411 protein-coding genes, 2 tRNA genes, 1 other RNA gene, 13 pseudogenes and 1 riboswitch (2 of these 428 running past the window's edge) are annotated in these 452,612 nt (G+C 62.9%); of the genes and pseudogenes, 179 read left to right on the forward strand and 248 right to left on the reverse strand.

The window, feature by feature from the left end:
- The 7 genes from C3F42_RS11560 to C3F42_RS11590 form a co-directional block, all read left to right on the forward strand.
- Positions 1-720, forward strand: the final stretch of a protein-coding gene (locus tag C3F42_RS11560; RefSeq protein WP_038707431.1) for a bifunctional diguanylate cyclase/phosphodiesterase. 1,332 nt of this gene lie to the left of the window's left edge; the window shows 720 of its 2,052 coding nt (coding positions 1,333-2,052); the start codon falls outside the window, past its left edge; the stop codon is at positions 718-720.
- Between the two features lie 159 nt (positions 721-879).
- Positions 880-2,211 (forward strand): imelysin family protein, encoded by a 1,332-nt coding sequence (locus tag C3F42_RS11565; RefSeq protein WP_104444461.1) that lies wholly within the window; start codon positions 880-882, stop codon positions 2,209-2,211.
- A 185-nt stretch (positions 2,212-2,396) separates the two neighbouring features.
- A complete protein-coding gene (locus C3F42_RS11570; RefSeq protein WP_104444462.1) occupies positions 2,397-3,824 on the forward strand; it encodes a di-heme oxidoredictase family protein in 1,428 nt (475 codons plus the stop codon).
- Positions 3,825-3,842: 18 nt separating this feature from the next.
- Entirely contained in the window at positions 3,843-4,907 is a 1,065-nt protein-coding gene (locus tag C3F42_RS11575) for an imelysin family protein (protein ID WP_104444463.1), read from the forward strand.
- Between the two features lie 2 nt (positions 4,908-4,909).
- Positions 4,910-6,007, forward strand: a complete 1,098-nt coding sequence (locus C3F42_RS11580) for a DUF1513 domain-containing protein (protein ID WP_104444464.1) — start codon at positions 4,910-4,912, stop codon at positions 6,005-6,007.
- Positions 6,008-6,221: 214 nt separating this feature from the next.
- Positions 6,222-7,364: an efflux RND transporter periplasmic adaptor subunit gene (locus tag C3F42_RS11585; RefSeq protein WP_104444465.1), complete on the forward strand. Its 1,143-nt coding sequence runs from the start codon at positions 6,222-6,224 to the stop codon at positions 7,362-7,364.
- Positions 7,365-7,377: 13 nt separating this feature from the next.
- Positions 7,378-10,410, forward strand: a complete 3,033-nt coding sequence (locus C3F42_RS11590; RefSeq protein WP_104444466.1) for a multidrug efflux RND transporter permease subunit — start codon at positions 7,378-7,380, stop codon at positions 10,408-10,410.
- Between the two features lie 852 nt (positions 10,411-11,262).
- Here the strand turns inward: C3F42_RS11590 and hisC are convergent.
- The 10 genes from hisC to C3F42_RS11640 form a co-directional block, all read right to left on the reverse strand.
- Positions 11,263-12,312, reverse strand: coding sequence for a histidinol-phosphate transaminase (hisC, locus tag C3F42_RS11595; RefSeq protein ID WP_104444467.1), 1,050 nt, complete (start codon positions 12,310-12,312; stop codon positions 11,263-11,265).
- Between the two features lie 2 nt (positions 12,313-12,314).
- The gene (gene hisD, locus C3F42_RS11600) at positions 12,315-13,637 is read right to left on the reverse strand and encodes a histidinol dehydrogenase (protein ID WP_023630428.1); all 1,323 of its coding nucleotides are present in this window, start codon (positions 13,635-13,637) and stop codon (positions 12,315-12,317) included.
- 126 nt (positions 13,638-13,763) lie between these two features.
- Positions 13,764-14,399 carry an ATP phosphoribosyltransferase gene (hisG, locus tag C3F42_RS11605; protein ID WP_023630427.1) on the reverse strand — a complete coding sequence of 212 codons (636 nt, stop codon included), beginning with the start codon at positions 14,397-14,399 and terminating at the stop codon, positions 13,764-13,766.
- Positions 14,400-14,492: 93 nt separating this feature from the next.
- Positions 14,493-15,758, reverse strand: coding sequence for a UDP-N-acetylglucosamine 1-carboxyvinyltransferase (murA, locus tag C3F42_RS11610; RefSeq protein ID WP_046856963.1), 1,266 nt, complete (start codon positions 15,756-15,758; stop codon positions 14,493-14,495).
- Between the two features lie 23 nt (positions 15,759-15,781).
- Complete coding sequence (locus C3F42_RS11615; RefSeq protein ID WP_023630425.1) at positions 15,782-16,021, reverse strand: BolA family protein; 240 nt, start codon at positions 16,019-16,021, stop codon at positions 15,782-15,784.
- 118 nt (positions 16,022-16,139) lie between these two features.
- On the reverse strand, positions 16,140-16,442 hold the full coding sequence (locus tag C3F42_RS11620) for a lipid asymmetry maintenance protein MlaB (protein ID WP_104444468.1): 303 nt from the start codon (positions 16,440-16,442) through the stop codon (positions 16,140-16,142).
- Positions 16,439-17,092: a phospholipid-binding protein MlaC gene (locus tag C3F42_RS11625; protein ID WP_104444469.1), complete on the reverse strand. Its 654-nt coding sequence runs from the start codon at positions 17,090-17,092 to the stop codon at positions 16,439-16,441. Before C3F42_RS11625 ends, C3F42_RS11620 begins: the two co-directional genes overlap by 4 nt.
- Before the next feature lie 9 nt (positions 17,093-17,101).
- The gene (gene mlaD, locus C3F42_RS11630) at positions 17,102-17,587 is read right to left on the reverse strand and encodes an outer membrane lipid asymmetry maintenance protein MlaD (protein WP_023630422.1); all 486 of its coding nucleotides are present in this window, start codon (positions 17,585-17,587) and stop codon (positions 17,102-17,104) included.
- Positions 17,587-18,384 (reverse strand): lipid asymmetry maintenance ABC transporter permease subunit MlaE, encoded by a 798-nt coding sequence (gene mlaE / locus C3F42_RS11635; protein WP_031315029.1) that lies wholly within the window; start codon positions 18,382-18,384, stop codon positions 17,587-17,589. The genes mlaD and mlaE overlap by 1 nt, the downstream gene beginning before the upstream one ends.
- On the reverse strand, positions 18,384-19,193 hold the full coding sequence (locus tag C3F42_RS11640) for an ATP-binding cassette domain-containing protein (protein WP_023630420.1): 810 nt from the start codon (positions 19,191-19,193) through the stop codon (positions 18,384-18,386). Before C3F42_RS11640 ends, mlaE begins: the two co-directional genes overlap by 1 nt.
- Positions 19,194-19,438: 245 nt before the next feature.
- Here C3F42_RS11640 and C3F42_RS11645 point away from each other — a divergent pair, with 245 nt between their 5' ends.
- Genes C3F42_RS11645 through lptB form a run of 5 tightly spaced genes read left to right on the forward strand, consistent with a single transcriptional unit; the run spans position 19,439 to position 22,756 of the window.
- Entirely contained in the window at positions 19,439-20,413 is a 975-nt protein-coding gene (locus C3F42_RS11645; protein WP_038707430.1) for an SIS domain-containing protein, read from the forward strand.
- A complete protein-coding gene (locus C3F42_RS11650) occupies positions 20,414-20,938 on the forward strand; it encodes an HAD family hydrolase (RefSeq protein WP_104444470.1) in 525 nt (174 codons plus the stop codon). It abuts the gene before it with no gap.
- Positions 20,939-20,946: 8 nt separating this feature from the next.
- Positions 20,947-21,519 (forward strand): LPS export ABC transporter periplasmic protein LptC, encoded by a 573-nt coding sequence (lptC, locus tag C3F42_RS11655; protein ID WP_046856968.1) that lies wholly within the window; start codon positions 20,947-20,949, stop codon positions 21,517-21,519.
- The gene (lptA, locus tag C3F42_RS11660) at positions 21,506-22,030 is read left to right on the forward strand and encodes a lipopolysaccharide transport periplasmic protein LptA (protein WP_023629083.1); all 525 of its coding nucleotides are present in this window, start codon (positions 21,506-21,508) and stop codon (positions 22,028-22,030) included. The genes lptC and lptA overlap by 14 nt, the downstream gene beginning before the upstream one ends.
- The gene (lptB, locus tag C3F42_RS11665) at positions 22,031-22,756 is read left to right on the forward strand and encodes an LPS export ABC transporter ATP-binding protein (RefSeq protein WP_023629084.1); all 726 of its coding nucleotides are present in this window, start codon (positions 22,031-22,033) and stop codon (positions 22,754-22,756) included.
- Positions 22,757-22,881: 125 nt separating this feature from the next.
- On the opposite strand, the gene C3F42_RS11670 is transcribed toward lptB, so the two are convergent.
- On the reverse strand, positions 22,882-23,910 hold the full coding sequence (locus tag C3F42_RS11670) for an IS30 family transposase (RefSeq protein WP_100774681.1): 1,029 nt from the start codon (positions 23,908-23,910) through the stop codon (positions 22,882-22,884).
- Between the two features lie 136 nt (positions 23,911-24,046).
- Between C3F42_RS11670 and C3F42_RS11675 the strand changes: the two genes are divergently transcribed.
- The 5 genes from C3F42_RS11675 (at position 24,047) to C3F42_RS11695 (ending at position 27,556) form a co-directional block, all read left to right on the forward strand.
- Positions 24,047-25,543 (forward strand): RNA polymerase factor sigma-54, encoded by a 1,497-nt coding sequence (locus C3F42_RS11675; RefSeq protein WP_023629085.1) that lies wholly within the window; start codon positions 24,047-24,049, stop codon positions 25,541-25,543.
- A 78-nt stretch (positions 25,544-25,621) separates the two neighbouring features.
- Positions 25,622-25,930, forward strand: coding sequence for a ribosome hibernation-promoting factor, HPF/YfiA family (hpf, locus tag C3F42_RS11680; RefSeq protein WP_023629086.1), 309 nt, complete (start codon positions 25,622-25,624; stop codon positions 25,928-25,930).
- A gap of 12 nt (positions 25,931-25,942) precedes the next feature.
- The gene (gene ptsN, locus C3F42_RS11685; protein WP_023629087.1) at positions 25,943-26,407 is read left to right on the forward strand and encodes a PTS IIA-like nitrogen regulatory protein PtsN; all 465 of its coding nucleotides are present in this window, start codon (positions 25,943-25,945) and stop codon (positions 26,405-26,407) included.
- Between the two features lie 2 nt (positions 26,408-26,409).
- Positions 26,410-27,264, forward strand: a complete 855-nt coding sequence (gene rapZ, locus C3F42_RS11690; RefSeq protein WP_023629088.1) for an RNase adapter RapZ — start codon at positions 26,410-26,412, stop codon at positions 27,262-27,264.
- A 19-nt stretch (positions 27,265-27,283) separates the two neighbouring features.
- Positions 27,284-27,556 carry an HPr family phosphocarrier protein gene (locus tag C3F42_RS11695; protein WP_023629089.1) on the forward strand — a complete coding sequence of 91 codons (273 nt, stop codon included), beginning with the start codon at positions 27,284-27,286 and terminating at the stop codon, positions 27,554-27,556.
- Between the two features lie 164 nt (positions 27,557-27,720).
- Here C3F42_RS11695 and C3F42_RS11700 read toward each other — a convergent pair whose 3' ends face one another.
- The 6 genes from C3F42_RS11700 to pmbA form a co-directional block, all read right to left on the reverse strand.
- The gene (locus C3F42_RS11700; RefSeq protein WP_094010361.1) at positions 27,721-28,614 is read right to left on the reverse strand and encodes a ZIP family metal transporter; all 894 of its coding nucleotides are present in this window, start codon (positions 28,612-28,614) and stop codon (positions 27,721-27,723) included.
- A gap of 11 nt (positions 28,615-28,625) precedes the next feature.
- The gene (locus C3F42_RS11705; RefSeq protein ID WP_023629090.1) at positions 28,626-29,237 is read right to left on the reverse strand and encodes a superoxide dismutase; all 612 of its coding nucleotides are present in this window, start codon (positions 29,235-29,237) and stop codon (positions 28,626-28,628) included.
- 1 nt (position 29,238) lies between these two features.
- Complete coding sequence (locus C3F42_RS11710) at positions 29,239-29,700, reverse strand: hypothetical protein (protein WP_094010202.1); 462 nt, start codon at positions 29,698-29,700, stop codon at positions 29,239-29,241.
- Between the two features lie 25 nt (positions 29,701-29,725).
- Positions 29,726-31,102 (reverse strand): lyase family protein, encoded by a 1,377-nt coding sequence (locus C3F42_RS11715; protein ID WP_104444471.1) that lies wholly within the window; start codon positions 31,100-31,102, stop codon positions 29,726-29,728.
- Complete coding sequence (locus C3F42_RS11720; protein WP_023632765.1) at positions 31,095-31,496, reverse strand: hypothetical protein; 402 nt, start codon at positions 31,494-31,496, stop codon at positions 31,095-31,097. The genes C3F42_RS11715 and C3F42_RS11720 overlap by 8 nt, the downstream gene beginning before the upstream one ends.
- A 195-nt stretch (positions 31,497-31,691) precedes the next feature.
- A complete protein-coding gene (gene pmbA, locus C3F42_RS11725; protein ID WP_104444472.1) occupies positions 31,692-33,038 on the reverse strand; it encodes a metalloprotease PmbA in 1,347 nt (448 codons plus the stop codon).
- A gap of 109 nt (positions 33,039-33,147) precedes the next feature.
- Here pmbA and yjgA point away from each other — a divergent pair, with 109 nt between their 5' ends.
- The gene (gene yjgA, locus C3F42_RS11730) at positions 33,148-33,669 is read left to right on the forward strand and encodes a ribosome biogenesis factor YjgA (protein WP_023632090.1); all 522 of its coding nucleotides are present in this window, start codon (positions 33,148-33,150) and stop codon (positions 33,667-33,669) included.
- 97 nt (positions 33,670-33,766) lie between these two features.
- Here the strand turns inward: yjgA and tldD are convergent, their stop codons facing one another.
- The 8 genes from tldD to mreB all read right to left on the reverse strand — a co-directional run bounded on the left by tldD (position 33,767) and on the right by mreB (position 44,837).
- Entirely contained in the window at positions 33,767-35,206 is a 1,440-nt protein-coding gene (gene tldD / locus C3F42_RS11735; RefSeq protein WP_038707427.1) for a metalloprotease TldD, read from the reverse strand.
- A gap of 2 nt (positions 35,207-35,208) precedes the next feature.
- Complete coding sequence (locus C3F42_RS11740; protein WP_104444473.1) at positions 35,209-36,060, reverse strand: carbon-nitrogen hydrolase family protein; 852 nt, start codon at positions 36,058-36,060, stop codon at positions 35,209-35,211.
- A 13-nt stretch (positions 36,061-36,073) separates the two neighbouring features.
- Entirely contained in the window at positions 36,074-39,880 is a 3,807-nt protein-coding gene (locus C3F42_RS11745; RefSeq protein ID WP_104444474.1) for a YhdP family protein, read from the reverse strand.
- Positions 39,881-39,968: 88 nt separating this feature from the next.
- Positions 39,969-41,426, reverse strand: a complete 1,458-nt coding sequence (rng, locus tag C3F42_RS11750) for a ribonuclease G (RefSeq protein ID WP_023630855.1) — start codon at positions 41,424-41,426, stop codon at positions 39,969-39,971.
- A gap of 54 nt (positions 41,427-41,480) precedes the next feature.
- On the reverse strand, positions 41,481-42,080 hold the full coding sequence (locus tag C3F42_RS11755) for a nucleoside triphosphate pyrophosphatase (RefSeq protein ID WP_104444475.1): 600 nt from the start codon (positions 42,078-42,080) through the stop codon (positions 41,481-41,483).
- Between the two features lie 29 nt (positions 42,081-42,109).
- Positions 42,110-42,598 (reverse strand): rod shape-determining protein MreD, encoded by a 489-nt coding sequence (gene mreD / locus C3F42_RS11760; protein WP_023630854.1) that lies wholly within the window; start codon positions 42,596-42,598, stop codon positions 42,110-42,112.
- Positions 42,598-43,587, reverse strand: coding sequence for a rod shape-determining protein MreC (gene mreC, locus C3F42_RS11765; RefSeq protein WP_232888049.1), 990 nt, complete (start codon positions 43,585-43,587; stop codon positions 42,598-42,600). The genes mreD and mreC overlap by 1 nt, the downstream gene beginning before the upstream one ends.
- 212 nt (positions 43,588-43,799) lie before the next feature.
- Entirely contained in the window at positions 43,800-44,837 is a 1,038-nt protein-coding gene (gene mreB, locus C3F42_RS11770) for a rod shape-determining protein MreB (RefSeq protein ID WP_003255163.1), read from the reverse strand.
- Positions 44,838-45,040: 203 nt separating this feature from the next.
- Here mreB and gatC point away from each other — a divergent pair, with 203 nt between their 5' ends.
- The 6 genes from gatC (at position 45,041) to C3F42_RS11800 (ending at position 50,233) form a co-directional block, all read left to right on the forward strand.
- On the forward strand, positions 45,041-45,328 hold the full coding sequence (gene gatC / locus C3F42_RS11775) for an Asp-tRNA(Asn)/Glu-tRNA(Gln) amidotransferase subunit GatC (RefSeq protein ID WP_023631156.1): 288 nt from the start codon (positions 45,041-45,043) through the stop codon (positions 45,326-45,328).
- 15 nt (positions 45,329-45,343) lie between these two features.
- Complete coding sequence (gatA, locus tag C3F42_RS11780) at positions 45,344-46,795, forward strand: Asp-tRNA(Asn)/Glu-tRNA(Gln) amidotransferase subunit GatA (RefSeq protein WP_104444476.1); 1,452 nt, start codon at positions 45,344-45,346, stop codon at positions 46,793-46,795.
- Positions 46,796-46,806: 11 nt separating this feature from the next.
- Positions 46,807-48,252, forward strand: a complete 1,446-nt coding sequence (gene gatB, locus C3F42_RS11785) for an Asp-tRNA(Asn)/Glu-tRNA(Gln) amidotransferase subunit GatB (protein WP_094010211.1) — start codon at positions 46,807-46,809, stop codon at positions 48,250-48,252.
- A gap of 104 nt (positions 48,253-48,356) precedes the next feature.
- Positions 48,357-48,731, forward strand: a complete 375-nt coding sequence (locus tag C3F42_RS11790; protein WP_031315376.1) for a septal ring lytic transglycosylase RlpA family protein — start codon at positions 48,357-48,359, stop codon at positions 48,729-48,731.
- Positions 48,732-48,792: 61 nt separating this feature from the next.
- A complete protein-coding gene (locus C3F42_RS11795; RefSeq protein WP_038707423.1) occupies positions 48,793-49,836 on the forward strand; it encodes a calcium/sodium antiporter in 1,044 nt (347 codons plus the stop codon).
- Between the two features lie 10 nt (positions 49,837-49,846).
- Positions 49,847-50,233, forward strand: a complete 387-nt coding sequence (locus C3F42_RS11800; protein WP_023629763.1) for a carboxymuconolactone decarboxylase family protein — start codon at positions 49,847-49,849, stop codon at positions 50,231-50,233.
- Between the two features lie 57 nt (positions 50,234-50,290).
- Here the strand turns inward: C3F42_RS11800 and C3F42_RS11805 are convergent, their stop codons facing one another.
- The 5 genes from C3F42_RS11805 to colR form a co-directional block, all read right to left on the reverse strand.
- Positions 50,291-50,521 carry a hypothetical protein gene (locus tag C3F42_RS11805; protein ID WP_023629764.1) on the reverse strand — a complete coding sequence of 77 codons (231 nt, stop codon included), beginning with the start codon at positions 50,519-50,521 and terminating at the stop codon, positions 50,291-50,293.
- A complete protein-coding gene (locus C3F42_RS11810) occupies positions 50,518-51,219 on the reverse strand; it encodes a lipopolysaccharide kinase InaA family protein (RefSeq protein WP_023629765.1) in 702 nt (233 codons plus the stop codon). Before C3F42_RS11810 ends, C3F42_RS11805 begins: the two co-directional genes overlap by 4 nt.
- A gap of 6 nt (positions 51,220-51,225) precedes the next feature.
- A complete protein-coding gene (locus tag C3F42_RS11815) occupies positions 51,226-51,906 on the reverse strand; it encodes a class I SAM-dependent methyltransferase (RefSeq protein WP_094010212.1) in 681 nt (226 codons plus the stop codon).
- Positions 51,907-52,013: 107 nt separating this feature from the next.
- Entirely contained in the window at positions 52,014-53,333 is a 1,320-nt protein-coding gene (locus C3F42_RS11820) for a HAMP domain-containing sensor histidine kinase (protein WP_023629767.1), read from the reverse strand.
- Positions 53,323-54,006 carry a two-component system response regulator ColR gene (colR, locus tag C3F42_RS11825; protein WP_023629768.1) on the reverse strand — a complete coding sequence of 228 codons (684 nt, stop codon included), beginning with the start codon at positions 54,004-54,006 and terminating at the stop codon, positions 53,323-53,325. The genes C3F42_RS11820 and colR overlap by 11 nt, the downstream gene beginning before the upstream one ends.
- A 179-nt stretch (positions 54,007-54,185) precedes the next feature.
- Here colR and C3F42_RS11830 point away from each other — a divergent pair, with 179 nt between their 5' ends.
- A complete protein-coding gene (locus tag C3F42_RS11830; RefSeq protein WP_104444477.1) occupies positions 54,186-54,914 on the forward strand; it encodes a phosphatase PAP2 family protein in 729 nt (242 codons plus the stop codon).
- A gap of 82 nt (positions 54,915-54,996) precedes the next feature.
- Here C3F42_RS11830 and groL read toward each other — a convergent pair whose 3' ends face one another.
- The 5 genes from groL to C3F42_RS11855 form a co-directional block, all read right to left on the reverse strand.
- On the reverse strand, positions 54,997-56,637 hold the full coding sequence (gene groL / locus C3F42_RS11835; protein WP_023629770.1) for a chaperonin GroEL: 1,641 nt from the start codon (positions 56,635-56,637) through the stop codon (positions 54,997-54,999).
- Positions 56,638-56,685: 48 nt separating this feature from the next.
- Complete coding sequence (locus C3F42_RS11840) at positions 56,686-56,979, reverse strand: co-chaperone GroES (protein ID WP_003260750.1); 294 nt, start codon at positions 56,977-56,979, stop codon at positions 56,686-56,688.
- A 280-nt stretch (positions 56,980-57,259) separates the two neighbouring features.
- Positions 57,260-57,721, reverse strand: coding sequence for an FxsA family protein (locus C3F42_RS11845; RefSeq protein WP_023629771.1), 462 nt, complete (start codon positions 57,719-57,721; stop codon positions 57,260-57,262).
- 66 nt (positions 57,722-57,787) lie between these two features.
- Positions 57,788-58,513: a HugZ family protein gene (locus tag C3F42_RS11850; protein WP_023629772.1), complete on the reverse strand. Its 726-nt coding sequence runs from the start codon at positions 58,511-58,513 to the stop codon at positions 57,788-57,790.
- Between the two features lie 133 nt (positions 58,514-58,646).
- Positions 58,647-59,654: a DUF481 domain-containing protein gene (locus C3F42_RS11855; RefSeq protein ID WP_023629773.1), complete on the reverse strand. Its 1,008-nt coding sequence runs from the start codon at positions 59,652-59,654 to the stop codon at positions 58,647-58,649.
- A 152-nt stretch (positions 59,655-59,806) separates the two neighbouring features.
- On the opposite strand from C3F42_RS11855, the gene C3F42_RS11860 reads away from it, so the two are divergent.
- Both C3F42_RS11860 and C3F42_RS11865 read left to right on the forward strand, forming a co-directional pair.
- Positions 59,807-60,160 carry an MGMT family protein gene (locus C3F42_RS11860; protein WP_038707422.1) on the forward strand — a complete coding sequence of 118 codons (354 nt, stop codon included), beginning with the start codon at positions 59,807-59,809 and terminating at the stop codon, positions 60,158-60,160.
- 44 nt (positions 60,161-60,204) lie between these two features.
- Complete coding sequence (locus C3F42_RS11865) at positions 60,205-61,752, forward strand: AmpG family muropeptide MFS transporter (protein ID WP_023631292.1); 1,548 nt, start codon at positions 60,205-60,207, stop codon at positions 61,750-61,752.
- A gap of 87 nt (positions 61,753-61,839) precedes the next feature.
- Here C3F42_RS11865 and C3F42_RS11870 read toward each other — a convergent pair whose 3' ends face one another.
- From C3F42_RS11870 to C3F42_RS11880, 3 genes are all read right to left on the reverse strand, one after another.
- The gene (locus tag C3F42_RS11870; RefSeq protein ID WP_104445308.1) at positions 61,840-63,084 is read right to left on the reverse strand and encodes an MFS transporter; all 1,245 of its coding nucleotides are present in this window, start codon (positions 63,082-63,084) and stop codon (positions 61,840-61,842) included.
- A 198-nt stretch (positions 63,085-63,282) separates the two neighbouring features.
- Positions 63,283-64,119: a mechanosensitive ion channel family protein gene (locus C3F42_RS11875; protein WP_023631294.1), complete on the reverse strand. Its 837-nt coding sequence runs from the start codon at positions 64,117-64,119 to the stop codon at positions 63,283-63,285.
- 113 nt (positions 64,120-64,232) lie between these two features.
- A complete protein-coding gene (locus C3F42_RS11880; RefSeq protein ID WP_011535522.1) occupies positions 64,233-64,718 on the reverse strand; it encodes a YajQ family cyclic di-GMP-binding protein in 486 nt (161 codons plus the stop codon).
- Between the two features lie 100 nt (positions 64,719-64,818).
- On the opposite strand from C3F42_RS11880, the gene C3F42_RS11885 reads away from it, so the two are divergent.
- Genes C3F42_RS11885 through C3F42_RS11895 form a run of 3 tightly spaced genes read left to right on the forward strand, consistent with a single transcriptional unit; the run spans position 64,819 to position 68,366 of the window.
- Positions 64,819-65,736, forward strand: coding sequence for a putative 2-dehydropantoate 2-reductase (locus C3F42_RS11885; RefSeq protein ID WP_094010213.1), 918 nt, complete (start codon positions 64,819-64,821; stop codon positions 65,734-65,736).
- 37 nt (positions 65,737-65,773) lie between these two features.
- Positions 65,774-67,801 (forward strand): ATP-binding protein, encoded by a 2,028-nt coding sequence (locus C3F42_RS11890; protein WP_038707420.1) that lies wholly within the window; start codon positions 65,774-65,776, stop codon positions 67,799-67,801.
- Position 67,802: 1 nt separating this feature from the next.
- Complete coding sequence (locus C3F42_RS11895; RefSeq protein ID WP_094010214.1) at positions 67,803-68,366, forward strand: cob(I)yrinic acid a,c-diamide adenosyltransferase; 564 nt, start codon at positions 67,803-67,805, stop codon at positions 68,364-68,366.
- 66 nt (positions 68,367-68,432) lie between these two features.
- Here C3F42_RS11895 and C3F42_RS11900 read toward each other — a convergent pair whose 3' ends face one another.
- The 4 genes from C3F42_RS11900 to secA form a co-directional block, all read right to left on the reverse strand.
- Positions 68,433-69,377 carry a Nudix family hydrolase gene (locus C3F42_RS11900; protein WP_038707419.1) on the reverse strand — a complete coding sequence of 315 codons (945 nt, stop codon included), beginning with the start codon at positions 69,375-69,377 and terminating at the stop codon, positions 68,433-68,435.
- Positions 69,374-70,006 carry a glutathione S-transferase family protein gene (locus C3F42_RS11905; RefSeq protein ID WP_038707418.1) on the reverse strand — a complete coding sequence of 211 codons (633 nt, stop codon included), beginning with the start codon at positions 70,004-70,006 and terminating at the stop codon, positions 69,374-69,376. The genes C3F42_RS11900 and C3F42_RS11905 overlap by 4 nt, the downstream gene beginning before the upstream one ends.
- Before the next feature lie 54 nt (positions 70,007-70,060).
- Positions 70,061-71,278, reverse strand: a complete 1,218-nt coding sequence (gene argJ, locus C3F42_RS11910) for a bifunctional glutamate N-acetyltransferase/amino-acid acetyltransferase ArgJ (protein WP_038707417.1) — start codon at positions 71,276-71,278, stop codon at positions 70,061-70,063.
- Between the two features lie 88 nt (positions 71,279-71,366).
- Positions 71,367-74,102 carry a preprotein translocase subunit SecA gene (gene secA / locus C3F42_RS11915; protein WP_031314821.1) on the reverse strand — a complete coding sequence of 912 codons (2,736 nt, stop codon included), beginning with the start codon at positions 74,100-74,102 and terminating at the stop codon, positions 71,367-71,369.
- Between the two features lie 351 nt (positions 74,103-74,453).
- Here secA and C3F42_RS11920 point away from each other — a divergent pair, with 351 nt between their 5' ends.
- Positions 74,454-74,903, forward strand: coding sequence for a DUF721 domain-containing protein (locus C3F42_RS11920; RefSeq protein WP_023629816.1), 450 nt, complete (start codon positions 74,454-74,456; stop codon positions 74,901-74,903).
- 104 nt (positions 74,904-75,007) lie between these two features.
- Here the strand turns inward: C3F42_RS11920 and lpxC are convergent, their stop codons facing one another.
- From lpxC to rsmI, 18 genes are all read right to left on the reverse strand, one after another.
- Entirely contained in the window at positions 75,008-75,919 is a 912-nt protein-coding gene (gene lpxC, locus C3F42_RS11925) for a UDP-3-O-acyl-N-acetylglucosamine deacetylase (RefSeq protein WP_023629817.1), read from the reverse strand.
- Between the two features lie 112 nt (positions 75,920-76,031).
- Positions 76,032-77,228 carry a cell division protein FtsZ gene (gene ftsZ / locus C3F42_RS11930; protein WP_023629818.1) on the reverse strand — a complete coding sequence of 399 codons (1,197 nt, stop codon included), beginning with the start codon at positions 77,226-77,228 and terminating at the stop codon, positions 76,032-76,034.
- Positions 77,229-77,283: 55 nt separating this feature from the next.
- The gene (gene ftsA / locus C3F42_RS11935) at positions 77,284-78,552 is read right to left on the reverse strand and encodes a cell division protein FtsA (protein WP_094010215.1); all 1,269 of its coding nucleotides are present in this window, start codon (positions 78,550-78,552) and stop codon (positions 77,284-77,286) included.
- Positions 78,553-78,566: 14 nt separating this feature from the next.
- Positions 78,567-79,436, reverse strand: coding sequence for a cell division protein FtsQ/DivIB (locus C3F42_RS11940; RefSeq protein ID WP_023629819.1), 870 nt, complete (start codon positions 79,434-79,436; stop codon positions 78,567-78,569).
- Between the two features lie 5 nt (positions 79,437-79,441).
- A complete protein-coding gene (locus tag C3F42_RS11945) occupies positions 79,442-80,398 on the reverse strand; it encodes a D-alanine--D-alanine ligase (RefSeq protein ID WP_094010216.1) in 957 nt (318 codons plus the stop codon).
- Complete coding sequence (murC, locus tag C3F42_RS11950; RefSeq protein WP_038707416.1) at positions 80,395-81,843, reverse strand: UDP-N-acetylmuramate--L-alanine ligase; 1,449 nt, start codon at positions 81,841-81,843, stop codon at positions 80,395-80,397. Before murC ends, C3F42_RS11945 begins: the two co-directional genes overlap by 4 nt.
- Positions 81,836-82,915, reverse strand: coding sequence for an undecaprenyldiphospho-muramoylpentapeptide beta-N-acetylglucosaminyltransferase (murG, locus tag C3F42_RS11955; protein ID WP_094010217.1), 1,080 nt, complete (start codon positions 82,913-82,915; stop codon positions 81,836-81,838). Before murG ends, murC begins: the two co-directional genes overlap by 8 nt.
- Positions 82,905-84,119, reverse strand: a complete 1,215-nt coding sequence (ftsW, locus tag C3F42_RS11960) for a putative lipid II flippase FtsW (RefSeq protein ID WP_023632511.1) — start codon at positions 84,117-84,119, stop codon at positions 82,905-82,907. The genes murG and ftsW overlap by 11 nt, the downstream gene beginning before the upstream one ends.
- Positions 84,116-85,462: a UDP-N-acetylmuramoyl-L-alanine--D-glutamate ligase gene (murD, locus tag C3F42_RS11965; RefSeq protein WP_104444478.1), complete on the reverse strand. Its 1,347-nt coding sequence runs from the start codon at positions 85,460-85,462 to the stop codon at positions 84,116-84,118. Before murD ends, ftsW begins: the two co-directional genes overlap by 4 nt.
- Positions 85,463-85,468: 6 nt before the next feature.
- Entirely contained in the window at positions 85,469-86,551 is a 1,083-nt protein-coding gene (gene mraY, locus C3F42_RS11970) for a phospho-N-acetylmuramoyl-pentapeptide-transferase (RefSeq protein ID WP_011535540.1), read from the reverse strand.
- Positions 86,551-87,918 carry a UDP-N-acetylmuramoyl-tripeptide--D-alanyl-D-alanine ligase gene (murF, locus tag C3F42_RS11975; protein ID WP_104444479.1) on the reverse strand — a complete coding sequence of 456 codons (1,368 nt, stop codon included), beginning with the start codon at positions 87,916-87,918 and terminating at the stop codon, positions 86,551-86,553. The genes mraY and murF overlap by 1 nt, the downstream gene beginning before the upstream one ends.
- Positions 87,911-89,398 (reverse strand): UDP-N-acetylmuramoyl-L-alanyl-D-glutamate--2,6-diaminopimelate ligase, encoded by a 1,488-nt coding sequence (locus C3F42_RS11980; RefSeq protein ID WP_104444480.1) that lies wholly within the window; start codon positions 89,396-89,398, stop codon positions 87,911-87,913. The genes murF and C3F42_RS11980 overlap by 8 nt, the downstream gene beginning before the upstream one ends.
- Complete coding sequence (locus C3F42_RS11985; RefSeq protein WP_177410851.1) at positions 89,398-91,125, reverse strand: penicillin-binding protein 2; 1,728 nt, start codon at positions 91,123-91,125, stop codon at positions 89,398-89,400. Before C3F42_RS11985 ends, C3F42_RS11980 begins: the two co-directional genes overlap by 1 nt.
- Positions 91,125-91,418 carry a cell division protein FtsL gene (gene ftsL / locus C3F42_RS11990; RefSeq protein WP_023630124.1) on the reverse strand — a complete coding sequence of 98 codons (294 nt, stop codon included), beginning with the start codon at positions 91,416-91,418 and terminating at the stop codon, positions 91,125-91,127. Before ftsL ends, C3F42_RS11985 begins: the two co-directional genes overlap by 1 nt.
- Complete coding sequence (gene rsmH / locus C3F42_RS11995; protein ID WP_371041614.1) at positions 91,415-92,362, reverse strand: 16S rRNA (cytosine(1402)-N(4))-methyltransferase RsmH; 948 nt, start codon at positions 92,360-92,362, stop codon at positions 91,415-91,417. The genes ftsL and rsmH overlap by 4 nt, the downstream gene beginning before the upstream one ends.
- Positions 92,359-92,814 carry a division/cell wall cluster transcriptional repressor MraZ gene (mraZ, locus tag C3F42_RS12000; RefSeq protein ID WP_011535546.1) on the reverse strand — a complete coding sequence of 152 codons (456 nt, stop codon included), beginning with the start codon at positions 92,812-92,814 and terminating at the stop codon, positions 92,359-92,361. The genes rsmH and mraZ overlap by 4 nt, the downstream gene beginning before the upstream one ends.
- Before the next feature lie 309 nt (positions 92,815-93,123).
- An RNA gene (rnpB, locus tag C3F42_RS12005) (RNase P RNA component class A) lies at positions 93,124-93,483 on the reverse strand.
- 67 nt (positions 93,484-93,550) lie between these two features.
- Complete coding sequence (gene rsmI / locus C3F42_RS12010) at positions 93,551-94,345, reverse strand: 16S rRNA (cytidine(1402)-2'-O)-methyltransferase (RefSeq protein ID WP_232888051.1); 795 nt, start codon at positions 94,343-94,345, stop codon at positions 93,551-93,553.
- 269 nt (positions 94,346-94,614) lie between these two features.
- Here rsmI and C3F42_RS12015 point away from each other — a divergent pair, with 269 nt between their 5' ends.
- From C3F42_RS12015 to C3F42_RS12035, 5 genes are all read left to right on the forward strand, one after another.
- A complete protein-coding gene (locus C3F42_RS12015) occupies positions 94,615-96,432 on the forward strand; it encodes a penicillin-binding protein activator (protein WP_094010221.1) in 1,818 nt (605 codons plus the stop codon).
- A complete protein-coding gene (locus C3F42_RS12020; protein ID WP_094010222.1) occupies positions 96,432-96,803 on the forward strand; it encodes a YraN family protein in 372 nt (123 codons plus the stop codon). The genes C3F42_RS12015 and C3F42_RS12020 overlap by 1 nt, the downstream gene beginning before the upstream one ends.
- Positions 96,804-96,890: 87 nt before the next feature.
- Positions 96,891-97,484: a phosphoheptose isomerase gene (locus C3F42_RS12025; protein WP_023630216.1), complete on the forward strand. Its 594-nt coding sequence runs from the start codon at positions 96,891-96,893 to the stop codon at positions 97,482-97,484.
- Positions 97,481-98,059 (forward strand): BON domain-containing protein, encoded by a 579-nt coding sequence (locus C3F42_RS12030; RefSeq protein WP_023630217.1) that lies wholly within the window; start codon positions 97,481-97,483, stop codon positions 98,057-98,059. Before C3F42_RS12025 ends, C3F42_RS12030 begins: the two co-directional genes overlap by 4 nt.
- Positions 98,060-98,118: 59 nt before the next feature.
- Entirely contained in the window at positions 98,119-98,337 is a 219-nt protein-coding gene (locus tag C3F42_RS12035; RefSeq protein ID WP_023630218.1) for a YgdI/YgdR family lipoprotein, read from the forward strand.
- A gap of 56 nt (positions 98,338-98,393) precedes the next feature.
- Here C3F42_RS12035 and C3F42_RS12040 read toward each other — a convergent pair whose 3' ends face one another.
- From C3F42_RS12040 to rplM, 7 genes are all read right to left on the reverse strand, one after another.
- The gene (locus C3F42_RS12040; protein WP_094010223.1) at positions 98,394-98,813 is read right to left on the reverse strand and encodes a ClpXP protease specificity-enhancing factor; all 420 of its coding nucleotides are present in this window, start codon (positions 98,811-98,813) and stop codon (positions 98,394-98,396) included.
- A gap of 13 nt (positions 98,814-98,826) precedes the next feature.
- Positions 98,827-99,450, reverse strand: a complete 624-nt coding sequence (locus C3F42_RS12045) for a glutathione S-transferase N-terminal domain-containing protein (RefSeq protein ID WP_023630220.1) — start codon at positions 99,448-99,450, stop codon at positions 98,827-98,829.
- Between the two features lie 117 nt (positions 99,451-99,567).
- Positions 99,568-100,347, reverse strand: a complete 780-nt coding sequence (locus C3F42_RS12050) for a cytochrome c1 (protein WP_023628713.1) — start codon at positions 100,345-100,347, stop codon at positions 99,568-99,570.
- Positions 100,347-101,558 carry a cytochrome bc complex cytochrome b subunit gene (locus C3F42_RS12055; RefSeq protein WP_023628712.1) on the reverse strand — a complete coding sequence of 404 codons (1,212 nt, stop codon included), beginning with the start codon at positions 101,556-101,558 and terminating at the stop codon, positions 100,347-100,349. The genes C3F42_RS12050 and C3F42_RS12055 overlap by 1 nt, the downstream gene beginning before the upstream one ends.
- Entirely contained in the window at positions 101,558-102,151 is a 594-nt protein-coding gene (petA, locus tag C3F42_RS12060; RefSeq protein WP_023628711.1) for a ubiquinol-cytochrome c reductase iron-sulfur subunit, read from the reverse strand. The genes C3F42_RS12055 and petA overlap by 1 nt, the downstream gene beginning before the upstream one ends.
- Positions 102,152-102,416: 265 nt before the next feature.
- Positions 102,417-102,809 (reverse strand): 30S ribosomal protein S9, encoded by a 393-nt coding sequence (gene rpsI, locus C3F42_RS12065; RefSeq protein ID WP_003260797.1) that lies wholly within the window; start codon positions 102,807-102,809, stop codon positions 102,417-102,419.
- Between the two features lie 14 nt (positions 102,810-102,823).
- Positions 102,824-103,252 carry a 50S ribosomal protein L13 gene (gene rplM / locus C3F42_RS12070; RefSeq protein WP_008097538.1) on the reverse strand — a complete coding sequence of 143 codons (429 nt, stop codon included), beginning with the start codon at positions 103,250-103,252 and terminating at the stop codon, positions 102,824-102,826.
- A gap of 256 nt (positions 103,253-103,508) precedes the next feature.
- On the opposite strand from rplM, the gene C3F42_RS12075 reads away from it, so the two are divergent.
- A complete protein-coding gene (locus tag C3F42_RS12075; RefSeq protein WP_094010224.1) occupies positions 103,509-104,549 on the forward strand; it encodes an NADP(H)-dependent aldo-keto reductase in 1,041 nt (346 codons plus the stop codon).
- 207 nt (positions 104,550-104,756) lie between these two features.
- Positions 104,757-105,653 carry a GlxA family transcriptional regulator gene (locus C3F42_RS12080; protein WP_177182880.1) on the forward strand — a complete coding sequence of 299 codons (897 nt, stop codon included), beginning with the start codon at positions 104,757-104,759 and terminating at the stop codon, positions 105,651-105,653.
- Positions 105,654-105,702: 49 nt separating this feature from the next.
- On the opposite strand, the gene zapE is transcribed toward C3F42_RS12080, so the two are convergent.
- The 3 genes from zapE to C3F42_RS12095 form a co-directional block, all read right to left on the reverse strand.
- Positions 105,703-106,797, reverse strand: a complete 1,095-nt coding sequence (zapE, locus tag C3F42_RS12085) for a cell division protein ZapE (protein ID WP_023630138.1) — start codon at positions 106,795-106,797, stop codon at positions 105,703-105,705.
- Positions 106,798-106,882: 85 nt separating this feature from the next.
- On the reverse strand, positions 106,883-108,232 hold the full coding sequence (locus C3F42_RS12090) for a tryptophan--tRNA ligase (protein ID WP_094010225.1): 1,350 nt from the start codon (positions 108,230-108,232) through the stop codon (positions 106,883-106,885).
- 25 nt (positions 108,233-108,257) lie between these two features.
- The gene (locus C3F42_RS12095; protein WP_094010226.1) at positions 108,258-108,893 is read right to left on the reverse strand and encodes an alpha/beta hydrolase; all 636 of its coding nucleotides are present in this window, start codon (positions 108,891-108,893) and stop codon (positions 108,258-108,260) included.
- 135 nt (positions 108,894-109,028) lie between these two features.
- Here C3F42_RS12095 and C3F42_RS12100 point away from each other — a divergent pair, with 135 nt between their 5' ends.
- Positions 109,029-109,466, forward strand: coding sequence for a YhcB family protein (locus C3F42_RS12100; protein WP_023630140.1), 438 nt, complete (start codon positions 109,029-109,031; stop codon positions 109,464-109,466).
- 112 nt (positions 109,467-109,578) lie between these two features.
- Here C3F42_RS12100 and mdeB read toward each other — a convergent pair whose 3' ends face one another.
- Positions 109,579-112,269 (reverse strand): alpha-ketoglutarate dehydrogenase, encoded by a 2,691-nt coding sequence (mdeB, locus tag C3F42_RS12105; protein ID WP_104444482.1) that lies wholly within the window; start codon positions 112,267-112,269, stop codon positions 109,579-109,581.
- 24 nt (positions 112,270-112,293) lie between these two features.
- The gene (locus C3F42_RS12110; protein WP_023632306.1) at positions 112,294-113,490 is read right to left on the reverse strand and encodes a methionine gamma-lyase; all 1,197 of its coding nucleotides are present in this window, start codon (positions 113,488-113,490) and stop codon (positions 112,294-112,296) included.
- A gap of 127 nt (positions 113,491-113,617) precedes the next feature.
- Here C3F42_RS12110 and C3F42_RS12115 point away from each other — a divergent pair, with 127 nt between their 5' ends.
- Positions 113,618-114,097, forward strand: coding sequence for an Lrp/AsnC family transcriptional regulator (locus C3F42_RS12115; protein ID WP_094010228.1), 480 nt, complete (start codon positions 113,618-113,620; stop codon positions 114,095-114,097).
- Between the two features lie 89 nt (positions 114,098-114,186).
- Here C3F42_RS12115 and cysN read toward each other — a convergent pair whose 3' ends face one another.
- The 3 genes from cysN to C3F42_RS12130 form a co-directional block, all read right to left on the reverse strand.
- Complete coding sequence (cysN, locus tag C3F42_RS12120) at positions 114,187-116,088, reverse strand: sulfate adenylyltransferase subunit CysN (RefSeq protein WP_038707407.1); 1,902 nt, start codon at positions 116,086-116,088, stop codon at positions 114,187-114,189.
- Between the two features lie 15 nt (positions 116,089-116,103).
- Entirely contained in the window at positions 116,104-117,021 is a 918-nt protein-coding gene (cysD, locus tag C3F42_RS12125; protein ID WP_038707406.1) for a sulfate adenylyltransferase subunit CysD, read from the reverse strand.
- Positions 117,022-117,175: 154 nt separating this feature from the next.
- Positions 117,176-117,934, reverse strand: coding sequence for a Nif3-like dinuclear metal center hexameric protein (locus tag C3F42_RS12130; RefSeq protein ID WP_094010230.1), 759 nt, complete (start codon positions 117,932-117,934; stop codon positions 117,176-117,178).
- A 206-nt stretch (positions 117,935-118,140) separates the two neighbouring features.
- Here C3F42_RS12130 and algW point away from each other — a divergent pair, with 206 nt between their 5' ends.
- A complete protein-coding gene (gene algW, locus C3F42_RS12135) occupies positions 118,141-119,304 on the forward strand; it encodes a Do family serine endopeptidase AlgW (protein ID WP_094010231.1) in 1,164 nt (387 codons plus the stop codon).
- Between the two features lie 157 nt (positions 119,305-119,461).
- A complete protein-coding gene (locus tag C3F42_RS12140) occupies positions 119,462-121,132 on the forward strand; it encodes a S8 family serine peptidase (RefSeq protein WP_104444483.1) in 1,671 nt (556 codons plus the stop codon).
- Positions 121,133-121,175: 43 nt separating this feature from the next.
- On the opposite strand, the gene C3F42_RS12145 is transcribed toward C3F42_RS12140, so the two are convergent.
- The 4 genes from C3F42_RS12145 to C3F42_RS12160 form a co-directional block, all read right to left on the reverse strand.
- Positions 121,176-121,940, reverse strand: a complete 765-nt coding sequence (locus C3F42_RS12145) for an amino acid ABC transporter ATP-binding protein (RefSeq protein ID WP_023629378.1) — start codon at positions 121,938-121,940, stop codon at positions 121,176-121,178.
- Positions 121,941-121,950: 10 nt separating this feature from the next.
- Entirely contained in the window at positions 121,951-123,048 is a 1,098-nt protein-coding gene (locus C3F42_RS12150) for an amino acid ABC transporter permease (protein WP_023629379.1), read from the reverse strand.
- Between the two features lie 10 nt (positions 123,049-123,058).
- Positions 123,059-124,237 (reverse strand): amino acid ABC transporter permease, encoded by a 1,179-nt coding sequence (locus C3F42_RS12155; RefSeq protein WP_104444484.1) that lies wholly within the window; start codon positions 124,235-124,237, stop codon positions 123,059-123,061.
- A gap of 67 nt (positions 124,238-124,304) precedes the next feature.
- On the reverse strand, positions 124,305-125,333 hold the full coding sequence (locus tag C3F42_RS12160) for an amino acid ABC transporter substrate-binding protein (protein ID WP_023629381.1): 1,029 nt from the start codon (positions 125,331-125,333) through the stop codon (positions 124,305-124,307).
- A 335-nt stretch (positions 125,334-125,668) separates the two neighbouring features.
- Between C3F42_RS12160 and C3F42_RS12165 the strand changes: the two genes are divergently transcribed.
- On the forward strand, positions 125,669-126,325 hold the full coding sequence (locus C3F42_RS12165; RefSeq protein WP_038707405.1) for an alpha/beta hydrolase: 657 nt from the start codon (positions 125,669-125,671) through the stop codon (positions 126,323-126,325).
- A 92-nt stretch (positions 126,326-126,417) separates the two neighbouring features.
- Positions 126,418-127,890 carry an ATP-dependent RNA helicase RhlB gene (rhlB, locus tag C3F42_RS12170; protein ID WP_038707404.1) on the forward strand — a complete coding sequence of 491 codons (1,473 nt, stop codon included), beginning with the start codon at positions 126,418-126,420 and terminating at the stop codon, positions 127,888-127,890.
- Between the two features lie 49 nt (positions 127,891-127,939).
- On the opposite strand, the gene moaE is transcribed toward rhlB, so the two are convergent.
- From moaE to C3F42_RS12210, 8 genes are all read right to left on the reverse strand, one after another.
- Positions 127,940-128,389 (reverse strand): molybdopterin synthase catalytic subunit MoaE, encoded by a 450-nt coding sequence (gene moaE, locus C3F42_RS12175; protein ID WP_023629384.1) that lies wholly within the window; start codon positions 128,387-128,389, stop codon positions 127,940-127,942.
- Between the two features lie 2 nt (positions 128,390-128,391).
- Entirely contained in the window at positions 128,392-128,637 is a 246-nt protein-coding gene (gene moaD, locus C3F42_RS12180; RefSeq protein WP_023629385.1) for a molybdopterin converting factor subunit 1, read from the reverse strand.
- Positions 128,637-129,107, reverse strand: coding sequence for a cyclic pyranopterin monophosphate synthase MoaC (gene moaC / locus C3F42_RS12185; RefSeq protein ID WP_104444485.1), 471 nt, complete (start codon positions 129,105-129,107; stop codon positions 128,637-128,639). Before moaC ends, moaD begins: the two co-directional genes overlap by 1 nt.
- 123 nt (positions 129,108-129,230) lie before the next feature.
- Entirely contained in the window at positions 129,231-130,625 is a 1,395-nt protein-coding gene (locus C3F42_RS12190) for a PhoH family protein (protein ID WP_023629387.1), read from the reverse strand.
- Between the two features lie 292 nt (positions 130,626-130,917).
- Positions 130,918-131,685: a phosphonate ABC transporter, permease protein PhnE gene (gene phnE / locus C3F42_RS12195; RefSeq protein WP_104444486.1), complete on the reverse strand. Its 768-nt coding sequence runs from the start codon at positions 131,683-131,685 to the stop codon at positions 130,918-130,920.
- Complete coding sequence (locus C3F42_RS12200; RefSeq protein ID WP_104444487.1) at positions 131,682-132,509, reverse strand: ABC transporter permease; 828 nt, start codon at positions 132,507-132,509, stop codon at positions 131,682-131,684. Before C3F42_RS12200 ends, phnE begins: the two co-directional genes overlap by 4 nt.
- Positions 132,503-133,297 (reverse strand): phosphonate ABC transporter ATP-binding protein, encoded by a 795-nt coding sequence (locus tag C3F42_RS12205; protein WP_038707401.1) that lies wholly within the window; start codon positions 133,295-133,297, stop codon positions 132,503-132,505. Before C3F42_RS12205 ends, C3F42_RS12200 begins: the two co-directional genes overlap by 7 nt.
- A complete protein-coding gene (locus C3F42_RS12210; RefSeq protein ID WP_023633092.1) occupies positions 133,294-134,148 on the reverse strand; it encodes a putative selenate ABC transporter substrate-binding protein in 855 nt (284 codons plus the stop codon). The genes C3F42_RS12205 and C3F42_RS12210 overlap by 4 nt, the downstream gene beginning before the upstream one ends.
- A 169-nt stretch (positions 134,149-134,317) precedes the next feature.
- Between C3F42_RS12210 and selD the strand changes: the two genes are divergently transcribed.
- Together selD and mnmH are read left to right on the forward strand one after the other, a co-directional pair.
- Positions 134,318-135,352, forward strand: a complete 1,035-nt coding sequence (gene selD, locus C3F42_RS12215; RefSeq protein ID WP_104444488.1) for a selenide, water dikinase SelD — start codon at positions 134,318-134,320, stop codon at positions 135,350-135,352.
- Positions 135,352-136,464, forward strand: coding sequence for a tRNA 2-selenouridine(34) synthase MnmH (gene mnmH, locus C3F42_RS12220; protein ID WP_104444489.1), 1,113 nt, complete (start codon positions 135,352-135,354; stop codon positions 136,462-136,464). The genes selD and mnmH overlap by 1 nt, the downstream gene beginning before the upstream one ends.
- 15 nt (positions 136,465-136,479) lie before the next feature.
- On the opposite strand, the gene C3F42_RS12225 is transcribed toward mnmH, so the two are convergent.
- Both C3F42_RS12225 and C3F42_RS12230 read right to left on the reverse strand, forming a co-directional pair.
- Positions 136,480-136,866, reverse strand: a complete 387-nt coding sequence (locus tag C3F42_RS12225) for a lysozyme inhibitor LprI family protein (protein ID WP_104444490.1) — start codon at positions 136,864-136,866, stop codon at positions 136,480-136,482.
- Positions 136,867-136,900: 34 nt separating this feature from the next.
- On the reverse strand, positions 136,901-137,821 hold the full coding sequence (locus C3F42_RS12230; RefSeq protein ID WP_104444491.1) for a LysR family transcriptional regulator: 921 nt from the start codon (positions 137,819-137,821) through the stop codon (positions 136,901-136,903).
- Positions 137,822-137,912: 91 nt separating this feature from the next.
- On the opposite strand from C3F42_RS12230, the gene C3F42_RS12235 reads away from it, so the two are divergent.
- Positions 137,913-138,380, forward strand: a complete 468-nt coding sequence (locus C3F42_RS12235) for a DMT family transporter (RefSeq protein WP_094010241.1) — start codon at positions 137,913-137,915, stop codon at positions 138,378-138,380.
- A 5-nt stretch (positions 138,381-138,385) separates the two neighbouring features.
- Here the strand turns inward: C3F42_RS12235 and C3F42_RS12240 are convergent, their stop codons facing one another.
- The 18 genes from C3F42_RS12240 to hmpA all read right to left on the reverse strand — a co-directional run bounded on the left by C3F42_RS12240 (position 138,386) and on the right by hmpA (position 170,091).
- On the reverse strand, positions 138,386-138,925 hold the full coding sequence (locus C3F42_RS12240; RefSeq protein ID WP_094010242.1) for a hypothetical protein: 540 nt from the start codon (positions 138,923-138,925) through the stop codon (positions 138,386-138,388).
- 84 nt (positions 138,926-139,009) lie between these two features.
- Positions 139,010-139,549, reverse strand: a complete 540-nt coding sequence (locus C3F42_RS12245) for a hypothetical protein (RefSeq protein ID WP_094010243.1) — start codon at positions 139,547-139,549, stop codon at positions 139,010-139,012.
- A 50-nt stretch (positions 139,550-139,599) separates the two neighbouring features.
- Entirely contained in the window at positions 139,600-140,163 is a 564-nt protein-coding gene (locus tag C3F42_RS12250) for a GNAT family N-acetyltransferase (protein ID WP_052062241.1), read from the reverse strand.
- A gap of 94 nt (positions 140,164-140,257) precedes the next feature.
- Complete coding sequence (locus C3F42_RS12255) at positions 140,258-140,503, reverse strand: DUF3077 domain-containing protein (protein ID WP_028689794.1); 246 nt, start codon at positions 140,501-140,503, stop codon at positions 140,258-140,260.
- On the reverse strand, positions 140,500-140,745 hold the full coding sequence (locus C3F42_RS12260) for a hypothetical protein (RefSeq protein ID WP_023631578.1): 246 nt from the start codon (positions 140,743-140,745) through the stop codon (positions 140,500-140,502). The genes C3F42_RS12255 and C3F42_RS12260 overlap by 4 nt, the downstream gene beginning before the upstream one ends.
- Positions 140,746-141,179: 434 nt before the next feature.
- The gene (locus C3F42_RS12265) at positions 141,180-156,464 is read right to left on the reverse strand and encodes an autotransporter-associated beta strand repeat-containing protein (RefSeq protein WP_256586294.1); all 15,285 of its coding nucleotides are present in this window, start codon (positions 156,462-156,464) and stop codon (positions 141,180-141,182) included.
- Between the two features lie 291 nt (positions 156,465-156,755).
- Entirely contained in the window at positions 156,756-157,139 is a 384-nt protein-coding gene (locus C3F42_RS12270; RefSeq protein ID WP_038707396.1) for a YkgJ family cysteine cluster protein, read from the reverse strand.
- Positions 157,140-157,371: 232 nt separating this feature from the next.
- Entirely contained in the window at positions 157,372-158,580 is a 1,209-nt protein-coding gene (gene alaC / locus C3F42_RS12275; protein WP_046857052.1) for an alanine transaminase, read from the reverse strand.
- A 218-nt stretch (positions 158,581-158,798) separates the two neighbouring features.
- Complete coding sequence (locus tag C3F42_RS12280) at positions 158,799-160,559, reverse strand: L-tyrosine/L-tryptophan isonitrile synthase family protein (protein ID WP_104444492.1); 1,761 nt, start codon at positions 160,557-160,559, stop codon at positions 158,799-158,801.
- A 22-nt stretch (positions 160,560-160,581) separates the two neighbouring features.
- Positions 160,582-161,283 carry an HAD family hydrolase gene (locus C3F42_RS12285; protein ID WP_094010245.1) on the reverse strand — a complete coding sequence of 234 codons (702 nt, stop codon included), beginning with the start codon at positions 161,281-161,283 and terminating at the stop codon, positions 160,582-160,584.
- 11 nt (positions 161,284-161,294) lie between these two features.
- Complete coding sequence (locus C3F42_RS12290) at positions 161,295-162,287, reverse strand: isocyanide synthase family protein (RefSeq protein ID WP_023629878.1); 993 nt, start codon at positions 162,285-162,287, stop codon at positions 161,295-161,297.
- Between the two features lie 186 nt (positions 162,288-162,473).
- Complete coding sequence (gene cyoE, locus C3F42_RS12295) at positions 162,474-163,361, reverse strand: heme o synthase (protein ID WP_023629877.1); 888 nt, start codon at positions 163,359-163,361, stop codon at positions 162,474-162,476.
- Between the two features lie 11 nt (positions 163,362-163,372).
- A complete protein-coding gene (cyoD, locus tag C3F42_RS12300; RefSeq protein WP_023629876.1) occupies positions 163,373-163,705 on the reverse strand; it encodes a cytochrome o ubiquinol oxidase subunit IV in 333 nt (110 codons plus the stop codon).
- A complete protein-coding gene (locus C3F42_RS12305; protein ID WP_023629875.1) occupies positions 163,705-164,328 on the reverse strand; it encodes a cytochrome o ubiquinol oxidase subunit III in 624 nt (207 codons plus the stop codon). The genes cyoD and C3F42_RS12305 overlap by 1 nt, the downstream gene beginning before the upstream one ends.
- Before the next feature lie 3 nt (positions 164,329-164,331).
- Positions 164,332-166,353 (reverse strand): cytochrome o ubiquinol oxidase subunit I, encoded by a 2,022-nt coding sequence (gene cyoB, locus C3F42_RS12310; RefSeq protein WP_104444493.1) that lies wholly within the window; start codon positions 166,351-166,353, stop codon positions 164,332-164,334.
- Positions 166,354-166,356: 3 nt separating this feature from the next.
- Positions 166,357-167,301 carry a ubiquinol oxidase subunit II gene (gene cyoA, locus C3F42_RS12315; protein WP_094010247.1) on the reverse strand — a complete coding sequence of 315 codons (945 nt, stop codon included), beginning with the start codon at positions 167,299-167,301 and terminating at the stop codon, positions 166,357-166,359.
- 559 nt (positions 167,302-167,860) lie between these two features.
- Positions 167,861-168,367 carry a disulfide bond formation protein B gene (locus tag C3F42_RS12325; protein ID WP_094010248.1) on the reverse strand — a complete coding sequence of 169 codons (507 nt, stop codon included), beginning with the start codon at positions 168,365-168,367 and terminating at the stop codon, positions 167,861-167,863.
- Between the two features lie 545 nt (positions 168,368-168,912).
- Positions 168,913-170,091 carry an NO-inducible flavohemoprotein gene (gene hmpA, locus C3F42_RS12330; protein WP_023629872.1) on the reverse strand — a complete coding sequence of 393 codons (1,179 nt, stop codon included), beginning with the start codon at positions 170,089-170,091 and terminating at the stop codon, positions 168,913-168,915.
- A 154-nt stretch (positions 170,092-170,245) separates the two neighbouring features.
- Between hmpA and norR the strand changes: the two genes are divergently transcribed.
- The 4 genes from norR to C3F42_RS12350 all read left to right on the forward strand — a co-directional run bounded on the left by norR (position 170,246) and on the right by C3F42_RS12350 (position 173,937).
- On the forward strand, positions 170,246-171,796 hold the full coding sequence (gene norR, locus C3F42_RS12335; RefSeq protein WP_038707393.1) for a nitric oxide reductase transcriptional regulator NorR: 1,551 nt from the start codon (positions 170,246-170,248) through the stop codon (positions 171,794-171,796).
- A gap of 110 nt (positions 171,797-171,906) precedes the next feature.
- The gene (locus C3F42_RS12340; protein WP_023632441.1) at positions 171,907-172,806 is read left to right on the forward strand and encodes a chemotaxis protein; all 900 of its coding nucleotides are present in this window, start codon (positions 171,907-171,909) and stop codon (positions 172,804-172,806) included.
- Positions 172,807-172,894: 88 nt separating this feature from the next.
- Positions 172,895-173,206, forward strand: a complete 312-nt coding sequence (locus C3F42_RS12345) for a hypothetical protein (RefSeq protein ID WP_023632440.1) — start codon at positions 172,895-172,897, stop codon at positions 173,204-173,206.
- A complete protein-coding gene (locus C3F42_RS12350) occupies positions 173,203-173,937 on the forward strand; it encodes a YkgJ family cysteine cluster protein (RefSeq protein ID WP_094010250.1) in 735 nt (244 codons plus the stop codon). The genes C3F42_RS12345 and C3F42_RS12350 overlap by 4 nt, the downstream gene beginning before the upstream one ends.
- A gap of 28 nt (positions 173,938-173,965) precedes the next feature.
- Here C3F42_RS12350 and C3F42_RS12355 read toward each other — a convergent pair whose 3' ends face one another.
- A complete protein-coding gene (locus tag C3F42_RS12355) occupies positions 173,966-175,003 on the reverse strand; it encodes a methyl-accepting chemotaxis protein (RefSeq protein ID WP_371920591.1) in 1,038 nt (345 codons plus the stop codon).
- Positions 175,004-175,267: 264 nt separating this feature from the next.
- Positions 175,268-175,549: pseudogene (locus tag C3F42_RS30240) on the reverse strand (PAS domain-containing protein); the annotation flags it as partial.
- 222 nt (positions 175,550-175,771) lie between these two features.
- Between C3F42_RS30240 and C3F42_RS12360 the strand changes: the two are divergent.
- From C3F42_RS12360 to C3F42_RS12385, 6 genes and pseudogenes are all read left to right on the forward strand, one after another.
- Positions 175,772-176,935: an efflux RND transporter periplasmic adaptor subunit gene (locus C3F42_RS12360; protein WP_094010252.1), complete on the forward strand. Its 1,164-nt coding sequence runs from the start codon at positions 175,772-175,774 to the stop codon at positions 176,933-176,935.
- A pseudogene (locus tag C3F42_RS12365) lies at positions 176,932-180,022 on the forward strand (multidrug efflux RND transporter permease subunit). The gene C3F42_RS12360 and the pseudogene C3F42_RS12365 overlap by 4 nt, the downstream one beginning before the upstream one ends.
- A 9-nt stretch (positions 180,023-180,031) precedes the next feature.
- Positions 180,032-180,703 (forward strand): heavy metal response regulator transcription factor, encoded by a 672-nt coding sequence (locus C3F42_RS12370; protein WP_104444494.1) that lies wholly within the window; start codon positions 180,032-180,034, stop codon positions 180,701-180,703.
- A gap of 45 nt (positions 180,704-180,748) precedes the next feature.
- The gene (locus tag C3F42_RS12375; RefSeq protein WP_104444495.1) at positions 180,749-182,152 is read left to right on the forward strand and encodes a heavy metal sensor histidine kinase; all 1,404 of its coding nucleotides are present in this window, start codon (positions 180,749-180,751) and stop codon (positions 182,150-182,152) included.
- 130 nt (positions 182,153-182,282) lie between these two features.
- The gene (locus C3F42_RS12380; RefSeq protein WP_104444496.1) at positions 182,283-182,507 is read left to right on the forward strand and encodes a hypothetical protein; all 225 of its coding nucleotides are present in this window, start codon (positions 182,283-182,285) and stop codon (positions 182,505-182,507) included.
- Positions 182,508-182,712: 205 nt separating this feature from the next.
- A complete protein-coding gene (locus C3F42_RS12385; RefSeq protein ID WP_023631632.1) occupies positions 182,713-184,023 on the forward strand; it encodes an OprD family porin in 1,311 nt (436 codons plus the stop codon).
- 82 nt (positions 184,024-184,105) lie between these two features.
- Here the strand turns inward: C3F42_RS12385 and C3F42_RS12390 are convergent, their stop codons facing one another.
- Positions 184,106-184,357 (reverse strand): DUF3077 domain-containing protein, encoded by a 252-nt coding sequence (locus C3F42_RS12390; protein ID WP_104444497.1) that lies wholly within the window; start codon positions 184,355-184,357, stop codon positions 184,106-184,108.
- The gene (locus C3F42_RS12395) at positions 184,354-184,593 is read right to left on the reverse strand and encodes a hypothetical protein (protein WP_104444498.1); all 240 of its coding nucleotides are present in this window, start codon (positions 184,591-184,593) and stop codon (positions 184,354-184,356) included. The genes C3F42_RS12390 and C3F42_RS12395 overlap by 4 nt, the downstream gene beginning before the upstream one ends.
- Before the next feature lie 461 nt (positions 184,594-185,054).
- Here C3F42_RS12395 and C3F42_RS12400 point away from each other — a divergent pair, with 461 nt between their 5' ends.
- The gene (locus C3F42_RS12400; RefSeq protein ID WP_104445310.1) at positions 185,055-186,551 is read left to right on the forward strand and encodes a diguanylate cyclase; all 1,497 of its coding nucleotides are present in this window, start codon (positions 185,055-185,057) and stop codon (positions 186,549-186,551) included.
- Between the two features lie 31 nt (positions 186,552-186,582).
- Here C3F42_RS12400 and C3F42_RS12405 read toward each other — a convergent pair whose 3' ends face one another.
- The gene (locus tag C3F42_RS12405) at positions 186,583-187,059 is read right to left on the reverse strand and encodes a PA2169 family four-helix-bundle protein (protein WP_094010256.1); all 477 of its coding nucleotides are present in this window, start codon (positions 187,057-187,059) and stop codon (positions 186,583-186,585) included.
- Between the two features lie 202 nt (positions 187,060-187,261).
- On the opposite strand from C3F42_RS12405, the gene C3F42_RS12410 reads away from it, so the two are divergent.
- Positions 187,262-187,483, forward strand: coding sequence for a DUF3820 family protein (locus C3F42_RS12410; RefSeq protein WP_104444499.1), 222 nt, complete (start codon positions 187,262-187,264; stop codon positions 187,481-187,483).
- A gap of 25 nt (positions 187,484-187,508) precedes the next feature.
- On the opposite strand, the gene C3F42_RS12415 is transcribed toward C3F42_RS12410, so the two are convergent.
- The 3 genes from C3F42_RS12415 to ptsP are packed head-to-tail and all read right to left on the reverse strand — an operon-like array spanning position 187,509 to position 193,020.
- Positions 187,509-189,224, reverse strand: a complete 1,716-nt coding sequence (locus C3F42_RS12415; protein ID WP_104444500.1) for a PTS fructose-like transporter subunit IIB — start codon at positions 189,222-189,224, stop codon at positions 187,509-187,511.
- Entirely contained in the window at positions 189,224-190,171 is a 948-nt protein-coding gene (pfkB, locus tag C3F42_RS12420; protein ID WP_094010258.1) for a 1-phosphofructokinase, read from the reverse strand. The genes C3F42_RS12415 and pfkB overlap by 1 nt, the downstream gene beginning before the upstream one ends.
- The gene (gene ptsP / locus C3F42_RS12425) at positions 190,171-193,020 is read right to left on the reverse strand and encodes a phosphoenolpyruvate--protein phosphotransferase (RefSeq protein WP_104444501.1); all 2,850 of its coding nucleotides are present in this window, start codon (positions 193,018-193,020) and stop codon (positions 190,171-190,173) included. Before ptsP ends, pfkB begins: the two co-directional genes overlap by 1 nt.
- A gap of 296 nt (positions 193,021-193,316) precedes the next feature.
- Between ptsP and cra the strand changes: the two genes are divergently transcribed.
- From cra to C3F42_RS12440, 3 genes are all read left to right on the forward strand, one after another.
- On the forward strand, positions 193,317-194,312 hold the full coding sequence (cra, locus tag C3F42_RS12430; RefSeq protein ID WP_104444502.1) for a catabolite repressor/activator: 996 nt from the start codon (positions 193,317-193,319) through the stop codon (positions 194,310-194,312).
- Between the two features lie 2 nt (positions 194,313-194,314).
- Positions 194,315-195,091: a TatD family hydrolase gene (locus C3F42_RS12435; protein ID WP_104444503.1), complete on the forward strand. Its 777-nt coding sequence runs from the start codon at positions 194,315-194,317 to the stop codon at positions 195,089-195,091.
- Positions 195,092-195,248: 157 nt separating this feature from the next.
- Positions 195,249-195,887: a DUF6036 family nucleotidyltransferase gene (locus C3F42_RS12440; RefSeq protein ID WP_232888038.1), complete on the forward strand. Its 639-nt coding sequence runs from the start codon at positions 195,249-195,251 to the stop codon at positions 195,885-195,887.
- Between the two features lie 631 nt (positions 195,888-196,518).
- Here the strand turns inward: C3F42_RS12440 and C3F42_RS30245 are convergent.
- The 5 genes and pseudogenes from C3F42_RS30245 to C3F42_RS12465 form a co-directional block, all read right to left on the reverse strand.
- On the reverse strand, positions 196,519-197,448 hold the full coding sequence (locus C3F42_RS30245; protein WP_371920592.1) for a methyl-accepting chemotaxis protein: 930 nt from the start codon (positions 197,446-197,448) through the stop codon (positions 196,519-196,521).
- A pseudogene (locus C3F42_RS30250) lies at positions 197,425-198,498 on the reverse strand (methyl-accepting chemotaxis protein); the annotation flags it as partial. The gene C3F42_RS30245 and the pseudogene C3F42_RS30250, both read right to left, overlap by 24 nt.
- Positions 198,499-198,752: 254 nt before the next feature.
- Positions 198,753-199,583: a regulatory signaling modulator protein AmpE gene (gene ampE, locus C3F42_RS12455; RefSeq protein ID WP_094010264.1), complete on the reverse strand. Its 831-nt coding sequence runs from the start codon at positions 199,581-199,583 to the stop codon at positions 198,753-198,755.
- Positions 199,580-200,146 carry a 1,6-anhydro-N-acetylmuramyl-L-alanine amidase AmpD gene (ampD, locus tag C3F42_RS12460; RefSeq protein ID WP_038707380.1) on the reverse strand — a complete coding sequence of 189 codons (567 nt, stop codon included), beginning with the start codon at positions 200,144-200,146 and terminating at the stop codon, positions 199,580-199,582. Before ampD ends, ampE begins: the two co-directional genes overlap by 4 nt.
- Before the next feature lie 88 nt (positions 200,147-200,234).
- Complete coding sequence (locus C3F42_RS12465; RefSeq protein ID WP_038707379.1) at positions 200,235-202,385, reverse strand: DUF1631 domain-containing protein; 2,151 nt, start codon at positions 202,383-202,385, stop codon at positions 200,235-200,237.
- A gap of 245 nt (positions 202,386-202,630) precedes the next feature.
- Between C3F42_RS12465 and nadC the strand changes: the two genes are divergently transcribed.
- Positions 202,631-203,479, forward strand: coding sequence for a carboxylating nicotinate-nucleotide diphosphorylase (nadC, locus tag C3F42_RS12470; protein WP_094010265.1), 849 nt, complete (start codon positions 202,631-202,633; stop codon positions 203,477-203,479).
- Positions 203,480-203,586: 107 nt separating this feature from the next.
- On the opposite strand, the gene trxB is transcribed toward nadC, so the two are convergent.
- Positions 203,587-204,549: a thioredoxin-disulfide reductase gene (gene trxB, locus C3F42_RS12475; RefSeq protein ID WP_038707377.1), complete on the reverse strand. Its 963-nt coding sequence runs from the start codon at positions 204,547-204,549 to the stop codon at positions 203,587-203,589.
- Positions 204,550-204,876: 327 nt separating this feature from the next.
- On the opposite strand from trxB, the gene cysZ reads away from it, so the two are divergent.
- Positions 204,877-205,605, forward strand: coding sequence for a sulfate transporter CysZ (cysZ, locus tag C3F42_RS12480; protein ID WP_104444505.1), 729 nt, complete (start codon positions 204,877-204,879; stop codon positions 205,603-205,605).
- 77 nt (positions 205,606-205,682) lie between these two features.
- On the opposite strand, the gene C3F42_RS30255 is transcribed toward cysZ, so the two are convergent.
- Together C3F42_RS30255 and C3F42_RS30260 are read right to left on the reverse strand one after the other, a co-directional pair.
- A complete protein-coding gene (locus C3F42_RS30255; protein WP_371041508.1) occupies positions 205,683-206,114 on the reverse strand; it encodes a methyl-accepting chemotaxis protein in 432 nt (143 codons plus the stop codon).
- 162 nt (positions 206,115-206,276) lie between these two features.
- Positions 206,277-207,122 (reverse strand): annotated as a pseudogene (locus C3F42_RS30260) (PAS domain-containing protein); the annotation flags it as partial.
- A 56-nt stretch (positions 207,123-207,178) separates the two neighbouring features.
- On the opposite strand from C3F42_RS30260, the gene C3F42_RS12490 reads away from it, so the two are divergent.
- A complete protein-coding gene (locus C3F42_RS12490; protein WP_104444506.1) occupies positions 207,179-208,390 on the forward strand; it encodes a glycosyltransferase family 1 protein in 1,212 nt (403 codons plus the stop codon).
- Here C3F42_RS12490 and C3F42_RS12495 read toward each other — a convergent pair.
- The gene (locus C3F42_RS12495) at positions 208,359-209,462 is read right to left on the reverse strand and encodes an NADH:flavin oxidoreductase (RefSeq protein WP_023630675.1); all 1,104 of its coding nucleotides are present in this window, start codon (positions 209,460-209,462) and stop codon (positions 208,359-208,361) included. The two genes, C3F42_RS12490 and C3F42_RS12495, sit on opposite strands and share 32 nt — an antisense overlap.
- A gap of 251 nt (positions 209,463-209,713) precedes the next feature.
- Here C3F42_RS12495 and C3F42_RS12500 point away from each other — a divergent pair, with 251 nt between their 5' ends.
- Both C3F42_RS12500 and C3F42_RS12505 read left to right on the forward strand, forming a co-directional pair.
- Complete coding sequence (locus C3F42_RS12500) at positions 209,714-210,061, forward strand: HPF/RaiA family ribosome-associated protein (RefSeq protein WP_104444507.1); 348 nt, start codon at positions 209,714-209,716, stop codon at positions 210,059-210,061.
- 129 nt (positions 210,062-210,190) lie between these two features.
- Positions 210,191-210,490 carry a DUF3509 domain-containing protein gene (locus C3F42_RS12505; protein WP_094010268.1) on the forward strand — a complete coding sequence of 100 codons (300 nt, stop codon included), beginning with the start codon at positions 210,191-210,193 and terminating at the stop codon, positions 210,488-210,490.
- Positions 210,491-210,493: 3 nt separating this feature from the next.
- Here the strand turns inward: C3F42_RS12505 and C3F42_RS12510 are convergent, their stop codons facing one another.
- Positions 210,494-210,964 (reverse strand): phosphate-starvation-inducible protein PsiE, encoded by a 471-nt coding sequence (locus C3F42_RS12510; RefSeq protein ID WP_031315617.1) that lies wholly within the window; start codon positions 210,962-210,964, stop codon positions 210,494-210,496.
- Between the two features lie 218 nt (positions 210,965-211,182).
- Here C3F42_RS12510 and C3F42_RS12515 point away from each other — a divergent pair, with 218 nt between their 5' ends.
- Positions 211,183-211,446 (forward strand): YebG family protein, encoded by a 264-nt coding sequence (locus tag C3F42_RS12515; protein WP_023631474.1) that lies wholly within the window; start codon positions 211,183-211,185, stop codon positions 211,444-211,446.
- A 78-nt stretch (positions 211,447-211,524) separates the two neighbouring features.
- Here C3F42_RS12515 and C3F42_RS12520 read toward each other — a convergent pair whose 3' ends face one another.
- On the reverse strand, positions 211,525-212,544 hold the full coding sequence (locus tag C3F42_RS12520; RefSeq protein ID WP_104444508.1) for a Glu/Leu/Phe/Val dehydrogenase dimerization domain-containing protein: 1,020 nt from the start codon (positions 212,542-212,544) through the stop codon (positions 211,525-211,527).
- 123 nt (positions 212,545-212,667) lie between these two features.
- Here C3F42_RS12520 and C3F42_RS12525 point away from each other — a divergent pair, with 123 nt between their 5' ends.
- Positions 212,668-213,474, forward strand: coding sequence for a SirB1 family protein (locus C3F42_RS12525; protein ID WP_094010270.1), 807 nt, complete (start codon positions 212,668-212,670; stop codon positions 213,472-213,474).
- On the opposite strand, the gene C3F42_RS12530 is transcribed toward C3F42_RS12525, so the two are convergent.
- From C3F42_RS12530 to hmgA, 4 genes are read right to left on the reverse strand one after another with little or no spacing between them, the layout of a single operon-like run.
- Complete coding sequence (locus C3F42_RS12530; protein WP_038707371.1) at positions 213,463-214,812, reverse strand: aromatic acid/H+ symport family MFS transporter; 1,350 nt, start codon at positions 214,810-214,812, stop codon at positions 213,463-213,465. The two genes, C3F42_RS12525 and C3F42_RS12530, sit on opposite strands and share 12 nt — an antisense overlap.
- Positions 214,813-214,863: 51 nt before the next feature.
- Positions 214,864-215,493, reverse strand: coding sequence for a maleylacetoacetate isomerase (gene maiA / locus C3F42_RS12535; RefSeq protein ID WP_094010271.1), 630 nt, complete (start codon positions 215,491-215,493; stop codon positions 214,864-214,866).
- 13 nt (positions 215,494-215,506) lie between these two features.
- Entirely contained in the window at positions 215,507-216,799 is a 1,293-nt protein-coding gene (fahA, locus tag C3F42_RS12540) for a fumarylacetoacetase (RefSeq protein ID WP_104444509.1), read from the reverse strand.
- Between the two features lie 3 nt (positions 216,800-216,802).
- Complete coding sequence (gene hmgA, locus C3F42_RS12545; RefSeq protein WP_094010272.1) at positions 216,803-218,104, reverse strand: homogentisate 1,2-dioxygenase; 1,302 nt, start codon at positions 218,102-218,104, stop codon at positions 216,803-216,805.
- 190 nt (positions 218,105-218,294) lie between these two features.
- Between hmgA and C3F42_RS12550 the strand changes: the two genes are divergently transcribed.
- A complete protein-coding gene (locus tag C3F42_RS12550; RefSeq protein WP_094010273.1) occupies positions 218,295-219,074 on the forward strand; it encodes an IclR family transcriptional regulator in 780 nt (259 codons plus the stop codon).
- 287 nt (positions 219,075-219,361) lie between these two features.
- On the opposite strand, the gene C3F42_RS12555 is transcribed toward C3F42_RS12550, so the two are convergent.
- The 4 genes from C3F42_RS12555 to C3F42_RS12570 form a co-directional block, all read right to left on the reverse strand.
- Positions 219,362-220,276, reverse strand: a complete 915-nt coding sequence (locus C3F42_RS12555; protein ID WP_038707367.1) for an SDR family oxidoreductase — start codon at positions 220,274-220,276, stop codon at positions 219,362-219,364.
- Between the two features lie 116 nt (positions 220,277-220,392).
- Positions 220,393-221,298 (reverse strand): alpha/beta fold hydrolase, encoded by a 906-nt coding sequence (locus tag C3F42_RS12560; protein ID WP_038707366.1) that lies wholly within the window; start codon positions 221,296-221,298, stop codon positions 220,393-220,395.
- 173 nt (positions 221,299-221,471) lie between these two features.
- Entirely contained in the window at positions 221,472-222,158 is a 687-nt protein-coding gene (locus tag C3F42_RS12565; RefSeq protein ID WP_094010275.1) for an LrgB family protein, read from the reverse strand.
- Positions 222,148-222,534: a CidA/LrgA family protein gene (locus tag C3F42_RS12570; RefSeq protein ID WP_104444510.1), complete on the reverse strand. Its 387-nt coding sequence runs from the start codon at positions 222,532-222,534 to the stop codon at positions 222,148-222,150. Before C3F42_RS12570 ends, C3F42_RS12565 begins: the two co-directional genes overlap by 11 nt.
- Before the next feature lie 102 nt (positions 222,535-222,636).
- Here C3F42_RS12570 and C3F42_RS12575 point away from each other — a divergent pair, with 102 nt between their 5' ends.
- Entirely contained in the window at positions 222,637-223,524 is an 888-nt protein-coding gene (locus C3F42_RS12575; protein ID WP_038707364.1) for a LysR family transcriptional regulator, read from the forward strand.
- A gap of 37 nt (positions 223,525-223,561) precedes the next feature.
- Here C3F42_RS12575 and C3F42_RS12580 read toward each other — a convergent pair whose 3' ends face one another.
- Positions 223,562-224,017 (reverse strand): flavodoxin, encoded by a 456-nt coding sequence (locus C3F42_RS12580; RefSeq protein WP_104444511.1) that lies wholly within the window; start codon positions 224,015-224,017, stop codon positions 223,562-223,564.
- Positions 224,018-224,202: 185 nt separating this feature from the next.
- Between C3F42_RS12580 and C3F42_RS12585 the strand changes: the two genes are divergently transcribed.
- The 5 genes from C3F42_RS12585 (at position 224,203) to C3F42_RS12605 (ending at position 226,957) form a co-directional block, all read left to right on the forward strand.
- Positions 224,203-224,826, forward strand: coding sequence for a PilZ domain-containing protein (locus C3F42_RS12585; protein ID WP_038707362.1), 624 nt, complete (start codon positions 224,203-224,205; stop codon positions 224,824-224,826).
- 147 nt (positions 224,827-224,973) lie between these two features.
- Positions 224,974-225,546 (forward strand): antibiotic biosynthesis monooxygenase, encoded by a 573-nt coding sequence (locus tag C3F42_RS12590; protein ID WP_104444512.1) that lies wholly within the window; start codon positions 224,974-224,976, stop codon positions 225,544-225,546.
- 76 nt (positions 225,547-225,622) lie between these two features.
- Positions 225,623-226,315: a dihydromonapterin reductase gene (folM, locus tag C3F42_RS12595; RefSeq protein ID WP_023630530.1), complete on the forward strand. Its 693-nt coding sequence runs from the start codon at positions 225,623-225,625 to the stop codon at positions 226,313-226,315.
- Positions 226,316-226,326: 11 nt separating this feature from the next.
- On the forward strand, positions 226,327-226,623 hold the full coding sequence (locus C3F42_RS12600) for a DUF1244 domain-containing protein (RefSeq protein ID WP_023630529.1): 297 nt from the start codon (positions 226,327-226,329) through the stop codon (positions 226,621-226,623).
- Positions 226,616-226,957 carry a HopJ type III effector protein gene (locus C3F42_RS12605; RefSeq protein WP_023630528.1) on the forward strand — a complete coding sequence of 114 codons (342 nt, stop codon included), beginning with the start codon at positions 226,616-226,618 and terminating at the stop codon, positions 226,955-226,957. The genes C3F42_RS12600 and C3F42_RS12605 overlap by 8 nt, the downstream gene beginning before the upstream one ends.
- A gap of 36 nt (positions 226,958-226,993) precedes the next feature.
- Here C3F42_RS12605 and C3F42_RS12610 read toward each other — a convergent pair whose 3' ends face one another.
- The 4 genes from C3F42_RS12610 to C3F42_RS12625 all read right to left on the reverse strand — a co-directional run bounded on the left by C3F42_RS12610 (position 226,994) and on the right by C3F42_RS12625 (position 231,055).
- The gene (locus C3F42_RS12610; RefSeq protein WP_094010278.1) at positions 226,994-227,902 is read right to left on the reverse strand and encodes an alpha/beta fold hydrolase; all 909 of its coding nucleotides are present in this window, start codon (positions 227,900-227,902) and stop codon (positions 226,994-226,996) included.
- A gap of 97 nt (positions 227,903-227,999) precedes the next feature.
- Positions 228,000-228,686: a GNAT family N-acetyltransferase gene (locus C3F42_RS12615; RefSeq protein ID WP_023630526.1), complete on the reverse strand. Its 687-nt coding sequence runs from the start codon at positions 228,684-228,686 to the stop codon at positions 228,000-228,002.
- A 167-nt stretch (positions 228,687-228,853) separates the two neighbouring features.
- Positions 228,854-230,053 carry an enoyl-ACP reductase FabV gene (gene fabV, locus C3F42_RS12620; protein WP_094010279.1) on the reverse strand — a complete coding sequence of 400 codons (1,200 nt, stop codon included), beginning with the start codon at positions 230,051-230,053 and terminating at the stop codon, positions 228,854-228,856.
- Positions 230,054-230,203: 150 nt separating this feature from the next.
- Positions 230,204-231,055, reverse strand: a complete 852-nt coding sequence (locus C3F42_RS12625; RefSeq protein ID WP_094010280.1) for a LysR substrate-binding domain-containing protein — start codon at positions 231,053-231,055, stop codon at positions 230,204-230,206.
- 134 nt (positions 231,056-231,189) lie between these two features.
- On the opposite strand from C3F42_RS12625, the gene C3F42_RS12630 reads away from it, so the two are divergent.
- The 4 genes from C3F42_RS12630 to C3F42_RS12645 are packed head-to-tail and all read left to right on the forward strand — an operon-like array spanning position 231,190 to position 235,359.
- Entirely contained in the window at positions 231,190-232,239 is a 1,050-nt protein-coding gene (locus C3F42_RS12630; RefSeq protein ID WP_094010281.1) for an agmatine/peptidylarginine deiminase, read from the forward strand.
- On the forward strand, positions 232,236-233,132 hold the full coding sequence (aguB, locus tag C3F42_RS12635) for an N-carbamoylputrescine amidase (protein WP_038707359.1): 897 nt from the start codon (positions 232,236-232,238) through the stop codon (positions 233,130-233,132). Before C3F42_RS12630 ends, aguB begins: the two co-directional genes overlap by 4 nt.
- Positions 233,133-233,135: 3 nt before the next feature.
- Complete coding sequence (locus C3F42_RS12640) at positions 233,136-234,230, forward strand: extracellular solute-binding protein (RefSeq protein WP_094010282.1); 1,095 nt, start codon at positions 233,136-233,138, stop codon at positions 234,228-234,230.
- A gap of 4 nt (positions 234,231-234,234) precedes the next feature.
- The gene (locus C3F42_RS12645) at positions 234,235-235,359 is read left to right on the forward strand and encodes an agmatine/peptidylarginine deiminase (RefSeq protein ID WP_094010283.1); all 1,125 of its coding nucleotides are present in this window, start codon (positions 234,235-234,237) and stop codon (positions 235,357-235,359) included.
- A 48-nt stretch (positions 235,360-235,407) separates the two neighbouring features.
- Here the strand turns inward: C3F42_RS12645 and C3F42_RS12650 are convergent, their stop codons facing one another.
- The 8 genes from C3F42_RS12650 to C3F42_RS12690 form a co-directional block, all read right to left on the reverse strand.
- Positions 235,408-236,127: an OmpA family protein gene (locus C3F42_RS12650; protein WP_023631281.1), complete on the reverse strand. Its 720-nt coding sequence runs from the start codon at positions 236,125-236,127 to the stop codon at positions 235,408-235,410.
- Positions 236,128-236,222: 95 nt separating this feature from the next.
- Positions 236,223-236,867, reverse strand: coding sequence for an MBL fold metallo-hydrolase (locus C3F42_RS12655; RefSeq protein WP_094010284.1), 645 nt, complete (start codon positions 236,865-236,867; stop codon positions 236,223-236,225).
- Positions 236,868-236,936: 69 nt separating this feature from the next.
- The gene (locus C3F42_RS12660) at positions 236,937-237,629 is read right to left on the reverse strand and encodes a sensor histidine kinase KdpD (protein ID WP_023631285.1); all 693 of its coding nucleotides are present in this window, start codon (positions 237,627-237,629) and stop codon (positions 236,937-236,939) included.
- Positions 237,626-239,233: a tetratricopeptide repeat-containing response regulator gene (locus tag C3F42_RS12665; RefSeq protein ID WP_038707358.1), complete on the reverse strand. Its 1,608-nt coding sequence runs from the start codon at positions 239,231-239,233 to the stop codon at positions 237,626-237,628. The genes C3F42_RS12660 and C3F42_RS12665 overlap by 4 nt, the downstream gene beginning before the upstream one ends.
- A gap of 310 nt (positions 239,234-239,543) precedes the next feature.
- Positions 239,544-242,261, reverse strand: a complete 2,718-nt coding sequence (locus C3F42_RS12670; RefSeq protein WP_038707357.1) for a LuxR C-terminal-related transcriptional regulator — start codon at positions 242,259-242,261, stop codon at positions 239,544-239,546.
- Between the two features lie 209 nt (positions 242,262-242,470).
- Positions 242,471-243,835 (reverse strand): DUF1329 domain-containing protein, encoded by a 1,365-nt coding sequence (locus C3F42_RS12675; protein WP_104444513.1) that lies wholly within the window; start codon positions 243,833-243,835, stop codon positions 242,471-242,473.
- 25 nt (positions 243,836-243,860) lie between these two features.
- Entirely contained in the window at positions 243,861-245,750 is a 1,890-nt protein-coding gene (locus C3F42_RS12680; RefSeq protein WP_023630622.1) for a DUF1302 domain-containing protein, read from the reverse strand.
- Positions 245,751-246,080: 330 nt separating this feature from the next.
- Positions 246,081-247,763, reverse strand: a complete 1,683-nt coding sequence (locus C3F42_RS12690) for a fatty acid--CoA ligase (protein ID WP_094010287.1) — start codon at positions 247,761-247,763, stop codon at positions 246,081-246,083.
- Positions 247,764-247,953: 190 nt separating this feature from the next.
- Here C3F42_RS12690 and C3F42_RS12695 point away from each other — a divergent pair, with 190 nt between their 5' ends.
- The 3 genes from C3F42_RS12695 (at position 247,954) to C3F42_RS12705 (ending at position 250,797) form a co-directional block, all read left to right on the forward strand.
- Positions 247,954-248,919 (forward strand): 2-hydroxyacid dehydrogenase, encoded by a 966-nt coding sequence (locus C3F42_RS12695; protein ID WP_104444514.1) that lies wholly within the window; start codon positions 247,954-247,956, stop codon positions 248,917-248,919.
- A gap of 44 nt (positions 248,920-248,963) precedes the next feature.
- The gene (locus C3F42_RS12700) at positions 248,964-249,962 is read left to right on the forward strand and encodes a class I SAM-dependent methyltransferase (RefSeq protein WP_094010289.1); all 999 of its coding nucleotides are present in this window, start codon (positions 248,964-248,966) and stop codon (positions 249,960-249,962) included.
- Positions 249,963-250,001: 39 nt separating this feature from the next.
- A riboswitch (yybP-ykoY riboswitch) is annotated at positions 250,002-250,121 on the forward strand.
- A 91-nt stretch (positions 250,122-250,212) separates the two neighbouring features.
- Positions 250,213-250,797, forward strand: a complete 585-nt coding sequence (locus C3F42_RS12705) for a TMEM165/GDT1 family protein (RefSeq protein WP_177182881.1) — start codon at positions 250,213-250,215, stop codon at positions 250,795-250,797.
- Positions 250,798-250,893: 96 nt separating this feature from the next.
- Here the strand turns inward: C3F42_RS12705 and C3F42_RS12710 are convergent, their stop codons facing one another.
- Entirely contained in the window at positions 250,894-251,709 is an 816-nt protein-coding gene (locus tag C3F42_RS12710) for a M48 family metallopeptidase (protein ID WP_023631454.1), read from the reverse strand.
- A 1,331-nt stretch (positions 251,710-253,040) separates the two neighbouring features.
- Between C3F42_RS12710 and C3F42_RS30265 the strand changes: the two are divergent.
- Together C3F42_RS30265 and C3F42_RS30270 are read left to right on the forward strand one after the other, a co-directional pair.
- Positions 253,041-253,100: pseudogene (locus C3F42_RS30265) on the forward strand (hypothetical protein); the annotation flags it as partial.
- 198 nt (positions 253,101-253,298) lie between these two features.
- The gene (locus tag C3F42_RS30270; protein WP_371920593.1) at positions 253,299-254,003 is read left to right on the forward strand and encodes a methyl-accepting chemotaxis protein; all 705 of its coding nucleotides are present in this window, start codon (positions 253,299-253,301) and stop codon (positions 254,001-254,003) included.
- Between the two features lie 92 nt (positions 254,004-254,095).
- On the opposite strand, the gene C3F42_RS12720 is transcribed toward C3F42_RS30270, so the two are convergent.
- From C3F42_RS12720 to C3F42_RS12730, 3 genes are read right to left on the reverse strand one after another with little or no spacing between them, the layout of a single operon-like run.
- Entirely contained in the window at positions 254,096-254,716 is a 621-nt protein-coding gene (locus C3F42_RS12720; RefSeq protein WP_104444515.1) for an SOS response-associated peptidase, read from the reverse strand.
- Positions 254,717-254,731: 15 nt separating this feature from the next.
- Entirely contained in the window at positions 254,732-254,992 is a 261-nt protein-coding gene (locus C3F42_RS12725; protein ID WP_023630964.1) for a putative signal transducing protein, read from the reverse strand.
- Positions 254,992-255,174, reverse strand: coding sequence for a CPXCG motif-containing cysteine-rich protein (locus C3F42_RS12730; protein ID WP_010225771.1), 183 nt, complete (start codon positions 255,172-255,174; stop codon positions 254,992-254,994). The genes C3F42_RS12725 and C3F42_RS12730 overlap by 1 nt, the downstream gene beginning before the upstream one ends.
- Positions 255,175-255,299: 125 nt before the next feature.
- Between C3F42_RS12730 and C3F42_RS12735 the strand changes: the two genes are divergently transcribed.
- On the forward strand, positions 255,300-256,466 hold the full coding sequence (locus tag C3F42_RS12735; RefSeq protein WP_023630963.1) for a 1-acyl-sn-glycerol-3-phosphate acyltransferase: 1,167 nt from the start codon (positions 255,300-255,302) through the stop codon (positions 256,464-256,466).
- 111 nt (positions 256,467-256,577) lie between these two features.
- Here C3F42_RS12735 and C3F42_RS12740 read toward each other — a convergent pair whose 3' ends face one another.
- Entirely contained in the window at positions 256,578-256,838 is a 261-nt protein-coding gene (locus C3F42_RS12740) for a hypothetical protein (protein WP_023630962.1), read from the reverse strand.
- 158 nt (positions 256,839-256,996) lie between these two features.
- Between C3F42_RS12740 and C3F42_RS12745 the strand changes: the two genes are divergently transcribed.
- Entirely contained in the window at positions 256,997-257,203 is a 207-nt protein-coding gene (locus C3F42_RS12745) for a hypothetical protein (RefSeq protein ID WP_046857121.1), read from the forward strand.
- 239 nt (positions 257,204-257,442) lie between these two features.
- Here the strand turns inward: C3F42_RS12745 and C3F42_RS12750 are convergent, their stop codons facing one another.
- Positions 257,443-258,027: a YajG family lipoprotein gene (locus C3F42_RS12750; protein WP_023630961.1), complete on the reverse strand. Its 585-nt coding sequence runs from the start codon at positions 258,025-258,027 to the stop codon at positions 257,443-257,445.
- 143 nt (positions 258,028-258,170) lie between these two features.
- On the opposite strand from C3F42_RS12750, the gene C3F42_RS12755 reads away from it, so the two are divergent.
- Positions 258,171-258,404: a hypothetical protein gene (locus C3F42_RS12755; protein WP_104444516.1), complete on the forward strand. Its 234-nt coding sequence runs from the start codon at positions 258,171-258,173 to the stop codon at positions 258,402-258,404.
- A 604-nt stretch (positions 258,405-259,008) separates the two neighbouring features.
- Positions 259,009-260,514, forward strand: coding sequence for a malate dehydrogenase (quinone) (mqo, locus tag C3F42_RS12760; RefSeq protein ID WP_023630753.1), 1,506 nt, complete (start codon positions 259,009-259,011; stop codon positions 260,512-260,514).
- Positions 260,515-260,590: 76 nt separating this feature from the next.
- Here the strand turns inward: mqo and C3F42_RS12765 are convergent, their stop codons facing one another.
- The 4 genes from C3F42_RS12765 to C3F42_RS12780 form a co-directional block, all read right to left on the reverse strand.
- Positions 260,591-260,881, reverse strand: coding sequence for a PA4642 family protein (locus C3F42_RS12765; RefSeq protein WP_023630752.1), 291 nt, complete (start codon positions 260,879-260,881; stop codon positions 260,591-260,593).
- Positions 260,882-260,951: 70 nt separating this feature from the next.
- The gene (locus tag C3F42_RS12770) at positions 260,952-261,422 is read right to left on the reverse strand and encodes a hypothetical protein (RefSeq protein WP_023630751.1); all 471 of its coding nucleotides are present in this window, start codon (positions 261,420-261,422) and stop codon (positions 260,952-260,954) included.
- Positions 261,423-261,521: 99 nt separating this feature from the next.
- On the reverse strand, positions 261,522-261,995 hold the full coding sequence (locus C3F42_RS12775; protein WP_104444517.1) for a WbuC family cupin fold metalloprotein: 474 nt from the start codon (positions 261,993-261,995) through the stop codon (positions 261,522-261,524).
- Between the two features lie 2 nt (positions 261,996-261,997).
- The gene (locus C3F42_RS12780; protein WP_023630749.1) at positions 261,998-262,555 is read right to left on the reverse strand and encodes a hypoxanthine-guanine phosphoribosyltransferase; all 558 of its coding nucleotides are present in this window, start codon (positions 262,553-262,555) and stop codon (positions 261,998-262,000) included.
- 165 nt (positions 262,556-262,720) lie between these two features.
- On the opposite strand from C3F42_RS12780, the gene upp reads away from it, so the two are divergent.
- Together upp and C3F42_RS12790 are read left to right on the forward strand one after the other, a co-directional pair.
- Positions 262,721-263,359: a uracil phosphoribosyltransferase gene (gene upp, locus C3F42_RS12785; protein ID WP_023630748.1), complete on the forward strand. Its 639-nt coding sequence runs from the start codon at positions 262,721-262,723 to the stop codon at positions 263,357-263,359.
- Between the two features lie 2 nt (positions 263,360-263,361).
- Complete coding sequence (locus C3F42_RS12790; protein WP_038707351.1) at positions 263,362-264,636, forward strand: uracil-xanthine permease family protein; 1,275 nt, start codon at positions 263,362-263,364, stop codon at positions 264,634-264,636.
- A 111-nt stretch (positions 264,637-264,747) separates the two neighbouring features.
- Here C3F42_RS12790 and hemH read toward each other — a convergent pair whose 3' ends face one another.
- Entirely contained in the window at positions 264,748-265,761 is a 1,014-nt protein-coding gene (hemH, locus tag C3F42_RS12795) for a ferrochelatase (RefSeq protein ID WP_023630158.1), read from the reverse strand.
- Between the two features lie 13 nt (positions 265,762-265,774).
- A complete protein-coding gene (locus tag C3F42_RS12800; protein WP_094010292.1) occupies positions 265,775-266,680 on the reverse strand; it encodes a TIGR01777 family oxidoreductase in 906 nt (301 codons plus the stop codon).
- A gap of 185 nt (positions 266,681-266,865) precedes the next feature.
- Between C3F42_RS12800 and C3F42_RS12805 the strand changes: the two genes are divergently transcribed.
- From C3F42_RS12805 to C3F42_RS12825, 5 genes are all read left to right on the forward strand, one after another.
- Entirely contained in the window at positions 266,866-267,852 is a 987-nt protein-coding gene (locus tag C3F42_RS12805; RefSeq protein ID WP_023630156.1) for an NAD(P)/FAD-dependent oxidoreductase, read from the forward strand.
- A gap of 105 nt (positions 267,853-267,957) precedes the next feature.
- Entirely contained in the window at positions 267,958-268,926 is a 969-nt protein-coding gene (locus C3F42_RS12810; RefSeq protein WP_104444518.1) for a DUF523 and DUF1722 domain-containing protein, read from the forward strand.
- Positions 268,916-269,785 carry a MerR family transcriptional regulator gene (locus C3F42_RS12815; RefSeq protein WP_094010294.1) on the forward strand — a complete coding sequence of 290 codons (870 nt, stop codon included), beginning with the start codon at positions 268,916-268,918 and terminating at the stop codon, positions 269,783-269,785. The genes C3F42_RS12810 and C3F42_RS12815 overlap by 11 nt, the downstream gene beginning before the upstream one ends.
- 21 nt (positions 269,786-269,806) lie before the next feature.
- Complete coding sequence (phrB, locus tag C3F42_RS12820; protein WP_094010295.1) at positions 269,807-271,249, forward strand: deoxyribodipyrimidine photo-lyase; 1,443 nt, start codon at positions 269,807-269,809, stop codon at positions 271,247-271,249.
- Positions 271,246-271,926 carry an SDR family NAD(P)-dependent oxidoreductase gene (locus C3F42_RS12825; protein WP_094010296.1) on the forward strand — a complete coding sequence of 227 codons (681 nt, stop codon included), beginning with the start codon at positions 271,246-271,248 and terminating at the stop codon, positions 271,924-271,926. The genes phrB and C3F42_RS12825 overlap by 4 nt, the downstream gene beginning before the upstream one ends.
- A 9-nt stretch (positions 271,927-271,935) precedes the next feature.
- On the opposite strand, the gene murI is transcribed toward C3F42_RS12825, so the two are convergent.
- From murI to hemA, 5 genes are read right to left on the reverse strand one after another with little or no spacing between them, the layout of a single operon-like run.
- Positions 271,936-272,733, reverse strand: a complete 798-nt coding sequence (murI, locus tag C3F42_RS12830) for a glutamate racemase (protein WP_094010297.1) — start codon at positions 272,731-272,733, stop codon at positions 271,936-271,938.
- On the reverse strand, positions 272,726-273,481 hold the full coding sequence (locus C3F42_RS12835) for a molybdopterin-synthase adenylyltransferase MoeB (protein WP_104444519.1): 756 nt from the start codon (positions 273,479-273,481) through the stop codon (positions 272,726-272,728). The genes murI and C3F42_RS12835 overlap by 8 nt, the downstream gene beginning before the upstream one ends.
- Positions 273,475-274,305 carry a peptide chain release factor N(5)-glutamine methyltransferase gene (gene prmC, locus C3F42_RS12840; RefSeq protein WP_038707350.1) on the reverse strand — a complete coding sequence of 277 codons (831 nt, stop codon included), beginning with the start codon at positions 274,303-274,305 and terminating at the stop codon, positions 273,475-273,477. Before prmC ends, C3F42_RS12835 begins: the two co-directional genes overlap by 7 nt.
- Before the next feature lies 1 nt (position 274,306).
- On the reverse strand, positions 274,307-275,389 hold the full coding sequence (gene prfA, locus C3F42_RS12845; RefSeq protein WP_023632111.1) for a peptide chain release factor 1: 1,083 nt from the start codon (positions 275,387-275,389) through the stop codon (positions 274,307-274,309).
- On the reverse strand, positions 275,386-276,663 hold the full coding sequence (hemA, locus tag C3F42_RS12850; RefSeq protein ID WP_038707349.1) for a glutamyl-tRNA reductase: 1,278 nt from the start codon (positions 276,661-276,663) through the stop codon (positions 275,386-275,388). The genes prfA and hemA overlap by 4 nt, the downstream gene beginning before the upstream one ends.
- Positions 276,664-277,343: 680 nt before the next feature.
- On the opposite strand from hemA, the gene C3F42_RS12855 reads away from it, so the two are divergent.
- From C3F42_RS12855 to C3F42_RS12900, 10 genes are all read left to right on the forward strand, one after another.
- Positions 277,344-279,065 (forward strand): tetratricopeptide repeat protein, encoded by a 1,722-nt coding sequence (locus C3F42_RS12855; RefSeq protein WP_104444520.1) that lies wholly within the window; start codon positions 277,344-277,346, stop codon positions 279,063-279,065.
- Between the two features lie 3 nt (positions 279,066-279,068).
- Complete coding sequence (gene lolB, locus C3F42_RS12860) at positions 279,069-279,686, forward strand: lipoprotein insertase outer membrane protein LolB (protein WP_094010299.1); 618 nt, start codon at positions 279,069-279,071, stop codon at positions 279,684-279,686.
- A 4-nt stretch (positions 279,687-279,690) separates the two neighbouring features.
- Positions 279,691-280,551 (forward strand): 4-(cytidine 5'-diphospho)-2-C-methyl-D-erythritol kinase, encoded by an 861-nt coding sequence (gene ispE, locus C3F42_RS12865; RefSeq protein WP_104444521.1) that lies wholly within the window; start codon positions 279,691-279,693, stop codon positions 280,549-280,551.
- Positions 280,552-280,571: 20 nt separating this feature from the next.
- Positions 280,572-280,646, forward strand: a tRNA-Gln gene (locus C3F42_RS12870).
- 45 nt (positions 280,647-280,691) lie between these two features.
- Positions 280,692-281,633, forward strand: coding sequence for a ribose-phosphate pyrophosphokinase (locus C3F42_RS12875; protein WP_016391678.1), 942 nt, complete (start codon positions 280,692-280,694; stop codon positions 281,631-281,633).
- Positions 281,634-281,751: 118 nt separating this feature from the next.
- Positions 281,752-282,348 (forward strand): 50S ribosomal protein L25/general stress protein Ctc, encoded by a 597-nt coding sequence (locus C3F42_RS12880; protein WP_011532196.1) that lies wholly within the window; start codon positions 281,752-281,754, stop codon positions 282,346-282,348.
- 79 nt (positions 282,349-282,427) lie between these two features.
- Entirely contained in the window at positions 282,428-283,012 is a 585-nt protein-coding gene (gene pth, locus C3F42_RS12885) for an aminoacyl-tRNA hydrolase (RefSeq protein WP_023629555.1), read from the forward strand.
- 23 nt (positions 283,013-283,035) lie between these two features.
- Positions 283,036-284,136 (forward strand): redox-regulated ATPase YchF, encoded by a 1,101-nt coding sequence (gene ychF / locus C3F42_RS12890; protein ID WP_023629554.1) that lies wholly within the window; start codon positions 283,036-283,038, stop codon positions 284,134-284,136.
- A 202-nt stretch (positions 284,137-284,338) separates the two neighbouring features.
- A complete protein-coding gene (locus C3F42_RS12895; RefSeq protein WP_023629553.1) occupies positions 284,339-284,635 on the forward strand; it encodes a cupin domain-containing protein in 297 nt (98 codons plus the stop codon).
- A gap of 177 nt (positions 284,636-284,812) precedes the next feature.
- A complete protein-coding gene (locus C3F42_RS12900) occupies positions 284,813-285,982 on the forward strand; it encodes an MFS transporter (protein ID WP_104444522.1) in 1,170 nt (389 codons plus the stop codon).
- On the opposite strand, the gene C3F42_RS12905 is transcribed toward C3F42_RS12900, so the two are convergent.
- The 3 genes from C3F42_RS12905 to C3F42_RS12915 form a co-directional block, all read right to left on the reverse strand.
- Positions 285,960-286,886, reverse strand: a complete 927-nt coding sequence (locus tag C3F42_RS12905) for a LysR substrate-binding domain-containing protein (RefSeq protein ID WP_094010302.1) — start codon at positions 286,884-286,886, stop codon at positions 285,960-285,962. The two genes, C3F42_RS12900 and C3F42_RS12905, sit on opposite strands and share 23 nt — an antisense overlap.
- A gap of 114 nt (positions 286,887-287,000) precedes the next feature.
- Positions 287,001-287,621, reverse strand: a complete 621-nt coding sequence (gene ycaC / locus C3F42_RS12910; RefSeq protein WP_023632674.1) for an isochorismate family cysteine hydrolase YcaC — start codon at positions 287,619-287,621, stop codon at positions 287,001-287,003.
- 36 nt (positions 287,622-287,657) lie between these two features.
- On the reverse strand, positions 287,658-288,347 hold the full coding sequence (locus C3F42_RS12915; protein WP_023632675.1) for a hydrolase: 690 nt from the start codon (positions 288,345-288,347) through the stop codon (positions 287,658-287,660).
- Between the two features lie 454 nt (positions 288,348-288,801).
- Here C3F42_RS12915 and C3F42_RS12920 point away from each other — a divergent pair, with 454 nt between their 5' ends.
- The 3 genes from C3F42_RS12920 to C3F42_RS12930 all read left to right on the forward strand — a co-directional run bounded on the left by C3F42_RS12920 (position 288,802) and on the right by C3F42_RS12930 (position 292,222).
- Complete coding sequence (locus tag C3F42_RS12920) at positions 288,802-289,191, forward strand: nuclear transport factor 2 family protein (protein WP_094010304.1); 390 nt, start codon at positions 288,802-288,804, stop codon at positions 289,189-289,191.
- A gap of 87 nt (positions 289,192-289,278) precedes the next feature.
- The gene (locus C3F42_RS12925; protein ID WP_094010305.1) at positions 289,279-290,778 is read left to right on the forward strand and encodes a cytosine permease; all 1,500 of its coding nucleotides are present in this window, start codon (positions 289,279-289,281) and stop codon (positions 290,776-290,778) included.
- A 13-nt stretch (positions 290,779-290,791) separates the two neighbouring features.
- A complete protein-coding gene (locus C3F42_RS12930; protein WP_094010306.1) occupies positions 290,792-292,222 on the forward strand; it encodes an aldehyde dehydrogenase family protein in 1,431 nt (476 codons plus the stop codon).
- A 182-nt stretch (positions 292,223-292,404) separates the two neighbouring features.
- On the opposite strand, the gene C3F42_RS12935 is transcribed toward C3F42_RS12930, so the two are convergent.
- The 3 genes from C3F42_RS12935 to C3F42_RS12945 form a co-directional block, all read right to left on the reverse strand.
- A complete protein-coding gene (locus C3F42_RS12935; RefSeq protein ID WP_094010307.1) occupies positions 292,405-294,807 on the reverse strand; it encodes a DUF3772 domain-containing protein in 2,403 nt (800 codons plus the stop codon).
- 54 nt (positions 294,808-294,861) lie between these two features.
- Entirely contained in the window at positions 294,862-295,920 is a 1,059-nt protein-coding gene (gene ada / locus C3F42_RS12940) for a bifunctional DNA-binding transcriptional regulator/O6-methylguanine-DNA methyltransferase Ada (protein ID WP_094010308.1), read from the reverse strand.
- Between the two features lie 94 nt (positions 295,921-296,014).
- On the reverse strand, positions 296,015-296,641 hold the full coding sequence (locus tag C3F42_RS12945) for a DNA-3-methyladenine glycosylase (protein WP_094010309.1): 627 nt from the start codon (positions 296,639-296,641) through the stop codon (positions 296,015-296,017).
- 167 nt (positions 296,642-296,808) lie between these two features.
- Between C3F42_RS12945 and C3F42_RS12950 the strand changes: the two genes are divergently transcribed.
- From C3F42_RS12950 to C3F42_RS12960, 3 genes are all read left to right on the forward strand, one after another.
- Positions 296,809-297,324, forward strand: coding sequence for a sigma-70 family RNA polymerase sigma factor (locus C3F42_RS12950; protein ID WP_023632317.1), 516 nt, complete (start codon positions 296,809-296,811; stop codon positions 297,322-297,324).
- Positions 297,311-298,267, forward strand: a complete 957-nt coding sequence (locus C3F42_RS12955) for a FecR domain-containing protein (RefSeq protein WP_104444523.1) — start codon at positions 297,311-297,313, stop codon at positions 298,265-298,267. Before C3F42_RS12950 ends, C3F42_RS12955 begins: the two co-directional genes overlap by 14 nt.
- 96 nt (positions 298,268-298,363) lie before the next feature.
- The gene (locus C3F42_RS12960; protein WP_104444524.1) at positions 298,364-300,847 is read left to right on the forward strand and encodes a TonB-dependent receptor; all 2,484 of its coding nucleotides are present in this window, start codon (positions 298,364-298,366) and stop codon (positions 300,845-300,847) included.
- 22 nt (positions 300,848-300,869) lie between these two features.
- Here the strand turns inward: C3F42_RS12960 and C3F42_RS12965 are convergent, their stop codons facing one another.
- Together C3F42_RS12965 and C3F42_RS12970 are read right to left on the reverse strand one after the other, a co-directional pair.
- Positions 300,870-302,027 (reverse strand): MFS transporter, encoded by a 1,158-nt coding sequence (locus C3F42_RS12965; protein ID WP_038707339.1) that lies wholly within the window; start codon positions 302,025-302,027, stop codon positions 300,870-300,872.
- A gap of 390 nt (positions 302,028-302,417) precedes the next feature.
- Positions 302,418-303,632, reverse strand: coding sequence for an MFS transporter (locus C3F42_RS12970; RefSeq protein WP_094010313.1), 1,215 nt, complete (start codon positions 303,630-303,632; stop codon positions 302,418-302,420).
- A gap of 201 nt (positions 303,633-303,833) precedes the next feature.
- Between C3F42_RS12970 and C3F42_RS12975 the strand changes: the two genes are divergently transcribed.
- Both C3F42_RS12975 and C3F42_RS12980 read left to right on the forward strand, forming a co-directional pair.
- The gene (locus C3F42_RS12975; RefSeq protein WP_094010314.1) at positions 303,834-304,757 is read left to right on the forward strand and encodes a FecR domain-containing protein; all 924 of its coding nucleotides are present in this window, start codon (positions 303,834-303,836) and stop codon (positions 304,755-304,757) included.
- Positions 304,758-304,854: 97 nt separating this feature from the next.
- Positions 304,855-304,931, forward strand: a tRNA-Met gene (locus C3F42_RS12980).
- 54 nt (positions 304,932-304,985) lie between these two features.
- Here C3F42_RS12980 and C3F42_RS12985 read toward each other — a convergent pair.
- Entirely contained in the window at positions 304,986-305,600 is a 615-nt protein-coding gene (locus C3F42_RS12985) for a LysE family translocator (protein ID WP_094010315.1), read from the reverse strand.
- A 217-nt stretch (positions 305,601-305,817) separates the two neighbouring features.
- Between C3F42_RS12985 and C3F42_RS12990 the strand changes: the two genes are divergently transcribed.
- On the forward strand, positions 305,818-306,723 hold the full coding sequence (locus C3F42_RS12990) for a LysR substrate-binding domain-containing protein (RefSeq protein WP_038707336.1): 906 nt from the start codon (positions 305,818-305,820) through the stop codon (positions 306,721-306,723).
- Here the strand turns inward: C3F42_RS12990 and C3F42_RS12995 are convergent.
- The gene (locus tag C3F42_RS12995) at positions 306,663-307,247 is read right to left on the reverse strand and encodes a D-Ala-D-Ala carboxypeptidase family metallohydrolase (RefSeq protein ID WP_177182873.1); all 585 of its coding nucleotides are present in this window, start codon (positions 307,245-307,247) and stop codon (positions 306,663-306,665) included. The two genes, C3F42_RS12990 and C3F42_RS12995, sit on opposite strands and share 61 nt — an antisense overlap.
- A gap of 65 nt (positions 307,248-307,312) precedes the next feature.
- Between C3F42_RS12995 and C3F42_RS13000 the strand changes: the two genes are divergently transcribed.
- On the forward strand, positions 307,313-308,476 hold the full coding sequence (locus tag C3F42_RS13000) for a hypothetical protein (RefSeq protein ID WP_094010316.1): 1,164 nt from the start codon (positions 307,313-307,315) through the stop codon (positions 308,474-308,476).
- A gap of 153 nt (positions 308,477-308,629) precedes the next feature.
- Here the strand turns inward: C3F42_RS13000 and rimI are convergent, their stop codons facing one another.
- Together rimI and C3F42_RS13010 are read right to left on the reverse strand one after the other, a co-directional pair.
- Positions 308,630-309,085: a ribosomal protein S18-alanine N-acetyltransferase gene (rimI, locus tag C3F42_RS13005; RefSeq protein ID WP_094010317.1), complete on the reverse strand. Its 456-nt coding sequence runs from the start codon at positions 309,083-309,085 to the stop codon at positions 308,630-308,632.
- The gene (locus C3F42_RS13010) at positions 309,082-309,867 is read right to left on the reverse strand and encodes an energy transducer TonB (RefSeq protein WP_094010368.1); all 786 of its coding nucleotides are present in this window, start codon (positions 309,865-309,867) and stop codon (positions 309,082-309,084) included. Before C3F42_RS13010 ends, rimI begins: the two co-directional genes overlap by 4 nt.
- Before the next feature lie 222 nt (positions 309,868-310,089).
- Here C3F42_RS13010 and mksB point away from each other — a divergent pair, with 222 nt between their 5' ends.
- The 3 genes from mksB to mksF are packed head-to-tail and all read left to right on the forward strand — an operon-like array spanning position 310,090 to position 314,901.
- Entirely contained in the window at positions 310,090-311,376 is a 1,287-nt protein-coding gene (gene mksB, locus C3F42_RS13015) for an Mks condensin complex protein MksB (RefSeq protein WP_094010318.1), read from the forward strand.
- The gene (gene mksE, locus C3F42_RS13020; RefSeq protein WP_046857180.1) at positions 311,366-312,073 is read left to right on the forward strand and encodes an Mks condensin complex protein MksE; all 708 of its coding nucleotides are present in this window, start codon (positions 311,366-311,368) and stop codon (positions 312,071-312,073) included. Before mksB ends, mksE begins: the two co-directional genes overlap by 11 nt.
- Entirely contained in the window at positions 312,070-314,901 is a 2,832-nt protein-coding gene (mksF, locus tag C3F42_RS13025; RefSeq protein WP_094010319.1) for an Mks condensin complex protein MksF, read from the forward strand. Before mksE ends, mksF begins: the two co-directional genes overlap by 4 nt.
- A gap of 101 nt (positions 314,902-315,002) precedes the next feature.
- Here mksF and C3F42_RS13030 read toward each other — a convergent pair whose 3' ends face one another.
- From C3F42_RS13030 to rplU, 5 genes are all read right to left on the reverse strand, one after another.
- Complete coding sequence (locus tag C3F42_RS13030) at positions 315,003-315,467, reverse strand: CreA family protein (RefSeq protein ID WP_094010320.1); 465 nt, start codon at positions 315,465-315,467, stop codon at positions 315,003-315,005.
- A gap of 5 nt (positions 315,468-315,472) precedes the next feature.
- Positions 315,473-316,591, reverse strand: coding sequence for a glutamate 5-kinase (gene proB / locus C3F42_RS13035; protein ID WP_094010321.1), 1,119 nt, complete (start codon positions 316,589-316,591; stop codon positions 315,473-315,475).
- An 87-nt stretch (positions 316,592-316,678) separates the two neighbouring features.
- The gene (gene cgtA, locus C3F42_RS13040; protein ID WP_023631407.1) at positions 316,679-317,902 is read right to left on the reverse strand and encodes an Obg family GTPase CgtA; all 1,224 of its coding nucleotides are present in this window, start codon (positions 317,900-317,902) and stop codon (positions 316,679-316,681) included.
- A gap of 188 nt (positions 317,903-318,090) precedes the next feature.
- Entirely contained in the window at positions 318,091-318,348 is a 258-nt protein-coding gene (gene rpmA / locus C3F42_RS13045) for a 50S ribosomal protein L27 (RefSeq protein ID WP_003247464.1), read from the reverse strand.
- 37 nt (positions 318,349-318,385) lie between these two features.
- Positions 318,386-318,700: a 50S ribosomal protein L21 gene (gene rplU / locus C3F42_RS13050; RefSeq protein WP_003247466.1), complete on the reverse strand. Its 315-nt coding sequence runs from the start codon at positions 318,698-318,700 to the stop codon at positions 318,386-318,388.
- 244 nt (positions 318,701-318,944) lie between these two features.
- Here rplU and C3F42_RS13055 point away from each other — a divergent pair, with 244 nt between their 5' ends.
- From C3F42_RS13055 to C3F42_RS13065, 3 genes are all read left to right on the forward strand, one after another.
- Entirely contained in the window at positions 318,945-319,913 is a 969-nt protein-coding gene (locus C3F42_RS13055; protein ID WP_094010322.1) for a polyprenyl synthetase family protein, read from the forward strand.
- A gap of 153 nt (positions 319,914-320,066) precedes the next feature.
- Positions 320,067-320,408, forward strand: coding sequence for a zinc ribbon domain-containing protein YjdM (locus C3F42_RS13060; RefSeq protein WP_046857186.1), 342 nt, complete (start codon positions 320,067-320,069; stop codon positions 320,406-320,408).
- Between the two features lie 151 nt (positions 320,409-320,559).
- Positions 320,560-320,805, forward strand: coding sequence for a hypothetical protein (locus tag C3F42_RS13065; protein ID WP_038707330.1), 246 nt, complete (start codon positions 320,560-320,562; stop codon positions 320,803-320,805).
- 127 nt (positions 320,806-320,932) lie between these two features.
- On the opposite strand, the gene C3F42_RS13070 is transcribed toward C3F42_RS13065, so the two are convergent.
- The 5 genes from C3F42_RS13070 to C3F42_RS13090 all read right to left on the reverse strand — a co-directional run bounded on the left by C3F42_RS13070 (position 320,933) and on the right by C3F42_RS13090 (position 325,678).
- Positions 320,933-321,550: an FKBP-type peptidyl-prolyl cis-trans isomerase gene (locus C3F42_RS13070; RefSeq protein WP_023631144.1), complete on the reverse strand. Its 618-nt coding sequence runs from the start codon at positions 321,548-321,550 to the stop codon at positions 320,933-320,935.
- 85 nt (positions 321,551-321,635) lie between these two features.
- Entirely contained in the window at positions 321,636-321,941 is a 306-nt protein-coding gene (locus C3F42_RS13075; RefSeq protein ID WP_023631145.1) for a DUF6482 family protein, read from the reverse strand.
- Positions 321,942-322,069: 128 nt separating this feature from the next.
- Positions 322,070-322,558 carry a TIGR00645 family protein gene (locus C3F42_RS13080; RefSeq protein ID WP_023631146.1) on the reverse strand — a complete coding sequence of 163 codons (489 nt, stop codon included), beginning with the start codon at positions 322,556-322,558 and terminating at the stop codon, positions 322,070-322,072.
- Positions 322,559-322,737: 179 nt separating this feature from the next.
- Positions 322,738-323,076: a hypothetical protein gene (locus C3F42_RS13085; protein ID WP_023631147.1), complete on the reverse strand. Its 339-nt coding sequence runs from the start codon at positions 323,074-323,076 to the stop codon at positions 322,738-322,740.
- Between the two features lie 163 nt (positions 323,077-323,239).
- Positions 323,240-325,678, reverse strand: coding sequence for a Lon protease family protein (locus C3F42_RS13090; protein ID WP_094010323.1), 2,439 nt, complete (start codon positions 325,676-325,678; stop codon positions 323,240-323,242).
- A gap of 254 nt (positions 325,679-325,932) precedes the next feature.
- On the opposite strand from C3F42_RS13090, the gene C3F42_RS13095 reads away from it, so the two are divergent.
- The 4 genes from C3F42_RS13095 to C3F42_RS13110 all read left to right on the forward strand — a co-directional run bounded on the left by C3F42_RS13095 (position 325,933) and on the right by C3F42_RS13110 (position 329,385).
- The gene (locus C3F42_RS13095; RefSeq protein WP_023630569.1) at positions 325,933-326,421 is read left to right on the forward strand and encodes a DUF3015 domain-containing protein; all 489 of its coding nucleotides are present in this window, start codon (positions 325,933-325,935) and stop codon (positions 326,419-326,421) included.
- A gap of 78 nt (positions 326,422-326,499) precedes the next feature.
- Positions 326,500-328,353 (forward strand): DUF4105 domain-containing protein, encoded by a 1,854-nt coding sequence (locus C3F42_RS13100; RefSeq protein ID WP_104444525.1) that lies wholly within the window; start codon positions 326,500-326,502, stop codon positions 328,351-328,353.
- Between the two features lie 115 nt (positions 328,354-328,468).
- On the forward strand, positions 328,469-328,822 hold the full coding sequence (locus C3F42_RS13105) for a hypothetical protein (RefSeq protein ID WP_023631415.1): 354 nt from the start codon (positions 328,469-328,471) through the stop codon (positions 328,820-328,822).
- Positions 328,823-328,890: 68 nt separating this feature from the next.
- A complete protein-coding gene (locus tag C3F42_RS13110) occupies positions 328,891-329,385 on the forward strand; it encodes a GreA/GreB family elongation factor (protein ID WP_094010325.1) in 495 nt (164 codons plus the stop codon).
- A gap of 56 nt (positions 329,386-329,441) precedes the next feature.
- On the opposite strand, the gene gdhA is transcribed toward C3F42_RS13110, so the two are convergent.
- The 3 genes from gdhA to C3F42_RS13125 form a co-directional block, all read right to left on the reverse strand.
- The gene (gene gdhA / locus C3F42_RS13115; RefSeq protein WP_046857193.1) at positions 329,442-330,782 is read right to left on the reverse strand and encodes an NADP-specific glutamate dehydrogenase; all 1,341 of its coding nucleotides are present in this window, start codon (positions 330,780-330,782) and stop codon (positions 329,442-329,444) included.
- Between the two features lie 289 nt (positions 330,783-331,071).
- Complete coding sequence (ettA, locus tag C3F42_RS13120; RefSeq protein WP_038707327.1) at positions 331,072-332,739, reverse strand: energy-dependent translational throttle protein EttA; 1,668 nt, start codon at positions 332,737-332,739, stop codon at positions 331,072-331,074.
- 203 nt (positions 332,740-332,942) lie between these two features.
- The gene (locus C3F42_RS13125; RefSeq protein ID WP_094010326.1) at positions 332,943-333,335 is read right to left on the reverse strand and encodes a hypothetical protein; all 393 of its coding nucleotides are present in this window, start codon (positions 333,333-333,335) and stop codon (positions 332,943-332,945) included.
- Positions 333,336-333,586: 251 nt separating this feature from the next.
- Between C3F42_RS13125 and C3F42_RS13130 the strand changes: the two genes are divergently transcribed.
- Together C3F42_RS13130 and glyA are read left to right on the forward strand one after the other, a co-directional pair.
- On the forward strand, positions 333,587-337,417 hold the full coding sequence (locus C3F42_RS13130; protein ID WP_094010327.1) for a GGDEF and EAL domain-containing protein: 3,831 nt from the start codon (positions 333,587-333,589) through the stop codon (positions 337,415-337,417).
- A gap of 199 nt (positions 337,418-337,616) precedes the next feature.
- On the forward strand, positions 337,617-338,870 hold the full coding sequence (glyA, locus tag C3F42_RS13135; RefSeq protein ID WP_094010328.1) for a serine hydroxymethyltransferase: 1,254 nt from the start codon (positions 337,617-337,619) through the stop codon (positions 338,868-338,870).
- A gap of 60 nt (positions 338,871-338,930) precedes the next feature.
- On the opposite strand, the gene C3F42_RS13140 is transcribed toward glyA, so the two are convergent.
- The 5 genes from C3F42_RS13140 to C3F42_RS13160 all read right to left on the reverse strand — a co-directional run bounded on the left by C3F42_RS13140 (position 338,931) and on the right by C3F42_RS13160 (position 343,030).
- A complete protein-coding gene (locus tag C3F42_RS13140; protein WP_094010329.1) occupies positions 338,931-339,230 on the reverse strand; it encodes a helix-turn-helix transcriptional regulator in 300 nt (99 codons plus the stop codon).
- On the reverse strand, positions 339,227-339,610 hold the full coding sequence (locus C3F42_RS13145; RefSeq protein WP_236661040.1) for a type II toxin-antitoxin system RelE/ParE family toxin: 384 nt from the start codon (positions 339,608-339,610) through the stop codon (positions 339,227-339,229). Before C3F42_RS13145 ends, C3F42_RS13140 begins: the two co-directional genes overlap by 4 nt.
- A gap of 86 nt (positions 339,611-339,696) precedes the next feature.
- Positions 339,697-340,674, reverse strand: a complete 978-nt coding sequence (gene yjiA, locus C3F42_RS13150) for a GTPase (RefSeq protein WP_104444526.1) — start codon at positions 340,672-340,674, stop codon at positions 339,697-339,699.
- A gap of 78 nt (positions 340,675-340,752) precedes the next feature.
- Positions 340,753-340,950 carry a YbdD/YjiX family protein gene (locus tag C3F42_RS13155; protein WP_008094130.1) on the reverse strand — a complete coding sequence of 66 codons (198 nt, stop codon included), beginning with the start codon at positions 340,948-340,950 and terminating at the stop codon, positions 340,753-340,755.
- A gap of 13 nt (positions 340,951-340,963) precedes the next feature.
- A complete protein-coding gene (locus C3F42_RS13160; RefSeq protein WP_038707324.1) occupies positions 340,964-343,030 on the reverse strand; it encodes a carbon starvation CstA family protein in 2,067 nt (688 codons plus the stop codon).
- Positions 343,031-343,242: 212 nt separating this feature from the next.
- Between C3F42_RS13160 and C3F42_RS13165 the strand changes: the two genes are divergently transcribed.
- The 3 genes from C3F42_RS13165 to C3F42_RS13175 all read left to right on the forward strand — a co-directional run bounded on the left by C3F42_RS13165 (position 343,243) and on the right by C3F42_RS13175 (position 346,274).
- The gene (locus tag C3F42_RS13165) at positions 343,243-344,052 is read left to right on the forward strand and encodes a lytic polysaccharide monooxygenase (RefSeq protein WP_158659567.1); all 810 of its coding nucleotides are present in this window, start codon (positions 343,243-343,245) and stop codon (positions 344,050-344,052) included.
- Positions 344,053-344,123: 71 nt separating this feature from the next.
- Positions 344,124-344,495 (forward strand): PilZ domain-containing protein, encoded by a 372-nt coding sequence (locus C3F42_RS13170; protein WP_104444528.1) that lies wholly within the window; start codon positions 344,124-344,126, stop codon positions 344,493-344,495.
- Positions 344,496-344,756: 261 nt separating this feature from the next.
- On the forward strand, positions 344,757-346,274 hold the full coding sequence (locus C3F42_RS13175; protein ID WP_023630301.1) for a nucleobase:cation symporter-2 family protein: 1,518 nt from the start codon (positions 344,757-344,759) through the stop codon (positions 346,272-346,274).
- A gap of 189 nt (positions 346,275-346,463) precedes the next feature.
- On the opposite strand, the gene C3F42_RS29880 is transcribed toward C3F42_RS13175, so the two are convergent.
- The 3 genes from C3F42_RS29880 to radA all read right to left on the reverse strand — a co-directional run bounded on the left by C3F42_RS29880 (position 346,464) and on the right by radA (position 348,407).
- Positions 346,464-346,745, reverse strand: coding sequence for a sigma-70 family RNA polymerase sigma factor (locus C3F42_RS29880; RefSeq protein WP_232888034.1), 282 nt, complete (start codon positions 346,743-346,745; stop codon positions 346,464-346,466).
- Positions 346,746-346,750: 5 nt separating this feature from the next.
- Positions 346,751-346,972: an RNA polymerase sigma factor gene (locus C3F42_RS29885; protein ID WP_256586298.1), complete on the reverse strand. Its 222-nt coding sequence runs from the start codon at positions 346,970-346,972 to the stop codon at positions 346,751-346,753.
- Between the two features lie 67 nt (positions 346,973-347,039).
- Positions 347,040-348,407: a DNA repair protein RadA gene (gene radA, locus C3F42_RS13185; RefSeq protein WP_094010333.1), complete on the reverse strand. Its 1,368-nt coding sequence runs from the start codon at positions 348,405-348,407 to the stop codon at positions 347,040-347,042.
- A gap of 178 nt (positions 348,408-348,585) precedes the next feature.
- Here radA and mscL point away from each other — a divergent pair, with 178 nt between their 5' ends.
- Positions 348,586-348,999, forward strand: coding sequence for a large-conductance mechanosensitive channel protein MscL (gene mscL / locus C3F42_RS13190; protein WP_023630299.1), 414 nt, complete (start codon positions 348,586-348,588; stop codon positions 348,997-348,999).
- Between the two features lie 68 nt (positions 349,000-349,067).
- Here mscL and C3F42_RS13195 read toward each other — a convergent pair whose 3' ends face one another.
- Positions 349,068-349,844 carry a ferredoxin--NADP reductase gene (locus tag C3F42_RS13195; RefSeq protein WP_094010334.1) on the reverse strand — a complete coding sequence of 259 codons (777 nt, stop codon included), beginning with the start codon at positions 349,842-349,844 and terminating at the stop codon, positions 349,068-349,070.
- Positions 349,845-350,057: 213 nt separating this feature from the next.
- Between C3F42_RS13195 and C3F42_RS13200 the strand changes: the two genes are divergently transcribed.
- Complete coding sequence (locus C3F42_RS13200) at positions 350,058-350,762, forward strand: autoinducer binding domain-containing protein (RefSeq protein ID WP_104444529.1); 705 nt, start codon at positions 350,058-350,060, stop codon at positions 350,760-350,762.
- Positions 350,763-350,860: 98 nt separating this feature from the next.
- Positions 350,861-351,985: a methyltransferase gene (locus C3F42_RS13205; RefSeq protein ID WP_104444530.1), complete on the forward strand. Its 1,125-nt coding sequence runs from the start codon at positions 350,861-350,863 to the stop codon at positions 351,983-351,985.
- A gap of 55 nt (positions 351,986-352,040) precedes the next feature.
- On the opposite strand, the gene C3F42_RS13210 is transcribed toward C3F42_RS13205, so the two are convergent.
- From C3F42_RS13210 to C3F42_RS13220, 3 genes are read right to left on the reverse strand one after another with little or no spacing between them, the layout of a single operon-like run.
- Complete coding sequence (locus C3F42_RS13210) at positions 352,041-352,181, reverse strand: DUF2474 domain-containing protein (RefSeq protein WP_023630574.1); 141 nt, start codon at positions 352,179-352,181, stop codon at positions 352,041-352,043.
- Positions 352,182-352,193: 12 nt separating this feature from the next.
- Positions 352,194-353,201, reverse strand: a complete 1,008-nt coding sequence (gene cydB / locus C3F42_RS13215) for a cytochrome d ubiquinol oxidase subunit II (RefSeq protein WP_023630573.1) — start codon at positions 353,199-353,201, stop codon at positions 352,194-352,196.
- A gap of 1 nt (position 353,202) precedes the next feature.
- A complete protein-coding gene (locus C3F42_RS13220; RefSeq protein WP_023630572.1) occupies positions 353,203-354,639 on the reverse strand; it encodes a cytochrome ubiquinol oxidase subunit I in 1,437 nt (478 codons plus the stop codon).
- 342 nt (positions 354,640-354,981) lie between these two features.
- Here C3F42_RS13220 and C3F42_RS13225 point away from each other — a divergent pair, with 342 nt between their 5' ends.
- The 5 genes from C3F42_RS13225 to C3F42_RS13245 all read left to right on the forward strand — a co-directional run bounded on the left by C3F42_RS13225 (position 354,982) and on the right by C3F42_RS13245 (position 360,288).
- Entirely contained in the window at positions 354,982-356,202 is a 1,221-nt protein-coding gene (locus C3F42_RS13225; RefSeq protein ID WP_104444531.1) for an MFS transporter, read from the forward strand.
- A gap of 205 nt (positions 356,203-356,407) precedes the next feature.
- On the forward strand, positions 356,408-357,703 hold the full coding sequence (locus C3F42_RS13230; protein WP_038707321.1) for an NCS2 family permease: 1,296 nt from the start codon (positions 356,408-356,410) through the stop codon (positions 357,701-357,703).
- Entirely contained in the window at positions 357,700-358,785 is a 1,086-nt protein-coding gene (gene trmA, locus C3F42_RS13235) for a tRNA (uridine(54)-C5)-methyltransferase TrmA (RefSeq protein WP_046857216.1), read from the forward strand. The genes C3F42_RS13230 and trmA overlap by 4 nt, the downstream gene beginning before the upstream one ends.
- A gap of 58 nt (positions 358,786-358,843) precedes the next feature.
- Positions 358,844-359,749 carry a LysR family transcriptional regulator gene (locus C3F42_RS13240; RefSeq protein WP_038707320.1) on the forward strand — a complete coding sequence of 302 codons (906 nt, stop codon included), beginning with the start codon at positions 358,844-358,846 and terminating at the stop codon, positions 359,747-359,749.
- A 101-nt stretch (positions 359,750-359,850) separates the two neighbouring features.
- Entirely contained in the window at positions 359,851-360,288 is a 438-nt protein-coding gene (locus tag C3F42_RS13245; RefSeq protein ID WP_094010340.1) for a cupin domain-containing protein, read from the forward strand.
- 15 nt (positions 360,289-360,303) lie between these two features.
- Here C3F42_RS13245 and pbpC read toward each other — a convergent pair whose 3' ends face one another.
- Positions 360,304-362,652: a peptidoglycan glycosyltransferase PbpC gene (gene pbpC, locus C3F42_RS13250; protein WP_104445311.1), complete on the reverse strand. Its 2,349-nt coding sequence runs from the start codon at positions 362,650-362,652 to the stop codon at positions 360,304-360,306.
- Between the two features lie 68 nt (positions 362,653-362,720).
- Between pbpC and C3F42_RS13255 the strand changes: the two genes are divergently transcribed.
- Positions 362,721-363,014 (forward strand): hypothetical protein, encoded by a 294-nt coding sequence (locus tag C3F42_RS13255; protein WP_023631497.1) that lies wholly within the window; start codon positions 362,721-362,723, stop codon positions 363,012-363,014.
- An 85-nt stretch (positions 363,015-363,099) separates the two neighbouring features.
- Here C3F42_RS13255 and C3F42_RS13260 read toward each other — a convergent pair whose 3' ends face one another.
- Entirely contained in the window at positions 363,100-368,004 is a 4,905-nt protein-coding gene (locus C3F42_RS13260) for an alpha-2-macroglobulin (protein ID WP_104444532.1), read from the reverse strand.
- A gap of 155 nt (positions 368,005-368,159) precedes the next feature.
- Between C3F42_RS13260 and C3F42_RS13265 the strand changes: the two genes are divergently transcribed.
- The 8 genes and pseudogenes from C3F42_RS13265 to C3F42_RS13300 all read left to right on the forward strand — a co-directional run.
- Entirely contained in the window at positions 368,160-369,497 is a 1,338-nt protein-coding gene (locus C3F42_RS13265) for an MATE family efflux transporter (protein WP_104444533.1), read from the forward strand.
- Between the two features lie 124 nt (positions 369,498-369,621).
- Positions 369,622-370,227 (forward strand): CDP-alcohol phosphatidyltransferase family protein, encoded by a 606-nt coding sequence (locus C3F42_RS13270; RefSeq protein WP_094010370.1) that lies wholly within the window; start codon positions 369,622-369,624, stop codon positions 370,225-370,227.
- Between the two features lie 30 nt (positions 370,228-370,257).
- The gene (locus tag C3F42_RS13275) at positions 370,258-372,012 is read left to right on the forward strand and encodes a bifunctional alpha/beta hydrolase/class I SAM-dependent methyltransferase (RefSeq protein ID WP_104444534.1); all 1,755 of its coding nucleotides are present in this window, start codon (positions 370,258-370,260) and stop codon (positions 372,010-372,012) included.
- Positions 372,012-373,358, forward strand: a complete 1,347-nt coding sequence (locus tag C3F42_RS13280; protein ID WP_104444535.1) for a phosphatase PAP2/dual specificity phosphatase family protein — start codon at positions 372,012-372,014, stop codon at positions 373,356-373,358. The genes C3F42_RS13275 and C3F42_RS13280 overlap by 1 nt, the downstream gene beginning before the upstream one ends.
- Positions 373,355-373,774 (forward strand): hypothetical protein, encoded by a 420-nt coding sequence (locus C3F42_RS13285; RefSeq protein ID WP_094010344.1) that lies wholly within the window; start codon positions 373,355-373,357, stop codon positions 373,772-373,774. The genes C3F42_RS13280 and C3F42_RS13285 overlap by 4 nt, the downstream gene beginning before the upstream one ends.
- A gap of 5 nt (positions 373,775-373,779) precedes the next feature.
- Positions 373,780-374,400 carry a 1-acyl-sn-glycerol-3-phosphate acyltransferase gene (locus C3F42_RS13290; RefSeq protein ID WP_104444536.1) on the forward strand — a complete coding sequence of 207 codons (621 nt, stop codon included), beginning with the start codon at positions 373,780-373,782 and terminating at the stop codon, positions 374,398-374,400.
- Between the two features lies 1 nt (position 374,401).
- Positions 374,402-375,334: a phosphatidate cytidylyltransferase gene (locus tag C3F42_RS13295; RefSeq protein ID WP_023631694.1), complete on the forward strand. Its 933-nt coding sequence runs from the start codon at positions 374,402-374,404 to the stop codon at positions 375,332-375,334.
- A gap of 130 nt (positions 375,335-375,464) precedes the next feature.
- Positions 375,465-375,671 (forward strand): annotated as a pseudogene (locus C3F42_RS13300) (cupin domain-containing protein); the annotation flags it as partial.
- 136 nt (positions 375,672-375,807) lie between these two features.
- Here the strand turns inward: C3F42_RS13300 and gmtX are convergent.
- Both gmtX and C3F42_RS13310 read right to left on the reverse strand, forming a co-directional pair.
- Complete coding sequence (gmtX, locus tag C3F42_RS13305) at positions 375,808-376,440, reverse strand: gamma-mobile-trio protein GmtX (protein ID WP_059183340.1); 633 nt, start codon at positions 376,438-376,440, stop codon at positions 375,808-375,810.
- A complete protein-coding gene (locus C3F42_RS13310; RefSeq protein ID WP_158508110.1) occupies positions 376,430-380,074 on the reverse strand; it encodes a VPA1269 family protein in 3,645 nt (1,214 codons plus the stop codon). The genes gmtX and C3F42_RS13310 overlap by 11 nt, the downstream gene beginning before the upstream one ends.
- Before the next feature lie 282 nt (positions 380,075-380,356).
- On the opposite strand from C3F42_RS13310, the gene C3F42_RS13315 reads away from it, so the two are divergent.
- On the forward strand, positions 380,357-380,701 hold the full coding sequence (locus C3F42_RS13315) for a cupin domain-containing protein (RefSeq protein WP_004577665.1): 345 nt from the start codon (positions 380,357-380,359) through the stop codon (positions 380,699-380,701).
- Between the two features lie 272 nt (positions 380,702-380,973).
- On the opposite strand, the pseudogene C3F42_RS29890 reads toward C3F42_RS13315, so the two are convergent.
- The 3 genes and pseudogenes from C3F42_RS29890 to C3F42_RS13325 form a co-directional block, all read right to left on the reverse strand.
- Positions 380,974-381,237: pseudogene (locus C3F42_RS29890) on the reverse strand (hypothetical protein).
- 225 nt (positions 381,238-381,462) lie between these two features.
- Positions 381,463-381,591 (reverse strand): hypothetical protein, encoded by a 129-nt coding sequence (locus tag C3F42_RS29895; protein WP_003253468.1) that lies wholly within the window; start codon positions 381,589-381,591, stop codon positions 381,463-381,465.
- Positions 381,592-381,713: 122 nt separating this feature from the next.
- On the reverse strand, positions 381,714-383,411 hold the full coding sequence (locus C3F42_RS13325; RefSeq protein ID WP_104444537.1) for a phosphoethanolamine transferase: 1,698 nt from the start codon (positions 383,409-383,411) through the stop codon (positions 381,714-381,716).
- Positions 383,412-383,901: 490 nt separating this feature from the next.
- On the opposite strand from C3F42_RS13325, the gene C3F42_RS13330 reads away from it, so the two are divergent.
- The 3 genes from C3F42_RS13330 to C3F42_RS13340 all read left to right on the forward strand — a co-directional run bounded on the left by C3F42_RS13330 (position 383,902) and on the right by C3F42_RS13340 (position 385,709).
- The gene (locus tag C3F42_RS13330; protein ID WP_080635014.1) at positions 383,902-384,240 is read left to right on the forward strand and encodes a zinc ribbon domain-containing protein; all 339 of its coding nucleotides are present in this window, start codon (positions 383,902-383,904) and stop codon (positions 384,238-384,240) included.
- 54 nt (positions 384,241-384,294) lie between these two features.
- Positions 384,295-385,200, forward strand: a complete 906-nt coding sequence (locus tag C3F42_RS13335) for a cation diffusion facilitator family transporter (RefSeq protein WP_004577663.1) — start codon at positions 384,295-384,297, stop codon at positions 385,198-385,200.
- Positions 385,201-385,358: 158 nt separating this feature from the next.
- Positions 385,359-385,709 carry a DUF3147 family protein gene (locus tag C3F42_RS13340; protein ID WP_104444538.1) on the forward strand — a complete coding sequence of 117 codons (351 nt, stop codon included), beginning with the start codon at positions 385,359-385,361 and terminating at the stop codon, positions 385,707-385,709.
- A gap of 32 nt (positions 385,710-385,741) precedes the next feature.
- Here the strand turns inward: C3F42_RS13340 and C3F42_RS13345 are convergent, their stop codons facing one another.
- The gene (locus C3F42_RS13345; RefSeq protein WP_004577661.1) at positions 385,742-386,068 is read right to left on the reverse strand and encodes a DUF2790 domain-containing protein; all 327 of its coding nucleotides are present in this window, start codon (positions 386,066-386,068) and stop codon (positions 385,742-385,744) included.
- 680 nt (positions 386,069-386,748) lie between these two features.
- Here C3F42_RS13345 and C3F42_RS13350 point away from each other — a divergent pair.
- The gene (locus tag C3F42_RS13350; RefSeq protein ID WP_059183343.1) at positions 386,749-387,423 is read left to right on the forward strand and encodes a heavy metal response regulator transcription factor; all 675 of its coding nucleotides are present in this window, start codon (positions 386,749-386,751) and stop codon (positions 387,421-387,423) included.
- A complete protein-coding gene (locus tag C3F42_RS13355; RefSeq protein ID WP_059183344.1) occupies positions 387,420-388,838 on the forward strand; it encodes a heavy metal sensor histidine kinase in 1,419 nt (472 codons plus the stop codon). The genes C3F42_RS13350 and C3F42_RS13355 overlap by 4 nt, the downstream gene beginning before the upstream one ends.
- A 58-nt stretch (positions 388,839-388,896) precedes the next feature.
- Here the strand turns inward: C3F42_RS13355 and C3F42_RS13360 are convergent, their stop codons facing one another.
- A complete protein-coding gene (locus tag C3F42_RS13360; RefSeq protein WP_004576065.1) occupies positions 388,897-389,484 on the reverse strand; it encodes a hypothetical protein in 588 nt (195 codons plus the stop codon).
- 266 nt (positions 389,485-389,750) lie between these two features.
- Between C3F42_RS13360 and C3F42_RS13365 the strand changes: the two genes are divergently transcribed.
- Positions 389,751-389,972 (forward strand): hypothetical protein, encoded by a 222-nt coding sequence (locus C3F42_RS13365; protein WP_003253450.1) that lies wholly within the window; start codon positions 389,751-389,753, stop codon positions 389,970-389,972.
- Between the two features lie 82 nt (positions 389,973-390,054).
- On the opposite strand, the gene C3F42_RS13370 is transcribed toward C3F42_RS13365, so the two are convergent.
- The 3 genes from C3F42_RS13370 to C3F42_RS13380 are packed head-to-tail and all read right to left on the reverse strand — an operon-like array spanning position 390,055 to position 392,871.
- Entirely contained in the window at positions 390,055-391,509 is a 1,455-nt protein-coding gene (locus tag C3F42_RS13370; protein ID WP_104444539.1) for a glycosyltransferase family 39 protein, read from the reverse strand.
- Positions 391,503-392,486: a glycosyltransferase family 2 protein gene (locus tag C3F42_RS13375; RefSeq protein ID WP_033726583.1), complete on the reverse strand. Its 984-nt coding sequence runs from the start codon at positions 392,484-392,486 to the stop codon at positions 391,503-391,505. Before C3F42_RS13375 ends, C3F42_RS13370 begins: the two co-directional genes overlap by 7 nt.
- The gene (locus C3F42_RS13380; protein WP_104444540.1) at positions 392,452-392,871 is read right to left on the reverse strand and encodes a GtrA family protein; all 420 of its coding nucleotides are present in this window, start codon (positions 392,869-392,871) and stop codon (positions 392,452-392,454) included. The genes C3F42_RS13375 and C3F42_RS13380 overlap by 35 nt, the downstream gene beginning before the upstream one ends.
- Before the next feature lie 257 nt (positions 392,872-393,128).
- Here C3F42_RS13380 and C3F42_RS13385 point away from each other — a divergent pair, with 257 nt between their 5' ends.
- The gene (locus C3F42_RS13385) at positions 393,129-394,097 is read left to right on the forward strand and encodes a LysR family transcriptional regulator (protein ID WP_059184118.1); all 969 of its coding nucleotides are present in this window, start codon (positions 393,129-393,131) and stop codon (positions 394,095-394,097) included.
- 294 nt (positions 394,098-394,391) lie between these two features.
- On the opposite strand, the gene C3F42_RS13390 is transcribed toward C3F42_RS13385, so the two are convergent.
- Positions 394,392-395,420 (reverse strand): IS30 family transposase, encoded by a 1,029-nt coding sequence (locus C3F42_RS13390; protein ID WP_100774681.1) that lies wholly within the window; start codon positions 395,418-395,420, stop codon positions 394,392-394,394.
- Between C3F42_RS13390 and C3F42_RS13395 the strand changes: the two genes are divergently transcribed.
- From C3F42_RS13395 to C3F42_RS13405, 3 genes are all read left to right on the forward strand, one after another.
- Positions 395,361-396,731, forward strand: coding sequence for an OprO/OprP family phosphate-selective porin (locus C3F42_RS13395; RefSeq protein WP_256586299.1), 1,371 nt, complete (start codon positions 395,361-395,363; stop codon positions 396,729-396,731). The two genes, C3F42_RS13390 and C3F42_RS13395, sit on opposite strands and share 60 nt — an antisense overlap.
- A 297-nt stretch (positions 396,732-397,028) precedes the next feature.
- Positions 397,029-398,054 carry a hypothetical protein gene (locus tag C3F42_RS13400; RefSeq protein WP_059183345.1) on the forward strand — a complete coding sequence of 342 codons (1,026 nt, stop codon included), beginning with the start codon at positions 397,029-397,031 and terminating at the stop codon, positions 398,052-398,054.
- Between the two features lie 129 nt (positions 398,055-398,183).
- Positions 398,184-398,408: a hypothetical protein gene (locus tag C3F42_RS13405; RefSeq protein WP_059183346.1), complete on the forward strand. Its 225-nt coding sequence runs from the start codon at positions 398,184-398,186 to the stop codon at positions 398,406-398,408.
- A 444-nt stretch (positions 398,409-398,852) separates the two neighbouring features.
- Here the strand turns inward: C3F42_RS13405 and C3F42_RS13410 are convergent, their stop codons facing one another.
- The 3 genes from C3F42_RS13410 to C3F42_RS13420 all read right to left on the reverse strand — a co-directional run bounded on the left by C3F42_RS13410 (position 398,853) and on the right by C3F42_RS13420 (position 402,573).
- Positions 398,853-400,940 carry a heavy metal translocating P-type ATPase gene (locus C3F42_RS13410; RefSeq protein WP_059183347.1) on the reverse strand — a complete coding sequence of 696 codons (2,088 nt, stop codon included), beginning with the start codon at positions 400,938-400,940 and terminating at the stop codon, positions 398,853-398,855.
- A 554-nt stretch (positions 400,941-401,494) separates the two neighbouring features.
- Complete coding sequence (locus C3F42_RS13415; RefSeq protein WP_059183348.1) at positions 401,495-402,139, reverse strand: thioredoxin domain-containing protein; 645 nt, start codon at positions 402,137-402,139, stop codon at positions 401,495-401,497.
- A complete protein-coding gene (locus C3F42_RS13420; protein WP_059183349.1) occupies positions 402,136-402,573 on the reverse strand; it encodes a disulfide bond formation protein B in 438 nt (145 codons plus the stop codon). The genes C3F42_RS13415 and C3F42_RS13420 overlap by 4 nt, the downstream gene beginning before the upstream one ends.
- A gap of 636 nt (positions 402,574-403,209) precedes the next feature.
- Here C3F42_RS13420 and C3F42_RS13430 point away from each other — a divergent pair.
- Positions 403,210-403,620: a helix-turn-helix domain-containing protein gene (locus C3F42_RS13430; protein ID WP_059183350.1), complete on the forward strand. Its 411-nt coding sequence runs from the start codon at positions 403,210-403,212 to the stop codon at positions 403,618-403,620.
- 7 nt (positions 403,621-403,627) lie between these two features.
- Here the strand turns inward: C3F42_RS13430 and C3F42_RS29900 are convergent, their stop codons facing one another.
- The 9 genes from C3F42_RS29900 to C3F42_RS13470 all read right to left on the reverse strand — a co-directional run bounded on the left by C3F42_RS29900 (position 403,628) and on the right by C3F42_RS13470 (position 416,672).
- Entirely contained in the window at positions 403,628-404,449 is an 822-nt protein-coding gene (locus tag C3F42_RS29900; protein ID WP_256560056.1) for a HAMP domain-containing sensor histidine kinase, read from the reverse strand.
- Entirely contained in the window at positions 404,386-405,063 is a 678-nt protein-coding gene (locus C3F42_RS29905) for a hypothetical protein (RefSeq protein ID WP_060494134.1), read from the reverse strand. Before C3F42_RS29905 ends, C3F42_RS29900 begins: the two co-directional genes overlap by 64 nt.
- 700 nt (positions 405,064-405,763) lie before the next feature.
- Positions 405,764-406,504, reverse strand: coding sequence for an IS21-like element helper ATPase IstB (gene istB, locus C3F42_RS13440; protein WP_064491510.1), 741 nt, complete (start codon positions 406,502-406,504; stop codon positions 405,764-405,766).
- Complete coding sequence (gene istA / locus C3F42_RS13445; RefSeq protein ID WP_081273177.1) at positions 406,501-408,021, reverse strand: IS21 family transposase; 1,521 nt, start codon at positions 408,019-408,021, stop codon at positions 406,501-406,503. Before istA (C3F42_RS13445) ends, istB (C3F42_RS13440) begins: the two co-directional genes overlap by 4 nt.
- A gap of 188 nt (positions 408,022-408,209) precedes the next feature.
- Positions 408,210-410,207, reverse strand: a complete 1,998-nt coding sequence (locus C3F42_RS13450; protein ID WP_059183352.1) for a heavy metal translocating P-type ATPase — start codon at positions 410,205-410,207, stop codon at positions 408,210-408,212.
- Between the two features lie 202 nt (positions 410,208-410,409).
- Complete coding sequence (locus C3F42_RS13455; protein WP_059183353.1) at positions 410,410-410,733, reverse strand: DUF2790 domain-containing protein; 324 nt, start codon at positions 410,731-410,733, stop codon at positions 410,410-410,412.
- A 162-nt stretch (positions 410,734-410,895) separates the two neighbouring features.
- Complete coding sequence (locus tag C3F42_RS13460) at positions 410,896-414,057, reverse strand: CusA/CzcA family heavy metal efflux RND transporter (protein ID WP_059183354.1); 3,162 nt, start codon at positions 414,055-414,057, stop codon at positions 410,896-410,898.
- Positions 414,058-414,081: 24 nt separating this feature from the next.
- Positions 414,082-415,332: an efflux RND transporter periplasmic adaptor subunit gene (locus tag C3F42_RS13465; RefSeq protein WP_059183355.1), complete on the reverse strand. Its 1,251-nt coding sequence runs from the start codon at positions 415,330-415,332 to the stop codon at positions 414,082-414,084.
- Positions 415,333-415,400: 68 nt separating this feature from the next.
- Positions 415,401-416,672, reverse strand: a complete 1,272-nt coding sequence (locus tag C3F42_RS13470) for a TolC family protein (RefSeq protein ID WP_139139817.1) — start codon at positions 416,670-416,672, stop codon at positions 415,401-415,403.
- Between the two features lie 404 nt (positions 416,673-417,076).
- Here C3F42_RS13470 and C3F42_RS13475 point away from each other — a divergent pair, with 404 nt between their 5' ends.
- The 3 genes and pseudogenes from C3F42_RS13475 to C3F42_RS29910 form a co-directional block, all read left to right on the forward strand.
- Positions 417,077-418,420 (forward strand): OprD family porin, encoded by a 1,344-nt coding sequence (locus C3F42_RS13475; RefSeq protein ID WP_059183356.1) that lies wholly within the window; start codon positions 417,077-417,079, stop codon positions 418,418-418,420.
- Positions 418,421-418,909: 489 nt separating this feature from the next.
- Complete coding sequence (locus C3F42_RS13480) at positions 418,910-419,584, forward strand: heavy metal response regulator transcription factor (RefSeq protein WP_003253420.1); 675 nt, start codon at positions 418,910-418,912, stop codon at positions 419,582-419,584.
- Between the two features lie 365 nt (positions 419,585-419,949).
- Positions 419,950-420,228, forward strand: a pseudogene (locus tag C3F42_RS29910) (pyridine nucleotide-disulfide oxidoreductase); the annotation flags it as partial.
- A gap of 158 nt (positions 420,229-420,386) precedes the next feature.
- Here the strand turns inward: C3F42_RS29910 and C3F42_RS13495 are convergent.
- From C3F42_RS13495 to C3F42_RS13525, 6 genes are all read right to left on the reverse strand, one after another.
- Positions 420,387-420,728, reverse strand: a complete 342-nt coding sequence (locus C3F42_RS13495) for a copper-binding protein (protein ID WP_059183357.1) — start codon at positions 420,726-420,728, stop codon at positions 420,387-420,389.
- The gene (locus tag C3F42_RS13500; protein ID WP_060494133.1) at positions 420,725-423,883 is read right to left on the reverse strand and encodes an efflux RND transporter permease subunit; all 3,159 of its coding nucleotides are present in this window, start codon (positions 423,881-423,883) and stop codon (positions 420,725-420,727) included. Before C3F42_RS13500 ends, C3F42_RS13495 begins: the two co-directional genes overlap by 4 nt.
- The gene (locus tag C3F42_RS13505; RefSeq protein WP_060494132.1) at positions 423,880-425,346 is read right to left on the reverse strand and encodes an efflux RND transporter periplasmic adaptor subunit; all 1,467 of its coding nucleotides are present in this window, start codon (positions 425,344-425,346) and stop codon (positions 423,880-423,882) included. Before C3F42_RS13505 ends, C3F42_RS13500 begins: the two co-directional genes overlap by 4 nt.
- Entirely contained in the window at positions 425,343-426,599 is a 1,257-nt protein-coding gene (locus C3F42_RS13510; RefSeq protein WP_059183360.1) for a TolC family protein, read from the reverse strand. Before C3F42_RS13510 ends, C3F42_RS13505 begins: the two co-directional genes overlap by 4 nt.
- A gap of 476 nt (positions 426,600-427,075) precedes the next feature.
- A complete protein-coding gene (locus tag C3F42_RS13520; protein WP_269451244.1) occupies positions 427,076-428,443 on the reverse strand; it encodes a heavy metal sensor histidine kinase in 1,368 nt (455 codons plus the stop codon).
- Positions 428,444-428,481: 38 nt separating this feature from the next.
- Positions 428,482-429,159, reverse strand: a complete 678-nt coding sequence (locus C3F42_RS13525; RefSeq protein ID WP_059183361.1) for a heavy metal response regulator transcription factor — start codon at positions 429,157-429,159, stop codon at positions 428,482-428,484.
- A 194-nt stretch (positions 429,160-429,353) separates the two neighbouring features.
- Between C3F42_RS13525 and C3F42_RS13530 the strand changes: the two genes are divergently transcribed.
- The 7 genes from C3F42_RS13530 (at position 429,354) to C3F42_RS13560 (ending at position 434,940) form a co-directional block, all read left to right on the forward strand.
- The gene (locus tag C3F42_RS13530; protein WP_059183362.1) at positions 429,354-429,713 is read left to right on the forward strand and encodes a co-regulatory protein PtrA N-terminal domain-containing protein; all 360 of its coding nucleotides are present in this window, start codon (positions 429,354-429,356) and stop codon (positions 429,711-429,713) included.
- A gap of 192 nt (positions 429,714-429,905) precedes the next feature.
- Entirely contained in the window at positions 429,906-430,112 is a 207-nt protein-coding gene (locus C3F42_RS13535) for a co-regulatory protein PtrA N-terminal domain-containing protein (protein ID WP_059183363.1), read from the forward strand.
- Between the two features lie 183 nt (positions 430,113-430,295).
- Complete coding sequence (locus tag C3F42_RS13540; protein ID WP_099430455.1) at positions 430,296-432,305, forward strand: copper resistance system multicopper oxidase; 2,010 nt, start codon at positions 430,296-430,298, stop codon at positions 432,303-432,305.
- A gap of 14 nt (positions 432,306-432,319) precedes the next feature.
- Positions 432,320-432,637, forward strand: coding sequence for a hypothetical protein (locus C3F42_RS13545; RefSeq protein WP_225876663.1), 318 nt, complete (start codon positions 432,320-432,322; stop codon positions 432,635-432,637).
- Positions 432,627-433,703, forward strand: a complete 1,077-nt coding sequence (locus C3F42_RS13550; RefSeq protein ID WP_059183366.1) for a copper resistance protein B — start codon at positions 432,627-432,629, stop codon at positions 433,701-433,703. The genes C3F42_RS13545 and C3F42_RS13550 overlap by 11 nt, the downstream gene beginning before the upstream one ends.
- Positions 433,704-433,712: 9 nt before the next feature.
- Positions 433,713-434,495: a cytochrome c gene (locus tag C3F42_RS13555; RefSeq protein WP_059183367.1), complete on the forward strand. Its 783-nt coding sequence runs from the start codon at positions 433,713-433,715 to the stop codon at positions 434,493-434,495.
- Positions 434,485-434,940, forward strand: coding sequence for a DUF411 domain-containing protein (locus tag C3F42_RS13560; RefSeq protein ID WP_059183368.1), 456 nt, complete (start codon positions 434,485-434,487; stop codon positions 434,938-434,940). Before C3F42_RS13555 ends, C3F42_RS13560 begins: the two co-directional genes overlap by 11 nt.
- Positions 434,941-435,008: 68 nt before the next feature.
- On the opposite strand, the gene C3F42_RS13565 is transcribed toward C3F42_RS13560, so the two are convergent.
- Positions 435,009-435,341 (reverse strand): DUF2790 domain-containing protein, encoded by a 333-nt coding sequence (locus C3F42_RS13565; RefSeq protein WP_059183369.1) that lies wholly within the window; start codon positions 435,339-435,341, stop codon positions 435,009-435,011.
- A gap of 169 nt (positions 435,342-435,510) precedes the next feature.
- Between C3F42_RS13565 and C3F42_RS13570 the strand changes: the two are divergent.
- Positions 435,511-436,266 (forward strand): annotated as a pseudogene (locus C3F42_RS13570) (NAD(P)-binding domain-containing protein); the annotation flags it as partial.
- A gap of 23 nt (positions 436,267-436,289) precedes the next feature.
- Here C3F42_RS13570 and arsJ read toward each other — a convergent pair.
- The 8 genes and pseudogenes from arsJ to C3F42_RS13610 form a co-directional block, all read right to left on the reverse strand.
- Positions 436,290-437,522 carry an organoarsenical effux MFS transporter ArsJ gene (gene arsJ, locus C3F42_RS13575; RefSeq protein WP_059183370.1) on the reverse strand — a complete coding sequence of 411 codons (1,233 nt, stop codon included), beginning with the start codon at positions 437,520-437,522 and terminating at the stop codon, positions 436,290-436,292.
- A gap of 9 nt (positions 437,523-437,531) precedes the next feature.
- The gene (locus C3F42_RS13580; protein ID WP_049274266.1) at positions 437,532-438,536 is read right to left on the reverse strand and encodes an ArsJ-associated glyceraldehyde-3-phosphate dehydrogenase; all 1,005 of its coding nucleotides are present in this window, start codon (positions 438,534-438,536) and stop codon (positions 437,532-437,534) included.
- 32 nt (positions 438,537-438,568) lie between these two features.
- Positions 438,569-439,072 carry a cyclin-dependent kinase inhibitor 3 family protein gene (locus C3F42_RS13585; RefSeq protein WP_059183371.1) on the reverse strand — a complete coding sequence of 168 codons (504 nt, stop codon included), beginning with the start codon at positions 439,070-439,072 and terminating at the stop codon, positions 438,569-438,571.
- Positions 439,073-439,084: 12 nt separating this feature from the next.
- On the reverse strand, positions 439,085-439,801 hold the full coding sequence (gene arsH, locus C3F42_RS13590; RefSeq protein ID WP_059183372.1) for an arsenical resistance protein ArsH: 717 nt from the start codon (positions 439,799-439,801) through the stop codon (positions 439,085-439,087).
- 3 nt (positions 439,802-439,804) lie between these two features.
- Positions 439,805-440,866, reverse strand: coding sequence for an ACR3 family arsenite efflux transporter (gene arsB, locus C3F42_RS13595; protein ID WP_059183373.1), 1,062 nt, complete (start codon positions 440,864-440,866; stop codon positions 439,805-439,807).
- A gap of 18 nt (positions 440,867-440,884) precedes the next feature.
- Positions 440,885-441,355, reverse strand: a complete 471-nt coding sequence (locus tag C3F42_RS13600) for an arsenate reductase ArsC (RefSeq protein ID WP_059183374.1) — start codon at positions 441,353-441,355, stop codon at positions 440,885-440,887.
- Between the two features lie 20 nt (positions 441,356-441,375).
- Positions 441,376-441,732: a metalloregulator ArsR/SmtB family transcription factor gene (locus C3F42_RS13605; RefSeq protein WP_019752756.1), complete on the reverse strand. Its 357-nt coding sequence runs from the start codon at positions 441,730-441,732 to the stop codon at positions 441,376-441,378.
- Between the two features lie 8 nt (positions 441,733-441,740).
- A pseudogene (locus C3F42_RS13610) lies at positions 441,741-442,153 on the reverse strand (arsenate reductase ArsC).
- Between the two features lie 116 nt (positions 442,154-442,269).
- On the opposite strand from C3F42_RS13610, the gene C3F42_RS13615 reads away from it, so the two are divergent.
- Both C3F42_RS13615 and C3F42_RS29920 read left to right on the forward strand, forming a co-directional pair.
- Positions 442,270-442,608, forward strand: coding sequence for a helix-turn-helix transcriptional regulator (locus C3F42_RS13615; protein WP_028692330.1), 339 nt, complete (start codon positions 442,270-442,272; stop codon positions 442,606-442,608).
- A 44-nt stretch (positions 442,609-442,652) separates the two neighbouring features.
- Complete coding sequence (locus C3F42_RS29920) at positions 442,653-442,925, forward strand: FAD-dependent oxidoreductase (protein WP_225876737.1); 273 nt, start codon at positions 442,653-442,655, stop codon at positions 442,923-442,925.
- Here C3F42_RS29920 and C3F42_RS13620 read toward each other — a convergent pair.
- Positions 442,831-443,325: pseudogene (locus C3F42_RS13620) on the reverse strand (arsinothricin resistance N-acetyltransferase ArsN1 family A); the annotation flags it as partial. The gene C3F42_RS29920 and the pseudogene C3F42_RS13620 sit on opposite strands and share 95 nt — an antisense overlap.
- Positions 443,326-443,943: 618 nt before the next feature.
- On the opposite strand from C3F42_RS13620, the gene C3F42_RS13630 reads away from it, so the two are divergent.
- The gene (locus C3F42_RS13630; protein WP_225876664.1) at positions 443,944-444,378 is read left to right on the forward strand and encodes an ATP-binding protein; all 435 of its coding nucleotides are present in this window, start codon (positions 443,944-443,946) and stop codon (positions 444,376-444,378) included.
- A gap of 154 nt (positions 444,379-444,532) precedes the next feature.
- On the opposite strand, the gene istB (C3F42_RS13640) is transcribed toward C3F42_RS13630, so the two are convergent.
- The 3 genes from istB (C3F42_RS13640) to C3F42_RS13650 all read right to left on the reverse strand — a co-directional run bounded on the left by istB (C3F42_RS13640) (position 444,533) and on the right by C3F42_RS13650 (position 447,149).
- Positions 444,533-445,273: an IS21-like element helper ATPase IstB gene (gene istB, locus C3F42_RS13640; RefSeq protein WP_064491510.1), complete on the reverse strand. Its 741-nt coding sequence runs from the start codon at positions 445,271-445,273 to the stop codon at positions 444,533-444,535.
- The gene (gene istA / locus C3F42_RS13645; RefSeq protein ID WP_081273177.1) at positions 445,270-446,790 is read right to left on the reverse strand and encodes an IS21 family transposase; all 1,521 of its coding nucleotides are present in this window, start codon (positions 446,788-446,790) and stop codon (positions 445,270-445,272) included. Before istA (C3F42_RS13645) ends, istB (C3F42_RS13640) begins: the two co-directional genes overlap by 4 nt.
- Positions 446,791-446,900: 110 nt before the next feature.
- Positions 446,901-447,149 carry a hypothetical protein gene (locus tag C3F42_RS13650; RefSeq protein ID WP_256586302.1) on the reverse strand — a complete coding sequence of 83 codons (249 nt, stop codon included), beginning with the start codon at positions 447,147-447,149 and terminating at the stop codon, positions 446,901-446,903.
- An 85-nt stretch (positions 447,150-447,234) separates the two neighbouring features.
- On the opposite strand from C3F42_RS13650, the gene C3F42_RS13655 reads away from it, so the two are divergent.
- The 4 genes and pseudogenes from C3F42_RS13655 to C3F42_RS29925 all read left to right on the forward strand — a co-directional run.
- Entirely contained in the window at positions 447,235-447,522 is a 288-nt protein-coding gene (locus tag C3F42_RS13655; protein ID WP_049696551.1) for a helix-turn-helix domain-containing protein, read from the forward strand.
- A 321-nt stretch (positions 447,523-447,843) separates the two neighbouring features.
- Entirely contained in the window at positions 447,844-448,110 is a 267-nt protein-coding gene (locus C3F42_RS30275; protein ID WP_082421436.1) for an antitoxin Xre/MbcA/ParS toxin-binding domain-containing protein, read from the forward strand.
- 58 nt (positions 448,111-448,168) lie between these two features.
- Entirely contained in the window at positions 448,169-448,768 is a 600-nt protein-coding gene (locus C3F42_RS13665) for a DUF6088 family protein (RefSeq protein WP_082421440.1), read from the forward strand.
- A pseudogene (locus tag C3F42_RS29925) lies at positions 448,769-448,918 on the forward strand (IS3 family transposase); the annotation flags it as partial.
- A gap of 74 nt (positions 448,919-448,992) precedes the next feature.
- Here the strand turns inward: C3F42_RS29925 and gmtY are convergent.
- Positions 448,993-450,354 carry a gamma-mobile-trio recombinase GmtY gene (gmtY, locus tag C3F42_RS13670; protein ID WP_082421435.1) on the reverse strand — a complete coding sequence of 454 codons (1,362 nt, stop codon included), beginning with the start codon at positions 450,352-450,354 and terminating at the stop codon, positions 448,993-448,995.
- A gap of 113 nt (positions 450,355-450,467) precedes the next feature.
- On the opposite strand from gmtY, the pseudogene C3F42_RS13675 reads away from it, so the two are divergent.
- Positions 450,468-450,611: pseudogene (locus C3F42_RS13675) on the forward strand (cupin domain-containing protein); the annotation flags it as partial.
- Between the two features lie 100 nt (positions 450,612-450,711).
- Here the strand turns inward: C3F42_RS13675 and mmsB are convergent.
- Together mmsB and C3F42_RS13685 are read right to left on the reverse strand one after the other, a co-directional pair.
- Positions 450,712-451,602 carry a 3-hydroxyisobutyrate dehydrogenase gene (mmsB, locus tag C3F42_RS13680; protein WP_038707314.1) on the reverse strand — a complete coding sequence of 297 codons (891 nt, stop codon included), beginning with the start codon at positions 451,600-451,602 and terminating at the stop codon, positions 450,712-450,714.
- Between the two features lie 10 nt (positions 451,603-451,612).
- A protein-coding gene (locus C3F42_RS13685; RefSeq protein ID WP_038707313.1) for a CoA-acylating methylmalonate-semialdehyde dehydrogenase crosses the window boundary here: on the reverse strand, positions 451,613-452,612 show its 3' portion. It continues 527 nt past the right edge of the window; 1,000 of the gene's 1,527 nt are visible here — the last part of the coding sequence; the start codon falls outside the window, past its right edge; the stop codon is at positions 451,613-451,615.

Below are 452,612 nucleotides of genomic sequence, written 5' to 3' on the forward strand. Positions count from 1 at the left end.
CAGATCAGCTACCGCGACCACCGCGTGGTAGGCGTCGAAGCCTTGCTGCGCTGGCAGCACCCGGAGCTGGGCATGGTCCCGCCCGACCAGTTCATTCCCCTGGCCGAGCAGAACGGCAGCATCATCAGCATCGGCGAGTGGGTGCTCGACCAGGCCTGCCGGCAGTTGCGCGAATGGCACGACCAGGGCTTCAGCGAGCTGCGCATGGCGGTCAACCTGTCCACCGTGCAACTGCACCACAACGAGCTACCGCGGGTAGTCAACAACCTGCTGCAGGCCTACCGCCTGCCACCGCGCAGCCTGGAGCTGGAAGTCACCGAGACCGGCCTGATGGAAGACATCAGCACCGCCGCCCAGCACTTGCTGAGCCTGCGCCGCTCCGGGGCGTTGATCGCCATCGACGACTTCGGCACCGGTTACTCCTCGCTCAGCTACCTGAAATCGCTGCCGCTGGACAAGATCAAGATCGACAAGAGCTTCGTCCAGGACCTGCTCGACGACGATGACGACGCCACCATCGTTCGCGCCATCATCCAGCTGGGCAAGAGCCTGGGCATGCAGGTGATCGCCGAAGGCGTGGAAACCGCCGAACAGGAGACCTACATCATCGCCCAGGGCTGCCATGAGGGTCAGGGCTACCACTACAGCAAGCCGCTGTCCGCGCGCGAACTGACCAACTTCCTCAAGCAGGCGCAACGCAACCAGGTTTCCGCGTTGTAACCCCCACCAATCTCGGCCAAGCAGGGCAAGCGGGCGTTTGCATGAAATGCGCGCCCGCCCCTTTACAGCAAATGCAAATCTTTCGCATGATGTTGCGGTTTCGCGTGCCACGGCGCACGGTCCACCCATGGTCCAACCACACGACGCAGGAAACCAACAATGATTCGAATGCCTCTGGCCTCCGCCAGTCTGCTGGCCATCGCCATCGCCCTCGCCGGTTGCGGCGAAGGCAATGACGACAAGGCCGCCGCACCGCAAGCCCAGACATCTGCCGCTGTCACCACCGCGGCACCAGGGGCTGTCGATGAAGCCGCCGCCAAGGCCGTGGTCAAGCACTACGCCGAGATGGTCCATGCCGTGTACAGCGACTCGCTGAGCACCGCCAAGCAGTTGCAGACTGCCGTCGACGCCTTCCTCGCCAAGCCCGACGACCAGACGCTCAAAGCCGCCCGGGACGCCTGGGTCGCCTCGCGCGTACCCTACCTGCAGAGCGAAGTCTTCCGCTTCGGCAACACCATCATCGACGACTGGGAAGGCCAGGTGAACGCCTGGCCCCTGGACGAAGGCCTGATCGACTACGTCGACAAGAGCTATGAGCACGCCCTGGGCAACCCGGCGGCCAACGCCAACATCATCGCCAACACCGAGATCCAGGTGGGCGAAGACAAAATCGACGTAAAGGACATCACCCCCGAGAAGCTGGCCAGCCTGAACGAGCTGGGCGGTTCCGAAGCCAACGTCGCCACCGGCTACCACGCCATCGAATTCCTGCTCTGGGGCCAGGACCTCAACGGCACCGGCCCAGGCGCGGGCAACCGCCCGGCCTCCGACTACCTCGAAGGCAAAGGTGCCACCGGCGGGCACAACGACCGTCGCCGTGCCTACCTGAAGGCGGCCACCGACCTGCTGGTCAAGGACCTTGAGGAAATGGTCGGCAACTGGGCGCCGAACGTCGCCGACAACTACCGCGCCAGCCTGGAAAAAGAGCCGGCCAACGATGGCCTGCGCAAGATGCTGTTCGGCATGGGCAGCCTGTCGCTGGGCGAACTGGCGGGCGAGCGCATGAAGGTCTCGCTGGAGGCCAATTCGCCGGAAGATGAACACGACTGCTTCAGCGACAACACCCACTACTCGCACTTCTACGACGCCAAGGGCATCCGCAACGTCTACCTGGGCGAGTACACCCGTGTCGACGGCAGCAAGCTGAGCGGCCCGAGCCTGTCGTCGCTGGTGGCCAAGGCCGACCCGGCCACCGACGCCACCCTCAAGGCCGACCTGGAAGCCACCGAAGCCAAGATCCAGGTGATCGTCGACCACGCTCTCAAGGGCGAGCACTACGACCAGCTGATCGCCGCCGACAACGCCGCCGGCAACCAGATCGTGCGTGACGCCATCGCTTCCCTGGTCAAGCAGACCGGCGCGATCGAGCAGGCCGCGGGCAAGCTGGGCATCGACAACCTGAACCCGGACACCGCCGATCACGAATTCTGATCAGCGTTGCGGTTCAGCAGAGGCGGCCTTCGGGCCGCCTTTTTCATTTCCGTGTTCGGGAGCGGAATGGGTGGTCGCGGACATTTCCAGGTAAAGCCTATTTCATCTGGTAATTGCAAATTGCTCTTATTCAATCCCCCCTGGCCTGATAAGCTTGCACGCCGGTTTTTCGCCCATGCCCAGGATTGTCGATGTCCTTGCTCCGCCTAAGCCCTCTGCTGCTGGCCTTCGCCCTCGCCGCCTGTGACGACGCCCCGCGTTTCACCCAGGCCGAGCCCGGCGAGGCGCTCTCCGGCGGCAAGGCGACGGTGCAGCGCAGCGATCGCAACGCCTACTCGCTGCCCTCGGCCAACCTCACGCCCGAGCGGCGCCTGGACTTCGCCGTGGGCAACAGCTTCTTCCGCAACCCCTGGGTAATCGCCCCCTCCACAACTACCGCCCGCGATGGCCTCGGCCCGTTGTTCAACACCAACGCCTGCCAGAACTGCCACGTGCGCGATGGTCGCGGCCATCCGCCGGAGCCAGACGACAGCAACGCGGTGTCGATGCTGGTGCGTCTGTCGATCCCCGACCAGCCGTACTACGCCCAGGTGATCGAGCGCCTGGGGGTAGTCCCGGAGCCCGTCTACGGTACCCAGTTCCAGGACATGGCCATCCCCGGCGTGGCCCCGGAAGGCAAGGTCCGCGTGACCTACGACAACCACAATGTCACCTTCGCGGACGGCCACCAGGTCGAACTGCGACGCCCGACCCTGCGAATCAGCCAGCTCGGCTACGGCCCGCTGCACCCCGACACACGCTTCTCCGCCCGGGTCGCTCCGCCGATGATCGGCCTGGGCCTGCTTGAAGCCATCCCCGAAGCCGACCTGCTGGCCAACGAGGATCCCGACGACCACAACCGCGACGGTATCCGTGGCCGCGCCAACCGCGTGTGGGACGATGCCCAGGGCAGGACCGTGGTCGGCCGCTTCGGCTGGAAGGCAGGACAGCCAAACGTCAACCAGCAGAACGTGCACGCCTTCGCCGGCGACATGGGCCTGACCACCACCCTGTTGCCCAAGGACGACTGCACCGCAGCGCAGCTCGATTGCCTGGCCGCGCCCAATGGCAATGGCCAGGGCGGCGAAAAGGAGGTCAGCGACAATATCCTGCGCCTGGTCACCTTCTACACCCGCAACCTTGCCGTGCCGGCCCGGCGCAACGTCGATGCGCCGCAGGTATTGTCCGGCAAGAACCTGTTCTACCAGGCTGGTTGCCAGGGCTGCCACACCCCGCAATTCACCACCGCCGCCAATGCGGCCGAGCCGGAACTGGCCAACCAGGTGATCCGCCCCTACAGCGACCTGCTGCTGCACGACATGGGCCCGGGCCTGAGTGACGAACGCACCGAATTTGCCGCCAACGGCCAGGACTGGCGCACCCCACCGCTGTGGGGCATCGGCCTGAGCGAAACCGTCAGCGGCCACAGCCAGTTCCTGCATGACGGCCGCGCCCGCAACCTGCTCGAGGCCGTGCTCTGGCACGGCGGCGAAGCCCAGGCGGCGCGCGACCATGTACTGACCTTCAATGCCGAGCAGCGCGCAGCGCTGCTGGCGTTCCTGAATTCACTTTAAACGCACAAGGAGCCGGGCATGTTCCGACCCAAACTGTTGTTCACCAGCCTCGCCGCACTCGCCTTGGGCGCCTGCTCGCCACAAGACCCACAGGCAGTGACCTCCGCGGCCATCGCCAAGCAGGTGATCCTGCCGACCTACAGCCGCTGGGTTGAGGCCGACCGGCAACTGGCCGCCAGCGCCTTGGCCTACTGTGAGGGCAAACAGGACCTCGAGACCGCCCGTGCCGACTTCCTCAACGCGCAAAAAGCCTGGGCCGAATTGCAGCCATTGCTGGTCGGCCCGCTGGCCGAAGGCAACCGTGCCTGGCAGGTGCAGTTCTGGCCGGACAAGAAAAACCTGGTCGGCCGCCAGGTCGAGCAACTGGTCAACGGCGAGCAGGCGGTCACCGTCGAATCGCTGGGCAAGGCCAGCGTCGTGGTCCGTGGCCTGTCCGCCTACGAATACATCCTGTTCGACAGCAAGCCAGACATCGCCAGCGCCGAACAGAAGGCCCGCTACTGCCCGCTGCTGGTCGCCATCGGCGAACACCAGAAGGCCTTGGCCGAAGAGATCCTCAAGGGCTGGAACAGCACCGACGGCATGCTGTCGCAGATGACCAAGTTCCCCAACCAGCGCTACGCCGACTCCCACGAGGCGATCGCCGACGTGCTGCGTGCCCAGGTCACCGCCCTGGACAGCCTGAAGAAAAAGCTCGGCGCGCCAATGGGCCGGCAGAGCAAGGGCATTGCCCAACCACTGCAGGCCGAGGCCTGGCGCAGCCACTCGTCGATCAAGAGCCTGGAAGCCTCGCTCAAGGCCGCCCAGACTGTCTGGGTCGGGGTCGACAACCAAGGCCTGCGCGGACTGCTGGCCAAGGACCAGACGGCACTGGCACAGAAGATCGACGACGCCTATGCTGCTGCGCTCAAGCTGCTGGCCGACAACCAGAAGACCCTCGGCGAACTGCTGGCCGATGACGCCGGCAAGCAGACCCTCAACCAAATCTACGATGCCCTCAACGTCGTCCACCGCCTGCACGAAGGCGAGCTGGCCAAGGCGCTGAACATCCAGCTGGGCTTCAACGCCAACGACGGTGACTGATCATGCTGCGACGCCAGGCCCTGAAACTCGGTAGCGTTCTGCTCAGCGCCCTCACCCTGGGTGGCTGGAGCCTGTTCCGCGGCAAAGGCAGCGAACCCTTGCTGCTTTCGGCCCGCGACGACGGCGACGGCAAGCACTACGCCGTCGGCTTCCGCCTGGACGGCACCCAGGTGTTCAGCACCCAGGTGGCCCAGCGTTGCCATGCGATCATCAACCACCCGACGCTGCCCATCGCGCTGTTCGTCGCGCGCCGACCCGGCACCGAGAGCTATCTGGTCGACCTGCGTGACGGGCGCCTGCTGCAGACCCTCGCCTCACAGCCCGACCGGCACTTCTATGGCCATGCGGTAATCCACAAGGGTGGCGAGTGGCTGTATGCGACCGAGAACGACACCAGCGACCCAGGCCGTGGCGTACTGGGCGTCTACCGCTTCGAGGGCGAGCGCCTGGTGCACAGCGGCGAGATCCCCACCCACGGCATCGGGCCCCATGAAGTGGCCTGGCTGCCCGATGGCGAGACCCTGGTGGTGGCCAACGGCGGCATCCGCACCGAGGCCGAGAGCCGGGTGGAGATGAACCTCGACGCCATGGAGCCGAGCCTGGTGCTGATGCAGCGTGACGGCACGCTGCTGAGCAAGGAGACCCTGGCCCAGCAGATGAACAGCGTGCGTCACCTGGCAGTTGGCGATGATGGCACCATCGCCGCCTGCCAGCAGTTCATGGGTGGCTCGGAAGAAACCGCCGAACTGCTGGCAATCAAGCGCCCGGGCGAGCCGTTCCAGGCCTTCCCGGTGCCGGAGCGCCAGCTGCAATCGATGGCCCAGTACACCGCCAGCGTCGCCATCCACAGCGACCTGCGCCTGGTGGCGCTGACCGCGCCGCGGGCCAACCGACTGTTCATCTGGGACCTGGACAGCGGCGCAGTCAAACTTGATGCGCCGATGCCCGATTGCGCCGGGGTCGGAGCGGTGAAGGATGGTTTCGTAGTCACCTCCGGGCAAGGCCGCTGCCGCTTCTATGATTGCCGCCAGGCGCAGTTGATCGGGCAACCGATGGACCTGCCTTCAGGCTTTTGGGATAACCATCTGCACCTGGTCTGATCGCTCTATTGCCTGCACCGGCCCCATCGCCGGCAAGCCCCACACCAGCAACACCCTCCTGTGGGAGCCGGCTTGCCGACGATGGGGCCACAACAGGCAATCTATCTCCTCCCCTTTTCCAGAAAACCGACAATACTTGCCCCATCGCACGTGGGCCGGATCGCCCGTGGTCGTGCCCGACGAACAACAAAATCCACCTCCAGGGAACCGGACCATGTTGCGCCGCCGCATGCTGATCATGTTGGCCGTCGTCCTGCTGATCGTGTTGATCCTGGGGGGCATCAAGGCCTTTTCCATCTACCGGCAAGTGCAGATGTTCTCGCAGCCCAGGCCCCCGGTCAGTGTTGCCGCTGCCCAGGCCGAGCTACGCCAGTGGCAGGAGCGCATGCCGGCGGTCGGGAGCCTCAAGGCCTACCAGGGCGTTGAGTTGAGCCTTGAGGTGGCCGGGACGGTAAAGTCGCTGCATTTCGAATCCGGGCAACAGGTCAAGGCCGGCCAGTTGTTGCTGCAATTGGACAGCGACCAGGAAACCGCCCTGCTCGGCACCGCACAGACCGACCTGGGGCTGGCCAAGGTCGACTTCGGCCGCGGCAGCCAACTGGTCGGCGACTCGGCGATCTCCCGTGGCGAATATGACCGCCTGGCCAGCCAGTACCGGCGCAACCAGGCCGTGGTTGACCAGCTCAAGGCATCGCTGGCGAAAAAGAGCATCAGCGCTCCGTTCAGCGGCACCATCGGCATCCGCCAAGTGGACGTCGGCGCCTACCTGCCCAGCGGTACGGTGATCGCCACCCTGCAGGATCTGTCCAGTCTCTACGTCGACTTCAATGTGCCCGAGCAGGCGTTGCCACACCTGAGCCTCGGCCAGCGCGTGCTGGCCCAGGTGGCCGCCTACCCTGACCAGACCTTCCCCGCCAGCCTCAGCGCGATCAACCCCAAGGTCGAGGAAAGCACGCGCAACCTGATGGTCCGCGCCACCCTGGCCAACCCCGAAGGCAAGCTGCTGCCGGGCATGTTCGCCAGCCTGCAACTGTTGCTGCCCGACCCGCAACCGCAGGTCGTGGTGCCGGAAAACGCCATCACCTACACCCTCTACGGCAACTCGGTGTATCGCGTCAGCCCGAAAAAGGGCGAGGACGGCCAGCCGCTGCACGATGCCAACGATCAGCCGCAGCTGATCGCCGAACAACTCACCGTGCAGACCGGCGAGCGTCGCGACGGTTGGGTCGTGGTGCTCAAGGGCCTGCAGGCCGGTGACCAGGTCGTCACCGCGGGTCAGCTCAAGCTGAGCCCAGGCGCGGCGATCCGCATCAGCGCCGATTCAGCCCTGAAACCCGCCGCGCCTGGCGCGCAGTGAACGGGAGGCGGCCATGGCGTTCACCGACCCGTTCATCCGCCGCCCGGTGCTGGCCTGCGTGGTCAGCCTGCTGATCCTGCTGCTGGGCCTGCAGGCCTGGAGCAAGCTGCAGATCCGCCAGTACCCGCAGATGGAAAACGCCCTGATCACGGTGACGACCGCCTACCCCGGGGCCAACGCCGAGACCATCCAGGGCTACATCACCCAGCCGCTGCAGCAGAGCCTGGCCAGCGCCGACGGCATCGACTACATGACCTCGGTGAGCCGGCAGAACTTCTCGATCATTTCGGTCTACGCGCGGATCGGCGCCGACACCGACCGGCTGTTCACCCAGTTGCTGGCCAAGGCCAACGAGGTGCGCAACAAGCTGCCCCAGGACTCCGAGGATCCGGTACTGAGCAAGGAGGCCGCCGACGCCTCGGCACTGATGTACATCAGCTTCTACAGCAAGGAAATGAGCAACCCGCAGATCACCGACTACCTGTCACGGGTCATCCAACCCAAACTGGCCACGTTGCCGGGCATGGCCGAGGCCGAGATTCTCGGCAACCAGGTGTTCGCCATGCGTATCTGGATCGATCCGGTGAAGCTGGCCGGCTTCGGCCTGTCGGCAGTGGACGTGACCAACGCCGTGCGCCGCTACAACTTCCTCTCCGCAGCTGGCGAAGTGAAGGGCGAGTACGTGGTCACCAGCATCAACGCCAGCACCGAGCTCAAGTCTGCCGAAGCCTTCGCCGCCCTACCGGTGAAGACCAGCGGTGACAGCCGGGTACTGCTGGGTGACGTGGCCCGGGTGGAAATGGGCGCCGAAAACTACGACACGGTCAGTTCGTTCGACGGCACGCCCTCGGTTTACATCGGCATCAAGGCCACGCCGGCGGCCAACCCGCTGGAGGTTATCAAGGAAGTACGGCGGATCATGCCGCAGCTCGAAGAACAACTGCCCTCCAGCCTGAAGGTGTCCATCGCCTACGACGCCACCCTGTTTATCCAGGCCTCCATCGACGAAGTGATCAAGACCCTCGGCGAGGCGGTGCTGATCGTCATCGTCGTGGTGTTTTTGTTCCTCGGCGCCCTGCGGTCGGTGGTGATCCCGGTGGTGACCATCCCGTTGTCGATGATTGGCGTGCTGTTTTTCATGCAGATGATGGGCTATTCGCTGAATTTGCTGACCCTGCTGGCGATGGTACTGGCCATCGGCCTGGTGGTGGATGACGCCATCGTCGTGGTGGAAAACATCCACCGCCATATCGAAGAAGGCAAGACGCCCTTCGAAGCGGCCCTGGAGGGTGCCCGCGAGATCGCCCTGCCGGTCGTGTCCATGACTATCACCTTGGCTGCTGTGTACGCTCCCATTGGTTTTCTCACCGGGCTGACCGGCGCCCTGTTCAAGGAGTTCGCCCTGACCCTGGCCGGAGCCGTGGTCATCTCCGGGGTCGTCGCCCTCACCCTCTCCCCCATGATGTGCGCCGTGCTGCTGCGCCACGAACAGAACCCCAGCGGGCTGGCCCACCGCCTGGACCTGATCTTCGAATCGCTCAAGGTACGCTACCAGCGCCTGCTGCACGGTACGCTCAACAGCCGCCCGGTGGTGCTGGTGTTCGCCGTGCTCATCATGTGCCTGATCCCGGTGCTGCTGATGTTCACCCGCAACGAGCTGGCCCCGGAGGAGGACCAGGGGGTTATCTTCATGATGAGCAGTTCACCGCAAACCGCGAACCTGGACTACCTCAACGCCTATACCGACCAGTTCACGCCAATCTTCAAGGGCTTCCCCGAGTACTACTCGTCATTCCAGATCAATGGTTTCAACGGCGTACAGAGCGGTATCGGCGGCTTCCTGCTCAAACCCTGGAACGAACGCGAGCGCACGCAGATGCAGCTGTTGCCGCTGGTGCAGGCCAAACTCGAACAGATCGGCGGCCTGCAGATCTTCGGCTTCAACTTGCCATCGCTGCCCGGCACCGGCGAGGGCCTGCCGTTCCAGCTGGTGATCAACACCGCCGGTGATTACCCGGCGCTGCTGGAGGTGGCGCAACGGGTCAAGGAGCGCGCCCAGGCCTCGGGTAAATTCGCCTTCCTCGACATCGACCTGGCCTTCGACAAACCGGAGGTGGTGATCGACATCGACCGCGCCAAGGCGGCGCAGATGGGCGTGTCGATGGACACCCTTGGCAGCACCCTGGCGACCTTGCTTGGCGAGGCCGAGATCAACCGTTTCACGCTGGAGGGTCGCAGCTACAAGGTCATCGCCCAGGTTGAACGGCCCTACCGCGCCAACCCCGGGTGGCTGAAGAACTATTACGTGAAGAACGAGCAAGGCCAACTGTTGCCATTATCGACCTTGATCACCCTGAGCGACCGGGCCCGGCCGCGACAGCTCAACCAGTTCCAGCAGCTGAACTCGGCGATCATCCAGGGCGTTCCGCTGGTGAGCATGGGTGAAGCACTGGAAACCGTGCGCGCCATCGCCCGCGAGGAGGCGCCGGAAGGCTTTTCACTGGACTATGCCGGGACAGCTCGGCAGTTCGTCCAGGAGGGCAGCGCGTTGTGGGTGACCTTCGGCCTGGCGCTGGCGATCATCTTCCTGGTGCTGGCGGCGCAGTTCGAGAGCTTCCGCGATCCGCTGGTGATTCTGGTGACCGTTCCGTTGTCCATCTGCGGTGCGCTCTTGCCGCTGTTCCTTGGGGTCTCGAGCATGAACATCTATACCCAGGTGGGGTTGGTGACACTGATCGGGCTGATTACCAAGCATGGGATTCTCATTGTCGAGTTTGCCAATCAGCTACGGGACGAGCGGGGGCTTGGGGTACGCGAGGCAATCGAAGAAGCCGCTGCGATTCGCTTGCGGCCGGTGCTGATGACCACGGCGGCCATGGTGTTTGGCATGGTGCCTTTGATTTTGGCCACTGGGGCCGGGGCGGTCAGCCGGTTTGATATCGGGATGGTGATTGCTACCGGTATGTCGGTGGGGACTTTGTTTACGCTGTTTGTTTTGCCTTGTATTTATAGTGTTTTGGCGCATAAAGGTGTTGCTGGGGTTTGAGGGTGATTGTTTTTGGTTTTGTGTGCGTATTCGTAGACGATATCGACATTTAGTCACCTTTCCGCCCTTACGGCGGCCGACTTTTGTCTTGGCAAAAGTCGGCAAAACCGTTCGGCTCCGTTCATACGGCCCCTACGCTTCGCTCCGGGGTTCCCTCGCTCCGTTCTTGCTCCCGTGGGTACCGCGCTGTACGCCCCATCCTGGGGCGCAGCGCTCGACGGCCATCCATGGCCGTCGCCCCACTACGCAAGAACTCCGCTCGGCCTCCTGAAGTCGCAATTGGCAGCGCCTGAACTATCGCGCGCTTAGAAGCAAGAGCAAGAGCAGGAAATGCGAGGTTTACTGTTTCAAAGTAAGTTATATATTGGCTGTGCCCCGCGAAACAATCGAGAGTTTAATTACGCTCCAACTAGCGACAGCTGCGCCAGTCCAGGCGCCGCCCGTAACTTCGCGACTTCAGGAGGCCGAACGCAGGTCTTGCGGAGGGAGGTGACGGGCATGGATGCCCGTCAAGCGCTGCGCCCCAGGATGGGGCGTTCAGCGCGGTCCTCCCGGGAGCAAGGCCGGAGTGAGGGAACCCGGAGCGAAGCGGAGGGCCGGATGAATGGAGCGAGGATTTTTTGGTTCCTTTTTGATCCTTCAAAAAGGGACCCGCCGTAAGGGCGGAAAGGTGAATAAGCGTCGACATCAAAAATGAATGCGCATACAACTTCCAAAACCACCAAACAACAACAACAACAACAACAACAACAACAACAACAACAACAACAACAACAACAACAACAACAACAAAGGGCGAATCAGAAGTCAGAACAACCACCCCCAATCCGCCCCCCTGTCAAAACCCTGAAATCAATTCAAAGCATCAAGCAAAGCCTGGTTCATCTCCGGCGTCCCAATCGTAATCCGCAGGAACTGCGCAATCCGCTCCTGCTTGAAGTGCCGAACAATCACCCCCTGCTCACGAAGCCGCGCCGCGATCCCGGCAGCATCCTGCCCGGGATGCCGGGCAAAGATAAAGTTCGCCGCCGAAGGCAGCACTTCGAACCCACGCGCCACCAACTCAGAAACCAGCACCTCCCGGCTGTCGATAACCTTGCGGCAGGTCTCATCGAAATACTCACGGTCGTCGAACGCCGCCGCCGCCCCGACAATCGCCATGCGATCCAACGGATAGGAGTTGAAGCTATTCTTGATCCGCTCCAACGCCTCGATCAGGTCGGGATGCCCCACCGCCAGGCCAACCCTGAGCCCCGCCAGCGAACGCGACTTGGACAAGGTCTGGGTCACCAGCAGGTTGTCATAGCGATCAACCAGGCTGATGGCCGTTTCGCCACCGAAATCGATGTAGGCCTCATCGACAACCACCACCGAATCCCGGTTGGCCTGCAGCAGTTGCTCGACCGCCTCAAGCGGCAACAGGCAGCCGGTCGGCGCATTGGGGTTGGGGAAGATGACCCCGGCATTAGGCTTGCTGTAGTCCGAAACCCGGATCTGAAACTGCTCATCCAGTGCTACCTGCTCGAACGCGATACCGTACAGACCGCAATACACCGGATAGAAGCTGTAGCTGACGTCCGGGAACAGCAGCGGCCCACGATTGTGCTGGAACAGGCCGTGGAAGATGTGCGCCAGCACCTCGTCCGAGCCGTTGCCGACGAACACCTGGGCCGGCGTCACACCGTAGTATTCGGCCACCGCCTGCTTGAGCCGGTCACCATTCGGGTCCGGATACAGCCGCAGGTTGTCGTTGAGCTCGCCGCGCATGGCTTCCAGCGCCTTGGGCGACGGGCCATAGGGGTTCTCGTTGGTGTTCAGCTTGACCAGCCGCGCCAGCTTCGGCTGCTCACCCGGCACGTAAGGCACCAGGTCCTTGACGAAGGGACTCCAGAATCGACTCATGCTCAGTTCCCCTTCTCGTTGAGGATGCGGTATTCGGCGCTGCGCGCGTGGGCGGTCAGCGATTCGCCCCGGGCCAGCACGGAAGCGGTGTGACCCAGCTCGGACGCGCCCTGCTCGGAGCAGAAGATGATCGACGAACGCTTCTGGAAGTCATACACGCCCAGTGGCGAAGAGAAGCGCGCGGTGCCGGAGGTCGGCAGCACGTGGTTGGGGCCGGCGCAGTAGTCGCCCAGCGCCTCGCTGGTGTGGCGGCCCATGAAGATCGCGCCGGCATGGCGGATCTGCGGCAACCAGGCCTGCGGATCGGCCACCGACAGCTCCAGGTGCTCGGGGGCAATGCGGTTGGCCACCTCGATGGCCTGCTGCATGTCACGCACCTGGATCAGCGCGCCACGGCCATTGATCGACTTCTCGATGATCTCGGCACGCTCCATGGTCGGCAGCAGCTTGTCGATGCTGGCAGCGACGCGATCAAGGAAAGCGGCGTCCGGGCTGACCAGAATCGCCTGGGCATCCTCGTCGTGCTCGGCCTGGGAGAACAGATCCATGGCGATCCAGTCCGGGTCGGTCTGGCCGTCGCAGACCACCAGGATCTCCGAAGGGCCGGCGATCATGTCGATGCCGACCTGGCCGAACACATGGCGCTTGGCGGTCGCCACATAGATGTTGCCCGGGCCGACGATCTTGTCCACCTGCGGCACGCTCTCGGTACCGTAGGCCAGGGCTGCCACGGCCTGGGCGCCACCGACGGTGAACACACGGTCGACCCCGGCGATGCAGGCCGCGGCGAGTACCAGTTCGTTGACCTCGCCACGCGGGGTCGGCACTACCATTACCACCTCGCTGACCCCCGCGACCTTGGCCGGAATGGCATTCATCAGTACCGACGATGGGTACGACGCCTTGCCACCAGGCACATACAGCCCGGCACGGTCCAGCGGCGTGACCTTCTGGCCGAGGACAGTGCCGTCAGCCTCGGTGTACTGCCACGAGTCCTGCTTCTGCCGCTCATGGTAGATGCGCACGCGGTTGGCGGCCTTTTCCAGGGCCTCGCGCTGTACCGGGGTGATGCGCGTCAGCGCAAGCTCCAGGCGCTCGCGATCGAGGATCAAATCGTCGATCGTCTTGGCATCAACACCATCGAAACGCTGGGTGAACTCCACCAGTGCCTGGTCACCGCGCTCACGCACGGCCTTGATGATGTCGAGCACGCGCTGGTTGACCGCGTCATCGGACACACTTTCCCAGCTCAGCAGATGATCCAGATGTCGGGCGAAATCCTGGTCAGCGGCGTTGAGACGGGCAATTGCAGTGGACACGGTCATGGCGAGGGCCTCGTTATTAGCGGATGTTCAGGCGCCCTAAAGCTACCACTCCATCCGCGCGGGCACCTGAGAAAAAAGGCTATGACGCGGATAGACGGGCGCGACAGCGGAGGTCGCGCGCAGAGGTCAGCCGCGGTGTCGCGATTCGACGGCGTTGCGCAGGGTGTCGATCAGGCTCTGGATACGGGCGTGCTGCATCTTCATGGAGGCCTTGTTGACCACCAGGCGCGAGCTGATCGTGGCGATCAGGTCCTGGGGCTCGAGGCCGTTGGCGCGCAGGGTATTGCCGGTGTCGACCACGTCGATGATCTTGTCGGCAAGGTTGATCAGTGGCGCTAGCTCCATGGAGCCGTACAGCTTGATGATGTCGACCTGGCGGCCCTGTTCGGCATAGTAGCGCTTGGCTACATTGACGAACTTGGTAGCCACGCGCAGGCGGCCTTTGGGCTCTGGTGCGCCGGTTACGCCAGCGGTCATCAGCTTGCACTGGGCGATCTGCAGGTCCAGGGGTTCGTACAGGCCCTGGCCACCGTATTCCATCAGCACGTCCTTGCCGGCCACACCGAGGTCGGCGGCGCCATGCTCGACATAGGTCGGGACATCGGTGGCACGCACGATGAGCAGGCGCACATCATCCTGCGTGGTGGGGATGATCAGCTTGCGGCTCTTGTCCGGATTCTCGGTCGGCACGATACCGGCCTCGGCCAGCAGTGGCAGGGTATCGTCGAGAATACGGCCTTTGGATAGCGCGATGGTCAACATTGGAACGTCGGTCCTTAAGCGTCTACTGCCGGCCGGGCTCAGCAGCCCGACCGCATACGATTCGGCTGGCGCGTCCCTGCGCCACGGTGACTGCTAGCCCGGCACGCGACGGATTTTCGCGCCCAGCATCTGCAGTTTCTCCTCGATGCACTCGTAGCCACGGTCGATGTGGTAGATGCGATCGATCAGGGTGTCGCCTTCGGCGACCAGCGCCGACAGCACCAGGCTGGCGGAAGCACGCAGGTCGGTGGCCATTACCGGCGCACCTTTGAGCGCCTTGACGCCAGTGACGATGGCAGTGTTGCCCTCGACCTGGATCTGCGCGCCCATGCGGTGCATTTCATACACGTGCATGAAGCGGTTTTCGAAGATGGTCTCGATCACCGCGCCAGTGCCTTCGGCGATGGCGTTGAGTGAAATGAACTGCGCCTGCATGTCGGTCGGGAACGCCGGGTACGGAGCGGTACGCAGGTTAACGGCCTTCGGCCGCTTGCCGTGCATGTCCAGCTCGATCCAGTCTTCGCCGGTGGTGATGTCGGCGCCGGCTTCCTTGAGCTTCTCGAGGACAGCTTCGAGGATGGTCGGGTCGGTATCCTTGACCTTGACGCGGCCACCGGTCACGGCAGCGGCGACAAGGTAGGTGCCGGTCTCGATGCGGTCGGGCATGACACGGTAGTTGGCCGAGTGCAAGCGCTCGACGCCATCGATGGTGATGGTGTCGGTACCGGCGCCCTGGATCTTCGCACCCATGGCGATCAGGAAGTTGGCCAGGTCGACCACCTCCGGCTCACGGGCGGCGTTCTGCAGCACGCTGCGGCCCTTGGCCAGGGCGGCGGCCATCATGATGTTCTCGGTGCCGGTGACGCTGACGGTGTCGAAGAAGAAGTGCGCGCCACGCAGGCCGCCTTCGGGGGCCTTGGCCTTGATGTAGCCGCCTTCGACGTCGATCTTCGCGCCCATGGCCTCCAGACCGCGGATGTGCAGGTCGACCGGACGCGAACCGATGGCGCAGCCACCCGGCAGGGCCACTTCGGCCTCACCGAAGCGGGCCACCATGGGGCCGAGCACCAGGATCGAGGCACGCATGGTCTTGACCAGCTCGTAGGGAGCGACCAGGGTCTTGATGGTACGCGGGTCGATCTCCACCGAGAGCTTTTCGTCGATCACAGGCTCGATGCCCATGCGGCCGAACAGCTCGATCATGGTGGTGATGTCGTGCAGGTGCGGCAGGTTGCCGACCGTGACCGGGCCATCGCACAGCAGGGTGGCCGAAAGGATCGGCAGGGCGGAGTTCTTTGCGCCGGAAATGCGGATCTCGCCATCGAGACGCGCGCCACCAGTGATAATCAGTTTGTCCATACGTATCTCGCCGCCAAGTAGGCTCAGGTGCGCTCAGCCCAGGCTGCGCTGCTGAAGAATTTCATGGTTACCGCGTGAATGCTGCCGTTGGCGATCCACGGATTGAGGTGAGCATAGATCGCCTGCTGACGCTTGACCGGGCTCTGGCCGGCCAGCTCGTCGCTGATCACGTTCAACTGGAAGTTGCAGCCTTCGCCTTCAACTTCGACCTGGGTTCCCGGCAATTTCTCTTCCAGAAAGCTTTTAACTTCTACGGCCTGCATGCTCAACCTCGATCGGCGCCCAACGCGCGCGGGTCGGCCATCATACAAAAAAGCCCCTCGCCTGCGAAGCCCATGAAGGGGCGCACTGACCGAGGGGCCTTTCCCGAACGGCAGGGCATCAGCCCGCCAATACCTCGTCGAGGTCGTAGACCCCGGCAATTTCCTGCATGTTCTCGGGGATACCGCGCAACTCCCAGGTTTTTCCAGCCGCCAGGGCATCGCGCATGAACCCCAGCAGCAACGACAGGCCGACGCTGCTCGACTTGACCACCGCAGTGCAATCGAACACCAGGCGCGCCTCACCACTGGCGGCGATCAACGCCTTGCCCTGTTTGCGCAGGGCCGGGCCGCTGCGGTAATCCAGCACACCGGCCAGGGCAAGAACGCCCGGCGCGGCCATGCTCACGGCGGCGTCGCTCATTTGACTTCCTTATCCGGCGAGCTGTCGGCTGTTTCCTTGGCCTTGGCCACTTCACCGGCCCAACCGTCGATGGTCTTGTCCAAGTTGTTGCCGTTACGCTGCATGGCATCCTGGAACTGGTCGCGGAACAGCTTGCCGATGTTGATGCCGTTGACGATGACGTTACGCACCTTCCACTCGCCGTCCAGCTTGACCATGGTGTACTGCACCGGATAGACCGCACCGTTGGTGCCGGTGATCTTCATGCCGACGCTGGTGCGATCGTCAGCCTCGGCCTTGGCCGGGTCGACGGTGATGCCCTGGTTGTTGTACTCCAGCAAGGCGTTGCCATAGAACTGCATCAGGCTGCGCTTGAAGTTCTCCTGGAAGCGCTGCATCTGCTCGGGCGAGGCCTTGCGCGAATACTTGACCGTCATGATGCTCTTGGAGATGCCGTCGGCATCGACCACCGGGCCAAGATTGGCGTTGAGCGCGTTGTAGAACGCATTGGGGTCGGCCTTGTACTGCTCCTTGTTGCTCTTCAGGTCGCTGAGCAACTGGGTGGTGGTGCCCTGGATCACATCACGGGCAGACTGCCCCGGCGCCGCCAGGGCCAGCAGGGGGAAGGCCGCCAGCAGAACCAGCAGGCCACGTCGCAGGATCGAAATCATGGAAACTCCTTAATTAGCCGGTTGAGCTTCTTTCGGTTCCTTGCCCACCGAGTTGAGCAGGAACTTGCCGATCAGATCTTCCAGCACCAGCGCCGACTGCGTGTCGTGGATGGTGCTGCCATCCTTGAGAACCACGTCCTCGCCGCCCACGCTGATGCCGATGTACTTCTCGCCCAGCAGGCCGGCAGTCAGGATCGAGGCAGTGGAGTCGGTCGGCAGGTTGTCGACATGCTTGTCCAACTGCAGCGTCACCCGACCGGTGTAGGAGTCGCGATCCAGATCGATGGCGGTGACCTTGCCGATGGTCACACCGGCCATGGTCACTTTAGCTCTGACCGTCAAACCGGCGATATTGTCGAAGTACGCATAAACTTTATATGTGTCGCTGCTCGGGCTGGCCGACAGCCCGCTGACACGCAGGGCCAGCAGCAGCAGCGCCAGGATCCCGGCCAGGAGGAACAGGCCGACACCGATTTCCAGGGTGCGGTTTTGCATCAGAAATCTCCAAACATCAAGGCGGTCAGAATAAAGTCCAGACCCAGGACTGCCAACGAGGCATAGACCACGGTCTTGGTGGTGGCACGGCTGATCCCTTCTGAAGTGGGCTCACAGTCGTACCCCTGGAATACGGCGATCCAGGTGACGACGAAGGCGAACACCAGGCTCTTGATCAGCCCGTTGAGCACGTCGTCGCTGAAAGAGACACTGTTCTGCATGTTGCCCCAGAACGAGCCTTCGTAGACGCCCAGCCAGTCCACGGCAACCCACGAGCCGCCCCAGATGCCCACCACACTGAAGATCAGCGCCAGCAGCGGCAGCGAAATGAAGCCGGCCCACAGGCGTGGCGCCACGATGTACTTGAGCGGGTCGACGCCGATCATTTCCAGACTCGACAACTGCTCGGTGGATTTCATGTTGCCGATTTCGGCGGTCAGCGCGGAGCCCGCGCGACCGGCAAAGAGCAATGCAGTGACCACCGGCCCCAGCTCGCGCAGCAGGGTCAGGGCGACCATCTGCCCCACCGCCTGTTCCGAGCCGTACTTGTTGAGAATGCTGTAGCCCTGCAGGGCCAGCACCATGCCGATGAACACGCCGGACACGACGATGATCGCCAGCGACAGTACGCCCACCGAATACAGTTGCTTGACCAGCAGCTGGAAACCGCCGCCGATACCACTGCGCCCGCCCAGCGAATGGCCGAGGAACAGGCACGAGCGTCCCAGCACGGCCAGCACATCGATGGCCGAACGGCCGAACAGACGGATACGTTCGAGTAAGGATTTTCTGCGCATCAACGCGTCCCCAGCAGATCGGCGCGGTAGTCAGGCGCAGGGAAGTGGAAGGGTACCGGGCCATCCGGGTCGCCTTTCATGAACTGGCGGATGCGCGGGTTGTCCGAGCCCATCAGTTCGTCCGGCGTGCCCTGCCCCAGCACCTGGCCATCACCGACCACATAGATGTAGTCGGCAATGCTCGCGGTTTCCGCAAGGTCATGGGAGACCACGATGCTGGTGATGCCCAGGGCATCGTTGAGCAGGCGGATCAGGCGCACCAGCACGCCCATGGCGATCGGGTCCTGGCCGACGAAAGGCTCGTCGTACATGAGGATCTGCGGGTCGAGGGCGATCGCACGGGCCAGCGCCACACGGCGCTTCATGCCACCGGACAGCTCGTCGGGCATCAGGTCGATGGCGCCGCGCAGGCCCACGGCCTGCAGCTTCATCAGCACGATGTCGCGGATCATCTCGTCCGACAGCTGCGTATGCACCCGCAGCGGGAAGGCCACGTTCTCGAACACATCCAGGTCGGTGAACAACGCACCGCTCTGGAACAGCACGCCCATCTGCTTGCGCGCATCGAACAGGTCGCCCCGCGACAGCGCGGGCAGGTTCTGCCCATTGACCCAGACTTCGCCGCCGGCCGGGCGCAACTGCGCGCCCATCAGGCGCAGCAAGGTGGTCTTGCCGCACCCCGAAGGCCCCATGATGCCGGTGACCTTGCCGCGGGGAATGCGTATGTCCACGTTGCTGAAAATGCTGCGCGAACCGCGCTTGAAGGTGACGCCCTTCAACTCGACCGCGTAGGCGCTATCCACACTCATCTAGACTCCTTGCTAGTGCAGCCTCGTCATAGTGGACGCCTGCCTTCATCTGGAAGGCACACAGGTCCCCGGCGGGCCGAATAGCGGCGAACTATAGCACCGCTGATAGGCCCGCCCCAAGGCCGTCACCCCACTCGTTCAGGGCACAGACAGGCAAGCGCGGCATCCATATGACATTCGAAGGATGAGCCTTTCACACATTGCGGCTATAATCGCCGCCTTTTCATCAGGCATTGCGTTTCGACATGACTCAATCCAGCGAGCTGATCCAATCCGCCCAGCGCACCCTGCGCCTCGAACTCGAGGCCGTGGAGGCCCTGCTGGCCCGCATCGACGGGGACTTCGTCAAGGCCTGCGAACTGATCCTGGCCAGCAAGGGACGGGTCGTGGTGGTAGGCATGGGCAAGTCGGGGCACATCGGCAACAAGATCGCCGCCACCCTGGCCAGCACCGGCACCCCGGCATTCTTCGTGCACCCAGCCGAGGCCAGCCATGGCGACATGGGCATGATCACCCGTGACGATGTCATTCTTGCCCTGTCCAACTCCGGCAGCACCGCCGAGATCGTCACCCTGCTGCCCTTGATCAAGCGCCTGGGCATCCAGATGATCAGCCTCACCGGCAAACCGGACTCGCCCCTGGCCCAGGCCGCCGAAGTCAACCTCGACGCCAGCGTCGCCCAGGAAGCCTGCCCGCTCAACCTGGCACCCACCTCTTCCACCACCGCGGCGCTGGCGCTGGGCGACGCCCTGGCCATTGCCCTGCTGGAGGCTCGCGGCTTCACCGCCGAAGACTTCGCCTTCTCCCACCCGGGCGGCGCGCTGGGCCGTCGCCTGCTGCTGAAGGTCGAGAATGTCATGCATGCCGGCGAAGAACTGCCCGTGGTAAAGAGCGGCACCCTGCTCAAGGACGCGCTGTTTGAAATGTCTCGCAAAGGTTTGGGCATGACCGTGGTGCTGGGTAACGACGGCAAGCTGGCCGGAGTCTTCACCGACGGTGACCTGCGCCGCAGCCTGGACCGCAACATCGACGTGCACAAGACGCTCATCGACGAAGTAATGACCGTGCACGGCAAGACCGCCCGGGCCGAGATGCTCGCCGCCGAGGCACTGAAGATCATGGAAGACCACAAGATCAGCGCGCTGGTGGTTGTCGACCAGGACGACCGCCCGACCGGCGCCCTGAACATGCACGACCTGCTGCGCGCCGGAGTGATGTAAATGAACCAGGACCTGATGCAACGCGCCAAGGCCATCAAGCTGGCCGTGTTCGACGTCGATGGCGTGCTCACCGATGGCCGCCTGTACTTTCTCGAGGACGGCAGCGAATTCAAGACCTTCAACACCCTCGACGGCCACGGCATCAAGATGCTAATGGCCTCGGGCGTGACCACCGCGATCATCAGCGGGCGCAAGACCCCTGTGGTCGAGCGCCGGGCCAAGAACCTCGGTATCCAGCACCTGTTCCAGGGCCGCGAGGACAAACTGGTGGTGCTGGACGGCCTGCTCGCCGAACTCAATCTAAGCTATGAACAGGTCGCCTACCTCGGCGACGATCTGCCCGACCTGCCGGTGATCCGCCGCGTCGGTCTGGGCATGGCGGTGCAGAATGCCGCGGCCTTCGTTCGCCAGCACGCCCACGGCGTTACCCAGGCCCGCGGCGGCGAAGGCGCCGCCCGCGAGTTCTGTGAACTGATCATGCAGGCCCAGGGCACCCTGGACGCTGCCAACGCCCATTACCTGTAAGGCTGCCCATGCTCAGCAAGAAGATCAGAAATGTCGCGCTGCTAGGCGGGATTGCCGCCGTGCTGGTTGCGGTAGGCTATTGGAACATCAGCCCGGAAAGCTTCCTCGAGCAACCCCAGGCCCAGGTCGACCAGAGCGCCATCGACTACTACGCGATCAACGCCCACAGCCTGCAGTTCCTGCCCGACGGCAAGCTGCAGTACGAGATGACCGCCGCCAAGGTCGAGCACCTCAAGGCCAGCGAGGTCACCCTGGTGACCACCCCCGACCTGCACATGTACCGTGGCACCGAGTACCCCTGGCATGTGCAGAGCAAGCGCGCCGAGGTCAACCCGGACGGCACCGAGGTGGAGCTGATCGACGAAGTGCGCGTGGCGCGCACCGACGAGAAGCAACGCGAAACCATCATCACCAGCACACGCATGACCGTGTTCCCGCAGAAGCAATATGCGCAGACCGAGCAAGCCGTTAGAATCGACGGCGCCGGTGGCACGACTACGGGCAAAGGAATGAAAGCGTATTTGAAAGAAGGCAGGATGGACCTGCTCTCTAACGTAAGAGGACAGTATGAGGCTCGTTAAAACCATCCCCCTTCTGCTCAGCCTGGGCGTAGCACTGGGAAGCGCGAGCGCCTTCGCCCTGCCGAACGACCGTGACCAGCCGATCCGCATCCAGGCGGACAACGCCCACCTGGACGACAAGCAGGGCGTCGCCACCTACACGGGCGATGTGATCATCACCCAGGGCTCGATGATGATCAAAGGCAACACCGTGACCATGACCCGCGCCGCCAACGGCGATATCGACGTGGTCACCTCGGTGGGCAACCTGGCCTACTTCGAGCAGCAGCAGAGCGCCGCCAAGCCCGACAAGATGAAAGGCTGGGCCGTGACCATCCAATACCAGGCGCAGAAAGACGTGGTGATCCTCACCGACCGCGCCAAGGTCGAGAACGAAGGCAACACCACCGAAGGCGAGAAGATCGTCTACAACACCAAGACCCAGGTGGCTACCGCCGGGCGCGGTGGCAACGTGACTGCACCGCGTCAGCGTATCGACATGGTCATTCAACCGAAGAAAAAGGCCGAGTAAATGGCAACCCTCAAAGCCCAGCACCTGGCCAAGAGCTACAAGGGCAGGCAAGTCGTGCGCGACGTCAGCCTGTCCATCGACAGCGGCCAGATCGTCGGCCTGCTCGGCCCCAACGGCGCCGGCAAGACCACTTGTTTCTACATGATCGTCGGCCTGGTCCAGGCCGACCAGGGCCGTGTGCTGATCGACAGCCTCGACGTCAGCCACCAGCCCATGCACGGGCGCGCACAGGCCGGTATCGGCTACCTGCCGCAGGAAGCCTCGATCTTCCGCAAGCTGTCGGTGGCCGACAACATCATGGCCATCCTCGAGACCCGCAAGGACCTCGACCGCGAAGGCCGACGCAAAGAGCTGGAAAGCCTGCTGCAGGAATTCCACATCAGCCACATCCGCGACAACCTGGGCATGAGCCTGTCCGGTGGCGAACGTCGCCGGGTCGAGATCGCCCGCGCCCTGGCCACCGCACCCAAGTTCATCCTGCTGGACGAACCGTTCGCCGGTGTCGACCCGATTTCCGTCGGCGATATCAAGCAGATCATCCACCACCTCAAGAACAAGGGCATCGGCGTACTGATCACCGACCACAACGTTCGCGAGACCCTGGACATCTGCGAGACGGCCTACATCGTCAACGATGGCCAACTGATCGCCGAAGGCGATGCCGAGACCATCCTGGCCAACCAGTTGGTCAAGGAAGTTTACCTGGGGCATGAGTTCCGACTCTGACCGCAGGCCTGCCCGGAGCACTGGCGAATGCGCCTGATCGGGGCTTAAGTTGTTACAGTGCTCTAGGCAAACGCTGCAATTTCAGGCATATAACTTGGCGGTTGCAGGAGCTGAGTGCAACACGGTCATTGAATTGAAACTGGAGCATCATGCCGCATAGCCATGGCCTTCTGCATCACCTCGCCCATAACTTCGATTGGGCATTTGAAGTCGAAGCGCTTACGCGGACGCATGTTCAGTTGCAGTGCGATGGCATTCAGTTCTTCCTGGCTGTGTACCGACAGGTCTGTGCCTTTGGGCAGGTACTGGCGGATCAGGCCATTGATGTTTTCGTTGCTACCGCGCTGCCAAGGGCTGTGCGGGTCGCAGAAGTAGATCGCCACGCCGGTTCTTTGGGTGATCTCGGCGTGTCGCGCCATCTCCCGGCCCTGGTCGTAAGTCATGCTCTTTCGCATCTCCAGCGGCATGCCATTGAGCGCGGCGCTGAAGCCTTCCAGCGCCGAAGTCGCCGTCGCGTCGTTCATCTTTACCAGCATCAGGTAGCCACTGGTGCGTTCCACCAGCGTACCGACGGACGAGGCGTTGGCCTTACCCTTGATGAGGTCGCCTTCCCAATGCCCCGGCATCTGCCTGTCTTCAATCTCCGGCGGGCGCACATGAATACTGACCATCTCGGGGATCTGGCCGCGCCGATCCACACCACCAGAGCGCGGTCGGCGTGTCGTCTTGCTTTGCCGCAGGCAGATGATCAGCTCCTTGCGCAGTTCACCGACCGGCAGGGCATAGATCGCGTTATAGATCGTCTCGCGACAGACGTAGGCATCTCTGAGGCTGGGAATGTTCATGCTGCGCAGCTTGCCGGCAATCTGCTCGGGAGACAAACGCTCACGGAGCATATGCGCCACCAACTCGAAGCGCTCACCACCCGGCAACAGCTTTCGCTTCGGTCGACACACCTGGCGGCGAGCCTGCATCTGCTGCTGGGCCGCGTGGGCCGAGTAGCCGCCACAGACATCTCGATTGCGGCGCAGCTCCCGGCTGATGGTCGAAGGGGATCGGTTGATCAAGCAGGCAATCCTACGCAGGCTGAAGCCTTGAGTACGACCGATTTGAATGGTGGCGCGCTCTTCAACGCTGAGTTCGGTATAAGACATAGTGGCAGCACCGTACCGGAAAGGTCAGGTGTTGCACTCAGTTTTTGCCGCCGCCCTTGCTTAAAGTCGGCGCCCAAGCGCCCTACGTGTAGTGGATGGCGCATGCGCGCCGGCAACAAGGTATTAAGCCCCAGCCATGAAACCATCGCTCGTCCTAAAAATGGGCCAGCAACTGACGATGACACCTCAGTTGCAACAGGCCATCCGCCTGCTTCAGCTCTCCACCCTGGACCTCCAGCAGGAAATCCAGGAAGCGCTGGAGTCCAACCCGATGCTCGAACGTCAGGAAGACGGCGAGGACTTCGACAACAGCGACCCGATGGCGGACAACGCCGAGAACAAGCCGGTCGCCGAAGCCCAGGACAACAGTTTCCAGGAAACCTCCAGCAGCAATACGGAAAACCTCGAGGACGGCGAGTGGGCCGAGCGGATCCCCAACGAATTGCCGGTCGACACCGCCTGGGAAGACATCTACCAGACCAGCGCCAGCAGCCTGCCAAGCAACGATGATGACGAATGGGACTTCACCACTCGCACATCGGTGGGCGAGAGCCTGCAAAGCCACCTGCTGTGGCAGCTCAACCTGGCGCCGATGTCCGACACCGACCGCCTGATCGCCGTCACCCTGATCGACAGCATCAACGCCCAGGGCTACCTGGAAGACACCCTCGAAGAAATCTGCGCCGGTTTTGACCCGGAGCTGGACATCGAGCTGGACGAGGTCGAGGCAGTACTGCACCGCATCCAGCAGTTCGAGCCTGCCGGCATTGGCGCCCGCACCCTCGGCGAATGCCTGCTGCTGCAACTGCGCCAGCTGCCGGCCTCGACACCCTGGATGAGCGAGGCACAGCGCCTGGTCACCGACTTCATCGACCTGCTCGGCAGCCGTGACTACAGCCAGCTGATGCGCCGCATGAAGCTCAAGGAAGACGAGCTGCGCCAGATCATCGAACTGGTGCAGAGCCTCAACCCGCGCCCAGGCTCGCAGATCGAGTCCAGTGAACCCGAGTACGTCGTGCCCGACGTCATCGTGCGCAAGGACAGCGAGCGCTGGCTGGTCGAGCTCAACCAGGAGGCAGTGCCGAAGCTGCGCGTCAATCCGCAGTACGCCGGCTTCGTCCGTCGTGCCGACACCAGCGCCGACAACACGTTCATGCGCAATCAGTTGCAGGAAGCGCGCTGGTTCATCAAGAGCCTGCAGAGCCGCAACGAGACGCTGATGAAAGTGGCGACGCAGATCGTCGAACACCAGCGTGGCTTCCTCGACCATGGCGACGAGGCGATGAAACCGCTGGTCCTGCATGACATCGCCGAAGCGGTAGGCATGCATGAATCGACAATTTCCCGGGTAACCACCCAGAAATACATGCACACCCCACGCGGCATCTACGAACTGAAATACTTTTTCTCGAGCCACGTGAGCACCGCCGAAGGCGGCGAATGCTCGTCTACGGCTATCCGCGCGATCATCAAGAAACTGGTGGCTGCGGAAAATCAGAAAAAGCCATTGAGTGACAGCAAGATCGCTGGTTTACTGGAGGCACAAGGCATCCAGGTAGCCCGTCGCACCGTCGCCAAGTATCGCGAGTCGTTGGGGATCGCACCCTCGAGCGAGCGTAAGCGGCTGATGTAGCCCCCGGATGTGCCACAGCGTTTCAGTGGCAGGTGCAACACCTGCCTCTTTATGCACGGGCAACAAAGGAGAAGCTGTATGCAAGTCAACATCAGTGGACAGCATGTAGAAGTCACCCAACCACTGCGCGATTACGTGCTCGAGAAGCTCGCCCGGGTGGAGGGTCATTTCGACAAGATCACCAACGTGACGGTGATCATGAAAGTCGAGAAGCTCCAGCAGAAGATCGAAGCCACGCTCCAGATTCCCGGCGGTGAGGTGGTGGCAAACGCCGAACACCAAGACATGTATGCAGCCATCGATGCCCTGGCCGACAAGCTCGACCGTCAACTGAAAAAGCACAAGGAAAAACAGCAAAGCCTGCTGCAAGGCGCAGCCGCCCGCTGATCCCCCTCATCCATGATCCGACTTGAAACCATCCTGACCCCCGGCCGTTCCCTCGTGAACGTGCCGGGCGGCAGTAAGAAGCGCGCCCTGGAAAAGGTCGCCAACCTGATCGCCGAGCAAGTACCCGAGCTGGAGATGCAAGACGTCTTCGACAGCCTGTGGGCTCGCGAAAAACTGGGCTCCACCGGTTTTGGCAATGGCATCGCCATTCCCCACTGCCGCCTGACAGGTTGCAGCGCGCCTGTCAGCGCCCTGCTGCATCTGGATGCCCCCATCGATTATGATGCCATCGATGGCGCCCCGGTCGACCTGCTGTTTGTCCTGCTGGTCCCGGAAGCGGCCACCGACGCCCACCTTGAACTGCTGCGCCAGATCGCCAGCATGCTCGATCGCAAGGAGGTCCGCGATCGCCTGCGTGCCGCCGACAGCAGCGAGACCCTCTACCAGGTCGTCCTGGACGTACAGAACGAGCACTGAACATGCGCCTGATCATCGTCAGCGGTCGCTCCGGCTCCGGCAAGAGCACCGCCCTCGACGTGCTGGAAGACAACGGCTACTACTGCATCGACAACCTGCCCGCCGGGCTGTTGCCGCAGCTGGCCGAAAACGCCTTGATCAACACAGAGCTGTTGCAACCCAAGGTTGCGGTCTCGATCGATGCGCGCAACCTGCCCAGCCATCTGTCACGCTTCCCGCAGTTGCTGGAGGAGGCACGTTCCCGGCATATCCAGTGCGACGTGCTGTACCTGGATGCCGACGAAGACACCCTGCTCAAGCGGTTCTCGGAAACCCGCCGCCGCCACCCACTGACCAACGACAGCCGTTCGCTGGCTGAGGCAATTCGGGTGGAGAGCGAGCTGCTGGGGCCGATTGCCGACCTTGCCGACCTGAAGATCGACACCACCAACCTGAACCTGTACCAGTTGCGTGACTCGATCAAGCTGCGCCTGCTCAACCAGCCCGAGCCCGGCACTGCGTTTCTCGTCGAGTCGTTCGGTTTCAAGCGTGGCATGCCGGTGGACGCCGACCTGGTGTTCGACGTGCGCTGCCTGCCCAATCCGTACTGGAAGCCGGAACTTCGCGAACATTCCGGCCTCGAACAGCCGGTGATCGACTACCTGGCCGCGCAGCCGGACGTCGAGGAGATGTTCCAGGACATTTCCAGCTACCTGCTCAAATGGCTGCCGCGCTTCGCCGCCAGCAACCGTGCCTATGTCACCATCGCCATCGGCTGTACCGGCGGCCACCACCGCTCGGTGTACATTACCGAACGGCTTGGCCAACTGCTCCAGCAATCCCTGAAAAACGTCCAGGTCCGCCACCGCGACCTCTAGCCACAGGATCCGCCCCACGATGCCCGCCCGCGAAATCACCATCATCAACAAGCTGGGCCTGCATGCGCGGGCGGCCGCCAAGTTCGTCGGCGTGGCCGGGCGCTTCCCCTGCCAGGTACGTGTCGGGCGCGCGCCGGACAAGCTGGTGGACGGCAAGAGCATCATGGCGGTGATGATGCTCGCCGCCGGCAAGGGCACCCAGGTGCACCTGCTCACCGAAGGTGAGCAGGACACCGACGCCATGGAAGCGTTGGTCACGTTGATCGAGAACTTCTTCGACGAAGGCGAATGAGCCAGGCGAGGACGGCAAACGGATAACTGGAACGTGGGATCGGCTTGCCCAGCGATACCAGTGTCGCCGGTGCGATGCATCGCGGGGCAAGCCCGCTCCCACGCCAATACTGCGATGACTGCTTCGCCAGCAAGGCTGGCTCCAGCAGTTTCTGAACTGCGGCGTCAGGACATCGCCGTGTCCATCACCATCATCAGACAGAACCCGACACACAACCCCAGGCTCGCCAGGCGGTGATGCCCGTTGCTGCGTGACTCTGGAATGATCTCCTGGGTCACCACCAGCAGCATCGCCCCCGCCGCACAGGCCAGGCCCAGCGGCAGCAACAGTTCGGCGATGTTCACCAGCCAGGCACAGATCACCGCGGCCAGCGGCTCGACCAGCCCCGATGCCGCACCGATCAGGAACGCCTTGAAGCGCGGCATGCCCGCCCCTGCCAGCACCAGCGCGATCACCAGGCCCTCCGGCACATCCTGCAGCGCGATGCCCATGGCCAGGCTATCGGCATCAGGCATTCCGCCACCGGCGGAAACCCCGATGGCCATGCCTTCGGGGATGTTGTGGGCAATGATGGCAATGACGAACAGCCAGATCCTGGCAGCAATCACCGGTTGCTGATCGCTGCCGACCAAAGCCTCCGGTGAGGCGCCTGAAACCTTCAGATCGACCAGAAACAGGCACAGTGCGCCGAACAGCAGGCCGCCACTGATCACACCACCGGCGCCCCATGGGCTGAAGCCAATGGCCTGGGCCGCATCCAGCCCGGGAATGATCAGCGAGAACGCGGTGGCCGCCAACATCACCCCGGCCCCAAAACCGAGCAAGGTGTCGGCCACGGCCACTGGCATGTTGCGGATTACCAACACCGGCACTGCGCCCAAGGCCGTCCCCAATGCGCACAGGGCTCCGCCCTCCAGGGCTCGCAACATGCGCGGTTGCAGGTCCAGCCAGGCGATGCCACGTGACACCAGCAATGCGGTGCCGACCAGCAACAGCACGGTCCCAAGCGCCAGGCGGAACAGGCGCACACTGCTGACAGACATCACCTCGGAGCGCATACCGGTCAGACTCACTTCAGGGCTTCAAGGTAGCGGCGTTCCACTTCGGTCCAGTCGACCACGTTGTAGAAAGCGCCAATGTACTCAGGACGGCGGTTCTGGTACTTCAGGTAATAGGCGTGCTCCCAGACATCCAAGCCGAGGATCGGCGTGTTGCCGTGCATCAGCGGGCTGTCCTGGTTACCGCTGCTCTCCACAACCAGGGTTTTCTGCGGGGTCACGCTGAGCCAGGCCCAGCCACTGCCGAACCGGGTCAGCGCTGCCTTGGTGAAGGCCTCCTTGAACGCCTCGAAACCACCAAGCTGCTGGTCAATGGCCTTGGCTACCTGACCCTCGGGTTGGCCACCGCCCTTGGGCGACATGACGGACCAGAACAACGTGTGGTTGGCATGGCCACCGCCCTGGTTGACCACCGCCCCTTGCAGTTTCTCGGGCAGTTGCTTGACTGCGCCCACCAGTCGCTCCACCGGCCATTCGGCCCATTCGGAGCCCTCGATGGCGGCGTTGAGGTTGTTGATGTAGGTCTGATGGTGCTTGCTGTGGTGGATCTCCATAGTCTGGGTGTCGATGTGCGGTTCCAGCGCATCGTAGGCGTAGGGCAACGCAGGCAAGGTATGTGGCATGTCAATGGACTCCGTAGGCAGGTTTGCGATCCGTGATGTCCGCGAGCGCAACCAGCTCGCTGGCCGCGGGCGCCTGGCGGTTAAGCAGGCGCTCGGTACGCGGGTATTGGCCATACTCGGCGATGAAACTCAGCAGTTCGGTGTAGGTACGCCCGCTGTGGCGCAAGGCCGCGTCGCGCAGGGCCTGGGGCAGGCGCGGATCCTGGCTGGCCTGGAGCAGCCGCTGGTGCGCCGCGCACAGGTAGTCGGCGCTTTCGTGCGGCTGGTTCAGGCGCAGGTGCAGGTCGGCCAGGTTGTGGTGGGCGATGACCAGTGCAGCCACCGCCTCGTCGACGTCATGCCAGCGCTCGAACAGCACCTGGGCCAAGGCCAGTGCTTGCAGGTAGTGCTCCCGGGCGTCGACCAGCTCGCCCAGCTCGAACAGGCGGTTTGCATCTTGAGTGGTGCGTTTCCAATGCTGCATGACGTGCCTCCTGGGTGGCCCGGGTTCAGATGCCGCCGGCGGTAAGTTTTTCCGGGTCCAGCAGTGCTTCGAGCTGGTCCCGCGACAGGTCGGTGTGCTCCAGTGCCACATCGATGATCGGAAGCCCTTGCTTGTAGGCGGTCTTGGCGATCTCGGCGGCCTTCAGGTAGCCGATGATCGGATTCAGCGCGGTGACCAGGATCGGGTTGCGCGACAGCGCCTCCTTGAGCTTGGCCTCGTTGACCTTGAAGCTGGCAATCGCCTTGTCGGCCAGCAAACGGCTGACGTTGGCCATCAGCTCGATGCTCTCCAGCAGGTTGCGGGCGATTACCGGCAACATCACGTTGAGCTCGAAGTTGCCCGACTGGCCGGCCACGGCGATGGTCGCGTCGTTGCCGATCACCTGGGCGGCGACCATGGCGGTGGCCTCCGGGATCACCGGGTTGACCTTGCCCGGCATGATCGAAGAGCCTGGTTGCAGGCCCTGCAGCTCGATTTCACCAAGGCCGGCGAGCGGGCCGGAGTTCATCCAGCGCAGGTCGTTGGCGATCTTCATCAGCGCCACGGCAGCCGTCTTGAGCTGGCCCGACAGCGCCACGGCGGTGTCCTGGGAGCCGATCAGGGCAAACAGGTTCTCGCCAGGGGTGAACTCGACCTGGGTCAGGCCGCTCAACTGGCGGGCAAAGCCTGCGGCGAACTGCGGGTGGGCATTGATCCCGGTGCCCACGGCAGTGCCGCCCTGGGCCAGTGCCTGCAGGCTCGGCAGCGTGGCTTCGATATGCGCCTGGGCACCCTTGATCTGGGCGGCCCAGCCACCAAGCACCTGGCTCATGCGTACCGGCATCGCGTCCATCAAATGGGTGCGGCCAGTCTTCACGTGCTTGTGCACCTCGACTGCCTTGGCCTCGATCACCTGGGTGAGGTGGCGCAAGGCCGGCAGCAGCTGTTCGTGAAGGGCCAGGGCGGCGCTGACGTGAATGGTGGTGGGGATGATGTCGTTGCTGCTCTGGCCACAATTGACGTGGTCATTGGCATTGACCGGCTCGCCCAGCACATGGCTGGCCAGGGTCGCGATGACCTCGTTGGCGTTCATGTTCGAGCTGGTGCCGGAGCCGGTCTGGAAGACGTCCACCGGGAAGTGCTGGATGAAATCCTCGGCCAGCAGCTGTTCCACCGCCTTGACGATGGCCGCGCCCTGCCCTGCGCTGAGCTGTTCCAGCTCGACGTTGGCCTTGGCCGCTGCGGCTTTGGCCAGCAGCAAGGCACGGATGAACTGGGTCGGCATCGGCTTGCCGCTGACCGGGAAGTTGTCGACCGCGCGCTGGGTCTGGGCACCGTACAGGGCCTGGGCCGGCACCTGCAGTTCACCCATGCTGTCGCGCTCGATACGGGTATCACTCATCTTCAAGTCCTTGCATCAGTTCTTCGGGAGAAATCGACGGCAGCAGCACGCAATTGGCGAGCTGCATCGCGTAGGGCTGCCAACGCTGGTTCTGTTCGAGGCGGTCGAGATTGCGCAGGTCGAGCAGCGGACGCCAGGCCTGGTCCAGGCACAGGCAGCGCCAGTGCCAGGGCAGCATGCGATCGTTGGCGGTATCTAGCAGCAGACGCAAGGCGGTCAAGGCCACCGACCACGGCGAGGTCTCGGTGCAGCACACCAGATAGCGGCCTTCGGCGAGGTAGTGCTCGATCAGGCGTGGCTCGTCGGGTTCCAGCGCGCAACGGATGCGCCGGCTGAGCCAGCGCCAGTTTTCCAGGTAGGGCAGTTCGTGGAGGACGGTTTTCATGAACATCATCGCCGAGTTACTGGATAATGATATTCATTATTAAGTGATAAATAGAATCAGTTCAAGCTAGACAATAGGCAAAATAAACCCGGCGCGATGGCCGGGTCGTTCGTCACGGAAAATGCTGATGCGTGTGAGTGGGCTTGCCCCGCGATAGCTGCAATGGCCTATCGCGGGGCAAACCCGCTCCCACCCGCCGCGCTGTCAGCTACCCGCGACCGTCATGCGCTCGATCAGCACCGAGCCGCTGTGGATATTGCTACGCGTCTCGATATCGCTGCCAATGGCGACGATCTGCTGGAACATGTCCTTCATGTTGCCGGCAATGGTCACTTCTTGCACGGCGTGCTGGATTTCGCCGTTTTCCACCCAGAAGCCAGCCGCACCCCGCGAGTAGTCGCCGGTCACCATGTTCAGCCCATGGCCCATCAGCTCGGTTACCAGCAGGCCACGGCCCATGCGCCGGATCAGTGCGGCCTGGTCCTCGACGCCGTGGGTGACGAACAGATTGTGCACGCCACCTGAGTTGGCGGTGCTCGGCAAACCCAGCTTGCGCCCCGAATAGGTGCCCAGGATGTACGACACCAGCTCGCCTTTGTCGACGAACGGCTTGGCGTAAGTGGCCAGGCCATCGCCATCGAACGCTGCACTGCCCAGCGCACGCGGGATGTGTGGCCGCTCGTCGAGGGTCAGCCAGGTGGGGAACAGGCGCTGGCCAAGGGTACCCTCGAGGAACGACGACTTGCGGTACAGGTTGCCGCCGGAAATTGCCGACAGGAAGCTGCCGAACAGGCCGCCGGCGAGCTCGGCCGAGAACAGCACCGGCACCTCGCAGGTAGGTACCGGACGGGCACCCAGGCGGCTTGCCGCGCGCTGCGCGGCACGCAAGCCGATGCTACGCGGGTCGGCCAGCAACTGGCCTTGGCGATTGACGTCGTACCAATAGTCACGCTGCATCTGCCCATCGACTTCGGCGATCATCACGCAGCTCAGGCTGTGACGGGTCGAGGCGTAGCCACCGATAAAACCATGGCTGTTGCCGTACACCCGCACACCCTGATGGGTATTGAGCGTGGTGCCGTCGGCGTTGCTGATGCGCTTGTCGGCATCGAACGCCGCCGCCTCGCAGGCCAGCGCCATCTCGATGGCTTTCTCCGGTTCGATGTCCCAGTCATGGTAGAGGTCCAGGTCGGGGATCTCACGGGCCATCAACGCGGCATCGGCCAGCCCCGAGCAAGTGTCCTCGGAGGTATGTTTCGCGATTGCCAGCGCAGCGGCAACCGTTTCGCGGATCGCCTCAGGGCCGCTGGCCGAAGTGCTGGCCGAACCCTTGCGCTGGCCTACGTAAAGGGTGATGCCGAACCCCTGGTCGCGATTGAACTCGACCGTCTCGACTTCGCGCTGGCGCACCGTGGTGGACAGCCCTTGCTCCAGCGACACCGCCACTTCGCAGGCGCTGGCGCCCTGGCGGCGCGCCTCGGCGACAATCGCCTCGACCTGCTCCTGCAACGCCGGCAGGTCCTTGGGGCCTACGCTCTGGACTGCACTCATGGTTTTCTCCACTGAAAATTCTGCGTACGGCTTGGGTCATTCTACGACCGGGCCGGACAAGCGGCCCCCGACTGGTTATCATGGCGGCGATTTCTTGCGGACGGCCCCCATGGTTGATTCTTACGACGACGCCTTCGATGGCGAAAAAAGCAAAACCCAGATCAAGCGCGAGCTGCATGCGCTGGTCGAGCTTGGTGAGCGCCTCACCACTCTCAAGGCCGACACCCTGGCTCGCCTGCCATTGACCGACGAGCTGCGCAAGGCGCTGGACGAGGCCAGCAAGCACACCGCCCACGGCGCTCGCAAGCGCCACATGTCGTTCGTCGGCAAGCTGATGCGCGTACAGGATCTGGACGCCATCCATGCCGTGCTCGAGCAGATCGACAGCTCCAGCCGCCAGTACAACGAGCGTTTCCACGGTCTCGAGCGCTGGCGCGATCGCCTGATCGACGGTAACGACGAAGACCTCGAGCGCTTCGTCAACGAGTTCCCCGACACCGATCGCCAGCATCTGCGCTCGCTGATCCGTCATGCCCAGCATGAAAAGGCGCGGAACAAGCCGCCAGCGGCAGCGCGTAAAGTGTTCAAGTACATCCGCGACCTCGACGAAACCCAGCGCGGCTTGCGCTGAGGCCATCGCGGGGCAAGTCGCATCGGCGCACCACCGTCCCCACGCTCGAAACCGTGGGGGCGGCGGTGCGCCGTGCGACTTGCTCCGCGATTGAACATCACCCACCGGTACCACCGACGGTGATCGCATCCAGCTTCAGGGTCGGCTGGCCAACGCCCACCGGCACCGACTGCCCATCCTTGCCGCACGTGCCCACGCCGCTGTCCAGCGCCAGGTCGTTGCCGACCATCGACACACCGCGCATCGCTTCCGGACCATTGCCGATCAAGGTCGCGCCTTTTACTGGCGCGGTGATCTTGCCGTCCTCGATCAGATAGGCCTCACTGGTGGAGAACACGAACTTGCCGCTGGTGATGTCCACCTGGCCACCGCCAAGGTTGGCGCAGTAGATTCCCTTCTTCACCGAGGCGATGATCTCCTGCGGGTCGCTGTCCCCGGCACGCATGTAGGTGTTGGTCATGCGTGGCATCGGCAGGTGCGCGTAGGATTCGCGCCGGCCATTGCCAGTTACCGCCATGCCCATCAGGCGGGCATTGAGCTTGTCCTGCATGTAGCCCTTGAGGATGCCGTTCTCGATCAGCGTGGTGCACTCGGTTGGCGTGCCTTCGTCATCGACGCTGAGCGAGCCGCGACGGCCTTCTAGCGTGCCGTCGTCGACGATAGTGCACAGGCTTGAAGCCACCTTTTCACCGATGCGACCGCTGAACGCCGAACTGCCCTTACGGTTGAAGTCGCCTTCCAGGCCGTGGCCGACCGCCTCGTGCAGCAGCACCCCGGACCAACCTGGGCCGAGCACCACCGGCAACGTGCCGGCCGGAGCAGGAATCGCCTCGAGGTTGACCAGCGCCTGGCGCAGCGCCTCACGGGCGTAGCCCATCACCCGCTCTTCACTGAAATAGCGATAGTCGGTGCGCCCACCGCCGCCCTGCCCACCACGTTCGCGACGTCCGTTGTGCTCGACGATCACGCTGACGTTGAAACGCACCAGAGGACGCACGTCGGCGGCCAGGCTGCCATCGGCGGCAGCCACCAGGATGCGCTCCCACACCCCAGCCATGCTCACGCTGACCTGCTGGATGCGCGGGTCGAGGGCACGGGTGGCGGCATCGACGCGCTTGAGCAGCTCGACCTTCTCGGCGCGGGTCAGTACATCCAGGGGGTTGTCAGGCGCGTACAGGGCGGTCACGTCCTGGCTGCGGAAGGCTTGCACAGTGCCGTTCTGCCCGGCGCGGGAGATCGAGCGGGCGGCACGCGCCGCCGACGTCAGGGCTTCAAGGTTGATCGCATTGCTATAGGCAAACCCGGTCTTCTCGCCGGACTGGGCACGCACGCCAACGCCCTGGTCGAGGTTGAAGCTGCCTTCTTTGACGATACCGTCCTCCAGTGCCCAAGTTTCCGAGATCTGGCCCTGGAAATACAGGTCGGCGGCATCAATGCCGGGACCGGCCAACTCGCCCAGCACCGTCTGCAGGCTGTCGAGGGTCAACCCGCCCGGGGCCAGGAGCTGCTCACTGACGGTGGATAACATCTGGCTCATAGTCACTCCGAGGTATGCGCAGGCCGCAAGGCGTCCTGCGAGAAAAAGCGCCGGTGTGTTGTAACCGGCATGCGCGCCCGAATGGACGCCTGTTCTTCGATATCGCGCGTGGCAAGCAACACCGCCTCGCCTCGCGCCTGTTGCGCGACGATCCGCCCCCAGGGATCAACGATCGCCGCCTGGCCGTGGGTTTCCCGCGGCCCCGGATGTACGCCGCCCTGGGCGGCCGCCAGTACATAGCACTGGGTCTCGATGGCCCGTGCGCGAATCAGCACTTCCCAGTGCGCGGCGCCGGTCACCGCGGTGAACGCCGCTGGCGCGCTGATCAGTTCGGCCCCAGCGGCGCGCAAAGCGCTGTACAGCTCGGGGAAGCGCAGGTCGTAGCACACCGACAGGCCCAGGCGGCCCACCGGTGTGTCGGCCACCACTACCCGGCTGCCGTGGGCATAATCGTCCGACTCGCGGTAGCGGCCACGGTTATCGGCCACGTCCACATCGAACAGGTGCAGCTTGTCGTAGCGAGCGGCGATCTCGCCATCCTCGTCGATCAACAGCGAGCAGGCATGAGCCTTGGCCTCAGGCTGACCGGCCGGCGGCAACGGCAAGGTACCCGCGACTATCCATAACCTGTGGTCGCGGGCGGTGCGTTTCAACCATGGCAGGATCGGCCCCTCACCCAGCGCCTCGGCCCGACCAATGACCGCGGCGTCACGCCGGCCCATGGCGGCGAAGTTTTCCGGGAGCACCGCCAGCCGCGCGCCACCAGCGGCAGCCTGCTCGATCAGCACCGTGGCACGTTGCAGGTTGGCCAGCACATCGTCCTGGCTGACCATCTGGATCACTGCTGACGTCATGACCACCCCTGGGTTATTTATCAAAGGGTTTCACAAAGGTGATTTTAGGCTCTTTGACCGGTCCTTCGACGCGATAGTGCACGCTGGCGAAGCGCGCCACCCGATCACCGATCAGGCGATCAACGAGGAACAGCGCGCCACCCACCGCCGGTGCGCCGACAATCAATGCGGCGAGCGGAAGATTGTTGGTCACAGGCAATGTCACCAGCAGGTTGGCATCGACCCGGTCCCGGACAAAATCCATGGTGCCATCAAGCTCGAAGTTGCTCGAGGGCCCGGTGACGGTGATCGGCTTGCGCGTCACGTAGACCCCCTCGCTGGCTACCAGCAAGCCTTTGACCCGATCATAGGCCAGCCCTTTGCTGAAAAGGTCGGAGAAGTCCAGACGCAGGCGTCGGCCAATCGAATTGAAGTTGAGCAGACCGAACACCCGCAAAGCCTGGGCGCTGCCCTCGACCTCCACGAACTGGCCGCTGCGCAGGGCAGCGTCGAGGCTGCCGGAGTACCGATTGAGGCTTACCCAGGCCGGCGAGCCTGGCCAGCGGCCATCCACATCCATGCGGAAATCGCGGCTGGTGACCGTAGGGGCGAAACCCCAGGCCTTGAGGACATCGCCGAGATCCTTGCCGTCGATGCGCCCCTTGTACCAGCTCGAACTACTGCCCGGCTCGCCTTCCCAGCCACCAGTGCCGTCGATATGCAGCCCCTTGAGGTCCAGGTCGATGTCGCTCATCAGCATGCCCCGGGCTCCCTGGCGCAGCTTCAGCGTAGCGCTGCCAAACAGGTCGTCGCCGCGGTACAGTTTGTCGATGGTCAGATCCAGCGCGGGCACCTTGCGCGGATCGACATCAGCCAGGGGGTCAGGCGCATTCTCAGCCTGGGCTTCGTTAGGGTCGGCCGGCGGCAGGCGCAGGCTCTGCAGGCGGATGGACATTGGCGCGGTCTTGGCATCGGGAATACGCGCGTTGCCGATGACCTCCCTGCTGTCCACGCGCAGGTCCCAGGCTGGGCCGCCACGCAGCAGGCGAATCACTGCCTGGTTGAGGTCCATGCCGAATGCCTTGAGCTGGCCGATGCTCAGGTCAACGCTCTGCAAGTTCTGCCGGGCACTGCCGCCCGGATCCTTGCCGGCGAGGCGCTCCATCTGTTGCTGCCAAGGGGCCAGGTCCAGTGTCTCCAGCCGGCCACGCACCCTCAGGCCCTGGCCAGACGGCAAACTGGCCTCGCCTGTGCCCAACAACAGCTCGCCACGGCCCTGGGCCAGCCTGTCCGCAGGAGCGGCATAAGCGAAACGGGCCAGATCTGCGTAGCTGCCATCAATACGCCGTTCGGGGCCCTGCAGGGTCAGGCCGAAGCGGCTGTCGCGCGTCTCCCCGGCAGCTTTGCCAAACGGCGCCGGCAGGTCGATAGCGAGGCCCTTGAGTGATGAATTCACGATCAAGCGGTTATCGCGGCTGCCCAGTGTTACTTGCAACTGATACGGCAGCTCGCCCGAGGCTGGCAGTGGCTGCGTGTACTGCAACCAGTCGGTCAGGGCCTTGAGGGCAACCTGGCCACTGGCATTGATCCGGGTCTGGATCTGGCCCTGCCCTTCGGCGGTGATCTGGGCACTGACCGGTTTGCCGAAGGCGTGCAGGCTGATGTCCTTGCCGCTCAGGCCCTTGTCGATATCGAAGCTGAAGTTGCCCTTCAGCTGGCTCAGTTCCAGGGACGGAGGCGCCACTTTCAAGATGGCGTCGGCAGTCGCGAAATCCACCAGCACCTTGGGCCGCTGCCCGTGAGCCAGAGGAACATCGAGCTTGACCTTGCCGTTGAGCGGCCCCTCGCCCTCCCAGCCGGCGAATATTTCCTCGGTACCGATAGGCGCTTGCTTGAGGATCTTCAGCCCGTCGCCGAGGCTGCCCGCAAAATCACCCTCCAAAAGCAGGTGGCTGGGCTGTCCACCTTCCACATGAGGGATGTCGACACTGACATCGCTGACCTGGGTGTCCAGCAGCAACCCTTTGTGAGCCTGGATGCGCACGCCGGTATCTTCGATATAGACATTGCCATCGACCTGTTGCACCTGCGGCCAGCCCGGCTGGAAATCCAGCGCCGCGTCATGCACCTTGAAGAACAGGCTGATATCGCGAGCGTGAGGGGGTGCATCATGATGCAGTGACCCCTGGTACTGGAAGTAGCCCTCGTCGACGCTGCCCTTGACGATGGCACTGCGCAGCCATTCGTCCAGAGCGGGGCTTAGCACCTCGGGCAGATACTTGGCGGTGTAGCGCCCGTCGCCCTCGGTGAGGCCTACCCGCAGGTCCATGTAGTCTTCATGGCCCGGCTGCAGGTGGATACGAATCAGAAAGTCCGCGGCAATCTTGCCCTCGTCGCCCAGCACCTTGATATAGGGGGCGACCAGGGTGAAGGCCTCCTTGTCCAGGGTCCAAGTGAGGCGGGCATTGGCTTTAGGGTAATGCCAGGGTTTGCCGAAAATCGGGTACAGGTGCAGCATGAATGCCTGGGTATCCAGGCGTAGCTCGCCTTGCCCGAGGTCACCGCTGATCGCCCCGGTGACATTACCGGCAGCAGGCGCGCCGTGATAGGCATCGAAGCCGACCTTTTCCAGATTGGCGGCGAACTGCAGCCGTTGGTCACCTTCGGCCTTGGGGCGGATGTCCAGGCGCACATTGCGCAGGGCACCCGTCACCTTGAGCGCGTCGACCACCGTCATCAGTTTGTCCGGCAATGGCGCCAGGGCGTCGATCAGCGGCGTCAGCGGTGTCAGGTCGAGCCGGTCAGCCTGCACTTGCCAGCTTTCCTCGGCTGGGCCCTGCCCCGGACGCTGAGCCAGTTGCAGGTGCGACTCCCAACGCGCCTTGCCAAGCGTCATGGCCAGAGAGTCGACAGCGACGTCAAAGCCCTGGTCCTGTCGCTGGAACCAGGCCGACAGCGCCAGGTTGTCCACGGTGATGGCCTTGCGCCCGGTATAGGCCCCCTTGAGCTGCGGAGCATTGAGACGAACCATCGCCCGTTGCAGTTGCCCTTGACTCCAGTCGATCCAGAACTCACCACCGGCACGCAAGGCACTGGCCTGCCATTGGCCTAGCAATCGCGGCGGCAACCAACGCGCCCAGTCGCTCTGCGGCAGGCTGAGATAGGCTTGTACACGTCCGTCGCGCCAGGTCTTGGCTGTGGCGCGGCTGTTCAGGCTCATCGCCAGGGGCTGGCCGTCGGGCAACGTGGCGCGCAGATCAACGCTTTGGCGTGAGGCCCCCGCCTGCACGCCGAGGCTGACGTAGGTAAGGGTCAGGGGATCGCGCTGCCATGGATGCAGGGTGACCTGGCTGTCGAAGACATCGACTCGTCCAAGTTGGCGCAGACGCGTGAGTGCCTGCGCCGGGTCAAGCGGAGCATCTTGCTGCTGCGGCAGGCCTTCAAGGGCCCAGACACCCTCCTGGTTTTCACGCAGGATCAATTGCAGGCCGCTGAGCTGGATCCGCGCCAGACGCACTTCACGCGCCTTGAGACTGGCCCACAGGTCAGGCACCAGCTTGACGTCGTCCAGACGCAACCCTGTGGCCCCCTCGCCCAGTTGCAGGTCGCGCACCCGCAGCATCGGTGCCAGGCCGCTCCAGCGCCCCTCGAGCGCCCCGACGTGCACGGGCATGCCCAAGGCCTGTTCGGCCTTGAGTTCGGCGTCTGCACGGTATTCGGCGACCAGAGGCACCAGTTGCCGACCGAGGCTGACATACAGCGCCACCAGCACCGCCAGCAGGGCGCAGATAACCAGCCCCCAGCGGGTCAAGGCGCTCAGAACGCGGGTCAGACGTTCCATGGCCGAGGCCCTCCAAGTCGTCCCTTAACTATGGCCGGTGTATAGCGCTTTGCCAGCCCATCCATGGGGCGACCGCTGTTAGAAAGGGTCAGAGCAGCACCACATCGTATTGTTCCTGGGAATACATGGACTCCACCTGGAAGCGGATGGTTCGCCCGATGAAAGCTTCAAGTTCGGCGACATTGCCCGACTCTTCGTCGAGCAGGCGGTCCACGACCTTCTGGTTGGCCAGCACACGATAGCCCTCGGCCTGGTAGGCACGGGCTTCCCGAAGAATCTCGCGGAAAATTTCGTAACAGATCGTCTCCGGTGTCTTCAGCTTGCCGCGCCCCTGACACGCCGCGCATGGTTCGCACAGCACCTGCTCAAGACTTTCCCGGGTGCGCTTGCGCGTCATCTGCACCAGGCCCAGCTCGGTGATGCCGATGATGTTGGTCTTGGCGTGATCACGCTCGAGCTGCTTCTCCAAGGTACGCAGGACCTGGCGCTGGTGCTCCTCGTCCTCCATGTCGATGAAGTCGATGATGATGATCCCACCGATGTTGCGCAGGCGCAGTTGCCGGGCAATCGCGGTGGCCGCCTCGAGGTTGGTCTTGAAGATGGTCTCTTCGAGGTTGCGATGACCGACGAACGCACCAGTGTTGACGTCGATGGTGGTCATCGCCTCAGCCGGGTCTACCACCAGATAGCCACCGGACTTGAGGGGTACCTTGCGCTCCAGCGCACGCTGAATCTCGTCTTCCACGCCGTACAGGTCGAAAATCGGCCGCTCGCCAGGGTAATGCTCCAGGCGATCGGCGATTTCCGGCATCAACTCGGCCACGAACTGGGTGGTCTTCTGGAAGGTCTCCCGCGAGTCGATGCGGATCTTCTCGATCTTCGGGTTGACCAGATCACGCAGGGTCCGCAGCGCCAGACCGAGGTCCTCATAGATGACCACGGGCGCTCCGCTGGTCTTGATCTGCGAGCCGATCTGCTCCCACAGGCGGCGCAGGTAGCGGATGTCCTGAAGGATATCCTCGGCACGTGCGCCCTCGGCCGCGGTACGCAGGATGAAGCCACCGGCGTCCTTCATCTCCTCCTGGGCCATGCTGTCGGTGACCACCTGCTTGAGGCGATCACGCTCGGCTTCATCTTCGATCTTGAGGGAGATACCGACATGGCTGCTGCGCGGCATGTAAACCAGGTAGCGGGACGGAATAGACAGCTGAGTGGTCAGGCGAGCGCCCTTGCTGCCTATGGGGTCCTTGGTGACCTGCACTACCAGCGCCTGGCCCTCATGGACCAGTGCGGTGATGGTCTCCACCGCAGACCCTTCGCGCTGGGAAATCTCCGAGGCATGGATGAACGCGGCCCGCTCCAGGCCGATATCGACAAAGGCTGCCTGCATGCCCGGCAACACCCGCACCACCTTGCCTTTGTAGATATTACCGACGATGCCACGGCGCTGGGTGCGCTCTACGTGCACCTCCTGCAGGACTCCGTTCTCCACCACTGCCACGCGTGATTCCATCGGGGTGATGTTGATCAGGATCTCTTCACTCATGGCGCGCTCTCGTCAGTGGTCTGGGGTAATGATGGATTGCTGCGGCGTGGCTGGCTAGCGCTGTGCGGAACCCTCTTGCAGTTGCCAACATGGCACGCCGAATTGCTCGAGCAGTTCGGCGGTTTCACTCAGGGGCAGCCCGACCACGGCCGAGTAGCTGCCCTCGATGCCGCTGACGAACACCGCGCCCAAGCCCTGGATCGCATAGCCACCGGCCTTGTCGAGCGGTTCGCCGCTGTCCCAGTAGCGCAGCGCCTCTTCGAAAGAGATGGTGCGAAAGCGCACGGTGGTGCTGACGCAGCGGCTGATACTGCGCTGGCCATCGGTCAGCGCAACGGCGGTAAGCACCTGGTGTTCGCGCTTGGAAAGGTCGCCAAGCATGGCCAACGCCTGCTCACGTTCCTCCGGCTTGCCAAGGATCTGGCCATCGAGCACCACGGTGGTGTCGGCGCCCAGTACCACCCCTGCGCCATCGGTGTGGGCGAAGCCCGCAACCGCCTTTGCCTGGGCCAGGCGCTCGACGTAGGCCGCCGGCGCTTCGCCCGGCAACGGGGTTTCATCGATGGGCGCGCTGACCACTGTGAACGGCACACCAATCTGGGTCAGCAGTTCACGGCGGCGTGGCGAGCCGGAGGCCAGGTACAGCTGGGTCATGTGGACATCTCCCTGTCAGTGGCGGCGCGTCAGTGGATATGCAGACGATGGCGCAGGCCGCGCAGGGCAAAGCTGACCCACGGCCAGAGCAAGGCGCTGATCACCGCCGACCAGACCAGGGCCAGGGTCGGCAGGCGATTACCGGTCAGCGCGCTGAGCCACAGCTGGATCAGTTGGGCGATACCGAAGATCACCAGGATCACCAGGCTCTGCTGCCACATGGGGAACATGCGCAGGCGCTGCTGCAATGACAGCACCAGGAACGTGATCAAGGTAAGGATCAGGGCGTTCTGGCCGAGCAGGGTGCCATACAGCACATCCTCGGCCAAACCCAGCAGGAACGCGGTGGTCATACCGACCTTGCCCGGTACCGCAAGGGTCCAAAAGGCCAGCAACAGGGCCAGCCACATCGGCCGGAACACTTCCATGAACTGCGGCATGGGCGAAACGCTGAGCAACAGGCCAATGGCGAAGGTCAGCCAGATGGCCCAGCCGTTTCTGCTACGGGTGCTGGCCATTATTGTCTCCGGGGTTGGGCGGGCGCGGCGGCCGGTTGGGCCGGCGCCGTGCCTGCAGCCGGCGCTGGGGTCGCGGAGGGCGAACCAGGTGGTTGCTGGGGGGCGCCAGCCGGTACCGCGGGAGCTGGCGCGGCCGGCACCTGGTTGTGGCTGGCCCCCTGGCGATCAGCTTCTTCCTGAGCGATCGCGGCCTCGGTGGCGCGCTCCTCGGGCGTGCGCCGGTCGCTGAACACCAGCAGCATATAGCGACTGCGGTTGAGCGCGGCGGTGGGGATGGCACGGACAATGGCGAAAGGCTGTCCGGAGTCATGAATCACTTCATTGACCGTCGCCACCGGATAGCCGGCCGGAAAGCGCTGGCCCATGCCGGAGCTGACCAGCAGGTCACCTTCCTTGATGTCGGCGGTGTCGGCCACGTGGCGCAGCTCCAGGCGCTCCGGGTTACCCGTGCCACTGGCGATGGCGCGCAGGCCGTTGCGGTTGACCTGCACCGGGATGCTGTGGGTGGTGTCGGTGAGCAGCAGCACCCGCGAGGTGTAAGGCATCAGCTCGACCACCTGGCCCATCAGGCCACGGGCATCGAGCACAGGCTGGCCGAGGAACACGCCATCGCGCTCGCCCTTGTTGATCAGGATACGGTGGGTGAACGGATTGGGATCGACACCTATCAGCTCGGCAACTTCGACCTTCTCGTTGACCAGCGCCGAAGAGTTGAGCAGCTCACGCAGGCGCACGTTCTGCTCGGTCAAGGCGGCCAGCTTCTGCAGGCGCCCCTGCAGCAGCAGGGCCTCGGTCTTGAGTTTCTCGTTCTCGGCGATCAGTTCGGTGCGACTGCCGAACTGGCCAGCCACGCCCTGCCACGTGCGCTGCGGCAGATCGGTGATCCAGTAGGATTCCATCAGCACCAGGCCCATCTGACTGCGCACTGGCTTGAGCAGGTCGAAGCGCGAGTCGACCACCATCAGCGCGACCGACAGCACGACCAGCACGAGCAGGCGAACGCCCAGCGAGGGGCCCTTGGAGAAAAGCGGTTTAATGGGCCGTTCCTCGTGGACGACTCAGGAGGTCATTGGACATGGGGCAATGCACCGGCCTGCTGCGGATTGACGGAAAAGGCGCCCGGGCGGGCGCCAGCACAGCGCTTACAGGTAGCACTGTGCGTGCCACCTGTAAACCTGGACATACACTACTGCTTCAGCGATCACTCGCTGGAGAGGAGGTCCATGGCGTGCTTGTCCATCATCTCCAGGGCACGGCCACCGCCGCGGGCGACGCAGGTCAGCGGGTCTTCGGCGACGATCACCGGCAGGCCGGTTTCCTGGGCTAGCAGCTTGTCCAGGTCGCGCAGCAGCGCGCCACCACCGGTCAGCACCAGGCCGCGCTCGGCGATGTCCGAGGCCAGCTCCGGCGGCGACTGCTCCAGGGCGCTCTTGACCGCCTGGACGATGGTCGCCAGCGATTCTTGCAGCGCCTCGAGCACTTCGTTGGAATTCAGGGTGAAAGCACGCGGCACGCCTTCGGCCAGGTTGCGGCCACGGACGTCGACTTCGCGCACTTCGCCGCCCGGGTAGGCGGTACCGATTTCCTGCTTGATGCGCTCGGCGGTGGATTCGCCGATCAGGCTGCCGTAGTTGCGGCGCACGTAGGTGACGATGGCTTCGTCGAAGCGGTCGCCGCCGACGCGCACGGATTCGGCGTAGACCACGCCGTTGAGCGAGATCAGGGCGATCTCGGTGGTACCGCCACCGATATCGACGACCATCGAGCCGCGGGCCTCTTCGACCGGCAGGCCGGCACCGATGGCGGCGGCCATGGGTTCTTCGATCAGGAATACTTCACGGGCACCGGCACCGAGGGCCGATTCACGGATGGCGCGGCGCTCGACCTGGGTCGACTTGCACGGCACGCAGATCAGCACACGAGGGCTGGGCTGCAGGAAGCTGTTCTCATGCACCTTGTTGATGAAGTACTGCAGCATCTTTTCGCAAACGCTGAAGTCGGCGATCACGCCGTCCTTCATCGGACGAATGGCAGCAATGTTGCCGGGGGTGCGGCCCAGCATGCGCTTGGCTTCGGTACCGACTGCGACGACGCTTTTCTGGTTGCCGTGGGTACGGATGGCAACAACCGAGGGCTCATTCAGGACGATACCGCGCTCACGCACGTAGATAAGGGTGTTGGCAGTACCCAGGTCGATGGACAGATCGCTGGAAAACATGCCACGCAGTTTCTTGAACATGGGAAAGTGACCCTGGGGAAAGCGTGGGTAAAAAAGTGCGGCAAACTCTAACAATGGCAGGGATTTTGGGCAAGGAGCCAATATGTTAAATTGGTTGTTTTTCCGAGCATGCCTGCCGATGTTCGCGGCCCTTTGACCGCCAGAATGCCGGCATGTTCCTCATCTGCGGACCCATTCCGTTTTTCGTTTCCCTGGAGATCCCCATGGCGCTTCAACGCTCCGACGTGGAAAAGATCGCCCATCTGGCCCGCCTGGGCCTGAATGAAGGCGAATTGCCACGCATCACCGATGCCTTGAACAGTATTCTCGGGCTGGTCGACCAGATGCAAGCCGTCGACACCTCTGGCATCGAGCCCCTCGCCCACCCGCTGGAAGCCACCCAGCGCCTGCGCCCCGACCAGGTCACCGAAAGCAACCAGCGCGACCGCTACCAGGCCGTCGCCCCGTCGACCGAAAACGGTCTGTACCTGGTTCCGAAAGTCATCGATTAAGGGATAGCGCCTGCCATGCATCAACTCACTCTGGCCGAAATCGCCCGCGGTCTCGCCGACAAGTCGTTCTCCTCGGAAGAACTGACCGGTACCCTGCTGTCGCGCATCAAGCAGCTCGACCCGCAGCTCAACAGCTTCATCACCGTCACCCAAGCACAGGCCCTGGACCAGGCGCGCGCCGCCGACGCCCGCCGTGCCTCTGGTGAGACCGGCGCGCTGCTCGGTGCGCCGATCGCCCACAAGGACCTGTTCTGCACCAACGGCGTGCGCACCAGCTGCGGCTCGAAGATGCTCGACAGCTTCACCGCCCCGTACGACGCCACCGTGGTCGCCAAGCTGGCCGAAGCCGGCATGGTCACCCTGGGCAAGACCAACATGGACGAATTCGCCATGGGCTCGGCCAACGAGTCCAGCCACTACGGCGCGGTGAAGAACCCGTGGAACCTCGAGCACGTGCCCGGCGGTTCCTCCGGCGGCTCGGCCGCCGCCGTGGCCGCGCGCCTGCTGCCGGCCACCACCGGTACCGACACTGGTGGTTCGATCCGCCAGCCGGCAGCCTTCACCAACCTGACCGGCCTCAAGCCGACCTATGGCCGCGTATCGCGCTGGGGCATGATCGCCTACGCCTCGAGCCTCGACCAGGGCGGCCCGCTGGCCCGTACCGCCGAAGACTGCGCCCTGCTGCTGCAGGACATGGCCGGCTTCGACGCCAAGGACTCTACCTCGGTCGACGAGCCGGTACCGGACTTCAGCGCCAACCTGAACGCCTCGCTGCAAGGCCTGCGCATCGGCCTGCCGAAGGAATACTTTGGCGCCGGCCTCGACCCGCGCATCGCCGACCTGGTTCAGGCCAGCGTCAAGGAGCTGGAAAAGCTCGGCGCGGTGGTCAAGGAAATCAGCCTGCCGAACATGCAGCATGCCATCCCGGCGTACTACGTGATCGCCCCGGCGGAAGCCTCCTCCAACCTGTCGCGCTTCGACGGCGTGCGCTTCGGTCATCGCTGTGAAGATCCGAAAGATCTGACCGACCTGTACAAACGCTCCCGTGGCGAAGGCTTCGGCGCGGAAGTGCAACGCCGCATCATGGTCGGCACCTACGCTCTGTCGGCCGGCTACTACGACGCCTACTACGTCAAGGCGCAACAGATCCGCCGCCTGATCAAGAACGACTTCATGGCCGCGTTCGCCGACGTCGACGTGATCCTCGGCCCGACCACGCCGAACCCGGCCTGGAAACTTGGCGCCAAGAGCAGCGATCCGGTCGCCGCCTACCTCGAAGACGTCTACACCATCACCGCCAACCTGGCCGGCCTGCCGGGCCTGTCGATGCCAGCCGGCTTCGTCGACGGCCTGCCGGTGGGCGTGCAACTGCTGGCCCCGTACTTCCAGGAAGGCCGCCTGCTCAACATCGCGCACCGTTACCAGCAAGTCACCGACTGGCACACCCGCGCCCCCAACGGCTTCTGAGGAGTTCACACATGCAATGGGAAGTTGTGATCGGGCTGGAGATTCATACCCAGCTCGCCACCCAGTCGAAGATCTTCTCCGGCAGCGCCACCACCTTCGGCTCCGAGCCGAACACCCAGGCCAGCCTGGTCGACCTGGGGATGCCTGGCGTGCTGCCGGTGCTCAACCAGGAGGCCGTGCGCATGGCGTGCATGTTTGGCCTGGCGATCGATGCCGAGATCGGGCCGCGCAACGTGTTCGCGCGCAAGAACTACTTCTACCCCGACCTGCCCAAGGGCTACCAGATCAGCCAGATGGACCTGCCGATCGTCGGCAAGGGCCACCTGGACATCGCCCTGGAAGACGGCACCATCAAGCGCATCGGCGTGACCCGCGCGCACCTTGAAGAAGATGCCGGCAAGAGCCTGCACGAAGACTTCAACGGCGCCACCGGCATCGACCTGAACCGCGCCGGCACCCCGCTGCTGGAGATCGTCTCCGAACCGGACATGCGCAGCGCCAAGGAAGCCGTGGCCTACGTCAAGGCCATCCACGCCCTGGTGCGCTACCTGGGCATCTGCGATGGCAACATGGCCGAAGGTTCGCTGCGCTGCGACTGCAACGTGTCGATCCGGCCGAAGGGCCAGACCGAGTTCGGCACCCGCTGCGAGATCAAGAACGTCAACTCGTTCCGCTTCATCGAACGTGCGATCAACAGCGAGATCCAGCGCCAGATCGACCTGATCGAGGACGGCGGCAAGGTGGTGCAGGAAACCCGCCTGTACGACCCGAACAAGGACGAGACCCGCTCCATGCGCAGCAAGGAGGAAGCCAACGACTACCGTTACTTCCCCGACCCGGACCTGCTGCCGGTGGTCATCGAGCCAGGCTTCCTCGACAGCGTGCGCGCCGCCCTGCCGGAGCTGCCACCACAGAAGGTCGAGCGCTTCCAGAGCCAGTACGGCCTGTCGGCCTATGACGCCAACGTGCTGGCCTCCAGCCGAGAGCAGGCCGACTACTTCGAACAGGTGGTGAAGATCGGCGGCGATGCCAAGCTGGCCGCCAACTGGGTGATGGTGGAACTGGGCAGCCTGCTGAACAAGCTCGGCGTCGAGATCGACCAGTCGCCGGTCAGTGCCGAATACCTCGGCGGCATGCTGCTGCGCATCCGTGACAACACCATCAGCGGCAAGATTGCCAAGACCGTGTTCGAGGCCATGGCCGCCGGCGAAGGCGATGCCGACAGCATCATCGAAAGCCGCGGCCTCAAGCAGGTCACCGATACCGGCGCGATCGACAAGATGCTCGACGAGATGCTCGCCGCCAACGCCGAACAGGTCGAACAATACCGCGCCGCCGATGAAGCCAAGCGCGGCAAGATGTTCGGCTTTTTCGTCGGCCAGGCGATGAAAGCGTCGAAAGGCAAGGCCAACCCGGGGCAAGTGAACCAATTGCTCAAGGCCAAGCTCGAAGGGTGACCCCAATCGCGGTGCAAGTCGCATCGGCGCACCGCCGCTCCCACGATCTGTCGTGGGAGCGGGCTTGCCCCGCGATCGTCTGCGGCAACACCGGAGTGTCCGACTTGCTAAAACGATCCCTCACCACCCTCACCCTCTTCTCCGTCCTGGCCGGCTGCGCCAGCCACGACATCGACCCCCGCGGTTACAACGAAACCGGCACCGCCTCCTATTACGGTTCACGCCACCATGGCAAACGCACTGCCAGCGGCGAGCCCTTCAACCAGCATGGCCTCACCGCCGCCCACCGCAGCCTGCCCTTTGGCAGCCGTGTGCTGGTCACCAACCTGGCCAACCAGCGCAGCGTTGTGGTACGCATCAACGACCGTGGCCCGCACACCCGCGGCCGGCTGATCGACCTTTCACGCGCAGCCGCAGAAAAAATCGACATGCTCCGTAGCGGAACCGCGCGAGTCCGGGTACAAGGTCTGAGCGATTGACCTGACTGGAGCCCTCGCCATTTTCGACCTGGCCACCCTCCCCGCCTTCAGCCTGCTGCAACTGGGCCTGGGCCTGCTGCTGATGATCTTTGGTGCCGAGCTACTGGTACGCGCCGCTCTGCGCCTGGCCAGCCGCCTGCACGTGCGCCCTCTGATCATTGGCCTGAGCCTGGTCGCCTTCGGCAGTACGGCGCCACAGCTGACCGTGAGCCTGCAAGCCGCCTACCAGGGCGCGCCGGATGTCGCTGTGGGCAGCGTCGTGGGCAGCAACATCTTCAACGTGCTGGTGATCCTGGGCCTTGCCGCACTGATCATTCCGCTGCGTGTGTCACGCCAGCTGGTGCGCCTGGATATCCCATTGATGATCCTCGCCAGCGCCCTGGTATACCTGCTCGCGCTCAACGGTGAACTGGGGCGGCTCGAAGGCGGCCTGCTACTGCTCGGGTTGACCGGTTACCTGGCCATGCTCTGGCATCAGTCGCGCCACTACGCCCGCACCTACCCGGCGCCATGCACCAAGCACGCCAGCCCGCTGCGCTTCTGGAGCGGGGCACTGCTGCAGATTCTCCTGGGGCTGGGGCTGCTGAGCCTGGCGGGTTACCTGGTACTGGAGGCAGCCGTCGAGGTGGCGACCGACCTGGGCCTGTCCGAACGCATCATCGGCCTGACCGTGGTTGCGGTATGCACCTCGCTGCCGGAACTGGCCGCCGCGCTGATCGCGGCCCTGCGTGGCGAACGGGAGATCGCCGTGGGCACGGTGATCGGCAGCAACCTATTCAACCTACTGGCGGTGCTGGGGCTGACGGCAGTGACCGCACCCGCTCCCTTGTCGATTTCACCCAATGCACTGGACTTCGACCTGCCGGTGATGCTCGGCGTCGCCGCGCTGTGCCTGCCAGTATTCTATTCAGGCTACCGGGTAACCCGCGCCGAAGGCCTGGTATTCCTGTGTCTTTACCTGGCCTACGGCCTGCACGTGGTGACCTTCACCACCGGCCTGCCATTGGCCGGACGCCTCGAACAACTGATGCTGTTCTATGTAATGCCGGTGCTCGGGGTCGTGCTGCTTTACACGACGATCCGCGCCTGGCGCCGCCAACACTAAGGAAAACAACATGGCCGACACGAAACAGACGGGTGAACGTATTCGCCGCCAGGTGATGGGCGATGCGTTCGTCGATCGCGCCCTGGGCAACGCAACGGCGTTCACCCAACCGCTGCAGGACTTCGTCAACGAACATGCATGGGGCAGCGTCTGGGCCCGCGACGGGTTGCCGCTGAAGACCCGCAGCCTGATCACCCTGGCCACTCTGACCGCGCTCAAGTGCCCGCAGGAACTCAAGGGCCACGTACGTGGGGCGTTGAACAATGGCTGCACGGTCGAGGAGATTCGCGAGGCGTTGCTGCATTGCGCGGTGTATGCAGGGGTGCCGGCGGCGATCGATGCGTTTCGCGCGGCGCAGGAAGTGATCGACAGCTATCAGGCGAGTACCGCGGATTAAACGGCGAAACGCCAGAGGCTCATGGAGATCCCCTGGCGCCCGTCAAGACGACCTGCCTCAACCAACCGGCCGCAGGCCCTGGCTCATTCCGAACAGAAACAGTAAAAGATCATGATCTGGCTGAGCCTGCGCCTGGTCAGCCTTCACCACACGAGGCAACGGGCACTGCCCACCCTCCCCGGCCTTGCTGAACACCATGGGCCGCGGTTGCTCCCAGGCCGCCGCCGCTGCGGTAGTCACCGCTAACGCCGCAACCAGGAACAAAGCTCGAGCGATTTCTAGTTTCATTGCCCTAAACCTTTGACAGCGCTGCCAAACGCCATTTGGTAAAAGTAGAGCAAGGTTTGCCACTCCGCTTCACTGAACGACGAGTGGCGACGCAATTGACGCAGGTCGTTGTACGCCGCCCGCTGGCAACTGATGCGCCGACGGCATTTCTCCAAATCCAGCAATGCGACCTCCACCCGGGCCTGCTCGCCTTCGCCATATACCTTGACGAACACATGCTTGCCATACAGGCAACCATGCTGCCAATGGCCCAGGTGCATGCGCGCCAGATTGTCGGCCAGGTCCTTGAACATGCGCTCTTGCACTGCCTGTGGGTATCGCTCGCGAGCCCCCGAGGCATGCCAGGTGTCAAGATCGACAAAGCCGTCTAGGGCTTCACTGACCAGCAACGCACGCCACTGGTGATCGGCGTCACGCTCGGCACCTGCATAGACGATACGGGGTACCCGCACGCCCAGTTGCTCGAAACTGTGCAACGCATCAAGTTCGCGCAACACCGTGGGGCGCCCGAAGGGATGCAGAAGGCTGCGGTAGATATGCCCGACCTGGCGTTTCGCATACAGCATGTGGCCGTGGTCATCACTCAGTCGTTGCACGCCGCTCTCGCCGCCACGCCGCTGGTTGGGTTCCTCGACCCATTCCCCTTGCTGCTGCCAGTAAAAATCGAACTGTCTGGATTGATGCTGCGCTACCGCCATGACCCTTTACCCCTTGCGCAATACGTAAACTCGCCACATGGCATAGAACGGCAGAAAGTCGAGACGTTCCTGGATTCTGAAGCCAGCTGAGGAAAACTCTTCTTCCACTGTAGCCGCAGGTAACACAAATCGATTTTGGTAGCTGTCCTGCGCAGCCCGGAGGCTGCGCCGAGCCTCAAGCTTGCGCCGACGCCAAGCTTTGAAATTGCCGTCCACCCACAACGACAAAATCACACTATCACGGCTAACCCTTTGAAATTCAGAGAGAATTGTCTTTCGATGCGCGGGATCACCTATGTGATGGAACAGGCGCATGCAGAAAATGCTGTCCACCGCGTTGTCCGGCAGATCGATCGCAAAGGCGGAAGTCTGCAAGGGCCGTACCCGCTTGACGATCTCTGGCGGTTGTGCCGCACAGGCTGTCTCAATCATCGCGGCAGAATTATCTGCCCCGATGATGACCCGGTTGGCTTTTTCCGCCAGCAAAGGCCAGAACCGTCCTGCACCACAGGGCAGATCGAGCACCAGCCCCGGCTCGCCGGCAAGCGCCAGGGCTCGTCGCGCCAGTTGTTCGTCGCGCTGGTGGGAAAGGCGCCGAGCCAGGCCATCCTGGTGCTTGAGAAAATACTGACGAGCATGATCCCGGTCGTATTTTTCCGAGAATTCGAGTTTGATGGGGCTACGCATTGGGCATCTCCTGACTCCAGTGCGCCCACCTTATGCAGGCGGACGTTGGCGTCAGGTCATGCCTATGTGAAAAATCCGTAGGAAAAATCAGCAGGTGTTACCGGAAGTTAATCCGGATCCAATATCCCGTCGGGTCCCGGCGGCAGTGGGGCTCCCTGGCTCAGGTCGACCCGGAAACGGCAACCATGGGGCAGCGTTGTCGTCAGGGTCACGCGCCAGCCCTGGTCGTCACAGATGCGCTGCACCAGTGAAAGGCCCAGCCCCAACCCTTCGCCCCGACGCTCGTCGCCTCGCACGAAGGGCCGGAACATCGCTTCGCGCTGCTCCTCAGGGATTCCTACCCCACTATCTTCCACGCTGAAGCCATTGGCCTCCAGGCTGAGACGGATATAACCGCTATCGGTGTAGTGGGCGGCATTGCGCAACAGGTTGCCCATCACCGACTGCAGGAATGTAGCGTTGTACAGCACCGGGCTGGCGCTTACCCGGCCGTCGTAATACAGCGCCAGTCCCTTCTGTTCGATGGTGTCGCGCCAAACGCCGATCAAGTCGTCACCTACCTCGCGCAGCGACGCCCGTGAGGCCACAGCGCCCTCGTCTCGCTGCGCCCTGGCGAGCATCAGGAAAGTCTTGACCAATTCGCGCATCTCCTCGGTCGCCCGGACGATACGCTCGACATGGCTGCGAGCACGGGGTTCGAGATTGGGGTTCTCCATCAACAGCTCGCACGAAGTGGCCAGGACCATCAGCGGCGTTCGCAGCTCGTGGCTGACATCACTGGTGAACAAGCGCTCACGGGTCAACGCATCACGCAGGCGGCCCAGGGTATCGTCGAAAGCGACGGCCAACTGGCCGACCTCGTCCGCCGCATAATCCGGTGCCAATGGCGGCGCCAATCCCAGCAACTGGTCACGGTGGCGGACCTGGCGCGCCAGACGGATCACCGGTGCCATCACACGTCGCGCCAGCAGCCAGCCGAGAATCACCGCAAGGGCCAGGCTGAGCACGAAACCGACCACGACAACGGCGAACAACACTCGCTCGCGCTCTTCGAAGTCGCTCTGATCCTGCAGCAGCACATAACGTCGGCCGTCAACGATCTCGACCATCGCGTGGTACGAGAGCTGATCACGAAATACCTCGTGAAAACCTGCATCCAGGTGACGCAGGTCCTTGGGTAGTTCGAAATCGTCGCGCCCGCCGCTGAAGTAGAACAACTGGTCGGGACGCGGCCGGTGGCTCCAGTCGCTGACGCTGTCCATGCGCAGCAAGCGTTGCAAGTCGCCACCGAGCACAGAAGAGATCAACCGCTCTTCAACCAGGTGCACTGTGGCGACAATGCCGAAGGCAAAGGCCCCGGCCACCAGCGCGCTCATCAGCGCAAAGGCGATGATGATGCGCTGGGCAAGGCTCTGCTTAAACTCCATCACGGCCCTCGGCGAGGCGATAGCCGACGCCATGGACGGTATGTAGCAACGGTTTTTCGAAAGGCTTGTCAATCACCTGGCGCAGCTGGTGCACGTGGCTGCGCAGGCTGTCGCTGTCGGGGCAGTCATCGCCCCACAAGGCTTCTTCCAGTACTTCGCGGCGCAGTACATGGGGGCTCTTCTGCATGAGTACGGCCAGCAGTTTCAGACCCACAGGGTTGAGCTTGAGCAGACGGCCCTGGCGGGTCACCTCGAGGGTGTCGAGGTCGTAGGTCAGGTCGACCACCTGCAAGGTGCGCCGGCCGCCCCCCTGGGCACGGCGCAGCACTGCCTCGATGCGCGCGGCCAGCTCCGACAAAGCAAACGGCTTGAGCAGGTAGTCGTCTGCGCCCGAGCGGAAGCCTTGCAGGCGGTCGTCCAGCTGGTCGCGGGCGGTGAGCATGATCACCGGGGTGTCGCGGCGGGCATCCTCGCGCAGACGTTTGCACAGGGTGTAACCGTCGATGCCCGGCAGCATGATGTCGAGCACAATCAGGTCGTAGTGTTCGGTCGCGGCCAGGTGCAGGCCAGACAGGCCATCCTGGGCACAGTCGACGGTGTAGCCCTTCATGCCGAGGTAGTCGGCCAGGTTGGCCAGAATATCGCGGTTGTCTTCAACCAAAAGAATGCGCATCAAGATCTCCTTTGCGGCGCTTCGCCGGGCGCGGCAGGCGCAGCTTACGGCCATTGCGCGCATGGTGCCATGCCCTGAAGCTAAAACACCGGCCTTGACAGTTTTTTCACCGATCATTCACGGACACAGGATAGCGGCCCGAGGACAATGCACCGTCTCGTCCACCCTCTGGAGTCACCATGCAGGCTAGCGTCTCCCCTCGTCCGATCAACCCATGGCTTTACATGGGCATCCCGTTTATCACTGTCGTGACCCTTGTTTTGCTGGAATGGACTTCGCTGGACATGGACCTTGCCAACCTGTTCTACGAACCGACCGCCGGCGGATTCATTGGCCGCCACAGCTATCTGCTGGAAAACATCCTGCATGACCGCGTCAAGCAGGGTGTGATCCTGTTCGGTCTGCTGGCATTGACCGGGTTCGCCCTGAGCTTCTTCTGGAACCGAGTGGCGGGCTGGCGCCGCGAGCTAGGCTGCCTGGTACTGGCGCTGGCGCTGTCGACGGCCTTCGTCACGCCACTTAAGAAGGTTACCCAGGTGCAGTGCCCCTGGAGCTTGACGCAGTTCGGTGGCAAGGAGACCTACAGCAAGTTGCTCGAAGCCCGTCCGGCCACCGACAAGCCTGGCCTGTGCTGGCCCGGTGGGCATGCGGCGACCGGGTTCTGCCTGTTCGGCCTGTTCTTCATGCTGCGTGACCGCAAGCCACGTCTGGCCCGGGTCGCGCTGGCAGTGGCCTTCGTCGCCGGGTCGGTGCTGTCGATCGGGCGGATGATGCAGGGCGCGCATTTCCTGTCACACAACGTGTGGACAGCGGTGTTCTGCTGGCTAATCGGGCTGGGGTCGTACTACCTGATTCTGTATCGCCACGCGACGACCAAGCTACCTGCTGTCGAGCGCAGCGCAGCCTGATCCCTGGCAGGGACAAGGAAAACGAAGAAGCCCCGGTTCTCACGAACCGGGGCTTCTTCTTGGTACCGGGGGTAAGGCTGGCTTACATCATGCCGCCCATGCCACCCATGCCACCCATGTCAGGCATGCCAGCAGCTGGCTTGTCTTCCGGCAGGTCGGCAACCATGGCCTCGGTGGTGATCATCAGACCGCCGATCGAAGCTGCGGCTTGCAGGGCCGAACGGGTGACCTTGGCTGGGTCCAGGATGCCCATCTCGATCATGTCGCCGTACTCGCCGGTAGCGGCGTTGTAACCGTAGTTGCCCGAACCTTGCTTGACCTTGTCAGCGACAACACTTGGCTCGTCGCCGGCGTTGGCAGTGATCTGGCGAAGCGGCGCTTCGACTGCGCGACGCAGCAGGGCAATACCGACGTTCTGGTCTTCGTTGTCACCTTTGAGGTCAACGATGGCCGCCAGGGCGCGAACCAGGGCAACACCGCCGCCAGGCACCACGCCTTCTTCAACGGCTGCACGGGTAGCGTGCAGGGCGTCTTCAACGCGAGCCTTCTTCTCTTTCATCTCGACTTCGGTGCCTGCACCGACCTTGATCACGGCAACACCGCCAGCCAGCTTGGCCAGACGCTCTTGCAACTTCTCACGGTCGTAGTCCGAGGTAGTGTCGGCAACCTGGGCACGGATCTGGGTAACGCGCGCCTGGATGTCGGACTCTTCGCCAGCACCGTCGATGATGGTGGTATTTTCCTTGGAAAGGATGACGCGCTTGGCGTTACCCAGGTGCTCCAGGGTGGCGGTTTCCAGGGACAGGCCGATCTCTTCGGAAATCACGGTGCCGCCAGTCAGGACAGCGATGTCCTGCAGCATTGCCTTGCGGCGATCGCCGAAGCCTGGTGCCTTGACTGCGGCGACCTTGACGATGCCACGCATGTTGTTGACCACCAGGGTAGCCAGGGCCTCACCCTCGACGTCCTCGGCAACGATCAGCAGCGGACGACCGGCTTTGGCTACAGCTTCCAGTACCGGCAGCAGCTCACGGATATTGGAGATCTTTTTGTCGACCAGCAGCAGCAGCGCGCCTTCAAGCTCAGCCACCATGGTATCCGGCTTGTTGACGAAGTACGGCGACAGGTAGCCACGGTCGAACTGCATGCCTTCGACGACAGACAGTTCGTTTTCCAGGCCCGAGCCTTCCTCAACGGTGATCACGCCTTCTTTACCGACTTTTTCCATGGCTTCGGCGATGATTTCACCGATGGAGTTGTCGGAGTTGGCGGAGATGGTACCTACCTGGGCGATGGCCTTGGAGTCGGCGCATGGCTTGGACAGGTTCTTCAGCTCGGCGACAACGGCAGCGGTGGCCTTGTCGATGCCGCGCTTGAGGTCCATCGGGTTCATGCCGGCAGCGACGGCCTTCAGGCCTTCGTTGACGATGGCCTGAGCCAGAACGGTGGCGGTGGTGGTGCCGTCACCGGCAGCGTCATTGGCCTTGGAAGCAACTTCCTTGACCAACTGGGCGCCCATGTTCTCGAAGGCGTCTTTCAGCTCGATTTCTTTGGCGACGGAAACACCGTCCTTGGTGATGGTCGGCGCGCCGAAGCTCTTGGCCAGAACCACGTTACGGCCTTTCGGGCCCAGGGTCGCTTTTACCGCGTCAGCCAGAACGTTGACACCAACCAGCATTTTCTTACGAGCGGAATCGCCGAATTTTACGTCTTTAGCAGCCATGATCGTTTAATCCTTGGAATTCTTTGGAGTAACGGGAAGTCGGGGAAATCAGCCTTCGATGACGGCGAGGATTTCGTTCTCGGCCATGACCAGCAGGTCTTCGCCATCGACTTTCACGGTGTTGCTGCCCGAGTAAGGGCCGAAAACCACTTTGTCACCCACTTTCACGGCCAGCGCACGTACTTCGCCGTTGTCCAGGATGCGACCGGTACCTACCGCAACGACTTCACCGCGGTTTGGTTTTTCAGCGGCCGAACCCGGCAGGACGATACCGCCAGCGGTTTTCGATTCTTCTTCGCTGCGACGGATGACGACGCGGTCATGCAGAGGACGAAGCTTCATTGTCGATCTCTCCCAAATTGTGGTTTTCATCGGCCGGTGCCAGCACCGGCGGGTTGATTCGATCCGGCGTTGCCGGGGATGGCCCGCAAATGGCGAACCACCTGTGTCATGTCTGGTGTTGCCACCAGAAACCTTGCGGTGACCACATACATGAGGCCGCCAAAATCGATTACAAGGCTTGAGAGGAAAAATTTTCAGCCCCCCATCGCAAAAGCGGGCCTGCCTCGCGACAGCTTCAGCCATCGCGGGGCAAGCCCGCTCCTGCAACACACCCTGGGTATTATTTATCGCGTCGCTCGTACTCGCCCTCGATCACATTCGGACGATGCCCGCCATCGCGGGGCTGGGCCTGGAGCGGATCGTCCTGGAACGCCCGCTGGCGCAGGGCCTGCTCTTCGGCGCGGCGACGCAGCCGACCGACCACCAGGCGTCGAGTGAACGGCAGCAGGCACAGCAGGCCCAGCAAGTCACTGATGAAGCCCGGCAGCAGCAACAGGCCACCACCGACGGTGAGCATCAAGCCCTGGAACATGTCCTCGGCTGGCAGTTCGCCGCGCTGCAGGCTCTCCCGGGCACGCAGGGCGGTGGCCAGGCCAGCAACGCGCATCACCAGCACCCCAAGGGCGGAACCGGCGATGATCAGCAGCAGCGCCGGGAAGAAACCGATTGCCGCACTGACCTTGACGAAGACGAACAGCTCCAGCACGGGGAAAAGCAGTAACAGCAATAGAAAAGCACGCATCAAGGGTTCCTCGACGGAAGAGAATCTTCCTGTAAGACCATCAGATGGATGCCTCGACGCAGGTTTTCAACCCTCGCCTTGCGACGAACCGGGCCATACATCCGCACGAGCCAGCGAAACCAAGGCCTCGCGAACTTGTGTCGGGGTGTTGCAAGTAGTGGGGAAAGGCAACCAGTAGATGCCCTGGCCTATACGCAAGTGCATGCCCTCGCTGTCGATACCAACCATGTGTGCCGAACGCGGTAGCCCTGACAGTTTTGCATAGTGGTCAATAGCATTGGCATGGTCGTCATTCATATGCTCGATCATGCTTTGTTCGGCTTGGCCCGCAAAGGGATTGGCCAGCGTCACCTGATCTAGCCAGTGGATCGCGCCGAAACCACCGATGTAGCGGTGGCGTACTGGCTCAAGCACCCAGAAGTCGAAATCGTGAGCCTTATGGTAGTTCGCAGATTCGGGGAAATACCGGTAGTAGCGACTCGCAGCAGCCTCGATAGCGGCATCGTCAGTGAGTTTGCGGGCCTCGGCCATTACCGTCAGCCGCCCGACTGCCTGGACATCCTCGGCGTCGCGCTCACCCACCAACAGCGAGCATTTGGGATCCCGCTGCAGGTTATGGGTATGCTGGGCGATGCGGCTGATGAGGATCAGCGGATGACCGTCGGCGTCGAGGCAATACGGCACCACCGAGCCGAATGGGAACCCTGGCATCGATTTGGAATGCGTGGAGAGGACACCGCGGTATTCCTTGAGCAGCAGTTCCCGGGCGGGGCGAAGGGCGTTGGTACTCACTGGAGAGGCTCCTGAAAAAATCAGCTGCAAGCTATAAGCTACAAGCGACAAGAAAAAGCAAGGCGGCACCGTCCGTTGAGACCGCACACACGACGCTTGCTTGCCGTTTGTAGCTTACTGCTAACGCCTGTTTTTACCAGGTAACGCCGAATCCGGCGGTATAGCGGGTTTTGTCCAGATCGCTGTCGCGGGTGCCCTTGATCAGGTCCTTTTCGGCCTTGAGGTTGAGCGAGGCCCACTCCGTGACTTTGTAACGCAGCCCCATCTCGGCATCCAGCGAGTAGTCGGCGACGCCGCCCAGCGGCTTGCCAAACTCGCCATTGGTGAAAAACTCGACTTTTTTGCCGATCAGGTAGCGGTTGTAGTCCCATTTCACCGCGGCGGAATAGAAATTGTCCTTGCCGCCATCGCGGTACTCGAAGTCCGTGCGGTTGATCAGCGAACCCAGCGAGAACGCGCCGAGTTCGTCGTCCCAGAACTGATAACCCGGGCCGGTACCGACGGTGCGCTGGCGGGCCAGATCCTCGATATGGTCACGCTTGTATTCCAGGCGCCCCTGCCAGAACCACTTCTCGGTGATGAAACGGTCGAGCGCGTACTCGGCGCTCCAGTTATTGGTGGTGGTGACATCGTCCTTGGTCTCGCGGTTGTACTCGCCCTCGGCGTTGTGCCGCCAACGGCCATGACGGGCGGTGGTCTTGAAGCTGACGTCATAGTCGTCGGTGTTGTTCTCGGCGCGCTTGTAGTCCATCGCCACATCGACGTTGCCCTTCCACAGGAAGTCTTCGACCACGGGGCGCGGCTTCATGATCTGCTCGATGCTGGCCAGCTCCACGGTCTTTGGCGCCTCGCCATTGGCCAGAGTCACCTTGCCGGGTTCAGCGGCTTTCAGCGACTTGGCCTTCTCGCCGCTGTACGCATCTTGCTTGACCAGCAGTTCCTGATCGCTTTCCAGCGTCTTCACCTGTTTCCAATCCAAGGCGATCGAACCGCCATAGGGGGTTTCCAGCAGCAGCTTGCCGCCATCGAAGACCTTGATCTTGCCGCTCAGGCGGTCACCGTTCTTCATCCACACGGTGTCAGCGAGCACGGGCGTACAAAGGGATGCAGCGATGAAACACAGCAGGGTTCTAGAAGACATAAGCGCAATATGGGTTCGATTCGACGAAAAAGCCGGGCATTATCCAGATACCGACAACCTGAGCAAGGACAGACCCAGACCATGCCGATGAGTTCCACTCGCATTTGCCGCGACCTTCTGTCCGGTTTCATCTGCAGGACAGGGATCTCCTGATGTGCGCCCTCGATCCAGCTGCGGCGCAAGATGCAGATGCCCGACGAATGGCGCTGTATTCTGTACTCGGCCAGGTACCGGAGGGAAAAGTCGTCAGCTACGGGCAACTGGCCGAGCTTGCAGGCCTTGGCCGCGCGGCGCGGTGGGTGGGGCGCACACTTTCGCAGCTACCGCAGGACACTCGCCTGCCCTGGCACCGGGTGCTGGGCGCGGGTGGCAGGCTGAGCCTGGCCCTGGGCACGCCCTCGGGCGACGAACAACGCGCCCGGCTACGCGCAGAAGGCGTGAATGTGGCTAATAATCGTGTGGATATGGCGCGCCATGGCTGGCGTCCGATGGAGCACAGCGGTTAGAGTGCGCGCTTTGTTTTCGCAAACCTTGAGGCAGATGTTGGCCCATGCCCCGTAAAACCTGGCGCGCTGCGCTCGCTGCCTATGCCAGCCCGTCAACTTTGGTGCTTTTGCTGCTCGGATTCGCCGCCGGCCTACCGTACATGCTGGTGTTCTCGACGCTTTCTGTATGGTTGCGCGAGGCCGGCGTGGCCCGCGAGACTATTGGCTACGCCAGCCTGATCGGCCTCGCCTACGCCTTCAAATGGGTCTGGTCGCCGCTGCTCGACCAGTGGCGCCTGCCACTGCTCGGCGGCATGGGCCGGCGCCGTTCGTGGCTGCTGCTGTCGCAGGTCCTGGTGGTGCTAGGGCTGGTCGGCATGGGCTTCTGCGATCCGCAGAAACACTTGTCGTGGCTTGTCGCCCTGGCAGTGCTGGTGGCCTTCGCCTCGGCCACCCAGGACATCGCCGTCGACGCCTACCGCCTGGAGATTGCCGACGACCAGCGCCAGGCCGCCCTGGCCGCCAGCTACATGGCCGGCTACCGGGTCGCCGCACTGCTGGCCACTGCCGGTGCGCTGTTCTTCGCCGAGTGGTTCGGCTCCACCGGTTTCAGCTACTTGCACGAAGCCTGGACCGGCACCTACGTGCTGTTCGGCGTGCTGATGCTGCCCGCCGTGTTCACCACCCTGGTGATGCGTGAGCCGCCGGTCCCCCTGCGCACCCAGCTGTCGGCCGCGCGCTATGGCTTGATGCACCAGCTGGCGTCGGTGTTCGTACTGATCATCCTGCTGGTCTCGGTGCCGGCAAGTTTCACCCAGATGTTCAACACCGATTGGGGCAGCGTGGCGTTCGGCGACGCGACCATGCTCGACCTGCTGCTCGAAGATCGGGCCTTCCTACGCCTGATCCTCTATGTGCTGCTGACCTGGGCCTGCCTGTCATCCCTTGGCCGTCGCGGCCTGGCGCCGGTACTCACGCCGGTCAACGACTTCATCGTGCGCTATCGTTGGCAGGCGCTGCTGTTGCTTGGGCTGATCGCCACCTACCGCATGTCCGATACGGTGATGGGCGTGATGGCCAACGTGTTCTACATCGACATGGGCTTCACCAAGGACCAGATTGCCAGCGTCAGCAAGATCTTCGGCCTGATCATGACCCTGGTCGGCGCCGGCGCCGGGGGCCTGCTGATCGTGCGCTTCGGCATCCTGCCGATCCTGTTCATCGGCGGCGCGGCCTCGGCAGCCACCAATATCCTGTTCCTGATGCTGGCCGACATGGGCCCGAACCTGGAAATGCTGGTGGTCACCATCTCGCTGGACAACTTCAGTTCGGGGCTTGCCACCTCGGCCTTCGTCGCCTACCTGTCGAGCCTGACCAACCTGAAGTTCTCGGCCACCCAGTACGCCCTGCTCAGCTCGATCATGCTATTGCTGCCACGCCTGATCGGCGGCTATTCCGGGGTCATGGTGGAAAAGTTCGGCTATCACGACTTCTTCCTGGTCACCGCGCTGCTGGGTGTGCCGACGCTGGTGCTGATCGCGCTGCACTGGCGCCAGGAAGTCGGTCGGGGAAAGCCGGCGCCGGTGGAGAGCCCGGCGGCTGAACAACACTAGGCCTTCACTGGCCTCATCGCGGGGCAAGCCCGCTCCCACGTATTCAGTCTGAGGACTGCGTGGGAGCGGGCCTGCCCCGCGATGTTTCTACTGTGTCGCAGTTCCGTCCCCCGAACGCCCGCCTACCACGAACCACAAGGGCCACAGCGCAAGCGCGCCCGCCACGCCCGCAGCCAGGGCAAAGTGCATCAGGCTGGCACCGCCCCCCAGCATCGCCAACACCGCACCGCCCAATCCCAGCAAAGCGATGGTGATCATGCCCAGCATCGCCGACACCAGGCCCTTGCTCTGCTCACTGGAGAACAGCGTCATGCGGTACAGCACCGCGTTGGCCACGCCCAACCCCAAGGCGTACAGCGACATGCCGGAAACCACGCTGGTCACCGTTGGCCAGAGCCAGGTTGCCAGGGCCATCAGCGACAAGCCAGCCAGGTAAGGCCACAGAGCGCCACGCACCAAGGCCGGCAGCGGGTAGCGATCGGCGATACGGTTGATGATAAGGTTACCCAGGATCAGCCCGCCGAACACCGGCAATTGCCAAAGCGCGTATTCCATCGTGCTCAGGCCTTCATCATGGATCAGCAGCACAGGTGACAGGCCGATCCAGCCAATAAGAGGCAAACCTACCAGTCCCAGCGCCGCGCTACCGGCCACGAAACGACGATTGCCCAGCAACTGGCCATAACCTGCCAGCAATGGCAGCAGATGAATGGGCGTGAACGGCAGGCACGAGCCGTCGCGGCGCTCCACCCCCAGAGTTTCCGGCATCAGCCGGTAGAGCAGCAGCCAGCACAGCACCGCGCCGCCGGCGAAGGCCACGAACAGCCACCGCCAGTCCAGCCACTGCAGCATCAGGGTGCCCACCAGTGGGCCAAGCAACGGCGACAGCAGCGCGATGTTGGCCAGCAGCGCCATCATGCGCACCGCGTCGGCCTCGCTGAATGCCTCGTTGAGCGCCGGGTAGCTGACTGTGACGACGAAACCCAGGCCGATGCCCTGCAACAGCCGCAGCAGGTTGAACACACCGATATCCTGGGCCCAGAAGGTTGCCAGGCACGCCCCCCCGAAGAACACACAGCCCGCCAGCAACAGCGGGCGCCGGCCATAGCGGTCGGCCAACGGGCCGATCAGCCATTGCAGCAGCACGCCACCCAGCAGGTAGAGGTTGAGGGCATGGGGAATGTATTCGGGGCTGGCCTGGAGATCGCCGACCACGACCGGCATGGCGGGCATGACCGCGTCGCTCGCCAGATAGGTCAATAGTTCGAACAGCGCCAGGGTGAGGCCGAACAGCAGGGCGCGCAGGGGAGTGATATACAGCAGAGGTTTCATGGCGGACATCGGATTGGCAGGCAAGATCAGGGTGTATGCCAGATATGGCAGCGCCTGGCTGTGAACAAGTGTAAAAAACAGGGCCGCTTCGCGCCCCATCGCCGGCAAGCCGGCTCCCACAGGTTGACTGTTGACCCTGTGGGAGCCGGCTTGCCGGCGATGGGGCGCGAAGCGGCCCCGATTTCGCGGACGCTTATGTTACGCCACGGTCTCCTGCACCACGCGAATCACTCGCTGTGGAAAGGGAATGTCGATGCCTTCGGCCTTGAGCCGATCACGGGCATGTTCGTTGAGCATGAACATCACGTCCCAATAGTCGGCGGTCTTGGTCCAGATGCGCAGCGACACGGTGATCGAACTGTCGCCCAGGGTCGAAATCACCGCCTGCGGCGCCGGGTCCTGCAGTACACGCGGATCCTGGGCCAGCTCCAGCAGTACATTGCGAGCCTTCTGCAGGTCGGCGTCGTAATCCACCCCCACGTCGAACACCACCTTACGGGTCGGCTGGCGGTTGGTGTTGGTGATGATGCCGTTGGACAGGCTGCCGTTGGGCATGATCACGGTCTTGTTGTCGCCAGTGCGCAGCACGGTGTGGAAGATCTGGATGCTGTCCACGGTACCGCTGACCCCTTGGGCCTCGATCCAGTCACCGATACGGAAGGGGCGGAACATCAGGATCAACACGCCGCCGGCGAAGTTGGCCAGGCTGCCTTGCAAGGCCAGGCCGATAGCCAGGCCGGCGGCACCGATGGCGGCGACGAACGAGGTGGTCTCGATACCGATCATCGACGCCACGCTGACCATCAGCAGCACTTTCAACACGATATTGGCCAGGGTGCTGATGAAGCCCTGCAGTGCGGCGTCGGCGCGCAGGCCCACCAGCTTGCCGAGACGGGCGCTGAGTTTGTTGATGATCCACCAGCCGATGGCCAGCGTCAGCAGCGCCAGCAACAGGCGGCTACCGTACTCCATGATCAAGGGAACCCAGGTCTGCGATTGGCGAACAAGCTGATCGACTTCAGCGTTCAAATCCATGTTTATCTCCTGATGCCGAACGGCAAGTACACAGTGAAGCGGGCAGCGCAAAGCCAGCGGCCCTGACCCCGATGGACATCAATGCGCCATCAAGGTTCCGGGCCGCTGTACGATCAGTCGCGGAAGTTGTTGAACTGCAGCGGCATGTCGAATTCCTTGGTGCGCAGCAAGGCAATGGCCTCCTGCAGGTCATCGCGCTTCTTGCCGGTGACGCGAACCTGCTCGCCCTGGATGGCGGCCTGGACCTTGAGCTTGCCGTCCTTGATGGTGGCAACGATCTTCTTGGCCAGGTCCTTGTCGATGCCTTCGCGGAACTTGGCTTCCTGCTTCTTCTCCTTGCCCGAAGCGTAGGGATCCTTGGTTTCCAGGCATTTGACGTCGATCTTGCGCTTGACCAGTGCCAGGCGCAGGATTTCCAGCATGGCCTCGAGCTGGAACTCCTCCTCGGCGGTCAGCAGCACGGTCTGCTCCTTGTCCTTAAACTCGAAGGTGCCCTTGCCCTTCAAGTCGTAGCGACGGTCGAGGTCCTTGATGGCGTTGTCGACAGCGTTCTGCACTTCGTGCTTGTCCAGTTCCGATACCACGTCGAACGAAGGCATGGTTGATCTCCAGAAAAAAAAGCGCGCTCGGCCTGAAGATGGAGCGCGTCGGGTTTGATGGTTAAAATGCGGACTCATTATAACGGGTTGCGAAACGCAGATGAGCAGCACCTGGCATATTCTCGGCGCCGGCAGCCTCGGCAGCCTCTGGGCCTGCCGCCTGGCCCGCTCGGGCAAGGCAGTCCGCCTTATCCTGCGCGACCAGCAGCGCCTGGCCGCCTATGAACGCAAGGGCGGGCTGACCCTGATGGAGCAGGATGTCCAGCACCACTATGCGATCCCCGCGGAGAGCTTCGACGCGCCCGGCCCGATCCATCGCCTGCTGGTCGCCTGCAAGGCCTATGACGCCGCGCCTGCCGTGGCGCGCCTGGCCCCCAGGCTGGCCCATGGCGCCGAGCTGATACTGCTGCAGAACGGCCTGGGCAGCCAGGACGAGGTCGCCGAGCAGGTGCCCCACGCCCGCTGCATCTTCGCCTCCAGCACCGAGGGCGCGTTCCGCGAAGCCGACTGGCAGGTTCGCTTTGCCGGCCACGGATTCAACTGGCTGGGTGATCCGGCCAGCCCGGGCATGCCGACCTGGTTCGACGACCTGCACGAGGCCGGCATACCGGCCGAGTGGGCGCTCGACATCCCTGCTCGCCTGTGGCGCAAACTGGCGCTCAACTGTGCGATCAACCCACTGACGGTACTGCACGACTGCCAGAATGGCGGCCTGCTCGGGCACCTGACCGAAGTCGACCCGCTGTGCGACGAACTGGTCAACCTGCTGCATCGTTGCGGCCAGCCCGAAGCGGCCAGCGACCTGCACGAGGAAGTACAGCGAGTGATCCTGGCCACCGCGGCCAACTATTCTTCCATGTACCAGGATGTCCGCCATGGCCGGCGCACCGAGGTCCACTACCTGCTCGGCCACGCCTGCCGTGCCGCCGGCAGACACGGCCTGGCAGTGCCGCAACTGGAACACCTGCACCGACGCCTTGTCGATAACCTGCAGGCCCGCGGCCTGCGCAGCGACTGATCCTGCCCATTCATCGGAAACGGACACACTCAGACCCATGACCCTGCGTCAACGCCTGGAAAACCTCCCGGTCGGGCAGAAACTGCTGGCGGCCCTGCTGGTGCTGCTGGTGACCATTCTGCTGGTGGCTAACCTGGCATTCATCAGCGCCGCCTACTGGATCACCCAGGAGAGTATGGCCCCCCAGGCCCTGCAGACCATCGGCAAGCTGGTGTCCAATCCGCAGTTGTCGGCCCGCGCCGGCGACACACCGGAGACCGCCAGCGCGCTGCTCAAGGAACTCGACAGCTATGCCCCCCTGCGTGCCGCGGCGATCTATGGCGGCGATGGCCGCCTGCTGGCGCAACTACAGCATGGCGACCCGCTGACCCTGCCCAAGCGCTACCGCAACATCGATGGCTGGCGCCTGATGGAGTTTCGCAGTACTCAGCTGATCCGCCTGCCGCGCAGCGCCGCCCCACCCGCACATCTGCTGCTGGTGGCCAGCAGCGAGTTGCCCACCGCGTTCTACACCGGCACCCTCTCCGCCAGCCTGGCGATCCTGGTTTTCAGCGTGCTGCTGTGGCTAGTCATCGCTCGGCAGATCAAACGCCTGATCACACTGCCGATCAACCGCCTCGAAGAGCTGACCCGCCAGGTCACCCGTGAGGAGAGCTATGCCCTGCGCGCCCAGCGCGGCAATGACGACGAGATCGGCGGCCTGGCTGAAGCGTTCAACACCATGCTGTCGCGCATTGAAGCCCGTGAACAGCAACTCAAACGCACCCGGGACGAATTCCAAAACGCCTACGACCAGGCCCAGGGCTTGGCTGAGGAAACCCGCCACACCAACCGCAAGTTGGAGCTGGAAGTCCAGGTCCGCAGCAAGATCGAGAAAAAGCTCACCGGTTTCCAGAACTACCTCAACAGCATCATCGACTCAATGCCCTCGGCGCTGATCGCCCTCGATGAACAGCTCTACGTCACCCAGTGGAACCACGAGGCCACGGTACTCTCCGGGACACCGCTGGACGAAGCGCTGAACCAACCGATCTTCCTCGCCTTCGAGCCGCTCAAGCCGTTCCTGCCGCAGCTCAAGGAGAGCGTGGAGAAACACCGGGTGGCCAAGATCGAGCGGGTCACCTGGCCAAAGGGCGAGGACCTGCGTCACTACGCGCTGACCTTCTACCCGCTGATGGGCGGTGGCGGACGCGGCGTGGTGATCCGTATCGACGACATCACCCAGCGTCTATCGCTGGAAGAAATGATGGTGCAATCCGAGAAGATGCTCTCTGTCGGCGGCCTGGCGGCCGGCATGGCACACGAGATCAACAACCCGCTGGGCGCGATCCTGCACAACGTGCAGAACATCCGCCGCCGTCTGTCGCCGGACCTGCCGCGCAATCAGGAGCAGGCCAACGAGCTGGGCATCGACCTGCCGACCATCAATCGCTACCTGGCCAGCCGCGAGGTGCCACAGTTGCTCGACGGCATCCAGCAAGCCGGCGCGCGGGCCGCGAAGATCGTCACTCATATGCTCAGTTTCAGCCGCCGCAGCAACCGCCAGCTAGTCCCTTGCGACCTGCCGGCGTTGATCGACCAGGCGGTGGAGATTGCCGGCAATGACTTCGACCTGGCCATCGGCTTCGACTTCAAGGGACAGGCCATCGTCCGCCAGTTCGACCCACAGCTGGGGCCGGTGCCCTGCACCGCCAACGAACTGGAGCAGGTGCTGCTGAACCTGCTGAAGAATGCCGCCCAGGCCATCCACCAGCGCCCGCAACCCAGCGAGCCTGGGCGTATCACCTTGCGCACCAGGCTCAACCCGCCCTGGGCGGAAATCCAGGTCGAGGACAACGGCGTCGGCATGCCCGAGACGGTGCGCAAGCGCACCTTCGAGCCATTCTTTACCACCAAGGAGATCGGCCAGGGCACCGGCCTGGGCCTGTCGGTGTCGTATTTCATCATCACCAACAACCACAAGGGGCAGATGGAAGTGCAGTCCACCCCCGGCCAGGGTACCTGCTTCACCCTGCGCCTGCCCCTGAACCAGGCCCAACCGGCCCCCCTGAACACGGAGACATGACATGGGCTATCGCCTGTCGAAGATCTATACCCGCACCGGCGACAAAGGTGAAACCGGCCTGGGCGACGGGCGCCGGGTGCCCAAGGACCATCCGCGCGTCGAGGCGATCGGCGAGGTCGACAGCCTCAACAGCCAGCTCGGCGTGTTGCTGGCGGGTCTGGCCGAGGCAGGGCTGAGCGAGCTGATCGAGGTGCTGGCGCCTTGTCAGCATCGGCTGTTCGACCTGGGGGGCGAGTTGGCGATGCCCACTTACCAGGCGCTGAACAGCGTTGAAGTGGAGCGCCTGGAGGCTGCGATAGACCGCTGGAACGACGAGTTGGGGCCACTGAAGAACTTCATCCTCCCCGGAGGCTCGATGCTGGTGGCCCAGGCCCATGTATGTCGCAGCGCGGCACGCGCAGCTGAACGACGCTGCCAGCAGTTGAACACGCTGGAGCCGCTGGAGGGAGTGGGGCTGGCCTACATCAACCGGCTGTCGGACCTGCTGTTTGTCGCAGCACGGATCATTGGACGACGCCAAGGTGTCGACGAAGTGCTGTGGCAGGCGGCCGAGAAGCCCGTCTGAAAGCATCGCGGGGCAAGTCGGAGCGGCGCTGCGGCGCCCCGACTTGCCCCGCGATTGGCGGATGACTCAAGCCCCAGGCCAGAACGCCCGAATCCCCGCCACGCCCTGGGCACCGGCATCCCACGCCTGCTCCCGCTCACCCGGCCCCACCCCACCCAGCAGAAACACCGGATGGCTGATCCCGGCGATCAAGCGCTGTGCCTCATCCCAACCCAACGGCTCAGCCTCAGGATGAGTCTGCGTCGCCTGCACCGGCGACAGGGTGACGAAGTCCACCCCCATCTGCTCGGCCAATGCCAGCTCCTCGGCACTGTGGCAGGACGCCGCCAGCCAGCGCTCCTTCGGGAACGGCCGGCCCTTGGCCGCGTACTTGCGCAACTGCGCGGCGGTCAGGTGCCAGCCGGCAGACGGGAAGTCGCCGAGCCATTCAAGCGGCCCCTTGAGCATCAGTTGCGCCTTGCCTGCGCACAGGCCGACCGCGTCGACCGCCACATCGCGGTACTTGGGGTCGTACATGTCCGGTGCCCGTAGCTGGATCAGCCTGATACCGCTGGCCACGGCCTTCTGGATACCTTTGAGCAACTCGGGCACTTCCAGACCGTCCGGGGTGATCAGGTATTGATCAGGTAAACGCGCGGCGGCGACGATCGGCTTGTTCGCCTCGGGGAACGCATACTGCCCCAGGTCACGCGGAGCCACCCACGCCAAAGGCTGCCCTTCTGCCCCATGTGGCTCACCGGTAAAGCCATCCACCTCGCGCACATCGAGCAACACCTGCTTGTCCGGGTAATCGTGGCTGACCTTGATCAGCGGGCGTGAACCCGTGACCTCGATGCCCAGCTCCTCGCGCAGCTCACGGGCCAGCGCCGCTTCGACGCTCTCCCCCGCTTCCACCTTGCCGCCGGGGAACTCCCACAAGCCGCCTTGGTGCTGAGTATCCGCACGACGGGCGATCAGGATGCGACCATCGGCACCGCGGATGACCGCGGCCACTACATGAATCCGTTTCACCCTTCACGCTCCGCCAGGCCCGCCCGCTGCCAGGCCTGGAAGGCCGGCCACTGGTAGATGGTTTCGATGTAGGCGGCGGCCTCGGCCGGCACCTCGACGCGGTAGGTGCGCAGGCGCACGGCCACCGGGGCGAAGAAGGCATCGGCCAGGGTCGGCCGGCCAAACAGGAACGGGCCGCTATCCTTGGCCACCAGGCGGCACTCGGACCACAGGGCGACGATGCGGTCGATGTCGACCTGCACATCCAGCGGCACGCTTTCCAGCGCCTGGTCGCGGGACAGGTCGAACGGCATGGCGCCGCGCAGGGCGAAGAAGCCGCTGTGCATCTGGGCACAGGCCGAACGGGCCTGGGCACGGGCGGCGATGTCCTCAGGCCACAGGCGAGCCTCAGGGTGGCGTTCGTTGAGGTATTCGGCGATGGCCAGGGAGTCGGCGATCACACCATGCTCGCTCTGGAGCAGCGGCACCTTGGCGGTGGCCGAGAAGGCCAGCAGGCGCTGGCGGGTGTCGGGCTGGTTGAGCTTGACCAGGGTTTCTTCGTAGGGGGTGCCAGCCAGCTCAAGAGCCAGGGCGCCGCGTAGCGACCAGGAGGAATACAGCTTGTCGCCGATGATCAGGTGATAGCTCATGGTTCGGCTCCATAAAATTCGGGATATTGGGGCTGCTGTGCAGCCCCTGTGACATCAGGTGCGGTATTCGGCGTTGATCTTCACGTACTCGTGGGACAGGTCGGTGGTCCAGATGGTTTCGCTGCACTGGCCACGGCCGAGGTCGATACGGATGGTGATCTCTTCCTGGGCCATCACCGCCGAGCCTTGCGCCTCGGTGTAGCTCGGGCTGCGCCCGCCTTTGCTGGCGATGCACACGCTGTCCAGATACACGTCGATCAGGCTGACATCCAGCTCGGGCACGCCGGCGCGACCGACAGCTGCGAGAATGCGGCCCCAGTTGGGGTCGGAGGCGAACAGCGCGGTCTTGATCAACGGCGAGTGAGCCACGGCGTAGCCGACGTCCAGGCACTCCTGGTGGTTGCCACCACCGTTGACCTGCACGGTGACGAACTTGGTGGCGCCTTCGCCGTCACGGACGATAGCCTGCGCCACCTCCATGCACACTTCGAACACCGCTTGCTTCAGTGCTTCGAACAGCGCGCCGCTGGCTTCGGTCACTTCCGGCACATCGGCCTTGCCGGTGGCGATCAGCATGCAGCAGTCGTTGGTCGAGGTGTCGCCGTCGATGGTGATGCGGTTGAACGACTTGTTGGCGCCGTCGAGCATCAGGTCCTTCAACACCGCCGGGGCGACCTTGGCGTCGGTGGCGATGTAGCCGAGCATGGTGGCCATGTTCGGGCGGATCATCCCCGCGCCCTTGCTGATGCCTGTGACGGTGATGGTCTTGCCGTCGAACTGGAACTGACGGCTGGCGCCCTTGGGCAGGGTGTCAGTGGTCATGATGCCGGTGGCGGCTTCGGCCCAGTTGTTTTCCGACAGATTGTCCAGGGCGGCCTGCAGCGCGCCTTCGATCTTCTCGACCGGCAGCGGCTCGCCGATCACACCGGTGGAGAACGGCAGGACCGACTCGGCCGGCACGCCGGCCAGTTCGGCCAGCCTGGCGCAGGTGCGCTCGGCGGCGGCCAGGCCCGGGGCGCCGGTGCCGGCGTTGGCGTTGCCGGTGTTGGTCAGCAGGTAACGCACGGTGCCCTGCACGCGCTGCTTGGAGAGGATCACCGGTGCCGCGCAGAAGGCGTTGAGGGTGAACACGCCGGCGACGCTGGAGCCTTCGGCGCAGCGCATCACCACCACATCCTTGCGCCCCGGGCGCTTGATGCCCGCCGAGGCGATACCGAGTTCGAAACCGGGAACCGGGTGCAGGGTGGGCAGGGGACCAAGACCAACAGCCATTAGAGCGCTCCTAGATAAATCGGTTGAGAACAAAAAGCGGGGCCGCAAAGCGGCCCCGGATGTGTCACGTTACTGCAGGTGGTTCAGATCATTCAATCTGACCATGGCAATGCTTGAATTTCTTGCCCGAGCCACACCAGCAAGGCTCGTTGCGACCGAGCTTCATGTCGTTGCGCACAGGGGCCGATGCGACGGCGACTTCAGCGCCCTCCTCGGCCAGTTGCTCGCCTTCCAGGCCAGGTGCGGCGGCGTGCTGGAACTGCATGCGGCTGGCCAGTTCCTCGGCCTCGCGGCGCAGACGGGCTTCTTCCTCGACCGGGTCTTCGCGACGGACCTGAACGTGCGACAGCACGCGGATGGTGTCGCGCTTGATCGACTCGAGCAGCTCCTGGAACAGGGTGAAGGATTCGCGCTTGTACTCCTGCTTGGGGTTCTTCTGCGCATAGCCGCGCAGGTGGATACCGTGGCGCAGGTGGTCCATGGTCGACAGGTGGTCTTTCCACAGGTCGTCCAGCACGCGCAGCAGGATCTGCTTCTCGAAGGTACGCAGGGCGTCGATGCCGGCCTGGTCTTCCTTCTCGTTGTAGGCGTCGGTGATTTCCTTGAGCAGCTTCTCGCGCAGGGTCTCCTCGTAGAGGTGATCGTCCTCGTCGAGCCACTGCTGGATCGGCAGCTTCATGGCGAAGTCGCTGGACAGCGAAGCCTCGAGGCCAGCCACGTCCCACTGCTCGGGCAGCGACTGCGGCGGGATGTGCTGGCTGATGGTTGCATCGAGCACTTCCTGGCGGAACTCGGCGATGGTGTCACCGATGTTCTCGGCCGCCAGCAGGCTGTTGCGCATGTGGTAGATCACCTTGCGCTGTTCGTTGGCCACGTCGTCGTATTCGAGCAGCTGCTTGCGGATATCGAAGTTGCGACCCTCGACCTTGCGCTGCGCTTTTTCGATGGCGTTGGTCACCATGCGGTGCTCGATGGCCTCGCCGGACTGCATGCCCAGGGCCTTCATGAAGTTTTTCACCCGGTCGGAGGCGAAGATGCGCATCAGGCTGTCTTCCAGCGACAGGTAGAAGCGGCTCGAGCCGGCATCGCCCTGACGGCCGGCACGGCCACGCAGCTGGTTGTCGATACGGCGCGATTCGTGACGCTCGGAGGCGATCACGTGCAGGCCACCGGCCTCCAGCACCTGCTGGTGACGCTTCTGCCAGTCGGCCTTGATCTGGGCGATCTGCTCGGCGGTCGGGTTGTCCAGGGCGGCGACTTCGGCCTCCCAGTTACCGCCCAGCAGGATGTCGGTACCACGGCCGGCCATGTTGGTAGCGATGGTCAGGGCACCCGGCGCACCGGCTTGCGCGATGATCTCGGCTTCTTTCTCGTGGTACTTGGCGTTCAGGACCTTGTGGTCGATACCTTCCTTCTTGAGCAGGTTGGACATGTGCTCGGAGGTTTCGATGGTCGCGGTGCCGACCAGGACAGGACGGCCCTGGGCCATGCTTTCCTTGATGTCGGCAATGATCGCCGCGTACTTCTCGTCGGCGGTCAGGTACACCAGGTCGTTGAAATCCTTGCGCGCCAACGGCTTGTTCGGCGGGATGACCATCACGTTGAGCGCGTAGATCTGCGCGAACTCGAACGCCTCGGTGTCGGCGGTACCGGTCATGCCCGACAGCTTGGTGTACAGACGGAAGTAGTTCTGGAAGGTGGTCGAGGCCAGGGTCTGGCTTTCGGCCTGGATGTTCAGGTTTTCCTTGGCCTCGATGGCCTGGTGCAGGCCCTCGGACAGGCGGCGGCCCGGCATGGTGCGGCCGGTGTGCTCGTCGATCAGGAGGATCTGGCCATCCTGGACGATGTACTCGACGTTGCGGTGGAACAGTTTATGCGCCCGCAGGCCGGCGTAGACGTGGGTCAGCAGGCCCAGATTGTGCGCGGAGTACAGGCTCTCGCCCTCGGCCAGCAGGCCGGATTGGGTGAGCATGTCCTCGATGAACTGGTGGCCGGCCTCGTTCAGTTCGACCTGGCGGCTCTTCTCGTCGATGCTGTAGTGACCCTCTTGGGTCACCTGGCCTTCGACTTCCTCGATGTGCTGGGTCAGGCGCGGGATCAGGCGGTTGATCTCGATGTACAGCTTGGAGCTGTCCTCGGCCTGGCCGGAGATGATCAGAGGGGTACGCGCTTCGTCGATGAGGATCGAGTCGACTTCGTCGATCACCGCGAAGTTCAGCTCACGCTGGAACTTCTCGTCCTGGCTGAACGCCATGTTGTCGCGCAGGTAGTCGAACCCGAATTCGTTGTTGGTGCCGTAGGTGATGTCGGCGGCGTAGGCGGCACGCTTCTCTTCCGGCGGCTGGAACGCCGAGACGATGCCGACGGTCAGGCCGAGGAACTCATACAGCGGGCGCATCCAGTTGGCGTCGCGGCGGGCCAGGTAGTCGTTGACGGTGACCACGTGCACACCCTTGCCGGACAGCGCATTGAGGTAGACGGCCAGGGTACCGACCAAGGTCTTGCCTTCACCGGTACGCATTTCTGCGATCATGCCTTCGTGCAAGGTCATGCCGCCGATCAGCTGGACATCGAAGTGACGCATGCCCATCACGCGCTTGCCGGCCTCGCGGGCTACCGCGAAGGCTTCTGGCAGCAGTTGGTCGAGCGTTTCGCCTTTGGCCAGGCGTTCCTTGAACTCTGCGGTCTTGCCCCGCAGTTGCTCATCGGAGAGGGCCACCATCTTCTCTTCGAAGGCATTGACGGTGCTCACCGTCTTGAGCATGCGTTTGATTTCACGCTCGTTCTTGCTTCCAAAAAGTTTTTTTAACAAAGGCGCAAACATATCGGCAGGATCTTCCACACGTAGGGATGGAGGGCGGCCCCATGAGTCGCCCGTGCAGCCCAGAGGCCGCATGCGAACGAGCATTCTACCCGGAAACGATGGTGAGGAAAGTGGTGGATTTCCACGATGCTGGCACAGCGCTTTTAGGGGGCCTGACTAACATAGGGCCTTTTTGCACAAGTTCAAGGTGCGCATAGATGAAACGTATCGCCAATGACTTGTATCAAGATCCGACGGACGATCGCGGGGCCAGTCTGCTCCCGCCCCTGATCACGGCGTGTGGGCCGAGCGGGCCCCGTGATGAATGACCAACTGTTAGACTGATGGTCCTGTCATTTTCAGCGCAATCCCATGGCCTACAAACCTAGCCCTGCCCGCCCACCCGCCGACCTGCTGCGCAAGGCGCGGCCACTGCGCTTGCTGCTCAACCAAGCCGAGCGCATCGAGCATCTGCAGCGTCTGCTCGAGAGTCAGTTGCAACCGGCCGCCCGGGAGCATTGCCACGTGGCGTCCTGGAAGGAAGGCACCTTGTTGCTGGTGGTAACCGACGGCCATTGGGCTACCCGCCTGCGCTACCAGCAGAAGCGTCTGCAACGCCAGCTCCAGGCCATGGAAGCCTTCGCCAACCTCAGCCGCATCCAATTCAAGGTACAGCCGCCCTTGGTCCCAGCGAAGCGCGCAGGCCAAGGCCCGGAGCTGACGGAAACTGCCGCGTTGAGCATCCGCGGGTCCGCCGAGGGCATCAGCGATCCCAAGCTCAAGGCGGCGCTGGAGCGGCTGGCGACACATGCCAAGACTTGATCGGTTTTGCTCAAACCCGACTCCAAATAAGATGCAACCTGGATCATCGCGTATAAAAAAGGCCACCCGAGGGTGGCCTTAATCACTAGAGAGAGTGTTCGAACTTACACAGCCGCAACAGGGCGCATGTACGAGATCGGTGCCGTGCTGGCATCTTCGAAAGTCACCACTTCCCAAGCATCGGTTTCCGCGATCAGCTTGCGCAGCAGCTGGTTGTTCAGCGCGTGCCCGGACTTGTATCCCTTGAACTCGCCGATCAGGCTGTTGCCCAGCAGGTACAGATCGCCGATGGCGTCGAGGATCTTGTGCTTGACGAATTCGTCATCGGAACGAAGGCCGTCTTCGTTTAGCACACCCGTCTCGTCGACGACGATGGCGTTCTCGACACTACCACCCAGCGCAAGGTTGTGCTTGCGCAGGTACTCGATGTCACGCATGAAACCGAAGGTACGGGCACGGCTGACTTCCTTCACGAACGAGGTGCTCGAGAAGTCGACAACAGCGCTCTGGGTCTGGCCCTTGAGGACCGGGTGATCGAAATCGATCTCGAAGCTCACCTTGAACCCGTCGAAGGGCAGGAAAGTGGCGCGCTTGTCACCCTCTTCCACTGTCACTTCACGCAGGATGCGGATGAACTTCTTCGGTGCGTCCTGTTCTTCCAGGCCGGCCGATTGGATCAGGAATACGAAGGGTCCGGCACTGCCATCCATGATCGGCACTTCCGAGGCGGAGAGCTCGACGTAGGCGTTATCGATGCCCAGGCCCGCCATGGCGGAGAGCAGGTGCTCGACCGTATCGACTTTGACGTCACCGTTGACCAGCGTGGTCGACATGGTGGTCTCGCCGACGTTGGCCGCGCGCGCCGGAATTTCGACCACAGGGTCGAGGTCGGCGCGACGGAAGACGATGCCGGTGTCGACAGGCGCAGGCTTGAGGGTCAGGTAGACCTTCTCCCCGGAGTGCAGGCCGACGCCTGTGGCACGGATGGTATTCTTCAGGGTGCGTTGTCTAATCATGGCATTGGCCGCTTCAGCGCAAATTGCGAACAGGTATCAACAAAGGCTGGGGATGATAACAGACCCGGCCTTTGCTGAACACCAATCACCCTTATACCCCTGATAAATTCCATTAATCGGCCTGACGACGCAGGAACGCCGGGATATCCAGGTAATCCAGATCGTCCTGGGGGTTGAGTTTAGCGGCAGCCGCAGCACCTGCGTGGGCTTGGTTGCGCATCACGGTCGGGCGCTCCAGGTCACGGTAGTTGACGGCCGACTGCTCCTGGCGAGCCGGGGCAGGATTGGAGGCCTCATATGCCTGCTGAGCAGTCTGCAGGGTGTTGTCGACCACCTTGACCGGTTTCTCGATGCGCGCGCCCAGGCCAGTGGCCACGACGGTCACGTGCAGCTCGTCGCGCATGTCCGGGTCGATCACGGTGCCGACCTTGACCATCGCGTGGTCGGAGGCGAAGGCCTCGATGATGCTACCCACGTCGGAGTACTCGCCCAGCGACAGGTCAGGCCCTGCGGTGATGTTCACCAGGATGCCGCGAGCGCCCTGCAGGTTGACGTCTTCGAGCAACGGGTTGCGGATCGCCGCCTCGGTGGCTTCGCGAGCACGGTTCGGGCCGCTGGCGCAGCCGGTACCCATCATCGCCATGCCCATCTCGCCCATCACGGTGCGTACGTCGGCGAAGTCGACGTTGATCATGCCCGGACGCTTGATGATGTCCGAGATGCCGCGCACGGCGCCGGCCAGCACGTCGTCAGCCTTGGCGAAGGCGGACAAGAGGCTTGCATCCTTGCCCAGGATGGTCAGCAGCTTCTCGTTGGGGATGGTGATCAGCGAGTCGACGCTTTCAGCCAGCATGCGGATGCCTTCATCGGCGATCTGCATGCGCTTGCGGCCTTCGAACGGGAACGGACGGGTCACCACCGCGACGGTGAGGATGCCCATTTCCTTGGCCACTTCGGCGATGATCGGCGCCGCGCCGGTACCGGTACCACCACCCATGCCGGTGGTGATGAATACCATGTTGGTGCCCTGCAGCACTTCGGCGATGCGCTCACGGTCTTCCAGCGCGGCCTGACGGCCGACTTCCGGATTGGCGCCAGCACCCAGGCCCTTGGTCACACCGGTGCCCAGTTGCAGGATGGTGCGCGCGCCGATATTTTTCAGCGCCTGAGCATCGGTGTTGGCGCAGATGAATTCCACGCCCTCGATGCTGCTCTTGACCATGTGGTTGACGGCGTTGCCGCCGCCACCGCCGACGCCGATCACCTTGATGACCGGACTTTGCGGGACGTTGTCTACGAGCTCGAACATTTTCCCTCTCCTTACAGTTCTCTAGTTGTCGCGCCTACCACTACTGCTTTGAAACTCAGAAGTTGCTCTGGACCCAACGCTTGAGTCGCTCAAGCACTGGCCCCTTGGGTTCATCGCCATAGCTGTTGTTGCTGCTGTTGCTGTTGCTGATACCGGTCAGGGACAGGTCCTCGGACTGCTTCTGCAGGCCGTAGGTGAGCAGGCCCACGCCGGTGGAATAGATCGGGTTGCGGACCACGTCGCTCAGCCCGCGGACGCTGTGCGGCACGCCCAGGCGTACCGGCATGTGGAAGATTTCCTCGGCCAGTTCCACGGCACCCTCCATCTTCGCGGTACCGCCGGTGAGGACGATGCCGGCCGGCACCAGGTCCTCGTAGCCACTGCGGCGCAGCTCAGCCTGGATCAGGGTGAACAGCTCGTCGTAACGCGGCTCCACCACTTCGGCCAAGGCCTGGCGCGACAGCTCGCGCGGCGGGCGATCACCCACGCTCGGCACCTTGATGGTCTCTCCGGCACCGGCCAGCTTGGCCAGAGCGCAGGCGTAGCGGATCTTGATTTCCTCGGCGTACTGCGTAGGCGTACGCAGGGCCATGGCGATGTCGTTGGTGACCTGGTCGCCGGCGATCGGAATTACCGCGGTGTGGCGGATCGCGCCTTCGGTGAAGATGGCGATGTCGGTGGTGCCGCCACCGATGTCCACCAGGCACACGCCCAGCTCTTTCTCGTCGTCGGTCAGCACCGAGTAGGCCGAGGCCAGTTGCTCGAGGATGATGTCGTCGATTTCCAGACCGCAGCGACGCACGCATTTTTCGATGTTCTGCGCCGCGTTCACCGCGCAGGTAACCACGTGGACCTTGGCTTCCAGGCGCACGCCCGACATGCCCAGGGGCTCGCGCACGCCTTCCTGGTTGTCGATCACGTAGTCCTGCGGCAGGGTGTGCAGCACCCGCTGGTCGGCCGGGATGGCCACGGCCTGGGCGGCATCGAGCACGCGCTCGAGGTCGGCGGTGCTGACTTCACGGTCGCGGATGGCGACGATGCCGTGGGAGTTCAGGCTGCGGATATGGTTGCCGGCAACACCGACGAACGCCGAATGGATGCGGCAGCCGGCCATCAGCTGGGCCTCTTCGACGGCGCGCTGGATCGACTGCACGGTCGATTCGATATTCACCACCACGCCCTTCTTCAGGCCGCGTGACGGATGGGTGCCGATCCCGACGATCTCCAGGGTGCCGTCCTCGCCGACTTCACCCACCAGCGCCACCACCTTGGAGGTGCCGATGTCCAGCCCGACGATCATTTTGCCGCTATGCGCGTTTGCCATGGTCCTGCCTCTCTCTAATTCTTCGCAACGGCGGGTTGGGCCGTCGTCGGTGCATTCGGTTCCCGCCAACCAACGGCAAGTCCGTTGGAATAACGCAGATCGATGCGGGCGATATTGGTGATCTGGTCTTTAAGCGATTTGTCGTAAATGGCAATGAAACGGCGCATCTTCTCCACCAGGTGGTCGCGCCCCAGCAGCAGCTCGATGCCTGGGCCGGCGCTACCCGCGCCAGTGGTCAGGAACCAGCTGCCTCGCTCGCGCAGCTCCAGGCGAGCGATGGAAAAGCCCATGGGGCGCAGCATCTGGCTCAATACCTGATACTGCTGCATGACTTGTTGCTGAGCGCGCTGCGGCCCGAACAGCTGCGGCAGGTGCTCGTAGTTGGCCAGCTCGCGCGGGGTGAAGGCCTGCCCCTGGTTGTTGAGCAAGGCCTCGTCGCCCCAGCGCGCCACCGGCAACTGTTCTTCCAGGCGGATAACCACCTCGTCCGGCCACACCCTGCGCACTTCGGCGTGGGCGATCCAGGGCATCTGCTCGAGCTCGACGCGCATCGCCGCGAGGTCGACGGTGAAGAAGCTCGCCGCCACGTAGGGCGCGATCCGCTGCTGCACCGCCTGCTGACTGATGTAGCTGAGGTCGCCCTGCACGGCAATCTTGGTGATCGGCCGGTCGGCGTAGGGCATCAGGCGAATGGCACCCTCATAGGCGCCAAAACCGGCGGCCACCAGCAATACCGGCCACAGCAGACGCTTGAGGCCGCCGAAGCTTGGCCGCGGCAGGCGCGCCGATACGGGCTCGTCAGCCACCAGTCGGCTGGCACCACGCGGCACCGGCTTGCTACGGCCGGTGACGGGTGGCTGCTGACGTATCATCGCGCCTTGCATGGCTATTAACCTCTCGTCGCTACGCTGTCGGCCAGGATCGCCAGCACCAGCTGCTGGAAGTCCAGGCCGGCGGCACGGGCCGCCATGGGCACCAGGCTATGGTCGGTCATGCCCGGTGCGGTGTTGACCTCGAGCAGCCAGAAACGGCCCTGCTCGTCCTGCATCACGTCCAGACGGCCCCAGCCCTCGATACCAACGGCATCGCAGGCGCGCGCGGTAAGGTCGATCAGCTCCTGCTCCTTGACGCTGTCCAGGCCGCACGGGATGCGGTACTGGGTGTCATTGGCGATGTACTTGGCGTCGTAGTCGTAGAACACGTGAGGGGTGCCCAGCGCGATCGGCGGCAGCACCTGGCCACGCAGCACGGCGATGGTGAACTCCGGACCGTGGATCCACTGCTCGACCAGCACTTGCGAATCGTAGTTGGCGGCGTCTTTCCAGGCGGTGACCAGCTCTTGCTCGCTGTTCACCTTGGCCATGCCGATGCTCGAACCTTCATGGGCGGGTTTGACGATCAACGGGAAGCCCAGTTCCGCACTGGCGGCCACGCAATCCTGCTCGCTGGCCAGCACGGCGTGACGCGGCGTGGGGATACCCAGGCTCTGCCACACCTGCTTGGTGCGCAGCTTGTCCATGGCCAGCGCCGAGGCGAGGATGCCGCTGCCGGTGTAGGGAATCCCCAGGCATTCGAGCAGGCCCTGCATGCTGCCGTCCTCACCGCCACGGCCGTGGAGGATGATGAAGGCGCGGTCGATCTTCTCGCTCTGCAGGCGGGTCAGCAGGTCGTCGCCGACGTCGATGGCGACTACGTCGACACCAGCGCTGGTCAGCGCCTCGATCACTGCCTTGCCCGACTTCAGGGAAACCTCACGCTCGGCACTCTTGCCACCGTACAGCACGGCGACGCGGCCAAAGGCCTTGACGTCCAGGGTCGAGTGCAACTTGTCGTAGGCGCTGGTCATTTCGACTTCTCCTGCTTGGCGCCTGCGAACAGCGGGCTTTTCATCAATTGCGGGGCCAGGCCGCCGACATCGCCGGCACCCTGGCAGATCAGGATGTCGCCGGCGCGCAGCAGCGGCTTGACCAGCGGCGCGAGCTCGGCGCCGCGTTCGATGTAGATCGGATCGAGCTTGCCGCGCTGGCGGATGCTGTGGCACAGCTGGCGGCTGTCGGCGCCGGGGATCGGCTCTTCGCCGGCCGGGTAGACCTCCATCAGCAGCAGCACGTTGGCATCGCCCAGCACCTGCACGAAATCGTCGTACAGATCGCGGGTGCGGCTATAGCGGTGCGGCTGGTAGACAATTACCAGGCGGCGGCTCGGCCAGCCGCCACGCACGGCCTTGATCACCGCGGCGACCTCGGTCGGGTGGTGGCCATAGTCGTCGACCAGCATCACGCTGCCACCGTCGACCGGCAGCTCGCCGTAGACCTGGAAGCGTCGACCGACGCCCTGGAAGCCCGACAGGCCCTGGACGATGGCCTCGTCGCTGATGCCTTCGTCGGTGGCGATGGCGATGGTCGCCAACGCGTTGAGCACGTTGTGGTTACCCGGCATGTTCACCGACACTTCCAGCGGCTCACAGTCACGGCGCAGCACGGTGAAGTGGGTCTGCATGCCCTGCTGACGCACATTGATGGCGCGGATGTCGGCCTCTTCGCTGAAGCCGTAGGTAACCGTCGGGCGCTTGACCTGCGGCAGGATCTCGCGCACCACCGGGTCGTCCAGGCACATCACCGCCAGGCCATAGAACGGCAGGTTGTGGAGGAACTCGACAAAGGTCTTCTTCAGCTTGTTGAAGTCGCCTTCGTAGGTGGCCATGTGGTCGGCGTCGATGTTGGTGACCACCGCGACCATGGGCTGCAGGTGCAGGAAGCTGGCGTCGCTCTCGTCGGCTTCGGCGATCAGGTAGCGGCTGGTGCCCAACTGCGCGTTGGTCCCGGCCGCGGTCAGGCGACCACCGATGACGAAGGTCGGGTCCAGGCCACCGGCGGCGAACACCGAGGCCAGCAGGCTGGTGGTGGTGGTCTTGCCGTGGGTGCCGGCCACCGCCACGCCATGGCGATAGCGCATCAGCTCGGCGAGCATCTCGGCACGCGGCACCACGGGGATGCGGCGCTCCAGTGCGGTGGCGACTTCCGGGTTGGCCGGATTGATCGCGCTGGACACCACCAGCACATCGGCATTGGCGGCGTTCTCGGCGCGGTGGCCGACGAAGATCTCGGCGCCGAACGACTCAAGGCGCTCGGTGACCGGCGACACCTTGAGGTCGGAGCCGGACACTTCATAGCCGAGGTTCAGCAGCACTTCGGCGATGCCGCACATGCCGACGCCGCCGATACCGACGAAGTGGATGCGACGGATACGGCCCATCTTCGGATGCGGCATGGCTTTCTGGCTCTCAACCATGGGCCACCTCCAGGCAGATATCCACCACGGTGCTGGTTGCGGCAGGTTTGGCCAGGCGGCGGGCGGTGCCGGCCATGGCGTTGAGTTTCTCGGGTTGCATCAGCACCTCGTTCAGGCGTTCAGCGAGCTGCGCTGCGCCAGTAGTCGCTTGTGGCATCAGGAAGGCGGCGCCTTCACGTGCCAGGTATTGGGCGTTGTGAGTCTGGTGGTCGTCGATGGCATGGGGCAAGGGCACCAGCATCGAGGGCAGGCCCGCCGCCGCGAGTTCGCTGACGGTCAGGGCGCCGGCCCGGCACACCACCATATCGGCCCAGCCATAGGCATGGGCCATGTCCTTGATGAACGGTTCGACCTGGGCCTCGACCCCCGCCTCGTGATAACGCTCGGCGGTGACGGGCGCGTGGTTCCTGCCCGCCTGGTGGAAAACTTCGGGGCGCAGGTTCGCCGGCACCTCGGACAGGGCCTTAGGCAACAATTTGTTCAATGGTTCCGCACCCAGGCTGCCGCCCATGACCAACAGGCGCGCACGGCGCTCGGCCAGGGGCGCGCGCAGGGCGTCCATGAACAGCTCCGGGCGCACCGGATTGCCGGTAGTGCGCAGCTTGTCACTGGCGGCAAAGGTGTCCGGGAATGCTTCGCAGACACGCGCGGCCAGCGGCAGCAGCAACCGATTGGTGGTACCGGCGCGAGCATTCTGCTCGTGGATCACCAGTGGCACGCCACACAACCGCGCGGCTACGCCACCGGGGCCGGTCACATAGCCACCGAAGCCGACCACGCAGACCGGCTTGAGCTCACGGACGATGCGCCGCGCCTGCATCACGGCTTTGACCAGGGTGAACGGCGCCTTGAGCAGCGACAGCTTGCCCTTGCCGCGCAGGCCGCTGACCTGGATCAGGTGCAGCGGCAGGCCGGCCTGGGGCACCAGTTCGTTCTCGATGCCACGCGGGGTACCCAGCCAATGCACACTGTAGCCGCGTGCCTGGAACTCGCGGGCACAGGCCAGGGCCGGGAACACGTGGCCCCCAGTGCCACCGGCCATGATCAGGACGTTCTTGCCGTCAGCGGCCATGACTGGTCTCCTCGGCAAAATCGCTTTCCTTGAATTCGTGTTCCTCGCTGCCAAGATGGGTGCGGCTCTCCCACTCGATGCGTAAAAGCAGCCCGACACAGGCGCAACAGATCACCAGCGAGCTGCCCCCGTAGCTGAGGAACGGCAGAGTCAGGCCCTTGGTCGGCAACAGGCCGACATTCACGCCGATGTTGATCAGGAACTGGCCGATCCACAGGAATGACAAACCAAAGGCCATGTAGGCGGCGAAGAACTGCTTGGCCTTCTCGGCCCACAGGCCGATGTACAGGGCACGCACGGTGATGAACACGAACAGCGCGATGGTCAGCAACGAGCCGACCACCCCCAGCTCTTCGGCCAGTACCGAGAACACGAAGTCGGTGTGCGCCTCGGGCAGGTAGAACTGCTTCTGCACGCTATTGCCCAGGCCCACGCCCAACCATTCGCCGCGGCCGAAGGCGATCAGCGCCTGGGTCAGCTGGTAGCCGGAGCCGAACTGGTCGCTCCAGGGGTCGGTGAAGGTGATCAGGCGCGCCATCCGGTAAGGCTGGGCCTGGACCAGTACCACCACCGATATGACCGCCAGCACCACCATCAGCGAGAAGCGGAACAGCCCCACCCCGCCGAGGAACAGCATGGCCGCCGCAGCGCCCATCATCACCACCGTGGCGCCGAAGTCCGGCTCCATCAGCAGCAGGCCGGCCATTGGCAGCAGCACGATGAACGGTTTGAAGAAGCCCATCCAGCTTTCGCGCACCTCGGTCTGGCGACGCACCAGGTAGCCGGCGAGATAAATGACCACGAAGACCTTGGCGATCTCCGACGGCTGGACGTTGAAGAAGCTGAAGCCGATCCAGCGCATCGAACCGTTCACCTCACGGCCGATACCGGGCACCAGCACCAGCACCAACAGGCCGAAGGCACCGATCAGCATCATGAAGCCCATGCGCTGCCAGGTGGCGATCGGCACCAGCATGGTCATCAACCCGGCGCCCAGGCCCAGGGTGACGTACACCAGGTGGCGGAACATGTGGTACAGCGGGTTGCCGGACTGCACCGCGGCCACTTCGGAGGAGGCCGAGGTGATCATCACCAGGCCCAGGCCGAGCAGCGCCAGGCAACCGGCCAGCAGCGGGAAGTCGAGGTCGATGCCACGGCCGCTGATCAGCGGCGACGGGTACGGCTTGAGGATGCCGAAGATCATGCCAGCCCCTCCGCTGCCTGGGCGAACAGGCGCCCGCGCTCTTCAAAGTTCTTGAACATGTCGAGGCTGGCGCAGGCCGGCGACAGCAGCACCGCGTCACCGGCGTGGGCCAGCTCGGCGCAACGCTGCACGGCCTCATCGAGGGTCTGCACGGGCACCAGTTGCACGGCATTCTTCAGGGTTTCGGCCAGGCGTGCGGCATCGCGGCCGATCAGCACCACGGCGCGGCAATGCTGCGCCACCGGGGTGCGCAAGGCCGCAAAATCGGCACCCTTGCCATCGCCGCCGGCGATCAGCACCAGTTTGCCCTCGATATCGGCGCCCAGGCCTTCGATGGCCGCCAGCGCGGCACCGACGTTGGTGGCCTTGGAATCGTCGTACCAGTTCACGCCGTTGCGCTCGCGCACCCACTGACAACGATGGGCCAGGCCCTTGAATTCGCGCAGCGCGTCGAGCATAGGCGCGAACGGCAGGCCGACGGCGTGGCCGAGGGCCAGGGCAGCCAGGGCGTTACTGTGATTGTGAGCGCCACGGATCTTCAGCTCCCGCACTGGCATGAGGGTCTGGAACTCGAACGCCAGGTATTTCTCGCCGTCCACTTCACGCAGGCCGAAGGCCTTGAAGTCCGGTGCGTTGAGGCCAAAGGTCCAGCACGGACGGCCTTCGACCGGCAACGGACGGCTCAGGGCATCCTGGCGGTTGACCACCACCTGGCGGGCGCCGCGGAAGATCCGGTGCTTGGCCAGGTGATAGGCCGGCAGGCCGCTGTAGCGGTCCATGTGGTCTTCGCTGATGTTCAGCACGGTGGCCACTTCGGCGTTGAGCTGGTCGGTGGTTTCCAGCTGGAAGCTCGACAGCTCCAGCACGTACAGCTCGACGTCGTTAGCCAGCAAGTCCAGGGCCGGGGTGCCGAGATTGCCGCCGACTGCCACACGTTTGCCTGCCTTGGCGGCCATCTCGCCGACCAGGGTGGTCACGGTGCTCTTGGCGTTGGAGCCGCTGATGGCCACGATCGGCGCCTTGGCGTGATGGGCGAACAGCTCGATGTCCCCGGACAGCTTGACGCCACGCGCCGCGGCCTGTTGCAGCGCAGGCGTGGCCAGGGCCAGGCCCGGGCTGACATACAGCTCGCTGGCCCGGCACAGGAAGTCCACGTCCAGCTCGCCACAGCGCACTTCCACCTGCGGGTATTCACGGCGCAGGGTGTCCAGTTCCGGCGGTTGCTCGCGGGTGTCGGCGACCGCAAAGGCAATGCCCCGGCTCGCCAGGAAGCGAACCAGGGACATGCCGCTCTTGCCGAGGCCGACAACGATGCGGAATTGGTCGGAAGCGATCAGTGACACGCTCGTTTACCTCAGTTTCAGGGTGGCAAGGCCAATCAGCACGAGAATCACGGTGATGATCCAGAAGCGGACGATCACCCGTGGCTCGGGCCAACCCTTGAGTTCAAAGTGGTGGTGGATCGGCGCCATGCGGAACACGCGCTTGCCGGTGAGCTTGAACGAGGCCACCTGGATGACCACCGACAGGGTTTCCATCACGAACACGCCGCCCATGATGAACAGGACGACTTCCTGGCGCACGATCACCGCGATGGTGCCCAGCGCAGCGCCCAGGGCCAGCGCGCCGACGTCGCCCATGAATACCTGGGCCGGGTAGGTGTTGAACCACAGGAAGCCCAGGCCCGCGCCGATCAGCGCGCCGCAGAACACGATCAGCTCGCCTGCGCCAGGCACGTAGGGGATCAACAGGTATTCGGCAAACTTCACGTTGCCCGACAGGTAGCAGAAGATGCCCAGCGCGCCGCCGACCATCACCGTCGGCATGATCGCCAGGCCATCGAGGCCGTCGGTCAGGTTGACCGCGTTGCTCGAGCCGACAATGACGAAATAAGTGAGCACGATGAACCCGGCGCCCAGCGGGATGGCCAGGTCCTTGAGCATCGGGATGATCAGCGTGGTCTCGACGCTGGTCGGCGCGGTCTTGTACAGGAAGATCGCCGCAGCCAGGCCGAATACCGACTGCCAGAAATACTTCCAGCGGCTCGGCAGGCCGCGGGAGTTCTTCTCGATGACCTTGCGGTAGTCGTCGACCCAGCCGATGGCGCCGAACGCCAGGGTGACGATCAGCACCACCCACACATAGCGGTTGGTCAGGTCGGCCCACAGCAGGGTGCTGATGGCGATGGCGGAAAGGATCAGCGCACCGCCCATGGTCGGGGTGCCGGACTTGGACAGGTGCGATTGTGGGCCGTCGTTACGCACGGCCTGACCGATCTGGCGGATCTGCAGGGTACGGATCATCCACGGGCCCAGCCACAGGGCCAGGGACAGCGCGGTCAGTACACCCAGGATCCCGCGCAGGGTCAGGTACTGGAAGACCGCGAAGCCCTTGTGGAACTGTTGCAGATACTCAGCCAACAGCAGCAGCATTAATGTTTCTCCCCGCTGGCGCCGCACAGTGCGGCCACGACGTTTTCCATCGCAGCGCTGCGCGAGCCCTTGATCAAGATAGTGGTGTCGCTGGCGGCCTCGGCCTTGAGGGCCTCGATCAGCTCAGCTTGAGTGGCGAAATGGCGGCCATTGGTACCGAATGCCTGAACGGCGTAGGCCATGTTGCTGCCCACCGCGTACAGCGCATCGACCTTGCCACGTGCATAGTCACCCACCTGGCGGTGACCTTCCTCGGCCCATTGCCCCAGTTCGCCGATATCCCCGAGCACCAGGACGGTGCGGCCGGAAAAGCCGGCGAGTATATCAATGGCCGCACACATCGAGGTGGGATTTGCGTTGTAGCTGTCGTCGATCACCCGCACACCATTCGGCGCGATCTGCGCCACGGTACGGCCCTTGACCGGCTGCACGGCGCCAAGGCCGGCGGCGACGCCGCCCAGGCTCAGACCAACGGCATGAGCTGCTGCTGCAGCGGCCAGGGCGTTGCTGACGTTATGGATGCCTAGCAGGTTTAGTTGCACCGGGACGCTACCGTCCGGACCGTGGAGGGTGAACGAGGGGCAGCCACGGGCGTCGCGGCCGATATCGCTGGCGTGGAAGTCGGCGTACGGATTATCCAGCGCAAAGCTGACGACGCGGTGATTGCCCGCCCGCTGGCGCCAGATGTCGAACGCCTTGTCGGCCAGGTTGAGGATGGCCGTACCGCCCTCGCCCAGGCCTTCGAGGATCTCGCCCTTGGCCTCGACGATCTTCTCCGGGCCGCCGAACTCGCCGACGTGGGCGGTACCGGCGTTGTTGATGATGACCACCTGCGGCCGGGTCAGGCCGACGGTGTAGCGGATCTCGCCGATGCGCGAGGCACCCAGTTCGATCACTGCGGCGCTGTGCTCCGGGGCGATCTCCAGCAGGGTCAGCGGTGCGCCGAGGTCGTTGTTGAGGTTGCCACGGGTGGCATGCACCGGCCCGCGGGTACGCAGGATCGCGGCGAGCATTTCCTTGACCGTGGTCTTGCCGCTGGAGCCGGTGATGGCCACCACCGGCTTGTCGAAGGCTGCACGATTCAGCGCGCCGAGCTGGCCAAGCGCCACGCGGCAGTCGGCGACCACCAGCTGCGGCAGGTCGACATCGGGGATTTCGCGCTCGACCAACGCGGCGACGGCCCCTTTGGCCTTCACATCGGCCAGGTAGTCATGGCCATCGAAGCGCGGCCCGCTGAGGGCGACGAACAGTTGACCGGCAGCGACGCTGCGGCTGTCGATGCTGACGCCGGTGAAACTGGCGTCGGCGCCTGCCAGGCGTGCGTTCAATGCAGCAGTCAGCTGGCTGAGCATCATCGGCTTAAGCATGTGGAGCCTCCCAGGCGGCTAGGGCCTTCTCGGCTTCGACCAGATCGGAGAAGTCATGGCGCTCGCCATTGATCTCCTGGTAATCCTCGTGGCCCTTGCCGGCCAGGACGATCACATCCTCGGCAGCAGCAGTGGCGACCAGATGGGCAATGGCCAGGCCACGGCCAGCGACGAACTCCACGCTGTCGGGCTGGGCAAAGCCGGGGCGAATGTCATCGAAGATGCGCTGCGGATCCTCGGTACGCGGGTTGTCATCAGTCACCAGCACACGATCGGCCAGGCGCTCGGCGACTGCCGCCATCAGCGGACGCTTGCCGGCGTCACGATCACCACCACAGCCGAACAGGCACAGCAGCTTGCCGTGGGCGTGCGGGCGCAATGCCTCGAGCACCTTTTCCAGGGCATCCGGGGTGTGGGCGTAGTCGACCACCACCAACGGCTTTTTACCGCCACCCAGGCGCTGCATGCGGCCGACCGGGCCCTGCAGCTGCGGAGTGACTTTGAGAATTTCGTCCAGCGAATAGTCCAGCGCCAGCAGGGTAGCCACCGCCGCCAGCATGTTGCTCAGGTTGAAGCGCCCCAGCAGCTGGCTGCGCAGGCTGCGCTCGCCCTGTGTGGTGACGAGGGTGGCGCGTACGCCATCATCGTCGAACGTAGCCTCGCGGCAGAACAGCGAAGCGTCCGGGTTTTCCAGGCTGTAGCTGAGCAACCGGGTCTCGATATGATCGGTACTCGGGCGGCGGGCGAAGTCGGCAGCCAGGCGGCGTCCGAACTCATCATCCAGGTTGACCACCTGGCAACGCAGGCTCGGCCAGGCGAACAGCTTGGCCTTGGCGGCCTCATAGGCCTCCATGCTGCCGTGATAGTCCAGGTGATCGCGCGACAGGTTGGTCATCACCGCGATATCGAACTCCAGCGCGGCGACGCGCCCTTGCTCGAGGGCGTGAGAGGACACTTCCATGGCCACGGCCTTGGCGCCGCTCTTTTTCAGGTCGTTCAAGGTCGATTGCACGGCAATCGGGTCCGGCGTGGTCAGGCGGCCGCTCTGCAATTCACCGTAGAAGCCGGTGCCCAGGGTGCCGATCAGCCCGCAACGCTGACCAAGGGCGTCGAGCGCCTGAGCCACCAGCTGGGTGACGCTGGTCTTGCCATTGGTACCGGTGACACCCACCAGGTTCAACTGGCGGCTGGGCTCGCCATAGAAGCGCCCGGCGATCTGCGACAGCTGGCCGATCAGCCCCTTGACCGGGATCAGCGGCGCGTCGGTAAGCGGCAACACACAGGTGCCCTGCTCTTCATAGGCGACCGCTGCGGCGCCACGGGCCAGCGCGTCGGCAATATGCTCACGGCCGTCGACCTTGGCGCCCGGCACAGCGAGGAACAGATCGCCCTGGCGCACCTGGCGGCTGTCCAGGGTCAGCTCGCGGATCAACGGATCGCGGCTGGCATGGGCGAACAGTTTGCTCAATGGCATCGTCATCAACCTCGCCCTCCCTTGGCGGGTACTGCGCTGGCTTGCTGCGTCGAGGACGGCAGGTTGTCCGGCGGTACATTCATCAGGCGCAGGGTGCCCGACATCACTTTGCTGAATACGGGTGCCGAGACCAGGCCGCCGAAGTAGCCGCCCTTGCTCGGTTCGTCGATGACCACGACGATGGCATAGCGCGGGTCGCTCATCGGGCCGAAGCCGGCGAACAGCGAACGGTAGGCGTTCTCGGTGTAGCCCTTGGAACCGACGGTGGCTTTACGCGCCGTACCGGACTTGCCACCCACGTGGTAGAACGGCACCTGGGCACGGAATACCCCGCGCGGCGCTTCGATTACCTGCTGCAGCATGCCCTGCACGGTTTCGGCGGTTTCCTTGGGGATCGCCTGGACCGATTCCGGGGCCTTGTCGACCTTGAGGATCGACAGCGGCACCATCTTGCCGTCGTTGGCCAGTGCGGCGTAGGCATGCACCAGCTGCAGGGCGGTCACCGACACGCCGTAGCCATACGACAAGGTCGCGGTCTCGGCCTTGCGCCACTCGCGGTGGTTGGGCAGGTTGCCGACACGCTCGCCGGGGAAGCCGAGGCCGGTGTACTGGCCCAGGCCTACCTGGGACATGACCCGGTAGATGGCCTCGCCACCGATATCGAAGGCGATCTTGCTCATGCCGACGTTGGACGAGTTGATCAGGATGCCGGTCAGGTCGAGAATCGGGCCCTCGCTGCGCGACACGTCCTTGATGGTGTAGCGGCCGATTTGCAGGCTGCCCGGATAGACCTCGACCTTGTCGGTGACCTTCCAGCGGCCACTCTGCAAGGCGGCGCTCATCGAAATCGGCTTGACCGTCGAGCCAGGCTCGAACACATCGATGATCGCCCGGTTGCGCATCGCGGCCGGGAACATGCTGCGGCGGTTGTTCGGGTTGTAGGTCGGCTGGTTGACCATGGCCAGGACCTCGCCGGTCTTGACGTCCATGATCACCAGGCTGCCGGCCTTGGCTTCCTGTTCGGCAATGGCGTTGCGCAGCTCGCGGGTGGCCAGGTACTGCAGACGCAGGTCTATCGACAACGCCAAGGTCTTGCCGGCCTTGGCGTTCTTGGTTACCTGGATGTCCTTGATCAGCCGGCCACGCCGGTCCTTGATCACCTGCCGCTTGCCGGGCACCCCGGCGAGCCATTCGTCGTAGGCGAGTTCGACGCCTTCACGACCATGGTCATCCAGGTCGGTGAAGCCGACCATGTGTGCGGTGACGTCGCCGGCCGGATAGAAGCGGCGGAACTCTTCGAGGCCGTAGACGCCCGGAACCTTCAGGTCGAGGACGTGCTGGCCCTGCTCCGGGGTCAGGCCGCGGACCAGGTAGATGAACTCCTTGCTGGCCTGCTGGGTGAGACGTTCGCTCAATTGCTGCGGATTTTGCCCGAGCGCGGCGGCCAGCTGTGGCCAGCGATCCTTGGCCGCTTGCATTTCCTTGGGGTTGGCCCACAAGGTGGTGACGGGCGTACTGACAGCCAGCGGCTCGCCGTTGCGATCGGTGATCAGGCCGCGGTGCGCGGGGATGGGAATATGGCGCAGGCTGCGAGCATCGCCCTGGCCCTTGAGGAAGTCGCGGTCGACGACCTGCAAGTCGATGATGCGCCAGCAAATGGCACCGACCATCAGCGCCAGCAAACCGATCACCACCCGGAAGCGCCAGGGGTAGAGTGCGCCTTCGAGCTTCATCATGGCGCCACCATTCGCACTTCGTCAGCGGCGGGCACGCGCATCCTGAGCTGCTCCGAGGCCAGGCTCTCGATACGGCTGGAGGCAGTCCAGGTGCTTTGCTCAAGGATCAACCGGCCCCACTCGGCCTGGGCCTTGTCGCGCTCGTTCAGTTCACCGTACAGGGTGTTGAGCAACTGACGGTTCCAGTGGGCGCTGTAGGAAACGGCGATCGCCGAAATCAGCACGGCGACGAACAGCAGAAGCATCAGGAAGCTTCCGCCTGGCAGCGGCTTGGCAAACAGCCTGCTCACCGCAACTTCTCCGCGACCCGCATGACGGCGCTGCGCGACCGAGGGTTGGCCTTGAGTTCGGTTTCGGAGGCGAACTGCGCCTTGCCGATCAATTTGATCTTCGGCTCGAAGGCCTTGTGCTGGACCGGCAGGTTGCGCGGCAAATTGTCTGCCTCGCCCTTGACCAGCTTGCGCATGAACAGTTTGACGATACGGTCTTCCAACGAGTGGAAGCTGATCACTGCCAGGCGGCCACCCACCTCAAGGGCGTCGAGCGCGGCTTCAAGGCCGGTCTCGAGGTCGCCAAGCTCGTTGTTGACATGGATGCGCAGGCCCTGGAAAGCGCGGGTCGCAGGGTTCTTGCCCTTTTCCCAGGCCGGGTTGGCGACCTTGAGCACTTCCGCCAGGTCGGCGGTACGGGTGAACGGCTGCTTCTCGCGGCGCTCGACCACGGCGCGCGCCATGCGGCCGGCGAAGCGCTCCTCGCCGTACTCCTTGAACACCCGGGCAATTTCTTCGACGGGGGCGGTGGCGACGAACTCGGCGGCGCTGATGCCCTGGCCCGGGTTCATGCGCATGTCCAACGGGCCGTCGTTGAGGAAGCTGAAGCCGCGCTCGGGGTCGTCCAGTTGCGGCGAGGATACGCCCAGGTCGAGCAGGATGCCGCTGACCTTGCCGTCCAGGCCGCGGGCGCGCACTTCGTCGCCGAGTTCGGCAAAGCTGCGCTGCACAATGACAAAGCGGCCGTCTTCGGCCGCCAGCGCTTGCCCGGTGGCAATCGCCTGAGGATCCTTGTCGAAGCCCAGCAACCGCCCTTGCGGCCCGAGCTTGCTGAGGATCAGGCGGCTGTGGCCGCCACGCCCGAAGGTGCCGTCCAGATAGCAACCGTCGGCGCGCAGGGCCAATGCCTCGACGGCTTCGTCGAGGAGGACGGTGATGTGGTTGAAGCCGCTATCTATGGTCACAGGATCAGGTCACGCAAATCATCGGGCATGGCGCCCGGTTGTTGAATAGCTGCAAGGTCAGCTGCCGAAACCGCGTTCCAGGCATCCTCATCCCACAGCTGGAATTTGTTCAGCTGCCCCACCAGCATCGCCTTCTTGTCCAGCTTGGCGTACTCACGCAGACGGGGCGGCACCAGGAAACGCCCACTGCCATCGAGCTCCAGGTCCACCGCATTGCCAATCAGCAAACGCTGCAGGCGACGGTTTTCCTCACGCAACGACGGCAAGGCACGCAACTTAGCTTCTATCTGTTCCCACTCATCGAGGGGATAAACACACAAGCAGGGGTCAACGGCGTCGATGGTCACGATCAATTGACCATTGCAACGCGAATCGAGCTCGTCACGGTACCGGCTCGGCATGGCGAGACGGCCCTTTGCATCGAGGCTGACGGCGTTGGCTCCGCGAAACACGGCTGCGATTCCCCACAATGTTAGCTTTTTTGTGCCAGAAAACCCACTTCATCCCACTTTCTGCCACTTGCGCACACTATAGGAATCCGCCCGCCACACCGTCAAGGCACGTTCATAAGGAAATCCCTTACAGGACGGCGATTTAGCGCAACAAAGGAAGGGAGAAGGATTACAGGCGGGAAAAACTGACGGGAAAAATCAAACACACTCAAGCGGATAGAGTGAGAAGTTAAAGTAATTTATTAAGAGTAAGATTTTTTCGGTATTACCAGGACGCATCTGCTATCGATTCAAGCAGGAAAGGAAGAGGTGGAGAGTCGATCTGTAAGCCGGGTTTTGTCGAGGACAGTCATTCCTCTACGACGGCCATCACTGGACGCCTCTAGCAACCTACCCGGTTCCGACGCGGGCCACGCCGTATGGAACCCTATTTGGTCTTGCTCCGAGTGGGGTTTACCTAGCCACGGACTGTTGCCAGCCGTGCGGTGCGCTCTTACCGCACCTTTTCACCCTTACCGGCACCGAAGTGCTTAGGCGGTTGTTTTCTGTGGCACTTTCCGTAGGCTCGCGCCTCCCAGGCGTTACCTGGCACTCTGCCCTATGGAGCCCGGACTTTCCTCCCCCGCCTTTTGCGGAACAAAAGACGGCAGCGACTGTCCGATCGACTCTCCGCCGCCAAGGTTACCGGTAGCAGCGCTCAAGAACAAGCGGCGCGACCATTAATACCATTATGCCACTAATGGGCTTTCTGCTTTTCCAGGGCCAACTGATAGAGCAGGTTCTTGCGCACCCCGGTGATCTCGGCCGCCAGCGCCGCTGCTTTCTTCAGCGGCAGTTCGGCCAGCAGCAGATCCAGCACCCGCTGCGCCTCGGCGCTGATCGCCTGCTCGCCCTCCGGCGCGCTCCAACCGGCCACCAGCACCACACACTCGCCACGCTGCTGATTGCTGTCACCCTGGACGAATGCGCGCAACTCGGCCAACGGCAAGCCTTTGAGGGTCTCGAAAGTCTTGGTGATCTCACGCGCCAGCAGCGCCGGTCGATCGCCACCGAACACCGCCTCCATGTCCTCCAGACACTCGAGGATCCGGTGTGGCGCCTCGTAGAAGATCAGGGTGCGCGGCTCTTCCTTGACCTGCTCCAGACGCGCACGGCGCCCGGCGGCCTTGGCCGGCAGGAAGCCTTCGAAGATGAAGCGGTCCGACGGCAACCCCGCCGCCGACAGCGCGGCGATCAACGCACAGGCACCCGGCACCGGCACCACCTGCACGCCCGCAGCACGCGCCTGGCGTACCAGGTGATAGCCCGGATCGGAAATCAGCGGCGTGCCGGCATCGGACACCAGCGCCACATCGTCGCCGGCCAGCAGGCGAGTGATGAAGCGCCCGCCCTCGTCACGCTCGTTGTGCTCATGGCAAGCGGCCAGCGGCGTGTCGATGCCGAAATGCTGCAGCAGACGCACCGAGTGGCGGGTGTCCTCGGCGGCGATCAGGCTGACATCCGCCAGCACCTTCAGCGCCCGGGCGCTCATGTCGTCGAGGTTGCCGATGGGCGTGGCAACGACGTAAAGCTTGCCCAACGTGGATTTCGAAACCCCTGCAACATCAGTCACTGCGCACACCTGCTTTCCGGATCAAAGGTCGCCATTGTAGCCCGAGCACCGGTAACAGGGCGCAAAGAACTTCGCCCCGGGCACACCACGGGCCACCTATAGTGAAGGTTCAGTGTCGGCGAGATCGCGCCGTGCCCCCCGCTTGGGTACAATTGCCGGCCAACTTGATCGAGTAACAGGACCTTTACATGATCGCTTGTCTGCGGCTGCTCACAGCCCTCTGCCTTGCTGCCCTGCTGGCAGCCTGCGCCAGCTCGCCCTCATCCAGCCTGGGCGAACTGCCACGCACCCCGGACGCCAGCATCGAGCAACTGCTCGAGAAGGCGGCCTCCAGCAAGTCCGCCGAGGATGCGGCCCTGCTGCGCTTGAGCGCCGCGGACCTGGCATACAAGCAAAAGGATTTCCCGCGCGCCGCGCGGATTCTCGAGCAGGTCCCGCTGGAGCCGCTCAAGCCCGCCCAGCAGGTGTTCGCCTCCACCCTGGCCGCCGAGCTCGCCATGAGCCGCAACCAGCCCAAGGCCGCCCTGACCGCCCTCGCCCACCCGAGCCTGCAGCGCGTCGGCGAACTGCCGACCGAGCAGCAGGCCCGCACCTACAGCGTTCATGCCGCAGCCCTCGAAGCCGACGGCCAGGCCCTGGCCGCCGCCCAGCAGCGCGCGCTGCTGGCCCCCCTGCTCAGCGGCCAGGCCGCCAGCGCCAACAATGACGCGATCTGGGCCCTGGTCGCCTCGCTGCCCGCCGAACAACTGCAGCAGCCGGCCGCCGACGAGACCCTGGCCGGCTGGACCAGCCTGGCCCTGGCCGTGAAGCGCGCCGGCACCCTGGAACAGCAACAGGCCGCCATTGACACCTGGCGCCAGCAGCACCCCGAACACCCGGCAGCCAAGCAATTGCCGACAGCCCTGGTCAAGCTCAAGGAGCTGGCCAGCCAGCCACTGACCAAGATCGCCCTGCTGCTGCCCCAGGAGGGCCCACTGGCCGGTGTCGCCCGTGCGCTGCGTGACGGCTTCATGGCCGCTCACTTCCAGGCCCAGCAAGGTGGCCAGCCCGCCCCTGCGGTACAAGTGTTCGACAGCTCGCGCATCACCTCGCTCGACGACTTCTACCGTCAGGCCCAGGCTGCCGGCGTGCAACTGGTGGTCGGCCCGCTGGAAAAGCCGCTGGTCAAGAAGCTCGCCGCCTACCCGCAACTGCCTATCACCACCCTGGCCCTGAACTACGCCGACGCCGGCCAAAAAGCGCCGCCACAGCTGTTCCAGTTCGGCCTGGCCGCCGAGGACGAAGCCCGCGAAGTGGCACGCCGTGCCCGCGCCGACGGCATGGTTCGCGCCGTGGCCCTGGTACCGAGCGGTGAATGGGGCGACCGCGTGCTCGCCGCCTTCCGCCAGGACTGGGAAGGCAATGGCGGCACCCTGATCACCGCGCAGCGCATCGCCCAGCCCGTCGCCCTTGCCCAGCAGATCGCCGATCTGTTCCAGTTGCGCCAGAGCGAAGGCCGCGCCAAGAGCCTGCAGAGCACCGTCGGCGGCACCATCGCCGCGCAGCCTTCGCGCCGCCAGGACATCGACTTCATCTTCCTCGCCTCGACGCCGCAGCAGGCCCAGCAGATCAAGCCGACACTGAACTTCCAGTACGCCGGCGACGTGCCGGTCTACGCCACCTCCAACCTGTACAGCGCCAGCGGTGACGTGAACCAGTACAACGACATGAACGGCATCCGCTTCTGCGAAACGCCTTGGCTGCTGGACACCACCAACAGCCTGCGCCAGCAAGTCGTGCAGCAGTGGCCCCAGGCCGCCGGTAGCCTCGGCCGCCTGTACGCCATGGGCGTCGACGCCTACAGCCTGGCTCCGCGCCTGGGCCAGCTCAAAGCGCTGCCGGACAACCGCGTCGAAGGCCTGTCCGGTAGCCTGAGCATGAACCCCAGCCAGCGCATCGAACGCCAGCTGCCATGGGCCGAATTCGCCGGCGGCCAGGTCAAGCGCCTGCCGGACACCCCTCGCTGATGCCCGGCGCATCGCCCAGCCTTGCCGGCCAGACAGCCGAAGATCACGCCCTTGAATACCTTCAAGGGCAAGGTCTGCGGCTACTGGAGCGCAACTGGCGATGCAAGGGGGGCGAGCTCGATCTGGTCATGCTCGATGCCGATACAGTAGTATTCGTCGAAGTCCGCTACCGGTTGCATGCGGAGTTCGGCGGAGCGCTCGCCAGTATCGATGGGCGCAAGCAGCAACGACTGGCGCTTGCCGCCAACCTCTTCCTGCAGCACGAACCCCGCTGGGCCACCCGCCCCTGCCGCTTCGACGTTATCGCCCTGCAGGGCCGGGGGCATGCGGGGCAACCGCTTCAATGGCTGAAAAATGCCTTCGAGTGCTGAACCCAATTCGATTTTCTAGCTCTATGTTTCGCGGGCTGGTCACTGTTGCGCGTAGCAAAGGCCACCGCCCCTCTTAAGGTCACCCAGATGGACATGCAATCCCGAATTCGCCGGCTGTTTCAGGCCAGCATCGACACCAAGCAACAGGCAATGGACATCCTGGCACCCCACATCGAGCAGGCCAGCCTGGTCATGGTCAACGCCCTGCTCAACGACGGCAAGATGCTCGCGTGCGGCAACGGCGGCTCGGCCGGCGATGCCCAGCACTTCTCCTCGGAGTTGCTCAACCGCTTCGAGCGCGAGCGTCCGAGCCTGCCGGCCATCGCCCTGACCACCGACAGCTCCACACTGACCTCGATCGCCAACGACTACAGCTACAACGAAGTCTTCTCCAAGCAGATCCGCGCCCTGGGCCAGCCCGGCGATGTGCTGCTGGCGATCTCCACCAGCGGTAATTCGGCCAACGTGATCCAGGCGATCCAGGCCGCCCATGACCGCGAAATGATTGTCGTCGCCCTGACCGGGCGCGATGGCGGCGGCATGGCCTCGCTGCTGCTGCCCGAGGACGTCGAAATCCGCGTCCCCGCCACGGTCACCGCGCGCATCCAGGAAGTCCACCTGCTGACGATCCACTGTCTGTGCGACCTGATCGACAGCCAACTGTTCGGGAGTGAAGAATGATCTCCAAGCGTATCGGCCTGATGGCCCTGACCCTGTGCCTCGGCGTATCGGGCTGCAGTTCCGTACTCACCTCGGCGCGCAACTCGCCTATCGAGGATGACCGCGGCACCCGCACCATCGGCAGCAAGATCGATGACTCGCTGATCGAGACCAAGGTCTCGGTCAACATCGCCAAGGCCAACCCGGAGCTGGACAAAGGCTCGCACATCGTCGTCAGCAGCTACAACGGTGTCGTGCTGCTTGCCGGCCAGACCCCACGCGCCGATCTCAAGTCCCTCGCCGAGCAGACCGCCGGCCAGGTGCAGCGAGTCAAGAAGGTACACAACGAGCTGCAAGTCATTCAGCCGTCGTCGATCCTGGCGCGCAACAACGACGCCTGGCTGACCACCAAGATCAAGACCCAGATGCTGACCGACGAGAGCGTGCCCAGCTCGCGCATCAAGGTGATCACCGAAAACGGCATCGTCTACCTGCTCGGCCTGGTAAGACAGCAAGAGGCCAACGCTGCCACCAATGTGGTGCAAGGTGTGTCGGGCGTACAGAAGATCGTCAAGCTGTTCGAGTACATCGACTGACAACCCCTTGGCGAGCGTCGGGACGCTCGCCTTTTTCACTCTGATCCAGGAAGTACCCCATGAAAAAGCTGCTGCTGCCCGCTCTGCTGATCGGCACCTTCGCCACCCTGGCCGGCTGCTCCACTCCGAGCGTGATCACCCTCAACGATGGCCGCGAACTGCAGACCACCGACACGCCGCACTTCGACCGCAACTCCGGCTTCTACGAGTTCAAGCAACTGGATGGCAAGCCGACCCGCATCAACAAGGACCAGGTGCAGAGCATCAAGGACCTGTAATTGCGGCAGTAATGAAAAAGGCGATCCCTGCGGATCGCCTTTTTCGTTTCTGCCTGTTACTTCACGACTTTCAGGCTCGGACGACCACTCGGACGCGGCGGCTCGGGCGGACCATCATCATCCGGTTCGACACCGCCGTCCTCAAGGTCATCCTCGTCCGCGAGCGGCGGCTCCAGCTCGAAGACCATGCCCTGGCCATTCTCCCGGGCGTAGATCCCCAGGATGGCACCAATCGGCACATACAGCGTATGCGCCACGCCACCGAAGCGCCCTTCGAAGCTCACCGCCTCGTTGTCCATATGCAGGCTACGCACGGCACTGGGGGAGATGTTCAGGACGATCTGGCCATCGCTGGCGAAACCTTGTGGCACCTGGACCGCCGGGTACTCGGCGTTGACCAGCATATGGGGCGTGCAATCGTTGTCGACGATCCACTCGTACAGCGCACGAACCAGATAGGGGCGACTGGAGTTCATCAACGGCTCCTCTTTAAACCTTGCGCATTTCACGTTCAGTAGCAGACAGGCTCGCCTGGAAAGGCTCGCGGGCGAACTGTCGCTCCATGTAATCCAGCAGCGGCTTGGCCTGCCGCGGCAACTCGATACCCATCACCGGCAAGCGCCAGAGTATGGGCAGTAGACAGCAATCGACCAGACTCTGCTCCTCGCTCATGAAGCAGGCCATTTCAGCGAATAGCGGAGCCACGCCCGTCAGGCTCTCGCGCAACTCCTTGCGCGCCTGGGTACGTGCCGGCTCGCTGCTGCGCGGGTCCAGCACGGTGTCGGCCAGGCTGCACCAGTCGCGCTGGATGCGGTGCATCAGCAGGCGGCTGTTGCCGCGAGCCACCGGATAGACCGGCATCAGCGGCGGGTGCGGGTAACGCTCCTCGAGGTACTCCATCACCACGCTCGACTCGTACAGCGCCAGATCGCGATCGACCAGGGTCGGCAGACTGCCGTAAGGGTTCACTTCGACCAGCTTGGGTGGCAGGCGATTGCGGTCGACATCGATAATCTGCACCGTAACGCCTTTCTCCGCGAGCACCAGGCGTACCCGGTGGGAGTAATGGTCAGCGGGGTCGGAATAGCAGGCTAACCTGTTGGTTGCGCCCATGTAGCGCCTCCTCGTACGGGATGCTTGTAATACTGCAAATGAAAACGCGCCCGGGGTGCCCCAGCGACATCGCTGGGGCACCCCGGGCGCGTTCAACTACCAGAAACTACTGCGTGATCAGTGCACGTCCTTCCAGTATTCGCGCTTGAGCAAGTAGGCGAACACGAAGAAGAAAGCCAGGTACAGCAACACGTAGGTACCGATGCGCTGGCTTTCCAGTTTGACCGGGTTGGCCGAATAGGCCAGGAAGGTCACCAGGTTCTTGACCTTCTCGTCGAACTGCTCGGTCGTCAGGGTACCGGATTTCTCTTCGACGGTCAGCTGGTCACACGCTTCATGGGTCAATGGGCTGCCGGTCAGCGGGTCGTATTGCTTCTTGCCATCGACCACGCTTTGCACCTGCTTGCAACCAATCACTTGGTTGCCCTGCAGACCAACCAGTACGTTAGGCATGCCGACGTTGGGGAAGACCTTGTTGTTCACCCCATATGGCCGCGCCTTGTCCTCATAGAAACTGCGCAGGTAGGTGTACAACCAGTCGTTGCCACGCACCCGGGCAACCAGGGTGAGGTCGGGCGGCGCGGCGCCGAACCAGGTCTTGGCATCGTTCGGCTGCATGCCGATTTTCATGTGATCGCCGATCTTGGCGCCGGTGAACACCAGGTTTTCGAGCATAAGCTCGTGGGGAATCCCCAGGTCATCGGCGACACGCTCGTAACGCTGGAACTTGGCGCTATGGCACCCCATGCAATAGTTGGCGAAGGTACGCGCCCCATCCTGCATCGCGGCCTTGTCGGTCAGGTCGATATCGACCTTGTCCAGCTCCAGGCCGTGCTCGGCGGCGAACGAAAGGCCAGGCATCAATGCCAGCAAGCATACTGCAATAAACTTTTTCATCAGCCAGTCACCCTTTCCGGAACCGGTTTGGTCTTCTCGAGCCTTGTGTAGAACGGCATCAGCAGGAAGTAGGCGAAGTACAACACGGTGCACACCTGCGACAGCAAGGTACGCCCCGGGGTCGGCGCCAGCACGCCCAGCACGCCAAGGATGACGAAGGCCACGCAGAACACCAGCAACCAGATCTTGCTCAGCCAGCCCTTGTAGCGCATCGAGCGCACCGGACTGCGGTCAAGCCAGGGCAACACGAACAGCACCGCGATTGCCGCGCCCATGGCAATTACCCCGAACAGTTTGTCGGGCACCGCGCGCAGGATCGCGTAGAACGGTGTGAAGTACCAGACAGGCGCGATGTGCTCAGGGGTCTTGAAAGCGTTGGCCTGCTCGAAGTTCGGTTTTTCCAGGAAGTAGCCACCCATTTCCGGGAAGAAGAACACCACGGCACAGAACACGAAGAGGAACACCACGACCCCGGCGATATCCTTGACGGTGTAGTACGGGTGGAACGGGATGCCATCCAGCGGAATGCCGTTCTCGTCCTTCTTCTTCTTGATGTCCACGCCATCGGGATTGTTCGAACCCACTTCGTGCAGCGCCAGGATATGCAGCACCACCAGGCCCAGGATCACGATCGGCAAGGCCACCACGTGCAGGGCGAAGAAGCGGTTCAGGGTGATGCCGGAGATCAGGTAGTCACCACGAATCCACTGGGTCAGGTCATCACCGATCACCGGGATCGCGCCGAACAGCGAGATGATCACCTGGGCACCCCAGTACGACATCTGCCCCCAGGGCAGCAGGTAGCCCATGAACGCCTCGGCCATCAGCGCCAGGTAGATCAGCATGCCGAACAGCCAGACCAGCTCGCGGGGCTTCTGGTAGGAGCCGTAGAGCAGCCCGCGGAACATGTGCAGGTAGACCACGATGAAGAACGCCGAGGCGCCGGTGGAGTGCAGGTAGCGCAGGATCCAGCCGTACTCGACGTCGCGCATGATGTACTCGACCGAGGCGAAGGCCTCTTCCGCCGAGGGGGTGAAACTCATGGTCAGCCACACGCCGGTGACGATCTGGTTGACCAGCACCAGCAACGCCAGCGAGCCGAAGAAGTACAGGAAGTTGAAGTTCTTGGGCGCGTAATACTTGCTTAGATGGTCTTCCCACATCTTCGTCGCGGGGAAGCGCGCATCGATCCACTCCATGAACTTGCTCATCATGCGTTCTCCTGATCGACGCCGATGACGATGATTTCGTCCGACTCGTACGAGTGCGGTGGCACTGGCAGGTTTAGAGGCGCTGGCTGGGATTTGTAGACACGCCCGGCAAGGTCGTAGTGCGAACCGTGGCAGGGGCAGAAATAGCCACCGACCCACTTCGGCCCGAGGTCAGCCGGGGCGACCTCAGGGCGGAAGGTCGGCGAACAACCCAGGTGTGTGCACAGGCCCACCAGGATGAGAATCTCGGGCTTGATCGAGCGGACTTGCGGGTCGACGTAGGTAGGCTGCACCGACGCCTTGGATTCAGGGTCGGACAGCTCGCCGGTGATCTTTTTCAGATTACCGAGGATCTCCTCCGTTCGCCGCACGATGAATACAGGTTGCCCACGCCATTCAGCTACCATCTGCTGACCGGGCTCGACCTTGGCGATATTGACCTTCACCGGTGCCCCTGCGGCTTTCGCCTTGGCACTGGGAAACCATGACCCCACGAACGGTACCGCTGCCCCCACTGCCCCCGCTGCCCCGACCACGGATGTCGCGGCTACGAGGAAGCGGCGCCGGCCTGCGTTGACGCCGTCATTGCTCATTCAGTCCTCTCCCATCAGCTTGCTTGGCCTGTTTGAACAGGCATCTACTTAGGTACGTCTGTGGCACTAAAAATTGGCCGCAATGGTAAGGAACAAATCCACACGCTGACAAGGTGATTACCCGCTCGTCGGGCCACTACCCTCGCTTTGCTTGATCTGCGTCTATGCGACAAACGGCCACGGACTAGCAGACAGGTTAGTTGAAGACATAAAAAAAGCCCGGTTCCAAAAAGGAACCGGGCTTTTTTCGACTGCCGAAGCGGTATTAACGCTTGGAGTACTGAGGACGCTTACGCGCTTTACGCAGACCCACTTTCTTACGCTCAACTTCACGAGCGTCGCGGGTGACGTAGCCAGCACGACGCAGAGCGCCACGCAGGGTTTCGTCGTATTCCATCAGGGCGCGGGTGATGCCGTGGCGGATTGCACCGGCCTGACCGCTGACACCACCACCGGAAACGGTGACGTAGATGTCGAACTTCTCAACGGTTTCGGTCAGTTCCAGCGGCTGGCGAACAACCATGCGAGCGGTTTCGCGGCCGAAGAACACGTCCAGAGAACGGTTGTTGATGGAGATGTTACCGGTACCTGGACGCAGGAAAACGCGAGCGGTTGCGGTCTTGCGACGGCCAGTGCCGTAGTTTTGAGTCGCCGACATAATGAACTATCCCGTTAGATCTTCAGTTCTTGAGGCTGCTGAGCAGTGTGTGGGTGAGCAGCACCCGCGTACACTTTCAGCTTGCGGTACATGTCGCGACCCAGCGGGTTCTTCGGCAGCATGCCTTTGACCGCGGTTTCGATAACACGCTCAGGGGCCTTGGCGATCAACTTCTCGAAGTTGATTTCCTTGATACCGCCCGGGAAGCCGGAGTGGGAGTAGTACATCTTGTCGGAAGACTTGGCACCAGTCACACGGATTTGCTCGGCGTTGATGACGACGATGTAGTCGCCGGTGTCAACGTGAGGGGTGTATTCTGGCTTGTGCTTGCCACGCAGGCGGCTAGCGATTTCGGTAGCCAGACGACCCAGGGTCTGACCAGCGGCGTCGACTACGAACCACTCGCGCTTTACTGTTTCCGGTTTAGCAGTAAAAGTTTTCATTCTCTAAAGCCTCAGAGGCCGCCCAGCGAAAAATAGACGGCGAATCTTACTGGATAGTGCACAGCTTGCCAAGGGCAAGCGCGCAGCCGAACGCTGACGCTTTTGGGGGCTCGGGTCGGGCACGCCAATGTTCGACAAGGGTTCCCTGCATGGTGGTGCATCACTTCCGCCACACGGAGAGGGGCAGAATTATCCAGATTGCAGGAAAAATTTCAACCTGCTTTTATGCTCATCTTTGCCATGGAGCGTATACCCGATGGAATACCGTAAGCTCGGCCGTACCGACCTCGACGTCAGCGCCCTGTGCCTGGGCACCATGACCTGGGGCGAACAGAACACCCAGGACCAGGCCTTCGCCCAGATCGCCCTGGCCAAGGCCAGCGGCATCAACTTCATCGACACCGCCGAGATGTACCCAGTGCCACCGCGCCCGGAGACCTACGCCGCCACCGAACGCATCATCGGCAACTGGTTCGCCGCCAACGGCGACCGTGACGACTGGATCCTTGCCAGCAAGGTCGCCGGCCCCGGCAACGGCATCAGCCACATCCGCGACGGCCAGCTCAAGCACAACCGCCAGCACATCGTCGCCGCGCTGGACGAGAGCCTCAAGCGCCTGCAGACCGACCGCATCGACCTCTACCAGTTGCACTGGCCCGAGCGCAGCACCAACTTCTTCGGCAAGCTCGGCTACCAGCACCTGCCCCAGGACATTTTCACCCCGCTGGAGGAAACCCTGGAGGTGCTCGATGAACAGGTGCGCGCCGGCAAGATCCGCCACATCGGCCTGTCCAACGAAACCCCGTGGGGCACCCTGAAATTCCTGCACCTGGCCGAAACCCGCGGCTGGCCCCGCGCGGTGTCGATCCAGAACCCCTACAACCTGCTCAATCGCAGCTTCGAGGTGGGCCTGGCGGAGGTGGCAATCCGCGAGCAGTGTGGTTTGCTGGCCTATTCGCCGCTGGCCTTCGGCATGCTGTCAGGCAAGTACGAAAACGGCGCCCGCCCCGAACACGCTCGCCTGACCCTGTTCAGCCGCTTTGCCCGCTACTCCAATCCGCAGACCGTGGCCGCCTGCGGCCGCTATGTGCAGCTGGCCCGCGAACACGGGCTGGACCCGGCGCAGATGGCGCTGGCGTTCGTGACCCGGCAGCCGTTCGTGACCAGCAACATCATCGGCGCGACGAACCTCGAGCAACTGCGCAGCAACATCGACAGCCAGGCGTTGAACCTGGGCGATGAACTGCTGGCGGCGATCGAGGCGGTCCATCAGGAGCAGCCGAACCCCGCGCCTTGATGCAACACAGACGCTGCACTGCTCTTTCGTGGGGTAGACACAATCGCCAAAAAATAAGACGATCCAGCCGGTGATTGACCACTCTACCCTATAAGAACAATGACAATGATGTTTACCCAACCCCCGGCGTCGCTGCGGCGCGTCAGCATCCTGGCCGTTGATAAAGTGTTCGCTTCGACACTGATGCAGGCCAAGGACTTCTTCCACCTGGCCAGCCTGCGCTACAGCAAGCAGCTGGGCCTGGGCCTGCAACCGATGTTCGAGATCGGCCTGGTGAGCCCGGACGGTTTGCCCGTGGACAGCTTCAGCAACGTGCAGTTGCCGGTCGACAGCGGCCTCAATGATGCCGACGTGATCATCCTGCCGGCCTTCTGGGATGACTTCGACAACCTGCTGCAACGCTATCCGCAGGTGCTGCCCTGGCTGCGCGCGCAGCATGCCCGTGGCGCGGTGCTGTGCGCCGAGGCCAGCGGCGTGTTCTGGCTGGCCGAGTCGGGGCTGCTCGACGGCAAGGAGGCAACCACCTACTGGCGCTTCTTCAGCAGCTTCGCCGAGCGCTTCCCGAAGATCCGCCTGAACCAGGACAAGCACCTGACCGACGCCGACAATCTCTACTGCGCCGGCGGCACCACCTCGGCCTGCGACCTGTACATCTACCTGATCGAACGCTTCTGTGGCGCCAACGTGGCCCGCGCGGTGGCCCGCGACATCCTCTACGAGGTGCAGCGCAACTATACCCCGGGGCGCATGGGCTTCGGCGGCCAGAAGCTGCACCAGGACCTGATCATCCTGCAGATCCAGCACTGGCTAGAAGAGCACTTCGCCGACAAGTTCCGCTTCGAGGATGTGGCGCGAAACCACGGCATGAGCATCCGCAACTTCATGCGCCGCTTCCAGAGCGCCACCGGCGACAAGCCCCTACACTACCTGCAGCGCCTGCGCATCGAGACCGCCAAGGGCCTGCTGTCGAGCACGCGCAAGAGCATCAAGACCATCAGCTACGAGGTGGGCTACGACGACGCGAGCTTCTTCGCCCGGCTGTTCCGCCAGCACACGGAGTTGTCGCCGAACCAGTATCGGCAGCAGTTCATGCAAGAGGCATGAATCTTCTATCGTGGGAGCGGGCTTGCCCCGCTCCCACGAAAGGAATGGCTTACGGCTTGTGCGCCCGCGACAGGAACTCGTGGGACTGCATCTCCAGCAGGCGGCTGAGCGTGCGCTGGAACTCGAAGCTCAGGCGCCCGCCGGTGTACAGGTCCTTGAGCTCCACCTCGGCCGAGATGATCAGCTTCACGTTGCGGTCGTAGAACTCGTCGACCATGTTGATGAAGCGCCGGGCGATGTCGTCGGTGGTCACGCCCATCTGCTCGACGTTGCTCAGCAGCACGGCATGGAAGATCTTGCCCAGCTCGATGTAGTCGTTCTGGCTGCGCGGCCCGTCGCACAGGGCGCGGAAGTCGAACCAGGCAACGTCATCGCAGGTGCGCAGGGCATGGATCTCGCGGTTCTCGATCATCAGCACGTCGTTCTCGACTGCCTGGGTGCACTCTGGGGTCAACGCCTTGAAGCTGGCGCGCAGGCTTTCATGCGCCGCGTCGTCGAGCGGGAAGTGGAACAGCTCTGCCTGCTCCAGGTGGCGCAGACGGTAGTCCACGCCGCTGTCGACGTTCACCACATCGGTGTACTGCTTGATCATGGCGATGGCCGGCAGGAAGCGCGCGCGCTGCAGGCCGTCCTTGTACAGGCCGTCCGGGACGATGTTGGAAGTGGCCACCAGCGACACGCCGTTCTTGAACAGCTCTTCCATCAGGGTGCCGAGGATCATGGCATCGGTGATATCGGAGACGAAGAACTCGTCGAAGCAGATCACCTTGGCTTCGTCGCTGAAGCGCTTGGCGATGATGGTCAGCGGGTTCTTCTCGCCCTTGAGGGTCTTCATCTCCTCGTGGACGCGCTTCATGAAGCGGTGGAAGTGCGTGCGCATCTTCTGCTTGAACGGCAGCGCTTCATAGAAGGTGTCGACCAGGTAGGTCTTGCCCCGGCCCACGCCGCCCCAGAAGTACAGGCCCTTGACCGGCGTCTGCTCCTTCTTGCCGAACAGCTTGCCGAACACGCCCGGCTTGTTGTTCTGCGCGTGTACCAGGTCGTCGTACAGGCGCTGCAGGTGACGCACCGCAGTTTCCTGCGCCGCGTCATGGAAGAAGTCGGGGCGTTTCAGATCGGCTTGGTATCGTTCTAGGGGCGTCATGATTTCGTTAGCGAGGCAACAAAAAACGGGCCGTCACTGTAGCGACCGGCCCGCTTAATGGCAATCAGACTTGCGTCAAAGTGACTCAGTCCGCCTGTGGCGCCAGGGCCTCGCGCAGGCTGGTGATGGCCGCGTCACGGGCCTCGGCGGCCTCGAACTGCGGCCCGTCGGCAACTTGCTCACCGTTCAGCCACAGCGAGAAGCCCAGGCCCTCGACTCGCACATCGGCCTCGCCGCCCTGTTGCAGCTGCTTGCTCACCGCCCCAGCGCTCTTGCCATCGGCGAAGCTGCGCGACAGCAGCAATTGCTCGCCATCAGCGGCCAGCAGGCGGAAGCGGAAGCTGCCATCCTCGTCACGGAAGCTGACGAAGCGGGCGCTCTTGGCGGCCTTCTTCTTCACCTCGGTGCTGGCCTGCACGGTGGTGCGGAACGAACGCAGGCCAACTGCCTCGCGCAGTTGCTCGAGGAACGGCGTGGCGATCTTGCGGGCCTTGGCGGCGCCGGCCAGAAGGATGTCCTCGAGCTCAGACGGGCGCGCGATCAGCTGGTGATAGTGCTCGCGCTTTTCGGCCAACTGGCCGTCGAGCAGCTGGAACAGGCGCTGCTTGGCATCGCCCCAGCCCAGGCCCTGAAGCAGCTCTTCGCGGAACTCGGCGCATTGCGCCGGCGAGGAGAAGGCCTGGAACAGGGTGAACAGGTGCGAGTTGTCCGGATCCTTGGCCTCGCCGGGGGCCTTGGAGTCGGTGACGATGCGCGAGATCGCATCCTTCATGTCCTTGGCGCTGGTGAACAGCGGGATGGTGTTGTCGTAGCTCTTGGACATCTTGCGACCGTCCAGGCCCGGGAGCGTGGCCACGCTCTCCTCGATCACCGCCTCGGGCAGGGCGAAGAAGTCCTTGCCCTGGCCGAACAGGTGGTTGAAACGCTGGCCGATGTCACGTGCCATCTCCACGTGCTGGATCTGGTCGCGGCCAACCGGCACCTTGTTGGCATTGAACATCAGGATGTCAGCAGCCATCAGCACCGGGTAGCTGAACAGGCCCATGGTAACGCCGGCGTCCGGGTCTTCGCCGGCCTCGACATTCTTGTCCACCGACGCCTTGTAGGCGTGAGCGCGGTTGAGCAGGCCCTTGGCGGCGACGCAGGTCAGCAGCCAGGTAAGCTCCGGGATCTCGGGGATGTCCGACTGGCGATAGAAGGTCACCTTGGCCGGGTCCAGGCCACCGGCGAGCCAGGTGGCGGCGATCTCCAGGCGCGAACGCTGGATGCGCTGCGGGTCGTCGCACTTGATCAGGGCGTGGTAGTCGGCCAGGAAGTAGAACGAGTCGACGCCGGGCTGCTGGCTGGCGAGGATGGCCGGACGGATGGCGCCGGCGTAGTTGCCCAGGTGCGGGGTGCCGGTGGTGGTGATACCGGTGAGGATGCGCGTGGTCATGGGGGTTCGCTTATTCAGGCTTGGCTCAGTTCGAAAGGCGCGGCAGCAGCAGATCCTTCAGATCGGTCAGCTTGCCATGGAAAAAGTGTCCGCATTCTGCCACTTTCAGCAGCTCGTGGGGGCGCGACAGGGCGGCGGACCAATCGTAGACCAGTTGCGGATCGACCACTTCGTCGGTGTCCGGCTGCACGACGATCAGCGCGACGCGCTCGGGCAGCGGGAACTGCGCGTTCAGGCGCATCACCGCCGGGGCGATCATGAACAGCTGTTGCAGCTCGACATCCGCCGCCTCCAGGCGACCGGCCAGGCTGGCGGCAACGAAGCCGCCGAAGGAGAAGCCCATCAGCACCAACGGCAGCTCGGGATGCTGCTGGCGCAACCAGGCTGCGGCAGCCTCGGCATCCGCTACCTCGCCAGCGCCCATGTCATGGCTGCCGGCGCTCTGGCCAACGCCGCGGTAGTTGAAGCGCAGGGTGACGTAACCTGCATCACGGGCGGTACGCTGCAGGGTCGAGACCACCTTGTTGAGCATGGTGCCGCCCTGGACCGGGTTGGGGTGGCAGATCAGCACCGCGCCGCGGGCATCGGCCACGTCCAGGTACAAAGCCTCGAGCTGGCCGGTCGGGCCATCAATGAACAAGGGGGTTTCGCGGATAAGCAAGGTACTACTCCGTGACCTCGTGAAGGGTCGACTCGTCTAGCAAAGGAATTCTGTTCTGATTTGCGATCGCTCGCGGTATACAGCGCAGGTCTGAGCCGTTAACGTAAAGCAAAGCCGTTTATAGAGGAAGGACTCGTGGAACACTCGCTCCTTGTTTGGTTGCTGCCGACCCTGGCCCTGGTTGTCGGTGTCGTCGTCGGTTTCGCGCTGGCCCGCCTGCTGCCCAACGCGGCACCAAGCAACACCCAACGCCAGCTGGATGACATCCAGCAGCGCTTCGACAATTACCAGAACGAAGTGGTAACCCACTTCAACAGCACTGCATCGCTGGTCAAAAAACTGACCCAGAGCTACCAGGACGTGCAGGATCACCTGGCCGACGGCGCCAACCGCCTGGCCCTGGACGAGCTGACCCGCCAACGCCTGCTGGCCGCGCTGCACTCCGAAGCCGCGCAAGGCCCGCGTGATCGCCTGACGCCGCCGAAGGATACCGCCGAAGTGCCACGCGACTACGCACCGAAGTCGCCGAACTCGCCGGGCATGCTCGATGAGAGCTACGGGCTCAAGCGCTGAATCGATGACATGAAGAAGGCCTCGCAAGAGGCCTTTTTTGTGGGCGCTGTCTACTCGCCCTAACACTCCGTGGGAGCGGGCATGGGCCGCGATAGAGCCGGCCCGGATCACCTCAGCGATACCAGGCCGCGCCCTCCTCGCCGATGTCATAAAGCGCCCGCGCCTGCCCCAGTACATCCCTCGGCAATACGCCCTGGCATACCAGCCCATGCAAGGCCGCCAGCACCACGGCATACCGGTCCACCTCGAAAAACCGTCGCAACTGCTGGCGCGTATCGCTGCGCCCGAAACCATCGGTGCCCAGGGTGGCATAGGGCGCCTGCACATACTCGGCGATCAATTGCGGCCAGGCGCGCACATAGTCGCTGGCCGCGATCACCGGGGCGGCGCCGGGCAGGCAATGACGCACATGGCAATCCGCCTGCTCCCCGGCTATCGCCAAGCGTTGCGCATCCCTGGCCCCACGCGCCAGTTCGCTGAAGCTGGTGACGCTGAACACCTCGCTGTCGACCTGCCAGTCACTGGCCAGCAACTCGCCGGCGGCAATCACCTCGCGCAGGATGGTGCCCGAACCCAACAAGCGCACCTGGCCACGGGGTGCGGCCGAGGAATGCCGGGCAAAGCGATACATGCCTCGCAGTACATCGTCGTGCATGTCTTCGGGCAACGACGGCTGCGGGTAGTTTTCATTCATCACCGCCACATAGTGGAACTCATCCTGCTGCTCCACCAGCATGCGCCGCGCGGCATGGTCGAGGATCACCGCCAGCTCGCCGGCAAAGCACGGATCCCAGGCCCGGCAGTTGGGCACCATCGATGCCATTACCAGGCTCGATCCGTCCTGGTGCTGCAAGCCCTCGCCGCCCAACGTGGTGCGCCCCGCCGTGGCGCCCAGCAACAGGCCCCGGGCACGCTGGTCGGCGGCAGCCCAGATCAGGTCGCCGACCCGCTGAAAGCCGAACATTGAATAGTAGATGTACACCGGCAGCATCGGCTCGCCATGCACCGCGTAGGCGGTCGCTGCCGCGACCCATGAAGAGATCGCCCCGGCCTCGGTGATGCCCTCCTCCAGCAGCTGGCCGTCCCGCGCCTCCTTGTAGACCAGCAGCGAGCCCGCGTCCTCCGGCTCGTAGCGTTGCCCGTGGGGCGAATAGATACCGATCTGGCGGAACAGGCTGGCCATGCCGAAGGTGCGCGCCTCGTCGGCGACGATCGGCACCACTCGTGGTCCCAACCCCGGCGCCTTGAGCCAGTTGCCCAGCAAGCGCACCGCGGCCATGGTGGTGGACATCTCCTTGCCTTCGGCGTGCAGGGCGAAACCGCCGAATGCCTCCAGCTCGGGCACAGGCAAGGTGGCACAGTCGTTGCGCCGCAGCGGCAGCGGCCCACCCAGTGCCTGGCGGCGCTGGCGCAGATAGACCATCTCCGGGCTGTCTTCGGCCGGGCGATAGAAACGCAGTTGCTCCACCGCCTCATCCGACAACGGCAAATGGAAACGGTCGCGGAAGGCCAGCAGTGCCTGCACGTCGAGTTTCTTGGCCTGGTGCGCGGTCATCCGCGACTCGCCGGCACTGCTCATGCCATAGCCTTTCTTGGTCTTGGCCAGGATCACCGTCGGCCGGCCCTTGCAGGCCCTGGCGGCGGCATAGGCGGCATGCAGCTTGCGAAAATCATGACCACCGCGCTTGAGGGCGTTGATCTCTTCGGTGCTCATGTGCGCCACCAGGCGCTGCAAGGCCGGGTTCTGCTTGAAGAAGTGCTCGAGGTTGTAGCTGCCGTCCTTGGCGCCGAGGGTCTGGAACTGACCGTCGGGCGTCGCCGCCAACTGGCGCAGCAGCGCGTGTTCGTGATCACGGGCGAACAGGGCGTCCCACTCCGAACCCCACAGCACCTTGATCACGTTCCAGCCGGCACCGCTGAACAACGCTTCGAGCTCCTGGATGATCTGGCCATTGCCGCGTACCGGGCCGTCCAGGCGCTGCAGGTTGCAGTTGACGATGAAGGTCAGGTTGTCCAAGCCTTCACGGGCAGCCAGGGTCAGGCCGGCGGTCGACTCCGGCTCGTCCATCTCGCCATCGCCAAACACTCCCCAGACATGCCGGGCAGAGGTGTCGAGCAGCCCGCGATGATGCAGGTAGCGCATGAAGCGCGCCTGATAGATCGCATTGAGCGGGCCGATGCCCATGGAACCTGTGGGAAACTGCCAGAAGTCCGGCATCAGCCAAGGGTGCGGATAGGAGCACAGCCCGTTGCCGCCGACCTCCTGCCGGTAGTTGGCCAGCTGTTCCTCGCTCAGGCGCCCTTCAAGAAATGCGCGGGCATAGATGCCAGGCGCCGAGTGCGGCTGGAAGAACACCAGGTCGCCGCTGCGCTGCACGCCACCGCCCTCGCCGCGAAAGAAATGCTGGAAGCCGACCTCGAAGATTTCCGCCGCCGAGGCGTAGCTGGCGATATGCCCGCCCAGCTCGCCATAGGCGTGGTTGGCCCGTACCACCATGGCCAGGGCGTTCCAGCGCAGGATGCCGGTAATACGCTCGTCCAGCTCGAGATCACCGGGGTAAGCGCCCTGCTGTTCCACCGGCACAGTGTTGCGGTAGGCCGAGAAGGCCTGGGCCTCGCGCTCCAGGCCCAGCTCGAGGGCATGGGCCTGCAGGCGCTGCAGCAGGTAGCGGGCCCGCGCCGGGCCGCAGTGAGCCAGGGTCGAGGCCAGCGCCTCGCACCACTCGGCGGTTTCCGCTGGGTCGCTGTCCAGGGCGGCATCAAGGGCCGTCAACGGCTCGTTCGGGTTCATCATCGCTACCATCGCGCAGGCCTCGTCCGTGGCGATTCAGGCGCAGGCCTTCAGGGCCTGGGCAATGTCGGCAAGCAGGTCGTCGATGTCTTCCAGCCCCACCGACAGACGCACCAGCCCTTCCGAGATGCCATGCTCGGCACGCTCCTGCTGGGTATAGCTGGAGTGAGTCATGCTCGCCGGGTGCTGGGCCAGCGACTCGGCATCGCCCAGGCTCACCGCGCGGCTGAACAGCTGCAGGGCGTTCATGAAACGGCGCCCGGCTTCGATCCCGCCCTTCAGCTCGAAGGCGATCATCCCGCCCGGCAGGCGCATCTGCCGTTGGGCCAGCGCGTACTGCGGGAAGGATGGCAGGCCCGGGTAGTGCAGCAGCTCAACCTGAGGTTGTTCGGCGAGAAACTCGGCCACCTGCTGGGCATTGGCGCAGTGGCGGTCCATGCGCAGGGCCAGGGTCTTGATGCCGCGCATCAACAGCGAGGCGTCGTGGGGCGAGAGCACGGCGCCGGTCATGTCCTTGAGCCCTTCCAGGCGGATGCGGTCGACCAGCGCCTTGCGCCCGACTACCAGCCCGGCGGTGATATCGCCATGTCCGGACAGGTACTTGGTGGCCGAATGCACCACCAGGTCGACGCCCAGTTCCAGCGGGCGCTGCAGGTAGGGCGTGCAGTAGGTGTTGTCGACCACGATGCTCAGGTCATGGCCCTTTGCAGCCTCGACGACGGCAACGATATCCACCAACTGCATGTTGGGGTTAGCCGGCGACTCGAAGTAGATCATCCGCGTCTTTGCGGTGATCGCGGCCTTGAGTGCCGGGATGTCGTTGAGGTCCACATGGCGGATCTTCACGCCGAACTCGCCGATGCCGTGGTGCAGGTAGGCGAAGGTGCAGCCATACAGGGTGCTGCCGACGATCAGCTCGTCACCCGGGCGTAGCAGGGTCCATAGCGTGGCGGTGATGGCGCCCATCCCGGAGGCCAGCGCCAGCCCTGCCTCGCCGCCTTCGAGCGACGCCATGCGTTGCTCCAGCAGGGCCAGCGTCGGGTTGGAAATACGGCTGTAGAAGTGCCCCGGCTCTTCGCCGGCGAAGCAGGCGGCGCCATACTCGACAGTCGGGAAAGCGTAGGTGGCGGTCTGGTAGACCGGCGGCACCAGGGCGCCGCCATGGGACATCGGGTCATAGCCATGGTGGATGGCCCGCGTGGAGAAACCGGTGTTGTTGTTGGAGTCGCGCATGGCAACAGTCTCTTGTGGTTTGTTATAAGCTTATGCCACCAAGCTGCCGCGCTTTTTCCAAACTTGCCCACGCAATCGGGCATGTTTTGAAAGAAAAACAACAAAAATAGAACCAGGAGGGCAAGATATGCCTTCAACGCTCGACCGTACCGACCGCGCCCTGCTCGCCGCCCTGCAGGACAACGCCCGCCTGACCGTTTCCGAACTCGCCGACCAGGTCGCCCTGACCACCTCGCCCTGCTGGCGGCGGGTCAAATTGCTCGAGGACAACGGCTACATCACCGGCTACCAGGCCATTCTTTCGCCCAAGTCGCTGGGCTTCGGGGTGACCGCGTTCGTCAGCATCATGATGGACTCGCACACCAAGGAAATGGCCCTGGCGTTCGAGAAACGGCTGATGGAGATCCCCGAGATCGTCGCCTGCCACAATATCTCCGGGCGCTATGATTTTTTGCTGGAGATCCTGGCACGGGACCTGGAATCGTTTGGCGAATTCACCCGGGAGGTGCTGCAGCGGTTGCCGGGGGTGAAGGAGATCTATTCGAGCTTTTCGTACAAGGCGGTGAAAGAGCGACGGGTGATTCCGGTGTCGGAGAAGCATATCTAGGGTCGCAAAGCAGACCCAAAATCCTGCCAACAAACGCCGTACAAATGAAAAACCCCGCCGAAGCGGGGTTTTTCACATCAGGCAATCAATCAGATCGCCCCACGCTGACGCAGCACATCCAGCACCAGCTTAACGCCTTCATCGACGCTGACCGACTGGGTGTCGATCACCAGGTCCGCATCCAGCGGCACATCGAATGGGAAGCTCTCGCCCGGGATGTTGTCGCCACCGGCGGCATACAGGCCCTGCGGGTCACGCTCGCGGCACACCATAGGCGAGGCCTGGACATACACCGTAACCAGACGCTCCTTGCCGATCAGCGCCTTGGCCTGCTCGCGGCCCTCGGCATCAGGGGCGACGAAGGCGGCCAGGGTCAGCAGGCCGGCTTCGTTGAACTGGCGCGCCACATGGGCGGCGCGGCGCCAGTTCTCGGTGCGCCCGGCGCGGTCCTGCGGCAGGCCTTTGTTCAGGTCGTGACGCAGGTTCTGGCCGTCGAGCACGTAGACTGCACGGCCCATGTCGAACAGCTTGCGCTCCACGGCATAGGCCAGGGTGCTCTTGCCGGCGCCCGACAGGCCACTGAACAGCACGGTGGCTGGCTGCTGGCCGAAGCGCAGGGCGCGCTCTTCGGTGGACACATGGGCCAGCTTGCCGTGCTGGCCAGTGCCGCCGTGTGGCAGGACCGGCGGGGCGATGATCATGCCGGCGCCGACGGTGCCGTTGGTCAGGCGGTCGATGACGATGAATGCGCCGGTGGTGCGGTTGCTCTCGTAACCGTCCAGGGCGATGGCGCTGTCCAGGGCGACCTTGACCCGGCCGATCTCGTTGAGTTGCAGCGCGCTGGCGGCGCCCTGCTCCAGGGTATTCACATCGACCTTGTGGGTGATGCTGGCGATCGAGCCCGGCACATAGCTGGTGGCGCGCTTGATGTCGTACTTCTTGCCCGGGAGCATCGGCTCCTCGGCCATCCACACCAGCATGGCGTCGAACTGGTCGGCCACCGTTGGAACATTGTCGGCATGCACCAGCAGGTCGCCACGGGAGATGTCGATCTCGTCTTCCATGGTCAGGGTCACCGCCTGGCCAGGCCCGGCGTTCTCCAGTTCACCTTCATAGGTGACGATGGACTTGACCCGGCTGCTCTTGCCCGACGGCAGCACGACGATCTCGTCGCCCTTGTGCACCACGCCACCGGCGATGGTGCCGGCGAAGCCGCGGAAGTTGAGGTTCGGGCGGTTGACGTACTGCACCGGGAAACGCAGGTCGGTGACATTGCGGTCGGCAGCGATCTCGACAGTCTCGAGGATCTCCATCAACGCAGGGCCCGTGTACCACGGCGAACGCTCGCTGCGGTTGACCACGTTGTCACCCTTGAGCGCCGACATCGGCACGAAGTGCAGGCTGCTCGGCTTGAGGTCGATGCCCTCGGCGAACTTCAGGTAGTCGGCCTTGATCGACTCGAAGACCTGCTCGTCGAAGCCCTTGAGGTCCATCTTGTTGACCGCAACGACGATGTGCTTGATGCCCAGCAGGGATGCGATATAGCTGTGCCGGCGGGTCTGGGTCTGCACGCCGTAGCGGGCATCGACCAGGATGATGGCCAGGTCGCAGGTCGAGGCGCCGGTGGCCATGTTGCGGGTGTACTGCTCGTGGCCCGGGGTGTCGGCGATGATGAACTTGCGCTTGGCGGTGGAGAAGTAGCGGTAGGCGACATCAATGGTGATGCCCTGCTCGCGCTCGGCCTGCAGGCCGTCGACCAGCAGCGCCAGGTCGACTTCCTCGCCAGTGGTGCCGGACTTCTTCGAGTCACGGGTGATGGCCTCGAGGTGGTCCTCGTAGATCATCTTCGAATCGTGCAGCAGGCGCCCGATCAGGGTGCTCTTGCCGTCGTCCACGTTGCCGCAGGTGAGGAAGCGCAGCAGTTCCTTGCGCTCGTGCTGGGCCAGGTAGGCGAGGATGTCCTCGCTGATCAGATCAGATTGGTGCGACATGCTGGAACCCTGAAATTAGAAGTAGCCTTGGCGTTTTTTGTCTTCCATGGAACCGGCGCCATCGTGGTCGATGACACGGCCCTGGCGTTCGGACGTCCGGGTCAGGAGCATTTCCTGGATGATGTCCGTCAGGGTCTCGGCTTCGGACTCGACCGCACCCGTCAACGGGTAGCAGCCCAGGGTACGGAAACGCACCTTCTTCTTGACGATGCGCGCCTTCTCTTCCTCGGAGAGGTGCTCGAGGATGCGCTCGTCGTCGATCATGATCAGGGTGCCGTTCTTCTCGATCACTTCACGCTCGGCGGCGAAGTACAGCGGCACGATCGGGATGCCTTCGAGGTAGATGTACTGCCAGATGTCCAGCTCGGTCCAGTTCGACAGCGGGAACACGCGGATCGACTCGCCCTTGTTGACCTTGCCGTTGTAGATGTTCCACAGCTCCGGGCGCTGGTTCTTCGGGTCCCAGCGGTGCTTGCTGTCACGGAACGAGTAGACGCGCTCTTTGGCTCGCGACTTCTCTTCGTCGCGGCGCGCCCCACCGAAGGCGGCGTCGAAGCCGTGCTTGTCCAGCGCCTGCTTCAGGCCCTGGGTCTTCATGATATCGGTATGCTTGGAGCTGCCATGGGTGAACGGGTTGATGCCCTGCGCCACACCCTCGGGGTTGACGTGGGTGATCAGCTCCAGGCCCATCTCTTCGACCATCTTGTCGCGGAAGCGGTACATCTCCTGGAACTTCCACTGGGTGTCGACGTGCATCACCGGGAACGGCAGCTTGCCCGGGAAGAACGCCTTGCGCGCCAGGTGCAGCATGACCGCGGAATCCTTGCCGATCGAGTACAGCATCACCGGGTTGTCGAACTCGGCGGCCACCTCGCGGATGATGTGGATGCTCTCCGCCTCCAGCTGTTTCAAGTGCGTCAGATTGTCGACCATGGCTACTCACGAAAAACGATCTTATGGACGGCCTGCGGGCCGTGTTCGAGCGAGCCACTTTATCACAGCGCCTGATTCTATTTAGGCGTGCGACTAGATCGAAAAGGTCTAATGATATGACTGCGGGTTTGGGCCTTGCCTGGCGAAAAGCCGATCAGATCGGGTTTGGGCAATCAATGAACAGATGCTCGACCGCGAAGCGCCGCGCCAGGTAATCACCCAACGCCTGCACGCCGTAGCGCTCGGTGGCGTGATGGCCGGCGGCGATGAAGCTGATGCCGTTTTCGCGGGCACTGTGAAAGGTCTGCTCCGATGCCTCGCCACTGAGGAACAGGTCGACTCCGGCGGCAATGGCTGTGTCGATGTAGCCCTGCCCGCCTCCGGTACACCAACCGACTCGACGGATCATCCGCTCACCCTCGACCACCAGCGGTTCGCGCCCCAGTGCCTCTTGCACTCGGCGGGCAAAATCCCGCGCCGAGACTGGTTCGGCCAGCGAACCGACCAAGCCCACCACCTTGGGATTGTTCGGATCCAGCGGGCCTTCGACAGTGATGTCCAGCTGGCGCGCCAGTTGGACGTTGTTGCCCACCTCCGGGTGCACGTCCAGCGGCAGGTGGAAGGCCAGCAAGCTGATGTCGTGCTTGAGCAAGGTCTTCAATCTGCGCTGTTTGATGCCGGTGATGCAGGGGCTTTCGCCCTTCCAGAAGTAGCCGTGGTGCACCAGCACCAAGTCGGCCTCGGCCTCGACCGCCGCGTCCAGCAACGCCTGGCTGGCGGTTACGCCACTGACGATGCGGCTGACCTGGGGGCGGCCCTCGACCTGCAGGCCGTTGGGGCAGTAATCCTGGATCCTGGCGCTGACCAGGTAGCGCTCGGCTTCCTCGACCAGGGTGTTTAGGGCGACTGCCATGAAAAATCTCCTCGAATTCGGCGTTGCGGCGGGCGTCAGGCTCTATAATGGCCGCCATTATGGGCCGTCGCCGGCGTGGGGGAAACCGCTGGCGGGCGCTCGGGGTGTCCGGCCATCGCCGTTCGGTTTTATCAGGTGTATGATCGCGCCCGCTCGCGCCCCGGGCCACATTGTCACGGCCCCCGCCCTACTCCCAGGATCCATTCATGTTCAAGGCTCTGCGTTACTTCGGCTGGCCCCTGCTCACCGGTGTGCTGATCGCCATGCTGGTCATCCAGCGCTTCCCCGAATGGGTCGGCCTGCCCAGCCAGGACGTCAACCTGCAACAAGCTCCGCAAACCACCAAAATCATGCAGGGACCGGTCTCCTATGCCGATGCCGTGACCCTGGCAGCGCCTGCAGTGGTCAACCTCTACACCACCAAGGTGGTGAACAAGAGCGCGCATCCGCTGTTCGAGGATCCGCAGTTCCGCCGCTTCTTCGGTGACAACCTGCCCAAGCAGCGGCGCTGGGAATCGAGCCTGGGCTCGGCGGTAATCATGAGCCCGGAAGGCTACCTGCTGACCAACAACCACGTCACCAGCGGCGCCGACCAGATCGTCGTGGCCCTCAAGGATGGCCGCGAAACCCTTGCCCGAGTGATCGGCAGCGACCCGGAAACCGACCTGGCGGTACTGAAGATCGACCTCAAGAGCCTGCCGGCGATCACCATCGGCCGCTCTGACAACATCCATATCGGTGACGTGACCCTGGCCATCGGCAACCCCTTCGGTGTCGGCCAGACCGTGACCATGGGCATCATCAGCGCCACCGGCCGCAACCAACTGGGCCTGAACAACTACGAAGACTTCATCCAGACCGATGCGGCGATCAACCCGGGTAACTCCGGCGGTGCGTTGGTGGATGCCAACGGCAACCTGGTGGGCATCAACACCGCAATCTTCTCCAAGTCCGGAGGTTCCCAGGGCATCGGCTTCGCCATCCCGGTCAAGCTGGCGCTGGAGGTGATGAAGTCGATCGTCGAGCATGGCCAGGTAATCCGTGGCTGGCTGGGCATCGAAGTGCAGCCATTGAGCCAGGAGCTGGCCGACTCGTTCGGCATGCAGGGCCGCCCCGGCATCGTCGTGGCGGGGATCTTCCGCGATGGCCCGGCAGCGCGCGCCGGCCTGCAACTGGGCGACGTGATCCTGAGCATCAATGGCGAGCCGGCCGGCGACGGGCGCAAGTCGATGAACCAGGTGGCGCGGATCAAGCCCACCGACAAGGTCGCGATCGAAGTAATGCGCAACGGCAAGCAACTGAAGCTGGTGGCCGAAGTAGGGCTGCGACCGCCGCCTGCGCCGGTGCCCGCCGGCAAGGAAGAACGCTGACGATATCCCCGGGGCCGCATTGCAGCTCCTTTGGTTTCCCTCAGCCCGCTGCGCCACTGGCATTTATGTCAGGTGTTGCCATGCCATGACCGATGTAGATTGTCCTTTACCCGGATAGCGGACGCTAAACGGAAGTGTCGATCAGCAGGAGGCAATCATGGCAACGCAAGCCCCCATCCATAGCGGCTATTTCACCAGCGTCGACTACAACGAGGAAATTCACGTTTATCTGAAGTGCATGTGCCCCGAGCAAGAGCTGCGGCACGTCGACAAGGCGAAGTTCATACTGAAAAGGGCCGACGGCTACATTCTTGACTCCCTGACTTCGCAGCCTCCCACGCAACGGCAGACCTTCACGAAGCGAGAACCGGGGCGCTACAGGCTAGAGGTGGAACTGCACAGTTACGAGGGGTCTGTATCCAGGATAAGCGACTTGGAGATCGACACCACCCGCTATACCCATGGCTCTTGGCTATGCCGCGCTTTCCAAGAGCACCTAAAAGAGCGCCTAAGTGTAAGTAAGGCTCCCGCGCCCCGCGCGAGCCAAAATTTGAAAGGCTTCCGGCGGTTGCCCCCCAACGGCAAAGACTACGACTTGCAAGTGATGTTTCAGGACGGCGGGAATGAAACCGTAAAGAACCGTCCTCCTCTCACGCTCGAGGGCTTCCCGCAAATCACCTTCGAGCCGGTCTGGGTAGCGACTCGATGGTCCCACACTGGCCGGGCCGCAAACCTCAACCGTTTCTGCAATCTGTACCGCGTGAAGACGCAGAAGCAGGATAGTCGGCAGAAGCTGGAATTGGCCAAGAGGCTGGAGCAACTTGACATCGTCAAATACGTCGCTTTCGACCTGCCAGTCTACCCACTACAAAAAGCGCTAGAGACCGCTAAAGTCGCACCGTCCCTGGAACAAACACCCGACCTCACCGTGCATCAGGGCTACCTCGACGACAACTTGGGAATGAATGCACGAAACGCCTGGAAACAAGACGCAAACGGCGAACAGGCAAGTGTGCGCTTCCTGGATTTTGGGGTTTTCGAGGACCATGAGGACCTGAAGGGCTACATCGACGTGGTCACCAACGCAGGCTACGCCAAGAACCACGGCAGCGCGTCGGCGGGGTGCATTGCCGCCGGTAACAACGGCAAGGGGGTCACGGGGGTTGCCTGGGGGGCCCGCCTGTACATGTATGACAATACCTCGTGGCAACGCATCCTGGCTGATTACTGCCCCGGCGATATCATCGCGTTCAACATCCAGGGCTCCGGTGGTTTGCCCTATGCACCGGCGGTCCACGACAAACGCTACTGGGATGCGGTGCGGGCCCTGGTGGATGCAGGTGCGATCGTGCTCTTCGCCGCAGGCAATGGTGGCCTGGACCTCGCCACGCATTCCGACTTCAATAACTATGGCGACTCGGGCGGCATCATGGTCGGCTCTTGCAACCATAACGATGGCAAGCGCCACAGCACCTCCAACTACAACCTTCACGCCACCCTCAACTCATGGGGCGACAACGTCGCGACAACCGGCACGCTGCGGCAAAACGGGGACGGCGCAGACCTGTGGGATGGCGGAACGCCCGAGACCAGGTACATGTACTTCGGCGGTACCTCGAGCGCTACCCCACTCACGGCCGCGGCATTGGCGGTTGTCCAGGGCTACGCCATCCGTCGGTACAACTTGTGCCTGGACACGGCGCATATGCATGCGCTGGTCACCGAGGCGGGCTACAAAGAGGCGCAAGTACAGCAGATCGGTGCGCGCCCGAACATCAAGGCAACGCTTGACCTGCTTGATCAAATCATAGGTGGCAGACGCGCCTGAACTGGCCAACCGCCCTTGCTTGCAAGGTGGCTGGCCGAGTGCATCAGTGCAGGATCTGGCTCAGGAACAACCTGGTCCGGTCACTGCGCGGCCGGTCGAAGAAGTCGTCCGGCGCCGCCTGCTCGACGATCTCCCCTTTGTCCATGAAGATCACCCGGTTGGCCACGGTGCGGGCAAAGCCCATCTCGTGGGTCACGCAGAGCATGGTCATGCCATCCTCGGCCAGGCTGACCATGGTGTCGAGCACCTCCTTGACCATCTCAGGGTCCAGCGCCGAAGTCGGTTCGTCAAACAGCATGATCTTCGGTTTCATGCACAGCGCCCGGGCAATCGCCACCCGCTGCTGCTGACCGCCGGACAACTGCCCGGGGTACTTGTGTGCTTGCTCAGGGATGCGCACACGCTCGAGGAAATGCATGGCGATTTCCTCGGCCTTGCGCCGTGGCAGCTTACGCACCCACATGGGCGCCAGGGTGCAGTTCTCGAGGATAGTCAGGTGCGGGAACAGGTTGAAGTGCTGGAACACCATGCCCACTTCGCGGCGGATCGCCTCGATCTGCTTGAGGTCGTTGGTCAGCTCGACACCGTCGACGACGATACGTCCCTGCTGGTGTTCCTCAAGCCGGTTGAGGCAGCGGATGGTGGTGGACTTGCCCGAGCCCGACGGCCCGCACAGCACGATGCGCTCGCCCTGGCGCACGTTGAGGTTGATGTCCTTGAGCACATGGAACTGGCCGTACCACTTGTTCACGCCCTGCATCTGGATGATGCCTTCGGGGCCGGCAGGCTGCTTGATCGCTTCACTCATTTCGAAACTCCTAACGCTTGTGGCCAGTGTCCAGCTTGCGCTCCAAATGCATGGAGTAGCGGGACATACCGAAACAGAAAATCCAGAACACCAGGGCAGCGAACACATAGCCCTCGGTCGCCATGCCCAGCCAGGCCGGGTCGGCCGCGGCCTGCTTGACGCTATTGAGCAGGTCGAACAGGCCGATGATGATCACAAGGCTGGTGTCCTTGAACAGGGCAATGAAGGTGTTGACGATGCCGGGGATCACCAGCTTGAGCGCCTGGGGCAGGATCACCAGGCCCATTGCGCGCCAGTAGCCCAGGCCCATGGCCGCGGCGGCTTCGTACTGACCCTTGGGGATGGCCTGCAGGCCCCCACGCACCACCTCGGCGATGTACGCCGACTGGAACAGGATCACGCCGATCATCGCCCGCAGCAGCTTGTCGAAGCTCATGCCTTCGGGCAGGAACAGCGGCAGCATCACCGATGACATGAACAGGACGGTGATCAGCGGTACGCCGCGCCAGAACTCGATGAAGGTCACGCAGACCACCTTCACCGCCGGCATGTTCGAGCGTCGCCCCAACGCCAGGAGGATGCCCAGCGGCAACGCACCGACAATACCGACCGTGGCGATCACCAGGGTCAGCATCAGGCCGCCCCATTGGCTGGTGGGCACTGTGTCCAGGCCCAGCGTGCCACCGTGCAGAAGGATGTAGGCCAGGATCGGATACAGCACCAGGAAGCCCAGGCCGTACACCGCTTTGCGCGGGAAGCGCTTGATGAACAGCGGGGCCGCGCCGAGCACGGCGAGCCACACCGTCAGGTCGACGCGCCAGCGCAGTTCCGTCGGGTAGTAGCCATACATGAACTGGCCAAAGCGCTGCTGGATGAACACCCAGCAGGCGCCCTCCTTGGTGCAGTCGGCGCGGGTGGTGCCGACCCAGTTGGCGTCGATGAACGCCCACTGCACCAGCGGCGGCACGATCAGCCATACCAGGTATAGGGCGAACAGTGTCAGCAAGGTGTTGAGCCAGCTGGAGAACAGGTTGGCCCGCATCCAGGCGAGCACGCCAACGGTCTTCACCGGTGGCGGCATGTCGGGTTTGAAAACATGGGCTGTCACGGAAGGACCCTCACCGTTCGATCAGCGCAATGCGCTTGTTGTACCAGTTCATCAACAGCGAAATGCTGATGCTGATGGCGAGATAGACGCTCATGGTGATGGCGATCACCTCGATGGCCTGGCCGGTCTGGTTGAGCACGGTACCGGCGAACAGCGAGACCATCTCCGGGTAGCCGATACCGGCGGCCAGCGACGAGTTCTTCGCCAGATTGAGGTACTGGCTGGTCAGCGGCGGGATGATCACCCGCAACGCCTGGGGAATGATCACCTTGCGCAGCGTCGGGCCTTCGCGCAGGCCCAGCGAACGAGCTGCCTCGGTCTGGCCGTGGCTGACCGAACGAATACCCGAGCGCACGATCTCGGCGATGAACGCCGCGGTGTAGATGGTCAGCGCCAGGGTCAGCGCCAGCAGCTCGGGGATCAGCACCCAGCCACCGACGAAATTGAAGCCCTTGAGCTGCGGCGCTTCCCAGTGCACCGGGCTGCCGAACAGCAACGCGCACACGCCGGGGATGCCGATCAACAGCAGCAGGCCCACCCAGAACTTGTGGAATGGCTGGCCGGTTTCATCGAAACGCTTGTTGGCCAGGCGCACCATCAACACGATGGCGACGATCGCCAGCACCAACGCGATCAAGAACGGCCAGAAGCCTTCGGCCATCGAGGCGCCGGGCATGTTCAGGCCACGGTTGCTGATGAAGAAGGTGTCATCGATATTGATGCTGCCCCGCGGCCCCGGCAGGGTCAGGAACACGGCGAAGTACCAGAACAGGATCTGCAGCAGCGGTGGAATGTTGCGGAAGGTCTCCACGTACATCGTCGCCAGCTTGTTGATCATCCAGTTCGGCGACAGCCGCGCCACGCCGATGACGAAGCCCAGCAAGGTAGCCAGGATGATGCCGATGAAGGTCACCAGCAGGGTGTTGAGCAGGCCGATGACGAACACCCGGGCGTAGCTGTCCGATTCCACGTAGGGAATCAGGTGCTGGGCAATGCCGAAGCCGGCACTGCGCTCGAGGAAATCGAAACCGGAGGTGATGCCCCGGTGCTGCAGGTTGGTCTGGGTGTTATGGAACAGGTACCAGCCCAGGCCCACCACGAAGACTACGGTGAGGATCTGGAACAGCCACGCGCGCACACGTGGATCACTAAGGGAAAACCCTTTCCGTGCGCCGATTTGATTTTGCATGAAGTGCCCCGAAAAGAAGGGATTCGAACGACCCGCGGCGGCAGGATGCCGCCGCGGGGTGCAGCCATCAGCGCACAGGTGGCGCGTACTGGATGCCGCCGTTGTTCCACAGGGCATTCATGCCACGGTCGATCTTCAGGTCGGTGCTCTGGCCCAGGTTCTTCTCGAACACTTCGCCATAGTTGCCGACTTGCTTGACGATCTGCACTACCCAGTCCTTGGGCAGCTTGAGGTCCTTGCCGTACTCGCCATCGGCGCCCAGCAGACGGGCGACGTCAGGGTTCTTGGTGGACTTGGCCTCGGCCTCGACGTTCTTCGAAGTGACCCCTGCTTCTTCCGCGTTGAGCATGGCGAACAGGGTCCACTTGACGATGCTGAACCATTCCTCGTCGCCCTTGCGCACCACAGGGCCCAGGGGCTCCTTGGAGATGGTTTCCGGCAGCACCACGTACTCGGTCGGCGCGGCCAGCTTGGAGCGCTGGGCGAACAGCTGCGACTTGTCCGAGGTCAGCACGTCGCAACGGCCGGACTCCAGCGACTTGGCGCTCTCGTCGGAGGTGTCGAAGGTGATCGGGGTATATTTCAAGCCATTGGCACGGAAGTAGTCGGAGACGTTCAGTTCAGTGGTGGTACCGGCCTGGATGCAGATGGTGGCGCCATCGAGCTCCTTGGCGCTGGAGACACCGAGCTTCTTGTTGGCGAGGAAACCGACGCCGTCATAATAGGTGACGCCGGCGAACACCAGGCCCATGCCGGCATCGCGAGAGCTGGTCCAGGTGGTGTTGCGCGACAGCACGTCGACTTCGCCGGACTGCAGCGCGGTGAAGCGCTCCTTGGCGTTGAGCTGGCTGAACTTGACCTTGGTCGCATCGCCGAACACGGCGGCGGCCACGGCGCGGCACACATCGGCGTCGATGCCGACGATCTTGCCCTGTGCGTCAGGCACGGAGAAGCCGGGAAGACCATCGCTCACGCCACACTGGACGAAGCCCTTCTTCTTCACCGCGTCGAGGGTGGCGCCGGCCTGGGCGAAACTGGTGGCGCCTAGCGCGGCGGCGGCGGTCAGGACTGCCAGGGTGGTTTTCAACATCTTCATCAACAACCTCCAAATCGCTCTTGTTGTATGAGCCGGAATTGCACCGCACCCTTATGAGGCGCATCCGACCCCTTGTTGGCTTGTTTTTGGGTCAATTGGCGCAATGGGCTGTTCTATGACAGCCTTCGATCCACACGAGGGGTGTTACCGGGACCGGTCCACCTCTTCGCATGACAAGGACATAGCAAAGGGCGTACCACAGTCGAAGGCTTAAGCGATTAAGCGGTAGTCAAGTGGGAAAAGTTGTAGAGTTGCGACATCTTTTTCTGGCATTAGCCTGCAATGCCTTCTTTTTAAGCACTACATCAGTACGCCAGCACTCTTTCGGAGCAGTCATGACCCAACCGCTGATTCTCGAACCGCAGAAAACCGCCGACGCCTGTGTGATCTGGTTGCACGGCCTGGGGGCCGACCGTTACGACTTCCTACCGGTAGCGGAATTCATGCAGGAACGCCTGCTGAGCACCCGCTTCATCATGCCCCAGGCACCGACGCGTCCGGTGACCATCAACGGCGGCTACCAGATGCCCAGCTGGTACGACATCAAGGCCATGACCCCGGCGCGGGCCATCGACGAGGCGCAACTGGAAGAGTCGGCCGACCAGGTGATCGCCCTGATCAAGGCCGAACAGGCCAAGGGCATCAACCTGTCGCGCATCTTCCTCGCCGGGTTTTCCCAGGGCGGTGCGGTGGTGCTGCACACTGCCTATATAAAGTGGCAGGAAGCGCTGGGCGGGGTGATCGCCCTCTCCACCTACGCGCCGACTTTCAGCGACGCGCAGCAACTGAGTGCCTGCCAGCAACGCACGCCGGCGCTGTGCCTGCATGGTGTGCACGACCCGGTGGTGATCCCCTCGATGGGCCGCACGGCGTTCGAGTACCTCAATACCTGGGGCGTGGCCGCCCAGTGGCATGAGTACCCGATGGAGCACGAAGTGGTGGTCGAGGAGCTGAAGGACATCCACGACTGGCTGAGCCGCCAGTTGCAGTGATTCTGTAGCCCAGCCCGCATTGCACTACGCCGCGCCCGATTCTTGCATTACACTGCCCGGCGTACATTCCTTAACCAGTTGACGAGACGACCGTGCTCAAGGCACTCAAGAAAATATTCGCCAAAGGTGACGCCGCACCGCCCATCGCCGCGTCCCAACCCGAGCCGGCTCCTCAGCCGGCCGCCGCCCAGGCGCCAGAGCGCCAGGCGGGCAAACCCAGGCCAAAGCCTGCGCCCAAGGCCAAGGCCGAGCCACAAGCCGCCGTCCAGGTCGCCCAACCGCCGCGCGCCGAGTCGCCCGCCAAGGACAAACCACGCCGCGAACGCAAGCCCAAGCCGCAGGCGAGCCTGTGGAAGCCGGAGGATTTCGTCGTCGAGCCGCAGGAAGGCAAGACGCGTTTCCACGACTTCAAGCTCTCCAATGAACTGATGCATGCCATCCACGACCTCGGCTTCCCCTATTGCACGCCGATCCAGGCGCAGGTCCTGGGTTACACCCTGCGCGGCCAGGACGCCATCGGCCGGGCCCAGACCGGCACCGGCAAGACCGCCGCGTTCCTGATCTCGATCATCTCGCAGCTGCAGCAGACCCCACCGCCCAAGGAACGCTACATGGGCGAGCCGCGGGCGCTGATCATCGCCCCGACTCGCGAGCTGGTGGTGCAGATCGCCAAGGATGCCCAGGCACTGACCAAGTACACCGGCCTCAACGTGATGAGCTTTGTCGGCGGCATGGACTTCGACAAGCAGCTCAAGTCGCTGGAAGCACGCCATTGCGACATCCTGGTGGCTACCCCGGGCCGCCTGCTGGACTTCAACCAGCGCGGCGAGGTGCACCTGGACATGGTCGAGGTGATGGTGCTGGACGAGGCCGACCGCATGCTCGATATGGGCTTCATCCCCCAGGTCCGCCAGATCATCCGCCAGACCCCGCCCAAGAGCGAGCGCCAGACCCTGCTGTTCTCCGCCACCTTTACCGACGACGTGATGAACCTGGCCAAGCAGTGGACCACCAACCCGGCCATCGTCGAGATCGAGCCGGAGAACGTCGCCAGCGAAACCGTCGAACAGCACGTCTACGCCGTGGCCGGCAGCGACAAGTACAAGCTGCTGTACAACCTGGTCACGCAGAACAAGTGGGAACGGGTGATGGTGTTCGCCAACCGCAAGGACGAGGTGCGCCGCATCGAGGAAAAACTGGTGCGTGACGGCATCAACGCCGCCCAGCTCTCGGGCGACGTGCCGCAGCACAAGCGTATCCGCACCCTGGAGAGCTTCCGTGAAGGGCGCATCACCGTGCTGGTGGCCACCGACGTGGCCGGCCGTGGCATCCACATCGACGGCATCAGCCATGTGATCAACTTCACCCTGCCGGAAGACCCGGACGACTACGTGCACCGCATCGGCCGTACCGGTCGCGCCGGCACCAGCGGCGTGTCGATCAGCTTTGCCGGCGAGGACGATTCGTACCAGTTGCCGGCGATCGAAGAGTTGCTGGGGCGCAAGATCAAGTGCGAGATGCCGCCGGACGAGCTGTTGAAGCCCGTGCCGCGCAAGCATCACTGACAGGCCTCTGTAGGAGCGGGCTTGCCCGCTCCCACGATCACCGTCTCATTCAGTCCCAGCGCCCTGCCGCATCCTGGTCGCTCTGCTTGCCTTCCACCCAGCGCGGCCCTTGCTGGGTATTCTCCTTCTTCCAGAACGGCGCCCGGGTCTTCAGGTAGTCCATGATGAAGTTGCAGGCGTCGAACGCCGCCTGCCGATGCGCGCTGGCCACGCCGACAAAGACAATCGGCTCGCCCGGTTCCAGGGCGCCGATACGGTGCAGCACCTCGACCTTGAGCAGCGGCCAGCGCCCCTCGGCCTCGACCACGATCTTGGCCAGGGCCTTCTCGGTCATGCCTGGGTAGTGCTCGAGGAACATCCCCGCCACCTCCCGGCCATCGTTGAAGTCACGCACATAGCCGACAAACCCGACCACCGCGCCCACGCCGACATTGGCGGCGTGCATGGCGTTGACTTCGGCGCCCGGGTCGAAGGCCGCCTCCTGAACGCGCACGGCCATGGTCAACCTCCGGTGACGGGTGGGAAGAACGCGATCTCGTCACCCTCTTCCAATGGTTCATCGAGCCGGCACAGCTCTTCGTTGCGGGCACACATCAGGTTCTGCTCGGCCAGCACCGCGTAGTGCCCACCCTTGCCCGCCAAAGCCTGGCGCACATCGTCCAGCACCTTGAAGTCGCCTTCCAGGCGCTCGGCGTCGATGCCCAGTAACTCACGGTAGCGGGCGAAATACATGACCTTGACCTTCATCACCCCTCCACCTTGTAGTGCCCGCTCTTGCCACCGGTCTTCTCCAGCAGGCGCACGTGCTCGATGACCATGCCTTTGTCCACTGCCTTGCACATGTCGTAGATCGTCAGCGCGGCAACGCTGGCGGCGGTGAGCGCCTCCATTTCAACGCCGGTCTGTCCGGCCAACTTGCAGCGGGCGACGATATGCACCACGTTCTCGCCCTCGGAGGCCAGCTCGACCTTGACGCTGGTGAGCATCAGCGGATGGCACAGCGGGATCAGGTCGCTGGTCTTCTTCGCCGCCTGGATGCCGGCGATGCGCGCCACCGCGAACACGTCGCCCTTGGGGTGTTGGCCATCGACGATCATGCGCAGGGTGTCCGGCAACATGCGCACACGTGCCTCGGCAATCGCCTCGCGGGCGGTCACGGCCTTTTCAGTGACGTCGACCATGTTGGCGCGCCCCTGGGAATCAAGATGAGTCAGCACTGCTCTGCTCCTGGGAAGGGATAACAGAGTGTAAACCTGCCGGTCAGCTTTGAGCAGAGGGCAGAACAGCGCATCGCGGGGCCATCCCGCTCCCACGGTGGGAACGGGATGGCCGGCGACAGGTTACAGGTGCGACTCGGCGTACTCGGCCAGTACCGAGCGTGGCACGCCCTGCAGGGTGATATGAACGCCGTGGGGGAAGTCCTTGAAGCGCTCGGTGAGGTAGGTCAGGCCGGAACTGGTGGCCGACAGGTAGGGGGTGTCGATCTGCGCCAGGTTGCCCAGGCAGACCACCTTCGAGCCGGTCCCGGCACGGGTGATGATGGTCTTGATCTGGTGCGGCGTGAGGTTCTGGCACTCGTCGATGAGGATCAGGCTCTGCTGGAAGCTGCGCCCACGGATGTAGTTCAGCGATTTGAACTGCAGCGGCACCCGCTCGAGGATGTACTCGACACTGCCGTGGGTGCTCTCGTCATCCATGTGCAAGGCTTCGAGGTTGTCGGTGATGGCACCCAGCCAAGGCTCCATCTTCTCCGCCTCGGTGCCCGGCAGGAAGCCGATCTCCTGGTCCAGCCCCTGCACGCTGCGGGTGGCGATGATGCGCCGGTAGCGCTTGCTGACCATGGTCTGTTCGATGGCCGCGGCCAGCGCCAGGATGGTCTTGCCCGAGCCCGCCGCACCGGTCAGGTTGACCAGGTGGATATCCGGGTCGAGCAAGGCGAACAGCGCCAGGCTCTGGTGGATGTCCCGTGGCTTGAGGCCCCAGGCTTCCTGGTGCAGCAGCGGTTCCTGGTGCAGGTCGAGCAGCAGCAGCTCGTCGTTGCGGATGCCCTTGATCCAGCCGACGAAGCCCTGTTCGTCAATGATGAACTCGTTGACGTGCACGGCGGGCAAGTTGTCCGTCAACTGCACCCGATGCCAGGTACGGCCACGCTCCTGACGCGTGTCGACCTTGCTCACGCGGTCCCAGAACGACCCTGTGACCGAGTGGTAGCCCTTGGACAGCAAGGACACATCGTCGACCAACTGGTCGGTGCTGTAGTCCTCGGCGGCGATCCCGCACGCACGCGCCTTCAGGCGCATGTTGATGTCCTTGGTCACCAGCACCACGTCGAGGTCCTTGCGCTTGGCGCGCAGGTCCAGCAGTTGGTTGATGATGATGTTGTCGGCGAGGTTCTCGGGGAGCAGGCGGTTGGGCTCGTTGCGCGTGCTCATGAGGATGGACAGGAAGCCCTTGGGCCCGCTCTTGCCGCGCTGGATCGGCACGCCCTGCTCGACATCGCTGGGCGAGGCGTCGCCGAGGGTCTGGTCGATCAGGCGGATGGCCTGGCGGCATTCGGCGGCGATGGTCTGTTTACCGGTCTTGAGCTTGTCGAGTTCCTCCAGCACCGTCATCGGTATGGCGACGTGGTGCTCCTCGAAGTTGAGCAGGGCGTTGGGGTCGTGAATCAGGACGTTGGTATCGAGCACATACAGGATTGGCTGGTTGGAGGAAGGGTTGCGTCCTTGGTCATCCATACTCGTTCACCTTATGTGAAAGCCACACGGCGCGAACGGCTGCGCCGCAAAGTGACTGCCGTTCTCCCCGTATCCGCGTCGTTACGGGCGGGAAGCTCACCTGGCAAGGAGGGCGTGGATGACGCCACCTGTGCTGCAGGGTTCGGCTGTCTGGTTCCTTGATACCGCAAAAACCATGACCGAAAAAAGTCTTTTTACGCTCAGGTGAAGTTTATTTTTCGGATTGACGAACAGGGCTTGGCGCGGGCCCGGAGCAGGACTACAGTCAAGGATCAGGTGCCGCGAAATGTACTCAGGCGCGTACGAAACGCTGGCGCAACACATCGCTCAGGGCATCCACCAGCAACACCAGCACCAGCATGGCGATGATCACCGTGCTGGCCTGGGCCTCCTGGAACAGGCTCAGGGTCGCGTAGAGCATCTGCCCCAGCCCACCCGCCCCCACGAAGCCCAGCACGCTGGCCATGCGGATGTTGTTCTCCCAGCGATACAGGCTGTACGCCAGCAGTTGTGGCCACAGGTTGGGCAAGGTGCCGAAGCAGAAGGCCGCCGCCTGGCTGCCGCCCTGCAGGCGGATCGCCGCCGCAGGCTCGGGCGGTGCATTCTCCAGTGCCTCTGCAAACAACCGTCCCAACACCCCGGCGGTATGCAGCGCCAACGCCAGGGTGCCGGCATTCGGTCCCAGGCCCGCAGCCAACACGGTCAGCGCCGCCCAGACCAGCTCCGGAATCGCCCGCAGCGCATTGAGCAGCAGGCGCGCCGCGCCCTGCAACGGCAAGCCGAAACGCCCGGCGGCCGGCAGCGCCAGCAACAGGCCGAGCAGCATCGCCAGGATTGTCCCTATTCCTGACATCGCCAGCGTTTCCAAGGCCCCCTGCCCCACCGCTCGCAGGTGCGCCACAGACAGGTCCGGGTGCAGGAAACGCGCCGCGTATTCGCCCATCTGCGCCGGCCCGCCACTGCCGACGACCGCTGCCAGGTCCAGCTCCAGATAAGCGAACGATGCCAGCACCGCCGCCAGGATCGCGGCGATCACCAGCCCATTGATCACCCGGTTCATGCCAGCCTCCCGCGCAGGAAACGGCTGAGCAAGTCGGCCAGCACGACCAGCAGCAGGAAAGTCAGCAGCATGCTCGCCACCTCGGCACCGGCGAACATGCGCATCGACAGATCGATCTGCTGGCCCAGCCCACCGGCACCGACGAAGCCCATCACCACCGAAGCGCGCACCGCGCACTCCCAGCGGTACACGGTGTAGGACACCACCTCGCTCGCGGCCTCGGGCAGGGTGCCGTAGAGAAACGCCGACAGGCGGCTGCTGCCGGCCTGCAGCAAGGCATGGGCAGGGCGCTGGTCCACCGACTCGAAGATCTCCGCGTAGACCTTGCCGAGCATGCCGCTGTAGGTGATGGCGATGGCCAGCACGCCGGCAGTCGGGCCCAGGCCCACGGCGCGGACGAACAACAGTGCCCAGACGATCTCCGGTACGCTGCGCAGGAAAATCAGCAGGCCACGCACCGGCAGGCGCGCAGCCCGGGACCATGGCCCCAGGCGCCCAGCGCTGGAGGCTGCCCGCAAAGACAACGCCCGGCTGGCCAGCAGGCTGGCCGGTACCGCCAGCAGCAGTGCCAGGCTCATGCCCGCGGTGGCCACGGCCAGGGTCTGCACCGTGGCGGTGAGCAGCAAATCGAGAAACCCGGCGTCGTGGGCCGGGGGCCAGAACGCGCTGACGAAGCCGGCCATCTGTTGGCGGTTCTCGGCCTGTAACAGCACGCCGGGGTCCAGCTCGCTCAGGCGCAGGCCCGGCCACAGCAACGCCAGGCACAACAGGGTCAACAGCACACGTGGGATGGCAGCAGGATCTCGCTGGTCAGTGCTCAGCATCGCGGGATCTGCACCTGCGGGCTGGCCGTCGAGGCAACAGGCGAGGCCAGTTGCTCGTTGGCGTACAAGGCATCGAGCATCGCTTCGCTGACCGCCGCTGCCGGGCAGTCGAACGCCACCTGCCCGGCGCGAATGCCGACGATGCGCGGAAAGTGCGCGAGGGCGAGCTCCACCGCGTGCAGGCTGGCGACCAGCGTCACGCCATGGGCCTGGGCATGACGATTGAGCAACGCCAGGCTGTGATCGGCGAGCACCGGGTCCATGGCCGAAACAGGCTCGTCGGTCAGCAGCACTTCAGGTCGCTGGTACAAGGCGCGGGCGATGCCGACCCGTTGCAACTGTCCCCCCGACAACTGCCCGCACTGGGCAAACAGCTTGTCAGCCATGCCCAGCTCGGCCAGTGCCGCGCGGGCACCGGGAATATCCCCGGGGTGAATCAGGTTGAGCAGCCCGCGCAAGGTGCCCCACTGCCCCAGGCGCCCCGCCAGCACGGCGGTTACCACCCGCTGGCGCGGCGGCAGGGGCGGTGCCTGGTGCACCAGGCCGACCCGTGCACGCAAGCGCTGACGGGCGCGGGCAGACAGAACCCAGGGCTGCTCGCCCAACAACTCCAGGCGCCCGCCACTGGGCGGCACGGCAGTGGCCATCAGGTGCAGCAGGCTGGACTTGCCGGCTCCGGACGGACCGATGATCGCCACCCGCTCGCCCTGGCCGATCTGCAGGTCCAGCGCGCTCAAGGCCTGGACCTGGCCATGGCGCACGCTGGCGCCCTGAACACGGATACTCACTTGAGCAGGCCGGCCTCGCGCGCGGCTTGCTCGGTGCCCTGGTAATTCTCCGGCTTGGTTTCAATGAAGCGGCTGGCGGCCTGCAGGTCGAGGATCGCCTTGTCCGCAGGCTTGGCCGGATCCAGGGCGAGGAAGGCCTGCTTGATCTTCTCTTTCAGCGCCGGGTCCATGTTGCCGCGCACGGTCCAGTTGTAGTCGAAGTACTCCGGCGTGGTGGCGAACACCCGCACCTTGCTGGTGTCGACCTTGCCGGCGGCGACCAGCTTGTCCCAGACGCTGGCGTTGAGCACGCCGGCATCGGCCTTGCCGGCCTGGACCCAGGCGGCGGTGGCATCATGGGCGCCGGAATAGGCGACGCGGCTGAAGTATTCCTCTGGCTTGATGTTGTCGTTCTTGAGCATGAAGTAACGCGGCATCAGGCTGCCCGAGGTGGACGAAATCGAACCGAAGGCGAAGGTCTTGCCCTTGAGGTCCTTGAGACTCTTCACGTCCGGGTTGGCGGTGATGAACTTGCTGGTGAACTTGGCATCCTGCTCACGCTGCACCAGCGGCGTGGCCTTGGGGTCCTTCAGGTGCACCTGGACGAAGGTGAACCCCCCCAGCCAAGCCAGGTCCAGGCGATCGCTGGCCAGCGACTCGACCACCGCTGGGTAGTCGGCCACCGGCACGAACTGCACCTTCATGCCCAGTTGCTGCTCGAGGTACTCGCCCAATGGCTTGAACTTGCGCAGCAGTTCGGTCGGCGCCTCGTCGGGGATGGCGCTGACGCGCAGCACATCGGCGGCCTGGGCGAACACCGCGCAGCAGGACAGCGCGAGACCGGCAAACAGTGCCAGGGGGCGTTTGAGCATGGGGATTCTCCGGTTCGATAGCGGGACATGGTTCGATGTCGCATCGCGGGGTTTTCCCGGCGTGGGAGCGGGCTTGCCCCGCGATGCTGGCAAACGAGGGAAGTATAAGAGCCGCAGGCACAAAGGCCAGCTTTGCTACAATCGCGCATCACGAAAAGTCGAGGTGCACATGAGCGAGCCGATTCGTCTGACACAGTACAGCCACGGCGCTGGTTGTGGCTGCAAGATTTCTCCCAAGGTGCTGGATGTAATCCTCGCCGAGAGCGGCACCCAGGCGCTGGACCCGAACCTCTGGGTCGGCAACGCCTCGCGCGACGACGCTGGCGTCTACGCCCTGGACGACGAACGTGGCGTGGTCTCGACCACCGACTTCTTCATGCCCATCGTCGACGACCCGTACGACTTCGGCCGCATCGCCGCCACCAACGCCATCAGCGACATCTACGCCATGGGCGGCGACCCGCTGATGGCCATCGCCATCCTCGGCTGGCCGATCAACGTATTGCCGCCGGAGGTCGCCCGCGAAGTGATCCGCGGTGGCCGCGCGGTCTGCGCAGAGGCCGGCATCCCATTGGCCGGTGGCCACTCCATCGACGCCCCGGAACCGATCTTCGGCCTGGCCGTCACCGGCGTGGTAAGCAAGCGCCACCTCAAGCGCAACGATACCGCCAGCGTCGGCTGCCGCCTGTACCTGACCAAGCCGCTGGGCATCGGCATCCTCACCACCGCCGAGAAGAAGGCCAAGCTGCGCGAACAGGACCAGGGCCTGGCCCGCGACTGGATGTGCACCCTCAACACCCCCGGCAGCCGCTTCGGCAAGCTCGACGGCGTGCAGGCGATGACCGACGTCACCGGCTTCGGCCTGCTCGGCCACCTGGTCGAAGTCGCCGAGGGCAGCAGCCTTACCGCCCGCCTGCAGTTCGCTGCCGTACCGTGCCTGCCCAGCGTCGAGCATTACCTGGCCGAGGGCTGCATCCCCGGCGGCACCTTGCGCAACTTCGACAGCTACGGCCACAAGATCGGCGCACTGAGCGACGAGCAGAAGCACCTGCTGTGCGACCCGCAGACCAGCGGTGGCCTGCTGGTGGCGGTCAGCCCGCAGGGCGAGGCCGAATTCCTTGCCGTGGCCCGGGAACTCGGGCTCGAACTGGCGCCGATCGGCGAGTTGGTCGAACGACAGAGCCACGCAGTCGAGGTGATCTGATGCGCCCCGACTGCACCGAGCTGAAACAGCTGTTCCTCAACAACGTGCCGCTGATGGACATGCGCGCGCCGATCGAATTCACCAAGGGCGCCTTCCCCGGTGCGGTCAACCTCCCCCTGATGACCGACCAGGAGCGGCAGAAAGTCGGCACCTGCTACAAGCAGCAGGGCCAGGCCGCCGCCATCGCCCTGGGCCACCAGCTGGTCAACGGTGCGGTGAAGCAGCAACGCCTCGACGCCTGGACGGCCTTCACCCAGGCTCATCCCGACGGCTACCTGTACTGCTTCCGCGGCGGGTTGCGCTCACAGATCGTCCAGGGCTGGCTCAAAGAAGCCGGCATCCAGTATCCGAAGGTGGTGGGCGGTTACAAAGCCATGCGCACCCTGCTGCTGGAGACCACCCAACAAGCGGTGCAACACTGCGACTTCGTGCTGGTGGGCGGCCTGACCGGCACCGGCAAGACCGACGTACTGCTCCAGCTGGACAACGTGCTGGATCTGGAAGGCCATGCCAACCACCGCGGCTCCAGCTTCGGCAAGCGCGCCACCGCGCAGCCGGCGCAGATCGATTTCGAGAATGCGCTGGCCATCGACATTCTGAAAAAACGTGACCGGGGCATCGGCCAGTTCGTACTCGAGGACGAAGGTCGCGTGGTCGGCAGCTGCGCGGTGCCGCTGGAGTTGTACCAGGGCATGCAGCGCTATCCGCTGGTGTGGCTTGAAGACAGCTTCGAGCATCGCGTGGAACGCATCCTGCGCGACTACGTGATCAACCTGTGCGCCGAGTTCATCGCCGTGCACGGTGCACAGGCCGGCGGCCCGCTGTTCGCCGAACGCATGCGCCAGAGCCTGATCAACATCCACAAACGCCTGGGCGGCGAGCGCTTCCAGCGGCTGTCGACGTTGCTCGACCAGGCGCTGGAGGAGCAGTTGCGCAGCGGCGACGTGAGCCTGCACCGAGGGTGGATAGAAGGGCTGCTCAAGGAATACTACGACCCGATGTACGCCTACCAGCGTGCGGCCAAGGCGCAACGGATCGAGTTCGCCGGAGACGGGGTGGAAGTGCGTGAGTACCTGAAGGCCCGGGCACTGCGTGAGCAACGCGGCGCCTGATTCGCGAACGCCACATCACTGCCCCGGGCTGAGCACCCGTTCCAGCTCCGCCGCCCGGTCCTTGCTCATGTCCATCTCGCACATCGCGCCTTCGATGCGGTAGATGCTGCCGTTGCTCAACTTGCCGTGGAACGCGCAGTTGCCGTCGCGGTACTTCATCCAGATACGCTGGACTTCGCGCAGGTCCTTCTGCTGCTGGCTGCCGAGCTTGGCCATCAGCTGCTTGTAGACCCGGTTCAGCCGATCATCCTGCAGCTGGGTCTCGGCCTGGATGCAGGCCCCCATGGCCAGGGTGCTGGAGGCTTTGTCCATGCACTGGGTGTAGGTGGGCGAATAGTCCTCGGCCTGGGCGCCGGCAACGATCAGCAGGGCGGCGGCGCCGACCAGGCAATGCTTGAACATGGGCTTTCCTTTTCGCAAATGAATGCGGCACAGCCTAGCATTCTGCTCCGCCTTCGTTCACGCACAACACCTGGATTTGCGCCCGCAGCCAGCGGTGCCCGGCATCGCCGTCGCGCCGCGAGTGCCAGGCCTGGGCAAAGGCGAACGGCGAGATCGCCAGGGGCGGCGCGAACTGGCGCAGGGCCGGATCCAGGCGAGCACCAACGAGGCTGCGCCGGGCCACGGTGAGCACCAGGTCGGTTCCGGCAATGACACTTTGGGCCACGCCCCAATGCGGCAGGGTCAAGGCGATGCGCCGACGTGCGCCCAAGGTGGCCAGGGCCTGGTCGATTTCGTTGTCGATGCCGGGGCGCACCGCCACCAGCACATGGGGCCGCGCCAGCCACGGGTCCAGCGCCAGGCCACCGCGAGGCGGCAGGCTGGCGCGATCGGCCAGGCAGACGAAGGACTCCTCGAACAGCACCTGCTGAGCCATTTCCGTCGGCAGCTCCGGAAACACTCCCAGCGCCAGGTCCGCCTCGCCGTCGATCAACTGGCCGAGCATCGCCTCGCGGCTACCCTGGGACACCACCAGGTCGATGCCCGGTGCTTCGCGCCGCAACAGGCGCATCAGCGAAGGCAACACCACGCGGGCGCCGTAGTCGGACATGGCCAGGCGAAAAGTACGCCGAGCCCGCGCCGGCTCGAAGCCCGGCGTGCCGAGCAATCCGTCGAGTTGCTGCAAAGCCTCCTGCAGCGGCGCGTGCAGGGCTTCGGCGCGGGCCGTGAGTTGCAGGCGGCCACCGCGTCGTACCAGCAGCGGATCGGCGAAGATCTCGCGCAACTGCGCCAACGCATGGCTGACCGCCGGCTGGCTGCGGTGCAGGCGCAATGCCGCACGCGAGACATGCTGCTCGCTGAGCAGGGCGTGCAGAGTCAGCAATAGATTGAGGTCGATACGGCGCAAATCATCCATGGTACGAATACAGCCTGTGCGAAGTTCGAATTTCCATCATTGAAGTGCATAGCGAAGACTGAGGCCAGTGTTTTGACCAGGAGTAGACACCATGCCCGCCAGCCTCTTCGCCGCCCTTCCCTTGCTCATCGCCCTGCTCGCCGGGGCTGCCGTGCCGTTTCAGGCGGGCAGCAACGCCGCGCTCGGGCGCCTGCTCGGTCATCCGCTGTGGGCGGCCGGGGTGTCGTTGCTGGTCAGCCTGCTGATGCTGGTGCCGGCCCTGCTGCTGATGCGCGCGCCGCTGCCACAGGTGCAGCAACTGGCCCATGCGCCCTGGTGGGCTTGGTTCGGTGGGATTGCCGGGGTGCTCTACATCACCGCCGCGCTGGTGCTGACGCCACGGCTAGGCGCGGCGGGGTTCATCGTCTGCGTGGTGGCCGGGCAGGTGCTGTCGTCGCTGCTGATCGACCAGTTCGGCCTCATGGGCCTGCCGGAGCGACCGGTGAACCTGCTGCGGCTGGCGGGAGTGGGAATGATCGTGCTCGGGATGATCGCGGTGCAGTGGGGCACGGCGCGTTAAGGCCATCACAAGGTGCGCGGCTGCTCCGGCGGCACGATCACCTTGTGCGGCTCGAAGCGCAGCGATGGCATTTGCGTACCGGCATACAGCGCCACGCTCAGGGCCGCGATCAGCGCCACATCGAGCCAGCCCCAACCCGGTACATCCGCTGCTGAACGCGCCTTCCAGCACCACCATAGCTGTCCCATGCAAAACACCAGGATCGCCAGCAACCACAGGTAGAAGCCCGCGCCAAAGCCGGTCACATCCTGGAAGGCGTAGCTCTGGTTGTCCGGCAATCGGGTGATCGCGAAGCTGCTGGCCGCCAGATACAGCGCCAGCAGGCCGCACCCCAGCGCCAGGCGGCGGAACCGGCGGTGGGCTAGGACCGCCAGCGCCAATAGTGGGTTGGCGAACCACTGGTACAGGCCGAAGGCGATACCCCATGGGCCGTAGAGCAGCATCTGCAATGCCGGTACATGTCGCCCTGCGCCTGTCAGGGCACCATCGAAGGCCAGGCTCAGCAGGTACAGGGCGAGGCTTGTGGTCAGGTAGAAAGCGGGCAAGTCAGGCACCTGGTAAAAGCGAACGAGCTGCGACCTTAACCCAGCCCCTGCCGTCTTTCCAAACCCAAGGCGCGTCTGGAGAGTTCAGCCTGCCTGTACCTGCTCCATTGGCTCGTCGGAACTGCGAATCTGCACGCCCAGGCTGGGCCTCTGAGTCGCCAGGTAGATCGTGCTCGTCAGCACCGCGATCAGCAGCACATCGAACCAGCGCCAGCGCGGCATATCCTGCGCCGTCTGCGCCTTGCGGCACCACCACCCCTGCCCCAGGCAGAACAGCAGGATTGCCAGTGTCCACAGGTAGTAGCCGGGTCCGAAACCGGTAAGCGGCAGGAATTCATAGCTGCGGTTGTCCGGCAGCCGCTCGATGCCCAGGCAACTGAGCGCCAGGCCCAGGGCGATCAGGCCAGCGCCAAGCGCCACCCGGCGAAAACGCCGGCGGGCGAGGATCGCCAGCCCCAGCAATGGATTGGCAAACCACTGGTACAACCCGAAGGCAATGCCCCATGGGCCCATGAGCAGTATCTGCAGCGCCGGCATATGCCCGTCGACGCCCATCAGCAGGCCATCGAAACACAGGCAAAGAAGGAACAGCACAAGGGTGAACATCACATAAAAAGCAGGCACGCGCAGGCTCCATCCAGCAGCGAAAGGCGCGACCATAGCTCAAGCGGGCGTCAGGCGACAGGCGGTTCTAGCAGCAGACCGTAAAGCCCCGAGTCAGACAACTCGCCGGCCACGCACCAGCGGGCGCGCAGGGTGCCCTCCAGGACGAAGCCCTGGCGCTCAAGGGTACGTGCCGAGCCCTGGTTGCGCGGGTCGATTTCCGCCTCCAGGCGGCGCAGGTGCAGGGTGTGGGCCAGGTAGTCGATGAAGCAGGTCAGCGCTTCGTCCATGTAGCCCCGGCCCTGGGCGGACTTGGCCAGGCAGTAGCCGATTTCGCCCCGGCGCGAGGCCTCTTCGAGGTTGAACAGCTGGACCATGCCGATCAGCTCGCCGTTGTCACGGCGGTACATGCCCAGCTTGAGCAACTGGCCGGCGGCATACGCCTCGCGGTCGGCAGCCAGGGCGCTCTCGGCCTCGGCCAGGGTCTGCCAGGGGGCGTGGTACCAGTAACGCATGACCTCGGGGTCGGCCATGATGGTCAGCCACTGCTGCGCGTCGCCATGACGCATGGGACGCAACTGCAGGCGTGGGCTGTCGAGGCACAGGTCGCTGGGGAAACTGCGGGGGTCGGGCACGCCGGGACTCCTGTCCGGTGGTGAGGAGATGACAGTCTAACGACAGTGGCTCGGTCTGGCATCCCTGGGGCCGCTTTGCGGCCCCCTTTCACCGCTACCGGTTCAACCCCAGCTCCATGTCATCGATCAGCCCCTTGGCCAGCCCGCTGAGAATCCGCGCCGCACTGGCTGCCATGAGGTCACCCTCCATCTCGGCCTCGGTGGTGAAATGCGCCACGCAGCCGAGCAGCACCGACAGGTCGCTGAAAGCGTGGTCGAACGGGATGCCGGGCTGGATACAGAAGATCTCGAGGCAGGTGGTCTTGCCCTGGGTCGGGCCGGGCTTGAAGTCGTCGCTCATACCGGCGCCCCCTTGGCCCGGGCGTGGCGGACCAGCGAGATGACCAGTTGGCCGAGGATCTCGACGCTGTCCATCATCACGTCGAGGCGCGCATCGCGCTGGCAGACGGTGTAGGCGTGGACGGTGTCGCTGAGGATGTGCATCAGCTTGTTGGCATGGGCCATGGCTTCCTCGGGGTCGAGGTCGCTGATGATGGTGACGAAGGGGATTGGATAGGGTGGGTCGGGTACAAGTTTTTTCATGGTTACTCCTCGAAATTGAACTTCAGGAACAACCACCTCGATCCTTCTCACAGATTAGGGTGGCAGTCGTACGCATGGTGAGAAGCCCGTGTGTAACCATGAATCCACGGTCAGGCCAAAGCCTGCACGCGCACGACCGCCATTGACGAAATCGACATGGTTCACACAACGGGCTTCTCACACCCGGTCGCCAAATGTGACGACCCAGAGACGGTACCCCTGATGTATTTCCCGGCCAATTCAGAGCCTTCCGGCAGGCGCGTAGGATAGATCCGAAGCGCTGGCTGGCTGAAGGATTTGGTTTCAATTTCGGAAAAATCTTACGCATGCAGAAACGTATCGCGGGGCAAGCCCGCTGCCACGAGAGACACGCCAAATCTCGTGACAGCGGGCTTGCCCCGCGATGGGCCACACGACGGCCCCTGGAAGCTACCTCAGAACCCCATGCTGAAGCTCACCACCACGCCATGGTCGCGGTTCTCGCTGGACAGCTGCCCGGAGTACCCGACCCCGAGCTTGCCGCTCGCGCCCACCGACAGGTCCACCCCGGCCTCGACCACCGCCGCATCCTTGGCAATCGGCACACCCTCGGTGCTGAAACCGTCGCCACCACCGATGAAGCGCAGATCGGCATCGGGCTTGTCGTCGCCGAAGGCATGGCGCCAGCCTACCGACAACCGCGGCGTGATGGTGCTGCCGCTGTCGAGCAGGATGCGCTTGCCAGCCCGCACGCCCAGGGTGGAGAAGGTCACATCCTGGTCGACCTTGCCCTCCAGCCGCCCTGCCCCGCCCTTCTCATGGGCGGTATCGCTGTCGTAGTTGACATACGCCAGCCCGGCGAACGGCTCCAGGGCAATGCCGCCGGCATCTATGGCGTAACCCACCTCACCGAACACCTGGGCGCTGCGCGCCTTGTACTTGGCCTTGAGACGGTCGTCATAGCTGCCCACGCTGACATCGCGCTTGGTGTCGATGTCGTGCCAGCTGTAGGCCACACCCAGGCGAGCGGCGAAGGCATCGAGCTGGTAGCCGAGGTAGGTGGTCAGGTGGTAGCTGTCCACCGTGGCGTCGGAGCGGCGACGGTGCGCATCAATGCTCGAACGGGTGTAGCCGGCGGCGGCGCCCACTTTCCACTCATCGTCCAGCGCGCGGTCGACACCGAGCATGAAGCCCGACAGGTCGCGGTCGACGCTGGCATGGCTGCTGCTGCCGTCATAGGTGCCCCAGCCGCCGATGGCGCGGATCCAGCCCACGGCCTGGCCCTGGCAGCCTTCGCTGGTCAGTTGCTGGTTGGCGGTCGGCGCCAGGGTGCGACGCGGGTCGTCCTGGTTGGTGCAGTCGGCCTGGCGCAGGCGGTCATTGACCGCGTCGCGGACGTAGCGCGAGTCCTCGATCAGCACGGTCGCGGTGCTGGCGTGGATCTCGCCGGACAGGCTGTCAAACGCGGCCTGGGCGCCCTGGCGGTCCAGCGGCAGCAGGTTGTTGACCAGTTCGGCCGGCGCCCCGGCACTGGCCAGCGCGGTGGCCACGCCACGCTGGTTGCCAGTGGCGGCGACATCGGCGAAGGAGTTGCCGTTGCGGCTGACCGACAGGGTCACCTGGTTGGCGCCGTAGTCCAGCGAGCTGTTGAGGAACGCCGAGTTGGCCAGGTTGGTGGTGGCGAAGGTGCCGTTCACCCCGCCCGCGGCGCTGACCACGGTGTACTGGCCGTTGCCGCTGGCCAGGTTGGCGACCATCAGGCTGCCGCCGAGGTTGGCGGTGCCGCCCACATTCAGGTAGTTCACCGGCGAGGTGCCGAGGTCGATCACCAGGGTGCCGGTGGCGCCGTTGGTGAAGTTGCCCGACACGTTCAGGTTACCGGCAGGCCCTGGCAGCACGGTGCCATTGTTGGTGAGGCCGGCGACGGTGCCATTGCCGGTCAGTGCGGCGCCATTGGCCACTGTGACCTGGGCTGCGAGGTTGCTGCCCGGATTGGCCGCATCGCCCACCTGCAACACGCCCTGGTTGACGTTGAAGGCGCCACTGAACGGCTGGTTGCCGGTCAGCAGCAAGGTACCGCCGCCCTGCTTGGTGGTGGTGCCGGTGCCGCTGAGGGTGCCGTTGAAGGTGCCATTGCTGCCTTGGGCGAAGACCAGGTTGGCGTTGTTGAGGATACTGCCCTGCAGGCTGGTGGTGTTGCCGACCAGGGTACCGCCGCTGACAGTGGTGCCACCGCTGTAGGTGTTGGCACCCGAGAGGATCAGAGTGCCGGCGTCGAGTTTCTCGATGCCGCCGCTACCGACCAGCGGCACGCTGACGGTGGCGGTGGCACCTGCGTTGACACGCACCGGCGCCAAGCTGCCATCGGCACCATTGACCGGCGTCAGGCTACCCCCAGCGCCCGGAACGACCTGGTAGCCGTTGCTGAGGAACTGCAAGCCCTCGAACGACTGGTTGCCCACCACGGTGACGGTGCCCGGGGTACCGCCGAAGACCGCGTAGCCACCACTCCAACCTTCGTTGCTGGTGCCGCTGGCGTTGGTCCAACCGGTGTTCGGCCCCCAGGTACCACTGCCGCCGCCGATGCTGCCATCGGGGTTGGTCTTGCCGCCATTCCAGAACTGCAGCTCTTCGCCGTAGTTCTGCACCACCAGGTTGATCTGGTTGGCGATGGCGGTCTGCAGGGTCAGGTCACCCAGCACTACGCTGCCCGGAATCGCACCGAACACCAGGCCGTTGTCGGTGAGCGTGCCGCCGTAGCTGAACAGTTGGTAGACACCAGTGCCAAAGCCGCCGGCATCGGTGATGTTCAGCGTGCCGTCCAGCACCAGGTTGCCGTTGACCTTGACCACGGTGGTTGAGGCCGCCGGGGCGCCGAGGCTGAAGTCCAGGGCACTGCCCGACGCCAGGTCGAGGCTGCCGACGGTGAGCGGCGTGGCGCTCTGGCCGGCAGCCAGGGTGGCGCCATTGGCGATCTGCACCGCGCCGCCGTAAGTACCGCTGCCGCCCAGGCGGGCGCCGGTGGCGACCTGCACGGTGGTACTGTCGAGGCGGCCGTTGACCAGCAGGCTGCCGGCGTTGACCTGGGTCGCGCCGGTCAGGCCATTGATGCCGGTCAGCAGCAGTTCGCCGGTGCCGTTCTTGGTCAGCGTGCCAGTACCGGTGAGGTTGCCGGTGTAGCTGCCATTGGCGTTCTGCTCGAAGGTCAGGGCCGCGTTGTTGAGGATCGCGCCTTGCAGGCTGGTGGTATTGCCCACCACGCCGCCTGCGTTGATCTGGGTGCCGCCGCTGTAGGTGTTGGCACCATTCAGGGTCAGCAGGCCAGCGCCATTCTTGATCAGCCCACCGGTGCCGCTGACCACCCCGTTGAGGGTCAGGGCGTTGCTGCCGGCGATGGCCAGGGCGCCGTTGAGCACGGCATTGTTGGCCAGGGTCACGGCGGTGTTGCTGTCCAGCGTGGTGCCGCCCGCGGCCGTCAGGGCGCCACTGCCCAGCGCGCTATCGTTGCCTAGCACCAAGGTGCCGCCGTTGAGGGCGGTACCGCCGCTGTAGCCATTGGCAGCGTTGAGCACCAGGGTGCCGCCGTCTTGCTTGGCAACGCTGCCGGTCCCGTTGAGGGCGACGTTGAGGGTGGCGGTGACGCCGCTGTCGACCCGCAGGTTGGTGGTGCCGTTGCCCAGCAGTTCACCGGCCGTCCCCGCATTGAGCACATAGCCGTCGGTGACGAACTGCAGGCCGGTGATGCTGTGGCTGCCGTTCACGGTGACGGTGCCGGGGGCGCCCTGGAACACGGCGAAGGTATCGTTCCAGGTGCCGTTGAGCACGCCGTTGGCGTCGGTCCAGTTGGTGTTGGTGGCATCCCAGACGCCGCTGCCGCCCTCGATCACACCGTTGGCCACGGTCTGGCTGCCGTCCCAGAACAACACGTTGCTGGCGCCACCGACCACCAGGTTGACCTGGTTGGCCACGGCGGTCTGCACCGTCAGGTCGGTGACCGGCACCGGCGTGGTGCCGAAGCTCATGCCGTTGTTGGTGAGGCTGCCACCGTAGGCGAACAGGCGGTACACGCCGGCGCCGAAGCCACCGATGTCGGTGACATTGAGGGTACCGCCCAGGGTCAGGTCGTTGGCCACGTTGACCAGCGGTGTGCCGCCAGCCGACGGCGCGCCCAGCGAAGCGTTGAAGTTGGCGCCGCTGTCGAGCACCAGATTGCCGGCATTCAGGGTGCTGCCGCCGATGGCCGCCAGGTTGCCGCCATTGGCCACGGTCACCGAACCACCGAGGCTGCCGGCGCCGCTGAGGGTGGCGCCACTGGCGACGTTGACCGTGCCGCTGGCCAGGGACCCATCCACCTTCAGCCCGCCGCCTTGCACGTTGGTATTGCCGGTGTGGCTGTTGGCGCTGCGCAGCGCCAGGGTGCCGGCGCCGAGTTTGTTCAGGGTGCCGGTCCCACCGATATTGCCATCGAAGGTGCCGCCCTCGACGCTCAGGCTGTTGCCGGCGGCGATGGCGATCGCACCGGTGCCTCCGATATCACCCAATGTGGTGTTGCCGTCGAGGTTGAGGCTGGCGCCACTGCTGACATTCAGCTCGCTCTGGGTGCCCAGGGCGGTGGTGCCGATGGTGCTCAGGCTGCCGGACAGGATATTGAGGATGCCGCTGAAGGTGTTGTTGCCCGACAGCGTCAGGTCAGCCACGCCGCTCTTGTTCAAGGTACCGGCACCGCTGAGCACGCCGGCCAGGTGCAGATCGTTGCTGCCCAACACGTTGAGCACGCCCCCCACGTTGACCGGATTGGCCAGGGTTACGGCACTGGCGCTGTCGAGACTGGCATTACCGGTGACATCCAGCCCGCCGCTGCCAAGGGCCGCATCGTTGCCCACCACCAAGGTGCCGGCCTGCAGCTCGGTACCACCGCTGTAGGTGTTGGCGCCCATCAGCGCGAAGCGGGCGAGGCCGGCCTTGAGCAGGCGGCCGCTGCCGCCGACGGTGCCGCCGAGGGTCAGGTCGTTGCTGCCCAGGATCGTCAGGTCGCCGGTGGCGTTGACGTTGTTGGCCAAGGTCACGGCCTGGCTGCTGTCCAGGCTGGTGCCGGCCACGGTGTTCAGGCTGCCGCTGCCCAGCGCGGTATTGGAGCCCAGCACCAGGGTGCCGCCGTTGAGCGCGATGTTGCCGGCATAGGTGTTGTTGCCAGCCAGCGCCAGCCGGGCGCTGCCAGCCTTGACCAGGCCACCGGCGCCGCCGATGTTGCCGCCCAGCGCCAGGTCGTTGCTGCCTGCGATGTTCAGCGGCCCCGCCAGGGTGATGGCATTGGCCAGCGTGACCGAGGCATTGCTGTCGAGGGTGGTACCCGCAGCGGTTTCAAACGCACCGCTGCCCAGGGCCGTGTTGCTGCCGACAATCAAAGTGCCGCCACTGAGCACGGTACCGCCGCTGTAGCTGTTGCTGCCGTTGAGCACCAGGGTACCGCTGTCGAGCTTGTTGAGCTTGCCGACGCCGGTCAGGCCGACATCGAGGGTCGCCGTGGCGCCCGGATCGACCCGCACGCTGGTGTCGCCACTCGCGCCGTTGATCAGGTCGAGCGCACCGGCGGTGCCGGCCAGCAGGCGGTAGCCATCGCTGACGAACTGCAGGCCATTGACCGTCTGGCTGCCGTCGACGGTGACATCGCCGGCGGTGCCCTGGAACACCGCGAAGGTGCTGCCCCAGGTGGTGTTGGTCAGGCCGTTGAGGTCGGTCCAGTTGGTATTGCCGGCGTTCCACACGCCGGCACCGCCGTCGACCTGACCGTTGGCCACGTTCTGGCTGCCATCCCAGAACTGGATATTGAGCCCCGCGGCGCTGACCAGCAGGTTGACCTGGTTGGCCAGGGCGGTCTGCAAGGTCACGTCACCCAGGCCCACCCCCAGCGGCAGGCTGCCGAAGTCCAGACCGTTGTCGGTGAGGGCGCCGGCGTAGTCGAAGACGCGGTACACACCGTTGCCGAAGCCGCCGATGCTGCTCACGTTGAGCGTGCCGTCGAGGGTCAGGTTGCCACCGACGTTGAACAGCGCGGTGCCGCCAGTGGACGGCGAGCCGAGGCCGATATCGACGATCGAACCGCTGTTGAGCACCAGGCTGCCGAGGCCCAGGGTCGCGCCGCTCTGCCCGGCCAGGTGGCCACCGTTGTCGATCACCACCGAGGCATTGGCGGTGCCGCTGCCGGTGAGGGTCGCACCGCTGGCCACGGTCAGCAGGTTGCTGCCCAAGGTGCCGTCGACTTTCAAGGTACCGGCGTTGACCTGCGTGTTGTCGGCCAGGTTGCTGGTGCCGGTCAGGGTCAGGGTGCCGCTGCCGACCTTGGTCAGGCCGCCCAGGCCGTTGAGACCACCGGCGAAGGTGCTGCTGAGGTTGTTGCCGCCCAGGCTCAGCACGCTGCCGACGCCGACATCGACCAGGCCGCTACCGGTCAGGCTGCCGAGGCTGGCGTTGCCGTTGAGGTTGAGCTGGCCGCTGGCGCCGACGTCGAGGGTGTCGACGTTGGCCAGCACACCGCTGCCGAGGGTGGTAAGGGAGCCCGCCTGGATATCGACGTTGCCGGTGAAGGTCTTGACGCCGACCAGGGTGAGGTCGTCGACGCCGGTCTTGACCAGGTTGCCACTGCCGCCAAGGTCGCCGCTGAGGATCAGCGCATTGGCGGTTTCGACAGTCAGGTTGGCGCCGTTGCTCAGGGCGATGGTGTTGCCCAGGGCCATGGGTGAGCTGTTGGCCAGGGTGGCATCGGCGGTGACCGCCAGGGTGCCGGTACCCAGTGCGCCGCTGCTGCCCAGGGTCAGGCGTCCGGCGTTGAGCTGGGTGCCGCCCTGGTAGCCGTTGTTGCCATTGAGGGTCAGGTTGCCGCTGCCGTTCTTGGTCAGGCCTGCCGTGCCGTTGATCACGCCGTTTAGGGTCAGGTCGTTGCTGCCATCGACTGTCAGGCCAGCGTTGAGGGTGACGTTGTTGGCCAGCGTGGTGCTGGCGCCGCTGCTGAGGGACGAGGCCCCGACGACGGTCAGGGCGCCCTGCCCCAGCGCGTTGTCGTTGCCGACCACCAGCCGGCCGGCACCGAGGGTGGTGCCGCCCAGGTAGCTGTTGGCACCATTGAGGGTCAGGGTGCTGGCACCGGCCTTGCTCAGGCCGCCGACGCCATCCACCACGCCGGTGAGGGTCAGGTCGGCGCTGCCGGGCAGGTTGAGGGTGCCGCCCAGGTGCACGTTGTTGGCCAGGGTAGCGCCCGCACTGCCGGCATCGAGGCTGGTGTTGGCGCCGGTGCTGAGATCGCCGCTACCCAGCGCGGTGTTGCTGCCGACCACCAAGGTGCCGGCGTTGAGGGTGGTGCCGCCGCTGTAGGTGTTGTTGCCGTTGAGGGTCAGGCTGGCGGCGCCGTTCTTGACCAGGCCATTGTTGCCGGAGACCACACCGCCGAGGGTCAGCGCCTGGCTGCCGCCGAGGGTCAGGTTGCCACCGGCGAGGTTGACGGCATTGGCCAGTACCAGCGCCTGGCTGGCGTCGAGGCCAGCCGCGCCGTTGACGGTCAGGGCGCCGCTGCCCAAGGCGCCAGCATTGCCCAGCAGCAGGCTGCCGGCCTGCAGCGAGGTGCCGCCGGCGTAGGTGTTGCTGCCATTGAGTACCAGTTGCCCGGCGCCCAGCTTGTTCAGCGTCCCGGCACCGCTGATCACACCATCTAGGGTCAGGGCCTGGGCATTGTTGATACTCAGGGTAGTGGTAGCGCCGATGCCGATGGCATTGGCCAGTTGCAGCGCCCCGGTGGTGGCCAGGGTGCTGTTGCCGGTCACCGACAGGTTGCCCGTGCCCAGCGCGCTGTTGTTGCCCAGGGTCAGGGTGCCAGCGCCAAGCGTGGTACTGCCTTGATAGGTGTTGGCGGCGCCGAGGGTCAGGTTGCCGGTACCGGTCTTGGTCAGGCCGCCGGTACCGCTGATCACGCCGTTCAATGTCAGGTCGTTGGTGCCGGTCAGGCTCAGGGTGTCGTTCAGCGCCACCTGGTTGGCCAGGGTCAAGGCACCCGTGGTGGCCAGGTTGCTGGCGCCGCCGACGACAAGGTTGCCGGTACCCAGGGCCTGGTTGTTGCCCAGGGTGAGCGTGCCGGCATTGAGGGTCACGCCGCCAATCAAGGTGTTGGCGCCACTGAGTGTGAGGTTGCCGGCACCGTTCTTGGTCAGGCTGCCGGCCCCCGTGACCAGCCCGCCCAGGCCCAGGTCGTTGCTGCCGGCGATGGTAAGGTTGCCCGCCAGGTTGACGGTGTTGCCGATAGTGATCACCGAGGCGCTGTCCAGCGTGGTCCCGGCAGCCGCGTTGAGCTGGCCGAGGCCGAGGGCGCTGGCGCTGCCGAGCACCAGGGTGCCGGCATTGAGATTGGTGTTGCCCAGATTGCCATTGGTGCCGTTCAGGGTCAGGGTGCCGCTGCCGGTCTTGGTCAAACCGCCGACGCCGGTGACGTTGCCGCCCAAGGTCAGGTTCTGCGCCCCGGCGACGGTCAGGTTACCGGCCAGGTTGATCAGGTTGGCCAGGGTGACGTTGGCATTGCTGCTCAGGGTGGTGCCGCCGGCTGCGTTCAGGGCACCCGTGCCCAGCGCCGTGTTGCTGCCTATCACAAGGGTGCCGCCATTCAGGCTGGTAATGCCTTGCTGGCTGTTGCTGCCGTTGAGGGTGAGCGTGCCGGCGCCACCCTTGATCAGGCCACCGGTGCCGCTGAGCGCACCGTTGAGGGTGAGGTCGTTGCTCCCCGGCAGGGTCAGGTTGGCGTTCAGGGCGATGGTATTGCCCAGCGCCAGGTTGCCGGTGGTGGCCAGGCTGGCGGCGCCGGTCACGGTCAGGCCGCCAGTGCCCAGGGCCTGGGCGTTGCTCAGGGTCAGGGTACCGGCCCCCAGGCTGGTGCCGCCGCTGTAGGTGTTGGCATTGCCCAGGGTCAGGTTGGCGCCGCCATTCTTGATCAGGCTGCCAACCCCCGAGACCACGCCGGACAGGCCCAGATCGGCGGAACCGGCGACGGTCAGGGCACCGCTGAGGCTGAAGGCGTTGCCGAGGGTGACGGCCGTATTGCTGTCCAGGGTAGTGCCGTTGGCGGTGCTGACCGTGCCGGTACCGAAGGCGGTGTTGTTGCCGACCACCACTGTGCCGCCATTGAACAGGGTGCCACCGGTATAGCTGTTGGCGCCATTGAGCACCAGCGTGCCGCTGTCGAGCTTGGCCAGTTGGCCGCTGCCAGAGAGGCCAACGTTGAGGGTCGCGGTGACACCCGGATCGACGCGCAAGGCAAAGGCGCCGTTGCTGCCGTTGACCAGGTCCAGGCCACCGGCGCCGATCAGGCGATAGCCGTTGGTGACGAACTGCAGGCCGGTGGCGGCCTGGGTGCCGACCACGGTGACATCGCCTGCGGTGCCCTGGAATACCGCGAAGTCGCTGGCCCAACTGCCATTGAGCACGCCGTTGACATCGGTCCAGTTGGTGTTGCCACCGTTCCAGGTACCGGTACCGCCGTCGATCACGCCATTGGGCACGCTTTGCGCGCCATCCCAGAACTGCACGGTGCCGCTGGCGCCGCCGACCAGCAGGTTGATCTGACTGCCAATGGACGTCTGCACCTGAAGGTCGCCGGGCAACATGACGCCCGGCACGTTGCCGATCAGCAGGCCGTTGTCGACCAGCGCGCCGGTGTAGTCGAACAGCCGATAGATACCGGTACCGAACCCGCCGAGGTCGGTGACGTTGAGGGTACCGTCCAGGGTCAGGTTGCCATTGACGCTGACCACTGCGGTGCCGCCGGTGGCCGGCGATGCCAGGCCGAAATCGAGGATCGAGCCGCTGTGCAGGGTCAGCGCACCGGTGCTGAGGGTCGCGCCGCTGTTGGCCAGCAGGTGCGCACCATTGGCAATGTCGACTGCGCCGAGCAGGCTGCCGGTGCCCCCGAGGCTGGCGCCGCTGTTGACCTGGACGCTGGGGCTGGCCAGCGAGCCGGTGACGTTGAGCAGGCCGGCATTGACCGTGGTATTGCCGCCGAGCACGTTGACGCCGGACAGCTCGAAGCTGCCGGTACCGGTCTTGATCAGCCCGCCACTGCCGGCCAGGGCACCGCTGAACACGCTGTTGAGGTTGTTGCCGCCCAGGGTCAGGTCGCCGCCGCCGGCGATGTTCACCGTGCCGGCCCCGCTCAGGCCACCGATGGTGGCGCTGGCGCCGAGATTGAGGCTGGTGCCGGCGCCGACGCTGACCGCCGAGGTATTGCCCAGGGCCGTGTTGCCGACCGTGGTGATGCTGCCGCCAAGCAGGTCGATGGCGCCGCTGAAGGTGTTGTTGCCGGTAAGCGTCAGGTCGGACACGCCATTCTTGATCAACCCGCCGGTACCGCCGAGCACGCCGCCAAGGGTCAGGTTGTTGCTGCCGCCGAGGGTCAGGTTGGCACCGAGGTTGACGTCGTTGCCCAGGGTCATCGCCACACTGTTGGCCAGCGTCGAGGCACCGCCGACGTTCAATGCCCCGGTGCCCAGCGCCGCGGCGTTGGCCAAGGTCAGGGTGCCGGCATTGAGGTTCAGGCCACCGCTGAAGGTGTTGGCGCCGCTCAGGGTCAGATTGCTGCTGCCGTCCTTGGTCAAGGCCCCGGCACCGCTGATCACGCCGCCCAAGGTCGTGGTGTTGGTGCCTGGCAGGGTCAGGGTAGCGCCGTTGCCAAGGGCGATGGCGTTGCCGAGGTTGAGGGTGGCGCTGGAGTCGAGGCTGGCATTGCCGCCCACGCTCAGGGCGCCGCCGCCGATGGCGTTGTTGTTGCCCAGGACCAGGGTGCCGGCATTGAGGGTGGTGCCGCCGCTGTAGGTGTTGTTGCCGTTGAGGGTCAGCACGGCGCTGCCGTTCTTGACCAGCGCACCGCTGCCGCTGATGAGACCGCCGAGGGTGGTGGCATTGCTGCCCAGTACGGTCAGGGTATTGGCGCCGAGGTTGATGCCGTTGGTCACGGCAACGGCGGTGCTGGCGTCGAGATTGGCGTTGCCGCCCACGGTCAGGGCGCCGATGCCCAGCGCGGTGTTGCTGCCCAGGGTCAGGGTGCCGGCATTGAGCTGGGTGCCGTTGGTGTAGAGGTTGTTGCCGCTCAGGGTCAGGTTGGCGTTGCCATTTTTGACCAGCGAACCGATGCCGCTGACCACGCCGCTCAGGCCCAGGTCGGCGCTGCCATCGATGGTCAACGGGCCGGCGATGTTCACATCGTTGGCCAGGCTCACCGCCGTATTGGCATCCAGGTGGGTACCTGCCAGGGTATTGAGGGTACCGGTACCCAGCGCGGTGTTGCTGCCGACCACCAGGGTACCGGCGTTCAGGCGGGTGATGCCGCTGTTGCTGTTGTTGCCGGTCAGGGTCAGGGTAGTGCCACCATTCTTGGTGATGCCGCCGGCACCGGCGATGACGCCGCTCAGGGTCAAATCGTTGCTGCCGGGCAGGATGAAGTTGCCCGCCAGGTTGAGCGCGTTGCCAAGGTTCAGCCCGGCCGCACTGGTGTCCAGCGTGGTGTTGTTGGCGGCGTTGAGCGCGCCGGTGCCCAGTGCCGTGTTGCTGCCGACCACCAGTGTGCCGGCGTTGAAGGTGGTGGCGCCGCTGTGGGTGTTGTTGCCGCTCAGGGTCAAGGTGGCGCTGCCGTTCTTGACCAGGCCGCCAGCGCCGCTGAGGGTGCCGGCCAGGGTGAGGTTGCTGGTGGTCGGCAAGGTCAGGTTGGCGCCGAGGTTGACGGCGTTGTTCAGGGTCATCGCCGTCGAGTTGGCCAGGGTCGCCGCGCCACCGACCGTCAACGCGCCGGTTCCTAACGCGGCGGCGCTGGCCAGGGTCAAGGTACCGGCATTGAGCGTGAGGCCGCCGCTGAAGGTATTGGCACCGCTCAGGGTCAGGTTGGTGGCGCCGTTCTTGACCAATGCGCCGGTGCCGCTGATCACCCCGCCCAGGGTGGTGGTGTTGCTGCCTGGCAGGGTCAGGGTATTGCCGGCCAGGTTGATGGCGTTGCCCAGGTTCAGGGTGCCGCTGCCGTCGAGGCTGGCATTGCCGCCCAGGGTCAGGCCGCCAGTGCCGAGGGCATTGCTGTTGCCCAGGGTCAGCAGCCCCGCGTTCAGGGTGGTGCCGCCACTGAAGGTATTGTTGCCATTGAGCGTCAGGCCGGCACTGCCGCTCTTGACCAGGGCGCCGGTGCCGCTGATCTGCCCGGTCAGGGTGGTGGCGTTGCTGCCCAGCACGGTCAAGGTGTTGCCGCCCAGGCTGATGCTGTTGGTCGCCGAGACGGCGGTACTGGTGTCCAGGTTGGCGTTGCCGCCCAGGGTCAGTCCGCCGATGCCCAGTGCGGTGTTGCTGCCGAGAATCAAGGTACCGGCATTGAGCTGGGTGCCGTTGGTGAAGGTGTTGCTGCCACTCAGGGCCAGGCTGGCGTTGCCGTTCTTGACCAGCGAGCCGATGCCGCTGATCACCCCGCTCAGCCCGAGGTTGGCAGTGCCGTCGATGGTCAGGGGGCCGGCGGCAATGACGTCGTTGGCCAGGCTGACCGCGGTGCTGGCGTCCAGGTGCGTTCCCACGGCGGTGTTGAGGATGCCGGTACCGAGCGCCGTGTTGTTGCCGACCACCAGGGTGCCGCCGTTGAGGAAGGTGGAGCCGCTGTTGGTATTGGCGCCGCTCAGGGTCAGCGTGGTGTTGCCGGCCTTGGTCAGGCCGCCGCTGCCGGCGATGACGCCGCTCAGGGTCAGGTCGTTGCTGCCGGGCAGGTTGAGGTTACCGGCCAGGTTCAGGCCGTTGCCGATGTTCAGCCCGGCGACGCTGGTGTCCAGGCTGGTGTTGGCCGCGGCGTTGAGCACGCCGGTGCCCAGCGCGGTGTTGCTGCCCAGCACCAGGGTGCCGGCGTTGAGCGTGGTGGCGCCACTGTGGGTGTTGTTGCCACTGAGGGTCAGGCTGGCGCTACCGTTCTTGACCAGGCCGCCGGTGCCGCTGAGGGTCCCGGCCAGGTTGAGGTTGTTGGCGCCTGTCAGGGTCAGGTTGCCGCCCAGGTTGACCGCGTTGCCCAGGGTCAGCGCCGCCGTGTTGGCCAATGTCGATGCGCCGCCCACGGTCAGGGCGCCGGTACCCAGCGCCGTGGCACTGGCCAGGGTCAGGGTGCCAGCGTTGAGGGTGAGGCCACCGCTGAAGGTGTTGGCGCCGCCCAGGGTCAGGTTGGTGCTGCCGTTCTTGACCAGCGCGCCGGTGCCGCTGATCACACCACCCAGGGTGGTTGCGCTGGTGCCAGGCAACGTCAGGGTGTTGCCGGCCAGGTCGATGGCGTTGCCCAGGTTCACCGCCACGCCCGCGTCGAGGCTGGCGTTGCCGCCCAAGGTGAGGCCGCCGGTGCCCAGGGCGTTGTTGTTGCCCACGGTGAGAACACCGCTGTTGAGGGTCGTGCCGCCGCTGAAGGTGTTGCTGCCGTTCAGGGTCAACCCGGCGCTGCCGTTCCTGACCAGCGCGCCGGTACCGCTGATCACGCCGCCCAGCGTGGTGCTGCTGGTGCCCAACAGGTTCAGGGTATTGGCGCCGAGGTTGACGGCGTTGCCCAGGCTCACCGCCGTGCTGGCGTCCAGGCTGGCGTTGCCGCCAAGGGTAAGGGCGCCGGTGCCCAGGGCGTTGCTGTTGCCGACGGTGAGCTTGCTGGCGTTGAGGGTGAGGCCGCCACTGAAGGTGTTGTTGCCGTTCAGCGCCAGGTCCCCTGCCCCGCTCTTGACCAGCGAACCGGTACCGCTGATCACGCCACCCAGGGTGGTGGCACTGGTGCCGAGCAGGTTCAGAGTGTTGGCGCCAAGGCTGATGGCGTTGCCCAGGCTTACCGCGCTGCTGGCATCGAGGCTGGCGTTACCCCCCAAGGTCAGCGCGCCAGTGCCCAGCGCACTGCCGTTGCCGACGGTAAGCTTGCCACCCGCCAGGCTGGTACCGCCGCTGTAGGTATTTATGCCGTTGAGGGTGAGGTCGGCTGCGCCCGCCTTAGCCAGCGCACCGGTACCGCTGATGATGCCACCCAAGGTGGTGGCATTGTTGCCAGCGAGGGTGAGCGTGCCTGCGCTCAGGGCGATTGCGTTGCCAAGGTTGAGCGCCGAGGCACTGTCCAGGGTGCTGCTGGCGGTCACCGTCAGGGCGCCGCTGCCCAACGCCGTGTCGCTACCCAAGGTAAGCGTTCCGCCGGCCAGGGAGGTGCCGCCACTGAAGGTATTGAGGCCATTGAGCGTCAGGCTGCCGGTGCCGCTCTTGACCAGTGAGCCGGTGCCGCTGAGTACGCCGCCAAGGGTCAGTGCGTTGCTGCCGGGCAGCGTCAAGGCTGCGTTCAGCGCCACCGCGTTGTTCAACACCAGCGGCACGCTGCCTTGCAGGCTGCCGGCGCCACTGACGGTCAGCCCGCCTGTGCCGAGCGCCGTGGCGCTGGTCAGGTTGAGGCCCCCGGCGGCCAGGGTGGTACCGCCACTGTAGGTGTTGCTGGCGCCAAGGGTGAGCAGCCCGGCACCGGTCTTGGTCAAGCCGCCAACACCCGAAACCACGCCATTGAGGGCCATGTCGGTGGCGCCACCCACGTTCAGGCCGGCATTCAAGGTCAGCGCGTTATTAAGGCCCAGGCCTGCCACCGTGCCCGCGAGACCACCGCCGTTCACCGTGATGCCACCGGTACCGAAGGCGCTGGCGTTGTCGAAGTTGAGCAAGCCACCGTTGAGGGTGGTCTGGGTGGTGCCGTTGAGCAATTGCCCGATCAGCGACCAGGTACCGCTGTCGACGATCAGGCGGTTGAAGTTGATGTAGTTCGAGGCGTTGATGGTGCCGCTGCCGCTGGTGCCGCTGCCGCCACCGATGGCGTTCTGCAGCGCCAGGGTATTGGTGCCGCCGGCACCGCCGTCGACCACCCCTGCAGGCGCGAAGGCCAGGTTGGGGTTACTGGTGACCAGCAGCGAAACACCGACACCGGCTCCCGCGCTGAGGCTGGAGCCGGTGATGGCGTTGAAGCGGTTGGTACTGCCCGCGCCCATGGACAGGCTGCCGGTCAGGCTCCCGGCGTTGGTGAAGGTGTTGCCGCCTGCCGACGCCTGAAATGCTGTACGACCCAGCACGGTGCCGGTGTTGGTGAAGTCCACCGACCCGCCACCGCTCACGGCGATGACCGGGGTGTCCTCGCTGATGATCGTCAGGCTGGCCAATGCCGTGGAGCCGATGCTGCCTGCGTTGTTGATGGTAGTGACACCTCCGGCAGCGTTACGCACGTCCATTGCCATGCCGGTAAGGTTCAACAGGCTCGCGCCCAGCACCGCCCCGGTTCCTCGAATCACACCCGTGGCATTGTTGGTGATGTTGATGGTACTGGCAGTGCTGGTGTTGCCGATCACGGCGCCAGTGGACTGGATGCTAAGGATCCCCAGCAACGACGGGTTGACGGTACCGGAGTTGTTCAACGTGATGTTGTTGCCGGTGAGCGACAGCGCGGTGCCGCCCACGCCCAGCAGCACGCCCAGCGAGGCACCGGTGTTGACATTGACGGTCAGGCCGTTGCCACTGTTGGAATAGCTCGGCGCGAGCGGGTTGGCCGCGCCGCTGCAGGTCACCGTGGAACCGGCCAGGCTGCAGGCGGCCAGCGCCTGTTCGCCGTGCAGACCAAAGGCCATGGCAGTCACGGCCAGGCTGACGGCCAGCGACAGTTGGGAGAAACGGGCGGGCGAACGGGGGGCGGCGCGACTGTCCACGGAAAGCTCCTTCGTGGATCAGGCGATTCAGTCCTTGAAAGCGTGTACAGCAGGGTGGGCAGGAGCAGTGACACACGCGACGGCCGAAATACCTGATCTATGGCTACGAACATCCTTTGAAGGAATGTGTAGCCGCTCAGGGGCGGGCGGCTTGCCGTCGATGCCGGTCAAATGGTGTTAATACTTTGTCGAGGCGGCACGTGTTTCGCGGGTTTCAGCGATGCGCTCATTGGATCCAACCGACGAACGGTAGTGCCTGCTCCGCGAGGAGCAGGCTTGACCCGAGCAGGTTCAGGCGACCTCCGCCCCGTCGTCCGGCCAATGCGGCTCGTTGGCGCCCGGCGGCGTCAGCGGTGGCAGGCCATAGGCTGCCCGAGCGTCGTCACAGCTCGGATTGTGCACGCCGTTTTCCCACGACGCTTCGAACTCGCGGCAGGGGCTGGAGCGGTTCTCGTAGATGGAGCACGCCACCTGCGTGCCGATCTCGCCGCCGAGGCTGACGCAACGGCAGGGCTTGGCGTCGGTGCCAATCATGGCGACGCGGGTCGGGTTGATCTGCACGACCAGGTCGTCGGGCACCAGGCCACCGGCGGACTGGCACTCACCCCAGAAGAAAGACACACGAAAGTAGCCGCAGCAGGCGCCGCAGGTCAGGCAAGGGTTCTGTTCGGACATGATGGCCAGGGAGGGAGGTTGTTGTTATCGGGGCGGGCGCCCGCGGCGCTATTTGTAATCCAGGCGCGGGCGGCTGAGAAGAGGGGGAATGCAAAAAAAGATCGCCGCTGATCGGCGATCTGAAAGTCGTGATCGATATCGCCTGTACCGGCCCATCGCCGGCTAGCCGGCTCCCACAAGGTCCAGTGCCATCCTGTGGGAGCCGGCTTGCCGGCGATGAGGTCGGACCTGTTTACTTGCTGGTCAAACCATCGGCGCGGAACATCTGGCGGATCCCGCGAATGGCCTGGCGGATACGGTCCTGGTTCTCGATCAGGGCAAAACGCACATGATCATCGCCGTAGTCGCCAAAGCCGATCCCCGGCGACACGCAAACCTTGGCCTCGGCCAGCAGCTTCTTGGAAAACTCCAGCGACCCCAGGTGAGCGTACTGCTCAGGGATCTTAGCCCACACGTACATCGAGGCCTTGGGGTTCTCGACCATCCAGCCTAACTCGTGCAGGCCCTTCACCAGCAGGTTGCGGCGCTGGCGGTACTGCTCGGCGATATCGCGCACGCACTGCTGGTCGCCTTCCAGGGCGGCGATGGCGGCCACCTGCAGCGGAGTGAAGGTGCCGTAGTCGTGGTAACTCTTGATCCGCGCCAGGGCACTGACCAGCTCAGGGTTGCCGACCATGAAGCCGATCCGCCAGCCAGCCATGTTGTAGCTCTTGGACAGGGTGAAAAACTCCACCGCAATGTCCTTGGCCCCCGGCACCTGCATGATCGACGGCGCTTTCCAGCCGTCGTAGACGATGTCGGCGTAGGCCAGGTCGTGCACCACCAGCACATCGTACTGCTTGGCCAGGGCCACCACACGCTCGAAGAAATCCAGCTCCACGCACTGCGCGGTGGGGTTGGACGGGAAGCCGAGGATCATCATCTTCGGCTTGGGGATCGATTCGCGGATCGCCCGTTCCAGCTCGTTGAAGAAGTCCACGCCCGGTACCAGCGGCACCGAACGTACCTGGGCGCCGGCGATCACCGCGCCGTAGATGTGGATAGGGTAGCTGGGGTTGGGCACCAGGACCGTGTCGCCGTGGTCGAGGGTGCCGAGCATCAGGTGCGCCAGGCCTTCCTTCGAGCCAATGGTGACAATGGCTTCGCTTTCCGGGTCGATGTCGACCTCGTAGCGTTCCTTGTACCAGTTGGAGATGGCGCGGCGCAGGCGCGGGATGCCACGGGAGGTGGAATAGCCATGGGTGTCTTCGCGCTGGGCAACCTGCACCAGTTTCTCGACGATGTGTGGCGGCGTGGCGCCATCAGGGTTGCCCATGCTCAGGTCAATGATGTCCTCGCCACGGCGGCGGGCGGCCATCTTGAGCTCGGCAGTAATGTTGAAGACGTAAGGGGGGAGACGATCGATGCGCGCAAAGCGGCGCGGCGAACCTGGGTTGGCCATGTGTTCCTCGAGAGACGTAAGCGCCCGGAACCGTCCGAGCGACGCTGGCCTGCGGCGGCCGACAAACAACATAATCCCGCCATGATCACTTAGTAAAGGATAATTTCCTGTTTTATTATATTTTTTCAGCCACTTCATTTGAAAAAAATCGTAATTACAGAACCCTCCTCAGCAGGCGGAGCTTGCCGAAACACCGGCAAGCACCGCCGTCAAAGGGCTCAGTAGACCTGCACCCGCCACAGTTCGCGCGCGGCCGAGGCCGCGCTCATCGGCAGGCGCCCGTGCAAGGTCTGGTAGTTGTCGATCAGCACCAGGTCACCCGCCTGCCACTCATGGGCAATCAGGCATTCGGGGTCATAGACCAGTTCATCGAGCTGGCTGATCAATGCCTGCTGGAAGGCTTCGTCATGCCCCTGCACCTTCTGTTCGAGGGTCTGCAACGACGACTGGCAGCCCTCCTGGTAGCGCAGTACCCGCTCGCCGCTGCGCGGATCGAGGTCGACCAGCGAGTAGCTGCGCGGCGAACCGCCGAAATAGGTCATGCGCGTGTAGTAGGTCAAATCGATGCCCTGCCACTGGCGGGCGGTGCGCAGGCCCACCTTGCGCAAGGCGTTGCGGCTGTCGACGACCGTGGTCTGCCCTTCCCCCGGCTGCGGCGGCGTCTTGCAATACAGCATGAAGGTGTGGGCGCAGAACTTGGCATCGCGCTGCACCAGCGGATCGCTGTCGGGCAGCATGTTGAGGTCCCAGTGCAAGGGGGTCTTCTCCAGCGAATGCACCACGCCTTGGGGCTGGTCGGCCGGCTTGACCACATGCACCTCGCCAAAGGACCAACGGTAGATGGTGCCGAAACGCTCACAGTCTGTGGCGAATGCCTGCTGGTCGGTGAATTCACAGCCTCTGAGGCAGACAAAACCGAAACTGCGCACCAGGGCTTGCAAGGTCTCGGTAGACAGTCGCTGGAAACCCAGCCCCAGCGGGTCGCTGACCAGCAACCCGAACAGGGGGAGCTTCTGCAATGTGAAGTTGAAGCCCTCGAGCGCCTCGCCCGCTGTTTCATGGAACAGCCATGGCTGCCCCTGCCAGGTCACCAGCACATGCCGCGCGGCGTCGATCTGCGCGCGGCCGCGCAGGGTCTGGTGACCGTCAAGCTGGCGCACCGGCACTGCATGCCAGGGGCTGACTACATGATCGAGCCCCTCGGCCAGGGCCACGGTGAACTTGGGGCCGGCGTTGTCGTACTGGTGCACCGACAGGCGCACGTGCCCGGGGAAAAACCGCTCGACCGCCGCATTCAAGGCCTGGCCGCGCAGCATCATCTGGTAGGCCTTGTAGCTGATCTGGCGCAGGTGCTCGTCTTCGTCCTGCCCGGCCTGGCGGCACAGGCGCAGGTCGTTGTAGAGGTGGCTGCACAACTTGTCGTGGGTCCGGCCCAGGGCCTCGTCGTGCTGGCACTGCTCGATCAGTGCCTCGACGTTCTTCCACGGCAGACGGGCCTGCTTGACCAGGGTGGCACGCAGGGCTTCGGCACTGCTGGCCTGGGGGAACAGGTCCTCCATGCTCACCCAGCGGATGCAATGGGTGGTGCACAGGGTGCGCAGCGCCTGGTTGTAGGCGCGGCGCACGTCGTCCGGCACGCCGACGATATCGTTGAAGGTGGTGCCGTCGCTGAGGATCGCGATCTCGCAGCCAGGGGCGTGGAGCTCGGCGAGCTCCTGGGCGAGGCGGTCGAGGCGCTCGATGGCGATCACCTCGCCATGGTCGGGCAGTACGCCGAAGGTCTTGTCGTGATCATTCGGCGACTTGCACGGGAAACCCGGCAGCACCATGCGCAGCGGCTCGCCACTGTCGAAGCAGCGCGCCAGGTCGTGGGCCAGGTGCGCCCTGCCCGCTTGGTCGAAGCGGTCGTCCTGGGCCTTGAGCAGGTAAGCGTCCAGCACCTGGCCGACGGCTTCCATCCAGCTGTCTTTGTCTTGCATGTCGTGTCTTCCTTGAGAACGGCTACAGCGAACCGATTGGCGTTGCGGATTGGCTTGCACAGTGGCGCACTTGCTCCGGGCGCAGGGCCCGGAGCAGCTGCAAGGGTTGCTGGCAATGGAACTGTGGCCGCTGCTCGAGCAACGCTTGCCACTCGCCGTAGCCCCAACCGACGGCGGCGGCGGGCATGCCCGCGGCCTTGGCGGTCAACAGGTCGACCGGGGTATCGCCGACAAACAGGCAGTGGCCTGGGTCGATGCCCAGCCGTTCGGCAGCCTGCAGCGCGATGTCCGGTGCCGGCTTGAGCCGCTCGCCGGGGCGATGACCGAGCACCGCGGCAAATCGCTGCGCGGGCAGCAGCCCTTGTACGACACGCTCGGCGAGGGTGTGGGCCTTGTTGGTGACGACAGCCATGGGCAGCCCTTTGTCGGCAATCCTCTCGATCAGGCCGATACAACCTGGGAAGACTCGGGAACGCCGGACCAGGTTGTCGTGATAGCAGCTGCTGTAGTCGTCATGCAGGCGTTGACGTTGCTCGGCGTCGAGGCCGACGGCGGCCCTTTCGAGCATCGCCGCCACACCGCCGCCGATCATCCCGCGCACCTCATCCGGCTGCAGCGTGCGCAGCCCGTGCAGGCTCAGCACATGATTCAGGCACCAGGCGATATCCGGCAGGGTATCGACCAGGGTGCCGTCCAGGTCGAACAGAACCGCGCGTATGTCCATTGGCGCCACCCTCACTGCGCGCTGGCGTAGTGGCAAGGCCGGCCACGGCGGAATACCAGCCGGCTGTAACGCTCATCGACATTGCTGCGCCGGTCGAGGGTCACCACGCCACGACGCTTGATCGCCACCGAATGCCAGGGGGTGCGCCACAGGTCGCTGGTCGGCACCAGGCGGATACCGATCTTGCTCGACACCGCCAACTGCGGGTGGATCGACAGGCGCAGGCAATGCGGATAGCGCGCTTGCAGCAACGCACTCCAGGCCTCGCTACGCTGGATCACCCGCTGGGAGGCGGGCTTAGCGGCCTTCTTAACCGCGTTCATGCTCATGCCTTCGAACTCCACCAGTCCGGCGTAGTCCTCGGCGAGGAAACGATGGATGCCGCAGTACATCAACCGCATGTGCTCCTCGTCCTCGAAGCGCTGCTGCAGGACGCGCAGCGACTGGCCATGCTCGATCATCAGCTCTTCGCGCATGGAGTCCAGGCAGCCCAGTTGCGGATAGGCATCCTTGAGGTCGAACAAGGTGAAACGGCCGGGATAGTGCTGGCCGGCATAGCGCTGGATATCGTCGGTGTAGGCCTGGACATGGGCATCGGGCACCCGCACCAGGTCGGCGAAGACATAGCCGTCCGAGCAGATGTGAATGACTGCACCGGGGGCATGCAATGCGCGGATTTCCTCAGCCAGGCGGTTCAGCTCGTCGATGGCATGGTGCTCTGCCAGGTCCGGGAGCGGGCCGAGGGTCTTCTGGCGGTTGGGCGACTTGCCGGGGAAGGCCGGGAGGACCATCTCCACCGGCAGCCCGCGCTCGACGGCCTGCAGCACCTTGGGCAGGTGCGGGGCGAGCACGGCATCATCCAGCGCGTCATCCTGCCCAGTGGCCAGGCTGCGTCGACGAAACAGGCATTCGAGGATGGCCAGCGCGGTAGCGGTGCTGGCAGAGGCATGGCGTTGGCGCAGCGAAGCCGCGCACGCCGAAGGAGCGGAGCTCGATTCGGTCATGGAACAGTCCTTGTCATGTGGATCGATCCGAATGGATCGCGGCCTACCCTGGCCTGCAGGTCGTCCTGACCTGCGGCGCATAACATCCGGCAAAGGGCATGGCGCTGTCAACTGCCCTTCGAATGAATTTTCCGAGGCAAAAAAAACGCCCCGGCAAGCCGGGGCGTCTTGTGCAGCTGGGGTGTTTCAGCGTGCGTAGGTCATCAGCACGTCGGCCGCGGTCTGGCTGTCCACGCCCATCATCACGCTCAGGGCAGTGACGGTGAGGATGGAGAAGCCGAATACCTTGCGCGCCCACTTGCTGTCGTCCTCGGCCTTGTAGCCGCCCCAGGCCATGTACAGCCAGTACAGGCCCATGGCGGCCGCCACGGCGAGGTAACCCAGGCCGGCGTAGCCGCCGAGGGTCAGCATCAGGGTGGCGAGGACGAAGGCCAGCACGTACAGCACGATCTGCTTCTTCGCCGCGAGGATACCGCGCGCCACCGGCAGGACCGGGATGTTGGCGGCGCTGTAGTCCTTGAAGCGGAAGATGGCGATGGCGAAGCTGTGCGGCATCTGCCACAGGCTGAACATCACCAGCAGGGTGAACGCGGCCAGGTCGAAGCTGTTGCTCACCGCGCAGTAGCCGATCACCGGAGGCATGGCACCGGACAGGCTGCCGACCAGGGTGCCGTGCACCGATTTGCGCTTGAGCCACAGGCTGTAGAAGCCGACGTAGACCACGAAGCCAACCAGGGCGCAGAACGCCGACAGCGGGTTGGCCTGGACATACAGCAAGCTGAAACCCGCCACCCCGAGCAGGGTGGCGTAGATCAGCGCCAGGGGCAGCGACATGCCGCCCTGGACCATGACGCGGTTCTTGGTGCGCTCCATCTTGTGGTCGATGTCACGGTCGATGCAGTTGTTGAACACGCATCCGGACGCGACCACCAGGGACGTACCGATCACCACCGCCAGGAACAGGGCGAAATCCACATGCCCCTTGGCGGCAAGGAAGAAACCGCCTGCCACGGAAAGCACGTTACCGAAAATGATCCCCGGTTTGGTGATTTGGATAAAGTGCTTCACGGACATGCAGTCTTACCTCACTTGGCCAGCATTTCGAAGTGGATGCTGAACATGATCCACAGCGACAGGCCGACCAGCAGTGCAATTACCAGAACGGTGAACAGGAACGTCGACACGTTGGAGCGCTGCTCTTTCGAGCGGTCCATGTGCAGGAAGTACACGAGGTGCACCACCACCTGGATGACGGCCATGGCCACCACGATCAGGACGGTCAGGTTCTTCGGCAGGCTTGGGTACATCACCAGGCCGAACGGGATCGCGGTCAGGATGATCGACAGTACAAAGCCGATCATGTAGGACTTCACGCTACCGTGATTGCCTTCGTGATGAGTGTCGTGTGCGCTAGCCATTACAGAACCCCCAGCAGGTAGACGACGGTGAACACGCAGATCCAGACCACGTCGAGGAAGTGCCAGAACAGGCTCAGGCAGCTCATGCGGGTCTTGGCGGTCGGCGTGATGCCGTGCTTGTTGATCTGGTACATCATGATTGCCATCCAGATCAGACCGGCAGTCACGTGCAGGCCGTGGGTACCGACCAGCGCGAAGAACGCCGACAGGAAGCCACTGCGCTGCGGGCCGTAGCCTTCGGCGATCAGGTGATGGAACTCATAGATTTCCATCGCGATGAAGCCTGCACCGAACAGGAAGGTCACAGCCAACCAGCCCAGTACACCTGCCTTGTTGCCGGCGAACATCTTCAGCATGGCGAAGCCGAAGGTGATCGAGGACAGCAGCAGAAACGCGGTTTCGACCAGCACGAAGTCGAGCTGGAAGATGTCGTGACCCGACGGGCCGCCGGCGAAACCGCCGGACAGCACCGCGTAGGTGGCGAAGAGCGACGCAAACAGGATGCAGTCGGTCATCAGGTACAGCCAGAAACCGAGTACGGTCATCTGGCCCGAGTCGTGGTGGTGGTCATCGTGCGCATGGTCATGACCATGCGCGCCACCGTGGATTACTTGACTGGACATTGATTACACCCGTTCAAACGATTCGACACGTGCGCCGCCAGCAGGCAGTGCACCAGCGTTGGCCAGCGCTTTCATGCGCTCGCTTTCGATGCGCGCCACTTCTTCGGCCGGCACCATGTAGCCCTGGTCGTCACGCGCGGCGTGGCGAACAAAGACAGCGATGGTCGCAACCAGGCTCGCACCCACCAGCCACCAGATGTGCCAGATGAAGGCGAAGCCGAACACGGTCAGCAACAGACCCATGAACAGACCGGTGGAAGTGTTGCTCGGCATGTGGATCGCTTCGTACTTGGCCGGAGCCTTGTAGGCGGCGCCGGCTTGCTTGGCTTCGTGCCAGGCGTCCAGGCCAACGTGCTCAGGCATGTGGGCGAAGTTGTAGAACGGAGGTGGCGACGAAGTCGACCATTCCAGGGTACGGCCGCCCCATGGGTCGCCGGTGACGTCCATGTTGTCCTTGCGATCGCGAACCGAGACGTAGATCTGGATCAGCTGGCAGGCGATACCGAACAGGATCAGCACGGCGCCGACTACGGCTACGTACAGGTAGGGTTCCCACAGCGGGTTGTCGGAGTGGTTCAGACGACGGGTCATGCCCATGAAGCCCAGGGCGTACAGCGGCATGAACGCTACGTAGAAGCCGGAGATCCAGAACCAGAAGGCAGCCTTGCCCCACTTCTCGTTCAGGGTGAAACCGAAGGCTTTCGGGAACCAGAAGGCGAAGCCGGCGATGTAGCCGAATACCGCGCCACCGATGATCACGTTGTGGAAGTGGGCGATCACGAACAGGCTGTTGTGCAGAACGAAGTCGGCACCTGGAACAGCCAGCAGGACGCCGGTCATGCCACCGATGGAGAAGGTGACCATGAAGCCCAGGGTCCACATGATCGGCGCGGTGAAGCGCAGACGGCCCTGGTAGATGGTGAACAGCCAGTTGAACAGCTTCACACCGGTCGGAATGGAGATCAGCATCGTCGCCAGGCCGAAGAAGGTGTTGACGCTGGCGCCGGCACCCATGGTGAAGAAGTGGTGCAGCCAGACCGCAAAGCCGAGGATGGCGATTGCGCCCGATGCGTAGATCATCGAGTGGTGACCGAACAGGCGCTTGCCTGCGAAGGTCGAGGTGACTTCCGAGAACACGCCGAAGGCCGGCAGGATCAGGATGTAGACCTCAGGGTGACCCCACGCCCAGAACAGGTTGACGTACATCATCGGGTTCCCACCAAGCTCGTTGGTGAAGATGTGGAAGTCCAGATAACGGTCAACAGTCAGCAGCGCGAGTGCGGCGGTCAGGATCGGGAAGGAAGCGACGATCAGTACGTTGGCCCAGGTGCAGGTCCAGGTGAAGATCGGCATGTCCATCAGCTTCATGCCAGGGGCGCGCATCTTCATCACGGTGACGAGGAAGTTCACGCCGGTAAGCGTCGTACCCAGACCTGATAGCTGTAGTGCCCAGATGTAGTAGTCGACACCCACCCCAGGGCTGTACTGGATACCCGCGAGCGGCGGATAGGCAACCCAGCCGGTCTTGGCGAATTCACCAACGCCCAGCGAGATGTTGACCAGCAGCACGCCTGCCAGCAGCAGGTAGAAGCTCAGGGAGTTCAGGAACGGGAAGGCAACGTCACGTGCACCGATCTGCAGAGGAACCGCAAGGTTCATCAGGCCGGTGAAGAACGGCATCGCCATGAAGATGATCATGATCACACCGTGGGCGGTGAAGATCTGGTCATAGTGTTCAGGCGGCAGGTAGCCTTCGGAGCCACCGGTGGCGGCGGCCAGCTGGGTACGCATCATGATGGCGTCGGCGAAGCCGCGCAGCAGCATGACCATCGCGACGATGATGTACATCACGCCGATTTTCTTGTGGTCGACCGTGGTCAGCCACTCGGTCCACAAGTAGGTCCACTTGCGGAAATAGGTGATGGCACCAACGACAGCGATACCACCGAGCGCGATCATGGCAAGCGTCACCATGACTATCGGCTCGTGATACGGTATCGCCTCCAGAGTTAATTTACCGAACATCTCTTACTCCTCTGCACCGGCAGCTGGTTGCATACTCGATTCCACACCCTTGGTAGTGGCCAGGTCTTTGCTGCCTGCTTCTTCGTGGCTCGGACGACCGCGGTTCATGCCTTCGTACTTGTCGACGATGCGCTGGAACTGGTCAGCCGGGGCCTCGCTGTACAGCGCGACTGGGTTGTTTTCGCTAGCTTTGGCCAAGGCGTCATATTCTGCCTGGTCCAGTTTCTTCGGCGATGCCTTCACTTCAGCGACCCATGCATCGAAGTCAGCTTGCGAAGTGGCAACAGCCTTGAATTTCATACCGGTGAAGCCGGCGCCGCTGTAGTTGGCGGAGATACCGTCGAACTCACCGTTCTCGTTGGCGATCAGGTGCAGTTTGGTGGTCATGCCAGCCATGGCGTAGATCTGGCCACCCAGGCCCGGGATGAAGAAGGAGTTCATCACGGCGTCGGAGGTCACGCGGAAGTTGACCGGGGTGTTAGCCGGGAAGACGATCTTGTTGACCGTGGCAATGCCCTGTTCCGGGTAGATGAACAGCCATTTCCAGTCCAGCGCGACCACGTCGATCTGCACCGGCTTCACATCGGAATCCAGTGGACGGTACGGGTCCAGCTTGTGGGTGGAGTGGTAGGTGAAGTAACCCAGGGCGATGATGATCAGGATCGGGATGATCCACACCGCGGCCTCGATCTTGGTCGAGTGCGACCAGTCAGGGGTGTAGGTGGCGGCCTTGTTGGACGCACGATACTTCCAGGCGAACGCCAGGGTCATGATGATCACGGGCACGACCACCAGCAGCATCAAGCCGGTGGCGATCAGGATCAGGTTCTTCTGCTCAATGCCGACCTGGCCCTTCGGATCGAGCAGGGTCCAGTTGCACCCACTGAGTAAAAGCATGCCTAAAAAGGGCAATATGCCAAACAGTCTGGGGTAACGCTTTTTACTCATCTCACGACCTCTAGATCAGCTTGCTTCAATGCAATTTGTGTTTGGTAGCCAACACTTCGTCCTGCCAAGTGCGGCAATTGGCGCCCGTACCCGCCCCTGCCAGGGATCCGACTGCTGGATCTTGGCGTCAAGCGGGTTGGCGGTGCTTATGGTTTCGTAGGCAACAGGCCTGTACTTCAGACCAAGTCCATTTGGTGCGGGAAAACGCGGAGGGGTGTCCGCCCGGTATCGCCGTTGGGCGAAACTTGTCGAAGTCAGCAAATGGAAAGCGCTGCGGCTCCCATCAATCCTGCGACTCGCAAGCAGTGCCGAACGGAAATTGGGGGCGATTGTAGATAGGTCGCCCCACGATGACTATGACTTATTGAGCAACAGTCTTTTACAGAATACGCAACAATACTGGTCAAAAAATCAACTTCGCGACAGTTTGTCGCACCCCGCGCAGTAGCCCTGAAACCCTTGCCGCGCAAGGGCTGGTGGCTGACCTGGATCAATCATCGGGGGCCATTTGCAGCTTATCTCGCCGCGCAATAGACCCAGGTCAATTCGGGACTTTGGTCTAAGCGCGGCGACGGTTTCGGTAGATGCCCATGGGCACCAGGACCGCCGTCAGCACGAACGCCACCAACGCCCATTGCGCGAGGGACAGACCGAGGATCGGTGGGTAGGGCGTGGAGCAGAACCCATCGACCTGGAACGCCAGCGGCCAGAGCTTGGCCAGCGGCAGGTCGTCGACGATGGGCTGCAAGGTGTCGATTCCGCAGCTGACCATGGGGTTGGCGAGTATATACACATGGTTGCCGGCGGCAACGATGCCACCGATGGCGCTGAGCACCACCAGCGCCTCGAAGAAGGTCAGGCTGCGGCGCCCGGGCATGGCGGCGGCGATGAAGGCGAAGATCGCGATGAACAGCAGGGCATAGCGCTGCAGGATGCACAGCGGGCAAGGTGCCTCGCCCAGCACCACCTGCATGTACAGGGCGCCGCCGATCAGCGCCAGGCAGATCACGCCGAGGAGCACCAGAAAGCGCCGTTCCCGATTCAGGCGCGATGAGAGTTCGTTCATTGCCGATTCCTTCGATGGAGAGTGACAGCGCGGGCTGCCCGAGGGGCGCCCAGTCTACACGCTGGAGATGACCTTTGAATGCATCGAGCGGGGGCGTGCGCGGCTATCCACTGATGACCTAGGACCGAGCGGGTCGGTTTCGGTTCACTGACGCACGTGAAAAATGCGCCAGCCAGGTGCCGGGCAGGAGCAAGCCCCTCGACACCTGGGAGTGAAGGATACAGTGATTAAAGGAGGATTAAAGATGAAAGCGGGTGTAACCGCGTTCACCTCTTCCTTATATAGAAGACCGGTTAGGCCCAATCGCTGCGGTTCGGCGCTCGGCCAGGCCGACAGCGTCGAATGTCATCGTCCGCTTCGTTCTCGATTACCCACGGCCGGGAGCATCCGTGTGCTGGCGGCCCGACAGAACGCCGAACCGCAGCGATTGGGATGAATCACTCGTAGCCTGTCCCGGCCCCATCGCCGGCAAGCCGGCTTCCACAGGTATCGCTGAACCCTGTGGGAGCCGGCTTGCCGGCGATGGGGCCAGCCAGGCCTATCGCTTACTCCAGCGCCGCAGCCGGCCCGAAGAACTCATAGCGGCTCTGCCCTTCCGGCACACCCAGGCCCTTGAGCTGACGCTTGATCGCCGCCATGAAGCCCTTGGGCCCGAGGAAGTAGGCGTCGATATCACGCTCACGCGGCAGCCATTCGGCCAGCAGGTCCTGGTCCAGCAGGCCCACTGCGTCGGCAGCCTGGCTGCCATCTTCTTCTGCGTAGCAGTAGAAGCGCTTGAGTTGCGGATGGCGTGCCGCCAGGCCATCGATCCAGTCGCGGAAGGCATGCACCGCGCCGTTGCGCGCGCAATGGATGAAGTGCACCGGGCGTTCGGTCTCGAGGGCCGCCTCAAGCATGGCCAGGGTCGGGGTGATGCCCACGCCGCCGCTGATCAGCACCAGCGGCTTGGCGCTGGCGACCAGGGTGAAATCACCGGAAGGCGGGAACAGTTGCAGGGTATCGCCGACCATCAAGCCATCATGCAGGTAGTTGGAGACCTTGCCGCCCGCCTCGCGCTTGACGCTGATGCGGTACTGCTCACCGTCGCACAGGGCCGACAGCGAATAGTTGCGACGTTGCTCCTGACCATCGATTTCCAGCTTCAGGCCGATGTACTGGCCCGGCTCGGCCTTGAGCACCGGTTTGCCATCGACCGGAGCGAAGTAGAACGAGACGATCTCGCGGCTTTCCTGCTCGCGGCGCACCAGGCGGAATTCGCGGGTGCCGCGCCAGCCGCCGGCGGCCTCTTCCTTCTGTTTGTACAGGTTCTCCTCGGCGCCGATGAGGATGTCGGCAAGCTGGCCGTAGGCCGCCGCCCAGGCAGCGATCACCTCGGCGGTAGCGATCTCCTTGCCCAGCACTTCCTCGATGGCGCGCAGCAGGCAGCTGCCGACGATCGGGTAGTGTTCAGGGAGAATCTGCAAGGCGACGTGCTTGTTGATGATCTGGCCTACCAGACCGCCCAGCTGCTCGAGCTGGTCGATATGCCGGGCGTACATCAGCACGCCGTTGGCCAGGGCACGCGGCTGGTCGCCGCTGGCCTGGTGGGCCTGGTTGAACAGCGGGCGTACCTCGGGGTACTCGCTGAGCATCATCTTGTAGAAGTGGGTGGTCAGGGCCTCGCCACCGCTTTCCAGCAGGGGCACGGTGGCTTTGATGATTGCACGTTGTTCGGCATTGAGCATTACGACAACTCCTGAGCCTGTGGCTTCGAATGGTTGCGTAGACCATTTCAGCAATCGTGCCAACTTTGATCGTCAATAAAACCGGGGCTTTTCATTGATCAATGTCAAAAGGACACACTCAGGCGTATAGTCATTCCGACCAACAGGAGTCCATATGACTGCAAAGCCCCTGCTCACTGCCCTCCTCCCTCTGGTGAGCGACTTGTCCCGCGACCTCCCCGACCAGGAACGCTACCGCCGGCTGCTGCAGGCCATGCGCGGTCTGCTGCCGTGCGATGCCGCGGCGCTGCTGCGCCTGGATGGCGAGTGGCTGGTGCCGCTGGCGGTGGATGGCTTGTCAGCGGACACCCTGGGTCGACGCTTCCGGGTCAGCGAGCACCCGCGCTTCCAGGCCCTGCTCAGCCGCCCCGAGCCCACCCGCTTCCCTAGCGACAGCCCGCTGCCCGACCCTTACGACGGCCTGGTCGACGCCGCCCATGTGGATCTCGAGGTGCACGACTGCATGGGTTGCCCGCTGATGGTCGACGAACGCCCGTGGGGCCTGCTGACCCTCGACGCGCTCACCGCCGGCCAGTTCCAGAGCCTCGAGCTCGACGCCCTGCAGGCCTTCGCCAGCCTGGCCGCCGCCACGGTAACCGTGGCCGAGCGCATCGAGCACCTGGCCCTGCGCGCCGAGGATGAACACCAGCGCGCCGAGGTATATCGCCAGGCCAGCGGCCAGGACCGCGAACTGATCGGCCAGAGCAAGGCGCACAAGCGCCTGGTCGAGGAGATCCGCCTGGTCGGTGGCAGCGACCTGACCGTGCTTATCACTGGCGAGACCGGCGTCGGCAAGGAACTGGTGGCCCAGGCCCTGCACCATGCCAGCCAGCGTGCCGGCAAGCCGATGATCAGCCTCAACTGCGCCGCCCTGCCCGACACCTTGGTGGAGAGCGAACTGTTCGGCCATGTGCGCGGCGCCTTTACCGGCGCCCATGGTGAACGCCGCGGCAAGTTCGAGCTGGCCAACGGCGGCACATTGTTCCTCGACGAGGTCGGCGAGCTGCCGTTGGCAGTGCAGGCCAAGTTGCTGCGGGTGTTGCAGAGCGGGCAGTTGCAACGCCTGGGTTCGGACCGCGACCATCAGGTCGATGTACGCCTGATCGCCGCGACCAACCGCGACCTGGCCGAAGAGGTGCGCAATGGCAACTTCCGCGCCGACTTCTACCACCGGCTGAGCGTCTACCCGCTGCAAGTTCCGCCCCTGCGCGAGCGAGGCCGCGACGTGCTGTTGCTGGCTGGCTTTTTCCTCGAACAGAACCGCGCGCGCCTGGGGCTGGGGAGCCTGCGGCTGTCCACCGACGCCCAGGCCGCCCTGCTGGCGTACGGCTGGCCGGGCAACGTCCGCGAACTGGAACACCTGATCGGTCGCTCGGCGCTCAAGGCATTGGGGCAGCAAGGACGGCGGCCGAAGATCCTCACCCTGGAAGCGGCTGACCTCGATCTGCGCAACGTGGCGCCGAGCATACTGGCAGAAACCGAGGCACCGTCGGCTGACGCGCCGCTGCCCGAGGGGGGGCTGCGCGAGGCGGTGGATGATTATCAACGGCAGATCGTCGAAGCGTGCCTGGATCGTCACCAGGACAACTGGGCAGCCGCAGCCCGGGAGCTGGGGCTGGATCGGGCCAACCTGAGCCGGTTGGCCAAACGCTTGGGGCTGCGCTGATGGGGCTGCGAAGCAGCCTCATACAGAGCGAATAGCAAACTAAGCTAAAGCCTGGCGCCAGAAAGCCGATAACCCGGCATCCTCCCCCTCATTCATAGCGAAGGTTGTCCATGGCCACGCAAAAAGCCCGCGCGGACTCGCTGTCCCTGCTGCTGTTCACCCTGCGCAGCGGCAAGCTGATGGCTATCAACCTGCTCAAGGTCAGCGAGATCATCCCCTGCCCGCCGTTGACCAAGCTGCCCGAGTCCCACCCGCACGTCAAAGGCGTCGCCACCCTGCGCGGCAACTCGTTGTCGGTGATCGACCTGTCACGCGCCATCGGCGAAATGCCCCTGGCCGACCCCGACGGCGGCTGCCTGATCGTCACCGAGATCAGCCGCTCGCGCCAGGGCCTGCACGTGCAAGCGGTGAGTCGTATCGTCCATTGCCTGAGCACCGACATCAAACCGCCGCCCTACGGCTCGGGCAACCGCTCGTTCATTACCGGCGTCACCCGGGTCGACAATACCCTGGTGCAGGTGCTGGATATCGAGAAGGTCATCCACGGCATCGCCCCGCCGCCCCACGAACCGCACCCGGGGGAAGTCAGCGAAGAAGATGCAAGCCTGCTGGCCGCCGCCAACATCCTGGTGGTAGACGACAGCCAGGTTGCGTTGCAGCAGTCGGTGCACACCCTGCGCAACCTTGGCATCGAGTGCCATACCGCGCGCAGCGCCAAGGATGCGATCAATGTGCTGCTGGAGCTGCAAGGCACCGAAAGGGAGATCAACATCATCGTCTCGGACATCGAGATGTCCGAGATGGATGGTTTCGCCTTCACCCGCACCCTGCGCGAAACCCCGGACTTCCAGCACTTGTACATCCTGCTGCACACCTCGCTGGACAGCGCGATGAGCGGTGACAAGGCCAAGCTGGCCGGGGCCAATGCCATTCTCACCAAGTTCTCCTCGCCGGAGCTGACCAACTGCCTGGTGACGGCGGCGCGCGCGGTGGTGTTCGAGGAGCACTGAAACATCAAGTCAGGACTTTCCTGACTTGATGAAGGAAAACGTTCGGGCATAATTCGCGCCCTTCGCAGGTTCATTGCCGGTGTCGCGTATGAAATTACTCAATTCGTTCCTGATTCTCTGCGCCTTCGCCAGCGGCGCAGTACACGCTTCGAGCAACCAAGCCTGGAGCGACCAACGCCAGCACATGCTCAAAGCCTGTCTGGCCGCCAGCCAGTTCAAGGACGCCCACGCCCTGGGCAAACCCGCCGAGTTCGACGACCAGATCGGTTACAGCGCGCTGCTGATCGAGGGCATCTACCCCCAGAAGCACATGCAGAACCGCACCGGTACCGAGCTGTGCCTCTACGACCGCCAACGCCAGCAAGCCTTTACCACGGAATGGGAAGCCGGCAAACGATGAGCGACAGTATTCGCTTCGCCTGCACCGGCTGCGGCAAATGCTGCACGGGCCATCATGTGCCGCTGACGCTTGCCGAGGCCCACCAGTGGGCGATCTCTGGTGGTCAGGTGGTGGTGCTGATCGAAGGTTTTCTCGCCGATGGCCCCGGCATGCCGGCAGACCAGCGCGAGCATGTGCTGCGCCGTTCGCACCCGGTGCCATGCGGTGACGCGCAGTTGCAGGTATCGGTGACCTTCGCCGCGTTCAATCCAGGGCGCTGCCGCAACCTCGATGACAACGACCTGTGCGGTATCTATGAAAGCCGCCCGCTGGTCTGTCGCATCTACCCGGCGGAGATCAACCCGCACCTGCCGCTGCGCCCGGAAAACAAGGACTGCCCGCCCGAGGCCTGGACGCAAGGGCCGGAACTGATTCACGGCAACCTGCCGGTGGATGAGGCGCTGCGTGCCCTGATCGAAGCCTCACGCCAGGCCGACCGCAATGATATCGCGGCCAAGGTGGCGATCTGTCAGGCGCTGGGGATGACCACCAGTGCGCTGAAGGGCAATGGGTTTACCGCGTGGCTGCCGGACATGGCGGCGTTTGCCTCGGTGCTGGAGCAGGCGCCACAGGCGGTCGATGGACCGTGGGTGGTGCATGTGCAGGACGAGACACTTGCGGCCGATCTGCAGGGTCATCGCCTACAGGTGACGGGCGAAGCGCCGGTCTACTATGCGTTCATCGGTTTCTAGATAGATCCGGCACAGACAACTCAGTCAATCACTGACAGCGCCGCCAGAACTCATCCGCCAGCCGCCGCAGGTCCTTGGCCAGGTCCGCCACGTCACTGGCGCTGCTGTGGCTGCGCTGCCCGACGCTGACCGTCGCCTCGCTGGCCTGGCGGATGCTGGTGATGTTGCGGTTGATGTTCTCGCTGACCTGGCTCTGCTGCTCCACCGCCGCGGCGATCTGCAGGCTCATCTCGTTGATCTGGTTGACCCGCACGCTGATGCTGTCCAGCGCGTCGCTGGCCAGTTGCGCCTGCTCGACGCTGTGCCCGGCATGGGCACTGCTCTGCTGCATCACCTGCACCGCCGCGCGGGCACCGTCCTGCAGGGCACCGATCATGCGCTGGATATCGTGGGTCGACTGCGCGGTGCGCTGGGCCAGGCCACGCACCTCGTCGGCGACCACCGCGAACCCGCGTCCCTGGTCGCCCGCACGCGCCGCCTCGATGGCGGCGTTGAGCGCCAGCAGGTTGGTCTGCTCGGCGATGCCACGGATCACGTCGAGCACCCCGGAAATCTCGCTGCTGTGGTTCTCCAGTTGCTGGATCACCTCGCTGGCTTCCACCAGCGAGCCGGCCAGGTCCTGGATCGCGCAGCGGTTGCGATCGACCAGCTGGTGGCCTGACTGGGTCTCGTCCTCGGCCTGGTCGGCCGCCATCGCCGCCATCTGCGCGCTGCTGGCGACCTGGGCGACACTGGCGCTCATCTGGTGGATCGCCGTGGCCACCTGGTCGGCTTCGCTCTGCTGCTCGAGGCTGTTGGCGTGACTGCTGTGCAAGGCCTCGACCAGCGAGCCCGAGTGCCCGGCCAGGCGCGAGGAGGTGTCGCCGATACGCCCGACCACCGCCCCCAGCTGCGCCTTGAGCATGCGCATGGCGAACTCGATCTGCCCCAGGCCGTCACGCCGGCCGGTGTACAGGTGCTGGCTGAGTGGATTGTCGGCGATCGTCTGGGCCTGCCGACGTAGCCGCTCGTATGGGCGCAGCAGCACCAGGATCGCCAAGCTGCTCAAGCCCCCAGCCGCCACCATCTCCACCAGCGATTCCAGCAGCGGTGCCCCCAGCCACCATTGACCCGCGCCTATCACCAGCGCCAGTACCACACCGACCGCCAGCGACAAGCGTGTGCCCAACTGCAGTACCGGTAAGCGCTCGCGCCAGTCACGCCGGCCTTCGCGCAACCTTGCATAGCACCGCTCGGCCGCCGCGACCTGCTCGACCCCAGGCTTGGTCCTCACCGACTGGTACTCCAGCACCTGCCCGCCACTGCTGATCGGCGAGACGAAAGCGCTCACCCAGTAGTGGTCACCGTTCTTGCAACGGTTCTTCACCAGTCCCATCCACGAGCGTCCGGCCTTGAGCGCCTGCCACATCTGGGCGAAGGCCTGGGGCGGCATGTCGGGGTGGCGGACGATGTGGTGGGGATTGCCCAGCAGCTCCTCGCGCGCGAACCCGCTGACTCGCAGGAAATCGTCGTTGGCATAGGTGATGCGGCTGTCCAGATCGGTGGTGGACAGGATATTGGCGTCGCCGGGGTAATCCACTTCGCGACCGGTAACAGGCATATTGCACTTCATCGGAGGCTCTCGTTGTTGTACGTGAAATCGGCAGGGCGTACGACTCTAGGGGCAAACGCCAACGTAACATTGATCCATGGCAGGGTATTGGCACTTGGCCATCAACCCACCGAAACTGACAGCCATGACAGCCAGGCGTCACGCTGCCGACCCGGACGGCGCGCTATAACCTTGCAATAGTCCAATCCACTTCCCAGCCCCTTGGTCAAGGTGCCTGCCCCGATGCGACGTCCGTCCCGCTACCTCGTACTCGCCGCCCTGGCCCTCGCCCTGCTGGTCGCCATCGGCGCCTGGCAGGGATTGCGCCGCGAAGCCCCGGCCAACCGCGCCGCCAGCGCGATACCGGTGCGCGTGGTCGCCGTGGCCCAGCAGGACGTCCCACGCTACCTGAGCGCCATCGGCTCGGTGCTGTCGCTGCATAGCGTCGAGGTGCGCCCGCAGGTCGAGGGCGTGCTCACCCAGGTGCTGGTCAAGGAAGGCCAGTGGGTCATGCAGGGCGACCTGCTGGCCACCCTCGATGACCGGGCGATCCGCGCCAACCTCGATCAGGCCCGCGCCCAGCTCGGCCAGACCCAGGCGCAGTTGCAGGTGGGTAACGTCAACCTCAAGCGCTACCAGTTGCTCAGCAGCGACGACGGAGTGTCCAAGCAGACCCTCGACCAGCAGCAGGCGCTGGTGAACCAGTTGCAGGCGACGATCAAGGGCAACCAGGCGGCCATCGACAATGCCGCGGTGCAGCTCAGCTACACCCAGATCCGCTCGCCGGTGAGCGGGCGCGTCGGCATTCGCAACGTCGACCCTGGCAACCTGGTACGCACCAGCGACACTCAGAGCCTGTTCAGCGTCACCCAGATCGACCCGATCGCCGTGGAGTTCGCCCTGCCCCAACAGCAGCTGCCAGTCCTGCAGGGCCTGCTCAACTCGGCCACACCCGCCGAAGTGGAGACCTACCTGGACGCCGACGGCGAACGCAGCCTGCTCGCCAAGGGGCACTTGATGCTGATCGACAACCAGGTTTCGGCCACCACCGGCACGGTGCGGGTCAAGGCCGAGTTCGACAACCGGGACGCACGCCTGTGGCCGGGCCAGCTGGTTACCGTGCGCCTGCGCACGGCGGTGGACGAGGACGCCCTGGTGGTGCCGCCGCCGGTGGTGCAGCGCAGCATCGACGGCCACTTCGTCTACCGCCTGGACGGCGACAAGGTCAGCGCCGTACCGGTCAAGGTGGTGTACCAGGACAGCACGCTGAACGTCATTGCCGGGGTCAAGGCCGGCGATCGCCTGGTGCTGGACGGTCAGTCGCGGCTCAAGCCCGGCAGCACCGTGGAAGTCACCCCCGACACCCCTGCCCCGGCGCAAATGGCCGAAAGCAGGAGCCATCCATGAACACCCGCAACGGCGTCTCGGCCTGGTGCATCGAGCACCCCATCGCCACCCTGCTGCTGACCTTCGCCCTGGTGCTGCTCGGTGCCATCGCCTTCCCGCGCCTGCCGGTGGCGCCGCTGCCCGAGGCCGACTTCCCGACCATCCAGGTTACCGCCCAGTTGCCCGGTGCCAGCCCGGAAACCATGGCCTCGTCGGTCGCCACGCCCCTGGAGGTGCAGTTCAGCGCCATCCCCGGCATGACCCAGATGACCAGCAGCAGCGCGCTGGGCTCGACCAACCTGATCCTGCAGTTCACCCTCGACAAGAACATCGACACCGCCGCCCAGGAGGTCCAGGCGGCGATCAACACCGCCACCGCGCGCCTGCCCCAGGACCTGCCCAGCCCGCCCACCTGGCGCAAGGTCAACCCGGCCGACAGCCCGGTGCTGATCCTCACCGTCAGCTCGGCGCAGATGCCTGGCAACCAACTGAGCGACTATGCCGAGACCCTGCTGGCCCGCCAGCTCAGCCAGATCGACGGGGTCGGCCTGATCAACATCACCGGGCAACTACGCCCGGCCATCCGCGTGCAGGCCCAGCCCGAAAAGCTCGCCGCCATCGGCCTGACCCTGGCCGATATCCGCCAGGCCATCCAGCAGACCAGTCTCAACCTGGCCAAGGGCGCGCTGTACGGCGAGCACAGCGTGTCGACCCTCGCCGCCAACGACCAGCTGTTCCACCCCGACGACTACGCGAAGCTGATCGTCAGCTACCGCAACGGCGCCCCGGTGCACCTGGCCGACGTCGCCAAGGTGATCGACGGCGCCGAGAACGCCTACGTCAGGGCCTGGTCCGGCGAACAGCCGGGGTTGAACCTGGTTATCTTCCGCCAACCCGGGGCAAACATCGTCGACACCGTGGACCGGGTGATGGCTGCCCTGCCCCGCCTGCAGGAAATGCTGCCGGCAGCGGTCGAGGTGTCGGTGCTGCAGGACCGCACGCAGACCATCCGCGCCTCGCTGCACGAGGTCGAGCTGACCCTGCTGATCGCCGTGGCCCTGGTGATCGGGGTGATGGCGCTGTTCCTGCGCCAGTGGTCGGCGACCTTCATCGTTTCCAGCGTGCTCGGCGTGTCGCTGATCGCCAGTTGCGCATTGATGTACGTGTTCGGCTTCAGCCTCAACAACCTCACCCTGGTGGCCATCGTCATCGCCGTGGGCTTCGTGGTCGACGATGCCATCGTCGTGGTGGAGAACATCCACCGTCACCTGGAGGCCGGCGACGACAGCCGCACGGCGGCGCTCAAGGGCGCCGGCGAGATCGGCTTCACCGTGGTGTCGATCAGCTTCTCGCTGATCGCCGCGTTCATTCCGCTGCTGTTCATGGGCGGCGTGGTCGGCCGGCTGTTCAAGGAATTCGCCCTGACCGCCACCGCGACCATCCTGATTTCGGTGGTGGTCTCGCTGACCCTGGCACCGACCCTCGCCGCGCTGTGCATGCGCCGCCCGCCCGAGACGCAGCATGGCGGCTTCGGCCAGCGCCTGGTGCGCTGGTACGAGAAGGGCCTGGACCGGGCCCTGGCGCACCAGCGTGTCACCCTCGGCGTGTTCGGCCTGACCCTGGCATTGGCGGTGGTCGGCTACGTGGCCATCCCCAAGGGCTTCTTCCCGCTGCAGGACACCGGGTTCATCCTCGGCACCAGCGAGGCGGCGGCCGATGTGTCCTACCCCGCGATGATCGAGAAGCACAAGGCCCTGGCGAAGATCATCGAAGCCGACCCGGCGGTGCGCGCCTTCTCCCATTCGGTAGGTGTCACCGGCAGCAACCAGACCATCGCCAACGGGCGCTTCTGGATCTCCCTCAAGCCCCGTGGCGAGCGCGACGTGTCGGCCAGCGAATGGATCGACCGCGTGCGCGCAAAACTGGCGCAGGTTCCCGGCATCGTCCTGTACCTGCGCGCAGGGCAAGACATCAACCTCAGTTCCGGGCCGTCGCGCACCCAGTACCAGTACGTGCTCAAGAGCAACGACGGCGTTGCGCTGAACCTGTGGACCCAGCGCCTGACCGAACGCCTGCGCGAAAATCCGGCGTTCCGCGACCTGTCCAACGACCTGCAACTGGGCGCCAGCGTCACCCGCATCGACATCGACCGCCAGGCCGCCGCGCGCTTCGGCCTGACCACCACCGACGTCGACCAGGCGCTGTACGATGCCTTCGGCCAGCGGCAGATCAGCGAGTTCCAGACCGAGACCAACCAGTACAAGGTGATCCTCGAGCTGGACGCCCGCCAGCGCGGCAAGGCCGAGAGCCTCAACTACTTCTACCTGCGCTCGCCACTGTCGGGCGAGATGGTGCCGCTGTCGGCCCTGGCCCATGTCGCGCCGCCCAGCACCGGCCCTTTGTCGATCAGCCACGACGGCCTGTTCCCGGGCCAACCTGTCGTTCAACCTGGCCCCCGGCGTGGCCCTGGGCGATGCGGTGCAGATCCTCGAACGCACCCAGCGCGAACTGGGCATGCCCGACTCCATCGCCGGCAACTTCCAGGGCGCCGCCCAGGCCTTCCAGAGTTCACTGTCGAGCCAGCCCTACCTGATCCTCGCCGCGCTGGTGGCGGTGTACATCATCCTCGGCGTGCTCTACGAGAGCTTCGTGCACCCGCTGACCATCATCTCCACCCTGCCCTCGGCGGGCCTGGGCGCGCTGATCCTGCTCTGGGCCATGGGCCAGGACTTCACCATCATGGGCCTGATCGGCGTGGTGCTGCTGATCGGCATCGTCAAGAAGAACGGCATCCTGCTCATCGACTTCGCCCTCGAAGCCCAGCGCAACCACGGCATGACGCCCGAGCAGGCGATCCACCAGGCGTGCCTGGTGCGCTTTCGCCCGATCATCATGACCACCCTGGCCGCATTGCTCGGCGCGCTGCCACTGATGTTCGGCTTCGGCGCCGGCGCCGAACTGCGTCAGCCACTGGGCATCGCCGTGGTCGGCGGCCTGCTGGTGAGCCAGGCACTGACGCTGTTCACCACCCCGGTCATATACTTGGCCCTGGAGCGTCTGTTCCACCGCCGCCGGGCCACCGTCGCCCCCGCGCCGACCGCCAGTTGAGACAAGACCATGCGTGTGCTGATCATCGAAGACGAAGAAAAAACCGCCGACTACCTGCATCGTGGCCTCACCGAGCAGGGCTTCACCGTCGACCTGGCCCGCGACGGCATCGACGGCCTGCACCTGGCCCTCGAAGGCGACTACGCGGTGATCGTTCTCGACGTGATGCTGCCTGGCCTGGATGGCTACGGCGTGCTGCGCGCACTGCGGGCGCGCAAGCAGACGCCGGTGATCATGCTCACCGCCCGCGAGCGGGTCGAGGACCGCATCCACGGCCTGCGCGAAGGCGCCGACGACTACCTGGGCAAGCCGTTCTCGTTCCTTGAGCTGGTGGCCAGGCTGCAGGCCCTGACCCGGCGCAGCGCCATTCATGAGCCGCTGCAGATCCAGGTGGCGGACCTGTGGATCGACCTGATGGCGCGCAAGGCCAGCCGGGCCGGCCAGCGCCTGGACCTGACCGCCAAGGAGTTCTCGCTGCTCAGCGTGCTGGCCCGGCGCCAGGGCGAGATCCTGTCCAAGACCGCCATCGCCGAGTTGGTCTGGGACATCAATTTCGACAGTGACGCCAATGTCGTCGAAGTGGCGATCAAGCGCCTGCGCGCCAAGCTCGACGGGCCGTTCGACCACAAGCTGCTGCATACCATTCGAGGCATGGGCTATGTCCTGGAACATCGTGGCTGAAACCTGCAATACCCGCCCCCATGAATTGGCCGCAGGTAACGCCCGATGAATCCTTGGCGCAACTCCATCGCCCTGCGCCTGGCGGCGCTGTTCGCCATGGTCGCCCTGGCGGTGTTCGTACTGATCGGCAGCGCGCTATACCGCCAGGTCGACCATAGCCTCGACCTGCTGCCAGAAGCCGAACTGGACGCACGCTTCAGCGTGCTCGAATCCACCCTCAACCGCTTCGGCACCTCCGAGCACTGGGCCAAGATCAACAACAAACTAAACCTGCTGAGCGAAGAAGACCGACGTATCCGCTTCTGGGTGGTGAGCGGCGCCCCGGCCTTCGAGTACGGCCATCCCAGCGAACAGGTGCGCGACTTTGCCAAGGGCCCTGTGGGCATGCGCGAGCTGCGCCTGTCCGACAGCCCCTATCCCTACAAGGTGCTGGTCAGCGAGCTGCCCGCGCAGGGTGAGCGCCCGCCCCTGCGTTTTCTGATCGGCATCGACACTGAAACCTTCTGGCAGGCCCAGCACAGCCTGCTGGTGGCCATCGTTGGCCTGGCGGTTTTCGGCGTGCTGCTGGCCTCGCTGCTTGGTTACTGGGTCGCGCGTATTGGTCTGCGGCCCCTGCTCGCCCTCTCCGAAGAAGCCCAGGCCCTGGCGCCGCCACGCCTGGACGGTCGCCTGCAGACCCGCGACCTGCCGCCGGAACTGGCGCGCTTCGCCGGCACCTTCAATGCCGCCCTCGACCGAGTCAGCCAGGCCTATTCGCAACTGGAAGCCTTCAACGCCGACGTCGCCCACGAACTGCGCTCGCCGCTGACCAACCTGATCGGCCAGACCCAGGTCGCCCTCACCCGCGGGCGCAGCGCCGAGCACTACTTCGAGGTGCTGCAATCGAACCTCGAAGAACTCGAGCGCCTGCGCAGCATCATCAACGACATGCTGTTCCTGGCCAGCGCCGACCAGGGCAGCAAGGCCACCGCCCTTACCCAGGCCTCGCTGGCCGAGGAAGTGGCCACCACCCTCGACTACCTCGACTACATCCTCGAAGACGCCCACGTCAGCGTCACCGTCAGCGGCGATGCCCAGGCCTGCATCGAAAAGGCCCAGTTGCGCCGGGCGCTGATCAACCTGCTGAACAACGCCGTGCAGCACACCGCACCGCACCAGGCGATCCAGGTGCGCATCGAGGCTACTGAGGAGCAAGTCAGCATCGCGGTGAGCAACCCGGGGCCGGCGATCGACGACGAACACCTGCCGATGCTGTTCGAGCGCTTCTATCGGGTGGATGCGGCCCGCGCCAACAGCGGCGGCGGCAACCACGGACTGGGCCTGGCCATCGTCAAGGCAATCGCCCTGATGCACGGCGGCAGTGTTTTCGTGCACAGCGAGGCCGGGGCCAATACCTTCGGTATCAACTTGCCGAGCGCTCAACTACGCGGGTTTGCGGTAAAAGTCTGAGTATTTTTGCCGCGATCATTACTTTTTGCGCAACAGTGCTTATCTGAACAGCCTCTGTTTCCCCGCTGTTTACAGGACTAACTTTAGCCCTGTCTCCATTAGCACTTGCCCCGCAAGAAGGTTGTTCCAAATGTCCAACAGTATGGGTATTGCCAGCGTCTTCGTCCTGTCTTCCCTGTTGTTGTCGCCCCTGGCCATGGCGGAAGAATCCCCGGCCTTCGTCGCCCGCAACGCCGAACTCGCCGCGGTTCACCAGGAGGCGCGTGACGCCTACGCCGCGCAGCAGTCCGCTGCGGCTAAAGACGCACAGCAGACCGCTTCCAAGGTATCTGTCGATACCAATGCCGATAGCTGACCGGCCACGCCAGCTGTTTCCAGTTTTCCCTGGGCTACACCATGGGCACTGCCTGTGACGATATGTTAGCCTTTCAAAGCCGCTGCCTTTCAGCGGCTTTTTTTATGCGTCGAAAATCTCAGCCTGGCTGTTACGTCTCTAATAAGAACTTGCAGACACGACAATAAAAAACTGCCCCATCGCTTGACCAAAGGAGTTTGTACCGGTGTCTTTCGCGTTTCGTTTCACCCCGTTGTTCGTTGCATTGGCCGCAACGATGCCCGTGGCCGCACAGGCCGATGAAGCCAAGGCTGATGGCTTCATCGAGGGCTCCACGCTGAACCTGCATTTGCGTAATGCCTACTTCAACCGCAACGAGAAGAATGCCTCGATCAAGGACAAACGCGAGTGGGGCCAGGGCGCCGTCGCACGCTTCGAGTCCGGCTACACGCCTGGCGTAATCGGCTTCGGCCTCGACGCCCACGCCATGGTCGGCCTGAAGCTCGACGGCGGTGATGGCCGTGCCGGCACCTCGATCCTGCCGAGCGCACCGGAAGACAAGGCGCGCCACGCCTTCTCCACTGCCGGCGGCGCGATCAAGCTCAAGGGCTTCGACACCGAGTTCAAGGCCGGTGACCTGTTCCTCACCAACCCGGTGATCGCCGGTGGCGAAAGCCGCATGCTGCCGCAGACCTTCCGCGGCGTCGCGCTGACCAACAACAGCATCGACGGGCTGATGCTCGAAGGCGGCAAGGTCAGCTTCACCAAGCCGTACAACCAGAGCGGCCACCGCCGCATCAACACCTACTACAGCAACCAGACACGCGAGCAGGACAGCCAGAACCTGAGCTGGGCCGGCGCGTCGTGGAGCGGCACCGAGGGCGTCACCGCCAACCTCTACGCCGCCGAGCTGAAGGACATCTGGAACCAGTACTACGCCGACTTCGACTACACCTACGCGGTCAACGACCTGGTCAGCCTGAACCCAGGCGTGCACTTCTATCACACCCAGGACACCGGCCAGTCGAAGCTGGGCAGCATCGACAACAACACCTGGAGCGTGCACTTCACCGTCGCCGCCGGGTACCACAGCGTCACCGCCGCCTACCAGCGGGTCAATGGCGACACGCCGTTCGACTACATCAACCTGGGCGACAGCATCTTCCTCGACAACTCGCGCATGTACTCGGACTTCAACGCGCCGAACGAGCGCTCATGGAAGCTGCAGTACGACTACGACTTCGCCGGCCTCGGCATCCCAGGCCTGAGCACCTCGCTGTCGTACTCGCGCGGCAAGGCCGACCTGACCAAGGCCAGCCAAGACACCCAGTACTACGATTTCTACAACGCCGAAGGCGAAAATGCCCGGCACTGGGAGCGCGACTTCGACGTGAAGTATGTGTTCCAGGAAGGTCAGATGAAGGACCTGTCGGTGCTGCTGCGCTATGCCACGCACCGGGCCAACGCGGCCTACTCGACGATTCAGGACAACAACGAATTCCGCATGATCGTGGATTATCCGTTGAACGTGTTCTGATCTGAAACCGATCGCAGGGCAAGCCCGCTCCCACGCCAGGCGGATTATCAGGCGTGGGAGCGGGCTTGCCCTGCGATGGACTTCAACGGGTACGGTTCAACCCAATCTCCAGGTCATTGATCAGCGCCTTGGCCATGGCACTGAGGATCCGCGCTGCACTCCCTGCTTTCAAATCCCCTTCCATTTCCGTCTCCGTGGTCAGGTGCAGGATGCAACCCTGCAGCACCGACAGCTCGTTGAACGCCAGGCTGAAAGGCACATCGGGCTCAACACGAAAACACTCCAGGAATGTCGAAACGCCGGCAGTGGCAAAACGTTCGGGCTGCTCGCTCATGGCTGCACCTCCAGCGACCTGGCGTGGGCCATCAGGCAGCTCAGCAGCCGGCTGAGGATGGAAATGTTCTCCACCAGGATCTCGGGACGCTCATCCACGGGAAAGGCCATGTAGACGTCGCAGGTGCGGGTCATCATGGTCATCAGGACAGCGGCATGCTCCCAGACTTCGGCGAGGGGCAGATGGTCGATGATGAAGATGTAGGGGATGGGTGGGTCAGGTACTAGCTTTTTCATTTCAAATCGCTCATGTCGATTGAAGAAAATCGCCACTTGAACCTTTCTCACAGGATTAGGTGGCAACCGTGTACGGGGTGAGAAACCGAGGACATGAAACCCAGCCAGACCAGAGGTCTGCCCGAACACGGCTGCCATTGAAGTGGCCGAAAGACATATCATCAGGTTCTCACGCCCGGTCACCAAATTTGGCGACCCGACGACGTTAGCCCTGATGCATTTCCCGGCCTATCCAGACCCTTCCGGCAAGCGCGTAGGATAGGTCCCAAGCACAGCCCAACTGAAGCATTTGGTTTCAGATTCGGAAATGTCGTACATCCCATCGCAGGCCTACTGAATCAATTCCGTCGGGCAAAACACCTTTGATCTTGTCCGACAATCGCGCCTTGCCTAAAATACCGCCGCCGCTTTCCGGCCCACTCCCCATGGATCCCGGGGCTTATGCAGTTGCGAGCATGACGTTGCCCACCCGATCACCACGATCCGCCCTGTACAAGTCACACCCCGAGCTGGTCCTCAACCTGGGCAGCTGCCTTGCCGTGCTCGCCATAGTGGCTATCGTCGGCTACCTGCTGGCACGCGAGCGCGACAGCGTCGAGCAATCGGAAATGCGCTCGTCGAGCAACATCGTGCAGTTGATCGAAAGCGACATCCTGCGCAACGTCGAACTCTACGACCAGTCGCTCAAGGGCCTGATCTGGGCCGTGCAGCACCCCGAGCTGCTCAACGTACCGACCAAGCTGCGCCAGCAGATCCTGTTCAACCAGGCCTTCTCCGCGCCGGTGCGCGGCGACATTCTCTGGCTCGACGCCAAGGGCGACGTGCTCGGCGACTCCACCAGCGCGGTGCCGCGCCAGGCCAACTTCGCCGACACCGTGGCCTTCCAGGCGCACCGAGACCGCCCGGGCCTGGGCCTGCTGATCAGTCCGCCGTTCAAGGCGCGGCTGGGCAACCTGGACTGGTGCATCAGCTTCAGCCGGCGCATCTCCGGCGCCAACGGCGAGTTCCAGGGCCTGGCCGCCGGGGCCTTGCGCCTGTCCTATTTCAACGAACTGTTCCAGCGCCTGGACATCGGCGTGGACAGCAGCATCAACCTGCTCAACACCGACGGCCAGCTACTGGCGCGCCAGCCGACCCGGCCGCAGGATCCACTGATCGGCACCAGCTTCAGCGAGCGCCCCAACTTCAAGCGCATCCTCAGCGAGCGCAGTGGCAGCTTCACCGCCCGCTCGACGGCCTATGAGGGCCAGCGCCTCTACACCTTCGCCCGGGTCGCCGACCTGCCGTTGATCGTGCTGGTGGCCCACTCGGCCGATGAAGTGTTCCAGTCGTGGCGGCGTACCGCGATCGTGGTCAGCGTGGCCACCGGCGTGTTGTGCATTGGCATCCTCTGGCTGACCTTGCTGCTGGGCCGCGAGCTACGTCGGCGCCACGATGCCGAAATGGGCCTGGCCACCCTCGCCGCCACCGACAGCCTCACCGGCCTTGCCAACCGCCGCCGCCTCGACCAGGTGCTGCGCCAGGAATGGGCGCGCGCCCAGCGCAACCGCAAGCCGCTGGCAGTGCTGATGGTGGATGTGGACCACTTCAAGGCCTTCAACCAGCGCCATGGCCATGCCGGTGGCGACCATGTACTGCGCGAGGTGGCCACCACCATCGAGCTGTGCATCCGCCGCCCGGCGGACCTGGCGGCGCGTTACGGCGGGGAAGAGTTCCAGGTGGTGCTGCCGGAAACCGAGCTGGCCGGCGCCCGGTTGCTGGCCGAGCGGATTCGCGCCAGTGTCGAGGCGATGCCGCCGTTCGGCGATGACGAGCGGTCGGTGACGGTCAGCGTGGGGATTGGCCTGCATATCCCCGGCACCCATCAGGACCTGGCGGCGCTGCTGGGTGATGCTGACGAGGCGTTGTATCGGGCCAAGGCCAATGGGCGGAATCGGGTGGAAGGACCCGAGGAGTGAGTCATGGGGCCGTTAAACGGCCCCATGCTGATCAGGACCGAGCGCGGGCTGCGTTACGCAGCGCCTTCACCTGATCATGATTGCGCTGCACGCCCTGCAGCTGTTTCTCTACCAAGGCATACGAAGTGTCATTGGCCGAACGCCCCAGTTTGACCAGCTTCTCGCGGGCTTCCTTGTAGGCCTTCAGCGCATGGTCTTCCCCACGCTCCACTTCATTGAGCACCGCTTCTTCATCCTTGCCGGTGACCATCGACTTGAGGTTGACCCAGCCACGGTGCAGGTCACCGCTGATGCTGGTGCTGGTTTCCGGGTCGCCGCCCAGGCGCCGCACTTCGCCCTGCAACTCTGCGGCGGCACTGGCGCACTCGCTGGCACGCTGCACGAAGAATGCTTTCAGTTCAGGGTTCTTCACATCCTCGGCAGAAGTCTTGAAGCCTTTCTCACCATCCTTGCTGTACTCGATCAGGTCGTTGAGTACGTCGATCGTGTCTTTGTTGGGATTACTCATGGCAACAACTCCTTGGCAGGTCATAGTCACCTTGATCGGAGCAGGCTTCGTGCCAAACCCAGGAAATAAAAATAATTCATTAAAATCAGTAACTTGAAGATTTCACAAACATGCCGCTCAAGGGCGTTCTGCATGATCGCCGCTTGGGTCGTCGTGCAGTTTGCAGTAAGGTCGCGCTTCAACCGCCACTGGCCACCGCCCGATGAAACCCGAAACCCTGCAACTGCTGGTCACCCGCACCATGCCTTTTGGCAAGTACCAGGGGCGGATCATCGCCGACCTGCCCGGGGACTACCTGGCATGGTTTGCCCGTAAAGGCTTCCCGCCCGGGGAGCTTGGCGGGTTGCTGGCGCTGATGCACGAGATCTACCACAACGGGTTGGGCGATCTGCTGAAACCGTTGCGGGGCAAGACCAGGGGTTGAAGCATTTGATGGAGCAATCGCGGGCCTAGCCCTTGGCTGGCGCCACGACCATCTCCACCTGCTCGCTCTTCTTGATCAGCGCGTACACCACCGCCGTCAGCAGGCTGCCGGCGACGATGGCCAGCAGGTACAACAGCGCATGGTTGATCGCGTTGGGGATCAGCAGCACGAACAACCCGCCATGGGGCGCCATCAGCTTGCAGCCAAAATACATCGACAAGGCCCCGGTCAGCGCGCCCCCGGCGATGCTCGCCGGAATCACCCGCAGCGGGTCCTTGGCGGCGAACGGGATCGCGCCCTCGGAGATGAAGCACAGGCCCAGCGCCAGCGCCGCCTTGCCGGCCTCGCGCTCACTCTGGGCGAACTTGCGCCGGGCCAGGAGGGTGGCGATGCCCAGGCCGATCGGCGGCACCATGCCGGCGGCCATGGTCGCGGCCATCGGCGCGTAGCTCGACGAGGCCAGCAGCCCCACCGAGAAGGCATAGGCGGCCTTGTTGATCGGCCCGCCAAGGTCGACGCACATCATGCCGCCGAGCAGCAGCCCGAGCAGGATGGCGTTGGTGGTGCCCATGCTGTCGAGGAAATGGGTCAGTCCCTCGAGCATGGCCGCCACGGGCTGGCCGACCACGTAGATCATCACCAGGCCAGTGAACAGGCTGGCCAGCAGCGGGATGATGAGGATCGGCTTGAGCGCGTCGAGGCTGCTGGGCAGGCGCACCCAGCGGGCAATGGCCTTGGCGCTGTAGCCGGCCAGGAAGCCGGCGACGATGCCGCCGATGAACCCCGCCCCCAGCGTGCTCGCCAACAGGCCGCCGATCATCCCGGGCGCCAGGCCCGGGCGGTCGGCAATGGACCAGGCGATATAGCCGGCAAGCAGCGGCACCATCAGCTTGAACGCCGCTTCGCCGCCGATCTGCATCAAGGCGGCGGGCAGCGTGCCGGGCTCCTTGTAGGCCTCGATGCCGAACATGAACGACAAGGCGATCAGCAAACCGCCGGCCACCACCATCGGCAGCATGAACGACACCCCGGTCAGCAGGTGCTTGTAGACGCCGGTCTTCTCGGCCGGCGGCACTGCGCCGGTCGTTCCCGCCGCCTCCACCTTGCCCTCGGCCAGGGCCTTGTCCAGCGTGGCGCGGGCCTGCTTGAGGGCGATGCCGGTGCCGCAGCGGTAGATGCGCTTGCCGGCGAAGCGCGCAGCCGGTACTTCGATATCGGCGGCCAGCAACACCACATCGGCTGCGGCAATGGCCTCGGCCGGCAGCGGATTGCGCGCGCCGACCGAACCCTGGGTTTCCACGGTGAGCTGGTAGCCCATGGCCTGCGCCGCTTGTTGCAGGGCTTCGGCGGCCATGAAGGTGTGGGCCACGCCGGTCGGGCAGGCAGTCACAGCGACAATCTTCGGCGCACCATGCACCGGGGTTTGCGCTACCTGCACCTGGGCGCCCGCAGCGGCCTCGTCGAGGAAGCCTTCACGGTCGGCCAGGGCCTGGGCCGGCGTGCTCTGGTACAGGCGCTTGCCCGCAAAGCGCGCCAGGTCCAGCGGCCCGGTGCTGACCACCAGCACCCAGTCGGCCTCGGCGATCTGCGTTGGCGTCAGGCGCAGCTCCGGATGTTCGGCGTCATGCACCTCGACGCAGGTTTTCCAGCCCCGACGCTGGGCCGCGGCGGCCAACAGGCGGGCGCTGAGCACGCTGGACACCTGACCGTTGGGGCAGGCGGTGACAATGGCAATGTTCATCAGCAGCCCTCTTCTTGTTGTTCTGTAAGGCGCACGGCGGCTTCCAGACGCTCCAGTTGCTCACGGTCGTGAACGCCGAAGCCGACCTGGGTGACTGCCTGGGCGGCGATGGCGGTGGCGCGGCGCAAGGTAGCGGCGGGCGCTTCGGCCAGGAGCAGGCCATGGACCATGCCGGCAACCAGCGAATCACCGGCGCCGACGGTACTGGCGATGCGCACTTTCGACGGTTGCGCATGCAGCGCCAGGCCAGCGGCGAACCAGTTCACGCCCTGCTCGCCCTGGGACACCACCACATGCTCGACGCCAGTGGCGAGCAGCCGCCGTGCGGCCGCGCGTTGCTCGTCCGCAGCCTGCACCGGCAGCCCGAGGACTTCACCCAGCTCCTCGGTGTTGGGCTTGACCAGCCAGGGCGCGGCCTGCAGGCCTGCGCGCAAGGCTTCGCCGCTGCTGTCCAGGGCCACCTTCAGGCCCTGGGACTTGAGCATCAGCAGCAGCTCGCGCAACCACTCGGGGCTGATCCCCCGTGGCAGGCTCCCGGCCACCACCACGGCGTCATGCCCCGGGGCCACGAGTGCCAGACGTTGCAGCAAGGCGTCGCGGGCGGCCTCGTCGACCTGCGGCCCTGGCCCGTTGATATCGGTGACCTGGCCATCGGCCTCGACCAGCTTGATGTTGCTGCGGGTCTCGCCCGGGACGCGCACGAAGCAATCGGCGAACCCGCGCCAGGCAATCAGCGCCTCGAACGGCGCCAGGTTATCCTGCCCCAGGAAACCGCCGACAGTGACGCTGTGACCCAGGTCGGCCAGCACCTGGGCGACGTTCAGCCCCTTGCCGGCGGCATGGCTGTGCTGGGCCTGGCTGCGGTTGACCGCGCCGGGTCGCAGGCGGTCGAGGATGATGGTGATATCCAGCGCCGGGTTGAGGGTGAGGGTGAGGATCTTGGCCATCAAAAACGCTCCACCAGCGCCCGAACTGCCTCGGCGCTGTCTTGTTGCAGGGCCTCGCGCGCCAGGGCGCGGGCCGTCGAAAGGTCGGTCTGGCGCACCAGTGCCTTGACTTCAGGAATGCTGCGGGCGGCGACACTCAGTTCGTCCACCTCCAGGCCCAGCAGCACGGCGACCGCCTGCGGGTCGGCCGCCAGCTCGCCGCACACGCCCACCCACTTGCCCTGGGCATGGGCGGCGCGCACGGTCATGTCGATCAGGTTGAGCACTGCCGGGTGCAGGCCGTCGGCCTGTGCCGACAGGCTCGGGTGACCGCGGTCGATGGCCAGGGTGTACTGGGTGAGGTCGTTGGTACCGATACTGAAAAAGTCCACTTCACGGGCCAGCTGTGGCGCCAGCAAGGCGGCCGACGGCACTTCGACCATGATACCTACCTGCAAGTCGCCCACCGGAACCTCCTGGCGCAGGCGCTCGACCATGGCCTTGGCGGCGCGCCATTCATGGAGCTGGCCGACCATGGGGAACATGATGCGCAGCGGGCGGTTGTCCGCGGCACGCAGCAATGCGCGCAGCTGGTCCTCCATCACCTGCGGGCGTTGCAGGGTCAGGCGCACGCCGCGCACGCCGAGGAAGGGGTTTTCCTCAGCCGCGATCGGCCAGTACGGCAAGGGCTTGTCGCCCCCGACGTCGAGCGTGCGCACCACCAGTGGCCGTCCGTCCAGGCCATCGAGCACCCGACGGTACTCGGCTTCCTGGGCCGCCACATCGGGCAGTTGCGGGTGGGCCATGAAGATCAGCTCGGTGCGCAACAGGCCGATGCCTTCGGCACCTTGCTCCACCACCTTGTCGATGCCGTTGCTCTGGCCGATGTTGGCGAACACTTCGACGGCATGGCCGTCGCGCGTCCGCGCGGGCTCATGGCGGTTGGCCCAGGCGATCTGCAGCCGACGCTCGCGGGCATCACGCTCTGCCAGGGCTCGTTGCAACTCGGCCTCGGCTGGCGCAACCACGACCCGCCCGCGCTGACCATCGAGCAGCAGCGGCGTGCCGCTATCCAGCAACAACACGGCCGCCCCGGCCCCGACCACCGCCGGGATGCCCAGGGCGCGAGCGACGATGGCGCTGTGTGCGGTGGCGCCGCCCTGGGCGGTGACGATACCGGCGACCCGTGCCGGGTCCAGGCGCGCCACGTCCGAAGGGCCGACCTCGGCCATCACCAGCACATAGGGCTGCTCTGGCTCGGCGCTGTCCTTGACGCCGCACAGTTGCGCCAGCACCCGACGACCGATATCGCGCAGATCGGCGGCCCGCTCGGCCAGCAGCGCATCGTGCAGGGCCTCCTGCTGACGGGCAGCGGCTTCGATCACCGCCATCCATGCAGCTGCGGCGCTTTCGCCCTGGGCCAGGCGCAGCTCGACGTCGTCGGTCAGGGCCGGGTCGGCGAGCATTTCCTGATGGGTGACGAAAATTTCGCCGATGGCCTTGTCGCTGCGTTGCACCAGGGCCTGAAGATCGGCGTGCACTGTGTCGATGGCCTGGCGCAGCCTGGCCCGCTCCTGGGCGGGCGACTCGCCGCGCAGCGGGTAGTCGATATCGCGCTCGACGCAGACATGGGCCGGGCCACTGGCGATACCCGGCGCGGCCGCGACACCCTGCAGGGTGCTGCCGGGCGGCGGGGCCTGGAGGGTTTCGACCTGCGGCTGCTCCACTGCTGCCGTTTGCGGCAAGGGCTCGACCTCCTCGCCGAGGCCCTGCTCGATAGCCGCCAGCAACGCCGGCAAGGCATCGGCGGCGATGCCAGGTTCAGCGATCAATTCTAGAACTTGGCCACGACGGATGCCGAGGCTCAGCAGCTTGCTCAGGCTCTTCACCGAGACGGCGGGCTGGCCGCTGTCGTGCAGCCGTATGCGGATCTCGCCCTCGAAACCCTTGGCCAGCTGCGCCAGTACCTTTGCAGGGCGAGCATGCAGGCCATGGGCGTTGGCCAATACTATCCGGGCGCTGGGCCAGTCGGCGGGCGCCTCGCCGCCGAGCACTTCGAGCACGGCGCGGCTGCTGGTGGCCTGGTAGAGCATCTGCCCACGGCCCTCGATCAATACCTCGCACAGGCGCTCGAGCAGGGCTTGATGCGCCGCTCCGAGGCTGGCCAGGCAGAACAGGCCATTGAGCGGTTGATCGCGGTAGCGCAACGGTTGCTGCGGGGTGACGAAGGCCAGCCCCGGTTGGCGCACCTCACGTTCGCTGTGCAGCCACCACAGGCCCTCGCCCAGCGGCAGCGGCTCGGTCTGCTGCAGCACGGCGGCAAAGCCGCTGTCGGCACAACCGGCGCGTTGCAACAGACGAGCGCCGCGCCAGGCCAGTTCGTCGAAGTCTTCCGCCGCCAGGTTGAGGCCGACCAGCTGGGCATCCAGCGCCAGCTCGCGTGGCGCCCCTTGCAGTAACTTGAGCAGTGCCTCGGCGCTGCCGGAGCGACGCAGCGCCTCGGCCAGGTCGGTTTCACCGAGGGCGCGGGTCAGCAGTTGCAGCAGGCGCAAATGTTCATCGGAGCGGGCGGCGATGCCGATGGCCAGGTAGACGATCTGGCCGTCGCCCCAGTCCACGCCGTCGGGAAACTGCAGCAGGCGTACGCCCGTGGCGAACACCAGCTCGCGGGTCTGCGGCGTGCCGTGGGGGATGGCGATGCCCTGGCCGAGGAAGGTCGAGCCTTGCGTCTCCCGGGCCTGCAGCCCCGCCAGGTAACCCTCGGCGACCAGACCATCGGCAACCAGTCGATCGGCCAGCAGCGCCAGTGCCTCGCCCTTGTCGGCGGCACGCTGGCCCATGGCAATCTGCTCAACGGCAAGCTCGAGCATGACCCTCTCCTTTTGCGGCAGCCCCGTCGGCTACCGAGGTATTGTTGTGGAATTCGACGGCAAAAGCCGCCGAAACGATCAGCACAACCGGCGAAGACTGATTTTCAGGCAGGAAAATTCGCTTTGCTGAAACGTTTAATCTGACCAAGCGGCCACGTTACTCGATAATCTGCCAACGAAAAAGCCCCATCCTGTCGGACAATTGCGACAATGGTCGTCTGCGCGCGGGCCCGTCGATGGGTGAAACTAGCCGGTCAAGCCCCGCAGGCAGTCCCGGAAACAACAAGGAAAATTCGGTGAAACTCAGCGATATCGCCCGTCTGGCCGGTGTGTCCGTGACCACCGCCAGCTACGTCATCAATGGCAAGGCCGAACAGCAGCGCATCAGCAGCAGCACCGTCGAGCGCGTGCGTGCGGTGGTCGAGGCCCACGGCTTCACCCCGAACCCCCAGGCCGCCGGCCTGCGCAGCCGCCACACCCGCACCCTGGGCTTCATTCTCCCGGATCTGGAGAACCCCAGCTACGCCCGCATTGCCAAGCAACTGGAGCAAGGCGCCCGTGCCCGTGGCTACCAACTGCTGATCGCCAGCAGTGACGACCAGCCCGACAGCGAACGCCAGTTGCAGCAGCTGTTCCGTGCCCGGCGCTGCGACGCGCTGTTCGTCGCCAGTTGCCTGCCGCCGGAAGACGAGAGCTACCGCGAACTGCAGGCCAAGGGCCTGCCGGTGATCGCCATCGACCGGCGCCTGGACCCGGCGCACTTCTGCTCGGTGATCAGCGATGACCGCGACGCCAGCCGCCAGCTGGCCCAGAGCCTGTTGAAAACCCGCCCGCGCAGCATCGCCCTGATCGGCGCCCGCCCCGAGCTGTCGGTGAGCCAGGCCCGTGCCGGTGGTTTCGACGAAGCCCTGCAAGGTTTCGCCGGCGAAGTGCGCCGCTGCCAGGGCGAAGCCTTCAGCCGCGAGTGCGGCCAACGCCTGATGCAACAGCTGATCGATGAACTGGGTGGCCTGCCGGATGCATTGGTGACCACGTCCTACGTGCTGCTGCAAGGCGTGTTCGACACGCTTCAGGCGCGCCCCGAGGACTCACGCCAGCTGCAGTTGGGCACCTTCGGCGACAACCAGTTGCTCGACTTCCTGCCGCTGCCGGTAAACGCCATGGCCCAGCAGCACGGCCTGATTGCCGCCACCGCGCTGGAGCTGGCCCTGGCCGCCATCGAGGACAAGCGCTACGAGCCCGGCGTGCACGCCATTGGCCGCACCTTCAAGCAGCGGATCGCCAAGGCCTGAGCATGCGCCTGATCGACACCCACACCCACCTCGACTTCGCCGATTTCGACGCCGACCGCCCGCGCCTTCTGGCCAACGCGGCGGCGCGCGGGGTGGAGCGCATGGTGGTGCTGGGGGTGTACCAGGACAACTTCCAGCGAGTCTGGGACCTGGCCTGCGCCAACGAAGGCGTGTACGCGGCGCTGGGGCTGCACCCGATCTACCTCGAGCAGCACCTTCCTGAGCACCTGGCGCAGTTGCGCGACTGGCTCGAACGCCTGCGCGGCAACCCGCGGCTGTGCGCGGTGGGTGAGTTCGGCCTGGACTTCTACCTGCCCGAACTGGACCAGACGCGCCAGCAGGCGTTGTTCGAGGCCCAACTGCAACTGGCCTGCGACTTCGAGCTGCCGTCACTGCTGCATGTGCGCCGCAGCCACGCCCAGGTGATCGCCACGCTCAAGCGCTACAAGCCGGTGCGGGCGGGGATCATCCATGCCTTTGCCGGCAGCTACGAAGAGGCGCGGGAGTACATCAAGCTCGGCTTCAAGCTGGGATTGGGCGGCGCCGGCACCTGGCCCCAGGCATTGCGCCTGCGCAAGACCCTGCCGCGGTTGCCCCTGGACAGCGTGGTGCTGGAGACCGACGCGCCGGACATGGCGCCGGCGATGTTCCCGGGGCAGCGCAACAGCCCGGAATATTTACCAGAAATTGCACAGGCACTGGCTGAAGTAATAGGTGTCGATGTCGAGCAACTGGCGAAGACCAGCACCCACAATGCCTGCGCACTGTTCGGCTGGTAAATCACCGCTGTTCCAGCCTGCACTTTGGCAACACCCAGAAGCTACTTTTCTGTTTCCGACACCTCGACCGTCCAACTAGATTGATGCCCCGAACGCGCTTGGGTGAATCTTGCTCAAGTACGCCTACGAGCTGGTCACAAGGATATCGAGGTTGGCAATGGACCGTCTGAATGCAACTCCTCCACACCTGAACACCCAGAGCGATCTGGGACAAGCCCTGATTTCCATGTTCAAGTCAGTGGAAGCGGAAATGGTGCAAGAGCAAGCAGGGCCAGGCGCATTGAAAATCATCATATTCGGAGGGTGTGCTGTCCACCTCTATACTCATCATCGCGTTTCCGTGGATGTCGATGCCGAATGTTACGAGAACAGCCTCGCCGAGCCGTTCGACTTGCAAGCTCTACTCGCCGAAGTCCCTCAAGCCTTCTTCGATGCCCAATCCGGACGCATGCTGGAGTTGCACTACGACCTGCATTACACCACAACTTTCGGGCCGATCCACGAAGACTATCTGGAGCGCAGCCTGCCATTGGCAGAGTTCCCGGAAACCTCCCCCTTGCATATTCGTATCGCAGCGCCTGTCGACATCGCCATATCGAAGCTGGCCAGGGCAAGCGAACAAGACTTGAGTGACATTCACGCATTGCTCCGTTCGGGTCTCATCCTGACCACTGACTTACGGAGGCTGGCACTGGAGGCAATCGATGTGTATGTTGGGTCCAAGGAACCACCGACCACCGTACTGACCAATCTCTTGCAAGACTTCCTGGAGCCCGAAGATGGCGAAGCGTCTTGACGGCAACCTCTTCACATCCGCGCTGGACAAGCTGGCCAGATCTCCCTTGAATGAAGCGGATGACTCAACCCTTGTCCACGTAGCGCAGGCTGTCTGGTATTCGGATGTCGACCTGGTCAGCGCTGCGCGAGCGTTTCTGAGGTGTCATCCCGATGAACTTCAGGTCCGTCGAGTGGGTTACTTGTTGGAGAAATTGACGCGCTTCTCCTGTGCTTCGGTCCACCGTGTCATGGATACCCGCCACGCACTTGAGCTGTTTCCCCACGCCATGCCAATTGCCCAGTCACCGACCGCTGTACGCAAGCGCCGTGATGAACTGGCAGCATCCTGGGGGCTTGATGAAGGGCTCGGTTTGAAAGCGCAAGCCCTGCTGCCTTACCAGACCCGCCATTACGAAGCCAGGCAAACCAACTCCTGAAACCGCTGCTCCAACCATTCGAATCGCCTCGTCCATTCAGCCCCGCAACACTAGGGTCTGTACGAAATGTGTCTGCGCGAAGGCCAGACAAGGCGAAACGGGGGGAGGAACGGCCGGGGTCGCGCCCGACTGTACTGGAGTACATGAGCATTCCGAGCCCCGTTTCAACGCAGTATGTGCGAGTGCAGATACATTCCGTACAGAGCCTAGTCACTAGACCCGAAACGCCCCGATCAGCCGCTTGAGCTCCACCACCTGCGCCGACAATGCGCGGCTAGCATCTTCGGTCTGACAAGCGCCTTCGGTAGTGTCCTGCGCCGCACGGTTGATCGCCACGATGTTCTGGTCGATGTCGTGGGCCACGGCGGTCTGCTGTTCGACGGCGGCGGCGATCTGCTGGTTCTGCTCGACGATCCCACCGACCGCGCCAAGGATATTGCCCAGCGCCTGCTGCACCTGGCGCGCTTCGTCCACGGTGCCGGCGGCCATCTGGTGGCTGCTGCCCATCACCCGCACCGCCGCGCCCACGCCTTCGCGCAGGCGCTGGATCATCTGCGCAATCTCTTCGGTGGAGTCCTGGGTGCGCCTGGCCAGGGTGCGTACCTCATCGGCAACCACGGCAAACCCCCTGCCCTGCTCGCCGGCTCGGGCCGCTTCGATGGCGGCGTTGAGGGCCAGCAGGTTGGTCTGCTCGGCGATGCTACGGATCACTTCCAGCACTCGGCCGATGGCCTGGCTGTCCCCCGCCAGTTGGTTCACCGCCGCCACGCTCTGGTCAATCTCGCCAGCCAGGCGGGCGATGCTGCCCTGCTGGCTCGCCACCAGGTCGCGGCCCGAGGCACTCTCATGGTTGACCCGCTGCGCGCCTTCGGCGGCCAGGGCCGCGCTGCGGGCGACCTCCAGCGCGGTGGCGCTCATCTGGTTCATGGCCGTGGCCACCTGCTCGATCTGCTCGCGCTGGCCACTGACCGCCTGGTTGCTGCGGCTCGACACCGACAGCACCTGGCCGGCCTGTTCCTCGACCGTGGTCACGGTCTTGCCGACCTGCTCGATCAGCCCGCGAATGCGCCGCACGGTCTCGTTGAAACCACGCCCCAACTCGCCCAGCTCGTCTCGGCTGCTGGCCTGGAAGCTGATAGTCATGTCGCCTGCGGCCACCTTGTCCATGGCGGTGCCCAGGTTGCCGAGGGTTTCCCGGGTGGATACGTAGAAGCCGCTGTAGAGGTAGATGATCAATGCGAAGACGCTGGCCAAGGCCGCCACCAGCGCGACCGTGCGCAGGCGGTGCTGGCCGAGGCGCTCTTCCAGTTGCCCGTGCAGATGGGCCAGCACGGCATCGTTCAAGCGGTAGGTTTGCGCCATCAGGTCGCTGGTCTGCTGGTAGAAACCGGCCCACGGCGCGTCCAGGCTCTCGGCCACTACCACCTGGTCCTCGAACAGGGTCGCCGCCTGCTTGACGGTGGCCTGGCTGGCCTGGGCGCTGCTGGCGAGCGCAAGCTTGAGCCCGGCATCGGTTGCCAGGGCGTCATCCAGGCGAATGGCGTAATCGGCGGACAAGCGCTCCAGGCGCTGCAGCAGGTCTTCGAAACGCGCGCTGCCCGAGGAGTCCATGAAGCCGCGGCCCAGGGCCACCGCGCCCATTGCCCGCCCCTCACCGATGGCCTGGGTCACCTGGGCCGTGGCATTGCCGAGCAACTCGCTCAACTGACGCACCGAGGCCTGGCTGTCCTGGCTGAGGCCCGACTGGCTGGCCACCAGCTTGCCCAGCACCTGGGCCTGGGCCAGCAACTTGTCGAACAGCGCCGCCTTGTTCTGCAGCGAACTTTCGTCACGGGCACTGGCGAAGGCGTCGGCCAGCTCTGCACGCTTGGCCTCGAACGCAGGGTCGCTACCCTTGAGGCCATCGAGCCGGGCCTGAACCTTGTCCTGCAGCGCCGCGATACGGCTTTCCACATCGCCGGCCTGGCCCGACTGGCCCAGCACGGCGTTGATCTGCAGCAGGTTGCCGAGGGTCTCCAGGTCGCCGCGCAACGTCAGGCTCTCGGACAACGGCGCCAGCCCCTGCAATTCACCACGGGTGGCCTGGAGCTGGTTGTAGGCGTCGCGTACCAGATAAAAACTGGTGACCAGCATGGGCAGGAAGAACAGGACGCTGATCAGGCTGAACTTCATGCCGAAGCTCAGCCGGTTCATCAGTGCGATGGCCGGATAGAGCAGACGCTTCACAGGTCACCTCCTTGAATTCTTGTTGTTCTGCGGGGTAGCACTAGGCCATCTAGGGCCAGTGGCTTTGTATAGCGCAGATTGGAATTAAGGTTTGTAACTTATGGTTAAGCGCGGTTCGGTAGGAGCGGCTTTAGCCGCGATGCAGACACCGCGGAGCCTGGCACCCGCTTCGCGGGTGATCGCGGCTGAAGCCGCTCCCACAGGGAGGTGCTAGAAGTCTTTCAGACCAGCACGGTCCACAGGGCAAAGCAGGCATACCACAGCACCGCGCAGCGCAGCAGCAGATCCCACAGGCTGTCCAGCCGCTCCAGGCCGCGCTGGCGGTCCTCCTCCTCAGGGATGTCGTCGGCCACCCGACCAACCTTGGCCACCAGGTGTCCGGCGCTGATGTGCCAGTCGAGCAGTTCGTGCAGCATCACGCGGGTCACCGCGACGAAGTTGCCGACCAGGGCGAAACTCACCGTCATCACTCGTACCGGCAGCCAGTCCATGGCGTGGCGCAGTTGCCCGGCCAGGCTCTGCAAGGCCGGCTGGCGGCTGTTGTCCATGGTCAGCGCCAGCAGGCGGTAGGCCAGCGCCGCCGCCGGGCCGAGCAGGAAGTACCAGAAGATCACCGCGAAGAAGCTCTGGTAGGCCTGCCACAGCAGGTGGCCCTGAACCCGCTTGATCAAGCTCTGGGCGTCGTCGGCGGCCAGCCCCAGGTCGCGCTCGGCCACATGCAGCGCCGCCTGTTCGTCACCCCGGCGCCAGGCGTCGCGAAACGGCCCCAGCGCCGCCTTCACATCGCCGCGCCCCAGGCTGTAGACCAACACCAGCAAATGCACCGGCAGCGCCAGCAAGCCGTAGGCCACCGGCTCCAGCACATGCAAAAGCAGCACGAGCAGCGCCACCGGCGCCAGGATCAGGATGCTCAGCGTCCACCACGGGTGGACCTTGCCGCTGCGCTCCAGGCGCACCAGCTCGCCGAGGTAGAAACCGTCGCGCTGCAACCGCTGGCGCAGGGCCGAGAACTTCTCGACCCACAGCGCCAGCACCAACACCAGAAAACTCATGCCTTGTCCTCGTTGCGTTGCAGCGCGGCGCGGTAGCGCGGCCAGTCGAAGGCCGGGCCCGGGTCGGTCTTGCGCTGCGGAGCGATATCGTTGTGGCCACAGATGCGCTGGGCGTCGATCACCGGCCAAGCCGCGCGGATCTCGCGGGTCAGCCGCTCCAGGGTGGCATACTGGGCATCGGTGTAGGGCAGCTCGTCGGTGCCTTCCAGCTCGATGCCGATGGAAAAATCGTTGCAGCCCTCGCGCTCGCCGAAGCGCGACACGCCGGCATGCCAGGCACGGTCGAGCAACGAGACGAACTGGGTCACCGCGCCATCGCGCTCGACGAACAGGTGCGCCGAGACGGTCAGGTGGTTGATGGTCGCGAAATACGGGTGCTCGTCCGGGTCCAGGCGGTTCTGGAAGAACTGTTGCACCTTGCCGGTGCCGAAGCAGGCCGGAGGCAGGCTGATGTTGTGGATGACCAGCAGCGCAATGGCCTCACCTTCGGGGCGGGCGTTGAAGTTCGGCGAGGGGCAGTGGCTGACGCCGGTGAACCAGCCGGTCGCGCGGTCCAATTGCATGGTGCAGATCCTGAAATGACGCCCGAGACAGATGGTCAGTATGCCGTGGGCGGCCAGTGCTTGCATGTAAATGATTGTGTAGGAAGCTTCAGCTTTGCTGCGCCTGCAGCCCACCCAACTGCTCCAGCACCGCCTCCAGTGCCCGCTCGAACAGCAGGCCATTGTCCAACAGGCGTACCTCGCCACGACGCAGGGCCATGGCCAGGCCCATGCGGTTCCATTCGCGCACCTTCATGCCGGTGCGGTTGCTGAAGACCAGCCGGTCGTTGCTGTCGACACGCGCCACCAGCTTGCAGCGCAGCGCCTCGTCGTCGTCCATCACCTCGACCCAGGTGCCGACCTGCAACCGCTGTACCTGATGAACGGCAGGGTCATGCTCGTCGAGCGGCAGGCCAGCGTCCAACTCGGACTCATCACTGACGACCAGCACGATATCGTCCTCCACCCACACTTCGTCCAGCGCGGCATCCGCCTCCGGCGTGCCGCCACAGGCACGCTGATGCAGCTTCTCTAGTTGCAGGAAGAAATCACGGGTGGCGGCGGAGTCCAGCGCCACCCCCGCCAGACCATCGCGCAGCGCCTTGAGCAGGCCCGGCACCTGCTCCAAGAGGCGTTGTGGCTCACGGTACGGGGCAATGCTGACCAGCAGGTCGTCCACTGTCGCCAGGGCCTCGGCCCAGGCTGGCGAAGCCTCACCCTGCTTCAGCCAGGCCAGCAGCAGCACCTGGCTCCAGGATTGCACCAGCATCTGCACCACCACCTGCGGCAGCACCCGGCCATGCAGGCGGTCGTTCAGCTCCTGCTGCACACGCTGGCGGGCCAGCAGCGTACGGGCGCGGCCCTCCTCGGCGTCACGGGTGCGCTGCTCGAGCAGTTCGTTGCGCCGACGTTCATCCTGGCTGAACGCGAGAAACTCATCGAGCAGCTCGTCGAACAGGGCGCAATCGTCGGAAAAGTCATTGAGCAGGCGCTGCACGATACGTTCGACGCGCAGGTGCAAGCTGTCGCGCAGCCCCTCGGCCTCGGTCTCCCAGCCAATGGCCGCGGCGGCGATTTCGTTGAGCAGGCGGCGCGCCGGGTGGCTGCCACGGCTGAACATGCCCTTGTCGATCAGCGCCACCTTGAGCACAGGGATATGCAGGCGCACGATCAACGCGCGCAGGCTGGCCGGCAGGTTGTGGTCACCCTGGATGAAGGCGAACAGCAGGTCGACCAGATTGATCGTGTCTTCGTCGTCGGTGGCAATGCGCCGCCGCGTGCCGCTGCGCACGCTGACCCGCAACAGCAGTTGCTCCAGCTGCTGGCCAAGGTTGAAGTCATCCGGCTCGCCAGGGGCCGGCACATAGTGCTGCAAGTGGGTGAGCAGGCGCAGCAGGTCGCCGGTACTGGTCGGCTGGGCCGCGCCGGCCGCCTGCAAACGCGGCGTGACCCGCCCGCGCACCGGTGCCAGCAGCGCCTGCACCGAGGCGAAGAACGCCTGGCCAGCGGAGTCGGGCAGGCCGCCCGGCATGGCGCTGGCCGGCACGCGCCTGGCAATGCCGCGCCGGTCCTCGGCACGACGCCGTGGCGCGGGCAGCAGGTCCGGCAGCACGCCGGCACTGGCGAGCAACTGGCTGGCCTCGCCGTAGAGCAGGTCGAGGTCGCGCAGCACGTAGCGCTCGAATAATTTGACCAGCACCATCTTGACGCTGGCGCCGACGCCCAGGTTGCGCCCGGCATCCAGGAAGTAACCGCAGAGGTTGCCTGGGCCGAGTGGGTTGTGCGCGGTTTCCAGCGGCACTTCCAGCAACGTGGTGAAGCGCAGGTTCAGTTGATCGAGCAGAAACCCGTCACGCGACAGCACCCGATCGACCATGGCCTGCACGGCCACGGTTCGCTTCAGCGCCGACCTGTCCTGGGTCTGTGACCTGACCAGGGCCTCGAGCCCACCGCCCTGGCCGATACGCGCGAAGGCGTCGTAGAAGGTGTCGAGGAACCCGCGCTCGATACTCTTGCGCTTGAGGCGCAGATCACGCATGGCCTCGAAGTAGAGGTTCTGGTCGAGGCGGCCACTGGCCTTATCGGCCATTTCGAAGAGGGTGTCGTCGGCATTGTCGAACAGCGCCTGCAAGCCTTGGCGCAATTGCAGCGCAGCCTTGTCGCGCACTTGCAGGAGCAAGACCGGAAGGCATGGCGAGGGCGCACGCGCGCCCCGGTCGATGGCAGCCGCCAAGGGCACCACCTTGCCTTCATCATGCATCCCGGACTCCTTGGTGGATGTTGCGTTGTTCGATTGGAAGGGTGGTCGTCAAAGCTATGACGCCAATTACAAGGCGCTATTATCGGTGAAAATTCTGACAGCTGCTAGCACGCCTTTCGCACGCCTCAACGGACAATGCATTTGCACAATTGCTCAAACCGCCTGACCAAAGGTCATCGGCACGGCAGCTGTACACGCCGCCCCCCTGCCCTATAATCGCCGGCACCTAGCTTGTGGAGCCGACCATGCCGAACCTACGCCTCGCCGACCTGACCGCCGAAATCGAAGCCAACGTGCGCCGCGCGCTGCTCGAGGACATCGGCAGCGGCGACATCACCGCCCAGCTGATCCCAGCCGAGCGCCTGGCCAAGGCGACCATCATTACCCGCGAGGACTGCGTGATCGCCGGCACCGCATGGGTCGATGCGGTTTTCCGCCAACTCGATCCGCGGGTAGCGGTGCACTGGCAGGTTGCCGATGGCGAGCGCGCCACCGCCAACCAGGCCCTGTTCCACCTCGAAGGCCCGGCGCGCTCGCTGCTCAGTGGTGAACGCTCGGCATTGAATTTCCTGCAACTGCTCTCGGGCGTGGCAACCCGCGCACGCTTCCTGGCCGACCTGGTCGAGGGCACCCAGGTGCGCCTGCTCGATACCCGAAAGACCCTGCCGGGCCTGCGCCTGGCGCAGAAGTACGCGGTTACCTGCGGCGGCTGCCACAACCACCGCATCGGCCTGTATGACGCCTTCCTGATCAAGGAAAACCACATCGCCGCCAGTGGCGGCGTGGCCGAGGCAGTAGCGGCGGCGCACCGCATCGCCCCGGGCAAGCCGGTGGAGATCGAGGTGGAAAGCCTGGACGAGCTGCGCCAGGCGCTGGTGGCGGGCGCCGATATCGTCATGCTTGACGAACTGAGCCTGGATGAAATGCGCGAAGCGGTACGCATCACCGCGGGCAAGGCCAAGCTTGAGGCCAGCGGCGGGGTCAACGAAACCACCCTGCGAGTGATCGCCGACACCGGTGTGGACTACATCTCGATCGGTGCGATGACCAAGGATGTGAAGGCGGTGGACCTGTCGATGCGGCTCAGTCTGTGAGCTGAATCGCAGGTACAAAAAAACCGGCCAGATGGCCGGTTTTTTTATCGCCGGGCCAGCCCGCTCCCACGTTGTGTGCAGGAGCGGGCTGGCCCGCAAAGGCTGGATCAGTGCGCGGCGTTGGCCAGGCCGTCCAAGTAACGCTCGACGTCCAGGGCCGCCATGCAGCCGGCACCGGCGGAAGTGATGGCCTGGCGGTAGACGTGGTCGGCCACGTCGCCGGCGGCGAACACGCCCTCGACGTTGGTGGCGGTGGCGTTGCCTTCACGGCCGCCGTGGACCACCAGATAGCCGTCCTTGAGGGTCAGCTGGCCTTCGAACAGCGAGGTGTTCGGGGTGTGGCCGATGGCGATGAACACACCGTCGACCTTGATTTCGTCGAAGCTGCCGTCGTTGTTCTTCAGGCGCGCACCGGTCACGCCCATGTTGTCACCCAGCACTTCGTCCAGGGTGGCGTCGAGCTTGAGTTCGATCTTGCCTTCGGCGACACGGGCGTGCAGCTTGTCGATCAGGATCTTCTCGGCGCGGAAGGTGTCGCGACGGTGTACCAGGGTCACCTTGCTGGCGATGTTGGCCAGGTACAGCGCCTCTTCCACGGCGGTGTTGCCGCCGCCGACGACCGCCACCGGCTTGTTGCGGTAGAAGAAACCGTCGCAGGTGGCGCAGGCCGACACGCCCTTGCCCATGAAGGTTTCTTCCGACGGCAGGCCCAGGTAGCGGGCGCTGGCGCCAGTGGCAATGATCAGCGCATCGCAGGTGTAGGTGCCGCTGTCACCGCGCAGGGTGAACGGCTTGTTGGCCAGGTCGACGGCGTTGATGTGGTCGAAGACGATCTCGGTCTCGAAGCGCTCGGCGTGTTCCTGCATGCGCTGCATCAGGGCCGGGCCGGTCAGGCCGTGGGGGTCGCCCGGCCAGTTGTCGACTTCGGTGGTGGTGGTCAGCTGGCCGCCCGCCTGCATGCCGGTGATCAGCAGCGGCTTGAGGTTGGCGCGGGCGGCATACACCGCGGCGCTGTAACCGGCAGGGCCGGAACCGAGAATGATGACGCGCGAATGACGTACTTCGGACATGTCGAACTCCTGTCGAGCGGGCCGCACGGGGCCGGCGTCGGTGCGCCGGTTGCGCCAGCTGGAATTAAAAGGGACCCACGCAGCACTTGGGGAAGGCTACAACGCGTTGGTCCAAAACCAAAAAAGTTGAGCGCACTGTAGCGAGGCCGCAGAGATTAAGGAAATATCCTTCGACAATCCACCTTATAGACAGTCTCTATCCGCCGAGGAAACCGACAGGCATTATGCCAGCGCTTTGTTACACGCCGTTTCCCGAAGGCGCGGTGCCTTTCGTCGGCGCGCCAAACTCGGTAAGGTCAGCGCGTTTTCCTCAAGCGGAGCATTCCGATGCAAGCCCCCGTCCTGTCCGGCCCGCAGTACCTGCGCGAAGGCCTGAAACTGGTCCTGAGCCCCAGCCTGCGCCTGTTCGTGCTGTTGCCCCTGGCGGTCAACCTGCTGCTGTTCGGCGGCCTGATCTACTTTGCCGGCCACCAGTTCAGCCTGTGGGTCGATGCGCTGATGCCCACCCTGCCCGACTGGCTGGGTTTTCTCACCTACATCCTGTGGCCGCTGTTCGTCGCCCTGGTGCTGTTGATGGTGTTCTTCACCTTCACCCTGCTGGCCAACATTATCGCCGCGCCGTTCAACGGCTTCCTGGCGGAAAAGGTCGAAGTGGTGGTGCGCGGCCAGGACAACTTCCCACCCTTTAGCTGGGGCGAGCTGGTGGCCATGGTGCCACGCACCCTCAGCCGCGAGATGCGCAAGCTTGGCTACTTCCTGCCACGGGCCATCGGCCTGTTCATCCTGTCGTTCATCCCGGTGGTGAACGTGATCGCCGCGCCGCTGTGGCTGGTGTTCGGTATCTGGATGATGGCCATCCAGTACATCGACTACCCGGCGGACAACAACAAGATGAGCTGGCAGGACATGCTCGCCTGGCTGCGCGCCAAGCGCTGGCAATCGATGGGCTTTGGCGCGATCACCTACCTGGCGCTGATGATTCCGGGGGTCAACGTGCTGATGATGCCGGCGGCGGTGGCCGGGGCAACGTTGTTCTGGGTGCGTGAACGCGGCTGAATGAACGCCATCGCGGGGCAAGCCCGCTCCCACTAGATCTGTAGGAGCGCGCTTGCCCCGCGATGGCTTGAGTTCGGTCAGTGGTTCAACTGGCTGGAAAACTGCCCCACCGCATCCACCACCTTCTTCGCTCCTTCCTGGATCTCGACGATCACCCCGCCGGTATCGGCGGCCAAGGCCAGGCCCTGCTCGGCCTGGCGCTTGCTGGTGTCGATGATGTCCACCGCGGCCTGGGCCAGCTGTTCGTTCTGCTGCACCACCTTGGCGATTTCCTCGGTGGCGCTGCTGGTGCGCGAGGCCAGTTGGCGCACTTCGTCGGCGACCACGGCGAAACCACGGCCCTGTTCGCCGGCGCGGGCGGCTTCGATGGCGGCGTTGAGCGCCAGCAGGTTGGTCTGCCCGGCGATGTCGCTGATGGTCTTGATGATCGCGCCGATCACCTTCGACTGCTTGTCCAGCGCCTGGATACCCTCGGCGGCGTCCTGCATCGAGCCTTCCAGCCCACGCATCACCTCGACGGTCTGGGTCACCACGTCGGTGGCCTTGCGCGCGCTGTCGTCGGTTTCCAGCGAGGTGGTGTAGGCGATGTCGGCGGCCTGGGCCACGGCCAGTTCCTGGTTGACCTGGTCGGTGATCACGGTGGCGAACTTGACCACTTTGTAGAGCACGTCGTGGGCGTCGATGATCGGGTTGTACGAGGCCTCCAGCCACACCACGCGGCCATGGGCATCGATGCGCTTGAAGCGCTCGGCAACGAATTCGCCGCGGCGCAGCCTGTTCCAGAACTCCTGGTAGCCCGCTGAATTGGCTTCTTCCGGCTCGCAGAACATGCGGTGCGACTTGCCGCGGATCTGTTCGAGGGTGTAGCCCATGGTCTGCAGGAAGCGGTCGTTGGCGGTCAGCACCTGGCCTTCGAGGTTGAACTCGATCACCGCGGTGGAGCGCATCAGGGCCTTGATCAGGCTCTCATGCTCGCGAGACGTCTCGATGGTGCGGGTCAGGTCGCTGGAATGCAGGGAGAAGTATTTGATGCGCCCGTCGCTGTCCTTGACCGGTTGCAGGATCGAGCGCAGCCAGGCCTCTTCGCCGTTGCCACGCAGCAGGCGGAAGGCGCCGTTGAGGTGCTCGCCCCGGGTGATGGCGTGCTTCATGCGCTGATAGAAATCGAGCTTCTTCACATGGGCCGGGACGATCTCCTCGATGTTGCGCCCGATGAGCTGCTCGGCGCGGTAGCCCATTTCGGCCTCGAAGTTGCCATTGACCGACTCGATGCGCCCCTGCGGGTCGAGCTGGAGCACCAGCATCTCGCTGTCGAGGCTGTTCTTGACCTGCTCGATGGACATCAGTTCTTCGCGCAGTTGCTGGATTTCTTTCTTCAGTTTGCTGTTGAACATGGCCGCTCTCCCGGAGCGTATTCCCGTAGTCGAATGCATCTGCATCGGCTGCGTCCCGAGAGTTCTTGAGTGCGTTGCAAGGAAATATTCAAACGGATGGAACTGCCGGAAATCAGGCGTCATCCGCACGTCACAAAGACGTCATATGACCGCAATGGGGGCGTCGGACACTTTTTGCCATGAACACACCGTCCTTGCGCATCACCCTGGTCAGCGAAACCTTCCCACCCGAGATCAATGGCGTGGCCAACACCCTCGGCCGCCTCAGCGAGGGGCTGCGCCAGCGCGGGCATCAGGTCGAACTGATCCGCCCGCGACAGGCTGCCGACAGCGCATCGGGCAACGACGACGAACTGCTGCTGTGCCGCGGCTGGCCATTGCCCGGCTACCCCGGCCTGCAGTGGGGCGAAGTGTCGATGCACAAGCTTTGGCGCCGCTGGCGTCGGCAGCGTCCGGACGTGCTGTACATCGCCACCGAAGGTCCCTTGGGCCTGAGCGCCCTGCGCGCCGCCCGGCGCCTGGGCGTGGCGGTGGTCAGTGGCTTTCATACCAACTTTGCGCAGTATTCTGGGCAGTATGGCCTGGGGCTGCTGTCGCGGCTGCTGACCCACTACCTGCGCTGGTTCCATCGGCGTACCGCCATCACCCTGGTGCCCAGCATCAGCCAGCGCCTGGAACTGCAACGCCGCGGCTTCGAACGCCTTGGCCTGATGGCCCGCGGGGTCGATGCCGGCCTGTTCAACCCGGCAAGGCGCAGCCAGGCCCTGCGCGAGCAGTGGGGGCTGGCCGTGGATGACCTGGCTGTGCTGCACGTCGGGCGCCTGGCCGCGGAGAAGAACCTGGCCTTGCTGCGCCCCTGCATGGAAGCCCTGCGCAGGGCCTACCCGCACCGGCGGCTGCGCCTGGTGATCGTCGGCGATGGCCCACTGCGCGGCCAGCTCGAACAACAGCTGCCCGACGCGGTGTTCTGCGGTGCGCAGCGCGGCGAGGTGCTGGCCGAGCACTATGCCAGCGGCGACCTGTTCCTGTTCCCGAGCCTGACCGAGACCTTTGGCAACGTGGTGCTCGAGGCGCTCGCCTCGGGTCTTGCCGTGGTCGCCTACGATGAAGCCGCGGCCGCCCAGCACATCCGTCACGGCCACAGCGGCGCACTGGCCATGCCGGGTGATCAGGCGGCGTTCATCGACGCCGCCTGCTGGTTGCTGGAGGAAAGCGAAACCCTGCGCCGGGTGCGCCTCAATGCTCGCCAGCATGCCAGCCGCCAGGGCTGGCCGGCGATCATCGAGCAGTTCGAGGGTTACCTGTACGATGCCTGCCGCGGGTTGCAGGCTACCCGCGAACAGTCGCCGCCCCTGGTGATCAAGCCAGGGTCGTCAGCGCCTCACGGCTGAACGGCAGCACATCAGCCTCACGTCCCTCGCGAACCTTGCGCGCCCATTCGGCATCCACCAGCAAGGCGCGTCCCACGGCCACCAGGTCGAACTCCTGGTCCTGCAAGCGTTGCAGCAAGCCTTCGAGGCTGGCCGGCTTGGCCACCTTGTCGGTTGCGACCATGAACTGCAGGAACTCGCCATCCAGGCCGACACTGCCCACGGTGATGGTCGGCTTGCCGGTGAGCTGGCGGGTCCAACCGGCCAGGTTCAGCTCGCTGCCCTCGAATTCCGGCTCCCAGAAGCGCCGGGTAGAGCAGTGGAAGATATCCACACCCGCTTCGCACAAGGGGCTGAGGAATGCCGCCAGTGCCTCCGGGGTCTGTACCAGGCGTGCGTTGTAGTCCTGCTGCTTCCACTGCGAAAAGCGCAGGATGATTGGGAAGTCCGGGCCGACGGCTGCGCGCACGGCCTGGATAAGCTCGATGGCGAAACGCGAGCGTCCGGCCAGGTCACCGCCGTATTCGTCGTCGCGACGGTTGCTGGCCTCCCAAAAGAACTGGTCGATCAGGTAACCGTGGGCGCCGTGGATTTCCACACCGTCCATGCCGATGGCCTGGGCATCTCGCGCGGCCTGGGCGAAGGCGGCGATCACCTCGCGAATGTCGTCGTGGCTCATCTCCTGGACCAGTACCTGGCCATCCTTCTCCTTGCCGCTCGGGCCATAACCCGGCACGTCGGCATCCGGCTCGGTGCCCAGTCGGCGCACACTGCCCACGTGCCACAATTGCGGCACGATGCGCCCGCCTTCGGCATGGACCGCGTCGACCACACGCTTCCAACCGGCCAGGGCATCTTCGCCATGGAAGCGCGGCACATTGGGGTAGCCATTGGCGGCCTTGTGCCCGACCGTGGTGCCCTCGGTGATGATCAACCCGACACCGGCGGCGGCGCGGCGACGGTAATAGTCGACCACTGCGTCATGGGGTACGCCACCGGGGCAGAAGGTACGGGTCATCGGTGCCATGACCACACGGGTCGGCAGATCGAGGGTGCCGAGGGTAAAGGGCTGGAACAGAGGGTTGCTGGACATGCGGCGCTCCCGACGGGTGAGGAAATGCGCCTGAGCTTAGGGGTCGCCTGGCGGATGGCCCAGCATTATTGATTGCAGTGATCGGCCGTCATCGTTGTGAGCGGAGCGAATTGCAACAGGAAATTTATTTTCAGAAAGGGCTTGAATTCGTCCGGCGCTTGCCTGACTTTAGAGTCAAGAGGCGCAGGAAAACCAACGCCCTCAGTGGCCTAGGCGCGCCTCTCGCGAGCAAGCTGAATAAGGATTGAATCATGCAAATCCAGGTCAACAGCAGCAACCATATCGAAGGCAACATCCGTCTCGACCAATGGGTCCGCAGTACCCTGCAAAGCAGCCTCGAACGTTACGAGGACGACCTCACCCGCATTGAAGTCCACCTGCATGACGAAAACGGCGCCAAGCCCGGTCCCCACGACAAACGCTGCCAGATGGAGGCTCGCCCGAAGGGTCACCAGCCGATTTCCGTGACCCACACCGCCACTTCGCTGGAACATGCCGTCGATGGCGCCGCCAGCAAACTGAATCACGCCCTGGAACACTTCTACGGCAAGTTGCGCAGCAAGCGCGGCGCCCTGGAACTGAGTGACCCAGACGCCTGACCGGCAACGGGTCAGACAAGAACGCCCGGCCTTGCGCCGGGCGTTTTCGTTGTTCGCCGATCAGCGGGCCTGAACCAACCTTGGCCGAGCCCGGTCAACTTCTGCAATCATTCACTGCAGACCCCGACCATGAACAATCCCTTTGATCAGATCAGCGCCGCCTTCGCCCCGGAGTACCGGGTCAACCTGAGCATCGAGCGCCTGGACGGCAGCATCATGCTGACCCTCTCCGACGACAGTGGCGTGGTTGCCAAGCGCCTGATCAGCCAGGCCCAGCGCAACGACCCGGTACGCCTGCAGCGGGTCATCGACAGCATCCGCCTGGGCCTGGCCATCGAGCTGGGGCAGAACCCGCTGGAAGTGCTTGCCGCGCTGACCCGCCCCGCGCACGGCGAGCGCCGCTTCCCTGCCGCCGGCCTGGCCAACTGAGGGCTATTTGCCCTCGTCCACTTCCTTGCCACTGGCATCCAGCGCCTTGGTCGACGGGTAGCGGTACGAGGCGTAGCGCACCACCAGGATGGCGAAGGCCAGCAGCAGGATGCCACCGCACACGTACAGCAGCCCGACATCCGGCGCCTTGTGGTGCGAGACGTCGCCGATCAGCAGGCGCGTGAGCGCGGTGATCGCCACGTAGAGCAGGAAGCGGATCGGCATGTGGTTGGTCTTGAAGTAGATCCCCACCATCGCCCCCAGCTCCAGGTAGATGAACAGCAGCAGGATGTCATCGACGCTCACCCCGCCCTTGCCCAGCATGTCCAGGAAGGTCACCACCGCCGCATAGGCGGTGATCGCGCCTATACCGAACAGCGCCAGGTAGTGGAAGGCCTCCACACACAGGTTGCCCAGCGAGTCGGCGGAGCCGTGCAGGCCCTTGCGCAGCTTTTCTGCCCATTTGATGTTCACGATGTTCGATTCCTGATACTGAAGGTCTGGTGCCATGCAGTTAAAGGGCCATGGCTCCTGTCTTGGAAGGCGGTCGATTGCCGCAGGGCACCTGTGGGCTACGCTGATTTTCAGTTTGCCTGGCCATCATTGCAGTTGCAGGGTGATGGCCTGGCGATGTACTGTATAAAAATACAGTTGTCCGCAACCCAATCAGCAAAAAGGCACAGAGGTGATGAATGGCCGTCGAAGTGGTGTACCGCAGCAGCCGCGACCCGGAGCGCTTGTTCATGGATAAGGCCGAAGCAGACCGTCACGACAAGATGCTCGAGCTGGCCGAACGCCTGGCCGAGGTACTGCACAAGGCGGTGCCTTCGATGAGCGAGCAGCAGGTAGAGGAAGCCGGCATCTACATGGCCAAGAACCGCGATGTGTTCGCCCGGGCATTCAAGAGCCAGCCCGATGCGCTGGCGGAGCTGCTTGAAGGCGGCGCGGTAGAATGACGCCATCGCGGGGCAAGCCCGCAAGGCCCGCATCCATGGAAAATCTCGTGGGAGCGGGCTTGCCCCGCGAAATGGCTTTCAGCCGTACAGCAATCTTTCCGCCAGCATCTGCGCCACCCGTGCCGGAGAACGCTTCTCCGCCTGGGCATGGGCGAACACTTCGGTCAGCCGCGACGGTATCCGCGCCAGGTGTGCGGTAATGGTCCCCAGCCCTTCGCCCCGATGGGTAAGCGCCACATAGATCAACCCACCGGCATTGATCACATAATCCGGCGCATACAGGATGCCCCGGCTCTCCAACTGGTCGGCCACCTGCAGCGTGGTCAACTGGTTGTTCGCCGACCCCGCCACTGCCGCGCAACGCAGTTGCATCACGCTCTGCCCGTTCAACACCGGCCCGACGCCACACGGCGCAAAGATGTCGCACGGCGTGCTGAGCAAGGCCTCATGGGCCACCGGGTGGGCATTTAGCTGCTCCACGGCCAGCCGCACCTTGCCTGCATCCAGGTCGCTGACCAGCAATTCGGCACCCGCCGCATGGAGTTGCTCGGCCAGCGCATAGCCGACGTTGCCCAACCCTTGCACCGCCACTCGCAGCCCCTCCAGGTTGTCACTGCCAAGCCTTGCCATCGAGGTGGCGCGGATGCCGGCGAACACGCCCAGCGCCGCATGGGGCGAAGGATCGCCCGAGGCGGTGGTACTGGTGACGTAGGGGGTGGCCTGGGCAATGCAGTCCATGTCGAGGGTCGAGGTGCCGCTGTCCACGGCGGTGATGAAACGCCCCTGAAGCGTGTCGACGAAGCGCCCGAACGCTTCGAACAACGCTGCACGGTTTTCCACATGCGGATTGCGCACGATCACCGCCTTGCCGCCGCCCATCGGCAGGCCAGCCAAGGCCGCCTTGAAGCTCATGCCCTGGGCCAGGCGGATGGCATCGGTCATGGCGCTCTCGTCGTCGGCATAGGGCAAGTAGCGACAGCCGCCCATGGCCGGGCCGAGTTGTTCGCTGTGAATCGCCACCACGGCCTTCAAACCCGTGGGCGGGTCGATGAACAGGTGCAGTGACTGGGTGCGGGTGCTTTGCATGAGCGCGAACATCGACGGGCTCCCCCGAGAGGTGCTCCTACCAGTATAAACAGGTCAAGGCCGCACACCGCGCGGGCGGACCACTGGACGAAAAGCCGCGCCAGGGCTACAAGTTAAGCGTGATGGAGAAGCCCCATGAACCCACGCCAAGCCTGCCTGGCCTGCCTGGAACGCGAGCCGGTCGCCCTGCTGGAAGCCTCGCTGTGGATCGCTGCCGAGCATGACCGCACTGTCGAGCCCGCGGCCAGCCTGGCCAGGCTGCACGAGCTGCAACGCGAAGTCAGCACCAGCCTGCCGATGCTGCCGGTCAACGAACTGGCCCAGCCTTTGCTGCGTCAGCTCAACGCACTGGGCTACCAGCAGGACGAGTACCACCCGTTGCGTCCACACGTGGCCTTGATGGACAAAGTGCTGCAACGCCGGCGTGGCCAACCTCTGCTGCTGGCGATCCTTGCTCTGGAGCTGGCCCGCCGCCTGTCGATTCCCCTGGAGGGCGTGAACTTTCCCGGCCACTTCCTGCTGCGCGTGCCCGGTGCCGACCACCTGCTCGACCCTTGCGGCGGCCGGCGCCTGTACCCCAACGACTGCCGCGAGCTGCTCGCCCGCCAGTTCGGCCCACAGCTGCCGCTGACCGCCGAGCACCTGCGCAGCGCCTCGCCGATGCAGATGCTCCAGCGCCTGTCGCGCAACCTTCGCCAGTTGCATATCAGCAACGACAACGACCTCGCGGCGCTTATCGACGCCGAGCGGGTCATGCAACTGGGCCCGGTGCAGGTCGGCGACTACCTGGCGCGGGCCACGTTGTACCAACACCTGGACTGCCCCCAGGCAGAGCGCTTCGACCTGGAGCACGCACTGCTGCTGACCGACGACCCGGTGCAGCGCCTGAAACTCACGGAACGCCTTGGCCAGTTGCCCAACGGCAGACGCTCAATCCACTAAAGCCTCGCCCTTCACCGTCGCTTCGCGCTGCTGCGGTGCGCGTACCCGGCTGATCAGCAGCGCGCCGAGCAGCGCCGGCACGGCGCAGAAGAAGAAGATCTGCTCCACAGGCATGTGCAAGGTCAGCAGCAGACTGCCAAGCAAAGGTCCGAGGATCGAGCCGAAGCGCCCGACACCCAAGGCCCAGCCGGTACCGGTGGCGCGCACCTGGGCCGGGTAGAAGTTGCTGACGAAGGCATTGAGCGTCAACTGCCCGCCAATGATGCAGAACCCGGCGGCGAACACACTGGGCACCAGCCAGCGCGGATCATCATGGTTAATGCCGACCAGCACGCTGAACAGCGCTGCCCCCAAAAGCACGCCCGCCAACAAATGGGCCTTGTTGGCCATGCGGTCGGCGCACCAGGCCAGGCACACCGCGCCGAAGGTGCCGGCGAACAGGAACAGCGAAGTCACCAGGTTGGCCTGGTTCAGCGCCAGCCCGCTTTCCTGCAGCAGCGACGGCAGCCAGCTGATCATGAAGTACAACAGGATCAGGCTGACAAAGAAGGTGCTCCACAGCAGCAGCGTGGGCCGGGCGAACCCCTCGCGAAACAGCGCCACCACGGTGAGCTTGCTGTCCGCCGGCTCGTCGGTGGCGATGCGCGCCGCCGGTACCTGCCAGCCCGGCAGCAGGCGAGCGGTGACCCGCTGCAACCGTGCATAGGGCGGGGCGTCGCGCAGCAGGCGCGGCAGTGACTCGGGCAGGAACAGCGCCAGGAACGGGAACAGCAGCAAGGGCGCCACGCCGCCGGCGAGGAACACCGCCTGCCAGCCGTAATGATCGATGAAGCCCGCGGCCACGAAGCCCCCCGCAGCGCCACCCAGCGAGAAACCGCAGGCCGCCAGGGTGACCATCAAGGTGCGCAGTCGGGGCGGCGCGTAGTCGGCCATCAGCGCCATGGCGCTGGGCATCGCGCCGCCCATGCCGATACCGCAGAGAAAGCGCGCCAGCATCAGGCTGTCGAGGGAAGTGGCGAACACCATCAGCAGAGTCAGGCTGGCGTACAGCAGCACGCAGCACAGCAGCACCCGGCGCACGCCGAAGCGGTCGGCCAGTGGCGTGACCGCCAGCGAACCGACCGTCAGCCCCAGCAGGTTGGCGCTGAACACCGGCCCGAAAGCGGCCTTTTCCAGGCCCCAGTCCTGGGCCAGCGCGGGGATCACATAGCCCAGCACCTGGGCGTCATAACCATCGGTGACCAACAGCAGGATCAACAGCAGCAGCAGGCGCCACTGGTAGGGTGACACCGGGCGCGCGTCTAGCGCCGCGCGAAAGCTGGCTATCTGGTTGTGCATCGCAAGGTCCCTGTCTTTTGTTGTTATGAGTGCAGGTGCGGGCGGTGGCGATCAGTCGGGCGTGTCGGGCTGCCTCGCCGGGTGGGCCTGCTGGAAGGCCGGGTGCTGCTCGGCCAGGGCGGCCACCCGGCGAATGCGCGGGTAACCACCAAGGTCGATGTTGAAACGTTCGGCCGCGTACAGCTGCGGGATCAGGTAGACGTCGGCCAGGCCCGGCGTCGCCCCGAAGCAGAAGCCGTCATCGCCGATCAGTTGCTCCACCGCCGCCAGCCCCTGGCTGATCCAGTGACCGATCCACTGGTTGACCTGGGCCTCGTCGTGCCCCAAATGACGCAGCTGGTTGAGCACGCTGACGTTGTGCAACGGGTGGATATCGCAACCGATGATCGCCGCCACGCCACGCACCCTGGCCCGGGCTTCGGGCTCACGGGGCAGCAGTGGCGTTTGCGGGAAGGCTTCCTCCAGGTATTCGATGATCGCCGGCGACTGCACCAGCAACTCGCCAGCGTCAGTACGCAGGGCCGGCACCCGCCCTTGCGGATTGAGCGCCAGGTAGTCCGTGCCGCGCTGCTCGCCCTTGAGCAGGTTCACAGGCTCGGCCTGGTATTCCAGGCCCTTGAGCGCCAGGGCGATGCGCACCCGATACGAAGATGTGGAGCGGTAGTAGCTGAACAGTTGCATCGCCCTGCCCTCCTCAGCCGGCCGCGACGATGGTGCCACGGCATTCGCCGAAGCCGATGCTGGCCACGCCATCGCGCACGCAACGGGCGCGCAGGATGATCTCGTCGCCGTCCTCGAGGAACTTGCGCACTTCGCCACTGGCCAGTTCCACCGGGTGCTTGCCGCCTTCGGTGATCTCCAGCAGGCTGCCGAACGAGCCTGGCGCCGCGCCCGACAGGGTGCCCGAGCCGAACAGGTCGCCCGGTTGCAGCTGGCAGCCGTTGACGCTGTGGTGGGCGACCATCTGTGCCACGGTCCAGTACATGCTGCGGGTGCTGCTCAAGGTGAGGCGATGCGCCGGCAGGTTCTGCTCGCGCATGCGTTCGGTCAGCAGCAGCACTTCCAGTTCGATGTCGAAGGCGCCGGCGGCTTGGTCGCGCTTGTCCAGCAGGTACGACAGCGGCTGCGGGTCACCCTCCGGACGGGCTGGTTGGGCGCAGCGGAACGGCTCCAGGGCTTCGGCGGTGACCACCCACGGCGACACCGTGGTGATGAAGCTCTTGGACAGGAACGGGCCCAGCGGCTGGTATTCCCAGGCCTGGATGTCGCGCGCCGACCAGTCGTTGAGCAGGCAGAAGCCGGCCACGTGTTCGGCGGCGTCACCGATCGGGATCGGCTGGCCCATGTCATTGCCCTGGCCAATCCAGATGCCCAGTTCCAGCTCGTAGTCCAGGCGCGCGCAAGGGCCGAAGCTCGGCTCGGTCTGGCCCACCGGCAGGGTCTGGCCCTTGGGGCGGCGTACGTCGGTGCCGGACGGGCGGATGGTCGAGGCGCGGCCGTGGTAGCCGATCGGCACATGCTTGTAGTTGGGCAGCAGCGGATTGTCCGGGCGGAACAGCTTGCCGACGTTCTTGGCGTGCTCGATGCCGACGTAGAAGTCGGTGTAGTCACCGATCTTCGCCGGCAGGTGCAGCTGGCATTCATCAGCCGGGTACAGCGCGGCCTTCAGGGCCGCCTGGTGCTCGCTGCCCTCGCCCAGCAGTGCCAGCAGGCGCTCGCGCAAGGCGACACGGGCCTCGCGGCCAAGGGCGAAGAAGTCATTCAGCGCACCACCGACGGTGGCTTCGACGGCAGCCTTGGCCGCCCCCTCGAACAACCCGGCGGCCAGCACGGCCTCGAGGTCGAGGATCGCGTCGCCGATGGCCACGCCGCAACGTGGCGCCTGCCCTGGGCGGCTGAAGATGCCCAAGGGCAGGTTCTGCAACGGGAAGTCGCGGTGCCCGTTGGCGTGCTCGACCCAGCTACGGGCAATGGCGGTGTGGTTCATCGGTTATCTCCGGTTCGGGTTGAAGGTGCTCGGCAAGGTGGCCCAGCAACTATCGTAGTCGGCCTGCAACTGCGGGCTTTCGAGGGCCTGGCGGCTCGGGCGCAGCACCTGGCTGGTCTCGAACATGAAGGCCATGGTGTTGTCGATCTTGTGCGGCGCCAGGTCCACCGAGATGGCCTTGTCGCAGGTCTCGGCGTCGGGGCCGTGGGCGCTCATCACCCCGTGCAGCGAAGCGCCGCCGGGCAGGAAGCCTTCGGCCTTGGCATCGTAGGCGCCCTGGATCAGGCCCATGAACTCGTTCATCAGGTTGCGGTGGAACCATGGTGGACGGAAGGTGTTCTCGGCCACCATCCAGCGCGGCGGGAAGATCACGAAGTCCATGTTGGCCATGCCATGCACGCTGGTAGGCGAGGTCAGCACGGTGAAGATCGACGGATCGGGGTGGTCGAAGCTGACCGTGCCGATGGTGTTGAAGCGGCGCAGGTCGTATTTGTACGGCACGTTGCTGCCGTGCCAGGCGACCACGTCCAGGGGCGAGTGCTGCAGCTCGCAGGCCCAATGTTCGCCGAGGAACTTCTGCACCAGCTGCATAGGGCCGGTGCTCTCTTCGTAATGGGCAACCGGGGCAAGGAAGTCACGCGGGTTGGCCAGGCCATTGCTGCCGATCGGGCCAAGGTCAGGGATGCGCAGCGGCGCGCCGTGGTTCTCGGCAATGTAGCCCCGGGCCTGGGCATCGAGCAGTTCGACCCGGAACTTCATGCCACGCGGGATCACCGCAATCTCCAGCGGCTCGACCTCAAGCACGCCCAGTTCGGTGGCGATGCGCAGGCGGCCTTGCTCGGGCACCAGCAGCAACTCGCCGTCGGCGTTGAAGAACACCCGCTCCATGGAACGGTTGGCGCGGTAGATGTAAATACTCACGCCGGCCGGTTTTTCCGATGCCGAGTTGGCCACCATTGGCAGCCAGCCGTCGATGAAGTCGGTCGGTTCGGACGGGATCGGTTGCGGGCTCCAACGCAGGCGGTTGGGATTGACGCCTCCCAACGGCCCGGTCAGCGGCTGGCGCTCCAGGCGCTCGAAGCGCGGGTGCAGGGCCGAGGGGCGAATGCGGTACAGCCAGGTACGGCGCAGTTCGCTGCGGGTCATGGTGAACGCGGTGCCCGACAGCAGCTCGGCGTACAGGCCATAGGGAGCCTTCTGCGGCGAGTTCTGCCCGACCGGCAGGGCGCCGGGCAGGGCTTCGCTGGCGAATTCGTTGCCGAAGCCGCTCAGGTACTGGAGTTCAGGGGATGTGTCGCGGGTCATCGGTGCCTCCGGGCTACAGGGAGCCGTTTCGGGCAGCTGGCTGCGGAGCCCGATCCTGAAACCGGCACCAAGGGCGGCAGCGCGTCTGCATTGTTTTTATCGTAATCAGATTACGAATAACGTAATTTGCCCGCGCGCAGGCGTCAAGCTATAAAGGCGCCACCCCATGAAATCTGCATAGAAGTCCCCCATGGCCAAAGCCAGCAGCACCGACAACGGCAAACAGAAGGTCCGCTCGGCGGAAGTCGGCACCGACATCCTCAAGGCCCTGGCCGAACTTTCCCCCTCTACCTCGCTGTCGCGCCTGGCCGAACATGTCGACATGCCGGCGAGCAAGGTGCACCGCTACCTGCAGGCGCTGATCGCCAGCGGCTTCGCCGAACAGGACCCGGCCACCAACCACTACGGGCTGGGGCGCGAGGCGTTGCGGGTGGGCATGGCGGCCCTGGGTAGCATCGATGTGCTGAAGGTGGCGGCGCTGCCACTGTCGCAATTGCGCGACGAGTTGAACGAAAGCTGCTTCATCGCCGTGTGGGGTAACCAGGGGGCGACCGTGGTGAGCATCGAGCCTGCGGTGCGGGCGGTGACGGTGGTGACCCAGATCGGCTCGGTGCTGCCGTTGCTCAGCTCCTCCACCGGACTGGTGTTCGCCGCGCACCTGCCCGAGCGCGAGACCGTGGAGCTGCGCGACCGGGAACTGGCAGCGCTCGGCCAGACGGCGGACGACTATGCCGCCTTGCTCGAACAGATCCGCCAGCGCGGCCTGCACCATGTGCACGGATTGCTCATGCCAGGGGTGGACGCGCTGTCCGCGCCGGTGTTCAACGCCATGGGCCAGGTCGCCGCAGTGATGACCGTGGTCGGCCCGACCTCGATCTTCCACGCCGACGAGCATGGCCCGGCCGCCCGGCGCCTGCTCGCCGCCACCCAGGCCACCAGCTGGCGAATGGGATACGGCGCGGATCAGTAAAAGGGCTTACAAAGCATTACGGACTTTTCCTGCGAGAGCGGCCTATAGTCCGCCTCGCACTTTTGCTCGAAACGTAAAGGTGAATGTCATAAGCGGGTATTTTTCCCACGGGATCATGCGCTTATTCTGATCTCACTGGCCGGCACGAAGGGCTCTCCCCCCTGCTTTTCGCGCCCGCCCAGGTTCACCGACGTTGATTTTGAAGCTCCTTGATCTAACGTCTCGATTGGCCGCTGCGATTGCAGCGGCCTTTTTTATTTCTGCAAGAATTGCAAGGTCGGCGCCAATCAACCCAACGGATACTTCTGCAGGTTCGCCATCATCTGCTGCAACGCCTGCAAGCTGTCCTGCGGGTGCTGCGCGCCTTCGAAATCACCGATCCGCGCCCAGTTGTCCGCCACCTGCTCGGGGGTGAACCCTTCACGCGGATCGAAGCCCACGCCCTGACTACGCTCCCAGCGCACCTTGCCCACCCAGCCGCCGCCCACCTCGAACAGCTCGCCGCTGTCCTGGCACTGCTCGCTGCCCAGATACACCACCAACGGGCTGATCAGCTCGGGCTGCAGACGCTCGAACACCTGCGGCGGGATCAGCCCCTCGGTCATGCGCGTGCCACCGGTCGGGGCGATGGCGTTGACCAGGATGCCGTGCTTGCGGCCCTCGATGGCCAAGGTCCGGGTCAGCCCGTAGAGGCCGAGCTTGGCCATGCCGTAGTTGGCCTGGCCGAAATTGCCGTAGATGCCCGAAGTGGACGAAGTGAAGATCACCCGCCCCCAGTTCTGCGCCCGCAGGTGCGGCCAGGCGGCGTGGGTGACCTTGTAGGCACCTTCGACATGCACGCGGTAGACCAGCTCCCAGTCGCCGTCTTCCATCTTGTGGAAGGTCTTGTCGCGCAGGATGCCGGCGTTGTTTACCAGCACATCGACCCGGCCGAAGGTATCCAGGGCCTGCTCGACGATGCGCGCGCCATCGGTGACCGAGTCATGGTTGGCGATCGCCGAACCGCCCGCGGCGCGGATCTCCTCCACCACGCGGTCGGCCGCCGAGGTGTTGGCGCCTTCACCATGTGTCGACCCACCCAGGTCGTTGACCACCACGTGAGCGCCGCGCGCGGCGAACAACAGCGCATGGGCCCGGCCCAGGCCACCGCCGGCCCCCGTGACGATCACCACTCGATCCTGCAGACGTACCGGCTCGCTCATGCTCAAGGCTCCTGGCAATGAAGGGATGCAACGCAGTCTCCGCCAGCCGCCTGGGCCGGGCAATCAAGCGCACCGTGGCGAATGCCGCTTTATAACGACCGGCGATGATCGCCCAGTCAGGACCAGGCAACCTTCAGTGGGATATAGCTCAGCGGCTGTTCACGAAACGCCAGGTAATGGCGCAGCACCTGCACCGGCGCCTCGGTGTGCGGATAATGGCCGATGCCCTGCAGCACCACGGTGTCCGGCTCCGGCACCAGTTCGCGGTAGCGCTCGACCATGTGCGCGCCGGACAAAGGATCGACCGCGCCATTGATGAAGCGCAGCGGCACGCCGGGGCGCTGCAGCGCGGCGACCCAGCGTTCGCGCTGGGCCCGGCGCTCCGGCAGGAAGCTGACCAGTTTATGCAGGATCCGTGGGCCACGGTTGGAAGCGATCAGGCTCCAGTAGTCATCCAGGGCGCTCTCGCTGGGATGAGTGCACGGGCCATAAACCTGGGTGACGTTGCGCACCAGGTCGTCGCGCCCGAACGAGCGCCCGACCAGCCAGCCCAGGCGGCTGAGCAGCAGCTTCTGGACCAGCAGCACCCGGCAGCTCTCGGGGAACAGCCCGCTGTTGAGGAATACGCAACTGGCCACCTGGAGCCGCTGTTCGTGATGTCGGGCCAGCAGCTCCTGGGCAACGCTGCCGCCGTAGTCGTGGGCCAGCAGGTGCACCGGCTGGTCGATATGCAGGTGCGCCAGCAAGGCCTGCTGCAGGTCGGCCTGCTCGAGCAGGCTGTAGTCGTGGTCCGCAGGCTTGGCCGAATCGCCGAAGCCAAGCATGTCGCAGGCCACCACGCGAAAACGCTGGGTAAGGGGTGCCCACAGGTAGTGCCAATCCCAGCTGGCCGTGGGGAAACCGTGAAGCAATAGCAGGGGCTCTCCTTGCCCTGCCGTCCAGTAGCGGATGCTCTGGCCCCGGAAAGTGAAACCCTGGCTCCGGGTGCGCCAGACGCACAATGGAATTTCGGCCAGTGGCATCACGGTCGTCCCGGTGGATAAGTGTCGGAAGAGGGCAAGGCTGCGTTCATTGCATGTCACCTCGGCACATACATGTGCTCTCTATGTCGAGGCTCAGTCTAGAGGCCTATACGAAGGTGATAAGTCGCCTTGGCAGCCAGCCTGATGACCGTGCGAGTCAGTGGCACGAACGGTCAGACCAGCATCACCAGCAACGGCGCGGCCAAGAGGTTGAGCAGCCCGGTCAGGACCATGACCAGGCCGGCCACCGAGCCTTCCTCGCGCCCGACTTCCTGGGCGCGGCTCACCCCCGCGCCATGGGCGCCGACACCGAACAGAGCGCCCCGTGCCAACGGTGTGCGCAAGGGCAGCCAACGCAGGAGAATGCCGCCGAACATCGCCCCGAGCACCCCGGTAAACATCACGAACACCGCTGTCAGCTCCGGCACGCCGCCCAGGTCCTGGGCCACGGGCATGGCGAACGGTGTGGTGATCGAGCGCGGCAGCAACGACAGGCTGACCGCATCGTCCAGCGCGAGCAGGTGCGCCAGCGCCCAGGAGCTGCCGATGGACGCTACGCTGCCGGCGAGCATGCCGACCAGCAGCGCCGGCCAGTGCCGCGCCAGCAGTGCCCGTTGTTGCCAGATCGGCACCGCGAACGCGACGGTGACCGGGCCGAGGACGCCCATCAGCCAATGCGTGTTGCGAGCGTACTCGGTGTAGGCGGTGTGCAGCGGCACGGCCACCGCCAGCAGCAAGGCCGGCACCAGGATCAGCGGCGACAGCAGGTAGCGTCCGCTGCGCCGGTACAGCCAGCGGCTGCCCAGGTAGGCGCCAAGGGTCAGGGCCAGCCAGAACAGCGGCATGGGTTCAAGGCTCATGGCGCAGCCTCCAACGGCACACCATCTCGACGGTGACCGCGGTGACCACCATCACCAGCAGGGTACTCAGCGCAATCACCAGCAGGATGCGCCAGCCCTCGCTGCGCAGCAGGCTGCCGTAGTCCAGCAGGCTCATCAGCGCGGGAATGAAGAACAGCAGCATCTCGGCCATCAGCCAGCCGGCAGCCAATTGCAACGTGGCCGGTTTGAGCAGGCCGGTGGCGAACAGTGCCAGCAGTAGCGCCAGGCCCATTACGCCACCAGGAATCGGCCAGCCAAGCCAGGCGGCCAGCTGGCCACCGATCAGGAACAGCGCCAGCAACACCATCAGCTCGGCGAGCAGGCGCAAGGTCTTTTTCAATAATGCAGGATTCATGGGCGGGAGTTCCTCGACAACGGGCCCATTGTAGAATTCCACCCCCTAGGCCAGAAGCGAATTGTTAGACTGGTAGCCATTCCAAAACGGAATTCGGCATACATGGAATTCAAACAGCTGCGCAGTTTCATCGAAGTCGTCCACAAAGGGGGCTTCACCCAGGCGGCGGGCACCCTGCACGTCAGCCAGTCGGCGGTGAGCAAGCAGGTCGCCCAGCTGGAACAGGACATCGGCCAGCCGCTGCTGGAACGCCAAGGCTCACAGCTGCTGCTGACTGCCGCCGGGCGCATCGTCCTGGAACGCGGTGAAGCGCTGTTGCGCCAGCGCCAGGAACTGCTGAGCGAACTGGACGACCTCAGCCAGATGGCCCGCGGCGAATTGCGCCTGGGCCTGCCGCTGCTGGGCAGTGATGCGCTGTTCGCCGGATTGTTCGCCGAGTACCGGCGGCGCCATCCGAATATCTCGATCCAACTGCTCGAAGGTGGCAGCCGCATGGTCGAGCAAGCCGTCAAGAGTGGCGAGCTGGAGTTGGGCGGTAGCCTCACCCCGAGCGACCCGGCGTTCGACTACCAGCCGTTCTGCAATGAGCCACTGGAGGCCTTGCTGCCCGCCGGCCATCCGCTGGCCGGGCAGGTCGACGTCGCCCTGGCACAGCTGGCCGACACGCCGTTTCTGCTGTACCAGCGCAGTTTCGTGCTCAACGATCGATTGCTCAGCGCCTGCCAGCAGGAAGGCTTCACGCCCAAGGAGGGTGGGCGTAGCGGCCAGGCAGACTTTCTTGCCGCATTGGTGGCGGCCGGGCAAGGCGTGGTGCTGCTGCCGGCGATCGTCGCACGGGCGCTGGAACGGCCCGGGGTGGTGCGCTTGCCGTTGCGGGCGCCGGAGTACCTGCGTTGGGATATCGCCTTCATCTGGCGGCGCGGGGCGTATCTGTCACGGGCGGCGCAGGCGTGGCTGGCATTGTTGCGTGAAGACTCAGCCATGCATTGAGGCGACCGGCCCTATCGCGGGGCCGGTCCAGGCAACATCAGCCTTTCAGCACAGCCGCAAACTCCGCCAGCCACGGCTCGGCATCGGCCTCGGGTGTCACGGTCTCACTGGCATCGAGTCGCAGCATCGGCAGCACTTCGTTCACCCCCAGCTCGGCAAACAACTCACGCATCTGCTCGCCACCGCCGCAGTAGGTATCGCCGTAGCTGGAGTCGCCCAGGCCGATCACCGCCCCTGGCAAGCCGCGCCAGGCCGTCGGCAGCACATCGCGGATCGTGCTGTACAGCGGCATCAGGCTGTCGGGCAGCTCGCCCATGCCGGTGGTCGAGGTCACCGCCAGCAACGCGTCGGGACCAAAGCCCTCGATGTCCTGCAGGGTGGCGCGGGCCGCGTGCCAGGCTTCAAGGCCGGCGGCCGTGAGCAACGACTCGGCGTGGCGGGCGACTTCGTCGGCGGTGCCGTACACCGAACCGGAAATAATGGCGACTTTCATCGGGTGAGGATTCCGAAACTGAGTGAAAACGTAGGATACTAGCACTCGACAGTGGCAAAAGGCCGCCCCCGCCTAAAGTCACTAGCTTGAGAATTATCCGACGAATGCCCGGAACGAAACGGACTAGCCACTGTCCACCGCCGTGAACAAAATCGCCGTTACCGATTGCCCCTTCGAGTCAGACCATGCAAGCAGACGCCCTACTCTCCCAGGACGAACTGGACTTCATCCAGGACATGCAGCATTCGCCCCAATTGAACCTGGCTGACCCCATGTCGAGCCTGCTGGTCAATGGCGACCGTCATCTCAAGGACCTGCTCACCCGCTTGGTGGCCAACGAGCAGGTGACGCTGCAAGCCAGCTTCAATAATCAGCAGCTGAGCTTCCCCCTGCAACTGGTCGAGGATGAGTTCCACGCCTTGCACCTGCAACTGGGCTCGCCGGACATCTACGAGGACGGCCCCATGCTGCGGCCATGGCGCCTTTCGCTGCAGCAGCCGACCGCGCTGCTGGACGATCACGGCCAGGCCAGCGACCTGTGGGTACGCGACATTTCCTTCAAGGGTGTGCTGCTGGAAGTGCGCGGTGGGGCTGAAGCCCCTGCGCAATTCAACCTGCGCTTCGCCGCCGAGGACATCCCGCCGATCGGCCTGCACGGCGCACTGCGCCGGCGCATCACCCCGCGCCTCGCCGCCTACGACCTGACCCACACTCCGGCCGAAGAGGTCGAGCGCCTGCGCGAATATATCCTCCAGGCCCACCGCAAGGCCCACCCCGAGCTGCACGCCCAGGCACCCAACACCTTCTGACGACCGTCCAGCCATTGAAACTGACCGGTCATGATTGATCGGCGATAATCCGTGCCCGATTCTTGCAAGCCCGCCTGCGCCGCCCATCACCCCGGGCCGCAAGCCAGGGGCCGGCTACCCGCCAGCCCCGTCGCCAGGAGATACACGATGTCTACCCCACCCGTCACCTTGATGGTGTCGCGCCGCGCCGCCTGCGGCCGCTACCAGGACCTGCTGGCCTGGCTGCACGAAGGCGAACAACTGGCCAACGACTTTCCCGGCTACCTGGGCTCGGGCATCCTCGCCCCGCCGAGCGAGGGCGACGAATTCCAGATCATCTTCCGCTTCGCCAGCGAACAGACCATGCACGCCTGGGAGCATTCCGCCTCGCGCAGGGCCTGGCTGGAACGCGGCAACGGCCTGTTCGAGCGCCCCAAAGAGAGGCGCGTGAGCGGTATCGACGACTGGTTCGGCACCAATACAGTGCAAAAACCACCGCGCTGGAAGCAGGCAACGGCCATCTGGCTGGCGTTCTTTCCGGTTTCGCTACTGTTCAACCTGCTGTTCGGCCACTGGCTGGCGCCACTCGACCTGCTGCCTCGAGTGCTGCTCAGTACCCTGGCCCTGACGCCATTGATGGTGTACCTGTTCATCCCTCTGTCCACCCGGTTGCTGGCCGGCTGGCTCAACGCCACGCCACGCGCCGCCACCGAGCGTTCCCAGGGGCTGCGCAGCCGCTGAGGCACGGGCTCGCAAGGCCGTGCAGTTCGGGTATGCTGGGGCATCACGCACGGACAGACGAACAGACCGCCCGAACATGAACAGCCCAATCCTCATCACCGGCGCCAGCCAGCGCGTCGGCCTGGCCCTGGCCATGGAGCTAGCCCAGGCCGGCCATACGGTGGTCAGCGCCAGCCGCACCTTGCAGGGGCAGGCTGCCCACCCGAACATCCGGCAGTTCCAGGCCGACCTGACCCGCAGCGAAGACCGCCAGGCCCTGATCGAGTACCTGCAACGCGAGTACGACGGCCTGCGTGCGATCATCCATAACGCCTCGCTGTGGCTCGACGATGGCCTGGACAACCTCGACACCATGTTCCGCCTGCACGTCGAGGCGCCCTACCACCTCAACCTCGCCCTCGGCGAGCTGCTGGACAAGGTGGACAAAGCCGACATCATCCACATCTGCGACGAGACCTCCTCGCGCGGCAGCAAGAGCCACATCGGCTATGCCGCGACGAAGGCCGCGCTGCAGAACATGGTGCTGTCGTTCGCCGAAAAATACGCGCCCAAGGTGCGGGTCAACGGTATCCTGCCTGGCCTGCTGATCCTCAAGGAAGGCGGCGACGAGCAGTACCGCGAGCAGACGCTGAAAAAGGCCCTGCTCGAATTCGAACCCGGCGCCCGCCCGTTGATCGACGCCGTGCTGTTCCTGCTGCAAAGCCAGTACAGCACCGGCAGCCAGGTGGTCATCAACGGTGGCCGCCATCTGAAGAACCGCATGACCTGAAGAGATCGCCCATGACCCCGCAACAACAGCTCGAACTCGAAGCCGCCGCGTTCCGGCGCCTGGTCGACCACCTGCAAAAACGTACCGACGTGCAGAACATCGACCTGATGAACCTTTCCGGCTTCTGCCGCAACTGCCTGTCCAAGTGGCTCAAGGCCGCCGCCGATGATCGCCAGATCGAGCTGAGCCTGGACGATGCCCGCGAGCAGGTGTACGGCATGCCCTATGCCGATTGGAAAGCCCAATACCAGAACGAAGCCAGCGCCGAGCAGAAAGCGGCGTTCGAACAAGGAAAACCGCGTGACTGACCTGAATACCCTGCGCAGCAGCCTCGCCAGCGGCGAACACGTTTTTGCCGACACCCTGGCCTTCATCGCCGCGAACTACAGCTACCAGCCCCAGGCCTTCGACAATGGCGACGTGCACAACGCCGCCGGGCAGAACGAAGGTTCGTGCAAGACCCTGGGCCTGGCGCTGCTCGAAGGGTTGAGCGACCAGGAGGCACTGCTGGCCTTCGGTGAGCACTACCGCAGCGTGGTCGCCACGCCCGAGGGCAGCGACCATGGCAATATCCGTGCGCTGATCAAGCATGGGCTGGCCGGGGTGAAGTTCACAACCCAGCCACTTGCGCGCCTGGGCTGATAGCAGATGGGGCCGCTGTGCGGCCCCAACCGGACATCAACTGATGAGCCGGCCTGGTGTTCCAGCCTCAAGGCGCCCCTTGTGCAACCACTCCAGCGCAATCGGCCACAGACTTTCACGAAACCGATCGTGAAAGAACGCGAAGTGCCCGATCTCCCCGACCGAGATATCCACAGGCGCCACCCGCAGATGCCGCCGCTCGCCCGTTTGCAGGTACCCCAACAATCGTTCAGTGGCCGCCACCGTGCCGAACGGATCGTCAGTCAGGCTGATGGCCAGGGTCGCCGCCTGTACCTGGGCAAATGGCGTCGCCGACAGTAGACGCCCACTGGGCCGCTGCTCGTAACGCGGCGTACGGGCAACCCAATCGCGTACCACGCCGGCCGGGGTATCCTCCAGCCAGCCCAGGCGCTTGCCGGGGAAATAGCCGAACATCCGGGTCAACAGCGGCATCACCACGTGCCATTTGCCGAACAGCTGCCAACGCTGCTCCGGCGCATAATCGCGCCAATAGGCGAACTGCGCGCCCACCAGCAGTGCATGGCGCACCTGCCCCGCCGACGGCGCCAGCCCGAGCGCCCAGCCGCCGAAGCTGTGGCCGACCACATGCATCGGCTGGCCCGGATGCTCGGCGGCGGCCAGTTGCAACATCGCTTCGAAGTCCAGCCGGCCCCAGTCGCTCCAGGACGCCTGGAAACCGCGCAGCGTGGCCGGGCGCGACTCGCCGATACCGCGATAATCGTAGGTGAGCACGTCAAAGCCCTGGGCGAACAGGTAGTCGGCGAAACGCGAGTAATAGCGGCAACGCACCGAAGTGGCGGCATTGATGATCACCAGGGGACGCAGGGGATCGGGCTTAGCGTGGCGCCAGCGAAATCCGCCGAGGCCATAGCCGTCGGCGGCGACATGACGAAAGGCACAGGAGGGTTGGGTAAGGCTGCTCATGGCGCGCTCCCTGCGGCGTCGCGCCATGCTGGCGGACGGGCTGTTGTCGTGCGCCAACGCTAGCAAAAAAAACCTTGCCTGTAATCGCGGGACAGGCTCAGGTGGTCGGCAGCGCCCGCGCCACGCCCGGCTTGCGCAGCACCGCCAGGCGCGAGCCGTGGTAGCGGGTTTCGCGGAACAGCTTCCAGCGACCGAACAGGCCGTACACATGCATCACCCGGCCCTGCTCGTGGTAGCCCATGCGCAGGTGCAGTTTCATTGCTGGCACGTTGTGGGTCTCCACCACGTCCACCACCTTGTGGCAGCCCTTCTCGCGCATGGTGTTCCACAGCTCGACCTGGGCTGTCACCGACAACTCGCTGCCAAAGTACGGCCGGGTCATCTCGCCGCCGAACTCGAAGAACTCGCCGGGTTTCACCGGGAAGGTGCAACCATAGTAATGCTTGTCGTGGTAATCGACCACGCTGGCCCAGATGAATGCCACGGCATCGCCCTGCTCATCCAGGTACATGTGCCCGGTATGGCCCTCGGCGGCCAGCTCGCGCATGGTCTCGACACGGTCGCCGAAATGTCGGGCGAAGGCATCGGCATTGGCCGTGGTGATCTGCGCCAGGGTGACCGGCGCATGCGCCTTGAGGCTGTGCGGCGGCACCGGACTGATCAGGTCGCGCTCCATCCACAGCAGTTCCCAATGGAAAAACACGTAGCGCTCGAAAAAAGTCTTGAAGGTGCGCTTGAGGCCCTTCTGGCGGATGCGTTCTTGTAGTTTTTGCAGTACACCCATTGCTCCCTCCTCGGCGCCAGCGAAATTGCCAGGCCAATAGCTGGTGTATAGATCAGGCGGAGGGTGGCCATGGCAAAGGGCCAGCGAGGGATTTGTTTCAGAATATTAACAAGTCGTCGGCGGGAACCGCGCAGCCGTCATGAACGGCTGCGCGGTCAAGGACTTGCTTACAGCTCGACGCAGTCGAACCGTACGTCGGTGGCCACGTCTTCGTCGTAGTTGACGTCAGCACGCTCGAAGCCGAACAGGTTGAGGAACTGCTTCTTGTAACCGGCGTAGTCGGTCAGCTCGAACAGGTTCTCGGTGGTCACTTTAGGCCACATCTCACGGCAGGCGTTCTGCACGTCATCACGCAGTTCCCAGTCGTCCAGACGCAGACGGCCCTTCTCGTCCAGCGCCGCCGGGGCGCCATCGGCGCGGTACATGCGGTCACGGAACATGCGATCCAGCTGGTGCTGGGTACCTTCGTGGATACCCTTCTCCTGCATGATCTTGAACACCATCGACAGGTACAGCGGCATCACCGGGATGGCCGAGCTGGCCTGGGTAACCACGGACTTGAGCACGGCCACGTTGGCACTGCCACCCACTTTGCCGGCCAGGCGCTGGGCGGTTTCGTCCAGGTCCTGCTTGGCCTTGCCCAGCGCGCCGTCCCAGTAGATCGGCCAGGTGATGTCGGAGCCGATGTAGCTGAAGGCCACGGTACGGGCTTGTGGCGCCAGAACACCGGCGGCATTCAGGGCGTCGATCCACAATTCCCAGTCCTGGCCACCCATCACGGTGACGGTATCGGCGATTTCCTGCTCGGTGGCCGGTTCGATGCTGGCCTCGATGATGGTGTCCTTGTTGGTGTCGATGGCGGTCGACTTGTACGGCTGGCCGATCGGCTTCAGGGCCGAGCGGATCACTTCACCGGTCTGCGGCAGCTTGCGCACCGGCGAGGCCAGGGAGTAGATGACCAGGTCGACCTGGCCGCCCATTTCGTTCTTGATCAGCTCGATGACCTTGGCGCGGGCTTCGTCGGAGAAGGCGTCACCGTTGATCGACTTGCTGTACAGGCCTTCGGCCTTGGCGAACTTGTCGAAGGCGGCGGCGTTGTACCAGCCAGCGGTGCCGGCCTTGGTCTCGGTGCCCGGCTTTTCGAAGAACACGCCCAGGGTATCGGCCTTGAAACCGAACGCCGCAGTGATACGGGCGGCCAGGCCGTAGCCGCTGGAGGCACCGATCACCAGGACTTTCTTCGGACCATCCTCGCGCACGCCCAGCTTGCGGGTGGCTTCGATCTGGTCACGGACGTTGAGCTCGCAGCCCTTGGGGTGAGTCGTGGTGCAGATGAAACCGCGAACCTTGGGATGAATGATGGCCAATGTCTGTACCTCGTCAGGTTTAGGCTGGGGCAGCGCCCGGATTCGGGGTGCTGCCGTTTGATCTAGAGGGTGAGACTACCCTCGCAAGTCATCCGACACATATTACGGGGTGATCGGAGCAATGAAAAATCGCAGCGGCTCTGATAAACGCTATACCTGCGCCAGCGCCGCCTTCAACCATCCCAGGAACTGCCGCGCAAACGGATCCTCCTGGCTTTCCCAATGCACTAGGCAGCTCCACACCGGCCCGCGCACGCGCTGTACCGACAAGGGCCGCAGGCGCCCTTCGTCGACCATCCGCCGCGCCAGCAACTGACTGACCAGGGCGATCCCCAGCCCCTCGCCCGCCGCCTCCAGCAGCAACCCCGGGTCGGAGAAGTTCAGCCCCTTGCCTTGCTGCCCCACGTCCTCCCCGCCCTCCAGTTGCCAATGGCTCCAGTCCATCTCCCGCTCGCCATGCAGGGTGGTCCGCCCCTGCTCGGGCAGGTCCGGACGGCACGCCGGATACAGCTGGTCCTGGTGCAGCACGGTAAAGCTGCATTCGGCCTGGGCGCCGATATCGTCGCGGATCGCCAGGTCGATGGTCTCGCTGGCCATGTCCGGCACCTCGAAGCTGGTGAACAGCCACAGGTCCACGTCTGGGCAGCGCTGGTGGAAGTCCGCCAGGCGCGGCAGCAACCAGTGCCGGGCGAACGCCGGGGTGGTGTTGACCACCAGTTGGTTGGGCTTGCGGTACTGCTCCAGGCGGCGGATGCCCACCGCCAGTTGCTGCAACAAGGCCTGAGTGGTGCTGAGCAGATCGTGCCCGGCGTCGGTCAGGCTGACGCTACGGCCACTGCGGTGGAACAGCGGCTGTTCCAGGTAGCCCTCCAGGCTGCGGATCTGCTGACTGATTGCCGACTGGGTGAGGTTCAGGGCCTCGGCGGCCTTGTGGAAGCTGCCCAGCCGGGCAGCGGCTTCGAAGCCGCGCAGGGCGTTGAGCGGGGGCCAATGCTTGAGCATGCTGATAAGCCTGACTGATCAGAAATACGCTAAATCTATCGTTTGTCGCCCTGGATTCCCAGTCATAACATGGACAACAACACCCGCGACGGCGGGCTTCGTTGATAACAATCCCTAATAGATCGGAGTTCACTATGACCCTGTCCCTCGACAGCGGCTGGCGCATGCCCGCCGAATGGGCCCGCCACGCCGCCACCTGGATGATCTGGCCGCACAACCAACCTCTGTGGGAGTCGGGCTGGGGCGTGACCCTGGCCGACGTGCAGCGCGACTACGCCCGAGTGGCCTCCGCCATCGCCCGCTTCGAGCCGGTGAAGATGGTGGTCGATCCGTCGGCCATGGCCATCGCCCGCGAACTGTGCGGCGCCGGTATCGAGCTGGTCGAGCTGGCCGTGGACGACAGCTGGTGCCGCGACAGCGGCCCGACCTTCCTGACCCACCCGCAACACGGCGTGGCGGGCCTGAGCTGGCGTTTCAACGCCTGGGGCGGCAAGTCCGATCACGGCAAGGACCGCAGCCTGGCCCGGCGCATCCTCGACCACCTTGGCCTGGAAGGCCTGAGCACTCCGCTGTGCAACGAAGGCGGCGCCATCCATGTGGACGGTGAAGGCACCCTGATCACCACCGAATCGGTGCTGCTCAACCCCAACCGCAACCCGGGCCTGAGCAAGGCTGACTTCGAGGATTGCTTCGCCCGCCTGCTGGGCATCCGCAAGACCATCTGGCTGCCGGGCGACCCGCAGTACGTCACCGGCGACATGACCGACGGTCACGTCGATGGCGTGTGCGCCTTCGCCCGCCCCGGCGTGCTACTGGTGGACGCCACCCACGACCATGGCTCGGTGTATGCCGAAGTGGCCCGCGAAAACCGCCGCGCGCTGGAACTGGCCACGGACGCCCAGGGCCGTTCGTTCGAACTGCTCGAGCTGTTCGAGGCCACCGCGGCCGTGGACACCGAAGCCGAGGTGTTCTGCGCCTCGTACACCAACTTCTACCTGGCCAACGGCGCGGTGATCATGCCGGCCTATGGCATCGACGCCGACCAGGCCGCGGCGCAGCAACTGGCCCTGGCCTTCCCCGGTCGCGAAGTGGTACCGGTGCGCATCGACCATATCGCCCACGGCGGTGGCGGCATCCATTGCATCACCCAGCAGCAGCCGGCCTGGCAAGGAGCGCGCCCATGAGCACGCTGCGCATCGCCACCACGCAGATGGCCTGCAGCTGGGACCTGCCCGCCAACCTCGACCACGCCGAACAACTGGTGCGCCAGGCCGCTGCCAAGGGTGCCCAGGTGATCCTGTTGCAGGAGCTGTTCGCCACCCCGTACTTCTGCATCGAGCAGTGCCACAGCCACCAGGCCCTGGCCCAGGACTACCACGACAGCCCGCTGCTCAAGCGCTTCGCCGCGCTGGCCAAGGAACTGGGCGTGGTGCTCCCGCTCAGCTGGTACGAACGGGCCGGCAACGCCTTCTTCAACTCGCTGACCGTGGCCGATGCCGACGGGCGCCTGTTGGGTGTGTATCGCAAGACCCACATCCCCAACGCCATCGGCTACCAGGAAAAGGAATACTTCAGCCCCGGCGACACCGGCTTCAAGGTCTGGGACACAGCCTTCGGTCGCCTGGGCATCGGCATCTGCTGGGACCAGTGGTTCCCCGAGACGGCCCGCTGCCTGGCGCTGATGGGCGCCGAAGTGCTGCTGTTCCCCACTGCCATCGGCTCGGAGCCTGGCGCCGCCGAACTGGATTCACGCGACCATTGGCAGATGGCCATGCGTGGCCATGCCGCCGCCAACCTGCTGCCAGTGGTGGCCGCCAACCGCGTCGGCCATGAAGTGGCGCGCAGCGACGACAGCCTGAGCATGCGCTTCTACGGCTCGTCGTTCATCTGCGACCACAAGGGCGCGATGCTGCAAGAGGCCGACCGCGACAACAGCGGCGTCTGGCTGCACGACCTGGACCTGGCGCGCATGCGCGAAGACCGCCTGAGCTGGGGCATCTACCGCGACCGCCGCCCCGACATGTATGCGCCGCTGCTGACCCTTGACGGCCGTACCCCACCGACTGCGAGGGCCTGAACCATGCCAAGCCGTCCATCGAAACTGCTCGCCATCGCCGCCCTGCTGGCCTGTGCCGGTATTGCCCAGGCCGAACAGGACGCCCTGCGCCTGTACAACTGGGCCGACTATTTTGCCGAAGACACCCTCAAGCGCTTTACCGCCGAAACCCGCATCCCGGTGATCTACGACGTCATGGACGGAAGCGAGGTGCTCGAGGCCAAACTGATGTCCGGGCGCAGCGGCTACGACCTGGTCTTCCCTGGCGACACCGTGGCCGAACGGCTGATGCGCGCCGGCAGCCTGCGGCCCCTGGATCGCAAGCAGCTGAGCGCGCTCGATGATATAGAGCCTGGCCTGCGCCAGTTGCACGACCGCTACCCCAAGGCCAGCCAGGCCACCGTGCCCTACACCTGGGGCACCATCGGCCTGACCATGGACGCGAAGAAGATCCGCGAGCGCATGCCCGGCGCCCCGCTCGACAGCCTCGACCTGCTGTTCAAGCCGGAGCTGGCGGCCAAGTTCGCCGACTGCGGCATCTCGATGATCGACTCGCCCGACGAAGTGCTGGCCGTGGTGCTTCACTACCTGGGCCGCGAACCGCGCAGCGCCAAGCGTGAAGACCTGGCCGCCGCCAGCGAGCTGCTCAAGGGCATCCGCCCGTACGTGCGCAAGCTTCAGTCACAACCGGTCACCGAGCTGGTCAATGGCAACACCTGCCTGTCGCTGGGCTACAGCGGCGACGTGATCCAGGCCCAGCGCACCGCCGAGGCCGCGGGCAAGGCCATCGACTTCCAGTACCGCGTGCCTCGCGAAGGCACCACGGTGTGGATGGACACCATGGCTATCCCCGCCGATGCCAAGCACCCGGAGTACGCCTATCGTTTCATCAACTTCGTCATGCGCCCGGAGAACATGGCCGCGATCAGCAACTTCACCGGCTACCCCACTGCCAGTGCCAAGGCCCGGTCGCAGGTGGACGCGCGCCTGCGTGACAACCCGGACATCTACCTCAGCGATGCCACCTTCACCCGCTTGATCCCGGGCAAGGACATCCCCCAGGCCGACATGCGCGCGCGCATGCGTGTCTGGACCCGTTTCAAGACCGCACAGGACTGACCCCATGCCCACTCGCCGCACTTTCCTCCAACACATGAGCGTCGTCGCCGGCCTCGGTGCCGCCGCCGGCTTCGGCCTACCCTTCGCCAGCGGCAGCGCCCGCGCCAGCGAAGCAGGCCGCTGGTTCATGCCCGACGAGGGTGAGCCGCACCAGCGCGCCTACATCGCCTTCGGCGCCCAGGACGCCATCTGGGAAGACTTCACCGAAGACGTCCAGGCTGCCCTCGGGCGCATCGCCCGCGCCATCGCTGCCTACCAGCCGGTGACAGTGTTCTGCCGCGCCAGCGAACGCGACATTGCCGAGGAGGAATGCGGCAGCCACAACATCACCTACGTCGAGACCGAGCTGGACGACATCTGGATGCGCGACATCGGCGCCAACTTCGTGGTCGATGACGATGGCGCGCTGGGCGCCGTGGACTTCAACTTCAATGGCTGGGGCGGCAAGCAGCAACACCGCCATGACGCCAAGCTCGCAGCCCGCGTTGCAAAGTTGGCTGGTGCCCAGTACCAGCGCAGCGAGCTGGTGGGCGAAGGCGGCGGTATCGAAGTGGACGGCCATGGCACCGGGATCATGACCGAGAGCAGCTGGATCAACAGCAACCGCAACCCCAGCTGGAGCAAGGCCCAGATCGAGGCGGAACTGAAGGAGCGGCTGGGGCTGCGCAAGATCATCTGGCTGCCGGGCATCAAGGGCAAGGACATCACTGATGCCCACGTGGACTTCTATGCTCGCTTTGCCGCGCCCGGCGTGGTGGTGGCGAACCTGGACAACGATCCGGACTCCTACGACCACGAGGTGACACTCAAGCACCTCGAGATCCTGCGCAACGCCACCGATGCCGACGGGCGCAAGCTACAAGTGCATACGATGTCGCCGCCCTTGAAACCAAGGCGCAGCAAGTTCAACGAGGACAATCCGGATTTCGCGGCGGGGTACATCAATTATTTCGTGATCAACGGAGCGGTGATCGCCCCGCAGTTCGGCGACCGCAGTGCCGATGAGCAGGCGCGGGCGTTGCTGGTGAAGCTGTACCCGGGGCGCAAGGTGGTGCAGTTGGACATCGACGCCATTGCGGCGGGAGGGGGCGGGATTCACTGCGTGACCAACCAGTGCCCGGCGATCTAGCGCAATTGCCGGGGCTGGCGCGCAGCCCCGGCATCGCCAATCCGGCGCTTATGGATACTGCTGCACGGTCCCTTGCTGGTCATACTGCTGGCCCGGGATCGGCTTCAGGTTGACCTCGACCCGACGGTTCTGCGCACGGCCGTTGGCATCGGCGTTGCTGGCGATCGGCTGGTCCGGGCCCATGCCACGCACGCTGACCCGCGACGAATCCACGCCCTGGGAGGTCAGGTAGGTGCTGACTGCCTGGGCGCGGCGCTGCGACAGGTCCATGTTGTGCTGGCGGCTGCCGGTGCTGTCGGTGAAGCCCACCACTTCGATGGTGTTCTGGTTGAACTGCTTGAACGAGTTGGCCAGGTTGTTCAGCGGCGAGTAGAAGCTTGGGGCAATGTTCGCCGAATCGGTGGCGAAGGTGATGTTGCCCGGCATGATCAGTTTGATCTGGTCACCCTGGCGCTGCACTTCGACGCCGGTATTGGCCATCTGCGCCCGCAGCTCGGCTTCCTGCTTGTCGGCGTAGTAACCGTAACCGGCAGCGGCGGCACCGACCGCGGCGGCACCGATCAACGCCCCCTTGCCACGGTTGTTGTGGTCGATGGCGGCACCGGCGATGGCGCCGGCCAGCGCGCCCAGGCCACCATATTTGGCGGTCTTGCTCATCCCTGTGGAGCCCTGCGCCTGGCCCTGGCTGTCGTACGGGTTGGGGCTGGCACAACCAGACATCAGCGCGGCGGCGGTAGCGACGATAATCAGACGACGCATGGTGAACATGGACAAGCTCCTACTGAAATTCGAAAGTGCAGCGGATCGACTACGGATCTATGCCAGCCTTGGATTGCAGCGCAGCGGAAAAATTCCATGAAACCTCAGGCGCGCACGAAGGGGTTCTCGCGCATCTCGTCGCCGAGGCGGGTGTCCGGGCCATGGCCGGTCACCACGATGGCGTCCTCATCCAGGCGGTACAGCCGTTCCTTGATGGAACGAACGATAGCCCGCTGATCGCCTCCCCACAAATCGGTGCGTCCGACACCACGGCGGAACAAGGTATCGCCGGCGATCAGCAACTTGTGCTCAGCGAACCAGAAACTCATCGAGCCCGGCGTGTGCCCGGGGGTGTGCAACGCCACGCCGCAGCCGCAGGCCAGCGCCTCATCGTCGCTCAGCCATTGGTCCGGCGACGGTACCGGCGTATAGGGCACGCCGAACATCTGGCACTGCATTTCCAGGTTTTCCCACAGCGGCTGGTCGGCCTTGTGCAGGTGCAGCGTGGCGCCGGTCAGCTCCTTGAGCCTGCCCGAGGCGAGGAAATGGTCGAAGTGCGCGTGAGTGTGGATGATGCTCACCAGGGTCAGGCTATGATGCTGCAGGCGGGCGAGGATCTTCTGCTCGTCCCCGCCCGGGTCGACGACGATGGCGTGCTTGCTGACCGGGTCACCGATCAAGGTGCAGTTGCACTGCAAGGGGCCGACGGGGAAGGTTTCGCGGATGAGGCTAACGGGCAATGGGTTCATCGTTCTGGAACTCGGTACAGTCGATAGAGAGAGCAAATATGACCATGGTCCAGCTTGCCTCTCACCAAATCAAGGCAGATACAACCGGAACAACCCGCCCCCCAGCGTCCCGCCATTGGCGATCTCGATCCGCCCGCGCACGCCATTGCGCTCGTGCAACGCGGCAATCCGCGCCGCGAAATACAGCCCCAATCCAGTACTGCCACTCTGCGAATCGATGCCCTGCACGTAGTCATGCTGGCGTTCGAGCATACGCTGTGGATAACCGGCGCCGTCGTCGTTGACGCTGATCACCAGCTGCTCGCCCTCTTCCTCGATGCTGATCAACAAGGCGTGGCCGGCATAGCGGATGGCGTTGGTGAGGACGTTGGCCACCACCGAGGCGACCAGTTCACGGTCGAAGAAACCCAACGGGCTTTCGGTCTCGATGCGCCAGGTTGCGAGGATGTCGCGATGCTTGATCACATCTTCCTGGGCCGCCAGTTGGGCCTCGATGAAGTCGTCCAGCTCGTGGTAGTCCGGGCAGATGGGCAACTGGTTGACGCCCAGCTTGTAGAGCCCCAGCAACTGCACCAGCATGCCGTTCAGGTGGCTGAGCTCGTGCTCCACCACGCCCTGCTCGGTACCGCCGCGCAGCTCCTCGGGCAGGCGCGCCAGCCATTGGCTGTGTGCGTGGGTCAGTGCCGAAAGGGAGTTCTTCAGGTCGTGCACGGTGGAGGCGATCACCGTGGAAAAATCCAGCCCCTGGTTGTCCTGGTTCATGCGCCAAAGACCCGGATGTGCAGTTTGCGATAACGGTCGTAGCGGCTGTCGCTGGCGGGAATGCCGGCCACGCTGGTAAGACAGTCGCGGCACTCCTGCATCAACGCCGGCGGTGGCGTCTCGCCGCCGATGCGCAGCAGGGCCTGGGCGGTGTTCAGGGCGATACTGATGTTCTTCGGCTGCAGCGAAAGCGCCTTGCGGAACATGCCCAGCGCCTCGTTGAGCTGGCCACCCTGGTAGCTGCGCACGCCCTGACGGTTGAGGTCCACGGCTTCGGTCACCGCTCCCAGCACCAGCGGGTCGTCGGTGAGTTTGGCGACGCTCTGCATGACCTTGGGGTCGTCCCCGTAGGTTTCCACGCAGCCCTTGAGGATAGAGGTGCCCGCCGCGTCCTGACCAAGTTGCTGCAATTGCTTGGCCACCGTCAGCGCCGCCTCGACGGAGAAAAACTGATCCATTTTTTCCAGGCGCAGCATGGCCTGCTCGGTGAGCTTGGCGGCGGTATCCGGGTCTCCGGCCTGCTGCAGGCTGGCAGCCTTCATCAGGCGGGCGCGCACCTGCAGGCCCTGGTCCTCGACGTTCTCCTTGGCCACCTCGCTGAGCACGGTGTTGATTTCCACCCGGGTGCGCGCATCGAGACCGTTGCCGGTGTTCTTGCTCATCAGCGCCTGGACCAGGCCGAGATTGCTTTCGGCGTCTTTGTAGCGCGAGCTCTGTCCCTGGTTGACCGCATGGCGATAGGCCTTGGACGCGCTTTCGAAGTCGGCGTTATCCAGCGCCAGCTTGCCCAGCGCGGCCTGGCGGCGCACGGCGAGTGGCGACAGGCGCACGGCCTCCTCGAGCATGTGCTGGGCGCGCTTGGTTTCGCCCTGGGCCACCAGCACATCAGCCATGCCATCGTACAGGTTGGGCATGATCGGGAAGGCCTTGAGGGCTTGCTCGTAGACGCCCTGGGCCTGGGCGTTCTGGCCACGCTTGTGCAACAGGCTGCCGAGCGCCGCGTAGGCCCAGGGTTGCGGGCGGCTGGCCAGGATATTCTTGAGGAACTTCTCCAGCTCATCAAAGCGATTGAGGTCGCGCAGGGCGTCGGCGCGATAGCGCAGGCACAACGGGGCGAACCGCGGGTCTTTCTTGCACAGCTCGGCGCAGGCGGCGAGTACCTCGGCCGGGCGGCTGCGATCCAGGGCCTGGAGAATGGGCTTTAGCAAGGTCTTGCGCTGGGTCAGTTTCTCCAGACGCTGGGCCAGGCCCACACGGTTGAAGGGCTTGGTCAGGTAGGCGTCGGGTTCGTGCTCGATGGCGCTGAGCACGATGGCCTGGCTGCTCTCGGCCGTGACCATGATGAACACGCACTCATGGCTGATGAGCTTGTCGAGAATCAGGTCCTCGAGCACCTGCTGGCCATTCTTCTTGCCATCGCCCAGGTGGAAATCCTGGAGGATGAAGTCGTAGCGTTTCTGCCCGCACATGCGCAGCGCCTGTTCGCCACTGTCGGCGGTGTCCACGTCACGTACGCCCAGCTCGCGAAGCATCGAGCGGGTCGAGGTGCGGAAGTCGGTAAAGTCGTCGACGATCAGAAAGCTTTTTTGCCCATACTGCAGCATCAACACGACCTGTATTGGAAGAAGTGGGGAAGTGGCGCACGGCGATGCGTATCGCCGAAAAGTGTATCGGCAGCGGATCGGGAAAGATGAGCCCGGAACGGCGATAGCCTTGTGCCGCTATGTTAACGGCCGCCCATGCCGCAGATCACTAGTGTCCTGTCTCAAAAATACGTTCTCTTTTGGCGAGTGGCTTGGGTGTTCGGCCAAGGCGCCGCGACGAGTCATAGCAGTGCTCTGGCGAGGAGTGGCAACGCGGGCCGGGCGCCCAAGACGCCGCCAAAAGTGAACAGCTTATTTCCGAGACAGGACACTAGACGAGCAACCCGAGGGACTTGGCCCTGGCCACCGCCTGGGTACGCCGTTCCACACCCAGCTTGCTGTTGATATGACTGGCGTGGGTCTTGACCGTATGCAGGGAAATGAACAGCCGCTCACTGATCTGCTGGTTCGAACAACCTTGGGCGATAAGCTCCAGCACGGCGAACTCACGGCTGCTCAGGGCCTCGGTGGTGCAGGTGCTGGCGACGAGGGCTTGCGGCAGGTGCGTCAGCAGATCGCGCTGCACGGGGCAGGCGGCACGGCCGGCCAACTGCTCGCGCAGCCATTGCGGCTGCTCCTCGATCAAGCGCTGGAATGCCTGCAAGGCACCGCCCTGCGCGGCCTCCAGTGCCTGCGCAAGCAGCTTGGCCGCCTCGGGCTCACGCCCCTGGGCCAACAGCAACGCGATCAACTGGCACTGCGCGCTGACCATCAGCGTCATGCCAGCGCTGGCCTGCCCGCGCTCGATCAGCCTGTGCAGCCTCGCTTCGGCATCGTCGACACGGGCCAGCACCCGCTCCAGCAACGCTTGCTGCAACTCGATATGCAGCGGCAACAAGGGGTGGAACTCCGGCGCGGCGGCAGGCTGCTCGCCACCGTAGGTCTGCCCCAGGCGCAACAGCCACGACTCCGCCAGGTCCGTACGTCCCTGGGCCAACCAGAGCTCGCACTTCACCAGGGTAATCATGGCCAGGTAGAAGATCGGCGGCACATCCCAGATATGCATCAGCCGCTCGGCCTCGGCCAGCTCGGAGAATGCCTCGGCGAACCGCCCTTCGCGCCCATCGAGCGACGCGATCACGCAATGCCCGATCAGGACACTGATATCGCGACAGCTCCGCGCCTCGCTGAGCCCGGCGCGCAAACGCGCACGGCCCGGGGCACAGTGCAGGCGGGTGGCCAACAGGTAGCCTTCGTACAAAGTGAGGCGGGCGCGCACCGCATACAGGCGTTGGCCCGACAGGCCTTGCAACCTTTGCAGCCCCTGGCGCACTTCATCCAGTGCCCGCAGTATCTCGCCTCGAGCGTGCAGCACCCGCGCCCGGTCGTAATGGGCCAATGCCTCGAACAGCGGATTGCCGACCCGTTGCGCCAGCTCGAGCGCCTCTCGGTTCCAGCCCCGCGCCCGCCAGAAATCGCCATCGGCGATGGCCAGGTTCGACAAGGTCGACAGACACACCAGGCGCTGCCCATAACGTTTGCTCGGCAAGCTCTGCAGCGCCTCGCCACAATAGGCGAGGGTTCGCTCGCGATCACCACGGCCGCGGGCGATGACCCCACTCAAGGCCAGCCACTGGGCGAGCATCGATTTTTGCGCCGTGGCCGAAGGCGCGGGCAGGAACCGGCTCAGGTAGGCCGCCAGCTCCTCGGCGGCGTCCAGCTGGCAGGCAAGCCCCAGGGCCCAGCTGTACAGGACAATCAACCTGGGCGTGCTGATCAGCAGGCTGTCGGGCAGATCCATTTTCCAGCGCAGCAGCATGCCGACATTCTGCTCGGCGAGCAGTTGCTCCTCCGACAGGCTTTGTACCAGGTCCGCCGCAACATCCAGATGGCCGGCCCGCAGGGCCTGCTCCACCGCCTCATCCAACAGGCCCTGCCCCTCGAACCAGCGGCAGGCACGCAAGTGCAGCCCCGCCTGGGGGCCACTGGCCTGCCGGCTGCGCAACAGGTCGGAAAACAGATGGTGATAGCGGAACCACAGCCCATGCTCATCCAGCGGCACCAGGAACACCTGGTGGGCCTGCAGGTAGCGCAGGATCTCGGCACTGTCGTGCCGCTCGCGCAGGGCATCGCACAGTTCGGCGCAGAAACGTTCCTGGCAGGCGGTGTCGTAGAGAAACGCCTGCACGGGCGCCGGCAGGATTTCGATCACCTCCTCGAGCAGGTAGTCACGAATCAGTCCCTCGCCGCCATGCAGTGCCTGGGGCAAGGCGTTGTCATCGCCGGATTCGCTGGCCGCCAGCTGCCAGAAACGCAGCCCGGCCACCCAGCCGTCGCTGCGCTGGATCAGATTATCCAAGGCCTGGCCGCGCAGACCGGTAGGCTGACGACCAATCACCGCCAACGCTTCATCGGCAGTCAGGCGCAAGTCCTGCTCGTTGAGCTCGACCAGCTGGCGCGACAGGCGCAGGCGTGCCAAATGCCAGTCGGGCCGCTGACGGCTGGTGACCAGCAGGACCAGCCCGGCAGGCAGGTGATTGAGGAAGAACTGCAGGCATCGATCGAGCACCGGGCCCTGGGCCAGATGGTAGTCATCCAGGACTAGCAGCAGGGGGGTGTCCGGCTGCAGATAGAGCGCGAGCTCATCAAGCAGGCCATCGAGCCATTCCTCGAAGGCGAAGGGCTGATGACGCTGGCGCATTTTCAAAAGGCCCATGGCCTGCCCGCCGAGCGCCGGGCAGAACTGCTGCAGCCCTTCGAGCAGGCGCTCGAGAAAACGGCCCGGGTCGGCATCGCGCTGGCTCAACCCTAGCCAGAGGCTGCGCCAATGGCCGGGCAACTCCTGGCAGAATTCGATGGCGAGCGAGCTCTTGCCGAACCCGGCCGGTGCGTTCACCAACAGCAGACGCCCGCCCAGCCCGCCTTGCAAGCGCTGGCACAAGCGCGCTCGGGGGACGTGAGCCTCCGGCAGGGGTGGACGGAAGAAACGCCCGTCCAGCAGGCCCAGGGCCTGGCTGGCGACTCCATGCGTACGGGACAAATCTGTCATGGCCGGCTCGTTCTGATTGGAGTAATGCGGCAGTACGGATGGTTGCGAGACTAGCGGCAAACGCGGCGCATTTGAAGATGATGGAAACGCATCGAGCGAAAAAGACTACAACAAAAAGAAACAATGCTGATGGACGGACACCCCTGGAACAGAAACGCCCCGGCAAGCCGGGGCGTTCTGGGAGATCAAAGGAGTTTGCGTTCAACGGCTCAACGCACACCCGCCTGGCGCAATGCCGCTGGCTGGAAGTCAGCCTTGCTGGCGCTGAAGCCGAAGTCGTAGGCGCGCTTCTCTTCGTTCTTCATGCCCAGCGCCAGGTAGCGACCCGACTGCAGGTCGTAGATGGCTTCCAGGGTGTACCACGGCACCTGCACGTTGTAATACGGCTGGGCGTGAGCCTCGGAAACACGCCACAGCTGGTTGCGGCCGTCATACTGGTCGATCACCGCGGCCTGCCAGGTGTCCTCGTCGATATAGAAGTCACGCTTGGCATAGATGTGGCGCTGGCCCGGCTTGAGCGTGGCGACCACGTGCCAGACGCGACGCAGCTCGTAACGCGACAGGTCCTGGTTGATATGCCCGGCCTTGATGATGTCGCTGTACTTGAGCTTCGGATCGTCCAGCTTATAGGCGTTGGAGGCGATGTACATCTCCTTCTTGCCTTCGAGCTTCCAGTCGTAACGGTCTGGCGCGCCGTTGTACATGTCCAGGTTGTCGGAGGTGCGCAGGCCGTCGGCGGCGGTACCCGGGCCGTCGTACGACACTTGCGGCGCCTGGCGCACACGACGCTGGCCGGCGTTGTAGATCCAGGCCTTGCGCGGTTCCTTGACCTGGTCAAGGGTTTCGTGGACCAGCAGCACGGTCCCGGCCAGACGCGCCGGAGCGGTCACTTCCTGCTTGAAGTAGAACAGGATGTTGCCGGGGTTGGCCGGATCGTAGTCCTTCATCTTGTCGCGGAAGACGAACTGGTCCTGGAAGTACACCAGGCTGTAGGAGCCGTTCTGCTGCGGGGTGGCCTGGGTGACCAGGCGGGTCACGCTGCCGCCACGGTAGCGGGTGATGTGGTTCCAGATCACCTCCACGCCATCCTTGGGAATCGGGAACGGTACGGCTGTCTTGAAGTTCTCCAGGCCGTTGCCACCTCCGACCAGGGTGGTCTTGGTGGCGTTTTCCTTGATGGCGGCGAAGACATCGTCCGGCACCGTGGAGCCGCGGTGAGTCTTGTACACCGGAATCTTGTAGGTATCCGGGTAACGCTTGAGCATCGCCACCTGGCCAGGCGAAAGCTTGTCCTTGTACTGGTCGACGTTCTGCGCGGTGATGGTGAACAGCGGTTTTTCGCTGGCATAAGGGTCGGAGAGGAAGCCCTTGGCGTCGGCACTGCCGGCGCTCTTGGACAGCGGCTCCCACGGGCCGATGGAACCATCGGCGTTACCGGCCTTCTCGGCGCCCATCGGGGTGAGCGACGCGCCCAGCTTGGCGGCCTCGTCAGCGGAAACCGCAGCCATGACGCTGGTTGCCAGCAGGGACATGCCCAGTACACCGGCTTGCAGCAGACGTGTGGTCATTTTCATTCTTTGTCGTCCTGGATCAATGTTCTTAGAAGTTCACGCCGAAGCTGAGCGCGACGAAGTCGCGGTCATCCACGGTGGTGTACTTGCCATCGAAGAAGTTGGTGTACGACAGGCTCGCCGTGTAGGTGTTCTGGTACTCGGCGTCCAGGCCCAGGCTGACGGCCTTGCGCCCTTCCTCGAAGTTGCCGCCAGGGCCAGGCGAGTAACCCGAGACGTCATGGGACCAGGCCACGCTGGGCTTGAGGTTGACCCCAGCGAAGACGTCGTTGTAGTCCCAGATGGCGCGTGCGCGGTAACCCCAGGAGGTGCTGGTGGTGAAACCATCTCCCTCGCAATTGCGGGTCAGGTTGGCGGTAGAGCTGCCCAGGCCTGAACCACCGATGGTGCTGGTATTGAGCAGGCGGCAGGCATTGCCTGGCAGATCACCTGGACCATAGACCGGGTCGCGGCCATAGCGGGCCTTGTCACGGCTCTCCAGACCACCCACATGGGTGACGCCGACTTCACCGACAAGTGTCATGCGGCTGGCACCCATGACCTGATCGAAGAAGTGAGTGAAAGTGGTCTGGAACTGGGTGATCTCCTTGCGTTTGTAACCGTGAAGGTCTTCCCCCGGCTGGCCGTTGAGTACCGAAGCATTGCCGAACAACGGACCGCCCAGCGGTTTGACACCGGCAAACAGGATGTCCGTACTGTTCAATTGCACAGGCGCGTTAGGACGGTAGCTGATCTCGCCGCTCCAGGCGGTACCGGTGGGCAGGGTGGTGGAGAAGCTGAGGCCGTAGAGACGAATGTCCTCGGGGTATTCGACGAAGTACTGCGAGTTGCCGGCCACGACCAGGGGCGCAAGCCCCGCCAATGGGCCGGTCGCCAGCGCACGGGCGCGGGCGAAGGCAGCAGGCGAGGCGCCGGTGGCGCTGAAGATCGGTGCCCGGCTGTGGTAGTTCATGAAGTAGGCGCCGAACTCGGTGTCCAGCGGCTCGTACATGTAGCGGAACGCCAGGCCCCACTGACCACTGTCACGGGCATCCCGGTCAGCACCGCGGCGTACCAGCACGCCTTCCTCGTTGTAGTTGACATTATTGGCCGCGAGTACGCCCCGAGCTACCGCCGGCAAGGCATTGAGAGTACGGCTGCTGTTCAACACGCGCAGGTTGTCGGTGCAGCCGTCGGCAATGATGTCGGGCTGCGAGAAGAACGTGCCGCAGTTGTCGACGACCGTCTGGTCCCATTCGATCTGGTAGAACGCTTCGGCCGACAGGTTGTCGGTGAGGCTCTGGGAGATGTAGAACATGTTGACCGGGATCAAGCCTTCCTTGATCTCGGACCCCGGACGGCGGAATGCGGACACATCGATCGGGTTGATCGAGTTGATGCCGCCACCGATGAAGGTGCTCTCCCCCCAGCTCACCACCTGCTTGCCCAGGCGCACCGAGCCCGGCAGGTCGGCGATGGAGTAGTTGTGATAGACGAAGGCGTCGAGCAGTTCGGCACCGGAGGACTTGGCGCCCTCCTTGCGGTTGGAGTCGCTGATGTCCTTGAACTCGCGGCCTTCGTCCTTGAGCTCGAAGTCGTACCAATACTTGCCGCGGACGAACACGCCCGTATCGCCGTACTTGAGCTCGAGGTCGTGGATGCCCTTGAAGATCTTCGAGAACGTCTCGCCTTTCTTGAAGTTCAGGTGGCCGTCGTCGGAGGTTTGCGACAAGCCTTTGCCGCCGTTGTTGACCCCGATGAGGTTCTTGTTCGGGTTGGCCGTCGACCAGCTGGCGCCAACGGAGAGCGACGAGTCGAACTGGCCTTCGATTTCACCGATGTTGAAGCTGACCGCGAAAGCAGGACTTGCGAGCGTGGAAGCGAGGCTGACGGCCAGGGGCAGTTTCGCCCGGCGCCAGAACGGGTTTGCAGATGTCATCGACGCTACTCCATGTACTTTTTTGTTATGGCAGTGAGTCCTTTCAGAAACGGCTCGAGCGCCTGGTGAAGCAGGCTCCTGCCCGTGACGCCGCGCGTTGCCGTGCGGCGCCCTCCCCCATTCCTGAAAATCCCCTGACCCGACTATAGCCAGCGGTCACAGGTGCTTGATCCCTCTAAAGTGTGATTTGCGCGTCCTGCTTGCGGCCCACCCCGATCGGCCGGCCTGCGCGCTGGCAGTGCTCAAGCATGGCTCAATTCTGCTGTTTGACAAGGCGGCATACTGTCTAGCCTGCGGGGTCGCGCCGACAAAGCGCGACCCCCGCCTGGGTTACAGGGTGGAAAGGAATGCGCTGTTACTGGCCTGCCACTGGCTGATGTCCACGCGGATGCGCTTCTTGTCGAGCTTGCCGACGCTGGTCTTGGGAATTTCAGTAACAAGGGCGATCTGGCTGGGAATCGCCCACTTGTTGATGTGGCCCTGCTCGACGAAAGGCTTGAGGTGGTCCTTGAGCGCACGTGCATCGATACTCTGCCCCTCGCGCACCACCAGCAACGCGAACGGGCGCTCGCCCCACTGCGGATCGGGCACCCCGACCACCGCGACCTCGCGCACCGCCGGGTGGCGGCTGACCAGGTCTTCCAGGTCGAGCGACGAGATCCATTCGCCACCGGTCTTGATCACATCCTTGATGCGGTCGCGAATATCGATGAAGCCCATGCCATCGAGCGTGGCAACATCGCCAGTGTGCAGCCAGCCACCCTGCCAGAGTTCCTCGCCCTTCTCCGGCTCGCGGAAGTAGCCCATGGTCAGCCAGGGCGCACGCAGCACCAGCTCGCCTTGGGTTTCGCCATCGGCGGGCAGGAAGTTGCCATTGCCATCGACGATGGCGGCTTCGACCAAGGGCACCGGCACGCCGGCCTTGATCCGGTAGCTGGTACGTTCATCCTCGCTTCCGGCCTGCAACTCGTCGTTCAGGTGCGCGGCGCTGATCAGCGGGCAGGTTTCAGACATGCCGTAGGCGGCGGTGAGCTGGATACCACGGGCCAGTGCGGCCTGGTACAGGGCGCGGTTGAGTGCGCTGCCGCCGATGATGATCTTCCAGCCACCGAAATCCTGGCCGGCTGCCGACGGGCAGTTGAGCAGCATCTGCAGGATGGTCGGCACGCAGTGGGAGAAAGTCACCTTCTCTTCACGCCACAGCCTGATCAGCATGTCCGGCTCATAGCGCCCCGGATAGACCTGCTTGATCCCCATCATGGTCGCCGCGTAGGGGATGCCCCAGGCGTGCACATGGAACATCGGCGTGATCGGCATGTAGACATCGTTGCTGCTCAGCAGCCTCACGCTGTCCAGACTGCCGAGGACCGAGGTTTCGGCCAAGGTATGCAGCACCAGCTGGCGATGGGTGAAGTAGACGCCCTTGGGGTTGCCCGTGGTGCCGGTGGTGTAGAAGGTGGTGGCCACCGAGTTTTCATCGAAATCGGGGAAGTCATAATGCGGGCTCGCCGCGGCCAGAAGCTGCTCGTACTCGCCTTGCAGGCCCGGCAGGTCGGCAGACTTGTCCGGCCCATCGGTCAGCAACACGGTACCTTGCACCGTGGTCAGTTGCCCGGCGATGGCCTGGTAGAGGCCGATGAAATCACTGTTGACCAGCACGAAGCGGTCTTCGGCGTGGTTCATGGTGTAGAGGATCTGCTCCGGCGACAGGCGCACGTTGATGGTGTGCACCACGGCGCCGATCATCGGGATGGCGAACATGCATTCCAGGTAGCGGTGGCTGTCCCAGTCCATCACTGCCACGGTATCGCCGGCCTTCACCCCTGCCTCGGTCAGCACGTTGGCCAGGCGGGCGATGCGCTCGCTCAGTTGCGGGTAGGTTAGGCGGATCTGGTCGCGGTAGACGATCTCGCGGGTCTTTTCGTAACGGCCGCCGGACATCAGCAGGCGCTTGATCAGCAGTGGGTACTGGTAGGCGCCCTCGGCGGGCTGGATGATGCGCGTCTGCAACATGGGTATCCCTTTTCTTCAAAGCGGGCAGGACAGTTCAGGCAACAACTGTAGTTCGGTGACGCAGCGGTCAAATCAGCCGAAGGAATGATTTGTGCCGTGCGGGTATGAGCGCAGGCGCGACCGTTGACGAGCGGCGGCGCCGGGCCGGACACTGCGCCGAGCCCATCCTGCCCTGCCACCGGAGCCCCTGATGTCCAGCCCACGTCGCGCCGTGTTTCTCGATCACCAGTCACTGGACCTGGGTGACCTCGACCTTTCACCCTTGCATGCCCAGTTCGACACGTTGCAACTGCATGCCACGACTCACCCGGACCAGGTCGCCGAACGCCTGCAAGGTGCCGTGGCCGTCATCAGCAACAAAGTGATGCTCGATGCCGCCACGCTGGCCGCCAACCCGCAACTCAAGCTGATCCTGGTGGCCGCCACCGGCACCAACAATGTCGACCTGGCCGCCGCCCGTGCTCAGGGCGTCACCGTGAGCAACTGCCAGGGCTACGGCACGCCGTCGGTGGCCCAGCACACCCTGGCCCTGCTGCTGGCCCTGGCCACGCGCCTGTGCGACTACGACCAGGCGGTGAAGGCCGGGCAATGGGCCAAGGCCAGCCAGTTCTGCCTGCTGGATTTCCCAATCGTCGAGCTGGAGGGCAAGACCCTCGGCCTGCTCGGCCATGGCGAACTGGGCGGCGCGGTGGCGCGACTGGCCGAGGCCTTCGGCATACGCGTGCTGAGCGGGCAGATCCCCGGCCGGCCACCCCGGGCCGATCGCCTGCCACTGCACGAATTGCTGCCACAGGTCGATGCCCTGACCCTGCACTGCCCGCTCAACGAGCAGACCCGGCACATGATAGGTGCCCGCGAGCTGGCTCTGCTTAAGCCCGGCGCGCTGGTGGTCAACACCGCCCGCGGCGGGTTGATCGACGAACAGGCCCTGGCCGACGCCCTGCGCGGCGGCCACCTGGGTGGCGCAGCTACCGATGTGCTGAGCGTCGAACCGCCGGACAACGGCAACCCGCTGCTGGCGGCGGACATCCCCCGCCTGATCATCACCCCGCACAGTGCCTGGGGCGCGGTGGAGTCGCGCCAGCGCATCGTCGGCCAGCTGGCCGAGAACGCCCAGGCCTACTTCGCCGGGCAGCCGCGGCGCGTGGTCGGCTGACCCGCCTCTGGTACACTGCGCCACTTTTTCAGGAGGCGTCGTCCATGGACCCGCGCAGTGAAGTGTTGCTCCGCCAGGCAGAGCTGTTCCAAGGCCCGCTGCTGGTCGCCGGCGCCCAGGCCGATGGCCTGCTCGGCCAGTTGCCTGGGGCCCACGGCTGGACCTGGCATGCCGGCGACCAGGCCGTGCTCGAGAGCCGCTTCGCCGGGCGCAGCCACTACGGTGTCGAAGTGCCCGAGGTAGCCTTCGACGCCGCCGTGCTGTTCCTGCCCAAGTCACGCGAGCTGGCGGCCTACCTGCTCAACGCCCTGGCCTCGCGCCTTACCGGTCGCACGCTGTACCTGGTGGGGGAGAAACGCGGTGGCGTCGAGAGCGCGGCCAAGCAATTGCAGGCCTTCGGCCGGCCACGCAAGCTCGACAGTGCCCGCCACTGCCAGCTATGGCAGGTGACCGTGGACAACGCGCCCGAGGCCAAGCCTCTGGAAAGCCTGGCCGAACGCTTTGAACTGCCCCTCGAAGATGGCCCGCTGCAGGTGATCAGCCTGCCCGGCGTGTTCAGCCACGGGCGCCTGGACAAAGGCACGGCCCTGCTCCTGGAACACCTCGACGGCCTGCCGAGCGGTCATGTCCTGGACTTCGGCTGTGGTGCCGGGGTGCTCGGGGCCACGATCAAGCGTCGCTATCCGCAGAGCCAGGTCACCTTGCTCGATGTCGACGCCTTTGCGGTCGCGGCCAGTCGCCTGACTCTGGCCGCCAATGGTCTGGAAGGCGAGGTGATCAGCGGTGACGGGATCGATGCGGCCCCCACCGACCTGGACGTAATCCTGAGCAATCCGCCGTTCCATACCGGTGTACACACCGACTATCACGCCTCGGAAAACCTGCTGAAAAAATCCAGGGAACATCTGCGAAAAGGCGGTGAAATCCGTTTGGTAGCCAACAGTTTCCTTCGTTACCAACCGCTCATCGAAGGTGCCCTGGGCAACTGTGAGATCCGTGCCGAAGCACAAGGTTTTCGCATCTACCGCGCAACACATGGATAAAAACAGGGCTTGCCGAAAGCGATTCGCCTAGGCAGAATCCGCTCCGTCCTAGGGGAGTAGTCTCCCGCGAGCACCCAGCTCGCCCGGTACGCGTCAACACACTTGGCCCACAGGCCATGGCGCGTGCGACCCACGATCTGCGCAGACAGGTCCAGGGTTTGACAAGACCTATGACACGCACACCTTACCCGGGGCGGGGAGGTCGTACGTGTCATAGCCGTGTCGACCCGCCCCCGTAGGAATCCTGATGCTGGAATCATTGCTCGTCCCCACCGCGATCGTCGCGCTTGCCGAAATCGGCGACAAGACGCAATTGCTCGCGCTCATCCTCGCGGCCCGTTTCCGCAAGCCCTGGCCGATCATTGCCGGGATCGTCGCCGCGACGCTGGCCAACCATGCCGCCGCTGGCGCGGTCGGCGCTTGGGTCAGCAGCTTCTTCACCGAGTCGGTATTGCACTGGATCCTCGCCGCGAGCTTCACCGCCACCGCGTTGTGGACCCTGGTGCCGGACAAGATGGACGATGAAGAAACCAGCAGCGCACGACGGTTCGGGCCATTCGTGACCACGCTGATCGCGTTCTTCCTCGCCGAAATCGGCGACAAGACCCAAGTGGCGACGGTGATGCTGGCCGCCCAGTATCCGCACCTGATCATGGTGATCATCGGCACCACCCTGGGCATGCTGATCGCCAACGTGCCGGTGGTGCTGGCAGGCAACTTCGCGGCGGAGAAACTGCCGCTGACGCTGATCCGTCGCCTAGCGGCGACCGCGTTCGTGGTGCTGGCCATCGTCGCGGTGTATTCGGCGATGAAGACCAGTGGCTGGATAGGCTGACCGTAGATGCGGGCTTGCTTTCGCTCTGAAGATGCTGGGTTTTACACCTTCATCGCGGGGCAAGCCCGCTCCCACGCCTTGCATATCCCCGAAGGATTACTTCTTGGCCGCCTGATACAGCGGCATCACCTTCGGAATCGCCGCCTGCAACGAGGCGATACGGCTGCTCGAAGCCGGGTGGGTGCTCATGAACTCTGGCGGCGCGCCTTCGGACGCCTTGCTCATCTTGTTCCACAGGGTGATCGCGGCGTTCGGGTCATAGCCGGCACGGGCCGACAGTTCGAGACCGATCAGGTCGGCTTCGTTCTCGTTGGCCCGGCTGTTGGGCAAGGTCATGGCGTAGTTCACCACGGTGTCGGCCATGGCCATGCTGTCCTGCCCCAGACCGAAGATCGCGCCGGCACCCTGGCGTGCCATTTCCACGCCGTAGGCCTTGGACATCGCTTCACGGCTGTGCTCGCGCAGGGCGTGGGCGATTTCATGGCCCACCACTGCGGCGATCTCGGCGTCGGTCAGCTGCAGCTGATCGATCAGCCCGGTGTAGACGATGATCTTGCCGCCCGGGCCGCAATTGGCGTTGAGCTCGTCACTCTTGATCACGTTGACTTCCCAGTTCCACTGCGCGGCATCCGGCCGGAACTGTGGCGCCTGTGCGATCAGGCGCTTGGCGATGGCCTGCACGCGCTTGGCATCATTGCTGCTCTTGTCCAGCACGCCCTTGCTCGACGCCTCGCCGAGGGTCTGCTGGTAGGACTGGGCGTACATCTTGTTGACCTCATCGGTCGAAAGCATGCTGAACATGTATTGCTGGCGCTGGACGCCCACGGCACCACCACTGGTGGTATTGACCGCCTGGCAGCCGCCGAGCAGGACGCCGACCGTCAGCATGCTGACAACGAATGACTTACGCATGAAAACACTCCCTTTTTACGTGCCGCGTATCCTAGGCCCAGACGCCCGCCCCTGCCAGAGCCGCAGGTAAGATTTCTGACAAGGTCCTCATGCTTTGGTATTAGCCCGCCGATAACACTCGGTAACGACCTCCTTGCGCGCGGAGCTTTGCCATGAAGTTCAAGTCGATCCAGTTTTCCGTAGCCGCCCTGGCCGGTGCCATCGTGCTGAGTATTGTCGCGGCCCTGGTGCTGTACGCCGTCTACTCCGGGCAACGCACCCAGGCCCTGGTGCAACAGCGAACCCAGCAACAGTTCGAAAACGTCATCGAGCAGCGCCTCACCGCCCTGGCGCGCACCCAGGTCAGCGAGATCCAGCGCGGCCTCGAAGCTCCGTTGTCGATCGCCCGCGGCCTGGCCACTGGCAACGCCATGCTCGGCATGCAGGGAAGCGACGGCCAAGCGCTGATGAGGGTCGACCGCGAGCACCTGATCAACCAGCTCAAGCGCACCGTGGAGGTCAATCCAAGCGTGCTCGGCGCTTACCTTGGCTGGGAGCCAAACGCCCTCGACCATGCCGATGCCCGCTACGTCGGCAGCAGCCTGGTGGGTATCGACAGCGCCAACGGCCGCTTCCTGCCCTGGTGGTTCCGCAATGGCGATGGCAGCCTTGGCCAGGACAAGCTGGCCGATGTCGACGACCGCACAGTCCTCGCCACCGGCGTGCGCGCCAGCGAGTACTACCTGTGCCCCAAGGAGTCGAAGAAGGCCTGCGTGATCGACCCCGCGCCTTATAAAGTGGGCGACAAGATGGTCATGCTGGCGTCGTTCGTCGAACCGATCATGGTCGATGGCCAGTTCCAGGGCATGGCCGGTGCCGACCTGTCGGTGAACTTCATCCAGGACCTGCTCAATGCCGCCGATCGCCAGCTGTACGACGGCGCCGGCGAGCTGGCGCTGGTTTCCAGCAACGGCCGCCTGGTGGCCTATACCCGTGACCCGGCGAAATTCGGCGAGAAGGCCAGCGATGTGCTGGACAGCGACGAAGCCAGCACCCTCAACAGCCTGAGCGGCGAAACCCTGCACTACGAAGTGGACGCCGGCAAGGATCGCATCGAGCTGTACCTGCCGTTCAAGGTCGCCAACACCGATGCCCGCTGGACACTGCTGCTGGAACTGCCGCTGAGCGCCGTGATGGCTGAGGTCAACCAGCTGCAGAAGGATCTGGCCGAACAGCGTCGTACCGATATCACCGGCATGACCCTCGTTGGCCTCGGCATCGCCGCCCTTGGCCTGCTGGTGATCTGGTTGCTGGCCCTGGGCATCGCCCGCCCGCTCAAGCAGATGGTGGCGATGCTCGACGACATCGCCCAGGGCGAAGGCGACCTGACCCGTCGCCTGCACAGCGACCGCGCCGACGAGCTGGGTGCCATCGCCAAGGGCTTCAATACCTTCCTGGCCAAGTTGCAGGCCATGATCAGCCAGGTAGTGGGTTCGGTGCAGAAGGTCAGCGATTCGTCCGAGCACACCGCCGACATCGCCATCCGAACCAACCAGGGCGTGCACAAGCAGATGGCCGAGATCGACCAGGTGGCCACCGCCGTGCATGAAATGACCGCTACCGCCCAGGATGTCGCGCGCAACGCCACGCAAGCCGCCCAGGCCGCCAGCGCGGCCGACCGCGCCGCCAACCAGGGCCTGGAAATCGTGCGCGACACTTCCAGCGCCATCAGCGCCCTGGCCAGCGAGATCGGCCGCGCAGTCACCGTGGTCCAGGACCTGGCCCGCGACAGCGAAAACATCAATGCGATCCTCGTGGCCATCCGCGCCATTGCCGAGCAGACCAACCTGCTGGCGCTCAACGCCGCCATCGAGGCCGCCCGCGCCGGCGAGCAGGGCCGTGGCTTCGCCGTGGTCGCCGACGAGGTGCGCAACCTGGCGCAGAAGACCCAGCAGGCCACCGAAGAAATCCAGCAGATGATCCAGCAACTGCAGCAGGGCACCCGAGAAGTGGTCAAGGTGATGGAAGACAGCCAGGGCAAGACCGACGACAGCGTGCTGCAGGCCAGCCGCGCTGCCGAGGCGCTGGAAAGCATCACCCAGGCGGTGTCGGTGATCAACGACATGAACACCCAGATCGCCAGTGCCGCCGAGGAACAGAGTGCCGTGGCCGAGGACATCAACCGCAACGTGATCAACATCGGCCAGGTGGCCGGCGAAGTGGCGGGCGGTGCCGACGAGTCGAGCCAGGCCAGCGCCGAGCTGACCAAGCTGGCGGAGCAGCAGCGCCGCCTGATCAATCAATTCAGGGTCTGAGCTTTAAGCCGCAAGTGTATAGCGAAAAGTCAAAGCCGAGCACGAACCGCTTTGACTTGCCGCTTGCAACTCACAGCTTGCAGCTTAGGCCGTCAGGCGGGGGTCAGGCACTCCGGCCCATCGAGCTTCGGGTCGTTGACGAAATGTGCCAGCGCCCGCTCACGCAGTGCCGTCGGCGGTTTGGCCAGCAACTCGTGCAGTTTTGCCATCGGCGTGTCCGGGTCCAGCCACAGCGCCTGCTCGGCCCCGTCCAGAATCAGCGGCCGACGCTGGTTCATCGCCGCTTGCGTGACCACCGCACAACTCAGCCACTCTTGTTCCTGCACCGGGTAGATCTCCCACACCGCGGCGAAGAACAACGACGCGCCCTCCCCCGGCGTTACCCAGTACGGGCGCTTGCGCGCCGTGCCGCGCCATTCGTAGAAGCCGTTGGCGGGCATCAGGCAACGGCGCTGGCGCAGGGGCTCGCGGAACATCGGCTGCTCGGCCAGGGTTTCGGCACGGGCCTGTGCCGGTGTGCGGGAAAGGTCGGTGAGCCAGGCCGGGGTCAGCCCCCAACGAGCGCTGGCCAGCTGCAGTTGGCCGTCGACCTGGCGCTGAATCAGTACCGAGGCGCCGGGCGCGATGTTCCATTGGGCCTTCTGGCCCGGGGGGAAGCCCGGCAGGCCGGCGAAGCTCTGGGACCAGCGAAACAGGGCGTAGCGTCCACACATGGGCGAAATCAAAACCTAGCAGATCAGGGTTCCGGGATAACTCTCCGGTTCGTCACCGGCAAGCGGCTGGGCGGCATTGTACTCATCGATCAGTTGCCGTGCGTACCCGGCCTGCTCGTCGGGCACCGCCAGACCGAGCAAGCCGTGCATCGGCAACTCGCCCACGGCGCCCATCAGGTCGCGCCCGACCAGGTGCACCTCGATGCCTTCGCTGGCCAGCATGCCCACCAGTACCTGGGCCTCCAGCAGGCTTTCCGGTTCATAGATTCGCCGCATCAGTCGTTCTCACCGTAGACATCGAGCATCCACTCCTCACCATGGACCTGCAGCACGAAGCGAATGGGCTTGCAGCACACCTGGCAGTCCTCGATGTATTCCTGGTCGCCGCCGGACAAGTCCACCGTGGTTTCGACTTCCTCGCCACAGTAAGGGCAATCGTAGATCGCAGTTTCCAGCATCGCGGCCTCCGGAGTGACTTGTGCGTATAATTGCCGGTCTGTTTACAGGGCCTGTGTGCGTCCGAGCCGTTTTTCGGAGCCCGCCCCTACCTAATTACCCTAGCCGTTTCCAACAAGAGAGCATGATGGGCGAATTCGATGCCATCCGACCGTACGACGACGCTGAGGTCCCTGCTGTGCTGGCACGCCTGCTCAGCGACCCGGCATTCCTCGATATCCTCACCCACTTCCGCTTTCCGCGTGCGGCGGGTGCCTTCGGCTGGCTGCTCAAACCACTGATCGCCCGGCGCCTGCGCAAGGAATTTGCCGGCGTGACCTGCGTATCCACGCTGCAGGACAAGGTCGAGTACTACGTCGACCGCACCATCGACCGCGCCACCGACGGCGTCACCTACAGCGGCGTCGAACAGCTCAAGTCCGGTACCGCCTACCTGTTCCTGGCCAACCACCGTGACATCGTGATGGACCCGGCCTTCGTCAACTATGCGGTGTACCACGCCGGCCTGCCGACACCGCGCATCGCCATCGGCGACAACCTGCTGCAAAAGCCGTTCGTCAGCGACATGATGCGCCTGAACAAGAGTTTCATCGTGCACCGTTCGATCAGCGGCCGCCGCGAGAAACTGGCCGCCTATCAACTGCTCTCGGCCTACATCAACCACTCGATCCGCAACGATGGCGCGTCGATCTGGATCGCCCAGGCCGAAGGCCGCGCCAAGGACGGTGACGACCGCACCGATTCGGCGATCCTGAAAATGTTCCACATGAGCCGCAAGGACGAACCGTTCGGCGCGGTGATCCAGAGCCTGAACCTGATCCCCGTGTCGATCAGCTACGAGTACGACCCCTGCGACCAAGCCAAGGCCCGCGAGCTGTACATCCGCGCCACCACCGGCACCTACAAGAAGGCACCCGGCGAGGACGACAACAGCATCGCCCAGGGCATCACCGGCTACAAAGGGCGGGTTCACATCAACTTCGCCCCTCCGGTGACCGAGTACCACGAGGACACCAAGCAGCTGGCGCAGGCCATCGACCGGCAGATCCTTGGCGGCTACCGGCTGTTCCCGGTGCATTACCTGGCCTATGCGATGTGGGCGGAGAAAGATGCGGCACTCGAAGTGCCGAGCGCGGAAAAACTGTTCCCCGCCGATGAACTGGCCAAGGCCAAGGAAGAATGGCAGCGCCGGCTGGATGCCTGCCCGGTCGAGCAGCAGCCGTACCTGGTGCAGCAGTACGCGACGCCGGTGCGCAATCAGTATCAGGTGAAGCGTCAGCCCACTTCAGCCTGACAACACACCTGTAGGAGCGGCTTTAGCCGCGATCACCCGCAAAGCGGGTGCCAGGCACCCCGTTGCCTGGATCGCGGCTGAAGCCGCTCCTACAGGGTCGACATCAGCGATTCAGATCCAGGTACTGAACCAGGACAGCAGCAACGCCATCGCCAGGCAGCAGAAACCGAGGATGTAGTAATAACGCGGCACACGCTGCTCGAGCACGTCCACCACCCCTTCATCCATCGCCAGGCTTTCCCTGGCAAGCGCCTCGCGGCGCCGGGCGCCGTGCAGCAGCAAGCCGCCCGGGCAGGTGATCAGCAAAGCCAGCAGATTGATCAGCTTGGCCGGATGGGCGGCCAGGAAGCCCCAGAGCACTTGCAACGACATTACGCGACCTCGGTATCACATGTGGCAAAGCCCGGCATTCTACCCAAGCCCACATCGACCACCGCCACTTTGCGACCAGCTGTCATCTAATTTCACCTGTCACACGCTCGTCATCAAGACAGGCCACCCTGTCGGCCTTCAACTGACCGGAGCTTGTCATGCTGCACGCCGAAAACCAGGACCGCCTTTACCTCGTGGCCCAGAGCGACGAACAACAGGCGCTGATCGACGGCTTCGCGATCAACGTCCAGGACCGACAGTGGCTGGTGTATTGCGCCCTGGGCGGGCATGCCCATGACGACCTGCCGGAGATCGACCCGCACACGGGCATCAGCCTTCTGGACTTTCACGTCCAGGCCGCCTGACTGGCCCTAGTGTGGTGTTTTGCAAATACGACCAATAACTCGCGAGTGATTTTTGCGCTCAGGCAAGGCGTCGCGACGAGTCGTAGCCCAGCTACGGCGAGGAGCGACAACGCCGCATGAGCGCAAAAAGCACCGCGAGTTATGGTCGTTATTTGTGAAACACCACACTAGATACAGCCATGAAAAAGCCCGCTGCCTGATCCCAGGCAGCGGGCTTTTTTGACGCGGTATCGGCGTGCTTACTCGCCCAGTACCTGACCGACGGTCGGGTCCTTGAACAGGCGGGTCAGGGCATCGCTGAGCACGTCGCTCACCAGCTTGGTGTTGGTTTCCTGGTTCGGCGCCATGCCGAACCGCTGGTCCAGCGACGCACCGTAACGGCCGCTGTAGCGACGGTTGGCGTTCGACACATCAGCGCGGAAGGTGGCACCGATGGTCGCCTCGGTCACGTACATCTTGTCCTTGGGCGACTGGTACTTGAGCTCGGCCAGGGTCACGGTCAACTGCGGGGCATTGCCGGCATTCGGCGTCGGGGTGAAGCCCAGCAGGCGCACCGCCGCTTCGGCCTGGGCCTGCAGCTTGGGCACCACGTCATTGCCATTGACGGTGATGGTGCTGGTCTCGGGGTACATGCCACCACGGGTGCCGAGCGACTGCGAGGCGCGCCCATCGACGACCCTGACCACCACCGGCTGGCCGTGGCCGACCGGGGCCAACTGCTGGGTGAGCTTGGGTTGCGGGCTGAGTTGCTGCGGGCTGTGGGCACAACCGGCCAGGCTCAGGCTGGCCACCGCGAACAAACCGACCAACAGACGTTGCAACATGCGCATTTCTCCAGAAAAAGCGGCAAAGGCCCACAGTATACCTAGCGCACCACACGCCAGCCATCGCCCGGCCCGCTTGTCACAATCGTTTCATGCCCCTGCGTTTATCCTTGCGTCAGCCCTCCCTCACAGGACACCACGTCATGGCCTCGCTCTGGACCCTGCTCTTCCACCGCCCGCGCCACGCCACCTACGCCCGCCTCGACAGCGATGGCACCTGCCTGGCCTTCAAGCACTGCGCCACACCGCCGGGCAACGGCACCTGGGTGCAGGTCAGCGAAGCGCGACTGACCTGGCTTGGCCGCCCGCTGCCGGCCAGCGCCCGGGTTTGCCACGGTGCAATGCGCCTTTGGCAGCAACGCACCCTCGCAGCCTGACAAACGCTGCAATAAAAACCAACAAGTACGCCCTTTCCGCCCGCGACATCGTTATAATCTCCCCCCGATTATAAGGACGTCTCCTGATCGGGCCCCGCATTCGCCGCTTCAACCCGGCACCCTCGACGCTTCGCCCACAGAGAGCCTTCCACTCAGGTCTTGCATTGGCTGTCGTGCCTGCTGTTTTCGGCCGTCCGCTGCGCATGAACCTGCGGGTTGCCATCGCGCAGTCCACTTTTGAGGTTCACGACTCCAAAAGAGCGTGAAAAAACGGTTTTTCACAACTTCACGAGAGTGTGGCGAGCAAATGAACAGTCTGGCATGTGCAAGAGCGGCAGATGTGTACCGAACAGCCCTGAACAGACGGCAAGAGCGCTCATCCCTAATGAACGCCTGAGGCCGATCCATAACGCACAACGGGCCACTTGACCATAAGTCGAATTGCCGCACCCGTGGCAATGGGCGTTCAATAGCCGAACACCCAAGACTGATTGGCGGTGTCCGCGGAAGTTGCAAGAACTGCGAAGAGTCGGACATGGCGATCCTGGCCAACCCAGGGATCCTATGCTGTCAATTAGGTGCTGTAGATTGTGGAGACGCGTTAATGGCGCAGAACGAATCGGTTGATGTGGTACTGGTAGGCGCGGGCATCATGAGTGCCACCCTGGCCGTACTGCTCAAGGAGCTCGACCCGACCCTGAAGCTAGAGGTCGTCGAGGCGATGGACTCCGGAGCCGCGGAGAGTTCCAACCCCTGGAACAACGCCGGTACCGGCCATGCCGGCCTGTGCGAGCTCAATTACACCCCGCAGGCCGCCGATGGCAGCATCGACATCAAGAAGGCCGTGCACATCAACACCCAGTTCGAGGTTTCGCGCCAGTTCTGGGCCTACCTGAGCCGCAAAGGCAACTTCGGCTCGCCGCGCGCCTTCATCAACCCGGTGCCGCACCTGAGCTACGTCGAAGGTGACAAGGGCGTCTCGTTCCTCAAGAAGCGTTTCGAGCTGCTCAAGCAGCACCACGCCTTCGCCGAGATGGAATACACCGAAGACAAGGCGGTGATGAAGGACTGGATGCCGCTGATGATGCCAGGCCGCCCGGCCGACCAGCACATCGCTGCCACCCGCGTGATGAAAGGCACCGACGTCAACTTCGGTGCCCTCACCAACAAGCTCCTCAAGCTGCTTGGCGACTCGCCCGATGCCCAGGTCAAGTACAGCAAGAAGGTCGTCGGCCTGCGCCGCAACGGCAGCGGCTGGACCGTGAGCATCAAGGACGTCAACAGCGGCGGCAGCCGTGAAGTGGACGCCCGCTTCGTCTTCCTCGGTGCCGGTGGCGCCGCCCTGCCCCTGCTGCAGGTGTCCGGCATCCCGGAAAGCAAGGGCTTCGGCGGCTTCCCGGTCAGCGGCCAGTGGCTGCGTTGCGACAACCCGGAGATCGTCAAGCAGCACCAGGCCAAGGTCTATAGCCAGGCCGCGGTCGGCGCCCCGCCGATGTCGGTACCACACCTGGACACCCGCGTGGTCGACGGCAAGAAATCACTGCTGTTCGGGCCATACGCCGGCTTCACCACCAAGTTCCTCAAGCACGGCTCCTTCATGGACCTGCCGCTGTCGGTGCGCATGGGCAACATCGGCCCGATGCTGGCCGTAGCCCGTGACAACATGGACCTGACCAAGTACCTGGTCAGCGAAGTGATGCAGTCGATGGAGCAGCGCCTGGAATCGCTGCGCCGCTTCTACCCGGAGGCGAAAGCCGAGGACTGGCGCCTGGAAGTGGCCGGCCAGCGCGTGCAAATCATCAAGAAGGATCCGAAGAAAGGCGGCATCCTGCAGTTCGGCACCGAGCTGGTCTCGGCCGAAGACGGCAGCCTGGCTGCCCTGCTGGGCGCATCGCCGGGCGCATCGGTGACCGTGTCGATCATGCTCGAGCTGATCGAGCGCTGCTTCCCAGAGCAGGCCAAGGGCGCCTGGGCCGCCAAGCTCAAGGAAATCTTCCCCGCCCGTGAGAAGACCCTGGCCACCGACGCGGCCCTATACCACAAGATCAGCGCTGAAAACGATGTGGCGCTGGAGCTGGTGGAAAGCAGCCCGGCCAAGCATTACGCCTGATCCGGCTGAAACGAAAAAACGCCCCCCCGGGGCGTTTTTTTTGCCTGGGCCGAGCCCGCAAAGCGGGGCAGCCAGATCAGCCGCGAGCTTTTTCGATGATCTCGATGTACTCCGGCGCATTGCGCTGGTCGGCTATGGCCTCGGCGAAGGTCTTGCCATGTTCGTCCTTGCCATCCAGATCGTAGCCGGCCGACACGAAGAAACCGACGTAACGCTCGAAGTCGTCGACGCGCAAACCACGGTAGCCTTTGATCAGCTTGTGATGCGAAGGCGAGGTCAGGCCATCGGCCGGTTCGAACTGCAGGAACGTCTTGATGTACTCGTCGCTGATCTCGTCACCAATCACTTGTTTCTTGTCTTTACGCATCGCCGACTCCAACTGGACCATCACGGACATTTTCGAAGGCCGGCAGTGTACCCCCCGGCGACGGCGAGCCTCAACGCGTACGTACGGTACCGGTGTGCAGGTCGGCCCAGATATGGCCGTTGGCATAGGTGAGGAACTGTACGTAGAGCGTCTCGTTACGCAGCAGGTCGATGATCACCCGATAGTCGGCCAACGGATAGTTGAGCGTCAGCGTGCGGGCCTTGTCGTCGTACACCGGTTTCTTCAGGCTCTTGCCGCCCTCGCCGTCGAAATTGAGCAAGACCTGGCCAATGGTCGAGCCCTTGCTCAGCGGCTTGCCCTTCAGGCGCACCTGCAAGGAAGAGGTGATCGGGATCGGCTGCTGGTCGGACTGGCGCTGGGTGCCGACCACCACGCTGTAGTCGGTGACCTGCAGCAGTTGCTGGCTGACCGGTGCTTCCTGGCGCAGTGAGAGGTCGTCGGGCGGGAGGAACTGGCTGTGCAGCGGCGCGGCGGCAAGCGGCAGGCTCACCGCCAGCAGGAGGGGGACGATCGCACGCATGTGGGGCTCCTTGGCATGAGCAGGCACTCTACGCACAGGCCCTGTCGCGGAGCAAGCCCGGTCCTGAGGTGAGGGCGCGGGCTCAAGATTGGCGCAAGCTCAATCGAACTGCGCGCGCATCCAGGCGTGATACTCGGCAACGGCCGCTTCACCTTCACGCGGCGCCCAATGAGCGTGCTCCCCCTCGCCCACCGGCCGGCACGGCCCGGCCTTGCACTCGAACATGACGCTGTCGGCCTCGAGCACCACCAGGCCATGGTAGGTGCCAGGCACCAGGTCGACCCCAAGACACTCGCCGCCCGCTTGCAGCACACGTTTGTCGGTGACCTGTCCCAGGTCATCGAAAATCAGCAAACCCAAGCGCCCTTTCAGGACGATCAAGACCTCGGCCTTGTCGTCACTCAGGTGCCTGTGCGGCGGGATATAGGTAGCTGGCTGCAAGCCCACCGCCATGCGGTGGCAGGGCTCTTCCATCTGGTGGAAGTTGTGGTGCTGGCGGCCACGCGGACTCTCGGCGGCCTTTTGTGCCAGCCCGACGAACAACGACTGATCGAGGAACGCAGGCTGGCGCATGCTCACATCCCCTTGACGGCGAAGAGGCCGTTGGCGTTGCGCCAGTAACCCTTGTAGTCCATGCCGTAGCCGAAGACGTAGCGATCGACGCACGACAAGCCGGTGTAGGTGGCCTTCAGGTCCGGACTGGCCTTGCGGTCGTGGTCCTTGTCGATCAGCACCGCGGTGTGCACGGCGCGGGCGCCGGCGTGCTTGCAGAACTCGATGATGGCGCTGAGGGTGTGCCCTTCGTCGAGGATATCGTCGACGATCAGCACGTCGCGGTCGATGAACGACACTTCCGGCTTGGCCTTCCAGAACAGCTCGCCACCGCTGGTGGTGTTGCGGTAGCGGGTGGCGTGCAGGTACGAGGCTTCAAGCGGGAACTGCAGGTGGGTCAGCAGTTTGCCGGAGAAGATCAGGCCACCGTTCATCACGCAGAAGACCACCGGGTTCTTGTCGTGCAGGTCCTTGCAGATCTGTTTACCGACCTCGGCGATGGCGGCCTCGACCTCGGCTTCGTTGTACAGGCAATCAGCCTCGCGCATCACTTGACGGATATGCTCGAGATCGGCGGACATGGCGCTCTCCAGGGGGTGCGTTTTGGAAAAGCGAGCAAAGGTACGCATCCGCTCGTCCCAGATCAAGCCTTTATGGACTAACGTGCACAATGACTGCACGACATCAAGGACTGAATAGATTAATCTAGCGCGGTTTTTTTGCCCGCCTCCCGGAGCCCTCCCCCTATGCCTACTCGTGAGATCCGCCATCCGCTGATCCGCCACAAGCTCGGCCTGATGCGCCGTGCCGATATCAGCACCAAGAATTTTCGCGAACTCGCCCAGGAAGTCGGTGCACTGCTGACCTATGAAGCCACACAGGACCTGCCGCTCGAAACCTACGAGATCGACGGCTGGTGCGGCAAGGTGCAAGTCGAGAAAATCGCCGGCAAGAAGATCACCGTAGTGCCGATCCTGCGCGCCGGCATCGGCATGCTCGACGGCGTGCTCAGCCTGATCCCCGGCGCCAAGGTCAGCGCCGTGGGCGTGGCCCGCAACGAGGAAACCCTCGAGGCCCATACCTACCTCGAGAAGCTCGCGCCGGACATCAACCAGCGCCTGGCCTTGATCATCGACCCGATGCTGGCCACCGGCAACTCGATGGTCGCCACCATCGACCTGCTGAAAAAAGCCGGCTGCAAGGAAATCCGCGCCATGGTCCTGGTCGCGGCGCCCGAAGGCATCGAAGTGGTGGAAAAAGCCCACCCGGACGTGCAGATCTACACCGCCTCGATCGACCAGCGCCTCAACGAGCACGGCTACATCGTGCCGGGCCTGGGTGATGCCGGCGACAAGATCTTCGGCACCAAGCAGAAGGACGCCTGACCATGCAGGACGGCTTCAACGACCCGCTCTGGCGCCAGGTCGTTTCGGGCGCGCAGATGCTCTTCGTGGCATTCGGCGCGCTGGTGCTGATGCCGCTGATCACCGGCCTCGACCCCAACGTGGCACTGTTCACCGCCGGCATCGGCACCCTGCTGTTCCAGCTGGTCACAGGCCGTCAGGTCCCGGTGTTCCTGGCCTCGAGCTTCGCTTTCATCACCCCGATCATCCTCGCCAAGGGCCAGTTCGGCCTGGCCGAGACCATGGGCGGCGTCATGGCGGCAGGCTTCGTGTACACCTTCATGGGCCTGATGGTGAAGATCAAGGGCACCGGCTTCATCGACCGCATGCTGCCGCCGGTGGTCATCGGCCCGGTGATCATTTCCATAGGCCTGGCCATGGCGCCGATCGCCGCCAACATGGCGATGGGCAAGGGTGGTGACGGTGCTGCGCTGATGCCGTACAAGACCGCCATGCTGATCTCCATGCCGGCACTGCTGACCACGCTGATCGTGGCCGTGTTCGGCAAAGGCATCTTCCGCCTGGTACCGATCATCTCCGGCGTGCTGGTGGGCTTCGCGCTGTCGTTCGCCTTCGGCGTGGTCGACACTGCCAAGATCGCCGCGGCCCCATGGCTGGAACTGCCCAACTTCACAGCGCCAGCCTTCAACTGGCAGGCCATTCTGTTCATCGTGCCCGTAGCCCTGGCCCCGGCGATCGAACACATCGGCGGGGTGATTGCGGTGGGCAGCGTGACCGGCCGCGACTACCTGAAAAAGCCCGGCCTGCACCGCACGCTGCTTGGTGACGGCCTGGCCACCACGGCAGCCGGCCTGTTCGGCGGCCCGCCCAACACCACCTACGCCGAAGTGACCGGCGCGGTGATGCTGACCAAGAACTACAACCCGAAGATCATGACCTGGGCGGCGGTATTCGCCATCACCCTGGCCTTCATCGGCAAGTTCGGCGCATTGCTGCAGAGCATTCCGGTGCCGGTGATGGGCGGCATTCTCTGCCTGTTGTTCGGTTCGATCGCCGCAGTGGGCATGAACACCATGATCCGCCACAAGATCGACCTGGCCGAGGCCCGCAACCTGGTGATCGTGTCGGTGACCCTGGTGTTCGGTATCGGCGGCGTGCTGATCGGCAGCGGTGACGGCCCGGACGATTGGGGCCTGAAGGGCATCGCCCTGTGCGCCGTGGTGGCCATTGCCCTGAACCTGATCCTGCCGGGCAATGATGGCTGGAAGAACAAGAAACTGGATGATCAGTTGCCTTGAATGACCAAGTAGTTGCACCCATGTGAGAGCGGGTTTGTCCCGCGATGGCTAAGCCCAGGCCATCGCCTTCGCGGGGCAAGCCCGCTCCCACGCAGCATCACGGATTCCCGCTCAGGCCTTCTCGCACAGTCCCGCCAGCACTCTCACCCACTCTGGGTGATCGTTAAGGCACGGCACCAACACTAGCTCCTTGCCGCCGGCCTCGATGAACTGCTCACTGCCGCGCATGCCGATCTCTTCCAGCGTCTCGATGCAATCGGCGACAAACGCCGGGCACATCACCAGCAACTTCTTCACCCCCGCCTTGCCTAGCTCGTCAAGACGCGTTTCGGTATACGGCTCGATCCACTTGGCTCGGCCCAGACGCGACTGGAACGACACCGACCACTTGCCCTCGGGGATGCCCATCTTCTCGGCGAACGCCCTGGCCGTGGCCAGGCACTGGCCGCGATAGCACACCGCGCGCATCTCGGCGCTGGCGTCCTTGCAGCAGTCGGCCGCCTGGAAGTCATGGTTGCCGGTGGGGTCGAGCTTTTTCAGGTGCCGTTCGGGCAGGCCATGGAAGCTCAGCAACAGGTGATCGTAGTCCTGCTCCAGGTACGGGCGGGCGCTGGCAGCTAATGCCTCGATATAGTCGGGATGCTCGTAGAACGGCTGGAGCACGCGGGTCTGCAAGGGCAGCCGGCGCTCGGCGATGGTCTGCTTGGCCAGCTCCACCACCGTAGTCACGGTACTGTCGGCGAACTGTGGATAAAGCGGTGCCAACGTCACCTTGCGCACACCTTGCGTGGCCAGGCGCTCGAGCACGTCAGGCAGTGCTGGCTCGCCATAGCGCATGGCGATCTCCACCGGGCCATGGGGCCAATGCTCGAGCATCGCCTGGCGCAGGCGGCGGGTCAGCACCACCAGGGGCGAACCTTCATCCCACCAGATCGAGCCGTAAGCATGGGCCGACTGCTCCGGCCGCTTGATCAGGATCAGCGACACCAGCAACCGCCGCACCGGCCAGGGCAGATCGATCACATAGGGGTCCATCAGAAACTGGTTGAGGTAACGGCGCACGTCGGCTACCGAGGTGGAAGCCGGCGAACCCAGGTTGACCAGCAGCAGGGCATGATCAGTCATGCAGCGTCCTATGTCAGAGGCGGCTGGACAGGTTGTCCAGGGCCGATTGCAGATCGTTGAAACGGAACGTGAAGCCCGCCGCCAACAGGCGTACAGGGCGGGCACGCTGGCCACCGAGCAGTAGCGTCGACAGCTCGCCGAGCACGGCCTTGAGCAGCAGCGCCGGCGTCGGCATGAACGCCGGACGATGCAAGGTGCGCCCCAGGCGCTTGGCGAACTCGCGATTGCGCACCGGCTCCGGCGCGCAGGCATTATAGGGACCGCTGGCCTCCTTGTGCTGCATGAGAAAATCAATCAGGGCGATTTGATCATCGATATGCACCCAGGGCATCCACTGCCGGCCATCGCCCAGAGGCCCGCCCAGGCCCAGTTTGTAGGGCAGTCGCAGGCGCGACAAAAAGCCGCCATCGGCCGCCAGCACCAGGCCAGTTCGCACCAGCACCACGCGGATCCCCAATGCCTGTGCACGCAGGGCGGTCTCCTCCCAGGCGATGCACAGCTGGCTGGCGAAGTCCTCCTTCACCGGGGCCGAGGTCTCCGTGAGTTCGCGCTCACCGCCGTCGCCGTACCAACCCACCGCAGAGCCGGAAATCAGCACCGACGGCCGCTGCTCACGGCTATCCAGCCAGGCCAGCAACTGTTCGGTAAGGGTCACCCGACTGGCCCAGAGCAGGGTCCGGCGCGCCGCAGTCCAGGGGCGATCGGCGATCGGCGCGCCGGCCAGGTTGATGACTGCATCCACTGGGTCGTCCTTGGCGATATCGTCCAGCCGCGCAACACCACGCACTCCAGTGCCACAGATTTTCGCCACCTGTTCAGGCCTGCGGCTCCAGACAGTCAGCCGATGCCCCTGGCCCCGCCACAGTTGGCACAGGTGTTGGCCGATAAGGCCGGTACCGCCGGTCAGCAATATATGCATGGCTGTGTCCTCACACTTGGCGGCCGTGGTCTATTTTTAAGATCAAGGCACTTTTTTGACTGATCGCTCTCGGATAAACATAGGCCACCTGCCTATCGAGCGGAATAACCTTATACAAACATTGTGCATTGTACAGGTTTGCCTGGCAGCGTACGCTGCGTGAAGCTAGGTTCGAAGAGGCCATCATGACAGTACCCATCGCCATCATCGGAGCCGGTATCGCCGGCCTGTCCGCAGCCCAGGCCCTGCAGAAGGCCGGGCAGACCGTCCACTTGTTCGACAAGGGCCATGGCAGCGGCGGCCGCATGGCCAGCAAGCGCAGCGATGCCGGGGCCCTCGACCTTGGTGCACAATACTTCACTGCCCGTGACCGGCGCTTCGTCGAGCAGGTCCAGCACTGGGTCGCTTCGGGCTGGGCCGCGCAGTGGAAACCGCAACTGTACAACTACCGAGATGGCGAACTGACGCCCTCCCCGGACGAACAGGTCCGCTGGGTCGGCGTGCCGCGCATGAGCGCCATCACCCGCGGCTTGCTCAAGGATGTCACGGTCAACTTCGGCTGCCGCATCGCCGAAGTGTTCCGCGGTAAGCAGTACTGGCATTTGCAGGACACCGAAGGCTGCAGCCATGGACCGTTCAGCCGAGTGGTGATCGCTGTGCCGGCCCCCCAGGCCACACCGCTGCTGGCCGCCGCACCGAAACTCGCGGCGGTCGCCGCAGGCGTGCAGATGGAACCCACCTGGGCCATCGCCCTGGGCTTCGAGACACCACTCGACACGCCGATGCAGGGCTGCTTCGTACAGGCCAACCCGCTCGACTGGCTGGCTCGTAACCGTAGCAAGCCAGGCCGGGACGCACACCTCGATACCTGGGTACTGCACGCCACGTCCGACTGGAGCAAACAGCACATCGACCTGGCCAAGGAAGAGGTGATTGAACAACTGTGGGGTGCATTCGCCGAAATGCTCAGCTGCTCGGTGCCCGCGCCTACCTTTGCCCTCGCCCACCGCTGGCTGTACGCCCGCCCCGCGGTCAACCACGAGTGGGGCACGCTGGCCGATGCCGACCTGGGTTTGTATGCCTGTGGCGACTGGTGCCTGTCCGGGCGCGTCGAAGGTGCCTGGCTCAGCGGCCAGGAAGCCGCCAGGCGACTGCTGGAGCACCTCGAATAGTCGCGCTGAAAACTTATACAAAAATTTCGCTTGTATAAGTTTTCATCTGTGCTGAAATTAACTTGTACAAATTTTTCAGCCTGTACAAGTATTTCGGAGACCGCGATGAACGCTCCCCTTTCCAGCCGCAAGCCACGCTTGGCCATCAGTGCCTGCCTGACTGGCCTGAATGTGCGCTACAACGCTGGCCATAAAGCCTCCAGCCTGTGTCTGGACCTGCTCGATGAACATTTCGACTGGGTACCGTTGTGCCCTGAAGTCGCCATCGGCCTGGGAACCCCGCGCGAGCCGATTCGTCTGGTCGGTGATCCCGAACATCCGGTGGTCACCGGCACGCTCAACAGCACCACCGACTTCACCGGCCCGCTACGCGAATACGGCGAGCAAATGGCCGAGCAGATCGACGACATCTGCGGCTACATTTTCATGCAGAAATCGCCGTCTTGCGGGCTTGAACGAGTGAAGGTCTATCAGGATGAAGGCCGTCCTGCGCAGCGGGCTGGACGGGGGGTGTACGCTGCGGCGTTCTGTGCCCGGCGCCCGGATCTGCCGGTCGAGGAAGAGGGGCGTCTGCACGATCCGGTACTGCGGGAGAACTTCATTGCCCGGGTCTACACTTACGCCGACTGGCAATCACAACTGCGTCAGGGCCTGAGCCGAGGCGCGCTGACCCGCTTTCATGCGCGCTACAAGTACCTGCTCATGGCCCACAACCCACAGGCCTATCGCAGCCTCGGCCGCCTGCTTGGCAGCTTGAACCGTGACGATGATCCCGCGCACATCGGTAGCCAATACTTCAGCCAGCTGATGCAGGCGCTGCGTCGCTGCGCCAGCCGCGGCACCCACGGTAACGTGCTGCAGCACCTGAGCGGCTATCTGCGCAATGACCTGGATCGAGCCGACAAGGCTGAACTGCAACAGCTCATCGGCCAATACCAGAAAGGCGTGGTGCCACTGGTCGTGCCGTTGACCCTGCTCAAGCACCACTTGCGCAACCATCCCGATCCCTACCTCATGCAGCAGTCGTACCTGCAACCCCATCCGGAAAACCTTGGATTACGCAATGCCATCTGACGAACTGCTGCCCATCGGCGAGGTAGCGCGACTCACCGGCGTCAATCCGGTCACCTTGCGCGCGTGGGAGCGTCGCTACGGCCTTATCAAGCCCCAGCGCACTCCCAAGGGCCATCGCCTCTATTCCCAAGACCAGGTGCAAAGGGTCCAGGCCGCGTTGTGCTGGTTGGAGCGCGGCGCCGCAATCAGCCAGGTGCGCGAGCTGCTGGACGGCTCAACGAACACTCCGCCAACCCTCCAGGGCGAATGGGGTGAACGTATCGAGCAAATGATCACGGCAACTACACGCCTGGCCCAGCGCCCCTTGGACCAACTACTGAACCAGATGATGGCCCTCTACCCTGCCGTGACCGTCTGTGAACGCCTGCTCTTGCCGCTACTAGAGGCACTCACATCGCGCTGGCAAACCCATTTCGACGCCCGTCTCGAGCAGGTCTTTTTCCATACCTGGCTGCGCAGCAAGCTGGGCGCCCGTGTTTATCACGATGGCCAATCACTAACCGGCCCCTGCATACTGCTCGCCCGCACCGACGATACCCCCTTTGACACGGAGTTCTGGCTCTGCGCCTGGCTGCTGAGCAGCAATGGCCATCACCTGGAGATTCTCGAGTGGTCCGTCGAGCCTCGCCAGCTGCGCCTGGCCGTGGATCGACTGCGACCGCATACGCTGCTGCTGCATCTCGGGCGGCGTCCAGACCTGACCGCATTGGGGCGAGCACTTCGGGAAACCAACGTGAAGAAACTCCTGGGCGGTAGCACGGTCACTCTTCATGAAGCTGAGCTTCGTGCCCTGCCGCTGACCGACCTGTATCTGTTCGACAGCCCGCAAGCCGCCTTGCGCCGCTTCCAGCAACCCTGACCAATCGTGGACCCGTTCTCCATGCAACTGATCTGGCTACGCAGTGACCTGCGTATCGACGACAACACCGCCCTGGCGGCAGCCTGCCAGCGCGGCCCGACCATGGCCCTCTGGATCGCCAGCCCCGGGCAATGGCTGGCCCATGACGACGCGCCCTGCAAGGTCGACTTTTGGCTGCGCAACCTGCGGCTGCTGCGCCAGTCGCTGGAGGCGCTGAACATTCCACTGCTGGTTCGCCAGGTCTCCACTTGGGCGGATACGCCTCGATGCGTGCTCGAAGTCTGCCGCCAGCACGGCATCGAAGCCGTGCACTGGAATGACGAGTACGGTATCAACGAGGCGCAACGCGACGAGGCCACGCGTGAGTCATTGCAGCGAGCAGGGGTCGAGGCCACCGGCCATCTCGACCAGTTGTTGTTCCAGCCCGGAACTGTGCTGACCCGTAGTGGGCAGTATTTCCAGGTATTCAGCCAGTTCAAACGGGTCTGCCTCGAACACCTGCACCGTGCCCTGCCGCCCCTAGCCCCAACGGTACAGCGTCAAGAGGCCTTGGGGATCCGTAGTGACGCCATTCCCGAGCACATTGAAGGCTTCGAGAGTCCTACCCAAACCTTGCGCGATTGCTGGCCTGCGGGTGAGAAGGAAGCTCGCCAGCGGTTGCAGCGCTTCATCGACGAAATCGTCGAAGACTACGCGCAATTGCGCGACCTGCCCGCCAAGGCCGGAACCAGCCAGCTTTCGCCCTATCTCGCTGCGGGCGTGATCTCGCCACGCCAGTGCCTGCACGCGGTCCTGGCGAGCAACCGAGGCGAGTTCGACAGCGGCAGCGCGGGCGCTCAGACATGGGTCAACGAGCTGCTGTGGCGTGAGTTCTACAAGCACACACTGGTGGGTTACCCCCGCGTCTCGCGGCATCGCGCCTTTCGCCTCCACACCGAGGGATTGGCTTGGCGCGATGCGCCCGCCGATCTGCAAGCCTGGAAGGAGGGCCGCACGGGCTTTCCTATCGTCGATGCTGCCATGCGCCAGTTACTGGACACCGGTTGGATGCACAACCGCTTACGCATGATTGTCGCGATGTTCCTCAGCAAGAACCTGTTGATCGACTGGCGGCATGGCGAACGGCATTTCATGCGGCATCTGATAGACGGCGACTTAGCCGCCAATAACGGCGGGTGGCAATGGAGCGCATCGACCGGCACCGACGCCGTGCCGTATTTCCGGATATTCAACCCTGTTACTCAGTCACAACGCTTCGACCCCAATGGCGCGTTCATTCGTCGCTGGCTGCCCGAACTGCAAGCCAGGGACGACAAATCGATTCACTACCCAGTGATATCTGCCGATCTATTTGCTACAAATCTTTACGCCAACCCGATAGTCGATCTCGAAAGTAGTCGCCAACGCGCATTGGAAGCTTTCAAAAGCTTGTCCAGCTGGCAGGATCAGGGGCATAAACCATGACACGTCGATTCTGGATTACAGGAGCCGGCCACGGACTCGGCCTGGCCTTGGTGGAAGAGTTGCTCGCACAGGGACACACGGTGACCGCCAGTGGCAAGGATAGCCAGGAACTCCATACCCTGGGCCAAGGTTACGGCACACGCTTGTTGCGCCTTTCCGGCCCCTTGCAGGACGCCAGCCATCAGCTTCGAGCCCAATCGGATGCGCTGGATGCATTGATCATCAATGCTGGGACCTGCGATTACCTGCCAGACAGTCTGGCGGATAAAGATCTATTCGAGCAGATCGCCAGCAGCAACCTGCAAGCTACTCACCAGTGCCTGGCCGCGGCGCTGCCCTTGCTGGCCAAAGGCAAGAAGCCTCAGGTCATGGCCATCCTCAGCCGCTATTCGGCCCTGCAACTGTTCGAGCCGAACCAGCCGCTCACTGGCGGCAACAGCCTGCCGACCTGGTTGAATGAGCAGCGCGCCACCTTGCAAACGCTGGGTATCGATCTGACCGTCGTGGCGCCGCAGTTGCTGAAAAGCCCTGTGACCTCGGCACAGGCTGTACCTGAACCCTGGTCGGCGCAAAGTGCTGCGCAAGAGTTGCTGTCGCGCCTGGAGCAGCGCCAACCCCAGCTGGTGCTGGAAGTGCTCAAGCCCAGCGAACTGTGGCCACTGCCAGAGAACAGCTGACAGCGTGATTCAAGGCACGAAGCGCTGCACGCTGCCGGGCTGGTTCCACAGCAGCGGCAGCACCTGCTCCAAGCTGCCTGGCTCGCTACTGCTCCAGAACGCCGTCGCCTGCGCCGGTCCGTCGCTGAGGAGTTCACGAGCGCCCAGCAAGCGCTGCAGTTGTCGCGCCACGGCAGCACCGGTGTCAATGATCGCCACATCCGCCGGCACCATTTCCGCCAGCATGGGCCGCAAAAACGGATAGTGGGTGCAGCCCAGGATCAGCGTATCGCATCCAGCCGCCAGCAAAGGTTTCACGTAGCCCGACAACAATTGGCGCAACTGCTCGCTGACCAGGTCACCCGCCTCGATGCGCTCGACCAAACCCGGGCACGGCTGGGTAATCACTTGCACGTCATTGGCGAAGCGATCAAGCAAAGCGGCGAACTTGGCACTCTGCAGGGTGCCGGTGGTTGCCAGCACACCGACAACGCCGGAACGGGTCGCTGCCGCCGCCGGCTTGACCGCCGGCTCCATCCCCACCAACGGCCAGTCCGGGTACAGCTCACGCAGGTCGGCCACTGCCGCCACTGTGGCGGTGTTGCATGCCAACACCATGGCTTTGGCGCCTTGCTCGCGGAAGAATTCGGCAATGTGACGCAGGCGCCGACGGATGTAGTCCGGGGATTTTTCGCCATACGGCACATGGCCGCTGTCGGCGACATACAGCAACGACTCGCTGGGCAGCAGGCGCTGGATTTCGGCTAGTACCGACAAGCCGCCAACACCGGAGTCCATCACGCCAATAGGCGCCAAACGCTCAGCCATGACGGCTGGCGCACACGGCGCAGGCTGGGTCGCGCTTGACCCGCAGCTCGCGCATGCGCGTACTCAATGCATCAATCAGCAACAGGCGCCCCACCAATGGCTCGCCAAACCCTGCCAGCAACTTCAAGGCCTCCAGCGCCTGCAGGCTGCCGACCAAACCTACCAAAGGGCCAATCACCCCGGCCTCGCTGCAAGTCAGTTCGGCCTCGCTGCCATGACCATACAGGCAGTGGTAGCAAGGACTGGTGTCGCGACGGGTGTCGAACACCGACAACTGGCCCTCGAGGCGGATCGCCGCGCCGCTGACCAGCGGTTTGCCAGCGGCGACGCAGGCGGCGTTGACCGCCTCGCGGGTGCCGAAGTTGTCGGAGCAGTCCAGCACCACGTCCACCGCCGCCACGGCGACGGCCAGCGAATCCTCGTCCAGCGCCTGGCGATGGGTAACCAGGCTGACTTGCGGGTTGATCGCCTGCAACCTCCTGATCGCCGAATCGACCTTGCTCATGCCGACGCTGTCGCTGTCGTGGATCACCTGTCGCTGCAGGTTGGTCAAGTCGACGGTGTCGAAGTCGGCCAGATGTAGCTCACCGACACCCGCCGCCGCGAGGTACAGCGCCACCGGCGAGCCTAGCCCGCCCAGGCCGATGACCAGGGCCTTGCTGTGTTTCAGACGCAACTGACCGTCGATATCCATCTGCGACAACAAGATCTGCCGGCTGTAGCGCAAAAGCTCCTGGTCGCTCAACATGGCAGACGTCCCAGGCTGATGCGTTCATGGCCACCCAGGTCGACCCGGCTGACCACCTCGGTGAAGCCGCCGCTCACCAGCAATGCACGTACCGCGGCGGATTGATCATACCCATGCTCGAGCAGCAGCCAGCCACCAGGCAATAGGTGCCCTGGCGCCTGGGCCACGATCACGCGCAGATCGTCCAATCCGTCTTCACCGGCCACCAGTGCGCTACTGGGCTCGAAACGCACGTCACCGGCCACCAGATGCGGATCGGCGGCGCGGATATAGGGCGGGTTGCTGAGGATCAGGTCAAAGCGCTCACCGGCGAGGGCGTCGAACCAGTGGCTGACAAGCACCTGGACATTGCCCAGACCCAGGCGCTGGCGGTTGCGCTCGGCCAGGGCCACGGCCTCGTCGATACGGTCCACCGCCATCACCTGCCAACCAGGACACTCGCTGGCCAGGGCCAGGGCGATGGCCCCAGTACCGGTGCCCAGGTCGAGCACCCGGGCGGGCTTGGGCGAAACCAGCTCCAGGGCGGTCTCCACCAGCAGCTCGGTGTCCGGACGCGGGATCAGCGTGTGCGGTGCCACTTCCAGGTCCAACTTCCAGAACCCCTGCTGGCCGAGGATATAGGCCACCGGTTCACCGGCGCGACGGCGCTCGAGGTAGCCGGCGAAGGCGGCTGCCGCCTCGCTGCTGACGATGCGCTCGGGCCAGGTGTGCAGGTAGCTGCGCGACTTGCCCAGGGCCGCAGCCAGGAGCAACTCGGCGTCCAGCCGTTCGGTCGGTGAGTCCGGCAACTGTGCGTTGCGCAACAAGCTGGCGATGATGGTCATTTCAGTCCCCCAGGGCAGCCAGCTGATCGGCCTGGTATTCGGCCAGCAACGGTTCGATCACCGCGTCCACACCGCCGGCGAGAATATCGTCGAGCGAATAAAGGGTGAGGTTGATGCGATGGTCGGTAACCCGTCCCTGTGGGTAATTGTAGGTGCGGATGCGCTCGGAGCGATCGCCCGAGCCGACCAGCAGCTTGCGCTCGCTGGCGATGGCGTTCTGCGCGGCGCTGGTCTGCATGTCGTTGAGCTTGGCCGACAGCCAGGACATGGCGCGGGCACGGTTCTTGTGCTGCGAACGTTCTTCCTGGCACTCGACCACAATGCCGGTGGGCAAGTGGGTGATACGGATCGCCGAATCGGTCTTGTTGACGTGCTGGCCGCCGGCACCGGATGCGCGGTAGGTGTCCACGCGCAGGTCGGCCGGGTTGATCTCGATCGCCACCTGCTCGTCGGGCTCGGGCAACACCGCCACGGTGCAGGCGGAGGTATGGATACGGCCTTGCGACTCGGTTTCCGGCACACGCTGCACACGGTGCGCGCCGGACTCGAACTTCAGCTTGCCGTAGACGCTATCCCCTTCGACCCGGGCGATGATTTCCTTGTAGCCACCGTGCTCGCCTTCGTTCTCGGAGAGGATCTCCAGGCGCCAGCCGCGCTTCTCGGCATAGCGCGAGTACATGCGGAACAGGTCGCCGGAGAAGATCGCCGCCTCGTCGCCACCGGTGCCGGCACGGATTTCCAGGAACACGTTGCGCCCGTCGTTGGGGTCCTTGGGCAGCAGCATGCGCTGCAGCTGCGACTCCAGGCCCACCAACAGCTCCTTGGCTTCACGCACTTCCTCCACCGCCATCTCGCGCAGATCGGGATCGGCGTCCTTGAGCAGCGCCTGGGCGCCTTCAAGGTCGTCCTGGACCTTGCGCCATTCTTTATAGGCCCCGATGACCGGTTCCACTTCGGCATATTCACGGGAATAGGCGCGAAAGCGCGTCTGGTCGGAAATGACTTCGGCATCACCGAGCAGCGCGGTGAGTTCCTCGAAGCGGTCCTGGAGCGTGTCCAGTTTGTTCAGCAGCGACGCTTTCATTGCGGGGATTTGTCCGTCGAGCCCTCGTCGAGGGCGAAGAGTTCCTGCGCCATGGCCAGCGCATCGAGGCGGCCTTCGGCGGAGAGCTTTTTCAGTTGTACGCTGGGTGCATGCAATAGCTTGTTGGTCAGACCCCGGGCCAGTTGCATGAGCACGTCCTCGGGGTTGCCGCCGTTGGCCAGCAGGCGCTGGGCCTTTTGCAGTTCCTCGTCGCGTAGGCGCTCGCTCTGTTGGCGATAGGCCTTGAGCACGTCCACCGCCGCCAGCTCACGCAGGCGCACCATGAAATCATCCGCGCCGGCCGAGACCAGCTCCTCGGCGGCCTGGGCGGCGCCCTGACGACTTTTGAGGTTTTCCGCGACCACTTCATGCAGGTCATCGACGGTATAGAGGTAGACGTCGTCCAGCTCGCCGACCTGCGGCTCGATGTCTCGCGGCACGGCGATGTCGACCATGAAGATCGGCTTGTGCCGGCGCTGTTTCAGCGCACTCTCCACCGCGCCCTTGCCCAGGATCGGCAATTGGCTGGCGGTGGAACTGATGACGATGTCGCTATTGGCCAGCTCCTGCGGGATGTCCGCCAGCAGCACCGCATGGGCACCGAACTGCTCGGCGAGGATACTGGCGCGCTCCAGGGTACGGTTGGCCACGACGATACGGCGCACGCCCTGCTCGTGCAGATGGCGGGCGACCAGGGTGATGGTCTCGCCGGCGCCAATCAGCAGCGCCTGGCTGCGGCCCAGGTCGGAGAAGATCTGTTTGGCCAGGCTCACTGCGGCAAACGCCACCGACACCGGGTTCTCGCCGATGGCGGTATCGGTGCGCACCTGCTTGGCGGCGCTGAAGGTGGCCTGGAACAGGCGCCCAAGCAACGGGCCGACGGTGCCGGCCTCGCGCGCCACGGCGTAGGCCGACTTCATCTGGCCGAGGATCTGCGGCTCACCGAGCACCAGCGAATCGAGGCCGGAGGCCACGCGCATCATATGCCGGACCGCGTCGTGCTCCTCGTGGACATAGGCACTGGCGCGCAGCTCGTCGAGGCTCAGCTGGTGATAGTCGGCCAGCCATTGCAGCACGGCATCGGCGGCAAGGTGGTCCTGTTCTATATAGAGTTCGCTACGGTTGCAGGTCGACAGGATCGCCGCTTCGCGGCTGGCGGTCAGTCGGCACAGCTGCTGCAGGGCATCGACCAGCTGCTCGGGCGTAAACGCCACGCGCTCGCGTACGTCTACCGAGGCAGTCTTATGGTTGATACCAAGGGCAAGAAAGGCCATGCAAGATCGCTGGTTGGGACGTGAAGCCGATAATTGTCCTACTTCGCAGGTTTTAGAACAACCACCGTTCGCTATTGTGCTAATGCGGCCAGGCTATCGGCTGTCCTGCCACCTCTATCTGCCTTTGGCTTTGGCTTTGGCTTTGGCTTTTTAGAGCGTGTGTATTGAAAGCTGTATGCGCATTCATTCGCTGCGGCGACTCACAGTCACCTTTCCGCCCTTACGGCGGGTTACTTTGGACGGCCAGTAACCAAAGCCGCCCGGCTCCATTCATCCGGCCCCTACGCTTCGCTCCGGGGTCCCCTCACTCCGGCCTTGCTCCCGGGAGGACCGCGCTGAACGCCCCATCCTGGGGCGCAGCGCTTGACGGGCATCCATGCCCGTCACCTCCCTCCGCAAGACCTGCGTTCGGCCTCCTGAAGTCGCAATTGGCATTGCCTGAACTACCGCGCGCTTAGAAGCAAAAGCAAAAACAAGGGCAAGGGGCAAGGGGCAAGGGGCAAGGGGCAAGGGGCAAGGGGCAAGGGCAGGATGCCGTGGAGTGGTTGCGAACCACCGCTCCGGCTCATTGTCCCTATACTCCGAAGCACCGCTTCACACCACGACCTTCGCAGGTGGGTTTGCCATCGCGCTTGTGTCATCATGCTCCGACCGCCGGTTTAGCCTCTTTATAAGCCTCTATGAACAAATCCTACGCATTGCTGCTTGCCCTCGCCCTGCTTCAAGGCTGCCAGAGCCTGGCCCCGAAGACGGACGTCCAGACGCCCGCCGCCGACGCCGGCAAGAGCGCGGAAAAGCCCGTGGTGTACGGATCGTTCAAGCAGGACACCCTGTACAGCCTGCTGGTGGCGGAGCTGGCCGGCCAGCGCAACCGCTTCGACATCGCCCTGGCCAACTACGTCGACCAGGCCGAGAAGACCCAGGACCCGGCCGTCTCCGAACGCGCCTATCGTATCGCCGAGTACCTGGGCGCCGACGAACCGGCCCTGGACACCGCGCTGATCTGGGCCCGCAACGACCCGCAGAATCTCGACGCCCAGCGCGCCGCCGCCATCCAGCTAGCCCGTGCCGGACGCTACGACGACTCCATGACCTATATGGAAAAGGTGCTGCAAGGCCAGGGCGACACCCACTTCGACTTCCTCGCCCTGTCGGCCGCCGAAACCGACCAGCACACCCGCGACGGTTTGATGCAAAGCTTCGACCGCCTGCTGGTGAAATACCCCGACAACGGTCAGCTGGTATTCGGCAAGGCCCTGCTTCTCAACCAAGACGACAAGCCACAACAGGCCCTCGACCTGCTCGAGACCCACCCACCGCAGAATGGCGAGATTGCACCGATGTTGCTGCGCGCCCGCCTGTTGCAAGCCCTGGACCGCGGCCCCGAGGCCCTGCCACTGCTGCGTAGGGCGATTCGCGACAACCCTGAAGACAAGCGTCTGCGCCTGACCTACGCGCGCACCTTGGTCGAGCAGGACCGCATCAACGACGCCAAGGCCGAATTCGAGAGCCTGCTGCAGCAGTATCCGGAAGATGATGAGATCCGCTACTCGCTTGCCCTGGTATGCCTGGAAACCAAGCACTGGGACGAAGCCGAAGGCTACCTGCAGGAGCTTGTCGAACGGGACGCCAATGTCGACGCCGCCCACCTCAACCTCGGCCGCATCCGCGAAGAACGCAGCCAACCCGCCGCCGCCCTGCGCGAGTACGCCCTGGTCGGGCCCGGCCCAGACTACCTGCCGGCGCAACTGCGACAGGCCGATATCCTCATTGCCAACGGACGTAACGCCGAAGCCTCGAAGCTGCTCGGCGAAGCCCGTGAGGCACAGCCGGACTACGCTATCCAACTGTACCTGATCGAAGCAGAAAGCCTGGGTAACAACGGCAAGGAGGCCCAGGCATCTCAAGTGCTGGAGCAGGCGATCAAACGTTACCCGGATGACCTCAACCTGCTCTATACCCGCGCCATGCTCGCAGAGAAGCGCAACGACCTGGCACAGATGGAAAAAGACCTGCGCACCATCATCGCCCGCGAGCCGGAAAACGCCATGGCCCTCAACGCCCTGGGCTACACCCTGGCCGACCGCACCACCCGCTACGGCGAAGCCAAGGCGCTGATAGACAAAGCCCACCAGCTCACCCCGGACGACCCGGCCGTGCTCGACAGCCTGGGCTGGATCGCCTATCGCACGGGCAACCTCGAGGAAGCCGAGCGCCAGCTGCGCCTGGCCTTCGAACGCTTCCCCGATCATGAAGTCGCCGCCCACCTGGGCGAAGTCCTCTGGGCCAACGGCAAGCGCCGCGAAGCCCGCCAAGTCTGGGCCAAGGGCTTCGAAGCCCAGGCCGACAGCCCCATCCTGCGCAAGACCCTGTTGCGCCTGACCGGATCCGAGAGCCTGTAAACCATGCTTCTGCGTCATTGCATCACCTTCACCCTCATCGCCCTGCTCGCCGGCTGCGCTGGCTTCGGCAGCAAGGAAGCCGTACAGGGCCAGGGCAACCCGCAGCTGTGGCGCGAGCACAAGCAGCAGCTGGGCAGCCTCGACGGCTGGCAGATCAACGGCAAGGTCGGCATCCGCGCCCCGCGTGATTCGGGCAGCGGCACGCTGTTCTGGCTGCAACGCCAGGACTACTACGACATCCGCCTGGCCGGTCCCCTGGGCCGCGGCGCGGCACGCCTGACCGGGCGCCCCGGCGGCGTGGTGCTGGAAGTCGCCAACCAGGGCCGCTACGAGGCGGCCAACCCCGAGGCCCTGCTGGAAGAGCAACTGGGCTGGCGCCTGCCTGTGTCGCACCTGGTCTGGTGGGTGCGCGGCCTGCCCGCCCCGGACAGCAAGAGCCAGCTGACCCTCGACGGCGACAGCCGCCTGGCCAGCCTCGCCCAGGACGGCTGGAAGGTTGAATACCTGAGCTATGTGGAGCAGAACGGCTACTGGCTGCCCGAGCGCCTGAAGCTGCACGGCGAGAACATCGACGTAACCCTGGTGGTCAAGGACTGGCAGCCACGCCAGCTGGGGCACTGATTCGATGCAAAAGCTGACACTGCCTGCGCCGGCCAAGCTCAACCTGTGGCTGCACATCACCGGGCGCCGCGCCGATGGTTATCACGAGCTGGAAACCGTGTTCCAGTTTCTCGAGCATGGCGACGAACTGAGCTTCGCCCTGCGCGAAGATGGCCAGATCTGCCTGCGCACGGAAATTGACGGCGTGCCCCACGACAGCAACCTGATCGTTCGCGCGGCGCGGATGCTGCAGACCCAGTCCGGTACCCAGCTCGGCGCCGACATCTGGCTAAACAAGGTACTGCCCATGGGAGGCGGTATCGGAGGCGGCAGCTCTGACGCGGCGACCACCCTGCTGGCACTTGCGCACTTGTGGCGACTGGACTGGGACGAAGACCGCCTGGCGACCCTGGGCCTTTCGCTCGGCGCCGATGTGCCGGTGTTCGTCCGTGGCCATGCTGCCTTTGCCCAGGGTGTCGGCGAGCAACTTACCCCGGTCGACCCCGCCGAACCCTGGTATGTCGTACTGGTACCGCAAGTGTCTGTCAGCACAGCGGAAATTTTTTCGCATCCAGAGTTGACACGTGATTCCCTCCCCCTTAAGATGCGCCCCGTTCCCGAGGGAAACAGTCGAAATGACTGCCAACCGGTGGTAGAGCAAGGTTACCCTGAAGTTCGCAATGCGTTGATTTCACTGGGTAAATTTACCGAAGCTCGAATGACCGGCACTGGAAGCTGTGTGTTTGGGGCCTTCCCAAGCAAAGCCGAAGCTGATAAAGTTCTGGCCCTTCTTTCAGAGACCCAAACAGGGTTTGTGGCGAAAGGAAGCAATGTTTCGATGTTGCATCGCAAGCTGCAAAGTCTGATCAAGAAGTCGAGTTCATAAGAATTCGCAGCAACAGATACAGGGGCGTCGCCAAGCGGTAAGGCAGCAGGTTTTGATCCTGCCATGCGTTGGTTCGAATCCAGCCGCCCCTGCCATTTCTTATACTCATCCAGGTTACCCTCAGCCTTCAGGTACTGCGCGTGTCCAAGATGATGGTCTTCACGGGGAATGCTAACCCCGATCTGGCTCGGCGTGTCGTACGTCAGCTGCATATTCCACTGGGTGATGTTTCTGTCGGTAAGTTCTCCGACGGCGAAATCAGTGCTGAAATCAACGAAAATGTCCGCGGTAAAGACGTCTTCATCATTCAGCCCACCTGTGCCCCAACCAACGACAATCTGATGGAACTGGTAGTGATGGCCGACGCCTTCCGCCGCTCCTCAGCGTCGCGAATCACCGCCGTGATTCCTTACTTCGGATACGCCCGCCAGGACCGCCGTCCGCGTTCGGCACGTGTAGCCATCAGCGCCAAAGTCGTCGCTGACATGCTCACTGTCGTAGGTATCGACCGTGTACTCACCGTCGACCTGCACGCTGACCAAATCCAGGGTTTCTTCGATATCCCCGTCGACAACATCTACGGCTCGCCCGTACTGGTCGACGACATCGAAGACCAGCGTTTCGAGAACCTGATGATCGTTTCCCCAGACATCGGTGGCGTGGTGCGTGCTCGCGCCGTCGCCAAGTCCCTGGGCGTCGATCTCGGGATCATCGACAAGCGCCGCGAAAAGGCTAACCACTCCGAGGTTATGCACATCATCGGCGACGTCGAAGGACGCACCTGCATCCTGGTAGACGACATGGTCGACACCGCTGGCACCCTGTGCCACGCGGCCAAGGCCCTGAAAGAACACGGTGCTGCCAAGGTTTACGCCTACTGCACGCACCCTGTCCTGTCGGGCCGCGCGATCGAGAACATCGAGAAGTCGGTACTGGACGAGCTGGTGGTGACCAACACCGTTCCGCTGTCCGCCGCGGCTCAAGCCTGTGACCGTATCCGCCAGCTGGATATCGCACCGGTTGTCGCTGAAGCGGTACGCCGCATCAGCAACGAAGAATCGATCAGCGCGATGTTCCGCTAAGCGGAACACGTGTTGATATGAAGCGCCCCGCCCCAGCTTTCGTTGGGGCGGGGCTTTTTTGCCATCCCCGTTGGCGCTGGTCGCAAACGCCCTCGGGGGGCTATTTTGGAGAAGCAAAATGACTGATTTCATCCTGAACGCCCAAGCGCGTACTGACCTGGGGAAAGGTGCGAGCCGCCGCCTGCGTCACTCCGCCAACATCCCTGCCGTTGTCTACGGTGGCGATAAAGAAGCCCAGTCCCTGACCATCGTGGCCAAGGAAATCGCCAAGCTGTTCGAAAACGAAGCTGCCTTCAGCCACGTTATCGAACTGAACGTCGATGGCGCCAAGCAGAACGTCGTGGTCAAGGCCATGCAGCGTCACCCGGCCAAAGGCTTCATCATGCACGCCGACTTCGTTCGCGTCGTTGCTGGCCAGAAGCTGACCGCCAAGGTTCCGGTTCACTTCGTCGGCGAAGAAGCCCCGATCAAGAAAGGCGGCGAGATCTCCCACGTCGTTTCCGAGATCGAAGTTTCCTGCGAAGCCAAAGACCTGCCTGAGTTCATCGAAGTCGACCTGTCCAAGGCCGAAGTCGGCACCATCATCCACCTGTCGGACCTGAAAGCTCCGAAAGGCGTAGAGTTCGTCGCTCTGGCCCACGGTGATGACAAAGCTGTTGCCAACGTCCACGCCCCGCGCGTTGCCGCTGAAGCTGCTGAAGGCGCTGCCGAGTAATCCACTCGCACGCCGGCGTTGATCGGGTTACAGTGCCGCGCGCACCGTAACCCACCAACTCCAAGGAAGAGCCCCTGACGTGACCGCCATCCAGTTGATCGTCGGCCTGGGTAACCCCGGCCCCGAATACGAACAGACCCGGCATAACGCAGGGGCTCTTTTCGTTGAACGCCTCGCCAGCGCCCAGCGCGTCTCGCTGTCCGCTGACAAAAAGTATTTCGGCCTGACGGCTAAGTTCAGCCATCAAGGCAACGATGTTCGTTTGCTGATCCCCACCACCTACATGAACCGCAGCGGCCAGTCCGTGGCGGCTCTGGCGAATTTCTTCCGCATCAAGCCGGAAGCTATCCTGGTGGCGCACGACGAACTCGACCTGCCCCCCGGCGTCGCCAAGCTCAAGAGAGGCGGCGGCCATGGTGGGCACAACGGCCTGCGCGACATCATCGCGCAGCTCGGCAACCAGAACGACTTCCACCGCCTGCGGCTTGGCATCGGCCACCCGGGTGACGCCAAACTGGTCTCCAACTTCGTCCTGGGCCGCGCGCCGCGCGCCGAGCAGGAGAAGCTCGACGCCAGCATCGATTTTGCCCTCGGCGTGATGCCCGACGTGCTTGCCGGCGACTTCGCCAAGGCGATGCGCGAACTGCACAGCCAGAAGGCCTGACACTTTTAGATAGGGGAATACCCATGGGTTTCAATTGCGGCATCGTCGGCCTGCCCAACGTCGGCAAGTCCACCCTGTTCAACGCCCTGACCAAGTCCGGCATCGCGGCGGAGAACTTCCCCTTCTGCACCATCGAGCCGAACAGCGGCATCGTGCCGATGCCCGACGCACGCCTGGCCGCGCTGGCCGAGATCGTCAAGCCGAACCGCATCCTGCCGACCACCATGGAGTTCGTCGACATCGCCGGCCTGGTCGCTGGCGCCTCGAAAGGTGAAGGCCTGGGCAACAAGTTCCTCGCCAACATCCGCGAAACCGACGCCATCGCCCACGTGGTGCGCTGCTTCGAAGACGAGAACGTGATCCACGTTTCCAACAGCGTCGACCCCAAGCGCGACATCGAGATCATCGACCTCGAACTGATCTTCGCCGACCTCGACAGCTGCGAGAAGCAACTACAGAAGGTCGCCCGCAACGCCAAGGGCGGCGACAAGGATGCCCTGGCACAGAAGGCCATCCTGGAAAAACTGATCCCGCACTTCACCGAAGGCAAGCCAGCACGCAGCCTGATGAAGAACATGGCTGACGACGAAAAAGCCGTCATCCGCGGTTTCCACCTGCTGACCAGCAAGCCGGTGATGTACATCGCCAACGTTGCCGAAGATGGCTTCGACAACAACCCGCACCTGGACGTGGTCAAGGCCATCGCCGAGGAAGAAGGCGCGGTGGTGGTACCGGTGTGCAACAAGATCGAAGCCGAGATCGCCGAGCTCGACGACGGTGAGGAGAAGGACATGTTCCTCGAGGCCCTGGGCCTGGAAGAGCCTGGCCTGAACCGCGTGATCCGCGCCGGCTACGAGCTGCTCAACCTGCAGACCTACTTCACTGCCGGCGTGCAGGAAGTGCGTGCCTGGACCGTGCGCGTGGGCGCCACCGCGCCACAGGCGGCCGGCGTTATCCACACCGACTTCGAAAAAGGCTTCATCCGCGCCGAAGTGGTGGCCTATGACGACTTCATCCAGTTCAAGGGTGAGAGCGGTGCAAAAGAAGCCGGCAAATGGCGCCTTGAAGGCAAGGACTACATCGTCAAGGACGGCGACGTGATGCACTTCCGCTTCAACGTCTAAGCACAGCCCGGCGCCCTCCCATCGCGGGGCAAGCCCGCTCCCCACGTAATCTGTACTGGACGCGTGGGAGCAGGCTTGCCCCGCGATGCATTTGTGCCGGGAAAAGTTGAGCAGTTGCGTAACTGATTGCCAGCAGAGTTGCATTTAACGTCGCTCGGCACCGGTCCAGGCTAGTCGCCTTTCCGTGAACAGGCATGCTTCCATGACGCAAACAACCCAACGTCCCAAAGCCGTACCCACCGTTCAGGTGAACACCGAAGAAGTGATCGTCACCGAATGGCGCTTCGCCCCAGGTGCCGAGACTGGCCGGCACCTGCACGGCCATGACTACGTGGTGGTGCCGATGACCGATGGCACGTTGTTGCTGGAGACCCCGGAAGGCGAGAAGCTCGCCCCTCTGGAGGCGGGCCAGAGCTACTTTCGCAAGGCCGGTGTGGAGCACAACGTGGTCAATGCCAGCGATCACGAAGTGGTGTTCATCGAAACCGAGCTGAAGTGATGAACAAGCGCGCGCCTGCCCAGGTTGCGCGTGTACCCCAGCGGCCCTACACTCCCCCTGCTTGAACCGGGATAACCGAAGCACTGCCTCGAAACCCGATGGACCTGACCCTTGCCGGTCAACCGTCGGGACAAATGGGTCCGGACCTTGGCCGGCCTGTTTATCGGAGGCAACACAATGAGCCCGCGTATCTGGCTGCTGGCCCTGGCGACGTTCGTCACGGGCATGGCAGAAAACATCACGGTCGGCATCCTGCCGGCCCTGGCCGATGGCCTGCAAGTCCCGCTCGGTATTGCCGGGCAGCTGACCACGGTGTTCTCCCTGAGCTTCGCCCTCGCCGCGCCCTTCTCTCCCCTGCTGACCACACGCCTGCCCTTGCGCCGCCTGCTGTGCGCCACCCTGGCGATCTTTGCCCTGTGCAACCTTGCAGCAGCCCTGGCGCCTGGCTATACCGCGTTGCTGGTGGCGCGCATAGGCATGGCCGCGACCAGCGCCCTGACCTGCCTGACCTGCACTCTGATGGCCACGCGCATGGTGCCCGAGGCCCAGCGTGGCCGCGCCATCGGGGTGATCTTCATGGGCATCTGCAGCTCACTGGTGCTGGGGGTGCCGGCTGGGATGCTGCTGTGCGACGTGCTGGGCTGGCGTGGCGTCTTCACCGGGCTGAGCGTGCTGGCAATGGCGGTACTGCTGATGGCCTGGCAAGGGTTGCCGCAGCTGCAGAGCAGCGAACGCATCGCCCTGCGCAGCTATGTCCGCCATCTGCGCGACAGCCGCCTGATGGCAGCCCAGGGCGTGTCGTTGCTGATGATTGCCGGGCACTTCACGGTCTTCGCCTACCTGGCCCCCTATGCCCACCAGGTCGCCGACATTCCGCTGCAATGGCTGGCGGCAGTGTTCGCCGCCTTCGGCATCGCCGGTGTTTCGGGCGGCTATGTCGGCGGCTGGATGGCGGACCGACTCGGCGCAGGCCGCTCCATCGCGCTGGCGCCGCTGCTCTATCTCGCCAGCTTGCTGGTACTGCCCTTGAGCGTGGGCACGCCATGGTGGTTCCTGGCGACCATGATGCTCTGGGGTGGGCTGAGCTGGACCACCTCACCGGTGGTGCAGAGCTACCTGGCGACCCGTGGCCCGGATACCTTCCCGGCTGGCATGAGCCTGAACATGTCGGCCATGCACCTCGGTGTCGGGCTGGGTTCGGCCATCGGCGGCGTGGTGATCACCGGGGCGACGCTGGCGGCCACCCCCTGGGCCGGCGCCGCGCTGACCGCCTTGGCGGCGGGCCTGGCATTCTGGTCGGCCCGCCCTCCTGCCGAGCCAGTTTTCAGCAAGCGCGAACCGGCGTAGCGGTCTGCTGCTCCTGCTCGAAGGCGTCGGCCAGGTAGTCGATCAGCTTGCGCACCGCGGGCATCAACCCGCGCCGGGAAGGGAACAGCGCCACCACCTCCCCTTCCCGTGGAGCCCAATCGTCGAGGACATGCACCAGCCGCCCGTCAGCCAGGTCGGCACGCACCGCCTCCTCGGGCAACAGCACCGCGCCCACACCGGCCAGGGCGGCCTCGCGCAGTACCGTGAGGTCGTCCGACACCACACGAGGGCGATGGCGCACGGCAGCCTCGGCGCCCGCAGGCCCGATCAGCATCCAGGTGGCGTCCTGCACATTGGCGCCCCAGTTCAGGCTCGGCAGGACCTGGAGCCCTTCCGGTGACACGGGCCGCCCGTGTTCGGCCAGCAGGCCCGGCGCAACCACCAGGCACTGACGGCTCGGGGCCAGGCGACGCATCACCAGCTCGCTGCTTTCCAGTGGCTGGTGCTGCACGCTCAGCACCAGGTCAAAGCCCTCGCCGATCACATCCACCCGGCGGTTGTAGCTCTTGACCAACAACTCGACCACCGGGCATTGCGCCATGAAGCGCGCCAGCATCGGCGCCAGACGCGAGTCGAGCAGCGCGGTGCTGCTGGCCAGGCGCACGATGCCACGGGGCTCGGCGCGGTTGCGCTCGACGGCATCCTCGGCGGCGACGGCCTGCTCGAGCATGCCCAGGCAATGGCGGTAATACTCCAGGCCCACCTCGGTAACCTGGAACTGCCGCGTGGAGCGCTGGATCAGCCGCACGCCCAGGCGCTCCTCGAGCTTGGCCACGCGCCGGCTGAGGCGTGACTTGGGCAGGCCAAGGATGCGCCCGGCGGGCGCGAAGCCGCCGTGCTCCACCACCTTGGCATAGAGATAAAGGTCGTTCAGGTCGAACATCGGCAACACTCGTCCACGGCTCACCGCTGCATCATCCGCCATTCTCCAGGGATCGTCACAGGGGCCGTGGGCGTCACCAGGCCCGGGCCCCGGCAACGGGGCCCGGGTTGGCGGTCACTTGGCCAGCTTGCTGTAGCTGGTCATCAGGTTGCGGTAGTCGGGGATGTGGTTGGAGAACAGCGTGCCCAACCCTTCGATGTCGTTGCGCCAGTCACGGTGCAGCTCGCAGGCCACGCCGAACCAGGTCATCAGCTGGGCACCGGCGGCTTCCATGCGGCGCCAAGCCGAGTCGCGGGTCAATTCATTGAAGGTGCCGGAAGCGTCGGTGACCACGAACACCTCGAAGCCCTCCTCCAGCGCCGACAGCGCCGGGAAGGCCACGCACACCTCGGTGACCACGCCGGCGATGATCAGCTGCTTCTTGCCGGTGGCCTTCACCGCCTTGACGAAGTCCTCGTTGTCCCAGGCGTTGATGTTGCCGGGGCGGGCGACGTAGGGCGCCTCGGGGAACTGCTCCTTGAGCTCGGGCACCAGCGGGCCGTTGGGGCCGGTCTCGAAGCTGGTGGTGAGGATGGTCGGCAGCTTGAAGTACTTGGCCAGGTCGGCCAGCGCCAGCACGTTGTTCTTGAACCGGTCCGGGTCGATGTCGCGCACCAGCGACAGCAGCCCGGTCTGATGATCGACCAGCAGTACCGCGGCGTTGTTCTTGTCCAGACGCTTGTATTGGAATGCCATGGTGGATCTCCTTGCTTGGATGGGAAACAGCCAGGTTCAGTTGCGTTGCGAGTCCAGTTGCTCATGGCCGGTGACGACGGCCTGGGCCTTGGCGTAGCTCTCGATCAGCAGTTGATAGTGCGGGAATACAGCGCTGTAGGCCTCGGCCCACTGCGCGGCATCCGGACGGTTCCAGGTGCGCTGCACCTCGGAGCAGACGGCGGCGGTGTCCATTGGCACCACGCCGGCCTGGACCACCCGCGCCAAGGTCACTTCCTGGGCCATCTTGGAGTAGGTGCCTGACGCGTCGATGACAGCGAACACCTGGTAGCCGGCGGCCACCGCGCTGATGCTAGGGAAAGCCATGCACACGCTGGTGATGGTGCCGGCGATGATCAGTTGCTTGCGCCCGGTGGCCTTCACCGCAGCGACGAACTCGGGGTTGTCCCAGGCGTTGATCTCACCTTTGCGGGCCACGTATTGCGCGTGTGGCGCAGCCTCGTGGATTTCCGGGATCAACGGGCCGTTGGGGCCCTGGGGTACCGAGGCGGTGGTGATGACCGGGATCTTCGCCAGGCTGGCAACCTTGGCCAGGGTGATGGCATTGGCCCGCAGCTCGGTCATGGGCATGTCCTTGACCGTCTGGAACAGGCCACTCTGGTGGTCGATCAGCAGCATCGCGACGTTGTCGGGATCGATGCGTGGCACCTGGCCTTCGAAGTTGGCGGCTTGCGAGAAATTGCTCATCGTTCTCTCCTCTTGGTGTGAGAACTGGCCATCCTGGCCGCTGCGGTCGGGCCGCGCCCCACACATCCACAGTGGGGACTATGAGAGTAGGCAACGCAGGCTGAACGAAGCGACCGTCAGTCGGCGGGCCGTGGAATATGCCCGTGCGGCCTGTGGCCAGGCGGGCGACAGGCCTAACGGTAGAGAGGAGAGATGCGGGCCGGTAGGCCCATGGGTGAACCCTCAGAGTTGCGCTGGGGGAACGATGATGAAACGCCTGCCCCAATCACCGATCCGATGGATCGGTAATTTTCAGCAGCGCTACTTGGTCGATAACTTGGTCGGTTACTTGGTCGGTCAGTCCATTGGTTCACGATTTCCTGAACTGATTATTTGACCACAGCGATTCTTCCACCCGCCGGCCCCCACCAGAATCGCTTCACCAACAATCACAATAAACCGTGAGGCCACTCCCGTGGACCAGACACTCCAGGTACGGCAGGCCGCCGCCGACCTCGTCGCCGCCTTCGCCAACAACGACACCGCCCGCTACTTCGCCTGCTTCAGCGAAGACGCCACCTTCCTCTTCCACACCGTGCCGCAACCGCTGCTGTCGCGCCGTGCCTATGAAGAACTCTGGGCCAGCTGGCAGGCGGACGGTTTCGCTGTGCTCGGCTGCGAGTCAAGCAATGCCCAGGTGAGCCTGCAGGGCGAGGTGGCGATCTTCATGCACGACGTGACCACACGCCTGAACGTCGCCGGCGAGACCCTCGACCTGAATGAACGCGAGACCATCGTCTTCCGCCTGCACGGCGACCGCTGGCTGGCCTGTCACGAGCACCTGTCGGTCGTCTCGCCGGCCTGATCCTCTTTCAAGCGGCCCTGCCGCACTGCCATCGCACCCACAACAAGGCCGCCCGACGGCCGACAACATTCGCGCTGGAGCATCACCATGAGCCACTCGACCGGTATCGAGACCAATGGCGTCGAACAGATCCCCGACGATCAACGCGACGCCGCCCCGCTGGACCTGTTCCGCCTGATCTTCGGCGGTGCCAACACCTTCGCCACCGCCGTGCTGGGCAGCTTCCCGGTGCTGTTCGGGCTCTCGTTCCAGGCCGGGGTCTGGGCGATCCTGCTCGGCGTCGGCGTGGGCGCGCTGATCCTCGCGCCGATGGGCCTGTTCGGCGCGCTCAACGGCACCAACAACGCGGTGTCGTCCGGCGCGCACTTCGGTGTGCACGGGCGTATCGTCGGCTCGTTCCTGTCACTGCTGACCGCCGTCGCGTTCTTCTCGCTGTCGGTATGGAGCTCCGGCGATGCCCTGGTCGGCGGCGCCAAGCGCCTGGTCGGCCTGCCGGAAACCGACCTGACCCTGGGCCTGGCCTACGGCCTGTTCGCGATACTGGTGCTGGTGGTGTGCATCTTCGGCTTCCGCTTCATGCTGTGGGTCAACAAGATCGCGGTGTGGGCCTCGAGCCTGCTGTTCCTGCTGGGCATCTTCGCTTTTGCCGGGCCCTTCGATGCGGGCTACGCCGGCAGCGTCTACCTCGGCCAGGCCGGCTTCTGGGCGGCGTTCGTCGGCGCGGCGATCCTGGCCATGAGCAACCCGGTGTCGTTCGGCGCCTTCCTCGGCGACTGGTCGCGCTATATCCCGCGCCAAACGCCCAAGTCGCGCATCATGCTGGCGGTGATTCTCGCCCAGGCCGCCACGCTGATCCCGTTCCTGTTCGGCCTGTGCACCGCCACCCTGGTGGCCAGCCAGGCACCAGACTACATCGCCGCCAACAACTACGTCGGCGGCCTGCTGGCAATTTCGCCGGGCTGGTTCTTCCTGCCGGTGTGCCTGATCGCGGTGATCGGCGGCATGTCCACCGGCACCACGGCGCTGTACGGCACCGGCCTGGACATGTCCAGCGTGTTCCCGCGCCTGCTCAGCCGCGCCGCCGCCACATTGCTGATCGGCGTGCTGGCCATCGGCTTCATCTTCGTCGGCCGCTTCACCTTCAACCTGGTGCAGAGCGTGTCGACCTTCGCCGTGCTGATCATCACCTGCACAAGCCCCTGGATGGTGATCATGATCCTCGGCCTGATCACCCGCCGCGGCTTCTACCACGCCGACGACCTGCAAGTGTTCACCCGTGGCCAGCAAGGCGGCCACTACTGGTTCGAGCACGGCTGGAACTGGCGCGGCATGGGCGCGTGGATCCCCAGCGCGGTGGTTGGCCTGTGCTTCGTGAACCTGCCCGGACAGTTCGTCGGCCCGCTGGGCGAGCTCGCCGGCGGCATCGACCTGAGCCTGCCGGCGACCCTCGGCATCGCCGCCGTGCTGTACCTGATCCTGCTCAACCTGTTCCCTGAACCTGCTGGCGTGTATGGCCCCCGTGGCCCGCGCTGGGTGCGCTGCAAAAGCACGCCGGTAAAGCCTGTGACCACTGCCGAAATGGCCTGACTGGAATCCGACCATGACCACACCTCACTACATCGACGGCCGCTGGGTCGAAGGCCAGGGCAGCGACTGCATCGTTGTCCACAACCCGTCCGACGGCCAGCCGTTCGCCGAACTGATGGCCGCCAGCAGCGCCCAGGTCGACCAGGCCGTGGCCGCCGCGCGCCGTGCCCTGGCGCCTTGGAAGACGGTCAGCGCCACCGAGCGTGCCACCTACCTACGCGGTTTCGCCGAACAGCTGGGCCAGCGCCGCGACGAACTGATCGCGTTGCAGATGCGCAACAACGGCAAGCCTCGCCATGAGGCCGAGATCGACCTCGACGACGCCAGTGCAACCTTCGCCTACTACGCAGACCTGGCCGAGCAGTTACCGGCGAAAAACCGTGACGTGCCCCTGGCCGCGCCGGGCTTCACCGCCCGCACTCGCCTTGAGCCGGTGGGCGTGGTCGGTCTTATCGTGCCGTGGAACTTCCCGCTGGTGACCAGCGCCTGGAAGCTCGCCCCGGCCCTCGCGGCCGGCTGCACCGTGGTGCTCAAGCCCTCCGAAATCACCCCGTTGATCGAGCAGGCCTACGGCCAGATCGCCGAGGTGCTGGGCCTGCCGGCCGGCGTGCTGAACATCGTGGGCGGCAAGGCCGAGACCGGCGCTGCGCTGAGCGGCCACAACGGCCTGGACAAGCTATCGTTCACCGGCAGCAACGGCGTCGGCAGCCAAGTGATGCGCGCCGCCGCGGCCCAGTGCCGGCCGATAACGCTGGAGCTGGGCGGCAAGTCGGCCATCGTGGTGTTCGACGATTGCGATGTCGACCAGGCGGTGGAGTGGATCGTCGCCGGTATTACCTGGAACGCCGGGCAGATGTGCTCGGCCACCTCGCGCCTGCTGGTGCAGGAGGGCATCGCCGATGCCCTGCTGCCGCGCTTGCAGGCGGCGCTGGTGGCGTTGCGCGTGGGCAACCCGCTCACTGAAGAAGTGGACATGGGGCCGCTGACCAGCCAAGCGCAGTGGCTCAAGGTCGCCGGCTATTTCGCCACCGCCCGCGAAGAGGGCCTGAAGTGCCTGGCCGGCGGCACCGCGCTGGACCGCGACGGCTGGTTCGTCAGCCCGACGTTGTATGTGGATGTACCGGTAAGCAGTCGCCTGTGGGGCGAAGAAATCTTCGGCCCGGTGCTGTGCGCGCGGCGCTTCGGCAGCGAGGCCGAGGCCATCGCCCAAGCCAACGACAGCCGCTTCGGCTTGGTCGCCACCGTGTGCTCCGCCGACCTGGAACGCGCCGAGCGCGTGGCCGATGCGCTGGAGGTGGGGCATGTGTGGATCAACTCGGTGCAGGCGGTATTCGTCGAAACCTCGTGGGGCGGGACCAAGGGTAGCGGGATCGGGCGTGAGCTCGGGCCTTGGGGGCTTTCGGGGTATCAGTCGGTGAAGCATGTGACGCGGTGCTTGGGGTGATTTTTTAGGCGTCCCTTTTTAAAAAACGGGGAGGCAGGCAGGTGTTCGGCGAGTTTTTTCAACGCCTATCGGCGAACACCTGCCAGCCTTCACGCAATCGCATTCAAACCCCATCGCGGGGCAAGCCCGCTCCCACGCCGACATGTGCAACCAGTGGGAGCGGGCTGGCCCCGCGATTGGCCTTATGCCGGTTCGTCGGCCTGGCGCCCGTTCTCCTGCACCAGCACCATGCTCGCCGGCGACGACAGGGCGATGCCCTCTTCGCGCAAGCGCCCGAGAATGGTGAATAGCAGGTCGCTGCGCGTGCCCGATACCTGTCGAGGCGAAGCGACATAGCCGCTTACCCCGATGACCATGCCACTGCTGGTCAGGTCCTTGAAGGTAACCGAGGTGGCCGGCGCGTCGAGGATCGACTCGTGCTCCTTGTACGCCGCCAGCAACACCTCGCGCACTTTCGCAGGGTCGGTCTCCAGCGGCAGCGTCAGGGTGATGCCCACCACCCCCAGGGCATTGGCCATGGTCACGTTGCGTACGTTCTGCGAGATGAACTGCGAATTGGGCACGATCACCGTCGAGCGGTCAGACATCTGGATTTCCGTGGCGCGCACGTTGATCCGGCGAATATCACCCTCGACACCCGCCAGGCTCACCCAGTCACCCACCTTCACCGGGCGCTCGGTGAGCAGGATCAGGCCGGAGATGAAGTTCTGCACGATCTGCTGCAGGCCGAAACCGATACCCACCGACAGCGCACTGACTACCCATGTCAGGCTGGTCAGGTTGATGTGCAAGGTGGACATCACCAGCATGGCCAGGAACAGGAAGCCCAGGTAGCCGACCAGGGTCACCAGCGAGGCGCGCATGCCGGCGTCCATGTCGGTTTCCGGAAGCAGGCGTTCGCTCAGCCAGCGCTTGACCACGCGAATGGCGAACCAGCCACCGAGGAAGATCGCCACGGCCAGGAAGATGTCCTGGGGCACGATGTTCAGGTTGCCCAGCACCTTGCCACCGGTGCCGTCCCAGTCCGCCAGGCTCAGCAGCAGCTCGCCGGGGCTGGTGCCCGAAGGCATGAATATCAGCAACGCGGCGGCAAACAGCAGCAGTGTGCGGCCGATTCCCGCCAGCACCGTGCTGGCCTGGGCCTGGTGGCGTTGCTGCAGGCCCAGCGCCGAGGCCAGCGCCAGGCCACCAGGCTGACGCGGCGACAGCAGGGTTTCGCACAGGTCGCCGAACACGGTCACCAGCAGGTAGGCGCAGGTCACCACCACGCTGATCCACAACAGCTTGCCGGTGAGGAAATAGGCAAGTGTCAGATAGCCGGCGAGCAGGGGCAGCAGGATCGCCACCACCCACACCACGATTACAAACGGGATCAGTCCGGCCAGGCCTTTGGGACGCTCCAGGCCATGCTGACGACGGGCACGACGGTAGCGCAGCAGGGCCACGACGAACAGCAGCGAGACCACCAGCGTGGTCACGCCGTTGGTGGCCAACGTCAGCGCCAGGCTGGCACCGATCACGCTGTTGATGCGCTCCTGGGTCAGCAGCACCATCAGTGCCAGGGCCAGGACTTTGGGGAACCAGCCCAGCGCGCTGGCCACTTCGTCAGGGATCGGTGGCAGGCGCCAGGACGGGCGCTGCAGCATCAGCATGGCGCGGCCCAGGCCGGAGATGAAGGCACTGAAGATCACCAGCGCCAGGATATGGTTGGTCAGGCTGGCGACGTCGGTACCCAGGTCGGCGCTGCTCTCCAGGCCCCAACGCAGCAGCGACACCGAGCCGGAGATGGTGCCCAGAGTGGCCAGGCTCACGCTCAGGGCCAGGGCGCTGCGGCGCAGACGGCCTTCGGGTAGCCAGCGGATCATCGCATCGGCCAGCAGGCGCTCCAGCAGCCGCCGTACCAGGGTCCAGACCAGCACCGCCGCCACCAGCGCGGTGATGAACAACCAGCGGTTTTCGGCGCTGAGGGCGCTGGCCATGGCGTCCGAGACTTCGTCGCGCAGGTCGCGCAGGCGCGCCACGTCGTCGTCGGTGGGGCGGATCAGGCTCGACCAGAACGCCGGGCTCAACGGGCTGGCGGCGCGGCTGGTGATCTGCGAGTTGAACAGGCTGCGGCGCAGGTTGACGATCTGCGTGGACAGGTCACGGGCCGACTGGGTCAACGTGGTGGCGTCTTTCTGCTCAGCGACCACCTTGTTCTTTTCGTCAGTGAGCTGCTTGCGCTGCCGCGTCAGGCTCTCGGCCTCTTCGGCCATGGGCGGGCCGAGCACGTTGAGCTGGTCGTCCAGGCGCTGCACGTCGGCGGTGCGCTGGGTGGCCAGCGCATCGGCCTGGCGCTGCACCTGCAGGGCCGACTGGCGCAACTGCGCGAGTAGGTCATCGTTGGCGTTGCTGGTGACGCCCTGGCGGATCTGGTCGAGGCGTTCGCTCAACTCTTCCAGGCTGGCGTTCTCGTCCAGCACCTGCTGCTCGGCCACGGCCAGGCGCGATGCCGGCGTGGCCGGGGCAGCCCAGGCCGGGACGGCCAGGCACAACAGCAGGGCGAAAATCCCCGCATAGAATCGGTCAAGGCTGACACGCCTCATCGAATGTTCCTCTACGCAACTCGACAGGGCGTGAATTCTACTCGGTCCGCGCGCTCAGGAGAGTGCCGTCTCTCGGTCCAGCAACTGACGCTTGCGCTCGATGCCCCAGCGGTAGCCACTGAGGTCACCGTCACGGCGCACCACCCGGTGACAGGGAATGGCAACGGCGATCGCGTTGGCCGCGCAGGCCTGGGCCACCGCCCGCACGGCCTTGGGCGCGCCGATGCGCTCGGCGATGTCGGTGTAGCTGACCGTGGTCCCGGGCGGCACCTCGCGCAGCGCCTGCCAGACCCGCTCCTGGAACGCCGTGCCCTGCACATCCAGGGGTAACGCCAGGCCCAGCGCCGGCGCCTCGACAAAGCCGATCACCTCGGCCACCAGCCGCTCGAAGGCGTCATCGCCGCCGATCAGCCGGGCCTTGGGGAACTTGTCCTGCAGGTCCTTGAGCAAGGGCTCGGGCTCGTCACCCAGCAGGATCGCGCAGATGCCCCGCTCGCTCTGGGCCACCAGGATCGCCCCCAGCGAGCACTGGGCCACGGCAAAATGGATGGTGGCACCCTGGCCGCCGGCACGGTACTCCCGCGGGCGCATGCCCAGCCGCTCGGCGGCGCTCTCGTAGAACCGGCTGTTGGAGTTGTAGCCCGCGTCGTAGATGGCCTCGGTGACGCTGTCGGCGGCATCCAGGCGCTGGCGCAGACGTTGGGCGCGGAAGGCCGAGGCGTAGGCCTTGGGGGTCAGGCCGGTCTCGGCCTTGAACAGGCGATGCAGATGGAAGGGGCTGACGTTCAGCTCGCTGCCGAGCTGGTCGAGGTTGGGCGCGGTTTCACGGGCCTCGATCAGGCGGCAGGCGCGGGCCACCAGGTCAGTGCGCCGGCTGCCCTGCCCGGCCTTGCAGCGTTTGCAGGCGCGGTAGCCAGCTGCCTCGGCCTGGCCGGGGTCGGCAAAGAACTCGACATTTTCGCGCTTGGCCAGGCGCGACTTGCAGGCGGGCTGGCAGTAGACGCCGGTGGTGCGCACGGCGTAGACAAAGTGGCCGGTCGCGGCGGTGTCGCGGGACTGCACGGCGTGCCAGCGTTCAGCGTCGGTGGTGTAGGTGGTCGGGGCGGGGGTCATGGCGCCTCTCCTTGGTTCGATGCGCTGAGCTTGACGGCTTGGCCGAAAGTGAACACTCCGAATCTTGCGTTATCTTTAACGGGCCAATCACGGGTCAAGCCCGCCACAGGTACCAGGCCGCCACGGTGCGATAGGGGCTCCACGCCCCGCCCAATACCCGCATTTGCGCGGGCGTCGGCGCCTTGTCCAGGCCCTTCATGCGTCGATACCCCTCACGCACGCCAAAATCATCCACCGGCAGGATATCCGATCGCTCCAGGCTATAGATCAACAGCATCTCCACCGTCCAACGCCCGACTCCTCGCAGCGCCACCAGGCGTTCGACCAGTGCGGCATCCGACATATGCAGCGCCTCTTCCCGGCTGGGCACCACACCCTCCACACGCGCCTGGGCGATCCCGTGAACCGTGGCGATCTTGCTAGCGGAGAGCCCACAGGCGCGCATCGCCTCCGGCGTCACCGCCAGCAACTGTCTGGGCGAGGGAAACGCTCCATCCGGGAACAACGCCAGCAACCGCCCGAGGATCGCCTCGGCCGCCCGCGCATGCAACTGCTGGTAGGCAATGGCCCGCACCAGCGCCTCGTAGGGCTCACGACCGGGGGTCGCCCGATGCAGGCAGGGCCCCACGGCGGCAATATGCCGCGCCCAGTCCGCATCCTGCTCGGCCAGCCAGGCAGCGGCAGCCTCAAAGGCCTGCGGGGAAAGGTCTGCAAGGATCATTGTTGGCGTTCCCATGGACACAGCCTCCCAGCCTAGCCCAACCGTTCATCGGTGAAACGCTCAATCTTGCGCATCTAATCGCTGGCATACCATTGATCCGCCCGTGGCGCCCCGCATAGAATTGAGAACTATTAACAATCACATTATCCGCGCAGGCTCTCCAGACGATGCAGATCGAAGACACGCTGAAACCGGCCGAGGTCGATCTGCTCTATCAGGCCCATCACCGCTGGCTGCGCGGCTGGCTCGGCGCCCGGGTGGGTTGCCGGGAGAACGCCGCGGACCTGGCCCAGGACACCTTCGTGCGCCTGCTCAAGGCGCGCCAGGCCTCGCCACTCAAAGAGCCGCGCGCCTATCTGAGCAGCATCGCCCGTGGCCTGATGATCGACCAGTTCCGCCGTCGCGCCCTGGAAAAAGCCTACCTGGAAAGCCTGGCCAACCTGCCGGAACAAGAGGCGCCCAGCGAGGAGCAACGCCTGTTGATCCTCGACACCCTCGAGCGCCTCGACCTTGCCCTGCAACGCCTCAAGCCCCGGGCCCGACAGGCCTTCCTGCTGGCCCAGCTCGACGGCCTCAGCCTGACGCAGATCGCCCAGCGCCTGGACGTTTCCCGGGCCACGGTGGAACGCGACCTGGCCAAGGCCCTAGGCGTCTGCTACCGGATGCGCTATGCCGACGCCTGACCAGTCACCGACCCAGGCCCAGGTCGACCAGGCCATCGAATGGCTGGTCAAACTGCGCTACGACAGCCCCGGCCCACGCACCGAACAGCAGTTCCAGCGCTGGCTGGCCAGCCACCCGCAGCATGCCCAGGCCTGGCAGCGGGTCAGCAGCCTCGGTGACGAACTGGCCAGCCTGCCCTCCGAGTTGAGTCGGCAGACCCTCGCCGGTACCGAGCGCCGACGCATGAGCCGGCGCGACCATCTCAAGCTGCTGTCAGTATTGGCCCTTGGCGGAGGCGCTGGCTGGGCGGCACGTGAACCGCTGGGCCTGTCGGCCTGGATGGCCGACAGCCGCACCGCCACCGGCGAGCGCCGTGAACTGCTCGGCAGCGACGGCAGCCTGATCCACCTGAACACCGCCACTGCCATCGACCTGCGCTACAGCGCCGACCAGCGCCGGCTGACCCTGCTCCGTGGTGAAATCAGCCTGGACAGCAACGTCAACGACAACCGCCCGTTCAGCATCGACACCCCGGTTGGCACCCTCGGCACCCAGGGCGGCCAGCTGCTGCTGCGCGAGAACGCCCAGGGCCTGCTGCTGGCCGTGCGCCGAGGCGAGGTGACGTTGTTCCCCGCCTCCAGCGCCGCGCATTCGGTCAAGCCTGGCGAGGTGCTGCAGGTGTTCGCCCAAGGCGACTATCGGCCTGCCACCGTGCATGGCGACCCCTGGGCCTGGACCGACGGCGTGCTCAGCGTGCAGCAGATGCCCCTGGGCGAGTTCATCGACGAGCTGTCGCGCTACCGCCCCGGCGTGTTGCGCTGCGCGCCGGAGGTGGCCGGGCTGAAGATCTCCGGCACCTACCAGCTGGCCGACACCGACCAGGTCCTGCTGCTGGTCGCCCGTAGCCTGCCGGTGCGCGTCGACTACCGCACACGCTATTGGGTGAGCATCGGCGCCGCCTGAACAATTGATGAAAATAAATGAGGTGGAATCTCATTCTCGTCCGGCCTGAAGGAAAACAAGCCCGAACAGTGGTCTGACAACCTTCAGGAGCGCTTCATGATTCGCCCGTGTTCCCCTCGCAACGCCACCCTGCGCCATGCCATCCACGCTGCCGCCCTCGGCCTGGGCATGGCCTGCGCAGGCGTGCTGCCGACAGTCGCCGTCGCCGCGCCCGCCAGCCAGAGCCAGCAGCGCGACTGGAACATCCCGGCCGGCCCGTTGGCCGCCGCGCTGGACCAGCTGGCGCGCCAGGGGGGTCTGAACCTGTCGTTCGACGCCGGCAGCCTGCAGGGCAAGACCACCCAAGGCGTGCAGGGCCGGCATGACAGCGCGCAGGCGTTGCAGATCCTGCTGCGGGGCAGCGATGTGCAGGTCCAGCAGGAAAGCGAAAAGAGCTTCCTGCTGATACCCGCCCTGGAGATAGGCGATGCCCTGCAACTGGGCGCCACCAGCATCTCCAGCAACCGCCTGGGCGAGACCACCGAGCACAGCGGCTCCTACACCACTGGGGCGGTCACCATCGGCAAGACGCCGCAAAGCATCCGCCACACGCCGCAATCGGTGACCGTGGTCACCCGCCAGCGCATCGACGACCAGAACATCACCAACCTCACCAACCTCACCAACCTGCTCGAGCAGACCCCAGGCGTGGTGGTCAACCTGACCGACAGTGAGCGGGTGCAGTACTACTCGCGCGGCTACCAGATCGATGCCATCCAGTACGACGGCGCCACCGTGGTGCAGAGCAGTGGCGGTGGTTCGTTCATCCAGAGCGATTCGGCAATCCTCGACCGCGCCGAGATCCTGCGCGGCGCCACCGGCATGCTGCGCGGCGCCGGCAACCCCTCCGGCACCGTCAACCTGGTGCGCAAGCGCCCCACCTATGAGTTCCAGGGCGAAGGCAGCGTCACCCTCGGCACCTGGGATGCCCAGCGCTACGTCGCCGACCTTTCCGGCCCCTTGACCGAGACTGGCAACGTGCGTGGCCGGGTGATCGCGGTGCATGACGAGAAGGACCACTTCCAGCAATCGCGCCAGGAGCGCAAGGATGTGCTGTACGGGGTCATGGCCTTCGATCTCGACGACAGCACCACCCTGACCACTGGCCTCGAGTGGACCCAGCTCGACGCCACCGGCGCCTGGGGCAACCTGCCGGCCGACTACGACGGCTCGCCACTGCCGTTCGGCCGCAGCACCTACCTGGGCGCCGACTGGAACCGCTGGAACCGCAGCAACCTGCAGACCTTCGCCGAGCTCGAGCATCGCTTCGACAATGACTGGACGCTCAAGCTGATGGCCCAGCGCACCCACTTCGAGCTGGACGACAACGGCTTCAAGCAGACCTACTTCAGCCGTGCCACCGGCACCGCCAACCCGACCCGCAACCCTTACCTGATGAGCTACCAGGTCACCGAAGGCGATGGCGGCGAGAGCCTGCAGAACAACCTCAGTGCCACCCTCAACGGCCCGTTCGACCTGCTCGGTCGCAGCCACGAGCTGATGCTGGGCGTCGAACGCATCCGCAACGACTCCTACGCCTCGGCCACCAACAATGTGCAATCGGGCGTGTTCGACATCCGCACCTGGGACCCGAAGACCAGCCTGGCCAACCCGAGCATCGACATCACCGCCCACCCGGTACGCACCCGCACCACCCAGGAAGGTGCCTATGCCACCTGGCGCATCTCCCTGGCCGATCCGCTCACCGCGATCATCGGCGCCCGCGCCAACTGGTATGACTACGAGCAGGAAAACAACACCAAGGCCAACGGCAAGTTCAGCGTCGACAACGAGATCGTGCCCTACGCCGCGCTGATCTACGACCTCAACGAGAACTTCAGCACCTACGCCAGCTACACCGAGATCTTCAACCCGCAGACCAACACCGATGCCGCCGGCTCCGTGCTCGAGCCGGTCACCGGCGAAGCCTACGAGACCGGGATCAAGGGCGAGTTCTACGAGGGCCGGCTGAACACCTCGCTGGCGTTCTTCCGCATCTACCAGGTCGGCAACGCACTGGACGACCTCAGCGGGCCTAACCCGTGCCTGCCCAACTACACCAGCGGCTATTGCAAGGTCGCCGCGGGCAAGAACCGCAGCCAGGGCTTCGAGCTGGAGATTTCCGGCGAAGTGCTGCCGGGCTGGAACGTGACCGGCGGCTACACCTACAACACCACCGAATACCTCAAGGACACCACCGGCAACAACGGCAACCCGATCCGCACCACCGACCCCAAGCGCATGCTGCGCCTGTTCACCAGCTATCGCCTGCCGGGCGAGCTGCAGGCCTGGACCGTGGGCGGCGGCGTGCAGGCGCAGAGCGCCATCTACAACCGCAGCGGCACAGCCGAAGCTTCGCAGTCGGGGTATGCGGTGTACAACGCGATGGTGAACTACCGCTTCAACGACAACTATTCGTTGCAGTTGAACGCCAACAACCTGTTCGACAAGAAGTACTACCGCCAGGTGGCGCCGACGCCGACCGGGTACTACTGGGGCGATCCGCGCAATGTGTCGGTGACCTTGCGCGGAACCTTCTGACCTGCCGTTCGATGGCTGGGGGTCAGTCCGCCACCGCCTGAAGCTTGCCTGCCCGGCGATAGGCCTGGCGGGCGAAGCACACGAACAGCCCCGCCATCAGCGCCAGCGCCATGGGCAGGCCATGGGGCGCCACGTCCATCGCCGCGCCGCTGACCAGCGGCCCGACCAGGCTGCCGACGCCCCACAGCAAGCCGACGCTGGCGTTCGCCGTGACCAGGTCCTGGCCTTTGAAGCGCTGCCCGATCAGTACCAGCGCCAAGGTATAGATGCCCCCCGCCACCGCGCCGAGCACCACCAGCAGCGGCCACAGCAGCCAGGTCATCTGCAGCAGCCAGGGCAAGGCGATGCCGATCATCATTGCCACCAACCCGCATACCAGGTGCAGCCCGGTACGCTCGACCCGGTCGGCGAGCCAGCCCAGCGGCAGCTGGAAGAGCATGTCGCCGGCGAACACCACGGTCACCATCAGCGCCGCCACGCCCACGGCGAAACCATGGCTGGTGGCGTACACCGGCAGCAGCGACAGCACCACGGCATCGAAGAACGAGAAGAACAGCACCGCCACGCACAAGGCCGGGGCCACACGGAAGAAACCGGCCAGGCCGAAGCTCTTGGCGTCTTCCTCATGCTCGACATGATCGTTGGGCACGGTGAACAGGATGCACAGCAAGGCCAGGCCATAGCAGAGGGTGACCACGCCGGTCAGCCATGGGCTATTGGCGCCCAACAGCGCCAGCAGCGCCGGGCCGAGCACCTGGAAGCCGGTGAAGCTGGTGGCGTACAGCGCCATGATCTTGCCGCGGTTGTGCTCGGGGCACAGCTCGTTGACCCACGACTCGCCGAGGATGATCGCGATGCCCATGCCAATACCGAGCCCCAGGCGCAGCAGCGCCAGCCACAGCATCGAGTCGAAGGCCCACTCGAGCAAGGCGATGCTAAGGGTGCACAGGCTGAAGCTCAGCAAGTAGATGACGCGGCGGGTCAGGTGCCGGCAACAAGCGTCGACCATGAACGCCGAGAGCATCATGCCCGCCGCCGGGATCGCCGAGATGATGCCGATCTCCAGCGTCCCCGCCCCCGCCTCGTGCAGACGCAACGACACCAGCGGCAGGCTCGCCCCGAGGCTGAAACCGACCACCGACACGGCGAACAACAGGCCCGCCAGCAAACGCATGTTCATGTACCACTCCTTGCAAGCCGGCGCACAGGGGCTCTGGCCCTGGCCGACTGGAAAATCCGCTGAAAGATGTTCGAACGCAGACGCCCGCCGTCACGCCGGGAAGGCGCGCTACGCAGGGGCGCGGATCAGTTCAGGGCAAGGTGTGGCGAGAAGGTGAAGGCGAACAGCACGCTGCGTCGACGCTTGAGCACCGTGTCGCTCGGCCACGCGCGGCGCGCTGTCGGGGCGACAGGCTGGCGGTGTGGGCGAAGACTACGGGTACGGCGCATTGCATCGGCTACGCAGGATATTGAGGAGGCGGCACTCTAGGCCAAGGTGATCCGGACCGTCAATCGCCACAGTGGCTTCGCCCTCTCTGTGGACGCCGCCGCGCTACAACGCCCGCTCCTCTCAGTGCTTGCCGGTGGAAGGCAAGAACACCGCCAGCAACCCGAACAATGGCAGGAACGAGCAAACCCCGTACACATACTCGATCCCACGCAGGTCGGCCACATACCCCAGCAGCGCCGCGCCGATCCCGCCAAACCCGAACATCAACCCGAAGAAGATCCCGGCGATCATCCCCACATTGCCCGGCACCAGTTCCTGGGCATACACCACGATGGCCGAGAACGCCGAAGCCAGGACAAAACCGATCACCACGCTGAGCACGGTGGTCCAGAACAGGTCGGCATAGGGCAGCGCCAGGGTGAACGGCGCCACGCCGAGGATCGAGAACCAGATCACCGCCTTGCGCCCGATGCGGTCACCTATGGGCCCGCCAAAGAAGGTGCCCGCCGCCACCGCGCCAAGGAACAGGAACAGATGCAGCTGCGAACTGGCCACCGACAGCTGGAACTTCTCGATCAAGTAGAAGGTGAAGTAGCTGGTGAAGCTGGCCATGTAGAAGTACTTGGAAAACACCAGCAGGCCCAGCACCACCAAGGCCATGATCACCCGCTGGCGCGAGATGCCGTGGGTGGCCTGCACCGCCTTGCGCGCCTTGGCCTGGTTCAGGTGCTCCTTGTACCAGCGGCGCAGCATCAAGGTCACGGCAAAGAAGAACAGCCCGGCCACGCCGAACCAGGCCACGTGGGTCTGGCCGAAGGGAATGACGATTGCCGCCGCCAACAACGGGCCAAGGGCGGAGCCTGCGTTGCCGCCGACCTGGAAGCTCGACTGGGCCAGGCCGAAGCGCCCGCCCGAGGCCAGCCGGGCGATGCGCGAGGTCTCCGGGTGGAAGGTTGAGGAGCCAATGCCCACCAACGCCGAGGCCAGCAGGATCATCGGGAAGCTGCCAACGAAGGCCAGCATCACGATCCCCACCAGGGTGCACAGGGTGCCCAGCGGCAACAGGTTCGGCGTGGGCCGCTTGTCGGTGAAGAAGCCCACCCACGGCTGCAATAACGAGGCAGTGATCTGGAAGGTCAGGGTGATCAGGCCGATCTGGGCGAAGCTCAGGTTGTAGTTGGCCTTGAGCATCGGGTAGATCGCCGGCAGCACGGCCTGGATCAGGTCGTTGATCAGGTGCGCCAGGGCACAGAAACCAATGATGCTCATCACCAGCGGCGTGGCCGGGTTTGCCGGGCTGCTCGCGCTGGAAGTCGGGGTGCTGCTGATGGCCATGGGCTGGATGTCCGTCTGCGGGTTGGGATCCGATTATCGTGAAACAAATAGATACGAAGCTACCTTTTTATTTGCGCGAGCCTTCCATCCGACACGTACTTGTAAATAATTCTCAATATATTTAGCATCCTTTCTCCTCTTCCCTGTGAACGCTGGGCGAAACCGCCCGCCCCCTGCGAGCAGACCGATCCCATGAGCCCGATGCCCGCCTTGCAGCCCACGCCCGACCCCGAGCAAGAAGCCCTGGACTGGTTCTCGCGCCTGCGCCAACCCGGCTGCGACGAGGCCCTGCGCCAGGCATTCGCCAGCTGGTGCCAAGACCCGCTCAACGCCAGGGCCTATGCCCAGCTCGAAGCTTACTGGCAGCAGTTGCAGGTGCCGGCGGCCCGGCCCCGACCACGGGTCGCCAAGGTACGCCGCAACCGTGCCGGGCTGTGCCTGGCGCTGCTGTTCCTGATGCTGGTGGCAGCACTGGCCTGGCTCTACTGGCCACTGATGCAGCGCCTGGGCAGCGAATTGCACACCGACAGCGGCGAACGCCGCAGCGTGCGCCTGGCCGATGGCTCGACCCTGCACCTGGACAGCGCCAGCGCGATGAATGTCGACCTGCGTGGCCGCACCCGCCAACTGCATCTGGTGCAGGGCCAGGTCTATCTAGAGGTGATGCTCGATGGCCGGGCCATGGAGGTGCAGGTCGATGACACCCGGATCCAGGTGTTCGGCACCCGCCTGCAGATCGCCCGCCATGCCGACCACGACGAACTGGTGGTGCTCAGCGGCAAGGCCGCGGTCCTGCAGGGGGGCGACCAGCGCCTGGTGAATGCCGGTGAACGGGTGACGTTCAGCGAGAGCCGTATCAATTCGGTCGAAAAGATCGATGCCAGATTGGCCGATGCCTGGCGCAACGGCCAATTGAAGGCCAGGAACCTGCCGTTGAGCGAAGTGCTGGAGCGCCTGGCCGATTACCGTGGCCAGCGTGTCTGGATGATGAACGAGCAAGCAGCCTATCAGCGGATCAGCGGTGACTTCGACCTCGACCACCCGGCGCAGAGCCTCGAGCGCCTGGCCGCCGATCAGCAATTGCGCCTGCACAACCTGCTCGGCCACTGGCTGATCGTGCGTTGAGGCGCCCTTCCGGGCTAAGCGTTTGAAAGGTTGGAAATTTTTTTTTGAAAACGTTGTTGACAGGATCGCGATTCGAGCTAATAATGCGCGCCAAGTTGGCTACATAGCTCAGTTGGTTAGAGCATAGCATTCATAATGCTGGGGTCCGGGGTTCAAGTCCCTGTGTAGCCACCACCTTCTAAAAGGGCTTATCGAAAGATAAGCCCTTTTTCTTTGCCCGCGAAAACGTTACTTCACTCCCGCCACCACCACGGCCAGCCCCAGGCCGATCAAGGCCACCCCGATTACCCGGTCAACCGTGCGCTGGCGCTCGATCATCGCCGCCCGCAGTCGCGCACTGGAAAAGAACACCGCCACCAGGCTGAACCACACCCAATGGGCAAACGACATGAACGCGCCATAGGCGAAGTCCAGCGCCAGCGGGCTGCCCGGCCGCACTACCTGGGTATAGGCGCTGACCACGAACAGCATGGTCTTGGGATTCAGCGCATTGGTCAGAAAGCCCGTGCGCAACGCGCTCGCCACGCTGGAAGCGCCTTGCGCCAGGCCGTCGAGGCTGATGCGCGTGGTGTTGGTCAGCGATTTATAGCCCAGGTACACCAGGTAGCCCGCCCCCACTACCTTCATGGCCAGGAACAGGGTCGGGGTCTGGCTGATGATCACGGCGATGCCGAGCACGGTGTACAGCACATGCACTTGCACGCCCAGGGCGATGCCTGCCGCGGCAGCGAGGCCAGCTTTGCGGCCTTGTGCGTAACTGCTGCGGGTGACCATGGCGAAGTCGGCGCCAGGACTGATGACAGCCAGAATGGTGAACAGGGCTACGGCGATGAGTTCGTTCACGAACAGGGATCCTCGATGAAAATTCACGGAAGATGGGATTATCCTGTTGCCTTGAACGAGTAAAAATCGATTTATAGTCTGGCTAATCTGCTAGTTTTACTCACCTATTCGCATTGAATCGACTGGCCTATCGCGGGGCAGGCCCGCTCCCACGAGCGCAGCCTCAGCATGCGTGGGAGCGGGCTTGCCCCGCGATAAAGCCGGAACAGGCCAGCACATGAAACTGCCTCCCCTTACCGCCTTTCGCTACTTCGACATCGCCGCCCGCACTGAAAGCTTCGTGCGCGCCGCCGAGCACCTGCATGTCACCCACGGCGCCGTCAGCCGCCAGGTGCGCCTGCTCGAGGAAAGCCTCGGCGTGGCACTGTTCGAACGGCGCAACCGGGCAATCTTTCTCACCCCCGCCGGTCGCGAGTTGCACAGCACCACCCAGTCGATCTTCGAGCAATTGGAGGGCGCCGTGCAGCGCCTGCAACAGCAGCCAGAAGACAACGTACTGGTGGTCTCCTGCGAGCCGACCATCGCCATGCGCTGGCTGATCCCGCGCCTGCCGCGCTTTCACGCCGCACACCCCGACCTGCAACTGCACCTGGTGGCGGCCGGCGGGCCGGTGGACTTCGCCCGTGGCGGCATCGACCTGGCACTGCGCCGCGATGACTTCCATTGGGACCGCCAGTTGCACAGCCTGAAGATCTGCGATGAGTGGATCGGCCCGGTCGCAAGGCCAGACTTCAAGGGCCAACGCCTGCTGCACAGCACCACCCGCCCCGATGCCTGGGCCACCTGGCTACGCCTGAGCGGCCAAGGCATCCGGCACACGGCGCGCAGCGACTTCGAGCACTTCTACTTGTCGATCCAGGCCGCCAGCGCGGGCATGGGGCTGGCCATCGCCTCGGCGCTGATGGTTCGCGACGAACTGGACAATGGCCAGCTACAGGCGCCGTACAGCTTCCTGCGCGACGGCTCCGGCTACCACCTGCTCAGCCCGCAGCCGCTGGACGACGGCAGCAAGCGCCAGCGCTTCGCGCAGTGGGTCGGCGACGAGTGCCGAGCCTGTCTGGCTCACCTGGGCTTGCTGCAGAACGACGACCCGGCCCCGCCGTCACCGCCCCAGGTGCGATAGCCGGCCGTGTCGATATGGATACGCCCCGAGGGGTAACGGCCAAGCCCCATGTTCCAGGCCTGGCCGTGCTGCTGCCAGAAGCGGCACAGCGGGTTCGGGTCGGCCCAGGGTGGCAGCAGCAGGTCGACGGCGAAGGCGCGCATGTGCGCACTGCTCGGCGCGCCGCCGGCGCAGGCATTGAGCCGGGGATCGCGGTAGGCCGACACCACTTCGAACTGACGCAGGATGCCCTGCTGGTCCAGGGTCTTGATCAATGCCAGGGTTGAACGCACCGCCGGCCAGTGGCTCGCCGGCGGCACCGCGAAGGGTGAAGCCTTGCACAGGCGCCAGTCCGAGGCCGAACGCAGCAACTGATGGATCGGCACCACGCCATACAGCCGGGCGTCCACCAGCATTTCACGAAACCTGCGGTTCTCGTGATCCCCGGCCCACTGGGCGAACATCCACACATCGCGTTCATCGGCCTGGGCCGTACCCAGCCCGATCAGCGCGCTAGCCAATAGCCATATCCTGGCGCTTTTCATTCCCCCACCTCTTCATCCACCATGGGCGGTCCGCCGTCCTGGCGGCCACTGACAAGGAGTTAAGCATGCACAAGATTGCTGTATCGGGCCTGGCCGCCCTCGCCTTCAGCGGCCTGGCCATGGCCGACGCGCAGATCGACCTGGGCGATGCCCAGCGGGTCACCCGGCTGTTCGCCTATCCCAACAACTGCAACGTGATCTGCTACCGCGACTGGACACTCGAACAGACCGTCGAGCACTACCTCACCCAGAGCGTGCAGCGCGACGGCTATGCCAATGCCAAGGTCACGGTGAACCGCGACAACGACAAGCTGCGCGCCAGCATCACCGACGTACCGGCGAGCTACACCGAACCCTTGCGCAAGCTGCTCGACAGCGGCGAGCTGGCCTACCAGGGCGCCACCCGCCTCAACCAGAAAGGCGGCTGGGACTATAGCTGGTACCTGTTCCTGCCCCTGGGCATGGCCTTGGAGAACCGCCGCAGCATCGAACTGCTGCACTTCCCGCCGGACTACTCGCTGACCCGCTACCAGGACTACCTGAAGTCCAACACCACCGACCGCTGGGCGCAACTTCTGACCTTCAACGGTATCGAGGCTACCCAGACCCCGGCCTACCAGACCATCGTCGACATCGCCCCGATCGCCGCGCCGGCCAGCGCCGGCAAGGACCTGGAAGGGGTCTACAGCTACTTCAACGACTACCAGGTGCGCATGGTCAAGGAAGTGGCCCTGACCCACGACGGCAAAGGCGCCTTGCCGATGGTCGCGTTCGGCGCGCCGGTACGGGCCTGGATCCAGCAGCAGTATGGGCCGAAGGTGAATGTGCTCGGCTTGGTAAGCATCAGCCCCGAGGCCAACAGCGCCAAGGTGCCCGTGCTCGGCGCTAACCACCCGAGCGCGATCTGGTACGCCGCCGACCCGAAAAGCTACGACGGCGACCAGGACAAGGCCGACGCCGCAGGCCTGAAGATGATGGGCCAGGACCTCTCCGCCGCCTGCTGGCAGGCCGGCATGGGGCGCAACCCGCAGGCCGATGCCAAGCTCACCCTGGATGCCTGCACCAGCAAGTGGCAGGTAACCCAGAAGAAGCAGACCTGCGAATTGTTCTACCGCACCATCCGCGAGATGACCCCGGAGCAGGCGGCAGCCAAGTGCAATACCGGAACGGTGACGCGCAGCTTGCGCGACCTGCGTAAACCGGTCGAAGTGCAGCACCCAGAGATCTGAGTTACTTGCACAAGGGGCCGCGATGCGGCCCTCTCGCCGACAAGCCGGCTCCCACCCCGACCGCGCCGCCTTCAAGCCAAGTGCCATCGCCGTGGGAGCTGGCTTGCCAGCGATGGGGCGCATAGCGGCCCCAATACAAGACAGCGTGCGAAATCAGTCTTCGAGCAACGTACAGGCCATCACCAGCGCATCTTCCCGCCCGCCCGCCATCGGATAGTAGTCACGGCGCCGACCGACTTCATTGAAGCCATAGCGCTCGTACAAGCGATATGCCGACTGGTTGCTGGCACGCACCTCCAGGAAACACTCCCGGCCATTGAGCTGGTAGGCCCGGGACATCAGGTGCTCGAGCAGGCGCAGGCCGAGGCCACAGCCCTGGTTCTCCGGCTTTACTGTGATGTTGAGCAGGTGCGCCTCGTCGATGATCACGTTGATCACGCCATGGCCGACCTGCTGCTGGCCGTCGAACATCAGCCACACTTCGTAGGACTTCAGCGCATCCTGGAAGATGCCGCGGGTCCAGGGATGGCTGAAGGCGGCATATTCGATCTTCAGCAGGGTATCCAGATCCGCCTCGGTTGCCGGGCGGAAACTGATCGAGTCACTCATTCAACGCGTTTCCAGCGCGCCATCAGCTGGCGCATGGCTTTCCAGACGTCCGCCTTGCGCTGCGGCTCGTCCATCAACAGTTCAAGGCCGGGCAAGGCCCAGGCATCGCCGAGCAGGTCGACCTTGAGTTCTTGGTAATAAGCTTCGCCGTCTGCCTGGCCGGCGAAGCGAATGGCCGGCAGGCCGATCAGCCACAGGCAGGCGCACGGCGCCTCTTCCAGGCGAGCGGCGATAAAGCCCTGGACAAAGTCCCGGGCGGCATCCGGCCCCTGGTCCATGTTGCCGCGCATCAGTAGCGGCCAACGCACCGGCTCGCCAATGATCTGCGGGGCGTCCGGCAGACCGGCGGCGCGCAGCATGTCCTTGAGCAGCAGGTAGGACGGGTCGCGGCTCTGGAACGGCTGGCCGGTGGCCAGCTCCACCAGCAGCAGACAGTCGCCGGCACGCAGCAACTGCAGGGCGAAGCGCGGTGGTGGCACAGGCGCCGGGCGCGGCGCGGGAGGCTCTGCCTCTGCCTCGACCGGCTTGGCGGCGACTTTCGGCGCGCTGCCCGGGCGCGGGATCTCGATCTTCGGCCGCTCGGCACGCGCCTGAGGGGCTGCCGGAGTGGCGCTCGGCGCAGGCGCGGCCGGACGCACCTCGAAGTCGACCTCATCGACCGGCGCCACCGGCAACAGCAGCTCTGGCCGCGACGGCGCGGCGAACGGCAGTTCGGCGCGCGGCAGCCAGTGCACCACTTGCATGGCGGACAGGTAGGCGCGGCGGCGGGACTCGATCAGCAAGGCGCGGGTATCCGGTGGATAGTCGAAACAGTCGGGCATTCTAACGCTGTTGACCTGGATGCGCCGCAACAGATTGTCGGTCATCGCGGGCCTGCCCCGCGATGAGGCCGGTGAATCCCCCAAAAGGATCAGGGTTATCCCCATAACAGACCAAGGGGTGAAATCCTCCCCCCCGGATGCAGTACAATCGCCGCTTTTATTTGGCAACGAGTCGACCCGCCAATGATCGAACCCAAGCGCGTCCTGCGCGCCCTAGCCGAACACTGGGCCTTGATCGAGCCGCTGTGCGAGCGCTTCGACCAGGGCACCCTGAGCCTGGTCGAGCTGCGCCAGCAACTGGCCCGCCAGCAGGTGGAAAGCACCCCGCAGGACATCACCCAGCTGCTCGACGTGTGGATCCGCCTGGACATCCTGGTCCCGGTGGCCAAGAGCCCGAACCGTTTCGAGCTCAACGCGCAGATCCACGACTTCCTCGCCTATCTGCGCCGTGAGCACCGGCTGGGCCTGTGCCTGGAGATCGAGGCCTACCTGCGCCACCTGGAGCGCCTGGCCGGGCATATCCAGGACGCCTTCGACAACCGCGACAGCGACGACCTGGCGCGCCAGTTGCGCCTGCTCGACATGCGCGTGCGCGATGTACTGAAGAAGCTCGACAACGACGAGCAGGCACTGGTGGCCGTGGCCGAGCGGGCCAAGACCAGCAACCGCCAGATCCCCCTGCGCCAGCGCTACGCCGAAGTACTGGCGACCTGGGACGAGTACGTCGAGCCGATGATCCAGCTGGTCAACGCCGACGGCGCCTTCGAGCAGGGCGTGCGCAAGGTCGAGACCGTACTGCTGCGCCTGCTGGGTGAGCAGGCGCGCTTGGGCCACCTGGTCGACGACGACATGCTGCTGCGCACCCACGCGCGCATCCTCGAGATGCAGACCAGCGCCCAGCTGACCTTGCGCCACGCCCGCGAGCTGCTGCTGCCGCTGCGTGAAGAGGCGCGCCGGCACAACGCCGTGACCCGCGGCGCCGCGCTGGCGCTGTCGGTGATCCGCAAGAAAGGCATCGACGCCGTACCCCAGGCCGCCATGCCGCTGTTCACCCGCCCGCAGAGCACCTTCCTCGGCAGCGCCAGCCAGGTCGAGGCCTACGTCTATGCACTGGCCCGCTTCGAGCCCAAGCCCGCGCGCTTCCCCAAGGCGCACAAGACGCAAAAGGGCCCGCTGCCCCGCGCCCCGCGCACGGTCAAGGAAATGCTCGAGCGCTGCGAAGACGCCCTGCCGCTGCCGGACCTGATGGTCTGGCTGCTGGAGCAGGAGCCTGAAGGCGCCACCGACGAACTGCTGTACTGGTTCTCGCGCCTGTCGCGCGAGAAGCGCTTCAGCCGCGAGCGCCTCGACCGCCAGCAATACCTCACCCGCGAACACCTGGTCAGCCTGCGCTCCTTCGCCCTGACCTCCAGCCGCGACAAGCCGGCGACCACGACCGAATCCACCGCGAGCCCCACCCATGCATCTTGATCTTTCCGAACTGTCCCAGCTCGCGCCGATCTTCCGCGAGCTGTTCAAGGGCTTCCACGTCAGCCGCCGCGACCCGGAGCTGTACGCCCAGCTGTCGAACTTCCAGGACCAGTACCGCACCCTGTTCAAGGCCCTGGGCTTCGAGCTGGTGTGCGATACCCGCGGCTTCTACTACTTCGTCCCCGAGCAGGCCGCCGCGCAGGTCAACAAGACCGCCCAGCGCCTGTCGCTGTTTACCTTCATCCTGGTCGAGCACCTCGCCGACCAGGGGCGCGACCCGATGGCCGTGCTCGACGGTGGCAGCATCGGCCGTGACGAACTGCCGTCGCTGCTGGACAAGTACCGCGACCTGTTCCTGCAGGCCGAAGTGCAGACCGTCGACGAGCTCGAAGAAAAAATCATGCGCCGCATGAGCCAGCTCGGCTTTGCCCATGAGGAAGGCGGCATCTACCGCTTCCTGCCGCCGATGCACCGCTTCCTCGACGTCTGCCTGTCGGTCCAGCAGGACCGCGACTTGGCCGCCACCCTGCACAGCGACCTGCCGCTGCCGGTACCCGTGCTGGTTGTGGAAGAGACGCCCGAAGAACTCAACCGCACCGACGATCCGCTCGACCTCACCCCGTTCGATGGCGAGGAAAGCGAAGAGGATGCCCTGGCTCGGGCGATCCGCGAAGAGCAACAGGAGATTGACGCATGAGCCAGGAACGCTACGGCATCCGCCGCTTCGCACTGCTCAACACCGCCGGCTACAGCCTCGGCCTGTTCCCCCTGGAACACCCGCTGTCGGTCTATGGCGCCAACAACCTGGGTAAATCGGCGTCGATCAACGCCCTGCAGTTCCCGATCCTGGCGCGCATGTCCGACATGAGCTTTGGCAAGTACAGCCTGGAGCAGTCACGCCGCTTCTACTTCGCCACCGACACCAGCTACATCCTCTGCGAGCTGAACCTGCCCCACGGCCCTCACGTGATCGGCGTGGTCGGCCGCGGCCCGGGCGGCGGCTTCGGCCACCAGTTCTTCGCCTACCAAGGCGAGCTGGACCTGGCCCACTACCAGAAAGACGACACCTGCCTGCGCCAGAAAGAGCTGTTCACCAACCTCGAGCGCCATGGCCTGAAGGCCTACGAGCTCAAGCCTGACGAACTACGCCGGCTGCTGGTCGGCGGCCACACCTCGGTGCCGCTGGACCTGACCCTGATCCCGCTGCGCTCGACCAGCGAACAGAGTCTGAAGACATTCCGGGCGCTATTCATCAACCTGCTGCACATGCGCGAAATCACCGCCGCCAAGCTCAAGCAACTGTTCCTCGATGCCTTCGAGCACAGCCTGCGTTCGGGCAGCGTCGACTACATCGCTGCCTGCGAAGAGGCCTTCCGCGATGTGCGCCGCATGGAGGGCGACTACAACGCCCTGGTGGCTGCCGGCCCGTTGGTCGAGGCCCTGGCCGGCGGCGTGGCCCAGCGCGACATCCTGCGCGGCAAGCTGCACCGTATCTCGCCCCTGCTCGACAACCTGCTGGGCACATGGCAGGAATACGCCATGGCACGCAAGGAAGAGCTGACCATCCAAGCCGAGCACTACCGTGGCGAGCAGGACCGCCTGCAGAACGACCAGCGCGGCGGCACTCAGGAGTTGATGCGCCTGGAGCGCGAGATCACCGGCATCCAGCGCTGGCTGGGGGAGCTGTCGGTGCTCAAGCACCGCTTCGCCCTGGTCACCGACGTCAAGGTGCTGGAGCAGCAGCTGCTGGCCGCCAAGGACGCCCACGATGAACTGGCCGGCGCCCTGGCCCAGTCGCGGCAGTTTTCCGCCGAAGACCTCGACGAGCGCGTGCGCGACCTTGAAAAACGCGTCAAGGCGGTCAAGCAGCAGCTCGACCACGCCGACAACAACAGCTACGCCCGCCTGCGCGAAGAGTTCTCGCAGCAGGACGTGGACCGCCTGATGCGCCTGTTCAACGGCGCGCTGTTCAGCCTGCCGATGGGTGACCGCGGCATCGAGCTGGACGACAGCGACGTCTGGGTGAAGACCCTGGAAAGCGTGCTCGACCGCTTCAAGGGAGAGCGCTTCGAAGTGCCCGGCCTGTCCATCGACATCTCGCACATCGACCCGCCCGCGCTGCAGGCCCTGGCCGACCGCGCCGCCCTGCGCGACCAAAAGGAACGCCTGGAGAAGGAGCTCAAGCAGCTCAAGACCCAGCAGGCCGTGGCCCTCGACCGCGCCGCGAGCAAGGCGCAGACCGAGGCGCTGTACCAGCAGGTGCTGGATGCGCAGAAGGCCCTGGAAGACTTCCGCCGCACCGAGACCCTGGCTGCCGAAGAGCCGGAAAAAATGGAGCAACTGGGCCAGCTGGAAGCCGCCCAGGACGAGCTCAAGCGCTCCAGCGACGCCTTCACCGAGCGCGTCCAGCAGCTGTCGGCCAAGCTGCAACTGGTGGGCCGGCAGATCGCCGACCTGGAAGCCAAGCAGCGCACCCTGGAAGACGCCCTGCGCCGTCGCCAACTGCTGCCGGCCGACCTGCCGTTCGGCACGCCGTTCATGGAAGCCATCGACGACTCCATGGACAACCTGCTGCCGCTGCTCAACGACTACCAGGACAGCTGGCAGGCCCTGCAACGCGTGGACAACCAGATCGAGGCGCTGTACGCCCAGGTGCGCCTGAAGGGCGTGGCCAAGTTCGACAGCGAAGACGACATGGAGCGCCGCCTGCAGCTGCTGATAAACGCCTACTCGCACCGCACCGAGGAAGCGCTGACCCTGGCCAAGGCCCGCCGCGCCGCGGTCACCGACATCGCCCGGACCCTGCGCAACATCCGTAGCGACTATGACAGTCTCGAGCACCAGCTGGCGCTGTTCAACCGAGAGATCAACAAGCGCCAGGTATCGAACCTGGAGAGCTTCCGCGTGGTGCTGGCACCGAACAAGGAAGCGCTCAAGCACATCGACCAGATCATCCACAGCGCCGGCCAGTACGAGGAAGGCGAGACCCTGTCGGTATTCGACCTGACCCAGAGCGCCGAGCAGGATCACAAGAACGAAGAGGCCAAGGAGTACCTGGCGCGGCTGGTGGCGGCCAACCACAACCAGCTGGGCCTGAAGGACCTGTTCGAACTGGCCTTCGAGATCACCAAGATCAACAGCCAGCCGGTGATCCACGCCGACATCGATGGCGCCGCGTCCAACGGCACCACCATGACCATCAAGGCGCTGACCAACATGTATTTGTTGCTGCACCTGATGGACCGCGACCTGGCCGGGCACATTCGCCTGCCGTACTACCTCGACGAGGCGGCGGACATCGACGAACGCAACCAGGCGGCGTTGCTGGAAACCAGCCAGCAGCTGGGCTTCGTGCCGATCCTGGCGAGCGTGAAGCCGCAGGTGTCGGCGCGGGTGGCGATCGACCTGGAAGGTGGCAGCGGGCCGAATGGCATCTACATCGACGAGTCGGACTGGAAGTACATCAGCCGTCGCGACGAGGTGAAGGCGATAGTGCGTGAGGATGAGGCCGAGGAACTGGCCTGATTCAAACCGAAAAGCATCGCGGGGCAATTCGCATCGGCGCACCGCCGCTCCCACAAGGCTCTGTGGGAGCGGGATTGCCCCGCGATCATTTCAACCGGCTGTTACTGTTGAGCCCAAGGCACGATCGGAATCGCCGTCACCGCATTCTGCGGGCTGCCTTCGATCACGCGGTCGCTGTACACCAGGTACACCAGCGTGTTGCGCTTCTTGTCGAGAAAACGTACCACCTGCATGGTCTTGAACACCAGCGAGGTGCGTTCCTTGAACACCTCCTCGCCATCCTTGAGCTCACCCTTGAACTGGATCGGCCCGACCTGACGGCAGGCAATCGACGCCTCGGCGCGGTCCTCGGCCAGACCCAACCCACCTTTCAGGCCGCCGGTCTTGGCCCGCGACAGGTAACAAGTCACACCATCGACCTTCGGGTCGTCGAACGCCTCGACGACGATGCGGTCATTCGGCCCGACGAACTTGAACACGGTGGACACCTGGCCGATTTCCTCGGCCCCGGCCAGCATCGGCAGTGCCAGCGCGGCGGCGGCAATCAATCCTTTAAGCACTTGCATCTCCTTCAGACCAACACCAGGTTGTCGCGGTGCACCAGCTCAGGCTCGGCGCTGTAGCCCAGCAGGCCCTCAATGGCATCGGACGGCTGGCCAATGATCTTCTGCGCCTCCAGGGCGCTGTAGTTGGCCAGGCCACGGGCCACTTCCAGGCCGTCGGGACCGACGCAGACCACCATCTCGCCACGGCGGAAACTGCCCTGCACGGTCTTCACGCCGACCGGCAGCAGGCTCTTGTTCGATTCGCGCAGCGCCTTCACGGCACCGTTGTCGATCACCAGGGTGCCACGGGTCTGCAGATGGCCGGCCAGCCACTGCTTGCGCGCGGCGAGCATGCCGCGCTCAGGCGACAGCAGGGTGCCCAGGCGCTCACCGGCCTTCAGGCGGTCGAGCACGCGCTCGATACGGCCACCGATGATGATGGTATGCGCACCAGAACGGGCGGCCAGGCGCGCGGCGCGCAGCTTGGTTTGCATGCCGCCACGGCCCAAGGCGCCGCCGGTGCCGCCGGCCACGGCATCCAGCGCCGGATCATCGGCGCGGGCTTCGTAGATCAGCTGGGCCTCGGGGTTGTTGCGCGGGTCGGCGTCGAACATGCCGTCGCGGTCGGTGAGGATCACCAGCAGGTCGGCTTCCACCAGGTTGGCCACCAACGCCGCCAGGGTGTCGTTGTCACCGAAGCGGATCTCGTCGGTGACCACGGTGTCGTTCTCATTGATCACCGGCACCACGCCCAGGTCTACCAGGGTGCGCAGGGTGCTGCGGGCGTTGAGGTAACGCTTGCGGTCGGAGAGGTCGTCGTGGGTCAGGAGGATCTGCGCGGTGTGCTTGCCGTGTTCGCCGAAGCTCGACTCCCAGGCCTGCACCAGGCGCATCTGGCCAAGCGAGGCGGCGGCCTGCAGCTCGTTCATCGCGCTCGGTCGCGTGGTCCAGCCCAGCTGGCTCATGCCCGCCGCCACGGCCCCGGAGGAGACCAGCACCAGTTCCACGCCCGCTTCACGCAGGGCCACCATCTGCTCGACCCACACCGCCATGGCGCCACGGTCGAGGCCCTTGCCGTCGGCGGTCAGCAGCGCGCTGCCGATCTTCACGACCCAGCGCTTGGCGCCAGTCACCTTGCTTCGCATCTTCTCTTCCAACCTATGTCGAATCTGTAGATACCTTGGATACAAAAACGCCGCTCCAGAGAGCGGCGTTTAGTGTACTGCAACCGATCAGTCGCGCACGTAAATGATTTCCGGGCCGTCTTCATCGTCCTCGAAATCATCCCAGTCGTCATCGTCGCCGATGTCGTGCACGCTCTTGACGCCGGTGCGACGCAGGGTGCGGGCGTCGTCGAGGGCCTGCAGCTGGGCGCGGGCCTCGTCTTCGATGCGCTGGTCGAGCTCGGCCAACTCTGCAGCGTAGGCCGGGTCATTGGCCAGGCGGTCGGCGCGGTCCTCGAGGTAACGCATCAGGTCATGGCTGAGCTTCTCGGTACCCTGCTTGGCGATAGCCGAGATCACGTACACCGGGCCATCCCAGTTCAGGCGCTCGACCACTTCCTTGACGCGCTCGTCACGCTCGTCGTCCATGATCATGTCGGCCTTGTTCAGCACCAGCCAGCGCTCACGGTCGACCAGCGCCGGGCTGAACTGCGCCAGCTCGTTGATGATCACTTCGGCTGCGTCGGCCGGGCTGCTGCCATCCAGCGGCGCCAGGTCGACCAGGTGCAGCAGCACGCGGGTACGGGCCAGGTGCTTGAGGAAGCGGATACCCAGGCCGGCACCTTCGGAGGCGCCTTCGATCAGGCCAGGGATGTCGGCGATGACGAAGCTCTTCCAGCGGTCGACGCTGACCACGCCAAGGTTCGGCACCAGGGTGGTGAACGGGTAGTCGGCGACCTTCGGCTTGGCGGCCGAAACCGAGCGGATGAAAGTACTCTTGCCGGCGTTCGGCAGACCCAGCAGACCGACGTCGGCCAGGACTTTCATTTCCATCTTCAGGTCGCGCTGATCGCCCGGCTTGCCTGGGGTGGTCTGGCGCGGCGCACGGTTGGTGCTCGACTTGAAACGGGTGTTGCCCAGGCCGTGCCAGCCGCCTTGGGCGACCATCAGCTTCTGGCCCGGGGTGACCAGGTCACCGATCACTTCCTGGGTGGAGGCGTCGATCACGGTGGTGCCGACCGGCACGCGCAGGAACAGGTCCTCGCCCTTCTTGCCGGTGCAATCGGTGCTGCCACCGTTCTGGCCGCGCTGGGCCTCGTGGTGGCGGGTATAGCGATAGTCGACGAGGGTGTTGAGGTTCTCGTCGGCCACCATGTACACCGAGCCGCCGTCACCGCCGTCGCCGCCGTTGGGGCCACCGTTCTCGATGAATTTCTCGCGGCGGAAGCTCATGCAACCGTTGCCGCCGTCACCGGCTTTTACCCGGATCGATACTTCGTCTACAAACTTCATTCAAAACCGCCTCTCGTCGGACGACGAGTCGAAAACCAGAAAACCATGAGGCTCTTGCAAAAATGAGCGCGGCGGCCCCGTACGAATCAGAAACCAACGCCGGCAGCCCAGACAAACAGCTTTGCAAGAGGCTCACCACAAACGAAAAAGCCCCGTCGCATGACGGGGCTTCTGGAGCGACGTCGCGATTAAGCGGCGACGATGCTCACGTAACGGCGCATGAACTCGCCTTTCTTCTCGAACTTGATCACGCCTTCGATCTTGGCGAACAGGGTGTGATCCTTGCCCATGCCAACGCCGTAGCCAGCGTGGAATTCGGTGCCGCGCTGACGGACGATGATGTTGCCAGGTTTGATGACCTGACCGCCATACATCTTCACGCCAAGGCGTTTCGATTCTGAGTCGCGACCGTTACGAGTACTACCACCAGCCTTCTTGTGAGCCATGGTTCAATTCTCCAATAAATTCAGGGGATCGGGGCGATTAAGCCTGGATACCGGTGATTTTGATTTCGGTGAACCACTGGCGGTGGCCCATGCGCTTCATGTGGTGCTTACGACGACGGAACTTGATGATGCGAACCTTGTCGTGACGGCCTTGCGAAACGACTTCGGCCACTACTTTAGCACCAGCAACAACTGGAGCGCCGATGGTGACTTCTTCACCGTTGGCGACCAGCAGAACGCGATCGAAGGTCACGGATTCGCCAGTGGCGACTTCCAGTTTTTCGATCTTGAGGAATTCACCTTCAGCGACTTTGTACTGCTTGCCGCCGGTAACGATTACTGCGTAAGACATGGTATTTCTCCGATAATCCTGCTCACCCAGCGCTTTATATGATGAGTATTGGCTGGCATGGCTGCACAGGGCTGGAACGGCCCGGTGCAATTGCGTAAGGCAGGTGCTGCCCAGGAAGTTAGGGTGCGCGATTGTACGCAACCCCATAAATGCTTGCAAGTACCGGCCCGGGGCCACGGCCACCGCGCCTTGACACACCGGTACCTGCGACCTAGCATGCCGCGCAACCTCAATGGAGCAGCCGATGCAACCCCAAACCTTCTACCGCGCGGTAGCTGATGACTTCAGCGCCGTCGACGAGATCATCAAGAAGCAGCTGACCTCGCGCGTGCCGCTGGTATCGAAGATCGGCGACTATATCACGTCCGCCGGCGGCAAACGCCTGCGCCCCCTGCTCGTGCTGCTGTGCGGCAAGGCCCTGGGCCGCGAGGGCGACGACCTGCGCCTGCTGGCGGCGACCATCGAGTTCCTGCACACCGCCACCCTGCTGCACGACGACGTGGTCGACATGTCCGGCATGCGCCGTGGCCGCTCCACCGCCAACGCCCTGTGGGGCAACGCGCCGAGCGTGCTGGTGGGCGACTTCCTCTATTCGCGCTCGTTCGAGATGATGGTCGAGCTGGGCTCGATGCCGGTCATGCAGATCCTCTCCAAGGCCACACGGGTGATCGCCGAAGGTGAAGTGCTGCAGCTGTCGCGCGTGCGTGATGCCAGCACCACCGAGGAAATCTACATGGACGTCATCCGCGGCAAGACCGCGATGCTGTTCGAAGCCTCGACCCACAGCGCCGCCGCCCTGGCCGGCGCCACGGACGCGCAGCGCGAGGCCCTGCGTACCTTCGGCGACCACCTGGGCGTGGCCTTCCAGCTGGTCGACGACCTGCTCGACTACAAGGGCGACTCCGAGACCCTGGGCAAGAACGTCGGCGACGACCTGGCCGAAGGCAAGCCGACCCTGCCGCTGATCTACACCATGCGCGAAGGCACCGCGGAGCAGGCCGCTCTGGTACGCCAGGCGATCCAGAAGGGTGGCCTGGAGGACCTGGAGCAGATCCGCCTCGCCGTCGAGGCATCCGGCGCGCTGGACTACACCGCGCAGATGGCCCGCGACTACGTCGCTCGCGCCATTGCCTGCCTGGAAGTGCTGCCGGCCAGCGAGTACCGGGATGCACTGGTAGAGCTGAGCGAGTTTGCCGTAGCGCGTACGCACTGACACATCGCATCACCCCTATCGCGGGGCAAGCCCGCTCCCACGCCAGCACATCATGGCGTGGGAGCAGGCTTGCCCCGCGATGCTTTTGTGCAGGAAATCACTAAACCCTATACAATGTGCGCCTTTAACCGCCTGTACTTGAAAGGAAACGCCGTGAGCACTCTGCCACCCTGCCCCCAATGCAACTCCGAATACACCTATGAGGATGGCACCCAACTGATCTGCCCCGAATGCGCCCACGAGTGGTCGGCCAACGGCGAAGCCGAAGCCGCCAGCGACGACGTGGTGAAAAAGGATTCGGTCGGCAACGTCCTGCAGGACGGCGACACCGTCACCGTGATCAAGGATCTCAAGGTCAAGGGTTCGTCCCTGGTGGTCAAGGTCGGCACCAAGGTCAAGAACATCCGTCTGTGCGACGGCGACCACGACATCGACTGCAAGATCGACGGCATCGGCGCGATGAAACTCAAGTCTGAGTTCGTGCGCAAGGTCTGATCGCCTGCCCCTCGGGGCTGCCCAACGGGCGGCCCTGACAGATCCTGCAACAGGATCGCCGGGACCATTCGGAAGAAATCTTCCAATAGTCTCTTGCTATTTTGATAATAAGAATTATTCTCATTGGAACCGCTATCCAAGGAGAGTAGCCATGACCTATCTCATCGACGCCTGGCTCGACCGCCCCCACCCTTACCTGCGCATCCTGCATCGCGAGACTGGCGAAGTCTGCGCCGTGCTCGAGGAAGACGCGCTCGATGAACTGCGCGACCAGGGCGACCTGGACCTCATGGGGCTGAATTCGAGTGAGCCGGGAGTGCTCAAGGAGCTGGTGAGGAACCTGTTCCTGTTCTGCTATGCGCGGGCATTGCGCCCGGGCGGAACGGATTGGAACTGAATTTAGCAGGCCTGCCCTCATCGCCGGCAAGCCGGCTCCCACACTGATCGCAACGACCTAAGGTCTTGTGCTGTTCCTGTGAGAGCGGGCTTGCACGCGAATGGGCCGCAAAGCGGCCCCGACGGTATTACAGAACGTCGAGCAGTTCGACGTCGAATACCAGGGTGCTGTGCGGCGGGATGCTGCCGACGCCTTGAGCGCCATAGGCCAGCTCGCTCGGCACGTACAGGCGCCATTTGCTGCCAGCATTCATCAGTTGCAGGGCCTCGGTCCAGCCGGCGATCACGCCGCCAACCGGGAATTCGGCAGGCTGGCCACGATCGTAGGAGCTGTCGAACACGGTGCCGTCGATCAGGGTGCCGTGGTAATGAGTACGCACGTTGTCTTCGCGGGACGGCTTGGCGCCCTCGCCTGCGGTCAGCACTTCGTACTGCAGGCCCGAGGCCAGGGTCACGATGCCTTCACGCTTGGCGTTGTCAGCCAGGAATTCCTTGCCGGCGGCAGCGGCGGCTTCGGCCTTGGCAGCAGCTTCTGCCTGCATCACTTCGCGGATGACCTTGAAGGCCGCCGACAGGTCTTCTTCGCTGACGCGGCTGTCGGCGCCGTTGAAGGCATCGGTCAGGCCGGCGACGATGGCGGTCAGGTTGACGCCCGGTGGCGGGTTGTCGCGCAGCTGGCCACCCAGCTGACGGCCGATGCCGTAGCTGACGCGGGATTCGTCGGTGGACAGATTGAGTTCGGACATTGGCGTGCTCCGCTTGAGGGCGCACTGCATCCGCGCCCTGATGAAAAGGGCGAGCAGCCTAGCACACTGGCGCCGCGCGAAGCAGCTACCAGGCCGATCGCTGGGAGATCGGTAATTTGAGGTCTTCTTCCGGGTGCGTGCCCATGCCGCACATCTCGTCTTGCACGGACCAATGGGTAAGATTCATCGACACTTGGGGAATGGCTTGCAGAAGCTGCCTTGCATCCTCCACCGAATGCACCCTCAGGCGTTCACCACGGGCGTCGGCAAGGGGGTGGGCACGGCCTTTGATCCGGGCCTCCAACAGATAATCGCCGCCTTCGATGGCGATCAGGTTGAGTTCGTCGACATGGCCAGCCCTGGCCTCGGAATTGAGCTGATGCAGGTTCATGGACGCACCTCGCTGCGGGAACCGCGCATGAGTGCTCATTTTTTGTACAGACCTGCTGAAAGTACAAGCCACCATCCGTCAGGAGCTGAAAAGCATCGCGGGGCAAGCCCGCGATGAGCGCAGACGGATCAGTGCTTGGTGATGCGATCCAGGTAACCCATGACGAATGCCGAAATGACGAAGGTCATGTGGATGATCACGTACCACATCAGGTAGTCGGTGGAGATGTTCTGCGCATCCATGAATACCCGCAGCAGGTGGATCGAGGAAATGGCGACGATCGATGCGGCGACCTTCATCTTCAACGACGAGGAATCCATCTTGCCCAGCCAGTTGAGCTTTTCCTTGCTCTCGTCGATGTCCAGCTGCGAGACGAAGTTCTCGTAGCCGGAGATCATCACCATCACCAGCAGGCCACCAACCAGCGACATGTCGATCAGCGACAGGATCACCAGGATCAGGTCGGCTTCGGCGAGGGTGAAGACGTTGGGCAGGACATGGATGATTTCCTGGAAGAACTTCAGGGCCAGTGCCAACAGGCCCAGCGAGAGGCCGAAGTAGATCGGGGCGAGCAGCCAGCGCGAGGCATACATCGCGTTTTCGAGGATACGTTCCATGGACAATAAGGGACTCTGAAGTGACTGGAAAAGCGAGCGCGAGTATATCCAGCCACCTGTTACAGCAAAAGCCTGCGGTCAGTTGCCGCAGGCCCGATAAATCCTCGATACCCTATCGCCGGCAAGCCGGCTCCCACAGGTCAGGTGTGTAACAGCTTGCTGGCGACGAGATCATTGGGTCAGGTTTCGGGATGGAACTGATAATCCCCAAGGTTCCGGCAACGTTCACCATTGATCCGACGCAACTGCGCCTGCAGGTGCAGGCACCAGATCTGCGGATCTTCAGCGACCTGATAGCCATGGAGGGTGAGGCTGTCGACGATGGCATTCATCACCGATTCGGCGACCATCGGCCCGTGGAACGGGCCCTGGGCCTTGATCGCCGAGGGTTGTTCACCGGCCATGCCGGCGGCGAACAGCAAGGTCCACATGCCATTGTCGCCGGCCAGCGGACGGATGCTGCATTCGATGCGGGTCACCAGGCCCAGGCACTGGCGGGTGAGGCTGAGGTTGCGCATGGCGGCGTCCCCTCTGTAAAGCCCTGTTCAGCCTGAAACCTTCAGGCTGTTTCCATCCTGAACCCTGATAACGTCCTTAAGTTCCACTGTAGCCGACCTAAGGAAAAAGTTGGAAAACTGGCGCTGAACGGTAGCACTTCGCCGCTAGCGCCAGTTTATTGACTTACGCAGGCTTGGCCTGGGTGATGACCTCCTCCAGGCGCTCTTTCTCGGCTTCCTTGATTTCTTCCTCGCTGATCATCTCGGCGATCACCCGCAGGCGCTCGACCACCCGGGCGTTGACACTGCCCTCGGCGAATTCGCCCTTGTCATCCATCTCGCCGGCCTCCTCGCCCACCAGCAGGCTCAAGGCTTCGTCGGCCTGGCTGACGGCATAGACATGGAAACGACCAGCCTCGACCGCCTGCACCACCCGCTCGTCGAGCATCAGCGTGGCGACGTTGGCACGCGGGATGATCACCCCTTGTTCACCGGTCAGGCCACGGGCTTCACAAAGTCGGAAGAAGCCTTCGATCTTCTCGTTGACCCCACCGACCGCCTGCACCTCGCCAAACTGGTTGATCGAGCCGGTAATGGCAAAGCACTGCTTCAGCGGCGTACGCGACAACGCCGAGATCAGCGTGCATGCCTCGCCCAGCGAGGCGCTGTCGCCGTCGACATAGCCATAGGACTGCTCCAGCGCGATGCTCGCCGAGATCGCCAGGGGAAACTCCTGGGCATAGCGGCTGCCCAGGTAGCCGGTGAGGATCATCACCCCCTTGGAGTGGATCGGCTGCCCCAGGTTGACCTCGCGCTCGATGTCGACGATGCCACTGCCGCCCGGGTAGACGGTGGCGGAAATCCGCGCCGGCATGCCGAACGCCGAATCGCCGACCTCGAGCACGGTCAAGCCGTTGCACTTGCCGATCGCCGCGCCTTCGGTGTCAATCAGGATGATCCCGGCGAGCATGTCGTCTAGCACCCGCTGCGACACCCGCCCGGTGCGCTGGGCCTTGGCCTTCAGGGCGCGCTCGATGTGACCGGCGTCGGTCATGCTCTCGCTGGCCAGCTGGCGGATGAAGTCGGCCTCGCTGACCAGCTGGAACAAGTCGCCGATGCGCGCCGACAGCCGCGACTGGTTCTCGGCCAGGCGCGCGCTGTAGGTGGCCAGGCGCGCCACTGCATCGCTGGTCAGCGGCGCCATGCCTTCCTCGTTGGTGCGGGTGCGCAGCAACTGGGCGAACTGCTCCAGGTTCTCGTCGACCATGGGCATGTCTTCATCGAAGTCCACGAGCACCCGGAACATCTCCTGGAAGTCCGGGTCATGGTCCTGCAGCGCATAGTACAGTTGGCGCGAGCCAATGATCACCAGCTTGACGCTGAGCGGGATCATCTGTGGCGTCAGGCTCACCGTGGCGACACGGCCCAGTTCGCCCAGCGGCGACTCCATCTTCAGCTTGCGCGACTGCAAGGCACGCTTCAGGGCGTCCCAGACAAAGGGCTCGCCGAGCATCTTCTCGGCTTCGAGAATCAAGAAGCCGCCATTGGCGCGGTGCAACGCACCGGCGCGAAGCTGGCGATAGGAGGTGTACAAAGCGCCCTGGTCGGTGCTGTATTCGATGCGACCGAACAGATTGTCGTAGGTCGGATGCGGCTCGAACACCACCGGCGCCCCGCCTTTGCCCGGGTGGCCGACCACCAGGTTGGGGGCGTATTGCTCCTCGAGCATCTTGCGCGCCACCGCGTCGGTCTTGCTGTCATCGACCAATTGTTCGACGACAGTCCGCAGCAGGTTCAACTGCACCGATTGCAGATAGGCGCACACTGCGGCGTTTTCTGCGTACTTTTCCGATAACGGCGCCAGCAGCGGCTGTAGAGCAAGGGTGATGGTCTCCTCGTTGAGCTGGCGCAACTGGTTGTTCGATTCACGCTTCCATTGCGGCAGGCTGGAGAGCTCCTCGTTCAAACGCTCCTCGAGCTCGGCGATGTCCTCGTGGAAGCGCTCGCGCAATTGCTCAGGCAGTTGAGCGAATTCAGCTTCGTCCAGCGCCTTGCCATCGGCCATGGGGGTAAAGGCGACATTGCTGCTGTCGCGGTATAGCGCCACATCCTTCTCCAGCGAGGCGCGCTCGATCACATCCAGTGCCCGGTCATAGCGCTGGTTGAAGGCGCGGTCGATGGCGCTTTTCTTCTGCTGGTAGGAAGGGTGCTCGAACACCGCCGGGAACGTAGCCAACAGGTTGTCGATCAGGCCGTTCATGTCGCTGATGAACTCATGGGCGCTGCCAGCCGGCAGTTCCAGCGCGCGTGGCTCGCGCGAGTCCTCGAAGTTGTTGACATACAACCAGTCGGCCGGGGTGTGCTGGCGCTTGCCTTCGGCCTTGAGGTAACGCTTGACGAAGGAGAAACGGCCCGTACCGGGCTCGCCCATCACATACACGTTGTAACCGGGACGCGGCATGGCCACGCCGAACTGCAGGGCCTCGACAGCACGTTCCTGGCCCAGCACACCACGAAATGGCTCCAGATCGTCGGTATTGGAAAAAGCAAACTGTTCAGCGGAGAAACGCCGGGTCAGGGCTTCTGGCGCGAGACGCAGGCGCGAGGCGACAGGATCGGGCATTGGGTTTCCTTACTTCGGCGGGGCGGATGAAAGGCATTCTGGCGCTGCCAGCGCGTAGCGGCAAGGCTCCGTGGGACTTTATGTCACAGCCCAAGCCTGGCCATCACGCAAGCAATTTTTCGCAATAAACAACGCAACCTTTGGATCGTGCCTAAACTCCAAGCTGCGCAGGAGGATGGAAATCCTCTCGCACTGGCAACTGCGTTGCCAGAAACCTGACCATTGGTACGTCACTTGAGAAAGAGAACATCGCTATGAAACGGATTCTTCTGGGTACTCTGTTCGCCGCTGTCTCGATCAACGCCATGGCTGAAGCGCCAGGCGGCCCGAACTGCGGCTGGGGCAACCTGCTGTTCGAGGGCCAGCGCGGCACGCCGGCCCACTTCCTGGCCTCCACCACCAACGGCACTTCCGGCAACGCAACATTCGGCATGACCTCGGGCACCAATGGCTGCTCGACCAAGGCCGCACTCACCTATGGCGGCAAATCCTGGTTCGCCATGAACGGCATGATGAACGAGCTCTCCGAAGACATGGCCCAGGGCCAGGGCGAAGCCCTGACCACCTATGCCGTGGTCCTAGGTGTAGCCCCTGAAGACCGCGCGCATTTCGCCGCTGTCACCCACGAGCACTTCCAGCAGATCTTCAGCAGCGCCGACGTGACTGCCGAGACTGTCCATTCCAACACCCTGGCGGTGCTCAAGAGCGACCCGCAGTTGGCCAAGTACGCCACCGAGGCTTGAGTACCACGCCTCCCGCCCCGGCAGCGGGGCGGGTTTGGCGCTTTACCTTTCGGCATCATCAGGATGTAGTTGCCCGACATGCTCAAACGCCTCGCTTCCCTGGCGCTGATCGTCAGCGCACCGCTTCATGCCGCCCCACAGCTTGACCTGGCCCGCGTCCAGCAGTTGGCGGCCACGCCCTACTGGATCGCCCTCGGCCATTACGAGACTGCCAAGCTTGACGGTTGGCGCAGCTATGTGGACGACCCGCGCTTCTTTCTCGCCGAGGATGGCGCGCATCACCCGGACCAGGAGCTGCAGGCAACGGTCGCCGCGCTCTATGCCCCGGCCAGCCTGGGTGACAAGCATGCCCAGTGCGTGTTCCCGGCACGGACCCGCTGGCTGCGCGAACAGCTGGCCCTCACCGACCTGCCGAGCCCGGCCTGCCAGGAATTCGATACCTGGTACAAGTCGATCGACCCGCACAGCGCGGCGCTGATCTTCCCGGCTGCCTACCTCAACAGCCCGTCGTCGATGTTCGGCCATACGCTGCTGCGCATCGACCAGTCCAATACCCGGCGTGACGACACCACGCTGCTGAGCTACGCGATCAATTTCGGCGCCTACATCGAGGGCAGCGACAACAGCATCCTCTATGCCTGGAAAGGCCTGATGGGCGGCTATCCCGGGCTGTTCGCGATGATGCCCTACCAGGAAAAGCTGTCCGAGTACCGCAGCCTGGAAAACCGTGACCTGTGGGAGTATCAACTGGACCTGACCCCAGAAGAGACCGGGCGCATGGTCGAGCACGTGTGGGAACTCAAGCAGATCAAGTTCGACTATTTCTTCTTCGACGAAAATTGCTCCTATCGCCTGCTGGAGCTGTTGCAGGTGGCACGCCCCAGCCTGGACCTGACCTCGCAGTTCCCGCTGACCGCCATCCCGACCGACACCGTGAAGGCGGTGAAACAGTCCGGGCTGGTGGCGGACGTGCGCTACCGCCCGTCCCGCGAGCGTGAACTGCTGGCCCGTGCCGAGCCGCTGGACCACGAGGAAAAGCAGCAGGTGCTGGCCATCAGCGCCGACACCGCGCAGCTGCAGAGCCCCTCCTTCACCGCCCTGCCCCGCGACCGCCAGGCGCTGGTACAGGACGCCGCCTACCGGTTGGAGCGCTACCGCGCCAACGGCCAGGAACGCGACCCGGCCCAGGCCGGCCGCAGCTATGAACTGCTCAGGGCGATCAACCGCAACCCGCCGCCGCCATTGCAGATCGAGCGGCCCGGCCTGCCGGAGGACGGCCACCAGTCGCGAACCTGGCAACTGGGGGTGGGTACCCGTGAGGACCGCGCCTACGCCGAGTATGGCCTGCGCATGGCTTACCACGACCTCAACGACAACATGGACAGTTTCCCCCTCGGCGCGCAGATCGAGATCCTGCAGCTCAAGCTGCGTCAGTACGAGGGCAACGACTGGCAGGTACAACGCCTGGACCTGGCCACCATCCGCTCGCTGACACCGCGCAACGAACTGCTCAAGCCATGGTCGTGGCAGGTCGCGGGCGGCCTGGAGCGCGTGCCGGGCAAGCATGACGACGAGGTGCTGGTCAGCCATGTCAACGGCGGCGCCGGCGGTACCTGGCAACTGGGTGACGACTTGCTGGGCTTTGCCCTGGGCACGGTGCGGGTCGAGCATCACAACGATTTCGCTGAGTTAATCTCGCCCGCCGCCGGGTTCAACGGCGGGCTGCTGTGGCGCAACCCGCTGGGCAACCTGACGCTTGAGGCAAAGGGTGATTTTTTCACCAACGGCGAAGTACGGCGTAGCGTGAGCCTTAACCAGCAATGGGAGATCAGCCGCGACCTGGGCTTGCGATTGAGTGCTTCACGCCAATTCAGCCACCTGGCCACGGCGCAGAACGAGGTGATGCTGGAGTTGAAGTGGTATCAGTACTGAGCACCTGGGCCGCTTTGCGGTCCCAGTCCCGATGCAATCCTTCGACAGCGTTTTGACATCGCGCCAACAATTCCCGACCTAGACTTTGCGGTATCAATCCGAGGGTCCTGTGGTCATGTCGCGGTACTGGTTAGCCTTGTTTCTCTTGCTGCTGGCGGGTTGCGAAACCACCCATGAACAAATGGTCAACCAGGGCTACCCGCCCGCCTATGCCGACGGCTTCCAGGACGGCTGCAGCAGCGGTCGCCAGGCCGCCGGGCTGATGGCCGGCGACTTCCGCAAGGATGTCCCGCGCTACCTGAATAACCGCCAGTACGAAAGCGGCTGGGACGATGGCTTTCGCCAGTGCCACGCCATGCAGTCCAACGAAGACCTGCGCGAGTATCGCGAACGCTATTGGGACGAGCGTGACCGCGACTGGCAGAAGGAGAAAGACCAAGGTGCGGCCCGTGCATACCGCCGCAACTGACGTCGTAAATGGACAACTGTTGAAACCCGCAGCCTGCCACCATGGTCTCCAGCACAAGGAGGCCAACCATGAGCCGAGCATTCGTCAATGAAGACCAGGCCGCCGCCCAGGCCAGCCAGCCGGTCGAGCGCCTGGTCAGCGACCAGCCCAATTACGTCACCGCCAACGGCCTGGCACAGTTGCAGCAGCGAGTGGCCGCGCTCAATGCATTGCGCGCCGCGCTGCAGGCCGAAGGCGATGCCGACAAGCAGCGGCTGGCCGATACCGAGCGTGACCTGCGCTACTTCACCGCTCGGGTGCAGAGCGCGCAGGTGGTACCTGCTGTAACGTCCACGGAGAAGGTGCAGATCGGCAGCCTGGTGCGGTTCGTCGATGAACATGACCAGGAGCATCAGGTGCAACTGGTGGGCGAGGATCAGGCCGATGCCGCCCAAGGATTGGTCAACTGGGGCTCGCCGCTGGGGCAGGCGCTTCTGGGCGCCGGGCCTGGGGATGAAGTGTTGTGGCGACGGCCGGCGGGGGACCAGATGATCGAGGTACTGGCCATTCTGGGTGAGTGCTGAAATCATCGCGGCCGCTTCGCGCCCCTTTCGGCGCGAAGCGGCCGCAAGTTATCGAATCAGACCACGCCCTGGGCCAGCATCGCGTCAGCCACCTTCACAAAGCCGGCGATATTGGCGCCCTTGACGTAGTTGATGCTGCCATCGGCCTCCTCGCCGTAGTGCACGCAGGCATGGTGGATCGACTGCATGATGTGGTGCAGCTTGCTGTCCACCTCCCCGGCCGTCCACAGCAGGCGCATGGCGTTCTGCGACATCTCCAGGCCCGACACGGCCACGCCACCGGCATTGGATGCCTTGCCAGGCGCGTAGAGGATGCCGGCCTCGATGAAGATATCCACAGCCTCCAGGGTGGTCGGCATGTTGGCCCCTTCGGCAACGCAGATACAGCCATTGCGCAGCAGGGTACGGGCGTCTTCGGCGCCCAGTTCGTTCTGCGTCGCGCACGGCAGCGCGATATCGCATGCCAGGCTCCAGGGCGTCTGGCCTTTGCGGAACTCCAGGCCGAACTGCTCGGCCAGCTCGCTGATGCGACCGCGCTTGACGTTCTTCAGCTCCATCACCGCGTCCCACTGGGCATCGGTAAGGCCGGCTTCGGCATACAAGGTGCCTTCGGAGTCGGACAGCGAGATCACCTTGCCGCCCAGGTCCATGACCTTGCGCGCCGCGTACTGGGCAACGTTGCCGGAACCGGAGATCGCCACGCGGCGACCGTCGATGCGCTGGTCGCGGCGCTTGAGCATCTCTTCGGCGAAGTACACGCAGCCGTAGCCGGTGGCCTCCGGGCGGATCAGGCTGCCGCCATAGGTCATGCCCTTGCCGGTCAGCACCGAAGTGAACTGGTTGGCCAGGCGCTTGTACTGGCCGAACAGGAAGCCGATCTCGCGGGCACCGACGCCGATGTCACCCGCAGGCACGTCGAGGTCGGCGCCAATGTGGCGGTACAGCTCGCTCATGAACGCCTGGCAGAAGCGCATCACTTCGGCGTCGCTCTTGCCCTTCGGGTCGAAGTCCGAGCCGCCTTTGCCGCCGCCCATTGGCAGCGAGGTCAGCGAGTTCTTGAACACCTGCTCGAAGGCCAGGAACTTGAGTACGCCCAGGTTGACCGACGGGTGGAAGCGCAGGCCGCCCTTGTACGGGCCGATGGCGCTGCTCATCTGGATGCGGTAGCCGCGGTTGACCTGGACCTTGCCCTGGTCGTCGACCCACGACACACGGAACAGCACGGCACGCTCGGGTTCGACCATGCGTTCGAGAATGCCTGCCTGCAGGTAGTGAGGGTTGGCTTCGAGGAAAGGCCACAGGCTGCGCAGCACCTCCTCCACGGCCTGGTGGAATTCGGGCTGGGCCGGATCGCGTTGTTGCAGTCGGGCCAGGAAATCGTCGACAGATTCGATCATGGTAGACATCTCACCAAGAGAGGGATTGTTTTTGGTTTTTTCGGGAATGTACCAAGAACCAATCGCACTGGAACAGGGCGAAATGTCGTTTTTATGAAATTAATTGGTGCGTTTTCTATAACTGTATACAAGTTTCTCGCTGTACTCGTGAGAGTGCACTTTCTCCCTGCTCTCCCTTAACGCAGCAATCGCGGGGCAAGCCCGCTCCCACGCAGCCCTTCTCATCCCTGAAAGCCAGGCACAAAAATGGGGCCCCTGAGGGCCCCATCGTTGTGCAGCAAAAACCGGCTTACTGGGCCAGTTTCTTGTGACGCACACGGTGCGGCTGGGCAGCGGCGTCGCCCAGGCGCTTCTTGCGATCGGCTTCGTACTCGGTGTAGTTGCCTTCGAAGAACACCACGCTGGAATCGTCTTCGTACGCCAGGATGTGAGTGGCCACACGGTCCAGGAACCAACGGTCGTGGGAAATCACGATGGCGGCGCCCGGGAAGTCCAGCAGGGCTTCCTCGAGCGAACGCAGGGTTTCGACGTCGAGGTCGTTGGACGGTTCGTCGAGCAGCAGGACGTTGCCGCCCTCCTTCAGGGTCAGGGCCAGGTGCAGGCGGCCACGCTCACCACCGGAGAGGTCCTTGACGAACTTCTGCTGGTCGCCGCCCTTGAAGTTGAAGCGGCCGACGTAGGTGCGCGACGGGATCTCGTAGCTGCCGATGCGGATCTGGTCGGAGCCGTCGGAGATCTGCTGGAACACGGTCTTGCTGCCGTCCAGGTCTTCGCGGCTCTGGTCGACGCAGGCCAGCTGCACGGTTTCACCGATCTCGATGCTGCCCGAGTCCGGCTGCTCCTTGCCCATCAGCATGCGGAACAGGGTCGATTTACCGGCACCGTTACCACCGATCACGCCGACGATGGCGCCCTTGGGCATGGCGAACGACAGGTTGTCGATCAGCACGCGATCGCCATAGCCCTTGGTGACGTTCTTGAACTCGATGACCTTGTCGCCCAGGCGCGGACCGGCCGGGATGTAGATCTCGTTGGTCTCGCTGCGCTTCTGGAATTCCTGCGACTGCATCTCTTCGAAGCGCTGCAGACGGGCCTTGGACTTGGACTGGCGGGCCTTGGCGCCTTTGCGCACCCACTCCAGTTCCTCTTTCATGGCCTTCTCGTGGGCGCTCTGCTGCTTGGATTCCTGCGCCAGACGGTCCGACTTGGCTTCCAGCCAGCCCGAATAGTTGCCTTCGTACGGGATGCCGGCGCCGCGGTCCAGTTCGAGGATCCAGCCGGCGACGTTGTCGAGGAAGTAACGGTCGTGGGTGATTGCCACCACGGTACCGGGGAAGTCGTGCAGGAAGCGCTCCAGCCAGGCTACCGAGTCGGCGTCCAGGTGGTTGGTCGGTTCGTCGAGCAGCAGCATGTCGGGGGCCGACAGCAGCAGGCGGCACAGGGCCACGCGGCGCTTCTCGCCACCGGACAGGTGCTCGATCTTCGCCTCCCAGGCCGGCAGGCGCAGGGCATCGGCGGCGACGTCCAGCTGGCGCTCGAGGTTGTGACCGTCGGCGGCCTGCAGGATGGCCTCGAGCTTGGCCTGTTCGGCGGCCAGCTTGTCGAAGTCGGCATCCGGGTCGGCGTAAGCGGCGTAGACCTCGTCCAGGCGGGCCTGGGCGTCCTTGATCACGCTGACCGCTTCCTCGACCACTTCACGCACGGTCTTGCTCGGGTCCAACTGCGGCTCCTGGGGCAGGTAGCCGACGTTGATGTCGGGCATCGGACGGGCTTCGCCGTCGAATTCCTTGTCGACGCCCGCCATGATCCGCAGCAGGGTCGATTTACCAGCGCCGTTCAGGCCCAGCACGCCGATCTTGGCTCCCGGGAAGAACGACAGGGAAATATTCTTGAGAATTTCCCGCTTCGGCGGCACGACCTTGCTCAGCCGATGCATGGTGTAGACGTATTGAGCCAAAACCAAGCCCTCTATCAGATAGGTAAATACACGCGCCCCGGCATTGGCCAGGGGATGTGATTACGGGGTCATTGAATAAAGTGGGCCATTCTACGCCAAGTCGCGGCGTTGCACAGATGGGGTAGATGGCGGGGCCGCCCGGCGGCCTTCGCGGGGCAAGCCCGCGCCCACGCCGGCACGGGTGGGGCGGGCTTGGCGCAGGCTCAGACGTGCGACTGCCTGGCCTTGCCACGCGGCAGGCGGCAACGGTCCGATTGCTCGGCCAGGCGCGCGGCCCAGGCGGACTTGACGCTGAAGCCGCCACTGCGGGCAGGTTTGCCAGCCGGCTTGCTCACGGTCTTGGCAGGCGCGGCAGTGGGCTTGGCGGTGGGTTGTGCGGCAACCTGGGCGACCGGCTCGGCGGCAGCCTTGGCCGACTTGCGCAGCTCGGCCAGCGACGGCGTCTTGTTGGCACTGGCGGCAGCCGCGTCCGGCTTGGCCAGCGAGCGCTGGCAGGTCTTGCAGGATACGTCCTCGGCCAAGGCAGTGCTGACCAGCGTCTGACTGCTACGCCCGCAGGCGGAATCGAGGCCATTGGTGGAATAGTGGGTAACCAAAACCGTACATCTCCGATGCGTTGACTATGAAGCGGGCGGCATTCTCGCACAGGTTGCAGGGACTTGCCGAACCGGCATGACCAACTGCGGGTCGGCATCGGACATGCGGACTGGCACTTTGCCATATTTGAAGGCATGCTAGTCGGCTTCCCGCGTGCGCCTTATAGTGCGCCCAGCAGCCACGGCACGGGCCGTGCATGCCGCGAGAACGCAACCCCTGCCATCGTCAGCCCAATCGCAGGACCCAACGCTTGACCAATCTCACGCAACCGTCATCCCTGCGTCCTGCCGATTCCACGGCCGGCGCGCACCTGCGTGGCTCGCTCAAGGGGGCGCTGGCCCTGCTCGCCCTGATTCTGCTGGGTTTGCTGCTGTGGCAACTGTTCGCCCAGTTCCGCCATACCCAGGCCGACCTGCGCCAGCAGAGCCTGGCCACCAGTGCCGAACTGGCCGACCATCTGAGCCTGAACATGGCGCTGAAGGCCCAGCAATCACTGAACCTGGTCCAGCCCTACGTCAAACCTCCGGCGCCTGTCGCCCTGCCCAGCCTGCTCGCCACCTTGCAGGCCCGCCTGCCGGCCCTGCGCGACCTGGCCTGGCTTGACGCCACCGGGCAGGTGCGCAGCGACACCCTCGCTGGCTCACCCGACCGTCAGCTGATTGACGACCTGCTGCAACTGAATCAGGGCAGGGCATTTTTCTATGGCAACGATGCCGACAATCAGCGGCTCTACCTGCTGCTGCGCCAGCCGACCGAGCAAGACCGCGGCTACTGGCTGCTGCGCCTGAGCCGCGACTACTACCAGGAGCTGACCCGTCACCTTGACGGCCCCACCCATCCCCTGTGGCTGCTGGAAAACAGCCGCAGCGGCGAGGTCATCGAGCGCCACGGGCACCGGCAGACCAGCGAAGATCCTCTGCAAAGCGTGATGCTTGCCTTCATCGACAACAGCACCTGGCAACTGCGTGGCCTGTTCGATGCCGGCCTGGCCCGCGACAGGTTGCTGCCGGCGCTGCTCGGCAAATGCGTGCTGGTGCTGTTCTGCGCGCTGCTGCCGGTACTGGCGCTGATCAACATGCGCCGTCGCCAACGCGCCTTGCAGGAAGACCGTCGGCGCTACCAGGAAATCTTCGAGGGCACCGGCGTGGCCCTGTGCGTGCTCGATCTCTCCAGCCTGCCGGGGCAGCTCGACCGCTACCACCTGCGCAACCGCGCCGCGCTCAAGCAAAGCCTGGCCCTGGACACCAAGCTGCGCCGCACCTTGCTTGCGGAACTGAAGATCACCGAGATCAACCAGGTGGCCCGCCAACTGCTCAACGTCGACTCCCACGCTGGCGCCTGGCAGCGCCTGATAGATGGCAGCGGGGACAGCCGCGACAGTATCGGCATGCAGTTAATCGACGCGCTGATCGAAGAGCGCCAGCAACTCGAACTGGAGGTCCGCCTACCCGCCCCGCTCGGTGGTGAACTGCACCTGTGGCTGATGGCCCGACTGCCGCAGCAGCGCCGTGACTACCAGGCGGTAATCCTGAGCATCAGCGACATCACCAGCCGCAAGCAGGTGGAGCTGTCGCTGCTCGAACGCGAGGGCTTCTGGTCGGACGTGGTGCGTACCGTGCCCGACCAGCTCTACGTGCAGGACGTTGACAGCCAGCGGATGATCTTCAGCAACCGCCACCTCGGCCAGACCCTCGGTTACGACCGCGCGGAGCTGGCACAGATGGGTGACCGCTTCTGGGAGATGCTCCTGCATCCCGGCGATGCCGAGCACTACCGCGCCCTGCGCCAGCAGCAGCGCGACACCGGCTATGGCCAGTCGCTGCACTGCCAGTTGCGCTTCCGCCATCGCGACGGTGGCTGGCGGTGCTACGACATCCGCGAGCAGGTGCTGACCCGCGACAGCGAAGGCCTGGTCACACGTATCATCGGCGTGGGCAAGGATGTCACCGTGCAGATCGAAGCCAGCGAATCGCTGCGCGACAGCGAACAGCGCTACCGCATGCTCGCCGAGAGCATCAGCGACGTGATCTTCTCCACCGACAGCCAGCTGCAGCTCAACTATGTCAGCCCCTCGGTGCAGGCGGTGCTGGGCTACCAGGCCGACTGGATCTTTGCCAACGGCTGGCAGTCGATCATTGCCAACCCGGCCCAGCTCAGCGGTGTCTACAACCTGCTCGAGCGCGTCAGCCAGGTGCTGGACGACAGCACGCAACTGGCCCAGTTGCGCAGTACCCTGCCTACGCAGTTGTTCCTGTTCGACTGCCTGCGCGCCGACGGCCGCAAGATCCCCATCGAGCTGCGCCTGGTGCTGGTGTGGGACGAACACGAGCGCTTCGAGGGGGTGCTCGGCGTGGGCCGCGACATCAGCCAGCAACGCCGGGCCGAAAAAGACCTGCGCATGGCCGCGACCGTGTTCGAGCACTCCACCTCGGCGATCCTCATTACCGACCCGGCCGGCTATATCGTCCAGGCCAACGAAGCATTCACCCGCGTCAGCGGCTATGCCGTGGCCGAGGTGCTCGACCAGCTCCCCGGCATGCTCACCGTCGAGCAGCAACAGAACGCCCAGCAAGGCTACGTGCTCAAGCAACTGAGCCAGCGCGGCAGCTGGGAAGGCGAGGTCTGGCTGAAACGGCGCAACGGCGAGCACTACCCGGCGTGGGTAGGCATCACCGCGGTGCTCGACGATGAAGGCGACCTGGCCAGCTATGTGTGCTTCTTCACCGACATCAGCGAACGCAAGGCCAGCGAGCAGCGCATCCACCGCCTGGCCTACTACGATGCCCTCACTCACCTGCCCAACCGCACGTTGTTCCAGGACCGCCTGTACACCGCCCTGCAACAGGCCGAGCGCCAGAAGGCCTGGGTGGTGCTGATGTTCCTCGACCTCGACCGCTTCAAGCCGATCAACGACTCCCTTGGCCATGCGGCGGGCGATCGCATGCTCAAGGACATGGCCGAGCGCCTGCTGGCCTGCGTCGACGACGACGACACCGTGGCGCGCATGGGCGGCGACGAGTTCACCCTGCTGCTGCAGCCCAAGGCCAGCCGCGAGCAGGCCCTCAACCGCGCCATCCATGTTGCCGAGCACATCCTCGACGGGCTGGTCACCCCGTTCGTGCTGGAAAACCGCGAGTTCTTCGTCACCGCCAGTATCGGCATCGCCCTGAGCCCACAGGACGGCAGCGAGCTCAGCCAGTTGATGAAGAACGCCGACACGGCGATGTACCACGCCAAGGAACGCGGCAAGAACAACTTCCAGTTCTACCAAGCGGACATGAACGCCAGCGCCTTGGAGCGTCTGGAACTGGAAAGCGACCTGCGCCATGCACTAGAGCAGAACGAGTTCATCCTCTATTACCAGCCACAGTTCAGCGGCGACGGCAAGCGCCTGACCGGCGCCGAGGCGCTGTTGCGCTGGCGCCACCCGACACGCGGCCTGGTGCCGCCGGGCGACTTCATCCCGGTGATCGAGGAGCTGGGCCTGGTGGTCGACGTTGGCGACTGGGTACTGCGCGAATCCTGCCGTCAGCTCAAGGCCTGGCACCAGCAGAAAGTGCGTGTGCCCAAGGTGTCGGTGAACATCTCCGCCCGGCAGTTCTCCGACGGCCAGCTGGGCACGCGCATCGCAACTATCCTCGACGAAACGGGGCTGCCGCCGGCGTGCCTGGAGCTGGAGCTGACCGAAAGCATCCTGATGCGCGAGGTCAACGAGGCCATGCAGATCCTCGACAGCCTGAAGAACCTGGGCCTGAGCATCGCGGTCGACGACTTCGGCACCGGCTACTCGTCGCTCAACTACCTCAAGCAGTTCCCCATCGACGTGCTGAAGATCGACCGCACCTTCGTCGATGGTCTGCCCGAAGGCGAACAGGACGCACAGATCGCCCGGGCGATCATCGCCATGGCCCACAGCCTCAACCTGGCGGTGATCGCCGAGGGCGTGGAAACTCATGAGCAGTTGGAGTTCCTGCGCGAACACGGCTGTGACGAGGTGCAGGGCTACCTGTTCGGCCGACCGATGCCCGCCAACCAGTTCGAGGCCCAGTTCAGCAACGAGACGTTGTTCATGTTCCAGTAGGCGCTGCGCGGGGTCTTCGCGCCCACCAGACCTCATGCAACCTGGAAAAAACCGGACCTCAAAGTCAACTCCAGCCCAGTCGCCACGCGGCCTGCAACATGAAGCCCATTGGTCCGCGACTTGATGCCACTTCATATGCCAGCGGCGAATCAATCGGTTAGAATGCTCCCCCAATTCTGCCCGATCCTTGAGGACCGCCATGTTCAGCCGTGATTTGACCATTGCCAAGTACGACGCCGAGCTCTTCGAAGCCATGCAGCAAGAAGCCCTGCGCCAGGAAGAGCATATCGAGCTGATCGCTTCGGAAAACTACACCAGCCCGGCGGTCATGGAGGCCCAGGGTTCGGTTCTGACCAACAAGTACGCCGAAGGCTACCCAGGCAAGCGCTACTACGGTGGTTGCGAGTACGTCGACGTCGTCGAGCAGCTGGCCATCGACCGCGCCAAGGAGCTGTTCGGCGCCGACTACGCCAACGTCCAGCCGCATGCCGGTTCCCAGGCCAACGCCGCTGTCTACTTGGCCCTGCTGTCGGCCGGTGACACCATCCTGGGCATGAGCCTGGCCCACGGCGGCCACCTGACCCACGGTGCCAGCGTTTCCTCCTCGGGCAAGCTGTACAACGCCATCCAGTACGGCATCGACGCCAACGGCCTGATCGACTACGACGAAGTCGAGCGCCTGGCTGTCGAGCACAAGCCGAAGATGATCGTTGCCGGCTTCTCCGCCTACTCGCAAGTGCTGGATTTCCCACGCTTCCGCGAAATCGCCGACAAGGTCGGTGCCTACCTGTTCGTCGACATGGCTCACGTCGCCGGCCTGGTCGCCGCTGGTGTGTACCCGAACCCTGTGCCGTTCGCCGATGTGGTCACCACCACCACCCACAAGACCCTGCGCGGTCCACGTGGCGGCCTGATCCTGGCCCGTGCCAACGCCGACATCGAGAAGAAGCTGAACTCCGCCGTCTTCCCGGGCGCCCAGGGCGGCCCGCTGGAGCACGTCATCGCTGCCAAGGCGATCTGCTTCAAGGAAGCCCTGCAGCCTGAGTTCAAGGCCTACCAGCAGCAGGTCGTGAAAAACGCCCAGGCCATGGCCAGCGTATTCATCGAGCGTGGCTTCGACGTCGTCTCCGGCGGCACCGAGAACCACCTGTTCCTGCTGTCGCTGATCAAGCAGGAAATCTCCGGTAAGGACGCCGACGCCGCTCTGGGCAAGGCCTTCATCACCGTCAACAAGAACTCGGTACCGAACGACCCACGTTCGCCGTTCGTCACTTCGGGCCTGCGTTTCGGCACCCCAGCCGTTACCACCCGTGGCTTCAAGGAAGCCGAGTGCCGTGAACTGGCCGGCTGGATCTGCGACATCCTGGCCGACCTGAACAACGAAGCGGTGATCGACGCCGTACGTGAGAAGGTCAAGGCCATCTGCAAGAAGCTGCCGGTGTACGGCAACTGATTGGCAGACGCCTGAAATGAAGAAGCCCGGCCTTGTGCCGGGCTTTTTCATGTTTGTACTTCATCGGGCTGGCGCGACATCCGGTACGAGACGTATTTCCACGCGCTGCCCCAAGGCCCTGGCAGCGCTAGCCAACGTTGCCAAGGTCATGCCAGCGTCTGTCTGATCCAAGGCTCGATCGACCGCCGCCCGACTGGTGTGCATACGCTCGGCCAAAGCCTTCTTGCTGATCTTTTGCTGCTTCATCGCCTGCGTCAGTTGCCAGGCGATCACCCGTTTCAGCGCAGCCGCCGTGACCTCTTCGAGGATGCCCTCTTCGGCGAGAAAATCATCGAAGTTCGAACCGATATGCGGGTTCATGTAGTTGACCTCCGTAAGCTGGCCTTGCGTTGCCTGGCCAGGGCCAGATCTGCTGAAGGCGTTTTCTGGCTTTTCTTGATGAATCCATGGAGCATGAACATCACGCCATCCATGATCGTGAACAGTACACGGGCAACGACATGCCCCATGTCGATACGGATTTCCCAAAGCCCGTGCTCCAGCTTTCTGACCAAGGGCATGCCAAGTGGCCATCCCAACTGAACGGTCTTGATTTCCATGCCAATCAGATAGCGTTCTTCACGTGCCAAGCCCTTTAGCCACTCCCTCACGGGCTCATTACCCAACGCACTACAGAAGAACTGCACATTTATTTTTAGATCCGACGCGGCCAAGTGTACCAAAAAAAGTACCTCCTGCAAGCGGCCACCTCGACTGGCCTGATCGCTGAAACGAGGCCAAAAAAATGCCGCCTTACGGCGGCATCGAACAGTCGGCTGTATCCCAATCAGGCGTGGCTCAAAGCTTCGAAACCAGCCCGAATCCTTTCCTCCGGCAGCTCATCGGCGATGAACACCATCACGCTTTCCCGAAGCTCGCCTTCCTTCCACTCGGCGTCCCAGTCGAAGCCGTACAGCTTCAGCACTCCCTGGAACACCAAACGGCGATCTTCACCCGCGATATTCAACACGCCCTTGTAGCGCAACAGCTGTTTGCCGTGCTCCTCCAGCAGCTCGTTCATGAAGTCGCTGAGCCGATCGATATCCAACGGTGTTTCGGTGCACAGCACCAGCGTCGAAATGCGATCCGGGGTGGCGGGCTTGAGGACCGGGCGCAAGCTGGGCCCGGGGCTGATGCCAAGGTCCGGGTTGAGGTTGAACCCTCGCACATCGAGCAGCTCGGCCAGGTCGATGCGACCGTGCTCGACCACGCGAATCGTCGCCCGGCCATTGATGCACGCCAGGCGCTCGCGCAGGGCATCGACCACCTGCGGCTCGACCAGATCGGTCTTGCTCAGCAGCAGACGGTCGGCAAAGCCGACCTGGGCCTGGGCGATGGCCTGGGTCAGGTGCAGTTCGGCGTGGGCGGTGTCGACCAGGGTGATGATGCCATCGAGGATATAGCGCTCGCGCAGCTCTTCGTCGATGAAGAAGGTCTGTGCCACGGGTGCCGGGTCGGCGAGGCCCGTGCACTCGATCACCAGGCGATCAAAGGCGATCTCGCCGGCGTCCAGGCGTTCGAGCAGCAGGTACAGGGCACGGGTCAGGTCGCCATGGATGCTGCAGCACACACAGCCGTTGGCCAGGGTCATGACCTGCACTGGCTCATCGCCCAGCAGTTGGCTGTCGATGCCGGCCTCGCTGAACTCGTTCTCGATCACGGCGAGCCTCAGGCCGTGCTCGGCCTTGAGCATGTGCTTGAGCAGTGTGGTCTTGCCGGCACCGAGAAAGCCGGTCAGCACGGTAACGGGAATCGGCGTTTGCACGCGGTTGTCTCCTGCAGCTGAAAATGAAAGTGGGAGCCCGGTTGCCCGGGCTCCCACTGGTTCACGCGTGTCGCGGGTTCAACAGCACTTGGGCCCGGACTTGCCACCATAACGCGCTTCCTGGCGCTCGCGGAAGAACGCCTCGTAGCTCATCACCGGCTTGTCCGGGTGCTTGGTCTGCATGTGCTCGACATAGTTGTCGTAATCGGGCATGCCGACCATCAGGCGGGCTGCCTGCCCCAGGTACTTGCCCAGTCGACCCAGGTCGTTGAACATCGCGGCATTCCTCTCAAGCGTCAGGCAGGGCCTGGAACGGGGTTTCCTTGTCGGTCCGCTCCTTGCGGCCCCAGGCGGCATAGCCGACCTTGAGGGCGAAGAACAGGATGCTGAACACCACCACCAGGAACAGGATCGTCAGGCCAGCGTTGGTGTAGGCGTTGAAGATCACGTGCTGCATCTGACCGATATCCTTGGCAGGCGCCAGCACCTGGCCGGCGTCCAGCGCGGTGCTGTACTTCTTGGCCAGCGCCAGGAAGCCCACAGCTGGGTTCGGGTCGAACAGCTTGATCAGGCCCGCGGCGGTGGTGCAGATCAGCAGCCATACCGCAGGTACCAGGGTGACCCAGATATAGCGCTGACGCTTCATCTTGATCAGTACCACGGTACCGAGCATCAGGGCGATACCGGCCAGCATCTGGTTGGAGATACCGAACAGCGGCCACAAGGTGTTGATACCCCCCAGCGGATCGATCACGCCTTGATACAGCAGGTAACCCCACATGGCCACGCAACCGGCGGTCGCGAGCAGGTTGGCCCCCCACGACTCGGTGCGTTTGAGCGCCGGAACGAAGCTGCCCAGCAGGTCCTGCAGCATGAAGCGCCCGGCACGAGTACCGGCGTCCACTGCGGTGAGGATGAACAGTGCCTCGAACAGAATGGCGAAGTGGTACCAGAACGCCATGGTGTTCTCGCCCGGCAGCACCTGGTGCAGGATCTGCGCGATACCGACCGCCAGGGTCGGCGCGCCACCGGCACGGGCGAGGATGGTGTGCTCGCCGATGTCGCGGGCAGTGGCCTCCAACTGCTCGGGGGTAATCATGAAGCCCCAGCTGCTGACGGTCTGCGCCACCGAAGCGACGTCGGCGCCGACCACTGCGGCCGGACTGTTCATGGCGAAGTACACGCCCGGCTCGATCACCGAGGCGGCAACCATGGCCATGATGGCGACGAACGACTCCATCAGCATGCCGCCGTAGCCGATGTAACGGGCGTTGGTTTCGTTGTCCAGCAGCTTCGGCGTGGTCCCCGAGGAGATCAGCGCGTGGAAGCCGGACACCGCGCCGCAGGCGATGGTGATGAACAGGAACGGGAACAGGGTGCCCTTCCACACCGGGCCGGTACCGTCGGTGAACTGGGTCAGCGCCGGCATCTTCAGCTCGGGCGCGATGATCAGGATACCGATGGCCAGGCCGACGATGGTGCCGATCTTGAGAAAGGTCGACAGGTAGTCGCGCGGCGCCAGTACCAGCCACACCGGCAGCACAGCGGCGACGAAACCGTAGCCCACGAGCATCCAGGTGATCTGCACGCCGGTGAAGGTGAACGCCGGGCCCCACACCGGATCCGCGGCGATCTGGCCCCCCAGCCAGATCGACAGCAGCAGCAGGACCACGCCGACAATGGAGATTTCACCGATGCGGCCCGGGCGGATGTAGCGCATGTAGATGCCCATGAACATCGCGATCGGGATGGTCGCGATCACCGTGAACATGCCCCACGGGCTCTCGGCCAGGGCCTTGACCACGATCAGCGCGAGCACCGCGAGGATGATGATCATGATCAGGAAGCAACCGAACAGGGCGATGGTGCCCGGTATGCGGCCCATCTCTTCCCGGACCATGTCGCCCAGCGAGCGGCCGTTGCGCCGTGTGGACAGGAACAGGACCATGAAGTCCTGTACCGCGCCGGCCAGCACCACGCCAGCGATCAGCCACAGCGTGCCGGGCAGGTAGCCCATCTGCGCCGCGAGCACCGGGCCCACGAGCGGGCCGGCGCCGGCGATGGCGGCGAAGTGGTGGCCGAAAAGGATGTGCTTGTTGGTCGGGACGTAGTCCAGGCCATCATTGTTGAGTACCGCCGGCGTGGCCCGGCGTGGGTCGAGCTGCATCACCTTGGTGGCGATGAACAGGCTGTAGTAACGGTAGGCAACCAGGTAGATGGCCACTGCCGCGACGACGATCCACAAGGCATTGATCGCCTCACCGCGACGCAGGGCGACGACGCCCAGCGCGCAGGCCCCTATGACTGCCAGCGCCAGCCACGGGATATGGCGTAGCAGGCTGTTATTGTTGTTCATGGCATGCTTCCAGCTTAAGTGGTTGGAATAGACAGCCCTCTGAGTCTAGGGCCTGCTCGCCTCCATTACCATATCCAGATGAGCGTCCTTGCTACCCCAGGGGCTCCGACCTAGAGCGTTGTTCCCGCAACTCACCTGGTAATTCTGCCAGTTGTCGGGCCACAGTCCAGAGTGCATTTTGAACAGGTCTTGAATACACAAGGATGTTCACAATGAAGACCAAGTACCTGCTTCACACCTCTTTCATCGGCCTGCTCGCCACTGCGGCGATACCTGCCCATGCCGCCCCCATCGAGCCAATGCATGGCGCCATGGAAGTACCCGTGGCGCGCCAACTGGCTTGCTTCAACGCACAAGACTACCACTGGCCAGAAGATGGCTCAGGTATCAAGAGTCCAGGCTGCAAAGCGGCGTACCAACACGTTTACCGCAAGTTCGACAACAACGCCCAACAGGCGACCTATCAGTTCATCCAATGGCACGAAGTGTCGAAGAACATCCCCGAGTACGACAAAATCGAAGAAGTCAAGAAGGCTATCCCCGACGGCCAGTTGTGCTCGGCGGGCAATGTCGTGGCAGCGGATTCACTAAGCAAGGTCAGGAACGCACTCCTCGAAATTTTGCGCAAGTTGAAATTGGATTCGAATTGGCTGTACCTCTTGGTCAACGACAAGAGCGGCCTGGACCAACCTGCCGAGTGGGCCACCCAGGAACTGCGCAAGGGGGCCGACAACAAAGTGCACATGAGCTACAAGATCGAGGCCGTGCATAACCCCAGTTACTGGGAAATCTATGTGTCCAAGCCTGGCTACAACCCCGCAGAGCGCGCGCTGAAGTGGGACGATCTGGAACTGGTGCAGGAAATCGGCGACGTGCCACCAGTAAATGGGTACTACGAGCTTGAGGTCGATCTCAAGAACCACATCGGCAAGCGTGTCATCTACAGCCGCTGGCAGCGCAAGGACCCGGCCGGCGAAGGCTTCTACAACTGCAGCGATGTGAACATCGTCGGCGGCAAATAGCCTCCGGTTAATCCTCCGAAAGGGACGGCCATGGCTGGGCTATAGTCAGAAGATCTGACGAGGATCCAGCCATGACTAGCTCCCACGACGAACGCCGCCGTTTCCAGCGCATCGCCTTCGATGCCCCTACCGAACTGCGCCAGGGCGAACGTCGCTGGCCGGTGAAGCTCCTCGACCTGTCGCTTAAGGGCTTGCTGGTAGAGCGCCCGGAACCCTGGGATGCGGACCCCACCCAGGACTTCGACGCAGTCATCCACCTCAACGACAAGAAAACCCAGGTCAGGATGCAGGTCGAACTGCGCCACGACGAGTCCACGCGCCTGGGCTTCATCTGCCTGCACATCGACATCGACTCGATGACCCATTTGCACCGTCTTGTGGAACTGAACCTGGCGGACAGCACCGAAATGATGCGCGAGCTGCGCGAACTCATCGAAGATTGATATCTCTTAGCCTGCTAACAATCTGGCTGTGACCGCTTTCTTGTCCAGCCAGACAGCTTTCCTGCCTTTCCCAGCCCCTTTGTACACACCCCTCTGGAACAGCCTCTCGCAGGTTGGAACGCAACGTGCATCCAGGTTTCAGGCACCCTGGATGCATCCTTTACGACGCTACGATCAAAACTTTGTATACAATTTTAGTGGCAATTATTTGCGCTAGTTGTCTACAGTAGCGGCACAACAATAAACAGAGAGCCTGCTCCAATGACCACGTCCCCCAGCACGTCTCCCGCCCCGCGCCCCGAGGACGAAAACCTCGGCCTCGGCGCCAACCTGGCCTACGGGCTGCAGCATGTCCTGACCATGTATGGAGGGATCGTCGCCGTACCCCTGATCCTCGGCCAGGCCGCCGGCCTGGCGCCGGCGGAGATCGGGCTGCTAATTGCTGCCTCGTTGTTCGCCGGTGGCCTGGCGACATTGCTGCAGACCCTTGGGCTGCCGTTCTTCGGCTGCCAGCTGCCATTGGTCCAGGGCGTGTCGTTCGCGGGCGTGGCGACCATGGGCGCGATTCTTGGCAGCCAGGGCGGCGGTGGCCTGCCGGCGGTGCTGGGCGCGGTAATGGCAGCTTCGTTGATCGGTTTCCTGATTACCCCGGTGTTCTCGCGCATCACCAAGTTCTTCCCGCCCCTGGTGACCGGCATCGTCATCACCACCATCGGCCTGACCCTGATGCCCGTCGCGGCCCGCTGGGTGATGGGCGGCAACAGCGCCTCGCCAGAGTTCGGCAGCATGGCCAACATCGGCCTGGCGGCGCTGACCTTCGCCATCGTCCTGCTGCTGAGCAAGCTCGGCAGCGCGAGCATTTCGCGCCTGTCGATCTTGCTGGCGATGGTCGCCGGCACATTGATCGCCTGGTCGCTGGGCATGGCCGATTTCAGCAAGGTCACCGAAGGCCCGATCTTCGCCTTCCCCACCCCGTTCCACTTCGGCATGCCGACCTTCCACATCGCCGCGATCCTGTCGATGTGCATCGTGATCATGGTGACCCTGGTGGAAACCTCGGCGGACATCCTGGCGGTCGGTGAAATCATCGACACCAAGGTCGACTCCAAGCGCCTGGGCAACGGCCTGCGCGCCGACATGGCATCGAGCATCCTGGCGCCGATCTTCGGCTCGTTCACCCAGAGCGCCTTCGCCCAGAACGTGGGCCTGGTGGCAGTCACCGGCGTGAAGAGCCGCTATGTGGTGGCCACCGGCGGCGTGATCCTGGTGGTGCTCGGCCTGCTGCCGATCATGGGCCGGGTGATTGCGGCAGTGCCTACCCCGGTACTCGGTGGCGCCGGTATCGTGCTGTTTGGCACCGTGGCCGCCAGCGGAATCCGTACCCTGTCGAAAGTCAGCTACAAGAACAACGTCAACCTGATCATCGTCGCCGCCTCGCTTGGCTTCGGCATGATCCCGATCGCGGCGCCGAACTTCTACCACAGCTTCCCCAGCTGGTTCGAAACAATCTTCCACTCCGGCATCAGCTCGGCGGCGATCATGGCAATTCTGCTGAACCTGATGTTCAACCACTTCACCACCGGCAACTCGGAAAACCAGTCGGTGTTCGCCGCGGCCTACGAGCGCACCATCCAGTACTCCGATATTTCGGCCCTGCGTGATGGCGACTACTTCAAGGACGGCAAGCTGTTCGACGCCGAGGGCAACGAGGTACCGGTGCTGGAACTGGACGAGCACGGCAACGAGACGCCCAGGCGCAAAGCGGTTGCCGAACACTGATCGCTGACCAGGACGGTCACCGAGGGGAGCCGACGCGCATCGTCGGCTCTTTTTTTGTATGGGAAGATGCGTGGAATCCTATGATCGCTTTAGCCGTGAGCCACAAAGTACCGATTCAACACATTCAGATCACCGGCCTCCAGCCCCCCGCCATATAGCGCAGCTGCAACCAGGACCGTAAACCGTTGGTCATTCGGTTTCCTGCAGGCACGGCATCACATAGGCCAGGGCGTTGGCCAGATGCTTTTGCACCGAACTGTCGGAGATCCCCAGATCCCTGGCGACCTCGGCGTGGGTCATGCCTTCCAGGCGGTTGAGGCGGAAGATCTCCCGGGTGCGCTCGGGCAACTCGCCGAGGATCGCCTGCAACCGACGCAGGTGCTGCTCGCGCACGGCTCGCTCTCGAGCCCGGGGCCATCCTCGACGAGCGCCTCGAAAGCCTCGTGGGGCATCGTGTCGGTCTTGCGCCATTGCTGCTAACGCACGTGATCGATCTTCGGGTTGTGCACGGTGCGATAGAGGTACGCCTGGGCGTTGTCGATCGTCTCGGTACACTGCTGCTCGGCCATGCGCAGGAAACTGTCCTGCACCAGGTCAGCGGCCAGCAGTGAGTCGCACACCTTGCGCGAGAGCAGGCCTTGAAGGTTTTTCGCGTGCTTGAGAAACAGCCGCTTGAGGTCTGACTCCGCCAGACGCACTCCATGAGGTGCTCGCAGGGTGGCGGCATGCTACTCGCTATTGAAAATCACTTATAAAAAAATTGACCTACTCGAACAATGCGTCCAGTGCCTGTTCCAGACGGGTCACGGCAATCACCTGCAACCCGGCGGGCGCCTCTTTCGGCGCGTTGCCCTTAGGCACGATGGCACGCTTGAAGCCATGTTTTGCCGCTTCCTTCAAACGCTCCTGGCCACTGGGTACCGGGCGTACCTCGCCCGACAGGCCGATTTCGCCGAACACCAGCAGGCCATGGGCCAGCGGACGATTGCGCAGGCTCGACATCACCGCAGCCAGCAACGCCAGGTCGGAGGCAGTCTCAAGCACCTTCACACCACCGACGACGTTGAGGAACACGTCCTGATCATGGGTGGGGATGCCGCCGTGTCGATGCAACACCGCCAACAGCATGGCCAGGCGGTTCTGGTCCAGGCCTAACGTCACCCGTCGCGGATTGGCCAGGTGGCTGTCGTCAACCAACGCCTGGACCTCCACCAGCATCGGCCGGGTGCCCTCCCAGGTGGCCATGACCACGCTGCCGGGCACCTCTTCCTGGGTGCGATTGAGGAAGATCGCCGACGGATTGGAGACTTCCTTGAGGCCGCGGTCGGTCATGCCGAACACACCCAGCTCGTTGACCGCGCCAAAGCGGTTCTTCACTGCGCGCAGCAGGCGCAGGCGGCCATCGGACTCACCCTCGAAATACAACACCGTGTCGACCATGTGCTCGAGCACCCGAGGACCTGCCAACGAGCCCTCCTTGGTGACGTGACCGACCAGGAAGATCGCCGTGCCGCTCTGCTTGGCATAGCGCACCAGCAATGCCGTGCTCTCGCGCACCTGGGCGACGCCGCCCGGCGCCGACTGCAGTTGTTCGGTGAAGATGGTCTGTATCGAGTCGATCACCATCACCCGCGGCTTTTCCTGGCGCGCGGTGGCAATGATGGTCTCGATGCAGGTTTCAGTCATGACCTTGAGCTGGTCCTGGGGCAGGCCCAGGCGCCGGGAGCGCATGGCTACCTGCTGCTGCGATTCCTCGCCGGTGACATACAGCGCCGGCATCTGCACGGCGATGTTGCATAGGGTCTGCAGAAGGATGGTCGATTTGCCGATACCCGGATCGCCCCCGATCAGTACCACCGAACCATCCACCAGGCCGCCGCCGAGTACACGGTCGAGTTCGGTGCTGCTGGTGGTGAAGCGCGGGATCTCCTCGACGCTCACTTCGGCCAGGGTCTTGATCTGCGCCTGCTGCCCGGTCCAGCCGGCGCGCCCGCTCGGTGCCGCGGCGCCGCCGCTTTCGATCATGCTCTCGACCAGGGTGTTCCAGGCCCCGCACTCGCCACACTGCCCGGCCCACTTGGGAAAGGTCGCGCCGCACTCGGTGCAGCCATACAAACGCTTGGCCTTGGCCATGGGCTGGGTCTCCTGGAAAAAACCGCCATGATAGCCGAACACGGACGTGCCCCGGAGGCCTCGGCGGACGACAAAACTATTCGCTCTATAAACAGTCTGTAGCTGCGAACGTCACGCATGAAGCGTTTTAGTGGCTTACACTGCGTTTACCTCTCCATTCGTAACAAAGGAATACAGCATGGGCATGCTCAGTGAATTCAAGGCCTTCGCGGTCAAGGGAAATGTCGTCGACATGGCGGTGGGTATCATCATCGGCGCGGCGTTCGGCAAGATCGTCTCTTCCTTTGTCGGTGACGTGATCATGCCCCCCATCGGCCTGCTGATCGGCGGTGTCGACTTCAGCGACCTGGCCATCACGCTCAAGGCTGCCGAAGGCGATGTGCCGGCCGTGATGCTGGCCTACGGCAAGTTCATCCAGACCGTGCTCGACTTCATCATCGTCGCCTTTGCCATCTTCATGGGCGTGAAGGTGATCAACCGCCTCAAGCGCGAAGAGGCCGTGGCACCGACCGCGCCGCCGGTGCCCAGCGCCGAGGAAGCCCTGCTGACCGAGATTCGCGACTTGCTCAAGGCGCAGAATCGCCAGCCCTGAAGCACAAAACGACTGGGGCCGCTTTGCAGCGGCCCCAGTGACGGCGATCCAAAAGGCGCCATTGTTCCTTACCAGTAATTCTCCACCGCCACCTGCCCCGGCCGCTTGCTCAGGCTCAGTTGCAAGTCCCGCGCCTTGAGCACCTTGCGCGTCTCGTCGATCATCTCCGGGTTGCCGCACAGCATGATCCGTGAATGCTCCGGCGACAGCGCCAGCCCCGCCGCCTTTTCCAGTTCACCGTTCTCGATCAACGTGGTAATCCGCGCATTCAACGCACCCGGATGCTGCTCTCGGGTAACCACCGGAATGAACTGCAGCTTGCCCGCGTACTCCGCCAGGTAGTCGCGCTGTTCCAACGCGGCGATTTCATCGACATACGCCAGCTCCTTCGCCTCGCGCACCGAGTACACCAGCTTGATATTGTCGAAGCGCTCCCAGGCCTCGAAGTCCTGCAGGATCGACATGAACGGTGCGATGCCGGTGCCGGTGGCCAGCAGCCACAAGTCACGGCCGCCGACGAAGCGGTCAAGGGTCAGGTAGCCGAAGGCCTGGCGGTCGATCAGCAGGGTGTCGCCTTCGCCAAGCCGGCTGAGCTCACTGGTGAACTCGCCCCCGGGCACCACGATGGAGAAGAAGTCGAGAAACTCGTCATGGGGCGCGCTGACCATGGAATAGGCACGCCAGACAACGCTGCCATCGGCCTTGTTCACGCCCAGCCGGGCGAACTGACCGGCACGAAAGCGAAAGCCTGCATCGCGGGTGACACGCAGGGAAAACAGGTTGGGAGTCAGAGGCTGGACGCCGAGCAGGGTCTGGCGGGTGAATTTGTCGGCGCTGGCGGTCATGACGGGCTCCACGAATCAAGAGCGCACAGTGTCGCGCAAAGCAGCGCAGATAAACACCGTCGATTTGTAGGGCATGACACGACACCGAGCAGAACTACCTAAAAAAGCGACACAGCTATAGCAAAAAAACCCAGCACACCAGTAGGAGCTTTCCTACACTACGGTCCGTGTAGTCCTCACTTTGGATCCACGAAGACGTAAAGGGAGCCTCAGATGCCACATTGGAAGAGCGAGCAGCTCCAGCAACTGCTGGAGGAGAAAGAGCCGCAGCAGGTGTTCGGCAAGGCTGTGAAACTGGCCCAAGCACTGGACATGGAGTTCATCGGCCTGACCTTGCACCTGCATATCGCTGCCCGTGGCCCCCAAATCGTCCTCTACAACAATTACCCAAGCGCCTGGAACACCCTCTATCAGGCTGAAGACTTCATCAACATAGACCCAACAGTATCAAAATGCCACCACACGACGTTGCCACTGGTCTGGAACGACGATCTGTTTCATGAGGTGCCACAGCTGCGTGAGGCCGCCAGCGCCTACGGCATGATCCATGGCTGGAGTCAATCGGTGCACGACCAGCAGCACAACGAAAGTCAGTTGAGCGTCTCCAGGGCCGAAGGCGCCGTCTCCCGCGACGAACTGTTCGAGAAGAGTGCCCAGGTCATGTGGCTGTGCAACACCTTGCACGCCGCCCTCAGCACGCACCACCTGGCGAAGTACAGCCCACTGCCGCAATTGAGCGAACGCGAGCTTGAAGTGCTCAAGTGGTCCGCCGCCGGCAAGACTGCCGCCGACGTGGCGATGATCCTCTCGCTGTCGACCAGCACCGTGAATTTCCATATTCGCAGTGTGATCAGCAAGACCAACGCCTCCAACAAAGCTGGCGCCATCGCCATTGCCGCCCTGCGCGGCCTGCTCTGACAGCGCGTCCCCCACCCAGGCGCAAAGCCCTGTAGAATTCCCCGCCGCAAGCCCGCCGCACCCGCGCGCCGGGCAGATACGCAGCAGAGCCCCACGTCATGCCCCTGTTCAACAGCCCCTTCGCCGACCTCGACCTGATCCGCCAGCCGGAGCAAGCCAACGACCCGCTGCTGGCGTTCGATGCCGCCGACCAGTACCTGCTGGAACACCTGGCCGCCCAGGCACCGGGCGCAGGGTGCAAGGTGCTGGTGCTCAACGACAGCTTCGGCGCCCTGGCCGCCAGCCTGGCCGGACACCTGGACGTGACCAGCAGCGGCGACTCGCACCTGGCGCACCTGGCCCTGGAGAAGAACCTCGCGGGGAACGGCAAGCCGTTCGACAGCGTGCCCTTCATCCCGGCCAACGAGCCCTTCCAGGGCCCGTTCGACCGCGTGCTGGTGCGCGTGCCCAAGACCCTGGCCCTGCTCGAGGAGCAACTGATCCGCCTGCAGGGCCAATTGGCGCCTGGAGCCCAGGTGATCGCCGGGGCGATGATCAAGCACCTGCCACGAGCCGCCGGCGACCTCATGGAGAAGTACATCGGCCCGGTGCAGGCTTCGCTGGCGCAGAAGAAAGCGCGCCTGCTGACTGCCACTGTCGCGCAACGGCCCGTCGCGCGCTCCCCCTACCCCAGCCGCTACCGCCTGGACACGCCGGCCCTGGAGCTGGTCAACCACGCCAACGTGTTCTGCCGCGAAGGCCTGGACATCGGCACTCGCGCCTTCCTGCCGCATCTGCCACGTGATTTGGGCCGCGCCCGCGTAGCCGATCTCGGCTGTGGCAATGGCGTGCTGGCGATTGCCTGCGCCCTGGCCAACCCGGATGCGCAGTTCACCCTGGTCGACGAGTCGTACATGGCGGTGCAGTCGGCGCGGGAGAACTGGCAGGCGGCACTGGGCGAACGCGAAGTGACGATCAGGGCCGCGGACGGCCTGGCCGGCCAGGAGAAACAATCGCTGGACGTGGTGCTGTGCAATCCACCGTTCCACCAGCAGCAGGTGGTCGGCGACTTCCTCGCCTGGCGCATGTTCCAGCAGGCCCGCGAGGCGCTGGAAGTCGGTGGCGCGCTGTACATCGTCGGCAACCGCCACCTGGGCTATCACAGCAAGCTGGCGCGCTTGTTCCGGGGCGTCGAGCAGGTGGCGGCAACGCCGAAGTTCGTGGTGCTCAAGGCCCGGAAATAAAAGCATCGCGGGGCAAGTCGCATCGGTGCGACTTGCCCCGCGATGACTCAATGGCTTAGTGAGTACTCAGGCCTGCCGCGTTCATGAACATGCGCATGCCATAAGCCACCACGCCAAGCGCTGCCACGCTCAGCCCCCAGATCAGCACCAGCCAACCCAGGCGTTGCCACAGCGGTTTCTTCTCTTCGACATTCATCGCCCGGCGCTCCTAGTGATAGCCGTCTTCATGGGTCACCTTGCCGCGGAACACGTAGTAGCTCCAGTAGGTGTAACCAAGGATGAACGGCAGGATGAACAGCGTGCCCACCAGCATGAAGCCCTGGCTCTGCGGCGGCGCCGCGGCATCCCAGATGCTGATCGACGGCGGGATGATGTTCGGCCACAGGCTGATGCCCAACCCGCTGTAACCGAGGAAGATCAGCACCAGGGTCAGCAGGAACGGGGTGTAGTGGGCATTGCGCGCCACCGCCCGCAGCAACCCGTAGAAGGTCACCAGCACCAGGATCGGCACCGGCATGAACCAGATCAGGTTGGGCATGCTGAACCAACGCTCGGCGATCTGCGGATAGGCGATCGGCGTCCACAGGCTGACGATGCCGATCACCACCAGCAGCACCAGCGCCAGTGGCCGAGCCATGTCATGCATCTTCTGCTGCAGCGGCCCTTCGGTCTTCATGATCAACCAGGTGCAGCCCAGCAGCGTGTAGGCGACGATCAGGCCTAGGCCCGAGAACACCGTGAACGGCGTCAGCCAATCGAGGGTGCCACCGACGAACTTGCGGTCGACCACCTTGAAGCCCTCGATGAAGGCGCCCAGGGCCACGCCCTGGAAGAAGGTCGCCACCAGCGAGCCCCAGATGAAGGCCTTGTCCCAGATATGGCGCCTGTTGGCCCGGGCCTTGAAGCGGAATTCGAAGGCCACGCCCCGGAAGATCAGGCCCACCAGCATCAGGATCAGTGGCAGGTACAGCGCCTCCAACACCACCGAGTAGGCCAGTGGGAAAGCCCCGAACAGCGCCGCCCCGCCCAGTACCAGCCAGGTCTCGTTGCCGTCCCATACCGGAGCAACCGTGTTCATCATTACATCGCGGTCACGCTCGTCCTGGACGAAGGGGAAGAGCATGCCGATGCCCAGGTCGAAACCATCCATCACCACGTACATCATGACGCCGAAGATGATGATCACGGCCCAGATCAGCGGAAGATCGATACCCATCTCAGTTCCCCTTGCTCAGGCTGCTGGAGTCGGCCTCATGGCCTTCATCGGCGGCGGACAGCGGCCGCGCCGGCGTACGTTTCTGGCCAGGGCCACCCGGGGTGTGCTCATCGCCTTCACCGGTCTTCGGCCCTTTGCGCACCAGGCGCATCATGTAGCCCAGGCCGGTGCCGAACAGCGCGAAGTAGACCACCACGAACATCACCAGGGTGAACCCCAACTGCGCGTAGCTATGGTTGGACACCCCATCGGCGGTGCGCATCAGCCCGTAGACCACCCACGGCTGGCGGCCGATCTCGGTGGTGAACCAGCCGGCGAGGATCGCGATCAACCCCGACGGGCCCATCCACAGGGTCAGGTAGAGGAACGGCCGCGAGCTGTACAGGGTGCCGCGCTTGCGCAGCCACAGGCTCCACAGGCCGACGAAGATCATCAGCATGCCCAGGCCAACCATGACCCGGAACGACCAGAACACGATGGTCGAGTTGGGTCGGTCCTCGGGCGGGAAGTCCTTCATCGCCGGCACTTGCTTGTCCAGGCTATGGGTCAGGATCAGGCTGCCCAAGGCTGGAATCTCGATCTTGAAGCGCGTGGTTTCTGCCTGCATGTCGGGAATGCCGAACAGGATCAGCGGCGTCGGCTCGCCGGGCTTGTTCTCCCAGTGGCCTTCGATGGCGGCGATCTTCACCGGTTGATGCTTGAGCGTGTTCAAGCCATGGAAGTCGCCGATCACGGCCTGGATAGGCGCCACCACCAGGGCCATCCACATGGCCATCGACAGCATCTTACGCACTGCCGGGTTGTCCCTCCCGCGCAACAGGTGCCAGGCCGCCGAGGCGCCGACAAAGAACGCGGTGGCGACGAAGGCCGCGGTGGCCATGTGCATCAGGCGATAGGGGAAGGACGGGTTGAAGATCACCGCGAACCAGTCCACCGGAATCACCTGGCCATTGACGATCTCGTAGCCCTGGGGGGTCTGCATCCAGCTGTTGGAAGCGAGGATCCAGAAGGTCGACACCAGCGTGCCGAGCGCCACCATGCAGGTGGCGAAGAAGTGCAGGCCACGGCCTACACGGTTCCAGCCGAACAGCATGACACCAAGGAAACCGGCCTCGAGGAAGAAGGCGGTCAAGACCTCGTAAGTGAGCAAGGGACCAGTGATGGATCCGGCAAAATCGGAGAACTGGCTCCAGTTGGTGCCGAACTGATAGGCCATGACCAGGCCCGAGACCACGCCCATGCCGAAGTTCACGGCGAAGATCTTCGACCAGAAGTGGTAGAGGTCACGGTACGTGTTGTCGCCGGTCTTCAGCCAAAGGCCTTCTAGGACCGCCAGGTAGCTCGCCAGGCCAATGGTGATGGCCGGGAACAGGATGTGAAAGGACACGGTAAAGGCAAACTGGATTCGGGCGAGCTCTAGAGCTTCCAATCCGAACATGGTGCTTCCTCTTCAGGTAATCCGGCGACCGGGCTCATGGCCTGTCGCCCACTGCCCCCACGGGTATCGAGTGCGGCGCGTTAGAATTGTTCTGTTCGATCGCGGGGATTCCGGCCCGAAGGCCAAGATCGTTGCATCTGGAACGATTGATCCAGATCAACGACTGAATGGAAGCATAGTCCTGAATGCTCCATCCGGATGTGTGGTTGATTGCCGCGTGACCGGTTGCCTCACCCTCTTTTGCGAATTCGCGGCAGTTGATCCACACGACTTTCAGCAACTATTTGTTACAAACAGATGTTACTCTGCAGGCCCCTCTATCTCCGAGGCTGCAGCCCCCCGATGTCCGATTCCGCCCCGCAATTGCTGCGTCATCACCGCCCTTTCCTGGCCTTCTGGCTGGCCCGCGTGTTCACCGCCAGCGGCTTCCAGATGCTGACGGTGGCCATTGGCTGGCACCTCTACCAACTGACCGGGAATGTCCTCGACCTGGGCCTGGTCGGGCTGGTCGAGTTCGCGCCCCGGGTGCTGTTCATGCTGCACACAGGCCATGTCGCCGACCGCTACGACCGACGCAAGGTGGCCGCCCTGTGCCAGACCCTGCAGGCGCTGATCGCCCTGGCGCTGGCACTGGGCAGCGTCACCGACAACGTCAGCCGCGAGCTGATCTTCATCCTCGCCTTCCTGCTCGGCGCCACCCGTTCGTTCGAGATGCCGGCGACCCAGGCGCTGTTACCCAACGTGGTGCCGCCAGGGCTGTTCCCACGGGCCGTGGCGGCGTCGGCGTCGGCCACCCAGTCGGCGACCATCGTCGCCCCGGCGGTCGGCGGCTTTCTCTACGCCTTCGGCAGTACCTGGGTGTACGGCCCGACCGTGGCCCTCTACCTCATCGCCTGCCTGTTGACCCTGAGCCTCGACGCGCGCCAGCAACTGCCCCAGCGCGGTCGGGCCAACCTGGAATCGCTGCTGGCCGGGGTACGCTTCATCCGCAGCCGTCCGGACATCTTCGGTGCCATCTCCCTAGACCTGTTCGCCGTGCTGCTGGGCGGCGCTACCGCGCTGCTGCCAGTGTTCGGCAAGGACATCCTGCTCACCGGCGCCTGGGGCCTGGGCCTGCTGCGCTCGGCGCCGGCGGTGGGCGCGCTGCTGATGTCGCTGTGGCTGGCGCGCTTCCCGGTGGAGCGCAAGGTAGGCCTGATCATGTTCGCCTCGGTCGGCGTGTTCGGGGTGGCGACCATCACCTTCGGCCTCTCGACCTCGTTCTGGTTCTCCCTGGCGGTGCTGGTGGTGCTCGGCGCGGCGGACATGATCAGCATGGTCATCCGCGGCGCCTTCGTGCAGCTGGAGACGCCGGACGAGATGCGCGGCCGGGTAAGCGCGGTGAACGGGCTGTTCATCGGTGCCTCGAACCAGCTCGGCGAGTTCGAGTCGGGGCTGACCGCGCACTGGTTTGGCACAGTGCCGGCGGTGGTGCTCGGCGGCGTGGGCACGCTGCTGGTGACCGGGGTATGGATGAAGCTGTTCCCGACGTTGACCCATCGCGACCGTATGCATAACGGCTGAAAACCGTGTTCGCCCCCTCGCGAGGCGAAAAACCGCGAGAGGGCCCGAATGGCCTCTCTCCCCAATGGCCATAGGCCCCCGCCATCCTTGCTGGTATGATGCGCGGCTTTTTTCCACCCCACACAAAACCACGGCACCCGGTACGGTCTGTGCTTTGCTGTTGGGGTCGATACATTCACGGCGCGAGCGCGCCCGGGGAGCAGGCATGCTGGAAAGGCTGTTTCAACTAAAAGCACACAACACCAACGTGCGCACCGAGATTCTCGCGGGCGTCACCACCTTCCTGGCCATGGCCTACATCCTGTTCGTCAACCCGAGCATCCTCGGCGAGACCGGCATGGACAAGGGCGCGCTCTTCGTCGCCACCTGCCTGGCCGCGGCCATCGGCTCGGTGACCATGGGCATCATCGCCAACTACCCGATCGCCCTGGCGCCGGGCATGGGCCTGAACGCCTTCTTCACCTACACCGTGGTCCTGCACATGGGCCACACCTGGCAGGTGGCGCTGGGCGCGGTGTTCCTCTCCGCGGTGCTGTTCTTCCTGCTGTCGATCTTCCGCATCCGCGAATGGATCGTGAACAGCATCCCGCTGCCGCTGCGCTCGGCCATTGCTGCCGGCATCGGCCTGTTCCTGGCGCTGATTGCCCTGCATAACGCCGGCATCGTCGTCGATAACCCAGCCACCCTGGTGGGTCTGGGCGACCTCAGCAAACCCGCGCCGATCCTCGCCACCCTGGGCTTCTTCCTGATCGTCGCCCTCGAGTCGCTGAAGGTTCGCGGCGCCGTGCTGATCGGTATCCTGGCGGTGACCGTGGCCGCGATCGCGCTGGGCGTCACGCCGTTCGGCGGGGTGGTCTCGATGCCACCGTCGCTGGCCCCGACCTTCCTGCAGTTGGACATCGCCGGCGCCCTGGATGTCGGGTTGATCAGCGTGATCTTCGCCTTCCTGTTCGTCGACCTGTTCGACAACTCCGGCACCCTGATCGGCGTGGCCAAACGCGCCGGTCTGATGGGCAAGGACGGCCACATGCCGAAGATGGGCCGCGCCCTGATCGCCGACAGCACCGCCGCCATGGCCGGTTCGCTGCTGGGCACCTCGACCACCACCAGCTACATCGAGTCGGCGGCGGGCGTGAGTGCCGGCGGGCGCACCGGCCTGACCGCCATCGTGGTCGCCATCCTGTTCCTGCTGGCGCTGTTCTTCGCCCCGCTGGCCGGCAGCGTGCCGGCCTTCGCCACCGCTCCGGCGCTGCTGTTCGTCGCCGTGCTGATGGCTTCGGGCCTGGCCGAGATCAACTGGGACGACGTCACCGAAGCCGCGCCAGTGGTGGTGACCGCCCTGGCCATGCCGCTGACCTACTCGATCGCCAACGGCATCGCCTTCGGCTTCATCGCCTGGACCGCCATCAAGCTGATCTCCGGCCGTCGCCATGACCTGAACCCGGCGCTGGTGATCCTGTCCATCCTGTTCGTCATCAAGCTGGGTTGGTTCCCCGCATGAGTGCTGCCTACGATCCCGCGCAATACGACGCGCAACTGGCGGCCAAGGCCGCCCGCCTGCGCGACCTGCTGGCCCCGTTCGACGCGCCGGAGCCGGCCGTGTTCGACTCGCCGCGCGGACACTACCGCCTGCGCGCCGAGTTCCGCCTGTGGCGCGAAGGCGGCCAGCGCCACTATGCGATGTTCGCCCCGGGCGAGAAGCACAAGGCCATCCTGATCGACGACTTCCCGATCGCCAGCGAGCGCATCAATGCATTGATGCCGCGCCTGAAAGCCGCCTGGCAGGCCAATGAAGACCTCGACAACCGGCTGTTCCAGGTGGAGTTCCTCACCACCCTGGCCGGTGACGCAATGATCACCCTGTGCTACCACCGCCCGCTGGACGAGGCCTGGGAGGCCGCCGCGCAGCAGTTGGCCGCCGACCTCGGTGTCAGCGTGGTCGGCCGCTCGAAAGGCAAGCGTGTGGTGATCGGCCGCGACTACGCGGTGGAGAAGCTCGACATCGCCGGGCGCACCTTCAGCTATCGCCAGCCCGAAGGCGCCTTCACCCAGCCCAACGGCGCGGTGAACCAGAAGATGCTCGGCTGGGCCTTCGAGGCCATGGGCGAGCGCCAGGACGATCTGCTCGAGCTGTATTGCGGCAACGGCAACTTCACCTTGCCGCTGGCCACCCGCGCCCGCCAGGTGCTGGCCACCGAGATCAGCAAGACCTCGGTCAACGCCGCCCTGCACAACCTCGACGAGAACGGCGTGGACAACGTGCGCCTGGTGCGCCTGTCGGCCGAAGAGCTGACCCAGGCCCTGAACGAGGTCCGCCCGTTCCGCCGCCTGGAAGGCATCGACCTGAAGAGCTACGACTTCGGCACGGTGTTCGTCGACCCGCCGCGCGCCGGCATGGACCCGGACACCTGCGAGCTGACCCGTCGCTTCGAGCGCATCCTGTACATCTCCTGCAACCCGGAAACCCTGGCGCAGAACATCGCCCAACTGCACGATACCCACCGTATCGAACGCTGCGCGCTGTTCGACCAGTTCCCCTACACCCACCATATGGAAAGCGGGGTGCTGCTGGTTCGGCGCTGACCCGGGACGACGCGGGGCCGCCAGGGCCCCGCCGTTCGCTGCAAGGAGTGATGTGCCATTGGACCAGTTGAGCGCCATGCAGACCTTCCGCCGGGTCGTCGACCTCGGCAGCTTCAGCGCCGCCGCCCACCAGGCGGGCGTTTCCCACACCGTGCTGTCGCGCCAGGTGAAGCACCTCGAACGCCATCTCGGCACGCAACTGCTCAACCGCACCACCCGTCGCCTGCAAATGACCGAAGCCGGGGCGCTGTTCTATCGCCACTGCACCCGGATTCTCGAGCAGATGCAGGCCATGAACCTTGAACTGTCCGAGCATCAACAACAGCCCAGCGGCACGCTGCGCCTGGGTGTGGCCACTGCCTTTGGCGAGCTGGAACTCGGACACTGGCTACCCGACTTCGTCGGACGTCACGAGCGATTGCAGGTCGAACTGCATTGCAGCGACCGCTTCATCGACCTGCTGGAAGAAGACATCGATGTCTGCCTGAGGGTCACCGACCACCTGCCCGACTCCAGCCTCGTAGCCCGTAGGCTGGCAGACAGCGAGGTGCTGCTGGTGGCCGCTCCCGGCTACCTGGAGCGTCACGGCACGCCGACCACCCCCGACGCCCTGGCTGCCCACCCATTGCTCGGCTACAGCCGCTTGCCGCATCCACAGCGCCTGCAACTGACCGGCCCCGCCGGCGAGCGCCGGGAGTTGCTGATGCCTCAGCGCCTGAGCGCCAATTCGCCGATGGCCCTGCGCGCGGCAGCGATCGGCGGGTTGGGGATCGCCAGCTTCGACCGCTTCATCGCCCACGATGCCTTGCGCGACGGGCGCCTGGTGCCGGTGCTGGCGGACTGGTCGCTGCCCTCACGCACTGTATACGCGGTCTACCCGCAGAGCCGCTATGTGGCGCCCAAGGTACGGGCACTCCTCGACTACGTGCAGGCGTACTACGCAGAGCAGCGATGGCAACATTGATTTGTGCTTAAAACGCACAGGTTATGGCACTATGAAGAAGTATTTGTGCATAACTTGATTGTTTAACCTTCGCCCATTGTCACTTGGCGAAGGAGCCTCCCATGAAAGCACTGCACACGATTTTCGCCGGCCTCACCCTGGCCACTATTACCGCCACCGCCAGCGCCGCTGGCGACACCCTGAGTTCGGTCCCTGACAGCGCTTCGCTGAAATGGCAGCAGGTGCCCGGCACCCACGGCGCGGTGAGCTACGCCAATGTCGAAGGCGACCTGTTCGGCAAGGGGCCGTACTCGGCCTACGTAAAATTCCGCAAAGGCACCGACAATGGCCTGCACACCCATAGCCAGACCCTGCCGACCATGGTGTTGAGCGGAACCTTCTACGCGGTGATCGATGGCAAGCGGGTGGAGTACCCGACAGGCGCCTACTACAAACTGCCCGCCAACCTGGTGCATGAAAGCGGCTGCACCGCGGCGGCCGATTGCCTGCTGTTCCAGTACCAGGCTGGTGCCTTCGATCTGAACCCGGTCAAAGGCTGAGCCTGGGCAACGTGCTTACTCGCTGACCTGGAACTCCACCCGCGCCGTCTCGCCGCTTTCATCCAAAGCACTCAACTCGATGCGCCCGGCCTGCTCGAAACTTACCTGCAGGCTGTCCTGCCCTTGGGTCTCGCCCAAGGGCAGGCCATTGAGGAACCACCAGCGTCGCCCCGCCCCACCCAATGCCGACACCCGCACCTGCAGCGGCTCATGGCTGGTGGCCGGGCGACGCAGGCTGTCGCCGGCCCGCACCCCGACGATCGACAGCGGTGGCGCACTGGCCGCCATCCGCGGTGGGCAGGCGGGGTCGACAGTCGGCAGCCGCGCTGCCCGGCGTTCGGCGCTGGGCAACCACGGCTCGAGCGGGGCCGGCCATAGCGCGACATCATGCGCCCTGGCACCGGGACAAGAGGCATCGACACGCAAGCCGCGCTCGTTGAGCCACACCGTTTCGCGCAAACCCAGCCCCAGCGGCTGGTCGGCAGCCTGCAAGGTCGGTGGCGTGGTAGCGTCGAGGGTCCAGGCGAAACGTTGCCGACGGCAGTTCGGGTCCTGACGGTTCATTGGCTGGCCCAGCGGCCAACAGATCGCCGCCACACCGACCGAATCGGGCACTGGTTCGACCGGCACTTCGATGCCGCGTTGGCTGTCGCGGTTACTCAGCAGGTCATGCACCTGCAGCATCAATGGCGCCGCCGAGGCCAGGCCGAACTGGCCCGGCACCGGGGTGCCGTCGGGGCGGCCGATCCATACGCCGATCAGGTAGCGCGGGCCGACGCCCACCGACCAGGCATCGCGAAAGCCGTAGCTGGTGCCGGTCTTCCAGGCCAATTGCGGACGCTGCACCAGCTCGGCGTGGGGGTCACGGTCCGGCCGCGCCAGGCCGCTGAGAATGCGCCGGGTGATCCAGGCCGAACCCGGCGACAGCAAGCGGCGTTCCACCAGCGGGTCCTGAGGTTGCAGGCGCACCTGCGCGCTGAGCCCACCACGAGCCAGCGCGGCATAGCCACCGACCAGGTCCTCCAGGCGGCTGCCTGCGCCACCAAGAATCAGCGACAGGTTCGGCTCGGCCAGCGGCGGCAGCACCAGCGGCATCCCGCCCATGCGCATCTGCGCGGCGAAGCGTTTCGGGCCGTAGGCCTCGAGCAGTTGCACCGCCGGCAAGTTGAGCGACAGCGCCAGCGCCGAGCTGGCCGACACCGGGCCGCTGAAACCCATGGAGAAGTTGCCGGGGCGGTAGTCGCCGTAGCGCCGTGGCACATCCTGCAACAGCGATTCGGAGTGGATCAGGCCGTCGTCCATGGCCATGGCGTAGAGGAACGGCTTGAGGGTCGAACCGGGCGAACGCAGGGCGTGGATCATGTCCACGTGACCGAAGCGGCGCTCATCGCTCAAGTCGATGGAGCCGAGATACGCGCGCACGGCCATGCTCTGGGTCTCGACCACCAGCAACGCCGCCGAAGTGCGCCCGGGCAGGCGAGCGCGCCAGCCCAGCAGCAGGTCTTCGAGGCGCCGCTGCAAGGCGGCGTCCAGGGTGGTACGGATCAGTGGCGGGCTGTTCGGCGTATTCAGGCGCCGGGCCAGCAGCGGCGCCAGCGCCGGCTCCTGGCGTGGCGCCAGCAACAGCGGCTCCTCACGCGCCTCGTCGATGCGCTGGGCTGGCCACACCTGGTACTCGGCCAGGCGCTGCAGCACCTTGTCCCGGGCACGCTGGGCGCGTTCAGGGTGGCGGTCCGGACGCAGCCGGCTCGGCGCCTGGGGCAGCACCGCGAGCAACGCGGCTTCGGCCGGAGTCAGGTGTTTCGGCGACTTGCCCAGGTACGCCCAACTGGCTGCCGCTACGCCCTGCAAGGTGCCGCCGAACGGCGCCCGGTTGAGGTACAGCTGCAAGATCTCGTCCTTGGACAGGTGCCACTCCAGCTGCACCGTGCGCCACAGCTGGCGCAGCTTGCCGGGCAAGGTGCGGTCGTGCGGGTCGAGCAGGCGCGCCACCTGCATCGACAGCGTGCTGCCACCAGACACCACCCGCCCGCCACGCAGGTTGAGCCATGCAGCCCGGGCCAGGGCCATGGGGTTAACCCCGGGGTGGCGATAGAACCAGCGGTCCTCGTAGGCGAGCAGGGCTTCAAGGTACAACGGCGAGACTTCCTGCGGGCTGACCGGATAGCGCCAGACGCCGTCGGCGTCGGCGAAGCGCCACAACGGTGTGCCGTCCTCGGCCAGCACCACCCGCGCCAGGTCGTCGCCCGGCATGGGCAATGGCCAGATACGGTCAGCCAGCCACAGCAGGGCCATGCCCAGCAGCACGCTGACGGCGACACGCCGCAGCAGCCTGGTCAGGCGCGGGCGCGCTAAGCTTGGCATCGGGAACCGACCGGGCCAGGTGATGGCCAAAGGCTGGGAATCGCCGATTCGTTGATCAGGAAGCGACTATGCATGTAGAAGGTTTTTTCGAATGGCTGGGCCAGGCACTGGGTTCGGTGATCCGGTTCATCGTCGATGGCTTGAGCGGGTTGTTCAACCTGCTGGCCAACGCCGGTGGCAATTTCATCGATGGCCTGGCGCGCACGCTGGGGATGGACACCTCGCTGGTGAGCATCCTGGCGCTTATCGTCGGCCTGATGTTGCTGTACTCGGCGGTCCGCGCATTCATGCGCGCATCGATCATCCTCGGGATCATCTGGGCGTTGCTGGGGTTGTGGGTGTTGAGCTGGGTGGTGCATTGAAAGCAGCTGCAAGCTTGGAGCTACGAGCGGCAAGTTGAAAGCAGCCTGCATCGACTGCTTTCTCTTGTAGCTTGCAGCTTGAGGGTCAGCGAGCTCTTACAATCATCTCGCCCTGGCTATCACCAATCGCCTGCAGGTTGGGCCGGTACATCGACTCCACCTGCGGTGGCGGAATGCGATAGCTGCCCGGCGTCACCGCACGGGCCAGGTACAGCAAGTGGGTGGTGCCGTAGCTGTCGAGCTTGAGCGCGGCCACGTAGCGGTCGTCGCGGTACTCCTGGTGCACCACGCTGGCGTTCTGCATCGACTCGCGCCACTGCTTCACCGCGCTGCTGGCATTGTCCAGGCTGGCAGCGCTCTGCGCCAAGTTCTGGTTCTCCAGCTCCAGGCCTGCCGGCAGCAGGTCCACTACCAGGGCGTCGGGCACCTGGTCCTGGGCCTTGAGCGCCAGGTGCACCAGCACCAGGTCACCGCTGCGCAGGTTGCGCACATCCAGCGTCTGGCCATTCATGCCCAGGTACTCACGGCGGATTTCCATGCCATTGCCGCTGGCGGCCGGAGCCTGGCGCGGGTAGCCGGACAGGGTCAGCTGCTGGTACAGGGTCTCGCCACCCTGGTTCTGCACGGTCAATGGCGAGGCCAGTAGCGGGCCCTCGAGCTTCATGCCCGAGTCATTGTTGTCGAACTCGCGGACCTCTCCGGCGCTGTCCAGGCGGGCCTTCCAGTTGCCCTCCTGCTTGCCCAGCAGGCCACGGCCGGCAAGGAACAGCGCGTTGCGCTCCTGGGTGGACAGCCAACGGTTGGCGGCCAACTCGTCGGACAGGCCGAACAGGCGCTGGTCGACCTGATTGGCGGCCAGGTTGTTCTCCTGCAGCAGGGACAGGATCAACGCCTGGTCACGCAGGGCGCTGCCGTAGTCGGCCAGCCAGCCTTTGCCGCGGGTGACCGCCAGGCCCGCCTGCAGCGCCTGCTGCGAACGCTGCTTGTCGCCCATCTTGTCCAGCGCCACCGCCAGTTGCACCAGCGGCAAACCGGAGCGGGCGTCAGCACGACGCTCGAACAGGCTGCGCAAGGCGCCCAGCGGCGCCTGTTGGCTGCGCGCCAGCACCAGGCCGGCGTAGGCCTGCACGGCGAAGCGGGTGTGGTCGGCGTTCTGGCTGTAGTCGACTTCGATCAGGTTGCGCTCCTGCACATAGCGCAGCAGGCGCTCGCTGGCCTTCTTCAGCGCCTCGGCCGGTACGCCGTAGCCTTGCTCGCGGGCGCGCAGCAGGAAGTCGGTGACGTAGGCGGTCAGCCAGTATTCCTCCTCGCTGTCCGAGCTCCACAGGCCGAAGCTGCCGTTGTAGCGCTGCATGCCCAGCAGATGCTCGATGCCCATCTCGATCTTGCGCTTGCGCACATCGGCCGGCTCACCCTTGATGCCCAGGCGCTTGAGGCTGTCGGCATCGGCGTACAGCGACGGGTACAGGCCACTGGTGGTCTGCTCCAGGCAGCCGTAGGGGTAGGCTTCCAGGGCGCGGATCTGCTCGGCAAGGTTCAGCGGTGGGCGGCTCGATAACGCCAGGCTGGCCTCCAGGCCCGCAGGCTCGAACTCGGCCAGGTCGCTGTCGGGCAGGCTCCAGGGCTGGTCCTTGAGGGCCACGCGGTAGTGCTTGAGCATCGCCGGGTAAGCCGGGCGAATACCCAGGGTCCATTCACGCTCGAAGGTACTAGCCGGCTCACCCGGCAGCTGCAGGCCGTTGACCTGCACGCGAACCTTGCCCTGGCCCAGGCCACCCTGGGCCTGCACCGGGATCATCAGGGTGGTGCGCTGGCCTTCGGCGAGGGTGAAGTTCTGCTGAGCGCCACCGACCAGGCTCAGTTGACCTTCGCTGGACACCTGCACGCTCAGTTGCTGGGCGCGGCCGGACAGGTTGGCCAGGTCCAGCGCCAGGCGGGTCTGATCGCCACCGGCGAGGAAGCGCGGCGCGGACAGCTCGGCGATCAGCGGCGCGGCGACCACGGTCTTGCCCTCGGCCATGCCGAAGTGTTCTTCGGTCCAGGCCTGGGCCATCAGGCGCAGTTCACCGTTGAAATCGGGAATATCGACGCTGGCCTGGCCCTCGCCTTTTTCATCGAGGGTCACCGGCAGGCTCTGCTGGGCGACGATGGTCACCGTGGTGTTCGGGCGCTTGCCGCCCTTGGCCATGGCGGCGTCACCGCCGAAGGCCAGGCTGGCCAGGCGGCCCTGGCCGGCTTCGATCAACTGGCCATAGATGTCCAGCTGGTCGGCGCCATAGGCCTTGCGGCCGAACAGGCTGGCGAACGGATCGGGGGTCTTGAAGTCGGTGATGTTGAGGATGCCCACGTCCACCGCCGACAACAGCACATGCACCTGCTTGGGCACGCTGCCATCGGCGTTGACCGCCTTGACCTTGACGGTCAGCGGTTGCTTGGGCCGCATTTTTTCCGGCGCCTGCAGCGACACGGCCAGCTTGCGCTCGGCGCGGTCCAGCGGCAGGTGCAGCACGCCCACGGCGCGTTTCGGCGTGGCGTTGGCCTTGCGCTCACCCGGGCGGATCACCAGGGCGCTGATGTACAGGTCGTGGCGCGCCCACTTCTTGTCCAGTTCGACATCGAAGGTCTTGCCCTCGGCCGGCACCTCGATTTCCTGCCACCACAGCGGGCCGTCGGCGGACTCGATCATCAGGTAGCCGCTGCCGGCGGCCGGCGGGGTGACGGTGACCTTGGCGGTGCCGCCTTCCTTGTAGGCTGGCTTGTCCAGGGCGATCTTCACCTGGTCAGGGCGCACGGCGCCCCCCTCGGCGTTGTCCTGGGCGCGGTAGCCGGCCCAGAAGCGGGCACTGGAGACCAGGCCGGTCTGCGGGTCTTCCACCTCGACACGGTACGGACCCCACTCCACCTGGAAGTTCAGCTTGGCGGTGGAACCTGCCTTCACGCTGACGGTTTCTTCAGCCTGGGTAAGGAACTTCTCGTTGTAGTTGTAGCTCCAGCCATCGCTCTGCGAGTAGTTCCAGTAGTAGTCGCGGCGCTCGCGGATCAGCCGTACCTTCAGGTTGTCGGCGGCCAGTTTCTTGCCGTCGCGATCAGCCACCAGGAACTCGAACTCCACCGGGCCGTCGCCATCGGTTTCTTCGCCGTCGAACAGGCCGCGCAGGCCCGGCATACGCTCGGCAGGCCAGATCGGCTGCTCCAGGCGCCGGGTGATCGGCCGACCACCGGACTCCTGCAGGCTGGCCTGCACGGTCAGTTGCAGCGGCGAGCGGGCTTCAGCCCAGCGACTTTCGATGTCGATGCGGGCCTTGCCGTTCTGGTCGAGGGTGACTTCGTCCAGTTCCAGGTCCTGGTTCAGCTCGGTCTCGGTGACCGCGCCGAACTGATAGCCCGGCAGCGCCTTCACCGCTTCACGCAACGGACGCACGTAGGCCTGGCCACTGAGGCGGTTGCCGGCGGCGGGAGCCCCATAGAGGTAACGACCATTGACCTGGATCGTGGCGGTTTGCTCCGGCGCCAGCGGCGCGGCACTGCCTTTGAGCTCCAGCGCCAGGCGCTCGGGGAGGAAGTCCTCGACAAGGAATTCGTAAACCTGCTTGCGGCCACCGCCCATGTCGAGCAGCAACTGCCAACGGCCGGTCGGCGCTTCGCTGGCCAGTTGCAGCTGGTACTGGAACAGGCCGTTCTGGTCGGCCTCCCAGACGAACTTGCGGCTGACCTGCTCATCGGGGCGGCGTACTTCCACGTTCACCGGCTGGGCCTTGACCGGCTTGCCGTCCTGGTCGCGCAGCAGGCCGTTGAGCAGCACGGTCTCGCCTGGGCGATAGAGGTCACGGGGGCCAAAGATGAAAAACTGCAGCGGGTTGGCCTGGGGCCCGGTGATGTCGAATTCGGCCAGGTCCAGCGCCGCAGTGTTCAGACGCAGCAGGGTGGTGTGCACGCCCTGGGTGGCGATCAGCGTATCGGCCTTGGCGGTGATCGGCAGCTGCGCATGACCGTCGCCGTCTGTTTTGGCCTGGGCCAGCAACTTGCCCTTGTCGTCGTGCAGCTCGAGGGTGACGTCCTTGAGCGCCTTGCCGCCCTCAAGAGCCTGGGTGAACACGTCCAGGCGATCGCGATAGCGGTGCGCCGAGACACCGATGTCACTCAGGGTGAACAGGGTCGCCGGCTGCGAGTAGTCATAGGTGCCCGAGGCACGCATCACCGCCAGGTATACGCCTGGCTCCTGCAGCGGCTTGATCCCGGCGATCGGCAACAGCACGGTTTCGCGGGTATTGCGCGCCGGGTTGAGGTCGAAACGGCCGCTGTAGACCAGCTCGGCCATCTCCAGGGTTTCCTTGGACTGGTAGTAGTACAGGCTGCTGTTGCGCCCCCAGTTGACCAGGAAACTCGAGAGCATGTCCGGCTTGATGCGGAAGAACTCGACATCGACCTTGTCGACGTTCAGGGCAATCACCGGCAGGCCTTCGGCCAGGCGCGTGGGCAGCAGCGAACCGCGGCTGGCGAAGCCCACCGTGGCCTGCATATCGCGGGTCTCGAAGCGGCTGACCGATTCGGCCTGCAGCTGGTTGCCGTTGACCGAGAGCAGGCCCTTGTCGATGGTCAGGACCATCTTGCGCTGCGGCTCCAGGTGGCGCAGGCGCAGTTCCATCTGGTTGTCGGAGAGTTCCCAGGCGCCGTCGACCTTGCCCTTGACGGTGTCGACCAGGTGCAACTTGCCGGCGAAGTCCTGATTGGCGTCCAGCGGCGCGGAGACGCTGACCGACAGGGTGCTGGCGCCGTCGAGCTGCACTTCCGAGACGTCCAGCACGGTCAGTTCACGGCCGGCATAGCGTTTGGCGAGCACTGCCGGATCTTCGCGCTTGGCCGTCCGGGTTTCGACAGGCGCGACGGCAGCGGCGTCAGCAGCAGGCGCCGATGGCTTGTCCGGGGTGGAAGAATCACAGGCACTGAGCAGGGCCAGCGCGCAGGCCAGCAACAATCCTTTGTTGAGCATTTGAGAGAGAACTCTTCGGCAGCGTGTACGTGAGGGGGGCAACTATAGCGCAACGGCTCGAGGCTTTCCTGGCGATGCGCGGCAAGTGAGACCGTGTTCGCGCCAATAGGTTGCCGGGCCGGTACAATCCGTTGCGCAATCACGCAGGAGCCCGCATGTCTTCACTGTCCACCGCCTGGCGCAACCGCCCCACCCACCACAAGGTCTGGGCCCTGGCCGCGCCGATGATCCTGTCCAACATCTCGGTGCCGCTGGTGGCGCTGGTCGACAGCACGGTGATCGGCCACCTGCCCCATGCCCATCAGTTGGGCGCGGTGGCCGTCGGTGCCACGCTGTTCACCTTCATGGTCGGCCTGCTGGGCTTCCTGCGCATGGGCTCCACCGGCTTCGCCGCCCAGGCCGCCGGCCGCGCCGACGGCGCCGCGCTGCGCCAGGTACTTGTGCAGGGGCTGCTGCTGGCGCTGGCTTTCGCCGTGCTGATCGGCCTGCTGGCCCTACCCTTCAGCCAACTGGCACTGCAGGCGATGCAGCCCAGCGAGGCGCTGCATGCCTCGACCGAAGCCTTCTTCCACACCCGCCTGCTCGGCCTGCCGGCAGCACTGGCCAGCTATGCCCTGGTCGGCTGGTTCCTCGGCACCCAGAGCGCCAGGGCGCCGCTGGCGATCCTGCTGACGACCAACCTGCTCAACATCGCCCTGAACCTGTGGTTCGTACTTGGCCTGGACTGGGGGGTGGTCGGCTCGGCGCGGGCCTCGGTGATCGCCGAATGGAGCGCCGCCCTGCTCGGCCTGGCCCTCACCCGCCCGGCCTTGCGCGCCTACCCCGGGCAGGTCGCCTGGGCCGCGTTGAAACGCTGGCAGAGCTGGCGGCCGCTGCTGGCGGTCAACCGCGACATCTTCCTGCGCAGCCTGGCCCTGCAACTGGTGTTCCTACTGCTCACCGTGCAGGGTGCGCGCCTGGGCGAGGCTACGGTGGCAGCCAATGCCCTGCTGCTCAATGGGCTGATGCTCACCGCCTATGCCCTCGATGGCCTGGCCCATGCGGTCGAGGCCCTGTGCGGCCATGCCATCGGCGCCCGTGACCGCAGTGCCCTGAAGCAGGCACTGGTGGTGGCCTGCGGCTGGTCGCTGATCGTCAGCCTGGTGTTCGCCGTGCTGTTCTTGCTGGGCGGGCATCTGTTCATCGACCTGCAGACCGACATTGCCAGTGTGCGCGAAGCCGCGTATCCCTATCTGCCCTATCTGGCGGTGCTGCCATTGGTAGCCGTGTGGAGCTACCTGCTCGATGGCTTGTTCATCGGCGCGACGCGGGCACGCGAGATGCGCAATGCGATGCTGCTGTCGGTGGCGGTCGCGCTGCCCCTGGCGCTTGCCATGCGCGGGTTCGGCAACCATGGGCTGTGGTGGGCGTTCCTCGGCTTCATGGTGCTGCGGGCGGTGACGCTGGGGTGGCTGGGGTGGCGTTTGCAGCAGCGCGACCGCTGGATTCGCTGAGAGCGGCGCCGCTTTGCAGCGCTGCGTCACGAAACCAGGCGAAAGCCCTCACCTGCCCCCTTGCCTGCCCCCGGCCTGATTCCCCACAATCGCGGCCATGCCGCACCATGACAGGGAATTCGCCGTGCCATCCATCTACCAGCTCAAACCCCGCTTCCAGGCGCTGCTGCGCCCTTCGGTGCAACGCCTGTACGAGCGTGGCGTCACCGCCAACCAGGTCACCGTCGCCGCCGCGGCGGTCTCCATCGTCCTTGGCCTGCTGCTCGCCTGGCAGCACCAGGCCACCTGGCTGTTCATCCTGATACCGCTGTGGATGCTGCTGCGCATGGCGCTGAACGCGGTCGACGGCATGCTCGCCCGCGAGTTCGGCCAGCAGTCCAGGCTCGGCGCCTACCTCAATGAACTGTGCGACGTGATCGCCGACACCGCGCTGTACCTGCCGTTCGCCCTGCTGCCCGGCGTTTCGCCGGCACTGGTGGTGCTGGTGGTGGTGTTCGCCGTGATCAGCGAATACGCCGGGGTAATGGGCCCGCTGGCCGGCGCGTCACGCCGCTACGACGGGCCAATGGGCAAGAGCGACCGGGCCTTCGCCTTCGGCGTGCTGGGCACTGGCGTGGCGTTCGGGCTGCTGGCCGCGAGCTGGATCAATGGCCTGCTGCTGGTGATCCTGCTGCTCTCGCTCTATACCCTGTACAACCGGGTTCGCCACGGCCTGGCCGAAACCCGCTGAGCCCCTCGCTGCCGGACAAGGATATTCGCCATGCGCCAAGCGCAATCGCTGCATTTCTGCACCCATGACGGCGTCGAGCTGCACTATCGCCACTGGCCCGCCACGCGCAACGAGCATCAACCACGCCGCGCCGTGGTGATGTTCCACCGCGGCCACGAGCACGGCGGGCGCATGGCCCACCTGGCCGACGAACTGAACATGCCCGGTTATGATTTCTTCGCCTGGGACGCCCGTGGCCATGGCCAATCGCCAGGAGCACGCGGCGACAGCCCGGGCTTCGCCACCAGCGTGCGCGACGTGCAGACCTTCATCGAGCACCTCCAGGCCAGCCATGGCATCGCCGAACCCGATATGGTGGTGCTGGCGCAAAGCGTCGGCGCGGTACTGATCGCCACCTGGGCCCACGACTATGCGCCCAGGGTGCGCTGCCTGGTGCTCGCTTCGCCGGCGTTCAAGGTCAAACTCTATGTGCCCTTCGCCCGCCCCGGGCTGAAGCTGATGAAGGCCCTGCGCGGCAACTTCTTCGTCAACAGCTACGTCAAGCCGCGCCTGTTGACCCATGACCCGGAGCGGGTCATGTCCTATGTCGCCGACCCGCTGATCAGCCGGCCCATTTCGGTCACCATGCTGCTGGGCCTGTATGACGCCGCCGACCGCGTGTTGGCCGACGCCCAGGCAATCCAGGTGCCGACGCAACTGTTGATCTCCGGCGCGGACCTGGTGGTCGAGCGCAAGCCGCAGGAGCATTTCTTCGATCGCCTGGGCAGCGCACGCAAGGAAAAGCACATCCTGCCAGGCTTCTTCCATGACACCCTTGGCGAGCGCGACCGCGCCCACGCCCTGGCGCGGATCGAACGCTTCGTCGAGCACTGCTTCGACGCGCCGCCAGCGCGCCCTTCCTTGTTGGACGCCGACAGGAGCGGCGCCAGCTGCGCCGAGGCCGAGAGCCTGGCTGCGCCGTTGCCACGCCATTCGCCACGCGACCTCTACTGGCGCGCCACCCGCGCCGGCCTGCAGTTGGGCAAGGGCCTTTCCGAGGGGGTGAAACTGGGCTTCGACACCGGCTTCGACTCCGGCTCGACCCTCGACTACGTCTACCGCAATACACCAACCGGCAAAGGCCGGTTGGGCGAGCTGGTCGACCGGAACTACCTGGACGCCATCGGCTGGCGCGGTATCCGCCAGCGCAAGCTGAACGTCGAGGAGCTGTTGCGCCTGGCCATCGCCCGGTTGCGCGAGCAGCAGCGCCCGGTCCATATCGTCGATATCGCCGCCGGCCATGGCCGCTATATCCTCGAGGCCTTGCAAGGCCTGCAGCAACTGCCCGACTCGATCCTGCTGCGCGACTACAGCGAGCTGAACGTGCAACAGGGCAACGCACTGATCAGCGAAAAAGACCTCGGCGAGATCGCCCGCTTCGTCCAGGGTGATGCCTTCGATCGGCAAAGCCTGGCCAGCCTCACCCCACACCCCACCCTCGCGGTGGTCTCGGGGCTCTACGAGCTGTTCGCCAGCAACGAGCTGGTCGGCAATTCACTGGCGGGTTTGGCCGATGCCGTCGAGGACGGCGGCTACCTGGTCTACACAGGCCAGCCCTGGCATCCGCAGCTGGAGATGATCGCTCGCGCCCTGACTAGCCACCGCGGCGGCCAGGCCTGGGTTATGCGCCGACGCAGCCAGGCAGAGATGGATCAGTTGGTCGAGGCCGCAGGGTTCCGCAAGATCACCCAGCGCATCGATGAATGGGGCATCTTCAGCGTCAGCCTGGCGCAGCGGGTGCGCTGATGGTCCGTGAAACCGGGCTGATCCGCCGTGGCGTGCTCTGGCTGCTGTTACTCGGGCCGTTGTTTTTCCTCAGCTACGGCCTGGCCAACTCCTACACGGCCGGACGCGACGATATCAGCAGCCTGGTGTTCGCCTGGGAACGGCACATGCCGCTGTGGCCGTGGACGATCATCCCGTACTGGTCGATCGACCTGCTGTACGGGTTGTCGTTCCTGCTGCCGCGTACACGTCGCGAGATGGACCGACATGCCCTGGCATTGCTCACGGCACAGGTGATCTGCGTGGCCTGCTTCCTGCTCTGGCCGCTGCGCTTCACCTTCGAGCGCCCCGAGCTGTCGGGGCTGTTCGGCTGGCTGTTCGATGTGCTGATGGGCTTCGACAAGCCCTACAACCAGGCGCCTTCGCTGCATATCGCGCTGTTGGTGATCATCTGGACGATGTTCGCCCGCCATGCGCGGCATCCCGCCTGGCGCTGGCTGGTGCACGGCTGGATGGGGCTGATCGGGCTGTCGGTCCTGAGCACCTGGCAGCATCACTTCATCGATGTGCCGACCGGGGCGTTGGCCGGGTTCGTCTGCCTGTGGCTGTGGCCGCAACAAGGGCCGTTGCCCTGGCAGCAGGCGCGCCTGGCACGCGATCCCAAACGCTGGCGGCTGGCGTTGCGTTATGGACTGGGCGCGCTGCTGCTGGCCGTGCTCGGGTTCAAGCTGGGGCACTCCGCCTTGTGGCTGCTCTGGCCTGCGTTTTCACTGCTGCTGGTAGCGTTGAACTACGCACTGTTCGGGGCGCAAGGCTTCCAGAAAGACAGCGATGGCCGGCTGTCGGTCGCGGCGACGGCATTGCTGGCGCCTTACCTGATTGCGGCCTGGATCAATTCAAGGCTGTGGACCTGGCGCCACCCGCAGGCGGATGAGGTATGCGAGGGGGTATACCTCGGGCGTGTGCCGGGCGCGGGTGACGCGGTGCAGTTCCAGGCGGTGATCGACCTCAGCGCGGAGCTCGCCTGCAGAGCCCTCATCGCGGGGCAAGCGCGCTGCCACGAGCAGACGCCACAGGCTTCGCAGTCCTACCTGAACCTGCCGTCACTGGACTTGGTCGCCCCTGACACGCAGACCTTGCAGCAAGCTGCCGAGGCTATCGAACACCTGCGCCGGCACGGCCCGGTACTGGTCTGCTGCGCACTGGGCTACTCACGCAGCGCCAGCGCAGTCGCCGCCTGGCTGGTGGTCAGCGGTCGCTGCAAGGCAATCGCGCATGCCGAAACACTGATCCGCCAGGCGCGCCCCGGCGTGGTATTGCATCCAGCCCACCGCCAGGCCCTGCAGCCGCTGGAGACACAGCCATGAACCTGCTCGTCGTCGCCAGCCTGCTCGCCCGTGGCCGCCAACTGGAGCGCTGGTCGGACGGCATCACCTTGCTGGCCCTGGCCTGCAGCCTGGCGCCCATGCTGGGCGTGCCGCTGCCAGCGCTGCCCCGGGTGTTCTGCGCAACGTTGCTGGCGCTTGGCCTGGCGCACAAGTACTGGGCCATACGCGTTGCCCTGGATGCCGAGCTGTTCGCCCGGCTCGCCAGCCGCGACAGCCTGCCCGCTGATACCCAGGCCCTGGACCGTGCCCTGTTCGAACTGCGCCTGAAACCGACCGCCGACGATCCACGCGGCTGGCCTGCACGCAGCGAGGCTGCCCTGGCCCTGCTGCGCCGTCAGGCCTTGTGCCTGGCCGCGCAGGTGCTGCTCGCCGTCACCCTTCCCTTCACCGGATAACCCCGATGCTCGCCAGCCTGACTGCCTTCGTCATCACCTCCGCCGCCCGCCTGATCACCGGTGCCCGCGCCCTGTGGCTGGGCTGCACGCCGCAACCGGTGCAGCGCCTGTACTTCGCCAACCACAGCAGCCACGGTGACTTCGTGCTGCTCTGGGCCGCGCTGCCCGAGCCGCTGCGCCGCCGCACCCGGCCAGTGGCCGGCGCCGACTACTGGTGCAAGCCGGGCATCCGCGACTTCCTGATCCGCCAGGTGTTCAACGGCGTGCTGATCGATCGCCAGCAGGCCTGCGAGGGCAACCCACTGCAACCGGTGCTCGACGCCTTTGCCCAGGGTGACTCGCTGATCTTCTTCCCGGAAGGCACGCGCAACCTCACCGATGACCCGCTGCTGCCGTTCAAGAGCGGCCTGTTCCACCTGGCCTCGGCCAACCCGCAGGTAGAGCTGGTGCCGGTGTGGATCGCCAACCTCAACCGGGTCATGCCCAAAGGACGCGCCCTGCCGCTGCCGCTGTTGTGCACCCTGAGTTTCGGCGAGCCGCTGCACCTGCAGCAGGACGAAGCCAAGCATGCCTTTCTCGAGCGGGCCCGCCAGGCCCTGCTGAACCTGGCCCCGAAGGAAGCCTGAGATGGATCACAACACCCTGTCGCTATTCGCCGGTATCGGCGCCCTGCTGCTGCTCGCCAGCCTCGTCGGCCGCCTGCTCAAGTGGCGTGCCGGCCCCGCGCCACATGCGGTGATCGACAACCTCAACGCGCGCATCAATGCCTGGTGGGTGATGGTGCTGGTGATCGGCATCGCCTTCCTGTTCGGCAAGTACGGCGTCATCGTGCTGTTCTACGGCGTCTCGTTCTACGCCCTGCGCGAGTTCATGACCCTCACCCCGACCCGACGCAGCGACTACCCCGCCCTGGTGGCGGCGTTCTACGTGGCGTTGCCGGTGCAGTACCTGCTGATCGCCATGGACTGGTACGGCCTGTTCAGCATCTTCATCCCGGTGTACCTGTTCCTGCTGCTGCCGATCCTCGCCAGCTTCGGCGGCGACACCACGCGCTTCCTCGAGCGCGCCTCGAAGGTGCAGTGGGGCCTGATGATCGCGGTGTACTGCGTGTCTTCGGTGCCGGCGCTGATGACCCTGGACATCCCCGGCTACGAAGGCCGCAACCTGCTGCTGATCGCCTGGCTGATCCTGGTGGTGCAGATCAGCGACGTGCTGCAGTACGTCTGCGGCAAGCTGTTCGGCAAGCGCAAGGTGGCGCCCAACCTGTCGCCGTCGAAGACCGTCGAAGGCCTGGCCGGCGGCGTGGCCTTGGCGACCCTGGTCGGCGCCCTGCTGTGCTGGATCACCCCGTTCACCTTCTGGCAGGCGGCGCTGATGGCGCTGACGGTCAATGCCATGGGCTTCTTTGGAGGGCTGGTGATGTCGGCGATCAAGCGCGACCGCGGAGTGAAGGACTGGGGCCACATGATCGAAGGCCACGGCGGCATGCTCGACCGCATGGACTCGGTGTGCTTCGCAGCGCCCGTGTTCTTCCACTTCGTGCGTTACTGGTGGGCGTGAAGCCTGGCCGATCGGCAGGCTTGGGTTGAGATAGCGCGCTCTGACAGCTGGACGTCGAGCCCAGGCAACTGCCCGTACTTCGATGGCCCTATGGTGACGCGTCATCTCACCTGTTACCTGGAGCCATGCCATGTCCGACTTCATCACCGTCCTGCGCGAAACCTGTCCGACCCCGGTGGTCGACGCGACCAAATGGAAGCGCATCGGCGGCGACCCGCACACCGTCAACCTGAACGCCTACCTGTCCGCCGACGGCAGCAAGATCATGGGCACCTGGATCTGCACGCCGGGCAAGTTCGAGGTCAACTACGAGAAGTGGGAGTACTGCCATTTCCTCGCTTAGTGAAACCAAAAATATCCCAAAACCAACAAAAATACGTTATCGACTTGTTTTTCTTGATTTTTTTTTGGGAATAATTTTAGGATACCCCAGCATCCAGTTCCTAAATCGAAGCCACCGATAAGGCCCTTTGCTAACCTCCCCTCTCCAAGGTCAACACTTTCTCAATCGCATCTCTGAATCCCGGTTTTTGAATGATACGGCCCTTGGAGTCCGAGACCTCGCCACGAGGCCCGATTGTCTGTCCCATCTGACGCAGATTATCCTCATCGATTGCAAACCTCAGCGCCGATAATTCAACCTCCCTCAGCCGAAAGTATGTTTCAGGTGTTTTCCCTTCAACCGCACCTAAAAAAATGGGCGTCATGCCACTAGAAAGCTGTCGACGCATCTTTGATTTTAACGCCTTCAACTCCTTTACCAGCAAAGAAACATTTAACTTCAGCACCGGATCTTCGATACTCGAGACCCAAGATAATGCATCAGAGAATTGATGCGTTGGAGCTGGCATCGATGCTTGTTTCCAAGCATGGATTAGCAATCTGTAATGTTCCCCTGTAGGATTCACAATCGACTTTTCACTGGGTACTGCCAAGCCGCGAGCTTGTCCCATAGCCAGCAGAGCTCTGTATGAGAAGTCCTTTACCTCAAGGCTCGCAGCAATCTTACAAGCTTCGTTGATCGCCTCCAGACTTCGACGGCGTCGAGAGTCACTTGCTTCGGATGTCAACCTTTCAAATACCACTTCTGGAAGCTCACTCATCATTCTCGTCTCCATGCGCACCAGAGGTAAGCGATACGTAATTCGAAAAAATCGCCTTGATTTCGGATGTTATGGGAGTCAAACCGGCTTGATATTCATCAACATCCAATATCATTAACTTCCCTGAGATCAAATTATCGATTCTTTCCCAGGAATGCAGACGACTCATCAGCAACGAATTTAACTGATTGCATGCAGCAAGCTTTTGCGCATTTGTAAGCTTATACATTGCTGGCCGCAACCCGTTATTAGCTGCCATCCTGTCGATCATTTCTGAAATCAATGGCAAGGCACGAGATGGGTTCGCAGATCTGTAAATAGTTGCATTTTGACAGATTTCAGACAGCAGATGGTAGGTCGACTCTGAGGCCCTGAAGCTCATCTCCTTCAGGTCTTCCGAAACAACTAACTTAAGCTCTGCCTCACTATTTTCTGACTCAGTGTGATCGATTGCTTTTACGCAACCCATTACGTAGCGATTGACAGCCCCATAGTCACGTAACAACACTTCGAGTTTTGCTGCACTTTGTTGCTGTTGAGCGACTGAACGTTTACGGTCCAGCTCCCGATCAAATGGTAGATCTTTGATGCTCGCATCGTACCAGGCGCTTTCCAACTCATCCAGTTCAGCTGTATAAGCTTGATATCTACCGCTTTCATCATGAATTTCAAGAGCTATCTCATTCGCCAATGAAACCAATCCTCCTAAGAATGCTATCCCTGAAACAAAGAAACGACAACGAGGACAATTTTTCTGCCCTAGATACCCAGCTTCAACCGCGGCATATACATTCTCAATGAGATCACCACCTATATTGCAGGCGGCAGCCGACATCGGGCATATTCCCCAATCAAAAATTACGTTTGCAGATTTTGTCGATGACTTCTCGAAAAAAATCCTATTTCCGTCAGTTGCAATCAAATTCCTAGCTTGCGATTGCAAGCCATTGGCAAGCACGTCTCGCACCAAATTATCACAGGCGGTATATTCAGCACGCTTCTCGGCCTCTTGCATAGGCCTCCGCATTTGGTGTTCCTTAAGACTCACATAGTGAATGGTCATGACGAGCGCTGCATGCCCAACCAGCTTCGACACTATATGTATCGGCGCATCCCCGTCCGCTATATAGGCGGTGATGAGACTTACCCTCAAGCAGTGAGGAGTGTAGTCACTAAGATAACGAGGTCCGTACTGACTGTTTTTCCTGGCTAGATCTTCCCCACCCCGTTGAATGAGATAAAGTAGCTTAGGCAATGTGGTCTGGAAGGCCGTTGCCGTAGTAATAGGCTGACCCGTTTTATCTTGTCGAAAAAGAAAGCATTGGCTACCCCGAGATTTCAAAATCTCACTATTGATCTCTGCGTGTGTTTTTATCGAAGTCCATGGTGTGGGGTAATCAAGCGGTGAGTATTTTTCCTGCCAGTCCCTCAACACCAACAACCAATACGCCAAATCCTCTGGAATCCATTCGACTTCGTATCCTTGATCACGAGCACCAGTTTTATTAGTTGTGCAATAGAACTTTGGATATCCATTTATTCCTTTTTGAACTGCCGCCTGAGGTGTACTGCTCCTGGTGCCACGCAAAGCAAGATGCCCAGTATTCTTCCTCCACTCAATTGTACCAGTTTCCATGTCAACAACTCCGACCTCTCGGTCAGCCTCTCCGCTATCCAGCCACAGAATCTGTTGCCCCCGTAATGGAAACCTTAGCAAGGTATAAAGCGCTACAAACCGAACCGGAGACCATACCTGATACACAACTACTCTGCGCCGTTTCCCAGCAACAACCCGCTCAATTCGCTCAAGCTTTCGCCATACCGTATGAGGATCATCGACATCAATTTTCGATAATGGGACATCAAGCCAGTCTCCGCGGCTATCGAAGAACTCTTGGAGATGCTCTAACTGGCTTAGGGACACGCGTCGTGATAGAGACATCTCATAATCAGGAACGAGGTAGTTTCTAGCTCTCAAAATATACTCGTAACCAAGCGAGGGTTTATTCGTCTGACCTAGTTTAGAATAGCCTAACCCTTTGGCGAATCCGGCGAGGATGCTAGAAAACGGATTTCTGAAGTCGTTTAGCACGACGCTCTCATCCCCATCGACATCTGTACATTCTTCGTCGAGAACCCACTGAAAAAATGTCGAAATTGACGTGTGTACCTGCTGCTTCAGGGACTCTGCCTGAGACTCAATCAATGATATATACAGCGCAGCATTAAACTTATTAGCCCTTAATAATAAAAATTTTGGATCATCAGGTAAATTTAATTCGTGAAAGTATCCGTTTATCAGCACCCTCAACGCCATGCGACGTATTGCATAATTTGTTTGAAACCTCAAATGTTTCTCATATACATCACACAAGCATGGGTAGCTATCTGAATAATCAGGAGCTATTTCCAGCGAAAGAAAGTCTTGTATACTGATCCAGCCTTTGTGCTTGAAGGCTCGATAGGGAGCACTCGGCAGCCTAGGATCCTGCTTATATCCGTCTCTATACTCGGCATATGACTTAAAACCAAATTTTTCGGCAGCTTTTTTTGCTTCTTCATATGTTTTGTAATTCCTGTCGCGCTCAACCCCAAGGAAATTTGGCCATCCTGACCATGGAAGAAAGTGACTCTTAGGGTCGCACGGCAGACGAGGATCCAGTTTATATTTAGCTCTATAGTCAGACGCACTTATAATCCCCAACCGCTGAGCAGCGGCGCTAGCCTCGGCCAAATCACTATAAAAAAGCGGTTTAAAGAAACGAAACAAAAACTTCCAACTGACCCAGCCTTTAGAAGCGTACTCCGACCAAGGCGCACAGGGTAATTTTTCGTCTTCCTTACGCCTAACCAAATACTCATCTTTACTCGTAATGCCCAATTTATGCACCGCCTGCTCCATCTCTGAATAGGTGGGATAAAATTTAGATTTCTGCCTATCAAAAAAATCATACCAATTAGTCCAGCCGCGGCCAGAATAAGCCTTTTCAGGGCTAGATGGGAGCCTGGGATCTTCGTAGTATCTTTTCCGATAATCCGGAACACTCACAATCCCCAGCTTTTTTGTCGCTTGCTTAGCCTCTTCATAGCTCGCGTATATAGCAACCAGCTCATCTGAAAGGAACGGCCCCCACCCTTTCCAACCTGTTTTCGCGTAGACTTCATTTGGATTACTCCTCAGTTTTTTATCGGCTAAGTAACGGTTTTTATATTCTTTCGCGGTGTGTACACCTAGCCTTCTCGCTGCGCTTTTTGCTTCTTCATAGGTTGGATAAGCTTTCTCATAATCCTCTTGGAAGAAATGCCTCCAAGATTTGCATTCATCGTAAAACCGTACGGGATCGGAAGGCAGACGTGAGTCTTCCTTATAACGAGCCACGTATTCTAGCTGAGTTGAAATACCTAGAAACCTTGCTGCAATCTGTGCTTGCGACAACGATTCGTATAAGTCTGGCTTTGCCTTGCTCAGAAACACATACCAACAATCCCATCCTTTTCCCGCAAAGAAAATTGGGGGATTTGATGGTAATCCCGCATGCTCTTTGTATCGACTCCTATATTGACCGGCAGTGCATATATTAAGCGCGGCAATTATCTGGCGAGCTTCATCATAGCTACAATAAGATTCTTCTGGCATTTTTATTCTCATGCAATTTAGTTTATTGCAGCGACGCATGTATAGCGTAGTTCAATACATCACCACCTTCCACCGCCACCCTCAGATCGTTTTTGAATGGCCGGATAGAAACATCGACCATTTGAGCTGATAATCAGATATAAAAAACACTAACGCTCACCTTCATATGGAGTTAGCCTAGACAGAAATTCGCAAACGGGCATATTAGTGTCGGGTACAGACATCTCTCTTCTGACATACTTTGTGATGCTACAAAACATCATCACCACACGAACACATTCTATGAAAGACCTAATCGTTGTACTGCGCGACACCTCCCCTTTACCAGTTCTTGACGCATGCACCTGGGAACGGCTGTCGGGCGAGCCTCACACTGTCAATCTGAACTCGTACACCTCGGAAGATGGGTCGAAGATTATGGGTACATGGATATGCACGCCCGGTAAATGGCGCGTGGCCTATACCAAATGGGAGTACTGCGACTTCCAAGAAGGTTATTGCGTGATTACCCCCGATGGTAAGCAGCCAATTCACCTCAAAGCAGGCGACAAATTTATTATAGAGCCTGGCTTTTCCGGAACTTGGGAAGTAGTAGAGACCGTACGCAAATATTTCGTATTCTCTTAAATGTCAAATGGCAGCGCCGCGCCATCGCGTCGGCGCATGACCATGATCGCGGATTTGAAGGAGGTACAGACATCACGCCTTCGAATTCTGCCAAGCGGGACATAGATGCGGAAGACTTTGTGCGGTGCAACCTCACGACTGGCTCAGTGTTGAGTGAAGATGGCCCGGGAGGAACTGGGCGATCTGCTGGAGCTGACTCAAGCCTGAGGAGGCCTGCTGTAAACCACTTTTTTCACTGTAAACCACAGTGGCTTACAGTGAAAAAAAGTGGTTTACAACGTAGCTACGACACGCGCTCTGGCGACTCCCCAGGCCAACGCGCTCGTCATTGATTCGTTCGGCCGGGTGTCGAACGCTTCCTCATAAAGCGCGGTTCCCGACGGCGCGTACACACCGATAAACAGCTGCGTTGCGGCTTTCCGCGAAAGCTTTACCTGCACGTCGAGATAAAATCCGTCATTCAGGATCTCTTCGTGGGTCCGGTGATGAAGCGTAGGATCTGCCCAGCTTCAATAAACATCTCCGTGCAAACGCATGCAGCCCCCTGCAATCGATGGATAGCGATGGATTCCAAGCTAGCCAAAGCGAGGCGGTAATCAAGCCGATCTAAGCTTTTTGTGAGTCGCGCCCGACAAGTGACCACCTTGTAGTGACTTAAAACAACCCCAACCGATCACGCAAAGCAGAAGACTCACGACTACAGTCAGGAAGGTTTGCACGCAGCCTAAACAAAAAAGCAGCTCCCGAGAGCTGCTTTTCTCTTACTCCCCCTTTTTGTGCTTGTGAGGTTTCAGGTCCGGATGGTCCTTCTGCTTCTCAGGGGTGACTCGCTGCCTTTTGTCCGGAGTGCCATCTTCATTGGTGCGCTTAGGGCCTGGCTTGATGCTCATGCAAAACTTCCTTTTCCGCTTGGGTTGTTGGATGCAGCTATGTAATTAGTCCAGCTTCTCTCAGCTGTCAAAGCAGGCTTGTGCAGAGCCGCCTGGCCGATGATCCGGGCCATATCGAACATTTAAAGGCCTGAATAAGAGCCTCCGGCCAAGGGCTTGCAAGGGGCTGTGAAATCCAGCGCTGAGCGATACGAGGACGTCTGGACGTTCATCATGCCGAGCACGGTGTGGAACAGGTTGTCGTGGCTCAGCGGTGACGTGGTTTGAGCTTTCAAACAACCCACGTTGACCTTTTCGCTCTTCGCGAGCGAGTCAGACATCCAAAGTACCAACGGCACCTTTGTTTGCTCGTCAGGAGCCATCGCGTAAGGCAGCCCGTGCAGATAGAGCCCACCCTCCCCCAGCGATTCGCCGTGGTCCGAAACGTACATTAGCGCAGTGTCGAACTTGGTGTTGGCCGCCAGGATATCGATGAGATTTGCAGTCACATAATCGGTGTAGTGGATTGAGTTGTCGTAGGCATTGACCACCTCCTCCTGCTTACATTTGTCGAGCTCGTTGGTCTCGCACACCGGTGCGAATTTCTTGAATTGCGAGGGGTAGCGCTTGTAGTAGGCCGGGCCGTGACTGCCTTTGTAGTGGAGCACCAGGACAGCATCGCCTTCCTGGCGCTTGATGAAGTCTTGCATCTCCGTGAGCAGCACCCCGTCCTTACACTCCTCGCTGGTGCACAGTTGGGAATCCGCGTGAGAGGCAGCCTTGTGGTTGGGAATCCTGTCGCAGACCCCTTTGCACCCCGAGTTGTTGTCAGTCCACATGACACTGATGCCAGCGCGTTGAAGCACGTCGAGCAGCCCTTCTCGGCTCTTGGCCAAGCCATCTTTGTACTGGGCCTTACCCACGTCCAGGAACATGCATGGCAGCGAGACCGCGGTGGCGGTACCGCAGGAGCTCACGTTCGTGAAGCTAATGACATTTCGCTTTTCTAGTTCCGGATTCGTTTCACGGGAGTAGCCGTTGAGGGAGAAGTTGGCGGAGCGAGCGGTCTCTCCTACTGCCAGTACCAGCAGCCTGGGTTTACGAGCCGCACCCTGTCGATTAACTACCGCATCAGTACCAATGGCCGTCAGCGTTTTAGGTGAGGCCAGCTGACGCTTCAGGTACCCATGGCCAGCCGCAAACAAGTTGGTAGGTACCAGAATCAGCCGGATCTCCCGATTGTTGCGCAGCAAGGAGGCATACGACTGGTACTGACTCAACGCGATGCCAGATAAGGTCAACAGAGCGAGCGACAGAGCAATGAACCTGCTGACCAAAGCTTTGGCCCAAGGCTTACGCCGGAGGGGAACCCGGGCAATCAGGTAGACGGGCAACACCCCAACCATTGCGACCCAAAGACCGAGCTTCCAATTCAGCAGCTCGGTTGCCTCAGCGACGTCGGTCTCCACAACGTTGGTGAACATTGTGTAATCGACCACGATGCCGTAGGCATTCATGAAGTAACTCGCGAAAGACGCGCTGATCAGTACCAGACACAGCAAGGGTTTGGCCAGCCGCCCCCATGACAGCAAGCTCAGAACGGTAAACACCCATGCGAATACTATGACTGGGAGGCTAGCAGCTAGCAGCCAGTTCACTTCATCGGTTTTGAATACCAGCGTCCAGAGCACGTTCCAGAGCTCAGCGTTCGCGAATAGCAGCAACCAAAAAGTCACCAGGCCGATTAGCAAATTAGTACTGATGCCTTTCTGCCGCGCATTGCGAATAGCAAAGATCCATTTGCTTAACAGGGTGTGAACAATGGATTTGGAAGGTGTCATTATCAAACTCTGGAAGCTGCTTATCCATGGCGGTAGCTATGGAGTTAGCGGGAGCTACAAGGCAAGCCGTCGACAGATGCTGAGCGATTGCGCAATGTGCGGAGCGCCAGAGGCCTTGGGCCCCTACGCGTTGGGGACGCTTAGTATGTGTGAGGCATAGGGATAAAAAGAGAAATGAATCTCGCTGAGCGCATTATTTCCGGGACCTGATAACGACACGATGACCTCGGGATTACAATGCTGACAGAAATCCAATAACTGCTGCTTTGATTGTCAATGATCACGCTATGATCAAAATTAGGGGAATACCACCCACCAAAAACAATGCGCCGCTCAGCTAGATAAATTTAATTTCACGAACAAAACGGTTTCGTTTTGTCGTAGGCTAATTTTGAACTTTCAATTCAACTTACAAGTCTTTCTCGCGAGCAGAACATTATTTTCAACTTTTGCTCGTTAATATGTCACCCATCAATGAGGGGCGAATACCATGAGCTTTTTCAAAAACATCCTGGGCGGGCACCATGGTCGTGAAAACCACGGTGGAGGCAAGCACCACAGCGGGGGACATGGGGCCGAGCAATATGATCGCCATGGCCGGCAGCAGGGCTGCGACGGCGGCAATCAGGTGTATGACGGCGGGCGCCCTGCCACTCCAGCCCCCATCAAAGATCTGCAGGGCTGCAGGCAGTGCCGGACGGCCAACGATCCGTCAGCACGCTTTTGTCTAAACTGCGGAACACCGCTATCGAGTGGTTGCACCGCCTGCGGCTCGCTGCTGAGTGCAGGAGCAAGATTTTGCAGTCAGTGTGGCCAAGCGACGCTCTAAGGCTAGCTAGACAGGAAGGCCAACGAGACCACAACCCTGCGCAAGGAGAAATACGTGGGTTCAAATCACGACCATGGCAGCGCTGCAGTACGCGAGGGGCATCAGAAGAAGCTAATCATGGCGCTCGCCTTGACTGGCAGCTTCATGATTGCAGAAGTGATCGGCGCGTGGATTACCGGCAGCCTGGCGCTGCTGTCGGACGCATCTCACATGTTCACAGATACTGCCGCCTTGGCGATCTCACTGATTGCACTTCAGATAGCCAAGCGGCCGGCAGATCAGAAAAGAACCTTCGGCTATGCGCGCCTGGAAATTCTGGCTTCGACGTTCAACGCCGTGCTGCTCTTCCTGGTGGCGATGTACATCTTGTATGAGGCCTACCAGCGCTTCTTCATGCCGGCGGAGATCGCTACCGGAGCGATGATGTGGATCGCAATCGCCGGCCTGATCATCAACCTAATTTCGATGCGCCTTCTGGCATCTGCGAGCAACGAGAGCCTCAACGTCAAAGGAGCCTACCTCGAAGTTTGGAGCGACATGCTCGGCTCGCTAGGCGTAATCATCGCGGCACTCATCATCCGCTTCACCGGCTGGACTTGGGTCGACACGATTGTCGCTGTGGCAATCGGCCTCTGGGTTCTGCCGCGGACGTGGCAGTTGCTTCGCGAAAGCCTGGGAATCCTCATGGAGGGTGTGCCGAGGGGGCTCGACGTGACGGCAATCGAGGCTACCATCCTCGGCGTAGATGGCGTTACGGACGTTCATGACTTGCACGTCTGGGCCGTCAGCAGTGGCAGCAACGTGATGACGTCGCACGTAGTGATACGGGATTCTGCAGATGGGGATGCTGTGCTGGCGGCCGTCGTGGATGCTGTCAGCGATGCATTCGAAATCCATCACTGCACCATCCAGATCGAGCGGGCAGCTTTCCACGAAAGCGTTCCGTCGCCCTCACACTGATCGATCGGTAAAAACCAAACAAACACATCACCCTCCTGGCTGAGGGTGATGTCGTAGAAGACATGCGGTGAAGGATGGCGTAAACGGCAGGAGCACTTCGAGAGGGGTTGGTGAATGGCTTCGCCTGCCCCCGACCATAACCTCCAGAAGGTTCAGCGATGGCTTGGATCATCACGAAGTATCTACTCACTGCCGGATTAGTGATTCTCGTATCGGAGCTGGCAAAGCGCAGTGACAAGCTGGGCGGGCTGGTCGCCGCCCTGCTGCTGGTCTCGGTCTTGACGCTGGTCTGGCTTTACCTGGAGAACCAGAGCATGGAGAAGATCTCCAATCATGCTTGGTACACCTTCTGGTACGTGCTGCCGACCCTGCCGATGTTCATCGCTTTTCCAGTGCTGCTGCCCAAACTGGGATTCTGGCCAACGCTTATCAGCAGTATCGTCATCACCATGGTGAGCTTTGGGGGCTTTGCCCTGCTGCTCCGTCGATTTGGCATTGAGCTGTTATAAGTCACGAGCCAGGACTGCAATTCAGGGGCCGTTCAACGACTATTGATGCACTCACCTTTGACCAGGTAGCGAACCATATGTAGTTCGCCCTTTGAGTCTTCGTAGGTCATCATGCTTCTCACGTTACCGCAGTACCGCACGCTGGGCGATACATACACCAACTTACTAACGTCAAGGTCCATGCCATAGGCGTAGTCTTCAAGCTGAGGCATGGGCTTTTTTACGCGCTGAGCATAATCCGCAGTAGCCTCTCTAGCAGATCGCTCAATGCGTTGATTGATCTCCATACCGCTTTGGGCATTGGCTGTTAGTGATGTAAAGAGCATAAACACGGCGATCGCTGATACAGTAGTGTTCATAAGAAGTCCCTTAATAAAAAAGCGCCCGTAGGGGGGCGCTAAAATTCACCTACCAAAGGAGCGTATGGTTTACAGGTGAATGCACTGGCGTGAACAACTGCCCGTCGCTCTTGCCAAGCTGCTTTGAAATGAGACAATTTCCAAAGCAGCAATGCCTCTTACGCTGCCGTTAAACTAGCAAAGGAGGCTAACACCAAGATGATCGCGCAATTACAATTTGGACATGTAATAGATTGTAAGATAATTATTCGAGAGAATACTGAGCCCTCGCGTGAACTAATTCACAGAAAGGCGCAGGGGTTTGGGGCCGTCCATGGGGACTGCCTGCATGGCACTCGATCCAAGGCCAGTACCAGTCCCGCCAGCTAGCGGCAGAAATGCTGCCTGTCCTGGCCGATTCCACCCGTCAGGCGAAGCTGTCGTACACCGTTGCAGGCCCCAGAATCCGCTAAGCTCAAGGGTGGAGCCTGCATGACTGTCAGAAATCTTGCGGCTACATTACAAATTTGTAGGATTTCGCCGCGACCAGCTTCTTCGCGTTAAGATTCAAGCGTCCTCAGGTGACCCGGCGTATGGACAGAGGTAGCGACTACCACATGCCATACCCCCAGCCAAACTTTCGAACAGCCTGCAACCATGGCGGATTAGGCCAACTCCTTCCTCACACCTTGAGATAAGTTATGCGCGTTCTAGTTGTGGAAGACGAAATTAAAACTGCCGAATATCTTCAGCAGGGCCTATCCGAAAGCGGGTATGTCGTAGATATCGTGCACAACGGTGTAGATGCCCTGCACTTGTTCAACACTAATGTCTATTCGTTGGTCCTGCTGGACGTGAACCTCCCAGGTATCGACGGCTGGGATCTGCTGGAAACCATCCGCAAGAGCAGCCGGGTCCGCATCATCATGCTGACCGCCCGCGGACGCATCAATGACAAGCTCAAGGGCTTGGACGGCGGCGCGGATGACTACCTTGTTAAGCCATTCGAATTCCCTGAGCTGCTTGCACGCATCCGTTCGCTGCAACGCCGTGGTGATGAGTTAGTAGAGAAGAGCTCGCTGAAAATTGCCGACCTAGAACTCGACTCCGTCCGCCATCGCGTTTTCCGCGGTGGCACACGAATCGATCTCACCACCAAGGAATTTGCGCTTTTGCACCTGCTCATGAGCCGAACGGGCGAAGCGCTGACTCGCTCTCAGATCATCTCGTTGGTCTGGGATATGAATTTCGACTGCGACACCAATGTCATCGATGTAGCCATCCGGCGCTTGCGCTCGAAGATCGATGACCCGTTTGAAACCAAGCTCATTCACACGCTTCGTGGCGTTGGGTACGTTTTTGAGGAACGCGCATGAGGCCATTCAGCCTGGCTGCAAAGCTGGGACTAAAAGTTGGATTGATGAGCGCAGCGCTGCTGCTGATGTTCGCTACCTTCGGTTACATGATGGTTGGGCAAGCACTGGATAGAAATGCTCGCATCGATCTCGGCGTCAAAATGGAGGCAATGGCGCACAGCCTTTCCGAAATCACTGATATTGCCGATGTCAGTTCAGATTCGCACAAGCTGGTGGATTTGGTCACAGGCCAGAACAACCTCTACGTAAGCATCTACAGGTCCGCAGAGAGTGAAGATCCTTTACTCACCATCGGTTCCAAACAGATCAATCGAGAGGTTCATAGGTTCCAGGCTGCGGCGCAGACCACGGAATATGAGTGGAGCGACTATAACGGACGCCCCCTGCTCAGTGCTTCTCAGGCCATGACTCTGGGCGATGGTACGGAGGTCGGCGTCTACATGACTGCTGATCAGTCATCCAATGAAGCCCTACTCGATGCGTTGTTAACCTGGGGCCTAATGATGTCCCCTGTCATCCTCGCGTTGATCCTGGCCATTGGTTGGTGGACCGTGCGCAGAGGCCTGCTGCCACTGACCAAGTTCCTCAAGATCGCGTCGAAGATCTCAACCGAGAGCCTCGACCATCGCCTTCCAACTGATGGGATGCCTGCAGAACTCAAGAAGCTCGCCGACGGTATCAACATCATGCTGGCTCGCCTGGATGATGGGGTTCAGCAGCTCTCGCAGTTTTCTGACGACCTTGCTCACGAACTTCGGGCACCGCTCTCCAACCTAATGGGCAAGGCCCAGGTTGCCTTGACCAGAGAACGATCGCTTTCCGAGTACCGGGAGGTTCTAGAGTCGTGCACAGAAGAGCTGGACCGCATGAGCCGCATGGTTTCCGACATGCTGTTCTTGGCCCAGGTCAGTCATCCAGCATCCATGGTGGAGTTCGAACCCGTTTCCTTGGTGGACGAGGTTCAGCGAGTGTGCGATCTCTTCAGCATTTCGGCAGAAGAAGGCGAGATCCAGCTGCAGATCTCTGGCAGTGATGACGTGGTGCGCGGGAACCGCCTGATGGTTCAACGTGCCGTCTCGAATCTGGTCTCGAACGCGATCCGTTACTGCCCTCGCGGCCGCACGGTCTACGTGAAGGTGCAGCATAGTGCGAGCGGTACGACGTTGAGTGTCGGCAACCCCGGCCGCGGTATTGCCAAGGAACACCATGCGCACTTGTTTGAGCGGTTCTACCGTGTGGACAAGAGCCGAGCACGGAGCGAAGGCGGTACCGGTCTTGGCTTGGCCATTGTGCAGTCGATCATGAGCCTGCACCAAGGGTCGGCGAGCGTGGAGGTGACCGAAGAAAACTTCACGTGGTTCCACCTTCACTTTCCCGCAGCCCAGCAAATGCAGCCGGCAATGACCGCCGCTTAAATTGCGCAGACACGATTAGGCCCGTCAATCGACGGGCCTTTTTGTTTGCCTCAATGCATCAGTGCCGGAGGACCACAGGGTCCATGGGCGACCGCAGAATCACCGACTTGATGATCTTCTGCTCGTCAGGATTGGCATTCTTCCACAGGTGGGAGAAGTACTGAGCATTCACTTTCTCTTGAGCACTTACGCTGCCGGCGGCATCGATCAGGCGCATTGTCGAGTAGACACAGATCAGCGCCAGAATGAAGAACGCCGTGGCAACCACCATCACATAACGCTTGGCCAGCACCGGTGCACGCTTGAGCTCCTGGATAGAGGCGTCCGCGGCCTTTGTCGCTGCTGTAAGCTCCGAAATCAGTGGCTGGATGGCGGTTTCGACTCCGCGGCATGCAGCTGAATATGCTGATGCAGCGGCGCGCAAGGCAACTTCTTCCGCATTCGACCAAGCCTTCTCCGCCTTTCGCACCTCCTCCTGAATCTGCCGGCCGACAGCGTCCACCTGTTCCACCAGTTCGTTCGACCTCTCCAGAACAGCGCTGGAGGTGCGCGTCTGCGAGGTCAGCTCGTCGAGTTGGACAGTGAGTTTTTCAGTGCAGCGGCGAAAGTCACCGATAGCAACTGCCCAGGGCTCTATGTCATTCATGGCTATCTCCTAGGGCGGCCAACAACGCCGCGCTGAATTAACGCGCTAGATATCAAAATTGTAATTTAAGACAAAATTCGAAGTCGCCCTCGACAGTGCCGAGATAGACATGATCCTTCCAGATTTGACGATTTAACGCATCCTATCTGCAGCCAAAATTACGGAATTGTAATTATTGACTCACCTTGTCGTTAGCTTCGCGTTCCTAAACTACAAACCAACAAAGGCCGCTAATCAGGTAGGCCTAGTATGAACCGAGGTTCACAATGAAATTTGTCAAGTCTATCGCTATTGGCAGCCTGCTGCTGGGTCTCATGGGTACCGCTTACGCTGAAGGCGGCTTCGAGCGAGCGAAACAGTTCAACGAGAACTTCCGAACCGAACAGGCTCGCCTATGGAGCGATGACTCTTCGGACCAGAACAAACAACAAGTCGCTCAAGAGCAAAAGAAAGAAAGCAAGGATGGTAAGGAACAAGCCGACAATTAATCGGCGGTTAAATAGGACTTCAAATGACGAAAGTAATCGACAAAAAAGCCAGGGTAAAACCTGGCTTTTTTGTGCTTGGAATTTAGCCTTCGTTCTTGCGAGGCGTTTCCGCATTGCTTTCTCCGGCCAGACCCTCGGCACCTTGTGCGGTACGCTTCCAATGGCACAGCAGGAGCTGGCTGGCGTTCGCTTCGGTAATCGATGTGCAAGCTAGATCAGCGGGCAGACCATCCTTGCTGTCTCGCAAGCGCCTGGACAGATAGAACGAGCCATCCTGCGGCCACTTGGCAGGATCCTTGATGTTCTCGGACTTCCCGCTGCTGTAAAACTCCGACGAGTATGAGCGGCGGCCAGGATAGATCAGGGGAGCGGAATGAGCAGACTGCACATTGAGCCAGGCTTGAACCACATCTCGCTGATTCTGAGGTCGCTCCTCTAGTACCCCGGCGTAGATGATGCCCGCACCGATGATTGGCAACACCAATGCGCTCGCAGCGGCAGCCCAGGTGGTCTTCGGGCCAACTTCGCTGACCCGTGCAGACAGCAGCAAGGCCCACGCTGGCAGCGCGGGTAGCAGGTAGGTCCACAGAATGTTGCCTGCAAATGTGAAGAAGACCGGTGTCGCCAAGGCCCACAGCCAGAGGTAGGCTTCGAAGCGCTGCATCGATCCACGCTTGCGGATCAACAGTGGTAGGAACAAGGCCCATGGCAGTAGCGACAATCCGAGCTGGATCCAGATGCTGCCGTACGGCTTGGCATGAGCACTACCATAGAGGTCCCCTGCCCAGTTACTGACGACGTAGCGGCTCCAGTGCTCACCAACGAAGAAGTACTCCATGAAGCCGGGCGTTTTCATTTCGGCCGCGACATACCACGGCACGGATATACCGAACATGAGCACAAGGCCGCTAATCCAGGGAAGCCTCAGTACCCGTCCCCATTCCTTGTAGATAACGAACCAGGCGAATGCCGGCGCCCCCATAAGCACAAGGGTCAGCGGCCCTTTGGCAAGCAAGCCCAGCCCGAGACCTGCGAACATCAGGTAGGCATCCGCCTTGCTGGCGCACTTCATCCAATGCCAGAAACCGTAGCTGGCCAGCAGAATCGAGAACGACAAAACAGGGTCAGTCAGCACAACACCGCTGGAGACCAGGCCAAGTGTGGTGCTGGAAAAAATAATGGCAGCCCAGATGCCGGCGTTACGAGAAATCTGCTGCGTACCGAGTTTGATGATGATGAAACAGCTTGCCAGGTGTAGTAGCCACGCTGGGAAACGCGCAGCGAACTCGTTAACGCCGAAGACCGTCATGCTCGCGGCCTGAGTCCAGAAGGACAACGGAGGCTTGCCCCAGAATGGTACCCCGTAGTCGAACATGGGCGTGATCCAGTCATTCAACTCGACCATCTTGCGAGCCATTTCAGCGTAGCGGGCCTCAGATGTGTCCATCAGCGGGTAGATGCCCAGCCCCACCAAGCGCAATAGCAAAATCGAACCCAGGATCAACCACAGCGTCCTCTCGTTCTTCAGATTCAGCATTTCTTACCCTCGATCGAAGCCATCGAAGGGTGGAGTGACACGGGATCTACCTTGTTGCTGTGCTTCAGGAAATAGAGAGGCCGGCGCTTCACTTCCGCGAGTGTCACGCCCAGGTACTCTCCCACCATGGCGACACCGACGCACATGAATGAAGCCATTCCGACGATCAGGTGATGGATGTCGAAACTGCCTGCCACAAGCGACGCGAGCATGTAGCAGATGCTGGAGACGAATAGTCCGAAACTGATGAGGCTGAAAATGCGCAGCGGTTTGCGAGAGAAGCTGACGATGCTCTCGATGGCCAGATTGAACAGGCCAGATGCATTCCACTTGGTGCTCCCGGCATGGCGAACAGTGCGATTGTAGGGCAGTTCGATAGTACGAAAGCCTACCCAGCCGATCATGCCTTTGAGAATCCTGGAGCGTTCGTCCAGCGCCCGCAGTGCTGCCAGCGGCGCAGGCCCAATCAATCGGAAATCGCTGACATCGGCCGGCATGTCCACCTTCTCCACCAGGCGCTGCATGACCCAGTAGTAAGCCCGGGCACTCATGCGCTTGAACCACGAATCACCGATTCTCAAGTTGCGCTGCATGTTCACTACGTCGTAGCCGCGTTGCCAGTAGTCCACCATGGCCGCGATGAGCTCTGGTGGATCCTGCAGGTCGACATCAATGAAAATCAGCGCACTGCCACGGGCATGATCTATCCCGGCACTCAGTGCAGCCTCTTTACCGAAGTTGCGACTCAGGGACAGGCAACGTACAGATGACCCATCCTGATAGTGGCGAAGAATGTCGGCTGTCCGGTCACTACTGCCGTCGTCGACATAGAGGATTTCGCAGGAGACGGGTAAGCGCTTAACCACGCGGGTGATTCGCTGGTGGAACTCGGGGATGGTTTCCTCTTCCTGGAAGCAAGGGACCACGATGGTTAACAAGGGATCAGGGCGCTCGGGAAAGCGATGTAATGTCTGCATGATTGAATGTCCAAAAACGATGTGCAATGAATCCAAGTGCAGTGAGGCTTAAGGTCACTAGGACTTGGGAGATAAGCGGTGACAGATTCGACTTGATGAGGAACCACATACCCACGCCATTGCCGAAGTTTGTGGCTAACGCGACCAGTGCAAACCTGACAGGCTGAAACTTACGAGAGCCATCTGGCACAAAACAGAGCGCCCTATTTCCAATAAAGCTTGCGATTGCGCCAACCATGCCGCCACAGATACTGGCCAGCAACGGAGTAGCAAATTCTGTCGTAACCAGCACTAGGAACACCACGTAATGGATTCCCGTTGCTATGAAGCCGATCCCCAGATAACGAATTAGTAAGGTAATAAGAGGTGGGTTTTGATTTTCCATGGCCAAAGCCTATGGAGGCAAAGGTGAAAAAACAGTGAACTAAATGTAAATGCTTAATTAGCTGAATCTATATATGATAAGTAATGAGTTGGCGCACTAGACTAGCACGCTACAATATCAGAGGGATTGCCTGAGGATTACGCTTTTGAAATAAAGGCCTGCCAATAACGCACGCATGACCTGTGCATTACAATGTTGTCAAGATAAGGAAATGTCAGACGACATTGAGCTAGATTCCCCGAATGAAGGGGGATCGAATGGTTACACAAAATGAAACATATACAAGCAGCGTTGTTTCTTACAGTCCTGACATATTGGATGATCTGCCAATTGATGATCAGCTGGCCGTAGAGTTTTTCGCAACAGCACGTTGTGCCAGTTTCAAACAGGCTGCCCGAGGGCTCAATGTGCCAGTGGTAGGCCTTCGCAAACGCTTGGAGAAACTGGAAGAGCACATTGGTGCTCCCGTGTTTGTCTACAAGCACAACAAGCTTGCTCTGACCCGGACAGGCGAGAGGGTCAGCCAGTACCTGTGCCAACTCTTCGGCCCTGAAGGCCTGGGCAAGTCTGGTGAAAAGGAGGACTCCAGGCTTACCATCGCGATCACAGAGCCAGTGCTGAGCGACATCGTGAACCGCGATCTAGTCGCCTACGTACGCGATCATGCCGAAATGCGGCTGGAAATCCATTCAGAGTGCACAACGCAGATGCTTTCTGAGTGTGAAGTCGATGTGGGTATCGCTTTCGTGAGCCCAGATGATGAGGGCGCTTTTGATCGCCATCCTACGTATAGGTTTGAACGGCTCGGCCGGATTGGGCACGCGCTGTTCATTTCCAGCCGCTACTCAAGGAGCGTCACCCTTCCTGTGGAGAGCTTGGATTTGCACAACTTCATGCTCGTTGTCCCTTGGGATGAAGAGATCTTGGCGGGCTCACGAAAGTGGGCATCGATAATGTCTGAGCATCAGGGCGGTACCACTCGGGTCAAGAGCTACAACCTATCACGAGGCCTTGTCGTTGGTGGTGCGTGTATTGGAGTGCTGCCCGACTACAGCCGAAAACTGGAGAGAAATATCCTACCCGTGCCGGGTTTCCTGGACGACCTGGAGGAGAAAGATGTCTATCTTGTTATCAAATCGAAATTGATACGTAATCCCCAGGTTTTGGAAATTCGAAGATTGATCAAGAAGAGCTTCTTTGATAAGAAAGACTGGCTTGTTCGGTAACAGTTTTGTTAGGTTTGAAACTCTCCCGTTAACACTTAAGAAACACAACTGTCATATTCGCTTGCAATCTAGTCAGAGTGCTTAGAACAAAGGCATCTTGTTACAGCAGGTGACAACCGTGGCCTGCTCCCATCTGCAAGATCAATTTAGGCCGGCGCAGGGCGAAACACAACGTCGGTACCTAAGCACTTAACATACGAGAGGCAAGCAATGATCCGTTCTTCGAACATGCGGGAAAAGCTGTTGGCTGCCGCAATAATAGGCAGGCGGTTGCAGGAGCTGAGTGCAACACGGTCATTGAATTGAAACTGGAGCATCATGCCGCATAGCCATGGCCTTCTGCATCACCTCGCCCATAACTTCGATTGGGCATTTGAAGTCGAAGCGCTTACGCGGACGCATGTTCAGTTGCAGTGCGATGGCATTCAGTTCTTCCTGGCTGTGTACCGACAGGTCTGTGCCTTTGGGCAGGTACTGGCGGATCAGGCCATTGATGTTTTCGTTGCTACCGCGCTGCCAAGGGCTGTGCGGGTCGCAGAAGTAGATCGCCACGCCGGTTCTTTGGGTGATCTCGGCGTGTCGCGCCATCTCCCGGCCCTGGTCGTAAGTCATGCTCTTTCGCATCTCCAGCGGCATGCCATTGAGCGCGGCGCTGAAGCCTTCCAGCGCCGAAGTCGCCGTCGCGTCGTTCATCTTTACCAGCATCAGGTAGCCACTGGTGCGTTCCACCAGCGTACCGACGGACGAGGCGTTGGCCTTACCCTTGATGAGGTCGCCTTCCCAATGCCCCGGCATCTGCCTGTCTTCAATCTCCGGCGGGCGCACATGAATACTGACCATCTCGGGGATCTGGCCGCGCCGATCCACACCACCAGAGCGCGGTCGGCGTGTCGTCTTGCTTTGCCGCAGGCAGATGATCAGCTCCTTGCGCAGTTCACCGACCGGCAGGGCATAGATCGCGTTATAGATCGTCTCGCGACAGACGTAGGCATCTCTGAGGCTGGGAATGTTCATGCTGCGCAGCTTGCCGGCAATCTGCTCGGGAGACAAACGCTCACGGAGCATATGCGCCACCAACTCGAAGCGCTCACCACCCGGCAACAGCTTTCGCTTCGGTCGACACACCTGGCGGCGAGCCTGCATCTGCTGCTGGGCCGCGTGGGCCGAGTAGCCGCCACAGACATCTCGATTGCGGCGCAGCTCCCGGCTGATGGTCGAAGGGGATCGGTTGATCAAGCAGGCAATCCTACGCAGGCTGAAGCCTTGAGTACGACCGATTTGAATGGTGGCGCGCTCTTCAACGCTGAGTTCGGTATAAGACATAGTGGCAGCACCGTACCGGAAAGGTCAGGTGTTGCACTCAGTTTTTGCCGCCGCCGCACATTTTCCTCGCAAGCATTCTCCGGAACAGTAACCACTGACGGAGCTGACATCGTTCTGAAGACCAAGGGCGGTCTTGAAGTATCGACTTCTGACAAGGAATTCAGTTTCAAACTGGGCGGCCGAGTTCAGGCCGATTACGGCCGGTTCGATGGTGTCTTCACCAAGAATGGCGATACCGCTGACGCAGGGTACTTCCGTCGCGCCTACCTTGAGCTCGGCGGCGTGCTGTACCGCGATTGGAAGTATCAGCTCAACTACGACCTTTCCCGCAACACGGGCAACGACTCCGACGGCTACTTCGACGAAGCCAGCCTGACCTACACCGGCTTCAAGCCGGTCCAACTGCGGTTCGGCCGTTTCTATACCGACTTCGGTCTTGAGAAAGCCACAAGTTCGAAGTGGACCACCGCCATGGAGCGGAACCTCTCGTACGACCTGGCGGACTGGATCAACGACAACGCCGGCATGGGTGTACAAGCCACCAGCACCATCGCTGACATGGCTTATGTCTCCGGTAGCGTGTTCAGTGAAACCAACAACAACTCGGATGGCGACAGCACCAAGCGCTACAACGTACGTGGCGTGTTCGCACCACTGCACAGTGATGGCAACGTCCTGCACGTCGGTGCTCAGTACGCTTACCGCGACCTCAAAAACAGTGCGGTCGATACCCGGATTCGTTCGCGTCTGGGCGTTCGCGGTGTAGATACCAATGGCGGCGGCGATGCCGGCACCAACGGTAACCGCATGCTGTTTGGCGGTGCCGCCGCACAAGATGGCCTGTGGAAGGACGATTCGGTCTGGGGTCTCGAAGGTGCCTGGGCCACCGGCCCGTTCTCGGTGCAAGCGGAATACCTTCGCCGCAAGCTGAAAGCTGACCAGGCCAACAACGACATGAAGGCCTCCGGTTACTACGCCCAGATGGCTTACACCCTGACCGGCGAGCCGCGTATCTACAAGCTCGACGGTGCCAAGTTCGACACTATCAAACCAGAGAACAAGGAACTGGGGGCCTGGGAAGTCTTCTACCGCTTTGACGATATCAAGGTCGAAGACGGCAACCTGGTCACCGCAGCGGACCAATCAAACGAGCGCAAGGCCAAGAGCCACACTGTGGGTGTGAACTGGTACGTCAACGAGGCGGTGAAAGTCAGTGCCAACTACATCAACGTGCGTACCGACAATAACGAGAACACCGTGGGCGACGACAGCGGCAATGCCATCGTGACCCGTCTGCAATACGTCTTCTGATCCCTCTCATCAGTCTGACGTGAGAAAGCCGGAAGCGCTGTATGTGCTTCCGGCTTTCCTGTTTCTGACGTGATCAAGCATGGAGCGCCCTCCTCCTACCTGCTTTTGCTTACCGATGACCTCTCTTGCCAACGCTCGGCGAATCTGGTGTGATTGCCGCGTCGGGCTTTGCATGGTGGCCGTGCAAGCAAATCAAACCTGACTCCTACTCATGATTGAACCTGATTCGACGTCCAGCTTCGCGTCTAACGGCCCTACAAGCGCAGCTACCCCAACGTCGCTCTTTAGGGGATAGTCATGTCTGCCAAAAAGCTGCTTCAACCTCTCGCTGCTCAGCTGCACGCCTCGTTTTCGGCTTCTGGCCGCCTGTATTCTCACCAGGACATCCACCAGCTGTTCCACGCGGCCATCGGCTCCGTTGCACCGCAAGTAGCCTCCCAAGACAAGCTCCCAATCCAGGTCAGTCGTGACAACGACACACGGCAGTACAACCTCTACGCGGCGGTCGAGCGTGCGAAAAAGTGCTTGGGATTGACCGATCTTCAAGCAGTCGGTGTGGCAGAAGAGGTCATCGAGGTGCTACGAACCGCGGGAATCGGCGTGAACCAGGTTCGCCTGCTTCTTGACCCCACCTTCACCTCGAAGACTCGCAAAAAGGCCTTCAAAGCCCTCTGCAAGAATCTGGATCTGAACGAGCTCGGCGATCGGTTCGTCCCCAAGACGGCCACGTTGGCCATCGCTGCTGGTATTGCGCCGCCTCCCAACATGTCGTGGAAGGATCGCTTCGCCTTGGCTGCAAATTCCCCTATGCGCGGGCCAAGCGAGCTCATCAGCATGGTGAACCGAGATGAGTGTTATTTGTGGGTATTCCCACCGACTGACCATCATGCGACGGCTCCAGCGACGCATGACCGTTTCTTTGGTGAAAAGACCCATCCGAGCGCAGAAATGGGCATGGGTTTCAGCATCATCGATTCCGGCTGGACCCGCCCCAAGTACCCGCTCGCCAGGCAGTCACAAGAGACCTTCATCCAGTATTCGCTTTCTGCGCCGATGTGGTCCTGGCGCGCACAAAGTGACACCTGGCGCCTGGGAAACATCCTGCGCTCCAGGATCCTTGACGGAGCTCCTTGGCATAACGAGCCTCTGAGCGATGTGTTGCCAGAGGGTTTGAAGTCTCTGCCGCGGATCTATGGGTGCGAAACCTGCCGAACGCTGTTCATCGAGAAACACAGCGGCTATCCGGATGTACCCACTCAGTGCCAGTGCGGGGATGCGAGCAGCACCGATGACCAAAACGAGCCACCTGCTCTCAATAGCTGATTTTCTTTCGGTGGCGGGGCTTTGCCCTCCCCTGAAGGGATTGGCTATGGGAGCGGGATTCGCTCAGCCCAAACCTGAAGGTGCCGCCACCTAACCGAGCGATATGAGCTGAATGCTCGCGGAGTAGATATGCAGAACAGTAAAAACAAACAAGACACCCTGGCGGCGATCAATGCGCTTGTCGAGATTGCGTATGATCAGGGATTTTCGGACGGACACGGAGTCGGCAATCAAGTCGGTTTTGTAGGCGGTGTGATGAGCCTCAAAGCTGCCTTGGCCTGCGGTTTACGGCATGGCTCACCTGAGTGTGGTAAGGCCCTTGAAAGCCTCAAGCGTATCGGTATCGACGAGTGAGTGAATAGCACCGGTCGTGCGCTATCTGCGCCCGCCCGGTGCTTCTACTCCAGGATCAGCTGGCCCACTAATCAAGGCAGCCTTTCTCGCTATTGCAGAGCCTTCATTCAGAATTTCATTTTGAATCCTGATATGGCTGGGCACAAAGCCCAATGACTCAGAGAAGCGATGCGCGTCAGGGCGAGCGCGGTCGCAGGTGAGCTTTACTATGACGCAGCCAAGTTCGCGAGCTTGTTCAAATGCCCACGAATAGGTTACGACCCAAACCACTTCACGCATATCTTCATGCACCCTCGCCGCTTTAATTTGGGCACGTCACGAGCCTAGGTAGAAAATGTTAGGCGTGTAGGGCAATTGCAGGGTAACCGCTCATCATTTTTGCTATACCACTCCCTTGCGATTGAATTGCGCTCTAAGATCTCAGGCCGTTCAGCAATGGGCCATTCACTTTTTCAAGAGCCGCAGACCATTTAGTACCACCAGCAAACTGACCCCCACGTCCGCAAAAACTGCCATCCACATCGTGGCGAGCCCCATCAGGGTGAAGGTCAAAAACAGTGCTTTGATCCCTAGCGCGAAGTAGATGTTTTGCTTGAGGATGCTGACAGTATCCCGCGACAGTTGCACGAATGCAGGGACCTTGCGCAGGTCGTCATCCATCAGCGCGACATCTGCCGTCTCAATCGCGGTACCGGTACCTGCTGCGCCCATGGCGAAGCCGATCTGGGATTTAGCCAACGCCGGCGAGTCGTTAATACCGTCACCTACCATGCCCACTATATGATTGGCCTTCTGGAGCTTGCCAATCACATCGAGCTTATCTGCTGGAAGCAAGTTTCCGCGCGCCTGGTCGATGCCTAGGCTCCTACCAATGGCCTCAGCGGTATGCTCGTTGTCGCCAGACAGCATCGCAGTCTTGATGCCGAGTTGGTGGAGAGCCTCGATGGCCTTTTGGCTCGAAGGTTTGATAGTGTCGGCCACTCCGAAAATGGCAAGCACACGTTGTGTGTCGAGCAGCGCAACTACCGTTTTACCCTCACGCTCCAGCGCATCCATGGCGCCGGTAAGGATGGGTGTGGTCAAGCTCAGCTCACTGACAAGGCGGTAATTGCCCAGGTAGTAGAGGTGACCGCCAATGACACCCTGGATGCCTCGCCCTGGCAGCGCCTCGAACTGCTCGACATCGGCCAACTGGTCCAGCGAATCCGACGCTGCTTTGGCGATTGCCTGGGAAACCGGGTGGTCGGAGCGGACCGCCAGGCTGGCCGCGATCAGTTCAGGGGAAACGTCAGCGACTTCACCCCACAGACGGTAATCTGTTTGTACGGGTTTGCCATGTGTCAGTGTCCCGGTCTTATCGAAGGCAATGAAACTGAGCTTGGCGCCAAGCTCTAGGTAGATACCGCCTTTGACGAGAATCCCCTTCCGCGTCGCGGCAGTCAGCCCGCTGACGATGGTTACCGGCGTTGAAATGACCAACGCGCAAGGACAAGCGACCACCAACAGAACGAGCGCACGGTAGATCCATTCGGTCCAGACGCCAGCCATGAACAGTGGTGGGACGACCGCAATGGCAACCGCGAAAAAGAACACTGCCGGTGTATAGATTCGGGCAAAACGATCCACGAATCGCTGAGTCGGCGCCCGCGAGTTCTGTGCCTCCTCGACCGCGTGGATAATCCGCGCCAATGTCGTATCGCTGGCCTTGGCCGTCACGCGGTACTCGACCGAGCCAGACTCGTTGACCGTGCCCGCATACACGGGGTCACCCACAGTCTTGTCCACGGGCAAGCTCTCACCGGTGATCGGAGCCTGATTGACCGCCGAACTCCCCGAGATCACCTCACCATCCAGGCCTATGCGCTCGCCTGGGCGCACGCGCACAATAGCCCACAGCTCAACACCTTTGACCTCGACCTCCCGCCAACTGCCATCGTGCTGCTGCACTGTGGCGCGGTCAGGCGTCAGATCAATCAGGCCTTTGATTGCATTGCGTGCGCGATCCAGGGATCTCGCCTCAACCCGCTCGGCCAGCGTGAACAGCACCATGACCATCGCCGCTTCCGGCCATTGGCCAATGAGCGCCGCACCCGTGACAGCAATGCTCATCAGCGCATTGATGTTCAGGTTCAGGTTACGCAGCGAAATCCAACCCTTCTTGTAGGTGGACGGACCTCCCAACGCGATGGCCAACAAGGCCATAAGGGCCACCACCCACTCAGGTGCGGCGGCGGTGAAGTGCAGCACTTCCGAGAACACTGCGGCGATCCCGGCCAATCCAATGGTCCACCAGCGGCTTACGTGGGCATTGGGCGCTACAACCTTGGCTGCCGAGTCGCTGCCCTGCCCAGACGAAGCCGCCGGCACGGCTTGCATGCCCAGTGCATGAATGGCGGCCACGATCTGGCTACTGTCAGCCAGCTCGTGCCAGACACCCATCGTCCTGTTCATCATGTTGAATTCCAGGGCATGAATGCCGGTGACCTTCTTCAGTTTCGCTTCGATCATGGTCTGCTCGGTTGGGCAGCACATTTGGGCGATGCTGAATCTTTCGAACTGACCGCGCCGCTCTCCCGTGGGCGCACGCGATTCATCAACCTTCACATTAGCGCTGGCATGGACGAACAGCGGAGTAGAAGCGTTCGCGGCAGTTGCTGGCTCCGCCAGTGCATACAGCGTGGAGGACGATGCGGCTCGTGCAACCGGAGACGAAGCGCAACAGCCTGTAGCACAGCTCTCGACCGAGGACTGCTCAGTCTCAACCTTGCACGCCTCCCCTGAGGTGCAGCATGCATCAGCTTGTTCTTCCTGCTTGTCCGGTGCAGGGCTACCTACCGGCTCGGCTAACTTGTAAAGGCCAGACTCCTGGGCAGACAGCTTCGGCGAATTCCCCTGGCAGCAGGATGAGGATTGAGCATTCACATCAGCCGCTGCCGCTGGGTCGAACACTTCGACAGCGCCTTTGGTGTTGGAGGGTTTGTCACCGCAGCAGCTTTTCATAGGCAGTTCCTGAGCATCGATGGACATCAGTAAACACCCTATAGCGACTATAGGGACAAGGGGCATCGTTGACAGTTAGGTCACGCTCAGCGTGACTGGCTGATCTCGCTACGGATCAGGTCGTACAGCGGTTGCGCACCAAATGACAGCAGCGGCTTGCCATTCACGAAGAATGTCGGCGTGCCTTTGACCCCCAGTGTTTTGGCATCCTGAGTGTCTCGCTCGATGGCTGCGATGATGTCCGGCGACATCATGTGCGAGCGCGCTTTGTCGACGTCCAATCCGGCCAAGGCAGCGGCTTCCCACGCAGCCGCAGCCGTGGCGTCGTCATGCCATTGCGGCTGAGATTCCAGGACGGCTTCCAGCACAGGCGCAAATACACCCTGCTTGCGCGCAGCCTCCAGTAAGCGAATGGCCTCCTCAGAGCCAACGTGCAAGCGCACATAGCGCAGGACCAGCCTGACGTCCTCGGGGTGTTTGGCCATCATCTGTTTGACGATCGGATAGAACGCCCGGCAGCTTTCACATGATGGGTCGAAGAACTCCACAATGGTGACTGGAGCCTTGGCGGGCCCGAAACTGGGTGCATTGAAACGCAGCAGCGCGCTGGTGGATTGCACCGGCACGGCCACCTCCGGTGCGGGCTCTTTACCTTTGTAGATGAATGCAGCCGCCAGGAAACCCGCGATGGCAAGGAGGCTGATGATGATGACCGCAGTGCGTCTGCTCATGGTTTGGCGTTCCGACGAAGAAGCAAGAGAAGAATGATCAGGAGGGTGAATGCAGCCAGCGAGAGTGAGGGCAAGGGCAGTACGCCCATCATCGTCATGTCCACTCCTGAGCATGAAGGACCTGTGCCGCAGGGCTTGATGGCTTCCGGGATGACGGCGAAGTACAAAAGGTTGTGATACAGGGCTGCAAGCCAACCCGCGGCTGCGAGTGGTACGGCATAGCGCCAGATGTCCGAATCACACCGTACCGTCGCGACGGCAAGCATGATGGCCAGCGGGAACATGAACGCTCGTTGATACCAGCACAACACGCAGGGCTCCTGCCCCATAACTTCACCCACGAACAGCACTACCAGCGTCGAAACGAGTGCCAGCAACCAAGCCGTGAACAGCAGCCCGGCGTCGCTCGGTAACGTTTTTGATGTTGCATCCATAGAGAGAAGCCCGGTCGAGTTCTGAGGCGGAATCGACAATCAACACTGTCGAGGGTCTGAGTATAAGCATCAGGGTTCTAGCGGCTATAAGGTCAACCCTGGTGCTCTGTGCGTATCACTGACTTGCCCGGGCCTCCCAGTACGCCTGGAGTTGGCAGTTGAGTAAGCAGACTACGATCAGAACCGCGAGCAATGCCGAAGGCAGCGGCCCTATGGTTTCGCCGGCATGTCGAACCCAGCGGATGTTACCCTCTGCTGGGCCAATGTCCGGCTGCAAATACACCAGCAGATCGAAGAGGCCAGCGTGCCTGCTGCTGCCGCTGAGAGTAGCCCCCGATAAAGGGCGCTCTGGCCGTGGCGATACAGCGCTGTCGACGCCAGCCACAGGATTGGCACGAGCAGCATCAACTGAACAAGACAAATCACCCCAGGCGCTTGAGCCAACACCACTTCCTGCCCCCAGAGCATCACATTCAGCGCCAACGCGAGAAACCAAGCGGCCACAAGCAGCCCTCGCGGCAAACGTGTCGCCCCACTACTCACAAGGACATAGATCCGCGCCGTACTTCATGCAGTTCGCTCCCTCAAGTCGGTTCGCGTAGACTCAGGGTTATAGCAACTATAAGGTCAAGCTCCATGAGCGAAACAACGTTGAGCATCGGTGAACTGGCCAAGGCGACGCAGACGAAGGCCGTGACCATCCGTTACTACGAGCAGCTCGGGCTGCTGCCGCCAAGTGGCCGCACCGCCGCGGGCTACCGGATCTACGGGGAAGCTGAGCGTGACAGGCTGCTGTTTGTGCGCCGCAGCCGTGGCCTGGGTTTCACCCTCGATGATGTCCGTGAGCTTCTGGGGTTCGCTGACCACCGCGAAGCGTCCTGTGCGGCCGTGGACGCGAAGGTCGCCCAACAATTGAGTCAGGTGAAAAGCCGCATACGCGACCTGAAAGCCCTTGAGGCTGAATTGCAGCGGTTGCTGGGATGTTGCAAAGGCGGTGTGATCGAAGAGTGTCGCATCATCGAGTCGCTGACCCGGCACGACTGCTGACTCTTGTTCAGCAACGGAAGCGCAGGCTGGCTCGGGTGCCTTGCGGTTCGAGGTTGAGCAACGTCGCCTCGCCGCCAAAATGCTCCATCACCTGGCTGACCATGAACAGGCCGATGCCCAGGCCACCCTGCTTGGTGGTGTAGAACGATTTGAACGCGGATATCTCCTGCTGACGGGAAATCCCGGGGCCGGTGTCGTCAATCAACAGAAGTGCTTCGGCGGTGCCTGAGCGCTTTAGCGACAAGCGCAATTCTCCGCCCTCTGGCATCGCCTCGATCGCATTGGCCAGCACACTGTTGAGGACCTGTCCCAGCAACAAGGTGTGACTGATCACCTCGACCTTACCGCTGATCGCCAGCGTAGTGCGAATCCGCGATTGCTGAAGCTGTGCCTCGAAACTGCTCACCGCCTCACGGGTGATGGCCACCAGGTCCACGGATTCTGCCTCGCCGCGCAGCGACCGCAGGTATTGCAGCAGATCATTCACCCACCCCGACATCCGGTCGACCTGCGCAATGATATCCGCGATGTTTCCAACGGCTGGCTGACTTGGCATGACCTGTGCCAGTTCCGCACTGCTGCGGATGCTTGCCAATGGGTTGCGCAGACTGTGTGCGACTGCGGTGGACATCTCCACCAAGCCGGCATACGTCTTGTTTGCCACCAACTGGTCCTGCTGCTCGGTCAGCAGTCGCGCCGCTCGCCACACGATCCAGAACAGACCGAAGTAGATTGCCATCCCACCCAGTGCTGTTGCGGCCCAGATCAGCCTGCGACCGCGCTCCAACCGCTCGAAGAGATCGACTGGCTCCTTGTAGATCTCGACCATCGCCAAGACCTTGCCTTGATCATCCAGCAAGGGAATGTAGTTCTCGACGAAGAACATTTTCGGTGACCGAGTGAACTGTTGCTCTGGTTTGCCAGGCTCGACTTCGTCGTACCGGGCACTGACTCGCCCCCTGAGCGAAAAGCGCTATCCAGCACGCTATCGTGTTCAAGCTTGCGGCCCACCAATTGAGGGTTGGTGGACCAGATGACCTCTTTGTCCGGCGAGAAGATGGTGGCCAACAGAAGGTCTGGAAGGTTGGACAGGTGATCGAGAAACTCTAATCGCGCCCGCTGACGATTCTCTGCGGTGCCCCGCGTGAGCATGCCGTAACGCACAGCGGACAAGACGTCACCCATCTTCATCCCCGTCAGGTCATGGTGACGAATTTCACCAACGGCGATCGACTGGATGAATTGAGCCGAAAGCAACGCATCGCGTTCCAAGCTTTCATTGACCAGAAAGCGCGTTGAAAACCCGGCAAGGCCGAGAGCCACCGCGCCGATGATGATGAAACTGGTCAGCGAGAAACGCAGCATCAGGTTGAGCGGTTCAGAACGCTCAGGAGGCCTCGCCCGAAATTGCCAGGTGCGCATCCGTCCAGAAAACAATCCCATCACGCCTCCTGGTCCTCGGCAGGTCCTTAGCAGGTGCCGGCCGAGAAAGTTGCTAATTCACCTCCCCTATACATGGGGAAAAGAATGGGCTTACCCAGTATTGGGGGATATCTCCATCGCAGCATTACTGCAATCTTCACGTTCTGGCTAAGAAAGCTGTTCACCGGTCATAGAAACCTTCAATTTTCGCACTCTGCGAAGCAACGTAAAAGCAGGCGCACTGAGGATCAGCAAATCCGATGCCAGAAGAGGACTCGCCGGAATATGGAGAAGATTTAGCCAAGCCCCCGCTCCAAGTCTTCCGGTCTAAGTAAAATCAACTTGATCTCCGCAACGAGATGGCTGTTACGGCTTTGGAAGTGGTTGATCATCTTCCATCGGCAGCTGGTACCACTCTCGCCCATGCTGTCTGACCGCGATGGCAAGCTAGGCAACGTCATTTTCCTGAATCTCTGCGGCAAACATATCAGTGACAAGCGCCATCGTTCCGGGCCTACCCCCTTGGTTTTAACCAAGACCGCTGGTTTAGATACCCGGACGGATCGTAAAAATCAGCATGCCCGGATAGCCTGGCGGCGCGATGTCATCGGACAGGGATGCGCCAGCTCAGGGACTGTTCACCAAGCTGGGCACCAGCAGTGTCAATGGCCATTAATTTTGACCCACTTTTGGCCAATAGAATTGACCCACTTGCTCACCGCTAACCGCCGGTTTTCTGCTTCAAACGATAGCTCTCACCTCCCAGCATAAAGATGTGTGAATGGTGGATCACGCGGTCGATGATGGGCACGGCCACGTTGTCGTCATGGAAGAACTCGCCCCAGCTGGTGAAGTCCTTGTTGGTGGTCAGGATGACCGAGCGGTACTCGTACAGGTTGTTGATTAACTGGAACAGGTTGTACCGGGCTTGGCGCGTCATCGGCAGGTAGCCCAGCTCATCGATGATCAGCACGTCGTATTTGCTCAGCTGATTAAGGCGCTTCTTCAGCTCGCCCTTCATTTCCGCCAGCTCCAGATCCTCGACCAACGCCAGAGCCGTGCGGAACAGCACCTTGTAGCCCGCCTGAACCGCCTTGTGGCCAATCCCAATGGCCAAGTGGGTCTTGCCCACACCCGGTGGTCCGATGAACACCAGGTTGTCGCGGTTGTCGATAAAGCTGAAGTCCAGCAAGGTGCTGACCTGGCGCTTGGTGATGGTGGTCTGGTGCCGGTAATCGAAGGCCTCCAGATGCTTCTCCGAGGGGAACTGCGCCTGCTTGAGGTTGCGGCTTACGCGGCTACTGGAGCGGGCGTTAAGCTCATGCTCGACCAGTGACTGGGCGAAGCTCAGGTAGGACAGTTCATTGGCTTCGGCTCTGGCCAGCAGGGTGGCCAGCTCACCCGCGGTCGCGCTGAGGCGCAGGCTTCGGTACTGCGCGATAGTGCTGTCGAGCAGGCTCATTGGGTCACCCCGTGGCCAGTCGACTGGCCAATGCGGGCATAAGCGTTCAGGTCGGCGTGACTAACCTGGCTACCGGCCTCTGGCGCATAGTCATGGTCGCCGATGATCCGGCCCCGCGCCTTGGCTTGCTGCCATGCTTCGAGGTAGCGCTTGAGCCCGGTGGCGGTCAGTTCACTGCGCTCGCACAACTCGCCGAGCAACGCCGTATCAACCGGCGCATGGGCCATGAGCAGGTCGCGTGCAGCAACCAGCTGATCCTTGTAGATACGCGGCGAAGTACGCTTGAGCAGTTGGCACAGGGTTGCCCCAAGGGCATCGGGCAGGATCGAGTCGATGCCGCGCTCCAGGTCGGTAATGCGCTGGGCATGGTCTCGGTAATGGTTGTTGTTCTTGATCATCCGGCCCTTGGCCTTGCACAGGTCATGGGTGGCTATGAGTTCACCGCTCTCCAGGTCATGGATCAGCAACTGGTTGTCCTGTGCGCTGACACCGACACGGGCTTGCTGCCAGGCCATGGGTACCGAGTACTTGTTGGCCTGCCATGAGATCAAGCCGGTCTTGTCGACCTTGCGGGTCTCCCTTGTCGGCGCCACGTGCAGCAGGTTCTGCGGGACGAGATAGGGCTTGAGCTGACTACGCTCCAGTGCCTCGAAATGCGCTCTTGGATGCTGCCCCGTCGTGCCGTGCACGCGTGCGTTGGCGACAGTCTCGAGCCAATCATTCAGGTGCTGTCGGACGGCGGCCTCGTCCTGGAAGTGCTCGCCGTAGAAGCAGTCACGCTTGACGTACTTGACCCCGGCCTCCACCTTGCCCTTGCTCTCCGGGTCATAGCCCTCGCAGGCATGGATGCGGTACCCGACGGTAGTCGCATACTGGTGGAAGCGCTGGTTCAGCGTCAGCTCACGGTACTGCTCGTTGATCACCACCATCTTGGTCTGATCGTAGATGCACTCCTCGGTGACGCCGCCGAAGTAGCGGAAGGCCTCGTCGTGCATCTGGATAAACCGTTCGGTATCCAGCGGCCGGAAGTTCAGACCGACATACATCAGCCGTGAACAGGACAGCACAAACACCACAAAATGAACGACACGCTCCAGGCCGCCAATCATGACGCCTCGCAGCTCACCGGGGTCGACCTGACACTGCACGCCAGGCACTGACTCAACGACCGGCTCGTAATAGCGCAACTGGCCACTGGCAACCTGCTGCTTGAGCGCTTGCACATAGCGGCGAATGCTCCGGTCTGACACCGCCAGCTCGGTGGTGCGCTCCCTCAGGCGACGGGCCAGCTTGACTGCGCTCAGGGCTGGAAACTGACCCAACTGATTAATCAGATAATCGCGGTGCTCGTCGAGCACCTTGGTGCGTGAAGGGTCAGCAATGGTAGCGCTGATCTGCATCTCATCCAGGTGGAGATACTTGCGTACGGTGTTCCGGGAAATCCCCAGCTCACGACTGATGGCACGGACCGACAGGCCTCGGCCCTGGTCATACAACCCCTTGATCTTGTGAATCACAACCCACTCCTTCAATGATCTGTCCCCGGCCTGTGCATAAGGCGGGTGACGCTACATGGTCGGTGGCCAATGCCACTATGGGTGGGTCAAAATTGTTGGCCAGAGGTGGGTCAGTTTAATTGGCCATTAACAAGCAGCGATAAAAAGCGCCGTTCTCTATGTCGACAGGGACATTTTTATAATGAAAATTAGGTGCCTTTAGGGTAGGCCAACAGACGTAAGGCGTTGAATACTACCAACAGTGTTGAGCCCTCATGGATCGCAACAGCAGCGCCAATGCTCAAACCCATGATGGTTGACGGAACGAGGATGGCCACAATCCCCAAGCTGACGAACAGGTTCTGGCGAATGATCGATCGCGTGTGACGGCTCAGCCCCACCGCAAAGGGGAGTTGCCTGATGTCGTCAGCCATAAGCGCGATATCAGCCGTTTCCAGAGCCACATCGGATCCCGCAGCTCCCATTGCGATGCCCACGCTTGAGTTGGCCATGGCAGGGGCATCATTCACGCCGTCACCCACCATAGCTACACTGGAGCTAAGGCGGAGATTCTTGATGGCTTTGACCTTGTCCTCCGGCATCAGGTCTCCCCAAGCCTCATCCAAGCCAACTTGTCTGGCTACAGCTTCCGCAACGCGGTTGTGGTCACCAGAAATCATGACCATACGGCCGATGCCCATCTCTCTGAGTTTTTGGAGTGCCTCTTTGGCTCCCTCTCGGGGGGTATCCAGTAACCCGATAGCGCCCAGATCCTTGTCGGCGCGACGTACCACCATGGTAGTGCGGCCCGACTGACGCAGACGCTCTGCAGCCTCCAAGGCTGCTTTGCTCAGTGCGGGAACACCATCAGTACCGAACATCTCGACCTTGCCAATCCAGACGAACTGCCCATCAAGCTCAGCACGCACGCCGCGACCAATCATGTTGGTCATGTTCTTGGCTTGGAATCGGCGCCATGTGCCAATCATCTCTTCACCGTCACGCACAATTGCCGCAGCCAGCGGGTGGTCGCTCATCGACTCCACTGCGATGGCGACGTTTAGTAAATCCTCAATCTGCGTACCGCCTACGGGTATTACATCGGTGATACGTGGGCGCCCTTCGGTCAGGGTACCGGTCTTGTCGAATGCCATGGCATTCAAGGAGCCAAGCTCTTCAAGCGGCGCACCGCCCTTGATCAGTACCCCACCACGAGCTGCCCTGGCGATGCCCGATAGAATGGCGCTTGGTGTTGCGATCGCAAGCGCGCAGGGGCTGGCTGCAACCAGTACGGCCATCGCCCGGTAGAACGAGTCACGGAACGGCTCGTCAAGGAAAATGCCGGCAAAGATCAACCCTACCACTAGCAGCAAAACTAACGGGACGAATACGCGTTGAAAGCGGTCCGTGAATCGCTGGGTCGGTGACTTCCTGACCTCCGCTTCACTGACCATCTTGATGACCCGCGCCAGAGTACTTTCAGTGGAGCGCCGTGTTACCTCAACTTCGATGAGCGTTTCGCCATTGATGGTACCGGCGAAGACTTTGGAGGCTGCGTCCACTGCATCTGGCTTGCTCCGTGCGAGTTCAGCATCAACTACAGGCTGCTTGTCAACGGGGACGCTCTCACCGGTCACCGGCGCCTGGTTAATGCTTGAGGAGCCTACAACCACAAAGCCATCGGCAGGCAGGCGGTCATTGGGACGCACGATGACAACGTCACCGGGAACGAGAAGCTCCACCGGCATTTCCTGCGTTCCGTTTGTTCTGCGTACGATAGCGGTGGCCGGTGCGAGCTTGGACAGAGCCTCAATCGCTTTCTTCGCCCGCCCCATCGCGTAGCTTTCAAGGGAATGCCCCAAACTGAACAGGAACAGCAGCAGAGCCCCCTCCGCCCAGGCGCCAATGCTCGCGGCACCGGCTGCGGCGAGAAGCATTAGCGAATCGATGTCAAAGCGTTTCTGGCGGATATTGCTGATCGCTTCCTTGGTGGTGAACCATCCACCGAAAACGTAGGCCGACACGTACAAAACCAGCTGTAGTCGATCAATTAGGTCGAGTTTTCCTGCGAGGGCTCCGGCCCCCAGGAGAGCACCACAGATCAGCGCGAAAATCAGCTCGGTGTTCATGCCAAAAATGCCGCCATGCTCATGGCTATGACCTTCATGCCCGGCTTGATCATCAGGGCGTTCAATCAAACTCTTCATAACTCGTCACTTCTGGGGTCAAGGCTTCCAATTGCCCTCTGCAGTTGGGAGCCGTCGCTATTAATTAGCTAACATCTAATGCACGGTTTGCCCGGGCCCAGGCGTTAACATTCCGAACCTATGGTGGTATCGGGCGTAATAAAAAATGCCAGGCGCTGCCTGGCATTTATGAATGCTCTAGTTGTTCTGTTCAACTTGCTTACTACTTGTTGTTGATACATTGCGAATACATCGAGTAACGAACGGTCTTGAGCGTGCCCTGGGAGTCCTCGAAGGTCATCAACCGTGGGTAGACTTGGCAAGTACGGGGGTCCTGCGACTGACGCACGAACTTAGCAACGTCTATCTTCATACCATATTTGTAATCCTGAATCTCTGGCATTGGCTTGCCATTCTTCTCTGCGTACGTAGCCACTGCGGTCTGGTGTTCCTTGGTGTATTGCAGCTGCTTGCTCTCGGAGAAAGTGTTGGCCTGCGAAGCCATCGAGAAAACAACAAGTGCAGCAGCGATAATTATCTTTTTCATAAAACCCTCTCAATTTCAAATCTTCTCGGGCATAACCTTAGCAATGCATAGGCATCACCGGCATGACGAGAAACTTACAATTTTGAAAGGTAAGTGCATCTACTTCACTTTAAACAAAAAAGCCCACAACACGTGTTGTGGGCTTCTCTCTAGCGGAGGCTGTTAGCTAACCACTTCGGCCTCCTCGCCGTCTTCATCCTTACGGTGTGCCCAGTGATACAGGGCAGGCAGTACGAGCAAGGTCAGTGCGGTGGAGGACAGGATCCCACCAATCACCACTGTCGCCAATGGCCGCTGAACTTCTGCACCGGTACCGGTGGCCAAAGCCATCGGGATGAAGCCCAGGGACGCTACCAAAGCTGTCATCAGAACAGGTCGCAAACGGGTCAATGCGCCTTCATCGACTGCCTGCCTGAGCGTCCGCCCCTCCTCTCTTAGCCCGCGGATGAAGGCAATCATCACCAGGCCGTTCAGTACTGCAACGCCGGACAGTGCGATGAAGCCGACACCTGCCGAGATCGACAGAGGGATGTCCCGCAGCCACAGCGCCACAACACCACCAGTGAGTGCGAATGGAATACCAGTGAAGACCAGCATGCCGTCCTTCAGGTTGTTGAACATCAGGAACAACAAGGTCATGACCAACAGCAAGGCGACTGGAACAACGATCTGCAGACGCTTGGCTGCCGACTGCAGCTGCTCGAACTGGCCACCCCAAGTGGTCCAGTAGCCGGCGGGAATTTGCACCTTAGTATCCAGCGAGGCTGCTGCTTCCTCAACGAAGGATCCCAGGTCGCGGCCTCGAACGTTTGCACTAACGATCACTAGACGTTTGCCGTTCTCGCGGCTGATCTGGTTCGGTCCCAGTTGCAGGTCTAGATTCGCAACCTGCGACAGCGGGATGAAGCCGATCTGATTGGCGCCCTGGGCCGCATTGGCAGGTACCGGGATCAGCAGGCTAGACATACCCGCCACGTCGGTGCGAACGGTCTCAGGCAGGCGTACCACCATGTCGAAGCGCCGATCGCCTTCATACAGCGTACCGGCCTGACGGCCACCCACCGCGATAGCGATCGAGTTCTGAACATCCGCGATATTTAGGCCGTAGCGCGCAGCTTTTTCACGGTCAATATTGATGGTTAGGACCGGCAGACCGGATGTCTGTTCAACTTTCACTTCCGACGAGCCCGGGACCGCTCTGAGCACTGCTGCGATCTTGTTGGCAGTATTGTTGAGCACGTCCATATCATCGCCGAAGACCTTCACAGCGACGTCACTACGCACACCCGAAATCAGTTCGTTGAAACGCAGCTGGATTGGTTGGGACAACTCATAGTTACTCCCTGGAATACCTTCAGCGGCTTTCTGCACTTCAGCGATTAGCTCATCACGTGACTTCTTGGGGTCCGGCCACTGGTCCTGCGGCTTGAGCATGATGTAGGCGTCGGAAGCGTTAGGCGGCATTGGGTCAGAAGCGATTTCTGCAGTACCCGACCGAGCGAACATCCGCTCTACCTCGGGAACCTGCGCCATCACCGCTTTCTCCAAGCGCTGTTGCATCTCTACGGACTGAGTGAGGCTCGTTCCAGGCACACGCATCGCCTGCATCGCGAAATCGCCCTCACTGAGGCTTGGGATGAACTCGCTACCCATCCGACTTGCCAGTACACCGCTGAGCACGACCAAGGCTACTGCGGCCGAGAAAGCGATGTTCCGATGTCCCAGCACCCATTGCAGAACTGGCTCATAGCGCTGTCGAGCTGTGCGCATGACCACGCCTTCCTCTTCCTTTACCTTGCCAGTGACGAACATGGCAATAGCTGCAGGAACAAAGGTAACGGACAGGATCATTGCTCCCAGCAGCGCCATCACGACGGTAAAGGCCATCGGGTGGAACATTTTACCTTCGACGCCGGTGAGGGCGAAGATCGGCAGGTACACCACCATAATGATTAGCTGACCGAAGATCAGCGGCCGGCGAGCTTCTCGCGCCGCAGCAAAGACCTCATGGAAGCGTTCGGTTTTGGTGAGCATGCGGCCATGCTTATGCTGCGCATGAGCCAGTCGTCGGATCGCGTTTTCTACGATCACCACAGCACCGTCGACGATGATGCCGAAGTCGAGTGCCCCCAAACTCATTAGGTTGGCACTGACCTTGTTGTTGAACATGCCTGTGAAGGTGAACAGCATGGACAGCGGGATCACCATCGCGGTGATCAGTGCAGCACGGATGTTGCCGAGGAACAGGAACAGAATGGCAATTACCAGAATCGCACCTTCCACCAGGTTCTTCTTCACCGTAGCGATGGCTTTTTCAACCAGATTGGTGCGGTCGTAAACGGTCACGGCCACCACGCCCTTTGGCAGGGTGCGGTTGATGTCCGCCAGTTTGGCGGCGACAGCTTGAGATACGGTACGGCTGTTTTCACCAATCAGCATGAACACAGTACCGAGCACGACTTCGCGGCCGTTCTCAGTAGCAGCACCTGTTCGGAGCTCTTTGCCGATGCTGACGTCAGCAACGCTGCTGATGCGAATCGGTGCACCATCCACGCTGGTGATCACGATGTTGGCGATGTCTTCGATGCTGCTTACCTGACCTGGCGCACGGATGAGCAACTGCTCACCATTACGCTCGATGTAGCCGGCGCCGACGTTGGCGTTGTTACTTTCCAACGCTGCGACCAGGTCATTGAGGGTCAGCTTGTAGGTAGCCAGGCGCTTTGGATCCGGCGCAACCAGGAACTGCTTGGCGTAGCCGCCGATGGTGTTGATCTCCGCTACACCCGGCACATTGCGCAGCTGAGGCTTGATGATCCAGTCCTGGATCACGCGCAGGTCGGTCGGGGTGTACGGTGTACCGTCCTCTTTGACCGCGCCATCTTCGGCTTCAACGGTCCACAGGAAGATCTCGCCGAGGCCGGTAGATACCGGACCCATGACGGCTTCTACACCGTCTGGCAGCTGTTCCTTCGCAACCTGCAGCCGCTCGTTGATTAACTGGCGGGCAAAGAAGATGTCAGTGCCATCCTTGAAGATCACGGTGACCTGAGACAGGCCAGAGCGAGACAGGGAACGGGTCTGCTGAAGGCCCGGGAGACCGGCCATGGCCGTTTCAACAGGAAACGTGATCCGTTGTTCGGTTTCCAAAGGCGAATAACCAGGCGCTGCAGTGTTAATCTGCACCTGAACGTTGGTGATATCGGGTACCGCATCGATGGGCAGCTTTTGATAGCTGTAGATACCGATACCCGCCATGATCAGAACAGCGATCATTACTACGATGCGCTGCTCGATGGCGAATCTGATGATACGTTCAAACATGAGAAATCATCCTGTCAGTTCGCATCAGTGACCGTGTTCGGCAGAAGCTTTGCCGAGCTCAGACTTGAGTGTGAAGCTGCCACTGGTTGCTACCTGGGCGCCGGCTTCAATACCGTCGATGATTTCCACGTACCCATTGTCGCGACGACCCAGTTTTACCGGGCGGGTGTCAAAACCTTCTGGGGTTCGTACGAATACCGAGGGTTTGTCTTCAACGGTCTGCACTGCGTGCTCAGGGACCGCTACGGCAACTCGATCAGTCTGGGAAGTGACCGCAATGTTCACGAACAGGCCTGGACGCCAGGCACCGTTGGGGTTGGTCAAGGTGACGCGGACAGTAGCTGCACGGTTTTGCTCGCCCAGCAGGCTGCCGACATAACCCACCTTCCCTTCGACCTCGACGTTCATATCAGGCGAAGAGACTTTCACCGCACGACCAGTCGTGACCTTGCCCAGATCTGTAGGTGGGACGGCGAAGGTTGCCCAGACCTGGTTCAGGTCGGAAAGGATGAAGGCGTTGGTCGCCTCGCTAACGACTTCGCCAACGGTCAGGTGTTTCTCCACTACCACGGCGTCGAAGGGAGCTCGGAGTTCGTAACGATTACCGCCAACGGAGTTAACCGAGGCACCGATCGCGCCGACCTTCTGCTTGGCGTTGGCCAAGGAGATCTCCGCTTCTTGCAGCGCTTGGCGTGCTTGGAGGTAGTCTTGCTCAGCAGAGATCTTGTCCTGCCACAGCTGTTTCTCACGCTCAAAGGTCACACGCGCCAGTTCGACGCGACGCTGTGCGGCCTGTTGTTCACTGCGCAGGTCAGAGATCTGCTGGCTGGCGATTACAGCGAGGACCTGACCCTTTTTGACCGTCTCACCCAGGTCCGCCTGCACCGCTTCAACAACGCCAGGGACACGAGGAACGACGTGGGCAGTGCGGTCTTCGTCGAAGCGGATCTCGCCCGGGAAGCTCACGACAGTACCGAGATCACGAGGCGCTGCAGCTTCCAGGGCAACACCGGCTGCCTTGATCTGTTCAGCGCTGAGCGTCAGCTTGCCCTCTTCTTCACCACCCTCTTCGCTGTGGCCCTCTTCTCCATGACCCTCATCACCCTCCTCTATGGCGGCAGATGCGGCTTTCTTTTCGTCGCCATGACCGTCGTTAGCACCGTGCTCGGCGGTACTAGCGGCCTGCTGCTCGGAACTGTTGTTCCAGGCAAGGCTGCCAAATCCGAGGGCTGCCACAGCGGCTACCGCGAGGGCGATCTTGCGTTTATTATCCATTGCTACTCCTGCTGATCGTTGGCACCGGCTTGTTCAAGGCTGGGTGCCGAAGAAAATGTTTGGCCCGTTCAGCGAGCGCCGGCAGTTGAGCCGACTTCGCCATAAACCCTTTCCACCTGCGCACGCGCATTGGTCGCCGCTGCCAACGATTCGAGGTATTGGCCACGAGCGACGATCAAGGTGCGCTGGGCATCCAGCACTTCGATGAAGCCGAATTTGCCCATCTCGAAGCCGCGGGTTGCGGTCTCTACGGCTTGTTGGGCTGACGGCAGAATGGTCTTGTCGTAGGACTCGACCTCCTGCATTGCGGTGGACCACTGGTTCAACGCGGTTTGGGTTTCGGTGCGCAGGCGCAGCTCCACAGCATTGCGCTGGTCTCGGGCCTGATCGGCACGTCGAGAAGCGGAAAGAATGTTGCCTTGGTTACGATCAAACAGCGGCAGAGGCATAGACAGGCCCACAGTGTTGACCCGCTCGCGCACAGAGCGGTCGTACTGGCTGCCTACGCTGACAGTAAGATTCGGGATACGCTGAGCTTTCTCTGAACCGAGCGAGGCATCGCTCTTGTCGATCTGCACCACGGCCTGGCGCATTTCTGCGGTCTGATCGAGCTTTGCCAGCAGCTCTTCAGTCTGCGGTGGCAACCCCGGGGAGAGGGTTGGCGATTCGAGTCGATCAAAGACCGTGACCGAGCTCCCGGTAATTTGCGCGAGCTGCTGGTAAGCGGTCGTCTTTTCCGTTTCGGCACGTCGAACTTGAAGCTTGGCTTCGGCCAGTTGCACCTGGGCGCGGGTGGCCTCTACTGGGGACGATTTACCTGCGCGAACACGGCCATCGACGATGCGGAGGCCGCGCTCAGTCAGTTCGAGAGATTGTTTGGCCAGGTCAAGGCCTGTCTGGGCCCGCAACGCGGCGTAGAAGGCCTGTACGACGTCTGCACGCAGACCGTTCACGCGACGGTCCAACTCCAGCTGTGCGGCGGTCTGCCCGTAAGTGGCGACGTCGACACGAGCTCCTCGCTTACCCCCCAGCTCCAGGGTCTGGCTAAGCGACACGGTCGTCGTGCTGGTGTTACGACGGGTGTCTTCTACGTCGTACGAAATAGTGGGGTTGGGGATAAGCCCGGCCTGCTTGCGAGCACCATCAGCGATTCCAATCTCTTGCCTGGCCGCGGCCAGGTCAGGGTTGGCATCCATGGCCGTCGAAAGCGCCTGGGGCAAGCTGATGCTTTGAGCAAGTGCTTCTGGGGCCATCAACCCGGCCATGACCGCGCAAAGGGCGGCGATCTTCCAAGGAGTGACGGAGGTCTTAGATAAGACATTGCGGTTATACCGGGGCACTTTGATGGTCCTCGTGCACAAACTTCGATAAAGCTTGGCGAGAACGCCGAAACAGCTGCCAAGCCCCACTTGATTAGGTGATGGCACTCTAATGAGCGGTAGCTATCAGAGGGGTGGCTAGAAAATTACAATTTCGTAAGAAATCTCTGTAATGCCCGTAAATACTGGGAAAACCAACCCGGCACTATGATTTCGTTACAAGCAACGGAGATGGCAAACACGCGGTGTAGAAGCGCCAAATAGCTGGCAGATGACGAAATTGTAATTATCCTATCACCCTCCCGTTATCTTCGGCCTGCAAATATGAGCTCGCGCTACGCTAGGCGCACCGCCGGGTCAGAACAATTAACGACACCCGCGCAGGTAAACATAATAAAAACTGCCGTGAATCAAAGGAGCATCGGATGAAAATCAAAGTACCACTGTACCTGGCGGCAGTTTCTGCGCTGTCTGGAAGCTATGCTATTTCGGCACAAGCTGAAGACAAGCCCGAAGGCTTCATTGAAGGCAGCAGCCTTACAGTGCTGAACCGTAACTTCTACTTCAACCGTGATAACCGCGACAGCACCGCCCCCACTTACAACAGTGGCAAGGGCAATACCAACGGCTACTCCGAAGCCTGGGCGCACGCGATCATCAGCAAATTCAACTCTGGGTTTACCCAGGGTACCGTTGGCTTCGGCGTTGATGCCTTCGCCATGATCGGCCTTAAGCTCGACACCGGTGATGGTCGCAACGGCGGCCGTAGCTCCTTCGACGTGCTACCTGTTGATAACAAGGGCGAAGCTCGCGACGAATACACCAAGGTAGGCGGCGCAGCCAAGGTCCGCTTGTTCGATACCATCGTGAAAGTGGGTGATGTGTTCCCATCGACACCGGTGGTTGCATCCGGCGACTCTCGCCTGCTGCCTGAAAGCTTCCGCGGTGTGACCGTTGAGAACACCAGCATCCAGGGCCTCACCCTTCAGGGTGGTCGACTGCACGCCATGAGCCAGCCAGTCTCCAGTGACCTGAACGACAACTTCGTGACCTTCTACGGCGGCCCGGTCAACTCGCCATGGATCGGTTACGGTGGTGGTGACTACTCGGTCAACGACAACTGGACTGTGAGCGTCTATGCCAGCCAGCTGAAAGACGTCTGGAATCAGTACTACGCCGGCACCAGCGTGGTTTACCCGCTGAGCGACGATCTGGCGCTGATCGGTGGCTTCAACTACTACAAAGCCGTAGATGAAGGTAAGAAGCGCCTGGGTGAATTTGACAACAACATCTGGAGTGCCAAGGTCGGCGTGCGTTACGGTGCCCACACCCTGGCCCTGTCGCACCAGCGCAACAACGGAGACGACGATTTCGACTACCTACGTCAGTCGGACTCGATTTTCGTCGACAACTCCATCCAGTACAGCGACTTCAACTCGCCGAAAGAGCGTTCCTGGATGCTGCGCTATGACCTGAACTTCACCAGCTACGGCATTCCAGGCCTGACGTTCATGACCCGCTACGCCAGAGGCTCGGGCGCGGATTACTCGAACGCTAACCAGTTCTACATGCGCACTGACGACAACGGCAACCCGCTCGACAATCAGAAGCGTTGGGAACGTGACGTCGAAGTCAAATACGTTGTCCAAACCGGTCCGGCAAAAGATCTGTCCTTCCGGTTGCGCCAGGCAACAACGCGTGCCACTGCATTCGAATCTGATCTGGATGAAACTCGTGTAATCATCGAGTACCCGCTTTCGATTCTGTAATTCGCTAGCCGGACCAGTTATTCATTAGCTGGTCCTATTAGCACAACGAGCATTACGAATTCACCTTGAGAGGCTTAAGTGCTCCTTTGGTAAAAGGTGAATATTTGGCGCCCATTGGGCGCCTTTTTTTTGCCTAGAATTCAAGTAAGCGTTCGATTGTACGCATCGCATGTCGGTGAAGTTCATGACTACACCAATGACCAGTCTCCTCGATGTGAGCGACCTCGCCGTCATCTGAGCGGAACGAAGCCAGCACAAAGAAGAAAATAACCCAATACTTCATAAGGTCAAATCACCTGCTGGAGAGAGGGCCCGCAACTGTCAAACCCAAACCGCGACAAGATATACCGCTAGACTATCAACTGTATTACCTAGAAATTACAAATCCGTCATTTGAGCCCCGACGCGCTCATTTTGATTTACCATCCCTTTCAATAATGCCGGCGCGCGTGCGCGGTTAATTGCTCAGTGATATCGAGACAAAACCCCATGCGAATTCTGGTAATTGAGGATGAAGTAAAAACTGCGGAGTATGTGCGTCAAGGTCTGACGGAATGTGGCTATGTCGTAGATTGCGTCCACACCGGGTCAGATGGATTATTCTTGGCCAAGCAGCACGAATACGAGCTGATTATTCTCGATATAAACCTTCCAGAGATGGACGGTTGGCAGGTTCTTGAGTTGTTGCGGCGTAAAAATTGCCCTTCCCGCATCATGATGCTGACGGCGAGAAGCCGGCTGGCGGATAAGGTCCGGGGGCTGGAGAACGGCGCAGACGACTACCTGATCAAGCCATTTGAGTTCCCTGAGCTTCTGGCCCGGGTTCGCGCCTTGATGCGCAGGTCAGATCACCCCGCATCCGTAGAAGTCATTCGCGTCGCTGACCTAGAGCTTGATCAGAGCCGACACAGGGCATTCAGGGACGGTCAGCGCATAGACCTGACCACGAAAGAATTCGCGTTACTGCATTACCTGATGCGTAATACCGGTGTGGTGCTGAGCCGTACGCAAATTATCTCGCAGGTTTGGGATATGAATTTCGACTGCGACACAAACGTTGTAGAGGTGTCGATTCGAAGACTCAGAGCCAAGATAGATGACCCTTTCGAGACCAAGCTGATACATACGCTTCGGGGCGTAGGGTATGTGCTCGAAAAGCGATAATTGCCAAGATCTCTCGTACCGAAAATCAGTTATATACTCCCGTCGCTTGCGAGCTTGAGCTTTCTGTCTACGATCCGCGGCGCTGATTCCTCACCCAACAAATGAGGTAGGCTGTACATGAGGTATAGCATTTATTATCAGCAGGTTTCGCAAGGTCAATCGCATGCCAGGATTGATGCCTGTCCAACTGAAATTATCTTCAACAGCGACCATGGCTTAGCACTTATTCCGTGCGTCGGTGATGTTATCAATCTCCCCTCTACGGCGGTCAAAGGAGGGGTATGCGGCGTCGTTAGATCAAGGATTTTCAATTATCTACGAGGCCCAGAAGATCTGTACTGCCACGTCAATATTCTTGTTGAAGAGGCGGGCATTGGGCGGACGGATCATCGACCCCAGTCGATGCGGTGATCTGGTGTACCGGATTCAAGCCGGCGCTGGGGCACTTGGTGCGTCTTGGTGTAGTCACTGAAGGCGGTCGCGTCGAAGTTACAGGTACACGTGCGGTGAATGAGCCTGGCCTTTGGCTGGTGGGTTATGGCGAGTGGACAGGTTCTGCCTCGGCGACCTTGATTGGAGTGACCCGTACAGCCCGTAGCACCGCTGCTGAGATTGAGCAGTTTTTGGTGAAGGTGGAGACCTGAGTTCCCCTATTTCCAATGTGAATATCCGGAAATCCGGAGGCGCCTTGTTTGGATAGGCGGTCATGTACGGCCCAACTCCCGAGCATTGCTCGGGAGTTGCCTAAGGCGATCAGTCCTGTAGGGGTACCTTTCGCTGATAGCCCATGGGCGTAAGCGATCTACTCTTTTTGGATATCAACAATCGTCGCCGCGCTGCCCTCCATCCGGAAATCAAACGCTACTTTGTCTCCCACCTTCAATTGTTCGAGCTGCTGCGCAGAAGCTTTGAAGCCCATGGTCATGGCTGGCCATTTCAATGCCGGCACCGGTCCATGTGCCAGGGTCACTTTACCGCCCAAGGCGTCAATAGCCTTTACCGTACCTTCAGCGTGAGCAGCAGGTGCTGATGGGGCTTCCTTCATATCCATTCCGTCCATGTTCATTCCGACCATGGAGTCTTGGGCTTGCGCGCCTGATGCGAAGGCAACGAACAGTGCAACATTGAGGTAGAGCTTTTTCATTGGATGTCTCCTGGTTTGGAATCATGGGTTACTGCAAGTTCGCGGCGCCGTATTAGCCAATACGCTGCGGGAATCACAAAGAGAGAGAGCAACGGCGCCGTCAGCATGCCGCCTACCATCGGTACGGCGATGCGACTCATCACTTCGCTGCCTGTCCCGCTGCTCCAGAGAATGGGTAACAAGCCTGCAACGATAACTGCCACTGTCATCGCCTTCGGCCGGATGCGCTGCACCGCGCCCTCGCGAATGGCTTCCAGAAGTGCAACTTGCGTGCGCTCGCTATTGGCTTGCCGTTCAGACCAAGCGTTGTTCAGGTAGATCAGCATGATCACTCCGAATTCCGCCGCGACCCCGGCCAGGGCAATGAAGCCAACACCGGTGGCCACCGACAGATTGAAACCCATCAGGTACAGCAACCACACGCCACCGGTGAGGGCGAAAGGCAGGGTGCCCATAATCAGCAGCGCTTCGCCGAGGCGGCCAAAGGTCAGGTAGAGCAGGACGAAGATGATTGCTAGGGTCGCCGGCACCACCCAGGCCAACCGTGCGTTGGCGCGCTCCAGATACTCGAACTGCCCTGAATAGCTCAGACTCACTCCTGGATCGAGCTTCACATCGCTATCAACTGCCTGACGCAAGTCAGCGACCACAGACGACAGGTCACGGCCCCGCACGTCGATGTACACCCAGCCAGAGGGTCGGGCGTTTTCGCTCTTAAGCATCGGCGGGCCTTCAGCGATTCGCACATTTGCCACGGTACCGAGGGTGATCTGGCCCCCTTGTTCGGTGTAGATCGGTAGCTGACGCAGGGCGTCGACTGAGTCGCGCCATTCGCGGGGATAGCGCACGCTGATCGGGTAACGCGCCAACCCTTCGACCGTCTCACCGATGGTTTCGCCACCAATGGCGCCGGCGACAATGGCCTGCACGTCGGCGATGTTCAAACCGTAACGGGCAGCAGCCTGGCGGTCGATGTCGAGATCGACGTATCTCCCTCCGGTCAAACGCTCGGCAAGGGCTGAAGTCACGCCAGGTACAGACTTCGCTACCCGTTCGATAGCCAAGGTCGTGCGGTCGATCTGCGCCAGGTCGCTGCCGGCCACCTTTACGCCAATCGGGCTCTTGATACCGGTGGCGAGCATGTCGATTCGGTTGCGGATTGGCGGAATCCAGATGTTGGTCAGGCCCGGTACGCGTACGGTCCGGTCGAGTTCCTCGACCAGTTTTTCGCTGGTCATTCCTGGCCGCCACTGATCCTTGGGCTTGAGCCGCACGATGGTCTCGAACATCTCCAACGGTGCCGGGTCGGTGGCTGACTCCGCGCGACCGGCCTTGCCGAACACACTGGCGACTTCTGGCAACGTGCGGATCAGTCTATCGGTGCGCTGCAGCAGCTCCGAGGCCTTTTGCGCCGACAGGCCTGGCAGGGCCGAGGGCATGTACAGCAGGTCACCTTCGTCCAGCGGCGGCAGGAATTCTCCACCCAGGTGGCTCAATGGCCACAGGCTGCTGAGCAAGATCGCCAGCGCGCCCAACAGCGTCAACCACGGCCTACGCAGTACGACCTCAAGCGCCGGCCGGTACACGCGAATCAGCCCACGGTTGAGTGGATTACGCTGCTCGGCAGGCAATGGCCCACGGATCCAGTAGCCCATTAGCACCGGCACCAATGTCACGGCTAGCCCCGCCGCGGCCGCCATGGCGTAGGTCTTGGTGAACGCCAGGGGTGCGAACAGCCGTCCCTCCTGGGCCTGCAAGGTGAACACCGGCACGAACGACAGGGTGATGATCATCAGGCTGAAGAACAGCGCCGGCCCGACCTCCACGGCGGCATCTGTCATGACCCGCCAGTGCTCGGCTCCTCTCAGCACCTGCCCCGGATGACGGGCATGCCAGGCCTCGACCCGTTTGTGCGCGTTTTCGATCATCACCACAGCGGCATCGACCATTGCGCCAATGGCGATGGCAATTCCGCCCAGAGACATGATGTTGGCGTTGATGCCCTGGTGCCGCATGATGATCAGCGCGATCAGCACCCCCACCGGCAATGACACGATCGCAACCAGCGACGAGCGCAGGTGCCACAGGAAGGCCGCACACACCAGTGCGACCACGATGAACTCCTCGATCAACTTGTGACTGAGGTTGTCTACGGCGCGGTCGATCAATTGGCTGCGGTCATAGGTAGTCACCAGCTCGACGCCGGCGGGCAGGCTTTTCTTCAGTGTTTCGAGCTTTTCCTTCACACGGGTGATGGCTTCCCGGGCATTCTTGCCGCTGCGCAGGATCACCACGCCGCCCACGGCTTCGCCTTCGCCGTCCAGCTCCCCGATGCCCCGCCGGGCTTCCGGCCCGAGTTGTACTCGGGCGACGTCGCCCAGCGTCACCGGTGCACCGTTGGCAGCCAAGCGCAGGGGGATGGCGCGAAAGTCGTCCAGCGTCTTCAGGTAGCCCGAGGCCCGCACCATGAATTCCGCCTCACCTTGTTCCAGCACGCCACCGCCCGTTTCCTGATTGGCCTTGCCGATGGCGTTTGCGACCTCGCCCTGGGTGATGCCGAGACTGGCCATACGCAGCGGGTCGAGTACCACCTGGTACTGCTTGACCATGCCGCCAATGCTTGCCACTTCAGCGACATCCGGTACGGTCTTGAGCTCAAAGCGCAGGAACCAATCCTGCAGGCTGCGCAGCTGTGCCAGATCATGCCTGCCACTGCGGTCGACCAAAGCGTACTGGTAGATCCAGCCAACGCCTGTGGCGTCCGGCCCAAGTGCTGGTTTGGCTGAGGCAGGCAGGCGCGACTGAACCTGGCTCAGGTACTCCAACACGCGTGAGCGTGCCCAGTACACGTCGGTGCCATCTTCAAACAGCACGTAGACGAAGCTGTCGCCGAAGGCAGAAAAGCCACGTACGGTCTTGGCGCCCGGTACCGAGAGCATCGTGGTGGTCAGCGGATAGGTGACCTGGTTTTCGACGATCTGGGGTGCTTGCCCTGGGTAGGAGGTACGGATGATCACTTGGGCGTCCGACAGATCGGGCAAGGCATCGATCGGCAGGCTGCGCAGCGAAAATATCCCCCAGGCCACCAGGAACAAAGTGGTGAGCAGAACCAGTATGCGATTGCTCACTGACCAACGAATCAGTTTTTCGATCATGGCTGGCCCTCCAGCGCATTGATCTGCTCGATGACCATGCCGTCGTCGCGCTCCCGAACACCAAAGCGGATACGTTCACCCACCTTGAGCCCAGTAATCAGCGTGGGGTCGGCCACATGAAAAGTCATGGTCATCCCAGGCATTCCCAGGGTGACGAAAGGCCCATGGGCGATGGTCAGCTGATTACCTTCAATTTGCACGATTCGACCGTCTGCTTCATGCAGCTCGGGCGGTTGCGAGGCGGCCGGTGAGTCCGAGGCGGTGGTCGCCTCGATGCCTTTGAGGCTGGCTTCGGAGTCGATCAGGAACTGTCCGGATGCCACGACTTTTTGCCCGGCCTGCAGGCCTTTCAAGATGGTAACCTGGCCGCCGTTCTCCTGGCCTAGCAGCACTTCCACTGGGCGGAACCGGCCTTGGTCTTCGGCCACCATCACCAGATCACGTTTGCCGGTGCGGATTACGGCCTCGGCAGGTAGCAGCAGGCTGTCATCGGCGTTTTCGCCTGGGCGCAGCGCAACCTGCGCGGTCATTCCCGGCCGTAGCCGACCATCTTTGTTGGGCAGCTCAATACGCAGGCGCAAGGTACGGCTTTGCAGGTCTGCATCCGCGAGCAGAGCTGTCAGTTTGCCTAGAACGGTCTCGCCGGGATAAGCCGGCAAGTGGGCCTCTACTGCTTGCCCCTCGTGCAGGCCACTTGCCTGAGCTTCCGGCACAGCGGCTTCGAGCCACACATTCGCAATGCCATTGATACGTGCCAGAGTTGCGCCAGGTGTCACGGTCATTCCTGGACGCAGATCCAGCGCCTGGATGACCCCGGCACTCGGCGCGACCAGTGTCACCTGGTTCTGCACCTTGCCGCTGCGTGCGACCCGGTCGACCAGTTCACCCGGCATACCGGCCAGCAGCAGGCGCTGGCGTGCTGCAGCTAGCAACTGCACATCACCCAAGTGGCGCAGCGCGAGAAACTCTTCCTGCAGACCAGCCCATTCCGGAGCCAGTACATCCGCCAGAGGCGCGCCTTTGGCCACCACATCCCCTGTGGCTCGGCCATAGGTGCGCTCGACGAAGCCTGCGGTGCGTGCCTGGAGTGCACTGAAATCCCGCTCATCGAAGGCCAGTACGCCGCTGACCTGCAGGCTGCGCTGCAGCCGGCCACGGCTCACCGTCGCTAGGCGTACCCCAAGGTTCTGTTGTACGCCTTGGCTGATTTGCACCGTTGGCTGCACGGGATCTGTGCCTTCTTCGGCGTATTTCGCTACCAGTTGCATGTCCATGAACGGCGACTTGCCGGGCGCTGGGAAGTGTTGCTGCGGGTACATCGGGTCGTACCAATACAATGGCTTCTGTTCCGCTGTTGCTGCGGGTGCTTGTGCAGGTTGCCCAGGATGCCCCAGCCAATAGCCTGTCCCGGTGCCAATGGCCAGGGCGAGTGCTGTGATCAAACCGATAGACGTGTTGTTCATGCACGCACCTCTCCATATACGAAGTGCAGGCGAGCGGCGGTCGCCGCTAGCTGCCCTTGCAGGTCGATATCCTGTAACCGTGCCTCGATGCGCTGACGCCGCGCTGTGACTACCTCTTCCAGCGCCGACTTGCCTGCCCGGTAGTCGGCCAAGGCCAGGCTGACGCGTTGTTCGGCCAGCGGCAGCAAGGTTTCGCGGCTGCGCGTCACCGCCCTTTGCAGGCGTTGGTATTCCGCCAGGTCAGCTTCGAGCTGCGCGGTGTGTTCACGCAGTGCCGCTTCCTGTTCGTCCTCCAGTTGCCGCACCTGGGCCTGGCGAGCGGCGATCATCGGGTCCTGCCGCGACCCGCTGAACAGCGGTAACTGGAAACTGACCTGCAGGCTGACCATGTTGCTGAATTCAGGCCCGCGGCGTTGGTAGTCAACCTGCCAGCCCCAATCTGACTTTTTCTCGGCGATGGCCTGCTGCACCTGAGCTTGGGCTTCACGGGTCATGGCCCCGTAGGCGGCCAACTCCGGATGGGCGTGTAGGGTGTGCAGGTAGTCAGGTGCGCGTACCGGCCACTGCGGAAACGTCGGCGCTTGTAATGCGTCGGCATCCTGTCCGATCCAGCGTTTAAGTGCGGCGCGGGCCTGGGTGGCTTGGGTCAGTAGTTGGTCCTTCTGCTCTTCCAGCTGCGCGGCCTCCTGGCCCGGGGCCAGGGCGTCGGCGGAAGCGCCGCCCCCTGCGGCCAGGCGTGCACGTACCGCCGCTGCCAGCAGGCGGTTCTCGTTGAACAGATTGTCGAACTGCTGCAATTTGCGTTGCAGGGTGTACGCGGTAATCCAGGCTTGTGCCGTGGCTGCACGCACTTTCAGACGCTCGAACAGCGCTTCGGCATCCGCCCGCTCGACCGTGGCCTGAGCGGTTTCGACCCGCGCTTTTCGTTTGTCGCGGTTGGGCACCTCCTGAGAAAGGCCGACCACCTGCATGGTCATGAAGTCTCGGTTGGTACTCCATCGATCGCTGCCATCCACGGGCAGGTTCTGCACACCGAGATTCAATCGTGGATCTGGCAATTCACCCGCAGGCACAACTGAGTGACGTGCTGCGGAAGCCTGTTCTTGGCGTGCTTGAAGCGAAGGTGCGTTGCGCTCGGCGAGTTGCAGCGCATCGTCCAGCGTGAGCGAATTCGCCTGCGCGGATAGCACCGGCAGCAGGAGTGTCAGGGCGGCAGCAAGCATCCGCCCTGAATGGGAACATAGGGGAGTCATGAAGATGATTCCTCGAAAAAACCAGCGCATAGGCGCGTGTCATCGTTCAGCCGCCGAGGCAGAACAATGGTGTGAGTTTTACGAAAGAATCAGGCCCGAGGAGGGCGCCAGTGATCGGGGGGAGCCCTGGTTAGAAGGCTTTGACCGTAGGTATCGACGGGACGTGGAGTGGCGAAGGTGAGTGCGGGCTCGACCATGCTGACCTGCAGTGTGCTTGCAGTTCTACATTCCTGACCGACTTTACAGGCTTTGGATGAGTGTTGGTTGGGCTCTCCGTTGTCTTGATCCTGGCAACAATCGTGGTCCATGCCTGCCATCATATCCATGCCCTGAGACTGCATCGGGCATGGTTCTATGGGTGAGTCGATTCCCGCCATCCCATGGAGAGGAAGCGCGCCCACGAGCATCAACATAGTTAGCAGTCGTAGGAATCGAATCATGATGGTCGAGTGTAGGCCAAAGCGGTTAGCGCAACATTAACGACGCGTGCGATTGTTAGCCGTTCGGTGCGCGGCAGGAAAAACGAAATTGAATGCTGTAACCCCTTCGGACGAGGTGCACCAGACTTTTCCATCATGTGCTTTGACGATGGAGCGGGTAATGGCCAGACCAAGCCCTGCATTGCTAGGTCCTCCTTCTCGCCTTGCCGGATCGGCCCGGTAGAAGCGATCAAAAATCTTGTTGATGTGTTGCGTGTCAATGGCGGACCCGCCGTTTTTGATCGTGAGGGTTACCTTGTCTGCTGCTTGCTGAATTTCTACCGAGATCTCGCTCCCGTCCGGCGTGTATCGCACGGCATTCGAGAGAACGTTGGATACAGCTCGATCAATCATGAGCCTGTCTCCGGAGATGATGCCTTTCCCTTGAAGCGTGAGGCGTATGTCGCGATCGTCGGCCAGCAACTGGTAGTACTCGAAGAGTTTGGCAACAAGGTCATGAAGCTGGATGTCCACCTGCTCAGGGATGATGAGGCCGTTGTCTGACTTGGCGAGGAAGAGCATGTCATCGATCATGCGTGACATCCGCTTCAGATCTTCCAGGTTTGAATACAGGTTCTCTTCATACGCGTCGACATCGCGCTTCCGGGACAGCACCACTTCGGTGTGCGTTAACAGGTTACTGACAGGCGTTCGCAACTCATGCGCGATATCGGCTGAGAAATTTGATAGACGAACGAAGGCATCTTCCAGGCGTGCGAGCATCCCGTTGAAGGACAAGATCAGTGTTTGCAGTTCGAGTGGTACAGGCTCCAGCGGGATTCGCTCTTGAAGTGACCTGGCAGATATGGACGTCGCAACCTTCGTAATTTGTTCGACGGGGCGTAGGCCACTTTTCGCGACCAGCCAGCCTATACCAGCACTGACCAACGCACTAATAACCAAACCAATCGCAAACCACCGCTGGAGGGTTTCGAAGAAGTGCGCATGGCTGGTGATATCCAGCATCAGCATGACGGTGCCGAGAGCTGGTTGGCCCTGGATCGCAACGTCAGCGGTGATACCGCGGAAATTATGGTATTCGTCCTGCCATTCCCACACCTCTTCCTTGTCAGCGCGCTTGTAGTGGTCTGGAATTTGTACGGCTTTGAGATCTGAAAATAGTACCTCACCCTGTGAGGTCAGCACCTCTGCCGTCAGATCCTGATGAGCACCCAGCAATGCGCGGAGTTGTGGTCTCAACTCTTCCATTCCCGTTCCAGGTGCCTGGATTGACAGAATGTGTCTCGTTGACTCCAGCTTCTCGGACAGCGCTTGTTCATCGAGCATGCGGAAGTGATGCTGGCTCAGCATGTTGAAGCTGATGCCCGCGACCACAAGAACAGCAATGACCGCGAACATGATCATCAGAGTCAGGCGCTTTACGAGCGAGGACCGGGACAAAATCACTCCGGGGCATCCATCATGTAGCCCATTCCTCGAGCTGTGTGAATGAGCTTAGGAGCAAAGTCATCATCAATCTTTGCCCGTAGCCGTCGTATCGCAACCTCGATCACATTGGTGTCGCTGTCGAAATTCATGTCCCACACCTGGGAAGCAATCAGAGATTTGGGGAGCACTTCACCACGCCGGCGCATCAAAAGTTCCAGAAGTGAAAACTCTTTAGCAGTAAGGTCCATTCGCTTGCCACCTCGAGTAGCTCTTCGTTTGAGGAGGTCTACCTCAAGATCCGCCATTCTCACAGTGGTCTGGGCTGCTGTGCTGGTGCCCCTGCGTAGTAAAGTCCGCACACGAGCGAGCAGTTCTGAGAAAGCAAAGGGTTTGATCAGGTAGTCATCGGCTCCCAGCTCAAGGCCCTTCACTCGATCATCCACCCCATCTCTGGCAGTCAGAAACAATACAGGGACGTCTTTGCCGGCTGCGCGGACCATTCGCAAGACTTCCCATCCTTCTAGCCCCGGCATCATCACGTCGAGTATCAGCAGGTCATAGCTTTCGCTCAGTGCATGTTGAAGGGCATCGGTACCCGTGAGGACCCGGTCAACAGTGAATCCCGCCTCTGCAAGGCCCTGTTGTAAATAAGCACCGGTTTTCGGTTCATCCTCAGCTACGAGTAGTTTCATGTGCTCAGCCTTCAAAAGGTGTACACACCCAGTGTGCAGCAAAAAAGTGAGCAAACCAGAAGCTGACGTAAAAGTAATGTTGGGATCAGCCAGCTGTCAGGGCCTGCCGTCTACGGTCATTGAAGACGGGCATTGCAGTCACGCCTGCCGTTATCGGTAGCAATGGTTTCAAACCACCTGATGGAGATAGTCCCGTGAAATCGATCAGACTTTTGCTTGTGGCTACATCTATGCTGCTGTCGTCGGCCGTTTTTGCTGAAGGTGGGAGCGATCGAGCAATAGAGCGGATGCAGCAGCTTCGCGACAAAGCCGAAGCAGTTCTGGTGAGGGCTGAAAAAGCTGAGCCCGGCCAACGACATGTGCATATGAAAGAGCACATGTCCATGCTTAAGGACCTGATGGGCCAATTGCACCAAGATCACCCCAAAGCGGGTATGTCCAAAGAAGATCACCTGGCGTGGATGGAGAAACACGACAAGATGGTTGATGACGTACTCAGTCAAATGGTTCGTGAACACAAATTGATGATGGCGGACAAGGAGTGTCATCCATAGCCCAGGATTCGTGGCCGTTCCCCCTCTGCTCCTTTGGCCTATCGGCGCCCACACGGCGCCGTTTTTTTTGTGGGCCGCATGAAGCTGACGGAACTGTAATGCCGAGCTCAGCTTTCTGAAAGCGCAGCCTGGCTAATGTGACCCCAAGCCTGAACTCCATGGGCCGCACAGTAATCCGCCGAGGAACAACAGATGAACTCGATCAAAGCTCTCGTAATGGTTATCACTTTTGGAATGGCTGGCCTTGCTCTGGCTGAAGGTGGTGGCGACCGTACCTTTGCGAAAATGGAGGCTGCCCGCCAAACCGCCACTGAGGCGTATCAGCTTGCACAGCAGAAGACCGACAAGGCGCCGATGGCAAGCCAAAGCCATAAACACGGGCAGCATGAGAACTGCTAATCCGAGCTTACAGAAATGTAATCACTCGGGAATCTTTTATGTGGCAGTTTCAAATCGCTTTCTCCCACTGTGGCTTGCGCTTTCGAGCAAGTCCATAAGACTTGTGGGACCCCCAAGGAAGCCGGGTCTGCGATCGAGCGGCCCGGATATCAGCGAATTATCTGACTGACTGGACACTACGGCATGCACAGCAAAACCACGAGACGATCTTTCGTCAAAGGCCTGGCCGCTACTGGACTACTGGGTGGACTGGGCATGTGGCGCGCGCCGGTCTGGGCTGTGACCAGCCATGGCCAACCGAATGTTCTGACAGGCACCGATTTTGATCTCTACATCGGTGAGCTACCGGTCAACATCACCGGAGCAACTCGCACAGCCATGGCAATCAATGGATCGTTGCCGGGGCCGATCCTTCGTTGGCGGGAGGGAGACACAGTCACGCTCCGCGTACGCAACCGCTTGAAACAGGACACTTCTATCCATTGGCACGGCATCATCCTGCCAGCGAACATGGATGGTGTGCCTGGTCTGAGCTTTCATGGCATCGCACCCGATGGCATGTATGAGTACAAGTTCAAGGTCCATCAGAACGGTACCTACTGGTACCACAGCCACTCCGGGCTCCAGGAGCAGGTCGGGGTGTATGGCGCCCTAGTCATCGACGCGAAAGAGCCTGAGCCGTTCACCTATGACCGGGACTACGTGGTCATGCTCAGCGACTGGACGGATGAAGACCCTGCACGTGTGCTGTCCAAGCTCAAGAAGCAGTCTGACTACTACAACTACCACAAGCGCACCGTGGGCGACTTCGTCAACGACGTAGGCGAGATGGGATGGTCGGCTGCGGTGGCGGATCGGAAAATGTGGGCTGAGATGAAAATGAGCCCTACCGACCTCGCTGACGTAAGTGGTTACACCTACACCTATCTGATGAACGGCCAGGCCCCGGACGGTAACTGGACGGGCGTGTTCAAACCGGGCGAGAAAATCCGCCTGCGCTTCATCAACGGCTCGGCCATGACGTATTTCGATGTGCGAATTCCCGGCCTGAAGATGACGGTTGTCGCAGCGGATGGGCAGCATGTCAAACCCGTTGCGGTCGACGAGTTCCGCATCGCCGTTGCCGAAACCTACGACGTAATTGTTGAGCCGGAAGACGAGCAGGCTTACACCATTTTTGCTCAATCCATGGATCGCACAGGCTACTCCAGAGGCACTTTAGCCCTTCGCGAAGGTATGCAAGCTGCAGTTCCGGCAGTTGATCCTCGCCCTCTCATTTCAATGAGCGATATGGGTATGGATCACGGCAGCATGGCTGGCATGGACCACGGCAAGATGGCTGGGATGGACCAAGGCAGCATGGCTGGCATGGACCACAACAAAATGGCTGGGATGGACCAAGGCAGCATGGCCGGTATGGACCACAGCAAAATGGCTGGGATGGACCAAGGCAGCATGGCCGGTATGGACCACAGCAAAATGGCTGGGATGGATCAAGGCAGCATGGCCGGTATGGACCACAGCAAAATGGCTGGGATGGATCAAGGCAGCATAGCTGGTATGGACCACAGCAAAATGGCAGGGATGGACCAAGGCGGCATGGCCGGCATGGACCACAGCAAGATGGCTGGTATGGACCACGGCAGCATGGGAGACATGGGCGGCGCCATGCAGTCTCACCCAGCCTCAGAAACTAATAACCCCTTGGTCGACATGCAGACTATGAGTCCAACGCCCAAGTTGGACGATCCGGGAATCGGCCTGCGCAACAATGGACGACGTGTCCTGACGTATGCGGATCTGCGCAGCACGTTCATTGATCCAGATGGACGTGAACCAGGGCGCACCATCGAGCTGCATCTCACAGGCCATATGGAGAAGTTCGCCTGGTCCTTTGACGGCGTCAAATTCTCCGATGCTGAAGCCCTGCGCCTCAAGTATGGCGAGCGTCTGCGAATCACGTTGGTCAACGACACCATGATGACTCACCCCATCCACCTCCACGGAATGTGGAGCGATCTGGAAGATGAGGAGGGTAATTTCATGGTTCGAAAACACACCATCGACATGCCTCCAGGCTCAAAACGAAGCTACCGAGTAACCGCGGATGCTTTGGGCCGTTGGGCCTACCACTGCCACCTACTGTTCCATATGGAAATGGGCATGTTCCGAGAAGTCCGCGTGGACGAATGAACTGGAGATCCAAGATGAGCAAACCAATGAAGCGAAACGCCTTTTTCCTTTCTGCTGCGATGGCTGGTCTGTTTGCTGTTTATGCTCCTTCGTCGTGGTCCAGCGACAATCATGAACAGCACACCCAGAAGTCTGCCGATGCCGCGAAATCGAAGGGTTCTCAGGGCATGGATCATGACTCGATGAAGGGTATGGATCATGGCTCCATGAAGGGTATGGACCACGACAGCATGAAAGGTATGGACCATGGCTCGATGGAAGGTATGGATCACAGCAAAATGATGGAATCGCATGGCAGCGATAACGCTAAGGCAGGGAAAGATGACCAATAGCCTGGTACGACCATCGCTGCTGGCATTGACCGTTTCATTCAGCTTGCTGGGTGCTGCGCCCAGCTTTGCTGCTGAGGAGATGGACCATTCGGCAATGGGGCACGGAGCCATGGAAATGGATTCCGCTCCGTCGGCTGACCCGATGCCAGGCATGGACCACGCTCAGATGGGCGCGAGCAAGCAGCAGAAGAAAGCCGCGCCCGTTGATCACAGCAAAATGAAACACAGTCAACCTGCGGCCAAACCTGCACACATGGACCACAGCAAGATGGACCATGGCAGCATGCAGGGGATGGACCATGGGGCCATGGATCACTCGATGATGAACCATGGCTCTGATGCCCCAACGACGACTAGCCGTACTCCGATACCTGTGCTGACGGATGCTGATCGCCAAGCTGCCTTTCCTCCGTTGGGCGGGCATCAGATGCACGACAGCGCGATCAACAGCTTCTTCCTGCTAGATAAGCTTGAGTACCAGGATGCAGACGAAGGCAGCGCGCTGGCTTGGGAAGCCTCTGGATGGGTTGGCGGCGATATCAACCGGCTGTGGATCCGCTCCGAAGGTGAGCGGACGAATGGCGTCACCGAGGACGCAGAGTTGCAGCTTCTGTATGGGCGATCCATTAGCACATGGTGGGATGTGGTCGCTGGGGTGCGCCAGGATTTCCAACCAGGATCTCCACAGACATGGGGAGCTTTTGGTATCCAGGGCATGGCGCTCTATGACTTCGAAGCCGAAGCCACAGCGTTCATCGGTGAGAATGGCCAGACAGCTGCTCGGCTAGAGGGCGAATACGACATTCTCCTGACCAATCGCCTGATCCTGCAGCCAACCGCTGAAGCCAATTTTTATGGCAAAAACGATCCCGAGCGCGGGGTGGGTTCTGGCCTGGCAAACACCGAAGTCGGTCTGCGCTTAAGGTATGAGATCGTGCGCCAGTTCGCACCCTACGTCGGCGTCACCTGGAGCCGCTCCTACGGCAAAACGGCAGACCTGATCCGCGATGAAGGCGGGGATGTCGATGAAGCGCGTTTCGTTGCCGGCATTCGGATGTGGTTTTGAGAGCCTGACATGAAGAGAACAATTACAACGTTGGTAGCAGCAGGCGCCGTGGGTAGTGCGGCGGCGTTGGGGGCCGCGTATTTTGGCCTGGTCAACGTCGGTGCTGATGATCCTCACTTCCCAGCCGTGCATGCTTTCCTCGCCATGGCGCGGGATCGCTCCATTGAAGTGCGCGCACGGGACATCGAGGTACCGAACCTAAAGGATGAAACCCTTATCCGTACAGGTGCCGGTAACTACAATGCGATGTGCATTGGCTGCCACCTCGCCCCTGGGGTGGATAAAACCGAGCTCAGCCAAGCGCTTTATCCGGCACCGCCCAATCTTGCCAAGATTGGTTCAAGCAATAACCCCGCAGCGGCCTTCTGGACCATTAAACACGGTATCAAGGCTACCGGCATGCCCGCTTGGGGCAAGAGCATGGGTGACCAGTACATCTGGGGTATTGTCGCTTTCCTTGAGCAAATGCCGCAGATGAACGCAGAGCAGTACAAGGCCCTGGTAACAACCAGTGGCGGCCACCAGCACGGTGGTGGGGAAAGTGAGATGCACAACCATGAGGGCCAGCATGGCGGCAATGAGCCAGACCATCATGGCAAGGTTTCCTCTGAGGCAGGGCACCACGATATGGAGCAGTCAGAGGCTCATCACTCACACTCGGCAGATTCCGAGGGTCACGAATCTGAGGGCGGCCATCATGATGCTACCGAGTCCTCTAGTGATCAGAATTCCAAACCAGGTTCGAAGACGCACACACACAAAGATGGAAAGGTACACACCCATGAAGGCTAACAGCCGCTTTCTCAGGTTGGCCGCCTTCGCGGCATTCATCGCGCTGCCGCCAGTCTACGCAGCCGTACCGACCACGATTGATGTTCATCGGGATGCCAATTGCGGCTGCTGTAAAAAGTGGATCGCACACTTGGAACAAAATAGCTTCAAGGTCATTGACCATGTTGAAACCGACATGAGTGCTGTAAAACAGAGCCTTGGGGTCGCACCGCGTTTGGCTTCCTGTCACACGGCAGTGATTGATGGGAAGTTTGTCGAAGGACACGTGCCAGCTGAGCAGGTTCGTGAGCTGGCAAACAGAGATGATCTGATCGGTGTCGCCGTCCCAGGTATGCCGGCAGGCTCCCCAGGTATGGAAGTGGATGGTGTCACTCATGCATACCAAGTCATCGGTTTCAACAAGAGCGGGCAGGATGTAGTGGTTGCGGAGTATCCAGGCCACTGATCGACAGTTTTCCCAACGCAAACGGCGCTTTTAAAGGCGCCGTTTTAGTTTGAATAGAGTTCAAGAGCTCAGTTCTGGCCGCGGCAATTGATGCCAGCTGCGCGGTATTCGAGAATGTTGAGCTTGCCTGTCGAGTCTTCATAGGTCATTTGCGCAGGCATCACATCACAGCTTCCCCGGTTTGAGGTCACAGCAATCACTTTTGCTACATCGAGCTCCATGCCGTAGCGGTAGTGGACTACCTCTGGGGGATTTTTACCGATGGAGGCTGCGTATGCGCGCATGGCCTGCTCATTCGCCTGAATCATTTTCCCGTGCAGGCGGTCGGACCCGCCCTCAGCCATCGCGGCCGAGGAAGCCATCAGAATCAGTATGGCGGCAACGCCGTTGAGAGCTTTCATGTTCGTCACTCCGATTTGGTGTGATTGAATCTTAGGGGGCAGCACCTGTCTCTCGGGTGATCTGTGGATTACATCTTTGTCAGTCGGCAAGCGGTGTCGAACGGCATTCTCTGAGAGCTGGTGAAAGGCCAGAAAAGCTCATTCCCTGGGCGCAGCATAGATCCTGGGTGAGCGCCTCGTCAGTGCCTTGCGTGTGCATTCCGAGCACGGGTATTGGGATGCCAAAGCAGTGGTCAGTGCCACGGGCACCTGGAGCAACCCTAATATCCCTGCTTATCCCGGTGCCGAGCTGTTCCGTGGTCAGCAGCTGCATTCAGCTCATTATGTTGAGCCGCTGGCCTTCTCGGGTAAGCGAGTACTGATCGTCGGTGGAGGTAACTCCGGGGCACAGATTCTCGCTGAGGTTTCCCAAGTAGCGGATGCGACCTGGGTAACGCCCACCGAGCCACTCTTCCTGCCTGATGATGTGGATGGTCGAGTGCTGTTCGAACGGGCGACAGAGCGCTGGAAAGCGCAGATGGAGGGCCGTGTGATTGAGCAGCCAGTCGGTGGGCTGGGCGATATCGTGATGGTCCCGGCTGTGGTCGAGGCGCGTGAGCGAGACGTTCTGCACGCTGTGCGGCCCTTCGTTCGTTTCACCCCCGACGGTGTGGTTTGGGCGGACGGCTCGGAGACCGCGGTCGATGCGGTGATCTGGTGCACCGGATTCAAGCCGGCGCTGGGGCACTTGGCGAGCCTCGGGGTAGTCACGGGTGACGGACGCGTCGAAGTTTCAGGTACACGGTCAGTGAATGAGCCTGCCCTTTGGCTGGTGGGTTATGGCGAGTGGACAGGCTCTGCATCCGCGACCTTGATCGGGGTGACACGCACAGTCCGCAGCACTGTTGTTGAGATCGAGCAGTTTATGGTGAAAGCGGAGGCTTGAGTGCATCCGCTCTTCCCCTGTGCTCAGTGGGTCTGCTGCGCCATTTCGCTGTGTCTGGGCAACCCGAGCGAGATGAGCGCGGCAGCCAATACGAAGATGCTGGAAACCCACAGGCAGGCCTGCAAACCGTAGGCTTGGAACACCCAGCCTGACAGCAGTGTACCGACCAGCCGCCCCAGGGCGTTGGACATGTAATAGAACCCTACATCCAGGGAGACGCCGTCTTCCTTGGCATAGCTGACGATCAGGTAGCTGTGCAGCGAGGAGTTCACCGCGAACAGCACACCGAACAGCATCAGCCCACCGAGCAGCACCACCTGGGCCGACCAGCCTGCCGATAGGCCCACGGCAATGAGCGCAGGCAGTCCCGCCAGGGCGATCGCCCAAATGAAGGCCGCTCGACCGTCCGGCACGTGACCGCGCTTCTTACCGGTGATGTGAGGAGCAAACGACTGGACGATGCCGTAGCCAATGATCCACGCGGCGAGGAAGCCGCCGACCAGCCAGAAGTCCCAGCCAAACGCGGTGCTCAGGTACACCGGCAGCGCCACGACGAACCAGACGTCCCGGGCACCAAAGAGAAACAGCCGTGCGGCCGAGAGGATGTTGATGGCTCGGCTCTTGGACAGCATGTCGCGGAACTTGGGTTTGGCCTTGGCTTTGCCCAAGTCCTTTTTCAGCAGCACCAGACTGCCAATCCAGATCAGGGCCAGTACTGCCGCCATGGCCAGCACCGCCAGGGTGAAGCCGAGCAACGCGAGCAGTGCTCCGCCGAGGAAAAAGCCCACGCCTTTGAGCGCGTTCTTCGAGCCCGTCAGGATGGCCACCCATTTGTAGAGCGTCCCCTGTTGGCTGTCCGGTACCAGGAGCTTGATGGAGCTCTTGGCGCTCATCTTGTTCAGGTCCTTGGCGATGCCGGACAGCGCCTGAGCGGCCATCACCCACGGCACCGTAAGCCAGGCTGCCGGCACTGTGAGCATCAGCAGTGCAAAGACCTGCATGCCCAAGCCGATGTTCATGGTGCGGTTGAGTCCCAGGCGGGCGCCGAGGTAGCCACCCACCAGGTTGGTGATCACGCCGAACACTTCGTAGAACAGGAACAGCGCGGCGATCTGCAGCGGCGTGTAGCCCAGCGAATGGAAGTGCAGTACCACCAACATGCGCAACGCGCCGTCGGTGAGGGTGAAGGCCCAGTAGTTGCCGGTAACCAGCAGGTACTGACGCACTTCCGCAGACAGGGCTGACAACGCCTTCATGATCGCTGTTTACTCCGCTGCGCCGACCAGGCGGGCCAGTTCCGCTGCACGGTTGGCGTAGCCCCATTCGTTGTCATACCAGGCGTAGAGCTTCACCTGGGTGCCATTGACCACCAAGGTCGACAGTGCGTCGATGATCGAGGAGCGCGGATCGGTGCGATAGTCGATGGACACCAAGGGGCGCTCTTCGTAGCCCAGGATGTCTTTCAACGGGCCTTCGGCCGCCGCCTTCAGCAGAGCGTTGACCTCTTCAGCCGTTGTCTCACGTTCCACTTCGAACACGCAGTCGGTCAGCGAGGCGTTGGCCAGCGGTACGCGCACGGCGTGACCATTCAACTTGCCGCGCAGCTCGGGGAAGATCTCGGCGATCGCAGTAGCCGAGCCCGTGGTGGTTGGGATCAGGCTCATGCCAGAGGCACGGGCGCGGCGCAGGTCCTTGTGCGGCGTATCGAGGATGCTCTGGGTGTTGGTGAGGTCGTGGATGGTGGTGATCGATCCGTGGCGGATGCCAAGGTTCTCGTGAATCACCTTGACCACCGGGGCCAGGCAGTTGGTAGTGCAGGAGGCGGCGGTAACGATGCGATGCTGCGCCGGGTCGAACAGGTGCTGGTTGACGCCCATCACCACGTTCAGTGCGCCTTTCTCCTTCACTGGAGCGCAGACCACCACACGTTTGACGCCCTGATCCAGGTAGGCCTGGAGCACGGCTACCGACTTCATCTTGCCGCTGGCCTCGATGACCAGGTCGCAGCCTGACCAGTCGGTGTCGGCGATGGTCTTGTTCGCGGTGACCTGAATGCGCTTGCCATCGATCACCACCGTACTGCCCTCAGCACGGGCTTCACGGAGCCAGCGGCCGTGGACCGAGTCGAAGTTGATCAGGTGGGCATGGGTCTCGGCGTCGCCGGCCGGGTCATTGATCTGCACAAACTCGAACTCTGGCCAGTCCCAAGACGCGCGCAGCGCCAAGCGACCGATACGGCCAAACCCATTGATACCTACTTTGATAGCCATGTTCTTGTTCTCGGGTCGCGATTAGCGAAGGGTCAGAGGGTAACGCTGAACTGGTTGATGTAGCCGACGTGCGCAGGGTTCTGAATTGCACGTGGACGCAGGGCCTGGACCTGGGAAACAGCTTCCTGCACAGGGATGCCGCACTCGATCATCAGGCGGGCGGCAAACAGGCCGGTGCGGCCAGAGCCGCCCTTGCAGTGAATGGCGATCGTCTTACCGGTCACCACCAGCTCTTTCAGGCGTTCCCGGTGAGTTTCCCAGGCAGCAGCAAACGGCTCACCGGGTGCTTCGTCGTCTTCGACCGGCAGGTGGAACCATTCGAGGCCCAGCAGTTGGCACTCCTCGGGAAGCAGATCGATCTCGTTCTGCAGCAGTTCTTCACTCGGCATCAGGGTTACCAGCGCGCTCGCGCCGGCATCGCGCAGCGTTGCCAGAGCCTGAGATACCGATGTCTCCTTGGTACCTGGGCACGGAGTGAAGATCAGCTGGCCGACCAGTTCGGAATTAGCCAACACGGAATACGGGTGCAATTGCATGCTCACAAAGCCTCAAATGGATCGTTGATTGACACGCTTGGATAGTTCTTCAGCCGACTCTTTACGTTCGGAGTAGCGATCGACCAGATAGTCGGAGCGATCACGAAGCAGCAGGGTGAACTTCACCAGCTCCTCCATCACGTCGACGACACGGTCGTAGTACGAAGAGGGTTTCATGCGACCCGCCTCGTCGAATTCCAGGTAGGCCTTCGGCACGGACGACTGGTTAGGGATGGTGAACATGCGCATCCAGCGGCCGAGGACGCGCAGCTGGTTGACCACGTTGAACGACTGCGAGCCACCGCAGACCTGCATCACCGCAAGGGTTTTGCCTTGGGTCGGGCGCACGGCGCCCATGCTCAGTGGAATCCAGTCGATCTGCGATTTGAACACGCCAGTCATTGCGCCGTGGCGTTCTGGCGAGCACCAGACCATGCCTTCCGACCACAGCACCAGGTCGCGCAGCTCCTTGACCATGGGGTGGTCATCGGGCACGTCATCCGCCAGCGGCAGCCCGGTCGGATTGAATATCCGCGTCTCGGCACCGAAGTGTTCCAGCAGGCGTGCAGCTTCTTCCGTCAGCAGGCGGCTGAAGGAGCGTTCGCGGGTCGATCCGTACAGCAGCAGGATGCGAGGCTTATGGGTGGACTTTTGCTCGACTGCCAGCTTGTCTGCTGTCGGCAGTTCGACCAGATCGTTGTCGATGTTGGGGATGTGGTGTTCGGTCATGATTTACTCCTGAGACAAGGCGCCAGATGGCTGATCGAACCAGCGGCGCTTGAGCCACAAGGCCACGCCCACCAGGGAGATCAGTACCGGCACTTCCACCAAGGGCCCGATGACGGTGGCAAACGCGACCGGCGAGGCAAGACCGAAGGTGGCGATGGCCACGGCAATGGCCAGTTCAAAATTGTTACTCGCTGCGGTGAACGCCAGAGCAGTGGTACGTGGGTAGTCAGCTTCCAGCAGCTTGCCCATCCAGAAGCTGATGAAGAACATCACCACGAAGTAGATAGTCAGCGGGATAGCGATGCGCAGCACATCCAGCGGCAGTTGCAGCACCATGTCGCCTTTCAGGCTGAACATGGCCACGATGGTCAGCAGCAACGCCAAGAGCGTCAGCGGGCTGATCCTCGGAATGAAGCGCTCCTGGTACCAGGTCTCGCCCTTGCTGCTGATCAGAATCTTGCGGGTCAGGAAGCCGGCCAGGAACGGGATGCCCAGGTAGATCAGTACCGATTGGGCGATGTCGAGGAAGCTGGTCTCGATGACGCTACCCTCAAGGCCAAACAGAGGTGGCAGCAGGCCAAGGAAGATCCAGGCGTACACGCTGAAGAACAGGATCTGGAAAATGCTGTTGAAGGCGACCAGGCCCGCCACGTACTGGTTGTTGCCACCGGCGATCTGGTTCCACACCAGCACCATGGCGATGCAGCGCGCCAAGCCGATGAGGATCAGGCCAGTCATGTACTCAGGCTTGTCGGAAAGGAACACTACTGCCAGCCCGAACATCAGTACCGGGCCGATTACCCAGTTCTGGACCAGCGACAGCACGAGGATGCGCTTGTCCTTGAAAACCTGAGGCAGTTCCTCGTATTTCACCTTCGCCAGCGGCGGGTACATCATGACGATGAGGCCAATCGCGATGGGGATGTTTGTCGAGCCTACCGACAGGCTATTCAGCCACGCAGGCAATCCCTGGAACAGGCTGCCCAGACCAATGCCCAGGCCCATGGCCAGAAAGATCCAGACCGTCAGGTAGCGGTCTAGGAATGAAAGTCGGCTTTTGCTCATGGTGGATCTCCCTAAACGTCAGAGCGTTCCGATGCGGGCCAGCTCGACCTTGAGCTGGGCGGCATCCATTTGGTCGAAAGGCAGTGCGATGAATGCCTTGAGGCGTCGCTTGATCTGTTCAAGCGTGTTGTCGAATGCCGCGTCCAGCTCGGCGGCACTACCGTGCAAATCCGAAGGGTCAGAAAGTCCCCAGTGGGCTTTCACTGCTGGTCCGAAGAACACGGGGCAGGCTTCGCCAGCGGCCTTGTCGCAGACGGTGATGACGAAGTCCGGTGCCAGCTCGGCGTGTGCATCGCTGGATTTGCTGCTGAGGCCATCGGTGGAAATACCGGCGCGCTGCAGCGCGGAGATGGACAGCGGATGTACCTCGCCCTTGGGCTGGCTTCCGGCGCTGTAGGCCTTCATGCCGGCCGGAGCCAGGTGATTGAAAACAGCCTCGGAGAGGATGCTGCGGCAGCTATTGGCGGTGCAGAGGAACAGAACTTTCATCGGCTTTTGCTCGGCAGTAATCAGCAGCAGGTAGCAGCACGCTGTGGGCGGTCACCCATGGCGTCCAGTCGAGTGGAACTGCTGTTCAGCCACTCGCTGTTGGCCTCCAGCGTCGTTTTCAGGATCTCGCGTACCCAGGCGGGCAGCTCTGGATGCAGCCGGTAATAAACCCATTGGCCCTGGCGGCGGTCTGCCAGCAGGTCACAGGTGCGTAATTGCGCCAAGTGGCGGGAAACCTTGGGCTGGCTTTCTTCCAGCGCACAGGTCAACTCACAGACGCAGAGCTCTTCCTCGCGGGCGATCAGCAGCATCATCCGAATGCGGTTCTCGTCGGCGAGGCATTTGAAAACCTTGGTAGGGGTCAGTGGATCAGTCATAACGATTCTCAGTGTTTGGTTTTCACGAAGACGAACATCTTGATGCGCTCATGGATCTCGTGAAGCGTATGGCGGAAGGCATCGTGCTTGTCGCTGGTGACCGGATCTTCAAAGTGCCACGCCAAGCGCTCGCCCAATGCCGGTAGTAACTGGCACTCCAGCGCCGCCTTGTCGCAAAGGGTGATGAGGTAGTCGAAGTGTTCGCCGGCGAACTCATCGATGGACTTGCTGCGCGGCCGCTGGCATCGATACCGAGGTGCTCAAGCGCCGCGAAGGTACGCGGATCTACTTCGCCAGGCTGAGTGCCGGCGCTGAATGCTTCAAAGCGCACAGGGTCTGTGTGTCGGAGCAATGCTTCGGCGAGCTGGGAGCGAGCAGCGTTTGCGGTGCAAACAAACAGGACGCGGATCTTGCCAGTCATCGCGAGGTACTATGCATGTATATGATTTTTCGAATATACGCTTTTCCGAATGTATCGCAACCCCTCCGGTGATGGGTGGCTTTACATGTGCATATTCGTGCACATATATTGGCGGCATGACGACCAACCAGAACCTCCGCACCCAAGCCATCGACGCTGCCATCGAGTCGCTGGACGAAGCCTTCTTCAAAGCACTCTGCGAGCCCTCCAGGGTCGCGGTGTTCAAGCGCGTGCTCCTGCTGGGCCGGGCGGATGTCGGCGAAATCGCTAAAGAGCTGCCGCAGGAGCGCTCGGTGGTCTCCAGGCACCTGCAGGTGCTGCACGATGCCCAGATCGTGAAAGCCACCAAGGTGGGCAGGCAGGTGTTCTACGAAGTGAATGGTGGGGCGATCGTCGAGCGCCTTGAGGGCCTGCTCCAGCGAACCAAGGGTCTGGTTTCGCTGTGCTGCCCGTAGCTCGTGCCCTTTTTTTGTCCTGATATATGCTTGAGTGCGCACATATGAATAAATCGAGTCGCGCGGTGGATGTGATCGTCATCGGTGGTGGGCAAGCGGGCTTGGCGCTTGGCTGGCATTTACAGCAGCACGGCTTGGACTTTCTGATCCTAGATGAGCAGACGCGCCCAGGCGGAAACTGGCGCAAGTACTACGACAGCCTGCTGCTTCGTCATCTGGAACGGGTTGGTTCGACGGAAACACCCGCTCAACGATCGCGCAATCCAGCCAACGGCCTTCAAGACAAGCGTGCTTCTCATAGACGCCAACCGTCCTGAAACCGCAGGACTGACAGAGCGCGAGGCTCGCCTCGTTGAAGGTGAAAATGCGGGAGAGGACTTTCCAGAAGCCGCGTGCCTCAGCCTCACTGAGCAATGCCTTGAGCAGCGCCTTGCCGATGCCACGTCCGCGGACGTCACGGCCCAGATAGATCGAGAAGTCGGCGATGCCGGCGTAGCACGAACGCGCGCGGTAGCTGCTCAGGTTTGCCCACGCCACTACCGCACCGTCGACCTCGACGACCAGCACCGGATGGCGAGACATGTCGGCCACCCAGGGCTGCACATCCATGGCGCTGCGTGGTTGGGTCTCGAACGTAGAGCTGCGGTCTTCGATCCCCTGGTTGTAGATCTCGGCAATGGCCTGGACATCGCTGAGTTGAGCAAGGCGAATGTGCATCTGGCTTCCTTTCGCGGGAACTAGTGGTTAGAGGGCTGGGTTTTTCTTTCGGCAACTGCTTATTCACCCCCCGGCCTACTTGCACTGTACAACGCGGGAGTGGGGTTTTCACATTTCGGCGGCGACTCGCCGAGAATCAGTACTTGCTAGGGATGTTCGCAACCAACAAATTGGCTGGGGGAAACCGTTCGACTCGCTCCTCCTTGATGCAGTCCCACGCCCATTTATGTAGCGATGCGCTGCGCAGGAAATCACCTACCAATTCGATAGGAATCTGGTCTTCGTCGACAGCAAGTTTGTAACTAGGCTGCATGGCATAGCACACGTCCATTCACATTCGACCACTAAGCAACTGGTTAATTACCTTCACCCGCTGAGTCCAGGTCAAACGCTGCTTTCTACGCTTCGAGTTCTGATAGACCATCAAATTTAGGTGGAGAGACGCATGTATATATGCACCTATGCAAATACGCTGAACATTTTGAGCTCTGAACGACTGCGGTCAATCATTCGCAACGAGTCTGATTTGCGCCCAATGCCCAGAAAATCTGCACCGCTGATTGAGCACGACAACATTTGCGGCGCTCAGTATTACGCGTCTCAAGGAGATGAACTGCCATGAAAACGATCGCTAACACAGCTGAAAGTTTGAGCAGCCTCGGGCTGAGCGAGATGGCTGAGGCATACGAGCGCCAGCTGGACGATCCGGCGCTGCTCGGTCAACCCTTCGAGACCCGCCTCGGCCTGATGATGGATGCGAAAAAAAGCGAGCGCGAAACCCGGAAAATTGAGCGCCTGCTCAAGGCGGCCAAGCTGCGAGAGACGCAGGCCACACTCGAAAACATTGAGTTCAAAGCATCGAGAGGCCTCGACCGAAACACCATCATGACACTCGGCGAGTGCGAGTGGCTCTACTCATCCACTCACGCGCATATCGCGATCAGCCGAAAAAATAATCTCTGTGACCTTGAGGTTCTCTCGATGAGGCGAGTGATGAATGCTGTAGCAAGCCCCGCCTACTACCTTGTAGATATAGCCCTCATCCGTTCCTGAGGCATCTTCAGCAATGCTCACTTCCTGAAGCGGTTCCATCACCCAGTCTTTCCCACCTCTCATGTGGCCAGGAGACATCAGATGTGCCTGCGCTGTCAATGGCCATTAATTTTGACCCACTTTTGGCCAATAGAATTGACCCACTTGCTCACCGCTAACCGCCGGTTTTCTGCTTCAAACGATAGCTCTCACCTCCCAGCATAAAGATGTGTGAATGGTGGATCACGCGGTCGATGATGGGCACGGCCACGTTGTCGTCATGGAAGAACTCGCCCCAGCTGGTGAAGTCCTTGTTGGTGGTCAGGATGACCGAGCGGTACTCGTACAGGTTGTTGATTAACTGGAACAGGTTGTACCGGGCTTGGCGCGTCATCGGCAGGTAGCCCAGCTCATCGATGATCAGCACGTCGTATTTGCTCAGCTGATTAAGGCGCTTCTTCAGCTCGCCCTTCATTTCCGCCAGCTCCAGATCCTCGACCAACGCCAGAGCCGTGCGGAACAGCACCTTGTAGCCCGCCTGAACCGCCTTGTGGCCAATCCCAATGGCCAAGTGGGTCTTGCCCACACCCGGTGGTCCGATGAACACCAGGTTGTCGCGGTTGTCGATAAAGCTGAAGTCCAGCAAGGTGCTGACCTGGCGCTTGGTGATGGTGGTCTGGTGCCGGTAATCGAAGGCCTCCAGATGCTTCTCCGAGGGGAACTGCGCCTGCTTGAGGTTGCGGCTTACGCGGCTACTGGAGCGGGCGTTAAGCTCATGCTCGACCAGTGACTGGGCGAAGCTCAGGTAGGACAGTTCATTGGCTTCGGCTCTGGCCAGCAGGGTGGCCAGCTCACCCGCGGTCGCGCTGAGGCGCAGGCTTCGGTACTGCGCGATAGTGCTGTCGAGCAGGCTCATTGGGTCACCCCGTGGCCAGTCGACTGGCCAATGCGGGCATAAGCGTTCAGGTCGGCGTGACTAACCTGGCTACCGGCCTCTGGCGCATAGTCATGGTCGCCGATGATCCGGCCCCGCGCCTTGGCTTGCTGCCATGCTTCGAGGTAGCGCTTGAGCCCGGTGGCGGTCAGTTCACTGCGCTCGCACAACTCGCCGAGCAACGCCGTATCAACCGGCGCATGGGCCATGAGCAGGTCGCGTGCAGCAACCAGCTGATCCTTGTAGATACGCGGCGAAGTACGCTTGAGCAGTTGGCACAGGGTTGCCCCAAGGGCATCGGGCAGGATCGAGTCGATGCCGCGCTCCAGGTCGGTAATGCGCTGGGCATGGTCTCGGTAATGGTTGTTGTTCTTGATCATCCGGCCCTTGGCCTTGCACAGGTCATGGGTGGCTATGAGTTCACCGCTCTCCAGGTCATGGATCAGCAACTGGTTGTCCTGTGCGCTGACACCGACACGGGCTTGCTGCCAGGCCATGGGTACCGAGTACTTGTTGGCCTGCCATGAGATCAAGCCGGTCTTGTCGACCTTGCGGGTCTCCCTTGTCGGCGCCACGTGCAGCAGGTTCTGCGGGACGAGATAGGGCTTGAGCTGACTACGCTCCAGTGCCTCGAAATGCGCTCTTGGATGCTGCCCCGTCGTGCCGTGCACGCGTGCGTTGGCGACAGTCTCGAGCCAATCATTCAGGTGCTGTCGGACGGCGGCCTCGTCCTGGAAGTGCTCGCCGTAGAAGCAGTCACGCTTGACGTACTTGACCCCGGCCTCCACCTTGCCCTTGCTCTCCGGGTCATAGCCCTCGCAGGCATGGATGCGGTACCCGACGGTAGTCGCATACTGGTGGAAGCGCTGGTTCAGCGTCAGCTCACGGTACTGCTCGTTGATCACCACCATCTTGGTCTGATCGTAGATGCACTCCTCGGTGACGCCGCCGAAGTAGCGGAAGGCCTCGTCGTGCATCTGGATAAACCGTTCGGTATCCAGCGGCCGGAAGTTCAGACCGACATACATCAGCCGTGAACAGGACAGCACAAACACCACAAAATGAACGACACGCTCCAGGCCGCCAATCATGACGCCTCGCAGCTCACCGGGGTCGACCTGACACTGCACGCCAGGCACTGACTCAACGACCGGCTCGTAATAGCGCAACTGGCCACTGGCAACCTGCTGCTTGAGCGCTTGCACATAGCGGCGAATGCTCCGGTCTGACACCGCCAGCTCGGTGGTGCGCTCCCTCAGGCGACGGGCCAGCTTGACTGCGCTCAGGGCTGGAAACTGACCCAACTGATTAATCAGATAATCGCGGTGCTCGTCGAGCACCTTGGTGCGTGAAGGGTCAGCAATGGTAGCGCTGATCTGCATCTCATCCAGGTGGAGATACTTGCGTACGGTGTTCCGGGAAATCCCCAGCTCACGACTGATGGCACGGACCGACAGGCCTCGGCCCTGGTCATACAACCCCTTGATCTTGTGAATCACAACCCACTCCTTCAATGATCTGTCCCCGGCCTGTGCATAAGGCGGGTGACGCTACATGGTCGGTGGCCAATGCCACTATGGGTGGGTCAAAATTGTTGGCCAGAGGTGGGTCAGTTTAATTGGCCATTAACATGCGCGATCCATGAGCAGTCATCAAGCTCCGAAAGCATCTGTTTAAGTATCGGTACCGTGGGGATCATCAGCATGCTGCCCACGATGTCATCACCATAATCGCGCACGAGCTCCACGTAAAACCATGGATGGTGCAGTTCCAGCTCAATAAATTTCCAGCGGCGACTGGAAGGCTCTCCGAAAATGTCGGCTGAGCTGAGTTCGGCGTGCCTGTAGGTCTTGAACATCGAAAAATCCTCAAAATATTAACAATAGTTAATGGATGTCCGACGTTCAAGACGGCTTCATCATTCCTTTTGTAGGAATGAAAAAATGGAACTGAAACAGGCATTTGGGAAAGCAATGAGGCAGCTCAGAAAATCCCGCAACCTTAACCAAGAAGATTTCGGTGGCCACAGCAGCCAAACCTACCTCAGTCAACTGGAAGCCGGAGGAAAAGGCCCTACCCTCGAAATGGTGCATGGGCTCGCCTCTGCCATGAATGTTCATCCTTTGACGATCTTGACCCAGTGCTACCTTTTTATGGACAAGGATGCCACCCTGGATTCAATCATTCAGCGCGTTCGTGAGGAGCTCAGCGTGACGCCATCGGACCGATGAGGATGGGCATCTGCACCCTTCAGCATGGGCTGAGATGTCTTGTCTGATGCAACCAAATTCTGCGCTCCCTGACCCAGTGGCTGGGTTGCGCCTTGGCCCTACCTATGCGGGAAAGGAGATACATTGAAAGGCCGGCGGAAGGTAAAGACTGAGAAGTGGCGTATCAAGTCGGAACTGGAAGGCAGCGCCCAAGAGCTTTTGCGAGGGCGGGCACAGACACAAGGAAGGTTCCTCGATATAGCGGCACAAGCCGGCAAGAGAATGGAACCCGTTGGCCGACTTGCCGGTTGAGAGATACGCTTTCACATTTGAGGTGTGCAAATGAACGATTCTCAGATACTAGCGCTTTGCCCCAGTTCACCGCTGGAATGCTGGAGCATCGTCCACCGATGCTACAAGGGAAGGTGCGAGCAAATCCTGCACCTGGCGACGCGAGTGCTTGGCAGTCGAGTGCTCGCCGCGCAATGGCTATACAAACCAGCGATAGGGCTAAGTCATCAGGTACCTTGCATCATCATGGTAAGTCGATCGGGCTACCAGAAAGTGGTGACACTTCTAGGACGAATTGAACACGGCGTCTATGCTTAACGCCGCAAGGTTCCATGCCAGAGGACCTGTCCACTACTCGTCTGACATAGGTTTAGCTGTGTCTATCGCAGAGTCTATATCGAACCGAATCAAGCGTATGCCTAAGGGAAGGCCCTTTGTTAGATCCGTATTCGAGCGAGCCGGCTCTCGCTCCGCGGTAAACAAAGCTCTTTCTCGAATGGTGCTCAGGGGTTCCCTGGAGCGCGTTGCCCGCGGCGTTTACATGCGTCCCAAGCACAGCCAATACACGGGTAAAAGGGTTCGAGCCAACCCGCTTTCTGTATTGGAAGCCGTTGCTAGGGCAAGAGGCGAGATTATCCAGATCCATGGTGCAGAAGCTGTTCGTCGACTGGGGCTGAGTGTTCAGATGCAGGTCCTGCCTACTTACTACACCAGCGGGACGACACGTGAGATCAAGATCGGTAACGCGGTTGTTAGGCTGCGCCATGCGTCTCGCCAACGACTCCAGCAAGCTGGAACGCCAATAGGGACGGCCCTGACCGCTTTTTGGTATCTCGGAGAAAATGGGGTGGATGAACAGGTCGCGAGCAAGATTGTGAGCTCGCTCAGCGCTGAAGAGTTCAACAGGCTCATGGAATGCAAAATGCCTAAGTGGATGCGCTCAGCACTGGCCAACTGCGCTCGAAATGTGAACTGAAAAATTCTGAAGCGGGAGCGAATCCGACGAAAAATCTACGCAACGCATGACGAAGGCCGGAGTTGTATTTTCGATTACATGGAGATACTCATAAACGCCGGCACGGCATATATTATGCAACTGTCGCCAGCAGAGTACGAGAAACGCTAGATCCTGAGCTTAGAGAGCACCGAGGAAACTAGTGGCGACTCTAACCTAAATTGTCCCAGTAGACTCCGCACACCTTAATCGCCACTATCTGCATCGTGATGCTTGTATGCCATTTTCGATTCAAGAGCAGCCAGAGTTGCGCGAACCTGCGTTGATTTTGGCTGAGTATATACTCCACTTGATTCAATAGACGAGTGATGCATAGCTGACTTAATAGTAAGATCCGTGGCTCCGTCTGCGGCAAGTCGCTGCCCATAGGAATGCCTGTGTCCATGAGGGGTAGTACCTAACATTTTCTCACTGATCAACCCAATGCGCTTTACAGCCCCTCTATGTGCTTTCCTGTAGGCAGTATGTGAATACGGCTGCCCAAGTTTGTTAGTGAATGCATAAGGATGCTCTTGACCTAATGCAGGTTTCACTCTGTGCATGCAATGATACTCACTCCACAACTGCGCAAATACTTCTGCCTTGAATGCCGGATGAAAGAAAACCTCAAAACTCATTCGCTGACGGTCAGTAAACGCCCTTCCCTTCGCACCCAAAAATAGAGAATCCTGCGATTTGACCAGTAGATTTCTAGGAGTCAGCCCATACTTGTCACGCAGAAATGTTTGACGCTTCATCCGTTTTTTTCCAGGCGCTAATCCGAGTTGAGGATGATAAACTCGAACAACAACTTCACCTTTTTCAACTGTGACATCATCGCACCACAAGCTCAGCGCCTCAGATAACCTTAGCCCGCCATAATGCATGAGCATAGTGATTAAGATATCTCTGATACTGTATACATTCTTCCGAAGCTTGAACCCCTGCGCAAGAAAGGCATCAATCGATTCTTCAGGAAAATCTTTTGCAGGCTCTAGATCAAAGCTTATCATTGAAGTAGACCTGACCTCCCTACTCATTGAAAAATCAGGTGGCTTTATCCAAAGATGCGAAAGAAAGGCATTACTCTTCCGATGGACGTAAGCTGCCCAATTAAGTTTTTCCTCAGCACGATTCGCTTTGCGCCAAGTATTTAAAACCAATCCAGAATCTTCATTTAGCGCAGCCAGCCAGTCTGAAAATTGAGTAATCGCGGAAATAATCTTGGAGGCATCATCTGGCTGTCTTGGCTCCCACCACAATTCAGATGGATCGCATCCCCGCTCCACGGTACCACTATACAGTGAATTGGAAAACGATCTAAACAGCATTTGGGGAGAATCAAAAAACTGATGATTAGCTTCTACATATTCCAACAACAGCTGCACAGCAAAAGTCGTACTATCTTGCCATGACCTGCTCTTACGCCCATTCAAGTACATATAGTAAGCAAAATCCTTAAGTATCCCTTCATCTGTGATGATTACAGGCAACACCGGTCGAAAACCAGTCGCATCGAATCTCAGCGCTCTGTACTCACGATGGGATCGTTCGAAGAAAACAGCCATTTTGCTGACTCCGGAGATCAATGCAGTTGGAGAGCTTCGTTTTCACAGCATAGCTGAGCTCGGTCCAGTAGAGAGGTAGGCCAAATTTTTTGGGACTATAGCTTGGGTTAACCTTCCTCGATGGCTACTGCATCGTCACCCCGGAAGGCGAGGAGCCGAAGCATCTGAAGGCGGGGGATGTGTTCGTGATCGAGCCGGGGATGAAAGGGACCTGGGAAGTGGTCGAGACGGTGCGCAAATACTTCGTGTTTGCCTGAAAGCTCGAAGCAAAAAAATCGCGGAGCACATGCCCCTCCCCCAAGGTGCGCAGTTACAAGGGGGAGGACCATACGATCCGCGATCAAGTCCACTCGCGGGTCAATCCTTCTTGCGGTACCCCTCGACGATCGCCGAGAAATCCTTGCCACCTTCGCCGCGCAGGCTCATGGCCTGGTAAAGTTGCTGGGCCACGGCACCCAGGATCACCGGCTGGTGCGCCTGGCGCGCGGCCTCGGTGGCCAGCCCCAGGTCCTTGAGCATCAGTTCGGCGCCGAAGCCGCCGGTATACCCCCGTGAAGCTGGGGCAGTCTCGATGATGCCTGGCCACGGGTTGTAGGTGTCCGAACTCCAGCAACGTCCGGTCGAGCTGTTGATGATCCCGGCCAGCACCTTGGTGTCGATGCCCAACGCATTGCCCAGGGCCATGGCCTCGGACACGCCGATCATCGAGATACCCAGCAGCAGGTTGTTGCAGATCTTGGCGATCTGCCCGGTGCCGACTTCGCCGCAATGCACGATATTGCGGCCCATCTGCTCCAGCACCGGCTTGAGCGTGGCGAACAGCTCGGCGCTGGCGCCGACCATGAAGGTCAGGGTGCCGGCCGCCGCGCCACCGGTGCCGCCAGAGACCGGCGCATCACCCATGTCGATGCCCTTGGCCGCGGCGGCCTTGGAGACCTCACGGGCGGTCTGCGGATCGATGGTGCTGCAGTCCACGGTCGGAGTGCCGGGGCGAATGCCGGCCAGCACGCCGGTTTCTTCATCCAGGTACACGCCACGCACATGAGCGGCGGCCGGCAGCATGGTGATCACCAGCTCGCTGTTGACGGCGGCGTCCTTCGGTGAGGTGCTGACCTGCCCGCCCAGCTCGGCGAGTTCGGCCAGCACGGTCTTGTTCAGGTCGAACAGGTTGAGCTGGTGCCCGGCCTTGATCAGGTTGCGGGCCATGGGCGCGCCCATGTTGCCCAGGCCGATGAATGCGATACGCATGACGAGCTCCTTAGCGCAGGCTGATGGTGGTGTTCACACCGTCATTGACGCTGTCATCGTCGAACCAGCGGGCGGTGACGGTCTTGGTCTGAGTGTAGAACTGCACCACCTGCTTGCCGTACGGGCCGAGGTCGCCAAGCTTGGAACCGCGCGAACCTGTGAAGCTGAAGAACGGCACCGGTACCGGAATCGGGATGTTGATGCCGACCTGGCCGATGTCGATCTCGCTCTGGAACTTGCGCGCCGCCGCGCCGCTCTGGGTGAACAGGCCGGTGCCGTTGCCGAACGGGTTGGCGTTGACCAGGGCGATGGCCTCGTCGAGGGTATCCACCTCCAAAGTCACCAGCACCGGGCCGAAGATTTCCTGGGTGTAGACCTGCATGTCGGTCTTCACCCCGGAGAACAGGGTCGGACCGACGAAGTTGCCTTGCTCGTAGCCCGGCACCTTCACGTCGCGGCCGTCCAGTTCGAGCTTGGCGCCCTCCTTGATACCGCTTTCGATCAGGCCCAGCACACGCTCCTTGGCGCGCTTGGAGACCACCGGGCCGACATCGGTGCCCGGCTCGTTGCCGGCATTGACCTTGAGCTTGCTCGCCGCGTCCTTGATATCCGGCAGCCATTCGCGGGCCTTGCCCACCAGCACCGCCACCGAGGTGGCCATGCAGCGCTGGCCGGCCGCGCCGAAGGCGGCGCCGACCAGGGCGTTGATGGTCTGGGTGCGGTTGGCGTCGGGCAGCACCACGGCGTGGTTCTTGGCACCCATCATCGACTGCACGCGCTTGCCGTGCTGGCTGCCCAGGTTGTAGACGTGGGTGCCGACTTCGGTCGAGCCGACGAACGAGATCGCCTTGATGTCCGGGTGGGTGCAGATGCCATCGACCACTTGCTTGCCGCCATGCACCACGTTGAGCACGCCGGCCGGCACGCCAGCCTCCAGCGCCAGCTCGACCAGCATCATGGTCGACAGCGGGTCCTGCTCGGACGGCTTGAGCACGAAGGTGTTGCCGCAG

The organism is Pseudomonas sp. PONIH3, assembly GCF_002934345.1.
GTDB lineage: Bacteria > Pseudomonadota > Gammaproteobacteria > Pseudomonadales > Pseudomonadaceae > Aquipseudomonas > Aquipseudomonas soli.

What these genes read in the sequence shown, in the direction of transcription:
- C3F42_RS13500 (WP_060494133.1), bottom strand. Translation starts at nt 423,883, where the DNA reads ATGATCGAAAAACTGATTCGTTGGTCAGTGAGCAATCGCATACTGGTT.
- C3F42_RS13245 (WP_094010340.1), top strand. Translation starts at nt 359,851, where the DNA reads ATGAAAGCACTGCACACGATTTTCGCCGGCCTCACCCTGGCCACTATT.
- C3F42_RS13410 (WP_059183347.1), bottom strand. Translation starts at nt 400,940, where the DNA reads ATGTGCTGCCCAACCGAGCAGACCATGATCGAAGCGAAACTGAAGAAG.
- C3F42_RS12655 (WP_094010284.1), bottom strand. Translation starts at nt 236,867, where the DNA reads ATGAACCCATTGCCCGTTAGCCTCATCCGCGAAACCTTCCCCGTCGGC.
- C3F42_RS12775 (WP_104444517.1), bottom strand. Translation starts at nt 261,995, where the DNA reads ATGCGCCAGCCTGCGTTCCTCGATCAGTCGTTGTTCGTCGGGCTGGCA.
- C3F42_RS12970 (WP_094010313.1), bottom strand. Translation starts at nt 303,632, where the DNA reads ATGGCCATCAGCAGCACCCCGACTTCCAGCGCGAGCAGCCCGGCAAAC.
- C3F42_RS12800 (WP_094010292.1), bottom strand. Translation starts at nt 266,680, where the DNA reads ATGCATATATTGCTGACCGGCGGTACCGGCCTTATCGGCCAACACCTG.
- C3F42_RS12465 (WP_038707379.1), bottom strand. Translation starts at nt 202,385, where the DNA reads ATGCATGATGAAGGCAAGGTGGTGCCCTTGGCGGCTGCCATCGACCGG.
- C3F42_RS12345 (WP_023632440.1), top strand. Translation starts at nt 172,895, where the DNA reads ATGAAATTACTCAATTCGTTCCTGATTCTCTGCGCCTTCGCCAGCGGC.
- C3F42_RS12090 (WP_094010225.1), bottom strand. Translation starts at nt 108,232, where the DNA reads ATGACCACGCGCATCCTCACCGGTATCACCACCACCGGCACCCCGCAC.
- C3F42_RS13140 (WP_094010329.1), bottom strand. Translation starts at nt 339,230, where the DNA reads ATGAACCCGCATATCGGTTCGAACTTCGATGATTTTCTCGCCGAAGAG.
- cysD (WP_038707406.1), bottom strand. Translation starts at nt 117,021, where the DNA reads ATGGTCGACAATCTGACGCACTTGAAACAGCTGGAGGCGGAGAGCATC.
- zapE (WP_023630138.1), bottom strand. Translation starts at nt 106,797, where the DNA reads ATGACGCCCCTAGAACGATACCAAGCCGATCTGAAACGCCCCGACTTC.
- C3F42_RS13230 (WP_038707321.1), top strand. Translation starts at nt 356,408, where the DNA reads ATGCTGGAAAGGCTGTTTCAACTAAAAGCACACAACACCAACGTGCGC.
- cyoB (WP_104444493.1), bottom strand. Translation starts at nt 166,353, where the DNA reads ATGTTCGGTAAATTAACTCTGGAGGCGATACCGTATCACGAGCCGATA.
- C3F42_RS13380 (WP_104444540.1), bottom strand. Translation starts at nt 392,871, where the DNA reads ATGGAAAATCAAAACCCACCTCTTATTACCTTACTAATTCGTTATCTG.
- gdhA (WP_046857193.1), bottom strand. Translation starts at nt 330,782, where the DNA reads ATGATCGAATCTGTCGACGATTTCCTGGCCCGACTGCAACAACGCGAT.
- C3F42_RS29880 (WP_232888034.1), bottom strand. Translation starts at nt 346,745, where the DNA reads ATGGCGCAAGACCGACACGATGCCCCACGAGGCTTTCGAGGCGCTCGT.
- C3F42_RS13195 (WP_094010334.1), bottom strand. Translation starts at nt 349,844, where the DNA reads ATGACCGCCAGCGCCGACAAATTCACCCGCCAGACCCTGCTCGGCGTC.
- C3F42_RS13655 (WP_049696551.1), top strand. Translation starts at nt 447,235, where the DNA reads ATGGAACTGAAACAGGCATTTGGGAAAGCAATGAGGCAGCTCAGAAAA.
- ada (WP_094010308.1), bottom strand. Translation starts at nt 295,920, where the DNA reads ATGACCCCCGCCCCGACCACCTACACCACCGACGCTGAACGCTGGCAC.
- C3F42_RS12305 (WP_023629875.1), bottom strand. Translation starts at nt 164,328, where the DNA reads ATGTCCAGTCAAGTAATCCACGGTGGCGCGCATGGTCATGACCATGCG.
- C3F42_RS12995 (WP_177182873.1), bottom strand. Translation starts at nt 307,247, where the DNA reads ATGAAAAGCGCCAGGATATGGCTATTGGCTAGCGCGCTGATCGGGCTG.
- C3F42_RS12375 (WP_104444495.1), top strand. Translation starts at nt 180,749, where the DNA reads ATGAATCCTTGGCGCAACTCCATCGCCCTGCGCCTGGCGGCGCTGTTC.
- C3F42_RS13295 (WP_023631694.1), top strand. Translation starts at nt 374,402, where the DNA reads ATGGATCACAACACCCTGTCGCTATTCGCCGGTATCGGCGCCCTGCTG.
- C3F42_RS12050 (WP_023628713.1), bottom strand. Translation starts at nt 100,347, where the DNA reads ATGAAAAAGTTTATTGCAGTATGCTTGCTGGCATTGATGCCTGGCCTT.
- C3F42_RS29900 (WP_256560056.1), bottom strand. Translation starts at nt 404,449, where the DNA reads ATGGTCGAGATCTACAAGGAGCCAGTCGATCTCTTCGAGCGGTTGGAG.
- C3F42_RS12675 (WP_104444513.1), bottom strand. Translation starts at nt 243,835, where the DNA reads ATGAAAATGACCACACGTCTGCTGCAAGCCGGTGTACTGGGCATGTCC.
- secA (WP_031314821.1), bottom strand. Translation starts at nt 74,102, where the DNA reads ATGTTTGCGCCTTTGTTAAAAAAACTTTTTGGAAGCAAGAACGAGCGT.
- C3F42_RS12815 (WP_094010294.1), top strand. Translation starts at nt 268,916, where the DNA reads ATGCCATCTGACGAACTGCTGCCCATCGGCGAGGTAGCGCGACTCACC.
- C3F42_RS13325 (WP_104444537.1), bottom strand. Translation starts at nt 383,411, where the DNA reads ATGACACCTTCCAAATCCATTGTTCACACCCTGTTAAGCAAATGGATC.
- C3F42_RS11585 (WP_104444465.1), top strand. Translation starts at nt 6,222, where the DNA reads ATGTTGCGCCGCCGCATGCTGATCATGTTGGCCGTCGTCCTGCTGATC.
- C3F42_RS12355 (WP_371920591.1), bottom strand. Translation starts at nt 175,003, where the DNA reads ATGGTGGCGGCTGGGGGCTTGAGCAGCTTGGCGATCCTGGTGCTGCTG.
- C3F42_RS12735 (WP_023630963.1), top strand. Translation starts at nt 255,300, where the DNA reads ATGGGCGAATTCGATGCCATCCGACCGTACGACGACGCTGAGGTCCCT.
- C3F42_RS12720 (WP_104444515.1), bottom strand. Translation starts at nt 254,716, where the DNA reads ATGTGTGGACGCTACGCCCTGTTTCGCTGGTCCCAGAGCTTCGCCGGC.
- nadC (WP_094010265.1), top strand. Translation starts at nt 202,631, where the DNA reads ATGCCGAACCTACGCCTCGCCGACCTGACCGCCGAAATCGAAGCCAAC.
- C3F42_RS11675 (WP_023629085.1), top strand. Translation starts at nt 24,047, where the DNA reads ATGAAACCATCGCTCGTCCTAAAAATGGGCCAGCAACTGACGATGACA.
- moaD (WP_023629385.1), bottom strand. Translation starts at nt 128,637, where the DNA reads ATGAAGGTCAAGGTCATGTATTTCGCCCGCTACCGTGAGTTACTGGGC.
- rng (WP_023630855.1), bottom strand. Translation starts at nt 41,426, where the DNA reads ATGAGTGAAGAGATCCTGATCAACATCACCCCGATGGAATCACGCGTG.
- petA (WP_023628711.1), bottom strand. Translation starts at nt 102,151, where the DNA reads ATGAGCAATGACGGCGTCAACGCAGGCCGGCGCCGCTTCCTCGTAGCC.
- C3F42_RS11575 (WP_104444463.1), top strand. Translation starts at nt 3,843, where the DNA reads ATGTTCCGACCCAAACTGTTGTTCACCAGCCTCGCCGCACTCGCCTTG.
- hemH (WP_023630158.1), bottom strand. Translation starts at nt 265,761, where the DNA reads ATGACTGATCATGCCCTGCTGCTGGTCAACCTGGGTTCGCCGGCTTCC.
- C3F42_RS13170 (WP_104444528.1), top strand. Translation starts at nt 344,124, where the DNA reads ATGACTAGCTCCCACGACGAACGCCGCCGTTTCCAGCGCATCGCCTTC.
- C3F42_RS30270 (WP_371920593.1), top strand. Translation starts at nt 253,299, where the DNA reads ATGACCGCTACCGCCCAGGATGTCGCGCGCAACGCCACGCAAGCCGCC.
- C3F42_RS13080 (WP_023631146.1), bottom strand. Translation starts at nt 322,558, where the DNA reads ATGGAACGTATCCTCGAAAACGCGATGTATGCCTCGCGCTGGCTGCTC.
- prmC (WP_038707350.1), bottom strand. Translation starts at nt 274,305, where the DNA reads ATGACCATCATCGCCAGCTTGTTGCGCAACGCACAGTTGCCGGACTCA.
- C3F42_RS13255 (WP_023631497.1), top strand. Translation starts at nt 362,721, where the DNA reads ATGCATGTAGAAGGTTTTTTCGAATGGCTGGGCCAGGCACTGGGTTCG.
- C3F42_RS13280 (WP_104444535.1), top strand. Translation starts at nt 372,012, where the DNA reads ATGGTCCGTGAAACCGGGCTGATCCGCCGTGGCGTGCTCTGGCTGCTG.
- C3F42_RS11755 (WP_104444475.1), bottom strand. Translation starts at nt 42,080, where the DNA reads ATGACCCAGCTGTACCTGGCCTCCGGCTCGCCACGCCGCCGTGAACTG.
- mscL (WP_023630299.1), top strand. Translation starts at nt 348,586, where the DNA reads ATGGGCATGCTCAGTGAATTCAAGGCCTTCGCGGTCAAGGGAAATGTC.
- C3F42_RS12990 (WP_038707336.1), top strand. Translation starts at nt 305,818, where the DNA reads ATGAAACTGCCTCCCCTTACCGCCTTTCGCTACTTCGACATCGCCGCC.
- cydB (WP_023630573.1), bottom strand. Translation starts at nt 353,201, where the DNA reads ATGGGTATCGATCTTCCGCTGATCTGGGCCGTGATCATCATCTTCGGC.
- C3F42_RS13370 (WP_104444539.1), bottom strand. Translation starts at nt 391,509, where the DNA reads ATGCTGAATCTGAAGAACGAGAGGACGCTGTGGTTGATCCTGGGTTCG.
- C3F42_RS12440 (WP_232888038.1), top strand. Translation starts at nt 195,249, where the DNA reads ATGGACCGTCTGAATGCAACTCCTCCACACCTGAACACCCAGAGCGAT.
- murA (WP_046856963.1), bottom strand. Translation starts at nt 15,758, where the DNA reads ATGGACAAACTGATTATCACTGGTGGCGCGCGTCTCGATGGCGAGATC.
- C3F42_RS30275 (WP_082421436.1), top strand. Translation starts at nt 447,844, where the DNA reads ATGAACGATTCTCAGATACTAGCGCTTTGCCCCAGTTCACCGCTGGAA.
- C3F42_RS13650 (WP_256586302.1), bottom strand. Translation starts at nt 447,149, where the DNA reads ATGTTCAAGACCTACAGGCACGCCGAACTCAGCTCAGCCGACATTTTC.
- C3F42_RS11885 (WP_094010213.1), top strand. Translation starts at nt 64,819, where the DNA reads ATGAGCAGCACCTGGCATATTCTCGGCGCCGGCAGCCTCGGCAGCCTC.
- C3F42_RS12350 (WP_094010250.1), top strand. Translation starts at nt 173,203, where the DNA reads ATGAGCGACAGTATTCGCTTCGCCTGCACCGGCTGCGGCAAATGCTGC.
- C3F42_RS13480 (WP_003253420.1), top strand. Translation starts at nt 418,910, where the DNA reads ATGCGAATTCTGGTAATTGAGGATGAAGTAAAAACTGCGGAGTATGTG.
- C3F42_RS11740 (WP_104444473.1), bottom strand. Translation starts at nt 36,060, where the DNA reads ATGACGTCAGCAGTGATCCAGATGGTCAGCCAGGACGATGTGCTGGCC.
- mreB (WP_003255163.1), bottom strand. Translation starts at nt 44,837, where the DNA reads ATGTTCAAGAAACTGCGTGGCATGTTTTCCAGCGATCTGTCCATCGAC.
- hisG (WP_023630427.1), bottom strand. Translation starts at nt 14,399, where the DNA reads ATGTTGACCATCGCGCTATCCAAAGGCCGTATTCTCGACGATACCCTG.
- lolB (WP_094010299.1), top strand. Translation starts at nt 279,069, where the DNA reads ATGCTTCTGCGTCATTGCATCACCTTCACCCTCATCGCCCTGCTCGCC.
- C3F42_RS13095 (WP_023630569.1), top strand. Translation starts at nt 325,933, where the DNA reads ATGAAACGGATTCTTCTGGGTACTCTGTTCGCCGCTGTCTCGATCAAC.
- C3F42_RS29905 (WP_060494134.1), bottom strand. Translation starts at nt 405,063, where the DNA reads ATGGGATTGTTTTCTGGACGGATGCGCACCTGGCAATTTCGGGCGAGG.
- C3F42_RS12410 (WP_104444499.1), top strand. Translation starts at nt 187,262, where the DNA reads ATGAAACCCGAAACCCTGCAACTGCTGGTCACCCGCACCATGCCTTTT.
- C3F42_RS12165 (WP_038707405.1), top strand. Translation starts at nt 125,669, where the DNA reads ATGACCCAACCGCTGATTCTCGAACCGCAGAAAACCGCCGACGCCTGT.
- gmtX (WP_059183340.1), bottom strand. Translation starts at nt 376,440, where the DNA reads ATGATGAGTGAGCTTCCAGAAGTGGTATTTGAAAGGTTGACATCCGAA.
- C3F42_RS12645 (WP_094010283.1), top strand. Translation starts at nt 234,235, where the DNA reads ATGCCCACTCGCCGCACTTTCCTCCAACACATGAGCGTCGTCGCCGGC.
- ptsP (WP_104444501.1), bottom strand. Translation starts at nt 193,020, where the DNA reads ATGCTCGAGCTTGCCGTTGAGCAGATTGCCATGGGCCAGCGTGCCGCC.
- C3F42_RS11590 (WP_104444466.1), top strand. Translation starts at nt 7,378, where the DNA reads ATGGCGTTCACCGACCCGTTCATCCGCCGCCCGGTGCTGGCCTGCGTG.
- C3F42_RS13090 (WP_094010323.1), bottom strand. Translation starts at nt 325,678, where the DNA reads ATGCCCGATCCTGTCGCCTCGCGCCTGCGTCTCGCGCCAGAAGCCCTG.
- C3F42_RS13210 (WP_023630574.1), bottom strand. Translation starts at nt 352,181, where the DNA reads ATGAATGTCGAAGAGAAGAAACCGCTGTGGCAACGCCTGGGTTGGCTG.
- C3F42_RS12900 (WP_104444522.1), top strand. Translation starts at nt 284,813, where the DNA reads ATGAGCCCGCGTATCTGGCTGCTGGCCCTGGCGACGTTCGTCACGGGC.
- C3F42_RS13065 (WP_038707330.1), top strand. Translation starts at nt 320,560, where the DNA reads ATGACCTATCTCATCGACGCCTGGCTCGACCGCCCCCACCCTTACCTG.
- C3F42_RS11805 (WP_023629764.1), bottom strand. Translation starts at nt 50,521, where the DNA reads ATGAAACTAGAAATCGCTCGAGCTTTGTTCCTGGTTGCGGCGTTAGCG.
- mksB (WP_094010318.1), top strand. Translation starts at nt 310,090, where the DNA reads ATGATCGAACCCAAGCGCGTCCTGCGCGCCCTAGCCGAACACTGGGCC.
- rplM (WP_008097538.1), bottom strand. Translation starts at nt 103,252, where the DNA reads ATGAAAACTTTTACTGCTAAACCGGAAACAGTAAAGCGCGAGTGGTTC.
- C3F42_RS12610 (WP_094010278.1), bottom strand. Translation starts at nt 227,902, where the DNA reads ATGAGCAGCCTTACCCAACCCTCCTGTGCCTTTCGTCATGTCGCCGCC.
- C3F42_RS12360 (WP_094010252.1), top strand. Translation starts at nt 175,772, where the DNA reads ATGCGACGTCCGTCCCGCTACCTCGTACTCGCCGCCCTGGCCCTCGCC.
- C3F42_RS13545 (WP_225876663.1), top strand. Translation starts at nt 432,320, where the DNA reads ATGAGCAAACCAATGAAGCGAAACGCCTTTTTCCTTTCTGCTGCGATG.
- hisD (WP_023630428.1), bottom strand. Translation starts at nt 13,637, where the DNA reads ATGACCGTGTCCACTGCAATTGCCCGTCTCAACGCCGCTGACCAGGAT.
- C3F42_RS12025 (WP_023630216.1), top strand. Translation starts at nt 96,891, where the DNA reads ATGGACATGCAATCCCGAATTCGCCGGCTGTTTCAGGCCAGCATCGAC.
- C3F42_RS12155 (WP_104444484.1), bottom strand. Translation starts at nt 124,237, where the DNA reads ATGCAAAATCAAATCGGCGCACGGAAAGGGTTTTCCCTTAGTGATCCA.
- C3F42_RS13505 (WP_060494132.1), bottom strand. Translation starts at nt 425,346, where the DNA reads ATGAACAACACGTCTATCGGTTTGATCACAGCACTCGCCCTGGCCATT.
- C3F42_RS12665 (WP_038707358.1), bottom strand. Translation starts at nt 239,233, where the DNA reads ATGCTGCAGTATGGGCAAAAAAGCTTTCTGATCGTCGACGACTTTACC.
- hisC (WP_104444467.1), bottom strand. Translation starts at nt 12,312, where the DNA reads ATGAGTCGATTCTGGAGTCCCTTCGTCAAGGACCTGGTGCCTTACGTG.
- mksE (WP_046857180.1), top strand. Translation starts at nt 311,366, where the DNA reads ATGCATCTTGATCTTTCCGAACTGTCCCAGCTCGCGCCGATCTTCCGC.
- C3F42_RS13560 (WP_059183368.1), top strand. Translation starts at nt 434,485, where the DNA reads ATGAAGGCTAACAGCCGCTTTCTCAGGTTGGCCGCCTTCGCGGCATTC.
- C3F42_RS12790 (WP_038707351.1), top strand. Translation starts at nt 263,362, where the DNA reads ATGCAGGACGGCTTCAACGACCCGCTCTGGCGCCAGGTCGTTTCGGGC.
- ampE (WP_094010264.1), bottom strand. Translation starts at nt 199,583, where the DNA reads ATGAGTTTTCTGGTGTTGGTGCTGGCGCTGTGGGTCGAGAAGTTCTCG.
- mlaE (WP_031315029.1), bottom strand. Translation starts at nt 18,384, where the DNA reads ATGCGCAGAAAATCCTTACTCGAACGTATCCGTCTGTTCGGCCGTTCG.
- groL (WP_023629770.1), bottom strand. Translation starts at nt 56,637, where the DNA reads ATGGCTGCTAAAGACGTAAAATTCGGCGATTCCGCTCGTAAGAAAATG.
- C3F42_RS11905 (WP_038707418.1), bottom strand. Translation starts at nt 70,006, where the DNA reads ATGAGCTATCACCTGATCATCGGCGACAAGCTGTATTCCTCCTGGTCG.
- ftsA (WP_094010215.1), bottom strand. Translation starts at nt 78,552, where the DNA reads ATGGCAAACGCGCATAGCGGCAAAATGATCGTCGGGCTGGACATCGGC.
- radA (WP_094010333.1), bottom strand. Translation starts at nt 348,407, where the DNA reads ATGGCCAAGGCCAAGCGTTTGTATGGCTGCACCGAGTGCGGCGCGACC.
- C3F42_RS12415 (WP_104444500.1), bottom strand. Translation starts at nt 189,224, where the DNA reads ATGAACATTGCCATTGTCACCGCCTGCCCCAACGGTCAGGTGTCCAGC.
- C3F42_RS12570 (WP_104444510.1), bottom strand. Translation starts at nt 222,534, where the DNA reads ATGAATCCTGCATTATTGAAAAAGACCTTGCGCCTGCTCGCCGAGCTG.
- C3F42_RS11865 (WP_023631292.1), top strand. Translation starts at nt 60,205, where the DNA reads ATGCCCCGTAAAACCTGGCGCGCTGCGCTCGCTGCCTATGCCAGCCCG.
- C3F42_RS12640 (WP_094010282.1), top strand. Translation starts at nt 233,136, where the DNA reads ATGCCAAGCCGTCCATCGAAACTGCTCGCCATCGCCGCCCTGCTGGCC.
- C3F42_RS12495 (WP_023630675.1), bottom strand. Translation starts at nt 209,462, where the DNA reads ATGTCCAGCAACCCTCTGTTCCAGCCCTTTACCCTCGGCACCCTCGAT.
- C3F42_RS12325 (WP_094010248.1), bottom strand. Translation starts at nt 168,367, where the DNA reads ATGAACGAACTCTCATCGCGCCTGAATCGGGAACGGCGCTTTCTGGTG.
- C3F42_RS11895 (WP_094010214.1), top strand. Translation starts at nt 67,803, where the DNA reads ATGGGCTATCGCCTGTCGAAGATCTATACCCGCACCGGCGACAAAGGT.
- mmsB (WP_038707314.1), bottom strand. Translation starts at nt 451,602, where the DNA reads ATGCGTATCGCATTCATCGGCCTGGGCAACATGGGCGCGCCCATGGCC.
- maiA (WP_094010271.1), bottom strand. Translation starts at nt 215,493, where the DNA reads ATGCAACTGTTCAGCTACTACCGCTCCACATCTTCGTATCGGGTGCGC.
- C3F42_RS13285 (WP_094010344.1), top strand. Translation starts at nt 373,355, where the DNA reads ATGAACCTGCTCGTCGTCGCCAGCCTGCTCGCCCGTGGCCGCCAACTG.
- rimI (WP_094010317.1), bottom strand. Translation starts at nt 309,085, where the DNA reads ATGAGTGACTCGATCAGTTTCCGCCCGGCAACCGAGGCGGATCTGGAT.
- argJ (WP_038707417.1), bottom strand. Translation starts at nt 71,278, where the DNA reads ATGGCTGTTGGTCTTGGTCCCCTGCCCACCCTGCACCCGGTTCCCGGT.
- pbpC (WP_104445311.1), bottom strand. Translation starts at nt 362,652, where the DNA reads ATGCCAAGCTTAGCGCGCCCGCGCCTGACCAGGCTGCTGCGGCGTGTC.
- C3F42_RS12405 (WP_094010256.1), bottom strand. Translation starts at nt 187,059, where the DNA reads ATGAGTAATCCCAACAAAGACACGATCGACGTACTCAACGACCTGATC.
- ftsW (WP_023632511.1), bottom strand. Translation starts at nt 84,119, where the DNA reads ATGATCTTCGGCATCCTCAAGCCGTACCCGTCGCCGCTGATCAGCGGC.
- C3F42_RS11815 (WP_094010212.1), bottom strand. Translation starts at nt 51,906, where the DNA reads ATGCGTAGCCCCATCAAACTCGAATTCTCGGAAAAATACGACCGGGAT.
- C3F42_RS12020 (WP_094010222.1), top strand. Translation starts at nt 96,432, where the DNA reads ATGCCCGGCGCATCGCCCAGCCTTGCCGGCCAGACAGCCGAAGATCAC.
- aguB (WP_038707359.1), top strand. Translation starts at nt 232,236, where the DNA reads ATGAGCACGCTGCGCATCGCCACCACGCAGATGGCCTGCAGCTGGGAC.
- C3F42_RS11830 (WP_104444477.1), top strand. Translation starts at nt 54,186, where the DNA reads ATGCAGGCTAGCGTCTCCCCTCGTCCGATCAACCCATGGCTTTACATG.
- C3F42_RS13540 (WP_099430455.1), top strand. Translation starts at nt 430,296, where the DNA reads ATGCACAGCAAAACCACGAGACGATCTTTCGTCAAAGGCCTGGCCGCT.
- C3F42_RS11670 (WP_100774681.1), bottom strand. Translation starts at nt 23,910, where the DNA reads ATGTCTTATACCGAACTCAGCGTTGAAGAGCGCGCCACCATTCAAATC.
- C3F42_RS12615 (WP_023630526.1), bottom strand. Translation starts at nt 228,686, where the DNA reads ATGGGTGTACTGCAAAAACTACAAGAACGCATCCGCCAGAAGGGCCTC.
- C3F42_RS12580 (WP_104444511.1), bottom strand. Translation starts at nt 224,017, where the DNA reads ATGAAAGTCGCCATTATTTCCGGTTCGGTGTACGGCACCGCCGACGAA.
- gatC (WP_023631156.1), top strand. Translation starts at nt 45,041, where the DNA reads ATGGCGCTTCAACGCTCCGACGTGGAAAAGATCGCCCATCTGGCCCGC.
- cyoA (WP_094010247.1), bottom strand. Translation starts at nt 167,301, where the DNA reads ATGAGTAAAAAGCGTTACCCCAGACTGTTTGGCATATTGCCCTTTTTA.
- C3F42_RS13290 (WP_104444536.1), top strand. Translation starts at nt 373,780, where the DNA reads ATGCTCGCCAGCCTGACTGCCTTCGTCATCACCTCCGCCGCCCGCCTG.
- rpmA (WP_003247464.1), bottom strand. Translation starts at nt 318,348, where the DNA reads ATGGCTCACAAGAAGGCTGGTGGTAGTACTCGTAACGGTCGCGACTCA.
- C3F42_RS13340 (WP_104444538.1), top strand. Translation starts at nt 385,359, where the DNA reads ATGGCTTGGATCATCACGAAGTATCTACTCACTGCCGGATTAGTGATT.
- C3F42_RS12200 (WP_104444487.1), bottom strand. Translation starts at nt 132,509, where the DNA reads ATGCTGAGCACTGACCAGCGAGATCCTGCTGCCATCCCACGTGTGCTG.
- moaE (WP_023629384.1), bottom strand. Translation starts at nt 128,389, where the DNA reads ATGGCCGTGCGCGTTCAGGAGGCGGCCTTCGACCCGGGCGCCGAAGTC.
- lptA (WP_023629083.1), top strand. Translation starts at nt 21,506, where the DNA reads ATGAGGCTCGTTAAAACCATCCCCCTTCTGCTCAGCCTGGGCGTAGCA.
- algW (WP_094010231.1), top strand. Translation starts at nt 118,141, where the DNA reads ATGTTCAAGGCTCTGCGTTACTTCGGCTGGCCCCTGCTCACCGGTGTG.
- C3F42_RS12565 (WP_094010275.1), bottom strand. Translation starts at nt 222,158, where the DNA reads ATGAGCCTTGAACCCATGCCGCTGTTCTGGCTGGCCCTGACCCTTGGC.
- C3F42_RS12925 (WP_094010305.1), top strand. Translation starts at nt 289,279, where the DNA reads ATGAGCCACTCGACCGGTATCGAGACCAATGGCGTCGAACAGATCCCC.
- C3F42_RS12190 (WP_023629387.1), bottom strand. Translation starts at nt 130,625, where the DNA reads ATGGATGACCAAGGACGCAACCCTTCCTCCAACCAGCCAATCCTGTAT.
- C3F42_RS12230 (WP_104444491.1), bottom strand. Translation starts at nt 137,821, where the DNA reads ATGGATGATTTGCGCCGTATCGACCTCAATCTATTGCTGACTCTGCAC.
- hmpA (WP_023629872.1), bottom strand. Translation starts at nt 170,091, where the DNA reads ATGCTCAATGCCGAACAACGTGCAATCATCAAAGCCACCGTGCCCCTG.
- C3F42_RS12030 (WP_023630217.1), top strand. Translation starts at nt 97,481, where the DNA reads ATGATCTCCAAGCGTATCGGCCTGATGGCCCTGACCCTGTGCCTCGGC.
- C3F42_RS30245 (WP_371920592.1), bottom strand. Translation starts at nt 197,448, where the DNA reads ATGACTATCAGCTTCCAGGCCAGCAGCCGAGACGAGCTGGGCGAGTTG.
- C3F42_RS12975 (WP_094010314.1), top strand. Translation starts at nt 303,834, where the DNA reads ATGCCCGCCTTGCAGCCCACGCCCGACCCCGAGCAAGAAGCCCTGGAC.
- C3F42_RS13030 (WP_094010320.1), bottom strand. Translation starts at nt 315,467, where the DNA reads ATGCAAGTGCTTAAAGGATTGATTGCCGCCGCCGCGCTGGCACTGCCG.
- C3F42_RS12075 (WP_094010224.1), top strand. Translation starts at nt 103,509, where the DNA reads ATGGAATACCGTAAGCTCGGCCGTACCGACCTCGACGTCAGCGCCCTG.
- C3F42_RS12370 (WP_104444494.1), top strand. Translation starts at nt 180,032, where the DNA reads ATGCGTGTGCTGATCATCGAAGACGAAGAAAAAACCGCCGACTACCTG.
- C3F42_RS12725 (WP_023630964.1), bottom strand. Translation starts at nt 254,992, where the DNA reads ATGCGGCGAATCTATGAACCGGAAAGCCTGCTGGAGGCCCAGGTACTG.
- mqo (WP_023630753.1), top strand. Translation starts at nt 259,009, where the DNA reads ATGGCGCAGAACGAATCGGTTGATGTGGTACTGGTAGGCGCGGGCATC.
- mnmH (WP_104444489.1), top strand. Translation starts at nt 135,352, where the DNA reads ATGCGCCCCGACTGCACCGAGCTGAAACAGCTGTTCCTCAACAACGTG.
- C3F42_RS11945 (WP_094010216.1), bottom strand. Translation starts at nt 80,398, where the DNA reads ATGACCAGCGCCTACGACAAGTTGCACTCGACCCTGGACGTCAAGGCC.
- C3F42_RS13520 (WP_269451244.1), bottom strand. Translation starts at nt 428,443, where the DNA reads ATGATCATGTTCGCGGTCATTGCTGTTCTTGTGGTCGCGGGCATCAGC.
- C3F42_RS13375 (WP_033726583.1), bottom strand. Translation starts at nt 392,486, where the DNA reads ATGCAGACATTACATCGCTTTCCCGAGCGCCCTGATCCCTTGTTAACC.
- C3F42_RS12955 (WP_104444523.1), top strand. Translation starts at nt 297,311, where the DNA reads ATGCCGACGCCTGACCAGTCACCGACCCAGGCCCAGGTCGACCAGGCC.
- C3F42_RS12585 (WP_038707362.1), top strand. Translation starts at nt 224,203, where the DNA reads ATGCAAGCAGACGCCCTACTCTCCCAGGACGAACTGGACTTCATCCAG.
- C3F42_RS12915 (WP_023632675.1), bottom strand. Translation starts at nt 288,347, where the DNA reads ATGAGCAATTTCTCGCAAGCCGCCAACTTCGAAGGCCAGGTGCCACGC.
- hemA (WP_038707349.1), bottom strand. Translation starts at nt 276,663, where the DNA reads ATGGCCTTTCTTGCCCTTGGTATCAACCATAAGACTGCCTCGGTAGAC.
- C3F42_RS13330 (WP_080635014.1), top strand. Translation starts at nt 383,902, where the DNA reads ATGAGCTTTTTCAAAAACATCCTGGGCGGGCACCATGGTCGTGAAAAC.
- C3F42_RS12500 (WP_104444507.1), top strand. Translation starts at nt 209,714, where the DNA reads ATGCAAATCCAGGTCAACAGCAGCAACCATATCGAAGGCAACATCCGT.
- C3F42_RS11720 (WP_023632765.1), bottom strand. Translation starts at nt 31,496, where the DNA reads ATGATGTTCATGAAAACCGTCCTCCACGAACTGCCCTACCTGGAAAAC.
- C3F42_RS12730 (WP_010225771.1), bottom strand. Translation starts at nt 255,174, where the DNA reads ATGCTGGAAACTGCGATCTACGATTGCCCTTACTGTGGCGAGGAAGTC.
- C3F42_RS12680 (WP_023630622.1), bottom strand. Translation starts at nt 245,750, where the DNA reads ATGACATCTGCAAACCCGTTCTGGCGCCGGGCGAAACTGCCCCTGGCC.
- C3F42_RS11640 (WP_023630420.1), bottom strand. Translation starts at nt 19,193, where the DNA reads ATGAGTGTGGATAGCGCCTACGCGGTCGAGTTGAAGGGCGTCACCTTC.
- C3F42_RS30255 (WP_371041508.1), bottom strand. Translation starts at nt 206,114, where the DNA reads ATGCGTGGGCTGGAAGGCTCGATGCAGGACGCCGCCGAGGGTATCCAG.
- C3F42_RS12110 (WP_023632306.1), bottom strand. Translation starts at nt 113,490, where the DNA reads ATGCGCGACTCCAACAACAACACCGGTTTCTCCACGCGGGCCATCCAC.
- C3F42_RS12740 (WP_023630962.1), bottom strand. Translation starts at nt 256,838, where the DNA reads ATGTCGTTGCAAGTGCTCTGGGGCTTCCTGGCCGCCCATCCGGCCAAG.
- C3F42_RS13600 (WP_059183374.1), bottom strand. Translation starts at nt 441,355, where the DNA reads ATGAAAGTTCTGTTCCTCTGCACCGCCAATAGCTGCCGCAGCATCCTC.
- C3F42_RS11700 (WP_094010361.1), bottom strand. Translation starts at nt 28,614, where the DNA reads ATGCGCTCCGAGGTGATGTCTGTCAGCAGTGTGCGCCTGTTCCGCCTG.
- C3F42_RS11860 (WP_038707422.1), top strand. Translation starts at nt 59,807, where the DNA reads ATGTGCGCCCTCGATCCAGCTGCGGCGCAAGATGCAGATGCCCGACGA.
- C3F42_RS13605 (WP_019752756.1), bottom strand. Translation starts at nt 441,732, where the DNA reads ATGACTGATCCACTGACCCCTACCAAGGTTTTCAAATGCCTCGCCGAC.
- C3F42_RS13055 (WP_094010322.1), top strand. Translation starts at nt 318,945, where the DNA reads ATGCAACCCCAAACCTTCTACCGCGCGGTAGCTGATGACTTCAGCGCC.
- C3F42_RS13555 (WP_059183367.1), top strand. Translation starts at nt 433,713, where the DNA reads ATGAAGAGAACAATTACAACGTTGGTAGCAGCAGGCGCCGTGGGTAGT.
- C3F42_RS12855 (WP_104444520.1), top strand. Translation starts at nt 277,344, where the DNA reads ATGAACAAATCCTACGCATTGCTGCTTGCCCTCGCCCTGCTTCAAGGC.
- C3F42_RS12700 (WP_094010289.1), top strand. Translation starts at nt 248,964, where the DNA reads ATGGACCCGCGCAGTGAAGTGTTGCTCCGCCAGGCAGAGCTGTTCCAA.
- C3F42_RS12600 (WP_023630529.1), top strand. Translation starts at nt 226,327, where the DNA reads ATGACCCCGCAACAACAGCTCGAACTCGAAGCCGCCGCGTTCCGGCGC.
- ycaC (WP_023632674.1), bottom strand. Translation starts at nt 287,621, where the DNA reads ATGGCATTCCAATACAAGCGTCTGGACAAGAACAACGCCGCGGTACTG.
- C3F42_RS11800 (WP_023629763.1), top strand. Translation starts at nt 49,847, where the DNA reads ATGGCCGACACGAAACAGACGGGTGAACGTATTCGCCGCCAGGTGATG.
- C3F42_RS12710 (WP_023631454.1), bottom strand. Translation starts at nt 251,709, where the DNA reads ATGCGTAAGTCATTCGTTGTCAGCATGCTGACGGTCGGCGTCCTGCTC.
- C3F42_RS13225 (WP_104444531.1), top strand. Translation starts at nt 354,982, where the DNA reads ATGTCCGATTCCGCCCCGCAATTGCTGCGTCATCACCGCCCTTTCCTG.
- C3F42_RS13630 (WP_225876664.1), top strand. Translation starts at nt 443,944, where the DNA reads ATGAAAACGATCGCTAACACAGCTGAAAGTTTGAGCAGCCTCGGGCTG.
- C3F42_RS11840 (WP_003260750.1), bottom strand. Translation starts at nt 56,979, where the DNA reads ATGAAGCTTCGTCCTCTGCATGACCGCGTCGTCATCCGTCGCAGCGAA.
- rsmI (WP_232888051.1), bottom strand. Translation starts at nt 94,345, where the DNA reads ATGAGCGCCCGGGCGCTGAAGGTGCTGGCGGATGTCAGCCTGATCGCC.
- C3F42_RS13465 (WP_059183355.1), bottom strand. Translation starts at nt 415,332, where the DNA reads ATGGATAATAAACGCAAGATCGCCCTCGCGGTAGCCGCTGTGGCAGCC.
- proB (WP_094010321.1), bottom strand. Translation starts at nt 316,591, where the DNA reads ATGCGAAGCAAGGTGACTGGCGCCAAGCGCTGGGTCGTGAAGATCGGC.
- C3F42_RS13200 (WP_104444529.1), top strand. Translation starts at nt 350,058, where the DNA reads ATGCCACATTGGAAGAGCGAGCAGCTCCAGCAACTGCTGGAGGAGAAA.
- C3F42_RS12255 (WP_028689794.1), bottom strand. Translation starts at nt 140,503, where the DNA reads ATGAGCGACGACTTCAAGCCCGGCCCGACCCAGGGCAAGACCACCTGC.
- C3F42_RS12525 (WP_094010270.1), top strand. Translation starts at nt 212,668, where the DNA reads ATGAACCCACGCCAAGCCTGCCTGGCCTGCCTGGAACGCGAGCCGGTC.
- yjgA (WP_023632090.1), top strand. Translation starts at nt 33,148, where the DNA reads ATGGTTGATTCTTACGACGACGCCTTCGATGGCGAAAAAAGCAAAACC.
- C3F42_RS12435 (WP_104444503.1), top strand. Translation starts at nt 194,315, where the DNA reads ATGCGCCTGATCGACACCCACACCCACCTCGACTTCGCCGATTTCGAC.
- C3F42_RS13430 (WP_059183350.1), top strand. Translation starts at nt 403,210, where the DNA reads ATGAGCGAAACAACGTTGAGCATCGGTGAACTGGCCAAGGCGACGCAG.
- selD (WP_104444488.1), top strand. Translation starts at nt 134,318, where the DNA reads ATGAGCGAGCCGATTCGTCTGACACAGTACAGCCACGGCGCTGGTTGT.
- C3F42_RS11565 (WP_104444461.1), top strand. Translation starts at nt 880, where the DNA reads ATGATTCGAATGCCTCTGGCCTCCGCCAGTCTGCTGGCCATCGCCATC.
- C3F42_RS13085 (WP_023631147.1), bottom strand. Translation starts at nt 323,076, where the DNA reads ATGCGCAACCTCAGCCTCACCCGCCAGTGCCTGGGCCTGGTGACCCGC.
- C3F42_RS12695 (WP_104444514.1), top strand. Translation starts at nt 247,954, where the DNA reads ATGTCCAGCCCACGTCGCGCCGTGTTTCTCGATCACCAGTCACTGGAC.
- mksF (WP_094010319.1), top strand. Translation starts at nt 312,070, where the DNA reads ATGAGCCAGGAACGCTACGGCATCCGCCGCTTCGCACTGCTCAACACC.
- C3F42_RS12935 (WP_094010307.1), bottom strand. Translation starts at nt 294,807, where the DNA reads ATGAGGCGTGTCAGCCTTGACCGATTCTATGCGGGGATTTTCGCCCTG.
- C3F42_RS12880 (WP_011532196.1), top strand. Translation starts at nt 281,752, where the DNA reads ATGACTGATTTCATCCTGAACGCCCAAGCGCGTACTGACCTGGGGAAA.
- C3F42_RS11615 (WP_023630425.1), bottom strand. Translation starts at nt 16,021, where the DNA reads ATGCAGGCCGTAGAAGTTAAAAGCTTTCTGGAAGAGAAATTGCCGGGA.
- pfkB (WP_094010258.1), bottom strand. Translation starts at nt 190,171, where the DNA reads ATGGCCAAGATCCTCACCCTCACCCTCAACCCGGCGCTGGATATCACC.
- C3F42_RS12260 (WP_023631578.1), bottom strand. Translation starts at nt 140,745, where the DNA reads ATGAAAAAACTTGTACCCGACCCACCCTATCCAATCCCCTTCGTCACC.
- C3F42_RS12805 (WP_023630156.1), top strand. Translation starts at nt 266,866, where the DNA reads ATGACAGTACCCATCGCCATCATCGGAGCCGGTATCGCCGGCCTGTCC.
- C3F42_RS13580 (WP_049274266.1), bottom strand. Translation starts at nt 438,536, where the DNA reads ATGGCTATCAAAGTAGGTATCAATGGGTTTGGCCGTATCGGTCGCTTG.
- C3F42_RS12505 (WP_094010268.1), top strand. Translation starts at nt 210,191, where the DNA reads ATGAACAATCCCTTTGATCAGATCAGCGCCGCCTTCGCCCCGGAGTAC.
- C3F42_RS12905 (WP_094010302.1), bottom strand. Translation starts at nt 286,886, where the DNA reads ATGTTCGACCTGAACGACCTTTATCTCTATGCCAAGGTGGTGGAGCAC.
- C3F42_RS13390 (WP_100774681.1), bottom strand. Translation starts at nt 395,420, where the DNA reads ATGTCTTATACCGAACTCAGCGTTGAAGAGCGCGCCACCATTCAAATC.
- arsB (WP_059183373.1), bottom strand. Translation starts at nt 440,866, where the DNA reads ATGAGCAAAAGCCGACTTTCATTCCTAGACCGCTACCTGACGGTCTGG.
- C3F42_RS12670 (WP_038707357.1), bottom strand. Translation starts at nt 242,261, where the DNA reads ATGACAGATTTGTCCCGTACGCATGGAGTCGCCAGCCAGGCCCTGGGC.
- C3F42_RS11820 (WP_023629767.1), bottom strand. Translation starts at nt 53,333, where the DNA reads ATGGAGTTTAAGCAGAGCCTTGCCCAGCGCATCATCATCGCCTTTGCG.
- C3F42_RS12280 (WP_104444492.1), bottom strand. Translation starts at nt 160,559, where the DNA reads ATGCAAGACAAAGACAGCTGGATGGAAGCCGTCGGCCAGGTGCTGGAC.
- C3F42_RS13165 (WP_158659567.1), top strand. Translation starts at nt 343,243, where the DNA reads ATGAAGACCAAGTACCTGCTTCACACCTCTTTCATCGGCCTGCTCGCC.
- C3F42_RS11650 (WP_104444470.1), top strand. Translation starts at nt 20,414, where the DNA reads ATGAACCAGGACCTGATGCAACGCGCCAAGGCCATCAAGCTGGCCGTG.
- C3F42_RS12950 (WP_023632317.1), top strand. Translation starts at nt 296,809, where the DNA reads ATGCAGATCGAAGACACGCTGAAACCGGCCGAGGTCGATCTGCTCTAT.
- lpxC (WP_023629817.1), bottom strand. Translation starts at nt 75,919, where the DNA reads ATGATTAGACAACGCACCCTGAAGAATACCATCCGTGCCACAGGCGTC.
- C3F42_RS12650 (WP_023631281.1), bottom strand. Translation starts at nt 236,127, where the DNA reads ATGTTCACCATGCGTCGTCTGATTATCGTCGCTACCGCCGCCGCGCTG.
- C3F42_RS12965 (WP_038707339.1), bottom strand. Translation starts at nt 302,027, where the DNA reads ATGAACATGCGTTTGCTGGCGGGCCTGTTGTTCGCCGTGTCGGTGGTC.
- C3F42_RS12755 (WP_104444516.1), top strand. Translation starts at nt 258,171, where the DNA reads ATGGCCTCGCTCTGGACCCTGCTCTTCCACCGCCCGCGCCACGCCACC.
- C3F42_RS13070 (WP_023631144.1), bottom strand. Translation starts at nt 321,550, where the DNA reads ATGTCCGAACTCAATCTGTCCACCGACGAATCCCGCGTCAGCTACGGC.
- C3F42_RS13475 (WP_059183356.1), top strand. Translation starts at nt 417,077, where the DNA reads ATGAAAATCAAAGTACCACTGTACCTGGCGGCAGTTTCTGCGCTGTCT.
- C3F42_RS11580 (WP_104444464.1), top strand. Translation starts at nt 4,910, where the DNA reads ATGCTGCGACGCCAGGCCCTGAAACTCGGTAGCGTTCTGCTCAGCGCC.
- C3F42_RS11620 (WP_104444468.1), bottom strand. Translation starts at nt 16,442, where the DNA reads ATGAGCGACGCCGCCGTGAGCATGGCCGCGCCGGGCGTTCTTGCCCTG.
- C3F42_RS12895 (WP_023629553.1), top strand. Translation starts at nt 284,339, where the DNA reads ATGACGCAAACAACCCAACGTCCCAAAGCCGTACCCACCGTTCAGGTG.
- C3F42_RS12660 (WP_023631285.1), bottom strand. Translation starts at nt 237,629, where the DNA reads ATGAACCAGGACAACCAGGGGCTGGATTTTTCCACGGTGATCGCCTCC.
- cysZ (WP_104444505.1), top strand. Translation starts at nt 204,877, where the DNA reads ATGCAAGCCCCCGTCCTGTCCGGCCCGCAGTACCTGCGCGAAGGCCTG.
- murI (WP_094010297.1), bottom strand. Translation starts at nt 272,733, where the DNA reads ATGGCTGAGCGTTTGGCGCCTATTGGCGTGATGGACTCCGGTGTTGGC.
- C3F42_RS12225 (WP_104444490.1), bottom strand. Translation starts at nt 136,866, where the DNA reads ATGTTCAAGCATTGCCTGGTCGGCGCCGCCGCCCTGCTGATCGTTGCC.
- C3F42_RS13220 (WP_023630572.1), bottom strand. Translation starts at nt 354,639, where the DNA reads ATGTTCGGATTGGAAGCTCTAGAGCTCGCCCGAATCCAGTTTGCCTTT.
- C3F42_RS12690 (WP_094010287.1), bottom strand. Translation starts at nt 247,763, where the DNA reads ATGTTGCAGACGCGCATCATCCAGCCCGCCGAGGGCGCCTACCAGTAC.
- C3F42_RS13160 (WP_038707324.1), bottom strand. Translation starts at nt 343,030, where the DNA reads ATGAACAACAATAACAGCCTGCTACGCCATATCCCGTGGCTGGCGCTG.
- C3F42_RS12380 (WP_104444496.1), top strand. Translation starts at nt 182,283, where the DNA reads ATGTCCAACAGTATGGGTATTGCCAGCGTCTTCGTCCTGTCTTCCCTG.
- mlaD (WP_023630422.1), bottom strand. Translation starts at nt 17,587, where the DNA reads ATGCAAAACCGCACCCTGGAAATCGGTGTCGGCCTGTTCCTCCTGGCC.
- murG (WP_094010217.1), bottom strand. Translation starts at nt 82,915, where the DNA reads ATGGCCGCTGACGGCAAGAACGTCCTGATCATGGCCGGTGGCACTGGG.
- C3F42_RS12145 (WP_023629378.1), bottom strand. Translation starts at nt 121,940, where the DNA reads ATGAGTGAAGCGATCAAGCAGCCTGCCGGCCCCGAAGGCATCATCCAG.
- C3F42_RS13420 (WP_059183349.1), bottom strand. Translation starts at nt 402,573, where the DNA reads ATGGATGCAACATCAAAAACGTTACCGAGCGACGCCGGGCTGCTGTTC.
- C3F42_RS11810 (WP_023629765.1), bottom strand. Translation starts at nt 51,219, where the DNA reads ATGGCGGTAGCGCAGCATCAATCCAGACAGTTCGATTTTTACTGGCAG.
- C3F42_RS13360 (WP_004576065.1), bottom strand. Translation starts at nt 389,484, where the DNA reads ATGAATGACATAGAGCCCTGGGCAGTTGCTATCGGTGACTTTCGCCGC.
- C3F42_RS13615 (WP_028692330.1), top strand. Translation starts at nt 442,270, where the DNA reads ATGACGACCAACCAGAACCTCCGCACCCAAGCCATCGACGCTGCCATC.
- C3F42_RS13105 (WP_023631415.1), top strand. Translation starts at nt 328,469, where the DNA reads ATGTCGCGGTACTGGTTAGCCTTGTTTCTCTTGCTGCTGGCGGGTTGC.
- C3F42_RS12560 (WP_038707366.1), bottom strand. Translation starts at nt 221,298, where the DNA reads ATGCCACTGGCCGAAATTCCATTGTGCGTCTGGCGCACCCGGAGCCAG.
- C3F42_RS13510 (WP_059183360.1), bottom strand. Translation starts at nt 426,599, where the DNA reads ATGACTCCCCTATGTTCCCATTCAGGGCGGATGCTTGCTGCCGCCCTG.
- trxB (WP_038707377.1), bottom strand. Translation starts at nt 204,549, where the DNA reads ATGTCCGAAGTACGTCATTCGCGCGTCATCATTCTCGGTTCCGGCCCT.
- C3F42_RS29920 (WP_225876737.1), top strand. Translation starts at nt 442,653, where the DNA reads ATGAATAAATCGAGTCGCGCGGTGGATGTGATCGTCATCGGTGGTGGG.
- trmA (WP_046857216.1), top strand. Translation starts at nt 357,700, where the DNA reads ATGAGTGCTGCCTACGATCCCGCGCAATACGACGCGCAACTGGCGGCC.
- C3F42_RS13525 (WP_059183361.1), bottom strand. Translation starts at nt 429,159, where the DNA reads ATGAAACTACTCGTAGCTGAGGATGAACCGAAAACCGGTGCTTATTTA.
- phnE (WP_104444486.1), bottom strand. Translation starts at nt 131,685, where the DNA reads ATGAACCGGGTGATCAATGGGCTGGTGATCGCCGCGATCCTGGCGGCG.
- C3F42_RS12210 (WP_023633092.1), bottom strand. Translation starts at nt 134,148, where the DNA reads ATGCTCAAACGCCCCCTGGCACTGTTTGCCGGTCTCGCGCTGTCCTGC.
- ampD (WP_038707380.1), bottom strand. Translation starts at nt 200,146, where the DNA reads ATGCAATTGGACCGCGCGACCGGCTGGTTCACCGGCGTCAGCCACTGC.
- pmbA (WP_104444472.1), bottom strand. Translation starts at nt 33,038, where the DNA reads ATGAGTGCAGTCCAGAGCGTAGGCCCCAAGGACCTGCCGGCGTTGCAG.
- C3F42_RS11710 (WP_094010202.1), bottom strand. Translation starts at nt 29,700, where the DNA reads ATGCAGCATTGGAAACGCACCACTCAAGATGCAAACCGCCTGTTCGAG.
- C3F42_RS11870 (WP_104445308.1), bottom strand. Translation starts at nt 63,084, where the DNA reads ATGAAACCTCTGCTGTATATCACTCCCCTGCGCGCCCTGCTGTTCGGC.
- gmtY (WP_082421435.1), bottom strand. Translation starts at nt 450,354, where the DNA reads ATGGCTGTTTTCTTCGAACGATCCCATCGTGAGTACAGAGCGCTGAGA.
- C3F42_RS12575 (WP_038707364.1), top strand. Translation starts at nt 222,637, where the DNA reads ATGGAATTCAAACAGCTGCGCAGTTTCATCGAAGTCGTCCACAAAGGG.
- ychF (WP_023629554.1), top strand. Translation starts at nt 283,036, where the DNA reads ATGGGTTTCAATTGCGGCATCGTCGGCCTGCCCAACGTCGGCAAGTCC.
- gatA (WP_104444476.1), top strand. Translation starts at nt 45,344, where the DNA reads ATGCATCAACTCACTCTGGCCGAAATCGCCCGCGGTCTCGCCGACAAG.
- hmgA (WP_094010272.1), bottom strand. Translation starts at nt 218,104, where the DNA reads ATGACCCGCGACACATCCCCTGAACTCCAGTACCTGAGCGGCTTCGGC.
- fahA (WP_104444509.1), bottom strand. Translation starts at nt 216,799, where the DNA reads ATGAACCACACCGCCATTGCCCGTAGCTGGGTCGAGCACGCCAACGGG.
- C3F42_RS12015 (WP_094010221.1), top strand. Translation starts at nt 94,615, where the DNA reads ATGATCGCTTGTCTGCGGCTGCTCACAGCCCTCTGCCTTGCTGCCCTG.
- C3F42_RS13350 (WP_059183343.1), top strand. Translation starts at nt 386,749, where the DNA reads ATGCGCGTTCTAGTTGTGGAAGACGAAATTAAAACTGCCGAATATCTT.
- C3F42_RS12340 (WP_023632441.1), top strand. Translation starts at nt 171,907, where the DNA reads ATGGCCACGCAAAAAGCCCGCGCGGACTCGCTGTCCCTGCTGCTGTTC.
- colR (WP_023629768.1), bottom strand. Translation starts at nt 54,006, where the DNA reads ATGCGCATTCTTTTGGTTGAAGACAACCGCGATATTCTGGCCAACCTG.
- glyA (WP_094010328.1), top strand. Translation starts at nt 337,617, where the DNA reads ATGTTCAGCCGTGATTTGACCATTGCCAAGTACGACGCCGAGCTCTTC.
- mraY (WP_011535540.1), bottom strand. Translation starts at nt 86,551, where the DNA reads ATGCTGCTGCTGTTGGCTGAGTATCTGCAACAGTTCCACAAGGGCTTC.
- C3F42_RS13585 (WP_059183371.1), bottom strand. Translation starts at nt 439,072, where the DNA reads ATGCAATTGCACCCGTATTCCGTGTTGGCTAATTCCGAACTGGTCGGC.
- rpsI (WP_003260797.1), bottom strand. Translation starts at nt 102,809, where the DNA reads ATGTCGGCGACTCAAAACTACGGCACTGGCCGTCGCAAGACCGCAACC.
- C3F42_RS11845 (WP_023629771.1), bottom strand. Translation starts at nt 57,721, where the DNA reads ATGCGTGCTTTTCTATTGCTGTTACTGCTTTTCCCCGTGCTGGAGCTG.
- C3F42_RS12945 (WP_094010309.1), bottom strand. Translation starts at nt 296,641, where the DNA reads ATGATCCTTGCAGACCTTTCCCCGCAGGCCTTTGAGGCTGCCGCTGCC.
- upp (WP_023630748.1), top strand. Translation starts at nt 262,721, where the DNA reads ATGCCTACTCGTGAGATCCGCCATCCGCTGATCCGCCACAAGCTCGGC.
- C3F42_RS11985 (WP_177410851.1), bottom strand. Translation starts at nt 91,125, where the DNA reads ATGAAGCTCGAAGGCGCACTCTACCCCTGGCGCTTCCGGGTGGTGATC.
- C3F42_RS12490 (WP_104444506.1), top strand. Translation starts at nt 207,179, where the DNA reads ATGAACACACCGTCCTTGCGCATCACCCTGGTCAGCGAAACCTTCCCA.
- C3F42_RS11645 (WP_038707430.1), top strand. Translation starts at nt 19,439, where the DNA reads ATGACTCAATCCAGCGAGCTGATCCAATCCGCCCAGCGCACCCTGCGC.
- C3F42_RS13315 (WP_004577665.1), top strand. Translation starts at nt 380,357, where the DNA reads ATGAAAGACCTAATCGTTGTACTGCGCGACACCTCCCCTTTACCAGTT.
- C3F42_RS12750 (WP_023630961.1), bottom strand. Translation starts at nt 258,027, where the DNA reads ATGTTGCAACGTCTGTTGGTCGGTTTGTTCGCGGTGGCCAGCCTGAGC.
- C3F42_RS11890 (WP_038707420.1), top strand. Translation starts at nt 65,774, where the DNA reads ATGACCCTGCGTCAACGCCTGGAAAACCTCCCGGTCGGGCAGAAACTG.
- C3F42_RS12825 (WP_094010296.1), top strand. Translation starts at nt 271,246, where the DNA reads ATGACACGTCGATTCTGGATTACAGGAGCCGGCCACGGACTCGGCCTG.
- C3F42_RS13385 (WP_059184118.1), top strand. Translation starts at nt 393,129, where the DNA reads ATGGTTACACAAAATGAAACATATACAAGCAGCGTTGTTTCTTACAGT.
- C3F42_RS12130 (WP_094010230.1), bottom strand. Translation starts at nt 117,934, where the DNA reads ATGGCAGTCGCCCTAAACACCCTGGTCGAGGAAGCCGAGCGCTACCTG.
- C3F42_RS12520 (WP_104444508.1), bottom strand. Translation starts at nt 212,544, where the DNA reads ATGTTCGCGCTCATGCAAAGCACCCGCACCCAGTCACTGCACCTGTTC.
- C3F42_RS12035 (WP_023630218.1), top strand. Translation starts at nt 98,119, where the DNA reads ATGAAAAAGCTGCTGCTGCCCGCTCTGCTGATCGGCACCTTCGCCACC.
- C3F42_RS11855 (WP_023629773.1), bottom strand. Translation starts at nt 59,654, where the DNA reads ATGTCTTCTAGAACCCTGCTGTGTTTCATCGCTGCATCCCTTTGTACG.
- C3F42_RS12770 (WP_023630751.1), bottom strand. Translation starts at nt 261,422, where the DNA reads ATGCGTGCGATCGTCCCCCTCCTGCTGGCGGTGAGCCTGCCGCTTGCC.
- C3F42_RS12055 (WP_023628712.1), bottom strand. Translation starts at nt 101,558, where the DNA reads ATGAGCAAGTTCATGGAGTGGATCGATGCGCGCTTCCCCGCGACGAAG.
- C3F42_RS13175 (WP_023630301.1), top strand. Translation starts at nt 344,757, where the DNA reads ATGACCACGTCCCCCAGCACGTCTCCCGCCCCGCGCCCCGAGGACGAA.
- C3F42_RS12140 (WP_104444483.1), top strand. Translation starts at nt 119,462, where the DNA reads ATGGCAACGCAAGCCCCCATCCATAGCGGCTATTTCACCAGCGTCGAC.
- C3F42_RS13265 (WP_104444533.1), top strand. Translation starts at nt 368,160, where the DNA reads ATGTCTTCACTGTCCACCGCCTGGCGCAACCGCCCCACCCACCACAAG.
- C3F42_RS11695 (WP_023629089.1), top strand. Translation starts at nt 27,284, where the DNA reads ATGCCCGCCCGCGAAATCACCATCATCAACAAGCTGGGCCTGCATGCG.
- arsJ (WP_059183370.1), bottom strand. Translation starts at nt 437,522, where the DNA reads ATGAAGGCGTTGTCAGCCCTGTCTGCGGAAGTGCGTCAGTACCTGCTG.
- C3F42_RS13075 (WP_023631145.1), bottom strand. Translation starts at nt 321,941, where the DNA reads ATGAACCTGCATCAGCTCAATTCCGAGGCCAGGGCTGGCCATGTCGAC.
- C3F42_RS13110 (WP_094010325.1), top strand. Translation starts at nt 328,891, where the DNA reads ATGAGCCGAGCATTCGTCAATGAAGACCAGGCCGCCGCCCAGGCCAGC.
- cysN (WP_038707407.1), bottom strand. Translation starts at nt 116,088, where the DNA reads ATGTCGCACCAATCTGATCTGATCAGCGAGGACATCCTCGCCTACCTG.
- C3F42_RS13310 (WP_158508110.1), bottom strand. Translation starts at nt 380,074, where the DNA reads ATGCCAGAAGAATCTTATTGTAGCTATGATGAAGCTCGCCAGATAATT.
- C3F42_RS11745 (WP_104444474.1), bottom strand. Translation starts at nt 39,880, where the DNA reads ATGGAACGTCTGACCCGCGTTCTGAGCGCCTTGACCCGCTGGGGGCTG.
- C3F42_RS11920 (WP_023629816.1), top strand. Translation starts at nt 74,454, where the DNA reads ATGGCCTACAAACCTAGCCCTGCCCGCCCACCCGCCGACCTGCTGCGC.
- C3F42_RS13275 (WP_104444534.1), top strand. Translation starts at nt 370,258, where the DNA reads ATGCGCCAAGCGCAATCGCTGCATTTCTGCACCCATGACGGCGTCGAG.
- norR (WP_038707393.1), top strand. Translation starts at nt 170,246, where the DNA reads ATGACTGCAAAGCCCCTGCTCACTGCCCTCCTCCCTCTGGTGAGCGAC.
- C3F42_RS11880 (WP_011535522.1), bottom strand. Translation starts at nt 64,718, where the DNA reads ATGCCTTCGTTCGACGTGGTATCGGAACTGGACAAGCACGAAGTGCAG.
- C3F42_RS12290 (WP_023629878.1), bottom strand. Translation starts at nt 162,287, where the DNA reads ATGACCGAATCGAGCTCCGCTCCTTCGGCGTGCGCGGCTTCGCTGCGC.
- lptB (WP_023629084.1), top strand. Translation starts at nt 22,031, where the DNA reads ATGGCAACCCTCAAAGCCCAGCACCTGGCCAAGAGCTACAAGGGCAGG.
- murC (WP_038707416.1), bottom strand. Translation starts at nt 81,843, where the DNA reads ATGGTTGAGAGCCAGAAAGCCATGCCGCATCCGAAGATGGGCCGTATC.
- ftsZ (WP_023629818.1), bottom strand. Translation starts at nt 77,228, where the DNA reads ATGTTCGAGCTCGTAGACAACGTCCCGCAAAGTCCGGTCATCAAGGTG.
- C3F42_RS13100 (WP_104444525.1), top strand. Translation starts at nt 326,500, where the DNA reads ATGCTCAAACGCCTCGCTTCCCTGGCGCTGATCGTCAGCGCACCGCTT.
- C3F42_RS12765 (WP_023630752.1), bottom strand. Translation starts at nt 260,881, where the DNA reads ATGCGTAAAGACAAGAAACAAGTGATTGGTGACGAGATCAGCGACGAG.
- C3F42_RS12590 (WP_104444512.1), top strand. Translation starts at nt 224,974, where the DNA reads ATGTCTACCCCACCCGTCACCTTGATGGTGTCGCGCCGCGCCGCCTGC.
- C3F42_RS12550 (WP_094010273.1), top strand. Translation starts at nt 218,295, where the DNA reads ATGGCCAAAGCCAGCAGCACCGACAACGGCAAACAGAAGGTCCGCTCG.
- C3F42_RS13365 (WP_003253450.1), top strand. Translation starts at nt 389,751, where the DNA reads ATGAAATTTGTCAAGTCTATCGCTATTGGCAGCCTGCTGCTGGGTCTC.
- C3F42_RS29895 (WP_003253468.1), bottom strand. Translation starts at nt 381,591, where the DNA reads ATGAGCATCAAGCCAGGCCCTAAGCGCACCAATGAAGATGGCACTCCG.
- mdeB (WP_104444482.1), bottom strand. Translation starts at nt 112,269, where the DNA reads ATGGTAGCGATGATGAACCCGAACGAGCCGTTGACGGCCCTTGATGCC.
- C3F42_RS12630 (WP_094010281.1), top strand. Translation starts at nt 231,190, where the DNA reads ATGACCCTGTCCCTCGACAGCGGCTGGCGCATGCCCGCCGAATGGGCC.
- C3F42_RS13355 (WP_059183344.1), top strand. Translation starts at nt 387,420, where the DNA reads ATGAGGCCATTCAGCCTGGCTGCAAAGCTGGGACTAAAAGTTGGATTG.
- C3F42_RS12530 (WP_038707371.1), bottom strand. Translation starts at nt 214,812, where the DNA reads ATGCACAACCAGATAGCCAGCTTTCGCGCGGCGCTAGACGCGCGCCCG.
- C3F42_RS12160 (WP_023629381.1), bottom strand. Translation starts at nt 125,333, where the DNA reads ATGAAGATGTTGAAAACCACCCTGGCAGTCCTGACCGCCGCCGCCGCG.
- C3F42_RS12390 (WP_104444497.1), bottom strand. Translation starts at nt 184,357, where the DNA reads ATGAGCGAGCAGCCCGAACGTTTTGCCACTGCCGGCGTTTCGACATTC.
- C3F42_RS12745 (WP_046857121.1), top strand. Translation starts at nt 256,997, where the DNA reads ATGCTGCACGCCGAAAACCAGGACCGCCTTTACCTCGTGGCCCAGAGC.
- C3F42_RS13535 (WP_059183363.1), top strand. Translation starts at nt 429,906, where the DNA reads ATGAACTCGATCAAAGCTCTCGTAATGGTTATCACTTTTGGAATGGCT.
- C3F42_RS12285 (WP_094010245.1), bottom strand. Translation starts at nt 161,283, where the DNA reads ATGGACATACGCGCGGTTCTGTTCGACCTGGACGGCACCCTGGTCGAT.
- C3F42_RS11705 (WP_023629090.1), bottom strand. Translation starts at nt 29,237, where the DNA reads ATGCCACATACCTTGCCTGCGTTGCCCTACGCCTACGATGCGCTGGAA.
- C3F42_RS13205 (WP_104444530.1), top strand. Translation starts at nt 350,861, where the DNA reads ATGCCCCTGTTCAACAGCCCCTTCGCCGACCTCGACCTGATCCGCCAG.
- ispE (WP_104444521.1), top strand. Translation starts at nt 279,691, where the DNA reads ATGCAAAAGCTGACACTGCCTGCGCCGGCCAAGCTCAACCTGTGGCTG.
- C3F42_RS13000 (WP_094010316.1), top strand. Translation starts at nt 307,313, where the DNA reads ATGCACAAGATTGCTGTATCGGGCCTGGCCGCCCTCGCCTTCAGCGGC.
- C3F42_RS12115 (WP_094010228.1), top strand. Translation starts at nt 113,618, where the DNA reads ATGCCTTCAACGCTCGACCGTACCGACCGCGCCCTGCTCGCCGCCCTG.
- gatB (WP_094010211.1), top strand. Translation starts at nt 46,807, where the DNA reads ATGCAATGGGAAGTTGTGATCGGGCTGGAGATTCATACCCAGCTCGCC.
- cyoE (WP_023629877.1), bottom strand. Translation starts at nt 163,361, where the DNA reads ATGTCCGTGAAGCACTTTATCCAAATCACCAAACCGGGGATCATTTTC.
- C3F42_RS13405 (WP_059183346.1), top strand. Translation starts at nt 398,184, where the DNA reads ATGCAGAACAGTAAAAACAAACAAGACACCCTGGCGGCGATCAATGCG.
- lptC (WP_046856968.1), top strand. Translation starts at nt 20,947, where the DNA reads ATGCTCAGCAAGAAGATCAGAAATGTCGCGCTGCTAGGCGGGATTGCC.
- C3F42_RS12235 (WP_094010241.1), top strand. Translation starts at nt 137,913, where the DNA reads ATGCCCGCCAGCCTCTTCGCCGCCCTTCCCTTGCTCATCGCCCTGCTC.
- C3F42_RS12270 (WP_038707396.1), bottom strand. Translation starts at nt 157,139, where the DNA reads ATGTCCGAACAGAACCCTTGCCTGACCTGCGGCGCCTGCTGCGGCTAC.
- C3F42_RS11940 (WP_023629819.1), bottom strand. Translation starts at nt 79,436, where the DNA reads ATGCAAGGCGCGATGATACGTCAGCAGCCACCCGTCACCGGCCGTAGC.
- tldD (WP_038707427.1), bottom strand. Translation starts at nt 35,206, where the DNA reads ATGAGCCAGATGTTATCCACCGTCAGTGAGCAGCTCCTGGCCCCGGGC.
- C3F42_RS13450 (WP_059183352.1), bottom strand. Translation starts at nt 410,207, where the DNA reads ATGAAGAGTTTGATTGAACGCCCTGATGATCAAGCCGGGCATGAAGGT.
- C3F42_RS12960 (WP_104444524.1), top strand. Translation starts at nt 298,364, where the DNA reads ATGATTCGCCCGTGTTCCCCTCGCAACGCCACCCTGCGCCATGCCATC.
- istB (WP_064491510.1), bottom strand. Translation starts at nt 445,273, where the DNA reads ATGAGCCTGCTCGACAGCACTATCGCGCAGTACCGAAGCCTGCGCCTC.
- C3F42_RS13260 (WP_104444532.1), bottom strand. Translation starts at nt 368,004, where the DNA reads ATGCTCAACAAAGGATTGTTGCTGGCCTGCGCGCTGGCCCTGCTCAGT.
- alaC (WP_046857052.1), bottom strand. Translation starts at nt 158,580, where the DNA reads ATGGCCAACCCAGGTTCGCCGCGCCGCTTTGCGCGCATCGATCGTCTC.
- C3F42_RS12835 (WP_104444519.1), bottom strand. Translation starts at nt 273,481, where the DNA reads ATGTTGAGCGACCAGGAGCTTTTGCGCTACAGCCGGCAGATCTTGTTG.
- C3F42_RS11625 (WP_104444469.1), bottom strand. Translation starts at nt 17,092, where the DNA reads ATGATTTCGATCCTGCGACGTGGCCTGCTGGTTCTGCTGGCGGCCTTC.
- folM (WP_023630530.1), top strand. Translation starts at nt 225,623, where the DNA reads ATGAACAGCCCAATCCTCATCACCGGCGCCAGCCAGCGCGTCGGCCTG.
- murF (WP_104444479.1), bottom strand. Translation starts at nt 87,918, where the DNA reads ATGCTTAAGCCGATGATGCTCAGCCAGCTGACTGCTGCATTGAACGCA.
- C3F42_RS13550 (WP_059183366.1), top strand. Translation starts at nt 432,627, where the DNA reads ATGACCAATAGCCTGGTACGACCATCGCTGCTGGCATTGACCGTTTCA.
- C3F42_RS12040 (WP_094010223.1), bottom strand. Translation starts at nt 98,813, where the DNA reads ATGAACTCCAGTCGCCCCTATCTGGTTCGTGCGCTGTACGAGTGGATC.
- C3F42_RS13345 (WP_004577661.1), bottom strand. Translation starts at nt 386,068, where the DNA reads ATGAACACTACTGTATCAGCGATCGCCGTGTTTATGCTCTTTACATCA.
- C3F42_RS12810 (WP_104444518.1), top strand. Translation starts at nt 267,958, where the DNA reads ATGAACGCTCCCCTTTCCAGCCGCAAGCCACGCTTGGCCATCAGTGCC.
- C3F42_RS12625 (WP_094010280.1), bottom strand. Translation starts at nt 231,055, where the DNA reads ATGCTCAAGCATTGGCCCCCGCTCAACGCCCTGCGCGGCTTCGAAGCC.
- C3F42_RS12395 (WP_104444498.1), bottom strand. Translation starts at nt 184,593, where the DNA reads ATGAAAAAGCTAGTACCTGACCCACCCATCCCCTACATCTTCATCATC.
- phrB (WP_094010295.1), top strand. Translation starts at nt 269,807, where the DNA reads ATGCAACTGATCTGGCTACGCAGTGACCTGCGTATCGACGACAACACC.
- C3F42_RS11980 (WP_104444480.1), bottom strand. Translation starts at nt 89,398, where the DNA reads ATGACGATGCCATTGAGCAAACTGTTCGCCCATGCCAGCCGCGATCCG.
- C3F42_RS12045 (WP_023630220.1), bottom strand. Translation starts at nt 99,450, where the DNA reads ATGGGCGCAACCAACAGGTTAGCCTGCTATTCCGACCCCGCTGACCAT.
- mreD (WP_023630854.1), bottom strand. Translation starts at nt 42,598, where the DNA reads ATGGCCAGCACCCGTAGCAGAAACGGCTGGGCCATCTGGCTGACCTTC.
- rplU (WP_003247466.1), bottom strand. Translation starts at nt 318,700, where the DNA reads ATGTCTTACGCAGTAATCGTTACCGGCGGCAAGCAGTACAAAGTCGCT.
- C3F42_RS13400 (WP_059183345.1), top strand. Translation starts at nt 397,029, where the DNA reads ATGTCTGCCAAAAAGCTGCTTCAACCTCTCGCTGCTCAGCTGCACGCC.
- rapZ (WP_023629088.1), top strand. Translation starts at nt 26,410, where the DNA reads ATGCGCCTGATCATCGTCAGCGGTCGCTCCGGCTCCGGCAAGAGCACC.
- cyoD (WP_023629876.1), bottom strand. Translation starts at nt 163,705, where the DNA reads ATGGCTAGCGCACACGACACTCATCACGAAGGCAATCACGGTAGCGTG.
- C3F42_RS13415 (WP_059183348.1), bottom strand. Translation starts at nt 402,139, where the DNA reads ATGAGCAGACGCACTGCGGTCATCATCATCAGCCTCCTTGCCATCGCG.
- C3F42_RS13495 (WP_059183357.1), bottom strand. Translation starts at nt 420,728, where the DNA reads ATGAAAAAGCTCTACCTCAATGTTGCACTGTTCGTTGCCTTCGCATCA.
- C3F42_RS12930 (WP_094010306.1), top strand. Translation starts at nt 290,792, where the DNA reads ATGACCACACCTCACTACATCGACGGCCGCTGGGTCGAAGGCCAGGGC.
- istB (WP_064491510.1), bottom strand. Translation starts at nt 406,504, where the DNA reads ATGAGCCTGCTCGACAGCACTATCGCGCAGTACCGAAGCCTGCGCCTC.
- C3F42_RS12515 (WP_023631474.1), top strand. Translation starts at nt 211,183, where the DNA reads ATGGCCGTCGAAGTGGTGTACCGCAGCAGCCGCGACCCGGAGCGCTTG.
- C3F42_RS13155 (WP_008094130.1), bottom strand. Translation starts at nt 340,950, where the DNA reads ATGTTCAACGACCTGGGTCGACTGGGCAAGTACCTGGGGCAGGCAGCC.
- C3F42_RS11875 (WP_023631294.1), bottom strand. Translation starts at nt 64,119, where the DNA reads ATGGATTTGAACGCTGAAGTCGATCAGCTTGTTCGCCAATCGCAGACC.
- hpf (WP_023629086.1), top strand. Translation starts at nt 25,622, where the DNA reads ATGCAAGTCAACATCAGTGGACAGCATGTAGAAGTCACCCAACCACTG.
- C3F42_RS12555 (WP_038707367.1), bottom strand. Translation starts at nt 220,276, where the DNA reads ATGAGCGAGCCGGTACGTCTGCAGGATCGAGTGGTGATCGTCACGGGG.
- cgtA (WP_023631407.1), bottom strand. Translation starts at nt 317,902, where the DNA reads ATGAAGTTTGTAGACGAAGTATCGATCCGGGTAAAAGCCGGTGACGGC.
- C3F42_RS13565 (WP_059183369.1), bottom strand. Translation starts at nt 435,341, where the DNA reads ATGAAAGCTCTCAACGGCGTTGCCGCCATACTGATTCTGATGGCTTCC.
- C3F42_RS13460 (WP_059183354.1), bottom strand. Translation starts at nt 414,057, where the DNA reads ATGTTTGAACGTATCATCAGATTCGCCATCGAGCAGCGCATCGTAGTA.
- arsH (WP_059183372.1), bottom strand. Translation starts at nt 439,801, where the DNA reads ATGACCGAACACCACATCCCCAACATCGACAACGATCTGGTCGAACTG.
- prfA (WP_023632111.1), bottom strand. Translation starts at nt 275,389, where the DNA reads ATGAAAGCGTCGCTGCTGAACAAACTGGACACGCTCCAGGACCGCTTC.
- C3F42_RS12780 (WP_023630749.1), bottom strand. Translation starts at nt 262,555, where the DNA reads ATGTCCGCCGATCTCGAGCATATCCGTCAAGTGATGCGCGAGGCTGAT.
- C3F42_RS11715 (WP_104444471.1), bottom strand. Translation starts at nt 31,102, where the DNA reads ATGAGTGATACCCGTATCGAGCGCGACAGCATGGGTGAACTGCAGGTG.
- C3F42_RS13455 (WP_059183353.1), bottom strand. Translation starts at nt 410,733, where the DNA reads ATGAAAAAGATAATTATCGCTGCTGCACTTGTTGTTTTCTCGATGGCT.
- ptsN (WP_023629087.1), top strand. Translation starts at nt 25,943, where the DNA reads ATGATCCGACTTGAAACCATCCTGACCCCCGGCCGTTCCCTCGTGAAC.